The organism is Massilia violaceinigra (assembly GCF_002752675.1).
GTDB lineage: Bacteria > Pseudomonadota > Gammaproteobacteria > Burkholderiales > Burkholderiaceae_D > Telluria_A > Telluria_A violaceinigra.
On record NZ_CP024608.1, the window covers coordinates 2,418,019 to 2,876,790 of the forward strand.

The following is a 458,772-nucleotide window of genomic DNA, read 5'->3' on the forward strand; positions in this document are numbered from 1 at the left end:
CGCATGTTTTCCACCGTCGGCACGCCGCTGCTGCGGCCGTAGCCGCGGTAGTCGAACACGGCCACATTGCTGCCGCAGGCGGCCAGCAGCGGCAGCACGTCGCGCGCATGCTGGTCGAGGTGGAAGGCGTTGCCGCCGAAGTAGAGCACGGTGATGGCCGCGCCGGCACGCGCCAGATACACCCCGCGCAGGGTGGCGCCGTCCGGCGTGGCGACCGTTTCCCCGGTCACGCTGTAGGCGGGCAGCAGTGCCGCGACATCGACCCGCGCCAGCGCGGGCGCGTCCTTGCCGTCGGGATGGATGAAATTTTTCTCTTCGATTTGCATGGTGCCGCATCCGGCCAGGCCGATGGCGAGCAATAAAGCAGGAAAACGCATGGGGTTTCTCGGTGAGGGATGGGAACAGGGACATACCCGTCAGGGACGTACCCGTCAGGGGCGCGCGCCGGTAGCGCGCACAAGGCGCGCCCGGGCATTATCGGCGATTCTGATTGGGGCCGCGAACGGGCGGCCCCGGTACGCTGGGGAGACTACTTCTGGTTGCTGGCAAGTTCCTTGCGCCGCGCCGCGATGGCTTGTTTGACGGTCATCTTGTAATCGATGTCCTGCGCCATCGTGTGCTGTGCGACGTAGGAAACAAGCAGCTCGGCTTCTTCAGGCGACAAGGCTTCTTTTACTGCCTTGCCCTTGACCGGGTCGCCGCTCTCGGCCAGCGTGACGTCGAGCGGTCCGTTGCAGGCGGCTAGCAGCAGAGGGAAACACACACACGCCAAGAACAGGTTTTTCATCATCGTTTCACTCCAATGAAAGTAACCATAACTTAACATAGTCCTATCAAAAATGCCTTTTTAAAAACATTTAATTTTTGTTAAGCAACGTGTGTGTTGTTTGTGCGTTACTGCTTTGCTTTGCCCTTGTGGCTGATGGCAATACGCTTGTACGCCGGATCGGCCGCGATCTGCGTTTCCGTAAAGGGCAGGGTGGGCCAGGTTTTACGCGAATACAGCTCGGTCTGGTCGGCGTAGTGGGGCGAGGCCGGGTCGACCGACTGGCCATACGCGAGCACGGCTTGCGCCTGCGGGCCGTTGCGGTCGAACATCACGGTCTGCACGTAGCTGCTGCCTTCGGTCGCCTCGCGTCCCCCGCCGGCCAGCGCTTCGCTGACGATCACGTTGTAGATGCCGTACTGGTAGCGCCCGCCGTGGATCGGAATGCGTTTGCCGCCGCGCTCGCTCTGCTGCACCTGGCCCCAGGTGGTATCGAGCCCCCAGCCGTTCGCTTCCATCTCGAGCACTGCGGTCGCCAGGGCCGTGCGCAGGGTGGTCATGCTGGCCGCGTCGTCCAGGCGCAGGCCGCGCGGCGTGTTGACCGGATCGGCCGGGTTGAAGGGCACGGCCCAGAACAGGGGCGTGCCGTACAGCTGGTCCCACATGCTGGAGAAGTAGCCGAAGCCGATATTGGCGTCCAGGTTGGCCGTGTGGTCCCAGGTGCGCAACCTGGCGCAGGGCAGCGTCAGGTCGACCATCGTGCCGTCGGCCGCCGCCAGGCGGGCCCCGTCGCAGGCGCGCAGCATGTCGGCCATGGTCTGGCTGGCGTAGTAGGCGCGGTTGCTGAACAACAGCGCTTGCAGCTGGCTTACCGACATGCGCCGTCCGGCCAGGCCGTCCGTGCCCGCCAGGCGCGCCTGCAACTGGGAAATGCCGATCCGCGTGCGCCCGCTTTGTTCCTGCGCGTCGACACTGACGATCGCGGGGAAGCCGGTCAGCGGCGCCGCCGGATTGCTCAGCCAGGCGCTGTCGTTCGAGTTCTGGACGTAATCGTCGCGTTCCAGGCGCGGCAGGCTGGCCCCGGCGAAAATGCCGCTCTGGGGCGCGGCCGGGTCAGTGCCGGGATTGCAGGCGCTGGTCGAGGCGTCGAGCACCAGCACGCCGCCGGCCGCCAGCTCCCTGAACGCGGCCGGCACGCAGGCTTTTTCCTTGGCCAGCGGTACGTTCGGCACCACGGTCACGTCCATCAGCAGAGTCTTGCCATCCTTGTCCACCGCCACGGTGTTCACCCATGGCAAGCCGACGATGCGGTCGATGCCTTCGCGCAGCTCGCCCAGGCTGCGCGCGCTGTTCATCGCCCGCCATTGTGCCAGCATGCGGTGATTGCCCATGTTGGCGTCGAGCAGGGTGTAGGCGTTCTTGCGGTTCCATTCCAGCATGTTCGGCAGATGCATCACCACGCCCAGCGGGGTCTGGTAAAAATCATGGCTGCGCGTGGCCAGGCTGCCGTCGGCCTGGCGCACCTCGACGTCGATTCGCTTGCGCGTCATGCTCTGGACCTTGCCGTCGACCAGGTAGCGGGTCGGATCTAGCGGGTCGAGCTGTAACTGGTGCAAGGTGAAGTGGCTGGAGGTGTTGTTGGTGTGGGTCCAGGCCACGTCCTTGTTGAAGCCGATGCTGACCATCGGCATGCCGCCGAGCGAGGCGCCCATCACATCGAGCTTGCCCGGAATGGTCAGGTGCAACTGGTAGAAGCGCAAGTCGCCCTTCCACCAGTTATGCGGATTGGCCAGCAGCATGCCTTGTCCGTTCTCGGTGGCATCTTTACCCAGCGCCACGCCGTTGCTGCCGGTGCGGGCGTGCTGCTGTTGCCAGTATTGCGGATCGACCGCGCTGGGGCCGCCGCGGCGCGGGAACGCCGCCCGCGACGATGCCGGTGCCGCGGCCGAGCCCGGTGGCGCGGCGGCGACCAGCATGTCGATGAAATGGCTGCCTGCCCCTTCGGCGGCATAGCGGCGCACGATTTTCACCATGTCGCCGGTGGTCATGCTGCGCACCCAGGCGCCGTTCTTGCAGGCTTCCGGCAAGCCGCCCTTGCCGCGCTCGTCGAGATACTGGTTGTAGCCGGCCACATAGCCTTCGACCAGCGCGCGCATGGGCGCCGGCTGTTCGCGCCAGGCGGTGGCCACCGCTTCCGGGTCGTTGATCAGGCGATAGAAGTAGTCCGAGGCCAGGTTGGGGGCCGTGTCTTCGGTTGCGCCGCGCGCGTCGGCACCGAAATACTTGGCGCGTTCGCCGTTGGCGGTGACGATGCGCTCGGCCATCAGGCAGATATTGTCTTGCGCGTATGCATAGCCGATGCCGTAGCCGAGGCCGCCGTCATCATCGGCCTTGATGTGCGGAATGCCGTAAGCGGTGCGGCGGATCTCGGCGGCGTAGCCAGGCCCCGGTTCGGACGCTGTGTTGTCGTCGTTGCCGCAGCCGGCGGTCAGCGTGAGCAGGATGGCGGCGGCGCTGGTGCGCAGCAAGCGCAGTTGAGCGGGGTACGAGGGTGCGATCATGGCGGTCTTATGTCGGTGGAGTAGACGGGACCGCAGTGTCGCCAATTGACAAATATGTAACAAGGATTTTACAAAAAGCACCGCGCAACGCCACCGCACGGGGCGCTGCGCGCTACGCGCCGATGCAGCCTATTGCATCGGCACAGGGATGCGTGTCAGGCGCGCCGCCGGCTTGCCAGCGCGCCTACGCACAGCAGTCCCAGCGCCAGCATGGCGTAGTGCGATGGTTCGGGCACGGCCGGCACGCCGTTATCGACCGTGCTCACGAAATAGGCGTCGATCGGATTGGGCGTGAAGGTGGTATAGCCGAAGTCGGGATTGATGAAGAAGTCGCTGCCGCCGGTATAGCTGTCGTTCCACGCTGAGTTGTTGACGCCGTAATACTCCACGACCTGCATGTCGCCCTCGGACTTGCCAAAAATTTCAAAGGCCAGCACATCGCCGGCTTTGACGGCGATGTTGTACGGCCGAAAATCGAACGTCACGGTGGACCAGGTCTTGTCGACCAGCTGGGAGGTCGAGATGATGTTGCCCGTGCCCTCCACGCGGTCGAGAATGTTCATATTATCGAAGGTGTCTTTCGTGCCGGTGGTGAACACCTGCACCGAATTGAGAAACCCCGACACGCCCACGGTAAACGTCTGGGCACGCCGGAAGGTGTCCCACGAGATCGATGCGCTGCTGTTCATGGCACTGACATTGTCGGGGACGTGGCTCTGGTCGATGACAACGACGGCCTGCGCGGAGGCCGTTGTGGCCAGCAGGCAGCAGGTAGCGAGAAGTTGGGTGGGATTCATGCGGTTCTCCAAGCGGTTAGTTGTGAACGGGGGGCAATGTGCAATCAACCGGGCTGCGAGATCAGCCCTTGTTGAGGATCTTGGCTACCGGTGCCGGACGCAGGCGGAACGCGTCCGGCATGCGCGAACCGAGCAGCGGGCGCAGGTACAGGCGGAACGCGTCGGTGACGTCGGTGCCGCACTCGCTGATGAAGGCGTCGTCCATCACGCGCGTCTTGCCGGCCACGCTTTCCAGCGGCACCAGTTCGTAGTCGACCGAGTAGTAGCCGGTGCGCTTGATCGCCACCGAACCGTCGCGCTCGCCCCACATGGCGAACTGCACGGCTTTTTCGCCCACTTCGCGCGCCTCGCGCTGGTCCACGTCCGAGACGCAGCCGATGAAGGAGCGCTGCAGGTAGCCGAAGGTGTCGCCGCGCACGCGCTTGATGCCGAGCTTGGATTTGATTTCGTCGCACAGCAGGTCGGCCAGCGCGCCGGTGCCGGACAATTGCACATTACCGTGCGCATCGCGCTCGACTTCGCTCGAGAGCAGGCTGGCGATCGCTTCGCCCGAGGCGTCGTGGATGCCTTCGGAGACGGCGATCACGCAGCGCCCGTGGCGCTCATACATGGCCTTGACGTCGGCCAGGAATTGTTCGAGCACAAAGGTGCGCTCGGGGAGGTAAATCAGGTGCGGCCCATCGTCTGGAAACTTTTTCCCGAGCGCCGCGGCGGCGGTCAGGAAGCCGGCGTGGCGCCCCATCACCACGCCCACGTACACGCCGGGCAGGGCCGCGTTGTCGAGGTTGGCGCCGGCGAAGGCTTGCGCGACAAACCGCGCCGCCGAGGGAAAGCCGGGGGTGTGGTCGTTGCCGACCAAATCGTTATCGATGGTTTTGGGAATGTGGATGCAGCGCAGCGGATAGCCGGCTTTTTGCGCTTCGAGGCTGACGATGCGCACCGTGTCGGAGGAATCGTTGCCGCCGATGTAGAAGAAATGCTCGATCTCGTGGGCGCGCAGCACCTCGAAAATCTTGTGGCAGTAAGCCAGGTCGGGCTTGTCGCGGGTCGAACCGAGCGCCGAGGAGGGCGTCAGGCCGACCAGCTCCAGGTTGTGGCTGGTTTCCTGGGTCAGGTCGACGAAGTCTTCGTCGACGATGCCGCGTACCCCGTGCATGGCGCCGTAGACGCGCGTGACGTTGCGAAAACGGCGCGCTTCGAGCACCACGCCGACCAGCGACTGGTTGATCACGGCGGTGGGTCCGCCTCCCTGTGCGACCAGAATTTTTCCTGACGACATGTGCATCTCCTTGATGTGTGGAACAAGCAGCTTGCAGGCAGTCTACCGCCATGGCGGCAGACTGCCGGTTTCGTTACGCCGGACAGCTTACGGCTTGGCGTTCGGCGTGGCGACCGCCTTGCGCGACACCGTCATGGTCGAGAACGCCGGATCGGCCTTGATCTGCGCTTCCGTGTACGGCTGGGTGATCCATTCCTTCTTGGAGAAGCGCTCGGTCTGGTCAGCGTAATGCTTCGAGGCCGGATCGGTCGATTGCGAGTAGGCCAGCATGGCTTGCGCCTGCGGGCCGTTCTTGTCGAACGACACGGTCTGGATGTAGCTGGTGCCGTAGATCACTTCCAGCTTGCCGTCCGCGCCCGGCACGCTGCCGATCGCGTTGTACACGCCATCGGTGCCCTTGCCGCCATGAATCGGGATCTGCCTGGTGCCCCGCGTTGACACCTGCACGTCGCCCCAGCGCGCGTCCTGCGACACGCCCATGCGCGCCACGTCCAGCGCCGACGAGGCCAGCGCCTGGCGCACCGTGTTGGCGGCGACCACGTTATCGATGTTCAGGCCGCGCGGGGTATTGACCGGATCGGCCGGGTTGAACGGCACTGCCCAGATGCCCGGCACGCGCACGATGCGCTCCCACAGGCCGGTGAAGTACAGGTAGCCGATGTTGCTGTCGAGGTTGACGGTGCGGTCCCACTGGTTCAGGCGTGCGCAGGCGCTGGTGAGGTCGACGCTGGTGCCATCGGCGGCCTGGGCGTTCCTGTCGCCGCGGCACAGGGTCAGCACGTCGTCCATGATCTGCTCGGCGTAGTAGACGCGGTTGCTCAGGGCCAGACCCTGCAGTTGCGCGACCGTCATGCGGCGGCCGGCCAGGCCATCGGTGCCGGCCAGGCGTTTTTCCAGCTGCGAGATGCCCAGGCGCGTACGGCCGAACTGCTCGACATTGTCGACGCTGACGATGTCCGGGAAGCCCGCCAGCGGCGCGTGCGGATTGGAGAGCCAGGCGCTGTCGTTGGAGTTTTGCACGTAGTCGTTGCGGGTCAGGCGCGGCAGGCTGGCGCCGGCGAAGATGCCGCTCTGGGGCGCCGTGCTGTCGGTGCCGGGGGCGCAGGCGCTGGTTGCGCCGCTGAGCACGAACAAGCCGCGCGCGGCCAGCGGTTTGAACGGCGCGGGCACGCAGGCGTTCTGCTTGGCGGTGGTCACGTGCGGCACCACCGTGACATCCATGAACAGGGCGCTGCCTTCCTTGTCGACGGCCAGGGTGTTCACCCATGGCAGGCCGACGGTGCGGTCGATCGAGGCCTTGAATTCGTCCAGGCTGCGCGCGCTGTTCATGCCGTACCACTGTTCCAGCATGCGGTGATTGCCCATGTTGGCGTCGTTGATGGCGTACGCCATGCCGCCGGTCCAGTCGAGCTGGCCGGGAATGACGACCATCGGGCCGAACTGGCTGCTGTAGAAGGTGCGCGACTGCGGGCGCACCACGCCGTCGGGACCCTTGACGTCGATGGTGATGGTCTTGCGCTCCATGCTCTGCGGCTTGCCGTCGAACAGGTACTTGGTCGGGTCGGACGGATCCAGCGGCATTGCGTGCACGGTGAAGTGGGCCGAATTGTTGACCGTGTGGCTCCACGCCAGGTTCTGGTTGAAGCCGATATTGACCATCGGCATGCCACCGAGGGCGGCGCCCATGGCGTCGAGCTTGCCGGGGATGGTCAGGTGCAGCTGGTAAAAGCGCAGCGCGCCGCGCCACGGGAAGTGCGGGGTGCCGAGCAGCATGCCCTGGCCGTTGTCGGTGGCATCCTTGCCCAGCGCCACGGCGTTACTGCCGGTGCGTTCGCGCATCGCGGTCCAGTAGTCGGGGTCCATCGGGTTCATGCCGGCCTTGGGCGGGAGGGCCGGCATCAGCGGATTCTGGCCCGGCGGCGCCGCGCCCACGATGGCGGGAATGAACTGGCCGGAACTGGCTTCGGCGGCGTAGCGGCGCAGCAGCTTGACCATGTCGGCCTCGTTCACCTTGCGCACCCAGGCGCCGTTCTTGCACGCGTCCGGCAGGTTGTTCATGCCGGTCTTGTCGAGGTAATCGTTGTAGCCGGCGACGTAGCCTTCGATCATCGCCTTCATCGGCGCCGAATGGGCATTCCAGGCGGCCTTGACGGCCTCGTCATCGTTGATGATGCGGTAAAAGAAATCGGTCTGCAGATTCGGAAGGTCCGAGGTCTGGCGCGTCGCGGTCGGGCCGAAGTGTTTCGAGCGCTCGCCGCTGACGGTGGTGAATTCGTCGGCCATCAGGCAGACATTGTCTTGCGCGTAGGCGGTGGCCACGCCGTAGGCGAGGCTGCCTTCATCGTTGGCCTTGATGTGCGGCACGCCGAACGAGGTGCGGCTGATTTCGGCCTGGTATTTCAGCGCCGGGTCGTTCGGCTTTTTGGATTCGTCTTTTTTGTCTTCGTTGTTGCAGCCGGCGGTCATGGCCAGGGCAACAGCGCCGGCAAGCACCAGCAGACGCGGCGCGTGGGGATTCTTGAATGGGATGGTCATGTAGGTCTCGTGTTAGATACATTGATGGCGCAGCAGTGCGATATTTTATATCGAAATTACATCAAAATTGCAGAAATAATAACTTTGCACCGCGGCTGCGGGCGTGGTAGAAATCGGCGTCCGGCAGGCGTCCGGCCGGCGCCGGCCTCGAGCTCAATGTGCTTCTTTCTCCAATGAAGCGAGCTCTGCCTTGCTAAGCGCAGCGCGGGCTTTCTGGTACGACCATGCCAGCAAATCGGCCAGGAAATCGGCCGGAAAAGCACGCACGTCGACGATCGTCACCCAATGAAACCGCCCCATGTAGCGGGCTGGCTTTACGCCAGGCATGCCGGTCAGTCCGAGGAACTGGTCGGGCGCGACACGGATGCTGAAACGCCCCATTTCCGGTTCGCTGGTCTTGAAGTAGGCAAACTTTTTCCCGCCCACCGCATACACCAGGATATTGCTCGGACTGGCATGCAAGGTTTCAGTTGCATGCGGAAAGGCCCGACAGCGTTGTTGTAACTGTTGCGTGTTCATGACAGTGGAAGCGTTTCAGGGCGTGCCGATATGGCGGCCGAGAAATTTTTCGACCCGTCCCCAGAAGTCGATGCGGTTTTTTGGCAACGACCAGCCGTGGCCTTCTTCCTGATACACCACCCATTCGACGTTCGGATTGTGGACCTTGAGCGCGTCGTGAAATTTCTTGCCGTGGTACAGCGGCACGCGGCGGTCGGCCGCGCCGTAAGCCATCAGCAGCGGCTGGGTGATGCGCGCCGCCTGCAGCAGGGGCGAGGTGGCGCGCAGCTGGGCCGCATCTTTCTCGGGGTCGCCGATCAGGGTCGGCGCGCCGTACTTGAGGTAGGAACTGCTCAGGTCGGAGGTGAAGCTCCAGTGGCCCGTGTAGAGCAGGTTGATGTCGGTCACGCCGACCCAGTTGACGCCGCACTTGTACAGGGCCGGATCGTTCGCCAGGCCCATCAGGGTGGCGTAGCCGCCGTAACTGGCGCCGGCGATACAGATGCGCTTGGGGTCGGCGATGCCTTGGGCGATCGCCCATTTGGTGGCGTCGGCGATGTCTTCCTGCATCTTCAAGCCCCATTGCTTCCAGCCGGCACGGTAGTGCTTGGTGCCGAAGCCGGTGCTGCCGCGAAATTCGGGTTGCAGCACGGCGTAGCCGCGCGAGGCCAGGAACTGGCTGTCGGCCGACCAGCCCCATTCGTTGCCGCGCACGTAAGGGCCGCCGTGGACCAGCACCACCATAGGCAGGTTCTTGCGCTTGCCGTTGGGTAGGGTCAGCCAGGCCGGCACCGGCAAGCCGTCGCGCGCCGTGGTGCGCACCAGTTCCTGTTCCGCCATCTGGGCCGGCACGATGCGTTCCTGGGTGCTGCCGACGCTGGTGAACTTGCCCGTATCGAGGTTGTACAGGGTGTAGTGCGTGGGTTGTTTGTCGGAATACGCTTGCACCAGCACCCACGGGCTGTCGGGACGCGTGGGCGGATTGACCATGTTCGCGGTGGCGGGCAGGGCGGCGTCGATGGTCGCCTGCAGCGTTTTCATCTTCTCGTCGAACCACACGGTCGCGCGTGCGTCGCTCAGGTAGCGCACGCCGAGCATCTTGTCGCGCGTGGTGATCAGCCGGCCGCTGAAGTCGTAATCGGCCAGGGCCACCAGCGGTTTTTCGTTGACCTGGCCGGTCTTGAGGTCGAAGGTATGCAGTGCCGCCTTGTCCTTGCCGGCGTCGCTGAGCACGTACAGGGTGCCGTCCGGGCCGAAGGCCAGCGGCGTGAAGGCTTCCTTGCCGCCCAGGTAAGCGTCGAAGGAAGCGATCTTGCGCCATTCCTTGCTCGCGGGATCGAGATACCAGATGGTTTCGATGTTCTTTTCCAGCGCGATGCACACGCGCGGCTCGCCCTTGTGGTCGAGCAGCCAGCCTTGGCACTGCCCGGGCCGCTTGACCGTTTCGGCGCGCCCGGTCACCGTGTTCACGCGGACCAGGTTGACGTACTTGATGTCGCCGGCTTCATCGAGGCCGTCGCGTTTCGGATTGATCACGTAGACATCGTCCGAGACTTGCGCGCCTAACTGCTCGACCAGGTAGTGGTCGGCCGGCAAGGTGGTGCGGGCCACGCCGTGCTCCTGCACAAAGTTGCCGCTGACCTGCACCAGCTGCTTGAAACCGCTGCCGTCGCGGTTGACCGCGAACAAGCCCGGGCCGTAGATGGCGTCGCCCGGGCCGATGGATTTGTCGGTCGAGTCCAGTACCAGGCGCTCGTCATTGACCCATTGGAAGGTGTCGACATCCCGATCGGCGAACTGGGCCACGACCTTGATCGCGTTGGTGGCGAGCTCGATCACGATCAGGCGGTCGCGTTTGTTGTCGTTGGAAAAGCGCACGGCCAGATACTTGCCGCTGGGTGAGAGATTGGCGGCGCTGAAAGCCGGGTTATCGAAGAAATCGGCAATCGGCGGCGCCGCTGGCACGGCATCGGCGCTGAAGGCAGGCGTGATCAGGGCGCAGGCGAGCAGGGCGGCGCCGCGCTGGAAGGCTGGAAAACGGGTGGACATGAGTCGGCTCGGTAGGATGGGAAACAGTCTGGACAGTTGCTTCCTGTCCAGACTGTCAATACTATCGTTTTGCCAACCTTGGCGCCAGCCTTATCGCTTGGCCGGGTGTCACGGCGTGCCGACATGGCGCTGCAAGAATTTTTCGACCCGGCTCCAGAAGTCGATGCGGTTCCTGGGCAAGGACCAGCCGTGGCCTTCTTCCTGGTACACCACCCATTCGACGCTGGGATTGTGTTCCTTGAGTGCTTCATAAAATTTCTTGCCGTGGTACAGGGGCACGCGCCGGTCGGCGGCACCATAGGCCAGCAGCAGCGGCTGGCGGATGCGCGCGGCCTGCTGCAGGGGCGAGGTGGCGCGCAGCTGGGCCGCATCCCTCACCGGATCGCCGATCAGGGTGGGTGCGCCGTACTTGAGGAAGCCGGCCGAGGCGTCCGACGTAAAGCTCCAGTGGCCCGTGTAGAGCAGATTGATATCGGTCACGCCGACCCAGTTGATGCCGCACTTGAACAGGGCCGGATCGTTCGCCAGGCCCATCAGGGTGGCGTAGCCGCCGTAGCTGGCGCCGGCGATGCAGATGCGCTTGGGGTCGGCGATGCCTTGGGCGATCGCCCATTTGGCGGCATCGGCAATGTCGTCCTGCATCTTCAAGCCCCACTGCTTCCAGCCGGCCCGGTAGTGCTTGCTGCCGAAGCCGGTGCTGCCGCGAAACTCGGGTTCCAGCACCGCGTAGCCGCGCGATGCCAGGAACTGACTGTCGGCCGACCAGCCCCATTCTTTGCCGCGTACATAAGGGCCGCCGTGCACCAGCACCACCATCGGCAGGTTCTTGCGCTGTGCAGTCGGCACGGCGGTAGGCACGGCGGTAGGCACCGCGGCAGACACGGCGGGAGGCAGTGTCAGCCAGGCCGGCACCGGCAAGCCGTCGCGCGCCGTGTAGCGCACCAGTTCCTGCTCGGCCATCCGGGCCGGGTCGACGCGCTCGTGAGTGCTGCCGACCGGGTTGAACTTGCCGGTATCGAGGTTGTACAGCGTGTAGCGGTCCGGCTGGCGGTCGGAATACGAGCGCACCAGGACCCAGGGGGCCTCGGCGCGCGCGGGCACGTCGACCAGGTTGACGGTGGCGGGCAGGGCGGCGTCGATGGCCGCCTGCAGCGCTTTCATTTTGGAATCGAACCACACGGTCGAGCGCGCGTCGCTCAGGTAGCGCACGCCCAGCAGCTTGTCGCGCGTGGTGATCAGGCTGCCGCTGAAGTCGTAGTCGGCCAGCACCACCAGCGGCTCGGCGCTGAGCTGGCCGGTGGCGAGGTCGAACGTATGCAGGGCTTGCTTGTCCTTGCCCCTGGCGCTGAGCACGTAAAACGTGCCGTCCGGGGCAAAGGCGAGCGGCGAGAATGCATCCTTGCCGCCCAGGTAGGCGTCGAACGTGGCGATCTGGCGCCACTCCTTGCTGGCGGGGTCCAGGTACCAGACCGTTTAGGTATTCTTGTCGAGGGTGATGCAGATGCGCGGCTCGCCCTTGTGGTCGAGCACCCAGGCACGCGCCAGTCCCGGACGGCGCACGGTTTCGCTTCGTCCGGTAACGGTGTTGAGGCGGATCAGGTTGACGTATTTGACGTCGCCGGATTCATCGATGCCGTCGCGCTTGGGGTTGGTGACGTACACATCGTCCGAGGTTTGCGCGCCTTTCTGCTCGACCAGGAAATGGTCGGCCGACAGGACGTTGCGGGCCACGCCGTGCTCCTGCACGAAGTTGCCGCTGACCTGCACCAGCTGCCTGAAATTGCTGCCGTCGCGGTTGACCGCGAACAGGCCGGGCCAGTACACGACGTCGCCGGCGCCGATGGTCTTGTCGGTCGAGTCGAGCACCAGGCGTTCGTTGTTGACCCACTCGAAACGGTTGACGTCGCGGTCGGTGAACTGGGCCACGACCTTGACGGCATTGGTGGCCAGTTCGATCACGATCAGGCGGTCGCGCTTGTTGTCGTTGGAATAGCGCACGGCAAGGAACTTGCCGTTGGGTGAAAGAATGGCGCCGCTGAAGGCCGGGTTGTCGAAAAAATCGGCGATCGGCGGCGGGGCCTTCGGCGCCGCATCGGCGCTGAAGGCGGGATTGATCAGGACGCAGGCGCACAGGAGCGCGGCGCGCAACAAGGGCAGGAGGTAGCTGGACATGTGGACTCGATCGTCTGGGAAGCAGGAAACGGGAAGAACGGCGGCGGCGAAGCGGCGCGCGCCGTCAATCCTAGCGCCTTGGCGGGGACGATGCCAGCGCGTTTCGCGACGGCGCTGCGTTGTCGCGACAATTCGTCATTCGGGCGCGCGCAAGTGGTCGATCAGGCTGCCCAAGCGGGCGTCCGGGGCGGGTGTGAGCAGGCTGACCACGATCAGTACCAGCACCCCGGCCGGGACCCCGAACACGCCGGCCGACATGGGCGCGATGTGGAACCACTGGCCCGCCGCGCTGCCGCCGAGGATGGGGTTGGTGTGCAGCATGTAGTACAGGCACACGCAAAAGCCGGCCGCCATGCCGGCCAGCGCGCCGGCATGGTTGGCGCGCTTCCAGAACACCCCCAGCGCCAGCGCCGGGAACAGGGTCGAGGCCGCCAGCGAAAAGGCGGCGCCCACCAGCGACAGAATATCGGCCGGTTTCTGCGAGGCGGCGTAGGCGGCAATAAAAGCCACCGCCAGCAGCAGCTTGGAAATGGTGACCCGCTTCTGGGTCGAGGCGCCCGGATCGATCACCTTGTAATAGAAGTCGTGCGAGAGCGCGTTCGAGATCGCCAGCAGCAGCCCGTCGGCGGTGGACAGGGCCGCGGCCAGCCCGCCGGCCGCCACCAGCCCCGAAATCACGTAGGGCAGGCCGCCGATTTCGGGCGTGGCCAGCACCAGCATGTCGCCGTCGATGGCGATTTCGGCCAGCTGGACGATGCCGTCGGCATTGATGTCGGCAATGCTGATGAGGGGATTCGTCTTGTCCACATTGGCCCAGTAGCTGATCCAGGTGGGCAGCTGGGTGAATTTGGTGCCCACCAGCGCGCTGTACAGGTCGTACTTGATCAGCACCGCCAGCGCCGGGATGGAGAGGTAAATGAGCAGGATGAAGAACAGGGTCCAGAACACCGATACGCGGGTGTCGTGCACCGAGGCGGTGGTGTAGGAGCGCATCAGGATGTGCGGCAGCGCGGCCGTGCCCAGCATCAGGCAAAACACCAGCGCCAAAAAGTTGTTGCGGCGAATGTCGGAGGAGGCGCGGTCGGCGCCGGGAAAGGGCGTGGCGTGCGGCTGGGGCGGCCGCGCGCGCGCCAGATTGGCCGCACGGGCCGCGTTCCAGCTGCGCGCGGCCTCTTCCGCGTTCTTGGGCCAGGCGATCAGGGCGCGCTCGGCGGCGCGGATCTCGCCCAGCGCGGCATTGCGCAGGCGCACCGCGTCGAGGCGGCGCTGCACATCCTGGCGCCCGTTTTCCCACGAGGCCGGCAAGCTTGTCGCCAGCGCGTGGTAATACTCGGCGCGCTGGGCGAAGATGGCGCGCACTTCGCGCTCGCGCGGGTCGCGCTCCAGTTCGGCCTCGCGCGCGGCCAGCTTGGGCATCACGGTGCCGTACGCCACCTGCGGCACCGGGTTGTCGGCATGCTTGAGCGAGAGCCACATGGCGGGCAGCAGGAACGCCACGAGGATGATAATGTACTGCGCCACCTGGGTCCAGGTGATGGCGCGCATGCCGCCCAGGAACGAGCAGACCAGGATGCTGGCCAGCCCGAGGAAAATGCCGACCGAAAAATCGACCCCGGTAAAGCGCGAGGCGATCAGCCCGACCGCGTAAATCTGCGCCACCACGTAGGTGAACGAGACGATGATGGTGGCGCCCACCGCCATCACCCGCACCGGCCCGCCGCGCCCGCCCGCGCCGCCGCCGTAGCGCGCCGCCAGGAAGTCGGGAATGGTGTACTGGGCGAACTTGCGCAGGTAGGGCGCGATCAGCAGCGCCACCAGACAGTAGCCGCCGGTCCAGCCCATGATGTAGGCCAGGCCGTCGAAGCCGTGCAGGTACAGCCCGCCGGCCAGGCTGATGAAGCTGGCCGCCGAAATCCAGTCGGCGGCGGTGGCCATGCCGTTGAACAGGGCCGGCACCCTGCGCCCGGCCACATAATATTCCGTCACGTTCGAGGTGCGGCTGATGACGCCGATGGCCGCGTACAGCACGATGGTGGCGAACATGTACAGGTAGCCGAGCCAGACGCGCGGCATGCCTTCGCGTTCGAGCAGGGCCAGCGAGAGCACGAAGGCGATGAAACACACCGTGTACCACAGGTAATAGCGGCTCAGGCGCCCGAACTGCGAGACGGGCGCGCTCATGCCGCATCCTTGAGGGCAGCGACAAAGCGGCGGTCGGCGCGCCGCATGGCCAGCACGTAGACGCCGAGGATGGCCAGGTAGACCAGCGAGGCGCCCTGGGCCGCCAGGTAGAACGAGAGCGGCCAGCCGAACAGCGACCAGGTGGCCAGTTCGCGCGCGAAAAACACCGTGCAAAAGCCCGTGGCCAGCCACAGCAGCAGCAGGGTCGCCGTGATGCGGCGCGTGCGCGCCCAGTGCACCCGGCGCGCGGCCACGAGGCGGCGGCGCTGGTCGGCCACGGCGCTCGTTTCCATCAGCCGGCCTCCTCGTCGGTGACGCGCGGCGGCGGGAAGCTCAGGCGGAACTGGCAGCCGGGCGCTTTTTTCTGCTGGCTGCGCGGATTGTTGAGAATATCGACCGCGGCGCCGTGCTGCTGGGCGATCTCGCGCACGATGGCCAGCCCGAGGCCGCTGCCGGGCGCGCTGTTGCCGAGGATGCGGTAAAAGCGCTCGAACACGTGGGCGCGTTCGTCTGGGGCGATGCCCGGGCCGGTATCCTCGACTTCCAGGATGGCCAGCTCGTCCTCGCGCCGCACGCGCACGGTGACGCTGCCGCCGGCCGGGGTGTAGCGCAGGGCGTTGTCGATCAGGTTCGAGAGCAGTTCGCGCAGCATCATCGGGTTGGCCGCGATCAGGACCGGATCGTCCGGCTGCTCGAAGCCGAGGTCGATGCGGTGGGCGAACGAGGCTTGCACCCAGTCCTGCACGGTATCGCGCGCGCTCTCGCACAGGTCGAGCTCCTCGTAGGCCAGGCCGGCGTTGGGCTGGTTTTCGGCACGCGCCAGGGCCAGCAGCTGGTTGACCAGGCGCGTGGCCGATTCGGAACTTTTGGCCAGCTGTTCGAGCGAGCGCCGGATTTCCTCGGGGTCGAGCTGGCGCAGCGCCAGTTCGGACTGCATGCGCATGCCGGCCAGCGGGGTTTTCATCTGGTGGGCGGCGTCGGCGATGAAGCGCTTTTGCATTTCGATGGTTTGCGAGAGGCGTTCGAGCATGTCGTTGAGCGAGCCGACCAGGGGCGAGATTTCCTCCGGCACCTGGCGCGAATCGATCGGCGAGAGGTCGTCCGGACGGCGCGCACGGATGCGTTCCTGCAGCTGGGCCAGCGGCGAAAGGCCGCGCGTCAAGGCCAGCCAGACCAGGGCCAGCACGATCGGCAGGATGATGAACTGGGGCAGGATCACGCCCTTGATGATTTCGTTGGCGAGCTGGGCGCGCTTATCCAGGGTTTCGGCCACCTGCACCAGGGCCGCATAAGGCTCGTCGCCGCGCCTGGCCAGCGGGCGCAGGTTGACGTAGGAAAAAGCGATGCGGACCGGCGCGCCGTGCATCAGCTCGTTACGGAAATGGACGCGCCCGTTGCGCAGGCGTTCGTCGTCGGGCGGCAGCGGCAGGTCGCGGTCGCCATCGATGTGTTCGCGGCGCGGGCCGATGATCTGGATATACACCTGGTCGACATCGTCGGCGCGCAGGATGTCGCGCGCGCTGCCGGGCAGGCGCGAGAGCACCTTGCCGTCGACTTCGCGCACCTGCTGGGCCAGCACGGTGATGCTGTCTTCCAGCGCATGGTCGAAGGGCTGGTTGGCGATCGACTTGGCCACCAGGTAGGTGATGGCGATGCTCATCGGCCACAGCAGCAGAAGCGGGGCCAGCATCCAGTCGAGGATTTCGCCGAACAGGGAATGCTGGATGTTTTCGTCCGGCTCGGCGCCGGGCGGCACGTAGAGGGCGTCGGGCGCATCCGGCACGGCCGGGGCGGCCTCGCGCAGGCTCACTTCGATTCCACGCCTGCCTCGAGGCTGGCGCGGGGGGCGTCGGCGTATTTTTCCAGGCAATAGCCCAGGCCGCGCACGGTGGCGATGCGCACGCCGCCCACTTCGATCTTCTTGCGCAGGCGGTGCACATAGACTTCGATGGCGTTGTTGGACACTTCCTCGCCCCATTCGCACAGGTGGTCGACCAGCTGTTCCTTGGACACCAGGCGTCCGGCGCGCGCCAGCAGAATTTCCAGCAGGCCCAGTTCGCGCGCCGACAGGTCCAGCATCTGGTCATTGATATAGGCGCTGCGCCCGACCTGGTCGTAAGCCAGCGGGCCATGGCGCACCACGGCCGCGCCGCCGCCGGCGCCGCGCCGGGTCAGGGCGCGCACGCGCGCTTCCAGTTCGGACAGGGCGAACGGCTTGGCCATGTAATCGTCGGCGCCCAGGTCCAGGCCATTGACGCGCTGCTCGATCGAGTCGGCCGCGGTGAGGATCAGCACCGGCAGGAGCGAGGCGCGCGCGCGCAGGCGGCGCAGCACTTCCAGCCCGGACAGCCGGGGCAGGCCGAGGTCGAGGATCAGCAGGTCGAACTCCTGGGTGGACAGGGCCGTATCGGCTTCCTGTCCGTTCTTCACACAATCGATGGCGTAGCCGGACTGGCGCAAAGAGCGCGTCAATCCATCGGCAAGCACGCTATCATCTTCGGCAAGTAAAATACGCATGAGGGCACCGGAACGTCTAATTAGGGCTATTGTGTTTCATTTGGCGCAACGCCGGGAATTTTTTTGAATCGGGGGCGCGTGCCGCTTGCATAAACCACTGTTTATTTGTACAGTGTTGTCTGTGACGTGTCTTCTGCCCTGGATCTGGACCACTCTCTGGACTGAAAGAAAATTATGGATGATAAAAAAACCGTATTAAATGCTGGCGAGAAAGGCAAGGCGCTGGCCGCTGCCCTCGCGCAGATTGAAAAGCAGTTCGGCAAGGGCTCCGTCATGCGCATGGACGCCAATGCGCCCGTCGAAGATGTGCAGGTCGTCTCGACCGGTTCGCTCGGCCTGGACATCGCGCTGGGCGTGGGCGGCTTGCCGCGTGGCCGCGTGGTCGAGATCTACGGTCCTGAATCGTCGGGTAAAACAACCCTGACCCTGCAGACCATCGCACAAATGCAAAAATTGGGCGGCACCTGCGCCTTTATCGATGCCGAGCACGCGCTTGATGTCGGTTACGCCCAAAAACTGGGCATCAACCTGTCCGAACTGCTCATTTCGCAGCCGGACACGGGTGAGCAGGCCCTGGAAATCACCGATGCACTGGTGCGTTCGGGCAGTGTCGACCTGGTCGTGATCGACTCTGTGGCGGCCCTGACTCCACGCGCGGAGATCGAAGGCGACATGGGCGATTCGCTGCCGGGTCTGCAGGCGCGTCTGATGTCCCAGGCACTGCGCAAGCTGACCGGTTCGATCAACCGCACCAACACCCTGGTTATCTTCATCAACCAGATCCGCATGAAGATCGGCGTCATGTTCGGCAGCCCGGAAACCACCACCGGTGGTAACGCGCTCAAGTTCTACGCTTCCGTGCGCCTGGACATCCGCCGCACCGGTTCGATCAAGTCCGGCGACGAAGTCATCGGTAACGAAACCAAGGTCAAGGTCGTCAAGAACAAGATCGCGCCACCGTTCAAGGAAGCGCACTTCGACATTCTTTATGGCGAAGGCACGTCGCGCGAAGGCGAGATCTTGGATCTGGGTGCGGATAACAAGATCGTCGAGAAGTCGGGTTCCTGGTACAGCTACAACGGCGAACGTATTGGCCAGGGGAAGGATAATGCGCGCATCTTCCTCAAGGAGCGTCCGGCGCTGGCGCGCGAGATCGAAAACAAGGTGCGCGTGGCGCTCGGCGTGCGCGAGCTGCCGCCGGTCGGTGGCGAGGAGCCTGTCAAGGTCGCCAAGCTGAAAGCAGTCCCCGAGTAATCGGCGGCGGCAACGATGGCAGCACCCCAACTGAGCCTGAAAGGCCGTGCCCTGCGCTATCTCTCGATGCGCGAGCACAGCCGGCTTGAACTGGGGCGCAAGCTGGCGCGCCATGCGGAGGAGGGCGACGACGTCGACGCCCTGCTCGACTTCCTCGAAAAAAACAATTGGCTGTCGCAGGAACGTTTTTCCGAATCCCTGATTCACCGCCGCTCCGCGCGCTTCGGCAACAGCCGCATCATGGCCGAGCTGCAAAGTCACGGGGTCAAGGGCGAGGCCTTGCAGGAATTGAAGGCCGGACTGGCCGACAGCGAGACGGCGCGCGCCTGCGAAGTGTGGCAGCGCAAATTCGGTACGGTGGCGAGCGATCCCGCCGAGCGCAACAAGCAGATGCGGTTTCTGATGCAGCGAGGGTTTTCCCAGCGCGCGGTCAGGGCGGCGATGCAGGGGCGCGATCCCGATGATGACTAGGTATTTTCTCTGATTTGCTGTTCCGCTTGCCGCCTCCCCGGCGCCTGAGCGTGAGCAAGTGCGCCGCAACGCTGGCGCCGCTGCCCTGGGGCGGAAAAGCGGAGCGCCTTTCGCCGTATGCCGGAGGTGTTACACCGGCATACTCCTCAACGGTGGAAGGCGCTACGCTTTTCCGCCCTTTTCAATTTCCGGGTTTGTTGCATTAGCCTACCTGTCGGCAGATCCATCAGATAAACTGCAAAGCCGAACACTTTGCGAATCAACATGTCCCCTTCAAAAGGATGCGCTTTCTGATCGATGTGCTCCTGGTTTGCATCCGCTGGTTTGTGCCTTACACACTGAGCTGCCGGCACCTTAGGGAGCCGGTGGAAGAGCGCTCCCATGGCTTGTAGCGAACTGCCTGAAAATTGCGAAGAGCGTACCCGACGTGAAAAGGAAAAGGAAGATCAAGAGTGAGTAAGAATTCGATCAACGAACAAAGTGCTGAGTATCAGGAGGCGCTTCGGATCATAAGCACATCGGATCCGGACGTTTTGAGGGCAACAAAATTGTTGCAGCAAGGTGTGTTATTAGGTGACCCGCATGCGGCATATGCTTTAGGAACTTGGTATTTTCATGCATCGAATGGGTTGGCGAAAGATGTCAAACGGGGAATTGTGCTGTGGTCAAGTTATTTCGGACACAACGATAGGTTCGCGTACTGCCATTTTCCGTTCGTAGACGGCGGGCGACAGATTGCCCAATGCTGAATTGATGCGTTTGCAGTTGTAAAAGCCGACGATGTAGTCGGTGATGTCGGCCTTGGCCTCGGCATGATTGGCATATTGGCGCTGCCAGACACGCTCCATCTTGAGGTTCAAGAAGAAGCGCTCTGCAACGGCGTTGTCCCAACAATTTCCCTTACGACTCATGCTGCAAACGAAGCCGTGTTCTGCCAGCAGATCCTGGTAAAGCTCGCTCGCGTACTGGCTGCCTCGGTCCGAATGGACGACGAGTCCCGGTGCCGGTTGCCGCTGTTGAATGGCCATGTTCAATGCGTCGCAGACCAGCTTAGCAGGCATGCTCGGTGCCATGGCCCAGCCGACCACCTTGCGCGCGTACAAGTCCAGGACTGTGGCCAGGTACAACCATCCTGCGGCGGTGCGAATGTACGTGATATCGCTGACGTATGCCAGATTTGGGGCCGTTGGATTGAACTGCCGATTGAGCACATTGGCGGCAATAGGCAGGTCGTGCTTGCTGTCTGTCGTGTGAACGAATTTTCGCTTCCAGACGGGCTTCAAGGCCGCCTTACGCATCAAACTGCGCACCTTGTAACGCCCGATTTGGAAGCCTTCGCCAGCCATGGCCGTGACCAACCGACGGCTGCCGTAGCTCTGATGGCTTGCCATGAACAAAGCCTTCAGGTGCACGGTTTCCTTGCAGACGACTGGCTTGATGGAGCGGCGCTGCGACGCGTAAAAACCGGACCGGCTGACGTCGAGGATGCGGCAGCTGCTCTGAACCGGAATGGCCTCCTTTTGCAGTTGAACAATGAGCTGATGCATCATTTCATTTCGCGGGCAAAGAAGGCCGAGGCCTTTTTTAAGATAGTCACATCCTGTCTCAGCTGCAGATTTTCCGCCTCCAATTGCCGGATCCTCTGCTGCTCGGCAGTGAGTGGCTTGCCGATGCCCGGCTGGCCGCTCTGCTCAGCACCGTACTGGGTCAGCCAGCGGCGAATCGCGGTCTGGCCGATGCTCATGCTCTCGCTGACGTTCTGAATGCTCTGTCCCTGCTCTTTGATCATTCGAACCACTTCCAGCTTCAGGCTGGGATCGAATGTCTTCCGTTTTCTTGTTGCCATGTATTACTCCTCAGATGGTGGATTTTCCACCTATTGAGGTGTCCGGGCAAATTAGACCACAGCAACGGCGTCAGGTCTGACAAACGGACACGTGCTGATGTCCCTTCCGGCCGATACCAAAATCGCGCCAACCGATGAAATTTCGCGCATCTTTCCCCTAAAAACCATGTTGCAGCGCAACTGGCCTCCCGCATGTGCTAAACTTTTGGGGTTTAAGCAGCGCCGCATGAGCGGTTGTTGCCGTAGAAGCTGCGGCAACGTGCACGAAGTGCACACCGGCTGCAACTATTTACGCCGCAATTACGGCATTGGTCTTGTCTTCATGCCCCTGTCTTCTCCAGTCCCTCGCGCACTACGGCATACGCGCGCCATCGAAGTCGAAGCGTTCGCGCGCGACGATGGCCTGTGGGATCTCGACGCCCGCATCACTGACGTCAAGGTACGCGACGTGACCCTGGCGTCCGGCGTACGCACTGGCGGCACCTACCTGCACAATCTGCACTTGCGCATCACCATCAACCGCGAACTGACCATTGTCGATGCCGAAGCCGCGTCCGATGCGGTTCCGTACCCTGGCTATTGCGATACCATAGCGCCGGCTTACAAAAAATTGATCGGCCTGTCCTTGATGAAGGGCTTTCGCCTTGGCGTCAAAGAGCGGCTGTCCGGCGTGCTGGGCTGCACGCACCTGAGCGAACTGGCCCAGATCCTGCCGACCGCGGCGATCCAGGCCTACGCCAACGACGTGATCCAGACCCGCGACGGGGCCGGCCACGACCCCTTGCCGGATAAGCCGTTCCAGATCGATAAATGCCATGCCCTGCGTGCCGAGGGTCCTGCCGTCGCGGTGTACTATCCGCGCTGGGTGGCGAAAGCTGTACCGGGTTAGCCTCGCTTTCCCGTTTTTTTCTCGCATTTCAAACCGTATTTTCTACAAATCAGTATCAGAAGAAGGGAAGCCAGCATGAAAATCCATGAGTATCAAGGCAAAGAAATCCTCCGGCAGTATGGAGTGACGGTACCGCGCGGCATTCCGTGCTTGTCCGTGGAAGAGGCTGTAAAAGCAGCCGAGACGCTCGGCGGTCCGGTCTGGGTAGTCAAGGCACAGATCCATGCTGGCGGTCGCGGCAAGGGTGGCGGCGTGAAAGTCGCCAAGTCGATGGAACAAGTCAAGGAATACGCAGAGCAGATCCTGGGCATGCAGCTGATCACGCACCAGACCAGCCCGGAAGGCCAGAAAGTGCGCCGCCTGCTGATCGAAGAAGGCGCGGACATCAAGAAAGAACTGTACGTGTCGCTGGTCACCGACCGTGTCAGCCAGCGCGTGGTGCTGATGGCATCCTCCGAAGGCGGCATGGACATCGAAGAAGTTGCCCACTCGAACCCGGAAAAAATCCACCATATCGCGATCGACCCATCGGTCGGCCTGACCGACGCCGAAGCGGACGACATTTCGGCCAAGATCGGCGTGCCGCCTGAATCGATCGCCGACGCGCGCGTTCAGCTGCAGGGCCTGTACAAAGCCTACTGGGAAACCGACGCATCGCTGGCTGAAATCAACCCGCTGATCCTGACCGGTTCCGGCAAGGTCATCGCCCTCGACGCCAAATTCAACTTCGATTCGAACGCTCTGTATCGCCAGCCGAACATCGTCGCTTACCGCGACCTGGACGAAGAAGACGCGGCCGAAGTCGAAGCATCGAAGTTCGACCTGGCTTACATCTCGCTCGACGGCAACATCGGCTGCCTGGTGAATGGCGCCGGCCTGGCCATGGCCACCATGGACACCATCAAGCTGTTCGGTGGCGAGCCTGCCAACTTCCTCGACGTGGGCGGCGGCGCAACGGCGGAAAAAGTGACCGAAGCGTTCAAGATCATGTTGAAGAATCCAGGCCTGAAAGCCATCCTGGTCAACATTTTCGGCGGCATCATGCGTTGCGACGTGATCGCCGAAGGCGTGATCACCGCATCGAAGGCCGTTTCCCTGACCGTGCCGCTGGTTGTGCGCATGAAGGGCACCAACGAAGACATCGGCAAGAAGATGCTGGCCGACTCCGGCCTGCCGATCATCGCCGCCGATACGATGGAAGACGCAGCCAAGGCCGTGGTAGCGGCTGCTGCTGCTCATAAAGCCTAATCCGGCCTAATTCGAAGGAACAAACATGTCGATTCTGATCAATAAAGATACAAAAGTAGTCACCCAGGGGATTACCGGCAAGACCGGTCAATTCCACACCCGCATGTGCCGCGATTACGCGAATGGCAAGGAATGCTTCGTTGCCGGCGTGAACCCGAAGAAGGCCGGCGAAGATTTCGAAGGCATTCCTATTTTCGCTAACGTGGCGGAAGCGAAAAAAGAAACCGGCGCCAACGTGTCGGTCATCTACGTGCCGCCAGCAGGCGCTGCCGCCGCGATCTGGGAAGCCGTCGAAGCCGAACTCGACCTGGCAATCTGCATCACCGAAGGCATTCCCGTGCGTGACATGATGGCGCTCAAGGACCGCATGGCCAAGGCCGGCTCCAAGACCCTGCTGCTGGGCCCGAACTGCCCAGGCTTGATCACCCCTGACGAAATCAAGATCGGCATCATGCCAGGTCACATCCACCGCAAGGGCCGCATTGGCGTGGTCTCGCGTTCGGGCACGTTGACGTACGAAGCAGTCGGCCAGCTGACCGCACTGGGCCTTGGCCAATCGTCGGCAGTGGGCATTGGCGGCGACCCGATCAACGGTTTGAAGCACATCGACGTCATGAAGATGTTCAACGACGATCCTGATACCGACGCGGTCATCATGATCGGCGAAATCGGCGGTCCGGACGAAGCCAATGCGGCTTACTGGATCAAGGACAACATGAAAAAGCCGGTGGTGTGCTTCATCGCCGGCGTGACCGCGCCTCCGGGCAAGCGCATGGGCCATGCCGGCGCCCTGATTTCCGGTGGCGCCGACACGGCGCAAGCCAAGCTGGACATCATGGAAGCCTGCGGCATCAAGGCCACCAAAAACCCGTCGGAAATGGCGCGTTTGCTGAAAGCCATGCTGTAATTTGTAAGCAAGGCCAAAGGTAGTGAATAATGACGGGGAGCGCAGGCTCCCCGTTCTCGTTGGCGGGTCACCCCCACGGAGGGCAAGAGTGGCGAAAATTATCATATCGCGCGATCACGCGGTGATACGAGAGGTCGAACTCGACAAGGACCGGATGACGCTCGGGCGCAGGCCCGACAGCGATATCGTGCTCCCGCACCCGGCGATGAGCGGCGCCCATGCGGCGTTCACGTTCATCCTGGACGATGTATTCCTGGAAGACCTGGGCAGCACCAATGGCACTTATGTGAACGGCAGGCGCGTGGCCAAGCACATGCTGGAGGATCACGACACCATCGTTGTGGCGCGCTTCCAGCTCGAATTCATCGGCGGCCCGCGGCGTGTCGAACCGGAACCGGATGCTAATGCGGCCCCGATGGTGGGCGCGATCGAAGTCAAGACCGGCCCCAATGCCGGCAAGCGCCTGCTCCTGACCAAACCGCTGTCGACCTTGGGCAAACCCGGCGTGCAAGTCGTTGCGATCACGCGCCAGCATGGCGCCTATTATCTGGCCCATGTCGACGGTGACCTGGCCCCCCTGGTGAACGGTGTCGCTCCCGGGAAAACACCGCGCCGTCTGGCACATGGCGATGCCATTCAATTGGGCGGTGCCGATATGGTGTTTTGCCTGGCCCGGGAGTAGGCCCCTGATCGGCACGCGGCGTGTTTAAGTTGTGATGTGGCAAAATTTGTCGCCCTTGTGACGAAATTTTGCAAAGCGGCAGCGAAAAGTGGCGCTTGGACTGGCGAGCGAGGCGCGTCATAGCCCAGAAACCATGAAAATGCGATGGCACGGCAATTGCTATACCTCTTAAATAGTTAATCAGTGGCAATTTTCACTGCTCGGAGGAATACAATGAACACTATTCTGAAATCGCGGGCCAAACAGCAAGGTTTTACGCTGATTGAACTCATGATTGTCGTTGCGATTATCGGCATTTTGGCTAGCGTGGCCCTGCCTGCTTACCAGACCTACGTGTCACGTTCGCAAGCAACAGCTGGCCTGGCGGAAATCGCCGCAGGCAAGGTCGTTGTTGAAACCAAAATCTCGGAAGGGCTCGACGCCGCTATTTCGCTCCCTGAAGAACTCGGCCTGAAGGACAGTACGAAACGCTGTGAGATCACCGTGCAGGTGGACGCCTCCGGTGTGGCAAAGCTCCAATGTACCTTGAAAGGGAACGCGAGCGTCGATGGCTTGGTTATCGCATGGGACCGCACCGCCGGCGCGCCGGGCGTGCCCGCCAGCTGGACGTGCACCTCCACCATCCCGGCTAACCTGAAGCCAAAAAATTGTAGCTGAAGTGATTTTTGACTAGAAAAGCCCCTGGGATCCAGGGGCTTTTTTTATCCTATCGTGCCGCAGCTGTGCCGCCGACGGGCTCTGCCGTCGCCTGGACTAGCCATGAGGCTGCTCAAGTTGTGGCTGCCTTGGCTGAAATTACTCCAGGTAAAGTCCACGTAGAAACCAACGTGGCGGAAAGCACTGTGGTCAGTGCTCCTATTGAGATGGGCCTGAGCCCTAGTGTCCCGAGTTAAAAGTTCATTGAATAATTTCTTCTATGATCTATATTGGTAACTGTTCAGCCTGAATGACCAAAGCAATCAGCGGTTGTAAACTATGTGCAATTGCCGCATCATGTTGTCATGCCACCGAAACCGCCTCGTCCCGACCTCACGCACCTGTCCGATACCGATAAGGACCGGCTCATCGACGCCTTGTTTGCGCGCCTGGACGCGGTCGAAGCGAAACTGGGCATGACCAGCGAGAATTCGAGCAAACCGCCATCGTCGGATGGCCTAGCGAGAAAGCCGAAGACTAGCTCGTTGCGCGGCAAGTCTGGCAAGGCGGTTGGAGGCCAACCTGGCCATAAAGGCAGCACGCTCAAGAGGGTGGCCGAGCCCACCGGAACGGAGGATCATCCGCCGTCGCACTGCGACCGCTGCCACAGTGCGTTGCCCCTGGAGCAGGCAAAAATGCTGGACAGCCGTCAGGTATTCGATGTGCCGGCGATGAGCTTCGAGGTGATCGAACACCGCGTCTACACGGTCGTATGCGCCTGCGGCCAGCGGCACGACAGCGCTTTTCCCGCCGCAGTCAGCGAAGTGGCGCAATACGGTCCGAATGTGCGCGCACTGGGCGTGCATCTGACCCAAGGACAGATGCTGCCATATGCCCGCGCCGCCGAGTTGATTTGCGAGATGACGGGCTTATCGGTGTCGCTGGCAACGCTGCACGCATGGGTTGGCGATGCCAGCGTGGCTTTGCAAGGCACAGCCGACCTGATCGCACGGCAGTTGCACCACGCGCCAGTGCTGTGCGCCGACGAATCCGGCCTGCGTGTGGACGGCAAGCTGCACTGGATGCATGTGGCGGCCACTGCGGATCTCACCTGGTACGGCATGCACGCAAAGCGCGGCCTGGAGGCTATCGTCGCGCATGGCATTCTGCCCAAACGCCTCGGCGTCCTGGTGCACGACTGCTGGGCTCCCTACTGGAAACTCGACGATGGCCTGCACGCCTTGTGCAATGCTCATCTCCTTCGAGAACTGGTTTATGCGCAAGAGGTGACCGGCCAGGACTGGCCGGCCGCCATGACGGAACTGCTGCTCAACGCTCATAGACTGAGCGCGGCGGCGCGCCAGCAAGGCCGGCCATTTGACGCCGATGCCATCGCCGCCTTCACCACCGTCTACAACGATATCGTGCGCGCAGGCGAACAATTGAACCCTCTCAAACTCAAGCCCGACGGAAAACGTGGTCGCTGCAAACAGTCCGACGCCCACAATTTGCTGCGCCGCTTCCGACTGCACGCCGACGCCATCTTGCGCTTCATCGCCGACCCCACCGTCCCGTTCTCCAACAATATTGCTGAACGGGCCGTGCGCATGCCCAAGGTCAAACAGAAAATATCGGGCTGCTTCCGCACCGTTACCGGCGCCGCCAACTTCTGCACCATCCGCTCCTGCCTCGACACGCTACGCAAGCAGGGACACAGCATGTTGGAAGTGCTGCGTCGGGCATTTGCTGGCGATCCGATCATGCCAGCTGCGTAGCGGCCGAACAGTTAACAATCGCATTCAATACCATGGTCAAACCGAAGCGCAAACTGACCTCCGCCCAGAAAAGGGAGAAGGCGCAGTTCATGACAATCTTCATCAACGGAAAACAAAAACGGGTGCGTCGTCCGGTCCTGATCGACGGCCTGGGTCCCGATGAGTTCTACTTGCGAAATGCCGATTCGATCGCGCTGCATCAAGACGGGCTATGGGAATGCATAGCGGCGGCCGAACAAGGCGACATCGCTTTCACCGATGCGAATGACGCGGATTGCTTTGGTCATTCAGGCTGAATAGTTACCTATATTGTATGTAGTGAATACGATATGGAGGCGAACATGGGGGCTGGTCGTCCGAAGGCAGCGTTGGTTTTAGATGAGTCCGAACGTGAGCAGTTGGAGGTTTGGGCCAGGCGGCGCAAGACAGCGCAGGCATTGGCTCTGCGCTCCCGGATCATTCTGGCATGTTCCGACGGTTCCGAAAACAAGGCTGTGGCAGCACAACTCGCCATCGCGAAGCAGACCGTATGCAAATGGCGCGGACGTTTTTTGCAGTTGAGGCTCGATGGATTGCTTGATGCGCCTCGATCCGGTGCCCCGCGCACAATCGATGATGCCCGTGTCGATGCTGTGATTGCCAAGACGTTGGAAACCCAACCGATGAGTGCTACGCACTGGAGCACGCGCACCATGGCAAAAGAGGCGAAGCTGTCACAGACGGCAGTAAGCCGGATCTGGCGCGCATTCGGCTTACAGCCACATCGTCAAGAAACTTTCAAGCTATCGACCCACCCGCTGTTCATCGAGAAAACGCGTGATATCGTAGGTCTCTACATCGATCCGCCGGTCAAGGCCATGGTGCTGTGCGTTGATGAGAAAAGCCAGATTCAGGCACTCGACAGAACTCAGCCAATTCTTCCACTCGCCCCTGGCGTAGCAGAGCGACGGACCCACGATTACGAACGGCATGGCACGACCACGCTATTCGCCGCGCTGGACATCGCTACCGGCAAAGTTATCGGTCAGTTGCACCGTCGGCATCGCAGCAGTGAGTTTCTAAAATTCCTGCGTACAATCGAGGCCTCGGTTCCAACCGATCTGGACATACACCTCGTGATGGATAACTACGGCACGCACAAGACCCCAACTATCCGGAACTGGTTTGCACGCCACCCGCGCTTTCACGTCCATTTCACTCCAACCTCCGCCTCTTGGCTAAATCAGGTTGAGCGCTGGTTCGCTACCCTTACAGACAAACAGATTCGTCGTGGAACCCATCGCTCAACTCGCCAATTGGAGGATGCAATTCGCGCCTACCTCAAGATAAACAACGCCGAACCGAAGCCATTTATCTGGACAAAATCAGTAGACGCTATCTTGGCAAGCATCGAGCGATTTTGTCTGCGAATTTCTAACTCAGGACACTAGCACCAAACGTTGTTCGGCCATCTCCGCCATCACTGGCGTGAGTGGCGCTGGTTCCATCGCTTGCACCATCATCGGCAATACCGACGTACCGGTCAAAGTCATCAAGTGGTCGCGTGCTGCTAACGGCACTTTGACATGTTCGTCGAGCGCGGACTTCAAATTCGAGCCAAAAGAATGCAACTAATCTGGTAGCGCGGCTTCAGAGGACATGTCCGTAGTCGCTCTCACTACAGCCGGATTCCATTTCCTTTGCCCGGTAACGCGACGTGTCGTTACCCTTCCTGTCCGATCGGCTGTCGTGTTGCCCCCACGCTGCGAGTCGCCGGCGGCTTTCCGCAACTGACAAAAAACGACCACGCGAATGACAATTTTCGCCGCAGTAGCGCATCAAAGCGTCACTTACTTGTCCTGCGGCTGCCTGGAAGGGCCGATGCGGGGCGAAACGGGCTGGCACGACATATGCTTAAGCTTATATGTGGTCCCTGAGTTCCGAATACATTCACAACGAGGAGTAGTAAAAATGAAATCGATGAAAATGATGAAAAAAGCGCAAGCTGGTTTTACCCTGATCGAACTGATGATCGTTGTTGCAATTATCGGTATCTTGGCTGCTGTCGCACTGCCAGCGTACCAGGACTATGTCGCTAAGTCGCAGGTCGCTGCTTCGCTGGCTGAAATCACCCCAGGTAAAGTCCAAGTAGAAACCAAACTGGCTGAAGGCACTGCTGTTGCTGCTCCTACCGACATCGGCATCGCCGCTGTCACCAAGCGTTGCTCCGCAATCGCCGCCGCCGTTGCTGTGACCGGCGCTGGTAGCATCGAGTGCACGATGATCGGCAATTCCGACGTTCTGGGCAAAACCATCAAGTGGGCACGCGTTGCTACCGGCGCATGGGCATGCACCTCGAGCGCCGACCCGAAATTCGTACCAAAAGAATGCAAATAATTAAGGCTATACGGATTAATTAGTATCTGTGCCCCATGGTGATTTCTCACTATGGGGCATGTTCTTTGCTCATTTCCGACATGTCATACGCCTGACCTCTGTCTCTTAGGGAAGCACTGATTTATTCATCCAACACCATGCCGGGCTCGGGCGATACCTGAGACAATAACAGCGCCTCCACGACCGCTCAATCGATCATGCAGAAGAGTTTTTCCGATCTCGAATACGCCGCCAAGAAGAAGCTGACACGTCGTGACGTGTTCCTGGCAAAGATAGACAGTGTGACGCCATGGTCGCAGTTGCATGCGCTGATCGAACCGTTCTATCCCAAGGTTGAAGGTGCTGGCCGCCCGCCGATCGGCTTGGCGCGCATGTTGCGGATGTACGTGGTCCAGCAGTGCTTCGGTTTGTCCGATGAGGGGATCGAGGACGCGGTCTATGACAGCCAGGCGATTCGTGGCTTCGTCGGTATCGACCTCAGTCGCGAGCAGGCGCCGGACGCCACGACGCTGTTGAAATTTCGCCGCTTGCTGGAGAAGAACGAGCTCACACGCAAGATCTTCGAAACGATCAACGGGCATTTGGCGGCCCAGGGTTTGATGATGCGCGAAGGCACGATTGTGGACGCCACGCTGATAGCGGCGCCGCCATCAACCAAGAACAAGGACAAGAAACGCGATCCCGAAATGCACCAGACGAAGAAGGGAAACGACTGGCACTTCGGGCTCAAAGCGCATATTGGTGTTGACGCGAAGTCGGGACTGGTACACACGGTGGTGGCCACTGCCGCCAATGTGGCTGATGTGACGCAGGCACCCCGAGTTCGACACTTTGATCAGGTTTTCCCCATTTTTTGATCGCGGGAGCCAGCATCCATGCGGGTTTCGGCCGATCAGTCGAAAAATTCTTGTAATGGCACGTTTTATTAAATTTTATGCCGGTTGACATCCTTACGCTATGGTTTTAGAGTAGCGGCATGTTTATCAAGGTTACGACATCCGGCCCCAGGCGCTACGTCCAACTCGTCGAGGCATATCGCGACGCTGAAGGGCGCCCGAAGCAACGTACAGTTGCCACGCTCGGCCGCCTCGATCAACTCAATACCGATCTCGAATCGGTCATTTCTGGGCTGCTGCGCGTCCGGAGCGTGTCAATGATTTTGAAACACCATATTGAACTTGTGAGAGTCTAAATCTCGGGTTTCAGGCGGCCTTTTTCTCAGTGGCCGGTGGGTTGATCCAGGCTGCAGTTGGCAGTCTTTGCGTCTGCGGCATGCGGTGCTTGAAACGATTCGGCGTGCGCTGGAAGGCGTCCGCCAGAGTGGCTTGGCGTTGTTTGCCCACTTCGGCCGCGCGGCCCGTGTGGACGCTCTCAGGCGTCATCATGGCGATGCCGGAATGGCGATGCTGGTGGTTGTACCACGTAAAGAACGTGGCGCAGTGAACGCGCGCATCGGCCAGCGATCCGAAGCGTGCAGGAAACCCCGGCTGGTACTTCATGGTCTTGAACTGCGCCTCCGAGTACGGATTGTCGTCGGAGACGTAGGGCCTGCTGTGGGACTTGACGATGCCCAGGTCTGACAGCAGCGTCGCTACCGGCTTGGAACGCATGCTGCTGCCCCGGTCGGCATGCAAGGTCAGCGTGCCTGGCATGATGTCTTCCTTCGCGGCGGTGTCGGCAATGAGTTGCTCTGCCAGTTCGGCGGTTTCCTGCTCGGCCACCATCCAGCCGACGACGTAGCGGCTGAAGATGTCGAGGATGACATACAGATGGAAACACGTTCCTCTGACCGGGCCCTTCAGTTTGGTGATATCCCAGCTCCAGACTTGATTGGGCACCACGGCCAGCAGCTCCGGTTTGGCGTATTCAGGATGACGCAACTGGTTGCGGCGCTCGCGCACGGCAGCACATCCTTGCAGCAAGCGGTACATGGTGCGCACCGAAGCCACGTAGCGTCCTTCGTCGAGCAACTGGGCGTGGATCGCTGCCGGCGCGCAATTGGCGAAACGAGGGCTGTTGAGCACGTCGAGCACGACGCGGCGCTCCAGCTCCGATAGCGCCAGCGGTGGCCGCCGCGCGGGTGCTGCGACGCAAGCAAGCGGCAGCGTGCAGACGCGGCGCGCGGCGCGGTCCCGATACAGGGCGCTGCGTGGCAAACGCAAGGCCCGACAGGCAGCGGCGACGCCGACGCGATCAGCCAGGTTGTTGGCGGCGTCGATCACTTCGGCTCGCTCAGTCTGTCGCTGGTACTCAGTCCCAGCAGAGTGGAAAGTTTTTTTTGGACGTCGATGATCAGGTCCGCCTTGACCAGTTTGGCACGCAGGCGCTCGACCTCTTTTTCCAGTTCCAGCACGCGCCGCGTTTGCGCGGCGGCGGGATCTGCTTTCGGCCCGCGCTTGCGCTCCAGTGCTGCCGCTTCTCCGACGGCTTGACGCTGCTTGCGCCATGTCGCCAAATGCGACGAGTAGATGCCCTCACGCCTGAGCAATGCGCCGATGTCACCTGGTGCCGCGCAGGCATCGGCGGCGGCCAGAATGCGCAATTTCTCGGCTGCGGAAAAGGCACGCCGCTTGGCCGTCGGGACTACCTCCGGATCGGGGCGCTGCACTTCGGAGGACGCTACGTCTTTCCTGTCATGGGAAGTTGCTGGGGTGCTGATTTTTTGCTTTCTGTTGTGCATGTTGGGAACCTACCGCTGTACTTTAAATTAATCGGGTAGGTGTCTCAAGTTATATTGACACAGGGGGGTCACCGGCAAGACCATGCCAGAGGCCTTGCCGACACCTTCTCTTGCGTTCGAGCCGGCACGGGACTACGGCGACGTATGGGCGCTGACTGAGCTGTGGAATACGCTCGGCTTCGACCGCCTGCGCCAGATTTTCAAGCGCACGCGCCACAACATCGATGTCGAGGCGCTCATACGCGTGATGGTATTGAATCGCCTGTGCGATCCGGATTCGAAGGTCGGCGTACTGCGCTGGGTCGAGACCATTGCCTTGCCCGGCGTGATGGCCGAGACGATCGAGCATCAGCACTTGCTGCGGGCGATGGATGCGATGGTCGAACACAAGGACGAAGTCGATCAGGTTCTCGCGGGCCTGCTGCGCCCGCTGGTCGATCAAGATCTGGCCGTCGTGTTCTACGATATGACGACGATCCGCGCAGCCGGTCTGTCGCAGCAGAGCGACGATGTGCGCAAATTCGGCATGTCCAAGGAGGGCGTGATCGCACGCCAGGTGATGCTCGGGGTGGTGCAAACAGCCGAGGGCTTGCCCCTCTATCACGAAGTAGTTGACGGCAACACCGCCGAGGTGACGACGCTCAAGCCGACGATTGAAAAGATCATTGCGCGCTTTCCCGTAAAGCGCGTTATCGCGGTGGCCGACCGCGGCTTGCTGTCGACCGACAATCTGGCAGAACTACAGGCAATTCAATTGCCCGGCGGCGGGGCGCTTGAGTTCATTCTGGCCGTGCCATGTCGGCGCTACGCGGACTTCGTTGACCTGCTGGCCCCCTTCCATGCCGAGCATTGCGCCGACGTGAACAATGAGCTGATCGGCGAAGTGGCGTGGGGCAATCTGCGCCTGATCGTCGCCCACGATCCCGATGTGGCCGCGCAAACGTCCGCCAAGCGGGACAACCTCATCGAGGAGCTTGAGAAAAAAGCGGCGCAGTGGACCAGCACCCTCGACGGCCAGGATGGCGGCAAGCGCAAGCGCGGCCGCAAACTGTCGGACGGCGGCGCCCGCGCCCGCTTCTACCGGGAAGTGTGCGACGAACACCTGACACGCATCATTCAGGTCGACCTCAAGAGCGAGCTGTTCACCTACACCATCAACGAGCGCTCGCTCACGCACGCGCGCATGATGGACGGGAAATTGCTGCTCGTGACAAACACGAAGGACCTGGCGCCGGCCGAGGTTGTGCGACGCTACAAGTCGTTGGCTGATATCGAGCGCGGTTTCCGCATTCTCAAGTCCGAGATCGAGATCGGGCCGATCTACCATCGACTGCCTGATCGCATACGCGCACACGCCACGATCTGTTTCATCGCCCTGATCCTGTACCGCGTCATGCGCACGCGCTTGTACGCCAGCGCAGCGGGCATGTCGCCCGAGCGCGCGCTGGCCAAACTGCGCCGCATTCAGCACCATACTGTCGCCGTAAACGGCGCCCAGCCCGTTGCAGGGCTATCGAACATCAGCAAGGAGCATACCGAGATTCTGGCCGCTTTGGCCATCAAGAAACCGACGCTAAAAACGCAATTAACCCTTTTGTAATGGAGCGTTTGCTAGGCGCTGCCTTACAAATCAACTACTTACGCGATTAACTGTCGAACTCGGGAGGCACATGCATTGCTGCACGGCGATGAAGTGGCGGTATTGGGCGATGCGGGATACCAGGGCGTTGAAAAACGCGAAGAGAATCTTGAAACGAAAGTGACTTGGCACGTCGCAATGAAGAGAACCAAACGCAAGGCCCTGCCTGCCAACAAACTCGGCCGCATGACGGAAAAGCTGGAGCACTTGAAGGCAAGCGTGCGGGCCAAAGTTGAGCATCCGTTCCATGTCGTCAAGAACCTCTTTCGTCATCGGAAAGCGCGCTACCGCGGCTTGAAGAAAAACACTGCCCAACTGTTCACCCTGTTCGGCTTCGCGAATTTGATACTCGCGGGCCGGCAATTTACGGTCTCGGAAACCCGAACTCCGTCCTGACAATGAAAGGGCGAGAAAAACGCCCTTGAAACGGAAGAATTGGCCGCCTCAACTGTGTAGATATCGCCGATGCGGCTCGTCAGAAACGCGGCATCAAAAACTTTGCACCGCCAGCCAGAATCGTCAATAGATCGTAAGCAGCCAGCGGCCCCACCTTCCATAAGCGCTTAGGCCTGTGTAGAGTTTGCGAACGGTAGCAGCGAGTCGATCCTGCTGTTCGGGCAGGTTGGAAGTTTTTCAAGTGTGTCGGCTAGCCAGCGCGCAGGATCGAGTCCATTCAGTTTGGCGGTCGCGAACAGGCTTTGGATGGCAGCGGCGCGGCGGCCGGCCCGTTCCGACCCGGCAAACAGCCAGTTCTTCTTGCCGATAGCGATCGGCCGTATCGCGTTCTCGACCGGGTTGTTATCGATGGGCAGGCTGCCCGAACTGGCGTAGCGCTGCAGCGCTGGCCAGCGTTTGAGGGCATGTTCAATGGCCTTGGCAGTGCCGCTGCCGGCGGCGACGCTGCGCTGCGTAGTCAGTAACCAGGTATGCATCTCGGCCAAGGCCGGGATGGCATGCTGCTCGCGCAAGGCGAGGCGCTGCGACGACGTCATGCCTTTTGTCTGCTGCTCGATGGCGTACAGCTGGGCGATACGGCGCAACGCTTCCTCAGCCACCGGACTGCCGCTGGCGGCGTGCACGTCGAAGAACTTGCGGCGGATGTGGGCCAGGCATGCGAGTTCGGTCGGACCCGTGGCAAACATTGCCTTGTAGCCGGCGTAGTCGTCGACCATCAGGTGACCGCGCCAGTCCTGCAGGAAGGCGCGCGCATGCGCGCCAGCACGACTCGTCCGGTAGTCAAACACGACCACTGACGGCCCGTCGTCGAGCGCGTTCGAACGGTAGGCCCACAGATAGGCGTGCTTGGTCTTGCCGCTGCCGGGATCAAGCTGGCGTACTGGTGTTTCGTCAGCATGCAGGCAACTTCGCTCCCTGAGCAGTTCGGCCAGCCGGTCGGCCAGCGGCTGCAGGGCCACGCCGATGCGGCCGATCCATTCGCCCAGCGTAGAGCGTGCCAGCGGCACGCCCTGGCGCGCGGCGATCTGTTCGATCCGGTATAGCGGCAGATGGTCCAAGTACTTGCAGACGGCGATCCACGCCAGCAGACCGACTGCAGCCAGGCCGCCGTCGATGACGGCCGATGGGATTGGCGCTGCCGTCACCGTTTCGCAAGGCCTGCAGGCGTACTGCGGCCTGATATGGCGATGCACGAAGAAGCGCGCCGGTTCCACGTCCAGCTGTTCGCTGACGTCCTCGCCGATCTTGACCAGGCCTGCGCCGCATTGCCCGCACTGGCACGATTCCGGCTCATGGCGGTGCTCGATGCGCGGCAGTTCCGGCGGCAGCGGCTGACGTCCGGCACGCTTGCGCGCTTGCTTGGTCGGCGCCTGACTGTGGAGTTCCTCGTCGATGGCGGCGAGGTCCATATCGACTGTCTCGTCAAATAGCATGCGCTGTTCGCCGACCAGCGCTTCGCTGGCCTTGCCGAAGCGGACCCGTTTGTAATAGGCCAGCTCGAACGTCAGCGCCTTGATCTTAAAGTCGTTCTCGGCCAGCTTCGCCCGCTGCTGTTCGAACAAGGCCCGCACCTGCGCCAGCATAGCTGGGTCGATGTTAGTGAGGGCAAGTTCGTTAAGCAGATCCATGGCTCGGTAGTTTACCGAGCATGGATAATGGTTACAAGCGAAACAGTTTACGTCCTCACAGGCGCCACTGCACCGGCGCTGTGGCCGACAAGCGCTGCCAGTCCACACCGGCCACCAACCACTGCCATTGCTCGGCACTCATCTGCCAACTTGCCTCGTCTGCCTGCGGCCAGACGAACTGGCCACGGTGCAGCCGGCGCAAGCACATCCAGACGCCGGTGCCGTCCCAGCACACCAGCTTCATGCGCGTCCGGCGGCGATTGGCAAACACGTAGGCCGTGCCGTCGCACGGCGCTCGCCCTAACGCCTGCTGCACGTGCAGGGAGAGTCCGTCGATGCCCGTGCGCATGTCCACCGCCGCCGTCGCCAGCCAGATCGTATCGGCCGACAGCTGCATCACAACGCACGCATCAATTCCGCCAGCCAACTGGCCGGCATATCGGTCGGCAAGCTCAAGGTCCAACCGTGCTCGTTGCGCAAGCTGATCGCAACCGCCACCGGACCCGCCTGTGCCACCCGCACCGGGAGCAGTGTAGGCATCGCTTCCCGCTTGGTCAAACGCCGTACCCAGTAACCAACCTGGCGTACCGGAAAGCCTTGCTCGATTGCGTAGGCCCGCTGCGAAAGGCCGCTGGCCTGCCACTGCGCGACGCGCTCTTCCCATACCTTCTCACGTTCCGAATTTGACACTATCACCTCCTGAAAGAATGAGCGGATAGTTTGGCTTGGGCGATCAGGAATTCATAGGTGGAGGGGCCGGACGCTTACAATAGATCAGCGCTTCCTTAGGTGCTTCGGGTTCCCTAAAGTACACTACGCGCATGATGTCTTAATCATGTGCACAATCTCCCAGAGTTACATTCACCGTACGTTCAGATAACGACGGCACGCAAAAAAGATGCGACGCGCAAGTCATCTGGCGCATCCGACGTCTGCTTTTCCTCCCAAACAATGTCAACAAATTGCTCTCCGCAGGCGAGCGACAGTCGTCGACCTGTGCAGCGCCCTGTCATCCCATGGCGATCAGGCCAACTGGTGTCGGTTGCCACTAAGCGCGTTTGGTCAGGAACGCGTCACAATTTCGTTCCACACTATCCTTTCGCCGTCGCGTCTCACCGGGATAGGGCCAGGTCTGATGGATTCCTGGCGCTTGCGGGTGCCTGTGCGGCCCTGAACGTCCCTTGGTGAAATGAAGAGTTGCTAATATATGTCTTCCTTATGCGAAGGTGAGGATGTCAGGCGTGACAAAAAATGCCGGCCACGAATGACAATTTGCGTCAGTCATCGGTTGAAATTGTCACTTTTTACGGGGCATGGAGGATGGAGGCTGGGTTTACGACAGTGATTTTGGCTGGCACGCCAATTGCTTATACTTATGTACGGTTCAGCAGTTCCGAAAAATTCCCCAACTAGGAGTAGTAAAAATGAAATCGATGAAAATGATGAAAAAAGCACAAGCCGGTTTTACCCTGATCGAACTGATGATCGTTGTTGCAATTATCGGTATCTTGGCTGCTGTTGCACTGCCAGCGTACCAAGACTATGTTGCCAAGTCGCAAGTTGCCGCTTCCCTGGCTGAAATCACCCCAGGTAAAGTCCAAGTAGAAACCAAACTGGCTGAAGGCACTGCTGTTGCCGCTCCTACCGACATCGGCATCGCCGCCGTCACCAAGCGTTGCTCCGCAGTCGCCGCAGCGGTTGCTGTGACCGGCGCTGGTAGCATCGAGTGCACGATGATCGGCAATTCCGACGTTACGGGCAAAACCATCAAGTGGGCCCGCGTTGCTACCGGCGCATGGGCATGCACCTCGAGCGCTGATCCGAAATTCGTACCAAAAGAATGCAAATAATCAAGTTTCATATTGGTTAGCATAAAATGCCTCTGGCGGCTTCCGCCAGGGGCATTGCAGCAGTACTGTGAACGACCAGACGTACTAAACGACATCGCCGGGCCGCTTCAACTGTCCGAAAGCGCGTCAACAAACCTCTGCAATTTCAGCCTGTACCTGCTTCGCGATCGAGCGTATCACAGGTAATTTGATATATGCCTCACGTGCCTCCCACATCTTCCATAAGTGCAGCGATGTCGGTGTCCTTAGTCCGCAGTGCCAGATTTACGTCCGCACCCGTTTGCGTGGTCTGGTTGCTGGATAAAGCGCTCGACCATTCCACAATTCATGCTTGACCGCCAATGACATCATGGACGCGGATCGCAGCTTGTTGCTCAGTTCTTCGGCGACGATGCCATGCTGCCGCTATCAGATGCTGGCTCGCAGCTCGTTGGATTTTTAAGCGAGCTTTGAGCGCCGCGCCAACAGATCGGCATGCAGCTATTGCAAGTGGGGGGGGGCGGGACTACTGACGCGGTTTGATTTTATTGGCCTGCCTGCGGAAAATAACTTAACTCGCCAATACCTTACCCGCTCAGCGCAATCAGTTGCACCGTTCGCGGTCGTGTCTCGCTGGATGCCGATCTCCCGACGACATGGAGACGAGGGAGCGCCACCGCGCATCGCCGTGCATCAAAAGATGTCAAACGACAAAAAATGGCACTCCAAATTGGCAAAATTTGTCAATATTGTAATTCGAAGTGCCACTATTTCGCCCAAATTCTTCAGTTTTGCGCCAAAACCCGTCGTGATCGACGTGGCACAGCATTTGCTTATACTTAAGTACGGATCAGCAGTTCCGAAAAATTTCCCAACTAGGAGTAGTAAAAATGAAATCCATGAAAATGATGAAAAAAGCGCAAGCCGGTTTTACCCTGATCGAACTGATGATCGTTGTTGCAATTATCGGTATCTTGGCTGCTGTTGCACTGCCAGCGTACCAGGACTATGTTGCCAAATCGCAAGTTGCTGCTTCCCTGGCTGAAATCACCCCAGGTAAAGTACAAGTAGAAACCAAACTGGCTGAAGGCACTGCTGTTGCCGCTCCTACCGACGTCGGTATCGCCGCCGTCACCAAACGTTGCTCCGCAATTGCCGCAGCGGTTGCTGTGACCGGCGCTGGTAGCATCGAGTGCACGATGATCGGCAATTCCGACGTTACGGGCAAGACCATCAAGTGGGCCCGCGTTGCTACCGGCGCATGGGCATGCACCTCGAGCGCTGACCCGAAATTCGTACCAAAAGAATGCAAATAATCTAGTTTTTATTGGTTAGCATGATGTGCCCCTGGCGTAGTTTGCCGGGGGCATTTTACAAGCAGCAATACGCTGATCGACTCAGCGTACGAAACAACGTCTCCCAGGCCGCTTCGAGTTTCCGAAGACGCGCTGAACAAGCCCTCTGCAATTCCAGCGTATTGCCCTGCACAATTGAACCTATCCCAGCGAGCGTGAACGCGCGTCACCTGCCTCCCAGGGTTCCGTTACCCTAAAAGTATAACGATGTCGGCAACTACGGTCAGTAGTGCCTGATTTGCGTCCGCGCCAAGACTTGCGTCGGCCGTATTACGCCTGTGTAAAACGCTCGACCATATTCCTAAGTCCATGTTGGTTTGCCAGCGCGACGGGGAATGCCGATTCACAGCTTGCTGCTCAGTTCCTCGGCTGCGATGCCATGCCTGCCACTGCACATCCGGGCTCGCAGGTTGTTGGATTCTCAACGCGCCCAAGCGAATCCACGCCAAACAGCATGCTGCCTTAGCGCATTCGGAGCTGGTTGGCGTCAACTATCTTGGCCGGTCGGCGTCAATTATCTTGGCCGGTGAAGCGAGTTGTTGTTAATCCGTCTTTTCCTTCAATTTCTTGCCAGCGGTAGTGTTGGCGGTCGCTGCTGTTCGCCGGCGATAGCTCTCCACATTGAGCTCGAAGATGGTCGAGTGGTGCACGAGTCGGTCCACTGCCGCCAACGTCATGGTGGGCTCCGGAAACACCTGTTCCCAGCCCGAGAATGGCTGGTTGGCGGTCAATGCCAAACTCTTCCGCTCATACCGCGCAGCGATCAACTCGAACAGCACCGATGTCTCTGCCTGGTCGCGCCGGACATAGCTCAGGTCATCAAGGATGAGCAGGTCGAAGCGGTCAAGCCTGGCGATTTCCGCAGGCAAGCGCATCTCCTGACGAGCCACCTGCAGTCGCTGAACCAGATCGCTGGTGCGCGTAAAGTGCACGCGGTAACCGCGGTCGATCAGGCCATAGCCGATGGCGCACACGAGGTGGCTCTTGCCCACGCCTGGTGGCCCGAACAGCAGCAAATTGGATCCCTGATCGATCCAGCCATCGCCCTCGATCAAGGCCGTCACATGGGCCTTCGAAACGGAAGGTACCGTAGTGAAGTCAAAGCTCGACAGCAGCTTGCCCGGCAACAGTTGCGACTCGAGCCGATGCCGCTCAAGACGCCGCGTTTCACGTTCCGCAAGCTCATGCTCCATCACGGCGGCGAGGTAGCGCTCGGCGGGCCAACCCTCTTTGTTGGACTGCGCCGCCAGGTCGGCCCACAGGCGCTTGACGGTAGGTAAGCGCAGCTCGTTGAGGATCAATGGCAGACGCGCTGCGATAGCGCTCATGCGGCCTCCAGCAAGCAGTCGTAACTGGCCAGCGACGGCAGCATCACCGTGACGCTTGGACACTGTGCTTGTCGCGGGGCCATCTCCTGCCTGAGCTCCTCAAGATCCGGCATCTCGCCGCTAACGAGCAGCACTGCCAGGCGCTGCGCCAACGCCGCCTCGCAGCCCTCATTGCCCGCCAAGTCCAGCAGGCCAACCATGAGCCGGCAAGCCTGCGCCTCCGGCAGGGCATCCTTCAAATGCATCCACATCTGCAAGTACTCGGTACGCGGGAACAGGTCGTCGCGCAACACAGAGCGTGCCAGTGCGCCGGGCTTGCGCTTAAGGGCCGGCAACAGGTGGCGGTAGTCGACGACCTTGCCCCGTCCGCTGACCGGGTCGGGTTGACCACGACGCAATGCGAGCACGCAGACATTGCCCAGCCAGCACTCGAGCTTGTCGCTAAAAATCCGTACCTTTAAACGATGCCCTACCAGCCGCGACGGCGCCGTGTACAGCACTTTCCTGACGGTCATCGTGCCGTACTTGGTGACACGGGCGTCAACCTCCTCGTAGTCGCTGCTGCGCCGTGCCGGCAGCGCTATCAGCAAGGCGCGCTCCTCGTCGAACTTGGACGCGATACGGGCGTTGAGCCGGCCGAACACTTCAGCGACGAACACACGGTAGGCATCGAGGTCGGCGAAGTCGCGGTGGCCACGCAACAGCAGTGCCTGCTCCATCGTTCGCTTGAGCGTGCCTTGCCGGGCTTCTATCGAACCGTTCTCATGACTCACGCCAAGATTGTTACGGCTCGGTCGCATGCCGTAGTGGCTGCACAGGGCCTCGTAGCGACGGGTCAGCAGTTCCTGCTCCGACTTGTTGTTGAAGGCCGCAGCCAAACTATCGGTCCTGTGTTCCGCCGGGACGCCGCCCATCATCCAGGCAGCGTTCTGTACGCCGGACGACAAGGCCATGAAGCTTTCGCCCCCGAGCACGACCTCGACGTAGCGCCAACCCGAATACGCCAGAGCGAATTGATACAGCAAATGCAGCAGTATGGCGCCGGCGATCGTTACCTGCAGCACGGCGGCATGGGTAAAATCGGACAGGCCCAAGCGGCCCGGCGGATGAGCTTGCGCGAAGTACACCTCGCGCTCCTTGCGGTAACTGGCGCTCCACGTGCGTACCCGGCGCTGCAAGGTACGCAGCAGCGCAACGTCGTATTGCCCAGGATAGCGGCGCTGCATTTCTTCCAGCAGCGTGGTGGCGGTCAGCGCCGGCGTGGCTTCGAGCAGCGGTACGATGTCGCTCTGCCAGACGGCCTCGAATGGGTCGGAGCGGGTGCGCCAGACACGTGCTGGCCTTTGCGACGGCAGTCCTTCGATGGCATCGAGCCGGCGCGCTGAGCGCACGCTGATGCCGTCTTCGCTGCGGCGACTTCCTGACCGAGTTTGGCCCTGTGCTTCTTGTAAATTCCCACTTGGTGATCCCCAATGCGTTTGCCGGCCACTCGTCATCTCCCTCAGCCACATGCTGAACGAAACAACTGTAAACCTCGCTTCCGCACCGGGCCGGTTTCAGGTGACAAACCGGCCAAGATAGTTGTCGTGTACCGGCCAAGATAATTGTCGCTCACCACAATGCCTTGTTCCGCTGCCGCAGACCTCTGATCGCCTGACCAGTGGGCCATGAAAGAACTGCTTCTTCTCACGTACAAAAGATGTCAGCTGACAAAAAATGTTCTCTTCACCGGCCAAAATTTGTCACTATCATAACGAAACCAGCCAGTATTTAGTGCAGATATCGCTGTTTTGTGTCAAAAAGACGAGAAAGTGAGCTGGCATACCACTTGCTATACTTATATTACGGTTCAGTAGTTCCGCCATATTCACACCAACGAGGATAGTAAAAATGAAATCGATGAAAATGATGAAAAAAGCACAAGCTGGTTTTACCCTGATCGAACTGATGATTGTTGTTGCAATTATCGGTATCTTGGCTGCTGTCGCACTGCCGGCGTACCAGGACTATGTTGCCAAGTCGCAAGTCGCTGCTTCGCTGGCTGAAATCACCCCAGGTAAAGTCCAAGTAGAAACCAAACTGGCTGAAGGCACTGCTGTTGCTGCTCCTACCGACATCGGCGTCGCCGCTGTCACGAAACGCTGCTCCGCAATCTCCGCAGCCGTTGCTGTGACCGGCGCTGGTAGCATCGAGTGCACGATGCTCGGCAATTCCGCTGTGTTGGGCAAAACCATCAAGTGGGCGCGTGTTGCTACTGGCGCTTGGGCTTGCACTTCGAGCGCCGACCCGAAATACGTTCCAAAAGAATGCAAATAATCCAGTTTAAATACTGATTAGCATGGCATGTCCCCCGGTGTTTTTGCTGCGGGGGCATGTTGTAAGTCATCTCGGTAGTCGGCACCATATGCGATGACCTTTCGTGTGCCGTGTCGGATTCCCGGCAGTGACCCGAATTCATAGCGCAGCATTCAGTCGCACCTTTCTTTCAGAATCACATCGAGCCACCGCGTTTCAAGATACATGCGGCAAGCTTTGTCGTACCTTGAGACTTCCGGTCTCGCCTTCCCAAAATTCAGTGACGCTGCTATCCTTGACCGATAGTCCGCGCTGCTCACCTGCCACCAATCGTGCCATGATGACATCCCATTCCCCTTTCGCAGCCCGTCGACAGGCTGGTTTTACGCTGATCGAGTTGATGATCGTCGTTGCCATCATCGGGGTGCTGGCAGCAGTTGCCATTCCCCTCTACCAGGATTACGTGGCCAAGTCCAAAGTGTCCGCGGCGATTGAAGAATCAGCGGGAGCCCGCACCGGTATCGATACCGAAGTCGTGAACACGCCCAACCTGGATGCCGCAACCATCATGCTCGCCACCAAGCTTCACGCCGACTCGATTAACTGCACCATCAGCACCACGGCCGCGGTCGCCGGGGCAACCAGCGTAAGCTGTCTGATCAAGGGTGGCCCCGCTAGTGTCACCGGCAAGAAAATCAGCTGGTCGCGTGCCAGCACGGGCGCCTGGACGTGCAGCGCCCCCGGCATCGACCCCAAGCATACCAGCGCGTCTTGCCCTCCGTAACTTGACCAGCTCGCTCCGGCAAGTCGTTGTAATTCCTCCCGCAGTGCTGGTGCACGCCGCATAAAAGTTCCTCGTTCGGCGCGCCACCACAAGCTACATCAACGTCCCTCTCTTAAAGCTGAACTGCCTGCGCCTGGCGCAGGTCGAACGGATTCGCCTGTCGAGATCTGTTTTCGACCGGTCGCTTTCCCTGAGCAAAGTTCTCGCTCAAACGCAATCCCTTGTTTCACTGCTGGTGCTTCCGTTCGCAATGGCGACGGCCGCGCCGTATCTCAATGCATGTCATCTCATTGGAGCAGCAACATGAAATCAATAAAATGGGTCCATTGTCGTTCGCAACGTGGCTTCACCCTGATCGAGCTGATGATTGTCGTCGCCATTCTCGCCATCCTCGCGGCCATCGCCCTGCCGATGTACCAGGACTATGTCGCCAAGGCGAAAGTAGGCGCGGCCGTCGCTGAAGCGGGTGGCGGCAAAATCGGCATCGATGCCGAAATTGTCATGACGCCCACCATGGATGCCGCCAAAACCATGCAGGCCACCCGGTTCAGCACACCGGAGACAGCGAACTGCACACTCAGCGTCGAGGCGGCCAATGAGGGTAAAACCGGTATCACGTGCACGATCAAAGGCGGTCCGGCCGGGGTGGCAAGCAAAAAGGTCACCTGGTCGCGCGAGTCAAACGGTGCATGGAAATGCGAAGTGGACGGTATCGCGGCCGAATACACCACCCCGGCTTGTCCGCTTAAAACCTAGCCGACATCGTGGCGGCCGCCGATCATGGCGCGTAGGTCATGTGTGGCGGCTAAGTGTCATGCTGGGGAGTGAGGTCGGCGCACTGCGTGCTCATAGTGAGCGCTTACTTCAGGCCGGTGGGCGGCAGAGCTTACTCATCGATCGCGGCATGCCAGTCGCCCGACTTGCCGCCCTGTTTTTCCAGCACCCGCACATTGCTCATGACCATGCCGCGGTCGACCGCCTTGCACATGTCGTAAATCGTCAGCAATCCGACCTGCACGGCAGTGAGCGCTTCCATCTCGACCCCGGTCTTGCCGACCGTTTCGACCTGGGCGCGGCAATGCACGCTGCTGGCCGCCTGGTCGACCTCGAAATCGACGGCGACCCGGGTGATCGCCAGCGGATGGCACAGCGGCACCAGGTCGCTGGTTTTCTTGGCGCCCATGATGGCGGCGATGCGCGCAATGCCGAGCACGTCGCCCTTTTTCGCGCTGCCCGATACCACGAGCGCCATCGTTTCCGGCTTCATGCGGATGGTGCCCGCGGCGACCGCAATGCGGTGGGTGTCGCTCTTGTTGGCGACGTCGACCATGTGGGCCTGGCCGGTGGCGTCGAAGTGGGTAAGCTGGTCGTTCTGGGAGGTTGTCATCGGATCGAAAGAGGGCAGTAGGGAAACAAATTGAGTCAAGTCGCGGGCGCTGATGCGAGGCTGCGCAGTTGCGGCGCAGTTGCGGTTATCATAGCACCGTGAAATCCAAAACCGCTCCAGCCACCATGAGCTTGCCGCGCCGTTTCAAGGCGCGCCTGCTGCTGTCCATCGCCCTGATGTCGGCGCTGGGCGGCTTGGCGCAGCCCGCCAATGCCCAGAACAATCTGAACGGTACCAGCTTGCCGACCCTGGGCGACACCGCGCGCGAAGACCTCTCGCCCGTGCTCGAACGGCGGCTGGGCGAAGAAATCATGCGCGACATTAAGCGCGACCACGATTTCCTCGATGACGATCCGATTCTGGAATACCTTAACGAATTCGGCAGCGGCCTGGTCGCCTCCTACCCGGGTGCGCGCGGCGAAACCAATGCCGACTACTATTTCTTCGCCGTGCGCGATCCCATGCTCAACGCCTTCGCGCTGCCCGGCGGCTTCATTGCCGTGCACTCGGCGCTGCTGCTGGCAGCCCAGACCGAGTCCGAACTGGCCTCGGTCATGTCGCACGAAATCGGCCACGTGGCCCAGCGCCACATTGCGCGCATGCTGGGCCAGCAAAAGCAGGATGCGCTCATTCCCCTGGCCGCGATGATCCTGGCCGCGCTTGCCTCCAAGGGCGGCGCCGATGCCGCGATCGGCGTGTTCATGGGCGGGCAGGGCTTGCAGATCCAGCGCCAGCTCAATTTCAGCCGCGACGCCGAGCGCGAGGCCGACCGCATCGGTTTCCAGATCATGGGCGCGGGCGGGTACGACACCTCCGGCATGGTGGCCTTTTTCGGCCGCATGCAGGCAGCTAGCCGGGTCTACAGCGACCTGATGCCGGCGTATCTGCGCAGCCATCCGCTGACCTCGGAACGGATTTCGGACATCCAGGCGCGCATCCGCGAAACGCCGTACCGCCAGCGTGTCGACAGCCTGGAGTTTCACCTGGTGCGCGCGCGCGCCCGCGTGCTGCAGGATGAAAGCACGCAGGGACAGGTGGAAGCGGCCGCGTTTTTCGACGCGCAACTGACCCAGCAAAGCCGCCAACAGCAGGCTGGCGCGCAATACGGACTGGCTTTCCTGGCGCTCAAAAAAGGCGACCTGGCCAAGGCGCAAACCTGGCTCGACAAGGCGCGCGGCACCGTGCGTCCGGCCGAAGGCGCCGTGTTTTCAACGGGACAAGCCAGTTCCGACGGCGCCGCCATGTTCGCCAGTCTGGCGCTGGAAATCAAGCTCGCGTCCGGCCAGCCGGCGCTGGTCAAGCAGCAGGCGCTCAAGGATGCCGATCAGGCGCACCTGCGCTATCCGCTCTCGCGCGGCATCGCGCGCCAGTACGCCGACGCGATGATCGTCAACGGCAAGCTCGACGATGCCGCGCGCTTCCTGCGCGACCAGGTGCAGCTGTACCGCGAGGAGCCGAAATTGCATGAGTTGCTGGCCAAGACCTATGCGGCGCAGGGCAAGATCGCGTTGCAGCACCTGGCCCTGGCCGAATCGTATGCGCTCAGCGGCGGCATGCTGGCCGCGCTCGACCAGCTAACCATTGCGCGCAAGGCCAGCGATGCTTCGTTCTACGACATGGCGGTGATCGATGCCCGCGAACGCGAATTGCAGGCGCGCCGGCGTGAAGAGATGAAGGACGCGAAGAAGTAACCGGAGGCTGGCCGATGCGGGCGCCGTAGGCTTCAGCGAAGCGCTGCCCAGCCTTTGCGCTGCCTCAGGCGCGCGCGGCGCCCTGCACGCAAGCTGAGTGGCCCACCGACGCATCGTCATGCAGCATCGGCGCCATGTGCGGCAGTGGCAGAAGTGGTGGTGCGTCAATCGACGCCATTACCTTACGGCGCTGGCATCCGTACAAACTGCAACTGCGCCGCCACCTGCTCGCGCGCAATCCGTTCGACCGGCACCGCCTGTTCCTTGTAACGCAGCGTCAACCGGGACGCGCCGCCTTCCAGCCAGCCCATCAGCGCCTCATCGGACGCGCTGTTGCCGTCGATTTCAAGCGCCGCCATCAGCTGCGCCACGTCGCGGTCATCGACCTGCGCGATCTTGCCCGCGCAGGAAACGATCAACTCGCCACGCTCCGTCATCCACGCGCGCTCGATCGCATCGACCGCCTCGCCCGTGTGCAGCACCAGTCCATGCGCCGGATCGGTGCGCGCGATATACGGCGTCGCTTCCAGGTTGACGAACACGCGCTGCGGCCCGTTCTGGAAATACCAGCAGCCGCGCTCGTCGGCCATGTAGTTGCGGTTGATGAAACCGAGCAGCGCCGTCTGCACCACCTTGTCGCCGGGCAGGTTCAGATGCTGCGCCCGTTCGTCGCGCATGCGCCAGACGCCGCGCGCATCGAGCGCCAGCCAGCCGTAGCAATGCGGCACATCCGGCCACTTGGCCATCGCTTTTTTAACAATATCATCCATGGGCGGCAGCTTCGCATAGTTCGTCCGCACCTGGCGCGCGCGTCGCGCTATGCGACTCGCTACGCGACAACTGTACCGCGTCGAAAAAACGCAGGATGCGGCGCGGCAGCCAGTCCAGCCGGCCCGGCAAATTGCCGACCGCAAAACCCACATGCCCGCCATGCTCCGGATACTCCAGCGTTACCGCCCGCGAGGCGGTCTTCGGCAGATATCTCCCCGGCAGGAACGGATCGTTGCGCGCATTGAGCACCAGGGTCGGCACCGTGATGTCGCCCAGCACATGCTTGGCGCTGGCGCGGTGCCAGTAGTCGTCCGTATCGCGGTAGCCGTGCAGCGGCGCGGTGACCACGTTGTCGAAGGCGTACAGGTCGCGCGCGGCCATGAGCGCATCGCGGTCGAACAGTCCCGGAAACTGCGCCAGCTTGGCCAGGCACTTGGGCTTGAGCGTCTTGAGAAACATGCGCGTATACACCATGTTCAATCCGGACGAGAGCGACTCGCCCCCGCGCGCCAGATCGAGCGGCGCCGACACCGCCACCGCCGCATCGACAATCTCCGCCTGATGCTGCGACTCTCCCAGCCAGCGCAGCAGCGCGTTGCCGCCCAGTGACACACCGGCCGCGTACAGCTTGCCTTGCGTGCGTGCGCGCAAACGCCGCACGATCCAGTCGACTTCGCCCGCGTCGCCCGAATGATAAAAACGCGGCGCCCGGTTCGGCTCGCCCGAGCAGCCGCGAAAGTGCGGCACCGCGCCCGACCAGCCGCGCGCGGCGACGGCCGCCATCAAGGCGCGCGCGTAATGGCTGGCGGACGAGCCTTCCAGCCCATGAAACAGCACCACCAACGGTTTGCCCGGTTCGCCATCGACGAAGTCGACATCGACGAAGTCGCCGTCCTGCGCCTCCCAGCGTTCGCGCCGGAACGCCACCGACGGCCTCGCAATGGCCACGGCCGGATACATGGTTTGCAGATGCCCGCCGGGCAGCCACAGGGGCGACTTGTAGGACAACGGCGCGGGCATCGGCGAGGGCATCGGCAGAGGTGAAATCAGTGCAGGCTGGAGGTCGGATGCTCGTGCGCCGGCGCCACGCCCGGCGCGACCGACACATGGTGCAGCACGATGCGCCAGCCCTGCGGTGTTTTGATATACACGTTGGTGGCCAGCAGATGGGCCGGCTCGCTGCCGGTCGAGGTCACGCCTTCGATGACGGTGTGCACCGAACTCATCAAATTATGCGTCTCGTGCAGCTGCGACGGCCGGATCTGCAGCGCGCCCCGCTCCAGGATCGCTTCCCACGACGCCTGGATCGCCGCATGCCCGAGCAGGCGCGGCCCGCCCGGGTGGATGCAGACGATTTCCTCGTCATCGGCCCACAGCAGCATCAGCGCCTCGATGTCGGCACGGTTGAGCGCTTCATAGAACGCGGCTTCGACCTCGGCCGCGCTACCGTTGAGTTGTTTGCGTCGTTTCATGCGGCCTCGGCAATGTGTGGGGGAGGGGGCCGGGAGGGACGGCTTAGTGGTGCGCCATCACCGTGCCCGGCTTCAGTCGGTATTCGGTGCCGCAGTACGGACACTTGGCCAGGCCATCATGGCCGAAATCGAGGAAGACGCGCGGATGGGACGACCACAGCGTCATCGCCGGATTGGGGCAATGGGCTGGCAAGTCTTTGTCGCCGAGTTCTACCGCTGGCGTTTTCGTGGCGTTCATGGATTCTCCGTCAGGCATGCAAAACCTCGATTTTAGCGGATTCGGGCAATTAGCCGAAATGATCGGTAAAATAGTCTGACCGAATTACGGCCGTGTTCGCTTGTTTCCCTATGAAAACAAGCGTTTCGGCGCTCACACTGATTGCGCTTCATGCCAGACCGCATTGTTTCATTTGTACCAGTTGCCAGATCCTGTTGTGGCAAGAAAACCACATGAATGACGTGACTCCGCCACCGGCCGCGCTGCGTCCCGCCGATGAAGACCAGGCCATCTGGCGCGAAGCGTTCAAGACCGGCCTGCCGACCCTGTTCGGCATCGGTGCGTGGGGCCTGGTAGTGGGCATTGCGATGGTCAAGAGCGGCCTGACGGTGCCGCAAGCACTGGGCATGACCCTGATCGTCTTCGGCGGTTCGGCCCAGCTGGCCTCGCTCCCCCTGATCGCGGCCGACGCGCCCATCTGGGTGGTGTTCGCCACCGCGCTGGTGGTCAACCTGCGTTTCGTCATCTTTTCCGCCTTGCTGGCACCCCATTTCGCCCACCTGCCGTGGCAAAAGCGTTTCTTGCTCGGCTACACCGCGGGCGACCTCACGGTGGCCCTGTTCCTGCAGCGTTTCCCCAGCGAGGAACCGGCCCACGGCAAGGTGTCTTACCTCAAGGGCTTGCTGTATCCGAACTGGGTCTCGTGGCAGGTCGGCTCGATCGCCGGCGTGTTCCTGGGCAGTGCCGTCCCGACCGAGTGGGGCCTGGGCTTTGCCGGTACCCTGGCCATTCTCTGCATCATGATTCCCCTGACTATCAACCGGGCCGCCCTGTGCGGCGTGCTGGTCGCCGGCGCCACCGCCGTGCTGGCCTACGAATTGCCGTACAAGCTGGGCTTGCTGGCCGCCGTCTTGCTCGGCATGCTGACCGCCATGACGGTGCAGGAACTGAACGAAAAACGGACCCGGAAAGCCCTCGCCGCCAAGGGAGAGCCCCATGTCTGACCTCGAAATCTGGATCACCATCGTGGCCCTGGCCATTGCCACCGCCGCCACGCGCAGCTCGTTCTGGTTGATCGGCCACCACATCACCATCCCCAAGCGGGTCCAGGAAATGCTGCGTTTCGCCCCGGCCTGCGCGCTGGCGGCCATCATCGCACCCGACTTGTTTCTGGGTAGCGCCGGGCAATTGCACCTGGGCCTGGACAACTACAAGCTGATCGCCGGAGTGGCCGCGACCGGCTATTACCTGCTGCGAAGAAATATGCTTGAAACCATCATTTTCGGCATGCTGTTCTTTACAGCATTGCGTATCTGGTTACAGTAGGGTTTTCGGGCTGGGCTTGCGGTAAAATAGCGTTCTTTCATCATTTGACTCGTGGATCGCCAATGCACGCTGTTCTGAATTTCACCCGTTTGCAAGACCTGATCGATCAAAACGCCCTGCAGGGCAAGCGCGTGTTCATCCGCGCCGACCTCAACGTGCCGCAGGATGACGCCGGCAAGATCACCGAAGACACCCGCATCCGCGCATCCGTGCCGGCGATTGCCGCCGCCATCAAGGCTGGCGCCGCCGTCATGGTCACCTCGCACCTGGGCCGTCCGACGGAAGGCGAATTCAAGCCGGAAGACAGCCTGGCGCCGGTCGCCGCGCGCCTGGCTGAACTGCTGGGCCAGCCGGTTGAACTCAAGCAAAACTGGGTCGATGGTGTCGATGTGGCTGCCGGCCAGGTCGTGCTGCTGGAAAACTGCCGCGTCAACAAGGGCGAAAAGAAGAATGCGGACGAGCTGGCCCAGAAGATGGCCAAGCTGTGCGATATCTATGTGAACGATGCCTTCGGCACCGCCCACCGCGCCGAAGCGACCACCCACGGCATCGCGAAATTCGCGCCGGTCGTGTGCGCCGGCCCGCTGCTGGCCGCCGAACTGGACGCACTGGGCAAGGCGCTGGGCGCCCCCAACCGTCCGCTGCTGGCCATCGTGGCCGGTTCCAAGGTCTCGTCCAAGCTGTCGATTCTCAAGGCCCTGGCCGACAAGGTCGACAACCTGATCGTCGGCGGCGGCATCGCCAACACCTTCATGAAGGCCGTCGGCCTGAACATCGGCAAGTCGCTGGCCGAAGCCGACCTGGTCGCTGAAGCGAAAGCCATCATCGACATGATGGCCGCGCGCGGCGCCCAGGTGCCGATTCCCGTCGACGTCGTGTGCGCCAAGGAGTTTTCGCCAACGGCGGCGGCCACCGTCAAGGATGTAGCCGACGTGGCTGACGACGACATGATCCTCGATATCGGCCCGAAAACGGCGGCCATGCTGGCCGAACAGATCGCCAAGGCCGGCACCATCGTCTGGAACGGCCCGGTCGGCGTGTTCGAATTCGACCAGTTTGGCGAAGGCACCAAAACCTTGGCGCTGGCCATTGCCGATTCCAATGCGTTCTCGATCGCCGGCGGCGGCGACACCCTGGCCGCGATTGCAAAATACGCGATCAGCGATAAAATTGGCTATATCTCCACGGGCGGTGGCGCCTTCCTCGAATTCCTCGAAGGAAAAACCCTGCCGGCAGTTGAAATCCTGTTACAACGCAGTTCCCAGTAAGCCCACAGCGCAGCCCTCCCGGCTGCGCTTTCACTTCAAGGACACTCTATGTTTCGTGGTACCAAGATCGTCGCAACGATTGGCCCGGCTTCGACCGATTTCGATATTCTCGTCCGCATGATTGAAGCGGGTGTCGATGTCGTCCGGCTGAATTTTTCGCATGGCAAGGCGCAGGACCACATCGACCGCGCCAACCTGGTGCGGCGCGCCGCCGCCCAGTGCGGGCGCGAAGTGGCGATCATGGCGGACATGCAGGGTCCCAAGATTCGTGTAGGTAAATTTGAACAGGGTAAGATTTTCCTGGAAAACGGCGAGAAGTTCATCCTCGACGCCAAGTGGGGCGAGAACGGCGAACTGGGCAACCAGGAACGCGTCGGCCTCGACTACAAAGCCTTGCCGCGCGACGTGCGTCCCGGCGACAAGCTCTTGCTCAACGATGGCTTGATCGTGCTGGTGGTCGAGCGCATCCTCGGCCACGAAATTTTCACCGTCGTCAAAGTGGGCGGCGAACTGTCCAACAACAAGGGCATCAACCGCCAGGGCGGCGGCCTGACCGCGCCGGCCCTGACCGCCAAGGACATGGAAGACATCAAGACGGCCATGAGTTTCCAGGCCGACTATCTCGCCATTTCCTTCCCGAAAAGTGCGACCGATATGGAAATGGCGCGCCAGCTGGCCAATATCGCCGGCGAACCTTTCCACCACAAGCCGATGATGATCGCCAAGATCGAGCGCGCCGAAGCGATTCCTGTGCTGCAGGAAATCCTGGACGCTTCCGACGGCATCATGGTCGCCCGCGGCGACCTGGCGGTGGAAGTGGGCAACGCCGCCGTGCCGGCGCTGCAAAAACGCATGATCCGCATGGCGCGCGAATCGAACAAGCTGGCCATCACCGCCACCCAGATGATGGAATCGATGATTGTCAACGCCGTGCCGACCCGCGCCGAAGTGTCCGACGTCGCCAACGCCGTGCTCGACGGCACCGATGCCGTCATGACCTCGGCCGAAACCGCGTCCGGCCGCTACCCGATCGAAACGGTCGAAATGATGGCTGCGATCTGCCTGGAAGCCGAGCAGTCCGAGTACAACAAGCTCGACGCCGACTTCCTCAACGTGACCTTTACCCGCATCGACCAGTCGATCGCCTACGGCGCCCTGTTCACCGCGCACCACTTGCGCGTGAAAGCCATCGTGGCCCTGACCGAGTCCGGTTCGACCGCCTTGTGGATGAGCCGTCACAGCATCGATACGCCGATCTACGCGCTCACGCCGAGCACCACTACCCACCGCAAGGCTTCGCTGTACCGCAATGTGCGCGCCTACAACCTGATGCAGGAAGGCGACAGCACCGCGGTGCTCAAGCAGGCGGAAGATTTGATGGTCGCCAAAGGAATCGTCAAAAAAGGTGACATGATCGTCGTCACCTGGGGCGAACCGATGGGGCAGGTCGGCGGCACCAACGCACTCAAGATCGTGCGCGTCGGCGAGTTTGGTTAATTAATCGCCGTGCCCCTCGTGGGCGCGGCATGCATTGAATGTGCGGCCGCGGCTGAATCACAGCCCCCGCCGCCGTTGCCACAAGCGTTGCGCGCTACCCGCGCGGTCTGCGCTCCCGTGGCAGCAAAACCGGTTTCTATTGTTTGGAGTATTACCATGTCCCTCGTATCCATGCGTCAACTGCTGGACCATGCCGCCGAAAACGGTTATGGCCTGCCTGCGTTCAACGTCAACAACCTCGAACAGGTGCAGGCCATCATGGCTGCCGCCGACGCGGTCGGTTCCCCGGTCATCATGCAAGCGTCCGCTGGCGCCCGCAAGTATGCCGGCGAAGCCTTCCTGCGCCACCTGATCGATGCCGCTGTCGAAGCGTATCCGCACATTCCGGTCGTCATGCACCAGGATCACGGCCAGTCGCCGGCGGTCTGCATGACCGCGATCCGCTCCGGCTTCACCTCGGTGATGATGGACGGTTCGCTCGAAGCCGACGGCAAGAGCGTTGCCTCGTACGAGTACAACGTCGACGTGTCGCGTGAAGTGGTGAAATTCGCGCACTCGATCGGCGTGACCGTCGAAGCCGAACTGGGCGTGCTCGGTTCGCTCGAAACCATGAAGGGCGACAAGGAAGACGGCCACGGCGCCGACGGCCTGATGACCCGCGAGCAGCTGCTGACCGACGTTGCGCAAGCAGCCGACTTCGTGCAGCGCACCCAGTGCGACGCGCTGGCGATCGCCATCGGCACCTCGCACGGCGCCTACAAGTTCACGCGCAAGCCGACCGGCGACATCCTCGCCATCGACCGCATCAAGGAAATCCACGCGCGCATCCCGAACACCCACCTGGTGATGCACGGTTCCTCGTCGGTGCCGCAAGAACTGCTGGCCATCATCCGCGAATTCGGCGGCGACATGAAGGAAACCTACGGCGTGCCGATCGAAGAAATTCAGGAAGGCATCCGCCACGGCGTGCGCAAGATCAACATCGACACCGATATCCGCCTGGCGATGACCGGGGCCGTGCGCAAGTACATGTTCGAGAACCCATCCAAGTTCGACCCGCGCGACTTCCTCAAACCTGCGCGCGAAGCGGCGACCGAGATTTGCAAGGCGCGCTTCCTGTCGTTCGGCTGCGAAGGCCAGGCGGCAAAGATCAAGGTCATGACGATGGACCAGATGGCCGAGCGTTACAAAAAAGGCGAGCTGGCCCAGATCGTGAAGTAAACTGCAGGATATTCTGTAGTACGAACAAACCGTAACACCCGCACGCGCCTTTGGGCGCGTGTGTTTTTGTCCTGTCACAAACGCTGTTTTTTTGACCATCTTTCATCATGTACTCAGGCAGCTGCCTTTGCGGCGCGGTCCGCTACGAAATCCACGGCGACATTGATCGCACCAGTATCTGCTGGTGCACCATGTGCCAGAAGCAGCATGGTGCGGCCAACGGCCCCTATGCGAACGTCGCCTCCAGCGCCCTGCGCATTACCGGTGGCGCGGACGCGATCACGCGCTACGCCTCGTCACCCGGTGTCGAGCGCGCGTTCTGCGGCGTGTGCGGCGCCAACCTGACCTGGCAGATGGCCGAGCACAGCGACCGTATCGCCGTCACCCTCGGCACCTTCGACACGCCCTACGAAGGCCTGGTGACAGATGAATTGCACACCGATAGCAAGCCGGGCTGGCTGCCCTAACCACCTCCAAGGATTCACATGTCTGGCGTTCTCGAAACAAACCTGAAGTCCCTGCCTTTCCTGCACCGTGGGAAAGTCCGCGACATTTACGCCGTTGGCGACGACAAATTGCTGGTCATCCAGACCGACCGCCTGTCCGCCTTCGACGTCATTTTGAATGAGCCGATCCCCGAAAAGGGCAAGATCCTGACGGCCATGTCCAATTTCTGGTTCGCCAAGTACAAGGACCTGATGCCCAACCACGACACCGGCATCGATCCGGTCTCGCTGGTCTCGTCCGAAGAACGCGCGCAGGTCGAAGGACGCGCCATCGTGGTCAAGAAAATGACTCCGCTGGGCATCGAAGCCATCGTGCGCGGTTACCTGATCGGTTCCGGCTGGAAGGATTACCAGAAGACCGGCAAGGTGTGCGGCATCGACCTGCCGGCCGGCCTGCAGGAAGCGCAAAAATTGCCGAACGTGCTGTTCACGCCATCGACCAAGGCCCCGGCCGGCGCCCATGACGAAAACATTTCGTTCGACGAAGCCCAGAAGATCGTCGGCGCCGACATCGCCACCCAGGTGCGCGACTACGCGATCAAGCTCTACACCGCCGCCGCCGAATACGCGGCCACGCGCGGTATCATCATCGCCGACACCAAGTTCGAATTCGGCCTGGACGAGCACGGCACCGTGCACCTGATCGATGAAATCCTCACGCCGGATTCGTCGCGCTTCTGGCCGATGTCGAGCTACCAGGTCGGCATGTCGCCGCCGTCGTACGACAAGCAGTTCGTGCGCGACTACCTGGAAACGCTGACCGACTGGAACAAGGCCGCGCCAGCGCCGACCGTGCCGCCTGACGTCATCGCCAACACCCGTGCCAAATACGTCGAAGCGCTCGAGCGCCTGACCGGCGACACGCTGAAGGCTTGATGATGAGCACTCAAGAAATCAAACCGTTGGTCGGCATCGTCATGGGTTCCTCGTCGGACTGGGAAGTCATGCAGCACGCCGTCAACATGCTCAAGGACTTCGGCGTGCCGTTCGAAGCCCAGGTCGTTTCGGCCCACCGCATGCCCGATGAAATGTTCACCTATGCCGAAAGCGCCCGTGCGCGCGGCTTGCGCGCCATCATCGCCGGCGCCGGCGGCGCTGCCCACTTGCCCGGCATGATCGCGGCCAAGACCATCGTGCCGGTGCTCGGCGTGCCGGTGCCGTCGCGCTATCTGTCGGGCAAGGATTCCCTGCTGTCCATCGTGCAGATGCCCAAGGGCATTCCGGTCGCCACCTTCGCCATCGGTGAAGCGGGTGCGGCCAACGCGGCGCTGGCGGCCGTTGCCATGCTGGCCTGCACGGACGACGCGCTGGCCGCGCAACTTGAGCAATTCCGCGCGCGCCAGACGGCCGCTGCCAAGGCTTCGGTATTGCCGGTATGAGCATGCAGCACTCTCCTTTCCTGCCGCCGGCCCGTCTCGGCGTCATGGGCGGCGGCCAGCTCGGCCGCATGTTCGTGCACGCCGCCCAGGCCATGGGTTTCAAGGTGGCCGTGCTCGAAGCGGCGCCCGACAGTCCTGCCGGGCACGCCGCCGACAGCCTGATCGCGGCCGATTACAGCGATGCCCAGGCGCTGGCCCAGCTGGGCCAGTCCTGCGTGGCCGTGACCACCGAATTCGAAAACGTGCCCGCCGACAGCCTGCGGCTGCTGGCCACGCACGCCTTTGTCGCACCGGGCGCCGACTGTGTGGCGATCGCCCAGGACCGCATTGCCGAAAAGCGTTTTCTGGCGGGCTGCGCGGCGCTTTCCGGGGTCCCCCCGGCGCCGCACAAGACGATTGCCGCGCTGGACGATATCGAGTCCATCGAGGACTTGCTGCTGCCGGGCATCCTCAAGACGGTGCGCATGGGGTATGACGGCAAGGGCCAGGCCGTGGTCCGCACCCGTGACGATGTGCGCGCGGCCTTTGCGGCCATGGGCGGCGTCACTTGCCTGCTCGAAAAAATGCTGCCGCTGGCCTACGAAGTGTCGGTCCTGACCGCGCGCGGCGCCGATGGCGAATCCGTGGTCTACCCGATTGCCGAAAATGTGCACCGCGACGGCATCCTGTTCACCACCACCGTGCCCGGACCGAACGTGTCGCTTGAAAGCGCCGGCAAGGCGCAGCAGGCCGCCAAGGTCATCGTCGACGAGCTGGCCTATGTGGGCGTGCTGTGCATCGAATTTTTCGTGCTCACCGACGGTTCGCTGGTGGTCAACGAAATGGCGCCCCGTCCCCACAACAGCGGCCACTACACGATGGACGCCTGCGTCACCAGCCAGTTCGCGCAACAGGTACGCGCCATGGCGCGCCTGCCGCTGGGCGACGTGCGCCAGCATTCGCCGGCCGTCATGCTCAACCTGCTTGGTGACATCTGGTTTGCATCCGGTTCGGAAACCCCTACGGAGCCGGCCTGGGCCGAGCTGCTGGCGCTGCCCGGCGCCTGCCTGCACCTGTACGGCAAGGAAGCGGCGCGGCGCGGACGCAAGATGGGCCATGTGACCTTCATCGCGCCGACCCTGGCGCAAGCCCAGGCCCAGCTGGCCGCCGCCTGCACCATTCTCGGCATTCCGGCATGACCGGCGGCGCGCTCGACATGCCCGCCATTACGGCGGCCGCACGCCTGCTGGAGCAGGGCCGGCTGGTGGCCTTGCCGACCGAAACCGTCTACGGCCTGGGCGCCGATGCGGAAAATCCGGAGGCGGTAGCACGCATTTACCAGGCCAAGGGGCGTCCGCAAGACCACCCGGTCATCGTCCACGTCGCGCCCGGCGCCGTCCTGGGCTACTGGGCGAGCGCCATTCCCGCCGAAGCGGAGCAACTGGCGGCCGCCTTCTGGCCCGGCCCCCTGACCATGATCCTCAAGCGCGCCCCGAACATTCCGGACGCCGTCTCGGGCGGCCAGGATACGGTCGGCCTGCGTTGCCCCTCGCATCCGGTCGCCATTGCGCTCTTGCAGGCGTTCAAGGGCGGCAGGGGAGGGGTGGCGGCGCCCTCGGCCAACAAATTCGGCCATGTCAGCCCGACCACCGCCCAGCACGTCATTGACGAGTTCGGCGCTGACGGCACGGTCGATGCCGTACTCGACGGTGGCCAGAGCGCGGTCGGGATCGAGTCGACCATCGTCGACCTGTCGCGCCTGGCGACGCACGGCCCGGTGCTGCTGCGCCCCGGCCACATCAGCGCCGAAGCGATCGCCGCCGTCATCGACGCGCTGCCGGCCGCTCCGGACGCCGCCGCCCCGCGCGCTTCCGGCACCCTGGAATCGCACTACGCGCCGCACACGCCGGTGGCCATGCAGGGCAGCCATGAGATTGCCGGCACCCTCGCACGATTGAAGGACGCGGGAAAAAATGTCGCTTTGATACACTACTCGCACTTCCCGGATGTGTTCGCTGAGAGTCAGTTACCCACAAGCCCGGAAGGTTTCGCACACGCACTTTATGCGGCGCTGCGCGCGATGGATACGGCCGGGGCCGACCTGATACTGGTCGAGGCACCGCCGCAGGACGATGCCTGGCTGGGCGTAAACGACCGTTTGCGCCGCGCAGCGCATGGATCGACCGGCATCGTGCACGGCCTGCTCAACCACGAACCATTTTCCTGACGGACTAAACATGCGCCTCGCCTTTGCTGCCCTCCTCACCCTATCATTAACGGCTTGTGGAGGCAGCGACGACGCGCCTGCCCCGACGCCGACGCCCACCCCGACGCCTACCCCGACCCCGACTCCCACCCCGACGCCAACACCCACCCCGGCGCCGGCGCGCGGCAGCGTGATCGGCGGCGGCGCCGCCGTGATGCCGGTCAGCGCCAACGGCGCCAACATCACGACCCTGGAGCCGGCCGTGTTCAGCAAGCTGCTCGACACGCTCAAGGGCGGCACCACGGCCCTCACGGGCGACCTCAAGTGCGCCGTGACGACCTACAAGGTGCGCTACAACACCGTCGGCGGCATCAGCGAGGCGACCGACGCCAGCACCGCCATCATGGTGCCGTCCGGCAGCGCTCCCGAGTGCAGCGGCGCGCGTCCGGTGCTGCTGTACGCGCACGGCACCACGTCCGACCGGAACTACGACATGTCGACCCTGAGCAGCACCGAGTCGCGCCTGGTCGCCGCCATGTTCGCCGCGCGCGGGTTCATCGTGGTCGCGCCCAACTACGCCGGCTACGACAGCTCGACCCTGGCTTACCATCCGTATCTCGATGGCGCCCAGCAATCGAACGACATGATCGATGGCTTGCGCGCCGCGCGCAGCGTGTTCGGCGCCGTCAAAACCAGCGACTCCGGCAAGCTGTTCGTGACCGGCTACTCGCAGGGCGGCTACGTGGCGGTCGCCACCCAGCGCGCCATGCAGAACCTGGCCGGTGAATTCAAGGTCACCGCCGCGGCCGGCATGTCCGGTCCGTATGCGCTGGCCCAGTTCGGCGACGACATGTTCAACGGCAAGCCAGGCAAGGGCAGCACCGGTTTCCTGCCGGCGCTGATCAATGCCGGCCAGCGCGCCAACGCCGGTGTGTACGGCGCCGCCAGCGACCTGTACGAAGCCCCGTTCGCCGCTGCGGTCGACAAATTCGCCAGCGGCGCCATTACCGTGGAAGAATTGCTCAAGACCCCGGGCTGGCCCGACAACGCCCTGTTCGCCAAGGATTCGCAGCCCCAGGCCGACGGCTACGGCGACGCGTTTGGCAGCGGCAACCTGTTCAAGACCAGCTACCGCAACGCCTACTTGGCCGACCTGAAAGCCCATCCGTGCAGTGTCACGGCCGGGGCCCCGCTGGCCTGCGCGCCCGGGCATCCGCTGCGCAAGCTGTTCGTCAAGAACGACCTGCGCACCTTCGCCCCGGCGGCGCCGCTGCTGCTGTGCGGCGGCCATGAAGACCGCACCGTGTCCTACCTGAACACGCGCGCCGCGGTCGACTATTTCCGCGCCGGCAGCGCCGCGTCGATGGTCACCGAGGTCGATCTCGACGATACCCCGGGCAGCACCGATCCGTACCGCTCGGTGAAGGTCAACTTCGCCACCGCCAAGCTGGCCGTCAAGCTCGACGCCATCAAGAGCGGCGAATCGGGCGAGCGCGCCGTGGCCGACAACTACCACGCCGGACTGGTGGCGCCGTTCTGCCTGAGCGCCGCGCGCGGCTTCTTCAACGCCGCGCTCGCGCCCTGATCGCATCGTCGTCACGCCTAAATTAGCGCACGGTTGCCGGGAACGATTGATATAATCCGGCAACTTTTTTATGCTGCGTCTTCTGTTGCACTGAACTGACATTCTGCCAAGGTGTTTTCCTATACAAGTAAGGGGAAGACTGGCATATTAGTTAGGTAGGGAAAAGCACGGGCGTTCGTTTAATAAAAATATAAATTTCACCAGGAGACACAATGCGTCACACAAATTTTGCGCTGGCTTTGCTCACCGCAGCGGTACTGAGCGCTTGCGGCGGCAGCGAAACCGGCAATCAGGAACTCAAAACCAAATTCTCATCCCAGGTCTCGTTCGGCGACAGCCTGGCGGACGTGGGCACTTACAACGTCGGCACGGTCAAGAACGTCGGTGGCGGCAAGTACACCATCAATGGCGACAACACTGCCAAGAACCCTGCACTGACTGGCAAGAACTGGACCGAATTCATGGCGGCCCAGTTCGGCCTGCCCGCACCGTGCCCGGCCCAGACCGGCCTGGACGGCGACGCCAGCAAGGGCTTTTCGGTCCCCGTGGTCAACAACAACGCTTGCCTGAGCTATGCCCAGGGCGGCGCGCGCGTCACCAATCCAGTCGGGCCCGGTCACAAGCTGACCGGTTCGGCTATCGGCCAGCTGACTGTGCCGATCGCCACCCAGGTTGCCAACCACCTGTCGCGCAACGGCGGCAAGTTCAAGGGCGATGAAGTGGTGCTGATGATTGGCGGCGGCAACGACGCCCTGGCCATGCTGGGCGAACTGGCGGTCAACGCCCCGGCAGCCGGCAAGGCCGCGGGCAGCAAGGCTTTCGCCGCCAACCTGACCGGCCAGCTGGCCGCCGGCGCGACCGATCCGGCCGCAGCCGCGCAAGCCATCGGCGGCGCCATCATGGCCGAATCGCAGCGCCCCGGATCGACCCAGGAAAGCATCGTTGGCGCTGCCGTCCAGGCCGCTGCAACCCAGCCGGGCAACCAGATGGTCGGCCAGGAATCCGTGTTCGGCCCGATGGTCGCCAAGGCCAAGGCTGCCGGCGAAGCCGAAGGCGCCAAGGCCGGTGCCGCGTACGCCGCCGAGCAAGGACCGAAGATGATTGCCGCGATGGGCGTGGCAGGCGATGAAATGGCGGCACTGGCGAAAACCCAGGTGGTCGGCAAAGGCGCCAATTTCGTCGTCGTCAACAACCTGCCTGACCTGGGTCATGCCCCGGCGGCAACGGCCAAAGGCGCGCCGCAGGCGCTGATCATCGCCATGGTCGACAAGTTCAATGCCCACCTCAAGGCGGGCGTGTCTGGCGAATCGAAAATCCTGTATGTGGACCTGTGGGCCATCAGCAACGACCAGATCGTCAATCCGGCGCCGTACGGCCTGAGCGAAACCAAGAAACCGGCCTGCGGCGACAATGCCCTGGGACACACCGCGCTGGCTTGCAACAGCACCAACACGATCGCAGGCGATGTCAGCCGCTACATGTTCGCCGATGACGTCCATCCGACCCCGTTCGAAAATTCGCTGATCGCGAAATACGTGGCCGAGCAGATGATCGTCAAAGGCTGGCTGTAATCCGGCCGCACACATAATAAGAACCTGGAGAAAAAATGAAATTACGTATGAATAGCGTCGGCAAGGCAATTGCCGCTGCGGCCGTGATGGCTGTCGCGTCGGGCGCATCGGCGCAGTCGGCCGGCCAGTGGACCGCCAAGGGCGGTGTCGCCGAGATCACCCCGAAGGTCAAGAGCGGCGACGTCAGCGCCCCCGCGCTGCCGGGCACCAAGGCCGCCATCGGCTCCGATACCAAACCGGTGTTTTCGTTTGCCTACGGCGTGACCGACAATGTGTCGCTCGAGCTGGACCTGGGCATGCCGTTCAAGCACACCTTGTACGGCGACGGCGCCATCAAGGGCACGGGCGAACTGGGCACGGTCAAGGCACTGCCGCCGACCTTCCTGGTCCAGTACCGTTTCTTCAAGCCGGAAGCGATGCTGCGGCCGTACTTGGGCGCGGGCATCACCTACGCCTATTTCGCCAAGGAGACCGGTTCCGGGCGCCTGACCGCGATCAGCGACATCGGCGGTCCGCCGACCACCTTCAAGGTCAAGAACAAGCTGGCCACCAGCCTGCAGCTCGGCCTGGTGTACAACATCAACGACCGCTGGTTCGCGGACGTGGCGTACATCAAGAGCTTCCTGAAGACCAAGGTCGATTTCTCGTCGGGCCAGACGCAGGACATCACGCTCGATCCGCAAGTGATCAGTGTCGGGATCGGCTACAAGTTCTGATGTAGAAAAACCCGCTTCGGCGGGTTTTTTCATGGCGGGCACCTTGTTATCTCAGAATGCCGAAGGTGTTCGCCACCCTGACGGACGCGGTTTTCAGCAACTGCGCGTCAAGACCGAGTTCGTCCCAGGAAAAATTGAGTTCGACCACGTGCGGCGTGGTCCGGCAGAAATCCGGATTGACGCGCACGATTTCCAGCGCCAGCGTGGATCTTCCCGGCGCACCTTTGGGCATGCGCACCTCGAAGTCTTCTTTCTTCGTGCAGCCGGTGGACTTGACCCACAGTGTCAGGCTTTTCTCGTCAAATCTGATACCGTGCAAGCGTTCCAGTTCTTCTTTTCGCGAAACCGAGGTGTCCATATTATTCTCCATTTGAAAGAATGCTCAAGTGAGCGAAGCGCTGCGCCCGCGGCGTCGCCATGGCATGCAGCTTCGTCTCCCTTGCCTTGGAGACGTGGCGTTAGCGAATGATAGGAAAAGCGCCGTCCCCGGCACTTAATCTGGATCACGATCCCGGCGGTCAGACTCGGCCGCAACGGTGTCCTGGACATGAATGAGGGACGAAAAAAAACCCGCCGCGGCGGGTTTCTCGTGTTGCGTGCGCTTCTCGTGTTTTTTATTGGAAAGCCTGGATCCCGGTCTGCGCGCGACCCAGGATCAGCGCATGGATATCGTGCGTGCCTTCGTAGGTGTTGACCACTTCCAGGTTGACCATGTGACGGATCACGCCGAACTCGTCCGAAATGCCGTTACCACCCAGCATGTCGCGCGCCACGCGGGCGATGTCCAGCGACTTGCCGCAGGAATTGCGCTTCATCATCGAGGTGATTTCCACCGCCGCCGTGCCGGCATCCTTCATGCGGCCCAGCTGCAGGCAGCCTTGCAGGCCGAGGGTGATTTCGGTCTGCATGTCGGCCAGTTTCTTTTGCACCAGCTGATTGGCGGCCAGCGGACGGCCGAACTGCACGCGGTCCATGGTGTACTGGCGCGCGGTGTGCCAGCATGCCTCGGCCGCACCCAGCGCGCCCCAGGCGATGCCGTAGCGGGCCGAATTGAGGCAGGTGAACGGGCCTTTCAGGCCGCGCACGTCCGGGAAAGCGTTTTCTTCCGGGCAGAACACATTGTCCATGACGATCTCGCCCGTGATCGAGGCGCGCAGGCCGAACTTGCCGTGAATCGCAGGCGCCGTCAAGCCGGCCATGCCTTTTTCCAGCACGAAGCCGCGGATCGCGCCTTCATCGTCCTTGGCCCAGACCACGAACACATCGGCCACCGGCGAATTGGTGATCCACATCTTCGAGCCGCTCAGCGAGTAGCCGCCAGCAACCTTCTTGGCGCGCGTGATCATCGATCCCGGGTCGGAACCGTGGTTCGGCTCGGTCAGGCCGAAGCAGCCGATCCATTCGCCGGTCGCCAGCTTCGGCAGGTATTTCTGGCGCTGCTCTTCGGTGCCGAATTCATAGATCGGCACCATCACCAGCGACGATTGCACGCTCATCATCGAGCGGTAGCCCGAATCGATGCGCTCGACTTCGCGCGCGATCAGGCCGTAGGCCACGTAATTCATGCCCGGACCGCCGTACTGCTCGGGGATGGTCGGTCCCAGCAAGCCCAGATCGCCCATTTCGCGGAAGATGGTCGTGTCCATGCGCTCGTGGCGGAACGCTTCGAGGATGCGCGGCGCCAGCTTGTCCTGGCAGTACGCGGCGGCGGCGTCGCGCACCATGCGTTCATCATCGGTGAGCTGAAGATTGAGCAACAGCGGGTCGTCCCAGTGGAATTTGGCTTTGCTGGGCGCATCGGATCGGGTCATGGCGGTTCCTGTCTCTGTTTTAGTATTGGCGAATGGTGGGAATGGCTGGATAAACCAAACTTGTATAGACTGCTTTTGGGGTGATGCGGATTTTACCGCGTTTGGGTGCTGCCGAATTGCCCGCCGTGAAAAATGAGCGAGGCTTGCGGCTGCACCGCGCACTCTTCGACTTCGCCCACGAAAATCACGTGGTCGCCCTCGGGATAGCGGCTGCGGTTGTGGCACTCGAACCATGCCGACACGCCCTTCAAGATGGGCTGGCCGGTGCGCGAGAGCTCGTATTCGATGTCGCCGAACGGGTTTTCGCTGCGCTTGGCGAAACGCTGCGCCAGGTGGGCCTGGTCGGCGCCGAGCACGTTGATGACGTAGTGCGAGTTGCCGCTGAAGATGGGCAAGCTGTTGGCAACATTGCCTAGACTCCACAATACCAGTGGCGGGTCGAGCGAGACCGAATTGAAGGAGCTGGCCGTCAGGCCGCGGAAGCTGCCGTCGGCCAGGCGCGTCGTGATCACGGTAACGCCGGTGGCAAACTGCGACAGTGCTTGGCGAAATTGCGCCGTGTCGAATGCGCGCGTATCGGCGCGGGGTGAGCTAGTGTTCATTATTGCCCTGTGGTTTATGCCATTATGCCAAATTTTGGCGCTCCCCGGCTTTTCCGGCGCCGCCGGCCGGCCCGATTGCAGGTGCATGCCGGGTCGCTTTGCGTTACAGTTATCCCATATCAATAAGTCAGCGGGGTGCGCCATGACCAACCAATCCGGGATGCAAGTCGCCATTCTGGGCGGCGGCTGCTTCTGGTGCCTCGAAGCGGTCTTTCTGGAAGCGCGCGGCGTGCTCAAGGTCGAGTCCGGTTACATGGGCGGCCACGACGACAATCCGACTTACGAACAGGTCTGCGCCGGCGCCACCGGGCACGCCGAAGTGGTGCGCATCGTGTTCGATGCCGGCGCCATCGAGTACCACGACCTGCTCGAAATTTTCTTCACGATCCACGATCCGACCACCCTGAACCGCCAGGGCAACGATGTCGGCACCCAGTACCGCTCCGTCATTTTCGTCGATTCGCCCGAGCAGGAAGCGACCGCGCGCCAGGTGATCGCCGAAATGGCGTGTGTATGGGACGCGCCCATCGTCACCCAGGTGCAGCCGGCCGGAACCTGGCACAAGGCCGAAGACGAGCACCAGAACTATTTCAGCCGCCATCCGCTGCAGGGCTATTGCGCGCTGGTGGTGGCACCCAAGGTCACCAAGTTCCTGACCACCTTTGCCGGGCGCCTCACATGACGCCCGCCAGCCCCACCTCGTAACCCGGGATTTGCCATGAAGGTAGTGATCGTCGACGACACGCACATCAATCTGGTCCTGATGTCGCGCCTGATGGAAAAACTGCCCGGGGTCGTGACGGTGGCCTTCCAGTCGGCGCACGAGGCGCTGGCGTGGTGCCGCGAGCACCCCTGCGACCTGCTGGTGCTCGACTACCTGATGCCGGACTTGAACGGGCTCGACTTCATTGCCGCACTCGGCGGCGACGCGCCAGGCGACGCGCGCGACCGCCCGCCGGTGCTGATGGTCACGGCCAGCCAGGATGTCGACATCCGCCACCGCGCGCTGGAAAACGGCGCCAACGATTTTCTGATCAAGCCGATCGACAAGGTCGAATTCCTGGCGCGCATCCGCAACATGCTCGAACTGCGGCGCGCCACCCTGGCCCTGCAAAGCCGCGCCAGCTGGCTGGCCAGCGAGGTGGGCAAGGCCACCGCCGAACTGCGCGCGCGCGAACAGGAAACCATCCTCCTGCTGTGCCGCGCCTCGGAGTACCGCGACCCCGAAACGGGCGCCCACATCCAGCGCATGGCGCACTACTCCTGCCTGATCGCGGCCGCACTGGGCCTGTCGAACCAGGAACAGGAATGCATCCTCAACGCCGCGCCCATGCACGATATCGGCAAGGTCGGCACGCCCGACCACATCCTGCTCAAGCCGGGCCGCCTCACCCCCGACGAGATGGACATCATGCGCCAGCACGCGGCGATCGGCTACAACATCCTCAAGGCCAGCGAAGCGGGCATGCTGCAGCTGGCCGCGGTGATCGCCCACACCCACCATGAGCGCTTCGACGGCCAGGGCTATCCCAACGGCCTGGCGGGCGAGGCTATCCCGCTGGCGGGGCGCATCGTCGCCGTGGCCGACGTGTTCGACGCCCTGACCAGCGTGCGCCCGTACAAGAAGGCCTGGACCCTGGACGCGGCGCGCACCTACCTGCTGGACAACAGCGGCAGCCATTTCGACCCCCGCTGCGTGGACGCGCTGATGCGGCGCTGGCCGGCGGTGCTGGAGATCCGCGCCCGCTTTTGCGACGCCGCCCGCCAGGACGCGGCCTGACGCATGCGCCACCAGCGACTGCTGCGCCAGCTGCGGCGCACGCTCGGCGTGAGCAGCGAACGGGCCTTGCAGGAGCGCCTGGGCGGCCTGCGCGCGCTGGGCGACCCGGCCCTGGCCGAAGGCCTGGCCGCCTTGCTCGACGCCGTCTCGCGCAGCTACGAGGAATCGGACCGCGACCTGCAGGTACGCACCCGCATGCTCGAGATCAGCTCGGACGAACTGATCGGCGCCAACGACCAGCTGCGCGCGGAAGCGGCGCGCCAGGATGAAGTGCTGCGCTCGCTCCAGGCGAGCCTGGGACGCCTGGCCAGGCCGGCCGATCCCCAGGCAGGCGGCGCCGACCTGCTCGGCATGACGCGCGCGCTCGAACAGCTGGTGCAGCAGCGCGAAAGCGCGCGCGAGCTGACCGAACAGATTCTCGACCAGCTGCCGATCCCCGTGTTCCTGAAAGACCGGCAAGGGCGCTTCGTGCGCTTCAACCGCCAGTTCCAGGAATTCGCGCGCCGCAGCCGGGCCGAGATCGAAGGGCGCACTATCGATGACGTCGGCCCGCGCAGGTGGGCCGGCCAGACCCGCGAGGAAGACGAGCAGGCCTGGCGCACCGGGCGCATGGTCACCAGCGAGCGCCGCCTGGCCAATCTCGACCCGCCGGTCGACGTGGTGGTCAGCCGCATCGTGATCCACAGCGGCGGCGAATCGTACCTGCTGGGCTTTTCGATCGATGTCAGCGAACAGCGCGCCGCGCGCGACGCCATGCAGCGCGCGGTCGAATCGGCGCAGGCGGCCAGCCGCGCCAAGAGCGATTTCCTGGCCAACATGAGCCATGAAATCCGCACCCCGATGAACGGCATCCTCGGCATGACCGAACTGGTGCTCGAATCGGGGCTGGCGCCGCAGCAGCGCGAAGACATCGAACTGGTCAAGGGCTCGGCCGACGCGCTGCTGAGCATCATCGACGACATCCTCGATTTTTCCAAGATCGAGGCGGGCAAGCTCGATATCGACGACGTGCCGTTCGACCTGGGCAAGCTGGTGCGCGAAACGCTGCGCTCGCTGGCCCTGCCGGCGCGCCAGAAAGGGCTGGCGCTGGCCTGCGAGCTGCCGCCGCACCTGCCGCGCGCGCTCAAGGGCGACCCCGGCAGGCTGCGCCAGGTGCTGATCAACCTGCTGGGCAATGCGATCAAGTTCACCAGCGAAGGCGGGGTGACGCTGGCCGTGACGCTGCGGCGCGTGTCGGAGCAACGCTGCGACGTCGAGTTCGCGGTGCGCGACACCGGCATCGGCATCGCGCCGGACCAGCAAACCCTGATCTTCGACGCCTTTTCCCAGGTCGACGGTTCGACCACGCGCCAGTACGGCGGCACCGGCCTGGGGCTGACCATCTGCCGGCGCCTGGTGCTCCTGATGCAGGGCGACATTTCCGTCAGCAGCGAAGCGGGCCGCGGCAGCGTGTTCCGCTTTCGCGTGCCGCTCGGGCAGACGGCCGCCGCGCCGGTGGAGGCGCCGGCGCATGGCCGCGCGAGCGTATCGGCGGCGCTGCCGGCTACCGTGCCGCCGGTGCAGGCGGGCCGCCTGCACATCGTGCTGGCGGAGGACAATCCGGTCAACCAGCGCCTGGCGCTGCGCCTGCTGGAGAAAATGGGGCATCGCGTGACCGTGGCCGACAACGGCCTCGATGCGCTCGAACACGCGCTGCACGGCGGCGCCGACCTGGTGCTGATGGATGTGCAGATGCCGGGCCTCGATGGCATGTCGGCCACGCGCGCCATCCGCCGTTGGGAAGCGGCGCACGGCGGCCATGTGGCGGTGGTGGCCATGACGGCGCGCGCGATGCAGGGCGACCGCGAGCGCTGCCTGGAGGCCGGCATGGACGACTATCTGTCCAAGCCGCTCGACAGCGCGCGCCTGCGCGAGGTGCTCGCGCGGTTTCATGGCCGGCGGCCCGGCGCGGTACTGGACTGGCGCGGCGCCTTGCTGCGCCTGGACGGCGACCGTGAGCTGCTGCACGAACTGGCCGCCCTGTTCATCAGCGACGGACCGCAGCTGTTCGATGCGCTCGACCAGGCGCTCGCCGCCGGCGACACCGGCACCGCCCAGCGCGCCGCGCACAGCCTGCGGGGCGTGCTGGTCAACTTCGGCGCCCGGCGCGCCATCGCCTGCACCGAACGGATCACGGCGAACCTGCGCGACGCCGCCCCGGCGCCGCCGGCACGCGCGCTGGCGCACGACCTGGCCGCCGCGCTCGACGATGTGTATGCGGCGCTGGGCAGCTACCTTGCCATCTGACACGTTCTGTCCGGCCGGAAAATTTTCCTGACCGCTTGCTGCGTCACACTCTTTTTCCGCGATCGCCATGCTGCGCGCAATGCCGCTGCCGGCCTTTTGTCGCCTGTTCATTCAGCTAGGGAAGGCCCTATACGAATCGTCAGGTTCCCCCGCATCGCAGCCAGCTTATTCTGAGTCATGCCTACTGCTCTCGGGATTGAGCACGATGCTGTTCCAGCCTCGGATCTGCTTGCCAAGGTTGTTATCGTTACCCGGGGCTCCGCAGGAGTTTCGGGTCACGGCCAATTTTTCTCAACGCGTCATTTTTGGTTTTTTTCAAATCTAGAGGAGTGCACGGACATGAATGAACAAGGCATGGTGTTATCGCTTAACGACGATCAGATTCGCCAGATTCAAGCCCTCAGCGGCCAACGTATGACATCGATCCGGATTGTCCCCGACTTCCCTGGCGTGCAGGGTGCGCAGGCGCTGCAGGGCCTGCAGGGATCGCAAGCGTTCCCCGGGGTGCAGGGCTACCAGGGTGCCCAGGGATCGCAGTTCGTCCAAGGCTACCAGGGACCGCAGGCATTCCAGGGTGCTCGGGGACCGCAGGCATTCCAGGGACCGCAATCGCTCGTGGGCTACCAGGGCCAGCAAGCCGTTCTGGGACCGTTCGGATTCCAGGGCGGCGTCGGGCCGGTTGGCTTCCAGGGACCGCAGGCAGTGTTTGGCTTCCAGGGAGCGCAGGGCGTCCAGGGACCGTTTGGCTTTCCCAGCGTCCAGGGGCCGTTCGGATTTCCGGGCTTCTATGGGCCGGCCGGTTTCTTCAATCCATTCGGATTCCCTGGCATGCAAGGGCAGCAAGGGGGCCAGGGTCCGCAAGCATTCGTGGGCATCCAGGGCCCGCAGGGCTTCTTCGGGCCGCTAGGATTCCAGGGCGCCGTGGGACAGCAGGGCTTCCAGGGGCCGCAGGGCGTCCTCGGTTTCCAGGGTTCGCAGGGCTTCCAGGGGCCGCAAGCCTTCCAGGGCTTCCAGGGTGCGCAGGGATTCCAGGGTGTGCAAGGCCAGGGCTTCCAGGGATTCCCGGGCTTCCCGGGCGTACAGGGGTTCCAGGGCGCGCAAGGTCAGGGCTTCCAGGGTTACCCGGGCGTGCAAGGATATCCAGGCTATCAAGGGTATTAAAAGGCGACGCCGCGCGGGTGCTGCTTGCCCGGTAAGCGGCTTTCGCTGGCCTGAGTGATGCGGCATCGCCCAGGCCATTTTTGCTCCTTGACCGACACATGCACGGAAGGATTGATCATGTCAGCCCGGACTCCGAACAGCCCCGCGAACAGCCCCGCAGTTGCGCACAGACTGTGATGTGAACCATGCGCGAATCCATCATTGTCACCGACGATTTTTATCAGGACCCCGTGGGGGTGCGCGCGTTTGCCCTGCGCCAGGATTTTTCCGTCAAGGGAAATTACCCGGGTGCGCGCACCCAGGCGTTCCTGCACGATGAGCTGGCGGCGGCCATTCAATCGGTGGTCGGGCTGCCCATCACGTACTGGCCGCGCGACACCTACAACGGTGCCTTTCAGTACAGCGTCGCCACCGACCGCACCTGGGTGCATGCCGACCACACCACCACCTGGTCCGGCGTGCTGTACCTGACGCCGAACGCGCCCGCGTCAGCCGGTACGGCTTTTTTCCGCCATCACCAGAGCGGCAACGAGACGTATCCGGCCGATGAGGCCCAGCGCCGGCAATGCGATGCCGACGCCGGCGTGTGGGACCGCTGGCAGGTCACCGACCAGATCGGCAACCGCTTCAACCGCCTGATCCTGTTTCGCGGCCAGCGCTTTCACTGCAGCCGAGGCCATTTTGGCGAAACCAAGGAAAACGGCCGGCTTTTCCAGACTTTCTTCTTCAACACGACCTATTAAAAGCATATAAAAAGGGAGCTTATTGTGAATACATCAGAGTTATTCTTTCCGGCCGGATGGCTGGCCCTGAGCAGCGAGCAATCGGCACACATCAAATCGGTACTCGGCAAGGACGTCACCGCCGTTCCGGTTTATAACGTCGTGGCATGCGGCGCGAACAACGGCTACCAGCCTTTGAATGCGGTACCCGGGATGGCCTGCCTGGTCGTTCATGAAGCCATGCAGTCGCAACTGGACGCGCAGGGCGAGCAGGTGAGGGCGCTGCCGGGCGACACCCAGCAATTGCATGAGCACCAGCAGTTTTCCTCCGATTCCAGGGTGCCGGTGCGCTCTGGCGAAGAGGATGCCGCCAAGAACGCGAAGCTCAAGCCAAAGTGACCCGGACGAGCTGACAAGGTGGGCCTGGCACAGGCCCACTGTTGTCGACGCCCGGCCCGGGCACGCGATCGAACGCGCCGCATCCGTGCCGCACGCGCGCCGCGGCACCGGGCGCGCGGCACGCCACCACGCGGGCGCCTCATGCATTAATGCCGCTAAGTTAAGCCGTTATCTGACCACAAACTCACAAACCGTCATTCCCGCGCCAAGGCGGCACTCGGCGGGAATCCAAGTTCAATGAGCCGCCTGCAACTGCGCTACGGAATTGGATTCCCGCCTGCGCGGGAAGTCATTTCTGCCAATGGCAGGAATGACGGAGCTTGCGTTATCGCATTTACCCCTGGACTTGCCTTGTTCCACGGAATTCGAGAAGTTTCTTAGTAACTGGAACCTGCGCGGGAAGTCATTTCTGCCAATGGCAGGAATGACGGAGCTTAACTTAGCGGCATTATCCTCATGCCTGGGCGTACATATAGCGGCGCGACCACGGTATCGCCGCCGGATCGCGTCCCGCCTTGCCGCACACCACCTGATACAGGCTGATCCAGTCGTGCGTGAACGCATGCGTGCACCCGGCCAGATACACCTGCCAGATGCGAAAGCGGCGCGCATCGGTCATGCCTTTGATGCGCTGCGCATTCGCCTCGAAATTGTCGGTCCACATGGCGCACGTGCGCGCGTAATGGCGGCGCAGGTTTTCCACGTCGCGCACTTCCAGTCCGCCTTCCTGCATCGCCTGGATCACCGTGCCCAGATGCGCCAGCTCCCCGTGCGGAAATACATACCGGCTGATGAATTCGCCGCCCCCGTTCGGCGCGCCGTGGCTGTCCGGATCGGTCGTGGTCAGGCCATGGTTCATGGCCACGCCATCGGGCGCGAGCAGGGTGGCCATGCGCCGGAAGTACGCAGGCAGCTGGCGCACGCCCACATGCTCGAACATGCCCACGCTGGTGATGCGGTCGAATTGCCCGCCCACATCGCGGTAATCCTGCAGGCGGATCTCGACCAGCCCGCCCAGCCCGGCGCGTTCGACCTGCGCGCGCGCCAGCCAGGCCTGGTTGTCGGACAGGGTGATGCCGACGCAGCGCGCCCCGTAGCGCTGGGCCGCGCGGATCGCCAGCGCGCCCCAGCCGCAGCCGATGTCGAGCAGGCGATGGCCGGGCCGCACGCCGATCTTGGTGAGGATATGATCGATTTTCTTGACCTGCGCCTCGGCCAGCGTTTCGTCGCCATTGTCGAAATAGGCGCACGAATACACCATGCCCGGATCGAGCCAGGCGGCGTAGAACTCGTTGGAAACATCGTAGTGATAGCGCACGGCGGCGGCGTCGCGCTGACGCGTGTGGCCGCGCGCCAGCGCGCCGAGCAGGCGCCCCAGCCCGAGTGCGGGCAGCGCTGTGCGTAGATTTTTGGCGACTGCATTGCCGGCCAGCGCGTTGACGACGGCAATCATGTCGTTCGCGCTGCCGCTGACATCGATCGCCCCTTCCACGTACGCGCGGCCGAGGTTGTACAGCGAGGGCGAGAGCAGGTAGCGCAGCGCGCGCGCGTGCGGCACATGCACCGTCACGCGCGGCGGATCGGGCGAAAAATCGAGGCGCTGCCCGTTCCACAGCTCCACCCGCAGGGGCAGCGAAGGCTGGCTGCGCAAGCCTTCGCTCCAGGCCCTCAGTCTGATCTGGTTGAACACGCACACCTCCGGCCGATAGCGGCAGGCCCGTGTGCGTGCACACGTCCTGCTAAGGTTGCAACCGTTCGCGCGCCCAGCTGCCATCGCTTTGCAGCGTGTACACGATGCGGTCGTGAAAGCGCGAGCGGCGCCCCTGCCAGAACTCGATCCGTTCAGGTACCAGGCGGAAGCCGCCCCAGTTGTCGGGACGCGGCGGCTGCTCGCCGTATTGCTTGGCTACTGCCTCGTAATTTTGTTCCAGTACACCACGATTGGCGATCGGCTCGCTTTGCGCCGACGCGATCGCAGCCAGCCGGCTTTTCAGCGGCCGGCTGTGGAAATACTTGTCGCTTTCTTCCACTGAAGTGCGCTCTACCTTTCCTTCGATCCGGATCTGGCGTTCTAGTTCCGTCCAAAAGAACAGTAATGCCGCATGCGGGTTGCCGGCCAGCTGGCGCCCCTTCTGGCTGTCGTAGTTGGTGTACCAGGTAAAGCCGCGCGGATCGAACTGCTTGATCAGCACGATGCGGGAGCTCGGCCGGCCCTGGTCGTCCACCGTCGCCACGCTCATCGCGTTCGGCTCGTTGACCTGGGCCTTGAGCGCTTCGTCGAACCAGGTCGTAAATTGCACGAACGGATCGTCCGCCACGTCGCCCTCGTTCAGGCTGGCCTGGCCGTAATCCTTGCGCAGGCTGGCCACGGCGTCGCCGGTGGCGCTGGCGGGCGCCGCCACGGCGGCCGGAACGATGCCGCGCCGCTGCTGCATCGCCAGGCCCAGGGTGGCCATCTGCTCGGCGCTGAACAGGCGCTTGGCCATCGGCGCGATATGGCTTTCCTCGCGCTCCATGTGGGCGCGGTAGGTCGCGGCGAAGTGCTGCACGCCGTGCTCGCGCAGCACGGCGGCGCTGCCGCTGGCGATCGCGCTCAGCTGCTCGTGCAGGTCTTGCCACATGCCATCCATCTGGCGGTGCTCGTCGAGGATGCCGGGCACCAGCTCGGCCAGCAGCTCGGCGTCGGCCCCGCTGGCGCTGGTGCGCAGCATCGGCACCAGGTTCTGTTCTTCATCCTCGTGATGCAGGGGCGCGGCCTGGTCGAAATACTTCATCACCGCGCGCGCCGCCTGGCGCGCCTCTTCGTCGGCGCCGTGGCTGGCCAGGTGCGGCACCAGCTTTTCCAGGGTCGCCAGCTGTTTGCGGATGCGGTCGTGGCAGTGTTTCAGCACCGCGATCGGCTGGTCGAAGCCGGGGGCGCTGTCGGGCAAGGCGTTGCTCATTGGGATTTCTCGCTTGTGGCTGGTGGCAAATACGGTAATGGCAAACCGTTCAATTTGAAACCGTCGTTCCCGCGCAGGCGGGAACCCAAGTTGGTCGAGCCGCCAGTGGTTGCGGAACTAACTTGGGTCCCCGCCTGCGCGGAAACGACGGGGGTGAAGTCAACGCCATTGGGAACATGCCTTCATTTTAGAACAGTCTGTCCAGCCGCGTCCGTTAAAATGGCGGCATGAATACCATCACCACCCCATCCCTTCCCCCCGAGACCAGCGAGGTCGACTTCGAGCGCCGTTTCGGCGGCATCGGCCGCCTGTATGGCCCGGCCGCGCTGGCGCGTTTCCGCGCCGCCCATGTGTGCGTGATCGGCGTCGGCGGCGTCGGTTCCTGGATCGTCGAGGCACTGGCCCGCAGCGCCATCGGCCAGTTGACCCTGATCGACCTCGACAACGTGGCCGAATCGAACATCAACCGCCAGATCCAGGCCTTAAGCGGCACCATCGGCCAGGCCAAGATCGGCGCGCTGGCCGAGCGCATCGCCCAGATCAATCCTTTCTGCAAGGTCAACCTGATCGAAGACTTCATCGATCCCGGCAACCTGGACCGGATGATCGGCGCCCACCGGTACGACTACGTGGTCGACGCCATCGACAGCGTCAAGGCCAAGGCCGCGCTGATCGCCTGGTGCCGCGACCACCAGTTGCCGATGGTGATCATCGGCAGCGCCGGCGGCAAGACCGATCCGACCCGCATCGAATTGCGCGACCTGTCCAAAACCGAACAGGAGCCGCTGCTCAAGATGGTGCGCAAGCGCTTGCGCAACGAGTACGGCTTTCCGCGCAGCCTGAAAACCAAGTTCAACGTGGATGCCGTATTCTCGATGGAACCGCTGGCCATGCCGGCTGGCGACGAGAGCTGCGCCATCGATGGCCAGGGCGGCAGCGAAGGCGTCACCGGCCTGAACTGCGCCGGCTTCGGATCGAGCATGGCCGTCACCGCGACCTTCGGCATGGTGGCCGCCGGACACGTGCTGCGCCGCCTTGCCGGCGGTGCAATTCACCCGCCTTCTGTGCAGGCGCCCGAGGCCTTGCTATCATAGCGTTGCAGAAGTATCCAGTTTGACCATTTCTTACTGAAAGAGATTCCATCATGCGCCGTCCCTTTTCCGTATTCCTGATGTGCGCCGCGGCGGCATCCCTGGCCCAGGCCGCCGGCCAGACGCCATCCGCTCCCGAAACGCCGCCGGCAACGACCGTGCCGGCAACGCCACCCGCGCCCGACGCGCCGCCTGCGCCGGCTCCCTCGGCCCCGACGCCCGCACCGGCCCAGCCTGCCACGCCGCCAGGCACCGTGGTGCTGGCCGAGCCGGTCCTCGATCCGCTCGTGGCCACCGACACCAAGGTCGGCACCGGCGCCGAAGCGACCGCCGGCAGCAAGGTGTTCGTGCACTACACCGGCTGGCTGTACAAGCCGATGGCCACGCGCCAGCGCGGCCGCCAGTTCGACTCCTCGCTGACGCGCGGCGCCCGGCTCGAATTCGTGCTCGGCACCGGCCGCGTGATCAAGGGCTGGGACCAGGGCGTGATGGGCATGAAAGTGGGCGGCAAGCGCACCCTGATCATTCCGAGCTACCTGGCTTACGGCAAGCGCGGCGCGCCAGGCGGCGGCATTCCGCCGGACGCCGATCTGATCTTCGACGTGGAACTCGTGAACGTCAAATAAGTCCAATCCACTACAGCGGGAGAGCAAGCATGAGAATCGCAAACGACGTCACTGAGTTAATCGGTAACACCCCGCTGGTACGGATTCGCAAACTGGCGCATGGCGCCGGCGCCGACATCCTGGCCAAGCTGGAGTTCTACAACCCGGCCCACAGCGTCAAGGACCGGATCGGCCTGGCCATGATCGAAGCGGCCGAAGCGGCCGGCAAGATCGGTCCCGACACCGTCATCGTCGAGCCGACCAGCGGCAACACCGGCATCGCGCTGGCGATGGTGTGCGCGGCGCGCGGCTATCGCTGCAAGCTGGTCATGCCCGAAACCATGAGCAGCGAGCGGCGCATGCTGCTGCGCGCCTACGGGGCCGAGCTGGTGCTTACGCCGGGGCCGGAAGGCATGCTCGGCGCCATCAAGGTGGCCGAAGAACTGGTGGCGGCCAATCCCAACTATTTCATGCCGCAGCAATTCAACAATGCCGCCAATCCCGATGTGCACCGCCGCACCACGGCCGAGGAAATCTGGCGCGACACCGACGGCACGGTCGATATCCTGGTCGCTGGCGTCGGCACCGGCGGCACCATTACCGGCGTGGGCGAAGCGCTCAAGGCACGCAAACCGGGCTTCCAGGCCATTGCGGTCGAGCCGGAAGCGTCGCCCATGCTGTCCAAGGGGACAAAAGGGCCACACCCGATCCAGGGCATCGGCGCCGGCTTCGTGCCGCAGGTGCTCAATCGCGCGGCCTTCGACGAAATCATTTGCGTGAGCAACGACGCAGCCTTCGAGACCGCACGCGCCGCCGCGCGCGAAGAGGGGCTGCTGGTCGGCATTTCGTCGGGTGCGGCATTGTGGGCTGCGATCCAGGTGGCGCGCCGTCCCGAAAACGCGGGCAAGGTGATCGTGACGATCATCCCGTCGTTCGGCGAACGCTATCTGTCCACGCCGCTGTTTGCCAATCTGGCAGGCTGAGGTGGCGAGCGGGAGCAACGGGCGGCGCCTGAGCGCATGAATGAGTTGCTGGGCAGGTTTCAAACCTGCATCGAATCGCATTTCCCCGGGATGGCGGCGAGCCTGAACCCGGGCGCCAGCGACGCCGACATGGATGCCTTCGAACGCGCCATCGGCGCATCGCTGCCGTCATCGGTGCGGGCGCTGTACCGCTGGCATAACGGCCAGGCCGGTGACACCGGCTACTATGTGATCGGCCTGTTTTTCGGTCTCCCCTTCCTGCCGCTGGACGATTCCCTGCGGCACTGGAAGGACGGTACTGATTTTCTCAACGACATGACTGCCGTGGAACGCACCGCTGCGAGCAGTCAATATTGCTGCCTGCCACGCGGCACCGTGCGCCAGTGCGCCGCCAGCAAGGCATGGATCCCGCTGGCTGATGACGCTGGCGGCGCCTATCTCGGCATCGACCTCGATCCTGATGCCGCGGGCAGCATGGGCCAGGTGATCTCGTTCGGCGCGCGTGAATTCACGCGCGTGCAGGCCGGCGCCAGCCTGGAACAATTCCTGGAACGTCTGCTCGGCTTGTACGAAAACGGCGAATACGCGCTCGTGGAACAGGATGACGACGAGTTCAGCCTGTCCACCGTGGAGCCCGGCACGGACCACTTCCTCGACTATCTGCGCCTGAAGGCGGAAGCGCAATATCCCGGCAAATGAAGCCATCGCGCGCGACCGCTTCCCCGGCTGCGAGCCCGGCCGCACACCTGTTCTGAACGCCGGCTAGGCCGGCTTTGCTTCTTCCGCATGCAGCGCGCAGCTGTGCTCGCTCGTCCCCAGCTCCACCTGCAAGGTGCAGTGGTGGATCGCATAATCGGCCTTGAGCGCCGCCACGATGGCGTCCAGCGCCGCGTCGCCCGGGTAGCCGGCGGGCATGACCAGGTGCGCGGTGAGCGCCGTTTCGGTCGTGCTCATGGCCCAGATATGCAGGTCGTGAATACCGCTTACGCCCGGCCGCGCCTTGAGATAATCGCCCACCGCATCGGCATCGACATTGGCCGGCACCGCCGCCAGCACCAGGTCGAGCGACTCGCGCAGCAAGCCCCAGGTAGTGACCAGAATCAGCAGCACGATCACGATACTGACCGCCGGGTCGAGCCAGGTCCAGCCGGTGAACAGGATCGCCACGCCCGACACCACCACGCCCAGCGAAATCGCGGCATCGGCCGCCATGTGCTGGTAGGCGCCTCGGATGTTCAGGTCGTCCTTGCTGCCGGCCATGAACAGCCAGGCCGAAAAGCCGTTGACCAGCACGCCGATACCGGCCACCACCGACATTGTCATTCCCTGCACCGGCGCCGGATTGGCGAAGCGGTGCACCGCTTCCCAGCCGATCGCGCCGCAGGCGAGCATCAGCAGCAGGGCGTTGAGCAGGGCCGCCAGGATCGACGAGCTGCGCAGGCCGTAGGTGTAGCGTCCGTCCGGCGCGCGCCGGGTCAGCATGACTGCGCCCCAGGCCAGCATCAGGCCCAGCACGTCCGACAGGTTGTGGCCGGCGTCGGCCATCAGCGCCGTCGAGTTGGCCATGAATCCATAAAAGAATTCGATGCCGACAAACACCGTGTTCAGGCCGATCGCCAGCGCGAACGCGCGCCCGTTGCCGTTCGGGTCGAGCTGGTGATGATGGTGACCGTGACCGTGACCGTGCCCATGGTCGTGATCATGGCCGTGGCCGTGCTTATGCGCCGCTTCAGGCGTCTTGGCGGGCGCATGCGCGTGGCTGTGTCCGGCGTGGTCGTGATCGTGATCGTGGTCGTGGGCGCTGGTCATGGGTCGATTCCATTGGTGGGTTCGGCGATGTGGTCGAGCATGTCGGTCAGCACGCCGCTGATGTGGGCGTCCGCCGTCGAATAAAACACTTGCTTGCCCTGGCGCTCGGCCTTGACGATGCGGGCGGCGCGCAGCAGGCGCAGGTGGTGGCTGACCAGCGAGCTGCTCAGTTGCAGCCCGGCGGCGATGTCGCCCACCGCAATCGGACCCGCCAGGCAGGACAATACAATGCGCAGCCGCGTCGGGTCGCCCAGCAGATGGAACAGGTCGGCCAGTTGGGCAATCGATGCGTCGTTATCGGGAGAAGGTTTCATAGTCAACATGTGAAGATATGTAGATATGATAGCGCAATTCTGCCGCGTGGTGCGTTCCTTGACGCAATTCAGGGTTTTTGCATCTCGGCGGCAATGGCCGCGCGCGTTTTGGCATCCAGCCTGGCGACGATGCCGGCCAGCTTGTCGGCCTCGCGCAGGGCGGCGCTTTGCTCGGGCGTCAATTCCTTCGCCATCACCACCGGGGCCGGCGCCGGGCGCAACAGCACAGCCTGGCCGATCAGCACCACGAACGCGCACAGCAGCGCCGCGCCGCCGGCAATCGCGATGATGCGTTTTTCCTGCAGTGGCGCGATGTTGACGGCGGGCGGCGGCGCCGCGACCAGTGCCGCCGGACGCTCGCTCGCAGCGTTGCTGAAGTGGCACAGGCTGCCGCTTTCCTGCAGCGCCTGCACCTGGTCGGCCAGGTCGGCGGTGGCGTCGTCGAGCAGCTCCACGTGGCGCTCGACCGCTTCGGCCAGCACTGCCTCGTTCAGCGCCACCAGCGCAAAAATCGGATCGTCGATATCGATCCGCACGCCGGTTTTCTCAAAGACGAGGGTGCGCAGTTTTTGCTGGTCCATGCCGTCTTACCACTGGACTTTGTCGAGTTGCTCGAACAGGTCGCGGAACACCACCTTGATGCGCTGCTTTTCCATGACGTTGAATTTGTCGCTTTCGCGCACTTCATTGGCGGTCAGGCGCGCGATATTCATCTTCTTGATGTCGGCGCCGAAGGTGTCGGCGTTGCGTTGCGACAGCACCACGCGCCCGCACACGCGCCCGGCATTGTCGGCATAGGTTTGCGATTCGGTAAACACCTTGCCGGTGGCCGATTGCAGCGGGCCGAAGTGCTCGTTTTCCCACAGCACCAGCGGCACGCTGGTCGACTTGGCGGTCGAGACAAATCCCATGGCCGTGTCGTGCAGGGTGTCGCCACCGCCGACGATGGTGTGGATGTACACCTTGCGCCCCGATTCCTTGAGCAAGTCGAAGCAATCGTTTTCCAGCAGGTAACCCATCAGCGGCGAAAAGGTATTGGCGCCGTTGTCGATCACGCAGTTGCCTTCTTCTTCCAGCAGGTCGATCATCAGCGCGTCGAAGCGCTTGGGGTCGATGTTGCGCGCGTCGGTCATGACCGGCACGTGTTTCACGTCCATCGCCTTGTAGCGCGAAAAGGTGGCGTTTTCCTGGTCGGTATCGTAGCAGCGCAGGGGCCGCTCGTCCTTGCCGGCCAGCCATTGCGCCAGGATGGTCGAGACCAGGGTCTTGCCGATGCCGCCCTTGCCCTGCAGGATGAAATGAACCGTATTGTGCATCGAATTGCTCCAGAAAATGACCGGCGCCGGTGCGCGTGCCGGCCCGGCAGGTATCAACGCAGGGGGAGAACAGGACGATGGCGCCAATCCGCCATCGCGCTTCTATTCGATGATGCGCAGCAGCCCTTGCAGCGCGTGCACCACGGTCTGCTCGCGCACGGCGTGGCGGTCGCCGGCGAATACCAGGCGCTCGGTCAGAATGGTGTCGCCCCTGGCCCAGCCGAAGCAGACGGTGCCGACCGGCTTGCCCGGCACCGCGCCGCTCGGGCCGGCGATGCCGGTGGTCGACAAGGCCACGTGCGCGTTGCTGTTTGCCAATGCACCGGTGGCCATGGCGGATGCCACTTCTTCGCTGACCGAGCCCAGTTGCGCCATCAGCGCCGCCGACACATCGAGCAGCTCGGTTTTCGATGCGTTGGAATAGGTCACGAAGCCGCAATCGAACCAGCCGGTCGAGCCGGCCACCTCGGTGACCGCTTGCGCTACCCCGCCGCCGGTGCACGATTCGGCGGTCACCAGCAGCAAGCCTTTCGCTTGCAGCGCGCGGCCGACTTTGGCGGAAAGATCGAGAATGTCGTTCGTCACGTGTTGCTCCTTTTGGACGGTCAGCGGGGACCATGGTTGCGGATCGAAATACGGATCGGGAAGGGCGCACCGGCGACGGTGCGGCCCTGCGATTCTACTTTACCATGCACTCTGCAACACTGTCCGTCCACCCTGTTGCAATGTTTCAAAAGGGATATCCAAGCAACCTAAAAAAGCGTAGAGTGGATCCGAGGAAATCGTCGTGCGCGCCGGGCGTGTGTGCCGTGCGCCGCCAGCCTGTTGCTCTGCTATGCTGGGCTTTGCCGCTGAGTTTGCTTTTCTGTCTGATCCGGATTGGAGTCCCATGTCCCCGATTCTTTTGCTTGCCGAACTGCCATGGCGGGCCTGAGCCGGTTCGCATTGCGCAGGCGTGCGGTACGCTCGCTGGCGCTGCCGGCGCTGTTGGCGATGCTCGCCTGGAGCGGCGCCGCCGCGGCCCAGCCCAGCGTCGAAAACCAGGTCAAGGCCGCCTACCTGTTCAAATTCGCCGGCTTCGTCGAGTGGCCTGAAGGCAGCTTCACGCGCACCGACAGCCCGCTCCAGATCGGCGTGGCCGGCAACGACGCCCTGGCCGACCAGCTCGAACAAATGGTGGCCGGGCGCACCGTCGCCGGGCACGCCATTTCGGTGCGCAAGCTGCGCCGCGGCGATGCCCTGCACGGCGTCCATATCCTGTTCATCGGCGCCGGCGAACGCTCCTCCGTGATCGACATGCTGGCGGCCGCGCGCGGCCAGTCGGTACTGACCGTTTCCGACGCCGACGACAGCATTGCTTTGGGGTGCATGATCGCTTTCGTGGTGGCCCAGGACCGGCTGCGCTTCGACGTCGCCCTCGGCCAGGTCAACTCCAGCCGGCTGCGCATCAGCGCGCGCATGCTGGCCGCCGCCAACCGTGTGCAGGGGGCCACATGATCGTCCGCTCGATCCGTGAAAAACTGGTCACGGTGGTGATGCTCACTACCCTGGCGGCGCTGCTGGTATCGATCGGCACCGTGATCGCCTACGACCTGCGCAACTACCACAAGGCCCTGCTGGGCGACATGGCCACCCAGGCCGAACTGCTCGGCCACATGACGTCGGCCGCGCTGGCGTTCGACGACGCCCGCCTGGCCACCGAAAACCTGGCGCTGCTGCGCATTCGCCCGTCGGTGCGGGCCGGCGCCATCTACGACGCCAAGGGCGCCCTGTTCGCCTCCTACCGCGCGCCGGGCGAACTGCATCCGTTCCCGGTCAGCCCCCAGACCGACGACCTGCGCGTGAGCGGCGACGACCTGCTGCTGTACCGCAGGGTGGTCGAAAACGGCGAACTGCTCGGCACCGTGTACCTGCGCGCCGAATACACGCTGGTCGCGCGCGCGGTCGACTACCTGAGCATCGCCGCCGGCGTGATCGCGCTGGCGATGCTGATCGCCTGGCTCATGACGCGCCGGCTCGGGCGCATCGTCACCGCGCCGATCGTCGCGCTCACCGAAACCGCGCGCGAAGTGGTCAGCACGCGCGACTACTCGCGCCGCGCCCCGCGCATCAGCGACGACGAGGCGGGTGAACTGGTGGACTCCTTCAACGCCATGCTCGGCGAGATCGAGCAGCGCACCGGCGCGCTCGAAACGTCGCACCATGCGATTGCGCGCGAAGCCGAGGAGCGCGCCCGCGCCCAGCAGGAAATCATGGACCTCAACGAGCAGCTTGAGGTGCGCGTGCACGAGCGCACCATGCAGCTGGAACTGACCAACGCCGAACTGGAAGTGGCCATGGCGGCGGCCAAGAACGCCAACCAGGCCAAGTCGGCCTTTTTGTCGTCGATGAGCCACGAGCTGCGCACGCCGCTCAACGCGATTCTCGGCTTCGCCCAGATATTGACGTCCGAATCGCTGCCCTCGACGCTGCCGCAAAAGAAGGAGTTCGCCGGCCACATTCTCAAGTCGGGCCGCCACCTGCTCACCTTGATCAACGAAATCCTCGACCTGGCCAAGGTCGAATCGGGCACCGTCACATTGTCGATGGAGCCGGTGGCGCTGGCCGACATGCTGGTCGAGTGCCGCAACATGACCGAACCGCTGGCGCAGCAGCGCAAGATCCGCATGCTGTTCCCGGACGCGCCGGGCGCCGTGGTGCAGGCCGACCGCACGCGCCTCAAACAGGTGCTGCTCAATTTGCTCTCGAACGCCATCAAGTACAACCGCGAAATGGGCGCGGTGGTGTGCGACTGCAGCGTCGTCACCGCCAACCGCGTGCGCCTGTCGGTGCAGGATACCGGCATGGGCCTGCGCCCGGAGCAGATCTCGTCCCTGTTCCAGCCGTTTAACCGCCTGGGACAGGAAAACGGCAGCGAGGAAGGCACCGGCATCGGCCTGGTCGTCACGCGCCGCCTGGTGGAGCTGATGGGCGGCGAAATCGGCGTCTCGAGCAGCGTCGGCGTGGGCACGGTGTTCTGGATCGAACTGGGCCTGACCCAGCCGGTGCCGTCGGCCGTTGGCGAAGCGGTGGTGCTGACGCTGGAACACAAGCCGGCGCCCGTGCCGCTGGCCGACCACAGCCTGCTGTACGTCGAAGACAACCCGGCCAACCTGAAGCTGGTGCAGGAGATCGTGCGCTTCCGGCCCGACCTGCACCTCCTGACCGCGCCGGATGGCCACCTCGGCATCGAACTGGCCAAGGCGCACCTGCCGGATGTGATCCTGATGGATATCAATCTGCCGTGCGTGAGCGGTCTGGACGCGCTCAAGGAACTGCGCAGCGATCCGCGCACGGCGCATATTCCGGTCATCGCGCTGACCGCCAACGCCATGCCGCGCGACGTCGAGCGCGGGCTGGCCAGCGGCTTTTTCCGGTACCTCACCAAACCGATCAACATTGACGAATTCAACGAGGCGATCGACAGCACCCTTGCATTCGCCGACACGCGGCAGCTTGCGCAGAAAGCGCGGAACCCATGATATCCCTCGATGACATCCACAACGCTGCCATCCTGATCGTCGACGACCAGCTGGTCAACGTGCAGCTGCTCGAATACCTGCTCACGACCACCGGCTACACCAATGTGAGCAGCACCACCGACCCGCGCGAAGTCGCGGCCAGGCACCTCAAGCACCGCTACGACCTGATCATCCTCGACCTGCACATGCCGGGCATGAGCGGCTTCCAGGTGATGGAGGCGCTGGCGCCCATGGAAACCGAAGCCTACCTGCCGGTGCTGGTGGTGACGGCCGAACCGGATAAAAAGCTGGCCGCGCTCGACGCCGGCGCGCGCGACTTCGTCGGCAAGCCGTTCGACCCGGTCGAAGTGCTCACGCGCATCCGCAACATGCTCGAAGTGCGCCTGCTGCACCGCGAATCGAAGAGCTACGGCACCCTGCTCGAACAGACGGTGCGCGAGCGCACCGCCGAACTGCAGCGCTTTCGCAGCGCCATGGATGCCACCAACGACGCCATCTTCCTGATCGACACCGGCAGCATGACGGTAGTCGACGTCAACGACGGCGCTTGCCGCATGCTCGGTTACCAGCGCGACGAGCTGCTGCGCCTGGACCCCACGGTGTACGGCCTGGCCGGTCCGGGCCAGCTGGCGCGCCAGGCCGACCCGGAGCGCGACGCGATACGCTACCCCGACCTGGTCGAAGACCACCTGACGCGCGCCGACCTGCGCGAAGTGGCGGTTGAAGTCTACTGGCAAACCCAAAGCGTGGGCAGCACGCGCATGCTGATCGCCGTGGCGCGCGACATCAGCGAGCGCCTGGCCGCGCGCCAGCGCCTGGCCCACCTGGCCAGCTACGACAGCCTGACCGGCCTGCCCAACCGCACCCTGTTCTACCAGACCTTGCGCGAAGCGATCGAGCTGGCGCAGGACAAGCAGTGGCGCATCGTGGTGCTGTTCATCGCGCTCGACCGCTTCAAGACCGTCAACGACTCGCTCGGCTCGGCCCTGGGCGACGAGTTGCTGCGCCAGTTCAGCACGCGCCTGGTGCAGTGCGTGCGCATCCGCGACACGGTCGGGCGCCTGGGCGGCGACGAATTCGCCCTCATCCTGACAATGACGCGCAACCAGCAGGACGCCGTCAACGTCGCCAACGAAGTGCGCGACACGCTGCGCGCGCCGTTCGACCTGCATGGCAAGCAGGCCGGCCTGACGGCCAGCATCGGCATCGCCATGTACCCGGACGACGCCCTTGACCCCGAGACCCTGATCAAGTACGCCGACACGGCCATGGGGCGCGCGAAGGAAGCGGGGCGCGACGGCTACCGCTTTTTCACCGCCGGCATGAATGTGCAGGTGCTGGCGCGGCTCGACCTCGAACTGGCGCTGCGCCACGCGCTGGAACACGGCGAATTCCTGCTGTACTTCCAGCCCAAGGTGAATCTGCGCACGGGCCGCATCAGCGGCGCCGAAGCGCTGCTGCGCTGGAACCGGCCCGGCTACGGCCTGGTGTTCCCGGTCGAATTCGTGCCGGTGATGGAGGAAACCGGTTTGATCGTGCGGGTCGGCGCGTGGGTGATCGACGAAGCCTGCCGCCAGATCGCACAGTGGTCGGCCAGCGACGTGGGCGACGTGCGCGTGGCTGTCAACGTATCGAGCCGCCAGTTTGTCGAAGGCGACCTGGAAGGCGAAATCCGCGCGGCGGTCAGCCGGCACGGGATCGACCCGACGCTGCTCGAACTGGAGCTGACCGAAAGCGCGCTGATGTCCAACGCCGAGCACACGATTGCGGTGCTGGGCAATCTCAAGCAGCTTGGCATCACGATTGCGATCGACGATTTCGGCACCGGCTATTCGAGCCTGGCGTACCTGAAGCGCTTCCCGATCGACAAGCTCAAGATCGACATCGCCTTTGTGCGCGACGTGACGGTCAATCCGGACGACGCGGCGATTGCCCTGGCCATCATCGGCATGGCCCATTCGCTGCACATGCAGGTGATCGCCGAAGGGGTGGAGACGCCGGCGCAGTTGGCTTACCTGCGGCGCCACCGCTGCGACGAAGTGCAGGGTTTCCATTTCAGCCGCCCGCTGCCGGCCGCGGAGTTCGGCGAGATGGTGATGGCCAATGTGGCGCAGCCGTCCGAGCCGGAGGCGCCCGACAGCCATCGCCAGACCTTGCTGATCGTGGACGACGACGTCAATGTGCTGTCGTCGCTGCACCGGCTGTTCAAGCGCGATAACTACCGGATTCTGACGGGGGTGTCGCCGGCCGAAGGCTTCGAGCTGCTGGCGCTGCACACGGTGCAGGTGATCGTGTGCGACCAGCGCATGCCGGGCATGAGCGGCACCGAGTTCCTGAGCAAGGTCAAGGAACTGTATCCGGACACGATACGGATCATCCTGTCCGGCTACACGGGGCTTGAAGCGGTGCTCGACTCGATCAACCGCGGCGCGATTTACCGCTTCTACACCAAGCCGTGGGACGAGACGCAGCTGCGCGATAACGTGCGGCTGGCCTTCCATCATTACTGGCTGATGAATGGGCCCAAGGACGATCCGCATAATGCGCACTTTGTCGAAGCTGGGCAGGTGCCGGCGGAATAGAAAGATGGCGTTTTTCCGCTAACTTTCGATCCGTCGTTCCCGCGCCAAGGCGGCACTCGGGGAACCCAATTTCGTGCCGTAGCCGTCGGCGGCTTAACGTACTTGGGTTCCCGCCTGCGCGGGAACGACGGTCGTAACGGTCAGGCGCTGGCGAAGTGGTCGAAACCGGACAGCTTCAGGTCGAGCGCTTGGCCGGCGGCGTCGACCAGGCGCAGGCCCGGTGCGGCGTCGATTGTCCCTACGCGCGTAACTGCGGTGCCACTTGCATGACCGGCTGCCACGATGGCGTCGCGCCGTGAACTCGGGGCCGTGAAGCACAACTCGTAATCGTCGCCGCCGGCGGCGCAGAACTGGCGCCGCAGCGCCTGCGGCTGCGCGGCCAGTACCGGTCCGGCGGGCAGCGCATCGACATCGAGCGTGGCGCCGACGCCTGATGCGGCGAGGATGTGACCGAGGTCGCCCACCAGGCCGTCGGAGATATCGATGGCGGCGTGGGCCAGGCGCTTGCCGGCCAACGCCAGGCCCAGCGCCACGCGCGGGGCGGGCGTGTGCATGCGGGTACCGGCCGCGAGCAGGGCGGCATCGTCCAGCCGGTATTGCTTGCGGTAGCCGGCCAGCGCAAGGCGGGCGTCGCCCAGCGTGCCCGAAATCCACAGGTCGTCGCCGGCGATGGCGGCATCGCGCCGCAGCGCGTGGCCGGGTGCCAGTTCGCCGAAAATGGTGATGCAGATGTTCAGCGGTCCTTTGGTGGTGTCGCCGCCGATCAGTTCACAGCCATGCTGGTCGGCCAGCGCGAACAGGCCGGCGGAAAACCCGGACAGCCAGTCGGGATCGGCCGCCGGCAGCGCCAGCGCCAGCGTAAAAGCTACCGGCCGCGCGCCCATCGCGGCCAGGTCGGACAGGTTCACCGCCAGGCACTTGTGGCCCAGCATGCGCGCATCGGCGCCGGCGAAGAAATGCCGGTCCTCGACCAGCATGTCGGATGAAATGGCCATCTGCATGCCGGGGGAGGGGGCGAGCAGCGCGCAATCGTCGCCGATTCCCAGCGCTGCCCGGCCCAGCGCTGCCCGGCCTAGCGCGGCGCGGCCCGGGTGCTGACGGTTGAAGTACTGCTTGATGAGGTCGAATTCGGAGAGCATGCGCGATTGTACAGCCATGCCAGCTCCGCATCGGCAGCTTACAGGCGGCCCAGCGTGACCTCCACCAGGCGGCCCTTTTTCTGGAACTCTTCGTTGACCGTCACCAGGATGCGTCCCTGCGCATCTTCCGCGATCGAGGTCACCTGGCTGGTGGCGTCCGCCACCGTGCGCTTGTAGCCCGGCAGCAGGCTCGACAGGTCGGTCCACTTGTCGCCATTGTCCGCCGACCATGCCAAATAGGGCAAGCCCTTCGCCTTGTCGAAACCGGCCGCGACGATCACGTTGGGTTTGCCGGCAGGCGAGAGCAACTGGGTGATGTAGGGATAGTTGACGCCGCCCGTCAGCGGTTGCTTGAGCACGAACTTGTAGCTCTTGCCGCTGTCATCGCTGCGCAGCAGGCCGCCTTCGACACCGATGAACACGCGCTCGCTCTTGCCCAGCGTGGTAATCAGATGCACGTTGCGGTTTTCCAGTTCCGGCACGCTCAACTGCACGGGAACCGTGGAAGCGAGCGCGGAGTTGTCGGCGTTCATGGTGTAGGCGCGCACGTAGGCCATGTCGAGCGGACATTCGCCGCCCGTCAGCAGGCGCCCGCCCACCACCTCGAACGACTGGTGGGTGCAGCTCATGCTATCCATCGTCCCCATGATCGGACGCCAGGTGGCGCCCTGGTCGTTCGAGACCTGCACGTTCTGCCCGGCGCCGCCGTTGGCGAACCAGCGCTTGCCGACCGCCTTGACATCGGCCACGTACATGCGTTCGCAATAGCTTGCGTAGCAGATCCGGAAGTCCTTGTCCTTGGGGATGAAGCTCATCTTCGCCTGGTCCAGCTCGCACAAGGTATGTTCGTCGGCGCTGCCCCAGGCCGGCTGCATCAGGAGCGTCTTGCCGTCAACCTGCTTCAGTTCGGCCGCGCGCCGCACTTCGACCTGATCGCTGGCCGGCAGCTTGCACTCGCCCAGGCCGACCGTTTGCCAGGCCGATTTGGCGCTGACCCCGCGCGCGGTGGCCAGGATGGCGGTGCCGTCGGTTTCGGTATTGGTCAGCGCGACGTAGGCATTCTTGTCGTCGATCGTAATCGAGTTCATGCCGCGCTCGTGATTCATCAGCACATCGACGCGCGCGATCGGGTCCGGCGCGGGAGGGGGCAAGGGTTTGCCCCCGTCGCCGCCGCCGCCGCATCCGGTCAGCAGGGTGGCGGCGATCAGTCCGGCGGGAAGGCAGTGTTGGAGTGGTTTCATGGGACGCTCTTTCGACAGGGTTGGCGGAAGCTCGCGCCGCGCAGGGTCAGGGTTCCCGCCCGCAGCGCCGCGATGCCCGTGCATTGTCTGGCCAGCCCGCGGCATGGGTCTATTGCGTTTCTGTCTAGAATTTGTATCAACTGTCAGCGATGTGTACCGTGCTGTAGCGCCGAGCGAGCGATCGCTTTTTTGTTTGTTGCGATGAAATTTTCATGTTTTGGGGCAATTGACCCGAAGTTGGTGAAAATACGTAGCTTGTTGAAAGATCACGTCTGATAAAATCCTCAGTCCCCGACAGTACACAGGAAGGCCGTACCAGCATGGATTCGTCACCAGAGAAGAAGGAAGAACTGCGCCAGCAACTGCGCCTCGCCGCGCTCGAGTATCACGAGAGCCCCCGTCCCGGAAAAATCAGCGTCACGCCCACCAAGCAGCTGCTCAACCAGCGCGACCTCGCCCTGGCGTACTCGCCGGGCGTGGCGGCTCCTTGCGAAGAAATCGTCAAGGACCCGGGTAACGCCTATAAATACACGGCGCGCGGCAATCTGGTGGCCGTCATCACCAACGGTACCGCCGTGCTGGGCCTGGGCAATATCGGTCCGCTGGCGTCCAAGCCGGTGATGGAAGGCAAGGGCGTGCTGTTCAAGAAGTTCGCCGGCATCGATGTGTTCGACATCGAGATCAACGAGCAGGATCCGGACAAGCTGGTCAACATCATCGCCTCGCTGGAACCGACGTTTGGCGGCATCAACCTGGAAGATATCAAGGCGCCCGAGTGCTTCTATATCGAGCGCCAGTTGCGCGACCGCATGAAGATTCCGGTATTCCACGATGACCAGCACGGTACCGCGATCATCGTCGGCGCCGCGATCCTGAACGGCGTCAAGGTGGTCGGCAAGGATATCCGCGAGTGCAAGCTGGTGGTGTCGGGCGCGGGCGCGGCTGCCCTGGCCTGCCTGGAACTGATCGTCGACCTCGGCTTCCCGATCGAGAACATCTACGTGACCGACCTGGCCGGCGTGGTCTACAAGGGCCGCGTCGAACTGATGGACCCGGACAAGGCGCGCTTCGCGCAAGACACGCCATTCCGTACCCTGGCTGAAGTGATGCCGGGCGCCGACATTTTCCTGGGCCTGTCCGCTGGCGGCGTGCTCAAGCAGGATATGGTCAAGGAAATGGCGGCCAATCCGCTGATCCTGGCGCTCGCCAATCCGACCCCGGAAATCCTGCCGGAAGAAGTCAAGGCCGTGCGCGGCGACGCCATCATCGCCACCGGCCGTTCGGACTATCCGAACCAGGTGAACAATGTGCTGTGCTTCCCCTACATTTTCCGCGGCGCCCTCGATTGCGGCGCCACCACCATTACGCGCGAGATGGAAATTGCGGTCGTGCACGCGATTGCCGACCTGGCCCACGCCGAGCAGTCGGACGTGGTGGCCACCACCTACGGCATCAGCAACCTGTCGTTCGGTCCGGAATATTTGATCCCGATGCCGTTCGATCCGCGCCTCTTGATTCACATCGCCCCGGCCGTGGCCAAGGCGGCGGTCGAGTCGGGCGTGGCGACGCGTCCGATCGCCAACCTGGAAGCCTACGCCGACAGCCTGCAGCAGTTCGTGTACCGCAGCGGCACCTTCATGAAGCCGCTGTTCGCGGTGGCCAAGGCGGCCCCGCCGGAACTCAAGCGCATCGTCTACGCCGAAGGCGAAGAAGAGCGCGTGCTGCGCGCCGTGCAGGTCGTGGTCGACGAGAAGCTGGCGCGCCCGATCCTGGTCGGCCGTCCGAGCGTGCTGGAGCAGCGCATCGAGAAGTTCGGCCTGCGCCTCAAGCAAGGCGAGCATTTCGACGTCATCAATCCGGACCACGAAGACCGCTACCGCGATTACTGGCAGACCTATTACGCGATGACCATGCGTAAAGGTGTAACCCAGGAATACGCCAAGCTGGAAATGCGCCGCCGCCACAGCCTGATCGGTGCGATGATGATCCACAAGGGCGACGCCGACGGCATGATCTGCGGCACCTTCGGCACCACCAGCCTGCACCTGCACTATATCGACCAGGTATTGGGCAAGCGCGACGGCGCCAATGTGTACGCGGCGATGAATTTCCTGATCCTGCCGGAACGCCAGATGGCTATCGTCGATACCCACGTCAACGAAAACCCGAGCGCCGAGCAGCTGGCCGAGATCACCATCATGGCGGCCGACGAGATGAGCCGCTTCGGCCTGATTCCGCGCGCGGCGCTGTTGTCGCACTCGAACTTCGGTTCGGCCAACAGCGCATCGGCGCAAAAGATGCGCGCCGCGCTGGCGCTGGTGCAGCAAAAGGCGCCGCAGCTGGAAATCGATGGCGAGATGCACGGCGACGTGGCGCTCGACGCCAAGCTGCGCATGCAGCTGATGCCGCACTCGACCCTGCAGGGCGAGGCCAACCTGCTGGTGATGCCGAATATCGACAGCGCCAACATCGCCTACAACCTGCTCAAGACCGCGGCCGGCAACGGTATCGCGATCGGTCCGGTGCTGCTCGGCTGCGCCAAGCCGGTGCACATCCTGACGCCATCGGCCACGGTGCGCCGGATCGTCAACATGACGGCCCTGTGCGTGGTCGACGCCGTCTCGGAACGCTGATCGGCAAGTAACACCGCGCGTGTGTTTTGCGCGTCAGAACGGCCGGCATCGTCATCGATGCCGGCCGTTTTTTGTAGTAATTTCGCACAGCAAAAACGTGCATTACTACATTTCATTACAGTTCAAGATAAGCGTAACAATGCGTAAGCTGGCGCCGTCCGTCCCGGCAATCGGGGCATAATATCCATGCTAGTTGTTGTTCATATTGCACGGAACTTTTTTGCGTAAAGAATGATCAAAGCGATTCTGTTACAATGCTGAGTTGTTAACTGCGAGTTGGCCGTGCAGATTACCGCTCTCCAACTACACACGAATATCACGAATATGCAAAAAACAACAAAAAAAGCCCTGATTACCGGGATCACCGGGCAAGATGGCGCTTACCTTGCGCAGTTGTTGCTTGAAAAGGGCTACGAGGTCACCGGCACGTATCGTCGCACGAGTTCGGTCAATTTCTGGCGTATCGAAGAGCTTGGTATCCAGGCTCATCCAAATCTGCGCCTGGTCGAATACGACCTGACCGACTTGTCGTCCAGCATACGCCTGATCCAGACCGCCGAGCCTGACGAGGTGTACAACCTCGCGGCCCAGAGTTTCGTCGGTGTGTCGTTCGAGCAGCCAGTTGCTACCGCAAGCATTACGGGTCTGGGGGCAGTTAACCTGCTCGAAGCGATTCGCATCGTCAACCCGAAAGCGCGCTTCTACCAGGCATCGACCTCCGAAATGTTCGGCAAGGTCCAGGCCATCCCGCAAGTCGAAGATACCCCGTTCTACCCGCGCAGCCCGTACGGTGTGGCCAAGCTGTACGCCCACTGGATGACGGTCAATTACCGCGAGTCGTATGGCATCTTCGGTTCCAGCGGCATCTTGTTCAATCACGAATCGCCCCTGCGCGGCCGTGAATTCGTCACCCGCAAGATCACCGATTCGGTCGCCAAGATCGTGCTCAACAAGCTCGACGTGCTGGAACTGGGCAATCTCGACGCCAAGCGCGACTGGGGTTATGCCAAGGAATACGTCGAAGGCATGTGGCGCATCCTGCAGGCCGCACAGCCCGACACCTTCATCCTGGCCACCAACCGTACCGAAACCGTGCGCGACTTCGTCACCATGGCGTTCAAGGGCGCCGGCATCGATATCGAATACACGGGCACGGGCGAAGCCGAGACCGGCCATTGCGCCCGTACCGGCAAACTGCTGGTGCGCATCAGTCCCAAGTTCTACCGTCCTGCCGAAGTCGAGTTGCTGATCGGCGATCCGGCCAAGGCCATGCGCGAACTGGGCTGGGCGCCGAAGACCACCTTGGAGCAGTTGTGCCAGATGATGGTCGAGGCCGACATGCGCCGCAACGAACAGGGTTTTTCCTTCTGATATGACGGGCATGGTCACGGAAACGTCCCCCGCGCCCGGCGCCGAAGGGCAGGGCAAACGTGCCCTGATCACCGGCCTGCACGGCTTCACGGGGCGCTACGTGGCGCGCGAACTGGCCGCTGCCGGCTATCGCGTGTTCGGCACCGTGGTGCCGGGCCACGGGAGCGACGCTCCTGAACCCGATGTGTTCGCGGTCGACCTGCTTGACCGCGCCGGCGTGGCCGCCATGATCGAACAGGTGCAGCCGGACGTCGTGGTGCACCTGGCCGGCATCGCTTTTGTTGCGCATGCCAACGCCGAACTGATTTACCGCGTCAACATCGTCGGTACCCGCAACCTGCTCGAAGCGCTGGCGGCCCAGCGCCACCAGCCGTCGGCGGTGCTGCTGGCATCGTCCGCGAATGTCTACGGCAACGCCAGCGCCGGCCAGATCGATGAGTCCCTGGCGCCCGCGCCGGCCAACGATTACGCCGTCAGCAAGCTGGCCATGGAACACATGGCGCAGTTGTGGAGCGACAAGCTGCCGATCATCATCGTGCGGCCATTCAACTATACCGGCGTTGGCCAGGATGACAATTTCCTGTTGCCGAAGATCGTTTCGCATTTCCGCAAGGCGGCGCCGGTGATCGAACTGGGCAACCAAGCCATCGCGCGCGATTTTTCCGACGTGCGCATGGTGGCCGACAGCTACCGCCGCCTCTTGGCGTCGAACGTCGCCGGCCAGACCTTCAATATCTGCTCCGGCCAGGCGCATTCGCTAGGCGAGGTCATCGCGCTGATGGAGTCGATTGCCGGCTACCGGATCGAAGTGAAGGTCAATCCGGCCTTCGTGCGCGCCAAGGATGTGCTGGTCCTGATGGGCAACAATGAAAAACTGCGTGGCGCGATCGGGGCCATGTCCCCGATTCCGCTCGCCGACACGCTGCGCTGGATGTACCAGGCGTGAGCCGCCTGCGCGTCGGCCTGGGAACGACCATGATCGAACCGGGCCTGACCGGCGGAAGACTGGACGGGATCGGCGTGTACACCCAGGCGCTGCTGCAGCACTTGCCGCAGGCCGGCTGCGATGTGGCCGCTTATTCGTATCCGCGCCTGCGCGGCGACGCCACGGCGATCAGCGTGGGCCAGGCGATGCCGCAATCGTTCGAAGCGGCCAGCCTGACCGACCTGCTCACGCCAATGGCGAACCGGGTGCACATGCCGGCCGATATTTTTCACGCGACCGATTACCGTATCGTGCGCATGGATTGCCCGGTGGTGGCGACCCTGCACGATGCGCTGCCGATCAAGTATCCGCAGTGGTGCAGCCCCGGCATGCGGCGCGCCAAGAACTGGATGCAGCAAAAAGCGGCGCGCAAGGCACAACATGTGATCGCGGTGTCGAACTTTGCGATCGGTGAACTGGTCGAATGCTTCGGGGTCGATGAAAACAGGATCAGCGTGGTGCCCAACGGCGTCGATGCGGCGTGGCTGCAAGCGCCCGATGCGTCGGCGGTGGCAGCGACCTTGCTCGAGAACGGCCTGCGTGCAGGCTATTTTTTGTTTGTCGGTACTTTGCAGCCGCGCAAGAACGTCGAGCGCCTGCTCAGTGCCTACCTGAGTTTGCCGGACGCGCTGCGGGCCGAGCGCCAGCTGGTGATTGTCGGCAGCGCCGGCTGGCGCTGCGAAGAGCTGATCGCGCGTGTCAAGGCGGCGCAGCAGGATGGCGAGCAGGTCGTATGGCTGAACCGGCTGACCGGCGCCGATGGCCTGCGCCATGTGTATGCGGGTGCGGGCGTGTTTGTGTTTCCGTCCTTGTATGAAGGTTTCGGTATTCCCGTCGTCGAGGCGTTTGCATCGGGGGTGCCGGTAGTGGCTTCGAATAGCAGTTCCTTGCCGGAAGTAACCCGGGGCGCGGCGCTTGACGTCGATCCGGGCAACACTGGTGACATCGCCGCGGCGATGCAAGCGCTGGCGCGCGACGATGCGCTGCGCTCGCGTTGCATTGCGGCGGGCCGCGCTCGCGCAGCCCAGTTGACCTGGCACGACACCGCGCTGCAAACCGCCGCCGTGTATCGTGCCGTCCTTTCACAATAATTTGCCGTCGTACTGAGCCACTTGCGAAACTATGCGTGTCCTACATTTCTATAAAACCTATTTCCCGGAATCGGTGGGCGGCGTCGAGCAGGTCATCCGGCAGATGTGCGTCGGCACGGGCCGCCTGGGCGTGCGCAATGAGGTACTGACGCTTACGCGCCAGAAGGAAAAGCGCGACGTCGAATTCGAAGGCCACAAGGTGCGCCTGCTGCCGCTCGACTTCGAGATTTCCTCGACCGGTTTTTCGCTGGCCGCCTTTGGCGAACTGGCGCGCATGGCCGAAGAAGCGGACGTGGTGCACTACCACTTCCCGTGGCCCTTCATGGACCTGGCGCACTTTATTTCGCGCATCAAGAAGCCGAGCCTGGTGACCTACCACTCCGACATCGTGCGCCAGAAGCAGTTGCTGCGCCTGTACCAGCCGCTCAAGCACCGCTTCCTGCAAAGTGTCGACACCATCGTCGCCACTTCGCCAAATTACATGGCGTCGTCGGCCGTGCTGGACCGATATCGCGACAAGACGCGCGTCATCACCTACGGCCTGGACAAGACCATTTATCCGGAACCGGACCAGGCGCGCATGGACAAATGGCGCGCGCAGATCGGCGAGCGCTTCTTCCTGTTCGTCGGTGTGCTGCGCTATTACAAGGGCTTGCATATCTTGCTCGACGCGGTCGCCAATACCGATTATCCGGTGGTGATCGTCGGCGCCGGTCCGATCGAGAGCGAGCTCAAGGCGCATGCCGAACGGCTCGGCCTGACCCACGTGCTGTTCGTCGGCGCGCTCGACGAGGCCGACAAGGTGGCCTTGCTGACCCTGTGCTACGCACTGGTGTTCCCGTCGCATTTGCGTTCGGAAGCGTTCGGCATTTCGCTGCTGGAAGGGGCAATGTACGGCAAGCCGATGATTTCGAGCGAGATCGGCACCGGCACGACCTACATCAATATCGATGCGGAAACCGGATTGGTCGTGCCGCCGAGCGATCCGCAAGCGTTTGGCGACGCCATGCGCAAGCTGTGGGACAACCCGGAACTGGCGCAAGCCATGGGTGAGCGCGCCGAAGCACGCTACTGGGAACTGTTCACCGCCGAGCAGATGGCCAAGAGCTACACCGCGCTGTATCACGAACTGGTGGCGCATCATGCCACCGTGGCGCTGGCGCAAGTGCAGGCCTAAGGCTTCCCGGCGGCATTGCCGCTGCATCGAGCTTGTCCGGTTTGATTGGCGCCGAAGATAACACCGTCATGCCTGGCAGCGGCAGGGATGACGGTGTTGAATGCCACGGAAAAAATCACTTAGGCAACGCCAACTCCACCTTTTTTCATTCCCGATCTAAATTTCCTCCGGCTGATTCGTACTCAGCAGCACGATTGCCGCCCAAACGCGGGAACTGGTATGCTTTGACGAGGGAATCGCAAAGGCCGGGTATGGTGAAGCAGTTATTACTTGTTGCGGGATTGCTGGCCGGGGCGCCTGTCCTTGCCGGCTTGCCGCAGACACCGCCCCGGCTGTACATCACGACCGAATATTCGCCGCCGGCCAGCATGCTCGACGGTGAGCGCGTGATTGGCTATTCCACCGAAAAGATCCGGGAAATCATGAGCCGTACGTCGATCAGCTATTCGATCGACCTGTTGCCCTGGAAGCGCGCCTACACCGCGGCCGTGCAGCGGCCCGACGGCTGCGTCTACGCGACCACCCGCACCCCCGAGCGTGAGCGGCTGTTCAAATGGGTGGGGCCGACCGACGAGGGCGAGTGGGTGCTGCTGGGACGGGCCGACCGCGCGTATCAGCTCGCCACACTGGAGGACGCGCGCGCGCTGCGCATCGGTACCTACAACGGCGACGCGCGCGACGACTATCTGCGTTCGCGCGGTTTCCAGGTCGATCCGGCGCCGAACGACATGCTCAATCCGCAAAAATTGCTGATGAACCGGATCGACCTGTGGGCCGCCGGTTTGCGTCCTGGCAGCGGCGTGCTCGAACAAAACGGCTGGGCGGGGAAGATTGTCCCCGTGCTGGTGTTTAACCGGATCAAGGTCTATCTCGCCTGCAACCGCGCCATTCCCGACCCCGTGATCGACAAGATGAATGCCGCGCTCGAAGCGATGAACCGCGACGGCACCTCGCGCCGGCTTGAGCGTAAGTACGACAACTGGGTGACGCGCAAGCCGACCGAGGCGGAGGCCGGGCAGGGCGTTCCGGCCCGCTAAAAGGATGGGCCGGGAGGGGGCGCGAAGGTCGGGGATCGCACTCAACGGCCCCGGACGCATCGGCCCGGGCACGCCGCTACTCAGGCACCCAGCTACTCAGGCACGCGGCTACTGAGGCACACAGCGGCGGGAACGGCGCAGACCGCGCCAGGGCAGGCTGCCCCATGACGCGATGACCCCGCCTTCTCCTGACAGACTGAAGCGTCAGGCCGCGTCTGCCCGGCCGATCGCAATCGTCCTGCGCGCCGGTGCAGCGGCGCGTGCGCGCAGTTGTCCGCAGCCGCCGTCGACATCTTGCCCCGCCGAATCGCGCAGCTTGGTCAGCACACCGCGCTGATGGAGCGTGGCGGCAATGGCGCGCGCACTCTCCCAACTGGGCCGCTTGAACGCCAGATCCGGAATCGTATTGTATGGAATCATGTTCAGGACGGCATATTTGCCCTTTAACAGGCGCACGATGCCGTCGATCTCGTCCTCCCCATCGTTGATGCCTTCGAGCAGGGTCCACTGATACTGCACCGGATAGCCGGTCAGCCGCGCATACTGCTCGCCCGCCTCGACCAGTTGCTCGGGCGTGATGCGCGGTGCGCGCGGCAGCAATTGCTCGCGCAACGCGGGCTTGGTCGTGTGCAGCGACAGTGCCAATGCAGGTTTGACCACGCCCTGCGCCAAACGTTCAAACACGCGCGGGTCGCCCACGGTCGAAAACACCAGGTTCTTATGCCCGATATTGCCTTCCGTCCCTAAGAGCTCGATAGCCTCGAGCACATTGTCGAGATTGTGGGCTGGATCGCCCATGCCCATGAACACCACTTTTTTCACCGGCCGCTGGGTGCGCGCCAGCACCACCTGGGCGATGATCTCGCCGCTGCTGACCTGGCGGATGAGCCCTTCGCGTCCGGTCATGCAGAACTGGCAGCCGACCGCACAGCCGACCTGGCTGGACACGCACAGTCCATCGCGCGGCAGCAGCACGCTTTCGACCGCCTGGCCATCGGCCAGTCCGACCAGCAAGCGGGCCGAGCCATCTTCACCGGGATGCGAGGAAATCAGCCGTGCCATGGCCTGCAGCTCGGCGTCGAGCGCGGGCAGGGCGGTGCGTACGCCAAGGGGGAGGAAATCGTTGGGACGGCGCCGTCCCTGATCGTAGGGGCGGCCCTGGACCCAGTCGCGCAGCACGCGCTGTTCGTGCAAGGGCAGGGCGCCCAAGGCGCGCAGGCGCTGGCGGATGGATGTAAGTTGCATCGCGCTATTTTATTGCATACGCGCGGGAGACGGGATGTTGCAATGAAAACGGCGCAGTTGCCTGCGCCGCCGGGCGGATCATCGGCTAGTGCTGGACGATGCCGGCCACATTACCGCTGCCATGTTGCGTGAGGTTGGCGCTATAGCTGTTGCCGGTCTGCGAGATCGACGAGTAATTGGCCTTGCCGCCGGTGCCGAACTGATTCACCTGCGCCTTGTTGTCGTAACCGTTTTGCGAGACCAGCGATTCGTTGGCGACGCCGGCTTGGGTCAGGCTAGCCTGGTTTTTGTTGCCTTTCTGGTTGATGTTACTGACGTTTTTCTTGCCTGACTGCTCGGTGAGTGCATTGTTGTCGGTACCATTCTGGGTAATTGTGGAGCCAACCTGCTGAGCGTCTTTCTGGATTGCCTTGGCAGTATTCGAATTGCCGCTCTGCTTGATGTTGGCTTCGCTGAAATCCACCTTGGTCTGGGTGGCAACCGCGTTGTTGTGCGAGCCGTTCTGGTCGATACTGGCATTTCCGTGGCTGGAATCGAGCTGTTTGACTGCAATCTTGTTATCGGAGCCGCTCTGCTTCGCAGTCACTTGTGATTCGGAAACGCTTAGCTGCTCGAGCGTGGCAGCGTTCTTCTTGCCATCCTGGGACAGCGAGGCTTTGCTCTTCTTATCATTGTCTTGCCGAATCGTGCCGACATTTTGCTCGCCGGACTGCGACACAAGGGCGTTTGCCTGGGATGAATTTTCCTGGCGGATGGCGGCGCTGTTCTCCTTTCCTTTCTGGGAAATCTGAGCCTCGACATCCTGGCTCTTCTTCTGGAAGATGCCTGGATTTTTGGCGTCACCCACCTTGTTGCTGTCGCCGACTTGGGAAATCGTCGCCTTCGCCCCTTTAACATCTTGCAGCTCCGCATAGGCGCTGTTGCCATTGCCTTTTTGCGAGGCGCTGACGGTATTGTCCGCGGCCTGGGCCGAGATGGTGGCAAACGCCAATGCCAGTGCGCCGGCCAGTGCCGATAAAGGATGTTTCATGATAGTCTCCGTAGAATGAATGGGGTCAGGTCAAGTTCGATTCAGCGACCCCGATAAACTGAATACCGGCATGCGGCAATCACCGCGCGGGCCGGTGCCGCCGATCAGCTTTAATGCTGATAAATGCAGACCTGGTTGGCGCTGCCGAACTGCAACACGTGCGCCGCCGCATCAGTGCCGGTCTGCATGACAACAGCCGTGTTGGGCCCGCCCGTCGAGGCGGTCCCGGTTTGCGTCACCGTTACCCGGTTGCCGTTGCCGGTTTGCGTGATCAGCGATTCGCTCAAGTGCAGGCCTTGCGCCAGGGTCGCCGCGTTGTTGTTCCCGAGTTGAATGATGGCGCTCGCGTTATGGCTGCCCAGCTGATCGCTGATTGCCTGATTGCCGCTGCCTGTCTGTGCAATCGACGAGGCGGTGGACATGCCGTCCCGCTGCGTTGCCGTCGCCATGTTCGCGTTGCCGATCTGGTGGACGCCGAACGGCGCAAGGTGCACGTTCTCCTGCACGACCGCAAGCAGATTCGCATCGCCTTTCTGCTGCAGGATCGCGCCTTCGACAGCCGACTGGAGTTGGGTGAGCGCGATCGTGTTGTTGGTGCCAAGCTGCTGGGCAATGGCCTGGAAGTCATCGACACGCTGCTGCTGGAGATTGGCCAGATTGCTGGCGCCGCGCTGCTCGGCGTACGCCATGGAAGCCTGGGCCTGCTCCTCCTTGATAAAGCCGGTGTTGTGGTTGCCGGCTTGCTCAATCAGGCCAATCGCCCTGGTCGATTGGATTTGCCCGATGCTGGCGCTGTTGGCATCGCCACGCTGGGCGAGCGCGGCGCGCACCTCCGGGCCGGCGGTATCGTTTGCGGCCCGGGCTGCGGAGCCGCAGAACGCAACCGTGAGGGCGAGTGCCATCGCCGATAAAGGGGTTTTCATGGAGTGCCTCCGTGGATTGTCGTGTCCGGGTCTGGCGCGATTGAGCGACCGCGATGACTGAACGAGTAAATGGATCAGCGACTTTCATGGTGAATCAGCGTGGCAGTCTTGCCGCTGCCATATTGGCTAAGCCGCGCGCTCCCTTTACGGCGATGCCGGCGCGCAGCATCGGTGGCAGGAAGGGATTCATCGCTCGCTCCTTGCCTTGGCGGGAGCGCGCCGGCCAGCGGTGACGGTGCCGGTGCCGGACTGCTTGGGCCGATACATAATGTCGCGCTCGTCCAGGTAACGCTGGAGCACCGGGTTGGACCAGTGCGCCTCGTCCTTCAAGGCCCAGCTGCCATCCTTCAAACCTTGTACGATCAGGTGGGCAACGCCGGCCTCGATCGCTTCGCCGACGCACAGCTGGGTTGGCTCGTTACGCATCATGCCGCCTTCGAGTTCGAGCAAATCCTTCACGTTTACGAACTTGAACACGCTGGGATGGATCTCATACGAGTAGATCGTCTTGCTGGTCGAGACGCTGTGCAGGACCTGACCACCGCGAATATCGATGGTGCGCAGATTGACTGTGACCTGGTCGACCCGGTATTGCGTGCTCAGGCCAATGCCCAGGAAGCGCGCGCCGGCGCCGCCGGTGCGCACATTGCTTTCGTACGCAACGATGCCGCCCTCGATGAGCACCGACGCGGCCACCAGCGACGGGATCTGCACCAGCGGCGTGCCGGCCGGTTGCGGCATTTCCAGCGCCCGCATGATCTTGCGTTCGGTGAGCAGGTTCTGCAGGTTTTCACGCTCGACCGGGATGAACCAGCCCGACTCCTTGAGCGCCTTGACCAGCATCGACGAGGCGCCCTGCGTGACCACGGTGGAAAACGAGCTGTCCGGGGATGGCTTGTATTGCCCGGTCTGGTCGCGGACACCGTACACGGCCACGGCCACCTTGCCTTTTGGAGCGGGCAGGTTGAGCAAGTCGCGCGTGACCGGCGTGATGGGCGCCAGTTGCGCGGCGGCCGTGACCGCCGAGGGCGGATGGCGGAAGCTGCAGCCCGCGAGCAGACTGGCCCCGGCCGCGGCGGCAATCGCCCAGCGCAGGGCGTTCATTGCGCCACCTCGAAGGTGGTGGTGGCGCCGGTGCTCCGGTCGGTCGTCGTAATGCGCAGCATGCCGCCACCGAGGTCGACCACAGTGATGGTGAAGTTGGCAGTGGAGAAGGTCCCAGGCACCAGCTTGCCGTCCGGCCCCTGCAGTTTGGAGGTGGCAGCCGAGGCGAGTTGACTTAACACAGTGCGTTCGAGAGTTTGATTGAACTGTGCGAGCGGCGACTGGTCGAAGAAAGAAGAGCCACCGAGACCCTTGTTTTCCGTGTGCTTGGTGGTGGCTGTTGCGCTTGCCAGCAGGCCCGGGCCGTTGGCCGGGTAGCCGCCGAACGAAGGGTTGACGGGCAAATACACGAGTTCAGTCGCGGTGGCGGCGTTCGCCAGTACGACCAGGCACAGCGCTGCCGCGCGGGTGATGGAATGGAGTGGCATGGCTGATTTCCTTACTTTGATGGAGTTGACAGAGACAGCGTTGAACAAACTCAGAATTCGTCGGCCGCGAGGTCGGCGTCGATGATGCTCTGGCGCTCGGCATCGGCTTGCAACACCGCCTGGTAGGTTCTTTCGGCGGCGTCTTCGCTGAGCGATTTGATCGCCCCCCGGGCGGTCGGCAGGCGCGTTTCGAACACGCGGCGCTGGGCGAAGTCGATCCGCACTTCGCTGCCACGGCGTGCCGACGGACGTTCGACGATGGCAAGGGTGTAGCGTTCGCTGCCTTCTTTTTCGCGCCACGCGGCGATGAAGTACTGGCAAAAATCGTGGCCGGCGACGGTGACCGCCTGGCTGGTGACGACGCCGCTGTCGGTATCGAAGGCGAGCATGCGCCCTGCGTTACCAAGCTTGTCCGGTGCGTCTTGAGGGGGCGTTTGGCTTGCGCTTGCGCTGAGCCCGCATCCGAGCGCGAGCGCGCAGATGGCGAGTAGTGTGGTGGTCGGGGACATACGGCCTCGCGGGTGTTGTTATTGTTGTTATGGCCTGAAATGCAGTGACAGATGAGCAGATGAGAAGAGAGTTTATCGAGGGCGACCTGGCCGTCTTTGATGGTTGTCAAAAAGTTCAAGGTCGGGATCTCAAGCGCTTCGGCTGGCTGAAAATCAACGCTGGCGAGCGGGCAGGTGATCGGAGCGGGAGCGATTCCAGACCAAATGGCGCTGCTTTTTCAGGGCAGCGCGCTGGACAGGCAGAGAGGAGGAGAAGCACGGACGACACGTCGATCAAGCAGCAGACGCCTGTGCCGATCGGGTACCGGTCATAGGCGATCAGGCACGACCAAGGCAATTGCCAGGTCGCGGGTTGGCGGGTGTGGCAAGGCAGCGTCAATGCAAGCGTCAAGGCGCGGATGGAGTACGCGCCGCAAGGCATCCATCGGAGGACAGATCGCGGCGCGCATCCGGGGCGCATCAGGGTGCAGGGCGGCGCCGGCGCACGTGGTACAAGCCGAACAGCGACAACGTGACCAGTGCGAGCGTGCCCGGTTCCGGCACGTCGCTCCGGTCTGGTACTGCCGCGCCCGCGATGAGGAAGATATCGCCATAGCCTCTCGTGTCACATGGGCCGAGCGGTTTGCCGTCGGCCAGTGCCGGGCCGGAGGTTTTACCACCGGTGCCGAAGCAACCCATCCACACCTGTACCGACATGGTGTCGTAACCTGCGCCTTCGAGTCCTTTCAGATCCAGGCTGGGGATGTAATTGATAAATTCCACGGCGTTCGACGCCTGGTTGGTGTTGATCAGCTGGCCGCCCGAGGGGCATTCGCTGCCATCGGGCGAGGGGTAGGATGTGGTGCTGCTGACCACGCAGATCGCACCGACCGTCAGTGCAAAGTCGGTCGAATTTGGTGTCGTGACGCCGCTGCCGTTAAAGGTTTTTGTCGATTGAAACAGCGACGGGTCCTTGAAGATATCGAGCAGGTCGAGCTGTTGCGTTTCAAAATATTTGTTGGCCAGATTGCCCTCGGTATCGCGTATCGTCACCAGCGCCCAAATCGGCAGACTGGCCGTTGCATTCTGCGGATTATTGAAGTCGAAGGCGATCATTATCTGGTGGTAGCCGCCGTCGAAGGTCAGCTTGCCGTTCAGTGTGGCCAGGCCCATGTCCCAGCTGAACGCCGTGTCGTTGGCCAGTGCCCCATGATTGGTGGGGTCGTTCTGGTCGCCTGTGAAGAAATAGTCCTTCTTGCCGCCATTGATGGTTTTGAATCCATCTTCGACGGCAGCGCGGCATCGCCGTTGGCCAGGGTGGCGCCGCCGTTCGATGCCACCACAATCGAATCGTGCAGGGCGCCCTGCGCCGCGCTGAAGGTGTAATCGCCCGTGAATCCGGTGCTGCCGCCTGCGGACAGATAGTTAAGTACGCCCGTCGAACATGAAACGAAATTGCCGTACGTCGCGCATGCGGAGTTGGGTGTGGGATAGGTGCTGGAGTAGGTTGGCAACGGTCCTGCCAAGGACGCATTTGAAGCGATGCCAGCCATCCCCAGCAACGCAAATGCGACGCAACGACGTGTGATCGAGTTCATTTTGGCCATCCCCCATGTGATTGTTCTTATCGTATGGATGAGCATGGAACGTGCCAGTTTCGTAACTCCTTGTTTTCATTCGGCTCATAAAAAATATTGCATATCACGTGTAAAAAATTCCGACAGGTAATCAATCTTTGCAAATGGAAATGGTTGGCTTGCAGTTAATTGCTAGGGTGGTTTCAACTTGATTTTTTAATAACTGGTGAGCAGTCGGAAGGGAATGCTCCCAGTACGCGGGCTTAAAGCTGGGCAAGCGCCGGCGATGGTGGGCGGAGCAAGCCAGGTTGGCCTCGCGCCGGGCTGGCGCAGGTGATGGGTGGAGGCGAGCGCTGTCGCCTTGCCGCTTGCCTCGCTCCCGAAAATAAAGCCGGAACCCTTTCAGGGATCCGGCTTTGGCATGAATACCGGAGGCGTCCGGCTATTGCGCGCTGATCGCCGCAATATCGGCTACTGCGTGCCTCATGCGCGTGAATTAATGCGCCGCCCACCACTGTTGGGCGAACTCGCGGTCAAACGCAGGCAAGATCGACTTTTGAATCGTGGTGCCGTTCAGTACCGGGAAACGCGATTTGAAACTCGCTTCGTCGCTGGCCCACTGGTCGGAAATCGTTATGTCGAACGTCGATGTGGATGCGCCTGCAATCGCCTGGTCGATCAGGGGAATCGAAGGGCCAGCCTTGAATTCGTTTTCGTTGCGCTTGCGGGCAACCGCCTCGACGTGTCCGAGATAGAAAATCCCGGGTGTGGTCGGAACCAGCTTGGCATGAATCGGCGTGAAAAACATGCCGTGGATAGGGAAGGAGCTGGACATGCCCGTAATGCCGCGAATGACGTACTCGCCTTTGTCCAGTTCCATGCGCAGATAGTAAGTGCTGCCTGCTGGCGTATCGGTCTCCGCTTTTGCCAGGGCATCCATCGTGTAGTTAATGCGGTCGGCGCTTTCCTTCGCCTCGCCCTTTTCCACATGCATGACGATCGCCTTCGGCTGATGGGAGGTGCGGTGGATATTCTTGATGGTGGCAGTCATCAGGTAGACCGATTTGTCGGCGTTGACCGCCGCATTGTCAGGACCCGAGAACGGCATCTTGGTTTGCGTGGCGCAGCCGGTCAACAGGAAAAATGTGGCAACTGCGGCAGTGTTAATAAATTTGGAAAACATGCTTACCTTAAAGGTTATCGAATATGAATTACTACGAGAACTAACTTTTGCGTGGTTGCAATTTTCCATTACTTATTGCCGAATTTCAATATTTTTCTGCAATGTGTTGTAAATATCCGAGGCGGGATGGCGTGTGCACGGCGCAAGACAGGTCGTCGAACCGCGCTGCGACGGTGTGGCGTTACTGGCTTGGATGCGGATGAGGTGCGGGACGTAAACAGCATGCGCGATCTGACAGACAGGCGAGGCTGGTAGCGTCGGGGCGTATGGAGGATGTGGGGGATTTTTGAAGCAAGGCCAGTGCGAGGCAACTGGCCGGAGAGTCTGGATGCGCGTAAGCGCGTCAATTCAGTGGTGCGGGAGCCGGAATCACATTAAGGGGCTAAAATTTTTAAAAAGTGGCCTCATGGACGCAAAATGTTTTGTGTCCTCGGTTCCATTCCAAGTCTAGCAGGGCAGGTGCGCGAACAACTGCTCACATCTAGCCGTGCAGCAGGGACCGGCCGGCGATCATCCGTCCAAAAAAGGATACACGGTATCCGGAAGGTTCGGCTGAAATTACAGCCCATCTATCGTCTCAAGGTCGCGGCCCGCGCTGACGCAGTGCTGATTCTCGTGTCGGGCGCCTCGCTGCCCATGACGACATGGTGCAAGGGGGCGAGTGTTCGAATCACTCCGTCCCGACCAATAGAATTAAAGACTTAGGCCAGCCCTAGAGCTGGCCTTTTTCTTGTGCGCAGCAGCTAGTAGGGTTTTGGTAAGACGGTATTCAAGGAGGGGGCGGATGACGGCTTTGTCTCTGGACCGGGACCTGAGCCATGCCGGGAGGCCAGCTCGTCAATAAGATTGGCCCGCCTGAGCAACAAGCCGTCGACCTGAGATCGCTATTAACGGAGGTGAACGGCGAGGAGCGACGATTTCGCTCAACACAGTAGCCTAATTGGGCAACGTATGGCGTGGCAATGATATCGTGAATATGCATCCAGTTCCAGGTACATCCCGAACGGATAAGGTTCCGTCGTTAGCCCTGATGCTCTGCATGGAAATCGCTAAGCCAAGCCCCGCCCCTGTTCTGCTGCCATTTCGTTGGGAGTACGGCAGGAACATAGTCTCTTCAACGCCTGGCGCCAGTCCGCCGCAGTGATCCCTGATATCGATCAATATTCTGTCAGCTGCGCCGTATGCGGTCAGCAAAACTTCAGTGTTCGGCTTGGTGAACTTGAACGCATTTTGAAGTACGTAGGCCACGGCTGCGAGCAAGAGATCGCGATTGCCCATGAGGCCTAGCGACAATTCAACCGGCTGGACGCGTAAAGTACAGGTATGCGGCAAGGCCAATGGATCAGCAACGCTGACTATCTCGTCGATCATCTTTGACAGGGAAAATACGTCTAAGATGGCTGGATCGCTACTCTGCAACCGAACGTCTTCAAGCGACTCGGCAATGAGTTTTTCCAGCGACAGCAAAGACTTTTCCAAAATCGAGCCGGTGGCTCCTCCCAGGCTTAAATTTCCCGCTTTTGCGGCGGCAAAAGCCAAGGACGCTGTACCAAGAAAACTGCGAAGTTCATCGGAATAGAATCCGAGGCGACGATTCGATTCTGCCGCAAGCTTCCTTGAAAAAATTTCGTCTCGTTGGTAGCTGAATTCTGTTACTGCATCCGAAATTGCATTGTCTAAACAGCGGTTCAAAGTCCTAAACTCATCAACCCGGAAGGGTGCGTCGCGCTCAACGGCAAGGTCTGTGATGGCCTGGCAAAGGTCACCGTAATCATGCACTACTTGATCGACGCTGAATCCAAGCTCAAGCAGATCTTTGCCGTGCTGGGCCGCAGTCACACTTACTTCCGACAGTGTTTGCGCTCCGCCAGCAGGTCCGGAAATCCGGGTGCTGTCCCCAGGGCCGGTGGATTCTTCCACTTCCAAGGTCCTGATGATCTGGTCCAAAAACATTGGGATGCCGTTTTGAAGCTGGCCGGTACTAGCGTTGCGTCCCGGACGGGCGTTGACCTTCGTGCGGCATCGTGCTGTTAACTCGTCGCGATTGTTGCGGAGAAAATCGTATAGCATTGTCTACCTCGTGCATAGTGAGCCGATTGTTAGCCGCGCGGTACCTCCGTCCTAGCGTCGAACGAGCATAGGCCTTAATCAAAACGCATGGCGTTCAATTGGCTGCGATCGTGCCCCGTACAGATTGCTTCTTGCGTGCAACAAGCCCAATTTTTGACCGTCTATTTTTGGTTGTCTAAATCCTTAAGTATTCCAATCAGTAGATCGTATAGCTCTGCGTCGGGCACCGGTCCGCGCGGGCAGTGACCGTTGTCGCGTACTTCGTAAGATGTGACCTGGGCGGGCATTATTAACGCCAACTGGTGAATCGAATTTACCCGTATCTCGGCAATTACGCTGCCAGCGTACGTGCGCATGGTGACAAGACAATTGAGAGGCATGATAGTGCTCCAAGTGAAACTTCTCGACGGTTGCGCGCAGCAAAATGATGGGCTTCTCACTTTGTACGCAGCTGGTCTCACTTTGGATGCACTTTTCGATCAGAGCGGTTTGACGACTGCCTTGCGAGCCTTGGACGGTTGCTGAAAGCTTTCCGCCCACTGGACCACCTCGCGCGCTATGTACAGTGCTTGCGGTTTCGCTGTGCCGGGCAGCCGGACCGGCTTGGGGAAGCTAGGTTGAACATCGATCTCCCTGCGAACTGTATTCGCGGATCGCTTGAGGTAGGTGGCGACGTCGCTGGTGTCCCATAAATCGAGTGAGCCAGGTATGGCAAGGGCAACCCGTTTTCCGACTGCCTCGGCAATCCCGTTGGCAAGGAGGGAAGCGTTGTCGTCAAAAATTTTGGAGGGAGCGTTCTGCGAATTTTCGGTGTTGTGGTTCTCGTGGACTCGCTTGGCTTTGGGGCCATCCGGTGCCACATGGGCCTGCACAGCTTCCTCCCTGCATCGGTCGAGGTAGCTGCCGACATCGCGCACATCGGCGACCACATATTTCCCCTCCTTGCGAGTCGGTATGGGGAATGTCCCGGCGCTCATCTTGTTGCGCACCGTCCCAATCTCGGCTCCGATTTCATGGCACACCTCATCAAGTCTCATCACCAGGCGTTCGTATTTCATGGCCAAGAAGATATCAGCCTTCATGCTTTCAACGCCCGCCTAGTTTGAGCAAGGTTTCAACCAGGGATTCGAGTGTTTGCCTGTTCACCGGGGCTGCAAGTTTTTCTGCAATGGCGGTAGCCTGCGCATCGGGCGTGTTGCCCACGTTTGCGGGCTCGAGAGACTGCGCCAAGCGAAAAACAATCTCGGCGTTCATGCTGCGGTTGTTGGCCTTTGCTTCTTCGGCAATCCGATCGCGCATACCGACGGGCAGTCTGACGACAAATTGATCTGCGGCCCTACTAGGCGGGGAAGTCTTCATACGTCGAGATCATACTAGCCATATGATATCTTTCAATGATATGTACTTGCGATGATCGCACTTTGATAGTATATTGGATTGACATACTGCATCCTTGAGGGCCCCACATGACGACCGCAATTGACCAAGCCACCTGCGCAAAAGAACAGTTCATTCTGCGATTTCCTGCGGGGATGCGCGCACAGCTCAAAAATATCGCTGCCGCCAACCGTCGCTCGCTGAACGCCGAGCTCTTGCTGATGATTGAACGTGGATTGGCTGCCGCATGTGAGCCGCAGAGTACTCTGCAACCCGGGCGCGTCAAAGATTTATCAAATTTGAAGAAAAAGAATATGGCTTAAGCGAGCCGAAAGAACCTGAAATAAGAAAGGGCGCCCTGCAAGGCGCCCCTCTATTCAGTGCAAACGCCCTGGCGTCACCAGGTGTTGTGGTCAAAGATGCTGAAGACATCTTTTGGCCTGTGAATCACATCGTCCATTTGAAAGAAAAACATGATCAACGAAGCCGATGTTAAAGCGAATTCCGGTAAAACGCAACATTTACTTGCTGACACGTCGTTGGTAGCTTGCGCGCCGCTCCAAACACTGATGAACCTGGACCGCTACCTTGGCGCCAGCGGCTATGACGCCTCCCATCCGTGGCGCTTAGAGATTGCCGCTGCGGTCGCGGCTGACCAGAGCCCCAATGTGGAGCAGCAGTTCCGCGAGATCGCTCTGGCTCGCGCCAATGATGCCGCTGATCTTGCGACAGTGGCGGTCAGCTTCATCAATGATCATATTTCGCCCGCAGTCGGTGCGCTTGTGGAGGTGATCGAGGGTCAGGAAAAAACTGAATACTCAAGCCGTTATTCGCACTTGGTCTTACGCCTCGCGAAATTGGCTCGCCATTTGGTGATCGACGCGGCCACTTGCTTGGAAAGCGAGCGCGACGCGATGCATGCAAAGCTCGCTGCCTTGGAAAACGAGGTGGCAGCATGAGCCGCCATTCCGTCGCCCCTCAAGCCTTGCCAGCGTTCTCGTGGTTGTATGGCGGGCTCCAGCACGATCCCGCCGCTCAATTCATTGCGAAGTCGAAGGACGCATGGCGCGGCGTGGAAACCTGCCTCCAACTGGTCAACACGAGCGAATTGGAGCGACTGCACAATGCGGACGCTGACCCAGGCGAAGAATTGCTCCCGGTTCTGAGCATCATCGACACCGAACGCTTGTTGCGACTGGCGATTGTCACCGCTCAGACGTGGGGCGACCAATGCGAAAGTCACATTTCCTTCATGCAGTCATCCGCGAGGGACACGGCGGCTGCCCGCCGCGGTAAGAACCCAAGTCAACCTGGAGACGAAAAATGAGCGACACTGCCGAAAAAATTGCGTTGGGCGCGGTTGACCGTGCCCCATATGAAATTCCGTACCTTTTCCGGAGGTTGCCAGAGCACTTCTCATCTCACTCACCGCTTGCCGAAGCAGATCGGCCTGTTGCTGAGGCCACCGCTCATCACGCCAGTAACGCCAGCGACACCTTAATACACGGGCTTGCTGCGATTGGACATGTCCTGATGCAGGCGGGGCTGAATGCTGAGGGCAGGGTCAGTGGCAACCATTTGGCGCGCTTGGGTGATCTGATCACTCATATGGCCATCGAGGTAGAGTTTTTGCACGACCTTGAGTTTCGGTTAAACGGCGCGCTTGGCGCTGGCCGCCAAGCTGGAGTCAATTCTGCTGCATCGACTAACTCTTGCGGAGGTGCAGCATGAGCGAAAATTTCTTGCAATCTGATTCCATGGAACGCCTTGACGCCGCCTGTGAGACGACCTCTGCGGCGTTGGCGATCATCGACTGTGTTCGCGTCCTCTGTTCGCTTGAACGCGCACCGACAGGAGAGGGTGCGCGCTTTCCTACAGGACATGGGTTTGCCGCTGGCGATACCACGCGCGACGCAAGCATGGCTCTCGCGCTCTACCATGCAATGGGGATAGTGCAAGAAAGTGGGGAATGCCGCAGAGTCAGCGTTCCCACAACTCATGGAGCGAGAGCGCCAAGTCGACTTAGCCGACGGTCGTCGCGGAGGCCGCTGATCGCAAGCGCGTTGTCGTAAAATGTCTCCGCCAGCTCTAGGCTGATCCCCGAAAACCCGTTTCCCTGGCGGGCTGGGCTGGCTTCTTCATATTGGGGCGTTTCAGGGAATGCCATGTCAAAATTACTCAGACTACGGAAGTGGCTAACAGTTGCCGATGCCGCCAAGTACCTTTCTTCGTTGCTTGACGAAACTGTTACCGAGCCAGATCTCTTACGTCTCGCGCTGGATGATTATTTGGTAATCTCGGTTCTTTTCATAAATGGGACTGTAGCTCGGCATTGCGCAAAAGTGCGCCCTGATGAGATTGAGTACGTCGAACTGCCATCCTTGGACGGAGAGCGTCTTGTTCGTGTGCCGGTGGGCGGGCGCGCCTGGGGGGATGCACGAGGTACCTTTCAAGCTTCACCGCGAATTGTTGAACTTGCCGGTGTTTTTGATTTGCCGCTCTGTGATGGAGGGCGTGTAGATGTCGAATATCGCTATCATCAGCTCTGCGGCAATGCTGAGGTGACGCGTGTGACTCTCGATGGACTTTTAGTCCAAAATGGGCAGGGCGAGCTCTACGAGCTGCAAGCATCGTTTAGAGATAATGAATTCTTCAAAGGAAAATTGAAGGCGCCATATGTTCATCCCGATAATTTTCATCCGGCGGGTGGGCTTCCTGAGGATGCTATCCTAGTATTCAGGGCGGAAGAGCTCGGGAAATTTGCACATTCTCTTGGTACTGATCGCCACGAGACAACTGCGGAATGGTCAGTGTCTTCGGCCTCAGCCACCGCCACCCAAGACATGGCCCCAAACAATCAGGCCGCCGACGATTTGCTGAGTAAGCGTGAATCGACCGCGGAGCTCGACTGTGACGGAGTGCTAGTTACCCCGAATGAACGGAACACGCTGCTTCTCATTATTGCAGCGCTTGCGCAAAAGGCGGGGATAGACCCCGCCCACCATAAGTCGGCCAGCGCCATCTCTGACCTGATCAGTTTGCTTGGAGCTAGCGTCAGCAGCCCAACTATCCGCGATAAGCTCAACATGATTCCCGCTGCGGTAGCGCGGCGCGAAGTCGTGGTAGGGCGCAAGCGGACAGGCAAGTAGTAGTCGAGTGAGGCGATTTTTTTCGAATTCAAGTATTTAGAAATCGAATTCGATTTTCTTGGTGTCGCCTCAATCCATGATGCTTCTATCGCCTTTACAGGCATTAAATGGAGTGCAATCATGCTAAGCCAAGTCCTTCGCCCGCAAGTGTCCGCAGCGCGTCTCGGGATGAAGATCTCGACCTTCTACAATCACATTTCCCGCGCGATCCTGCCCCCGACGATCAAGTTCGGGCCGCGCGCCGTTGGGCATCCTTCCCATGAGATCGACGCCATCATTTCCGCGCGCATCGCCGGCAAGAGCGAATCCGAAATCAAAGCCTTGGTGGTCAGTTTGACCGCCGCGCGCCAGAACGCGTAAGGACTCCCCATGAACATTACATCAGCCGCCGGCACGCCGGCAGCGGGGACTCTGCACGCCTCCGCTTTGCAGCCTAGCGCCCCGACCATGTCCAGCATCGAGTTGCTCGAGCTGATTAACTCCGTCCGCGACCTGGATCGCGCAGAGCTACGGCACGACAACTTCATGGCGAAGATTGAAAAACATCCGGGAATTGACGCCCTAAAATTTAAGGGCGTCTACACCGGCGGCAATGGCCAACAACGACCGTGCTACTACCTGCCCAAGCGGGAAGCCGAGCTCATGGTGATGAGCGAATCGCTCGAAGTCCAGACCAAAGTGTATGACCGCTTGGTCCAACTGGAAGCGGCTGTGGCCGACCCGATGGCCAGCCTGTCGCCGGAACACCGTGCGCTGGTGGCGTTGCTGTTCGAGAGCTCGGCCATCAAGGCGCAACAGACGGCCCAAGCTGCTGAACTCGCGGCCCAAGCCGAGAGCATCAAGCGCATCGAGGCCAACCAGATCGCGGCGGTCGCCAGCGTGCAGTCGTTCACGGCGCTCGGCTATTCCCTTTTTAGGGACTTGGGCCTCAGCAAAATCGAGCTGGGCAAGCTCGGCCGGAAAGCGACGGCCCTCAGCAAGGCGCGCGGCATCACCGTCGACGAGGTCGGCGACGGTCGGTACGGCCGCGTCGGCTCTTATCACATCAGCGTGCTCGACGATGCGCTGGTAGCCATTTCGAACTGAGGGGAGCAAACGATGAATCTCCAACAACTCTTGCAGACGAAATTCGAGCAGCGCATATACGGCTCGCTCAAGGTCGGCGATCTGTGCATCTGGCAAAACGTCACCGGTGACGACGCGCACCTGAACGGCACCGAGACGACGATTATTCAGATCAACGAGACCGTGATGGCACGCGCCCCGTATCTGACCGACACGCGCCTGCATGGCATGCGCTGCTGCGGCGAGTCGCACGAGCTGCGCAAGAAGGCGTTGCCGGCACGTGAGGCCGACACCTTGGTGGCCTGGGCGGATTGTCCCTGGCAGCCGGTTGAGCCAGCAGTGTTGACCCTCAGCGACCTGCCCGTCACGCACAAATCAACCACACCAGGGAGCAGCAATGCATAAGGAAATGAGAGTGGTCATGGACATTTGCGCAGCCTCGCGCGCAGCCGGCCTGGTGGCGCGTCCCGACATTGCCAAGTGCCATGGCTCGATTGGTGACCTGACGCCCAAGTGCATCAGCTGCGTGCGCATCCTGGCGCCGGAGGGAGTAGGGCAGCAGTATGCCGAGCCCACGATCACAGGTGACGTATGCAGCCAGTACGCCAGCCTGGAACGCTACGGCCACCTGTTTGTGGCAGCGGCACCGGCAGTGCCGGCACTATCGCCTGAGTCGCAGAGTGAGGTGCACGGTGGCTAGAGCGCGCAACATCAAGCCTGGCTTCTTCACGAACGACGAGCTGGTCGAGCTGCCGTTGGAGGTACGCCTGCTGTTCATCGGTCTGTGGACGATTGCTGACCGTGAGGGGCGCATGGTCGACCGTCCCAGGAAAATCAAGATGGAGATTTTCCCAGCCGATGACGTCGACTGCGACAAGGCGCTGGCACTGCTGGCTGACAGCGGGTTCATAAAGCGATATCAGGTCGGCGAGTTCAAGGTCATCGAGATCCTGAACTTCTGCAAGCATCAGGCGCCGCACTCCACGGAGAAGGACAGTGTGCTGCCGGATGCGGCCGGTTATTTCACCGTGAACGAACGCAGCAAGAACGGTGGGGTAACGGGGATTTCACGTAAGGAGCGGTCACTTTCGGAGGTTGATAACAGTGCCTTAACGTTGGATAACGTTAGCCCACCGTTAGAGCAAGTTATCCCTCAGTCCCATAACGCCCTGATTCCTGAATGTGGAATCCTGATTCCTGAATCCTTTAGAACTTCAACTGCATCGTCGACAAGCGACAACGTTCGGCAATGCCCGACCGCAGAACTCGTCGAGCTGTACCACGAACTCTTGCCAAGCAACCCCCGGGCAAAGGTGGTGAACGCTGCGAGGAAGAGCGCTATCCGGTCGCGCTGGGTGGAGGCATCGAAGCTGCGTTGCGAACCGTTCGGCTATGCGACCAGGGCCGAGGGACTGGCAGCGTGGCGTCAGTTCTTCGAAATCTGCGCGACGTCTCGGTTCCTGACGGGCCTGTCGCCGCCGGCGCCTGGCAAGCCGGCCTTCGTTGCCGACATCGATTTCCTTTTCTCCGCCAGCGGCTTTGCGAAGACGCTTGAAAACAAATACCACAGGGATGCACCATGACCGACCAGCACGAAGACCACACCGTATCGATCCGCGCCGAGCAGGCCGTCCTGGGCGCACTGCTCGCCGACAACGACGCACTGGACCGCACCCCAGACCTCGATGCCAGCCACTTTTGGCGCAATGACCACCGGCTCATCTTCGAGGAAATCCGGCGCCAGGTTGTCGCCGGCCGCCGCGCTGACCCGCTGACGGTCTACGAGAAGCTTGCCGACAAGGTCGACGACTGCCTCCGATACCTCGCAACGCTGCGCCAATCGTCCGTTAGCGCCGCGAACATTGCGCAACACGCGGCAATCGTGACCGACAAGGCCTCTAAACGGGCGCTGGTGGCACTTTCTGACGAAATGCGGGAGCTGGCGGCATTCCATCAATCGGCGGCCTCCTGCGTCGATCTGATGGCTTCTAAGCTCGAAGCACTATCGCATCGGAAAACGTCGGGCGAGCCGATGCGCATGGACTCGATGTTGAGCGATTACGCGGATGTGCTCCAGCAGCGCATGGACGGAACGATCAAGCCGATCAGCACCGGCCACCGTGACCTGGACGCCATGCTCGACGGCGGCCTGGAGCGCGGAACGTTGACGGTGATCGCCGCCCGGCCTGGTATGGGCAAGACTGCGGCCGGCCTGGGCATCGCTCGCAATGTGGCCGGCTGGGGTTCATCGCTTTTCCTGTCAATGGAAATGGCGCGCAACCAGGTCAACGACCGGAACATAGCGGCGATGGGCTGCATTCCGATCAAGTGGCTGCGCAAGCCATCCGAGGCCGACGCGCCGGGTAGCCAGAACACGTTTTACTGGACCGCCATGACGCACGCGTTCAAGAAATCGCAGGAGCTGAACCTGTTCATCGATGACAAGACCGGGTTGAACATGCTGGAAATTCGGGCCAAGGCGCGCGCGGTAAAGCGCAAGGCCGGCCTGGACCTGATCGTGGTCGACCAGCTCTCGTTCATCGTCGGCGGCAAGTCCGACAAAAGTTACGAGGCAGTGGGCGAGCATACCCGCGCGCTGGTGGCCCTGGCCAAGGAGTTGGAATGCGCAGTGGTGCTGCTCTGCCAGCTAAACCGCGAGTGCGAAAAAAGAACCAACCGCCGCCCGATCATGGCCGACCTGGCAGTGTCGGGATCCATCGAGCAGGACGCGGCCAATATCCTGTTCCTTTACCGCGACGAGGTCTACAACCCGGATAGTCCGGACAAGGGCCTGTGCGAGGTCCAGTCCGTGAAGCAGCGCCAGGGCGAGCCCGGCACCATTGCGCTGGGCTACACCGGGAACCAGACCCGGTTCGACGATCTCCCGTACCCGTGGCGGCCGCAGTCGAGGGAAGAGAAGCCAGCGCGCCGCGGCTTCGGCTCGAACTGATCTGACCCTACAAGGACAAAAATGCAAAAGCGAGAAAAACTTACCTTGGCGTGGCGCGGCGCGACCACGCGCGTACCGGACATCGTCTTCGTCGACGTGACCGAGGACAACCCGCCTCCGGCGCTCAAACCGATCCGCGTCGCGACCCTTCCGCCGATCGCTCGAAACACGGTGCAACAAGAGCATTACGAGAATGTGGTGCGGCTGCTCGATGGATGGGCTGACTGGATCAGGACTGGCGAGCCGCTTGCCGAAGGCGCGCCACGGCAATGCCTGGGAGCCCCAGACGCACGCATTCACAGCTTCGAGGACATGGAGATCGAGGTCAATAAGCGCCTGGTGCGTGAGGTGCATACGGCTATCTGGGAGCTGAACGTCATCGAGCGCGAAGCGGTTATGACGCACTACGGTCTCCAGACGCGTGGCGTCTGGCGCGCCAACTTTAACGCCATTTTCGATCAAGCGGTCGACAGCTTGTTCGGGATACTCAAAAGCCGTGTGGCGTGTTGACGTCCTGGCTCGGCCCCGGAAGCCGAGCCATCAACGTCTGAGCGTACAGAATATTCAGCATAGCGAGGCGGCGTATTCCGCCAAAAAAATGGGAGAACAGAATGGGTCAAATAAACGAGTCGGCGCCAAAAAGCCAGCGCAGCGAGAAACCAGCGGTTTCGCTCAAGGTCATGAAAGAGCGCGGCATGCTCGGCGTGTCGACCGTGAAAAGCTGGGGAGTCGATCCGCGCCTGGTGCAGTTTGAGTCCGGCTTTAACCGTGCGATCAACCGCGAGCACGTCGAGTCGATCAAGTGCGCCTTGCGGGCCGGGCACGAGCTTGACGACATCAAGGTGCGGATCGAGGAGGGCGCGATCATCGCGGTAGATGGGCATCATCGGGTTACAGCGGCGGTTGAATGGCTGGCCGAGCCCGACGTCCGCGAGCCTGACGGCGGTTTCCAGCTGGGCGCCAAGCAGTTTCGCGGCGGCGATGCGGAACGGGTCATTCACTTGATCACCAGCTCCCAGGGCCTGGGCCTCACGCCACTGGAGCGCTCGGCGCAGTATCGCAAGCTCGTCGGCTGGGGCTGGACACCGGCCGCGATCGCGGAGGCGGTCGGGCGCTCTGTGCAGAACGTCAGCGACGCCCTTGTGCTTGCGGACGCAAACAGCGACGTGAAGCTCGCCGTTACCGAAAAGCAGATCAGCGCGAGCAACGCGGCGAAAATCGTGCGCCAGAGCGGCGGCCGCGCCGGCGCCGTTATCGCCGAGCACGTCGAGGCGGCGCGACTCCAGGGAAAGGCAAAGGCAACGGCCAAGCAGATCGCTGGAAATACACCGAAGGACTTGATCGCGGCAATACGTCGCGAAATCGACAGCGGCGGGACGTTTCGTGCGGAAGAGTTGTGCCCGAGTTTTGCCGATCTGATCACCTACCTGCGCAGCACGCCATCCCGAGGCGACACCAGCCCAGCGCAGCCAACGAAATAGCGCGCCGGCCGCCCCGCGATCCGGGCGGCACAACGAAAGGCATTCATGATCTACTTAGCAATCTGGACGTGCGTATTGGCGTTTGTTGTGATTTTGTTCTGGGCTCTCAACCGCAAGCACAACCGATTTGTCCGCGAGCTCTCGGCGAGGCGCAATACCCAAGCGCACCAGCCGCCACCGCCACCACCTGCGGTTTTTACCGAGAATGCAATCGGCGCTGTTGAGCAGGGCGAAGCAACGCCATACTGCGAGACAGGCCACCCATCGGCGCCAGGGCCTCACGCTTTGCCTGCGCCGGGACCGAAGAACGAGGTCTCGCCGAAATTGGCGAGACCGCAATCTCCGGTTCCAGCTGCCGCACCGCCGCGTCGCCGCGATTCACCACATAGCAGCGACAACGGGTATGTCGTGCATGACGTCCCTACGTTCCCATCGGCGGCTTCGTACAGCCCTGCGCCGCGCAGTTCGTGTCATGGCCAGGGCGGCACGTTCGATGGGGGCGGTGCCTCCGGCGATTGGGCCAGCAGCGCCAGGGGCAGCAGTTCGTCGTGCTCGTCGTCTGGTAGTTCGAGTTCGTCCAGCTCGTCGAGTTCATCCGATAGTGGCGGCAGCAGTTGCAGCAGCGATTAGCACCGGCAAGCGGCGCACCAGATACGCGGCGCACGCCGATTCCGAAACGGATAATTTGAAAATATATTTCCACAATTCATTGACATAGCTACGAGCGATAGTAGAATGGCTGCCATCGGGACTTCTTGCGCCCGGAAATAAAGCCCACCCAATATGGTCGTGGGCTTTTTTGCATTGGGGCGCGCCAAATGCTGCTGCGACGCTGAAAGGGTAGCATTTGAAATGCTACCCTTTGCAGATAAATGTAACGGGCGTTCGGCAGATCGCATGATAGGGCCGATTTTCATCGCTTAACCAATTACTATCTTTGAATCGGGAAGCCCCTGCCTCAGCAATGACGCCGGGGCTTTTTCTAAATGCATCCCTTGTACGGCTTCGGCCATGGCTGTTAGCACACGTCGGCCAGGCGCGTCCTGTTGGTAGTTCTGCGCCTCAAGCAGCAGCGCGGTTTCAACCTCACTCTTGCGCTTCTCAAAATCGCTACTGCCTTGGTTAAACCCGATATACAGCTCGATGGTAGAAAGCGCATTGTGCGCGGCATGGAATGCATCTTTAGTCGTTGGCATAGGGCTCCTGTTCGGTGAGTTCGCCAAGTTGGCGTACCTCATCGTATCCGACCTTGCATCACCCACAGCACACGAGACAAGCTTATGACGCAGAGCAACAAGCCTGACAAGCGCAAGGTACGCGGCTACATGGACCAGCGCACGCACGCTGAGCACGACGACCCGCCGCCCCAGCCCGACGACATCCGCCGGCAACTGGGTTGGGGCCTGATCCCGCATAACGACGAAACGGAAGACCAGCCATGAGAATCTCAGGTGACCCGCAGCACCCGGACTACAACGCCGCCATGCTGCCCGCCGACGTGTACCTGAACGGCGAGCAACTAAGCGGCTGCATCTTTGCGGACGACGATGCCGGCGAGGCAATCTGTTACGCCCCTGACAAACGAGGCGCCCCGTACTTGGTAGGCGACGAGATCGCCACCGAGGTGAAGCGCGGGCATATCCGCATCGAGAAGATGACGGAGCCCGGCCCCGATGGCTTTGATGCATGGATGCGTGACCGCACCGAGACAGCACACGCCGCATACATGGCACGCCACTGCGCCGGCGGCAAGGCCTTCTGATGACCAGCGCGCTTGTCCGGCTGGTAACCGCCTGCATCCTCGTGGTGCTGAGCTACATCGGCGCCGCCATGTATCCGACGCTCGGGTGGGCGCTTGGGTGGCCCGCAGGGCTGGCGTATTGCTGGATCGTTCGCCCGTGGCTGCGCGAGCCCCTGTTCGAGCGCCGGGCCGTTCAACAGCGCCCTGACGGGAAGGAGTAGCGCTACATGGCCTGGTCGAAGCTATCCCGGCAAGAACGCGGCTACGGTGCAGCATGGGACCGAGTCCGCAAGGTGGTGATGGAGCGCGACGGCGGCCTGTGCCAAGTCTGCCTCAAGGCGGGCCGCTATGGCGTCATCGCGTACGCAGTTGACCACATCATCAGCAAGGCCAAGTGCGCAGCGCTGCGATGGTCTGACGCGCGCACAGACGACCCCAGCAACCTTCAGGCGATCTGCGCACCGTGCCACGAGGTGAAGACCGAAGCCGAGCAAGGGAAGGCCAAGCGCCCCAAGGTAGTCATCGGCATCGATGGGTGGTCAGTCACCCCGGAGTAGGGGCGATGCGGCAGGAAAATCAGTCGCACGAGAATGTTTCTCCTATGCCATGCCGTCGGCGGGAAAGTTCTTGTGCGACAACATTTCAGAAACACAACCCGCCGGGGTGGGTCAAAACTGCGCAAGGTTGCACTTCGTAGGACCGCGCTCTACCCATTTTTTCACACGGTCAAGATAGAAAAACGGTTTTTGGAGGACACATGCCAGGACCAGGCAGGAAGCCCGCCGGCCTGAAAATGGTCGCCGGCACGGAACGAAAAGACCGCAAGACCGAGGGCAACGCCGAGCTGCCGATCCTCTCGGACGTGCCGCCGGCGCCAGACTGGCTACCGAATGCCCACGCGATCAAAGAGTGGGACCGCCTCGCCGCGATCCTGACGGCGAACCGGCTGTTGACCGAAGGCGGGCTTTCCTCCCTCGGCATGATGTGCGCGCTGCACGGCAAGATCGTTCAGCTGTACGCAGCGGGCGAGGCGCCGACCGCGAGCATGGCCGGCACCTTGCGGAACTTGGCAAACGACTTCGGGCTGACGCCAGTGGCACAGGGCAAGGTGAAACCAGTTGGCGAAACAGACAAAGGGAACAGGTTCGCCGGCAATGGCAAGCGAACAGCGTGATTACATCGCGATCGCCATCGAATATGCCGAGGCTGCGGTCGCTGATACGGACCGAAAACGGTTCGGCAAGTGGGTCCGCTTGGCGGCAAAGCGCTTTCTGGATGATCTGAAAAGCGCGAAAAAGAAAGGAAACGGCTTCACTTTCGACTCCTGGCATGCGGTTGACGCCTGCGATTTCATCGAAAAGCTGCCGCACGTCGAGGGTACATGGGACACCGAGAACGTGGTCATGCACCCGTCGCACATTCTGTTCGTGGTGAATCTGTTCGGGTTCCGCAATCAGGACGGCACGCGGCGCTTCACGACCGCATTGTTCGCGGTGGCCAGGAAGAACGCAAAGTCTTTCCTGTGCTCGGCCATCCTGCTGTACTGCTTCTGCTGCGAGAACGAGAACGGGCCGCAGGTGATCAGTGCCGCGACGACCGGTTCCCAGGCGCGCATCGTTTTCAACGTCGCCAAGAGGATCGTCGAGAAGCTGGCGGATCTGCGCGAGGCTTTCACGCTGGAGCCGTTCGCCAACGCGATCGCGCGCTACGAAGTCGGCGGAACATTCAAACCGATCAATGCGAAGGCCAGCACGCAGGACGGTTTGAATCCGTCGCACTGCGGAATCGATGAGATCCATGCGCACAAGAATCATGATCTGCTGAACGTGCTCAAGTCGGCGGCTGGCGCGCGCCGCAACCCGCTGTTCCTGTACACGACGACTGAGGGCTACGAGAGCCCGGGGCCGTGGGCAGAGATTCGCCACTTCGCAAAGCAGCTGCTCGAAGGCATCGTCGAGGCTGACCACTTCCTGGCCATCTACTTCGCGGTAGACGACGAGGACAAGGGCGAAGGCACGCCGGCGGATGACGATTTCGACGAGTCGAAGTGGATCAAGGCGAATCCGCTGATGGAAGTGAACCCGCTCCTGATGAAGGAGATCCGGAAAGAGGCGGTCGAGGCGAAGTCAATGCCAGGCCGGCATGCGGAATTCAAGATTAAACGGCTCAATCGCCCCTCGGCGGCGGCCGGCGGCTGGGTGAATCTCGTCAAATGGAAGGCCTGTACCGGCGCCGTTGACCTGGAATGGCTGCGGCAATACCCCTGCTGGGGCGGGCTGGACCTTGCGAGCACACGCGATTTGACCTCGTTTCGGCTGGTCTGGAACGTGGAAGGCGTGCTTTACACGCACGGCTGGCGGTTTGTGCCGGCAGCCGCGGTGCATGGACGCACAGAGCGGGGGCTGGTGCCCTATCAGGCGTGGGTGCAAGCCGGGATCCTGATCGAGTCGGGCGGCGAAGTGACCGATTACGACGCCGTTGAGGAATGCATTCTGGCGGCCACTGCGCGGTTCAACGTGCAGATGATCGGATTCGACTCCTGGAACGCCAAGCAGCTGGTGCAGAAGCTGCAGGCGGCCGAGGTGCCGCTGCAGGAGTTTATCCAGGGCGGTAAGAGCTATCACCCGGCGATGCAAGCGCTGGAGGTGGCGTACGTCGAGGGGAACCTGGCGCACGGCAACGACCCGGTGCTGAACTGGTGCGCGTCGAACCTGATTGCGCGCACCGACCAGAACATGAACACGGCGCCGGACAAAAAGAAGGCGCCGGAAAAAATTGATGACATCGTCGCTTTGCTTATGGCAATCGGCGTGATGCAGACGGCTGAACCTCAAAAGGGCGGCTCCCTCGACGACTACCTTTCGGACCAATAACGCATGAATCTATTTAGCAAGGCGGTGGCGGTCGGTGGCGTGGCGCTCAAAAGCGTGTACTTCTCGATCCGAGAAGCCGTCGCCTATCGCGGCGTGCGCGACGCAAATAAGGACATCGCGATCAATCATGGCGACGTGCGCACCGGCACGCCTGGCGTGAACGCTGCGCTGCAACTGTCAGTGGTCTGGTCGTGCGTGCGCTTGATCGCGGAAACGATCGCGACGCTGCCGCTGATCACCTACGAGCGCAAGGTCGTGAACGGGCGCGAAATCCGCGTCGTGGCCCGCGAGCACCCGCTGTACTACCTGCTGCACGATTCGCCGAATGCCGATATGACCGCCGTCGAATTTTGGGAGGCGGTCGTATCGCAGATTTGCTTGTGGGGGAACGCGTACTGCCTGAAAAGCTACGGCGCCGCCGGCCGTATCGTTGCGCTGAACCCGCTGAATCCCGCCCTGATGACCGTTCGCCGCAGCGAGGACGGTGCGCTCACCTACCTGTACGCGGATCCGCGCGGTCGGAAAGAATTTTCCGAAGGCGAAATCTGGCACATCAAGGGTTTCGGTACCGATGGGCTGATGGGCATTTCCCCTATTACGGCCGGCTGGCGGTCGATGTGCGGTGCCACGGCGACCGAGAACGCGTCGGCCAGCACGTTCACGAACAACATGCGTACGGCGGGCGTGGTCTCCGTCAAGGATTTTTTGAACAAAGAGCAACGCGAGCAGATGAAAACGAAGGTGATGGGTGCCGTGTTTGGTGACGCCCGCACTGGCCAGCTCCAGCTGCTCGAAGGTGGGGCCGAATTTACGCAGCTCTCGATGCACCCGGCCGATGCGCAGATGTTGGAAACCCGTTCGTTCAGCGTTGAAGACCTGTGCCGCTGGTTCGGCATGCCGCCGTCGATGATTGGGCACGGAACCGCGGTATCGAACTGGGGCACCGGCCGCGAGCAGATCAACCTGAATCTGATCCAGTACGTGCTGCGCGCCTACATGGTCCGGATCGAGCAGGGCATCAAGAAATCGCTGATGAAGCCGGCCGAGCGCGCACGCTTCTTCTCCGAATACAGCGTTGAGGGCCTGCTGCGCGGTGACAGCGTGACCCGGTTCCAGGTGTATTCGACCGCAATTCAAAACAGCATCAAGACGCCGAACGAGTGTCGCGCGCTCGAGAACGACCCGCCGCTGGAAGGCGGCGACGTGCTGGTCATTCAGAGCAATCTGGTGCCACTCACGATGCTGGGCAAGATCACAAGTACCGCCCAAACGGCGAAATCCGCCATGTTGTCCTGGCTTGGAATCAAGGAAAAAGACGATGACCATTCTGCATAAATCGATTGAGCTGGAGCTCAAAAGCCTGACCGAGAAAGGCAATTTCTCCGGATACGGCTCGGTGTTCAACGTCATCGACAAGGGCGGCGACATCGTTGCCCCCGGCGCGTTCGCGGAAAGCCTGGCCAAGTGGCAGAAGTCCGGCCGCACGGTGCCGGTGCTGTGGCAGCACCAGTCGGATCAGCCGATCGGCGCGTGGGAGGCCTTGAAAGAAGATGACTACGGGCTGCTCGGCGAGGCGTCGCTGTGGCTCGACGACGCGCCGTATGCCCGTCTGGCGCACAAGGGCATGAGCACCAAGACGATCACCGGCCTGTCGATCGGGTACCGCGTCAAGGAGCACAGCGTCAACAAGGACACCGGCGTCTACACGCTGCAGAAGCTCGAGCTGGTGGAAATCAGCGTGGTTACTAACCCGGCGAACGATGACGCGCGCGTGGCCGACGTCAAGAGCCTGATCGAGGCTGGGCGCATGCCGACACTTCCTGAATTCGAAAAGTTCCTGTGCGATGCAGGCGGCTTTTCACGAACGCAGGCCAAAGCCATCGCCGGCAGTGGCCTGTCGAAACTGCTTACTCGGTGCGAGGCCGAGGGCGATCTTGGCGAGACGCTGGCCCTCCTGAAGGAGTTCAGCATTCCGTAACCCCGTTTCACCCTGCCCCTCAACAAGGCCCGCCACTCGCGGGCCTTTTCTATTTTAGGAACAAAAATGGCTACCGAAATCGAAGTAAAACAGGAACTGGCGAAAATTGGCGACCAGCTCAAGGAGCACGGCCAAAAAGCCTTGGCCGAAGCCCAGCGCGGCATCGCCATGACCGAAGGCGTCAAGCAAACCGTCGACGAACTGCTGACCAAGACAAGCGAACTGTCCGCCGAACTCGCCGACGTGCAGCAGAAGCAGGCGCGCCGTGGAGACGCCCAGAATCAGTCCGCCAAGTCGCTGGGTGCGCAGTTCGTCGAGCACGACGCATTCAAAAAGGCACACGAAGCCGGCGAAATTCGCCGCAAGGGTGGCCGCATCAGTGTGGATATCGAAGCCAAGGCGATCACCACCACCAGCACCGGCGCCGGCGTGCTGGCCGACCGCCAACCGGGCATCATCACGCAGCCACAGCGCCGCCTGACGGTCCGCGACCTGATCGCGCCCGGCCGTACCGCGTCGAACATGATCACCTACATGAAGGAAACCGGCTTCACCAACAACGCCGCGCCGGTGGCCGAGGGCGCGCGCAAGCCGGAATCGACCATCACCCTGGCGCAATCCACTGCGCCAGTGGTCAAGCTGGCGCACTTCATGAAGGCGTCCACCGAGATCCTGGACGACTTCCCGGCGCTGCAATCATATATCGACGAGCGCCTGACCTATGGCTTGCGCCTGATCGAAGAAAATCAGCTGCTCAAGGGTTCGGGCGTCGGCAACAACCTGAACGGCCTTTACACCCAGGCGTCGGCCTACGTGGCGCCGATCACCATCACTGGTGCCACGCACATCGACATCCTGCGCCTGGCGCTCCTGCAGGCTGAGCTGGCCGAGTATCCAGCGGATGGTCTGGTGCTGCATCCATCGAACTGGGCAGGCATCGAGCTGCTGAAGGACACCACCGGGCAGTACATCATCGGCAACCCGCAGGGCACGCTTTCGCCGTCCTTGTGGGGCCGCCCTGTTGTGACCACGCAGGCAATGTCCATCGCGACGTTCCTGGCCGGCGCCTTCCGCATGGGCGCGCAGATCTTCGACCGCCTGCTCGCCTCGGTCGCCATCGCCACGGAAAACGAAGACGATTTCGTGAACAACTTGATCACGATCCTGATCGAAGAGCGCCTGGCCCTGGTGGTCAATCGTCCCGAAGCGTTCGTAAAAGGCGCGCTGGCGTAATCAACCCCGCCGGCGGCGCAACACGGCCGCCGGCCACCAGGAGAACGACATGGCAGTAACGAAAATCAAAGCGATCGACCAGTTCTCGCACGGCCGCCTGAGCATGGCCGCTGGCGACACAGACACGATCGAGCTGGTCGAGGCGCACGAGCTGGCAAAGGCGGGTTTGGTCGAGATCGTCAAGGAGCGTCACACGCCAGCGGAAGCGAGCGAGCCAACGCCGCAGGCAGAAGCGGCCGACTCGCGTGATGCCGGCGCCAAGATGGCGGCCGCACCTGAGAACAAGATGGATGACGCGGCCTTGAACAAAACCCACAAATCGAAGGCGAAATAATCATGTCGAAAACCATCCGCCTGCTTTCAACGTACAAGGGCCATCGCCCCCAGACCATCCTGACGGTGGATGACGCGACGGCGACCGCGCTGCTGGCCGGCGGACTGAATGCAACCACCGATCTTACTGGCGGTGCTCGCTATGTGCCACCGATTCCTCCGCCACAAGTGCTGCCTGCCGCGTTTCAAATCGATGCCAACGGGGCCGTCTCCTTGGTCGGTGCCGGCTTCCAGGTAGCCGTGCCGACAGGTGGCACGCGCCGCCGCGCGGTATTTGTCGGCGATTCGTTGACGCAGCACGGCCAGCCCGGCAAGACCGGCCCCGAATACCAGCTGCAGTTTTCGATCACCACGATCACCAGCGCTGCCAATTTCGGCGGCATTACATGGATCGCTTACGCCATGGTAGACGGCCGGGCCAATGGTGGTGTTGCTCAAACTGTAGCGGGCAATCTTTTCACCGACAGCCGCGGCTGGGTTGCTTGGCAGGCCGCCGGCGACACCATCGGCCAGTATGTGGACGTAAGCGTCGGCGGTTGGCACTATCTGAAAAGCGGGGCATACGCAAATTCCGGCATCACCCTGGCCGTGCGTGGTGCGTCCGCGCCTGTGCCAAACGCCACCTCTGCTGTCCAAACTGCAGGATCTCCAATTACCAGCGACTACAACCTGATCGGCTATGTTGCATGGGTCGCCGGCGCGTTCGGGGATACGTTTTACGATTACGAAGCCTTCGCAATTGCTGGCGCCAGCTCGGCCGACATACTGAAGTTTGCGCCTCAGGCGTTTCTGCTGGACACCGAGGTTGCTGTGATCATGGGCGGCGTCAATGACCTGCCGACCACCGACGCCGCATGCAACGTTACCGTCGCCAATCTCAAGGGAATAATTGACATTGCCTCCGCGAAGGCGCGCCGGGTCTATGTCCAAGAGATTTTCCCGAACCCATCGGCAACGCCGGCAATCGTTAAAAATCTGGCGTACGTTTCGCAGATGATCAAGGCATATTGCGCTACCAAGAAGAACGTCAAGTTCGTCAGCGCGTACGGCAAGATGGTGAACGCGAATACCTGGGTGGTCGGGTCGGGCGCCGGCGGCCGAGCCGGCGTGTTCAACCCTGCCGACAACCTGCACACGCAGCCCTACGGCGGATGGATCGGCGGCAGCGCAGTCGTCGACGCAATGTCCAAGGACTACCCGATCGAGGCCCCGGAATACACCACGCTGGATACGTGGAATCCCGTTCTGCAAATTGGCTCGCTCAACACCAACCCGACGCTGAGAGGATCGGCTGGCGCGGGGTCTGGATCAAACGGTATTACCGGCCCTATTCCTGACGGGTGGACCGGCGCGCGTAGTGGCGGCGGCGTGCAGGTCTGCGTGACCTCGTTTAAACCCGCTCCTGATGGCGGCTTGGATTTGTTCGCCATGGCAGTATCCGGAGCGGGCGCAGCGGGCGAGTACCACGAGATCAGCCAGATTGTTCCACTTCCCACGAACGTGACCGCGGGCGACTATGTGCAGCTGGTCGCTGAAACATGCATTCTTAGCACCACTGGAAATGGTATCGGCACCTTAACGATTTATGCAGCCGGTGGCGCCACTCAACTCCCATACCTGCTGCAAACATCGCGTGCGATCCAGACATTCACCACTGAGGCGCCAGTGCTCAAACTGCGCAGCTTCCCGATGGAGATACTGCAAGGCGTGACCTCCTTCACCATGCGGCTGCGGGTCGGGTGCGCTTACGCGGCGGGCGTCAGCGGCGCCGGCGAGATCGGCTTCCGTAAGTTCCGCTTCGAGAAGTGCGCGGCGCCGGTGTACGGGGTCCAGTGATGGCGATTCGTCTAATTGCTCCTCCTGTCGCGATGGCCGTGTCAATGGCCGATGCGCGCGCGAGTGCGCGCGCCAACGGAAATGACCAGGACGCGGAAATCGAGATCCGCGTGCGCGCGCTGACCGCTGAGGCCGAGCACATCACCGGCCGCTCGATCATCAACTGCACGTATGCGGTGACGGCGCTAGGCTTCGCGGGGGTAATTCCCCTGCCGTCGTCGCCGCTGGTGGAAGTGGTCAGCCTGGAATACCTTGACGTCGACGGCGCCACGCAATCGCTGAGCGAAGACGTCTATGTCGTCAACCGGTCTATCGAGCCCGGCTTTATCGCGCTTGCGGCCGGCGCCACATGGCCGGCTACCAAGCAGAGCCCGGAGGCGGTGACCCTGACCCTGACCTGCGGATACGGACCCGACGAGACCAGCACGCCGGCGGCGTTCAAGGGCTACATCCTGGCCAAGGTGCGCGAGTACTTCGCGCCGGCCGGCACGCCGGAATCGCCGCACCTTATCCGAGGGCTCGACTGTTTGAAGGTGCATAGCTGATGGCCGCCCCGTTCAAGTGCGACGAGAAGGTAACCGTGCAGCGTCGCACCACCGTGACGGACCCCGACAGCGGCGTCGAGCTGGACGACTGGATCGACTTTCTGGTGCGGTACTGGGCACACGTGCAGGACACGCTGCCCAGTCGGTCGGAGTCGACCAAGAACGGCATGCATATGGCCACCCAGCCCGCTCGTATGCGTATGCAGGCCGCCGCAGCAGTCAACACCGAAATGCGCGTCATCCTGCACAGCCGCGGCGACCGCGTCGCACAGATTATCTCGGGTCCGGCGATGCTGGATGACCGAGTCCACTACGAATTTATGATCGAAGGGTTCAAGCATGGCTGATTCAAACATTCGCGGCGGCCGCGAGCTGTCGGCCCTCCTCTCGACGTTGCCAGCAAAGTTGGAGAAAAACGTCATGAGGTCCGCGCTGCGCGCCGGCGCTGTCGTGATCCGGGAGGAGGCGAAGGCCAATGTGCCCGTTGATCAAGGGCTGCTGAAAAAAAGCATTCGCGTGTCCACTGGCGCGAAGCGTGGCGTTCTTACAGCCACAGTAAAGGCCGGCGGACGCATGGCGCCACACGCGCACCTGGTCGAGTATGGAACGCGGCCGCACAAAATCGAGCCGACTAACGCCGAAGCCCTTTCGATCAGCGGCACGCCGTTTCGCTCGGTCGAGCACCCGGGCGCGCGGCCTCAACCGTTCATGCGTCCAGCCTTGGACGCAACAGCGCCCCAGGCGATCGAGGCGGTCGCAGCCCAGGTGCGCAAGCGCTTGACTGCAGCAGGCATCAACGTCCCCGCGCCGGCGGCCGAATGAGCGACTGGAAGATTATCCGTGCGCTGCTCGCTGCCGACGCGCCGCTGGCGGCCGTCGTCGGGGCGCGCATCGTCGCCGGCACGTTGAAGTCCACGGTGATCTTGCCCGCGCTGTCGATCCAGTCGGTATCGAACATACCGCACGGCCGCGTCGCAGACACAGCAACAACCGTGCTGACGACCAGCCGGACCCAGGTGACCGTACATGCCAAGAATATCGGACAGCAGGCCGAAATCATTCGCCTGGTCGGCAGCGCAATTCGCGGCGGGCGGCGCGTGGTAGCCGGCATCCTTGTTGCCGGTATTCAGCGGGACATTATCGGCCCGGACCTGAGCGACGAGAACGCCGGAATCTTCGAGCAGACCCGGGATTTCCGCGTCACGTATTTCGACCCGATTTAAGTTTTTTAACCTGCCTGCCTGAGCATTCCGCCCGGCAGGTTTTTGCATTGAAAGGCAATATCATGAGCGGTGAAAATGTTACGACCGTCGCGGAAAGTTCCCTGTGGGTTTCCGTGGCAGCACCAGCAACCTACAACGCGGCCGGCTTTCTCGCGCTGACCTGGACCAAGATCGGCGAGATCACGAACATGGGCTCGGTCACCGGCCGCGCCTATAACAATTCGACGCATGCCCCGGTCGACACCGCGCAGCAGATTCAGAAGAAGGCCAGCTACACCCTGGGCGAATCCGAATTCATGATGGGCTGGGACGAAGAAGACGAAGGCCAGATCATCGTCGACGACGCCAGCCGCACGTACGACATCCTGTCGTTCAAGCTGATCAAACAGGACGGCGCGTTGCGCTACTTCACCGCCCAGGTGTCGAAGTTCGTCGAGAACAACGGTGCGGTCGACGACATCGTCCAGGGCGCCCTGACGCTGCTGCGCCAGAAAGACACCATCCGCGTCGCCGCAATCTAACCATCAACGGCCATCCGGCCATCAACAGCACCGGCTCGGCGACTGTCTCCTTTCGTGGGGAGCGGTTGCCGCGCGCGGGCATTTTTCTACCCACGAAAAGGAATCACCATGTTCAATCTGAAAAATCTGGCCATCGCCGCTACCGCTGACATGCCTGTCCGTGACGCATCGGGCGAGGCGCAGTTCAACGAAAAGGGCGAGCCGCTGACCATCACCCTGCAAAGCCCCGGCACTAAGGAATTCCAGAAGGCCAAGCACGCCGCCGATGAGCGCAACAGCACCCGCGTGTTCAGCCGCATGCAAGGCAAGTCGGAGAGCAAGCAGTCGGCCGATGACAAGAATATCGAGCGCGCCGAGTTTCTGGCCGCCGTGACCGCGTCGTTTAACGGCGGTGCTGGCTTGGACGGCAAAAAGGGCTTCGAGCTGTTCAAGGCAACGTACGCCGACATCGAAATCGGCCACATTGCCGACGACGCTGAAAAGTTTCTCGGTGACCGTGGAAATTTCAAAAAGCCCTCGCCGACTGTCTGAGCCTGTACGTCCGGCAGACGGCGTGGCTTCACGCGGTGCCGGACCCTCCTGGCAAGAAGCCTGCGGGGGCGCAGCTCTCCCGGCTGGACCGCTACAAGCGCGACAAAGTCCAGCCGGACATGCCACCAATCGACGGTGGCGAGTACCTGATCAATTATTTTTGGGAAGTCGGCCCTGTCATGGCGGGGATGGATGGCCCGGTCGTTATTTCGCAGGCCGAGATCCGGGCATGGCAGGAGAACGCCGGGATCGACCTGCAGCCATGGCAGGCCGGCCTGCTCCGACGTTTGTCGCAGGATTACCTGGCGCAGTCCCACGCGGCGAAGGATTCGGCCTGCAAGCCGCCGTACGGCGAGCTGTACCGATCCCCTAACCTTTCCAAGCTGATCGACGCCGCGCTCGACTAGCGCATAACCCGCCACCTCCTGGTGGCTCTTTTTACTGAGGAAGCCATGCTCGCTGGCCAGCTCGAAATTCAACTGATGGCCGACGTCGCCAGGATCCGCACCGACATGGACCAGGCACGCCGCACGGTCGAGGACAACACGACGCGTATGGCGAAGGCAGCCGACATGGCCAAGACGGCGCTCGGCGCCATTGCGGGCGCCCTGTCGGTCGCGGCGTTCGCAGGAATGATCAAGGGATCGCTCGATGCGATCGATAGCCTGACTGATCTCAGCACGCGCACCAGAATTACGGTTGAAGACCTGGCGGGCCTGAGCTACGGCGCCAAGCTTTCGGGGACGGATCTGGAAAAAGCCGCGGCCTCGATCACGAAGCTTGCAACGAATATGGGCGCCGACGCGGATAAATTCTCAAAGCTGGGCGTTACGGCCAAGGAGCCGATTGAAGCCTTCAAACAATTCGCCACCGTCTTCAAGAATATAGAAGACCCCCAGCAGCGCGCGGCGCTCGGGGCGGCCGTCCTGGGTAAATCCTGGCAGGACGCCGCGGTGTTGCTGGACGAAGGCGGAGAAGGAATAGCCGAGTTGGTCAAGCGGGGACAGCAGCTGTCGGGCATCACGACTCAAAGCTCGGCAGATGCAGCCGCGTTTAACGACATGCTGGACGAATTCGGCGCAATTGCGGCCGGCGCAGGCGCGCGTGTAGCAACGGGCCTCCTGCCAATGTTGAATTTGCTTGCAGGGGATCTTCTCAAGACTGCGGAAGGCGCTGAAGAGGTCGGAAATTCTTTCAGCCCTTTGACGGAGACGTTCCGCGCCTTGGTCATCCTGGGCGGCAATGTCGCGTTTGTATTCAAAACCATCGGCAACGATATCGGCGGCATCGCCGCGTCCGTCGCATCGCTTGTCACCCTGGACTTTGACGCGCTCAAGAACATCGACAAAACGATGAAGGAGGACGCCACCAGCGGCCGTGCGGCTTTTGACGCCTGGGAAAAGCGTTGGCTTGAAGTCGGGAAAACGGCCAAAAAGGTAGAGGCCGAGGTCCAGGCCAGCAGCCAAGCGGAGAGAGACGCAGCGGCAGAGCGGGCCGCCGCATATCTCAAGGACGCCGAACTTAAAGCGGCAGCAGAGAAGAAGACCGCCGAGGCAGCCGCGCAGGCAAAACGCATTGCCGCCGAGGCAAAGCGGGAACGGGACGCTGCAGCAAAAAGAGCGGCACAAGAGAGCGCCGCCGCAATAAAGCAGGCGAACGATTTTATCGAAGCCCTGAAAGTGGAAGCCAGCCAGGTCGGTTTGGGCTCCGACCAGCTCAAAATGATGGCAGCGGCGCGCGCAGCAGCAGTCGCGCCCACCGCCGAGTTGCGTACGAAAATCATGGAAGAAGCGCTCGCGCTCGATATCGCCACGAAGGCAGCAAAAGCCAAAGCCGACGCAGACCAGGTTATGGCCCAGGCTCGCGCCAACTCCGACAGCGAAGTCGCGGCTATCAATTCCGAAACCGAGGCGCTCTTAACAAAAATCCGGACACACGGCATGCTCCCCGAGGCAATCACGCTGGCGCGAATCGCGGAGCTCGAAGCGGCCAAACAGGCGGCCGTTCTCACCGAAGAGGGCATTGCCGACATTCAGCGTCGCATCGATGCGCTCAAGGGCTTGGCCGACGCACAGGTTGGCGCGGGCGCGCTCGGCGATGCGCCTGGCCTTACCCAGGCAAAGGAACTGCTCGAAGTAATGGCGGAGTTGGACGAAGCCACAAAGTCGGCGGCGGCCGGCATGGCCGCATCCTTCGGCAAGATCGGCTCTGCCATCGGGGGCCTGACCACCGCGCTGTCGGGCTACGGCCGCGCTCAGGCGGCGATCGCCGCGCAGCTGGCCGCTGTCAAGGACGACAAGCGCAACAGCCCGGAGACCGTGCTGAAGGCCGAAATTGCGGCCGCCAAGCAGTCCGCCCAGGCGCGCGTGAAGTCGTACGGCGATATGGCGAATGCGGCCAAGGGGTTCTTCAAGGATAACAGCACCGGCTACAAGGTGATGGAGGGCGCCGAGAAGGCTTTCCGCGCCACCGAAATGGCCATGGCTATCGAAACGATGTTGACCAAGAGCGGGCTGCTGACAGCCTTCACGAGCCTGTTCGTCACGAGCCGGGCGACCGAGTTGGCGGCTGACGACGCTGCGACCGGAAAGTCGATCATCAATTCCGGATTGCGCGCCGCGGCGGATGGAGTTGCCGCGTTCGCCAAGACGCTTGCCTCGCTTCCATTTCCATACAATGTTGCCGCCGGCGCCGCAGTAATCGCACTGCTCGCCGGCGTCGGGGTGGCTATGTCCGGCGGTGGCGGTGGCGGCGGTGGTGGTATGGCCGCCGCAGATGTGCAGAAAAAGCAGGGTACCGGTGGCGTGTTCGGTGACAAGGACGCGCGGTCCGCGTCAATCGAGCGGTCGTTAGAAATGCTGGAGGCCAATTCTGGCAACTTGATCCCGCTCAACCAGGGCATGCTGTCCGCTCTGCGCTCGATCGAGGCATCCATGAAAGGGCTGACCAACCTCATCGTGCGCGCGCCGGGCGTGGTCGACGGGTCGAATATGGGAATCCAGACGGGCGTGAAGCAGAACGGCCAGGCCATCGTCAATTCGCAATTACTGGGGAGTAGCATCAATCCGTTGGCCTCGGTGATGCAAAAAGTTGCGTCCTTTATTTTCGGGAAGGTCACAACCACGATCGTGGACAGCGGCATCCTGTTCGGGGGCCGGGTAAATGACCTGCAGGCCGGCGCCGGCTATGAGCAATACGCCAGCGTGGACACGAAGAAAAAAGGCCTGTTCGGCTCATCGACCAAGAATTCCACGAACACGCAGGGTCTTGATCCCGCGCTCGCCAGTCAGTTTGCGCGGATTTTCACCGACGTCGAAACGGCGCTGGGTAGCGCTGCGGAATCGCTCGGCGTGCGCGTCGAGCACGTGACGGCCACCCTCGATGCGCTGACGATCGATAAGACGAAGCTGTCGTTCAAGGGCTTGAGCGGGGATGCGCTGACCGAGGCGCTGAACGCTGCAATCTCGAAGACGATGGACGACATGGCCGAGGCCGTTTTCCCCGACCTGAACGGTTTCCGCGAGGTCGGCGAGGGGTATGCAGAGACGGTAATCCGGCTCGCATCGAATTCGGCGATTCTGGACTCGGCCCTGTCCTCGATCGGCATGACGTTCGGCGCCACAGGCGTGAGCAGCCTGGCCGCGCGCCAATACCTGATCGACCTGGCGGGAGGTATTGACGCGCTGTCGGAGCAGGCATCCGGCTTCGCCAACAACTACTTGACGGAGGCGGAGCGCCTGGCGCCGGTGCAAAAGCAGGTCGCCGAGCAGATGGCCGCGCTCGGCCTGGCCGGCATCACAACGCGGGACCAGTTCAAGGAAGTGGTGCTTGGGCTCGACCTGAACACTGCGAAGGGCGCCGAGACCTACACGAGCCTGATGGCGTTGCAAGAAGCTTTTGCCCTGGTCACACCGGGTGCGAAGGATATGGCAGCGGTGATCGAGGAGCGGGCCGGCCTGCAGGAAGAATACGACGCGGCCACGATGACGTCCGCGCAGCTGCTCGCAAAGCAGCGGGACGCGCTTGATGAAAGTAACCGCGCCCTGTTCGACAGCGTTGTTGCAGCGCAGGCGGCCAAGGACGCAAACGAAGCCACGGCGGCATCGATGAGGTCGTACGCGGAGCAGATCGCCACCTTGGAGCAAGCCAGCATGACGCTGGAGCAGCGGCGCGCCGCGGAGATTGCAGGCCTCGACGCCACGGTGGCCCCGCTCGCCATGCAGCTGCACGCCATGCAGGACCAGGCAACGGCAGCGAAGGAAGCGGCTGCCGCGCTTGATAGCGCTGCTGCATCCGCTCGTGCCATCGCCGCGGAACGGGCAGGCCTTGAGCGAGAAATGATGCAGCTGCAGGGCGACACGGCAGGATTGCGCAAACTAGAACTCGACGCGCTCAATCCTGCAAACGAGGCCTTGAAGGAAGCAATTTTTGCCATCCAGGACAAAAACGCAGCGGATGCGCTTGCGGCCAAGTCAGCGGCGGATGCCCTCAAGCTTGCCCAGGATGCCGCGAAGGAGCAACAGGATATTGCTGACGACGCCAGGCGCGCCGCTGAACAGATCCAGAGCGCCTACCGGGCAATTACCGAGTCGATCTTTGATGAGGTCGCGCGCGTTCGCGGAATGCTGAACGAAAACACGCCGGCATCGATAGCCGATGCGCAGGCTGCATTTTCGATCAAAACGGCGCAGGCGCGCGCGGGGGACCAGGAGGCGGCAAAGCTCCTGCCCCAGCTTTCGAAATCGTTACTCGACCTTTCCGAGGCCAACGCGCTGACAGCGATGGACCGCGACCGCGTCCGCGCACAGACGATGGGTAGTCTGATCGACACCGGGAACATCTTGTCGCGCATGTTCGGCCTCGAACCCTCCGTGCTCGCGGCCGGCGCGGCTGCGAGCACGCCGGCGCCGGCGGTGCCTGGCCAGCCATACGTGCAGAACGTGGCAGTTCAGGGCGGTGATACCAGAGGGCTGGAAGTGGTGGTCGAGCGCTTGACCGCGCAGGTCGCCGCCCAGCAGACGGTGCTCAACAGGATTGCGTCGAACACGCAGCGGTCTGCCGACACGCAGGACCGACTGTCCGATGGCGGCGTCGCCGTACGCACGAAAGAGGTGCCAGCGTGAGCGCCGCCGATTTCTGGCTGATCCGGCCGGTTGCCATCACCGACGCCATGCTGATCAGCAGCACGGTGCCCGAGGGGCTGGCGCAAGAGTATTCGTCTGGTTCCACATACGTCCTGGGCGCCGTCGTTGGTGTAAGCACGGGAACGAAGCAGGCCGTCTATCAGGGGCTCCTGGCGAGCAATGTTGGACACGCTCCTGCCACCTCGCCAACCTGGTGGAAGCCGCTGGGGACAGTCTACGCGCCCTACAGCGCGGGCACCTCCTACGGCCTAGGCGATGTGGTGTCGAGCATTTCGGCCAACGTGCACGACCTATACGAATCCCAGGCGGCGGGCAACTTGGGCAACGCGCTCACCGACAAGGCCAAGTGGCTGCGCAAAAGCGCGACGAATCGCTGGAATGCGTTCGACAAGGCGCTGAACAGCCGAACCGTCGTGCCGAACTCGATCAGCTTCGTCATAGCGCCCGGCCTGGTCAACACCGTTACCCTGCTCAACGTCGAGGGCGCCAGCGCGACCATCACGCAGTCGGGCACCGGGTACACGCGCACGCAAAGCCTGGTGCGGCATCACGTCCTGAACTGGTATGACTTCTACTACGAGGTTCCGATCAGGGTCGGTGATGTGGTGTTCGATGGCGTGCCGCCCTACGCAGCGTCGTCGCTGACAATCACGATCGAGAACGCTGGACTCGATGCCGCGATAGGCGGGTGCTTCGTTGGAAAGTCGCGGACGATCGGCACCACGCAATGGGGCGTGACCGGCGGGACGCTCAGCTACTCCACGGTCGACACCGATAAATTCGGCAATGTGACCATCTTCAAGCGCGCGAACGCCAAGCGCCTCAATTTCGAGGTTCGCATACCGGATGGCTTTGAAGACGAGGCGCACCGGCTGCTTACCGAATACACCGATGTCGAGCTGATCGTCATCGGCTCTACGAAATATTCAATGACCTATGCCTACGGTTACATCGACCAGTGGGAAGTGCCGATTTCAAACAGTGGCCAGAACGCGCCGATTTCATTCCGAGGACTGATATGACAATAACCCAAGTGATCACCGCGCTGCCACCGGCGCCGAACCCGCTCACGGACACCCCGGCCGTGTTCAGCGAGAAGGCAGCGGCATCCGTAGCGGCGCAGCAGGGTCTTCCGCCCGAGATCAATGCCTGGCGCGTTCAGGCGAATGCATTGGAAGCGAACGTCAACGCGAAGGAGTCCGCAGCGAGCGCAGCGAAGACGGCGGCGGAAACAGCGCGCGACGCCGCGCTCGGGTACAAAAATACGGCACAACTCGCCGCCGATGCCTCCATGAGTTACAGGGACCAAGCCCAATCTTGGGCGGGAGCGGCAGCAGGCAGCGCGGCGACGGCAAGCAGCATCGTTGCCTTCGTCGACACGAATTCGATCGCGAAAGGAAGTATTGACGCGTCGAAGCAGGTTCGCTTCGAGTGCGACGCGCTGATTCCACCGGGCACAGTTATTCCGTTGACTGTGCCAGCGGCCGGGGGGACCCTCGCGCTGCTGTCCGATCTACAGGAACTTACACGGGCGATGACCTTCTACGACAACGGCACGAGCACTGCGGTGGCCTATGCGAACGGTGGCACCCAGCGTGTGGCACCGGCGTCGGGCGCGAAGACGATGAGCTTCACGGGCTGGCCGGCCAGCGGCAAGCAGGCGGTGCAATTTCTTGAGCTGGTAAATATCGCCCTTGGAGGCAATCCGGCGTGGCCTGCGGGCGCGCGGTTCATCCGGTACGATGGCGTGATCCAGACGACTGCAGCCGCGGCGAATATCACGTGGCAGACAGGCGGCACCGATTACGTCATGGTGTCGACGCGCGATGGCGGCACCACGCTCATCGTGTCAGTGCTACGAGGCTGATCATGACGCCTATCGACGCCCGCCGCAGCGGGTTTTACGGGAAGCGCGCGCGCATCCCCATGACCGCAACCTTTACCAGCAGCGGCACATGGACGGCACCCGCATCCACCACAATGGTCGACAGCCTGATCGGCAAAGGGAGCAACGGCGGCGCGGCGCCCCTACTCAGCGCGAGCACGACGGTGGCAACAGTGTTCTGGTACATCGGCAGCGGCGGCTCGAATGCCGGCACCTATGACTGGGCCTCTGCAACAAATTCAGCGATTGCGCAGCGTAACGCGATCAACGCCGGTGGCAACCCGAGCTATACCTTCTACAACATCAGCCAGCATTCAAACAACACGTACACGGTTGCCACTGCTGGCTACTCATTGTCGGGCGTGGTCGCGGGATCGGCCACGATTGTGTATGAAACCGGCTGGCTGAGCAGCGGAAATATCGCTGGCGGCGGGTCTTCGCAAAACTGGTCGGCCACGGTCAGCTGGAACTACTACGGCTCGCCGACGAACGGCAGCGATAGTACCGCGCTCGGCTACACCTTTGCCGGCGGCATCAGCGGCGGCGTTGCGCCGACTTCCACGCACTACAACATCGCCGTCACTCCTGGCAACGGATACCCCATCGTGGTGCCGCCAGGCGGATCGGTGACGATCAACTATTACCAGTAGGCCCGCACGCTCCACCTCTAGCCACCTTCGGGTGGCCTATTTTTAAGGCAACGAATGATGAACGATCAAGAGCGCGACGCCATGCTGGTGTCGATCAAGACGGCTTTGTCCGATAACACGCGCAAGACCGAGCAGATACTAACCGCCTTCCCATCCGGAGACACGGACGGCCACCGACGCTATCACGAAGCCGTGATCGAGTGGCGCGAGCTGCGCAACCGGCTGGTGCGCGAGGCGCTTATCAAGGTCACCCAGGCGGGCGCGCTGGCCGGCGCCGGCTGGGTAGCACTGGCCATGTGGCAGGCGCTCAAGATCACGGTGAAGCAATGAGGCTCATCGACGACTGGCGCACGGTTCTGCGCAAAGCCTGGAGCGTGAAATTCAACGTGGCGGCCACACTGTTCGGCGCCGCCGAGGTGGCCGTGGCCATCTGGAAGCCGGAGGGCATGCCGAACGGGGTATTCGCTGGGGGCGCCGCGGCTGTCTCCATTTTCGCAAACGTGTCGCGCCTGCTCGCGCAGAAGGAATTACATGGCACTGACAAATAAGCAGCGCGCCGGCTGGTGCGCAATCGCCGTCACCATCGTGGGCGGTTTCGAGGGCCTGCGCCAGGCGGCCTACCTTGATCCGGTCGGGATCCCAACGATCTGCTTCGGGGAAACCAAAGGCGTACGGATGGGCCAGCGCGCCACGCTCGACCAGTGCAATGCCATGCTTGCCGCCTCCCTGCAACTGGCGAACCATGCCGTGGACGACTGCATCCGGGCGCCGCTGCCCGATTACCGGCGCGCCGCGCTGGTCAGCTTCGCCTACAACGTCGGCCAGACCAGCCTGTGCGGCTCCACACTGGCGCGCAAGTTGAACGCGGGCGACACGCTGGGCGGCTGCGATGAGCTGCTGCGCTGGACGTACGCCAAGGGCATCAAGCTGCCCGGGCTGGTGACGCGGCGCCAGAAAGAGCGCAACTACTGCCTCGTGGGTGCTGAATGAGCGCCCTGGGCACGCTGGCCGCCGGCGTCACGGGCGGAATCTGGAAGATCGTGGCCGTGATCCTGCTGGCCGCCCTGCTGATGGTGGGCGCGTGGACCGGCGGCGGCTGGTTCCTAGCGGCTCGGGACCGTGACGCCGCCCGGGTGGAACTGGTCGCCGAGCAGGCCAAGAGCGCCGCCTACGCCGCTGCAGTGGAGCGCCAGAACGCCGCTGTTGCCGCTCTGGCCGATGCCAAGCGCGAGGCGGAGGCGCGCGGGCAGGCCGCCCAGCAGCACGCCGCCGCCGCCGGCCGGCGTTTCGATGCTGCCGTGGCCAAGGTCGCCAGCGCGCGCGCCACCACGTGCGATGAGGCCATGCCGACCGTGAACCTGATCTTGGAGGCTACCCGATGATGGCGCAAGTAAATGTGGCGAACACGAAGTTACCCGCGTTCGCGCTTTTTGCGATGCGAATTACCAAAGAAATCAGTGGGTTACGATCCGCGTGCGCGCTTGTTTTGCTTGGCGTTGGGTTGGTGGTGACCGGCTGTCAGACGCCCCAGCCGGCCGCCACTGTGGTTAAAGTTCCGGTGATGGTCAAATGCGTGTCCGCAGCGCCTGCCCGGCCAACCTTCGCCATCCAGAAGCTCTTGCCCGATGCCAGCGACGGCGAGAAGGTGCTGGCCCTGGCGCGTGACGTCCCTGTGCACCTCAAGTACGAGGACCAGCTTGAAGCCGTCATTGCGGGGTGCCTATGAGGTAAGCGTCTTGCCTGCACCGTCTGGACGTAGTTTGCCGTTCCCGTCAAAGTAGTTCCCACTACTGTTTGATGGGAACTACTTTGGACACTGAAGTAAAGCCAAGCAGCCGCAAAGGCAAATCAAATTATTCACGCCAGTTCAAGCGCCGACTCGGTGTTGCGGCTTGCGAGCCCGGCGTGTCGGTCTCCAAGCTGGCGTTGGCTCATCAGGTCAATGCGAACATGGCGTTCAAGAGGCGGCGCGATCTGCGCGCCGGATTGCTGGACGATGCCGCACCAGCACCGGCCGCCTTATTGCCCGTAGTCCTTGCCGAGCCGCTGGCCGCTGCAAGGGGAGAACAGGGAAAACGGAAAAAATAGCACGCTAAGTATAACGGCTCGCGTTTGAAAACGGGTGTGCTCGCATTCCACGCCGTTTTCAAACGTGAGCCGTTACACCTAATCAGTAACTAAGAACGCCAGTGTAATCTTCAGGCGTTTTTTTATCCGGCCACCTGGAATCTTCCATAGGTTGCGAGGCGCAATACGAATTGGCCACGATTTTCCCGGTTTTCGAGCCCCTGCAAGCCCAGATCAGAGTACTGCGATGCTTGAATTGATCCCAAACAAATTGATCGTCCAGCAGCGAGGGCAGCGCTTTTTCATACCCAGTTTTCGGCGAAATTTGCATAGGGACACTTTCGCTAGAACCTGGCTTCTTATCCAATGCCTTTTCGGTTTCAGGTATTGTTGTCTGACTCATGCAAACTGATGACGCCATGGCAAGCGCCACTAGTACGAAAAACTTCATTACTTCTCCAATCAATACAGAAACACAATAAAAACGGGAATGCCCGTATTGTATTCAATAGGGCGCCAACTCGGGCAATCCGATGATTTGGGGTGCGACATGTTGCGCATCGGTAGGTTCTATTGGTAATGCGGCGATTGGTGCCGGATCTTCTTGTGTGAGATAAAATTCTAAAATCTCAGTATCGACATTGTTTGGCACGGATTTTTGGCCACCTGGAGGAATCTGCCAATAACTTGCATCATGCAGGTTACCATTACTATCCATGCCAAACGGAGACGAAGGAAAAGTCCAACCTTTAGGCGCACCGGGAGGTGGCGGAATGTATCCCCATCCCATATTAGGTGCATTAGTACTCCCGTCGTAGTTTCCGCTGGTCTTCGTAGCTCCGCTTTGTTCGTAGGATTTCCATTCTCCATTGTCGGTGTGCTGCGTTGAATTATACACTCTCACCTCATTTCCAATAGAGCCGTAATTTGCGCGAGTTGGCTCTCCTAGATCACGGGCTACACGTGTTTCAAACGCTGTCGCTTGTGCCTCATTGTGACCAAAAATGACATGAGCAATTTCATGAACTAGCCCCATCGCAGGTGACTGGACCCCGAGAATACCTGTGTCCGAAATTACCTGTAATCCTTGGTTAGGATTCCAACTGATCTGTCCTGACGTTGGCAGGGCAATCGTAGGTAAGAGTGAGCCTACATGGATCGTTAGACCATCCAGGTTCGGATAATAAATTGCAAAGTTAGGGCTGTGCTTAATGTACTGCAATGTTAGCATTAACTGCCCCCTATCTGCCATGCTTATGCTCGGTACATGAATACTTATGGGCATATTATTTCTTTCATATTTCAGTTGTTACTGCAGGTCAACTTGACTTTGCAGGAAAATCAATCATATCAAAAAAATAGCTGGTAAAGTTCACCAACGGTAACATTGCGTAAAGAATATGTGATATTTTATGCAGCATAACTAACCAAACCGGCATTCACGTTCTTTAGCGTTGGAGGGCCTCGAAAAACCGTAGCGAGCGGGCGAAACTGGCTGTTTGCCAGGTCGGAACGGGCCGGCCGCCGTGCCGCTGGTATCCAAAGCATGGTCGCGACGGCGAAATTGAATGGGCTCGATCCTGCGCACTGGTTGGCCGACACACTTGAAAAGCTTCCAACCTGCCCGAACAGCAGGATCTACTCGCTGCTACCGTTCGCAAACTCTACACAGGTCTAAGCACCGATGGAAGGTGGGGCCGCTGGCCGCTTACCTTTTGGCGTCAGAACCAAAAGATCGACAAGGGGAATTTTCGACCGCTACGAAAGCACGATAAACCTTAGCGTGCTATTTTTTCCGTTTTCTCTGTTCTCCTCAAGTCCGACACCTCGGCGGCGATTCAGTACGCCCTCAATCTGTGGCCGGCCCTAGTGCGCTACTGCGACGACGGCGTGATCGAGATCGACAACTCGGCTGCTGAACGTGCCTTGCGCGGTGTCGCCATCGGCCGGCGAAACTATCTGTTCGCCGGCGCGGACAGCGGCGGCGAGCGCGCGGCCGCTATTTACTCCATGATCGGGACGGCCAAGCTGAACGGGGAAGCTGGCCTCTGCCTGAAAAACACGCCGCTTCCCAGCGGTGTGACGCCATCATCAGGCAATCCGACGTTCAGTTCGATAGGGTACTGGCCCTACGCTTACTCTGTGAGCGATGCCGGAATCCCGGCATCGCCAGTGCGATGTCGCGATGACGATATCGAGGTCGGGCCGCTGATCCTGGAAATGCACCGGATCGACGGCCCGGACCGCTCGCCCATGCAGATGATCAGCGCCGATCTGCTGGCGCACTACCAGTGCCGGGAGGCGGAACTCGCCGGGCTCAAGGCTGCGACCCTCGTGGATTATCGCTGATATAGTGTCATTTTATATAGCAGTACATGTGTGCGATGCCCTTCCGACCTGCCCTTACCCCACAAGATCTTGATGAAATCGGCGAGCGCCAAGATGTGACTGACATCAAGCTGCTGCTGTGCGAAATAAAGCGTTTACGTGCGATCGTCCGGCTCACTGACCAGCTGCAAGTCTCGTTAGATCGTACCGGGGATTGCATCTTGGATGCGCTTCGCGGTGAGCTTGACCGCGAGCCTTGGGTCAACGATGAAAGACGGCAGCGACGAGCACCTCGTCCAACGGTCGGCAATTGAGCGGCATCGAAGGGGGCGAATAAACCAGCCACGTTCTCGAAGGACATACTCAGTCAGCGCCTTCGTAGCCACTGGTACACGATCTGGCGGCGGTGCCCTACTGCTGCGTTCGAGGGGGCCCTTTCCTTAAATTTGAATTGTGCTGACCTTTACTTCTACAAAAAAGCAATGTTAAATTGTGACTTTGGGTGGCGAAATGACCACAGCAGCCTATCATCTAGTTTCACAACATTTTGGCAAACTTGTCTCCACAATAATTGTGGATGAGTCCCAACGCGGGATACTCCGATTTTCCGGAGGGGGACTGAAAAAGCATAGCGTTGACTTTTTGTTTGCCGTCGCAAATTTCAGTCGGATACCCAGCGAAATGTGTTTAACAGAATTTATCGTTAGGCGGGCAATTGCTCAAATGCATCAAATGCACCGTAAAGGCGAGCTTCGAATTCCGTCCTCCGCATTGCAATTATCGATGCAAAACGTGTTGTGGATTGGCGATCTGCTGCATGTTCCGTATGGCGGCGCTACGAACGGTGTTGATCCCAGCGCTAACCCGTTTTCCCAGCGCGATAGTCCGGATAATGATCGAGCTGGACTAGGTCAGGTGTCCCTGGCTTCGCAACCTTGAACGGTCGCGAACCTACGATCTTGCTCGGAAAAAAATTCTGTTGAGCTAAAAAGGCAGTCTAGATGACGGACTGACGTTATCGGGAGGTCCGGTTTCAGCCTCGGTGGGCAGTAAGCGCGAAGCATGCTTTCATTCCTCCACACGGGCACATCCGCAACCGAGCTGACTCGGTAGTGGAAGGGGGGAGGGATGAACCGTCGCGCTACGGCACTGAGTCGCTTGCCCACGCCCGGGAAGTGTTATGGGAGCCGTTGCGTACCATATGCGTTTTGGCGGATATAATTTCAGAAAAATTTGACGAGTTGCGATGAATAAGAAGACACCTGGCGAAATCGCCCGATCTGAATTTGCCGACCGCCTGCACGCCACAGCAGCGTTCGCACCGTACCGCCGTAGCCCCACAGCGCTGGCTAGGGCGTTTAATATTCGCTTCCCACACATGACGGTCACCTCTCACGCCGCACGAAAATGGCTCATGGGCGAAGCTCTGCCAACCCAAGAAAAATTAGTTGCTTTAGCTGAATGGCTGGAAGTTGAGCCGACTTGGTTGCGTTTTGGCAACGCGTCAAGTTCGGAGTCGTCGGCATCGGTGCAAAAGAGCGGGGATCGGATTGAATCAGACATTCGCCTGCTGAGTGAGCCAGAACGAAAGATCATTCGTGCTGCGCTGGATGCTGTGTTTTCAGCCCGGCAAATTCTGAAGTAATAGGACTATGCTGTCGAGCATCGTGTGTGCCAACGAAACGCAGGCCGCTAGGTGCGTTTCATCCAGATGCGCCCGATCGTGGAAGTCACCGTTTTTTTGATCTAGGGAGTGAATTTGTGGCAACGAGACCCTACGTCGAATATCTTGATTACGTCATCTACCCAGACGCGACCATTACGGCTACTGGCGAGTTTTCGGCCGAGGCGCAGATTGCAGGGCCGACGGGGTTCATTAGTTTTGCGGCCCTTGGAGTCTTTGAAACTGCTACTGCGGCGACCGACCACGCAACGCGGTGGGTGCAAGAATGGATTGATAGCGGGATCGCTGAGCAGGCGCTTGCTGATGCATTCAAACGAGACACGAATATAAGTCTGCACTCCGACCCCTCGTAGCTGCTGGATGTGCTGCAGCGCTCGTGGCACGTAAGGCCGCTCGATCGCCGAGCGCGTCCAGCTTGTTCATTTGACCGAATTGGCCTGACGACCGGGCCGGCCGCCTCCGCTTACATCAGGCCTCTGGCGCCACGCGCAGGACCGTCACCAAGTGATCGCCGAGCCTCCCCCACGCATCCCGCTTCTCGTCGGCATAGTCGTGGTGAAGGTAGTGCCGGCGCACTTTGCTGCCAGGCACACGTGGTTCTGGCACCGGTCGACGATGTTGAGCAACACGTCCAGACGCTGCATCCGCGTGGCGCCTGTGCGGCGCAGGTCGTGCGGCGTCCATGCACCAGTCTTGCCGTCGCCCAGCACCAGTGTATAGTCGTGCCGGCGCCGGTGACCGACCATCAGCCCCGCCAAATTAAACCGCCACGCGCAGCCCATCCAAGTAATCCGCCCAGCGCTGCATCATCTTGTGGCGCGCGGGAAGATGCGCCGTCCGGTTATATGCGCGGCCATTCGGATCTTTCACCGCGTGCGCCAGCTGGTGTTCGATCAGGTCGACGCGCTCGTTGAGTACCTCGTCCAGGATTGTGCGCGCCATTGCCCGGAAGCCGTGACCCGTCATCGTTTCCTTCGTGTAGCCGAGGTTGCGCAGCGCGGCATTGATGGTGTTCTCGCTCATGCACCGGTCATCCGATCGAATGCTGGGAAATACGTAGCGCCCGTGCCCGCTCATGGCGCCGACGCCACGTAGCAGCGCCACAGCTTGCTTTGCCAGCGGGACGATGTGATCGGTCCGCATCTTCATTTTGGTGCCTGGGATGCGCCACTCGGCGGCATCCAGGTCGAGCTCGGTCCATTCCATCGCGCGCAATTCCCCTGGTCGTTGAAAAACCATGGGCGCCAGTCGAAGGGCGGCGGTGCAGTATGGATGCCCGTTGTAGTTGTACATGGCGCGCAGCAGGGTGGCGACTTCCTTGGGTTCGGTGATGGAAGCATAGTGCGCTTGCGGTACCGCCGACAACGCGCCGCGCAGGTCCGCAGTGACATCGCGCTCGGCCCAGTCGTTGGATACTCCGAACCTGAAGACCTGGCCGCACAGTTGCTTGATCTTGTGAGCCGATTCGATGGCGCCCCGCGCTTCAATTTTCTGCAGCGCCGCCAAGACGTCGCGCGGTTTGATGGCCGATATTGGCATGGCGCCGATGGCCGGGAAAATGTTCTTCTCAAGCCACGACACGTTTTTTGCCTGGGTGGTTTCGGCCCGATCGGCAGCGGTCTTGCGCAGCCATTCGAGCGCGACAGCTTCGAAGGAGTGCACCTCGGCCGAGGTCTTCGCCACCTTCTCGTCCCGTTTCACCTGGGCCGGATCGAGTCCATCAGCGCGTTGTTTGCGCGCCGCCGCCCGTTTCACCCGCGCTTCGGCGAGGGAGACTTCGGGGTATGTGCCAAACGTTAGGCGATTCGACTTGCCGTCAGCTTGGCGGTAAGCCATGCGCCAGATTCGGGAACCGCTGGGAGAGACCTCGAGGTACATTCCTTGGCCATCGGCCAGGGTATAAGCTTTCGCCCTTGGCCTCGCATTTTTCACCTGCGTGTCAGTCAAAGGTGTGGCTAATTTAGGCATTTTGCGTCCATGCGAAAAGCGATTTTGCATCCATGGACGCAAGTATGGACGCAAAAACGATGGATGGCAATAAACGTTAGTAGGCCTTATTGCACCTAAGCCGCAACGTCCGCAGAGGGAAGGGGCTTTGTTGATAGACGTTAATGAACGTCAATAGATGTGCTGTTGGTGCCGGGAGCCGGAATCGAACCGGCACGCTGTTTCCAGCGCGGGATTTTGAGTCCCGTGCGTCTACCTATTCCGCCATCCCGGCAACGCGACCCGCATTATGGCTGATTTGCCCGGTTCAGGCAACTCTTTCGCGTTTTGCGCAGCCGGCTGTCATGACACCAGCCGGGCGAACGGCATATGATCTCGTCTACCTTGGGCTACCGCGCCGTCCGTACGGGCCGCGCGCACGATGAATAACAAGAAGATCCGCGAACTCATACTCGGCAAAGCGCTCGACCCGATGAAAAGCGAAACGCGCCACTCGATGGCGCTGGTCGCCTTCCTGGCCTGGGTCGGACTCGGCGCGGACGGCCTCTCGTCCTCCGCCTACGGCCCGGAAGAAACCTTTCGTGCGCTTGGTGGCCATACCCACCTCGGCCTGTACCTGGTGCTGGCCACCGCCATCACCGTGTTCGTCATCGCGCTGGCGTATAACCAGGTCATCGAACTGTTCCCCACGGGCGGCGGCGGCTACCGCGTCGCCACCAAACTGGTCGGCCCGTATATGGGCCTGTTGTCGGGCTGCGCGCTGATCCTCGACTATGTGCTCACCATCGCCATTTCGATCGCGTCCGGCGTCGACGCCCTGGCCTCGTTCCTGCCGCTCGGCTTCCAGCCGTATAAACTCTGGGCCGAAGCGTTTTTCATTGGCCTCTTGATCGTGATGAACCTGCGCGGCCTGAAGGAAGCGATCCAGATCCTGCTGCCGATCTTCCTCGGCTTCGTGGCCACGCATCTGGTGCTGATCGTGTACGGCATCGTCGCGCATGCGTCCTACCTGCCGCAGCTGATCCCCACCACCATGATCGAAACGCGCGAACTGGCCAGCAGCATCGGCTGGACCTGCGTGGCGGGCATGCTGCTGCTGGCTTACTCGCAGGGCGGCGGCACCTACACCGGCCTCGAAGCGGTGTCGAACAACGTCAACCTGCTGGCCGAACCGCGCGTGCGCACCGGGAAGATGACGATGCTGTACATGGCGCTGTCGCTGGCGTTCACGGCTTCCGGCATCATCCTCCTGTACCTGCTGTGGGACGCCAAGCACGTGGCCGGCCAGACCCTCAACGCGTCGACCTTCAAGGCCATCATCGACAGCATGGGCCTGGGCGGTCCGCTGCTCAACCAGATCCTGCTGGTGATCGTGCTCGCGTTCGAGGCCGGCCTGCTGTTCGTGGCCGCCAATACCGGTTTTCTGGGCGGTCCGTCGGTGCTGTCGAACATGGCCGCCGACTCCTGGGTCCCGCACAAATTCCGCTACCTCTCGACGCGCCTGGTGACGCAGAACGGCATCCTCGTGATGGGCATCGCCGCGCTGGCGATCCTGTTCTGGACCGAAGGGAAGGTGACCCTGCTGGTGGTGCTGTATTCGATTTCCGTGTTCCTCACCTTCGCCATTTCGCTGTTCGGCTTGTGCCGCTACTGGTGGCAGAGCCGCAAGAACGAAGGCCAGATCTGGGTGCGCCGCTTCCTGCTGTCGCTGACCGGCTTCGTCATCTGCGCCGGCATCCTGGCGATCCTTTTGTACGAGCGCTTTACCGAAGGCGGCTGGGCGACCATCGTCATCATCGCCGTCATCGCCGCGCTGTGCGTCACCATCCGCAACCACTACCGCGAAACCAAGGCCGCGATCCACTCGGTCGACGAGGTATTCGCCAACCAGCCCTTCGGTCCCGTGACGGAACCAGTGGAGCCGAAGGCGGATGACCAGACCGCCGTGTTCATCGTCGGTTCCTCGCGCGGCGGTGGCTTGCATGCCTTGCTGTGGGTGCTGCGCATGTTCCCCGGCCACTTCAAGAACTTCTTGTTCGTGAACGCGCGCACGGTCGATTCGCATGCCTACGGCGGCATTGGCGCGCTTGAAAAAATGCGCGAGGAGGCGGCCGATACGCTCGAATATTTTGTCGATTTCTGCCAGAGCCACGGCATGGCCGCGTCGTCGTATATCAGCTTCGGCACCGACGCGGTCGATGAAGTGACCCGGCAGTGCGAAGAGATCAACCGCGAATATCCGAGTTCGATTTTCTTCACCAGCAAACTGATTTTTGCGACCGATAACTGGTTCACGCGCCTGCTGCACAACCAGGCCGCGCTGGCGGTGCAGCGCCGCCTGCACCTGGAAGGCTTGCAGATGGTGATCCTGCCGATGAAGGTCTAGTGGTATTCTCGTGAGTTCACAACCGGACGTCAGCAAGCACGCCAGGAGTGGGCTCGTCTGGGGCTGCGGTCCGCTATTTCAGCGGCCATTCCGCACCAGGTTGCGGCATAGCGCAACGACACGGTCTTCAGACACATGCTAGGATGGGTATGACTAAAAAGACTCTTATTGCAGAGCTTGTCGCACGTTTTTCATCTGCATCCAAGGTTCCCCTGACGAATGCTCATACGCTCAAAGTGAGTTGTCCGAGGCTATTGAAATGACCGAGATCCGTGAACTCGATTTATCGCCATTCGCGCTGACGCATGTCTGTGGCAATGGTATGTCGCTTGTGGCAAGGACACCGCTGAGTTTCAAGCCTATGTTGGATGAAACACGTCAGTTCATCTGCTTGCGTGACGAGAATCTGAGCATCAACGTATTTGCCGAAACGCGCCAAAAATTGTCTGTTGAGCTAGATGAGCAGATACTGATGCTATGGTCGGAATATGCTCTGGCAGCTGATGACACACTTGATGGTGTAGCTCAACGCTTGAAACGTCGGCTTTTGGACATTTTTGACGGGGCGGAAAATGCCGCGTAGGCGTGTCGACGTTGAAAAAGGCTTGCTGAAAAAAGGCTTTCGTCGCCGCGAGGGCGACCATCACTACTATAACTATTTCAATACGCAGGGTAAAAAAACTGCAGTATTCACCAAGACGAGTCACAGCCACACTGAAATTTCCGCCAGCGTGATATCGCTCATGGCCAAGCAGTGCAAGCTCTCCCGGCAAACGTTCGACATGCTGGTGGATTGCCCTCTCTCGCAACAGGAATACGAAACCCTGTTGATCCTGGGCGGACACGTCAGCCCCGTTACGCCTGGTGAATAGATCGTCAAGCATAAGCATTGCTGATCGAAACCCCATTTTCAACAAACGCCAATCGGCATGCTACATTGTGATTTTTTCAATGTAGCCATCCATGAAACAGCGTATCGTCGGTCTCGACCTGGCCCGGGCCCTTGCCGTCATCGGCATGGTGGTCGTCAATTTCAAGGTCGTGATGCACGCCAGCGCCACCGATGCCTCGTGGTGGCTGGCGCTCTTCGATGCGCTCGACGGACGCGCTTCCGCCATCTTCGTGGTCCTGGCAGGTGTCGGCCTGTCGCTGGTCTCGCAGCGCGCGCGCCAGTCGGGCGATGCTTGCGCGCTGCGCGCCGCCCGCGCCGGCATCCTGAAACGCGCCGCCTTCCTGTTCGTCGCCGGCCTGCTGTATGTGCAGGTCTGGCCCGCCGACATCCTCCATTACTACGGCGCCTACATGGTCATCGGCGCGGCCGCGCTGTCATGGCGCAGCGGCGCCGTGCTGGCCGCCGCCGCTGCCATGGTGGCCGGCTTTGTTCTGCTGGCCACGAACCTCGACTACGGCACCGGCTGGAACTGGGAAACACTGGCCTACACCGGCTTCTGGACACCCGCCGGCTTCGTTCGCAACCTGTTCTTCAACGGCTTTCACCCGGTGTTCCCGTGGGCCGGCTTCCTGTTGCTGGGAATGGCTGTCGGCCGCCTCGACATGCAATCGAGCGCCGTGCTTTACCGGGTCTTCATGACCGGCCTTGTGATGGGCATCGCGGCCGAATCGACCATGTTGATCGGCGAATCGCTTGCCCCGCCGGGAACGGGCATCTGGTCGCAGCTGTGGTCATCCGGCCCGCTGCCGCCGATGCCGCTGTACTGGATCGCCGCCGCCGGCGACGCCATGGCGGTGATCGCCGCCTGCGTCTGGATCGGCCAGCGCTGGCCTGGCGCATGGCTGCTGACGCCCCTGGTGCATACCGGCCAGCTGGCGCTCACGCTCTACATCGCCCACGTCGTCATCGGCATGGGCGTGCTCGAAGCGCTTGGCCTGCTCAATGGCCGCACGCTCGCCTTTGCGGTGAGCAGCGCGCTGTTGTTCTCGGCCGGCGCGGTGCTGTGCGCGCACCTGTGGCGCCGGCGCTTCGCGCTTGGCCCGGTCGAGTGGCTGATGCGGCGCTGCACCGGGTAAGCGCGTACTCACTCCGCTACGCCGCCGAACGGCGCGTGTCGCTCAGGGCGCGCGCTGATACAGGCGGAAGCGCTCGTCGCGGTCGGCCGCGCGCCGGCCTTCCCACAGCAGGCGCCACTCGGCACCCGGCGGCGGCTTGGCCAGTTCACGTTCGTCGTGCACTTTCACGCTGTCCTGCAGCAGGATCAGATCGCACTTGGAAGATCCGATTTGATCGAACGGCAGCTTGCCGTAAAACGCCAGCGAAGCGCGCTGCGGCGCGCCCACGTTGGAATTGATGCAGCCCGAACCCGGCGGCAGCGAGCTGGCGATCTGGCGCGCCACGCTGGCGTAGCTCTTGCTGTAATTGAAGTCCGGCAGGAACAGCGTCATGAGCAGCACCCACAGCAAGATCAGTCCGCCCGACGACAGCACCACGGCGCGCCACAGCACCGCCGGCTGGCGCGAGATGCGCCAGTGGACCAGCGCGATCCAGCCGATGGTGGCGCCGGCGGCCACCACGAACGCCAGCACGCCGACTTCAGGCCGGAAGCCCGGCAGCAGCTTGAGCACATTCTTGGCCAGCTGCGCCGGCCAGCCGGTCAGCTTGGCGATCCAGAACAGCCACACGATCGCGCCCAGCATGGTCAGCACCATCACCGAGAACCAGTCGATGGCATTGATGGCGCCGCGTTTCATGGTCGGCAGCCCGAACGCGGCCATGATGGCCAGCGGCGGCAGCAGCTTGAGCAGGTCGCCGTTTTCCGGCAGCGGATCGCACAGGATCAGCAAGGTGAGCGCGCCGACGAAAAACAGCGGCAGCACGATGTGCAGCAGATGGTCCTGGCGGCGCCAGGCGTAGATGGCCCAGCCGGCGAACGGCCAGGCCGGCCAGAAGAACCAGATCCCGACGCGGAAAAAAGTCTTGATCGAGACCCAGCTCGGCAGGCCGATCTGGCGTCCGGTCCAGCCCAGCCAGGCCGCCACCGGATTCAAGCCGTACGGCTGCATCAGGATGGCCGGCAGCACCCAGATCATCGAGATCAGCACCGCCGTCAGCACCGACAGGCCGAGGTGGCGCAGGGTCGGCGCCAAAGGCACCGACAGGAAACGCGTGCACAGGAACAGGGCCAGCAGCAAGGTCAGCGGCGTGAGCAGGCCGCGCGTGAGCACCAGCGCACCCAGCGACAGACCGATCAGGACCGCATTGCGCACCGTCTGCGCTTCCACGTAGCGCACCGCGCGGTACAGGAAATAGGCGACCAGGCCGCCCTGCAGGGTGACGGCCAGGGTTTCGTGGCTGAACATCAGCAGGCCCAGGCAGCCGAGGTAAATCAGCGCGGCCGTATCGGCCAGGGTGCGGCCGTAGTCGTCCGGCTCGGGCTGGCCGCCGAAGGCCAGCCGCAGCGGCTGCGCGTCCTGGCGCCGCCCCAGGTGGAAGGCGGTCCACCAGACCGAGGCCGTGCCGGCCAAAAAGATGCCGATGGTCGACATGCGCGCCGCCATCATGTCGCCCATCAGCCAGCCGAACAGCTTGATGCACAGCGCGCCCAGCCAAAAGGCGAGGGGGCCGTCGTCCGGCACCTGCATGCCGGCGATATTCGGTACCAGCCAGTCGCTCACGCCGCCGTGGGCCATGGTCCACATGATGCCGAAACTGCCGGCATCATCTTTCCAGTCAGCACGCCCGATCAGGCCGGGCAGGATGTACAGCAGGCCCAGCGCAAACAGAGCCCAGCGCGGGAGGGCGAGGGTGGCGGCGGCGGAAAGACGGACGGGTTTCATCGATAACGGGGGCATCGGGAATGGGGAAAGGACGTAGTATCAACGAAAAAAAAGCAGCCGGGGCTGCTTTTTAGGACTGCATGGCAAAAACTTAGCCGTTTGCAACCGCGGTTTTGGAGCCGACGGCGCCAAATTTCTGACGGAACTTCTCGACGCGACCAGCGGTGTCGACGATTTTGTGCTTGCCGGTGTAGAACGGGTGCGATTCAGCCGACACCTCGATCTTCACCAGTGGGTATTCTGCGCCCTCGTGGGTGATTTTTTCGCGGGTCTGGATGGTCGAACGGGTAACGAATTTGAAATCGCACGACAGGTCGTGGAATACAACGTCGCGGTATTCTGGATGGATATCTTTACGCATGGTCTTGCCTCGGTTAGTTTGGTAGCCAAACTGCACTTCGTCGGTCGTCTTGCCTCGTGACCCGATTGCCGCTCACTTGCCAGGGGTTAAATACTGCAACCGGCGATTATACAGTGATTTTTCGTGACAAGTCACGTAAAAGCGCTTCGGGTCAGGCTCCGGTTTTTCCGTTGAGGGGCGGCCCCCGGTGTGGTCTCGGTGTTGCCCAGAACGAAAAAAGGACGGCCGCAGCCGTCCTTTCGCGATGCTTTCGGGGGGATCAGCCGCCGCGGCGCATCATGTCGAAGAACTCATTGTTGTTCTTCGTGGCCTTCATCTTGTCGAGGATGAACTCCATCGCCTCGATCTCGTCCATCGAGTACAGCAGCTTGCGCAGGATCCAGATCTTCTGCAGCTGGTCGGCCTTGATCAGCAACTCTTCGCGGCGCGTGCCGGATTTGTTCAGGTTGATCGCAGGGTAGACGCGCTTCTCGGCCAGACGGCGCTCGAGGTGGACTTCCATGTTGCCGGTGCCCTTGAATTCCTCGTAAATCACGTCATCCATGCGCGAACCGGTTTCGATCAGGGCGGTGGCGATGATGGTGAGCGAGCCGCCTTCTTCGATGTTGCGTGCCGCACCGAAGAAACGCTTCGGACGCTGCAGCGCGTTGGCATCCACACCACCGGTCAGTACCTTGCCCGAGGCAGGGATCACGGTGTTGTAGGCGCGCGCCAGGCGGGTGATCGAGTCCAGCAGGATGATCACGTCTTTTTTCATTTCGACCAGGCGCTTGGCCTTTTCGAGCACCATTTCGGCCACTTGCACGTGGCGCGTGGCGGGTTCGTCGAAGGTCGAGGCAACCACTTCGCCGCGCACGGAGCGCTGCATTTCGGTCACTTCCTCAGGACGTTCGTCGATCAGCAGCACGATCAGGGTGCAGTCCGGATGGTTGGCCGTGATCGCGTGGGCGATGTGCTGCAAGATGACCGACTTGCCCGACTTCGGGGACGCCACCAGCAGGCCGCGCTGGCCCTTGCCGATCGGAGCGATCAGGTCGATGATGCGGCCGGTAATGTTTTCCTGGCCATTCATTTCGCGCTCGAGGCGCAGCGGCTCGTTCGGGTGCAGCGGGGTCAGGTTCTCGAACAGAATGCGGTGCTTGCTCGCTTCCGGAGATTCGCCATTGACCTTGTCGACCTTGACCAGCGCGAAATAGCGCTCGCCGTCTTTCGGGGTGCGCACTTCGCCTTCGATCGAATCGCCCGTATGCAGGTTGAAGCGGCGGATTTGCGAAGGCGAGATATAGATATCGTCGGTCGAGGCCATGTAGCTGGCATCGGGCGAGCGCAGGAAGCCGAAGCCGTCCGGCAGCACTTCGAGAGCGCCGTCGCCAAAAATCTGTTCGCCCGATTTCGCGCGCTTCTTGAGAATGGCGAACATCAGTTCTTGTTTGCGCAGGCGGGCTGCGTTGTCGATATCGAGGCCAATCGCCATCTCCAACAGAGCGGAGACGTGCATGGCCTTCAGTTCAGATAAGTGCATGAGTTGAGTCCCGTGACGGGAAGTAAAGGTAGGGGAGGGAACTGCGTGGGTTAATCATCTGGGAAGAAATCAGTCGAGGCCAACTCGCTTCCCGGCCGGACAAGACGGCAGCGCGGGCGCGCTGCGGTCACGTTGTACTTCGTCTTAAATATTGCTGTCGATGAAGGAGGTCAACTGACCCTTCGTCACCATGCCGATTTTTTTGGCCGCTACAACGCCATTCTTGAACAGAATCAGGGTCGGAATGCCGCGGATCTCGAACTTCGGCGGAATGCCCTGGTTGGCGTCCACATCCATCTTGGCGATGACCAGCTTGCCTTCGTATTCCTTGGCGACTTCTTCCAGGATCGGAGCGATGGCCTTGCACGGACCGCACCACTCGGCCCAGAAATCGACCAGCACCGGACGGTCCGACTTGAGGACATCCGCTTCAAAAGATGCATCGCTAACGTGTTTAATATTTTCGCTCATGTTTTCCTCTAAATGAGGTAGGGGGTCAATAACGCCTGGGGGATAAGCCGACCCTGCTTCGGGGAACCTCGAACCACCTGCCGCGCGGCGCACGATGCGTTCTGCGAGGCTCGCCGTACCTTGGTACGGCTGCGCTTCTCGAACATATCTTGTGCCGCTCGCGACGGTTTTCGAAGTCCCCTTCGGTATCGCCAGCCAGTTTCCTTTTTCATCTTGCAACACTATGGTGGTGACGGTGTGTGCAAATTCAATATAGGGAAGGGCGGCAGAGGGTATCAGGCGGGGATTTAGCCGAAATAATAACCTATTTTCCCGAAAGGGGAGAAAGATTGTACGAATTCTCTTGCCCCGGGCTGTACGCTGCCACCAGCGGGGCCAGCGCTGCCTGCAGTTCCTGGGCGCTGATCGGCTTCTTGAAAGCGCCCAGCACGTTCAGTCCGTGCGCCTTGGCCAGCCGCTCGGCCGCCTTGCGCACGCCGCTGTCCATGCCCGAGAGCAGCATCACGCCGCCGCCGAAACCGGCCGCGGCCGCCGCCTGCATGAATTCGATGCCATCCATGTCGGGCATCGACAGGTCGCAGATCAGCAGCGCCGGCGCATCGGACGCCAGGCTGGCCAGGGCGCGCTTGGCGTCCGATTCGGCGCGCACCTCGAAACTGACGGCGGCGCCGGCCGCGGCGCCGATATCGGCCAGCATGTCGGCCAGCAGTTCCAGCATAAAATGATCGTCGTCCAGCAGCAGCACGCGGATGCGTGGGGCCGGGGCCTTGTTGGCGGGGTCGTCCATGGTTGTCTTTAGCGGCTGTTATTGTCGTTATTGGCGTCACGCGAACTGGCGCATGCCCAGCTATTATCCCGGAGATCGCCTCCGAACGGCAGGTGCGCGCGCGTTTTTTTAGGCGTCGTTGGCAAATGTCGTGTTCTGCATGATCTGTTCGGTGATGCGCGCCAGCAGCGGCCAAAGCTGGGCAACCAGGGCCCTGGCCTCGGCCCGTTCGGTGGCCGGGCTGCCATGGGCCAGGTTTTCCAGGCGCAGGCACAGCTCGCCCATGCCCATCGCCCCCACCGTGCGCGCCGACGACTTGATGCGGTGGCCCAGCTCGCGCACGCGATCGATGTCGCCGGCCGCCAGCGCCGCTTCCATCTCGTCGAAACCGGCCTGGGTGGTCTGCAGGAACTTGAAGGCGAACTTGCGCACCTTGTCCTGATTGTAGCTGAGCAGCTTGGCCAGCACCGTCAGGTCGATCACCTCCGGGTCGCCCGCCACCGTGCGAAAGCCGGGCTGGGACGGCGCGGCCGGCGCCGCCACCGCCGCCGGCACGCGCAGCGGCAGCCAGCGCGCCACCGCGTCGCACAGCACCACCGGCTGGATCGGTTTGCTGATGAAGTCATCCATGCCGGCCTGCATGCAGCGCTCGCGGTCCGCGCTGGTGGCGTTGGCCGTCATGGCCAGCACGCGCAGGCCGGCCAGGCGCGGGTCGAGGCGGATCAGGCGCGTGGCCTGCAAGCCGTCCATGACCGGCATCTGCACATCCATCAGCACGCAGTCGAAACTGGCCTTGGCCAGCAGATCGAGCGCTTCCAGGCCGTTCTGCGCCAGGCATACCACGCAGCCGGCTTCCTCCAGCATTTCGAGGGCGATCTGCTGGTTGAAGATATTATCCTCCACCAGCAGGATGCGCGCGCCGCGCAGCAGCGCATCCTGGCCGGGCGCGCGCGCGCCGGCCGCGGCGCCATCGCTACCGGCGTGGGCGCCGACGGCGGCCGGATCGAGCTTGCCCACGCGCGCCGTAAACCAGAAGCAGCTGCCGCTGCCCGGATGGCTCTCGACCCCGACGTCGCCCCCCATCAGCTGCGCCAGCTGCTTGCAGATCGCCAGTCCCAGGCCGGTGCCGCCGTATTCGCGCGTGGTCGAGGTGTCGGCCTGCTGGAACGACTGGAACAGCTTGGCCGTCTGCTCCGGCGTGAGGCCGATGCCGTTGTCGCACACCTGGAAGCGCAGCAGGCAGTCGTCGGCGCGGTCGTCGATATTGTCGATCCGGATCGTGATGCTGCCGCTGTCGGAAAACTTGATCGCATTGTGGGTATAGTTGATCAGCACCTGGCCCAGGCGCAGCGGATCGCCCTGCAGCGCCGGCGGCAGCGCCGGATCGAGCTCGAACACCAGCGCCAGGTCCTTGGTGGCGGCCTTGGGCGCGACCACCGTCGACAGGGTCTGGATCACATGGTCGAGCGTGAAGGCGACCATTTCCACTTCCAGCTTGCCCGCCTCGATCTTGGAAAAGTCGAGGATATCGTCGATGATGCCCAGCAGGTGCTCGCCGGCGAAGCGGATTTTTTCGATGTAGTCGCGCTGGCGCGGATTGAGGTCGGTCTTGAGCGCCAGGTAGGCCATGCCGATCACCCCATTCATGGGGGTGCGGATTTCGTGGCTCATATTGGCCAGGAACTGGCCCTTGGCCATGCTCGCTTCCTCGGCCACCTTCTTGGCCTGGTCCAGCTGCGCGGTGCGCTGCTGCACGCGCTCTTCCAGGTGCTCGTTCAATTCGCGCAGCTGCTGCTCGTTGCCGATGCTCGCGCTCATATCGACCATCATCGCGATCAGGTACTCGCTCTGGCCCTGCTCATTGCAGACCGGTTTCCGGATGGTGCGCACATGCTGCTCGCGGCCGAGGCGCGCGTTGTACACCGTCTCGACATCGTCGAGCATCACGCCGCCGGCGAAGGCTTCGCGTTCGCGCGCGCTCAGCATGCCGCCCGTGCCCTGTTCGTCCCCGCTCAACTGCGCCAGGGTCAGGCCGAACTGGCTCTCGCAGGCGCTGTTCACGAGCGTCACGCGGCCCTCGGTATCCTTGATGTACAGGCCGATCGGCATCATCTGCAAAATCTCGTGCAGGCGCGCCGCCAGCGCCTTGAGCGTCTGCTCGGCGCGCTGGCGCTCGCTGATGTCGCGCAGCGACACGATGGTCAGCGTATGGCCCTGCAACTGCATCGGCGTGCGATTGACTTCGGCCGGAAACTGGCTGGCGTCGCGCCGCTGCGCCGTGAGCACCTGGTTTGGCGCGCCGGGCGTGCGCACGCCCGGTGCAAGCTGCTCGGCCGGCATGCCGATCAGGGTCTCGAGCGCATACCCGAAGCTGCTCGCGCACAGATGGTTGGCATGGCGGATGCGGCCGTCGGCGTCGAGCACCAGCATCGCTTCCGGCGACGCTTCCAGCACCGCGCGCACGCGCGCCTCCTCGGCTTGCTTGCGGTCGCCGATATCGGCCATGGTGCCGCTCACGCAGCGGGCGCGCGACTTCGCATCGCGTTCGACCACGATGCCGCGCCCGAGCATCCACTTCCAGCGGCCATCCTTGCAGCGCATGCGAAATTCGCATGCCAGCACGTTGCTGCCGGTCGCGGGCGACCTGAGGCAGGCGGAAAGATCGGCCTTCAGGCGTGCCACGTCTTCCGGGTGCACATGCAGCAGCCAGGCGTTGAAATCGACCCCGAACTCTTCCGGGCCATAGCCGAGCAGCTCCTTGAAGCGCGCCGACAACACCAGCTCGCCGCTGTGCTGGACCCACTCCCAGGTGCCATGGCCGGAGCCGTCGAGCGCGAAGCGCAGCAGGTTCTCGCTGCTGGCCAGCTGTGCGCGCGTGGCCGCGAGGACGGTGCGTTCGGTACGCAGGGTGGCCGCCATGCGCCGCAGGCGCCACAGGGCCACGCCGGCCACCAGCAGCAGCGCCGCCAGCGCCAGCGCGGCCAGGTAAGCGGGCGGCCCGTGCTGGCGCGGCGCCTGGTACAGGAAGCCATCGAGCGTAAACCCGGCCGGCAGCAGGCCAAGACTGGCGTAGGCGGCCGCGATGGCGCGCCAGCGTTCCGGATTGCTGTAGCCCGGCTCCAGCATGTCCGCCTCCATCAGCGGCACGATGCCGCGCGCCTCGTACAGCAGGTGCTCGCGGCTGAGTCGATGCGGATAGCGGGCCCGGATCAGGTCCACGATGTCGGCCTGGTGCGCCAGCGCATAGCTCCAGCCGCGCAGGGTGGCCGCGCGCATGGCGGCTGCGCGCGCCGGATGCTCGCGCAGTTCGGTCTCGCTGGTAAACAACAGGTCGCCGTAAAAATCGATGCCGGCCGAGCGCGGCGTGAGCATCGTAACGGGGGTCTGCGCGCGTTCGAGCAGGTAAGGCTGGTCGGTGCTGAAGGCCGACATGGCCGCCACCCGGCCGCTGGCCAGGTCGCCCACGTTATAACTGTGCCGCACCTGCGCATAGTTGGCCAGCGGCGCCCCGAACTTCTTCATAAAGACCAGCAGCTCCACGCTGTTGGGCGAAATCATCACCGTGCCGGTGGGCGGCAACTGCGGCTGCCCGTCGGCGCCGGCGCGCGCCAGCAGCACCGCCGGCGAATGCTGGAACACCGACGCCAGCACCACCACCGGCTTGCCGCGCCCGCGCGCCACCAGCAGATTCGAATTGGCCACCCCATACTCGGCCGCGCCCGAGGTCACCGCCGACACCGCGTCGTCGCCGCGCTCGGCCTCGCGCAACGTCACGTCCAGTCCCGCCTCGCGGTAAAAACCCTGTTCCTGGGCCGCGTAATAGCCGGCGAACTGGAACTGGTGCTGCCACTTGAGCTGGACCACGACTTTTTCCAGCGCCAGCGCGTCCGCGCCCGTCAGCGCCGCCGCCAGCAGGGCGCAGGTGCGCAGCCAGCGCAACGCGTCACGGGGGCGGGTGGACAAGGTCGGAAAGGGCATGGCGGGGCCATCGGAAGTGGAGTTAGGCTACCTCCATAGTAGCCATTTTTTGACTCCGGGAATTTACCAAAAGGAATCTTCGCCTATCGTGCGGGCAAAAGTGTCGTATTTCTGCTGTTGCTGAGGGATTCGGCCTGCTCAGCCGACCTTGCCGGTGAACTGATACAGCTGGCCGGGATGCCACATTGTCACGACCGACGCGATTTGTCCAAGGGCGTGTGTCTTGCGCTTGAGCACCAGACAACACTGGCGCGGTCCGATCGCCAGCATCGCGGCGATGTCGCGCGGGGCGGGCAGGGCCTCGATGCTGTAGCTCGCGCTTTGCAGGGGCGCGGCCTTCATCAGGTGCTCGTTGGGTGTGATGGCCGCAAAATCCTGGGCCAGGTAATCGGGCGCGCAAGCCGGATTGACCCAGCGGTCCTCGACCTGGATCGGCACCTCGTTCTCGAAATGCACGATCACCGAATGAAACAGCGGCTGGCCGGGCGCCAGCGCGAACTGCAGCGCCAGCAGCTCGCTGGCGCGCGCCTTATCGAGCAGGTGCAAGCTGCTGTGGTGACGGTGGCCGCGGGCGCGGATTTCATCGGCGATGCTGCGGATTTCCACCAGCGTGGCCTGGTACTTCTGCGGCGCCACATAGGTGCCCGAGCCCTGGCGGCGCGTCAGCACCTGCTCGGCGGTCAGCTCGCGCACGGCGCGGTTGACGGTCATGCGCGAGACCCCGAACTGGCGCACCAGGGCCTGCTCGGACGGCACCACATCGCCCTCCTTCCAGCGCCCGGCGGCGATTTCGCCCAGCAGATAATCCTTGATGCGCTGGAAAATCGGCGTCGTGTCTTGCGCAATCTGCTGTTCCAAACTACTCTCCGAAGGCCGGCTCAAACCCTGATTCTAGCACCGTGGCCGCGGCGCCGGATTCAAAAGCAAGCAGCGGGATGACCGCCGGCGCCGGGCCACCTACGATGGGTGCATGCGATTCGATCGCGAACCGGATCAGGAACGGCAGCGGGAGCACAGCCATGACAACAGCAATGAACATGAACAGTGCCGGCAGCAGCACCGGCTACGACAACGACGACGCGCGCTGGGCCGCGGTGCAGCGGCGCGACGCCGGCGCCGATGGCGTCTTTTATTACTCGGTCAGGACCACGGGCGTCTACTGCCGGCCCTCGTGCGGCGCGCGCGCCGCCCTGCGCGCCAACGTCGCTTTCCACCCCAGCGGCGCCGAGGCCGTGCGGGCCGGCTTTCGGCCCTGCCTGCGCTGCAAGCCGGACCAGCCGCCGCTGGGCGAACGCCACGCCCAGATGGTGGCGCGCGCCTGCCGCCTGATCGACGCCAGCGAGGCCGGATTGGACCTCGACAGCCTGGCCGAGGCGTGCGGCATGAGCCGCTTCCATTTTCACCGCGTCTTCAAGCACCACACCGGCATCACGCCCAAGGCCTACGCCGCCGCGCGCCGCGCCGGCAAGGTCGACGCCGGCCTGGCCACGGCCGGCAGCGTCACCGAAGCCATTTACGCGGCCGGCTACAACTCCAGCGCGCGCTTTTACGCCAGCGCCCCCGCGCGGCTCGGCATGACCCCCACCGCCTGGCGCGCCGGCGGCAGCGGCACCGTGATCCGCTTCGCGATCGGCGCCTGCTCGCTCGGCGCGATCCTGGTCGCGTCCACCGACAAGGGCATCTGCGCCATTTTGATCGGCGACGACCCCGACCTGCTGGCGCGCGACCTGCAGGACCGCTTCCCCGCGGCCGACCTGCGCGGCGCCGACGCCGGCTTCGAGGCCACGGTCGCGCGCGTGGTCGGCCTGGTCGAAGCGCCCGGCGTCGGTCTCGACCTGCCGCTCGACGTGCGCGGCACCGCCTTCCAGCAGCGCGTATGGCAGGCGCTGCGCGACATCCCGGCCGGGCAGACCGTCAGCTACGCCGAACTGGCCGCGCGCATTGGCTTGCCGGCCGGAGCGCGCGCGATTGCCGGGGCGTGCGCCGCCAATCCGGTCGCGGTGGCGATTCCCTGTCACCGGGTGGTGCGCACGGACGGCACGCTGTCCGGCTACCGCTGGGGCGTCGAGCGCAAGCGCATCCTGCTCGAGCGCGAGCGCGAGAGCGGCGATGGTGGCGCGGCATGAGCGTGGCGATCGACTGGGACCGGATCGGCGCCGGCCTCGATGCGCACGGGTGCGCCGTGGTGGAAGGCCTGCTCGATGCGCGGGACTGCCGCGCCTATGCCGGCGCCTACGACGACGAAGCGCGCTACCGCAGCCGGGTGGTGATGGAGCGGCATGGTTTCGGGCGCGGCGAGTACCGCTATTTCGGGTACCCGCTGCCCGGGGGGCTGGCGGCGCTGCGCGCGGCGCTGTACGAACCGCTGGCGCGCATTGCCAACCGCTGGCATGAGGCGATGGGGATCGAGACGCGTTTCCCGGCGCGTCACGGCGAGTTCCTGGCGCGCTGCCACGCGGCGGGGCAGGAGCGGCCCACGCCCCTGATCCTGCGCTATCGCGAAGGCGACTACAACTGCCTGCACCAGGACCTGTACGGCGAACACGTGTTCCCCTTGCAGGTTGCGGTACTGCTGTCGCAGCCGGGGGAAGATTTCACCGGCGGCGAATTCGTGCTGACCGAACAGCGCCCACGGATGCAATCGCGGGTCGAGGTGGTGGGGTTGGGGCAGGGCGACGCCGTGATCTTCCCGGTGAACCAGCGGCCGGTGAACGGCACCCGCGGCGTCTACCGCGTCAGCATGCGGCACGGCGTGAGCCGCTTGCGCTCCGGGCAGCGCCACACCCTCGGCATCATCTTCCACGACGCCGAATAGTCCTACAACCGGGGTCAGAGCTCTAATTTGAAATTTTCCCCATAATCCGTCAACCGAAGTCAGTTTTCTTACAACCGGGGTCAGAGCTTTAATTAGAAATCATTGCCCGTGGTCTAGTCTCGACACCGTCCTCGCCGCCTTGGCATAGTCCTACAACCGGGGTCAGAGCTCTAATTTGAAATTTTCCCCATAATCCGTCAACCGAAGTCAGTTTTCTTACAACCGGGTCAGAGCTTTAATTAGAAATCATTGCCCGTGGTCTAGTCTCGACACCGTCCTCGCCGCCTTGGCATGACGTCGTTTCCGCTGACGATTGCCATCCGCTCAATGAACTCTTCGCTTCCAAATACGGCGTTCCGATTAGTGGCGTGGCGTACTTGCTCGATCATTGTCCAAGCCATTTCTTCCTCGAACAATGCGCGATACCTGAGCTGGCATTCGAGCCGCTCCGTGCCGAGTGCTGCATAGAGAGCGTGCGGTTCGATAATGTTGCTTGCTCCTCCGTATGCATTCGCCTGATAACTCGACCACCGGTAGTCCAGCGGGTGAGCTACCATGCCGGCGCGCACCGGGTTCAGTTCGATATAGCGCTGACACACAAACAGATATTGTGCGTCCTGGACCAGGCACGAGCGATATCGTCCCTGCCATAGCGTGCCCGTTCGGTTGCGGCGCCGGTTGACATACGGAACGTAGCGCTCTCCCAACGTTTTCATCATGGTCGCCGGCGATGAGCAAGACTGCGGAGATACCAGTAAATGCACATGGTTCGTCATCAGCACATACGCATGTACGCGACATTCTGCCTGTTGAGCTGAAAGTCGAAGCATATCGAGATACACGAGATAGTCCGCTTCAGCAAAAAAGCAAGGCGTGCGGTTATTGCCTCGCTGAATGATATGAAGAGGAATGTCGGGGATAATCAGACGGGTTCGGCGGGGCATAAGGTGCTCCGGAAAAATGGTGGGCATAGACAACCTGCGTCAGCGTAACGCCTTAGACGGTGTGATCATGGCGCTGCATCAATTGCGTGCGTTTTATTGCTAATCAGAGCTCTGACCCCGGTGTTGCACCTGTGTTGTAACAGCGTGTAATTGGGAATTGAATTGCTAGTCAAAGCTCTGACCCCGGTTAAGCAACAAGTTGACGAGGAGGCAAAGCGCGCTACACTTTGGGCTTGCCCACCGAATGGAGAAATGATGCGTCCGATCCCTTTGCCGTGCTGCCTCGCCATCCTCGCCGCCTTCGGTGCGGCCGCGCCGGCGCAGGCTGACACCGTCCTCGATAACGCCAACGGCTATACCCTCAACAGCCGCAACGAGCTGCTGCGCTTCACGTCCCTGGCGTTCGATGACGAGGGCCGTATCCTGGCCGTCGGCAGCGCCGCCCAGACCCGCGCCAAAGCGCCCAAGGCGCGCCATATCGATCTGCAGGGAAAAACCGTCCTCCCCGGCCTGATCGACGCCCACGGCCACGTGTTCGGCCTGGGCGAGATGCTCACCCAGCTCGACCTGGCCGGCAGCGCCACCCTGGCCGACGCCCTGAAAGCAGCCACCGACTACGCGCGTGCCAATCCCGCGCACGCCTGGCTGCGCGGCCGTGGCTGGAACCAGGAAATCTGGAAACTGGGCCGCTTCCCCACCGCCGCCGAACTCGATGGCGCCGTCGCCGACCGCCCCATCTGGCTCGAACGGGTCGACGGCCACGCCGGCTGGGCCAACACGCGCGCCATGCAACTGGCCGGCATCACCAGGGATACCCCCGACCCGGCCGGCGGCAAGATCGTGCGCGACGCCGACGGCAACGCCACCGGTGTGCTGATCGACGCCGCCCAGGACCTGGTGGCCAAAGTCCTGCCCAAGCAGTCCGAGGCCCAGGCACGCGTCGTCCTCGACCGCGCCCTCCAGCAGATCGCGCAAATGGGCCTGACCAGCGTGCACGATGCGGGCGTCAACGTGGGCCAGGATGCCCTCTACCGCAGCTACGCCGATCAGGGCAAGCTGACGGCGCGCGTGTACGGCATGATCGGCGACGTCGGCGCCGACTTCGACCAGCTCTCGGCCAGGGGCCCGCTCAAGACCTACGCCAGCGATCTGTATGCGCTGCGCGCGGTCAAGCTGTATTCGGACGGTGCCCTGGGCAGCCGCGGCGCGGCGCTCATCGCGCCCTATAGCGACGAACCCAAGTCGCTCGGCCTGCTGTTTCGCCAGAACGCCGATATCCACGCAATGATGGACAAGGCCATGCGGGGCGGCTACCAGGTCAACGTGCACGCCATCGGCGATGCCGGCAACCGCCAGATCCTCGATGGCTACCAGCAGCTGATCGCGCGCTATAAGAGCAAAGGCGGCGCCGCGCTGCGCCACCGCGTCGAGCACGCGCAGGTCGTGGCGCCGTCCGATATCGCGCGCTTCAAGACCATCGGCATCGTGCCGTCGATGCAGCCGACCCACGCCACGTCCGACATGAACATGGCCGAACAGCGCGTCGGCCCGGAGCGCATCAAGGGCGCCTACGCCTGGCGCACTTTTCTCAAGCAAGGCTCGCGCATCGCCTGCGGATCGGACTTTCCGGTGGAGTCGTCCAACCCCTTCTTCGGCATCCACGCGGCCGTCACGCGCCAGGACGCCGCGGGCCGGCCGGCCGCCGGCTGGTACGCCAACGAGGCGATGACGCTCAAGGAAGCGCTGCGCTGCTTCACGCTCGACGCGGCATGGGCCGGCCATCAGGAAAAAACCACCGGCTCGCTGGAGAAGGGAAAATGGGCCGATTTCATCGTCGTCGACCAGGACCTGTTCACCATGCCGGCGGCCGATATCCACAAGGTCGGCGTGCTGCAAACCTGGGTCGCAGGGCGCCAGGTGTTCAAAAAAGAGTAAGCCCGAAGGGGCGCATAAATGATTTGACTTGGTTGTATATACAACTTAGACTTTGAAACTGCACGGGGCGCGTGCCGCTTGCGCACGCGCCTGCCCCTAAACTCTTGAAGGAGATGCCATGACCACCGATCCGACCAGTTTCGATGACGATCCCCGCTTCGACGCCAGCCGCACGATCCGCGCTCCGCGCGGCACCGAACTGGCTTGCAAAAGCTGGCTGACGGAGGCGGCCTACCGCATGATCCAGAATAATCTGGACGCGGAGGTGGCGGAAAACCCCAAGCACCTGGTGGTCTACGGCGGCATCGGCCGGGCGGCCCGCAACTGGGCCTGCTACGACCAGATCCTCGCATCCCTGCGCGAACTGGAAGACGACCAGACCTTGCTGATCCAGTCGGGCAAACCGGTCGGCGTGTTCCAGACCCACCCGGACGCGCCGCGCGTTCTGATCGCCAACTCGAACCTGGTGCCCAAGTGGGCCAACTGGGAACACTTCAATGAACTCGATCGCAAGGGCCTGTTCATGTACGGCCAGATGACGGCCGGCAGCTGGATCTACATCGGCACCCAGGGCATCGTGCAGGGCACGTACGAAACCTTCGCCGAGGCGGGCCGCCAGCATTTCGGCGGCGACTGGGGCGGACGCTGGATTCTCACCGCGGGCCTGGGCGGCATGGGTGGCGCGCAGCCGCTGGCAGCCACTTTCGCCGGCGCGGTCTCGCTCAATATCGAGTGCCAGCAAAGCAGCATCGACTTCCGCCTGCGCACCCGCTACCTGGACAAGCAGGCCAGGGATATCGACGACGCCATCGCGCTGATCAAGCAGCACACGGCCGCGCGCGAAGCGGTGTCGATTGGCTTGCTGGGCAACGCGGCCGACGTGCTGCCGGAGCTGGTGCGGCGCGCCAAGGCCGGCGGCCTGGTGCCGGACATGGTGACCGACCAGACCTCTGCGCATGACCTGATCAACGGCTACCTGCCGCGCGGCTGGACGGTCGAGCAGTGGAAGGCGGCGCAGAAGGATCCGTCCCAGCATGCGCGCCTGACCGCCGAGGCGGCGGCATCGTGCGCGGTGCATGTGCAGGCCATCCTCGACTTCCACGCCATGGGCGTGAAGGCCGTCGATTACGGCAACAACATCCGCCAGGTGGCCAAGGATCAGGGCGTGCTCGATGCCTTCGCCTTCCCCGGCTTCGTGCCGGCGTATATCCGGCCCCAGTTCTGCGAGGGCCGTGGCCCGTTCCGCTGGGTGGCGCTGTCGGGCGACCCGGAAGATATCTACAAGACCGATGCCAAGATCAAGGAGCTGTTCCCGGAGCAGAAGCAGGTGCACCACTGGCTCGACATGGCGCGCGAGCGCATCGCCTTCCAGGGGCTGCCGGCGCGTATTTGCTGGCTGGGCCTGGGCGAGCGTCATATCGCCGGCCTGGCCTTCAACGAAATGGTGCGCACGGGAGAGCTGAAAGCGCCCATCGTCATCGGCCGTGACCATCTCGATACCGGCTCGGTCGCCAGCCCGAACCGCGAAACGGAAGCCATGCGCGACGGCACCGATGCGGTGTCCGACTGGCCGCTCCTGAACGCGCTTCTCAATACCGCGGGCGGCGCCACCTGGGTGTCGCTGCATCACGGCGGCGGCGTCGGCATGGGCTACTCGCAGCATTCGGGCGTGGTCATCGTGGCCGACGGCACCGAGGCCGCCGCCAAACGGCTGGCACGGGTGCTGGTCAACGACAGTGGCTCTGGCGTCATGCGCCACGCCGACGCCGGCTATGAGACAGCGGTCGCCTGCGCCAAGCGCAATGGCTTGAACCTGCCGATGGTTCCGTAACCTCCACGCACATCTAACCAGAGCAAACATGAACACGACTTCGAACAAGGGCTGGACCCTCACTCCCGGCGCGATGAGCATGGCCGACCTGCGCGCCGTGTGGGCCGCACCAGGCGCGCTGACGCTGGCGCCTTCGGCTTACCCGGTCATCAAGGCTTCGGCCGCGGCGGTCGACGCCATCGTCGCCAAGGGCGATGCCGCCTACGGCATCAACACCGGTTTCGGCATCCTGGCCAAGACCCGCATTCCGGACGAAAAACTGGAAGAACTGCAGCGCAACCTGATCCTGTCGCACTCGGTCGGCACCGGTGCGCTGCTGTCGGACGCGGTGGTGCGCCTGATCGTGCTGATGAAAATCGGCAGCCTGGCGCGCGGCTTTTCGGGCGTGCGCCCGCTCATCATCGATACCCTGATCGCGCTGTACAACGCCGGCATCATGCCCGCCATTCCGGCCAAGGGCTCGGTCGGCGCCTCGGGCGACCTGGCGCCGCTGGCGCACATGACCTTGGCGATGCTGGGCGTGGGCCAGGTGCGCGTGAACGGCGAACTGCTCGACGCGGCGGACGCGCTCAAGGCCGCCGGCATCGCGCCGGTGGTGCTCGGCCCCAAGGAAGGGCTGGCGCTGATCAACGGCACCCAGGTGTCGACCGCGCTGGCGCTGCATGGCCTGTTCATGACCGAACGCCTGCTGGAAGCGGCCATGGTGGCCGGTTCCCTGTCGCTGGACGCGGCCAAGGGCAGCGATGCGCCGTTCGACGCGCGCGTGCATGAAGTGCGCGGCCAGCCGGGCCAGATCGCGGCCGCCGCGATCTACCGCCAGCTGGTGGCGTCGAGCGCGATCCGCGCCTCGCACCTGGTCGGCGACGAGCGTGTACAGGACCCTTACAGCCTGCGCTGCCAGCCGCAAGTCATGGGCGCGATCATGGACCTGATCGCGAACGTGTCGCGCACCCTGCTGATCGAAGCGAATGCTGTCACCGACAATCCGCTCATTTTCGCCGACACCGGCGAGATTATCTCGGGCGGCAATTTCCACGCCGAGCCGGTCGCCTTTGCGGCCGACACGCTGGCGCTGGCGATCGCCGAAATCGGCGGCCTGGCCGAGCGCCGCATCGCGCTGCTGATCGACGCCACCTTGTCGGGTCTTCCGCCATTCCTGGTGCGCGAGCCGGGCGTCAATTCGGGCTTCATGATCGCCCACGTGACCGCGGCCGCGCTGGCGTCGGAAAACAAGTCGCTGGCCCATCCGGCCAGCGTGGACAGCCTGCCCACGTCCGCCAATCAGGAAGACCATGTGAGCATGGCCACCTTTGCGGCGCGCCGTCTGGACGACATGGCGCAAAATACGGCGGTGATTGTGGCCATCGAGCTGCTGGCCGCGGCGCAGGGGATCGATTTCCACCGTCCGCTCACCTCCTCGCCGCACCTGGAGCACGTGCATCAGCAATTGCGCCAGAAGGTGCCGTTTTTTGACGCCGACCGCTTTTTTGCCCCGGATATCGAGGCGGCGCGCCAGATGGTGCTGGGCGGTGAGTTGAGTGCTTCCTGCAAGCCGCTGTTCGCGGCGCTGTACAGCGCTGTGCCCTCGCATTGATAATCGGGCCATAATGTAAAAAAGGTAAAGGTGGGTGATCATGGATTTTGAGTTCAAGGCGGGCAGTATTCCTTTGCTGGTGTCGATGCCGCACGTGGGTACCGACATCCCGGACGACATCGCCGCGCGTCTGTCGCGCGACGCGCTGGCCCGTCCCGACACCGACTGGCACCTGGCGCAGCTGTACGGTTTCCTGGGCGAGATGGGCGCGTCGACCCTGGCGGCGCGCTGGTCGCGCTATGTGATCGACCTCAATCGCCCGCCGGAAGACACCAACCTGTATCCGGGCCTGGACACGACCGGGCTTTGTCCGGTCGACACCTTCGCCAACACGGCGCTGTACCAGGAAGGCCAGGCCCCCGACGAGAACGACGTGCGCGGACGCCTTATCCGCTACTGGCAGCCGTATCACCGCCAGCTGCGTTCGGAAATCGACCGCCTGCTGGCGCTGCACGGCAGGGTGGTGCTGTGGGACGCCCATTCGATCGCCTCGGTGGTGCCGCGCTTTTTCGACGGGCGCCTGCCGGACCTCAATTTCGGCACTGCCCAGGGCACCTCGTGCGCGCCGGGGCTGGAGCAGGCGGTGGTGGGCGTGGCGCAGGCGCAGGACCGTTTTTCGGTCGCCGTCAATGGGCGCTTCAAGGGCGGCTATATCACGCGCCACTACGGCCAGCCGGACGTGAACGTGCATGCGATCCAGCTCGAGATGTGCCAGGTCCTGTACATGGATGAAAGCGCGCCGTTCGCTTACCGTCCCGAGATTGCGGCCCAGGTCCAGCCGCTGCTGCGCAAGCTCGCCGAAGCCGCGGTGGGCTGGGTGCGCTCATGAGCGAGCCGCGCGTCCTTTTCGCGCGCCAGGCATTGCTGGCGCAGGGCTGGCAGGCCGATGTGCGGCTTGAGTGGGATGCCGGCGGCACGCTGCTGTCCGTCACGCCTGGCGTGCAGCACGACGGCGAGCCGCTGGCCGACCTGGTCTTGCCGGGCATGGTCAACCTGCATTCGCACGCGTTCCAGCGCGCCCTTGGCGGCCTGACCGAAACCGCGGGCGAGGGGCCGGACAGCTTCTGGACCTGGCGCCAGCTGATGTACCGCTTTGCGCGCAACATCACGCCAGAACATATCGAGGCCATCGCCGCGCAGCTGTTTTCCGAATGCCTGCGCCACGGTTATACCTCGGTGTGCGAATTTCATTACGTGCAGCGCGACCAGGACGGCGCGATGTACGCGCGGCCGGCGGAAACGGCCGAACGCGTCGTCGCCGCCGCGCAATTGACCGGCATCGGCGTGACCATGCTGCCGGTGTTGTACAGCTACGCCGGCTTTGGAGAAAAACCGCTGGCGCCGGAGCAGCAGCGCTTCCGTACCGATGCCGCCGACGTGCTGCGCATCGTCGACGCGCTTGAACCTTTGCGCAGCGGCCAGGTCGAAGCCGGCGTGGCACCGCATTCGCTGCGCGCGGCATCGCTCGGGCAGATCCGCGAGGTGCTGGCGGCGCTGCCGGCCAGCCGCCCGCTGCACATTCACATCGCCGAGCAGCAGGGCGAAGTGGAGCAGTGCCTGGCGTTGACCGGGCAACGCCCGGTGCGTCATCTGATGGAGCAAGTCGCGATTGACGCGCGCTGGTGCCTGGTGCACGCCACCCATCTGGACGATGGCGAGGTGGCCGCGCTGGCCGCCAGCGGCGCCGTGGCGGGCCTGTGCCCGACCACGGAGGCGAACCTGGGCGACGGCCTGTTCCCGCTGGCGCCATTCCTGGCCGCCGGCGGGCGTATCGGCATCGGCAGCGACAGCCACGTGTCGCAGTCGCCGGTGGAGGAACTGCGCTGGCTCGAATACGGCCAGCGCCTGCTGCACCAGAAGCGCAATGTGGCGTCGTCGCCGGCCCAGCGCCGGGTCGGCGACTTTTTGTGGCAGGGCGCCTTGCAGGGCGGCGCGCTGGCCAGCGGGCGCCCGGTGGGCGCGCTGGCGGCAGGCAAACGGGCCGACCTGCTGGTGCTCGACAGCGATTCGGCGAATCTGGCCGGCATCGGCGCGCAGGATGTGCTGGGTAGCCTGGTTTTCTGCGGTAACGACAATCTTGTCCGGGATGTGGTGGTGGGCGGCCGCTGGGTCGTGCGCAATCACGAGCACATTGCGCAAACGGCGATTGCGCAGCGCTACAAACAGACCATCGCCGCACTGCGCAAGCTACGACCATGACCGTCCTGATTCCCTTTGCCAGCCTGGAAGCGTCGCCGTGGAAAAACGGCGGCGGCAGTACCACCGAAATCGCGATCTCGCCGCCGCAGGCGGGGCTCGATACTTTTGATTGGCGCATCAGCCTCGCCACCATCGCCAGCAGCGGACCGTTCTCGGTCTTTCCCGGCATCGACCGCACCCTGGCGCTGGTCGAAGGCCCGGGCGTGACGCTCGATATCGATGGCAACGGCCGTTTTGTGCTCGGCGACGACGAGCCGGTAGTGGAGTTTGCCGGCGAATCGCAAGTCATTGCCACCGTCGGGGCGCAGCCGACCACGGATTTCAATGTCATGACGCGGCGCGAACGCTGCCATCACCAGATGGGCAAGCGCAGCCTGTCGGGCATGTCCGGCTTTGCCACCCGCGCCGACGTGACGGTATTGTTCCTGGCCGAAGGCGACAGCCTGGAAGTGAGCAGCGACGACGAACGGATCGGCATGGTGCGCTACGACGCGGTGCTGTTCGAGGGCGACTCCATCTGGACCCTCGAAGCGGGCCAGGCGACGATCTTCATCGTCGATATTTACTTTGACCGGGACTAGCCGATGACGATTTGCGACGCGCGATGCGACGCGCTCTTTACCAATGTGCACCTGGCTACCATGGAGAACGGCTACGGCGAACTGCGTGATGGCGCGATCGCGGTGACCGACGGGCGCATCGCCTGGCTCGGGCCGCGCGCCGAGGCGCCGCCGGCGTCCACCGTGCACGATGGCGGCGGCTGCTGGCTTACGCCCGGCCTGGTCGACTGCCACACCCACATCGTCCACGCCGGCAACCGCAGCGACGAATTCGAGGCGCGCCTGAATGGCGCCACCTATGAAGACATCGCCAAGGCCGGCGGCGGCATCATGTCCACCGTGCGCGCCACCCGCGCCGCGTCGGAAGACGAACTGCTGCGCCAGAGCCTTGCGCGCGTGGCCAGCCTGCTGGCCGAAGGTGTGACCACGCTCGAAATCAAGTCCGGCTACGGCTTGAGCCTGGAGGACGAGGCCAAGATGCTGCGCGCGGCGCGCCGCGTGGGGCAGGTGCTGCCGGTGAGCGTGGCGACCACCTTCCTCGGCGCGCACGCGCTGCCGCCGGAATTCGCCGGCCGCGCCGACGACTACGTCGACGAGATCTGCCAGTGCATGCTGCCGCAGCTAGCGGCGCTGGGCCTGGCCGATGCGGTCGACGCCTTTTGCGAGCGCATCGGCTTTTCCAGCGCCCAGACCGAGCGCATTTTCGAGGCGGCGCGGCGTGCCGGCCTGCCGGTCAAGCTGCACGCGGAGCAGTTGTCGGACCAGGGCGGGGCCGCACTGGTGGCGCGCTTCGACGGGCTCTCGGCCGATCACCTGGAACACCTCAGCCTCGCCGGCATCGACGCGATGGCGGCCGCCGGCACGGTGGCGGTGCTGCTGCCGGGCGCTTACTACTTCCTGCGCGATACCGTGCCGCCGCCGGTGGCGGCCCTGCGCGCGGCCGGCGTGCCGATGGCGGTGGCCACCGACTGCAATCCCGGTACCTCGCCGATGACCTCGATCCTGCTGGCGATGAACATGGCCTGCACCTTGTGGCGCGTGACGCCGCAGGAGGCGCTGGCCGGCGCCACCATCCACGCCGCGCGCGCGCTCGGCCGCGCTGCCGACATCGGCTCGCTGGCGGTCGGCAAGCGCGCCGACTTCGCGCTGTGGGACATTGCCCGTCCGGCCGACCTGTCGTACGCGATCGGTTTCAATCCCTGCCGCGCGGTGGTCAACGCGGGCGTGCTGCGCAAACCGGTGGTAAGCTTGCCCGACTAAATTTTCGGGAGAGTGCCGTGCGCACCTTTTTTGCCACGGCCTTGCGCTGGCTATCTGTCTTTACGCTGGTCCTGGGAGGCGCCGCCACGGCGGCCGATGCCGACACCCTGCGCGTCGGTTCCAAGCGCTTTACCGAGTCGTATATCCTGGGCGAGGTGCTGACCCAGACTGCCGCGGTCCACGGCGGCAAGGCCGAGCACCGCCAGGGCCTGGGCAATACGGCCATTGTGCTGGCCGCGCTGCAGGCGGGCAGCATCGATGTGTATCCCGAGTATATGGGCACAATCGATCTCGAAATCCTCAAGAACACCAGCGCCAGGTCGCTCGAACAGATGCGCGCGGCCCTGAAACCGATGGGGCTCGGCGTGGCGGTGCCGCTGGGCTTTAACAATACCTATGCGCTGGCCATGCGGGCCGACAGCAAGGGCGTCGACAGCCTGTCGGACCTGGCGCGCCAGGGCACGCTCAAGTTCGGCCTGTCGCACGAATTCATCGGCCGCGCCGACGGCTGGCCGGGCCTGAAGCAGCGCTACGGCCTGCCGCATACGCCGCGCGGCCTCGATCACGGCATCGCCTACGAGGCCCTGGCGCAGCGCCAGGTGGATGTGATCGACATTTACTCGACCGACGCCAAGATTCGCCAGTACGGCCTGCGCGTGCTCAAGGACGACCTGGGATATTTTCCGCGCTACGACGCCATGCTGCTGTACCGGCTCGATACGCCGCGGCGCTTCCCGAAGGCGTGGGCGGCCATCGCACAACTGGAGGGACGCATCACGGCCGAACAGATGACCGCCATGAACGCGCAAGTTGAACTGGAAGGGAAGAGTTTCGCGGCCGTGGCCAAAAACTGGCTGACCCCGGCCGCAGCCGCGCAAGGACCAGCGCGCGCAGGCCTGATGAGCAAGATGTTCGACGCCAGCCTGTGGACCCTGACGCGCCAGCACGTCATGCTGGTGCTGATATCGGTGGTGCTGGCCTGCCTGGTAGGTATTCCGCTCGGGATCGTCGCCGCTTTCGCGCCGCGCCTGCGGCAGACCGTGCTGGCGCTGGCCGGCGTGCTGCAGACGGTGCCGGCGCTGGCGTTGCTGGCGATGTTGATTGCGCTGCTGGGCATGATCGGCACCGTGCCGGCGCTGGTGGCCCTGTTCGTCTACGCGCTGCTGCCGATCGTGCGCAACACCTGCACCGGCCTGCTGGGCGTGCCGCAGGGCTTGCGCACGGCGGCGCAGGCGCTGGGGCTGGGCCGGCGCGCGACGCTGGTCGATGTCGAATTGCCGCTGGCGCTACCGGTGATTTTGGCGGGCATCAAGACAGCGGCGGTGATGAGCGTGGGAACGGCCACGATTGCGGCCTTTATCGGGGCGGGTGGTTTCGGCGAGCGCATCACGATTGGCCTCGCACTCAACGATAACGATATGTTGCTGGCCGGCGCAATTCCGGCAGCGCTGCTGGCTTTGCTGACACAGGGGCTGTTTGAAGCAGGAGAACGCTTGATCGCGCGCCGCCGCTAGCGTTGCGCGGCGCGGACGCCCGCGCCATCGTTTGCGCCGCGTCAAACGCGCCGTTTTCAGGAGGATAATAATTGCTTACAACAAGTTACCGCTTTAAACAGAGGTAAGCAATTGTAAAGGCATAGGAAATTACGGCAACCGGCAACTATAGTGAAGCCGTAGATTGACTCCAGTCTCCCCTCCCCATTCTAAAAAAATGGGTTTGCCCACGGTGAATTTAGCCTGTGGGCTTTTTCTTTTCAGGACGCCGCAAGCTTGCCCAGCGCGTCGCCGTCGACGCGGCAGATACGCCAGTCCGGCAAAATTTGCGCGCCAACGTTTTTGTAAAAGTGGATGGCGTTTTCATTCCAGTCCAGCACCGACCATTCGAAGCGGCCGCACTGACGTTCCACCGCCAGTTGCGCCAGCGCGGCCAGCATTTGCTTGCCGTAACCTTTTCCACGGTGCACTTGCTTGACGTACAGGTCTTCCAGATACAGACCCTTGCGCGTAAGGAAGGTGGAAAAATTGTGGAAGAACAAGGCGAAGCAGGCCACCTCGCCATTTTCCACGCCGACCAGCGCTTCGCAGGAGGGACGCTCACCGAACAGTGCGTCATGCAGCTGCGCTTCGGTGGCCACGACCAGGTGTTCCAGTTTCTCGAACACGGCCAGTTCGACGATCATGCCGTAAATATGGGTAACGTCGGACGCTTGCGCCGGGCGGATGGTGAAGGTGTTGTCGGTATTCATGGAACCTCGGGAATGGCGGCCAGACTGGCGTCCGGCGCGGGTGTGGTGGAAGACGAAGATGCAGCGGCGGGGCCAGGCGAGCGCAGCGCCCAGGCAACACTGGCCAGGCAGACGGCCATGCCCAGCCATTCGACCGGGCCAGGCCGGTAATGTTCAAGCTGGATCGACAGCAACACCGAAATGACGGGCGTGACCACGCCGATGTACACGGCTTTCTGCGAGCCGATGCGGTTAATCAGGGTGAAATAGGCGTGGAAGGCGATGACCGAGCCGAACAGCGACAGGTACAGCAGCGCCATCCAGTAGCGCGGCGCGCTCGGCAGCACGAATGGCTGCCCGGTCGCGAGCGCCCAGACGATGACCATCGAGGTGCCCCAGAACATCGACCAGGCCATGGTCAGCAACAGGTTCGACGATTGCTCGCGTACCTTGGCCACCACTACTGTGCCGGCCGAGCTGGCAATGGTGGCGACCAAGGCCAGCACCAGCCCAAGCAGGAAGTGGCCGGTGCCGCCGCCCACGATCTCTTTCCAGGCGCCCGTAATCGAGTGGTAGAACAGCATCGTCACGCCGACGAAGGCGATCATGCCGGCGGCCCAGGTGCGCCAGGAAATCGGCGTGCCGAAAGCGATGCGGCTGCAGATCGGGGTCCAGAACACCATCAGCGCGAACAGTACCGCCACCAGTCCCGACACCAGGTATTGCTCGGAACCGTAAGTGCACACATACGACAGGGCAAAGGTGAAGAACCCCTGCAGGATCAACCAGCGCTGGGCGCGCCACGGCAGATGCAGCTTGTCGCCGCGCAGCACGCACCAGGCAAACAGGGTGGCCGACGCCAGGCCGAAGCGGTACACGACCGACACCGCCGGCGCGACTTCGCCCAGCTGCAAGGTGATGGCAAAAAAGGTGGAGCCCCAGATCAGGGCCGCGATCGCGAAGAGGAGTGGTGATGACATGCGGAAAGTATATGTGCATTCGCAACTTCCTGCCCGTCATCGCCATAAAACGTCAGTACGCGGACATGCTTACCATGCGAGGTGCAGGCGCCGGTACAGGAAGCTCAGCACGAAAAGCGGGCCGATCAGCAGGAAGCGCAAGTCGTCGAAGAACGATGGTTTTTTGCCCTCGATCTTGTGGCCGATGAACTGGCCGATCCAGGCCAGCACGAAGATGGCCAGCGACAGCGGCAGCACGGCGGCCGGCGGCATCAGGCTGAGCAGGCCCAGCATCACGGCGGACATCGCCAGCATGCCGGCCGCGAACGGCTTGGACAGTTTGAAGTAATAGCACAGCGACAGCAGCGTGACGGCCACGGCCGCGAACGGATGTATCCACCAGACAATGCCGAGCAGGGTGAACACGATCACGGGCACGCACACGAAGTGAATCAGTTCGTTGGTGTGGTTCAGATGGCTCTCGCCATATTTGGCGAGCAAGATATCGATGGCGCGCGGCTGGGCAGCTTGGTCCATGGGAGTCTCCGATTTTGTTGTTGTGGTTGGCTTGCCGGTCGATTCTACACCTGTCCGGCGGGCTGCTAGAATCGCTGCCATGAACGAATTCTCGCCTTCCACGGACGACGCGGACGCGGCGGTGCTCAAGCGCTGTTTCGCGCCGGTGGTCGACGCGCACACCCGCATCCTGGTGCTCGGCAGCCTGCCGGGAGAACGCTCGCTCGCGCAGCAGCAGTATTACGGCAACCGCCAGAACCGTTTCTGGACGCTGATGTCCGGGATCACCGCCGTCGATCTGGTGGCGCTGGATTACGAGGCGCGCCTGCGGGCGTTGCTGGCGCACGGGATCGGCCTGTGGGATGTGGTGGCGCAAGCCAGGCGCGAAGGCAGTCTCGACAGCCAGATTCGCGGCCATGTCGGTAACGACTTGGTGGGACTGGTTGAAAGCTTGGCGCAACTCCGGACGATTGCATTCAATGGCGGCACGGCCGCGCGGCTGGGCATGAAAGCGCTGGGCGAACACGCGCGGCGCTATCGTATCGTGCCTTTGCCGTCGAGCAGCCCGGCGTACACGGCGCCGTATGCAGAGAAATTGTTGGTGTGGAAAACGTTGGGTGAAGATTTGGCATGTTGAGCGCATTTCACACGGCGGCACCAAGGATATCCCGGCAGGGCCTTTGGCTAATGCAAGCCGGTGCGAGAGCAGTGCAAGCGCGAGCGCACCTTCTTCCGGTTGCAAACCAGCTGCGCGATATGCAGTCGATTACGGAATCGCTGAGCGTAGGCCGAAGTGCGCTACGAATGGATCAAAATCCCTGTCGCTGTACAGCAGTTCGTAGTCATCCATGATGCAGCGAGTCGCAATCACAGTGTCGATGGTCTTGCGAATCGTAATCCCCATCGATCGCAACTTACGGAAGTTCTGTGCAGCTTGTATCGCTACAGCTTCTCCCCCGAGGTCAACGACTGTCAGGGAAGTAAGCATTTTTTTGGCAAGCTGAAAGTCGAGGTCGGTTCTGAAACCTTGCAAAACTTCAGTCAAAATAAGATCGCCGACAGCGATATGGGTAGTGCTGAGCATGACATCGAGCGCATGGGTTTGTGGCGTCAGCGTGCCCTTGAAATAGTCAATCCAGACGCTCGAATCGACCAGGGTCACCGGTCGGTCCGCATCGCATCAAGATCACCCTCCCACATCAGTTTGCCTCGAAGTTGGCGTATCTTTTCCTGTTGATGAAGACGCAGAATCGTTCGTAATCCTAGTTCCACTACCTCACGTTTGGACTTCAGGCCAGTCAAACGGAGCGTGTCCTCCATCAATTTGTCATCAATCACAATGCTAGTTCGCATGACGGTCTCGATTGGTCAGATACACCTATGCTAGACCTAAGCCGCATGGACCGCAATGGTGTTTCGCTCGTGGACGCTTGCTGTGGATATATGCAATGTGAATTAAGCAAAGAATAATATTTATCTTGACGCAAGGTTTGCATGCGACTAGCATTTCTCTGCCACTATAAGTGGTACACCGTTGGATTGAATTTCGCTATTTTTAGAAAGATACGAAAATGAAAAATCAAAATGGAATGAAAACGTTCGCGTTCAAGCTGGCCGAGAAAAAAACCAAGGAAGCAAAACCTGCGCCACAGTGGCAGGCACGCGAAGGCGTATCCACCGCCGGCTGCTCCGGTCCGGATGCGCGCGGCGACCGCCTCCCAGGCCGCGACAACGGCATCTATTGCTGACAGATTCGGCGGATGAAAAGCCTTGCTCATCGCAGGGCTTTTTTTTATCCGCAGCGCTGTCGTCTACTTCACTCTTCTTTGAAAGATCGGTCAATGGAAAAGCACGAAAACTCCAAACTGTTTGCCTTCAAACTCGCGGAAACGCTGGCGGAAAAGAAAGCCAAACAAGCCAAACCGGCGCCGCAATGGAAATTGCGCGACGGCGTCGCCAGTGCCGGCTGCTCCGGCGAAGATCAGCGTGCAGACGGTTATTGGGGCCGCGATCTGGGCGTGTGGTGCTAAGCGATTGAATATGCCCAGCCCTGCTCCCTGCGGGCAGGGCTGTTTCCATGGACCTCTTCAAAGTGGCATATGGCGAAAAAGGTTTTAATTGTCAGTAATAGCTCGGACCTGCACGTCGACCTGCTCATTCCCATCCTGCAGGCCAAGGGATATGCGGCCTTCCGCCTCGATCTGGACGCCTTCCCGCGCGATTACCAGACGTCCCAATGGTTTGCCGCCGGCTCCCTGCGCCAGTCGATACGCCACCTGCCGTCGGGCGTGACGCTCGATCTGGCCGAGGTGGGCGCGGTCTGGAGCCGCAAGCCGGCCGAATTCTCCTTTCTCAGCCCCGACCTCGGCATCCAGGAACGCATCTACGCGAAGGCGGAAACCGAGCAGGCCCTGTTCGGCATGTTCTACACGCTCGACTGCTTCTGGATGAGCCATCCGCTGGCCCTGCGCGGCGCCATGTGGAAGGGCGAGCAATTGCAGCGCGCCGCGCGCATGGGGTTTCGCATTCCCGCCTCGCTGACGACCAATTCGCCGGCCGAGGTCAAAGCCTTCCGCGCCAGTTTCGACGGCCCCATGATTTTCAAGGCCCTGTCCAGCCCCAACCTCGGTGGCGAAGACCTGGCCGACGGCGACCGCGTCGCTTCCGGCATCGGCACCACGCTGGTCGACGATGCCATGCTTGAACAGCTCGAATCGGTCGGCGAACTGGCCTGCCATTTTCAGCAGTACATCCCCAAACAATACGAACTGCGCGTGACGATCATCGGCGAGCGCGTGTTCGCGGCAAAAATCCATTCGCAGGACGACCAGCGCACCGCCATCGATTCGCGTGATATGTCGGCCGATATCCTGTACGAGGCGACCATCTTGCCGGATGCGGTGCGCGGGCGCTGCCTGGCGTTCGCGCGCAGCTACGACCTGCCTTACAGCGCGCTGGACCTGATCGTCACGCCCGACCAGGACTACGTTTTTCTCGAAAATAATCCCGTCGGCCAGTTTCTCTACGTCGAGCAGTTGATTCCCGAATTCGCGATGCTCGACGCCCTGGCCGACCGACTCATTCAGGAGTGCGCATGACCCAGCCGGCCCGCTTTCCCGTGCGTGACCACATCAAGGAGATCGAATCGCTGCGCACCAGCCGCGTGCTGGTGTTCGCGGCGTCGAATCTGGACTTGGAGATCCTGCCTGCCTTGTATGAACAGTGCCGCGCCATCGGTCGCGTGCCGCGCCTGGACGTGGTGCTGCAGTGCCGCGGCGGCATCGTCAACGCGGCGCGCCGCATTGCGCTGCTGCTGCGCCAGTTCACCGGCCACCTGGGTTTCATCGTGCCGTATCACTGCGAATCGTCGGCCACCATCCTGGCCCTGGCGGCCGACGAAATCATCGCCGGCGACCTGGCCATGTTCTCGCCGATCGATCCGCACCTGCATGGCGGCACCGGGGACGACAGCGCCGCCTCCTCGTTCTCGTGCCAGGACATCAAGATGTTCGGCGCCATGAGCGAGGAATGGTTCGGCGTCAGTTCCGACGAGGCGCGCCTGCAGTCGCTGGGCCTTCTGTGCAACAGCATCTTCCCGCCGACCCTCACCGCGTTCTACCGCACCACGCAGGAAGTCATGCAGATCGGCGAAGAGCTGCTGCGCTTCCAGCTGCCCGACAAAACCGAGACGTTCCGTCAGGACGTCATCAAGGAACTGATGTTCGGCTACTACTCGCATAACTATGCGCTGACCCGCGAGGAGCTTGCAAAACTCGGCTTGACGATCCGGCGCGAGCCGGAAGTGGAGGAACGCGCCTGGGCGATCTCGCGCGCGCTGCAAGCGCTGGTGGGCGGCGGGCTGCGCGAATCGGCCGAGGCGCCGTGGAACGACGTGCTGCTGGCCACGCGCGACGGCGGCATGCTGCGCGAACACCGCAGCGGCGGCTTTCTGCCGCGCTGGAGCCAGAGAGCCGTATGAACGCCACAGCCTACCTTGCGCAGATCATCGGCTTCTTCACCGCCTTTTTGCTCGCCTGCGCCGCTCTCGGCAAATTACGCACGCTGGCCGCTTTCGCACATAACCTGGCCGACTCCTTCGGCCTGCCCCGGCGGGCCGCCACGATCCTGGCGCCCGCGGTGGTCGCGGCCGAAGCGCTGCTTGCCGCCCTCATTCTCGCCGGCGGCGGCATCGGGCGCGCTGGCATGGCCGGCGCCCTGGTGCTATTCGTGCTGGTGACGGCGCTGGTGGGCTATCGCTACGTGGCCGAAGGCAGCGTCAAATGCAGCTGCTTCGGCGAGAGCGAACGGCCGGTCTCCGGCTACGATTTGCTGCGCAATGGCTTGATCATCGCCAGCATCGGCGCCGGCCTCGCGCTTTCCGGCGTTGCGGCTTTCGGCAAGAAAGAGAGCGTGCTGGCCGCCGCGCTGGCGCTCATCGGCACGATCGGCGCGATCGGCTTTCACGATCTGGCCCGTGCCATGCAACGGAGCACATGATGGACGGCGACGTCCTGGCCCTCATCCTGCTGCTGCTGGCACTGAGCGTGGCGCTGAACCTCAAGCTGTCGCTGCATCTGTCGAAAGTGGTCGATAGCCTGAGCACGGCCGCCAGGGCGGCGTCGATGCTGCCGGTGGGAGAGCCGGTTCCCGCCTTCACCGGCAAGCCGCTGGCCGGCGGCGCGCCGGTCACGGTTGGCGGCGACGGCCAGCCGGCGGTCCTGCTGTTCCTGTCCAGCGCCTGCCCCAAATGCCGCCAGAAGCTGCCCGAGATCGAACGCCTGGCGCCGCTGGCGCGCGACGCCGGTGTGGCGATCTGGCTGGTCAGCCTGGAGCCGGCATGGCGCCTGCGCCGCTTCCTGCAGGCGAGCTCGCTGGCCGGCAGCACCCTGCGCGTGGCCGCCGCCGACTACGCGATGCTCAATCCCGTGATGTCGTCGCCGTCGTATCTGTTCATCAGCCAGGCCGGCACCCTGGACGCGCGCGGCATGATCGGCGACGACGACTGGCGCAGCTTTTCCGAACAGATGGACGAGGTACGCATCGCCAGCGAGGCAAGCGCGTGAGCCGGCCATCGCCCCACCTCGACCGCCTGCGCCTGCTGCGCCCCTTTGCCGCGCGCCTGTGCGCCGGGCTTGTGTGTATGGCCGTCACGGTGCTGATCCAGCTGGCTTATCCCAAGGCGCTGTCGTACTTCATCGATAACATCAATGTGCAGAAGGACATGGCCTGGTTCAGCTCACTGGCGCTGATCATGCTGGCCGTGCTCGCGGTGCAGGCCGTGGCGGCCACCGCGCGCTATTACATTTTCGAGTCGACCGGCTACATGATCGTCACGCGCATCCGGCGCCAGCTGTACGCGGCGCTGATCGGGCAGCCGATCCGCTTCTTCGACAAGCACCATGTCGGCGAACTGAATAACCGCCTCACGGCCGATGTCGAAGTCCTGCACGACACCCTGACCATGGGGATGGCGGTGTCGCTGCGCTGCCTGTGCGTGTTCATCGGCGGGGTAGTGATGCTGCTGACGATTTCGCCGGCGCTGTGCCTGATGCTGGTGTTCTTTTTGCCGGCCACCCTCATCATCGGCAAAATGACGGGCAAGGTGTACCGCAAGCGCGCGCGCCTGATGCGGGATGGCCAGGCCGAGTGCGGCAAGGTCGCGCACGAACATTTTTCCAACATCCGCCTGGTGCACGCCTTCAGCCAGCAGCGTACCGCGCGCGCCCGTTATGCCGGCGCCACCGAACACGCGCTGTCGCTGTCGGTGTCGAGCAGCGCGCTGTTTGCGCTGTTTCGGGGCGGCTCGTCCTTCCTCGTGTACTTGGCGCTGCTGGGCACCTTGTGGTTCGGCGCGCGCCTGATCGGCCAGGGCGTGCTGTCGGTGGGCGACCTGACCGCCTTCATCCTGTACGCCAGCATGGTGACGGAAGCGGCCGGCGCCATCGGCGAATTCTGGAACGCGTGGATGCGCACCATCGGCGCCACCGAATGGATTTTCGAGGTTGTCAACTCGGACCGCGCCCCGGGGGCGGCGAAAGGGGAAGCGCACGGCGAGGTGCGCTTGCAGGGCAATCTGGCCTTCAACGATGTGGTGTTCTCGTATCCCGAGCGGCCCGACGCGCAAGCGCTCAAAGGTATCGGTTTTTCCATCGCCGCCGGCGAGACCATTGCGCTGGTGGGCGCGTCCGGCGCCGGCAAATCGACCATCGCGAGCCTGATCCTGGGCTTTTACCAGCCCGACAGCGGCAGCATCGCTTTCGATGGCATCGAGGCGCACGCCATGCCGCTGGCCGGCATCCGCAGCAAGCTGGCGATCGTGGAGCAGGAGCCGTCGCTTTTTTCTGGCAGTATTTTTGAGAATATCGCGTTCGCGGTCGCCGAACGCGGCGTGACGCTGGACGAGGTGAAGGCAGCGGCGGCGTTGGCCTTCGCCCACGATTTCATCAGCGGCTTCCCCGACGGCTACGATACCGTGGTCGGCGAGCGCGGCGCGCAACTGTCGGGCGGGCAGAAACAGCGCATCGCGATTGCGCGCGCCCTGTTGCGCGATCCGCGCATCCTGATCCTCGACGAAGCGACCAGCGCCCTCGATTCGGCCAGCGAACTGCAGGTGCAGCGCGCCCTCGACACCTTGATGCAAGGGCGCACCACGATCATCATCGCGCACCGCTTTTCCACCATCGTCAAGGCCGACCGCATCCTGGTGCTCGATCAGGGCCGGCTGGCGCAGCAGGGCACGCACGCGCAGCTGGTGGCCCAGCAGGATGGCTTGTACTTCCAGCTGATGCGCCACCAGCTCGCGCGCGCGGGCGCGCAGCCGGTGGCGGCTTAAATGCCGGCCGCCGGCAGGGTTTTGCTGAACTGCGTCACCCCGTTCAGGTCCAGCAGTTCGACCTTCATCGCTTTCGACTGCGGGTCGATATTGACTTCGCCGAAGAACTGGTAGCCAGCGAACGGTGACGCATTCTGGACCGGCGGCGACTTGGAAAACACTTCGGTCGGGCCGAACGTCATATCCAGTTTGCCCGGGCCGAAGGCGCCGGCATTCATCGGGCCGGCCACGAACTCCCAGAACGGCGCAAAGTCGGTGAAATGCGCCTTGGCCGGATCGTAGTAATGGGCCGCGCAGTAATGCACGTCGGTCGTGATCCAGACCACGTTCGGCACCGCCTTGATGCCCTTGAGCAGGCGCGCCATTTCCAGCTCGCGCCCCGAGGCCGGGCCGCTGACGCCATTGGCCACGGCTTCCCACATCGCCACGCCCTTGGCGTCCTTGCCGTCGGCCACTTCCAGCCCGATCGGCATGTCCGACGCAATGACCTTCCAGGTGGCCTTCGAGGCAGTCAGTTCGGCGATCAGCCAGTCCACCTGCGCCGAGCCCAGAAGCGCCGAGCTGGCATTTTCCTCGGTCTGCAGGTTGGTGCTGTTGGGACCACGGTAGCTGCGCATGTCGATCACGAACACGTCGAGCAGCGGGCCGTACCCAATGCTGCGGTAGATGCGCTCGGGTTCGGCCTGTTTGTAATAGCGCATCGGTGCGTATTCCAGGAACGCGCGGCGGCCCCGTTCGGCCAGGATGGCGACGTTCTTTTCCTTGTAGCGCGCGTCAGCCGAGAGGTTCTTGGCGCCGCTGTAGTTGTTGGTCACCTCGTGGTCGTCCCACTGCCAGATCTGCGGCACCTGCGCGGCGAATTTGCGAAAGTTCAGGTCCAGCGTGTTGTACGAATGGCGTCCGCGGAATTCCTTGAGCGTTTCGGCGACCTTGCTCACTTCCTCGGTCACCAGGCTTTTCCAGACCTGGCCGTTTTCGGCCTTGGTTTCGGCCGCGATCGGGCCGTCCGCGTAGACGGTGTCGCCATTGTGGATGAAGAAATCCGGATCGCGCTTGCGCATCGATTCGTACATGCGCACGCCGCCGAAGTCGGTGTTGATGCCCCAGCCCTGGCCGGCCTGGTCGCCGCTCCAGTGAAAGCGGATCGCGCGCTTGCCGTCGGCCTGCGGCATGGTGCGGAACTGGCCCGACACCGCTTCGCTCTCGATGCGGCCGTTGGCCGGGTCGATGTACTTGACGCGCACGAACACGGTCTGGCCGGCGGGCAGGCCGGACAAGTCGACGCGCGAAGTGAAGTCGGTAGCCTCGGTGGCGTACGGGCCGACAATGCGGCTGGCGTTGGTGAAGCGTTCGCTCGTGTCGTATTCGACGATCATTTGCGCGTTGCGGTCGCTGCGGCTCCAGATGACGGCGCGCTCGCCGGTCACGTCGCCGAACTGGATCCCGGAGGGCAGCTTGGGCCGTTCGGCTTCGCTCGGGATCACGGAAGGGGCAGGGGAGTCCGAACCGCCGCAGGCGGAGAGCAGCAGCGAACCATTGAGCGCCGTGCCGCCGGCGAGGATGCCGCCGCGCGTGAGAAAACCGCGGCGTGAAAGTGTTGAGGTCATGAAGGCTCCAGTGAACGATGGCTGGAAGTCTAGAGCCTGTTTATGACCTATTGATGAATTGGCGGGGAATCGTCACATGCCAGTGAGGGCGCGCAGCACGCTGGCGCTGTCGCTGATGGTGGCGTATTCGCCGTTCAGGTTGGCCAGCGCCATCGCGTGCACCTCGTCGGCGCTGCGCGCCTGGCCGGCGTAGTCGGTGCAGGCGAAGGCGAAGCAGGCGTCGGCCACCACGGTGGTGTCGAATCCCAGGTTGCCGGCGCTACGCGCGCTGCCCTCGACCGAATTGTTGGTGCTCACGCCCGCCATGACGATGCGCTCGATTCCGCGCACCCGCAGCCAGCGTTCGAGCGTGGAATGGATAAAGGCGTCGGGGACGTTTTTCTCGACCACGTGTTCGGATGGCAGGGGCGCGAGCGCATCCTGGAATTGCACGCCGGCCTGGCCGGGCCAGAACAGGCTGCCCGGCGTGCGCGAGATGTGGCGCACGTGGACCACCGGCGCGTCGGCGGCGCGCCAGGCCGCCAGCAGGCGCGCGATGCGCTCCGCGGCATCGGGGTTGTTACGTTGGCCGGCGGCCGGATTGGCCATGGCTTTTTGCATGTCGATGATGATCAGGGCGGGCAGGTCGCTGCGCATGGAGGCTCGCTAAGAATGGACGAGCATCGATTATAGGCCGGCGCTTGGCGGGCGCGCCAGTTGCGACTTCTACGTACAGGAAGCGGCGCTCAGTAAGTGCGCTGGCGGTTGCCGATCTGGGAGCGCAGGAAGGCCAGTTTGGCCGAATAGCGCTCGGTGGCCGCGCGCGTGGTGCTGTTGTCGAGCGCCAGCGCCAGTGCGTCGCGCGCCGCGGTGCCTTCGCCCAGGCGCCAGTGCGCGATCGCCAGCCAGAAGTGGAACTCGTGGTTGAAGGGCGCGCGCCGCACTTCCTTGTGCAGCAGGTCGCGCGCCTCGCCATAGCGCGCCTCTTGCATCGCCTTCATCGCCAGGTGGAAGTAGTGGAAGGGCGGGGTCGGTTCCAGCGCGGCCAGGCGCGCCGCCAGCGCCTTCGATTCCTCGGCCTTGCCCAGTTTCGACAGCACCGGCACCAGGTTGTGCATGGCGATCGTGCTTTCCGGTTCCAGGGTCAGGGCGGCCTTGAACGCGCGTTCGGCCAGCGCATTGTCGCCGTGGCGCTGGTAGATCACGCCCAGCGTGTTGTATGGGGTGGCGAAGTTGGGCAGGTGCGTTACCGCCGCGCGCGCCCACCAGTAGGCTTCGTCGAGGCGCGTGCCGGCCAGCGCCTCGGCCGCGCGGTTATTCATGAACATCGCTTCGATCATGCGTTCTTCGATCGTGTGCGTGTTGTAGCGCGCGCTGTCTTCGGGCGGCAAAAAATCGATGGTCAGCATGCGCTCGTCGGCGGCCACGCCGCGCGCCTGCGCCGTGCGGCGCTTGCCCATGGAGAGGTTGACGTGGGTGCTGGCGAAATACAGGCCGGCGTTGCGCGACCAGACTTCCTCGGTCATCACGTCCTGGTACTGCACCTCCAGTCCCAGGTGCTTGGCGAAAGCGGCCGTCATCAGCACCAGCGACAGGCAGTTGCCCATGCGCGCGTCGAACGTTTCGGCGGCGTTGCGGGTGACGCTGGCGTCGTATTCGAGTTTCAGTTCGCCCTTGGTGTAGAGCGCTTCGACCAGGCCGCGCTCCGGTCCCAGCCTGCGCATCACGGTGGCAAATTCGGGGCTCTCGACATAGGCGCGCATGGCGGGACTGAGCACGAACAGCTGCTCCGGGCCGACTGGCGCCGGTGGCGGCGCGAACGAGGCATCGCTGAAGACCGCCGGCAGCGGCAGCGGGGCCGGCACGCGCAGGCCCGCGCAGCCGCTGCCCAGCAAGGAAAGGGTACAGATGACCAAGCTGGCAAGTCGTTTCATCGTCGCCTCCTGAAGTCTGACTTTCAGTATCGTCGCCGCGCGCGCGAAAGTCTAGTGCTCGCCGTGGAAGGAATCGTGCAGTTCGTCGAGCAGGTCGGTGATGTCGTCGTCCGACAGGCCCAGGTAGGCGCTGGCGCGCGCGCCGCCCTTGTCCCATTCGAGCGAGCCGCCGTGGCCCTGGTACTGCTGGATGGCGCTTTCGGCCAGCAGCGACAGCGCCACCAGGGCGCGCACGGCGTCGTCGGTGGCTTCGTCTTCGAGCACGGTGTAGTCCTGGTGGTGCAGGATGGCCCAGGCGACCTCGCTCGACAGGCCCCAGTTCCGCGCCAGCAGGCAGCCGATGGCGGCGTGGTTGGTGCTGTGGCGTTCATCTTCGAGCGCGGTGAAGGGACGTACCGGGTCGTTGGCGGCGTCGGCGAAGGTGGCGGCGTAGCCGGGAAAACGCTGCATCAGCAGCGGCACGCCGGTGTCGCAAAACAGCCCGAAGGTGTGGGCCACGTCGGCTTCGCCGATGCGCAGGCGGCGCGACAGGTAGACCATGGCCTGGGCGCGCCGGGTCGACAGGTCCCAGAAGCTGGCCAGCGAGGCGTGGTCGGCGCCGATGGTGCGGCGCGCCAGCAGGCCGGTCATCAGGGCGGCGACCTGGTTGATTCCTAGAAACAAAATCGCTTGCTCGATCGACTTGGCCTTGCGCTTGCCGCCGTAGAAGGAGGAATTGGCCAGCTTGAGCAGCGCCCCGGACATGCCAACGTCGCTGGCGATGATGCGCCCGATGGTGGCCGGCGACGGGTCTTCCGACATCAGTTCGCGCTGCAGGTCGGCCAGCAGGCTCGGACGCGGCGGAATCCGGATCGACTTGATCAGGGCGTCGACCGGGTCGTCGGAGGAGATGGCTAGGGCGGCTGGGTTGCTCATATAATATCGAAGATTAATTTCCGTGCGGAATCTCTTGCAATGGGTCACTATAAACCAGTCTGCCTGGCTGCGGCTGATCTTGTGGCATTCAAAAAAGAATCTTTCTTCAGTGTTGGGGCACCGTCACACCGGACCGGGTCTGCTTGGTGCCCGGCCGCACATTGCGCGCCATTTTGGCAAGGTAGAATTGTTTCTTATGAAAATGCAGACAATGACACAGTTGGCGGGCATCGATTTTCATGCGCCGTCGCAGGAGGTGGCGCGCCAGCTCATCGGCGTGGTGCTGCTGGTCGATGGCGTGGGCGGGCGCATCGTCGAAACCGAGGCGTACGACCGCGACGATCCGGCCTCGCACAGCTTTTCCGGTCCGAGCGAGCGCAATCTGGCCATGTTCGGCCCGCCCGGGCATGCCTATGTGTACCGCTCCTACGGGATTCACTGGTGCCTCAACTTCGTCTGCCGTGACAATGGCCATGGCGCCGGGGTGCTGATCCGCGCGCTCGAGCCTTTGGCGGGCATCGGCGTGATGCGCGAGCGGCGCGCTCTGGACGATGTGCGCCTGCTGTGCTCCGGACCCGGCAAGCTATGCCAGGCGCTGGGCGTGACGCGCGCCCACAATGCACTGCCGCTGGATGCGCCGCCGTTCGCCCTCAGCCCGCCAGGCGATCCGGTCGTGGTGGTGGCCGGACCGCGGATCGGCATTTCCAAGGCCATGGACGTGCCCTGGCGCTTCGGCCTGGCCGGCTCGCGCTTCGTGAGCAAGCCGTTCCGCTGAACCCGGCGCAACGTCAGAGCGCGCGCCGTCCGGCTGCCTCGCGCGCCGCCGCCGACAGTCCGCGCGCGCCCACCGCCCGCATCTTGCTCGACGCCGCGCGCCGCTCGGACGGCTCGCGGTAGTCGGCATCCGGGTCGCCGTGCAAGTCGGCCTGCTCGATGTCCTGCTCCTCGTCCTCCGCATCCGCATCGATCTGGAAGATCGAAACCGCCCGCGACAGGTTCACCGTCTGCTCGTGCAGGCTTTCGGCCGCGGCCGCCGCCTGCTCCACCAGCGCCGCGTTCTGCTGGGTCATGGAGTCCATCTGGCCGACCGCCATATTGACTTCGGCGATGCCTTCGGCCTGCTCGGAACTGGCCAGGCTGATGCGCTCGATGATCTCGTTGACCTGCTTGACCGAGGCGACGATATTGCCCATGCTGCTGCCCGCTTCGTTGACCGAGGCGCTGCCGCCGTCGATGATGGCGACCGAGGCCGCGATCAGGGTCTTGATTTCCTTGGCCGCCGCCGCCGAGCGCTGCGCCAGGGTGCGTACCTCGGCCGCCACCACGGCAAAGCCGCGGCCCTGCTCGCCGGCGCGCGCCGCTTCCACCGCCGCGTTCAGCGCCAATATATTGGTCTGGAATGAAATACCGTCGATCACGCCGATGATGTCGACAATCTTGCCTGAGCTGGCCTTGATCTGGGCCATGGTCGTCACCGCCCGTTCGACCGCCTGCCCGCCGCTCGCGGCCAGGGTGGCGGCGCTGGACGCCAAGTCGTTGGCGCGGCGCGCATTGCTGGCGTTTTCCTTCACCGCCAGGGTCAGCGTTTCCATCGCGCTGGCGGTCTGTTCCAGCGAGCCGGCCTGCATTTCGGTGCGGCTCGACAGGTCCAGGTTGCCGGTGGCAATTTCCTTCGAGGCTGTGTCGATCGAGTGCACCGAGGTCAGCACGGTGCGCAAGGTCTGGTTCAGGTTGGCGATGGTGTGGTCCAGCGCGCGCGAGGTGTCGGCGATTTCATCGCGGCCGCGGTTTGGCGTACCCACCGTCAGGCGCCCCTCGGCCAGGTCGCCCACCACCCCGGCAATGGCGCGGATGTCGGCCAGCATGCCGCGCCGCACCAGCATCGTGGCCAGCAGCGACAGGCCGATCGAGAGCAGCACCAGCGCCGCCATCGCCCCCACCAGCGAGCGGAATTCTTCGCGCGCCTCGGCGTAGGCGTGCTCGGCCCGGGTCTTTTCCAGGGACGCCAGCTGGCCCAGGCTGGCGCTGAGCGTGACGAATTCCTTTTCGGCCTTTTGCATCGAATTGGTGGCGATCGACTGGTCCATCTGCGCCATTTCGATGGTTTCCAGCACACCCTTGCGGTAAGCCGCCAGCGTGACGCCGGCCGCTTCGATCAGCTTTTTCTCGGATGGGTCGGCCATCTGGCCCAGCGCCGTCAGCTGGTCGGCGATGGCGCGGTGCTTCTTGCCGATGTCGGCGGTCAGCGCATCCACGCGCGACTGGGCGAAGCTGCCGTTGATCCAGGCCAGCAATTGATAGATATTGGCGTGCGCATGCTTGGCGTCGCCGGCGACGTCGGCCGCGGCTTTCTGGCGCGTGGCGTGCACCAGCACCATTTTTTCCAGTGAAGCATTCTGGCGCACCATGCCGTACCAGGCGCCCGCAGCCACCAGCATCAGCAAAATCAGCACCAGAGCGGGGGCCAGCAGCAGCTTGGGCCCAATACGCAGTTTGTTCAGCATGCCTTACTCCCGACAGTACGTTGCGCGGACGGCAGATGCCGCCCGCTTTGCAATTGCATCAATTCTTGTAAATGCCCGCTTCCAGCACCACATCGTCAACCCGCTGGATGTAGGTGGTTTTCGGCTCGATCTTGCCGTTGGTGGGGTTCTTGTACTGGTAGTCGACCCAGCCCTTGCCCTTCGACTGGCCCAGGTTGATGATTTCACGGCGATATTTCTTGCCGCTCGCATCGGGCACATCGGTCAGGTCCTTGCCCACGATCGATGGGTTGATCGGGTGGGCCAGCACGATGCCGGTCTGCAGGTCGCGCATGTCGATGTACAGCTCGCCCTGGACGAAATCCTTGTCCTTGGCGTTGATGCGCTTGACCATTTCTTCCTTGCCCTTGGATTTGATCAGCGCAACGCCGCGCTCGACCATGGCAATCGCGTCTTTCTCGGTGGGTTCGGCGGCGCAGGCGGCGTCGGCGGCAAAGGTGAAGCACAGGGCGGTGGCGGTCAGCAGCAATTTCATGGCAAATCCTTTCAGGAATGGAGGGTTGTTGCTTGGGTGCATTGCGTAATCTACGCCCCCGCTCCCGGCGCCGGTTGCGCAATGTCAAGGCCGAGGCGAAGGATGCGCGCACGCCACACTCCAGGCCGCTTGTGCGGGCACAAGAACAACGTTGCTTCGTCATATTGATGCAGGGCAATTTGATTCCCAGTGGCAAGCATATGATGATTTTCTGCCTTCCCACCCTGTTCAGGAGCCCGTCGTGACCGATCTTTCGTCCCCCAAATTCAAGCCCTACACCCGCCAGTCGATCGCCAATGCGCGTCAGTGGCAATTCATGTCGCCCGAGCTGCAGGAAGCGGTGGAAGTGGTCTCGCGGGTGCTGCCGTTTCGCACCAATGAATATGTGATGGACCAGCTGATCGACTGGAGCAATATTCCGGACGATCCGATCTACCGCCTGGTGTTTCCGCACCGCGACATGCTGCAGCCCCAGGAATACGCCCGGCTGCGCGAGCTGGTGCTGTACAAGAAGGATGAAACGGCCATCAACCAGCTGGTGCACACGATCCGCATGCGCATGAATCCCCATCCGGCCGGCCAGATGACCCACAACGTGCCGCGCGTAAACGACGCTCCCCTGCGCGGCCTGCAGCACAAGTACAAGGAAACGGTACTGTTCTTCCCCAGCGCCGGCCAGACCTGCCACGCCTACTGCACCTTCTGCTTCCGCTGGCCGCAATTCGTCGGCATGGACGACATGAAGTTCGATGCGCGCGAAACGACCGAGCTGGTGGCCTATCTGGCCACCCATCCGGATGTGACCGACGTGCTCATCACGGGGGGCGACCCGATGATCATGAATACCCGTTCGCTGGCCGGCTTCCTCGAATCGCTGCTGGTGCCCGAGCTGGCGCACATCCAGAACATTCGCATCGGCACCAAGGCGGTGGCGTACTGGCCGCAGCGTTTCGTCACCGACCGCGATGCCGACGACCTGATGCGCCTGTTCGAGAAAGTGGTTGCCTCCGGCAAGAACCTGGCCATCATGGGCCACTACAGCCACGCCGTCGAACTGCGCAACGAAATGGCGCAAAAGGCGGTCAAGCGCATCGTCTCGACGGGCGCCACCCTGCGCATGCAAGGCCCGCTGATCCGCCACATCAACGAAGACCCCGCCAGCTGGGCCGAACTGTGGACCACCGGCGTGCGCCTGGGCGCGATTCCCTACTACATGTTCGTCGAACGCGACACCGGCCCCAGCGAGTATTTTTCCCTGCCGCTGGCACGCGCCCACGAAATCTTCCAGTCGGCCTACCAGATGGTGTCCGGCCTGTCGCGCACGGTGCGCGGGCCCTCCATGAGCGCCTTCCCAGGCAAGGTCGTGATCGATGGCGTGGTCACCATCAATGGCGAAAAACTGTTCGCCCTGCAATTTTTGCAGGCACGCAATCCGGATTGGGTGCGCAAGCCCTTCTTCGCCAAGTTCGACGAAAAGGCCACCTGGATGGACCACCTGGTGCCGGCCTTCGGCAAGAGCAAGTTCTTCTTTGAAAGCGAGGACGATGGCGCCGTGCATGCGCCGGCCGGCAAGGTCATTCCGATCTCGACGGCGCAGCGGGCCGGCGCGGGCGGCTGCAGCAAACAGACCGACGCCGCCTGAGGCCGGGGAGAAGCATGATGGGAGGCGCGCAGCAGCACAAGGCACTGTCCGGTCTGGCCATTTTTTTCTCCGTGTTCCTGCCGTTTGCGCTGGGACATTACCTGTCCTCGCTGCTGCGTACCGTCAACGCCGTGCTGGCGCCCAACCTGGTGCAATCGCTCTCGCTCACCTCCGGGCAACTGGGGCTGCTCACCAGTGCCTTTTTCTTTTCCTTCGCGCTGGTGCAGCTGCCGGTCGGCATCGCGCTCGACCGCTACGGACCGCGCAAGGTGCAACTGGTGCTGATGCTGCTGGCCGGCAGCGGCGCCGTCATGTTCGCGCATGGCAACAGCTTCGCGGAACTGGTGGTGGCGCGCGCCGTCATCGGCTTCGGGCTGGGCGGCTGCTTCATGTCGGCCGTCAAGTCGATTTCCAGCTGGATCGCACCGGAGCGCTTGCCGTCGGTGCACGGCTACCTGATCGCGGTAGGCGGGCTGGGCGCGGCCTCGGCCACCCTGCCGGTGCGCCTGGCGCTGCAGTTCACCGACTGGCGCGGCCTGTTCATCCTGCTCGGCGCGCTGGCCGCCTGCGTTGGCTTGCTGATCTGGCTGGTGACGCCGCGCGCCGCTGCCGCCGCGCCCAAGATGCCGGCGCCGACCTTGCATTCGATCCTCGATGTCTACCGCGATCCGGCGTTTCGCAAGACCATTTCGCTCATGCTCGTTCCGCATGCCGTGTTTTTCGGCCTGCAGGGCTTGTGGATAGGGCGCTGGCTGTCCGACGTGGCGCATTTTTCCGACGCCGCCGTGGCTTACCTGCTGTACCTGAGCATGGCCGCCGTCATTTTCGGCGCCATCGCGGTCGGCATGCTGACCGAGTGGGCCGGGCGGCGCGGCGTCAAACCGCTCGACGTGGCGGCCATCGGCATCGGCTTGTTCCTGCTGGTGCAGATCGGCATCGTGCTCAATTTCAAACCGAGCTTCCAGACGCTCTCGGTGCTGTTTACCCTGATCGGCACCATTACCGGCATCGAGTATGCGATCGTGGCCCAGAGCATGCCCGCCAGCCTGACCGGGCGCGCCGCTACCTGCCTCAACTTGCTGATTTTCATCGGCGCCTTCCTGGTGCAGGCCGGCTTTGGCCAGGTGCTGGGCTTGTGGCAAGCCAATGTGCTGCACCAGTATCCGGTCAGCGCCTACCAGGCCGCGTTCGGCATTCTGGTGTTGCTGCAGTTGCCGGGGCTGGTGCTGTACGTGCGGCGGCGCGGGCGCGCGCCGGCCCCGGCAGCCGTGCAGGCACAGGCGGAGGGCGCGGTGGCGTAACGGGCGAGCCGGCTTGGATGATTCGTCTAGAATCCCGGGGACCAGTTCCCGTCCAATCCAAGGAGATTTTCCATGCGCGCCCATCCGTCCGTTCGCCTGCTCGCAGGCTGCATGCTGCTGGGCCTTGCGGCCTGCGGCGAAAAGGCCATCCTGCCGGCCAGCGATGGCGTCGGCCCGGCGCCGACCATTCCGCCGCCGAACAAGACCCTCATCCCGACTGTCAATATCGCGCCCGCCAAGGGCTGGCCCGCCGGCACCACGCCGCGCGCCGCGCCCGGCTTTGCCGTCAAGGCCATGGTCAGCGGCCTGGACCATCCGCGCTGGCTGTACGTGCTGCCCAATGGCGACGTGCTGGTGGCCGAGACCAATGCGCCGCCCAAGCCCGAAGATGGCAAGGGCATCAAGGGTTTCGTGATGAAGAAGGTCATGGCCAAGGCCGGCGCCGGCGTGCCCAGCGCCAACCGCATCACCCTGCTGCGCGACGCCGATGGCGACGGCGTGGCCGAAATGCGCAGCGAATTTTTGAAGGGCCTCAATTCACCGTTCGGCATGGCGCTGGTGGGCGATGTGCTGTACATCGCCAATGCCGATGCCATCGTGAAGTTCCCCTACCGCAGCGGCGAGACGGCGATCAGTGCCGCGCCGGAAACGGTGGCCGCCCTGCCGGGCGGGCCGATCAATCATCACTGGACCAAGAACATCATCGCCAGCAAGGATGGCAGCAAGCTGTACGCGACCGTCGGCTCCAACAGCAACGTGGCCGAGAACGGCATGGAGAACGAGGTCAACCGCGCCGCGATCCTGGAAGTCGACCTGGCCAGCAAGGCCACGCGCCTGTTCGCCTCGGGCCTGCGCAATCCGAACGGCATGGGCTGGCAGCCGCAGAGCGGCGCCCTGTGGACGGTGGTCAATGAACGCGACGAGCTGGGCAGCGACCTGGTGCCCGATTACCTGACTTCGGTGAAGGATGGCGGGTTTTACGGCTGGCCATACAGCTACTACGGCAAGCACGTCGACGAGCGGGTCAAGCCGCCCAAGCCGGAGCTGGTGGCCAAGGCCATCATGCCCGACTACGCGCTGGGCAGCCACGTGGCGCCGCTGGGCATGGTGTTCTATGAAGGCAGCCTGTTCCCGGCGCAGTACGCGGGCGGCGCGTTCATCGGCCAGCATGGCTCGTGGAACCGCGAACCGCTGAGCGGCTATAACGTGGTGTTCGTGCCTTTTGACAAAGGTATGCCGAAAGGAAAGCCGATCGAGATCCTGACGGGCTTCGTGAACGAGGCGGGCGATGCGTACGGACGGCCGGTTGGCGTGGCGGTCGACAAGGCCGGTGCGCTGCTGGTGGCCGATGATGTGGGCAATGTGGTCTGGCGGGTGACGCCATCGGTGGCTGCGGCAGTGCCAGCGCCCGTCAGCGCGCCCGCCGCGGTTCCAGCGGTGACCAACTAGCCGCAAAACCGTCTTTCCCGCGAAGGCGGGAATCCAATTTCGTTCCGCAGCCACGGGCGGCTCAATGAGCTTGGATTCCCACCGAGTGCCGCCTTAGCGCTGGAACGACGTGTAGGTTAGCCGCAACCATCAAGCATCAACGCCGGCAAACTGGTCCACGCCACGCCGGCGACGGCCAGCACGGCACTGCCGGCGCTGGCCCAGTCCAGCAGGCGCGTCGCCTCCGACGCACTGGCCAGCACATGGCGCGCGCGCCACGCCAGCCACAAACACACTCCCAGCGCCAGCGCCGACACCATCCCCACCACCCAGCGGCGCGGCGCCTCGCCATCAATCATCCCGGGCGCGCACAGCGCCGCCACCCACACATAGCAAAAGAAAAAATGCAGCGCCCACACCAGCAGCGGTGCGCATGCGTGCAGGAGTTTGCTGAAAAGGTGTTCGCGCATCTCAGTCCATCAGCCATGGCACGAGGTGGATCGCCGCCGCCGCCGCGATGCCCTGCAGGCTGGTGTAATGCCACATCAGCGCCGTGTTGTCCAGGGTCGCCCGGCTGGCGCTGGTCAGAATCCCGCGCCAGGCGCGCGCGCACAAATACAGCGCCGCCAGTACCAGCACGATCACATGCAGCCCCTGGTAAGCGAGCAGGGTCGCCACCGTCGCGCTCCAGGCTTGCGCCGTCGGTTCGAGTCCGGCCAGGCGCTGGCCGTTGAAGTCGCACGCAAAGGCGGCCAGCATGCACACCAGCGCCGCCAGCACCAGCGGCGTCAGGCGGCGCCGCTGCACCGCGCGGCTGGCCAGCCAGAACAGCGCCGAACTGGCCAGCAGCAGGGCGATGGAGAGCAGCGGCCAAAGCGGCGCGGCCAGCGCGGCCTGTGGCGGCGGGCACACGGTCAGGCGCATCGAGATGTGGATGTAGGCGAACACGAAGGACGCGAAAATGGTCGCATCGACCACCAGCATGATCAGGGTGGCCCACCACGAATGCGAGGCCGTGCCGCGCGCGCCCACGGGCAGGGTCAGGTCATCGGCGACCTTGGCGTGCGCCAGCGGCGGCGGGCGGTCCGACTGCCACAGCCACGCCACGATGCCGACAATGGCCGCGATGCCGCAGGCCCAGGCGGTCCAGGTCAGCGTGACCGTCAGCAGCAGGAAGAAGCCCGCGGTGCCGGCGGCGGCAATCAAAGGCCACCAGCTGTCGCCGGGCAGGATCATCAGATAGCGCGGCACGGCGCCCAGCGCGCTGGTGGCAATCGTCTCGCGCCGTCCGCTGACGGTGCCGGGCAGGTAATGCTGGCCCGCCTCGACCTCGCGCGCTAGCGTCGGCTGCTCCCACAGCGGATCGTCGGAGGTAATGCGCGCGATGCTGCGGTTGCCGTAGTCTTCCGACGGCAGCCATTCGAGCGTGGCCGCGTTCCACGGGTTGCCGATGTCTTTTGCGGGCAGGCGCAGCGTGCGTGCCAGGTCGAACAGGAACAGCAGCACCCCGAAGGCAAACACAAAGGCACCCACCGAAGAGAGCATGTTCAGCCCATCCCAGCCCATCTCGCTGCTGTAGGTGTAGACGCGGCGCGGCATGCCGAGCAGGCCCGTGATGTGCATCGGGAAGAAGGCCACGTTGAAGCCGCCGAACATCAAACCGAACACCCAGCGCGCCAGGCGCTCCGAGAGCTGGTTGCCGTTGATAAGCGGGATCCAGTAATACAGCGCCGCGAACACCGGAAACAGCATGCCGCCAATGAGCACGTAATGCAGGTGGGCGACAATGAAATAGGTGTCGTGCACCTGCCAGTCGAACGGCAGCACGGCGACCATCACGCCGGTCAGCCCGCCGAGGACGAAAATGAACATGAAGCCGAGCAGGAACAGCGCCGGCGCCGACATGCTCACGCGCCCGCGCCACATGGTGGCGATCCAGGCGAATACCTGGATCGCAGTCGGCACCGCGACGGCCATGCTGGCGGCCGAGACGAAGCTCATTTTCAGCACGCCCAGGCCGGCCGTGAACATGTGGTGGGCCCACAGCGCAAAGCTGAAAAAGCCCACCGCCACCAGCGCCACGATGATCGCGCGCCGTCCCACCAGCGGCACGCCGGCAATCGTCGGGATCATGGTCGAGACCATGCCGGCGGCCGGCAGGAAGATGATGTACACCTCGGGATGGCCGAAAAACCAGAACAGGTGCTGCCACAGGATCGGGTCGCCGCCACGGTCGGCGATGAAGAATGGCCAGTCGTAGGCGCGTTCGAGTTCGAGCAGCGCGGTGCCGGCGATGATCGCCGGGAAGGCAAACACGATCATCACGCCCACCACTAGCATGGCCCAGGCGTACACCGGCATGCGGCCCAGCGTCATGCCGGGCGCGCGCGTAAACAAAATGCCGACGATCAGTTCAATCGCCCCGGCGATGGCCGAGATTTCGATGAAGCCGATCCCGAGCAGCCAGAAGTCGGCGTTCAGCCCGGGCGAATACGCCTTGCCCGTCAGCGGCGGATACATGAACCAGCCGCCGTCGGGCGCCAGGCCCACGAACAGGGTGCAGAAGAACGCCAGGCCGCCGATGGCGTAAGCCCAGAAGGCGTAGGCCGACAGGCGCGGGAAGGGCAGGTCGCGCGCGCCGAGCATATTGGGCAGCAGGTAGACGGCGATGGCTTCGACCACGGGAATGGCGAACAGGAACATCATCACCGTGCCATGCATGGTGAACACCTGGTTGTAGGTCGAGGCGCTCAGAAACGTGTTTTCGGGGACCGCGAGCTGCATGCGCATCAACAGGCCAAGCACGCCGGCCAGCAGGAAAAACAGCAGCGAGGTGCCGATGTACAGCAGCCCGATATTGGTGTTGTTGACGGTGGTCAGATAGCGCCAGCCGCGCGGCGTCTTCCACGCCGCTTCGAGGCGTTCGAGTTCGCCGGGTGGGCGTGGGAGCGTATTGGGAAGTGCGGTACTGGTCATTTGAGCTGCTCAAGGTAGGCGGCCAGCGCGTTCAGGGTGTCGCCGTCCATGCTGGCCGGCGGCATGCGCGCGCCCGGCTTGATGCTGTGCGGGTCGGCGATCCAGCCGGCCAGGGTGCCGCGGTGGGTGCGCAGGGTGCCGGCGGCGATGTGCAGGCGAGCGCCGACATGGGTCAGGTCCGGTCCCAGGCGCGTTACTTCGCTCACGCCGCGGATCGTGTGGCAGGCCGCGCAGCGCTGGTCGATGAAGGCGTGCCGTCCGCGCGCAAGAATCTTCTCACTCGCGGCATCGGCTGGCGCGGCGGCCGGCCTGGCCTGGCGCGCCAGCCACGCGGCGTAATCGGCCGGGGTGTGGGCGACGACGTGCAGCGCCATGCGCGCGTGCTGCTCGCCGCAGTATTCGGCGCACTGGCCGCGGTACACGCCGGGCTTGTCCGCCTGCAGCGTCAGGCCGGTGACGCGCCCGGGCACCATGTCCATCTTGCCGCCCAGCGCCGGCACCCACAGGCTGTGAATGACGTCGCTGGCGGTCAAGCCCAGGTACACCGGGCGCCCGGTCGGAATATGGATTTCGTTGGCGCTGACGATATCCGGCCCGCCGGCGGGGTCGGGGTAGCGCACCTCCCACCACCACATGTTGGCGCTGACCGCCACCCGCGTTGCGTGCTGCGAGGTCTGGGCCGCCATCTGGCCGCTGCGCCAGGTGCTCCACGCCAGCAGCACGGTGAGCACCGTCACCGGAAAGGCCACGCCGGCGCCGGCGATCCAGAACATCGGCCGCACCGTACGTGCGCGCCGCCCGAGTCCCAGGGCGGTGAGCACCATCACCAGCGCGAACACCAGCGCGCCGCCGCCGAACAGGACCCAGGCGAACTGGCTGATGATGGCCGCGTCCGGGCCGGCCGGGTGCAGCACGGATTGCAGCGGCGGTTGCAGTGAAACCGCGCTCATCGCAAGGTGGTCAGGTAGGCGGCCATGTGGCGCGCTTCGGCCCTGGACACGCCGATGTTGGGCATCATGGTGCCGGGCTTCATGGCGGGGGGATCGACCAGCCAGTCGGCCAGCGGCCCTGGCAAATTGGGAATGCGCCCGGCGATGTAGCTGCGCCGGCCGAATTTGTCGAGAGGGGGACCAGCGGTGCCGGTGGCCGCGCCCACGCCGGGGATGGCGTGGCAGGAGCCGCACTGGTATTGCTCCATCAGGCGCTTGCCCAGGGTGGCATCGCCGCCGCTAATGGGCACCGGTTCGGCGCGGTTGTCGCAGCCGGCCAGCGCCGCGCACAGCACGGCCGCCACGGCGATCTGGAAGGGAAACACGCGCACGTTACGATCCTGCGAAAGCGACTTGGATCGATATAATACAAGAAATCATTGATGGCTTTTTTTCAACAGAACGCGCCCCTGGAGGTGCCCGATCATGCCTTCCAACCGCGTCCGCCTCATCCTCAAGACCGCTGCCGCGACCCTGGCCTGCGCCGCGCTGGCCGCTGCCGCCGGGACGGCGCTCGTGCTCAAAAGCGGCTGGTACAACGTGGCCTCGACCGACCAGCACTTCCAGTTCGTGCACACGCTGTTAGAACAAGGCATGCGCGACTCGGTGCGCTTTCACGCGCGCGGCGTGGCGGTGCCCGAATTGGGCGCCGGCGCGCGCATCGCCAAAGGGGCGCTGATCTACCGCGACCACTGCGTGCAGTGCCACGGCGCGCCGGGCGTGGCGCAACAGGACTTCGGCAAGAGCATGCAGCCGGTGCCCGGGCCGCTGGTCGATGCGGCGCGCCGCTGGCAGGCGGCGGAACTGTACTGGATCACCAAAAACGGCATCAAGATGAGCGGCATGCCCGCCTGGGAATTTCATCTGGCCGATGACGATATCTGGTCGGTGGTGGCCTTCATGGTCAAGCTGCCGGAACTGGCGCCGCCCGCGTACGCCGCCATGACCGCGTCGTTGGCGCCGGCGCCGGTAGCGAGTGCGGCACCGGCGCGCTGGCCGGGCAACCCGGCGCGCGGACGCATCGCGCTGACCCAGTACGCCTGCAACGCCTGCCACGTGGTGCCCGGCGTGACCGGCCCCGAGACCTATGTCGGGCGGCCCCTGGGCGGCCTTGGCAAGCGCCGCTTCATCGCCGGCCATCTGCCCAACACGCAGGAAAACCTGGTACGCTGGATCCGCGATCCGCATGCCATCGATCCGCTCACCGCCATGCCGGTGCAGGACGTGAGCGAGGCCGACGCGGTCGACATCAGCGCCTATCTCCTGACCCTGCGCTGATACGCATTGCCGGCCTGCGCTACAATCGCGGGCGACTTTGCGCTGTCCCCCATTTGAAGGAATACACATGAAACTGGTCCGTTACGGCCGTCCCGGCAAGGAAAAACCCGGCTTGTTCGATGAAGAAGGCCGCCTGCGCGATCTGTCCGGCGTGGTTGCCGACATCGATGCCTCGCTCCTGTCGGACAAGGCGCTGCGCAAGCTGGCCAAGATCGATTACAAAACCCTGCCGCTGGTGCGCGGCACGCCGCGCCTTGGCGTGCCAATCAAGGGTGTGGGCAAATTCATCGGCATCGGCCTCAATTACGCCGACCACGCCGCCGAAACCGGGGCCACGCCGCCCCTTGAACCCATCGTGTTCATGAAGGCGGTGACCTGCCTGTCCGGCCCGGACGATCCGGTGATGCTGCCGCAGGGGGCCAAAAAGACCGACTGGGAAGTCGAACTGGGGGTGGTGATCGGCACCCGCGCGCAGTACGTGACGGAAGAAGACGCGCTCAATTACGTGGCCGGCTACTGCGTCGTCAACGACGTGTCGGAGCGCTCGTTCCAGCTCGAACGCGGTCCGCAGTGGGACAAGGGCAAGGGCTGCGACACCTTCGGTCCGGTCGGCCCGTGGCTGGTCACGCGCGATGAAGTGATCGACGTGCAGCGCCTCGACCTGTACCTGGAACTGAACGGCAAGCGCATGCAGACCGGCTGCACCGAGACCATGATCTTCACCGTGGCGCAGATCGTCAGCTACCTGTCGCGCTTCATGACGCTCGAACCGGGCGATATCATCGCCACCGGCACTCCGCCGGGCGTGGGCATGGCGCGCAGCCCGCAGCGCTTCCTGAAAAAAGGCGACACCTTGCGTCTGGGCATTGCCGGCCTCGGCGAACAGCAGCAGGATGTCATCGCCTACGCCAGCACCTGAACCGGACAGGCTGATCGTATCAGCCCGTGTTTGAGCGACGCTTCTATTGCGTAAAGACATAGCATCGCGCAAGCGTGACTTTTCGTTATATTCAGTTGCGAATTAAGGCACACCATGCAGACCAGCACGCCCGAAAAGCGGCGTGCGCGGCCTGCATGACGTAGTCCCAGCCATGCCGGTCTTTCTCCTTTCAACTGACAGAAGAAAGAGACTATGACCAGCTATCGCACCCCCATCCTGTTCGCCCTGGCAAGCTGGGCGATTCCACTGCCCGGCGCCGCCCAGGTCATTCCCCACGGCAGCTATCAACTTTCTTGCACGCATATTATGGTCCACGGCGATTCGCTCAAGGCCAGTTGCAGGAAACTCAGCGGCAACCACCAGATGAGCACCCTCGACAAGGTCGATGCCTGTCTGAACGCGATCCGTCAGTACGGCGACATCGGCAATATCGACGGCAATCTGGTGTGCCTGCCGGACTTGCCGCGGCCCAACCCGGCGTTTGTCTTTCCCAAGCCCGAGACCCAGCTGAACCAATGGATTTTCAGCGGCAAGGAGAGCCCGATCCACCAGCACGCATGGGGGCTGTGGGCCGGACTGACCCAACCTGTCGGCACGGTCGACGGGGCGGCGGTGCGCGCTTTCGAGACCTGGACCACGCCGTCGAGCATCATTTTCCGCAGCGCGCCCCAGCGTCCGCGGGAAGATGGCAAGCGCGGCCCGATTCCGCGTCCCACGCTCGACCTGCACCGGCCGCGCCAGTTCCAGCATGGCCACCGGCGGCCGGGCAAGAAAGCCCCGCTGGCGCCGGCCGCCGCCCCTTCCGCCGAGCGCCCCGGCGCACCTTCCGCCGCGCCGGACACGGCCATCCTGGTGTCGGTGGCCTACAACCCGCCGGCCGCCCAGCATGCGATCAGCCACCGCCTGTTCTATGAAAGCACGCTCAAGCAGCTGATGGCACAAGGCTACACGGAGCTGCCGAATTTCCCGACGAATGCGATCGCCATCAAGCCGGTGTACAAGATCATTCCCAAGCACTCGCCGCGCGGTATCTACACCTTCCCCGGCTGGCCCGGGCCGGACGCCGCCAAGCCGGACACGGGCTTCGGCGAAGCGGACTGGAACAGCTGCGTGTACGTGGACACCAGCCGTCCCCTCGGCATCAGCGGCAACAGCAACGATATCGGATGCAAAGGCCGCACGCCCGCTAACACCTTCTATCTGAGCGACTTCATCCATAGCCGGGTCACCCACGACAATGCGGCCTTCCTGTCGGCCCAGCTCAACAGGCCGGTCAGTGCCGGCGACATCGCGATCCTGATCGGCATGCATGTCACCACGCGCGAAAACAGGATGTGGACCTGGCAAACCTACTGGTGGTCCGCCAACGCCGACCGTCCGTTCGCGCCCAGCTCCGCCACCATCGCCGGTGCGCGGCCGATGGCGTATCTGGACAGCGCATCCCGGCACTATGCGATGGCGCTGGCGTATTCCACGGTCTCGCCCGCGCAGCCGATTACCGGCGGCAAGAATGTCGGCGCGCCGGTGTATGGCTACAATCCGTATCTGGAGGCCGGTTTCGGACCGGAGGTGTTTGCCGACATCAGCCGCCCGATCAATGGCACGATCAATGCCAACACGGGGATCCAGTCGAACTGCATGACGTGCCACAACATGGCGGCCTACGCGCCGGAGCCGAAACCCATGATGCCGTACGCCAGCGACTTTTACATGAGCATCACCGATCCGATCTTCGACGGCACGCTGCGCTCCGACTTCTCGTGGACCATCGTCGACATGATCGTCAAGACGCCGGCCGACTAGGCCGGCTGGTAAAGCGGCCGACGCCGTGGCGGGCGCCGGCCGCTTGCCCGCCCGGCTCAGTCGAGCGCGGCGGCGATGGAATCGGACAGGCGCGACACGATCTCCGACAGGTCCGCTTCGGTCGCGATGAACGGCGGCGCCAGCAGGATATGGTCGCCGTGCACGCCATCGATGGTGCCGCCCATCGGGTACACCATCAGGCCGTTGGCCATGGCCTTGGTCTTGACCGATGCGTGCAGCTTGCGCGCCGGATCGAACGGCTGCTTGCTGTCGCGCTCCTTCACCAGTTCGAGCGCCATCAGCAGCCCGCGCCCGCGAATGTCGCCCACGTTCGGGTGCGAGCCGAATTCGGCCTGCAGCATGCGCCGCAGCGATTCGCCGCGCAGCCGGACCGCGGCCAGCAGGTCGTCGCGCTCGATCACCTTTTGCACCGCCAGCGCGGCGGCTGCGGCCACCGGATGGCCGATGTAGGTGTGCCCGTGCTGGAACGCGCCGCTGCCCTTGCGCAGCTGGTCGACCAGCGCGCGCTGGGCCAGCACCGCGCCGATCGGCTGGTAGCCGGCCCCGAGTCCCTTGGCGATGGTGACGATGTCGGGCGAAACGCCATCCTGCTCGATCGAGTACATGGTGCCGGTGCGGCCCATGCCGCACATGACTTCATCGGCGATGAACAGGATGCCGTAGCGGTCGCACAGGCTGCGCACGCCACGAAAGTAGCCGGGCGTGGGCGGAATCGCGCCGCCGGTCGCGCCCACCACCGGTTCGGCCACGAAGGCGATGATGTTCTGCGGGCCGCTCGCGTGGATCTGCTCGTCGAGTTCTTTCAGCAGGGCGCTGGTGTACTGGTCCTGGGTCTGGTCGGGCAGGCGGTCGCGGTATTCGTAGCAGGGCGCCACGCGCGCCACGTCGATCAGCAGGGGCGCGAAAGGGCGGCGCCGCCACTCGTTGCCGCCCACCGCCAGCGCACCGAGCGTGTTGCCGTGGTAGCTCTGGCGGCGGCTGATGAATTTGGTGCGCTGGGTCTGGCCGGTTTCGACGAAATACTGGCGCGCCAGCTTCATCGCCGTTTCCATCGCTTCCGAGCCGCCCGAGACGAGGTACACTTGGCTCAAGCCGTCGGGCGCGCCGGCGATGAGACGGTCGGCCAGTTCCTCGGCCACGTCGGTGGTGAAGAAGGCGGTGTGGGCGTAGGCGTTGCGGTCGATCTGGCGGTGCATCGCGCTCAGGATGTCCGGGTGGCCGTGCCCGAGCGAGGATACCGCCGCGCCGCCGCAGGCATCGATATAGGTCTTCCCTTCGCTGTCGCGCACCAGCATTCCCTGGGCGCTGACGGCAACCGGCGGGGTTTGCCGGAGATTGCGGTGCATCATGTGACTCATGGCTTCCTCATCGCAGAAATTGTTGATGCTTGACAATAAACGGAGAACGTCCCGATTCTTTTGATTTATCCCCGGGGCTGTGCGAATATTTTTACCCACAGCAATAAACGCAACAGACGAAAGGCAGGCACCATGACGGACCGACTCGGGCCCCTGGCACCGGAGCAACTTACTGCCGCGCAGCAGGCGGCGGCGCAGGCCATCATCGACGGGCCGCGCGGGGCGCTGTACGGGCCGTTCGTGCCGCTGCTGCGCAGCCCGGAGCTGATGGAAAGCGCGCAGCGCATGGGCGAATACCTGCGCTACCGCAGCGCGATCGGCACGCGCCTGTCGGAGATTGCAATCCTGGTGACGGCGCGCGAATGGGACCAGCAGGTCGAATGGGCGATCCACGCGCCGATTGCGGAGCGCAGCGGCATCGAGCCGGGCATCGTCACGGCCATCGCCCAGCGCCGCAAGTCGCCCGCGATGCTGGTCGATGAAGCGCTGGTGTACGATTTTTGCGTGGAGCTGCACCGGAACAAGCGGGTCAGCGATGCGACCTATGCCAACGCGCTGGCGCTGTTCGGCGAAAAAGGCGTGGTCGATTTGATGGGGATCAACGGGTACTACACGTTTCTGGCGATGGTGATGAATGCGGCGCAAACGCCAGCGCCGGCATCGACGGCGGCGCCGTTGCCGGAGTAGTTCGCGGTTATGCCGGCTGCACAGTGGCGAGCTTATCGAGAACTGGATGACAGTGTATGAGCATGAGTTGGGACGATCACTTTTCGTCATGGGAATCCGTTTATCGCCAGCCGGGTCCGGCCGGTTTCGACCGTCTCCAGGCAGCGCGCAAACGCGTCGCCACCAATACCGCTGAGGATTGGGTCTGGCTGGCAAACGGCTTGCGTGACTGCCGGCGCAGGCTGTTTGTCGCCTTGGTGTTCAAGTTGCAACCGGTGCCCAAGCGCTTGCTTGCGCCGTTCATCGACGCTGCGGTTCGCGAACTCAATCCCGCTCGAAGCAAATTTTATGTCTTACCCTGCGTGCGCACCTGGGGCACCATGGCGGTCGTAACACGCCTGCTTGCGACGTTTGAATCGGGGTCGAACGAAGAGCAATGCGGCGCTGTCAGCGCGCTCTACTGGGCGTATGGAAACAAACGCAACGATGACCTGACAGAGCTCGGTGAGCGCCGGCGGCGTCTTTTGCTGGCGCGCTTTATCGAGAACGAGGATATCAATGTACGGCGCCGAATCCTGCCGGCGCTGTCCCTCGATGCGAGCCGGTATCCTGCGCAGTTGCAGCCCCTATTGGCCAAGGCGGTCGCGATCGCCCGCTCGCATCCTGACGAGTACATTCGCCACCGGATCGGTATTCAGATGGGCGAGAGCGCCCCGCTGATGCCAGTTCCATCCATGAAACCGGCAGCAGACGAGCGGGCGAGCGTTTCTTTCGCTTATTCGCCGGGGTCCAGCGCTTCGCACAGCTGGTTGGCGAATTACTCGACGCGTTCTTGAACCAGCGCCTTACGCCTGCGGTGGGAAAGCGTGGCAGGTAGCCAGCATGGTCATCACGCTGGCAAGCTCCAACGTCAGTTGCCGTCGTTGGCAATCTCTCGAAGTACGGCATCGGAAAAAACCGACTCGCCAAACAGGGCTTTCTGCTGATCCGGAGTCAACGGCGTACACGAAGTCAGGTCGAGATGAATTCTTCCATTCACCGGAAGAATTTCGCGCTCGTCGGGCAGCGCCGTAGCGGAGATCCTTTTTCGCAGTTCGTCCGATGCGCGTTTGTATTCAGCGAGCTGGTCAATTTGCGCTTTGGTGAGTGTTCTCATGATTACACCTCTACTATCTTGGAGAAATAGATGCCTTCGTGCTGGCACGAGCGATTAAAAGGTGGCCACTGTGGTGCAAAGGTAGTTTATCAAAATTGACCATGACAGGCTGTTCGCGCGTAAATCGAACTGCATCGGCCGCGCGCTGCCGTACGTATTCCACCACTCAGGAGTGCGAGCAATCACTCCCTGCACTGTACTCACCTCATGCATCGATGACATTGGATGTCTGCTCATTTCGGCGGCGTTCACCGGGGCATCGAAGCCCCATTTCGGCCAAACGCAATATCCGATCAGAGCGTCGGGGTCGTTGGGGTGTAGTGGTCCGCGTCCGGCCGCGTAGAGCTGGATTTGGGTGAAGCCAAGTCGATAGGCAGTTACCGCCATCATGCCGAACGCAACCGTGCCAAGCCTGGCTGGAGCATCGGCACGGAGCATCATTCTGCTAATGTGAAGAGTGTCGCTCCAGACTCCAGGTAACGTTTCTGCGCTGAAAGCAATCACGCTGTTTTCTTCTCCTTCGATGACGAACGAATTGGTGAAATGGATGTCCATGCCTGCTGGTGCATTTCCGTGCTCGTTCACTCTCCGTGCCCATGCCGTTGATCCGTCTGGAATCATAAACAGGTATGCGCTCTTTTTTGCATCCAGTTCGACCATCCTTCCACTCTGAAGTTCCAGTGAAAAGCCGCTGAACGTGTTTCCCAGCCTGTCGTACAGTTCACCCTGAAAGTAGCTTCGGGCGATGTCATGGTCGAGCAATATCGACTCGATTTTTCGTAGAGTGTCTTCCTCGAATCGGAGGTCGGTCATCATGCCGCTGTCTCATATCGCTCAGCTCAATACAATGTTCGTAGGGAGAGTGCGGTCAGCGTACTTGATGCCGTCATGCGCGCATAGACCGCTTCGCGGTAAACGCGTGGAGACTGCGCGCAGCTCAAGGAGCGCTCGGGAAGTATGAACTTTTTGCGAATTGGGTATGCGATGCCTTGCCATTGGCATTTGAAACTGATTACGTGGTGTGCGGCGTTCATTGCAGGCGTCAACAAAACCGGTATCGCTAGCAGGAAAGATATGAGTGAAACTTGATCGCGTATTGACCGTCAACACCTACTATGACGGTGCACTGCTCGGCATCGCCGCGCTGGACGGCGTTCCGCATATTTATGCGAACGGGTATATGTATGGCATGGAAGAGCGTGACGAGGAGATCTATTACCTGTCACCGATCGCGCCCGAGCTGCTGGCCCTGGTGATGGAAGACTGGGCCATCTGGCGCCGCTATCTCGGGGCCAGCGGAACGCCGGAAACGGCCGATGCAAGGCATCCGGCGCTGGCGCGCGATCGAGCACGGCATGAGGCGCTGGAACTGGCCATCGGCGACAGGCTGGCGACCGACCCCGACAACCGAAAGCGCTTCAAGGCCGCGTTCTGGCCGTCGACCTCGCTGCCCGACCCGCAGGCCCTGTGGGATGGCCAGCGCGTCCAGTGGACGCCTTGCGACGCACCAGCCGCGCCGGATGACGCAGCGCCGCTGTAAGCGAGCGTTTCGGGCGATGGTGATGAACGCGGCGCGGACGGCGGCGCCGTGGCCGGAGCATCCCGACGGCAGTGCGCCACGCCTCATTCGTTGCTACTGCGCTACGAGCATGATATCGACCAAGGTCCAACTGTCGCCACTCCACTTCTCGCCACCCTTGTAACGGATTGCGCACTGCCAGTAACTCCGAAGCATGGCGCTAAAGGTGTTTTGAGCGTCGACATAGGACCGAATGACGTAGGTTTGTCCGGGCTGTTTCAACGTTGTATAGTCCGACGACCGGTAAGTAACAGGTGAATGGCCCCTGATCGCGTCCGGACCGTCAACGCCGGTTAGCGCGTCAAGCCGCCATTCTGGCCGTCGGTGTCACCTCCGGACGCCCTGCGCCGCACCAGAGCCGTGGATGCCCCGGATGAGGCAGCGCCGCTTTAAGCGAGCGCTTCCTTCGCGGCTTCTTCCGGCGTCAAGCCATCATAGAACTGGTCGGTAAACCACTCGACCTGTTCCTCGATATGGTCCTGCGCCTGCTTCTGGGTTGCGCCGCCGGCGACCAGGAAACCTTCCACCTCGATGCACCAGTGGATCAGCGCCAGGGTTTCTTCGTCGAGTTCTTCTTTCTTGGCCATGGTTTTACCTCTTCAAGCGTTGTTGTCCGAGTACGGATCATAACCGATCACTCGCCGAGGTCGGTCACCATCCCCCACTTGCCAAACTCCGGTTCAAACTCCGCCAGGCTCAGCTGGCCGACGCTGGTGTAGGCGCCGATCTTGTCCAAGGTGCCCGCCGCCAGCCGGCGCGCCAGCAGGACCGCGGCCATGCACGGGATTTCCGGGCCGTGGTCGTGATCGGCCGCGATGTGCCAGGCGCGCTGCACGGGCGTGCCGCCGGCGTCAAGCCCGTGCACGCGCACCACCATTCCGCCCAGCGACGAGCCGAGGAAATTGAAGCCATCGGCGGCGCGGTTGAGCAGGGCGGCGAAGCGTTCGGGACGCGGCACCAGCCCCATGCGGCGCAGACCCGCCAGGGCCGCCATGCCGCGCTGGCTGATGCCGATTTCCAGCGCGGCGCGGAACATCACCGACTGCACCCCCGCATAATGGGCCGGGAACAGTTCGAGGTCGGGGATGTCGCACAGCGACGCCAGGCGCGGGCGCAGGCGCGCGTACGCGACCGTTTTGGGCGCCGCCCAGCCCAGCTGGGTCGTCCAGCGCCCGTCCTGCCACACCTGGATCGGGGCGCCGCAGTAGCTCAGCACCGCTTCCATGGTGGCCACCCCGCGCGGCGCGGTCTGGGCCGGGGCGATGCACATGTCGATCGATGCAATGCCGCGCCAGCCCGCCGTCAGATGGTCGACCACGGCCGACGACATGGCCGGCACGCTGCTTGCGCCCGTGATGGCGAGGCGGTTCTGCCGGCGGAAGGCATCGTCCAGCGCGGCCGGAAAGTCGCACACGAAGCGGCGCCCGTCGGCCAGGTCGATATAGTGGGCACCCGCGGCGGCCGTGGCCAGCGCGGTGCCGTAATCCTGTTGCTGGAAAGGGTCTGCGGTGTGGATGACGAGTTCGGCGCCCAAGGGGCGCAGCGCTTGCGCCAGTTGGGGATCGTGGATATCGATGCGCGCCGCGGTGGCGCCGTGCCCGCAGGCACTGGCAAGGGCGCTGGCCTTGTTCAGGTCGCGCCCGGCGACGATCAGTTCGATGCCCGGGCTGGGCGCCAGGGCACGGCAGATGCGGGCGCCGAAGTTACCGTATCCGCCGAGAACGACCGTTTTCACCTTGGGTCGCTCAGGCCGCGAGGCCCTTGGTCAGCAGTTCTGCGACGACTTCGTTGAGGTCGGTGTCGCGTTCCTTGGCCAGGGTTTGCAGTTGCAGCACCAGGTCGCTGTTGAGCTTGACGGCGAAGGGAACCAGGCCGAGGGCCTGGTCGCGCTTGCGCTGTTCGCGGCGGTCGACGGCGGCGTTGTCGGCGTTGCCGAATCCGGCTGCGCCCGGGGCGACCATCTTGCCCATCAATTTTTTGGCGTCACTCTTCGCCATGCCGGTTTTTTTCATTGTCTGCCTTTGCTATCAAAGAACGCATTCTACGCTCTCCGGGGGGAGACGGACTGAAGTTGCACGATTGGCGCCGGGGGATGCCCCCCGGTGTTCGAATCAGGCGAGGACTTTTTTGAGCCAGACGCCGATGTGGTCGATCTCTTCCTGGCACAGCGAGTGCTGCATCGTGTAGTCGTGCCATTCGAGCTGGTAGCCCAGCGACTTGAGCAAGTCGCGCGAGGCGGTGGCGCGGGCGATCGGGATCACGCCGTCGTGTTGCCCGTGCACCATGAAAATCGGGGTGCCCAGACTGGCTTCCGAGCGCTCGGCGGCGATCTTGTCGGCCAGCGGCACGTAACCGGACAGGCACATCAGCCCGGCCAGCTTTTCGGGATGGCGCAGGCCGGTCTGCAAGGTCATCGCACAGCCTTGCGAGAAGCCGGCCAGGATGATGCGCGAGGCTGGAATGCCACGCGATTTTTCGCGCGCGATCAGGGCCTCGACCTGCAACTGCGAGGCGCGCAGGCCGGCTTCGTCTTCACGCCGGCCAATGTCGGCGTTGACGATGTCGTACCACGAGCGCATCACGTAGCCGCCGTTGACCGTCACCGGCATCGTGTTGGCATGCGGGAAGACGAAACGGATGCCGGGCAAGCCTTTCAAGTCCAGCTCGCTTACCAGCGGCACGAAGTCGTTGCCGTCCGCGCCCAGGCCATGCATCCAGATGATCGCCACCGTCGGGTTCGGGGCGGTCTCGATTTCGATGTTCTCTAACAGTTTGCTCATGGGTTGTGTCTCGATAGACGGCGCGGGACGCAGCGCCGATTTCGGCCGGAATGCCTTGCACACGGCCGGGTTGGTTTCCATATACGGTCCGCCGATGAGGTCGACGCAGTAGGGCACGGCCGCGAAAATTCCGCCGACCAGTTGCTTGCCGTCAGCATCTTTCAGACCTTCGAGGGTTTCCTTGATCGCTTTCGGCTGGCCGGGCAGGTTCATCACCAGCGCGGCGTGGCCATCGATCTCGCGCAGGACGGCGGTCTGGCGCGACAGAATCGCGGTCGGCACGAACTGCAGACTGATCTGGCGCATCTGTTCGCCGAAACCGGGCATTTCCCGGGTGCCGATGGCGACCGTGGCCTCGGGCGTGACGTCGCGCCGCGAGGGACCGGTGCCGCCCGTGGTCAGCACCAGGTGGCAGCGCGCCAGGTCGACCAGTTCGACCAGGGTCGCTTCGATCCGCGCCCGTTCGTCGGGAATGAGGCGCGTTTCGATGCGATAGGGGGTGGTGATGGCGCTGGCGAGCCAGTCGGCCAGCGCCGGCAGGCCCTTGTCTTCGTACACGCCGCCGCTGGCGCGGTCGGAGACCGACACCAGGCCGATCACCAGCTCGGTGGGATTACTCGTCGTCGGACTCGTCATCGATCGGCTCGCCGTCCTCGTCCTCGTCCACCGGCTTGGCCGCGGCCTTGCCCTTCTTGTTGATGTCCTTGAGGATCTGGAAGATCTCGCGGTACGCCTTGGGCGGCTTGTTCTCGGCCTGTTCCTTGCGCGCGTTGCGGATCAGGGTGCGCAGGTGCTGCACATCGAGTTCCGGATTTTCCTCGAGCAGCACGGTCAGGGCCTTGTCGTCGGCCAGCAGCTTTTCGCGGCGGCGTTCGAGCGCGTGCAGGGCCGCGGTATCGGCCTTGGACATGCCTTTCCAGCTATCGATGGTGCGCTGGATGACGGCCACTTCTTCCTCGTCGAGGGTGCGCATCTTCTTGCCGACGAACTGCATCTGGCGACGGCGTCCCTCGTGGTTGGTGATCAGCTGGCAGGCCAGGATCGCATCGCGCACGTCTTCGGGCATGGGAACGCGCTTGACGCGGTCGCGCGCTTCGGCGACCAGTTCTTCGCCGAGCTTTTGCAGCTCGCTCATCTGGCGCTTGAGTTCGGACTTGGAAGGGCGTTCGTATTCTTGCTCGAACTCGGACGATTGGAAGCCGCAGGCGCCCCGGTTTGGATTTGGCATGATATGGTTCCGATAGGCGTAAAGCCGATCAGTAAAAACTGTAAACGACTGCTATCATACCCGTTTAACCGGACAGCCGAAGAAAACACCACATGAACGACTCCGTCTTTATCCACACCCAGGATCAGCTGCAGCAGCTGGCGCGCGACGTTTTGGCCTTTGCCAAGGAGAGGGGCGGCACCGATGCTGCCGTCGACATCAGCGAGGGCAGCGGTCTGTCAGTGTCGGTCCGGCGTGGCAAAATCGAGACGATCGAGCAGAATAAAGACAAGGGCATGGGCGTGACCGTGTATATCGGTCAAAAACGCGGCAATGCCAGCACCTCCGACTTTTCCCCGGCGGCGCTGCGCGCCACGGTCGATGCGGCCTACAACATCGCCCGTTTCACGGCCGACGACGATTGCGCGGGCCTGGCCGACGCCGACATGCTCGAAATGAAGCCGCGCGACCTGCGCCTGTGCTACCCGTGGATGATCTCCACCGAAGAAGCGGTGGTCCTGGCGCAGCGCGCCGAAGCGGCCGCCTTCGACGTCGATGCGCGCATCACCAACAGCGAGGGCGCCAGCGTGCACGTGCAGCAGTCGCACTTCGTGTCGGCCAATTCGCGCGGTTTCGCGGGCGGCTATCCGTTCTCGCGCCACACCCTGTCGGTGGCGCCGATCGCCGGCAAGGGCGCCAAGATGCAGCGCGACGACTGGTACACCTCGGTGCGCGACCCGAAAAAGATGGCCCAGCCCGAGGCAGTCGGCCGCTACGCCGCCGAACGCGCCCTGGCGCGCCTGAACGCGCGCAAGCTCGATACGCGCACCTGCCCGGTGCTGTTCGAGGCGCCGCTGGCGGCCGGCTTGCTCGGCTCCTTCGTGCAGGCCACCTCGGGCGGTGCGCTGTACCGCAAGTCGACCTTCCTGCTCGATTCGCTGGGGCAGTCGGTATTCCCTTCGCATATCCAGATCCTGGAAGACCCGCACGTGGTCGGCGCGGTCGGCTCGGCCCCGTTCGATGAGGAAGGCGTGCGCACCGTGCGCCGCAATGTGGTCAAGGATGGCGTGGTGCAGGGTTACTTCCTGTCGTCGTACTCGGCGCGCAAGCTGGGCATGAAAACCACGGGCAATGCGGGCGGTTCGCACAACCTCACCATGAGCTCGACCCAGACCAAGCGCGGCGACGACTTCGCCGGCATGATCAAGAAGATGGGCCGCGGCCTGCTGGTCACCGAACTGATGGGCCAGGGCACCAACTACGTGACCGGCGATTATTCGCGCGGCGCCTCCGGTTTCTGGGTCGAGAATGGCGTAATCCAGTATCCGGTCGAGGAAATCACCATCGCCGGCAACATGAAGGATATCTTCCAGCAGATCGTCGCCATCGGCAATGACGTGCTCATCCGTGGCAACAAGCAGACCGGTTCGATTTTGATTGAAAAGATGGTTGTCGCCGGCGGCTGATCGCTGCTGATACCCTTGCGCGTGGGTACCTTGTGCCCACGCGAAACACCCCTCCCGATTCTCCCCTCCGCTCTGTAAGACTCCTGTAAGATAAATTACATTGCATGCTTGCCTAGACGCAAATACACTAGCTCTAGCACCATGACACTGGTGGTTTTCCCGTGACGTAAACACTTCAGGAGACACAGACATATGGAACGTCGTTCCTTTATTAAAAAAGCGGCAGTTGGCGCTGCAGCGGGCGCAGTCGCCGCACCGGCGCTGGCACAGTCGCATCCAACCATCACCTGGCGCCTTGCCAGCAGCTTTCCCAAATCCCTCGATACCATTTTCGGCGCGGCCGATATCCTCACCAAGCGCGTCTCCGAGCTCACCGGTGGCAAGTTCAACATCCGCTCGTTCGCGGCCGGCGAAATCGTGCCGGGCCTGCAAGTGCTCGACGCGGTCCAGGCCGGCACGGTGGAAATCGGCCACAGCGCGTCCTACTACTACTTCGGCAAGGACGCCACCTTCGCCTTCGACTGCGCGGTGCCGTTCGGCCTCACCTCGCGCCAGCACACGGCCTGGTACCAGGAAGGCGGCGGACGCGAACTGACCCGCAACTTCTTCAAGGGCTACGGCATCGTCAACTTCCTGGGTGGTAATTCCGGCACCCAGATGGGTGGCTGGTTCCGCAAAGAAATCAAGTCGGTGGAAGACCTGAAGGGCACCAAGATGCGCGTCGGCGGCTTCGCCGGCAAGGTGCTCGAGCGCCTGGGCCTGGTGCCGCAGCAGTTGGCTGGTGGCGACATTTATCCTGCGCTGGAAAAAGGCACGATCGACGCGGCCGAATGGGTCGGTCCTTACGATGACGAAAAACTGGGCTTCTACAAAGTCGCGCCGTATTACTACGCGCCGGGCTGGTGGGAAGCGGGCGCGAGCTTCTCCTTCTATGTGAACATCAAGGAATGGGAAAAGCTGCCCAAGGAATACCAGGCGGCGCTGGAATGCGCCACGTATGAGGCGCACATCGGCATGCAGGCCGAGTACGACGCCAAGAACCCGGCGGCCCTGGCACGGCTGATCAAGAATGGCGTCAAGCTGCGCACCTTCTCGAAAGACATCATGGATGGCTGCTACAAGGCGGCGCAGGATGTGATGAACGAGGAAGCGGCCAAGAACGCCAAGTTCAAGGCCATCTACGAGCCGTGGAAGCGATTCCGCCAGGATCAGAACATGTGGGCGTCGGTGTCCGAAGCAGCCATGCTCGACTACATGATCAAGGCCGGGCGCAAGTAACCTGACGTTCCAACCGCTCGCGCGTCCTTCGCGCAAGCGGCGGCAGGGCTGCGTGTGAAGCGAACGCTTCACACGCAGCCCTGTTATCCACCAGATTCCTCATGAAAAAAATACTGTTCCTTGCGCTGATCGCCGGCGGCGCCTTCTATGCCTACAAAACCGGCCGCCTGTCCGGCGGCGGCAGCGGCGCGTTCGACAAGGATGGCAAGCCGACCGTGATGCTGTTCACCAGCCCCGAATGCGGCGACCCTTGCGACAAGATCCGCAACGAATTGAAAAAGCGCGTGCCGACATTCCAGGAGGTGGTCCTCACCGAGCCGGATAACAAGTACCGCGTGAACGCACTGCCGACGGTCATCGCCGGCAAGCAGCGCGCCGTCGGCGACGATGTACATGCCCTGGCCGGCATGCTCGGCGAAGTGCTGGGCAAGGATGCGCTGACCCGGCGCGAGCTTATCGTCATGGCGAACCATTTCGATGCGCAGGACAAGCCCAAGGTGGTGCTGTACGGGACCAAATGGTGCGGCTACTGCAAGGCGCAGCGCGAACTGTTCGAGGAAAAGAAGATCCCCTTCGAAGATGTCGATGTCGAGGCATCGGAAGCCGGCGCCATTGCCTACAACGCGCTCGAAGGCAGCGGCTATCCGCTCACGTATGTGGGATACCGCCGCTTTGGCGGATACAAGGAAGCGGAGATCCTGGCGGCCGTCGAGGAACTGACGAAACAACCGCAGGCCAATTTGCGCTGACGGCAAGGGCGCCCTGCTGCGGCAGGCACGCCCTGTTACATCAGAAGCGGTAACCGGCGCCCACGGCGATCAGGACCGGATCGACCTTCACGGTGCTGACCCTGGCGCCGGAGATCATCACATCGCTGCGGATATTGAGACGCTTGATGTCCAGGTTGAGCGACCAGTTTTTATCGATCCTGTAATCCACGCCGGCCTGCAGGGCCAGTCCCACGCTATCGTTTTCCAGCTCGCCCGCGCCGTTCAGCAGCCTGACCTTGGAGATGCGCGTGTAGTTGATGCCGGCGCCGAGGTAAGGCTTGAACTGGGCGATCGGGTTGAAGTGGTACTGGCCCAGCAAGCTTGGCGGCAGGTGCTTGAAGGTGCCGATCCTGGCGCCGTCGAGCATCACATCGTGTTTTTGCGGATAGGTCAGCACCAGCTCGGCCGCAAGGTTGGGCGTGAAAAAATAGCTGACGTCGACTTCCGGGATGGTCTTGCCGGACACCGAAATGCGGTCCGATGCACCGACGCCGCCGACCGGTGTCGATTTATCGGCCGGGTTCAGGTGCGCGGCGCGTGCGCGCACCAGCCATTGTCCGTCCTGGGCATGCGCTTCAACGGCAACCAGGCCCAGCATGCTGACTGCGACTGCTAACAATTTGCTCTTCATCACAACTTCCTTCTTCGTTTGTCATTGGGTATGGAAGAAGTCTATTGATTGGCCTCAACAAAATCGTTGATGTGAATCAAAAAATCGACGTGATGATGAAAAGCCGTATCGGATCAAGCCGGGTGACGCAGCGATCGCAGGATCGGTTGCAGCACCGCGGCGCCCAGGCGTGCGCTGCGCGCGCCCCCTGTGTCAATATAACTTGAGACACCTACCCGATTAATTTAAAGTACAGCGGTAGGTTCCCAACATGCACAACAGAAAGCAAAAAATCAGCACCCCAGCAACTTCCCATGACAGGAAAGACGTAGCGTCCTCCGAAGTGCAGCGCCCCGATCCGGAGGTAGTCCCGACGGCCAAGCGGCGTGCCTTTTCCGCAGCCGAGAAATTGCGCATTCTGGCCGCCGCCGATGCCTGCGCGGCACCAGGTGACATCGGCGCATTGCTCAGGCGTGAGGGCATCTACTCGTCGCATTTGGCGACATGGCGCAAGCAGCGTCAAGCCGTCGGAGAAGCGGCAGCACTGGAGCGCAAGCGCGGGCCGAAAGCAGATCCCGCCGCCGCGCAAACGCGGCGCGTGCTGGAACTGGAAAAAGAGGTCGAGCGCCTGCGTGCCAAACTGGTCAAGGCGGACCTGATCATCGACGTCCAAAAAAAACTTTCCACTCTGCTGGGACTGAGTACCAGCGACAGACTGAGCGAGCCGAAGTGATCGACGCCGCCAACAACCTGGCTGATCGCGTCGGCGTCGCCGCTGCCTGTCGGGCCTTGCGTTTGCCACGCAGCGCCCTGTATCGGGACCGCGCCGCGCGCCGCGTCTGCACGCTGCCGCTTGCTTGCGTCGCAGCACCCGCGCGGCGGCCACCGCTGGCGCTATCGGAGCTGGAGCGCCGCGTCGTGCTCGACGTGCTCAACAGCCCTCGTTTCGCCAATTGCGCGCCGGCAGCGATCCACGCCCAGTTGCTCGACGAAGGACGCTACGTGGCTTCGGTGCGCACCATGTACCGCTTGCTGCAAGGATGTGCTGCCGTGCGCGAGCGCCGCAACCAGTTGCGTCATCCTGAATACGCCAAACCGGAGCTGCTGGCCGTGGTGCCCAATCAAGTCTGGAGCTGGGATATCACCAAACTGAAGGGCCCGGTCAGAGGAACGTGTTTCCATCTGTATGTCATCCTCGACATCTTCAGCCGCTACGTCGTCGGCTGGATGGTGGCCGAGCAGGAAACCGCCGAACTGGCAGAGCAACTCATTGCCGACACCGCCGCGAAGGAAGACATCATGCCAGGCACGCTGACCTTGCATGCCGACCGGGGCAGCAGCATGCGTTCCAAGCCGGTAGCGACGCTGCTGTCAGACCTGGGCATCGTCAAGTCCCACAGCAGGCCCTACGTCTCCGACGACAATCCGTACTCGGAGGCGCAGTTCAAGACCATGAAGTACCAGCCGGGGTTTCCTGCACGCTTCGGATCGCTGGCCGATGCGCGCGTTCACTGCGCCACGTTCTTTACGTGGTACAACCACCAGCATCGCCATTCCGGCATCGCCATGATGACGCCTGAGAGCGTCCACACGGGCCGCGCGGCCGAAGTGGGCAAACAACGCCAAGCCACTCTGGCGGACGCCTTCCAGCGCACGCCGAATCGTTTCAAGCACCGCATGCCGCAGACGCAAAGACTGCCAACTGCAGCCTGGATCAACCCACCGGCCACTGAGAAAAAGGCCGCCTGAAACCCGAGATTTAGACTCTCACAAGTTCAATATGGTGTTTCAAAATCATTGACACGCTCCGGCGCCGTCCCAGCCGCAAATAGGATACTTCCGTTGTCTTTAACACTGAGCAGCAGGCCGAAAATCAGTTTCTAAATTCGCATAAGTCGATTGCGTCGGATAAGATCCCTTGGGGCTCTCTCTCTCAAAAACGACTCGGGAGATGCGGGTGATATGAGTTGGCTGGCCATTAACGGTGGAGCTGGCGCAGTAAGTGTGACATTATTCTGGCAGCACTGGTTGTTGAGGTTCAGCAGCAAGGCTCATGTGCTCCAGTCGCCAGCGTTTAAGTTGCTTGAACGTTTGGTAGGAAAGAACGGATTCGGAGATCGCTTCACATGAACGCAATTCGATCTGTTGCCACATTTTGGTAGGGATGAACAGTTTTTCGTTGAATGCGCTTTCGATGTTTTGTGCGGCCTTCATTGCCGCCGCCTCCGCTTTCATAAAATCAGGGTCTGCTGCGTGTAAGATAGTGATGTCAAGGACATAGGTGTCATCGGGACCCTCTCGTTTCAAGTCTTCGCCTTCGTCTACGTCAAAAAACACACCTGTAATTAATTCCCCATGAGGTTTAACTGCCTTTGCGATTTTTTCGGCCAACTTGAGTTCTTTTGAAGTGAGTCGGCGTTCAAATTCATCGGGGAATGCCGATCGGCGATAACGGCTCGCCAGCCACATTTGGAATATGGCGTGGTTTTCAGGGGTCAGTCGAGTTTCAGTACAAGGGAAGAACCGGCTCAATGCCAGTTTGTCGACGGCGACCTTCGAAACCGCATCGAACTCTCCCCAGAAAGCCTTAGCGCCCGAAAACTCAACGTGAAGTTTTCGGGAGTTCTTGGCATGGGTGCAGTTGCCGTCCTTATCGCCCTGACAACCAACCACAAGTTCAATGTGAGGCTCCAATTCAGGATCTTGTGCAAGGTCACAGTCATGAGTGGCAACTATAACTACTGTTTGCTCTGGCTTAAGCGCATGGCGCAATCCGAGTGTGTCAATTGCGTCGACGCTGAGCAGATACCCTTGTCGCCATGGCGTATCTCGATTCCACTGGGTCACGGTTAACCTCTAGGCATGGTCGCTGGAAGTAGGAAGGTCAAAGTCGGCCGTCGGTTGCGTTTTGACGCGATTGGCAACGCGTGCAGTCAACCGTTCGCGTTGCTCAATTTCACGTTTATAAATTTGTGCCAGCAGAACAGCAGATTTTCGAGCTGATTCACCGGCCTGGGCGACTTGCATTAACGTCTTGCCGTTGGCGAACTTCCGTCTCAGAAGCGCTACGTTAACCGTAACTCCCTCATGCGCCAGCACATCAGCCGCTTGGGCCAGATCACAAAGCTTTACTGCATTCTCATTCGAAACTGGTTCGCCGTTAAGCCAGTTATAGACTGATTGGCGAGTAACGCCAAACGTTGCAGCGAGGTCTGAAATTGCTGGAGATAACACCTCACGAATGCGAGCAAGGTCTTCGCTGGGAGTACGAACATGTGTGGCCTCAGCAACCTCGGCAAACGGTCGCGCATAATGCGATCTCAGAGATGCTTGTTGTAAGTGCTCAAGCGTGAGCTTTCCGCCTGTGCCGATACTAGTAATTGCTGTACTGGCAGCAACCCAGCCGATCCAATGGGATAGGCTTAATGAGCGACCCGTTGTTACATTTCGTTTTGCAACCCATCCGCCATAGCTTGCAGTAGACATGAATTTCTCCCTTTTATGCCCACGCGGCTTCTGCGTGCGGTGTCACTGTAGCTTTAAATGATTTTATAATTTCACCATGCAAAGCAGACAATCGGTCTCTGATTTTTTCGAGGTCAAAGACTTCCCGATGCGCGAACGACGCGTCAGTGTCTACAATCGCATGTAAACCTTCGCGCTGAGTGAACTTTGGATCAATTGTTGGGGCTGGACCTGCTAAATCAGCGGGAAGGCCGATTATCCCATGTCTTACTAGAACACGTGATATCAATTGACCCGCTGCCGTAATGACTGCCGTCTCGCTAATTGCGTGCTGAAGATGCCCCTCGCCGCGCAACGATAAGCCCAATACTTCTGGCACTAAAAAATGTCTAAGGGTCTCATTCTCATTTAAGGGTTGAATCGCATCAAGGTATCGCAAACCGATGCGCTCGACAAAATCCAGCCGCAATGCTTGATGTAAAACTTTTAGTCCTTGGAGAAGCGCTGCAGAGAAAGTCTCGAACGTGTCATACGACGTAGTCTGGAAGGAGAGGGCATTAGTCTCTAGCAAGAACATGGAGCGCCCGTTAATATCACCAAAAATGTAGTGAGACTGCGGGCTAATGCTAGGAGCAAACATTTGTCCTGGTTCCATGCCACCAAAGGGCATAACAAGCCGCTGAGTAATCTCCTGCCTAAAGTCCGGAAAATGTGCTTCGCGCATCTTGGCTTGGATGGCGGGAATATATCCTTCCAAATTCAAGATGGGGTTGAACTGCACTTGGGCAACAGTATAGAATACTGGTGCGTTACTCAGCTTTTTTCCCATGATTTCCTCAACATGCTTTACAGTGTACTTGACACTTTACAGGGCGATTTACAGTCGGGTCAACGAAAATCTCGTTTTTGATTTGAGTAATGTCCATATGTGCTCAGCGTTTCTGGAGAGCCGATTGGTGCGTCAACTAGTACATTTTCACGTAAATCGAGTGCAAAGCTTATTGCCTGACAGCGAGTAGGATCGGTTGCAGCACCGCGGCGCCCAGGCGTGCGCTGCGCGCGCCGTCCCAGCCGCAAATCGGATCGGGATCGTTGGCGTTGTCCTTGAACGGCAACTCCAGTGTCAGCGACAGGCAGCCGAAGGCGTGCGTGATATGCGGCGAACCCATGGTGAGGGTTTCCTCGGTGTAGGGCGACTCGCCGTAACCGTGCACGTCCTGGAAATCCGGGCTGGCGATCTTGAAGTCGTCGGCGAAGCGCTTTTCCTGCGCCGCCTGCTCTGGCGTGAAGGTCGGCAGCGAGTCGCTTCCGGCCACGAACACGTAAGGCAAGCCTTCATCGCCATGCACGTCCAGGAACAGGTCGCAGCCGGTTTCCTTCATCTTGTTCTTGACCACGAACACCTCCGGGCTGCGTTCCATGGTCGGCGTATTCCACTCGCGATTGAGGTTGGCGCCGGCCGCGTTGGTGCGCAGGTTGCCGTGCACCGAGCCGTCCGGGTTCATGTTCGGCACCACGTAGAACACGGCTTCCTTGAGCAGCTGGCGGCCGAACGCGTCGGCCGGGTCGAGCAGGGCGTCGAGCATGCCCTCGACAAACCACTCGGCCATGGTTTCGCCCGGATGCTGGCGCGCGATGACCCACACTTTCTTCTTCGCGGCCGGGTCGCCGATGACCAGCACGTTCATGTCGCGTCCTTCGACGCTGCTGCCCAGGTCGAGCATGCGTACCTGTTCGGAGAGCTGGGCGCGGTCGAGCAGTTCGAGGTGGCGTTCCCACGAGTAGGGCTCGAAATAGGCGTAGTAGACGCTGTCCATCTCGGGCGTGTGGGAGATCGTCATCACCTCGCCATCGAAGCTGGTGGGCACGCGGAACCACTCCACGCGGTCGTAGCTGGCCATGGCCTGGTAGCCTTCCCAGCCGGCCGGATAGGCGCTCTTGCCGGCGTTGAGGAAGCGGATCGTGCACGCTTCGCCCTGCGCGCCCTGCAGGCGGAAATAAAACCACTGGGTGATGTCGGCGTGCGAGTCGCTGCGGATGTTCAGGTCGATCGAGGAAGCGCTGGTGGCGCTCACGATATCGATGGCGCCGGCGTCGAACTGGCTGCTGATTTTGATAGACATGGTGTGTCCCTGGCTGGTGAATGAGAGGCGAGGTGCTGCTTGTGTTCCTGCTCCTGCGCGAGGCGCCATGATACGCCTTCAGGTTAAATCGACGTTAACAGGGCTGAATTTGTCCTGTTTTGGATTTACCCTGAGTGTTGAATTCAACGAGAAGGAGAACGGCCATGAAAAAGACCTATCACGGCAGCTGCCATTGCGGCGCGGTGCGCTACGAAGCCGATATCGACCTGAGCGAGGGCACCAGCAGGTGCAATTGCTCGATCTGCCGCAAGGCGCGCAACTGGGAAGCGGTGATCAAGCCGGACGCCTTCCGCTTGCTGTCGGGAGAGGAGCAGCTGAGCGATTACCAGTTCGGAACCATGAGCGGGCATCATCTGTTTTGCAAGCAGTGCGGCGTGCACTCGTTCGGGCGCGGTTACGTGGAGCAGCTGGGCGGGGCCTTGGTGGCGATCAGTGTGGCCGCGCTGGACGACGTGACGCCGGAAGAGCTGATCGCGGCCCCGGTGAATTATATGGATGGGTTGAACGATAACTGGGGGAATACGCCGGCGGAGACGCGGCATCTGTAATATCGGCTGTCAGCAGACATGAAATAAGTACGCTACCGCGCGCTCACCACTGTCGTTCCTGCCACTGGCAGAAACGATAGTGGCCAAATCAGCTCAGCAATCGTAATTCATGCTGTCGCGCGGATACGCCATCGGATTGCGGATCGCCTCCAGCGTCAGGTCGACATCGAGCTCCGGCCAGTACACCCGTCCGGTGCTCACGCACCTGACCCGGCAGATCTGCGCAATGGTCGCGTGCTCGAAGACCGGAAACTCCACAAACGGCAAGTACAGCTCTTCCTCGCCACACTGCAGCCAGAAGCCGTGCGGGCTCAGGCTCGTCACGTCGGCGCAGGAAAAATAGATGCCATCCATAGTTAATCCCCGGTAAGCGACGCACCCAGGCAGGGTCGCCCGCATCGAAGGTATCAAATGCGCCGGCCGATTCGTTTGACCTGGCGCAAATGAGCCTAAAGCTATTTTCTTCCTATCGAAATCATATAGTTCTGCATCACCTGCTCCGACACCGAGGCCCACATGTTCTGGTCGTTGCGGAACCGCTTCCACGGATCGTACACTTTTTTGAACTTTGCGTTCCTTGACGCTTCCTCTTCCATGACCTGGGTCGAGATCTTGTACGCCTCGTCCATGATCGCCTTGGAGAAGGTGTGCAGCTTGGCCCCGTTCTTGATCAGGCGCGCCAGTGCCTGCGGATTCTTGGTGTCGTACTCGGCCTGCATCGTCACGTGGCACTCGAAACTGGCCGCTTCCACCGCCGCCTTGTACTGCGCGGGCAGCTTTTCCCATTCCTTGATATTGATGTAGAACGACAGCTGCGGCCCGGCTTCCCACCAGCCCGGCGCGTAGTAGTGCGGCGCCACCTTGGCCAGGCCGAGCTTTTCATCGTCGTACGGGCCGACCCACTCGGCCGCGTCGATCGTGCCTTTTTCCAGCGCCGCATACACGTCGCCGGCCGGAATCTGCTGCGGCACCGCGCCCATGCGCTCCATCACGCGGCCGGCGAAACCGGCGATGCGGATCTTCATGCCCTTGACGTCGGCCAGCGACTTGATCTCCTTGCGGTACCAGCCGCCCATCTGCGTGCCCGTGTTGCCGGCCATGAAGTTGACGATGCCGTAGCCCTTGAAGAAGTCGCGCATCAGTTCACGCCCGCCGCCCTGGTCGAACCAGGCGGTCTGCTGGCGCGAGGTGAGGCCGAACGGCACCGCGCAATCGAAAGCAAACGTGGCGTCCTTGCCGAAGTAGTAGTACGACGGCGTGTGGCCCATTTCGACCGTGCCCGCCTGCACCGCATCCATCACCTGCAGGCCCGGCACGATATCGCCGGCGGCGAACTGGCGGATCTGGAAGCGCCCGCCGGTCAGGTCCGCCACGCGCTTGGTGAATGCCTCGGCCGAGCCGAAGATGGTATCGAGCGACTTGGGAAAGCTCGACGCCATGCGCCATTTGACTTCAGGATTAATTTGCGCCAGCGCCGGCGCGGCGACGACGCCGGCCGTGGCGCCGATCGCGCTTTTGGTGAGGAAGGAACGACGTTGCATGACAGTCTCCGAGTTTTTTGTAATGTGGCTGAGGGACGTGTGCCCAATTGTAGCCGCTTGTACGCGCAAAAGTTGCGTGTAATTGTAGCGTCGCTATCGCGGCGCCGGCGACGCAGTTTGCGCGTCGCTTAGCGCCTCGCCTTGCACGTCGCTTAGCGCCTCGCCTTGCGCGTCGCATAGCGCGTCGCCTTGCGCGCCGCCATCGGTCAGCCCGCCGAAGCGCTGGAAGAAACCGGCGTCGGCGTGCGGCGCGCCATCGTCCTCGCGCCGCAGGGTAGCCATGATGTGCGCTTCGGCGCCCGCGTATGTACGCGCATACACGGCGCGCGCCAGTTCGTAGGCGCTGCTGCCCGGCCATGGATCGGGCAGCAGTTCGATCGGCAGCATCGGGTCGTGCAGCTGCACGCGCCGGTACGCATGGACCAGCAAGGTGCGGATCACGAACGCCTGCTCGGGCGCGAGCACGGCATCGGCGTCCACTAGCTCCAGCAAGGGCGAAAAGCGCGCGATGAAGTGACGGTAGCCGTCGACCACGCCGGACAAATCCCAGCCTTCCTGCACCAGGTCCTGCAGCGGCCTGCTTGATACGCCCGGCAGCGCGCTGGCCCGGCACACGAACAGCTTGTCCTTCACGCCCACGCGCGCGAGCAGTTCTTCGAGAATGGCGGCATTGCTGGCCGGGTGGCCGAACATGCCCGGCGCGATCATGGCATAGCCCTCCCACAGCATTTCCTTGCGCAGCAGCGCGCGCTCGGGCGCGTCGATGCTGCCGGCGCCGGAGAGCACCAGCGTCCAGTTGCCGTCCCAGTGCGCGGCCAGCGGCGCGTAAATACGCCGGTTGGCGCGCTCGAAGCGGGGCAGCGCTTGCGGCAGGATGGCGTAGGAACTGCGGCGCCCGTCCCGGTTGGCCACCAGCCAGCCTTCCTGCGCCAGCCGGAACACGCTGGTGCGCAGCAGGCGGTCGTTGACGCCGAAGGGCGCCAGCAACTCGATCAGGCTGCCGAGCCAGATGGTGCCGCCGTGCGGGGCGATGGCGTCGCCGAAGATCGTCATCACAAGGGACTTGGAACGGGGCGGATCGCTGGCGAGAAAATCGGCGATCCATGCTGTGCTGGTAAGTTGTTTCATGGGTGCATGGTCTGGCGCGGTAGGGGTGATTGTCAAGCAAAGCAGGCATTTACTTTGCCGCCTGATCGGCGCAGCATGGTTTTTTTGCCATCGCCTCCATCTTAATCGGATACACATATACAATACGACTCAATTAATCTGTGTACTTCTGATTTTACGTATCGTATTATCGCTCGATCGCCTTTGCAATGGGAGAAGCACCATGTACGCACAACTCGTAGAAACCGGCCTCAAGAAAGTCCAGAGTGCCGAGGACATGGATGAGCAGGAGCGCGAGTTCCAGGCGCGCATCGATGCCGGCGTGAAGATCGAAGCCAAGGACTGGATGCCCGAGGCTTACCGCAAGACCCTGATCCGCCAGATTTCCCAGCACGCGCACTCCGAAATCGTTGGCCAGCTGCCTGAAGGCAACTGGGTCACGCGCGCGCCAACGCTCAAGCGCAAGTCGATCCTGCTGGCCAAGATCCAGGACGAGGCGGGGCACGGGCTGTATCTGTACAGCGCCGCCGAAACGCTGGGCGTCTCGCGCGACGAGCTGCTGGCCGCCCTCCATTCGGGCAAGGCCAAGTATTCGAGCATCTTCAATTACCCGACCCTGTCGTGGGCCGACATGGGCGCCGTGGGCTGGCTGGTCGACGGCTCGGCCATCATCAACCAGATCCCGCTGTGCCGCTGCTCGTACGGGCCGTACGCGCGCGCCATGATCCGCGTCTGCAAGGAAGAATCGTTCCACGCGCGCCAGGGCTACGACATCATGATGAGCCTCGCCAAGGGCACGCCCGAACAAAAGGCGATGGCGCAGGATGCGCTGAACCGCTGGTGGTGGCCTTCCTTGATGATGTTCGGCCCATCCGACGCCGAATCGGTCAACAGCGCGCAGTCGGCGCAGTGGCGCATCAAACTGTTCTCGAACGACGAACTGCGCCAGCGTATGGTCGACCAGACCGTGCCCCAGGCCGAGTACCTTGGCCTGACGGTGCCCGATCCGGACCTCAAATTCAATGCCGAGACGGGTCACTACGAATTCGGCGAGATCGACTGGAGCGAGTTCCAGAACGTCTTGAAGGGGAACGGCCCGTGCAACCGCGAGCGCCTGCGCACGCGCGTGAAGGCGTACGACGACGGCGCCTGGTTCCGCGATGCGCTGGTCGCCTACGCCGACAAGAAATCGGCGCGCACTGCCGCTTAAGTTTCACCACATCGGAGAATAAAAATGAGTAAAGAATGGCCCCTGTGGGAAGTCTTCATCCGCAGCCAGCATGGCCTGGCCCACAAGCACGTGGGCAGCCTGCACGCGTCCGACGCCGAAATGGCGGTCAATAACGCGCGCGACGTCTACACGCGCCGCAACGAAGGCGTGTCGATCTGGGTCGTGCGCGCCGCCGACATCGTCGCCAGCAGCCCGGGCGACAAGTCGGCCCTGTTCGAGCCGTCCAACAACAAAGTCTATCGCCACCCGACCTTCTTCCCGATGCCGGAAGAAGTCAAGAACCTGTGAGCGTGCCTGTGGATCAGAAAATCGAATACCTGCTGCGCCAGGGCGACAACGCCCTGATTCTGTCGCAGCAGCTGTCCAAACTGTGCGGCAAGGGGCCGGCGCTCGAAGAAGACATGGCGCTGACCAACGTCGCCCTCGACCTGCTCGGCCAGACCCGCATGTGGCTGACCTACGCCGGCGAACTGGAAGGGCGCGGGCGCACCGAAGACCAGCTGGCCTTCCTGCGCGACGCCCATGACATGCGCTGCTGCCTGATCGTCGAACAGCCCAACGGCAATTACGCCGACACCATGGTGCGCCAGTTTTACTTCGACACCTGGCACTACTTCCTGATGCAGGGCCTGGCCAAGTCGGTTGATGCGCGCATCGCGGAGATTGCCGAAAAGTCGATCAAGGAAATCACCTACCACCTGCGCCGCAGCGGTGACCTGATCGTGCGCCTCGGCGACGGCACGCCCGACAGCCACGCCAAGACCCAGGCCGCCGTCAACGAACTGTGGATGTACAGCGGCGAGATGTTCCTCTACGACGCCATCGACGACGCCATGGTGGAACAGGGAGTCGCGCCCGCCGCCGACGGCCTGCGCGCGGCCTTCATCGAACACGTGTCCGAGATCTTCGCCGAAGCCACGTTGACGATGCCCGACCCGGCAGCGTGGATGCAGCGCGGCGGCAAAACCGGCCGCCACAGCGAGCACCTGGGCTACATCCTGGCCGAAATGCAGTTCCTGCAGCGCTCCTATCCCGGGGCCGAGTGGTAATGAGCACGCAGCCGGCCAGCACGGAACAGGTCTGGGCCTGGCTGGGCGAGGTCAGCGACCCGGAGATCCCCGTGATCTCGGTGGTCGACCTGGGTATCGTGCGCGCGGTCGCGTGGGAAGAGACCACCTGCGTGGTCACCATCACGCCCACGTACTCCGGCTGCCCGGCCATGACGGTGATCGCCGATTCGGTGCGCGATGCGCTGCACAGCCACGGCGTGCCCGAGGTGCGGCTGGTGAACCAGCTCTCGCCGGCGTGGACCACCGACTGGATGAGCGACACCGGCAAGGCCGCGCTGAAAGGCTACGGCATTGCCCCGCCGGCGCAGCAGGCGATGGACATCAGCGGCCTGCGCTTGGGCGTCAAGCGCGTGGCGGCGCCGAAGCTGGTCGTCATCTGCCCCAATTGCGGTTCAAGCCATACGGAGCTGACCAGCCAATTCGGCTCGACGCCGTGCAAGGCCCTCTACAAGTGCCTGGACTGCCGCGAACCGTTCGATTATTTCAAATGCCACTAAGGCTGTTATGAGCAAATTCTATCCACTGACCGTCGCCAAGGTGCGCAACGAAACGCGCGACACCATCGCCGTCACCTTCGCCGTGCCGGACGAACTGGCCGCCAGCTTCGCCTACCAGCAGGGCCAGCACCTGACGCTGCGCGCGCAGATCGGCGACGAAGACGTGCGCCGCTCCTACTCCATCTGTTCGGCGGTGCAGGACGGCGCGCTGCGCGTGGCCATCAAGCGCACCCAGGGCGGGCTGTTTTCGAGCTGGGCCAATGAACACCTGAAGGTCGGCGCGGTGCTCGACGTGATGCCGCCGATGGGGCACTTCAACGTGCCGCTGGCAGCGGATAACGCGCGCCACTACGTCGCCTTTGCGGCCGGCAGCGGCATCACGCCGATCCTGTCGATCATCAAGACCACGCTCCTGACCGAACCGAAAAGCCGTTTCACGCTCTTCTACGGGAACCGCGCCTCGTCGTCCGTCATCTTCAAGGAAGAACTGACCGACCTCAAAGACAGCTACATGGAGCGCCTCAACCTGGCCTACGTGATGAGCCGCGAGCAGCAGGACATTGAGCTCTTCAACGGCCGCATCACCAAGGAGAAGTGCGAGCAGTTCATCAAGCACTGGATTCGCATCGAGGATATCGACATCGCCTTCATCTGCGGCCCGGAAGACATGATGCACGGCGTCTCGGCGGCGCTGCAGGAAGCCGGCATGCCGAAGCAGAATATCAAGGTGGAGCTGTTCGCCGCCAGCATTCCGAAGCACCAGCACAAGCCGCGCCAGTTCGACGCGCTGGTGCGCAACGAGACCGAGGTCACCGTTATTTTGGACGGCAACCATACCAGCTTCACGATGGACAAGGACAAGGAATCGATCCTCGATGCCGGCCTGCGCGCCGGCATCGACATGCGCTACTCGTGCAAGGGTGGCGTGTGCTCGACCTGCCGCTGCAAGCTGCTCGACGGTAAGGTCGACATGGACGTGAACTACGCGCTGGAAGATTACGAAATCGCGCGCGGTTTCGTGTTGAGCTGCCAGAGCTTCCCGGTGACAGACAAAGTAGTCGTCGATTTCGACCAGCACGAATAATCCAACCCAAAAGAACAGGACGCGCCATGAACTACGAAAACATCAAGTTCCAGATCGAGCACGGCATCGCCACCCTGACCCTGAACCGTCCCGACAAGCTCAATAGCTTCACGCAGGCGATGCACCTGGAGGTGCGTTCCGCGCTGGCCGCGGTGCAGGCCGATCCCACGGTGCGCGTGCTGCTGCTCACCGGTGCCGGGCGCGGTTTCTGCGCCGGCCAGGATTTGTCGGACCGCGCGGTCGAACCGGGTGCTGAAGGCGTGGACCTGGGCCACTCGGTCGAAACCTACTACGCACCGCTGGTGATGACCCTGCGCTCGCTGCCGATGCCGGTCATCTGCGCCGTCAACGGCGTGGCCGCCGGCGCGGGCGCCAACCTGGCGCTGGCCTGCGACATCGTTATCGCCGCCAAATCGGCCAGCTTCGTCGAAGTGTTCTGCAAACTGGGCCTCATTCCCGACACCGGCGGCACCTGGCACCTTCCGCGCCTGGTCGGCCACGCGCGCGCCATGGGCATGGCCCTGCTGGGTGAAAAAATCCCGGCCGAACTGGCCGGGCAATGGGGCCTGATCTGGAAGGCCGTTGCCGACACCGCCCTGATGGACGATGCGATGGCCATGGCCGAACACTTCGCCGTGGCCCCGACCAAGGGCCTGGCTTTCACCAAGCGCGCCATCCAGGCCAGCTACGCCAACAGCTTGCCCGAACAGCTCAAGCTGGAAGGCGAGATGATGCGCGAACTCGGTTACAGCCACGATTACCGCGAAGGCGTGACCGCCTTCATCGAGAAGCGCACGCCGCACTTCATGGGGGAATGAGCATGGCAGCACTGGAACAAGGCAGCATCGTCGCCGTCATCGGCAGTGGCGCCATGGGCGCCGGCATCGCGCAGGTGGCGGCCGCCGCCGGCTACCCGGTCAAGCTGTTCGACACGCGCCCCGAAGCGGTCGAGAAGGCGATTGCCGATATCGGCAAGGTCTACACAACGCTGGTGGAAAAAGGCCGCATGAGCGGCGAGGCGGCGATTGCGGCGCGTGCGCGCCTGCACAGCGTGGCGACCCTGAAAGAAGTCGATGACGCGGCCCTGGTGGTCGAAGCCATCGTCGAAAACCTGGATGTGAAGCGCATGCTGTTCGCCGACCTTGAAAATGTGGTCGGCGACGACTGCATTTTGGCGACCAATACCTCGTCGATTTCGGTCACGGCGATTGCCGCGCAGCTGCGCCGCCCGCAACGCCTGGTCGGCATGCACTTCTTTAACCCGGTGCCGCTGATGGCGCTGGTCGAAGTGATCAGCGGCCTGGCCACCGATCCGGCCGTCGCCGCGACGGTGTACGCCACCGCCACCGCCTGGGGCAAGAACCCGGTGCACGCCAAGTCCACGCCAGGCTTCATCGTCAACCGCGTGGCGCGTCCGTTCTACGCCGAAGGCCTGCGCCTGTTGCAGGAGCAGGCCGCCGATGCCGCCACCCTGGACGCGGTCATGCGCGACTGCGGCGGCTTTCGCATGGGCCCATTCGAGCTGATGGACCTGATCGGGCATGACGTCAATTTTTCGGTCACGCAGTCGGTGTTCAACGCCTACTTCGGCGACCCGCGCTTTACGCCGTCGGTGCTGCAGCAGGAAATGGTCAACGCCGGCTTCTTCGGGCGCAAATCGGGGCGCGGCTTTTACCACTATGGCGAGAGCGCGGCCAAGGCAGCGGCCAGCCAGGAGGCGGCACATGCGCGTCCGGAAGTGGTCAGCATCAGCATCGATGCCGACGTGCCGGACACCGTGACGCATCCGCTGGAACAGCGCCTGGCCGGTGCCGGCTTCACGGTAGGCCACCGCAAGCCGCTGCCGAATGCGGGCGAAAACGAGGCGCCGGCTTTCCACTGCAATGGCGCCGCCATCTTCCTCACCGACGGGCGTAGCGCCACCGAGCGCGCCAGCGCCAACCGCCATCCGGATACGGTGCTGTTCGACCTCGCGCTCGATTACGGCAAGGCGACCCGCATCGCCCTGGCGCGCGCCGACCAGTGCAGCGACACCGCCTGGAACGCGGCGGTCGGCCTGTTCCAGGCGGCCGGCTTCGTGGTGACTCGCCTGGACGACGTGCCTGGCATGGCGGTCATGCGCACCGTCGCCATGCTCGCCAACGAAGCGGCCGACGCGGTCAACCAGGGCGTGTGCACCGTCCCGGCGGTCGACATCGCGATGCAAAAGGGCGTCAACTATCCGCGCGGGCCGCTGGCGTGGGCCAATGCGGTCGGCATCGCGCATATCGTGAGCGTGCTGGCCAACCTGGCGGCCGCGTATGGCGAGGACCGCTACCGTGTCTCGCCGCTGCTGCGCCGCAAACTCGCCAATGGAAACGGCTTCTGACCCATGCAAACTGACCCTCAGGCGCTGGCCGAACTGGCCGGCAAAACCATGTTCGAGCGCGATCCCGCCAGCCAGGCGCTCGGCATGCTGCTCGCTGAAATCCGTCCCGGTTACGCGCGCATGACGATGCCGGTGCGCTTCGACATGCTCAATGGCCACCAGACCTGCCACGGCGGCTACATCTTCATGCTGGCCGACAGCGCCTTTGCCTTCGCCTGCAATTCGCACAACCTGAACACCGTGGGTGCGGGCTGCACCATCGATTACCTGGCCCCGGGCCGCGAAGGCGATCTGCTGACGGCCGAAGCGACCGAGCAGGCGCTGGCCGGTAAAACCGGCGTGTATGACATCAAGGTCACCAACCAGGACGGCCGCACGGTCGCCCTGTTCCGCGGCAAATCGCACCGCGTGGCCGGCAACGTGGCCGAACTTCCTCAATAAGGAGAACAGCATGGTCCAACGCACGCCCGCTCCCGGCGACCTGGAGCCGATCGAACGCGCCAGCCGCGACGAACTGCAAGCGATGCAGCTCGAACGCATGAAATGGTCGCTCAGGCACGCCTACGACAACGTGCCGCACTACCGCGCCGCGTTCGACGCCGCCGGCGTGCATCCGGACGACTTGCGCACCCTGGCGGACCTGGCCAAATTTCCCTTCACCGACAAGAAGACCCTGCGCGACAATTATCCCTTCGGCCTGTTCGCGGTCCCGCGCGAGAAGGTGGTGCGCATCCATGCCTCGTCCGGGACCACCGGCAAGGCGACCGTGGTGGGCTACACGCAAAAGGATATCGACACCTGGGCCAACGTGGTGGCGCGCTCGATCCGCGCCGCCGGTGGGCGAGCGGGCGACATGGTGCACGTCTCGTACGGCTATGGCCTGTTCACCGGCGGGCTGGGTGCGCATTACGGCGCCGAGCGCCTGGGTTGCACCGTGATCCCGATGTCGGGCGGGCAGACCGAAAAGCAGGTGCAGCTGATCTGCGACTTCAAGCCCGACATCATCATGGTCACGCCCTCGTACATGTTGAACATCATCGAGGAATTCACGCGCCAGGGGCTCGACCCGGCGGCGTCGTCGCTCAAGGTCGGCATTTTTGGCGCGGAGCCGTGGACCGACGCCATGCGCGGCGAAATCGAACGGCGCGCCGGCATCGACGCGGTCGATATCTATGGCCTGTCCGAAGTGATGGGGCCGGGCGTGGCCAGCGAGTGCATCGAGAGCAAGGATGGTCCGGTGATCTGGGAAGACCATTTTTACCCCGAGGTGATCGATCCGGATACTGGCGAAGTGCTCCCCGACGGCGCCGAGGGCGAGCTGGTGTTCACTTCGCTCACCAAGGAAGCGCTGCCGATCATCCGCTACCGCACGCGCGACCTCACGCGCCTGCTGCCGCCGACCTCGCGCGCGATGCGCCGCATGGGAAAAATCAGCGGCCGCTCGGACGACATGCTGATCATCCGCGGGGTGAACGTATTCCCCAGCCAGATCGAAGAACTGATCCTCCAGATGCCGCAGCTCGCGCCCCACTACCAGCTGGTGGTCTCGCGCGACGGCCATCTGGACAAGCTCGATGTGGTGGCCGAACTGCGCGATGGGTTACACAACCCCGCTCAATCGCAGGATGCCATCGCCGCCCTGGCGCGCGAGCTTGAACACCGCATCAAGACCTATGTGGGCGTGACCACGCGGGTGAACCTGCTGCCGGCCAACGGCATCGAGCGCACCCTGACCGGCAAGGCCCGGCGCGTGATCGACCAGCGCCCGAAATCATCGAATTGAATCAAGGAGCACCTGTGAGCAAACTGACCGACGCCTTTATCTGCGACGCCATCCGTACCCCGTTCGGCCGCTACGGCGGTTCCTTGTCCGGCGTGCGCGCCGACGACCTGGCCGCGCTGCCGATCGCCGCCCTGATGGCGCGCAATCCCGGCGTGGACTGGACAGCCGTGGACGACCTGTATTTCGGCTGCGCCAACCAGGCCGGCGAAGACAACCGCAACGTGGCCCGCATGGCCGCTTTGCTGGCCGGGCTACCGCCGGAAGTCCCGGCCAGCACCATCAACCGCCTGTGCGGCTCCAGCCTGGACGCCGTGGGCATTGCGGCGCGCGCCATCAAGGCTGGCGAAGCGAACCTGATCATCGCCGGCGGCGTCGAAAGCATGACGCGCGCGCCGTTCGTCATGGGCAAGGCCGACAGCGCATTTTCGCGCGCGGCCAGGATCGAAGACACGACCATGGGCTGGCGCTTCATCAATCCGCTCATGAAAGAAAAATACGGCATCGATTCGATGCCCGAAACGGCCGAAAACGTGGCGAAGGAATTTAACATCAGCCGCGCCGACCAGGATGCGTTTGCCCTGCGCAGCCAGCAGCGCTGGGCCGCCGCCCACGCCGCCGGGGTGTTCAAGGATGAAATCGTTCCCGTCACGATCCCCCAGAAAAAGGGCGAGTCGCGCGTGTTCGACACCGACGAGCATCCGCGTCCCGATACCAGCATCGAGATGCTGGCCAAACTGAAAGGCGTGGTCACCCCAAGCGGCACCGTCACCGCCGGTAACGCGTCGGGCATCAACGATGGCGCCTGCGCCATCCTGATCGCCTCCGGCAGCGCCGCCGAACGCTTTGGCCTGACGCCGCGCGCGCGTATCGTCGGCATGGCCATGGCGGGTCTCGCGCCGCGCATCATGGGCTTCGGGCCGTCGCCGGCGACCAAAAAGGTGCTGGCGATGACCGGCCTGACCATCGGCCAGATGGATGTGATCGAACTCAATGAAGCTTTCGCTGCGCAGGGCCTGGCGGTCACGCGCGACCTGGGCCTGGCCGACGACGCCGCGCATGTCAACCCGAACGGCGGCGCTATCGCCATCGGCCACCCGCTGGGCGCCTCGGGCGCGCGCCTGGTACTGGCCGCCGTCAACCAGTTGCACCGCACGGGCGGGCGCTATGCGCTGTGCACGATGTGCATCGGCGTCGGGCAGGGCATTGCCCTCGTCATCGAAAAAGTATAAGGTGCGCGCCATGGTCAAGGTCTACGCAATCAATGGCGTCACGCCGGTGGTCCATCCGAGCGCCTACGTGCATCCGAGCGCGGTGCTGATCGGCGATGTGATCGTCGGTCCGCGCTGCTATGTCGGGCCGCTGGCATCGATGCGTGGCGACTTTGGCCGGCTGATCCTGGAAGAAGGCGCGAACCTGCAGGATACCTGCGTGATGCACGGCTTTCCCGGTGAAGACACGGTGGTCGAAATCGATGGCCACATCGGCCACGGCGCCGTGCTGCACGGCTGCCGCATCAAGCGCAACGCCATGGTCGGCATGAATGCGGTCGTGATGGACCGCGCCGTGGTGGGCGAGGAATCAATCGTCGCCGCGATGAGTTTTGTGAAGGCCGGCATGCTGATCCCGCCACGCAGCATGGTGATGGGTACGCCCGCGCGTATCATGCGCGAGCTCACGGACGAGGAAATCAGCTGGAAAAGCTTCGGCACGAAGCAGTACCACGACCTGGCGGTCCGCTCGATGGAGACGATGCGCGAAGTCGAGGCGCTGACCGAAGTCGAACCAGACCGCGCGCGCATCGACCTGGGTCCTGACATGCACGCCCCTAAAGAATAAAACAGAGAATTTGGAGAAGACACAATGCAAACCATATCTACCCTGCAAAGCCTGATCGGCGGCCGCTGGCTTGGCGCCGAAGCGTCGGTGCCGCTGCACAGCGCACTCAATAACAGCCTGATTTACCACACTCACGCCGAAAAAATCGATTTCGACGAAGCAGTGACCTACGCGCGCAGGACTGGCGTGCCGGCCCTGATGTCGCTCGACTTCCAGAAGCGCGCCGCCTGCCTTAAATCCCTGGCGCTGTATCTGATGGAGCGCAAGGAAGAGTTGTACGCGGTCTCGCACCTGACCGGCGCCACCCGCCCGGACAGCTGGGTCGATATCGAAGGCGGCATCGGCACCCTGTTCGCCTACGCCAGCATGGGCAGCCGCGAACTCCCGTCGAGCAACGTGCTGCACGAAGGTCCGGCGCTCGCCCTCGGCAAGAACGGCGGCTTCGCCGGCACCCACATCCTGGTGCCGCGCGGCGGTCTGGCGGTGCACATCAACGCCTTCAACTTCCCGATCTGGGGGCTGCTCGAAAAATTCGCGCCGAGTTTTCTCGCGGCGATGCCGTGCATCGGCAAGCCGGCCACCGCCACCAGCTACCTGACCGAAGCCGTGGTGCGCATGATGGACGATTCCGGCCTGCTGCCGAAAGGCGCGCTGCAACTGGTCATCGGCAGCACCGGCGACCTGCTCGACCGCCTGACCGGCGCCGATGTGGTGACCTTCACCGGGTCTGCCGACACCGCCGCCAAGCTGCGCGTGAACAAGAACCTGATCGCCCACTCGGTACCGTTCACCGCCGAAGCCGATTCGCTCAACTGCGCCATCCTGGGGCCGGACGTGACGCCCGACGATGTGGAGTTCGACCTGTTCGTCAAGGAAGTCGCGCGCGAAATGACCGGCAAGGCGGGCCAGAAGTGCACCGCGATCCGCCGCATCATCGTGCCCAAGCAGCATGTGGAAGCGGTCGGCGAACGCCTGCGCGAGCGCCTGGCCAAGATCGTCGTGGGCGACCCTTCGGTGAAAGAGGTGCGTATGGGCGCACTGGCCTCGATGGACCAGCACCGCGATGTCAGCGAGCGGGTCGAGATGCTCGCGCGCGGCAACGAGATCCTGTTCGGCGCCAAGGATGGTTTCAATCCGGTGGGCGAGGGCGCGGCGAATGGCGCCTTCTTCTCGCCGACCTTGCTGCTGTGCCGCGACGGCATGAGCAACGACGCCGTGCACGACATCGAAGCCTTCGGCCCGGTCAGCACGATGATGACCTATTCGGACCTGGATGAAGCCCTGGTGCTGGCCGCGCGCGGCAAGGGAAGTCTGGTCAGCACCTTGGTGACCAAGGACACGGCCATTGCGGCGCGCGCGGTGCCGGTGGCGGCGGCCACGCACGGCCGTGTGCTGGTGCTCGAGCGTGAAGCGGCTGTCGATTCGACCGGTCACGGTTCGCCCCTGCCGCAGTTGAAGCATGGCGGTCCGGGACGCGCCGGTGGCGGCGAGGAGCTGGGCGGCATTCGCGCGGTGCGCCACTTCCTGCAGCGCGCCGCGGTACAGGGTTCGCCGACCATGCTGGCGGCGATCACGGGCGAGTACGTGCGCGGCGCGGCCGTGCGCGAGGAAGCCCTGCACCCGTTCCGCAAGTATTTCGAGGAACTGCAGATGGGCGACTCGCTGCTCACGCACCGGCGCACGGTGAGCGAGGCCGATATCGTCAACTTCGGCGGGATTTCGGGCGACTATTTTTACATGCACTTCGACGAGATCGCGGCCAAGGATTCGCAGTTCGGCAAGCGCATCGCGCACGGCTACTTTGTGCTGTCGGCGGCGGCGGGGCTGTTTGTGTCGCCGGCACCGGGCCCGGTGCTGGCCAACTACGGGCTGGATAATCTGCGGTTTATCACGCCGGTGGCCATCGGCGACACGATCCGCGCGCGCTTGACGTGCAAGCGCAAGGTGGATCGCAACCGCACCGACGACAAGGGCGTGGGGCAGGGCGTGGTGGCGTGGGATGTGCAGGTCACCAATCAGAATGATGAACTGGTGGCCAGTTATGACATTCTGACGCTGGTGATGAAGAAGGGGTGATTAGAGTAGAACGCAGGTTGCCTGAACCTTTTTAACCGCGACACTCAAAACCGTCATTCCTGCCATTGGCAGAAATGACGGTTTTTAAGGTAACGGTACTGTTAGCTGTACAGCTCTTTACACGAACCCGAGATTACGCGTACTGGCGTTGTAATTCCCCAGATTCGGCAACAGCGCCAGCAATTCGCTGTTCGACACCCCCAGCCACGCGCCCATCGTGGCGGCGAACTGGTCGACCGATGTCGTCGGCAACAAACGTCCCTGGCCGACATCATCCGGTCCGCCATTGGCCACCACCGGCGCGGTGCCGTAAAAGCGCTTGCCCTTGACCGCGCCACCCATCACGAAGTGCATGCTGCCCCAGCCATGATCGGAGCCGTCGGCATTGCCCGCCATCGTGCGTCCGAAGTCGGACGCGGTGAACGTGGTCACTTTTTCGGCCACGCCCAGTTCCACCGTCGCCGCGTAAAACGCCGCCATCGCGTCACCCAGTTTGGTCATCAGCGCCGGGTGATTGGTCAGCATGCCGTCGTGCGTGTCGAAACCACCCATGGATACGAAAAACACTTGCCGTTTCGCACCCAGGGTCGGGCCGGCGGCGATCATGCGCGCGACCAGTTTCAGCTGGTCGCCCAGGTTGTTCGCGGTCGGGAACGCCGTTTTCGGCGCCGGCGTCGAGCTCAGGGCGCCGGTCAGCACTTCATTGGCTTCGATCGAACGCTTGCCGATGCGGTTGTATTCGTTTTCCAGCATGTGGCTGCGCTGCTGGGTCATCAACGTGCGCAGCGCCGCCGAGGAACTTGCCGAGCCGAACAACGGATTCTTGAGTCCCGCCAGCGGCACCGAGCCACTGGTCGATACCTGGTATTGCACCGCCGTATTGCCCGACAAGAACACGGCATTGTTCGAGACGTTGATGCAGGTAAAGGTCGAATGCGTATTGCTCGCCTGGAACAGGTCGCCGATGCGGCCGCCCCAGCCGGAGGTAGCGCCTTCCGGCGACGACGACTGGAAGACCGATTGCTGGTCGTTGTGCGAAAACAGTTTCGGCGGCAGGCGGCCGGACTTGTTGGTGAACTGGAGCTTGGTGGTGGGCTGTACCAGATTGCCCACGTTCAACATCACGGCCAGTTTTCCGTCGTTAAACAGCGGGACCAGCGGCGCCAGGGCGGGAGCCAGGGCGTACTGGTGCTGGAAGCCGGCCGAGTCCACCGGCACCACGGTCGGGTTCAGCGCGGTCGCGGCCAGCGCGGCGCGGCTGTGCGCGAAGTTGGGGCGGAACGACTGGTATTTCGCGTGGCTGTCGGGATCGTAGGGCGTGACGGTGTTGGCATAGTCGTTGCCGCCGTACAGAAACACGCAGACCAGTGCCTTGTAGTCGGTGGCCGTGGCGGCACTTGCCTCGGCCATGGCGGCGACGTTGATTGCCCACGGCGCGGCAACGCCGGCGACCGACAGCGCGGAAGCGCGTTGTAGAAAGGCGCGGCGCGATGCGTTGGTTCCATTTTTATTTTGCATGGCTGCTCCTATTTCTGGACGATGAATTCGGGGGATGCCAGCACCAGCACCAGGGCGGCATAGATGCGGTTCAGGCGGGCGGCGTTGGTTCCTTTGGGCATGGAATCGATCCCGCCCCTGATCAGGTTGGTTGTCGCCGGCGCCAGTTGTCCCGCCACCAGCACCAGGTTCAGCTCGTCCACGAGGGTATCGGCCACATCGGCCATCGGCAGCAGGGCGCTGTAGTCGGCCTTGACGTCGCCCACGCCTTTGCTGACCACGGTCTGCATATAATTGATATAGCCGACCACGGTCGATTCATTGGTGATCTGAAACTCCGGCGCGACCATGCGCGCATTGGCGATGGCGCTGTTGGGCGGTACGTAGCCCGGACGGAAGAAATTGAACACCGTGCCCGAGCGGCCGGGACTTTGTCCCAGGCGCGTGGCGGGGTCGGATGTGTTGCCGATCGCCCAGGCGTCTGTCGCCGAGCTGGCCTTGAATGCGCGCGCCCACGCCGTAAAGCGCAGCACCGGTTCGCGCAGCTTGCCGAAGTTGAGGTCGCTCAGCCGGCTGGCGCTGCGCGCTTCGGTATCGAGCAGAATGGCGGACACGACCTTGGCCAGGTTGCCCTTGACGCCGTTATTATCGCTATTGAACACGGCGCTGACCCTGGCCACGTAGGCGGGCGAGGGATTGCTGCACACCAGGCGCTGGATCAGCTGGCGGCCGATGAACGGACCCACGTTCGGATGGGCGAAGATGGTGTCGAGCGCGCGGGTGAGGCTGGTCAGGCCGTCGGTGCCGGCGGCGATGCTGCTTCCCAGGAAATTCTTGGCGCCCGTTTCATGGCGGTTGGCCGCCACGATCATCGGGCGGCGCTTGTATTCCGGCGAATTGTTGTCGGCGCCGGCCATGTCGTAGTTCCAGCCGGTGAACACCCGGGCCAGGCCGGTGATGTCGTCCAGGGTATACGTTTCCTGCTGCAAGCCGCCGTTGAGCTTGGGCGTGCCGTCGTTGTTCAGCTGCACCAGGCCGATGGTAAACAGCTGCATGACTTCGCGCGCGTAGTTTTCATCGGGCAGGGAGCCGGTGGCCGGGTTGAACTTGACGTTGCCGCGATAGGTCAGATATTCGCCCATCGGTGCGCTCAGCGATACGTGCTGCAGCAGGGTGCGGTAGTTGCCGAAGGCGTGCGTTTCCAGCAAGTCCATGTGGGCGGCGCTGGAGAAATTGCTCCAGCTTGCGTTGAAACCGCTCAGGGACGCGACCAGGATTTCGGACAGTGCCAGGGTGACGCGCTGGCGCAGGGTGTCGGGCGAGACCACCATCTTGCGCCAGAAAGCGGCATCGTGGCCGGCTTCGGTGTTCTTGGATTCGGCGCCGTTTAATTTCTTTGCGACCAGGTAATCCCAGCGCGATTGTGACCGCGGCATGGCCATCTGTTCGGTGATCCAGCCGGCGTAGCCCAGCTGCTGCACCCGGGCGATCTGTTCGCGCGTGGCGCCCATCGACGCCTGCGCCAGGAAGCGCGAGGCTTCGGCGGCGCCGATTTTTTCCACCGGCGTGGGGGTAGGGGTTGGTGTTGGCGTCGCTGTTGGCGTCGGGGTTGGCGTCGGCGTCGGTGTTGGGGTTGGGGTTGGGGTTGGCGTCGGGGTTGGCGTGGGTGTCGGAGCGGCCGGGCCTGGGGCAGTCGGCGTCGGCGCGGTCGGCGTCGGGACGGTCTGGGTCGGTGTCGGCGCAGTCGGCGTCGGTGTCGGAACGTTTGGTGCCGGCGTCGGGACAGTCGGTGTCGTACCCGTCGGCGTCGGAACAGTTGGTGTCGGGACAGTCGGCGTCGGAACAGTCGGCGCAGGACCGGCCGGCGTCGGTACTACCGGGGTCGGAACGGGTGTCGGCGCCGGGATCGGCACGTTCGGGGCCGGCATGGTCGATCCGGGCAGAATCATCGGCGGCGCAGCCGGCGCAGGCGAGCTGCCGCCACCGCCGCAGGCCGCCAGGACCGCGCTCGACAACAGCGCGGTGGTGGCCGTGGCCACGGAGACGCCCGATTTTCCTTCATCGCCAGCAACATCAAGCTGGATGGTTGGCATGTGTTCGTCCAGATCGACGGCAGCGTCGGTCGCGACGTCTGCGTCGAGTACTTGTTGCTCTTGCATGAAATTATCCCGGTGTGTCCACAACCAGAGATAGTAGATGATTAGCGGAAACAAATAAACGTGGAGGTTTGTTTATTTTGTAACAACCCAGCGTTTTTATACTTCTTTGCAACACTGTTTCATGCAGGGCGGGTCGAAAGCGATGAAGTCTGAACAGTGAGTGAAGGACATTATTTTGTCCGCAATGCACTATTTCATTTGGCGCCGGACCGCCAACGTGGCGTCCGGCGCGCGCAGGGCGACTTCAGCGGCCCAGGCCGAACGGATCGTCGATCGTGTGCGCCGGTTGCGTGAACCACTTCGGTCCTGTCTCCGTCATATAGAAGTGGTCTTCATGGCGCACGCCGAATTCGCCCGGAATGCAGATCATCGGCTCGTTCGAGAAGCACATGCCGACGTCGAGCGGCGTGCTGTCGCTGCCGACCAGGTAAGGCCATTCGTGGATATCCATGCCGATGCCGTGGCCGGTACGGTGCGGCAGGCCGGGCAGCTTGTAGCCGGGCCCGAATCCGTTCGCTTCGAGCGAGGCGCGCGCCGCCGCATCGACCTCGCGGCACGGCACGCCCAGCTGCGCGGCCGCGAACGCGGCCAGCTGCGCCGCCTTCTCCGCATTCCACACAAAGCGCTGGCGCTCGCTGATCTCGCCAAAGACGTAGGTGCGCGTGATGTCCGAGATGTAGCCATGCAGCTGGCAGCCGGTATCGATCAGCACCACGTCGCCCGGCTTCAGGGTCTGGGCATAACTGACGCCGTGCGGATAGGCGGTCGCCTCGCCGAACAGCACGATGCAAAAATACGACCCCGGCGCACCGACCTTGCGGTGCGCGCGCGCGATAAAGTCGCTCACCTCCACCGTGCTGATCCCCTCATGCAGGATGCTGGCGGCGGCCTTGTGCACTTCGAGCGTCATGTCCTTCACGCGCTGCATCAGGGCGATTTCGGCTGGCGACTTGCGGGAGCGGCAGAACGCCGTGACCGTTTTGGCGTTTTCCAGCGCGTAGCCGGCCGCCAGCGGGGCAATGCCGTCGGCGATGAAGAAAGCGGCGCTCTCGCAGATGCCGATGCGCGGCGGCGCGGCCGTATCGGGCGCGATGCCCATGCGGCCCAACACGTCGACGAACAGCTGGTAGGGGCTCTCGTGCTCCTCCCAGCAATTGACCTTGCCCTTGACCAGCATGAAGTCGGTCAGCGAGCCTTCCTCGAACACCGGCGCGATATATTCGAGCGCGCCGCTGGCGGGCAGGATGGCGCCCACCATGCGTTCGCTGGCGTACCACTTGGTGCCCGTGAAGTAGCGCATGTTGGTGCCCGCGTTCAGGAACACCGCGCTGATGCCCTGCGCGCGCATGAAGGCCTGGGCCTTGCCGATGCGCTGCTCATGTTCTTCCTTGCCGATCGGCTCAAGGCCGCCGCTCATGTCGGACAAGGCGGCCAGCGCCTCGTCCATGCTTTTGCCGCCAATATTCATCGCGCTCATTTCGTTTTAGGGTCGGTTTCGGTATCGGTCGAGAAGTTCAGTTCCGGGGTACTGTCTTCATCCTTCTTGTCGGCGTCGGCCGCGGGCAGCTTCAGCGGTTCCGCTTCGCCGGCCGGGGCATCGAGTTTCAATTCAAGCTGCTCTTCCATGTCGACCTTTTTCTCGACCGAGACCAAGTGCGGGAAGGCGATGATCAGGCCGACCATGATGATCTGGATCACCACGAACGGAATCGCGCCCCAGTAAATATCGGAGGTCTTGACCTCTTTCGGCGCCACCGAGCGCAGATAGAACAGCGCAAAGCCGAACGGCGGGTGCATGAAGGAGGTCTGCATGTTCACGCCCAGCAGCACGCCGAACCAGACCAGGTCGATGCCCAGCTTATTGGCCACCGGCCCGACCAGCGGCACCAGGATGAAGGCCAGCTCGAAGAAGTCGAGGAAGAAGGCCAGCACGAAGAACATGATGTTGACGACGATCAGAAAGCCCATCACCCCGCCGGGAAGGCTGGTCAACAGGTGCTCGACCCACAGGTCGCCGTTCACGCCGCGGAACACCAGCGCGAACACGGTCGATCCGATCAGGATGAACATGACGAAGCACGACAGGCGCGTGGTCGAATTCATGGCTTGCTTGAGCAGGCTCCAGGACAGGCGGCCGTTCATCATGGCCAGCAGGATCGCGCCCATCGCGCCCATGCCGCCGCCTTCGGTCGGGGTGGCGATGCCGACGAAAATCGTGCCCAGCACCAGGAAGATCAGCGCCAGCGGCGGCACCAGCACGAACACCACGCGTTCGGCCATGCGCGAGAGCAGGTTCAGTTTCATGTAGCGGTTCGCCAGCGCGAACGAAAACGCGAGCGTGATGCCGACCGCGGTGGAGTAGATGCCCAGTTCGTCAGCGCCCAGTTGCGGGTGGCTTGGCCCCCAGGCCGCGGCGAACGCAAATGCCACCGCCACCGTGCCCACGACGAGAGCGAGCAGCGAGCGCACGCCGCTGTCGCCGTTCGGCTCACCGAGGTTACGCGCTTCGAGCGGCAGCGCCGGCACATGATGGGGCTTGAAGATCGACAGGGCCAGCACATAGCCGGCGTACATGGCGGTCAGCATCAGGCCGGGAATGAAAGCGGCCTTGTACATGTCGCCGACCGATTTGCCCAGCTGGTCGGCCATCACGATCAGCACCAGCGAGGGCGGGATGATCTGGGCCAAGGTGCCCGAAGCCGCGATCACGCCGGACGCGAGGCGCTTGTCGTACCCGTAGCGCAGCATCACCGGCAGCGAAATGAGCCCCATCGAAATCACCGACGCGGCCACCACGCCGGTCGTTGCGGCCAGCAGCGCACCGACGAAAATGACCGCATACGCCACGCCGCCGCGCACCGGCCCGAATAGCTGGCCGATGGTGTCGAGCAGGTCCTCCGCCATTCCCGACCTTTCCAGGATCAGGCCCATGAAGGTAAAGAAGGGGATCGCCAGCAGGGTGTCGCTGGCCATGATGCCGAAGATCCGGTTGGGCAGCGCCTGCAGGAGTTCGGGCTTGAGCAAACCGAGTTCGATGCCGACCAGGCCGAAAAACAGGCCGTTGGCGGCCAGCGAAAATGCGACCGGAAAACCGGATAGCAAGAAGATGACCAGCGCCCCAAACATGATGGGCGCCAGATTGGCGATGATGAATTGTTCCATGTGTCCCTGACCGAAGTGGCTGTTTGCGTAACTGCTCTAAGTGATCTTGTTGGCGGCTTTGATCGCGTCGATCTCGTCCTGCGGCGTGGTGACCTGCTTGGAAAACGAGCTGGCGTCGATACGTCCGGCCAGGAAGGCGACGCGCTTGATGATTTCGGAGATACCCTGCAGGATGATCAGGGCAAAAGCCACCGGCACCATCAGCTTGGCGGGCCAGACGATCAAGCCGCCGGCATTGCTCGACATTTCGGCGCTTTCGATCGAGATGCGGGCGAAGGGGATGCCGTACCAGAGGATCAGCAGCGAGATGGGGAGCAGGAACAGCAAAAAGCCGAACAGGTCGATCCAGACCTGGGTGCGTTTCGAGAAGCGGCCGACGATGACGTCGATGCGCACATGTTCATCGCGCTTGAGCGTGTACGCGGATGCGAGCATGAACATGGCGGCGTACAGGTACCACTGGATTTCGAGCCAGGCATTGGAACTGGTATGGAAGACGTAGCGGATCAGGGCATTGCCGGCGCAGATGATGACCGCTGCCAGCAGGGCCCAGCTGACGGCGCTGGCGATCTTCTCGTTCAGAGTATCGATCGCGCGCGACAGCGGAATGAAAAGTGACATGAGCATGGTGCTGGTATCTCCAGTAGTTTCAAACAAAAGTTCAAAAACAAGCACGGTCGCCGGCGTCTTGCGCGCCGGTCGACTAAAAACAGGTCACTGATGGTGCTGCGGCTACCCGGCCAGCTGGGCGCGCACGCGGGCAATCGCGGCGCGCACCTGGCGCGGCGCGGTGCCGCCCACATGGTCGCGCGCCGCCACCGAGCCTTCCAGCGTCAGCACCGCGAACACGTCGTCGCCAATCAGGTCGGAAAACTCGCGCAGCTTATCGAGCGACATTTCCGACAAATCGCATTTGAGGTCGTCGCAGGCGCGCACGGCGCGCGCCACGGCTTCGTGCGCATCGCGGAACGGCAGGCCTTTCTTGACCAGGTAGTCGGCCAGGTCGGTCGCGGTGGCGTAGCCCTGCAGCGCTGCGGCGCGCATCGCGTCCGGCTTGACCGTGATCCCGCCGGCCATGTCGGCAAAAATGCGCAGGGTATCGACCAGCGTGTCGACGGTGTCGAACAGCGGCTCCTTATCTTCCTGGTTGTCCTTGTTGTAGGCCAGCGGCTGGCCTTTCATCAGGGTCAGGAGACCGGTCAGGTGGCCGTACACACGGCCGGTTTTACCGCGCGCAAGTTCCGGCACGTCCGGGTTTTTCTTTTGCGGCATGATCGACGAACCGGTGCAGAAACGGTCGGCGATGTCGATGAAGCCGACCCGTGGACTCATCCAGATCACCAGTTCTTCGGACATGCGCGAGATATGCGTCATGATCAGGGCGCCGGCGGCGCAGAACTCGATCGCGAAATCGCGGTCCGAGACGGCGTCGAGCGAGTTGTGGCACACGTCGTCGAAGCCGAGCGTGCGCGCCACCCGTTCGCGGTCGATCGGGAAGGTGGTGCCGGCCAGCGCGGCGGCGCCCAGCGGCAGGCGGTTGACCCGCTTGCGGGCATCCTGCATGCGCTCGACATCGCGGCCGAACATCTCGACGTAGGCCAGCATGTGGTGGCCGAAGGTGATCGGCTGGGCCACCTGCATGTGGGTGAAACCGGGCATGATGGTGTCGGCATTCTGTTCGGCCAGGTCCGTCAGCGCCAGGCGCAGGCCGTTGAGCAGGACAACGATGTCGTCGATGGCGGCGCGTACGTACAGGCGGATGTCGGTCGCCACCTGGTCGTTGCGCGAGCGCCCGGTGTGCAGGCGCTTGCCGGCGTCGCCAACCAGTTCGGTCAGGCGCTTTTCGATATTCAGGTGGACGTCTTCCAGGTCGAGCAGCCATTCGAAGCTGCCGGCTTCGATTTCGCCTTTGATCTGGGCCATGCCGCGCTCGATTTCGGCGCGGTCGCCGGCGCTGATGATGTTTTGGGCGGCCAGCATTTCGGCGTGCGCGAGCGACCCCTGGATGTCGAACAGGGCCAGGCGTTTATCGAAAAAGACGGAAGCGGTATAGCGTTTGACGAGGTCGGAGACAGGTTCGGAAAAGCGCGCCGACCAGGCCTCGCCCTTCTTTGAGAGTTGTGCGGTCATGTGAAGAGTTCCTTTGCGTTACCTGATTATAAACAAGGAAAGCAGGCTGCGGGCAATTCCTGTTGGGGGTTGCACAGGTGTTCCGAATTCACGCGCGGCCCTTGCGCTCGTGGCGAACGAAGGTAGAATTGTTTCTTTTAAAGGGATGCGCCCAGCCATGTCCAATTTACAGATCAGTACCGACCGCTCGCAGCTCGACGTTCCGTTAATTTATCGCTTCCTGAGCGAGCAGTCGACGTGGGCCATCGGCATTTCGCGACCGGTAGTGGAGCGCGCGATCGAAAACTCCCTGTGTTTCGGGGGGTACGTGGACGGACGCCAGGTGGCGTTTGCGCGGGTGATCACCGATTTTGCGACTTTTGGTAACTTGGTGGATGTGTTTGTGATTCCCGAGTACCGGGGGCGCGGCTACAGCAAGGAGCTGATGAAGACGGTGCTGGCGCATCCCAGTCTGAAGGGCCTGCGCAGGCTGATGCTGGCCACGGGCGATGCGCATGCGCTGTACGCGCAGTTTGGATTCACGCCGCCGCAAAGGCCGGAATCGCTGATGGAGCGGTATTTTCCGAATATCTACGTCAGTTAAATGTGCTCGATTGACGGCACTGCGGCGTCGCTGCAGCTGGTGTCTGGTGAACCGCCACCCTCGAAACCGTCGTTCTAGCAAAACGTTACCCTCAAAACCGTCGTTCCCGCGCAGGCGGGAACCCAATTTCGTTGAGCCGGTGACTGTGCTACAAACTTGGGTTCCCGCCTGCGCGGGAAGGACGGTTTTTAGTTCAACGGTCCAATGCCGTCAGCCACCGACCTTTTACTGCGCTACGGTCAACTCCAGTTCATCAAACACGGCGGAATCAGCAACAGCAGCGCCATCACGAAATACCCCAGCTGCAGCGGCACCATCCACTTGGCCCAGGTCAGCCACGGAATGCGCGCCAGTGCCAGCACCCCCACCGTCACGCCCGACGTCGGAATCATCGGCAAGGTCAGTTCCCCGAGCTGGAACGCCAGCACCGCGGTCTGGCGCGTGATGCCCACCAGGTCCGCCAGCGGCGCCATGATCGGCATGGTCAGCGCCGCCTGTCCCGTCCCCGAGTGAATAAAGAAGTTAATCACCGTCTGGATAATGAACATCTTCTGCGCCGCGAACACCGGATTGGACGATTGCACCAGCGGCACCAGCGAATGCAGCATAGTGTCGATGATCTTGGCATCCTGCGCCAGGATCATGGTGCCGCGCGCCAGGGCGATGACCAGCGCGGTGCCGACCAGGTCGCGCGCGCCGTGCAGGAAAGCGGCCACGAAGGCGTCGCTGTCGAGCCGTCCGATGACGCCGACCACGATCGCCATCACCAGGAACAGCGCCGCGATCTCGTTGATGTACCAGCCGTAGCGAATCACGCCGACCACCATGGCGGCCATGAAGCCGACGAACAGCAGCAGCACCGTGCCGTGGGTGCGCGTCATGCCGGTGAGGTTATTGAGGGCGTCGCTGCTTTCCTTGCGCTTGTCGATATCGAGCGCGTAGGTCGGGCTGCGGGTCGGGTCCTGCTTGATGCGCGCCGCGTACCACATCAGGAACGCGATGGTGATCGCGGTCGCCACGAACCAGACGATCAGACGGTAGCCCACGCCCGAAAACATCTCGATCCCGGCGATATTCTGCGCCACGCCCACATTGAAGGGATTGAGGAAGGCGGCCGCGAAACCCACCTGCGCGCTGAGGAAGGGAATCGATACGCCGATGATCGAGTCGTAGCCCAGGGCGAGCGCCAGCGGCACGAAAATGAGCACGAACGGAATCGACTCCTCGCTCATGCCGAAGGTGGCCCCGCCCAGCGAGAAGATGGTCACGAACACCGGAATGAGCATCGCCCGCACAAAGGCGGAATGGGTATGCGCGCGCGCCACGCTGCGGATCATCGCGTCGAGCGCCTCGGTCTTTTGCAGCACCGCGAACGCGCCGCCGACGATCAGTACGAAGCCGATGATCTGGGCCGCTTCCTTGAAGCCTTTGATCGGCGCCATCATCAGCGCCACGAAGCCCTGCGGATTACTCTGCACGTAGTGGAAGGAGCCGGGATCGATGCGCGGCTTGCCATCGACCAGAACGGTCTCGTACTGGCCGCCCGGCACCAGCCAGGTGGCCACGGCGATCATCGCCAGGATCAGGAACAGCAGGACGAAGGTATTGGGGATGCGCAGTTTCATTGGCTCAGCAGCTTTCCGGCGCGGAAAGCCACAGGTCCTGCGATTTTACCGACCGCCATGCCGCGCAGCAGATGGCGGTGCGCGGTGCGGGCAAAGAACACGCCATCGACGCTGCAGCGCAGGGTGGTGGTGCGACCGCTTACCGGTTCGACCAGGTCGGCGATGGCGTCGCCGGCCACGACCTTCTCGCCCACCTGCTTGAGGAACACCACCACGCCGGCATGCGGCGCGGCGATCGGCTCCACCCCTTCGAGCGGCGTCGGTGCGCACAGGGGCGCGGGCAGCTCGGGCGGCGCCACGGCCAGTACGCCCGCATGCGCCAGGAACTGCAGCAGGGCGCGCGCGTCGCGCTCGGCCAGTTCGTAGCTCACTTCCATCTCGCCGCGCAGCTCCACGGTGGTCGACAGGCAGGCCGCGGGAATCGGAAAGCCTGGTCCGAAGTGCGCCGCCAGGTCCCACCACAGGCGGCTGCAAGCCTCGTCGAACGGTTCCTCGCCCGCTTCGAGCGCCAGCAGCACGCAGTGCGCCTGCATCAGCGCCGACAGCGGGGCCACCGCCTCGGCCAGCGGCGTGCCTGCATATATATGCAGCACCGCTTCGTTATCGCAGTGCAGATCGAGCACGATGTCGGCATCGATGGCCATCCCCAGCAGGATCTTCTTGAGCGCGTCGGCGTCGGTTTTCGGCTGCCAGGCGCCGACCGAATCGCGCGCATGGGCGCGGATCAGGGCCACGTTGGCATCGGCATCGGGCCCGAGCAAGCCTTCGAGCGAGGTTTTCAGGTCCTCGGCCACATGCTTGTAGGCGCGGTTGAAATTGGTGCCGGTCGACAGGTCGAAGCGGCCGAAAGGTGCGCCGTGGATGGCCTGGGCCAGCCCGATCGGATTGGCCGCCGGGACCAGGATGATCTCGCCCCGGATCTTGCCGGCCGCCTCCAGCGCCAGCAGTTCCGTGCGCAGGAACTGGGACACCAGCATGCCGGGCACTTCATCGGCGTGCAGGGCGGCCTGGATATACACCTTCTTTCCGGCGCCAGGCGCACCGAAATGGAAACTGGCCAGTTGCGAGGACATGCTGCTGTCCTCAAGAGAAATGCGATGGGTTTTTGCTTGCATGGTCGGGACCGTGAAATGACGTTGGCGGAAGTGTGGCATAAAAAACTGCCGCCGTCGTGCCCCGGCGGGCGTAGTTTGCGAATATGCGCCAGGGGCGCATTTCTGGAATACGACATATTATTTCTGAGCGGGGTATCATCTTGCTTGTACATAACATCGGCTGCGCCGCTGCCTCGCGCACCCGCAGCCCGACCTACCGAATAAAGGAAGAACCACCGATGCTGACCCTGGCCCGCCGATACCTGCAATTCCTGTTCCTCATTCTGCTGGCGGCAGCTCAGGTGCAGGCCGCGGCCGCGCCGGCGCCCGGCGTGCCGCCGGGCGGACCGAAAGGCTCGCTCGTGATCATCGGCGGCGCGCTGCGCGGCGAGAACGCGGCGGTCTGGAAACGCATCGTCGAACTGGCGGGCGGTCCGGGTGCGCGCATCGCCGTCTTCGGCTCGGCCTCGGCCAGCCCGGATGTCGCCGGCAAGAACAACGTCGAAGTACTCAATTCCTACGGCGCCGACGCCTTTTTCGTCCCGGTCGCCGTCAAGCTCGAAGGCGTCGACTACCGGGTCGCGGCCAACGACCCGGTGCTGGCCGCTGCGGTGCGCCATGCGGACGGCGCCTATTTCGTCGGCGGCAACCAGGCCCGCATCACCGAAGCGCTGCGCAAGAAGGACGGCAGCAGCACCCGCATGCTCGACGCGCTGTGGGCCATGTACCGCAACGGCGGCGTCATCGCCGGCACCAGCGCGGGCGCGGCGATCATGAGCGACACCATGTTCTACGATGCCAGTTCGGTGCTCTCGACCCTCAAGCGCGGCGTGGCCGACGGCATGGAACTGTCGCCGGGCCTGGGCTTCATCGGCAAGGACGTTTTCGTGGACCAGCACTTGCTGGTGCGCGGCCGCTTCGGGCGCATGCTGCCGGCCATGCTGGCCAAGGGCTACAAGATGGGACTGGGGATCGACGAGAATACCTCGATGATCATTCACGGCAACCGCGATGTCGAGGTCCTCGGCTACAAGGGCGCGCTGGTGATCGATTTGAACGGCGCCACCTTCACGCCGGGCGACTTCAACGTGAGTAACGCCAAGCTGAGTTACCTCGATAACGGCGACCGCTTCAACCTGTCGAGCGGAGTATTCACGCCGTCGCGCGAGAAGCTGGCCAACAAGCTCGATTCGGCCAAACCGTACTATCGCGGCCCGCTGTTCTTTGCCGATATTCTCGGTAACACGACGGTGGTGGACCTGATGCACCGCCTGATCGACAGCGACCAGACCGACGCCATCGGCCTGACCCTCGGCAGCCCGCGCGACCTGCAGCCGGAACTGGGCTTCGAGTTCCGCTTCAGCCGCACCAAGGACAGCATCGGCTACATGTCGGCCATTTCGGATACCTATTCGGTCTTCAACATCCGCCTCGACGTGCTGCCGATCCTGATTCGCCAGCCGCTGTACCAGTACAAGTAAGCCGCTACAGGTAGCGCACCCACGCCCGGCCGCTGGTGCGCTTGTAGTGCCCGAACCAGCGGCACGGGTAATACAGCGCCGCGATCACGGCCACCGACCAAAGCCATATTTCCCCGATCCCGCCCGCCTGGTGCGCCTCGCCGTTCGAGAAGGCTGCCATCAGGCCGCGCAGCGCGAGCAGCAGGTACAGGTGCGCCAGATAGTAGAACAAGGGCGCCGCGCCGAAGGTGGCGCAGAAGGCCACCACGCGCTCATTGGCCACTTCCATCCATGCCAGTGCCAGCATCCCCACGCCGAGCGTCATCAACAGGAAGTTGAGCGAAGGCGGATACTTGGTCAGGTTCAGGAACGACATGCTTGTGTGCAGCAGGTCTGCCTGCACGGTCCACGGCAGGGTCTCGCCGTAGATGTTAAAGCCGCGCAGCAGCGCAAGCAGCAGCAGGCAGGCCGCTCCCGCGAGCAGCAGGATGCGGCGCCGCGCCGGCGGCTGCACCTGCGTTGAAAACAGCGGACCGGCCGCGTAGCCGAGCAAAATCACCCCGATTCACGCCAGCAGCGGATAGCTGATCTTGACGCGGGTGGCGCCCTCGTTCACCAGGAAGCCGCGCTGCTCGAGCACCGTCCACGCGGCGTGCGCCAGGCTGCCCGGTTCCAGTCCGGGGAAGGACAAGGCATTGTGGCCGGCCACGATCAAGGCGCCGAGCAGTGCCAGCCAGCGCAGCGGCAGCTTGTGCAGCAGGGCCAGCGCGATCATCGACAGGCCGATCACCCAGATCACCTGCAAGTACAGCACCGGCGGCGGAAAGCGGCCCGACCACGCAAAATTGACGAACACCAGTTCCAGCACGATCAGGAACAGGCCGCGCTTGAGCAAGAAGCCGCGCGGGCTGCGCGGCCCGGATGGCGGATTGGCGTACAGCCAGGCCGACAGGCCGGTGAGGAACACGAACATCGGCGCGCAGAAATGCGCCGCCAGGCGGCTGAAAAACAGCGACGGCTCGGTGCTGGCCAAGTCCATCGGGTCGCTGACCTGGCGGTGCAAAAAGAAGGTTTCGCGCGCGTGGTCGAGCGTCATGATCAGGATGATCAAACCGCGCATCGCATCGATGGCGGCGATGCGCTTGGACGGCACGGCTGCGCTGGCGGTCATGGCGCTCATGCTGTGCCTCAGAAGCTGTAGCTGGCCGTCAGCGTGGCGGCGCGTTCGGTGCCCGGCGCTACCCACATCTGGCTGTACGAACTGGCATACCAGGTCTTGTTAAACAGGTTGTCGATATTGAGCGCGATGCGCAGCTTGCGGTCCGGCGCGTAGGCCGCCACCAGCTTGACGGTGCTGTAAGAGGGCAGCTCGAAGCTGCTCGATGCGGCCACGTCGCCCATGCGCTTGCCCACGTAGCTGGCGCCGCCCCCTACACTGGCCTTGGCCTCGCCCAGCTTGAAGCTCGACACCAGCAGCACGTTGGCGCTGTGGCGCGCCACATTCGGAAAGCGGCTGCCGGTGCGGATGGTCTTGTCGCCCTTGGTGACGGTGGCGTCGGTGTAGGCGTAGGCTGCCGAGAGCTGCAGGTTGCGCGCCACGGTGCCGGCCACGTCCAGTTCCAGGCCGCGGCTGCCGACTTCCCCGGCGGGGATCGCAAAGTCGGCGTTGGCGGGATTGGTCGTGAGGACGTTCTTCTTGTCGATCTTGTACAGCGCCACGGTGCTGCTCAGTTTCCCGCCCAGGGCGTCGAATTTCGCGCCCACTTCATAGGACAGGCTCTTTTCCGCTTCAAAAGCGCGGTTGTCGATGCTGATGCCGCTGTTCGGGCGATAGGCGCGCGCCGCCGTCGCGTACAGCGACAGCGCCTTGGCCGGCTGGTACACCAGGCCCGCGCGCGGACTGCTGGCGTGCAGGCTTTGCGCGCTGCTCGTCTTGAGGCGGTTGTTGGTGACGGTTTGATCGGCGCTGTCGTAGCGAATGCCCAGCAGGGCTTTCCACTGGCTGCCCAGGTCAATCTGATCCTGCGCATAAAAGCCGTGCGCGCGCTGGCGCTCCAGCGTATCGATCGACAGCGTCAGCGGATCGGCCACGCCGCCGTAGGCCGGCTGGAAAATATCGATCGCGTATGGATTGGCGGCTGACGGATTGCGGCGCAGCTGCACGCGGCGGTCGTCGAAGCGGTAGGCGTCGACGCCGAACAGCACACTGTGGCGCAAGCCGCCGGTGCTCAGTTTTCCGAGCAGTTCGATGCGGCCGGAGGTGTCGGCGGCCGAAAAATCGCGGTGGCGGCGCTGGCGGCGCAGGGTGCGTCCGTCGGCCAGCAGGTTGTTGGCCTCCGTCGAAAAGCCGGCCAGTTCACTGTCGCGGTACGACAGGCCCGATTGCAGCGACCAGTCGTCATTGAGCGCGTGCTGCACGAACAGCTGGTGCCCCAGCGACTTGACGGTGACCCGGCCATCGCCAGGCTCGCCCAGAAAGCGCGATACGGGAACCGCACCGAGCTTGCCGTTCACCGCCGGCACGCCACGGTCGAACGGGGCTTTTTGCCGGGTCGCTTCGACCTCGTAGGAGACCGTGGTGTGCTCGCCCGCCAGCCAGACGAACGATGGCGACAGCAGCAGCGTGTCGCGCCGGGCGGTGTCGCGAAAGCTCTCGCCTTGCTGCCAGGCGGCGTTGACGCGGTAGGCCAGCGTGTCGCTCACGGGACCGGTGACGTCGAGCGCGGTGCGGTAGGTGTTGATGCTGCCCACCGCTGCGCTGATGCTGCGCTCCTGGACGAAACGCGGCTTTTTGGTGACGATGTTGACCGTGCCTCCCGGCTCGCCGCGCCCGTACAGGGCGGCGGACGGGCCTTTGAGCACTTCGATCGACTGCGTGCTGGCGGTGTCGCGCAGGCCGTTGTAGCCACGGCTCGAACTGAAGCCATTGACCAGGAAGTCGGAGCCGAAATTGGGGTCGCCCGTGAAGCCGCGCATGGCGTAGCTGTCCCACAGACCGCCCAGGTCACTCTGGCGCGAAATGCCGCTGGCCAGGTCGAGCGCACCAGCCAGCGTGCTCACGCCGGCGTCGCGCAGCACTTCGCTGGTAAGTACGCGCACGCTTTGCGGCAGGTCCTTGAGAAGCGCATCGGTCTTGGTCGCGCCGGTGGCCGACAGGCTGCGATAGTGTTCGCGCTGGCCGCCGATCACCACCGTGTCGGTGGGCGCCGGCGCGGCGATGGCGGCCAGCGGCGAAAGACTGGCGAGGAGGGCGGCGGTGGCGGTTTTGATGTGCATGCGTGGAATTTCTTCAGGCGTGGGAGGGCCGGACAAGGCGGAGGGTTTAATGCAACTGAGTTGCTATAATAGGTCGGATGCCTCTTTAATGCAATAGGGTTGCGTTAACCGCGTGGCCGATGTGGCACCGGTCCTTATTTTTTTGCGTTACAGACCTGGCAAATGCCCTTGATCAGGAAGTCGACCTGGTCGCTGGTGAAGCCGTCCGGAAGGGTGATCTGGGCGGGCAGGGCGATGTCGGTGAAGCAGGTCACCATTTCGCAGCGGGTGCACTGGAAGTGCGCGTGCTGGTGTCCGTGCTGGCCCGCGCCCGCGTTGAAGCGCCAGACCTGGTCGGCGCCGGCGATGCGGTGCACCAGTTCGTGCTCGGTCAGCCATTCGAGCACCCGGTACAAGGTCACGGAATCGAGCGCCGCGCCGGCCAGGCCTTCCTGGATCTCGTGGTGGGTCAGGGGCTTGTTCTGCGCCAGCAGATACGCCAGCACGCGCGAGCGCGGCTTGGTGAGGCGCGCACCGGTGTCGCGGATCAGTGATTCAGCCTGGCTTTCAATCGTTGTGTACATCGTCGCTGGGATTCCAAAGGAAGCGACATGCTACCACGGCGCCGCGAGCGCCAGAAACGCTATGCCGATTAAGCTCTTTAACGCCCAACAGTGCGGGTTTACAATGCAGCACGATCCACGCTTGCAAGGAAACCGCCATGCCGCTGTCCCCCGTCCGTTTCATGCGCCGCGTCGCCGGCCTGCTGGCGCTGGCCGCCGCCGCCCAGGCCCAGGCCCACGCCCAGCCGCCCGCCACCGTCCGCGTCGACTATCAGCACAGCGGCAATGCCCTGTCCGACCAGTACGCGCTGGAACGGGTGGTGATCGAACCGCTGCCGTGGCCCGGGGACCTGTCGCAAAACGTCGACACCACCAACCGTGGCCAGAACATGGTCGAAGTGGTCGACGCCAAGACCGGCGACCTGCTCTATTCGCGCGGCTTCTCGACCATTTTCGGCGAATGGCGTACCACCGAGGAAGCCAATCGCATCAGCCGCGGCTTCCAGGAATCGGTGCGCTTTCCCGCGTTCGGCAAACCGGTGAAGGTGCGGGTGCTCAAGCGCGACGAGCGCAATCAGTTTTCGGTCGCATGGAGCGTCGAGGTCGACCCGGACGCGCCGGACGTGGTGCGCAAACAGGCGCCCGCGCCGGCCAAGCCGATTCCGATCCGCGTGAGCGGAGCATCGCCGGCCAAGGTCGACCTGCTGGTCATGGGCGACGGCTACACCGCTGCCGAGATGAAAAAATTCGAGGCCGACGCGCGCCGCCTGGCCGATCACCTGTTCACCGTCTCGCCGTTCAAGGAGCGCGCGGGCGACTTCAATGTGTGGGCCATCGCGGTGCCAACCGGTGAGAGCGGCGTGTCGCGCCCGTCGACCGGCGTGCACCGTGCATCGGCGCTGGGCACGCGCTACGATATTTTCGGCAGCGAGCGTTACGTGCTCACCCTGGATAACCGCGCGCTGCGCGACATCGCCCAGCATGCGCCGTACGAGTTCATCGAAATCCTGGTCAATAACGACACCTACGGCGGCGGTGGCATCTTTGGCCAGTTCAGCACCGCGGCGGCCGGCAACGACTGGGCCAATTACCTGTTCGTGCACGAATTCGGCCACCACTTTGCCGGCCTGGCCGACGAGTATTACACCTCGCCCGTGGCTTACCAGTCGAGCGCCGGACGGATGGAGCCGTGGGAGCCGAATGTGACCGCGCTGCGCGATCCGGCCAAGCTGAAATGGCAGCGCCACGTCAAGGCCGGCACGCCGCTGCCGACCGCCTGGCCCAAGGCCCAGTACGAAGAATATGCGCGCGCCTACCAGAAGCGGCGCGCCGCGCTGCGCGCCGCCAACCGGCCCGAATCCGAGATGAGCGCGCTGTTCCGCGAAGACCTGACGCACACCAATACGCTGTTCGCCAAGGCCGCGCACCGGCACGACGTGGGCGCCTTCGAGGGGGCCAATTACGAGGCGAGCGGCTATTACCGGTCGGAAATGCAGTGTTTGATGTTTGATCGAAGTGAAAGATTCTGTAACGTCTGTAACGACGGCATCACCACCATCATCGATTTGTATGCGAAGAAGAGGGTGGGGAAATAGGCGTAGCACCTGCAACGGCGGGCGATCCGGCCATTTTTATGCTCAGTTCGCCTAGTTGTAAGTTGCTTTTCGTTAGCTCTGGAGAGCGTGCGCTAGCGCACAGACCCACTATCCCGCAAGACATATTCTGACAACCGTTCCTTGACGAAATATAAAGTTGAGAACGATAGATGGCGACGGACTTCGGTCCAAAACGTCCACGGATAAGAAACCCCAACCATTCTTCTAAAGGTACACACCATGAACAAATTACTCGTTACCCTGATCGCCGGCCTGTTCGCTACTTCGGTTTACGCACAAACTCCAGCTGCTACCCCAGCTGTCGTCAAAGCTGAAGCCAGCGCCAACAAGGACATCGCCAAAGCCGAAGCCAAGGAAGCCAAAGCAGTCGCCAAAGCCGACGAAAAAGCCACCAAAGCAGCTGCCGACGCTACCGAGAAAAAAACCAAAGCGCATTCGAAAGCAGTGAAAGAGCACGCTGAAGCGAGCACCGACGTTGCCAAGGCTGATCCGGAAGACAAAATGAAAGCCGAAGCCAAGGCCGAGAAAAAAGTCGGTAAAGCCAATCTGAAAGCCGAGAAAAAAATGATCAAGGCCGATGAAAAAGCTGAAAAAGCTGCTGTGGAAGCTGGCGCCGACAAAGCGACCGCTGCTGCTAAAACCCACGAAGCTAAAGTTGAAGCCGCTTCGGACGTGAAAAAAGCTGCTGCTAAGCACTAATCTATTCGCCCTGCTTGCAGGGTGATGGATGTGAAAACGGGGTAAGTATTGCTCAATCGGGGTCAGGCCCCGGTTAAGCAACACTTACCCCGTTTTTGTTTTGTCAGCCGCCCCCGCGAAGCGGTCCTGCCGGTGGCAGGAACGCCGCGAATCAGCCGATCGGCGTGAGCGTAATCACCTTGATTCTGGCCACCAGCGCCTTGCCCTTGCGTGCGCGCTTGCCGAAGTGGACCGCCAGGCCCGACGCCGACAAGTCGACCGCGCGCGGCTTCTCGCCCGCCCAGGTCCCGTGCACGGTGACGCCTTTTTGCGAAATCGGCTGCACCGCCAGCAGCTTTTCCTTCTCTTCCAGCTCGATCAGGGTCACGCCACGTCCGCCGTTGGTCAGCGTCTTGAGTTCATCCATCCCGAACACCAGCAGCTTGCCTTTTTCGGTCAGGCAGGCCACCGCGCTGGCATTGGCCGCAATCACGCGCGGCGGCAGCGGCCGCGCGCCCTCGTCAAGCGTGATGAAGGACTTGCCGCCCTTGAGGCGGCTGACCATGTCGCCCGCCTTGGCCGCGAAACCGTATCCTGCGTTCGACGCCATCAAGAGCACGGTCTGTCCACTGCCCGCGAAATAGTGCAGGATGCGCGCGCCGCCCGACAGGTCGACCAGCGTGGTAATCGGCACGCCATCTCCGCGCGCCCCCGGCAGCGCCGCCACCGGCACCGAATACACCTTGCCGTTGTCGCCGAAGCCGAGCAGGGTGTCGGTGGTGCGGCACTCGAACGCCGCGTACAGCGAGTCGCCCGCCTTGAAGGTGAACTGCGCCACGTCGTGGCCCACGCCGGTACGCGCACGCACCCAGCCTTTTTCGGACACGATCACCGTGACCGGCTCGTCGATGATCTTTTGCTCGGCGGTGGCGCGCTGCGCTTCTTCGATCAGCGTGCGGCGCGCGTCGCCGAACTGCTTGGCGTCGCCTTCGATCTCGCGGATGATCAGGCGCTTCATCGTCGACGGGTTGTCGAGGATGTCGCGCAGGCTGCCTTCTTCCTTGCGCAGCTCTGCCAAAGCCTGCTGGATCTTGATCGTCTCCAGGCGCGCCAGCTGGCGCAGGCGCAGTTCCAGGATGTCTTCGGCCTGGATGTCGGAGAGGCGGAATTCGGCGATCAGCGCGGCCTTCGGCTCGTCCGAATTGCGGATGATCTGGATCACCTTGTCGATATTGAGCAGGACCGCTTCGCGTCCTTCGAGAATGTGAATGCGGTCGTTGACCTTGCCCAGCCTGTAATCGGTACGGCGGCGCACCGTCACGAAGCGGAAATCGATCCACTCCTGCAGGATTTCGGTCAGCCCCTTCTGGCGCGGCCGCCCGTCGCCGCCGATCATCACCAGATTGATCGAACTGGACGACTCAAGCGAGGTATGGGCCAGCAGCATCAGCATGAATTCGGTCTGGTCCTGGTTCTTCGATTTCGGCTCGAACACCAGGCGCACCGGGGCGATGCGGCCCGACTCGTCGCGAATCGTATCGAGCGAGCCAAGAATAGTCTGCTTGAGGGCCAGCTGCTCGGGCGAGAGCGCCTTTTTCCCCAGCTTGATCTTGGGATTGGTCAGCTCCTCGATCTCTTCGAGCACCTTCTGCGACGATACGCCCGGCGGCAGTTCCGACACCACCGCCTGCCACTGGCCGCGCGCCAGTTCTTCGATCTTCCAGCGCGCGCGCACCTTCATCGACCCGCGTCCGCTGGCGTACATGTCGGAGATCTGCGCCGGCGGCGTGATGATCTGGCCGCCGCCCGGGAAATCCGGACCCGGAATGAGCGTCATCAGTTCGGCGTGGGTGATCTTGGGATTGCGGATCATGGCCACGGTGGCGCGTGCCACTTCGGACAGGTTGTGCGAGGCGATTTCGGTGGCCAGGCCGACCGCGATGCCGGAGGCGCCGTTCAACAGCACCATCGGCAGGCGCGCCGGCAGGGCTTTCGGTTCGGCGTGTTCGCCGTCGTAGTTGGGCTGGAAGTCGACCGTGCCTTCATCGATTTCTTCGAGCAGCAGCTTGCCGATGGGCGTCAGGCGCGCTTCCGTGTAGCGCATCGCCGCCGCGCCGTCGCCGTCGCGCGAGCCGAAGTTACCCTGGCCGTCGATCAGCGGATAGCGCAGCGAGAAGTCCTGCGCCATGCGCACCAGCGCGTCGTAGATCGACTGGTCGCCGTGCGGGTGCAGTTTTCCCATGACGTCCCCGACCACGGCGGCCGACTTGCTTGGCTTGGCGGTCGCGCTCAGTCCCAGTTCATTCATGCGGTACAAAATGCGGCGCTGCACCGGCTTCTGGCCGTCGCACACGTCGGGCAGGGCGCGGCCCTTGACGACTGACACGGCGTAATCGAGATAGGCGCGCTCGGCGAAGGTCGACAGCGTCAGCGTCTCGCCGTCTTCCGGTGGCGGCGGCGGTGGAGGTGGATCAAACAGATTCGATTGTGAGGACATGTACGTAGGTGCTTATGAAAATTGAGTGTGTTTGTTTGGGGCGCGACGGTTGCTCCCGCGCGCTGCAAAGGCGGTGCTCAGCGCGACCATCCCCTGCCGTGGACGACGGCTTCCCATCGTTCGACGATATCGGCATCGAGCCGGAGGTCGAGCATCTCGCCATGGTAGCAGTGGACATGTTCAAGCAGTTCGCGCATACGCTCCGTGAACGCGGCATCGGGATACCTGCCGATCACGCCGCGCGGGTCGCCGTCGAGCAGCGCCCGCACCACCTCGTCCTCCAGGGCCAGCTGGCAAAAGTGCGCGTACGAGCGCTGGGCGCGCAGGCGTGCCAGCATCATGCCGGTTTCGTCGGGCATCTGGCGGCCCATGAAGCTGGCATCGTCGGCCCAGCCGAAGTGCCCGGCCATCGCTTCGCGGAAGTCATCCTCGCAGCCTTCGCCGGCGCAGTACTGGACCGCGCATTCCTCGAAGCAGTCGCGCACCTCGATATTGAGCAGCTCCTCGCCGGCGAACAGCTGTTCGAGCCGCTCGCGCGTGTTCTGGTGCGCGCGCGTCAGGAATGCGGCCCAGATGCGGCGCGCTTGCATCACGGGCGACTCGGGTCCGGCCCCGGTTCCGGTCCCGGGAATGGGGACTGGCAAGGGCGGCGGCAGGCGATACTGCTCGGGTTCGGGCTGCGGAAGCGACGGATCGAATTCATAAAAGGCGGTGTAGACGGGTACGTCCTGCGGCGCTTCCTCGCGCGCCGGCGCCGCATCCGGGTCGAATTCGTAGGCCGCCATATAGACCTGCGGCTCATACTCCGGCTCCGGTTCCTGCTCGCGCGGGGCCGCTTCCTCGTCCGGCCAGTCCATGTCATGCGCCTGGCGCGCCAGTTGCAGCGCGGCCTGGTAGGCGTCGTTGAGCATCTGGAAGGCGACCGGATCGTCTTCCGGACGGGTCACCTTCAGCTTGGCCGCGTAGGCGCGCTTGATGGCGCGCTCGTCGCGGCTGGCCTTCATTCCCAGCACGCTCCAGACGTTCATAGGAAAGAACTCCCGCCCAGCTCGCGCATGACCTGGGTCAGCGTCTCGTGCGCGCGCCGCATGGCCGATGGCTGCTGCGAGTTCAGTACCGCCGTGAAGGCCGCGATGTGCTGCGCCAGGTATTCGCGCTCGTGGCCCAGCAACTGTTCGTAAAGGCGGTCGGCCTGCGCCACCAGGGTGCGGTTTTCGATCTTGTCGCGCGGGTGGATTTTCAGTTCGCTCAGTTCGGCCAGACGCTTTGCCACTTCGGCCTGGGTCATCACGCCGGCGTTCTCGGTGATGACCAGGGTATGCTTTTCCTGGGTCGGCAGCACCGTGATCTCCGCTTCGAGCACGCCGCTGATATCGTAGGTGAAGCGCACGTCGGCACTTACTTCACCGGCCCGCTTCGACTCGATCGGGAAATTGAGCTTGCCGAGGAAAACGTTATCCGACACCCGGCGCGACTCGCCCTGGTACACGTGCACCACCAGCTCCTTCTGGTAGTCGTTGATGGTGGTGATATTTTCCACGCGCGATACCGGCACCGTCGAATTGCGCTCGATGATCGGCAGGTAGTGGCCGCCTTCGTATTTGTTCGGGCCGATTTCGCGCGCCACCGAAATGCCGAGCGAGTAGGGCGCCACGTCGGTCATCACTACTTCGGACAGGGCGGCATCGCGCGCCATCAGGCCCGCCTGCACCGCAGCGCCGAGGGCGATCGCCTGATCGGGATCGAGACTGATCGACGGGAAGCGCCCGAACATGCGCGCGGCCAGCTTGCGCACCAGCGGCATGCGGGTGGCGCCGCCGGCCAGCACCACCGTATCGAGTTCGGAGGCCTTGATGGTGGCGTCGCGCAGTGCGCGTTCGACCGGGGTGCGCAGGCGCTGGACCAGGTGGTCGCACAGCAGCACGAACAAGTCCTCGGTCAGCTCCCAGCTGTATTCCTGGCCGCCCAACTGGTAGGCCATGCGCGTCGTCAAGCTGTCCGACAGGGCGCGCTTGGCGCGTTCGGCTTCCGCGCGCAGGCGCTGGCGCTGGGTGCCGGTCAGCTCGGTGCCGTCCATGGCCTTGGCCATGCCGCTGCGCGAGAGGAAGGCGTCCACCAGGACGGTCACAAAATCTTCGCCGCCGAGGAAATTGTCGCCGGCGGTCGCGCGCACTTCCATCACGCCCTCGAACAGTTCGAGGATGGAGACGTCGAAGGTGCCGCCGCCCAGGTCGAAGACGAGGAATTTGGTTTCGCGCTTGGTATCCTGGATGCCGTAGGCCAGCGCCGCGGCGGTTGGCTCGTTGAGCAGGCGCTCGACGCGCAGCCCGGCCAGCTGGCCGGCCACCCGGGTCGCCTTGCGCTGGGCGTCGCTGAAGTAGGCGGGCACGGTGATGATGGCTTCCTCGACCTTTTCGCCGAGCCAGACTTCGGCGTCTTCCTTGAGCGCGCGCAGCACCATCGACGACAGCTCCTCGGGGCGGAACTTGCGCGCCCCGAGCTGGGTTTCGCGCTCGCTGCCCATGTAGCGCTTGAACATGGCCGCCGTCATGTGGGGATGGGTTTGCAGGCGCGCGCGCGCCGCTTCGCCGGTCAGCACGGTGCCGTCATCATCCATGCCGACGCAGGAAGGCGTCAGAAAGCTGCCCAGTGCGTTCGGGATGAGCTGCGCCTTGCCGTCGCGCCACACCGCCGCGAGACTGTTCGTGGTGCCGAGGTCGATTCCGATAATCATGGTTCAGTGTCCGTTTCGTTTGCGCAGCCGCAAACCGGGGTCTGACCTCTGATTCGAAATATTTCTAATCAGAGGTCAGACCCCGGTGTTGTAACAAATCAGATGTCGGCTTCGGTTTCGTTGCCGTGCTCTTCGATCCAGGCGCGGCGGGCGGCGGCTTCGCCTTTGCCCATCAGCATGTTGAAGCGCGCCGACGCGTCGACGTGGCTGAAGTCGCCCAGCGATACCGGCAGCAAGCGCCGCGTGTCCGGGTTCATCGTGGTTTCCCACAGTTGTTCCGCGTTCATCTCACCGAGGCCCTTGAAGCGCGAAATGCTCCAGCTGCCTTCCTTTAAGCCTTCTTTGAGCAGCTTGTCCTGGATCGCCACCAGTTCGCCATCGTCGAGCGCGTACAGCTTCTGGATCGGCTTCTTGCCGCGCGCCGGGGCGTCGACCCGGTACAGCGGCGGACGCGCCACGCAAATGTGGCCGGGCGCGAACAGGGCCGGGAAGTGCTTGAAGAACAATGTCAGCAGCAGTACCTGGATGTGCGAGCCGTCCACGTCCGCATCCGAGAGGATGCAGATCTTGCCGTAGCGCAGGCCCGACAGATCGGGCGTGTCGCCGACACTGTGCGGGTCGACCCCGATCGCCACCGCGATGTCGTGGATTTCATTGTTGGCGAACAGGCGGTCGCGGTCGGTTTCCCAGGAGTTGAGCACCTTGCCGCGCAGCGGCAGGATGGCCTGGAATTCCTTGTCGCGCCCCATCTTGGCCGAGCCGCCCGCCGAGTCGCCCTCGACCAGGAACAGTTCGTTGCGGGCGATGTCGCTCGATTCGCAATCGGTCAGCTTGCCTGGCAGCACCGCGACGCCGGACGATTTTTTCTTTTCGACTTTTTGCAGCGAACGCAGGCGCGACTGGGCCTGGCGGATCACCAGTTCGGCCAGCTTGCGGCCGTATTCGACGTGCTGGTTGAGCCACAGTTCGAGCGGTGGCTTGGCGAAGGTCGATACCAGCCGCACCGCGTCGCGCGAGTTGAGGCGTTCCTTGATCTGGCCCTGGAACTGCGGGTCGAGCACTTTGGCCGACAGCACGAAGGACACACGCGCGAACACGTCTTCCGGCAGCAGCTTCACGCCTTTCGGCAGCAGCGAGTGCATCTCCACAAAACTTTTGACCGCCCCATACAGGCCGTCGCGCAAGCCCGATTCGTGGGTGCCGCCGTTCGAGGTGGGAATCAGGTTGACGTACGATTCGCGCACGACCGCGCCTTCTTCGGTCCATGCCACCACCCATGCCGCGCCTTCGCCTTCGGCAAAGCCGTCGGTTTCGCCGTTCGAGTACTGGGCGCCCTCGAAGACGGGAATGAGGGTCTCGCCGCTGGTGCCTTGCGCCAGCATTTCATTGAGGTAGCCGCGCAAGCCTTCGTCGTACTTCCAGGTCGTCACGTCGCCGGTTTTGGCGAGGGTGAGCGTGACCGTCACGCCGGGCAGCAGCACGGCCTTGGAGCGCAGCAGGCGTTGCAGCTCGACCTGCGAGATCGCGGGCGAGTCGAAATACTTGGGGTTCGGCCAGGCGGTCACGCGGGTGCCGCTCTTCTTGCCGTCGCGCGGCGCGGGAACCGACGCCAGCGGCTCGATCACTTCGCCGTCGGCGAAGGCCATCTTGTGCAGGCCGTTGCCGTTGTCTTCCTTGCGCCAGACCGTGATTTCCAGGCGCGAGGAGAGCGCATTGGTGACCGATACGCCGACCCCGTGCAGGCCGCCCGAGAAGGCGTAGGCGCCGCCCGAACCCTTGTCGAACTTGCCGCCCGCGTGCAGGCGCGTGAAGACGATTTCCACCGTCGGCACGTTTTCTTCGGGGTGCAGGCCGACCGGAATGCCGCGGCCGTCGTCTTCGACCGTGATCGAGCCGTCCACATTGACCGTCACGCCGATATTCTTGCAATGCCCGCCGAGCGCTTCATCGGAGGCGTTGTCGATCACTTCCTGAATGATGTGCAGCGGATTTTCCGTGCGGGTGTACATGCCCGGACGCTGTTTGACGGGTTCGAGTCCCTTGAGGACCCGGATGGAGGATTCGCTGTAGTCGGATGCAGGTTTTTTGGTGGCCATATCTAAGTTCTTTATGCGGATGCCTGCGCATTCTATCTTGTCGGACGGAAAAGGAGATAAATTGACTTGGATGAATGTGCTTGCCAGCCCGGGCGATTGTGGTTAGATTTGTACGCACACCAAGAAGTGTGTATAAAAACATTCCATAAGTTAGAAAAAATGCAATCAAAGAGGCAGTTACTCAGTGTTCGCCTGTTGGGCTTTCCTTCCGGCGAGGGCGCCGAGCTGGGCACGGCTCTGGCGCATCCCCCGCGCGACGGGCCGTCGTATTCTTGCTTGCTTGGCGATAGTTTGCAAGAACCGGACCTGGTCATTGCCAATGGCGACGATCTGAGCGCGCTGGCCGCCTTGCTGGCGTGGCAGCCGGACCTGACCCGTCCCGCTCTGGTGATCGGCTCGGCCGGGATGGAGTTTCCCTGCGCGCAGCTGGCGCGTCCGCTGGACATGTTCCAGATGTTCAAGCTGCTCACCGAGATGGCGCGCAAACGCGTCGACGCGCTCACCGGCATGCTGGCGCCCGAGGCGCCGCCCGTGCACGAGCGGCGCCGCCGCATTCGCCTCGATCTCGACACCACCGATCCGGCCGATTTCGTGAAGATGCGGCGCCACGCCCCCAACGGCGGGGTGCTAATCGTCGACAAGCGCGGCGCGCTGCGCGACCATGTGGCGCGGCTGCTGTCGGCGCACCAGGTGTCGGTGGAGTGGACCGAGAGCGCGGCGGCGGCCGTGCGCCTGTGCGCGGAGACGCCGGTATCGGTGGTGATGATCAATACCTCGACCCCCGGCATCGATCCGTATGCGCTGTGCAGCGAGATCAAACGGCAGGAAGGCGCCGACCGCATCGCCGTGGTGCTGCTGGTGAACCAGGCCTCCGGCTACGACACGGCGCGTGCGCGCACGGCCGGCGTACGCGGGCTGCTCGACAAGCCGATGGCCGACCGCCATCTGGTGGGGGCGCTCAAAAAGCTGCTGTCGCTGCCGCCCTGATGACGCGGCGGTCACAATTTTGTTACAACTTTGAATCGTGCGCTTGCATGGGAGCGCTATATTTAAGGCATGCCCGATACCGACAAGCCCTTGCCACCTATTGCTGTTCCTGATCCTGATCCTGTTCCTGTTCCGCAGTCCGAGCAGGACAAGGATGGCGGCGTTCATGCACCGCGCGTGCCCGACCGCCGCGCCGACGCGCTGCCGCGCTACCAGAAGGACAGCGATACGCCGCTGGCACTGGCGCGCCGCGTGCTGGCCTCGCGCTGGCGCAATCTGCGCGAACGGATCGGGCGCGATTTCATGCGCCGCACCCTGCGCATCGGCGTATCGGCGCGGATTTTTCATCCGGAGCCCGGGTCGACGGGACTGCGCAGCAAGAATCTGCAGTATCTGGAAGAGTCGATCGCGCAATGGGTCATGTCGCGCGATGTGCTGGTGTTTATGATCCCGACGGTCAATACCAACGGGCTTCTTCATCCGAGTAACATCACCTTGCGCCACTATGCGCGCCATCTGGATGGGCTGGTGCTGCAGGGCGGCGCCGACGTGTCGCCACAGACGTATTCGGAGAGCCCGACGCGCCCCGAGTGGAGCGGCGACCGCGCGCGCGACGTGTACGAACTCGAGCTGCTGCACGAATTCGTCGACGCCGGCAAGCCGGTGCTGGGCATTTGCCGCGGGTGCCAGCTGATCAACGTGGCCTTCGGGGGCACCTTGTACCAGGACGTGGCGACCAACGTGCCGGCGGCGCACGCGCACGTGCACAGCGATTACGACGCGCACCGGCACAAGGTGATTTTTCCGTCCGGCTCATCGCTCGGGCGCATGTTCCCGGATGTGCGCCGGCCCGTGGTCAATTCGATTCACCACCAGGCGGTCAAGGACCTGGGACGCGATGTCCTGGTGGAGGCGATGTCGGACCCGGACGGGATCATCGAAGCGATTCGCTATCAGCGCGCCAATTTTGTGATGGGGTTGCAGTGGCACCCGGAGTTTCACCGGGCCGGCGGGGAGGACCTGCTCGATTGCACGCCGATTCTGGATGAGTTTTTGCGCGCTGCGCGCGAGACACGGCTCTAGCCGCCCATGTCGTTCCCGCGCAGGCGGGAACCCAATTTTGTTCCGTAGCCGTCGGCTTTGTTCCGTAGTCGTCGGCCGAGCGCCGGCCTTTGGTTCCCGCCTGCGCGGGAACGACGTGGGTCTAACGCTTGCCCCTGAACCGCCGAATCGCCGCATTCACCATCCCCTCCGCGCTCCCCTGTTCCTCATACTGCCGCCGTAAATACGTCGCGTCGCTGGCCTCCTGCGCCGCCGTCGACAAATGCCGCAGCGCGCCCAGGCTCCCCAACGCCTCGCCATGCGGCTCCATCTTGCGCAGCGTGGTCAGAATATCCTCGCGCAGCGACATGGTTTCGTAGGTCTTGGGGTGCGTGATCGCCCCATCGAGCCCGAACCGGCATGCCTGGAAGCGGTTGAAGTTATACACCAGGTAGTCATCCTCCACCGGCGGCTCCTCGCGCCGCTCCAGCAGATGCCGGCACAAGGCCTGCAGATATCCGGCCAGCGCCGCCGCCCGTTCCACCGTCAGCGGCGTGTCGCACACGCGCAGCTCGATGGTTCCGTACTCCGGCTTGGGCCGCACATCCCAGTAAAAATCCTTCATGCTCTTGATGATGCCGGTGCCTTCCATCTTCGCGAAATACACATTCGCGAATTCGTCCCAGCTCAATGTGAACGGCGCGCGTCCGCTCATCGGAAACGCAAACACGGAATTGAGGCGCGCCGAATCGAACAGGCTGTCGTGCCCCTGCACGAACGGCGACGACGCCGACAGCGCAATAAAGTGCGGAATGTACCGGTTCAGCGAGTGCAGCAAGAACATCGCATCGTCGCCCGAGGCGCAGCCGATGTGCACGTGCTGGCCGAACACGGTGAACTGCTTGGCCAGGTAGCCGTACAGCGACGACAGTTCCTGGAAGCGCTGCTTGGCGTAGATTTTCTGCTCCGACCAGTGCTGGAACGGATGCGTGCCGCCCCCGCACAAACCGATATTGAGGCGGTCGCCCGCCGCCACCAGGATGTCGCGGATTTCCAGCAGTTCGGCCAGCAGCGGCAGGTGGCTCGAATGCACGCTCGAATTAATCTCGATCATGCTCTCGGCGATTTCGGGCGTGACATTGCCCGGGAACGGCTTTTGCGCCAGCAGGTGCAGCAGGTCAGGGCTGGCGGCGGTCAGGTCGAAGTCCGACAGGCTGACTAATTGCAGCTCCAGTTCGACGCCAAAGGTCAGTGCCTTGGAAGTGGCAAACGGTTCAAGCGCCATCTCAGGCCTCCGTGGTTTCGCGGGCCCAGATCAGGGCGCGCTGGATGATAATGGGGCCGAATACTTCGAGCAGCATGGTCACCGCGGCCATCGAACGCAGTTCCTGTATGTCGATTCCGCGCAAACGCGCATGCTCAAGCAGCAAAATCACGAACACCGATACGGGCGCCAGCGCAAGGCCCGTCAGCGCGCCCTTGCGCCACGAGATGCCGGACAGCTGCGAGAACACCGTCACGCCCAGCGTCTTGGTGGCCAGGCGCACGATCACCACCGTCACGGCCAGCGCACCGCCGGCGATCACTTCGCGCCACTCCAGGGTCGATGCGGCATACACGAACAGCAGCACGGTGAGCAGTTCGCCGAGCGCGCCGAAGTTGCGCTGCGCCTGGCTGAAGGCCACGCGCCGGTGCCGCGCCGTCAGGCCGAAGGCGAGCGTGGCCACCACTGGCGAGAGGTGCGTGGTGTAGGTGATCGAGACGAGCAGGATGACGGCCAGCGCAAAGCCGACCGTCGCATCCTGCGCCAGGTTGCCCAGGTGGCGCAGCAGCGCCGGCACCACCACGCCGAACACGGCGCCGACCACGCCCGACATCAGGAGCGCGACCAGGCTGTTGATCGTGGCGTCGCCGATGTCGGACGAACTGTGAAAGATCCAGAAGCCGACGATGACGTTAAACGTAAACACCGACAGCACGCAGTTGATCGCGGACAGGTGCAGTACGCGCTCGGTGACCTGGCCGGAGCTGCGCTGTTCATTGATGATGCGTACCACCGTGGCGGGCGAGGTGGACATGGCCAGCGAGGCGAGCATCAGCGCGGTCATGGTGGTGACGCCGAACCACATGGCGACGAAATAGACGGCGACAAAGGTGCCCAGCGCTTCGACCAGCGCGGCCATGCCGAACCAGGGATTGGTGCGCAGCCAGCGCAGGTTGATGCGGTAGCCCAGTTCAAACAGAATCAGGCCGAAGGCGATATCGGCCATCACCAGCACAGGGCCGGCGCCCGACGGCGGCAGCACTCCGATCTGGGTGCTGGCCAGGGCGAAGCCGACGATGCCGTAAAAACTGATGCGCGGCAGGCCGGTCCAGCGCTTGCCGAATTCGCCGGCCAGCCATGCGAGACAGATCGCAACGGGCCAGGCGAGATTGGTGAGAATCGTCAGCAGATCGGGCATGTATTCCTTTCGTTCCATCGGGTCGATGGGTGCGCCAAGATTCTACAAGACCGTGCCGCGCGCACGATTCCGCATAACGAAAAATGTTGGCCAAATCACAATCATGCGCCTTGGGTAGCGCCGCAAAGGCTGGCGCGCCCCTTATTTGCTCAGGGTGCGCATGGCGCGTTCCAGGCCTTCGATCGTCAGCGGGAACATGCGGTTACTCATGATCTGGCGGATCACGGAGATCGACTGGCGGTACTGCCACACGCCTTCCGGCTCCGGATTGAGCCAGGCGAATTTAGGGAACGCATTGCAAAAGCGCGCCAGCCAGGCGGCGCCGGCTTCTTCGTTGTTGTATTCGACCGAGCCGCCCGGATGCAGCACTTCATAAGGGCTCATGGTGGCGTCGCCGACGAAAATGAGCTTGGTGTCGGCCGGGTACTTGCGCAGGATGTCCCAGGTCGGAAAACGCTCGGCATTGCGGCGCCGGTTGTTCTTCCACAGGTAGTCGTAGACGCAGTTATGGAAGTAGAAAAACTCCATGTTCTTGAATTCGGTCTTCGCCGCCGAGAACAGTTCTTCGGTGCGTTCGATATGGTCGTCCATCGAGCCGCCGACATCGAGCAGCATCAGCACCTTGACCTTGTTGCGGCGCTCCGGCCGCATCTTGATATCGAGGTAGCCGGCGTTGTTGGCGGTGGCGTGAATGGTGGCGTCGAGCGCCAGTTCGTCTTCGGCGCCTTCGCGCGCGAACTTGCGCAGGCGCCGCAGCGCGACCTTGATGTTGCGCGTGCCTAGTTCGCGTTCTGCGTCGTAGTCGCGGTAGGCGCGCTGCTCCCACACCTTGACCGCGGTGCGCTTACCGCCCGTGCCGCCGATGCGCACGCCCTCCGGATTGGTGCCGCCGTTCCCGAACGGCGAGGTGCCGCCGGTGCCGATCCACTTGCTGCCGCCTTCGTGGCGCTCCTTCTGTTCCTTGAGCAGTTCGTTCAGGCGGTCCATCAGCTTGTCGTAGCCGAATTTTTCGAGCTGGCGTTTCTGCTCGTCCGACAGTTCGCGCTCCATGCGCTTGACCAGCCAGTCGAGCGGAATGGAGGCATTCGTCTCGAAAGCGGCGTTGATGCCCTTGAAGTACTGGGCAAAGGCGCGGTCGAACTTGTCGTAGTGCGCTTCGTCCTTGACCAGCGTGAGGCGCGATACATAATAGAAGTCGTCCATCGACGCGCCGACGACGTTGCTCTCCATCGCTTCAAGGAGCGTGAGGAATTCCTTGATCGTGACCGGGATCTTGGCGTCCTTGAGCGAAAAGAAGAAGTCGATCAGCACTTCAAGCCCCCGCCCGCTGCAGCTGGTAGTGCAACTGCGATTTGATTTCGGGCCATTCGCCGCGCAGGATGCTGTACATGACCGTGTCGCGCACGGTGCCGTCGCGCCGCAGGGCGCTGTGGCGGATCACGCCATCCTTCTTTGCGCCGAGGCGTTCGATGGCCGCCTGCGAGGCGTGATTGAAGTTATCGGTGCGCAGGCCCACCACCGCGCAGCCGAGCGTATCGAAGGCGTGCGAGAGCAGCAGCAATTTGCAGCTGGTGTTGACGTGACTGCGCTGGCGGCTTTTGGCGTACCAGGTCCAGCCGATTTCCACGCGATCGACCTTGGGCAGAATGTCGTGGTAGCTGGTGGTGCCCATCACAGCGCCGCTGGAGGCGTCGATCACGGCGAACGCCAGCCGGTCGGGCATTCCGAGCGCATGGCCGATGTACTGCTCCACGTCGTGCGGTTCCGGCACCGAGGTGACGCGGATGTTCCACAGTTCGCCGTCGCTGGCGGCCGCGCGCAGGCCGTCGGCGTGCGCGAGCGACAGCGGCTCGAGGCGCACACCGTTAAATTCGAGGGTGAGGGCGTCGACCTGGATCATCAGCGGTTGGTCCGCGACATATACACCAGGCGCTCGAACAGGTGCACGTCCTGTTCGTTCTTGAGCAGGGCCCCGTGCAGCGGCGGCACGATGGCCTTGGCGTCCTGGCTGCGCAGCGCTTCGGCCGGGATGTCTTCGGCCAGCAGCAGCTTGAGCCAGTCGAGAAATTCGGAGGTCGAGGGCTTTTTCTTCAGACCCGGCACGTCGCGCACTTCGTAGAAGCTTTGCAGCGCCTGCGCCAGCAGGTCCTGTTTCAAGGTCGGGTAGTGCACCTTGACGATCTGCTCCATCGTGTCCTTGTCGGGGAATTTGATGTAATGGAAGAAGCAGCGCCGCAAGAACGCGTCCGGCAGCTCCTTTTCATTGTTCGAGGTGATGATGACCAGCGGGCGGTGCTTGGCCACGACCATTTCGCGCGTCTCGTAGACGTAGAACTCCATGCGGTCAAGTTCGCGCAGCAGGTCGTTGGGGAACTCGATGTCGGCCTTGTCGATTTCGTCGATCAGCAGCACCACCGGCTCGGGCGCGGTAAAGGCTTGCCACAGCACGCCCTTGACGATGTAGTTGTGGATGTCGCGCACACGCTCGTCGCCGAGCTGGGAGTCGCGCAAGCGCGACACCGCGTCGTACTCGTACAGGCCTTGCTGCGCCTTGGTGGTGGACTTGATATGCCACTGCATCAGCGGCATGTTCAGCGCGGCGGCGACTTCTTCGGCCAGCATGGTTTTGCCGGTACCCGGCTCGCCCTTGATCAGCAGGGGACGCTGCAAGGTGAGGGCGGCGTTGACCGCCAGTTTCAGGTCGGCGGTGGCGACGTAACTGTCCGAACCCTGGAAGCGGTGCGCCTGCGAATGCGATGCGTGCATGTGCGTGTGTGGTCAAAAGTGGAATTATTTCGAGTATAAGCCAGAACCGGAAGGGTGGCACTGCAACACAGTGAAAGTGGACGGGGCACTTCACTTCGGTTAAAATCTCAGGTTGATAGTGCAAAACATAATAATTTTGCACGTGCGATACCCGATTATCACTTACCCTCGCCACCATGAAAAAATTCATCGCACTCCTCGTGCTCGCCTGCGTCGCGAACGTGTCCGCCGCAGCGGACATCGTTGGAAACGCCAAGGCTGCAAAAGTTGAACAATGTATCGGCTGCCACGGCATCCCCGGTTACAAAGCGACTTTCCCTGAAGTCTATTCGGTGCCGATGATTGGCGGCCAGTCGGCCAAGTACATCGAAAACGCGCTGATCGCTTACAAGAAGGGCGAGCGCAAGCACCCTTCGATGCGTGGTATCGCCGGCAGCATGTCCGACCAGGACATCGCCGACGCCGCTGCCTACTATTCGCAGCAGAAAAAATAAGGACAGAGCCATGAAAAAACTGATTATCGCCCTGTTCTGCGGCGCTGTTTCCCTGAGCGCCACCGCCGGCGGCAACATCGCCAACGGCGAAGCACTGGTCAAGAAGCGCACCTGCGCAACCTGCCACGGCGCCGACTTCAACAAGCCGACCGATCCGAGCTACCCACGCCTGGCTGGCCAGCACGCCGACTACCTCAAGCATGCGCTGGTCGCCTACAAGCGCGGCGATGGCCCGAACGGCCGTAACAATCCGATCATGGGCGCTTTCGTCAAGGACCTGTCCAACCAGGACATGGCCGACATCGCCGCTTATCTGCACAGCCTTCCTTCGGATCTGGTTCTGAAGCGCTAAACCGCTCCAGGCAATACGGACGCTGTCATCAAGGCGCCTTCCATCTTCTCCTCGCCGGGAAGGTGGAAGGCGCCTTGTTTTTGTCCCCTTGTTTTTTTCGTTCACGGAGCCGCTTTGCCGACATTGTCGCCCCAGTACATCAAGGCCAAGCTACCCGGCGGCCTGACCGTGGCGCTGGCCATGGTGGCGGCGGCGATCGCGTTCGCGCTGGTGGCATGTGTCGCCGCTGACCGGTTTGTTCGCCGCCTTCATGGTGTCCCTGATCAACAGCGCCACCGGGTGCCTGTCGGGCATCGCTACCGTCGTGTTCCTGCTCTCGTTCATCCTGTTGGCGTCGAAATGGATCGAGCGCATTGCGCTCGCCGCCCTGATCGGCGTCATGTTCGTGGTGTGCCAGAAGACCTTCGCCTCGGGCAGTTTTCGCCTGTTCGGCAAGGTGCCGCGCTACCGCATCGCCGACGACAAACTGGCCTGAGTCCATGACGCAGAGCGTGCTCTCCATACTTCTGCTGCTGGCAATGGGGCAGGGCGTGTTCCTGGCGATTGCCCTGCTGGCGGCGCGCCAGGCCGACCTGCGCGGGGCCAACCGGCTGCTGGCGGCCCTGCTGCTGGGGAGCGTGGCCGTCATCGGCCATGCCTGGCTGGGCATCAACCGCCTGTATACAAGCTATCCGCACAGCGCCCTGGCGATTGCCACCATCGGTTTGCTGAGCGGGCCGCTGCTGTATTTATATCTGCGCAGCGCCCTGACCGGGCAGCGCCTGCGCGCGCGCGACTGGCTCCATGGGGCACCATTTTTGCTGGCGACGGCCGCCATGCTGCCGTTTTACCTGCAAAGCGCAGCGGCCAAGCTGGCCTGGATGCAGAGCCGCCCGGTGCTGCCGTGGTATGTCGGCGTGTCCGTGCTCGTGAAAACGCTGCTGTTCATCTGGTATGTCGTGGCCAGCTACCGCCTGATGCGCGGCGCGGCAAGCGGCCCGCTGGCGGCCGGCCTGGCGCGCCTGGCCAAAATATGGGTGCTTGGCGCGGCCGGCAGCGTGGCTGCCTTCGGCATCGAATTTCTCGACATGGAGCTGCCGTTGTCGTCGGATGCGCTGGGCGCCATCGCGCTGGCCTGTTTTGTGTATGCGACCGCGTTCCTGGCGATCCGCCTGCCGCTCGGCTACCGCGCGCATCTGCCCGCGCCCGCGCCCGTGCCTTTGCCGGAACCCGCGCCGCGCTATGCCAACAAGCGCCTGTCGGAGCCGGACCGCGCCAGCTTTCTCGATGCACTGAAACGGTGCATGGAAGTCGACCAGGTTTACCGCAACGGCGAACTGACGCTGGACGAGCTGGCCGCACTGCTGGCCATGACGCCGCACGAACTGTCGCAGCTGATTAACGATGCCTGCGGCGTCAACCTGCAGGAATACCTGAACCGCTACCGGGTCGACGCGCTCAAACTGGCGCTGCATGCGCCCGACCAGGCCAGCGTCAGCATCCTCGACCTGGCGCTCGCATGTGGCTTTAACAGCAAGACCACCCTGAACCGCGCGTTCAAGAAGCAGACCGGCCTGACCCCGTCCGAATTTCGCCGCGGCGCGGCCGGCGCCGGCCTGGAAACAGGTGCCGAATCATCATCTGGGACGACTCTCCCGGGCTAAATCGTGAAAATGGGTCCATTCGCCCCTTCACTCACCGCCATGGAGTTTTCATGAAACGTACCCTGTTGTCGGCCTGCCTGGCCACCCTGATGTTGTGCAACGCGGCCCTCGGCGCCGACCGGATCTGGATTTCCAGCGTCACACTGGTCTCGCCCGAAAAGCTCGACCGCATCGAAACCGGCGGTGTGCTGATCGACGGCGGGCGCATCGCCCGGGTCGAACGCGGGCCATCCAGGGCCGCGCCAAGCGGCGCCAAAGTCGTCGACGGCAAGGGTTACTACCTCACGCCGGGCCTGATCGACTCCCATGTGCACCTGCACGTCGTGCCGGGCATGAGCATGGAGCAGGGCGCGTCCGGCGACAGCCTGGCGCAAAACTACTTCCGCCAGATGCCGCGTTCCTTCCTGTATCACGGCTTTACCACCGTGATCGACCTGGCGGTGTCGGATTACGGCGTGATCGACCGCTTCCGCAAGGAGCCGCTGCATCCGGACGTATACCACTGCGGCGAAGCGCTGGTGCTGGCCAACGGCTACCCGATGTCGTTCTTTACGCCCGAAACGCGCTTCCAAAGCTTCGGTAACTATCTGTTCGATCCGGCCATGCCGACCGCGGTGCCGGCCCAATTCGCGCCATCGGCCCACACCGTGGCGGCGGGCGTGGCGCGCGTGGACAAGGCCGGCGGCATCTGTGTGAAGACCCATTTCGAGCGCGGTTTCGGCAAGGATCGCAACCTGCCGGTGATGAGCGGCGCCAAATTTGCCGAAGTGCGCGCCGCCGTCACGCAGGCGGGCAAGGTGCTGGTCACGCATGCCAATTCGTTCGAGGCGCAGTCGTTCGCGGTGGCCGGCCGTGCCGACGTACTGGCGCACGGCATGTGGCACTGGGGGGCGCTGAACGGCCAGGCCGGCCTGCCGAACGACATCAAGGCGCTGCTCGACAGGATCGCCGACCAGCGCACCGGTTTTCAGCCGACCATGCAGGTGCTGTACGGACTGCGCGCCTATGTGGAGCCGGGCTACCTGAACGATCCGGCCCTGCGCAAGGTGGTGCCGGCGTCGCTGCTGGCCTGGTTTTCCACGCCCCAAGGGCAGTGGTTCAAGCCTGAAGTGACTGATGGGGAGGATGACGCGGCCGTCATGCAGGGCATGGAAGGGCCGTTGCGGCGCCAGCGCGCCGTGGTGGCTTACCTGGCCAGCCGCGACGCCAATTTCGTGTTCGGCTCGGACACGCCATCGTCGCCGACGTATGGCAACCTGCCCGGCCTGAACGGCTATCGGGAGATGCAACAGCTGCACGCGGCCGGCATGTCGCTGGCGCAGATCTTCAAGGCGGCCACGATCAACAATGCGCGCACTTTCAGGCTCGATGCCGAACTTGGGTCGATCGAAGTGGGCAAGGCGGCCAACCTGCTGTTGATGAAAACCTCGCCGCTGGAGGACGTGAGTGCGTATGACAGCGTGGTGACGGTGTGGGTGCGTGGACAGCAGACGGCGAGGGAGGCGCTGGCGGCCGACTATAAGTAACGTCGGGTAGACCTGGCACGTACCTAAAGATCGCCGCCCTAATAACCGTCATTCCCGCGCAGGCGGGAATCCAAGGCGCCGTCGAGTCGCCTACAGTAGGGCACCTCGAATAACCCGTGATTTCGCGGTTGCCTGCGAACGGGGCGTTTGAATGTGGCCCGCATTGCGCGAGCGACGTTGTTTCCCGACCTGTTTTTCAGGCTACGTTGCTCAAATTCGGCGGCCCGAACGGACCTCGGGCGTTAGAACGCCTCGATACCTGCCTCCTTCAAGTAGACGAGGCGCTGCAAGTTGTAGGCAGCGACCTTCCAGTTCAGGTGCAGCGTGGCGCGCGCCAGGCCAATGGAGCGCAACGCCTTGCCGCCCATCTGGGCCATGCCCGCGAACACGTGTTCGACGCGTGCGCGTGTCTTGGCGATGCGATGGTTGCGGCGCTGCTGGGCATCGGAAATCGGCTTGTCCTTGCTACCTTTGCGCTGGATGTGCATGCGCCAGCCCTGCTTGTTCAACCGCGCTTCGCGCTCGCCGTCGACGTACCCCTTGTCGGCCAGGATGTTGCGATTCGTGTTGGAGGGATCGAGCACCTCCTCGAAATGCGTGGTGTCATGTTCGCTGGCCGTGCTGACCTTGATCTTGCGCACCAGCTTGTAGCGTTTGTCGGCGTTGACCGAGACCTTATAGCCGAAGTAGGACTTGCCGTGTTTCTTCGTCCAGCGCGCTTGCGTATCCTTCTGACGCCGCTTGGCCGGCTTCCAGCCGGCCGGTATCGCGCCTTGCATGACCAGGGTTTTCTCTTCCTTGTTCAGCGACTGTTTCGGCGCCTGCACAATGCTCGCGTCGATCATCTGCCCGCCGCGCGCAATGTAGCCGTGCTGGGACAGTTGGCGATTGACCGCATCGAATACGCTCTCGCTGGCGCCGGCCTGGATCAAGCGCTCCTTGAAAGTCCAGATCGTCGTCCGATCCGGGACCTGACTACTCGCGCGCAAGCCGGCAAAGCGCTGGAAGCTCAAGCGATCGAGCAGCTGGAATTCCATCTGCTCATCGCTCAAGTTGAACAGCTGTTGGATCAACAGTACGCGCACCATCAATTCGGTGGGGAAAGGCGGACGGCCGCCGCGCTCGCGGCTAGGGCGTGGTGCCGCAAGGTCGACCTCGGCAGCCAGGGCGGCGAAGTCGACATGCCGCTCCATCACCACCAGTGCATCGCCGAGCTTGTTCAGCTTGGCTTCGCGCTCTTGGTCAGCAAACAGACTGGTCTTGATCATGAAAAATTACGTCAGAGTCGAGGCACCGATATCATGCCAGATTCACGAGGGTTTTTCGAGGTGCCCAGTACTTGGATTCCCGCGCGGGAATGACGGTTTAAGCGCAGCGCGCGCGGACGCACTCGACGTAGGCGACGCTGTCGGGCGGCACGCCGTTGCGCTGCGAGGTCCAGATCATTTGGCCCAGGCATTCCATGATTTCGTGATGGGCGTCGTGCGCGCCGAGGCGCTGGGCCAGCGCATTGCAGGCGGCGCGGATGCCGGGCGGCTGGTCGATCGACACCTGCTCGGCGATCGACAGGTGCATCGACAGGTGCAGGAACGGATTGGCCTGGCCGCCCTCGACAGAGTAGTCGCGCGCCAGGGCCGCCTCGGCGTCGGAGAGCACATCGGCGTATTCGGGGTGCTGGACGATCCAGTCGGCGGCGATGGCGTCCATCGGGCTGAGAATCTCGCCGCTGCGCTGCTTGCGGTAGGCTTCACAGAAAAAACGGCGCACATCGTCTGAAGAAGGGGTGAACATGGTGGGCAGGGCCGGCAAATGAGGTAGGCCACATTGTACCGCCATCGCCGCGCCGCCGTTGCGGACAGCCCCGCTGCCCGCGACGGGCTGGGCTGGGATACTAACGCGCAAGCTTGCCTGATGTGCAACTTCGCGGACGAAAAAACGGCGCCGTGAAGCGCCGTCGGGTGTGTCGGTCCTGCTATTCCTTGCTCGGCACCAGTATCAGCTGCGGTTCCGGAACGCAGGACTGTTCCGGTGCCGGCTGGCGCGGCGCGTGCGGCTGGCGCAGGTAACGGGCCGTGTGGCGCCGTTCGTGCGTATGGCCGCCGTTGGCCGGCCAGGTCAGGAAACGCGATAATTCCTGCAGGGCGCGCTGGTAGACATCGCGCTTGAACTCGATCACCACATCGAGCGGCACCCAGTAATCGTGCCAGCGCCAGGCGTCGAACTCCGGATGGTCGGTCAGGCGCAGGTTGACGTCGTTATCGCGCGCACACATGCGCAACAGGAACCAGATCTGCTTTTGCCCCCGGTAGTGGCCGCGAATCTCGCGCTTGATAAAATGGTCGGGCACTTCATAGCGCAGCCAGTCGCGGGTGCGTCCCACAATCTTCACATGCTCCTGGCGCAACCCAATCTCTTCCTCCAGTTCGCGATACATTGCCTGTTCCGGTGTCTCACCGTATTTAATGCCCCCTTGCGGGAACTGCCACGAGTGCTCGCGCACCCGCTTGCCCCACCACACCTCGTTATGGGCGTTCAGCAGGATGATGCCGACGTTGGGCCGAAACCCTTCACGGTCGAGCATAGTGCACCTCGAAACTTTCTGCCAGCGCGCGCCTTCTTACATATTTACCCACAAATTCTGGCCCCCGCCAGGCTTTCGGGGTACGAAAACGGCGGGAACCGCGTCAAACGGGCCCATTTGTATAAAGATTGGACGCATCAGCCAGCTAATCCTTTAAAATTAGGTTGATTATAACCCTCTCTTTTTAAAAAGAATTCACCGATATGCGTGCCTCCCGTTTTTTTATTTCAACTTTAAAAGAAGCACCGTCCGACGCTGAAATCGTCAGTCACCAGCTGATGATGCGCGCAGGAATGATCAAGCGCCTCGGCTCCGGCATCTACACTTACATGCCGACCGGCTTGCGCGTGATCCGCAAGGTCGAAGCGATTATCCGTGAAGAAATGAACAAGGCGGGCGGCATCGAAATGCTGATGCCGCTCGTGCAGCCAGCCGAGCTGTGGCAGGAAACCGGCCGCTGGGAAAAGATGGGTCCGGAACTGATGCGCGTGAAAGACCGTCACGGCCGCGAGTACGCGATCCAGCCGACGTCGGAAGAAGTCATCACCGACGTGGTGCGCTCCGAAATCAAGTCCTACCGCCAGCTGCCGCTCAATTTTTATCATATCCAGACCAAGTTCCGCGACGAGCGCCGTCCGCGTTTTGGTCTGATGCGCGGGCGTGAATTCACGATGAAGGACGCCTACTCGTTCGACCGCGACGAAGCGAGCATGAAGGTCTCGTACAAGATCATGTACGACGCCTACACGGCGATTTTCAACCGCTTCGGCTTGAAATTCCGCGCGGTGGCGGCCGACAACGGCGCCATCGGCGGCTCCGGCTCGCACGAATTCCACGTCATCGCCAGCACCGGCGAAGACGCCATCGTCTACTGCCCGACGTCCGACTACGCGGCCAACATGGAAGCGGCCGAAGCGCTGCCGCTGGCCGCCGCGCGCGCTGCCGCCAGCGCGCCCCTGACCCGCACCGCCACGCCAGGCACCACCAAATGCGAGACCGTGGCCGAGCTGCTCAAGCTGCCGCTGTCGCAGACCGTCAAGACCATCGCCCTGACGGTGGAAAAGGAAGTCGCCGGCAAGCAGGTGCTGGAAAACTGGATGCTGCTGCTGCGCGGCGACCATGAACTGAACGAGATCAAGGTCGGCAAAGTACCTGGCCTGGCCGCGCACCGCTTCGCCACCGAAGCCGAGATCCTGGCCTGCTACGGCAGCATTCCCGGCTACCTGGGCCCGATCGGCACCAGGCAGCCGGTCACCATCGTGGCCGACCGCACGGTCGCCAACATGGCCGATTTCGTCTGCGGCGCCAACGAAGAAGGCTTCCACTACACGGGCGCCAACTGGGTGCGCGACCTGCCGGAAGCGATCGTCGCCGACCTGCGCAACGTCGTCGAAGGCGACGCTTCGCCGGACGGCAAAGGCGTGCTGGCGATCGAGCGCGGCATCGAAGTCGGTCACGTGTTCCAGCTTGGGACCTCGTACTCCGAAAGCATGAAAGCTACTTTTCTGGACGAAAACGGCAAACCTGCGCCGCTGCAGATGGGCTGCTACGGGATTGGCGTCACGCGTATTCTGGGCGCGGCGATCGAGCAGAATTTCGACGACAAGGGCATCATCTGGCCGGCCGCGATCGCGCCGTTCGAAGTGGTTCTGTGCCCGATGGGGATGGACCGCAGCGAGATGGTCAAGACCGAAGTCGAGAGCCTGTATGCGGCGCTGCAGGCGGCGGGCGTGGACGTGATCGTCGACGACCGCGGACTGCGTCCGGGCGCCATGTTCGCCGACTGGGAACTGATCGGCGTGCCGCACCGCGTTGTGATCGGCGAGCGTGGCCTGAAGGAAGGCAACCTCGAATACCAGGGACGGCGCGATGCCGAGGCGACCGCCGTGCCGGTGGCCGGCATGGTCGAGTTCATCAAAGGCAAATTGAGCCAGTGAGCGCTTCGGTCATGGTGAACACGCTGGCACAGGTGGTGCTGGCGGCGGGGCTGCTGTGTTCCTGGGCTGCGTGGGCCGGCAACCAGAAAGAGGAAGCGATGGCCGACTCGGTGCGGCTGGCGCTGTCGAACGCGATCAAGGACACGCGTCCGCCGCAGCCCGTGTTTCGCGACGAGGCGGGGAGGGCGCGTTATCAGCAATGGCTCACGGCGATGTCGGACCGGCTCAAGCGCAAGCTGCCGGACGACCAGGTGCGGCTCGAATTCCTGCAATCGGTCTGGTATGAATCGAACCGTGCCGGGCTCGATACGGGGTTGGTGCTGGGGCTGATCCAGGTCGAATCGGCGTACCGCAAGTACGCCGTGTCGATGGTGGGCGCGCGCGGGTACATGCAGGTGATGCCATTCTGGACCAATGCGATCGGCGACAGCGACCGCAGCAAGCTGTTCCATATGCAAACGAACCTGCGCTACGGCTGCTCGATCTTGCGGATGTACATCGACATCGAAAATGGCAACCTGTACCTGGCGCTGGGCCGCTACAACGGCAGCCGCGGCAAGCCCGCCTACCCGAACGCCGTCCTGGCCGCCTGGGAAAAGTGGAAATTTCCTACCTAAAAATGCGGACGCCCCCCACAACCGGGGTCAGAGCTCTGACTTGAAATAGTTCATAGTCGCACAACCGGGGTCAGAGCTTTTACTTGAAACTTCTTGTCAAACTTTCCTCACGGGCCAGGTGTGCTGGGGGGTAAGCGACTTTACTAATGTCATTCGGAATGTTCCCGGTTCTCCGGTCCGCAATCGTGAAGGAGATTGATCTTGAGCCGTAGCCGTCGCCGGCACCCCATCCGGGGCATCTGTATTTCGAGCAGTGAGCGCTGGGACAAAAAGGCTTGGCATCACCGCTTCCGTACCCGAGAACGTCAAGTGCTCGCCCGCGCCTCGCCCGAGGCCCTGGAAGCCCATTTTCCTGTGCTGGAACGTGAGGTCAGTAACGTGTGGGCGATGGAGAAGGACGGACATTTCTATCTTTCTCTAAAGGACCAGACAGCCTCGGCGGAGTGGAGCGCGGAGCGCGAGGGACAGAACCCGCACGAACGCGCCGCCCTCAAAAAACGCTTGATGCACAAGTGGATGGGCAAATGACAAATGCCCTGCGCAGGCACCGGAAAGATTTCTAATTAAAGCTCTGGCCCCGGTTGTAGGAAGCCAGACGGCGGTTGTAGGAGGTTTGGGCGAATATTGCTAATTAAAGCTCTGACCCCGGTTAGGAAACTATTTGCTTAGGTAACTATCGAATCGTGCAGGTGAGTAGCTGCTGAAGTCCGGCACCACGGCGGCGGCGGCCGGTGTAGACTGCTTTTTTTCTCAGAGCTCACGAAAGTGCACATGCGATTGACTCTTCTTGCCGCAGCGTCCGCGCTGGCGGTCTTGTCGGGATGCGCCAGCGTCCAGCCGCCGTCCCAGGCCACCAACCACGCGCCAGCCAAAAACATCATCTTCTTCCTCGGCGATGGCATGGGCATCAATACCCTGACCGCCGCCCGTATTTATGCCGTCGGCGAAGACGGCGATCTGACCCTCGATACCCTGCCCGAGTCGGCGTTCATCAAGACCTTTTCCAACGACGCCCAGGTCACCGACAGCGCCGCGTCCATGTCGGCCTATATGACCGGCGTGAAGGTCAATAACAATGTGCTGTCGATGAGCACCGATACGCTCGCCGCCGCTCCCGCCCCGGACGCCGCCGGCAACAAGCTGGCCGGCCGCTGCAACAGCGGTCGCCCCGTCGCCACCCTGGCCGAACTGGCCAAGCAGCGCGGCATGTCGGTCGGCGTCGTCACCACCACCCGCGTCACCGATGCCACTCCGGGCGCGGTCTTTGCGCACGTGTGCCATCGCGCCATGGAAAACGATATCGCCGCCTCCCTCGTTCCCGGCGGCGCCGGCTACAACGCGGCCCTCGGCGCGCGCGGGCTCGATGTGCTGCTCGGCGGCGGCAGCGCACATTTCACCACCACGGCCAAAGGCGGCAAGCGCAGCGACGGGCGCGATCTGCTGGCCGAACTGGCCGCGCAGGGTGTGCGCTCGGTCACTAACAGCGCCCAGCTCAAGGCGGTCGATACCACCTCCAGCGCGCCGCTGGTCGGCCTGTTCGCTGCGCACGACCTGAGCTTCGATTCGATGCGCGACGCGGCCAGGGAACCAGGCCTGCCCGAGATGGCCGCCAAGGCCATCGGCATCCTGGCGAATAATCCGAAAGGCTTCTTCCTGGTCGTCGAGGGCGGCATGATCGACCTGGCCCTGCATAATTCGAACGCGCGCCGCGCCCTGCAGGAGACGGTCGTTTTCGACAATACCCTCAAGGCGGCCATCGCGCAGATGCGCACCATCGATCCGGACCTGACAAACACGCTGATCGTGGCCACCGCCGACCACGATCATTCGCTGCTCCTGAACGGCTACTCGCGCCGCACCGGCAAGACCACGCCGTCCGAACCGGGCGTGCTGGGACTGATGCGCCGCGTCGATAACAACGAGATCAAGCTCGATGCCGATGGCGCGCCGTTTACCATCATCGGTTTCGGCAGCGGCGAAAAACGGGTGCAGGGCAGCCGCGGCGCGGTTCCGCACCTGACCAGCGCCCAGGTGAGCGCCGACGATTACCGCCAGGAGGCGGTGGTGCGCACCGAGCCCGGTTACGAGACCCACAGCGGCACCGATGTGTACCTGGGGGCCATCGGCGCCGGCGCCGGGCGCTTCGGCGGCACCATCGATAACACCCGCGTGTTTGAACTGATCAAGGCGGCCGCCGGCTGGTAAGCCGCGCCCCATTTATGAGACCTACCATGACGCCATCCCGCTTTCCCATGCTCCTGCTGGCCGCTTCGTGCGCGCTGGCGCCTTCCTTCGCTGCCGCAGCGCCACCAGCGGCGAAAAATATCATCTTCTTCCTCGGCGACGGCATGGGCCCGACCACCATCACCGCCGCGCGCATCCACCGCTACAAGGAAGAGGGCTTGCTGCACTTCGAGCGGATGGCGCGCTCGGCGCGCATCAAGACGTACTCGAACGATGCCCAGACCACCGACAGCGCACCGTCGATGGGGGCGTACATGACCGGCATCAAGATCAACAACGATGTGATCTCGATGGCCGACGCCAAGCCGTTCGGGCCCAAAAAGGACGCCAACGGCAATGCCAGCATCGATGCCTGCCCGCCTGGCAACGGGCGCGCGGCCGCCACCATCCTCGAATTGGCCAAGGCCGCCGGCAAGTCAGTGGGCGCGATCACGACCACGGAGCTGACCCACGCCACGCCGGCATCGACCTTCTCGCATGTGTGCGACCGCGACATGGCCTATCAGATCGCGGCGCAGGTGGTGCCGGGCGGCGCCGGCTACAACCCGGCGTTGAAGGATGGCGTCGATGTGCTGATGGGCGGTGGGCGCAATCACTTCACGCCCTTCGACGCGGCGCGCAATCCGCAGGGCCGCGCCGACGGGCGCGACATGATGGCCGAATTCGCGGCGCGCGGTTATACGGTGGCGGCCAATGCAAGCCAGATGCAGGCCGCGCCGCAGGGGAAGAAATTCGTCGGCATCTACAGCGATGCGAGCCACCTCGATTACGCCCTGGCCCGGCGTGCCGGCCAGCCGGCGCTGGCGCAGATGACGTCCAAGGCGATCGATCTGCTTGCCGCCAACCCCAGGGGCTTTTTCCTGATGGTCGAAGGCGGCAAGATCGATCACGCGCTGCACGACACGAACGTGAAGAATGCGCTGGCCGAGACAATCGACTTCGATGACGCCATCAAGACGGCGCTCGACAAGATGGAGGCGCTCGATCCTGGCCTGCGCAATACGCTGCTGGTGGTCACCGCGGACCATGACCACACCATCGTGATGAACGGCTACGCCAGGCGCGGTAATCCGATCCTCGATATCGTGCGCAATGTGGGCGATGGCGCACCGGCGCGCGATGCCGATGGCAAGACGTACACCGCGCTGGTGTTCGGCAATGGTCCGAACCGTTCCCATCAGCGGGCCGACGTCGACAGCGCGCATGCGCTGGCCGACGGCTACCATCAGGAGACCGGCGTGCGCCTGACCAGCGAGACCCATGGCGGCGGCGATGTGAAGCTGTTCGCCACCGGCGCCGGGTCGGGCGTGTTCAAGGGAACGATGGAAAACACCAGGGTGTTCCATCTGATGAAAGCGGCCTTCGGCTTCTGAGGCGCACCTCCGATCCAGGCCCCGCTCGTGAAAGCGGGGCTTTTTTTATCCCGATGCTGTGGGGAAATTGGTATATGTATGGAATGGTCAATAATTCCATGGCGAAATTGTAGCTTTTGAGCTATATTTTCACGTAAATATCAGCCGATATTGCCAATCGGCCGAGGCCTTCATCCGCATGAACCCACAAGCAAGCCGCAAGCAAACGTTTTTCAGGGTGTGGCAAGAAGTTTGCACACCGCGCCCACAAGCTGTTTCTCCCCACTTCCCGCAGCAGCAACCGGCCGCTCCCTATAGCCAGGCATCCTTGCCGCGCGCGTCCGGGCGCCGGGCATGAAGCCATTTTTTGGCCATGATCCGCTGATCGGCTTGCTTTGCTACGGCGCCGTCACGCTCGTCCTGTGGTTCGCCATCCGGCGCGCCGCGCGCGGGCGTGCGGGGGCGCTGGCGCGCACGCTGGCCGCGGCGGGCATGCTGGGCGCGCCTTTTGCCGCTTTCTGGCTGGTGAATATCGACCGCTTGTACGGCGAGTGGCGCTATTTCAGGCCAGCCTGCCGCGCCGATGGCGGCGACCACATTGCCCGGCATATCGACCGGCTCGACAGTCTGGCCGTGCACCCGGTCGGCATCGGCGGCAGCGGCGACATTGCCGATATCGCCGCCACCTATACCGCCAACCATGTGGGCAAGCATCTGGCCTATGTGGAGTTTCAATTCGATTCGGCAAGCGTCGCGGCCGCTGTCGATGGCGGGCCCTTCAGCGGACGCAATGCGCCGCGGCGCCTGACGCTCGACGGCCAGCCGGCCGCGCCGGGTTATTACCGGGTCGACAATCTGTGCAGCGCTGCGCCCGGCCCCGCCTTGCCGCTGCCGCGCGCCTGCTTTCGCGCCTACCGCATCGATGCCCTCACCAGCACGTATCTGCTCGAGCACCGCATGGAACCGTGCAGCGTACCGGCGGCCACGTTGCGCCTGTGCGCCATGCGCTGGACCATGAGCGAGCGCGCCACAGGCGCTCTGGTGGGGCGCGCGGTGACGTACGCGTACGCCGGCGGATGGCGCAGCCGGGCTGCGTTTCCCGATGCGCCGGCACCTTACGACAGCAACACACCCTACGACTTTTGCGGCAGCCGGCTCGCTTCCGGCGCCCAGGGACTTATCGAAGCTATTTTAACCAGTAAAGGTAGACAGTGAATATCCAAGAGACCTATCGGCTTTCCATGCTGGCCCGCGCCGCCTATACCGAATTCGCGGGATCGAGCATGTCCGAGGCAGATCTGCAAAGCAGCAGCAACCATATCGTCTTCCAGTTTGCAAGCGACGAGCACGCCAAAGAAGTGACGGCCCATTATTCCCTGGTCTACCATTATTCGGATGACACGGGCTTCGCCGCCTCGGTGTTCCGGGCCAAGGATACCGGCAAGCTGGTGATCGCCTTCCGCGGCACCGAGCTGGCCAGCGCGACCTCGGGCGATGCGCGCGATATCGCCGCCGATGCCTTCATCTTCCAGACCGGCCTGGCCGGCTTGCAGATCGCCGCGCTCGAGGACTTTTATAAAAAACTGTTCGCCGCCGACGGTGCCAAACTGCCCGCCGGCACCATCTTCGACGTCACCGGCGATTCGCTCGGCGGCCACCTGGCGACGGCGTTTACCGCCAGCCATATCGAGAACGTCGGCAAGGGCATCATTTTCGAAGCGCCCGGCATCAGCGTGCCGTATATCATGCTCAATGGAAATGCGCCGTCCGCCGTGGGCGCAAAACTCACCCATGTATACGGCGACGCCGGCGTCGAGATCATTTCCGGTGCCGGGGGTGTCTTCACCAAGGCCCTCGGGCAGCAAGTGCCGGTCTTTATCGAAAACCAGAAAATATCGAATCACAGTCTCGACTTGCTGAACCAGGCGCTCAGCGTGGCCGAATTGCTGGAGCGGATCGACCCGGCGCTGACCCTGGTCGACGCCCGCGGCATCCTCGACGCGGCCTCGCACAAGCCGCTCGAATCGCTGGAAAAAGTGGTGGACAGCTTGCGCACCATCCTGGCCGGAGCCGAAGTGGCGCCCACGCCGCCCGACCTCGAGTACAGCAACAACGCGGCTTTGCAAAAGGCGGTCAATGAAGTGCGCGCCAAGCTCAACGGCTCGCTGAAACTGGTCAATCTGGTCGGTCTGGGCAGCGAGGCCATCGCTGCGCGTGCCAATGTGCCCGGTTCCAGCGGTGAAGCCGTCGCGATCCGTTACGCGCTGCGCGAAATGCTGCCGTTCGCCGTGGTGGGCGCCAACTATGCGCCATTCAATAACGACGGCGAACTCGACGTTTTCAACGAAGAGACCGGCGACGGCCAGCTGACCGAGAATTACCTGAAAGACCGGGCGGCGATGCTGGTGGCCGTGCTCGCCGATAACAAGACCGACAGTGCCGACAGGCCGGCCGGCGACCGCCTGTTCCTCGACCTGAAAACCGACCGCCGCCTCACCCCTTCCCCTCTCGATCACAAGACCATCTTCGGCGCCGCCGCGGGCGATGCGCCCGGCTACAGCGAGGGCGAGGATCACTTGTACGGCATGGGCGGCAAGGACGTGTTGACGGGCGGCAAGGGCAAGGATTACATGGAAGGCGGCAGCGGCGACGACAACCTTTCCGGCGGCGAAGCCAACGACACGCTCGACGGCGGCATCGGCGCCGACACGCTCGACGGCGGCGGCGATAACGACAAGCTGTTGGGCGGCAAGGGCAAGGATACCCTGATCGGGGGCGACGGCAACGATACCCTCGACGGCCAGGCCGACAACGATTCCCTGCAAGGCGGCATCGGCAACGATGTGCTCAAGGGCGCCACCGACAAGTGGGACACCCAGGGTTCGGACACGCTCGAAGGCGGCGCCGGCTTCGACTTTTACCAGACGGCAGGGGGCGACACCATCCGCGACAGCGATGGCCAGGGTACGGTGCGCTTCGTGCGCCGCTATATCGATGGCGCATGGCGCAAGAAGGGCGAGACGGTCTACTTCTCGTGGGATAAAAAGGTTTCCTACACCGTCGAGGGCTCGACCCTGCTGATCAATGGCCCCGAGGGTGCGCTGACCATCGAAAACTGGTCCAACGGCCAGCTCGAGATCCATCTGTCGGAAGCCGAGAAGGAAGTGCCGACCAAGCCGCCGTTCGATCCGAACCGCACGCGCGCCCGCATCGACCCGCTGGTGCTGGACCTGAACCACGATGGCATCATCAATTCGGTCGGTTCCGACCAGTCGAGCGTGTACTTCGACTTCAATGGCGACGCGATCGCCGAGCGCACCGGCTGGATCAGTCCCGCCGACGGCATCCTGGTGTCGGACGAGAACAAGAACCGCTTCGTCGACAATCTGTCCGAGCTGTTCGGCAATGCCCAGGAAGATGGCTTCAGCAGCCTGAAGCGTCGTTTCGACGGCAACCTCGATGGCGTGATCGACCGCCGCGACGCCAAGTTCAGCGAACTGCTGGTCTGGCAGGACGCCAACCAGGATGGCATTTCGCAGGCGGGCGAGCTGAAAACGCTCGACCAGCTGGGCATCACTTCGATTGGCACGCAGTCGACCAAGGTGACGATTGCCAGCAACGACAACCGCATCATCGCCGAGGGCGCATTCGTGCAGGATGGCCAGACCCGGCTGGTGGCCGATATCGAGCTGGCCGTCAACTTTGCGCTGACCGATTCGAATCCGGCCCGCCATCTGGACGAGCAGCTCGAACTCGACGGCGAGGTGGCGATGCTGCCGCGCCTGCGCGGCTTCGGCAGCGTGCGCGACCTGTCGTACGCGCTCCAGGACAACCTGGAACTGCGCGCCTATGTCAGCGGGCTGATCGGACGGGGCAAGGCCGCCGTCGTCGATGACATCGACCAGTTCATGGCCAAGTGGACCGGCCTGGACGCGGCTTATGCCAGCCATGGGCGGGTGCGCAGCGGCGAATTGAGCACAATGGACAAGGTGTGGATACTCGAATCGCTGGCGGGCGTCGATATCAGCAAGAAGCTGATCGAAAGCCGTGCCTTCTATTCGTTCGGCGTCAGTTTCGAGCAAGGCTATATCGCCGAACGGTTCGGCTTCATCGCCGACCGCGTGGCGCTCAGCCTATCCACCCAGGCGTTCGACAAGGGCTGGCTCGACGGCGTGTTCTACTCGGTCGACCAGGACCGCTTCGACGCCTTCGATCCGGCACGCCTGAACAACAGTCTGGCGGCGAAACTCGGGCAAAGCACCAGCTATGACGACACCGTGGCGATGGCGCGCCTGCTGGCGCGCCTGAAAGCGGACGGCGTGCCGCTCGAACTGGACCGTCTGCGCGCGATCGGCGCGCAATTGCCGTATCCGACCCCGGTGGGCTATGCGCTCGATGCTGGCATGCTCCTGGGCAACCGCGGCAATAATGTACTGCAGGGGGCAGCTGCGCGCGCCGACTGGATCGATGGCGCGGCCGGCGACGATACCTTGATCGGCCTGGGCGGCAGCGACTTGCTGCACGGCGGCGTCGGCGACGATTTGCTCGAAGGCGGGGCGGGCGCCGATGTGTATGTGTACGAACGAGGCGATGGCCATGAAATCATTCATGACTACGACAACGGCGACCAGGCCATCGACACCTTGCGCCTGGGCGCCGGTTTCGTGCCGGACGCCACCCGGGTGCGCCGGGAGGGCAGCGATCTGGTGCTGCGTTTTGGCGACGCGGAATCGGTCACCGTACGCCAGTATTTCCATAACGATGCCTTGGGCTATTTGCAAATCGAACGCATTGAATTCCCTGATGGCACGCTGTGGGATATCGCCAGGATCAAGGCCATGGTGCTGGTGCCGACCGCCGACGGCGAGGCGCTGTACGGCTATGGCGCCAGCAACGATATCCTGAACGGGCTGGCCGGCAACGATACGCTCGCCGGCCTGGGCGGCCACGATACCTTGCACGGCGGGACCGGCTATGACCTGCTTGAAGGCGGCGGCGGCAATGACGTGTTCCTGTTCAACCGCGGCGACGGCGACGACGTGATCCACACTTACGAGCGTGCCGAAGGCAAGCTGGTCACGCTGCGCCTGGGCGCCGGCCTGACGCCGGCCGGCACCGCGGTGCGGCGCGATGCCGCCAGCCTGGTGCTGTCCTTCGGCGGCGACGATCAAGTGACGATCAAGGATTACTTTTACCGCGATGGGGCCGGGGGCAATGAGATCGACCAGATCGTTTTCGCCGATCAGACCGTGTGGTCGGTGGCCAAGATCAAGACCATGATCGGCATTGCCACCGAACAGGCCGACGCGATGTATGGCTACGAGGTGAACGACACTATCGCCGGCCTGGCTGGCAACGACACCATCTTCGGCTACGCCGGCGACGATACCCTCGAAGGCGGCCGCGGCGACGATGTGCTCGACGGCAGCATCGGCAGCGACGTGTATCTCTTCAAGCGCGGCGACGGGCGCGATACCATCACCGACAATAACGGCTGGGGGGCCGACAGCATGGTCGACGTGCTGCGCCTGGGCACCGGCATCAGCGCGTCGGCGACCCTCGCGCGCCACGTCGGCAACGATCTGGTGCTCGATTTCGGCAGCGGCGACAGTGTCACGGTCAGCGGTTTCTTTTCCTACGACACGCAGTTGGTCACCCAGCTCGAACGGATCGAATTCAGCGACGGCGCCGTGTGGGACGTGGCCGAGCTCAAGCAGCGGGTGCTGGCGCCGACCGAGCAAGCCGACCTGCTGGCCGGTTTCCCCGGCGACGACGGCATCGGCGGCGCCGGCGGCAACGATACCTTGCTGGGCGGCGCAGGGCGCGATAGCCTGAACGGCGGCGCCGGCAACGATAGCCTGGCGGGTGGCACCGGCGACGATGTCTTGCTCGGCGGCGCGGGCGCCGATCTTCTCGAAGGTCAGGGCGGCGCCGATCTGTACCAGTTCGCAGGCGGCGATGGCCAGGATGTGCTGCGCGATCTGGAAGGCAAGCCGGGCGAGGTCGATGTGCTGCGCTTCGGCGCCCATGCGACGGTGGCCAACACCAGCGCCAGGCGGGCCGGCAATGCGCTGGTGCTCAGCGTCGCCGGCGGCGACACGGTAACGCTCGAAGATTATTTTTACGATCAGCGCTACCAGGTCGAGCGCATTGAATTTGCCGCCGGCGAGGTATGGGATGTGGCCGAGGTCAAGCGCCGCGTGCTGCTGGGCGGCGGCAACAACGATTTCCTGGCGGGCTATGAGTTGTCCGACCAGCTCGCTGGCTTCGGCGGCAACGACACCTTGACCGGCAATGGCGGCGCCGATGCGCTCGACGGCGGCAGCGGCGACGACCGGCTGCTCGGCAGCGAGGGCGATGACACGCTCGACGGCGGCGCCGGCAACGATAGCCTGACCGGCGGCGCGGGCAGCGACGTGTTCGTGTTCGGTGCCGGCGGCGGCCAGGATTTGATCAACGAATCCGATGACACGCCGGGCAAGACCGATGCAATCCGCTTGGGCGCCGGGGTCACCCCGGACGCGGTGCGCATCGCCCGCGCCAATGACGATTTGCTGCTGCAGTTGAAAGGCAGCGGCGACAGCCTGCGCGTTGCGGGATTTTTCGAGAAAGAGGCCGGCACCGGACGCCGGATCGAGCAGATCGAGTTCCACGACGGCACCCGCTGGAACCTGGCTGCGATCCTGGAGCAGGCGTTGCTGCCGACCAAGGGCAATGACTTCCTTGCCGGCTACGGCAAGGCCGACAACATCCATGGCGCCGGCGGCGACGACCGCATCGATGGCGGCGACGGCGCCGATACGCTCGCTGGCGACACCGGCAACGACACGCTCGACGGCGGCCTCGGCGACGACAGCGCCAGTGGCGGCACCGGCGACGACCTGTACCTGGTGCAAAGCGCGGCCGATATCGTTGTCGAACTGCCCGGCGAGGGCAACGACACGGTGCGTGCCTCGACCAGCACGACCCTGTCGGCGAACGTCGAGAACCTGGAGCTCGACGCGCTCGCCGGCGCGGCCGACGGCATCGGCAACGCGCTTGCCAACCGCCTGCTCGGCAACGCTTCGGTCAACGGCCTCGACGGCGGCGCCGGCGACGACTGGCTCGACGGTGGAGCCGGCAACGATGTGCTGATTGGGGGTTTGGGCAACGATGTCTTCATCGTCGACGCCAGTACCGACCTGGTGGTCGAGAGCGCGGCCCAGGGCCAAGACACGGTGCGGGCCGGCGCCACGTATGCGCTGCCGGACCATGTCGAGACGCTGGTGCTGGAAGACACCGGCGCCATCGACGGCAGCGGCAATGCGCTGCCCAACGAGCTCACCGGCAACAGCCACGCCAACCGCCTCGGCGGCGGTGGCGGCGCCGACACGCTCCATGGCGGCCAGGGCGACGACACCCTCGATGGCGGCGCCGGCGCCGACACGCTCGCCGGCGGCGAAGGCAACGACGATTACGTGGTCGATACCCTGGACGACCAGATCGTCGAGGCCGGCGGCGCCGGCTTCGATACCGTCGCAACGGGCTTGACCTACACCCTGGGCGCCGAACTCGAAGGCTTGCTGTTGACTGGCAGCGCCGATGCCGACGGCAGCGGCAACGATGCCGACAACACCTTGACCGGCAACGAGGGCAATAACCGGCTCGACGGCGGCGCCGGCACCGATATCCTGAGCGGGGGACTGGGCGACGATACCTACCTGACCGACAGCGAAAGCGACCAGGTCAACGAAATGGCCGACGAGGGCCGCGACACCATCATCCGCAGCTACGACACCACGTATATCCTCGCCAACGGCGTCGACAACCTCACGCTGGTGGGCGAGGCCGTGCGCGGCAACGGCAATGAACTCGATAACCTCATCACCGGCAACGACGCCGACAACAACCTGCTGGGACTGGAAGGCAACGATACCCTGATCGGCGGCCTGGGCAAGGATGCCATGTTCGGGCGCGAAGGGCTGGACTTGATGATCGGCGGCGGCGGCGACGATTACTACGAAATCGACGACGCGGGCGACCGCATCGAGGAAGCTGCCGGCCAGGGCGACGACTTCGTGCGCGCCAATGTCAGCTGGACCCTGGGCGAGCACCTCGAGCGCCTGGCACTGAACGGCGACGAGGCACTCTATGCCACCGGCAACGCGCTCGCCAATGGCCTGTGGGGCAACGCGGGCAACAATGTGCTGACCGGCGCCAAGGGTAGCGATTACATCGAGGGCGGCGCCGGCGACGATGTGTATGTCTTCGAGAAGGGCGACGGCAAGGATACCATCAAGAATAGCGATATCGCCGGCGCCATCGACATCCTGCGCTTCGGCGCCGGCATCGCCGAGATCGACGTATCGGCAATGCAGCAGGGCGATGATGTGTTCCTGATGCTCAAGGGCGGGACCGACCAGATCGCGTTCATGGATTATTTTGCCGGCGGCCAGACGGAGGAAGGGGCGGCAACGGACGGCAAGATCGACAGGGTCGAGTTCGCCAGCGGCGCGGTGTGGGACCAGGCCAAATTGCAGACGGTGATCGATCGCGCCAACCACAACAGCCCGCCGACGGTCAAAAGCTATCTGCCGACCCTGCAAGCGAAGGCCAATACCCTGTTCAGCTACACGGTGCCGGTCGATACCGTGACCGACCCGGATGTGTGGGATACGGTCACCTACAGCGTCAAGATGGCGGGCGGCGCGGCGCTGCCGGCCTGGCTGACGTTCGACCCGGTCACGCGGGTGTTGTCGGGCACCCCGGCGGCCGGCAATATCGGCACGCTCCAGTTCCAGCTGTGGGGCACCGACAGTGGCGGCAACGGCGCCGGGCAAGGCGTCAACCTGGTGGTTGGCGCGGCCAACCGCGCGCCGGTGCTGGCCACGGCGCTGCCCGACCAGAAAGCGGCGCCGGGTACCCCGTTCGCCTACACGGTGGCGGCGGCGGCCTTCACCGATCCGGACACGGGTGACAAACTCAGCTACAAGGCGACGCTGGCCGATGGCGCGCCTTTGCCGGCCTGGCTGACGTTCAACCCGGCCACGCGCGCCTTCGGCGGCACGCCGACGGCCACCGGCACCACCAGCGTGCGCGTGACGGCCACCGACAGCGGCAGTCTGGCTGTCTCGGATGTCTTCGACGTGGTGGTCGGCGTGGCCGACCTGGTATTGAACGGCACGGCCAATGCGGACCTTCTCAACGGCGGCGCCGGTAACGACACCGTCAGTGGCATGGGCGGCAACGACACCCTCAATGGCGCGGCCGGCAACGACCGGCTCGACGGTGGCGCGGGGGCGGACAAGCTGACCGGCGGCCAGGGCAATGATGTGTACGTACTCGACAACAGTGCCGACACGGTGGCCGAGAACGCGGCCGAAGGCGTCGACCAGGTGCTCTCCGGCGTGACCCATACGCTGGGCGCCAACGTCGAAGCGCTGACCTTGACCGGCACCCTGCTCATCAATGGCAGCGGCAACCTGCTCGACAACCTGCTCATCGGAAATGGCGCCAACAATGTGCTCGCTGGCGCCGATGGCAACGATATCCTGCAGGGCGGGGCGGGCGCCGATACCTTGAACGATACGGCCGGGAAGAACGTCTTCGATGGCGGCGCGGGCATCGATACCCTGACCGGTGGCAGCGGCAACGAGCTGTTCATCGGCGGCACGGGCAACGACAGCATCGTCACGTCGACCGGCGCCGACATCATTGCGTTTAACCGAGGCGATGGCCAGGATACGGTCGCGGCCAGCATCGGCAAGGACAACACGGTGTCGCTGGGCAAGGGCGTCACGTATGCGGACTTGCTGTTCAAGAAGACCGGCAACGATCTGGTGCTGGTGACCGGGGCCAGCGAGCAGCTGACCTTCAAGGATTGGTACCTCAGCGCCAACAACCGCAGCGTGGCCAATCTGCAAGTGGTGATCGAAGGCGGCAGCGACTACAACGCGGCATCGGCCAGCGCGATCAACAACAAGAAGGTCGAGCGCTTCAATTTCGATGGGCTGGCAACGGCCTTCGATCAGGCGCGCACCGCCAATCCGGCCTTGACCAGCTGGGCCTTGTCGTCCTCGCTGCTGGGCTTCCACCTGGGCGGCAGCGATACCGCGGCCATCGGCGGCGACCTGGCTTACCAGTACGCCAGGAATGGCAATCTGTCGGCCTTGTCGCTGGCGCCGGCGGACGCCTTGCTGGCGGCGGCGCCGTTCGGCGCGGCAGTCCAGAACTTGCAGGCCGGTAGCGCCTTGCAGGATCTGACGCCGCGTCTGGCATAGCGTTACGGGCGCCGGACAGTGTGTCCGGCGCCCGCTTCATTGCACGAGCTGGAAAAACAAAAAGCCCCGGTTGTGAAACCGGGGCTTTTTGTAATCAGGCTTGGACGAGCAATCTGTTTTTTATTTCAGATGGTCGGAAATGAGTTTGGTCATTTCAAACATCGATACCTGTGCTTTGCCGCCGAAGACTGCTTTGAGCTTGTCGTCGGCATTGATCATGCGGCGGTTGGCCGCGTCTTGCAGATCGAGCTTCTTGATGTAATCCCAGACTTTTTTGGTGACTTCGGTGCGTGGCAGCGGAGTCGCGCCAACCACGGCTGCCAGGACGGCGGACGGAGTCATCGCCTTCATGAAGGCGGCGTTCGGCTTGCGTGGGGCTGCTGCAGGTTTTTTTGCGGCTGCTGCTTTTGGTGCTGCCGCAGCTTTTGCTGGAGCGGCTTTCTTCGCTGCTGCCGGCTTTGCCGCTGCGGCTGGCTTAGCTGCGGCAGCCTTTTTTGCTGGCGCTGCTGCTGGGGTTTTTTTGGCTGTTGCCATCTTCAAGCCTCCTTAACGAACACATGGGAAATTGCGCAATTCATCGCACGGCTTATATTGGTGGGGATTTACCGATGACGCAAGTGTTTTTCAAGAATTTTTCGGCGTTTTCATAGGGAAAAGCCAGAACTAAGGCCCGGAAGGCGATTTTGCTGTTGCCGTCATCCCCGCGCAGGCGGGGATCCAAGTTCGACGCTGATTCGCTAACTTGGGTCCCCGCCTGCGCGGGGACGACGGTCTGACGGTCTGGGGCTGGAGGAAACGTATGTGGAAACGCCGCGTTTAGCGCATCCCGCCCGGCATCATACCCTTCATCGAGCGCATCATTTTCATCATGCCGCCACCTTTGAATTTCTTCATCATGGCCTGCATCTGGTCGTACTGGGCCAGCATGCGGTTCACTTCCTGCACCTGCACGCCGGCACCGGCGGCGATGCGGCGCTTGCGCGTGGCCTTGATCAGTTCCGGCTTGGCGCGTTCCTGCGGCGTCATCGAATCGATGATGCCGACCATGCGCCGCACCTGCTTGTCGGCCTGGTCCATGTTGGCGCCGCCCGCCGCCTGCTGGAACTGCGCCGGCAGCTTGTCGATCAGGCTCGACATGCCGCCCATCTTCTTCATCTGCCCCAGCTGCGACTTGAAGTCGTTCATGTCGAAGCGTCCGCCGACCTTGATCTTGTTGGCCAGGTCGGCCGCGGCCTTGCTGTCGACGCCCTTGCGCGCTTCTTCCACCAGCGCCAGGATGTCGCCCATGCCCAGAATACGGTTGGCCATGCGCTGGGCGTCGAACGCTTCCAGGCCGTCGAGTTTTTCGGATACGCCGGCAAACTTGATCGGCTTGCCCGTGATGTGACGCACCGACAGCGCCGCGCCGCCGCGCGAGTCGCCGTCGAGCTTGGTGAGCACGATGCCGGTCAGCGGCAGCGCGTCGTTGAAGGCCTTGGCCGTGTTGATCGCATCCTGCCCCAGCATGGCGTCGACCACGAACAGCGTTTCGATCGGGTTGACCGCCGCGTGCACGGCGGAGATTTCCTGCATCATCGCTTCGTCGATACCCAGGCGGCCGGCGGTATCGATGATCAGGACGTCGTGGTAGTGCTTGCGGGCCCAGTCCAGCGCGGCCAGGGCGATGTCGACCGGCTTGTCGGTGGCGGCCGATGGGAAGAAGTCGGCGCCGACCTGTTTGGTCACCGATTCGAGCTGGGCGATCGCGGCCGGACGGTACACGTCGGCCGAGACGGTCAGGACCTTCTTCTTTTTCTCTTCCTTGAGGTACTTGGCCAGCTTGCCGACGGTGGTGGTCTTGCCCACACCTTGCAGACCGGCCATCAGGATGATCGCCGGCGGCTGCTGCGCAAAGCTCAGCTGCGACGCTTCGGGACCGAGGTCCGCGCCCATCAGCGCGCCGAGCTCGCGCTGGACCACGCCGACCAGGGCCTGGCCCGGGCTGAGCGAGGCCATGACTTCTTCGCCGAGGGCTTTTTCCTTGACGCGGCTGATGAACTCGCGCACGGCGGGCAGGGCCACGTCGGCTTCGAGCAGGGCCAGGCGCACTTCGCGCAGCATCTCGGCGGTATTCGATTCGGTCAGACGCGCCTCACCGCGCATGGTCTTGACGACCTTGGCAAGGCGTTGGGTTAAGTTATCTAGCATGGCAGACCTGACTAATATATAGGGCGATGCCGGCGAGTGCCGGTTGTGGCGTCATTTTACCCTAGTCACAACGAAAAAAGACCGGCGCCGGGCCGGTCTCCTCACACCGCGCGCGCCCGATTACGGCAGCGCCAGCCTGATGATGGCGTTGCCTGAAATAAACGCGTAGCTGTTGATGCCGATCCGCACCAGGCCCTTCGGGTGCTCGACGCCGCCGGGCAGGGGGCCGAGCACGGTCGCCGCGCGGTCCGGCGTGCCGGCGACGATGCTCGATACGCCGCTTGGGACAATTTTCTGGATCGTGCTGTGCGCCGTGTCCGCGGCGTAGCGGTTGCCTGCGTCATCGAGCACCTGGCCCACTTCCGGGGGCGCGCTGGCGACCGTGGTGACCACTGCGGCGGGCGTGATGCGCCGGATCACCGGGCCGGCATCTTCCACGTACAGGTCGCCGGCCTTGTCGAAGCCGAGAATGCGCGGCGCGCTGAACCTGGCGGCGGCGCCGGTGCCGTCGGTTTTCTCATCCGGACCGGCGTCGAGGCCGGCAAACACGGTCCACGCGCCATCGGGGCCGAGCTTGTGAATGGCGCGTCCGGCCCGCGTGGCGCCCGGGTTGGCCGAGTCGTACCATAGGGTCGAGACATACACATTGCCGGCCTTGTCGGCCGCGATGCCGCTGGGCAGGCCGGCGGCGAGGAAGCGGCTGGTGACGCTGCCATCCGGCGTGATCTTGCGCAAGTTGACGCCGCTGTTGATATACGGGCCGGTACTGCGGTAGCCGAGCGTTTGCCGTTCGATGGCATACAGGTTGCCGGACGGATCGGCCGTCAGCCATTGCGGGCCGCGCAGGCGGGCGGCCGCGCCGATGCCGTCCACGGAGGTTTCCGACAGGTTGGGCTTGCCGGCAAACAAGCTTACCTGGCCGTCGTCACCCAGGGTGGCGATGCGGTCGGGGAAGACCACATACACGGTGCCGTCGCGGTCCGCCCGCAGGACGCGCGCGTTCGGCAGCGTGGTCGTGGTGGTGGTGACGACGCCGGCCAGGCTAACGCGGCGCAGCACGCCGTTGTCGATCACCAGCAGCTGGCCGCCCTTGTACGCCATGCCGGTCGGCTCGGTGAAGCGGGCGGCACTGCCGGTGCCGTCGCGCGCGGACGCGGTATCGTCGGCACCGGCCAGGGTGCTGACCACGCCTTGCGGCGTGACCTTGCGCAGCATCGACGCGTCGGCCAGGTACAGGTTGCCGGCCGGGTCGAGCACGACGGTCTCGGGGCGGATGAACTTGAAGCGGGCGCTGCGGCCTGGGCCGTCGACCTGACCGAAGAAAGCGGGATTGCTGCTGGCCAGGGGTATCGTGATGTCGGCACCAGCGAGCAAGGTGACGCTGCCGTCGGCCTCGATGCGCGAGATGGTGCTGTAGGTGATGCGGTAACTGATGCCGGCGGCGCTGGTGACGACGCGGTCGCCGCCCTGGCCGAAGGGCAGCGGCGTCGCCGTGCCATCCTGGCCCAGCAAATAGGTCTGGCTCAGGTTGGTGAAAAACACCTGGTCGCGGGCATCGATCGACACCCTGGGGTCGCCAGGGGTGAGCGTGGCGCCGGGATTGTTGTCGAACGAGTGGGTGTACACGGTGCGCACCGTGCCATCGCGTCCCACGCTGCGGATCGCATAGCCGAAAAAATAGTAGCCACCGGTGTTGTCGCGCTTTTGATCGCTGACGTACAGGGTGCCCTTGCTGTCGATCTCGGCGTCGGCGATGGCTTCGAAGCGGGCGTCTTGTCCGATCCCGTCGGCGCGCACCATGCTGCCGGTGTCGCCGGCGATCAGGGTCAGGCCTGCCGGCAGCGCCGGGCCGGGGTAGGCCGGCGTCGGAGTTGGCGTCGGAGTTGGCGTCGGAGTTGGTGTGGGCGTTGGTGTCGGGGTGGGAGCCGGTCCATCGCCGCCGCCGCAGGCGGTCAGGAACGCCGCGGCGCCCATCTGGAGGGTCATGCGGCGCAGCTGAAACGAGCGTGAATTCATTGTTAACTCCTGGTTGGGTTTAACAAGTGTATTCCGAAAACATTTATTAATATGTAACGTTGTGTATCCGGAAAGCATCGTGGGCGCTTGCCGCGGCCACGATGCCTCGTCCGTCATCAGGATGGCGGCGCAGGCGCGCACCGCGGGGTCGCGCGCGGCATTGCGCCATGACCAGGCCGGCCAGGTGAATGGATGCCGATACGCCGTTTACGGCAGCGCCAGCCTGACGATGGCGCTGCCAGAGATGAAGGCGTAGCTGTTGATGCCGATCCGCACCAGTCCGCGCGGATGTTCGATGCTGCCGGGCAGTGGGCCGAGTACCGTGGCGGCGCGATCCGGAATGCCCGCCACGATACTGGACACGCCTGCCGCGCTGATCCGCGAGATCGTGCTGCGCTCGGTGTCGGCGACGTAGCGGTTGCCGGCGTCGTCGCCGACCCGGCCCACTTCCAGCGGCACGGCGGCAACCGTGGTCACGGCGCCGGCCGGGCTGATGCGGCGGTAGCCATTGCCCTCGTCCTGTACATACAGATCGCCGGCATTGTCGAAGCCGAGAATCGTCGGTGCATTGAAACGGGCGGCGGCGCCGATGCCATCCTGCTTGCCGCGTTCGCCGTCGGCGCCGGCGAACACGCTCCAGACGCCGTCGCTGCCCAACTTGTGAATGACCGCGCCACCCGGGGTCGCCGAATGGACTTGTGCGATGTAATGCAAGGTCGAGACATACACATTCCCCGCCCTGTCCGCCGCGATGCCGCTCGGATAACCTCCGTACGTCACGGTGCTGGTCGTGGTGCCGTCCGGCGCCACCTTGCGCAGGTACACCCCGGCCTGCTCATAGCCGACCATGCGGTAGCCGATGTGTTGCTGTTCGACGACGAACAGGTTGCCCGCGCTGTCGGCCGTCATGAACTTCGGGCGCACCAGGCGGGCCGCGGCGCCGGTGCCGTCCACCGGCAACCTGGACAGGTCGGGCTTGCCGACAAACAGCGACGCGCCGCCATCGGGCACAATCAGGGAAACATGGTTTCGGTGGATGGCGTACACGTTTCCCTGGCCGTCGGAGAGCAGGCGCTGCGTGTCCGTCACGGAGAGCGGGCGCGGCGAGGCCGTCAGCTTGGGGCCGACGCTTGTGACCGCGCCGTCGGTGCTGACGTGGCGCAGCCCTGTCTTGTCGAGCACCAGCAGCTGGCCGTCATGCATGACGATCGATCGGGGTTCGTCGAAGTACGCGCCACTGCCGCTGCCATCCTGGGCCGGCAATGTGGAATTGGCGACGCCGGCCAAGGTGCTCACCAGGCCGCCCGGCGTGACCCGGCGTATCGTCGCCGCGTCGATCAGATACAGATTGCCGGCCGGGTCGACCACCATGCCATCTGTGCCGATGGCGGCGAAGCGGGCCGCGGCGCCCTGGCCGTCGCGCGGCTCCGAAGAGCGCACGGTGCTCCCCGCCAACGCAGTCAGGCTGCCGTCGGCGCCGATGCGCGCGATCGAGGTACCCCCTCCCTCGCTGCTATAGTTGATGCGGTAACGCACGCCGGCCGCGTTGCCGACGATGAAGGACTGGTCGGGATAGGTAGGGTTGAGCTCGGTCGGCACCTGGGTCGTGCTGCCGTCTTTTCGGATCAGGTAAGTCGTGAGCCCGACTCTTGCCCGTATCTGCTCGTCGCGGTCGAAGGACAGGACGGCGCCTGTGGGATCGAGGGACGCGTGTGCCTCGTCGGCGGGCACCGGGGCGGACAATACGGTACGAACCACGCCATCCCGTCCGAACGCACGAATCGTCGGGCCGGTCCCCACGAAGATGCCACGGTTGTCGATCCTGGTTTCGCTGACGTACACCGTGCCCTTGCTGTCGATCAGCGCATCGCGGATGTAGCCGAAGCGGGCGTCGACGCCGGTGCCGTCCGTCGTGACCATGCTGCCGGTGTCGCCGGCGATCAGGGTCAGTCCCGCCGGCAGCACGGGGCCGGGGTAGGTCTGAGGCGGCGTTGGCGTCGGCGTCGGGGTTGGTGTGGGCGTCGGCGTTGGTGTTGGGGTTGGTGTTGGTGTTGGCGTCGGGGTCGGGGTCGGGGTCGGCGCCGGTCCATCGCCGCCGCCGCAGGCGGTCAGGAACGCCGCGGCGCCCATCTGGAGGGTCATACGGCGCAGCTGAAACGAGCGTGAATTCATTGTTGACTCCTGGTTGGTTTTATTGAGTGTATTCTGGAAATATTTATTAAGATGTAATGTTGTGTATCAGCAAGGCATGGTGGGCGCTGGCTGCGGCCACCATGCCTCGCCGGTGCATCAGGATGGCGGTCTTCAGCGATGGGTCGGCGTGCGTTTGGCCCATTCGTGGCGCGCGAAATGCGCGTGCAGGTGCTTGAACATGGGGGCCGTGTATTGCCCCCTGGCGTCACCGCCGTGGGCGCGGATCAGCATCGACAGTGCCTGCGGCAGGCGCGCATCGCGCGGCTCGCGCGTGGCGTGCTCCATGACCAGGCCGGCCAGATAGTCGGTGCCGCTCGGCAAAGCCGCCAGAGTAGCGCGTTCGGCGCGCAAGGTGGCCGCCGCGCCGGCCGCCAAAAAGGCCGGCATGGCCGGCGCCGCGACGCGCTTGCCGTAAGTCGGGGTGCCGCCGGCGAACACGCTCCACCAGTTCTCGCGCGACCGTTCGAGGTTGTTGCTGGCACGCATGATCGGGTAGGCGAACATGGCGCCGTCGGCCTCGTAGCGGATGTACGGGCTGACGTTGCCGACCATGCCCGGGTAGCGCGCCAGCAGCATGGCGCTGATGCCGCGCCGCAGCGCCGGATTGGTTTCGGCCAGCATCTGGTCCACCAGCGGGCCCGAACCGGCAAAGCGCGCCTTGATGGCGGGCGCCAGGCGGGTGGCCACATCGGGACGGTTGAGTGGCAGGGAGCGCGTCCAGGCCACCGTTTCGAGCTCGGCGCGCAGCTTGGGCGGCAGGTTTTTCTGCTGCGCCAGGGTGACCAGCATGTCCAGCGGCAGGCCGGTGTTGAGGAAGCTGGCCACGTCCATGGCGGCGACCGGCGCTTCTCCCCGCACCGGCAGCACGGTGCTGCGCGCGATGAAGCGGCCGACGTCGGCCAGGGTGCGCGCGCGGGCCAGGCCGATGCGCTTGAAGGCGTTGGCGTCGTCCGCGCCAAGCGCCGGGCGCAGCGCCAGCACCGCGTCGACGATGGCAACGGCATCGGCGTCGCTCGCGGCCAGCCGGGCCAGGTGGTAGCGCGCCGTCAGGTAGGCCGGCGAGGCGGGCTCGAGCTCTTGCGCCGCCGCCAGCAGTGCCGCTGGCGCCGGCGCCTGCGGCGTGGCGAGCGTGAGCGCCGCCACCAGCCACGGCAACTGCTGCGTCGTTTCCCACTGGCGCAGCGCTTCGGCCGGGGAGGCGTTGGCGGCGCGCGCGCTGCGCATTGCCGCCAGCCAGGCGCCATACGCCAGTTGACCGCGTTCGGCGGATGGGGTGGTGCGCCAGGCGTAGCTGTAGTCGCGCACGTCCTGTCCGATCGTGGCGGACGGCGCGGCGCTGCCCAGTTCTGCGTCGAGCCGGGCCAGTACCTGCGCCGGCGCGGTGCGCAGCATGACCAGCTGGCGCAGGCGGCGCGCGTCGGCCCGCAGCGGCGTGTCGGTGGCGGCATCGGCCAGCGGCTCCAGGCGCTTCAAGGCGCTCGCCATCAGCGCCGCATCGACCGTGTCGTAGCCGGCGGCGGTGGCGGCGCGCACGTCGGCGCGCGCGGCCAGATAAGGCGCGGTGACGTGCCAGGGCGATGCCGCGTCCTGGGCAATGGCGTCGAAGCGCGCGGCCGCCTCGGGGTAGGCGCCGCGGTAAAAGTGGGCGGCGGCCTGCTGGTAGGCGCGGTCCATGCGCAGCCACTGGGGCGTGCCGGCCGGGGCCTCGGCCGGCATCGCGGTGGGCGCGGCGCAGTTGGCGAACACGGCATCCTGGCCCACGATCCAGTCGCGCAGCGTGGCGTCGTTGCCGTAGCTGGCCAGGCGGATAGCCAGGGTGCGGGTGGCGTTGCGAAACGCGTCCGCCGGGCAGTTCAGTACGGACGCGTCCTTGCCGGCGATGGCCAGCGCGGCGAGCTTGGGCCCGCCGGCGCGCGCGCGTTCGGTTTGCCATCCTTCCAGCGCGCGCTTGAGCGCGGGCTCGTTATGCGGATTGTGGCCGCCCCGCTCGCTCGTTTCGTTCAGCCAGCAGGGGTCGAAAGGGCGCAGGCGCTCCTGGGCGGCGGCGTCGAGCGGCATGCCGGCCAGCGCGCGCCAGGCGATGAACTGGTAGAAGTCGTCGCGCCCGGCGCGCACGATGCCGGGCTGGGCGAACATGCCGGGCGTCAGGCTGCCCGGCCAGCGCGGCGGCTCGAACACGTTGCCATCGGCCGACGGGTCTTCATAAAAGGTGCAGCGGCGCTCGCCGGCCTGCGCCGTCGTTATCGCAGCCAGGCCGAACATCATGAAAAACAACGGTGCGCCGACACGCTTATGCAAAATGGGTTTCATTGATTTCTTTCACTGGGGGGGCGTCATCTTATCAGCGCAAAGCTTGCGCCAGTCGTTAGACATTGATTTCTCTCCGGGCTATCTTTCTCTGAGGCAAGCATGAATAAATGTGGCAACGGCCCGGCAAACGGCGACCGGTTGCGTCTTATTCGCATGCATGACAACCCGCGCGGTACCTCATCGACTCTGCACCATCCAACGGAGACAGGCATGACAGGGAAGTTCATCGGCAAGACCATCGTACTGGCGGCGCTGTTCGCCGCCAGCCACAGCCACGCCCAGGATGTGATCCGTCTTGGCAACCTCAAATTCGCGCATTTCGGCGCAGTTTCATACATCAAGGAAATCGCGCCCAAGTGCGGCATCAAGGTCGAGGAAAAGATTTTCGCCAAGGGGCTCGATGTGATGCAAGCGATCATCGCCGGTGAGCTCGATGTCGGCGCGACCGCGTCCGAGGCGGCCATTTCGGGCCGCGCCAGCGGGGCGCCGATCTTCGTGGTGGCCGGTTTCGCCAAGGGCGGCGCGCGCCTGGTGGCGCGGCCCGATCTCGGCATCAAGGGCATTCGGGAATTGAAAGGCAGGAAGGTCGGGGTGACGCGCGGCGGCATCCAGGAAGTGCTGCTGATGGCCCAGCTGAAAAAATTCGGCATGAGCGCCGACAGCGCGCCCGGCAAGGATGTGCACGTGATTTACCTGCCGTTCGCCGACCTGAACCAGGCGCTGATGGGCAGGAATATCGACGCCATGATGCAGTCCGAGCCGCAATCGTCGCAGGCCATCAACAGGGGGTTCGGGATGGAGGTGATGAAACCCTACGACACCCCGATCGGCGAGCCGGTGCGCACCATGGTGATGACCGAAGCCTTCTACAACGGCAAGCGGGTACTGGCCGACAAGTTCATGCGCTGCTTCGTCGAAGCGACCCGCACCTTCATGGCCCATCCGTCCATCGCCGAGAAATACGTGCGCGAAGTGATCTACAAGGGCCAGATCACCAGGGACGACTTCGAGGATGCGATCAGTAATTCGCCGTATTCGCTGGACGTGACGGCCGAGCATATCCAGATCACCACCGACACCATGGTCAAGACCGGCGTGGGGCGCATGGTGCGCCCGCCGCTGGCCAGGGACTGGGTCAGGACCGATATGCTCGACGCGGCCAAGAAAAGCCTGGGGGTAAGGTGAACAGGTCCCCCGTTCGACAACCCGACAGGGTCAACAGTATGAAAACAACGTTTCCGGAGGTGGCATGAACAGCAGACAGTTGCGTGAAGTGGGAATCGGCCTGGTGGTGCCGGCCGTGGTGATCGCCTTGTGGCAGCTGGCGGCGGCGCAGGGCCTGGTCAATCCCCAGGTGTTGCCCTCGCCGCTGGCGGTGCTGCATAAATGGATCGAGTACCTGCTGCCGCTGCAGCCGCACGCGGACGGCAGCTGGCTGGCCTGGGCTGTGTCGGGCGAACTGATGGTCGACTCGCTCACCAGCATGGTCCGGGTGCTGCTCGGTTTTGCCATCGGCGCCGGGCTGGCGCTGCCGCTCGGGCTGGCCATGGGCGCCAACGCGCGCGTGTACGCCTGGCTTAATCCCCTGGTGCAGCTGCTGCGCCCGATTCCGCCGATCGCCTACATTCCGCTGGCGATCCTGTGGTTCGGACTGGGCAATCCGCCGGCCGTGTTCCTGATCGCGCTGGGGGCTTTCTTTCCGGTGCTGATCAATACCATCGCCGGGGTGCGCCAGGTGGACGGCATTTACCTGCGCGCGGCGCGCAACCTGGGCGCCAGCCAGCGCACCATGTTCGTGCGCGTGATCCTGCCGGCCGCCGTGCCCTATATTTTGTCGGGCGTGCGGATCGGGATCGGCACCGCTTTTATTGTCGTGATTGTCTCGGAAATGATCGCGGTCAATAATGGCCTGGGTTTTCGCATCCTGGAAGCGCGCGAGTATTTTTGGTCCGACAAGATCATGGCCGGCATGATCACCATCGGCATGCTGGGGCTGGCGATCGACGTCGGCATGAACCGCCTGAACAATTACCTGCTGCGCTGGCACCGCGGCCTGGAGAACTGACATGACTGCATCACCGATCCGTATCGAAGGCGTCGACAAGACATTCAGCAGCGCCGGGGGCGAGCTGGTCGCGCTCAAGGATATCAACCTGGACATCCCGGCCGGGCAGTTCACCTGCCTGCTCGGACCGTCGGGCTGCGGCAAGTCGACCCTGCTCAACGCCGTGGCCGGCTTTGCGCTGCCCACGCGCGGCACCATCCGCACCGGCGGACACCCGGTGACGGGGCCGGGGCCGGACCGCGGCATGGTGTTCCAGGAGTACGCGCTGTTTCCCTGGATGACGGTCGAGCAGAACGTCGCCTTCGGCCTGGAAATCAAGGGCGTGGACAAGGCCGCCATCAACGCCACCGTCGCCCGTCTGCTCGAGATGCTGTCGCTGAGCGACTTCCGCCAGCGCTTTCCCAAGGATTTGTCGGGCGGCATGCGCCAGCGGGTGGCGATTGCACGCGTGCTGGCGCTGGACTCGCCCATCATGCTGATGGACGAGCCGTTCGGCGCGCTCGACGCGCTGACCCGGCGCAACCTGCAGGACGAGCTGCTGCGCATCTGGGCCGCCACCGGCAAGACCATCATTTTCGTCACCCACAGCATCGAGGAAGCGATCTACCTGGCCGACCGCATCGTGGTGATGACCTACCGTCCGGGCACGGTCAAGCGCGACGTCACGGTCGACCTGCCGCGCCTGCGCGACCCGGCCGCGCCCGAGTTCAATGCGCTCAAGCGCGAGCTGGGGCAGCTGGTCATGGAAGAGCAGCAGCGCCATCACAACGACGAGCTGCGCATGGCGGCAGTCGATTAGCATAGGCTGGCAGGGGGCAGCCGACGGGGCTGGCGGCGGCGCCCTCACGCCGTCCCCGCCAGCACGCGCCGATAGTGTAAACTTGCAGCATGCAGACTTACTTACTTATCGCAGCGGCGCTGCTGTACGCGGTGTGCGCCATTCTCCCCACGGCCCGGGGCACGCTCATTTCCGCCGTCACGGCCATAGCCTGGCTGCTGCACGGCGCCGCCCTGTGGCTCGACATGATGGCGCCCGGCAGCGTGCGGATCGGCTTCGCGCTGATGATTTCCGCCGCCCTGTGGATCTCGGTGGCGGCCTACTGGATCGAAAACCGCAATTTCGCGCTCGACGGCCTGCGCCGCCTGGTCATGCCCTGCGCCGCCGCCGCCGCGCTGCTGCCGGCCGTGTTTCCGGGCAGCGTGCTGCAGCTCGAAGGGCGCGCCCCGGCCTTCGGCTGGCATATTTCGGTGGCCATCCTGGCCTACAGCACGCTGACCATCGCCGCCTTCCATGCGGTCCTGATGGCGCTGCAGGAAACGCGCCTGCATGCGCGCAATCCGCAAGCGGGCTGGCTGGCCACGGCGCTCGACCAGCTGCCGGCCCTGCTGACCATGGAAAAACTGTTGTTTCGCCTGATCTGGATCGGCTTCGTGCTGCTCAGCCTGACCGTGCTGTCGGGGATCGTGTTTTCGGAGCAGGTGTTCGGCACCGTGCTCAAGTGGGATCACAAGAGCGTCTTCACCTTGCTGTCGTGGTTCCTGTTCGCCGCGCTGCTGGCCGGACGGCGCTGGCGCGGCTGGCGCGGCAAGACCGCGCTGCGCTTCACCCTGGCCGGTTTCGCCACCCTGGTGCTGGCCTATGTCGGCAGCCGTTTCGTTCTTGAAGTCGTTTTGCACCGGGGGCTGGCATGACACGCATTCTGTTCTGGATCGCGCTGGTGGCGCTGGTGATCGCGGCCATCCGCAGCAAGCTGCGCGGCATGGCGCCGCCGCCCGGGCAGGGTGCCGGCCCGCGCCAGGATCGGCCGGCGGCGCGCGAGGCGGAAACCATGATCGCCTGCGCCCACTGCCACGTGTACTTCCCCGAGTCGGAAGCGGTCAAGGCCGACGGCCGGGAGTATTGCAGCCCGGACCACGCCCGTTTGCCGCCCGCCTGAGTGATGTCCTTCTGGAGCGGGCTGTCGGCAGAGTCGCGCGAAACATTCTGGCGCTCGCTGCAGGCGCTGACCGCCACCCGCATCGTCATTTCGCTGGTGCTGCTGGCGTATCTGGCGTTCGACCAGAAAGGCGCGGCCGGCGCCGGCCACCATCTGTATACCGAAACCTGCATCGCCTACCTGGCGCTGGCCGGCGCGTTCGTGCTGGCCAGCGTGTACGTGCGCAATCACTTCCTGATGCAGGTGGTGGTGCAGATCGCGGTCGACATCGCGGTCATTTCGGTGCTGTACATGGCCGCGGCGGCGAGCCGGGGCAGCCTGGTGATCCTGTACCTGTTCCCGCTGGCCGGCGCCGCGATCCTGGCGCCGCGCCTGCTGGCCCTGTTTTCGGCCGCGCTGGTCACCCTGTTCCTGCTGATCGATTCCCTGTACCAGGTGTTCCTGGGCATGGCCGGCATGCCGCTCACCCAGGCCGGGCTGTACGGCGCCGCCTTCTTCGCCATCGTGATGGTGGTCAGCCGCCTTGCCGCCAAGCTGATCCGGCAGGAAGAACTGGCCGCGCGCCACGGCGCCGACCTGAAAATCCAGCAGGCGATCAACCAGATCGTCATCGCCGACGTCGATGACGGCATCCTCGTGGTCGACCGCGACGGGCACATTTTCGCCGGCAACCCGGCCGCCCAGCACATGCTGGGGCTGGCCAACGGCGACAGCGGCTTTGCCCTGTCCGAGGTGGCGGCGCTGGAACCGGTCGCGCATGCGTTTTCGGAGTGGCAGCGGCAGGTCGGACCGGCCGCGGGCGGGCCGCGCGCCGCCTTCGTGACCGTCAAGCCGTACCGCGACAGCGGCGGCGGCGACGCCGGCACGGCCGCCTGGAGCGGGCGGCGCGACCTGGCGGCCCACCTCAAGCTGCGTTTCGCGCGGGTCGACACGGTCGACGAGGCGTCCGAGCGCTGCGTCATCTTTTTGCAGGACGTCACCGCCATCGAAAACCAGGCCCAGGAACTGAAACTGGCTTCGATGGGACGCCTGACCGCCAGCATCGCGCACGAAGTGCGCAATCCGCTCTCGGCCATCGGCCACGCCACCGCCCTGCTGGCGGAAGACTTGCACGAGCCGGGCCAGGCGCGCCTGCTCAAGATCGTCGGCGACAATGTGGCGCGGGTGAACCGCATGGTTGAAGACATACTGCAATTGTCGCGCAAGGTCCAGCCCAACGGCGATCCGTTGTTGCTCGGCCCCTTTTTGAATGAGCTGAAAGCCGAATTTGACGAAACCCAAGGGGTCGCCAATGATATAGTGTGGTTAGGCAACACTGGAGCCGTGCCGGTGCGTTTCGACGCGCTGCACCTGCGCGAAGTGCTGATCAACCTGCTGACCAATGCGCTGCGCTACGCCAGCGGCGGGGAGGGCAGTATCCGCGTGTACGTCGTCACCGATGCGGCCGGCGGCATGGAGCTGCACGTGCAGGACGACGGGCCGGGCATCACGCCCGAGGTGCGGGCCCACCTGTTCGAACCGTTTTATACGACCTCGAGCAAGGGCACCGGGCTGGGGCTGTACCTGGCGCGCGAGCTGTGCCTGAACAACGCGGCGATGCTCGATTACGAGTATCGCTTCGACGCCAGCGGCTTCGGGGTACGCAAGGCCAGCGGCCGGTTTGTGATTTCGTTCGCGCAGCCGCTGGGAGCGCGCGGCGCCACTAGTAACAGAAAGGCAACAACATGACATCACCCCGCGTACTGGTCGTCGATGACGAGGCGGATTTACGCGAACTGCTGGAAATCACGCTGGTCAGGATGGGGCTCGATGTGGACAGCGCCGAAACGCTGCGCGAGGCGCGCGCTTTCCTGGCGCAGAACGATTACGGCCTGATCCTGACCGACATGCGCCTGCCCGACGGCCTGGGCCTGGAACTGGTGCAGGAAGTGAACGCTTCCAACAAATCGACCCCGATCGCGGTCGTGACCGCCTACGGCAGCGCCGAAAACGCGGTGGTGGCCTTGAAGGCGGGCGCCTTCGATTACGTGTCCAAGCCGGTGGTGCTGGACGATCTGCGCGTCATGGTGCAGTCGGCCCTGCGCCTGTCGGCCCCGTCCACGCAGACCGGCAGCCCGGCCGCCGCCGGCACGGCCTCGCGCCTGATCGGCGAATCGGCCGTAATGCAGTCGCTGCGCAATCAGATCGAACGGCTGGCGCGCTCGATGGCGCCGATTGCCATTACGGGCGAGTCGGGCAGCGGCAAGGAACTGGTGGCGCGCGAAATCCACGCCCGCAGTTCGCGCGCGGGTAAGCCCTTCATTGCCGTGAACTGCGGCGCGATTCCCGAAGCGCTGATGGAAGCCGAGTTTTTCGGCTACCGCAAGGGCGCGTTTACGGGCGCGGCCGACGAGCGCGACGGATTTTTCCATGCGGCCAACGGCGGCACCCTGATGCTCGATGAGGTGGCCGATCTGCCGCTGGCGATGCAGGTCAAGCTGCTGCGCGCGATCCAGGAACGGCGCGTGCGCAAGATCGGCGCCACCAGCGAGGAGCCGGTCGATGTGCGCATCATCAGCGCCACGCACCAGAACCTGGCGCAGTGCGTCGAGACCGGCAAGTTCCGCCAGGATCTGTTTTACCGCCTGAATGTGATCGAATTGAGCGTGCCGCCGCTGCGCGAGCGGCTCGACGACCTGGGTGTGCTGGTCGATGGCATGCTGGCGCGCCTGGCCGGACCGGGGCAGAAAGCCGCGCTCGGGCCGCAGGTGCTGGAAACCTTGAGCACGTATTCGTTTCCGGGCAATGTGCGCGAGCTCGAGAACGTGCTGGAACGGGCGCTGGCGTTCGCCAACGATGGCGTGATCGAAGTGGGCGACCTGTCGCTCAAGGGCGCGCGGGTGGCCGAGCGGCCGGCGCCGGCGGCCGAGGCGGTGGTGGCGCCGGTGCCGGCGGCCGTGCAGGCGGCGATGGCGCCGCACACGGCGGCCGCGCCGGTGAGTGCGAGCGGGCCGGCGGAGTTGCCTAGCAACTTGCCCAACTATCTGGAGCAGGTCGAGCGCGAGATCATTCTGCGTGCGCTGACCCAAACCCAGTTCAACCGCACCCAGGCGGCCCTGCTGCTGGGGATCAGTTTTCGGCAGCTGCGCTATCAGATGCAGAAGCTCGATATCCAGGAGCCGGAGGGCTAGGGTGCGGCGGCCGACACCTGGGCCTATGGCGCGTCTGCGCAGAAATAACTTGGGCCCCCGCCTGCGCGGGGGCGACGAGATAGACGGGTGGCGTCCTTCCAGGCCCAATCCAACGCCCACTCCCCCCACGGTTTATAATGCTGCCCCGCGACGCAAAAATGGCAGGCGCGCGAGCTGGCGGCTGCTTCAAAAAAGGGCACCCGTTAGTATGTGCTAACCGGGCAGTCCTTCATGCGGCCTGAGTCAAAAAAGTCAAGCGACGCACAGGAAAATATTGCTACTTAATTCTATTGCCACTCCCCGGGTGAGGTACTACAATTAGTCCCACATTTGATGAATCGACTAGATATAGTGGTTTTTGAAGCTCTGCCACCGATAACTCAGCATCCATAACGCAGCACGGCAAGCCTAGTTTTTAACGCAATCCACCCACCATCGCCTTACGGCGCCGGCCTCGACATTCCAGGCTGGCGGGGGTAGTTTTTTTGTTTTTATATTTGTTGGGGACGGTGGATTGACGCCGTCCACTTGATAACAACCGGCGGCAGACCAAAGCCCGCCGCTCCAGGAGGTTCAATGCAAACATCCCAAGATTCTTCGATCAACCAATTGCACATCACACCTGGAGCAGCAGGCCAGCCAGCACCGACCAGTGCCGCCGCCGTCGCCGCCCGCGGCGACTACCGCATCATCCGCCGCAACGGCGCTGTCGTCGCCTTTGAACCCTCCAAGATCTCGATCGCCGTCACCAAGGCGTTTTTGGCCGTTAACGGTGGCCAGAGCGCCGGCTCCGCGCGCGTGCGCGAACTGGTCGAGCAACTGACCGAGAACGTCGTGTCGGCCCTGATCCGCCGCCAGCCATCGGGCGGCACCTTCCACATCGAAGACGTGCAGGACCAGGTCGAACTGTCGCTGATGCGCTCGGGCGAGCACGACGTGGCGCGTGCCTACGTGCTGTACCGCGCCAAGCACATGGAAGAGCGCCGCCTGCAGAAGGAGGCGCAAGGCGCCTCCGCGCAACTGACTGCCCCCCAGATCCACGTGACTGAAAACGGCCAGCGCCGCCTGCTCGACATGAACCAGGTGCGCGACCTGATCGCCGCCGCCTGCGTCGGCCTGGAAAAACACGTCGACGCCGACGCCATCCTGGCCGAAACGGTCAAGAACCTGTACGACGGCGTGCCGGTCGAAGAGCTGCACAAGTCCGCCATCCTGGCTGCGCGCGCGCTGATGGAAAAGGACCCGGCTTACTCGCAAGTGACCGCCCGCATCCTGCTGCACACCATCCGCAAGGAAGTGTTCTGCGAAGAAGTGCCGCAAGCCAAAGCGGCGGCACACTATATAGAGTACTTCCCGAAATACATCGCCAAGGGCATCGAGAACGAGTTGCTGGACCCGGTCCTGGCCACCTTCGACCTGGCCAAGCTGGCCAAGGCCCTGGTCGCCGACCGTGACTTGCAGTTCGGCTACATCGGCCTGCAAACCCTGTACGACCGCTACTTCCTGCACGTGCGCGACGTGCGCATCGAAATGCCGCAGGCGTTCTACATGCGCGTGGCCATGGGCTTGTCCCTGCGCGAAGAAAACCGCGAAGCGCGCGCCGTCGAGTTCTACAACCTGCTGTCGTCGTTCGACTTCATGAGCTCGACCCCGACCCTGTTCAATTCCGGCACCCTGCGCTCGCAGCTCTCGTCGTGCTACCTGACCACCGTCTCGGACGACCTGGAAGGTATCTACGACGCGATCAAGGAAAACGCGCTGCTGGCCAAGTTCGCCGGCGGCCTGGGCAACGACTGGACGCCGGTGCGCGCCCTGGGCGCCCACATCAAGGGTACCAACGGCAAGTCGCAAGGCGTGGTGCCGTTCCTGAAAGTGGTCAACGACACCGCCGTGGCGGTCAACCAGGGCGGCAAGCGCAAGGGCGCGGTGTGCGCCTACCTGGAAACCTGGCACATGGACGTGGAAGAATTCCTGGATCTGCGCAAGAACACGGGCGACGACCGCCGCCGCACCCACGACATGAACACGGCCAACTGGATTCCCGACCTGTTCATGAAGCGCGTGATGGAAAAGGGCGACTGGACCCTGTTCTCGCCATCGGAAACGCCTGACCTGCACGACAAGGTCGGCAAGGCGTTTGAATTGGCCTACACCGGCTACGAAGCCAAAGCGGCCGCCGGCGAAATCCGCGTGTTCAAGAAGATCGCCGCGCTCGACCTGTGGCGCAAGATGCTGTCGATGCTGTTCGAAACCGGCCACCCATGGATCACCTTCAAGGATCCATGCAACATCCGTTCGCCACAGCAACACGTCGGCGTGGTCCACAGCTCGAACCTGTGCACCGAGATCACCCTGAACACCAACGAGTCGGAAATTGCCGTCTGCAACCTGGGTTCCGTGAACTTGCCGGCGCACATGAAGGAAGGCAAGCTCGACCCGGTCAAGCTGCAGAAAACCGTGCGCACCGCGATGCGCATGCTCGACAACGTCATCGATATCAATTACTACGCCGTCGAAAAAGCACGCAACTCGAACATGCGCCACCGTCCGGTGGGAATGGGTATCATGGGCTTCCAGGATTGCCTGCACATGATGCGCGTGCCTTATTCGTCGAACCAGGCTGTTCAATTCGCCGATTCCTCGATGGAAGCGGTGTGCTACTACGCCTACCTGGCCTCGACCGAGCTGGCCGAAGAGCGCGGCCGCTACGAGTCGTACAGCGGCTCGCTGTGGGACCGCGGCATCCTGCCGCAGGATTCGATCAAGCTGCTGGCCGAGGAACGCGGCGGCTACCTGGAAGTGGACATGTCCTCGTCCATGGACTGGACCGTGGTGCGCGAGCGCATCAAGCAGTTCGGCATGCGCAACTCGAACTGCGTGGCGATCGCCCCGACGGCGACGATCTCGAACATCATCGGCGTGTCGGCCTGCATCGAACCGACCTTCCAGAACCTGTACGTGAAGTCGAACCTGTCCGGCGAATTTACCGAGATCAATTCTTACCTGGTGCGCGACCTCAAGGCCCGCGACCTGTGGGATGAAGTCATGATCGCCGACCTGAAATATTTCGACGGTTCGCTGGCCAAGATCGACCGCATCCCGCAAGACTTGCGTGACATTTACGCAACGGCGTTCGAGGTGTCGCCGAGCTGGCTGGTGGAAGCGGCATCGCGCCGCCAGAAGTGGATCGACCAGGCCCAGTCGCTGAACATCTACATGGCTGGCGCCTCGGGCAAGAAGCTCGACGAAACCTACAAGCTGGCCTGGCTGCGCGGCCTGAAGACCACTTACTACCTGCGCACCATTGCGGCGACGCACATGGAGAAGTCGACTTCCAAGACCGGCGCGCTGAACGCGGTGGCGGTGGATGGCGGCATGTCGGCCCACGCGATGGGTGCGGCGGCCGATACGGCGGCCAAGGTGGCGGCGAGCGCAGCGGCAGCGACGGCAGCCGCGGCGGCGGCCGAGGAAGACGGCGCGGCGTGCTACCTGCGTCCGGGCGACGATGGCTTCGAGGAATGCGAAGCCTGCCAGTAATAGTGTCATCGCCGGAGTCATCTCCGGCAAACAGGCGGAGCGCCACGGCGCTCCGCGCAATACCGAATTGAAGACAGACGAAAAGAGGAAATGACCATGTTGTCCTGGGACGATGAAACAGCCAGCGCGCCAGCCGCGCGCCCCGTGGCGCCAAGCGCCGCCGTAACGGGTACTGAACCCGCCGCCGACGCCGCATCGGTCGCCAAGCGCGTGCACGCCGACGACAAGCGCATCATCAACGGCAAGACCGATGTGAACCAGCTGGTCCCGTTCAAGTACAAATGGGCGTGGGACAAATACCTGGCCGGTTGCGCCAATCACTGGATGCCGCAAGAGGTCAACATGCAGCGCGACATCGAGTTGTGGAAAAATCCCAACGGTTTGACGGATGACGAGCGTCGTCTCGTCAAACGCAACCTTGGCTTCTTCGTGACCGCCGATTCGCTGGCCGCCAACAACATCGTGCTGGGCACCTACCGCCACATCACGGCGCCGGAATGCCGCCAGTACCTGCTGCGCCAGGCGTTCGAGGAAGCGATCCACACCCACGCGTACCAGTACATCGTGGAGTCGCTGGGCCTGGATGAAGCGGAGATTTTCAACGCCTACAACGAGGTCAAGTCGATCCGCGACAAGGATGAATTCCTGATTCCGTTCATCAATACCCTGACCGATCCGGCCTTCACCACGGGTACCGTGGAGAACGACCAGAAGCTGCTCAAGTCGCTGATCGTGTTCGCCTGCCTGATGGAAGGGCTGTTCTTCTACGTCGGCTTTACCCAGATCCTGGCGCTCGGACGCCAGAACAAGATGATGGGTGCGGCGGAGCAATATCAATACATCCTGCGCGACGAATCGATGCATTGCAATTTCGGGATCGACTTGATCAACACGATCAAGATGGAAAACCCGCTGCTGTGGACGCCGGCTTTCCGCGAAGAGATCAAGGCGCTGTTCCTGGAAGCGGTCGACCTGGAGTATGCGTACGCCGAAGACACCATGCCGCGCGGCGTGCTCGGTCTGAACGCGACCATGTTCAAAGGTTACCTGCGCTTCATCGCGAACCGCCGCGCGCAGCAGATTGGCCTGGATGCGCTGTTCGCCCAAGAGGAAAATCCATTCCCTTGGATGAGCGAAATGATCGACCTGAAGAAGGAGCGCAACTTCTTCGAGACGCGCGTGACCGAGTATCAGACCGGCGGCGCGTTGAACTGGGAGTGATCCCCAGAAAATTGAGCTGAGGAAGGCTTCTGCTCAATTGATTGTCTTTCAAGCTTCGGGCGAACTTTCATGTTCGCCCGAGTCCGTTTACGGCACGGTGATCCTGGCCGGACTCTCTCTCAGGTTCTGCGCCATCTTGCAGCGACTGCAAGATGGACCTCACGCGCACTCCACGACGTGGTGCCGCGGCCGGGCATGCTCGCCACCGCCACCTCTATCTCCATCTTGAAACCGGCGCAAGGAAAGTTCGCCAATCTCGATGCCGCGATGTCTGCTTTCAGCGCTTTCATGCCGCCGGCCTCCGACAGCATGCGCGGGAGCAGACAGGCAGGCGCGCGCGGCGCCACGACATGAACAGGGTCAACGGCGCGAGCGTCAGCGCATCGAACGGTGTGGCATGCGCAACGTGAACTGCGCGAGCGCGTCATGCAGCGCGACAGAGTTGTGGAAAAATCCCAACGGTTTGACGACGACGAGCGTCGTCGCGTAAAAAGAAATCCAGGCGTCGTTGCGGGCGCCGATTCGCCCGCCGCGAACGACATCGTGCTCGCAAGCGAGCGTCACATCACGCGCCCGAATGCCGCCAATACCTGCCGCGGAAAGCCTGCGATGTCGCGATTGACTCGCACATCTTCCAGTACATCATGCAGTCCCGGGCCGCGATGAAGCGCAGATTTTCAATGCCTGCAACGAGGCCGAAGCGATGCGTGCTAAGGCAGAATTCCTCATTCCGTTCATCAATCGCCCGACCGATCCGGCCTTCACCACGGGTGCCGTGGAGGACGATTGGGCGCTGTCGAAGTCGCCGATTGCGTTCGCCTGTTTGATGAAAGGCGTGTTCTTTTACGTCGGATTTCCACTGATTCCTGCGCTCGGGCGGCACAACAAAATGATGGGTGCGGCGGAGCGCTATCAGAGCATTTTGCGTGACGAATCAATGCATTGCAATTTTGCGCCCGACGCGATCGGCGCGATCGCGAAGGAAAATCCGCTGCTGTGGAGGGCGGCTTTCGGCGAAGAGATCAAGCGCTGAATCTGCGATCGGCCGAGCGCGAATATGCGCACGCCGGCGACATCATGGCGCGCAGTGTGCCGGCCCCGACGCGGTCATGTTCAACGCTTGCCTGCGCTTCATTGCGCACCGCCGCGCGCAGCGGTTCGGACCCGGCGCGCTGTGCGCAGAAGAAGAAAATCCGCGCCCGTCGATGAGCGCGATGATCGACCTGAAAAAGGAGCGCCGCTTTGTCGGGACGCGCGTGACCAGATGCCAAACCGGCGGCGCATTGAACTGCGAATAAACGATTTTCAAAACGCGCCGCGCGCATGGCGCGCGTGCCGTCGAAAAAAAAAGTAAGCGAAACGCAGTGTGCTGGTTGCGCACTGACAAGGTTTTCGTGTACTTTACGTGATTGAATTTGTCAAAACGTGAACGCGAAGATGCAAGCCGCGCGCGACGACAAAATCATCGATCAAAATGGGACGCTGATTCAACAGATATGTGCTTAAACTTCTGCAAAAGACAAAGCCGCACTGCCTGATCCGGTTCAGGCATGGCGGCTTTTTCTTTTACGGTTGTGGGCTTTTGGATGTGGACAGCGAACCATGAACACCGTATCCGTCGTCTCTGTTTTCAGAAACGACTATAGCTGAAGCGCTGCAAACTTGAGGAGTTGCAGCAGTTCAGCTGGTGCCGAATTCATTAGCATAAACACGAACACGTTTGTGCCGATGAATAATTCGCCTGACCTCCAGTTACGGGTCGGACGGGTTTTAAATCTTGTAGCGTGATTTTTTCCCATCGCAGATGAAGGAGAACCCAAATGGCAACAGCCGCTAAGAAACCCGCAGTAAAGAAACCAGCCGCGAAAGCCGCTGCCGAGAAACCAGCGAAGAAAGTCGCCGCGAAAGCAGCCGCAGCCAAGCCAGCCACGAAAGCCGCAGCCAAACCTGCAGCCAAGCCGGCAGCGAAAAAGGCCGCAGCCAAGCCAGCAGCGAAAAAAGCCGCAGCCAAGCCAGCAGCGAAGCCAGTAGCGAAAAAAGCCGCAGCAAAAACCAGCGCCAAGCCAGCAGCCAAGTCGGCAGCTAAATCGGCAGCCAAGCCGGCCGCCAAGCCAGTAGCGAAAAAGGCAGCAGCCAAGTCGGCCGCCAAGCCAGTCGCTAAAAAAGCAGCAGCAAAGCCAGCCGCCAAAAAAGCGGCAGCCAAGCCGGCAGCCAAGGCAAAAGCCACGGCCAAGCCAGTAGCGAAGAAGGCAGCAGCGAAGCCGGCAGCGAAAAAAGCCGCAGCGAAGTCGTCGGCCAAGCCAGCAGCCAAGTCGGCAGCGAAGCCAGCAGCCAAGCCGGTAGCGAAGAAAGCCGCAGCCAAACCGGCCGCCAAGCCAGCCGCCAAAAAAGCAGCAGCGAAGCCAGCAGCCAGCAAAGCCGCAGCCAAGCCAGCCGCCAAAAAAGCAGCAGCGACGTCGACCGCCAAAAAACCAGCAGTAACTAAAGCAGCAGCAAAGCCAGCAGCGAAAGCAGCAGCAAAGCCAGCAGCAAAAAAGGTGGCGGCTAAGCCAGCAGCAAAAAAGCCGGTTAAGGCTGCGGCGAAGCCAGCAGCCAAGCCAGCAGCGGCGCCAGCGGCTCCTGCCGCTCCGGCAGCCAAGCCGGTTGTAAAGAAAGCAGCAGCGCCGAAGAAGGCAGCTGCACCGAAAACCGACGCAGCGTCGAAGCCAGCAGCAGCTCCTGCACCAGCAGCAGCGGCAGCACCGGCTCCGGCGCCAGCGGCGAAAACTGTGTTGGCTCCGGCAGCAGCATGGCCTTTCCCGACCAGCAGCCGTCCGTAACAGGTTGTTGGGCCTGGATCAGGCAAAATACCGCTGTGTGACTCGTATCACACAGCGGTTTTTTTTTAAGGAGAGCACGTGTACAGTATTGTTCAGTTGATCGTCGACACCATCGCCACCATTCTTGGTGGGGTCCTGTTACTGCGGTTCTGGATGCAGGCGATCCGCGTGCGTCCGCCGTCGCAGCTCGGGCAATTTATCTACGCCCTGTCGGACTGGATGGTGCTGCCGATGCGGCGCATCATTCCCGGCGTGGGTGGCTACGACTGGGCCAGCCTGGTCGGCGCCTTTCTGGTGGTGGCGCTGGCGACGTCCGTGATCCTGTTCTTCGGCGCCTCGTTCGAAATGGTGGCCATCATGGCCGTGTACGCCTTCCTGACCTGGATCCTGTACGGCTTCATCGGCTTGCTGTTCATCGAAGTCATCCTGAGCTGGGTCAACCCGCAGGCGCCGATGGCGCCCTTCGTGCAGGCCCTCAACGCCCCCTTGCTGCGTCCGCTGCGCAAAGTGGTGCCGCCGATCGGCGGAATCGACCTGTCGGTGATGGTGGCGATGATCCTGCTCAAGATCGTGCACATCCTGGTGCAGATGATGTTCGGCCTGCGGTGAGCCGGGTTTGGTGTTCGGCGCTGCCGGGCGCATTGCGGCTGGCGGTGCAGATCACCCCGAACGCCAAGAAGACCGAGGTGATCGGCGTGCTCGATGACGCGCTCAAGCTCAGGCTGCAGGCGCAGCCGATCGAAGGCAAGGCCAACGAGGCCTTGATCAAATATTTATCGGGAGAACTGGGCGTACCGAAAAGCGCGCTCACGATCACGCACGGGCTGACCAGCAAGCGCAAGCTGGTCGAAGTGGTGTCGGCGACCCTGACGCCGGAACAGGCCGCACAGATACTCCTAAAGTAAATGCAGCCGTGTCCTACAACCGGGGTCAGAGCTCTAACTAGAAAGATTTCTATTTAGAGCTCTGACCCCAGTTTTGAGAGCTCTGACCCCAGTTTTGCAACTTAAGCTGCAGGCGCAGCCGATCGAAGGCAAGGCCAACGAGGCCTTGATTAAATATTCATCGGGAGAATTGGGCGTGCCGAAAAGCGCGCTCACGATCACGCACGGGCTGACCAGCACGCGCAAGCTGGTCGAAGTGGTATCGGCGACCCTGACGCCGGAGCAGGCCGCTCAGATACTCCTAAAGTAAATGCAGCCGTGTCCTACAACCGGGGTCAGAGCTCTAACTAGAAAGATTTCTATTTAAAGCTCTGACCCCGGTTTTGTAACTTAGAAGCGGTAGCCGAATTCGGCTTCGAACTTGTCGGCGATCTGGGCGGCCGTGACGACGTGGTTCTGGCCACCCTGGTGCGCAATCTTGATCGCGCCCATCAGGCTCGCCAGGCGGCCTGTGGTTGGCCAGTCGAGGTCGTTCGTGATGCCGAACAGCAGGCCGGCGCGGTAGGCATCGCCGCAGCCGGTCGGATCGACCACCGCCGCCGCTTGCACGCAGGGAATCTCGTGGCGCTTGCCGCCGGTGTAAATCTCCGAACCCTTCTCGCCGCGCGTGACGATCAGCGCTTCCAGGCGGCCGGCAATGTCGGCCAGGGTCAGGCCGGTGCGGTCCATCAGCATTTCGAATTCATAGTCGTTGGCGGCCACATAGCTCGCCTGGTTGATGAATTCGATCAATTCGTCGCCGCTGAACATCGGCAATTGCTGGCCCGGGTCGAACATGAACGGTACTTTCAGCGCCGCACAGTCGCGCGCGTGCTTGATCATGCCGCCACGCCCGTCCGGCGCGATGATGGCCACGCGCAGCGCACCCTGGTCGCCGACATTGTTTTCATGCGCGAATTCCATCGCGCCCGGGTGGAAGGCGTTGATCTGGTTGTTGTCGAGGTCGGCCGTGACGAAGCATTGCGCGGTGTACGAGTGGGTGATCTTGCGGATCGCGCGCGTCTCGATGCCGAGCTTCTCGAAGCGTTCCAGGTACTCGCCGCCATCCTGGCCGATCGCGGCCATGATCAGCGGCTCGCCGCCCAGCATCTTGAGGTTGTAGGCAATGTTGGCCGAGCAGCCGCCGTATTCGGTGCGCAAGGTCGGCACCAGGAAGGAGACGTTGACCTTGTGCAGTTGGTCGGCCAGCAGCGTTTCGCCGAAACGGCCGTTGTATTGCATGATCTTGTCGAATGCGAGCGAACCGCAGATCAATGTGGTCTTGGTCATGATGTGCCTTATGGATAGAAGATGGCGATGCGGTAGCCGGACGCCTTGATCTGTTTTACTTCAAAAGTCAGTTTGACGGCTTGTTCGGAACGCGCCGCGAAGCCTTTGGCCGGGATCGTGCCCTTGGGCAGGTATTCGGACGGCACTACCACGCGCCGCAGCAGGGTCTTGTCGTTGCCATCGGTCAGCGCCAGTTCGATGTTCGGCCAGGCCTGGGTCAGGTCGCTCTGGTTGCGCAGCAGGGTCGACAGCGTGAAGGCGTTGGCGCCGAGCGATTGCAGCTCGCCCGTTTCGATGCTCAGGCTGTCGATCTGGGCCGGCAGTTCGAGTTTGCAGCCAAGCGTGGCGCAGGCCGAGGCTAGCACGGGCTTGATGACAGGGAACTTGGCCACCAGGATGTTGCGGAAGGTGGTGACGCCCTGGCCCACCAGCAGGATGGCCAGCAAGACCGACCCGAGCAGCATCGCGATGCGGCGCGAGCCTTGTTTTTCTTCCAGTTCGCGGCTGCGGCGCAGGAAATCGGGCTCGTCGTGCTCCGGCTCGGCGGCAACCGGCGCGGGAGGCGGTGGCGGGGGCGCGACCGGCGTCTTGGCCGGTTTCTTCGCCGCCTTCTTTGCCGGCTTTTGCGCCGGATTATCGCCCGATGACTGGCGCAGCAGCGGCAGCGGGGCATGCTCCAGGTCGCGCACGAGCGGTTCGGTGTTTGGGTTCAGCAATGCATCGCTGTGCGCCTGGTCGTCGTGTGGGGTGGTTTCTTCGGCGTAGGAAAGCACCAGCACGGTGTGCCCCGGCTCGTCATACGCGTGCTCGACCACCTGCGGCTCGAACCTGGCTGGCTTGGCAACGCGTGGTTCGACGTGGACCGGTTCGTCGAAGGCCGGCTCAACGTGCGGTGGCTGGAATTGGGCTGGCTCAGGCGCGGCTGGTTCAGCGTGGATCGGCTCGTCGAACGCAGGCTCGACCAGTGGCGGCAGGAACTGGGCCGGCTCGGCGACTTCGGGTTCGGCATGAACCGGCTCGTCGAACGCAGGCTCGACCAGCGGCGGCAGGAACTGGGCTGGCTCGGCGACTTCGGGTTCGGCATGAACTGGCTCGTCGAACGCGGGTTCGATCGGTGGCAGTTCGAACTGGGCCGGCTCGATGCGCACTGGCTCGACAAACGCGGACGCGACCGGCGCCGGTTCAACCGGTGCAGGCGCGATAAACACCGGCTCCGCTGTATGCGGCTCGGCCACGATGGGCGCTGGCGGCGCTTCGGCCGGGGCAGCTTCCGCGAAAACTGGTTCGGCAAGGCGCGGCTCCGCGAACGTCGGCTCGGCAAAGTGCGGCTCCGCGAACAAGGGCTCGACAAACGTCGGCTCCTTGCGCTCCGGCTCGAACAATACCGGCTCGATGCGTGCGTTCGGATCGCGTACCGGGGCAGACGGATAGGTCAGATCGAGCACCGACTCGTCGAAGCTCAGCTCGCCAAATTCCGGCTCGGACAGGTCTTCGGGTGGCGCAATCGCAACGATTTCTTCATCGATCGGCATGTCAACCGGAAATGGCGCGGGGCTTGACGCCGGCTGCGATGCATCGGGCGCGCCGATATCGATCGTCGGCCACGGCGTCTTGGCCTTGCCGCGCCAGGCTGCGGGCTGCGGTTCCGGCTCGACGTAAGGCGCCGCGTAAGGCTCGTCATACATGTCCTCGGGCTCGACAAAGGTCGCGATCGAGAGCGGGATGAAGGGTTTCGGGCGCGGTGGCGGCGCTGGTTCCGGTTCCGGTTCCGGTTCCGGCTCGGGTATGGGTTCCGGCTCCGGTTCCACGACAGGCTCCGGTTCCGGCACCTGCACCAGCTCAGGTTCAGGAACAGGCTCCGCCACCGGTTGCGGCCTGAGCCACACCGGAACGAAGGACGTATCCATTTGCAGCGTGGACACGGTATTGCCGGGATCCACCAACGCACTCACCGCCGGGGCGGCAGGCGGTTCGGCAACAGGGGAGGGCATCGCTGGCGGCAGCGCGTCGAGTTCGACCAGTGCCGCGTTGCCATCAAAAATTTCATTGCAGGCGCCGCAGCGCACTATGCCCCCACGTAACTTCAGCTGGTCGGAAGCGACCCGGAAAGTCGTGCTGCAATGGGGGCATCGAGTGGCGAGCGCCATGCCTTTATTGACCGCGAGGGGTAGGTGGAACGTTGCTGCCAAGCTGGCCGTGCAGTGCTACCCAGCCATCTTGCTCCGCCCACACGCCGAGCGTGATGAACGGCGCATACGCTTCGGCCACTTCTTCAGCCTGGCGCGCGAGCACGCCCGACAACACCAGCGAACCACCCGGGGCGACCCGGCCGGCCAGCATCGGCGCCATCAGTTTCAATGGGCTCGACAGGATGTTGGCCACGACCGTGTTGAACTTGCCGGTGGCGTGATGCGGCTTGGCCGAGGTGGCGAAGCTGTCTGGCAGGTAATAGTCGATCTCGCACTGGTTGCGGTTGGCGTTGTCGCGCGCCGATTCGATCGCTTGCGGATCGATATCGACACCGGCTACGTCGCCCGCGCCCATTTTCTTGGCCACCATGGCCAGGATGCCGGAGCCGCAACCGTAGTCGAGCACGGTCTTGCCGGGGGCGGGATGCGCCTCCAGCCATTCCATGCACAAACGCGTGGTCGGGTGGCTGCCGGTACCGAACGCCAGGCCCGGGTCGAGTTCGAGAATCAGGGCGTCCGGATCCGGCGCTTCGTGCCAGCTCGGAACGACCCAGATGTTCTTGCCAATATGAATAGGCGCGAACTGCGACTGGGTCAAACGTACCCAGTCTTCGTCGGCCACGGCGCGCGTGGTGTACGCCGGCGTGGTTTCGATGCCAATCGCCGCAGCCGCTTCGGCCACGATGGCGGCCTGGTCCGCGTCGACGTCGGTCAGGGCCACCACGCGGCTGTGTTCCCACGCCGCTTCGGTCGGTTCCATGCCAGGTTCGCCGAACAGCGGCTTTTCCTGGTCGGTGCCTTCGTCGGCGTCTTCCACCGACACCGACAGGGCCCCGGCTTCCATCAGCGCATCGGACAGCGCTTCTGCGTGTTCACGTGCAATTTCAATGACAACTTCTGTCCAGCTCATGCGTCTGCCTTCGTTTCCGATTTGTTAGGGCTGGTCGGGCCTTTCGGCAGGTCCGGCTTGTCGGCCAGTTTCTGCTCGAGATAATGAATGTTGGTGCCGCCTTCGATAAAGCGCGCATCGATCATCAGTTCGCGATGCAGCGGAATATTCGTCAGGATACCCTCAACCACCATTTCCGACAGCGCGATTTGCATGCGGCGGATGGCTTGCTCGCGCGTGGCGCCGTAGGCGATGACCTTGCCGATCATCGAATCGTAATGCGGCGGCACATAATAACCGGCGTAGGCATGCGAATCGACGCGGATGCCAGGGCCGCCCGGCGCGTGCCAGGAGACGATGCGTCCCGGCGACGGGGTGAACTTGAATGGATCTTCGGCATTGATGCGGCACTCGACGGCGTGGCCCGACAGCATGATGTCGCGCTGGCGGAAACGCAGTTTTTCGCCGCAGGCGATGCGGATCTGTTCTTGCACGATGTCGATGCCGGTAATCATTTCGGTGACCGGGTGCTCGACCTGCACGCGCGTGTTCATCTCGATGAAGTAGAACTCGTTGTTCTCGTACAGGAACTCGAAGGTGCCCGCGCCGCGGTAGCCGATCTTGCGGCACGCTTCGGCGCAGCGGTCGCCGATTTTCTCGATGAGCTTGCGCGGAATGCCCGGCGCCGGCGCTTCTTCGATCACTTTCTGGTGGCGGCGCTGCATGGAGCAGTCGCGCTCGCCCAGCCAGACGGCGTTTTTGTGTTCGTCGGCGAGGATCTGGATTTCCACGTGGCGCGGATTTTCCAGATACTTCTCCATATACACTTCCGGATTGCCGAAGGCGGTACCGGCTTCGGTCTTGGTCATCGCCACGGCGTTGAGCAAGGCCGCTTCGGTGTGGACCACGCGCATGCCGCGTCCGCCGCCACCGCCGGCTGCCTTGATGATCACCGGATAGCCCACGCGGCGCGCGGTCTGGATGATTTCTTTCGGGTCGTCCGGCAAGGCGCCGTCCGAACCTGGCACGCACGGCACGCCGGCGCGGATCATGGCTTGCTTGGCCGAGACCTTGTCGCCCATCAGGCGGATCGAGTCGGAACGCGGACCAATGAAGACGAAGCCGGATTTTTCCACGCGTTCGGCGAAGTCGGCGTTTTCGGACAGAAAGCCGTAGCCGGGGTGAATCGCTTCGGCATCCGTGACTTCGGCCGCGCTGATGATCGCCGGCATGTTCAGGTAGCTCAGGGACGATGGCGCCGGTCCGATACACACCGATTCATCGGCCAACTTCACGTACTTGGCGTCTTTGTCGGCTTCGGAATGGACCACCACGGTCTTGATGCCCATCTCGCGGCAGGCGCGCTGGATACGTAGCGCGATCTCTCCACGATTGGCAATGAGAATTTTTTCGAACATAGTGGTCGGTCAGCCAATCACAAACAGCGGTTGGCCGAACTCGACAGGCTGACCGTTTTCGACCAGGATCTTGGTCACGACACCGGACACGTCCGAGTCGATTTCATTGAGCAGCTTCATCGCTTCGATGATGCACAGGGTCTCGCCTTCCTTGATCGAGGAGCCGACTTCGACATAGGCCGGGGAGCCCGGAGCCGACGAACGGTAGAAGGTACCGACCATCGGCGACTTGACGATGTGGCCGGTCGGCTCGGCCGGCACGGCCACGGGGGCGGCGACCGGAGCCGGTGCCGGGGCGTGGGCGCCGGCGTAGTGCTGCTGCATGCCTTGCGGCTGCATCATGACCATTTGATTCTGCGGGATTGCGGATGACTTGACGATGCGGACCTTGCTCTCGCCTTCGGTTACTTCGAGTTCAGCGATGTCCGATTCAGCGACGAGATCGATCAAGGTCTTGAGTTTTCGTAAATCCATGTGAAACCCCTTGGAATTTATTGTGTTTTAAGAGTATGCGGCGTGCTCATGATATAAGCATAACCGCGCATAATGCTTGAAGATGCCAGTAGATTAACGCTTTTTAAGCGCAAAGTCGATGGCAAAGCGATATCCATCAATGCCGAGCCCGCAAATGGTGCCCTGCGCAATGGCGGACAGGAAAGAATGATGGCGAAACGCTTCGCGCTGATGGATATTCGAGATGTGGACTTCCACGAACGGGATGGCAACGCCGGCCAAGGCATCGCGCAAGGCCACGCTGGTGTGCGTCAGCCCGCCCGGATTGATGACAATGGCGTCCACGCCGTCCAGTCGGGCGGCATGGATGGCATCGATCAGTGCCCCTTCATGATTGCTCTGAAAGCAAGATAGCGTGGCACCCGCCGCGGCAGCCTGGGCTGTCGCAGCGTTCTCGATGTCGGCTAATGTTGCCTTGCCGTACACCTCAGGCTCCCGTGTCCCCAGCAGATTCAGGTTGGGGCCGTTGAGCAGAAGGAGCTTTTTTGCCATGGTTGAAGGTACGTTATTACACGAAAGTCCCGCATTTTGCCGCCAACTGCGGGCATTGGCAAGCGAAAAAAATTGCTTGAAATTACTTATTGGTGCATTCCGTACCGTAAAGCACGGTTACACAGCGGGTTTTGCCTCTCAAGACTTGAGCGCGGCCAGGTCGGCCTTGAGCTCGTCGAACTTGATACGCCCCAGATAAGTTTTCTTGACCAGGCCGTCAGCCCCGATCAGCACGGTGTACGGCAGGCCGCCGGCGCTGTTGCCGAACTTGCGCGACAGATCGGTTCCGCTGATGCCGGCCACGTAGATGGGATAGGTGATCTTGAATTTGGTGGCAAATTCGGCGATGTTGGTGGGCGAATCGATGCCGATGCCGATCACATTGATGTTTTTCGCGCTGTGCTCGCGCGCCACGTCGGCCAGTTCCGGCATCTCTTCCACGCACGGCGGGCACCACGGCGCCCAGAAATTGACCACCAGCGGCTTGCCCTTCCACTGCGCCAGAGACTGGGCCTTGCCGGCCGGGTCGTTCATCGTTTCGGCAAACAGCGACTCGACCGGCGTGCCGGCAGCGCCGGCAGCGGGGCCGGTGGCCGGCGTGGTCGACGCCACCGCTGGTTCCTGCTTATGGCGCACGCCGACATACGCGCCCAGCGCGCCGGCCAGCACGGCAATGCCGGCAAAAGTGAAAAGGGTCTGCTTGTTCATGTCGGGTCCTGGGGTGAAATCGGGGGTGTCATCATGCTGCGCACGGTGGCGGCGTCGGCGCGCTGCGGGCGGCCGTCGGCGCGTGGCTTGAGGGCGCCGCGCAAGTCGTGCTTTTCATACAGTTCGGCGTGCACGCCTTCGCCATGCCACAAAAAGCTCACCGTCTCGACCGGGTCGTAACGCGCGCCCTTGAAGTGGGGCGTTTCGGAAATATCAATGGTGACGTTGCGGTTCAGCAGATAAATCTGCACTTCCTTGGCGCTGTCGGCGAACAGTTGCAGCTCGATGTCGTCGTGCTCGCCGGCGGTGCCGTTCAGTACCGCGCCGGTCAGGTAGGGCGAAAATTCGGCCAGCGCATCCATCACTTGCAGGGCGGCCTGGCGCAGCGCGAGCAGGCGCGCCGGCTGCGTGTCGGCCAGGAACAGGGCTTGGTAATCGCGCACGGCGTCTTCGATCTGCGCGTTGTCAGGGAGCAGGTTAGCGGCGTCGGCGCGCTCGCCGAGCACCTGCAGCGCGGCCTTGCGCTTGGCGCTGGCGTAGTCGGCGCCGTCCTGGGCAATCATGCGCGCGGCGACGGCGGCGATTTCCGCGCGCAGCAGGGAGAGATCGTCAATCGGGGTAGGCATCATGAGCGAGATAATACTCTGGAACGGTAAATGCCATCGGGTCGGGTAAAATCGCGTATTCATTCATTTGGCCACACCCCGACATCATGCATATTCACATCCTCGGCATTTGCGGCACCTTCATGGGGGGCCTCGCGGTCCTGGCGAAAGAGGCCGGCCACAAGGTTACCGGCTGCGACGCCAATGTCTACCCGCCGATGAGCACCCAGCTCGAAGCCCAGGGCATCGAACTGATCCAGGGCTTCAGCCCGGAGCAGACCCAGCTCAATCCCGATCTGTATGTGATCGGCAATGTGGTGGCGCGCGGCAATCCGCTGGTCGAGGAAATCCTGAACCGCAGCCTGCCGTACATGTCCGGTCCCCAGTGGATCGGCGAACACATCCTGCACGATAAATGGGTGCTGGCCGTGGCCGGCACGCACGGCAAGACCACCACCTCGGCCATGCTGGCCTGGATCCTGGAAGATGCAGGCTATGCGCCGGGCTTCCTGATCGGCGGCGTGCCGATGAACTTCGGCATTTCGGCGCGCCTGTCGGGTGCCGAGCCATCGATCTTCTTCGTGATCGAAGCGGACGAATACGACACGGCCTTTTTCGACAAGCGCAGCAAGTTCGTGCATTACCACGCCAAAACGGCCGTGATGAACAACCTCGAATACGATCATGCCGACATCTTCCCCGATATCGGGGCCATCGAAACCCAATTCCATCATTTGGTGCGCACCGTCCCCGGCGTGGGGCGCCTGATCGTGAACGGCGACGAAGCTTCGCTCGGCCGCGTGCTCAAGCGTGGCTGCTGGAGCGAGAAGGAAATGTTCGGTGCCAGCGACGGCGGTGACTGGACCATGACGGAACACGCCGGCGGCAACTTCGACGTCGTCTTCAAGGGCGAGGTGGTGGCTACCGTCGCCTGGGGCCTGACCGGCAAGCACAACCGCCTGAACGCGCTGGCGGCGATCGCCGCGGCGCGCCACGTGGGCGTGCCGGTGGCACAGGCGGCCGAGTCGCTGGCCCGCTTCGAGAGCGTCAAGCGGCGCATGGAAGTGCGCGGCGTGGTGCGCGACATTACCGTATACGACGATTTCGCCCATCATCCGACCGCGATTGCCACCACCGTCAACGGCTTGCGCCAGAAGATCGGCAGCGGCGACAAGGCGCAGGGCCGCATCCTGGCCGTGCTGGAACCGCGCTCGAACACCATGAAGCTCGGCTCGATGAAAGATGCCTTGCCGGGCAGCCTGCGCGAAGCGGACCTGGTGTTCGGCTTCGGCAGCCAGCAGGCGCTCGGCTGGAGCCTGGCCGACGCCCTGTGTCCGCTGGGCGCGATCGCCCACAGCTTCGACCAGATCGATTTCCTGGTGAAAGCCGTGGTCGACGCGGCCCAGCCGGGCGACCATATCCTGGTCATGAGCAACGGCGGCTTCGGCGGCGTGCACCAGAAACTGCTTGAGGCGCTGGCCCGATGATTCTTTACCTGCACGGTTTCCGCTCTTCGCCGCGCTCGTTCAAGGCGCGCGTGGTGGGCGAGAAGATGGCGGCACTGGGACGCGCTTCCGAGCTGATCTGCCCGCAGCTGCCGGCCTCGCCGGAGGAAGCCATGGCGCTCGCGCTGACCCTGGTCGAACGTTACGATGCCAGCGAGCTGTCCATCATCGGATCCTCGCTGGGCGGTTACTACGCCACCTGGCTGGCCGAGCGCCTCGGCTGCCGCGCAGTGCTGCTCAATCCGGCGGTCTACCCCCTGAAAGACCTCGACAAGCACGTCGGCGTCACGACCGAGTATCATTCCGACAAAGTTTTTGAATTCAAGCGCGAATATATCGACGAACTGGGCGAGCTCGCGGTGCCGGCCATCACCCGCCCGGAGCGTTATTTCCTGATCGCAGCCACCGGCGACGAAGTGCTCGATTACCGCGACATGACGGCCCATTACGCCGGCGCGCGCCAGCATGTGATCGATGGCAGCGACCACGCCATCGCCGAATTCGGGAACTACGTGGACGACGTCCTGGCCTTTTGCCTGGACGGCGCCGCCGGCCCGGTGCGGTGAGCGGCGCCTCGCTGCGCCAGGCGTTGTGGCATCCGCATGTGAACCGTGTCAACGCGCCGGCGCCGCTGCGCGACTGGCTCACCAGCGGCGGCTCGCTCACGGCGCGCCTGATGGCGCATGGCGAGGCATTTCGCGTGCAGCGTCTGCACCAGCGGCGCGCCCCGTGCCTGGCGGATGAAGCCGGCGCGCTGCATCTGCCGCGCGCGGTGCAGGTGCTGGAACGCGAAGTGTTGTTGCGCTGCGACGACACGCCGGTGGTGTTCGCGCACACGGTGGTGCCGCTGTCGGCCACCGCCAGCGACTGGCCGCTGTTCGGCGGCCTGGGCGAACGCTCGCTCGGCAGCACCCTGTTTTACGACCCGCAAGTCGCGCGCGGCGAACTGGAATTTGCGCGCATCCGCGCCGGTCACCCGCTGATGGAGCGCGCCCGCGCGGCCCTGGACCTGGAACTGGCGGGCGACACTGTTTTATATGCACGGCGCTGCCTGTATCGCCGCCACCGGGGCGTGTTGCTCGTGACCGAGGTGTTCTTGCCCCCGGTTGCGGCACTGGCCCGGCGCGATGTGACCCCGGCGCCAACTAACAATACCAAGTAAAGACAAAGCATTCACATGAATCTATTTTTTGAAGAATCCGGCGATTTCAAGGTCGGCACCGTGTTGTCGCAAGCGGGCGAGGCGTACCAGGTCGAAATGCCAAGCGGTAAGCGCACCAAGGTCAAGGTCAAGGATGTGCTGCTGCAGTACGAAAAGCCATCCGCGGCCGAGCTGCTGGAAGCGGCCAAGGCGGTCGCCGCCGACGTCGATTTCGAGTTCCTGTGGGAAGTCGCCGGCCAGGAAGAGTTCGGTTTCGCCGAGCTGGGCGCCGAGTATTTCGGCCACGCCCCGCTGCCGTCCGAAGCGGCCGGCCTGATCCTGGCGCTGCACGGCGCGCCGATCTACTTCTATAAAAAGGGACGCGGACGCTACAAGGCTGCCCCGGAAGCATCCCTGCGCGCGGCCCAGGCCGGCATCGAGAAAAAGAAACAGCAGGGCTTGATCCAGGCCGGCTATGTGGACGAGCTCAAGGCCAACCGCTTGCCGGAAGCCATGCGTCCGCTGGTGCAGCAACTGCTGTTCAAGCCGGACAAGAACAGCATCGAATTCAAGGCGCTCGACGCCGCCTGCAACGAACTGCACACCACGCCGCAGCGCCTGATGCTGGCGGCGGGCGGCATCGGTTCGCCCAAGGAATTGCACATGGCGCGCTTCCTGTTCGAGAATTTCCCGCGCGGATCGGGGTTCCCCGCCGTGACGGTGCCAGCCGCGCCGACCAGTTTGCCGCTGGCCGACGTGGCCGCCTTCTCGATCGATGACGTCACCACCACCGAAATCGACGATGCCTTCTCGGTCGTCACCCTGGCGGACGGCATGGTGCGGGTCGGCATCCACATCGCCGCGCCGGGCCTGGGCATTCGCCCCGACGACGCCATCGATAAAATGGCGCGCGCGCGCATGTCGACCGTCTATATGCCGGGCGACAAAATCACCATGCTGCCGGATGAACTGGTGGCCGCGTTCACCCTGGCCGAAGGCAAGACTTGCCCGGCGGTGTCGCTGTACGCCACCATCGACCCGGCCGACTGGAGCGTGAAGTCGACCGTCACCCGCGCCGAACTGGTGCCGATCAAGAGCAATCTGCGCAACAACGACCTGGACGATGTGGTCAGCGAAGAAGCGCTGGCCGCCGGCACCGGCGAGTATCCGCACAAGGCCGAGCTGGGTACGCTGTGGCAGTGGGCGCTCACCCTGGAAGCGGCGCGCATGGTCAAGCGCGAAGGCTTCGGCCTGAAACCCGAGCAGAACAACCGGGTCGACTTCAATTTCTACGTCGAGGACGACGTGGTGACGGTACTGCGGCGCAAGCGCGGCGCCCCGCTCGACAAGATCGTGGCCGAGCTGATGATCTTCGCCAACAGCACCTGGGGTAAGCTGATGCACGACTCGGGCGTGCCGGGTATTTACCGCTCGCAAGGCGCGGGCAGCGGCGCCGGCTGGGCCGCCAAGATGCAGGTGCGCATGGTCACCCACGCCGCCCCGCACCAGGGCCTGGGTGTGGACCAGTACGCATGGAGCACCTCGCCGCTGCGCCGCTACACCGACCTGGTCAACCAGTGGCAGATCCTCGCTTGCGCCGAGCACGGCGTGACGGCGCCGCTGGTGGCCCCGTTCAAGCCGCGCGACGCCAACCTGTTCGCCATTGTCTCGGCGTTCGACGCCGCCTACGCCGCCTACAACGATCACCAGCAGAACATGGAGCGCTACTGGTGCCTGCGCTGGCTCGGCCAGCAAGACCAGCGCCAGGTGGAAGCGGTCGTGCTCAAGGATGAAGTGTTGCGTCTGACCGACATTCCGCTGATCATCCGCCTGCCCGGCATGCCGCAAGTGGCGCGCGGGGCCCAGGTCAAACTCGACATCCTCCGCTGGGACGAGCTGGAGCTGACGATCGAAGCGCGCCTGCTGGAACTGCCCGCCAGCAGCGAGATCGCCGCCGATGCCGACCTCGACTACGAGGAAGAAGAGGCGGCGGCGCCGGACACTGCCGCGCCCGATAGCGGCGAAGCGGCCACCGCGGAAGCGGCCGCCATGGAAGCGGTGGAAGCCGAAGGCGCGGTCACCGTCATCACCAGCGAACCGGCGGCCGGCTAGTCCCTTGTCAGCATCGCCACGGCGGCCATTAGAATGTAGAATGGCCGTTCCCTGATTCAACAGATTCTTCCCGGTATCGTGTGAAGCACTTTCAAAATTTAAGCTCCCTGTCCATCGCCGTCGCCGTTTCGGTCACGGTGCACGCGGCCCTGCTGGCGGTCCGTTTCGTCGCGCCCGAGGCGTTCACCCTGACTCCGGCCGATCCCGGCCTCGAAGTCATCCTGGTCAACGCCAAGCATGCCAACAAACCGCTGAAAGCCGATGCCCTGGCCCAGGCCAATCTGGATGGCGGCGGCAATGCCGACAGTGGACGCGCCGCCTCGCCCCTGCCCGACATGCACAAGAACGAGACCGGCGAGAGCGTCAAATCGACCTTGCGCCGCATCACCGAGCTTGAGCAGATGCAGCAGAACCTGCTGACCAAGACGCGCGACTCGTCCCTGAAAGCCTCGCCGGTCACCGAGAAGGAAAAGCCCGATCCGGACCGCGATGGCGCCGACCTGATCGAAAGCACGCGGCCGCTGGCGCGCAAGACGGCCGAGATTGCCCAGCGCATCGAAGACCAGAACAAGCGCCCGCGCAAGACCTACATCACGCCGAGCACGCAAGCGGTGGGGTATGCGATCTATTACAAGACCATGCAAAAGCGGGTCGAGGATATCGGCACCCTGAATTTTCCCCAGCGCGACGGCAAGAAGCTGTACGGCGAGCTGACGGTGTACATTCCGATCTTCCAGGATGGCACCATTTACCAGAAGGATGGCGGGGTGCGCATCGAAAAGAGTTCCGGCAATCCGGCGCTCGACAAGGCTGCGCTGGCCATCGTGCGCCGGGCCGCGCCGTTCGGGGCTTTTCCGAAAAACATGCTCTCTTCCGACAAGGATGACCTGTGGGTCATCATCACGCGCTTCAAGTTCACGCGCGAAGACAAGCTGGAAGCCGAGTTGCGTGGCGACCCGCGATGAGCGAGCGCTACTGCGTCATCGGGAACCCGATTGCCCATAGCAAGTCGCCCGACATCCATGCCGCCTTTGCCCTGCAGACCGGGCAAGACATGCTCTACGAGCGCTGCCTGGCGCCGCTCGACGCATTCGACGCGACCGTGCGCGCGCTGGTGGCCGCCGGTTATGGCGGCGCCAACGTCACCGTGCCCTTCAAGCTCCAGGCCGCCGACCTGGCCGACCGCCTGACCGAACGCGCGCGCGCGGCCGGCGCCGTCAATACACTCATATTTAATAGCAGCGGCGGCATCATCGGCGACAACACCGATGGCGCCGGGCTGGTGGGCGACATCACCCGCAATGCCGGAGTCGACCTGGAAGGCAAGCGCGTGCTGCTGCTCGGCGCGGGCGGCGCGGCGCGCGGCGCCATCGTGCCGCTGCTGGCGGCCTTGCCGGCCGAACTGACCATCGCCAACCGCACCGTGGCCACGGCCGACGCCCTGGTCGACCGTTTCACCGCCCAGCTGGCGCAGGACCAGCGCCTGGCCGCCTGTGCCTTCGAGAACATTGCCGGGCCGTACGATGTGGTCATCAACGCCACCTCGGCCAGCCTGGCCGACGACTTGCCGCCGGTGCCGGGCAGCGCCTTCAGGGCCGGCACCCTGGCGCTGGACATGATGTACGGCAAGGTGCCGAGCCGCTTCATGGTGTTCGCCGGCGAGCATGGCGCGCTCGAACGCGATGGCCTGGGCATGCTGGTCGAGCAGGCCGCCGAAGCATTCCTGCTGTGGCGCGGCGCCCGTCCCGAGACCGCGGCCATCCTGGAACGGTTGCGCCAGGGCGTATGAGATGAGCAAGGGCGGCAAGGGCGGCAAGGGCGGCAAAGCGGGAGGCCGGCGCTGGATCAAGTGGCTGTTTCTCGGCCCCTTGCTGATCATCGCGCTGGTCCAGCTGTATTTCTTCCTCATGATTTGCTGGTGGGTCTGGTTCAATCCCTCGTCCACCAGCATGATGAACGAGCAGCTGGCGCTGATGCGCGCGAAAAACCCCAAGGCCGTGCTGCAGCAGCAATGGGTGCCCTACGAACGCATTTCCGAAAACCTGAAACGGGCCGTGATCGCCTCGGAAGACGCCAATTTTTCCGAGCACGACGGAGTCGACTGGGAAGCGTTGCAGAAAGCGTACGAGCGCAACAACCGCAGGCACAAGGTGGTCGGCGGCGGTTCCACCATCACCCAGCAGCTGGCCAAGAATCTGTTCCTGTCCGGCTCGCGCAGCTACCTGCGCAAGGGCCAGGAAATGATCATCGCCTTCATGCTCGAAACGGTCATGAGCAAGCAGCGCATCCTGGAAATTTACCTGAACGTGGCTGAATTCGGACGCGGCATTTTCGGCGCCGAGGCGGCCTCGCGCTATTATTACCGCACCAGCGCGGCCAAGCTGGGCGTGGCGCAGGCAGCCAAACTGGCCGTGATGCTGCCCAATCCGCGCTATTACGACAGGCACCGCAGCTCGAGCTACCTGGCGCGCCGCACCACGCTGATCGTTAACCGCATGAGTTCGGCGGAATTGCCTTAATCCCTCCTCAGGAGAAGACCATGTTCCATCCTCTGCGTTACCAGCGCGGCACCTACCAGCGCGGTGCCATCTCCCTGTTATGGGGCGCCATCGGCTCGGCCGTGCTGGCCGCGATCGGCATGGCCGCCTTGTTTTCCATCGGTTCCGAGCGCAACCTGTTCGCCGAAGGGGCGGCCAAGGCCGGCAAGATGGTCGGTACCAGTCCGGCCGGGAAGGTGATCGACTCGGCCAGGGACGCCGTCAAGGGTGTGACCGGCAAGGGCGACGGCGTGATGCGCAAGTGCGTCATCAACGGCAAGACCGTCATTTCCAACACCGATTGCACGCCGGAGAACCGCACCAGCAAAGTCATCGAGATCCACGACACCAAGGGCTTTGAAGCGCCGAAAAAGCCGCCGGTGGAGAAGGCCGCGCCGGGCTCGAACCCCGTCCTCGACAAAATCATCGAAAAACAGCTGCGCTGACCCGATTTAAGTGTTTCGGGGTGGCCGGGCTCAGGCCTAACGGGTACACTTGCGCTGTTTTGAATCCGGCCGAGAAAGCGCATGATCAACGTATTTGTCCTACAAAATGGCCGACTCAATCAGGTACCGATCGAGTCCCGCGCGGATCTGGAAAACGTGGCGCCGGTCTGGGTCGACCTGACCGATCCGAACGACGACGAGCGCGCGTGGGTCAAGACAATCTACGGCGTGATTTTGCCTGGCGAAGACGAAGTCAAGGATATCGAAGCGTCGGCCCGCTATTACGAAGCGGAAAACGGCGACCTGCATTTGCGCACCGATTTCCTGCTCGAAGAAGACGACGGCCCGTCGCGCGTGGTCACGGTCGCTTTTATTCTCGCGCGCAAAATGCTGTTTTCGGTGCACACCGACGATTTGCCGGTGTTCCGCCTGGTGCGCATGCGCGCCCGCTCGCGGCCGGGATCGATCGCCGACTATATGGATGTGCTGCTCGATCTGTACGCCACCGACGCCGAGTATTCCGCCGATGCGCTGGAAGGGATTTACCAGCACCTGGAAGAAGTCAGCGGGCTGGTGCTGCAGAAGGAATTCACCGATAAAGACGCGGCCGACGCGCTTAATGCCATCGCGCGCGAAGAGGATTTGAACGGGCGTATCCGGCGCAATATGATGGATACGAGGCGCGCGGTGAGTTTCCTGATGCGCGGACGGCTGCTCAATGCCGAGCAGTTCGAGGAAGCGCGGCAGATTTTGCGCGATATCGAATCTCTCGATGGCCACACATCCTTCCTGTTCGACAAGATCAACTTCCTGATGGACGCCACGGTCGGTTTCATCAACATTAACCAGAACAAGATCATCAAGATCTTCTCGGTGGCCTCGGTGGCGTTCTTGCCGCCGACCTTGATCGCCAGTATTTACGGCATGAACTTCAAGGCGTTCCCGGAGCTGGAGTGGCAGTACGGCTACCCGCTGGCGTTGACCCTGATGCTGGTGTCGATGATTTCCCCGGTGTGGGTGTTCTTGCGCAGGGGCTGGTTGAAGTAAAACATCGCTGTTTTCGCATCCACCTCGCGCGTTGATCGATCTCAACCTTGGCTCGATTGGCTCTACCCCATAGGCAGGTAACGCTAGACTAGGCTTGATAGCAATCAAGCCGAAACGACGACGATGCCTCCGTTGCCTGCTGGTAGCACCTTGCCCTGTGCCGCCGGTTTGCCGCGTACCGATCCCGCCATACGGGTCATGCTCACCGATACTAAGATCCAATCTGGCGGGAGCGCGGCGCCATGATCATCGATGACAAGATATTAGAGCAGCTTGAGGCGCGCGGCTGGACCGAGCAAGAGGTGCTTGATCTGATCGACACCAAGCCGGTTGGGAGGTCGAGCGATAATCGAACGCCTCGAAAGACTGGCGATGGAGGGGGACGGCGCGATACCGCGACAGTCTATGGCTCCAGAGACGGCGGCCATATCGTCGTCAACGACCGCACCGGAGAAGTCGTCCACATCAGCGATAAAAATGACCCTTACTGGAAGTCGGATAGTCGTATTATCTGGGAGTGAGGAGGACCTTCATATGAACATCAATAAAAGCTTTCTCTATGAGTCGCCGGACGCTTTCTTTCAAATGAATGGGAGCGTCAATATGCGCCTGTCGCCGGATGCCGCGCTGTTGGTGTGCGCCCAGGCTGCCCGTCAAGGCTTGGTGATCGCACGGGTGGAAGGCGGCATCTGGCATGCCCCCGGATTCGAATCGCGGCTGGACTGTATCTGGGATGGGCAGGATCCACCGCTCGATGAAGACCAGGCAAGCCGCAACAATAAAGACGCGGCGCGTTTTATCGCCTCGCAAGCGTCGGCGCACAGCGCATTCATCCTGACCGCGCCGCCGCTCACGGGCTGGCCGCACCGGGCGAAAAAACAGCAGCCCGGCTAGGGCCTCAGTTTGACCGGCTCATCTTTACGCCAGCTTGGCAAACACCCGGCGCGCCGCCGCGATGGTCTCTTCGATCACCGCATCATCATGCTGCGCCGACACAAACCCCGCCTCGAACGCGGCCGGCGCGAAGTACACGCCTTCGTCCAGCATCGCGTGGAAAAACGCATTGAAGCGGGTCTTGTCGCCCGCCATCATCTCCGCATAGCTGCCCGGCACCTCAGCGCTGAAGTAAATCCCGAACATGCCGCCCACCGAATCGGCGCAGAAAGGCACGCCCGCCTCTTTCGCCGCTTGCGCCAGCCCGGCCGCCAGCTTGGCGGTCTGGGCGCCGAGCTTCTCGTAGAAGCCCGGCGCCTGGATCAGCTTGAGCGTGGTCATGCCCGCCGCCACCGCCACCGGATTGCCCGACAGGGTGCCGGCTTGGTACACGGCCCCGATCGGCGCCATGTTCTGCATCAGCTCGGCGCGACCGCCGAAGGCCGCCACCGGCATGCCGCCGCCGATGACCTTGCCCAGCGCGGTCAGGTCCGGCACGATGTCGTACAGTTCCTGCGCCCCGCCCAGGCCGACGCGGAAGCCGCACATGACTTCATCGAAAATCAGGATTGCGCCATGCTTGGTGCACAGCTCGCGCATGGCGCGCAGGAATTCCGGCGTGGCCTTGATCAGGTTCATATTGCCGGCCACCGGTTCGACGATCACGCAGGCGATGGTGTCGCCCATCGATTCGAACGCGTCTTCCAGCTGGGCCACATTGTTATAGTCGAGTACCAGGGTGTGCTTGACGAAGTCTTCCGGCACGCCGGCCGAGGTCGGGTTGCCGAAGGTCAGCAAGCCGCTGCCGGCCTTGACCAGCAGCGAATCGGCGTGGCCGTGGTAGCAGCCCTCGAACTTGACGATCTTGTCGCGTCCGGTGGCGCCGCGCGCCAGGCGCAGCGCGCTCATGGTCGCTTCGGTGCCCGACGAGACCAGGCGCACCTGCTCGATCGACGGCACCAGGCGGCAGATTTCCTCGGCCATCAGGATTTCGCCTTCGGTCGGGGCGCCGAACGACAGGCCGCGCGCGGCCGCGTCCTGCACCGCCTTCACCACGTCCGGATGGGCGTGGCCGACGATGGCCGGCCCCCAGGAACCGATGTAGTCGATGTAGCGCTTGCCGTCGGCATCCCAGAAGTAGGGGCCTTCGGCGCGGGTGATGAAGCGCGGCGTGCCGCCCACCGATTTGAAGGCGCGCACCGGCGAATTGACGCCGCCCGGCGTGGTTTTCTGGGCGCGCGCGAACAGCGTGTTATTCAGGGATTCTGTGGTCATGGCTTGCTCGATGAGGGAATAGGGTGGGCGAAAAATTTGTTGGGCACCAGTTTGCCCATGCCGAAGCGCTGCGCGTTCGCCAGCGCGCCGACGGTGAATTCCTGGGCGGCCTGGATGGCGTCGACGGCATCGTCGCCGACCCCGCGCGCCATCAGCGCGGCCAGCGCGCCCGACAGGGTGCTGCCGGCACCCACGAACGGCCCCGGGAGATGCTGCCAGTTGAAGGTGCCGACCACGCCGTTCTCGTCGAACAGGGTGTTGGCCAGCTGCGCGCCGGCGCCGTTGCCGCTCGTCGCGGTGCATTTGACCAGCACATACGCGCAGCCCATATTGGTTAGTTCGGCCACGTCTTCCTTGAGCATGTCGCCGCCGCCATCGCGCCAGGTCTCGGCCATGCGCGCCAGTTCCACCTGCGTGAGCAGCAGCACGGTCGCCTGCGGCACCAGGATCTGGCGGATCGCGACCAGCATGTCGTCGTCGGCCAGGCCCGAATCGGGCAGGCTCGATAAAAACGGGTCGAGAATGAGCGGCACGTCCGGATAGTCGGACACGATTTCGGCAATCGCCGAGGCTTGTTCGACGCTGGTCAGCGCGCCCACCTTGAAGGCGGCCACCGTCATGTCTTCGAGCACCACGCGGGCCTGGTCGCAGACCCAGTCGGCGTCGACTTCCTGCACGTCTTCGACGCGCGCGGTGTCGGAAATGAGAATGCCGGTCATGACCGACAGGCCGTGGCAGCCGAGGGCTGAAAAACACGCCAGGTCGGCCTGGATGCCGGTGGCGCCAATGGGGTCGGACACGCCGAAGGTTAAGATCAGAGGAGAAGTTTGGATTTGCACGGCCGGTAGATTAAGATGCCTGATTCGGCATTTTACTAGATAGAAGGGTAGTCAACGTGAGCAGCAATGAAACAACCGGCGCAGCAGGCGCCGCTTTCCAGACCTGGATGTGCCTGATCTGCGGCTGGGTCTACGACGAGGCCGCCGGCATCCCGGAAGAGGGCATCGCCCCCGGCACCCGCTGGGCCGATGTGCCGATGAACTGGACCTGTCCCGAGTGCGGCGCCCGTAAAGATGACTTCGAAATGACTGTTATCTAATCGCCATGAGGCTTATTGCCGACACATGTTGACTGGCCGCAACATTAAGGGGACAAAAGGGTTGCCCTATGATATCGTTCAGGCTCATGTTGAGTGAAATTGAAAATGACGACATTGCCGCAACCGAACGTACTGAAAATCATGGTGATCGACGACAGCAGTACGATTCGTCGTTCGGCCGAGATTTTTCTCACCCAGGCTGGGTATCAGGTGGTGCTGGCCGAAGATGGTTTCGATGCCCTGGCCAAGATTAACGACCATCATCCGTCGCTGATTTTCTGCGACATCCTGATGCCACGCCTCGATGGCTACCAGACCTGCGCGCTGATCAAGCGAAGCGCGCGTTTTCATGCCACCCCGGTGCTGATGCTCTCATCGAAGGATGGCCTGTTCGACCGCGCCCGCGGCCTGATGGTCGGTTCTTCCGCCTACCTTACCAAACCTTTCAGCAAAGACAGTCTGCTCAGCGCGGTGCGCGAACATACTGCCGACGCCGAATCAAAATAATATTTCTGGAGCCTACCGTGGCCATACAAAAAATCCTGATCGTCGACGACTCCCCGACCGAGCGTTACTACCTGACCGATATCCTGGTCAAAGCCGGCTTCACCGTGACCACCGCCGAAAACGGCGAGGAAGCGCTGCTCAAGATCAAGGAAGACAAACCTGAACTGATCCTGATGGATGTGGTCATGCCTGGCGCCAATGGCTTCCAGGTGACCCGCACCATCGCGCGCGACCCGGACCTCGGTGACGTGCCCATCATCATTTGCAGCAGCAAGAACCAGGAAACCGACCGCGTCTGGGGTCTGCGCCAGGGTGCGCGCGACTACATGGTCAAGCCGGTCGACGCCGAACTGCTGCTGGCGAAAATCGCCGCCCTCGGCGGCGCCTAAGCCGTGAGCGACGTCGATTTCGCCCCAGTCGCCTCCGCGCCGTCGGACGGCGCCGGACGCCGCACCCGTTTGCGCCAGTACCAGGTGCAGCTGCTCGAACGGATGCAGGCGGCCCGTACCAACAGCGGCGCGCGCGTCAATCAACTGGGCGTGCTGATCGGCGCCGAGCGTTTCCTGCTCGACTTGACCCAGGCCGGCGAAATCGTGCCGATTCCACCGGTGACGGTGGTGCCGCTGACGCAGCCCTGGTATTTGGGGCTGGCCAATATCCGGGGCAATCTGGTCGGTCTGATCGATTTCGCGCGCTTCCAGGGAGGCGCCGAAACGGTGACCGGCCCGGACAGCCGGATCGTCACCCTGGCCACCCACCTGGGCTTTAACTGCGGCCTGCTGGTGGCCCGGGTGTACGGCCTGCGACACGCCGGCGACATGGAAGTTGTCGGCGACAGATTACGCGATACCGATGCAAACGAATGGATCCCGCTCGACCTGGCGGCCCTCGTCACCGATGCGCGGTTTTTGCACGTTGGATTTTAAGCCGCAGTCAGAAGTGGCCATACCTTAAGAAACTGGGAGCTGGAATGGGATTTGCATGGAAGAGTACCCCAAAGGGTGAGCCGGTACCGGATACAGAATTCGGTCCCGATCTCGAGGCTGCGGCCTTGAACAAGGACGACAGCGCGCCTGCGCAGAACGTGGTGGACGACAGTCTGCGCGCCGAACTCGATCAGCACGACGAGCTGCGCCTGGCTAACATCATGGGCCGCAAGCGAGGCGGCGACGACGACGACGGCGGTAGCGAAGCGCGCCTGCCGCTGATCGGCCACCTGTCGCTGCCGCGCCAGCTGCGTATTTTGCTGATGGTGTTCGTGGCCGGCATTCTGGTGACCGTGGTGGCGTTGTGGCGCAACGCGGCCAGTAGCTCCGACGCTTCGGCCCAGACGCAGATCGCGTCCGACGCGCTGATGCACTCCCAGCGTATCGGTAAAGCGGCGCCTAACGCGATTCAGGGTAACCAGGAAGCGTTCGTGCAGCTCGAGCAGAGCCGCGCCCAACTGACGGCCGACCTGAACGCGCTCCAGCGCGGCGGCAAGATCGGCGGCGTGCAGCTGCCGACGCCACCGGCCAGCATGAACAAGCTGATCGCCGCTGCGAAGCTCAAGTGGGTTACCTCCGACAATTCGGCAGGCACCATCTTGCGCATGAAGCCGGAACTGACCGGTTTTGAAAAGACCCTGCGCCAGCTCGACACCCTCTCGCCAGAGCTGTTGTCGATGACCGAAGAACTGCTCAACGAAAAAGTGCAGCGCGGCGGCACGCCACGCGAACTGGCTGCCATCGGGCGCCTGATGATGCTGACCCAGCGCCTCTCGCGCAGCGCCAGTGAATTCCTGACCTCCGGCGGTATCCGTTCCGAAACCGCGTTCCAGCTGGGCCGCGACACCACGACCTTCCGTACCACGGTCGAAGGCTTCCTGAACGGGAACGAGACGATGCAGCTCTCGGCTACGAAAGACGCGGAACTGCGCGTCAAGCTCGAACTGATCAAATCGAAGTTCGACACCTACCAGAAACTGGTGGCCTCGATCCTCGACAACCTGCCGAAATTCACGGCCGCCAAGGGCGCCGAACAGTCGATCTTCTACGAGAACGAAGAAGTCAAGGCGCTGCTGACCAAGGTGCAGGTGGGCTTTCGTACCGAGCAGGATTCGAACAACGTCTGGTTCTGGGTGATGGCCCTGGCCACCATGTTCACCTTGGGCGTCGGCGTCAGTATCGCCCGCGTCATGCTGCAAGACTCCCGTACCCGTGCCCGCGGCGCCGATGTGCGTCGCCAGGAAGCGGAATCGATGCGCCAGCTGGCGCAGTCGAAGGAAGAAGAAGCGAAAGCGACCAACGACCAGAATCAGGCCGCTATTTTGCGCCTGATGAACGAACTTCAAGAAGTGGCCGATGGTGACTTGACCGTGCACGCAACGGTGTCGGAAGACATCACCGGCGCGATTGCCGACTCGGTGAACTACACGGTGGAAGAGCTGCGCGGTCTGGTGGAACGCGTGACGACGACGGCGGAGCAGGTTACCTCGGCATCGACCAACGCACAGAACATTTCGACCGACCTGCTGGCGGCGACCGAGCAGCAGTCGCGCGAGATTCAGGAAGCGTCCGAGACGGTTCTGAAAATGGCGAACGAAATTACCGACGTATCGAAGTCGGCGAATGAATCGGCAGAGGTTGCGCGCCAGTCGGTTGCGGCGGCATTGCAAGGTTCGACGGCGGTGGAAAATTCGATCAAGGGTATGCACGAGATCCGCGAGCAGATCCAGGAAACCTCGAAACGAATCAAGCGACTGGGCGAATCGTCCCAGGAGATTGGCGAGATCACGGAACTGATTTCCGACATTACCGAACAGACCAACGTACTGGCGCTGAACGCGGCGATTCAGGCGGCATCGGCCGGCGAAGCGGGACGCGGCTTCTCGGTGGTTGCGGAAGAGGTTCAGCGACTGGCGGAACGTTCGGCGGAAGCGGCAAAACAGATCGGCGCGCTGGTGCGTACCATTCAGACCGATACCCACGACGCGGTGGCCGCTATGGAAAAATCGACGCAGGGTGTGGTCGAGGGAGCCAGGCTGTCCGATGCTGCGGGTGCCGCACTGTCCGACATTTCGCGCGTTTCGAACCGCCTTGCGGAACTGATTCAGGGCATTTCGTTTGCGACGGAGCTGCAGGCGACATCGGCGAACGATGTGGCGCACAACATTCAGCACATCCTGTCGGTGACGGAAAACACCCAGGACGGTACCCAGCAAACCGCACAATCGATTCGCCAGCTGTCGCTGCTGGCGCAGGAACTGAAAAACTCGGTATCGCGCTTCCGCGTGGTGGCTTGAGAACCCGGTTGATTTATCAAGGTAAGCATGACCACTACTGACAATTCGCACGTACCGCAGTTCGACACAGGACCGCTGTCCTGGGTCATGAGCGAGATCCGCGATGCGCTGGGCCGCTCCAATACCGCGCTGGCAGAGGCGGCGGAGCATACGGCGGAAGCCCAGGCAAGTTCGCTCAAGCATGCGAAAGCCTATCTGCACCAGGCGCACGGCGCCTTGCAGATGGTCGATGTCGATGGCGCCGGCGCCATGACCGAGGCCGCGGAGAACGCGCTGGACCGCTTCAAGGATGGCCTGCTCGACTGCACGCCCGAGCGCGCGCAAGTCATCGCCCACGCTTACCAGGCGGTGATCGAGTATCTCGAAGAACTGCTTTCGGGCGCGCCACAGCAGCCGGCGCGCCTGTTCCCTTATTACCGCGCGCTCAAGGAAATGCTGGGCGCCGACCGGATTCACCCGGCCGACCTGTTTTTCGCCGACCTGTCGGCGCCGGTGTCGCTCAAGCGCCACGTGGCGCCCGACAGCGCGCCGGACTACGCGGCCTGCCGCACGCGCTTTGAAAAAGCGCTGCTGCCGTTCCTGAAAAGCGCCGACCAGGCGGGCCAGCGTCAGCACGCGCAAGTGCTGCTCGAAGCGATCGCCCATGTGGCCGACGCCCAGGACCAGCCCTTGCCGCGCACGTTCTGGATGGCGATGCAGGGCTTTGCCGAACTGGTGGCCGAAGGCCATCTGGCCAGCGACCTGTATGTCAAACAGCTCTTTGGCCTGATCAATCTGCAGATCCGCCGCCTCTCGCAAGGCCAGGTCAGCCTGCCCGAAACGATGCTGCGCGACGCCCTGTTCTTCATGGCCGCCGTACCGAATCCGCCGCCGACGGCGCTGGCCCTGCGCCGCGCCTATCATCTGGACGGCATGGTGCCGGCCGATTACGATACGCGCCGCTACGGCCGCATCGACGCCGAGGCGCTCAAGACCGCCAAGGAAGCGCTGGCCAAGGCCAAGAGCAACTGGGACCGGCTCTCGGTCGAACCGCTGCCGGCGCTGGAAACCGAATTTGAAGAACTGCTGGCCACCCTGGCCGAGGCAGGCGACAAGCTGGGCGCCCCGGCGCTGGCGCGCCTGCAGCAGCAGATGGTGCGCGTGACCAAAGATTCCGCCGCCTCCAAGCGCAACAGCGTCTTCAGTCTCGAAATGGCCACCGCCATGCTGTTCATCGAGAACAGCCTCGACAAGATCCGCCAGTTGCCGGACGATTTCGACGCCCACGCTGAAGTCATCGGCGCGCGTCTGCTGGCGATCGGCGCCGGCGAAACGCCGCCGGAAGCGCCGCAATGGCAGGGCGACCTGTCGCGCCGCATCCAGCACGAGCAAACCGTCGCCGTGCTGGCCGCCGAAATGAAAAACGGCTTGCGCCAGGTCGAAAAAGTCCTCGACGATTACTACTCCGACACCAGCAAGCGCGCCACCCTGGCCCAGATCGATCCGGTACTGCACCAGCTGCAGGGCGCCGTCGCCATCCTCGACCAGGAAGACGCGATGCGCGCCGCCCTGCACGTCAAGGATGCGGTACGCACGCTCGCCGCGGCCGAAGGCAATCCCGAACTCGAAGCCGCGTCGCTGCAGAACATCGCGCAAAACGTCGGCGCGCTGGGCTTTTTTGTCGACATGCTGGCCAAGAACGTCGACGAGGCGCGCGAGCGCTTCACCTTCGACAGCAACGACGGCATGCTGCGCGCCGTACCGTTCGAAAAACCGGCGCACGGCGAATCGCAGTTCGACCAGGAACCGGTGCTCGAGATCGAGGCCGCACCAGTAGCCGAGGCGCCTGCGCCAGCGGCGCCGGTGGAGGTCGAAGAACAAATCAAGGCGCCGGTGGTGGTGGCAGCACCCGCACCGCCGGGCGACGACGAAATCGAAGCCGAACTGCTCGAAATCTTTATCTCCGAAGCGCAGGAAGTGCTGGCGTTTGTCGGCTCGACCCTGCCGGCGGCGCAAAGCATGCCGACCAATATGGAAACGCTGACGATGTTGCGGCGCTCCTTCCACACGCTCAAGGGCAGCGGCCGCATGGTCGGCCTGAACAATTTCGCCGAAGGCGCCGCCGCCGTCGAAAAAGTGATGAACCTGTGGTTGTCGGAAGAACGCGCGGCTGACGCCACTCTGCTGGCACTGCTCACCCGCGCCACCGCCGACATGACCGTCTGGGTCGAGCAGCTCGCTACCACCGGCAGCTCGCAGCGCACCAGCGAAGCGCTGGTCGCCGCCGCCGAACGCGTGCAGCATGGCGAAGCCTTCTCCATGGATGCCGCGCCGGCCGAGGCCACGCCGGCCATGGCCGACGAGCCGGTGCAGGCAGCAACGCCGGTGGACGAGCATCACGACGAACACTTCGCGATCGACGACTCCTTCGAGCCGATGATCCTGGACGACATCATCGCCCTGCCGGCAACGGAGAGCGCGGCGCCGGGCAATGTCATCGACTTCCCGGTACCGGGCACGCTGGCTGCGGCCGACGACAACACCAAGCGCATTGGCGAACTCGAAATCCCGCTGCCGCTGTATAACATTTACCTCGCCGAGACTGACGAACTGGTTCGCCTGCTGAGCCAGGACTTCGCCGAATGGCGTCACGAGCCGCAGCGCCAGGTCACGCCGGAAGCCGAAAAAGCCGCGCATACCCTGGCCGGCACGTCGGCCACGGTGGGCTTCCACGCCCTGCGCGAAATCGCCTACGAAGTCGAGATGGTGCTCAAGAGCCCCGCGCCGGTCTTCGACGATGCCCAGCGCGACCTGCTCGACGAAACCATCGACCGCGTACGCCAGATGCTGCAGCGCTTCGCGCTCGGCGAACTGGCGCCGGCCGAGCCGGATCTGGTGGCACGCCTGCACGTCTTGCGCGAGCAGCTCGCGGCCCAGGAAGCGGCTGCCGTGTTCGCGGGTGCCGACGAAGACCTGGCACGCCGTCTCGATGGCCTGTTTGCCGATACGCTCGACAGCCTGGTGGCAGAGCCGCCAGTGATGCCGGAACGCGAATCGGCCGTGGCGCAGACCCCGTCCGAGCCGGAAGTCGACGCGATCGACGCCCTGTTCGGCGAGGAAGACCCGTTCGATGTGCCGCTGCTGGACAATCCGGAACCGGCGCAGCCGGTGGTGCAGGAACACCAGGATGCATTGCTCGAAGCCGAGCCGGTGATCGAAGCCGAACCGGTGTTCGACGAGCCGGTGATCGAAGCCGAAGCCGTGATCGAAGCCGAACCGGTGGCCGAAGATCTGGTCCTTGAAGCCGAGCCAGTGCTTGAAGAGCAGCTGATCGAAGAAGCTGCGCTTGAAGCCGAACTGCTGGTTGAAGAGCCAGCGGCCGAAGAACCTGTGCTTGAAGCCGAGCCAGTGCTTGAAGAGCAGCTGATCGAAGAAGCTGCGCTTGAAGCCGAACTGCTGGTTGAAGAGCCAGTGGCCGAAGAAGCTGTGCTTGAAGCAGAGCCGGTGGTCGAAGAGCCGGTGATCGAAGAAGCCGTGCTCGAAGCCGAGCCGGTCGTCGAAGCGGAACCGGCAGCAGTCGTGCCGATGCAGCCGATGACGGCGCATGTACCGCTGCTCGAAGCGTTGTTGCAGCCGGAATCGGATACGCCAGCCGCGCCTGCGGTGGCCGAAACGGCCTTCGCCGATGACCTTGACGTCGACCTGCTGCCAGTGTTCCTGGAAGAGGGTACCGACCTGTTGCCGGAAATCGGCAACAACCTGCGCAAGTGGCAGCAGAATCCGTCCGATACCACCCCGGTACAGCAGCTTCTGCGTACGCTGCACACGGTCAAGGGCAGTGCACGGATGGCCGGTGCGATGCGCCTCGGTCAGCACACCCACGAGATCGAAACGCAGATCGAGAACATGGTCCACGCCGGAACGTCGACGCCAGCCGCGTTCGACGAACTGATGGCCAACTACGATCACGCGCTTTTGCTGTTCGAACAATTGCAGCAGCCTGCCCTCGGCGTCGTGCCGGTGCCAGGCCTGGCTGCGGCGGCCGCCGGCAGCGTGGACGATGCTCACGCCGCCCAGACCCGTACGCCGCTGGTGCGTGTGCGTGCCGACATTCTGGACCGCCTGGTCAACCAGGCCGGTGAAGTGTCGATCACGCGTTCGAAGCTGGAAAGCCAGGTCTCGACCCTGAAGGCCTCGCTGAGCGACTTCTCGGACAATCTGGGACGCTTGCGTCGCCAGCTGCGCGAAGTCGAGATGCAGGCGGAATCGCAGATTTCGTCGCGTATGTCGATTTCCAGCGAACGCGAATTCGATCCGCTCGAATTCGACCGCTTTACCCGTCTGCAGGAACTGACGCGGATGATGGCCGAATCGGTGAACGACGTTGCGTCGTTCCACGAAAGCCTGACGCGCACGGTCGACGGCGCCACCGACGACTTGAACGTGCAGTCGCGCCTGACGCGCGATCTGCAGCAGGATCTGATGCGGGTGCGGATGGTGCAGTTTGCCAGCCTGTCGGAGCGTCTGTTCCGCGTGGCGCGCCAGACGGCGAAAGAAATCGACAAACGGGTCAATCTGGATATCCGGGGTGGCACGGTCGAAATCGACCGCAGCGTTCTGGAGCAGATGGCGGCACCGTTCGAGCACTTGCTGCGTAACGCCATCGTGCACGGTATCGAATCGCGTGCACGCCGTGGTGCGGCCGGCAAGGCCGAAACGGGCGAGCTGCTGATCCAGGTCAGCCAGCAGGGTAACGAGGTGGTCATCCAGTTCAACGATGACGGCGCAGGTCTGGACCTGTCGCGTATTCGCACCAAGGCACGTGAAAACGGGCTGCTGGCGCCGAATGCCATCGTCACCGACGCCGAAGCGGCCGACCTGATTTTCGAACCGGGCTTCTCGACCGCCGATGCGCTGACCGAACTGGCCGGCCGCGGCGTGGGTATGGACGTGGTGCGCTCGCAAGCGCAAGCGCTTGGCGGCCGGGTGGCGATTGCCACCGAGGCAGGCAAGGGCGCGCGCTTCACGATTCACCTGCCGCTGACGCTTGCGGTCACCCAGGTCGTGCTGACCACCAGCGGTTCCAAGACGTTTGCACTGCCGTCGATTCTGGTGGAGCAGGTACTGCAGATGAAAGAAGCGGCCGTCAACGCCGCGCACGCCGAAGGTTTCGTGGAGTTCCAGGGCCAGAAGGTGGCGCTGCATTATCTGCCGACTTTGCTGGGCGATGCCGAAGCGCGTCCGCTGTCGCAGCGTTCCTGCCCGGTGATGGTGCTCAAGAGCGGCGCCGACCGCCTGGCGGTGCAGGTTGACGATATCCAGGGTAACCGCGAGGTCGTTATTAAGAATATCGGACCGCAGTTGTCCCGCATGATCGGCATTTCCGGTGCGACGGTGCTCGGCTCGGGCGATATCGTGCTGATTCTTAATCCGGTGGCCTTGTCGCATCACCTCGACCATCATCCGCAAATGCGCCAGCGCATTGTCGTGGAAACGACGGCGGCGGTGCCTGAGACGCGTGCAGCCGACTTTGTCATCATGGTGGTCGACGATTCGCTGACCGTGCGCAAAGTGACCCAGCGTTTGCTGGAGCGCGAGGGTTACCAGGTGGTGCTGGCCAAGGACGGCGTCGATGCGCTCGAACATCTGCAAGAGACGGTGCCGCACCTGATGCTGGTCGATATCGAGATGCCGCGCATGGATGGTTTCGATTTGACGCGCAATATTCGCGGTAACAGCGGCACCAACGAGATCCCGATCATCATGATCACCTCGCGTACCGCGGACAAGCACCGCAACTACGCGCTGGATCTGGGTGTGAATGCCTACTTCGGTAAGCCGTTCCAGGAAGATATGCTGCTGGCGGCGATTGCCGGTTTGCTCAATCGCGAGATGCCGGTAGCGCATTAAGCGGTAGGCGGCACAAACAAAAACGCCCTGCACCATTCGATTGGTGAAGGGCGTTTTTTATTTCGTTACCCTACAAGCCGCCGTTCCGCCACCAGCCCGTCGTTCCCGCGCCAAGGCGGCACTCGGCGGGAACCCAAGTTCCCTCTCTGTAGTCTCGGGTGGAACACGAAACTTGGGTTCCCGCCTGCGCGGGAACGACGGTGGCTGCAGTTATCCCGCCTTCACCACCGCATACCGCTCCAGCGTCTTCGCCCGCGCCTCGTCATGCCTGACAATCGGCGCCGGATAATCCTTCCCCAGCACGACCTTCTTCTGCGCCAGCACGATCGGCGGCACGGTCCACGGCGCGTGAATCTCCTTGTCCGACAACCCATCGAGCTGCGGCAGATAACGCCGGATGAACTTCCCCTTCGCGTCGAACCTCTCGGACTGCGTCACCGGATTAAAAATCCTGAAATAGGGCTGCGCATCGCATCCCGACGACGACGCCCACTGCCATCCCCCATTGTTCGACGACAGATCGTAGTCGTTCAGATGCAGCGCAAAATACGCTTCTCCGCGGCGCCAGTCGATGCCCAGGTCCTTGATCAGAAAACAGGCCGTGACCATGCGCAGGCGGTTATGCATGTAGCCGGTCTGGTTCAACTGCGCCATGGCCGCATCGACCAGCGGATAGCCGGTACGCCCCTCGCACCACGCGGCGAACGCCTCGTCGGCCTCGGGCCCGGTTTCGAACGCGATCGCATCGTAGGCCGGCTTGAACGCGCGTTCGACGACGTGCGGATGGTTAAACAGAATCATGGCGTAGAAATCGCGCCAGATCAGTTCCGACAGCCACACCGGCGCGCCTTCGCCGCCAGCCCCGCGCGCAATCAGCTCCGTCACCGTGCGCACCAGATGGCGCAACGACAGGGTGCCGAAGCGCAGATGCACCGACAGATACGACGGCCCCTTGACCGCAGGGTAGTTGCGCGCCTCGCCGTAATCGGCAATGCGCCCTATGAAGTCCTCGAACAGCTGCGCCGCACCGCTCATGCCGGTGGGGATCGACAAGGCCGACAGATTGGTCGGCTCGAAACCGATCTCGCGCAGCGTCGGCAAGGGCGCATCGTCCACCGGAGGCGCAAGGCGCGCCGCATGCGGCTCGACCGAATACGGCACCACGCAATCCGGTTCGGCCGCCATGCGTTTGAGCCAGGCGTTCTTGTATGGCGTGAACACCGAGAAGTTCTGCCCCGCCAGCGTGAGCACCTCGCTTTTCTCGAAAATGACCTGGTCCTTGTAGCTGAAAAAGCGCCGGCCCTCGGCCTCCAGGCGGTTCGCCACGGCCGCATCGCGCGCGATCGCCTGCGGCTCGTAGTCGCCGTTGACGAAGACCGCGTCCACGCCCAATTGCGCGGCAAGTGTTGGAATTGCCTGCGCCGCGTCGGCATGGCGTACGATCAGATAGCCGCCCAATTGACGCAATTCCGCATCGAGTTCGGCCAGGCTGGCATGAATGAACTCGACCCGGCGGTCGGCTCGCGGTAAACTATCGAGGATTGTGTTATCGTAAATGACCGCGCAATAAACGCTGTTCGACGACGTTAGCGCATGATGCAATGCGGCGTGATCGAAGGCGCGCAAATCGCGGCGGAACCAGACGAGCGATTTACTCAATGTCATGATGGTGTTCGGTGTCAAGAAGGGAAGGGGAATTATCGGCTACCATCGCAGTTAGCTGCGCGCGTGATGGCGCTTCCGGTGGTGGAGGCCGCAAATCAGTGTAAACTATCGAAAATTCCATCGTTTGCAAGCCCGGATACTAGCAGTAAACATCAGAGAGCGAGCAGAGAGAGTGACGCGTATGAAGAAAAGCAAAATCGGCAAAACTCTGCCCGTGCCCGGCATGTCGCAGGACGACGAGGTTCGTCTCGACGAGGGCAATGCCATGGCATCGGCGTCCACCTTGAACCTGGCAAATCATTTCCTGATAGCGATGCCATCGATGCAGGACCCGATTTTCGGCGGCACCGTGGTCTACATCTGCGAGCACAACGACAAAGGCGTGCTTGGTGTCGTCATCAACAAGCCGACCGACATGACCATGGAAGTGCTGTTCGAGCGCATCGACCTGAAACTGGCCGACGGCCTGCGCACGGCCGTCGTCAACGAACCGATCATGTTCGGCGGCCCGGTGCAGGACGACCGCGGCTTCGTGCTGCACACGCCCGGCGCGCGCTATTCATCGTCGCTGACGGTGACCGAGGACGTGGCCTTCACCACCTCGATCGACGTGCTCGAAGCGGTGGCCAACGGCGACGGCCCCCAGCGCCTGCTGGTCTCCATCGGCTACGCCGGCTGGAGCCCGGGCCAGCTGGAAGATGAAATCGGCCGCAATGGCTGGCTGACGGTGGGCGCCGACGCCCACGTGCTGTTCGACCTGCCGATCGAGGAGCGCTACAACGCCGCCATTAAACTGCTTGGCATCGACCCGCTGATGCTCGCCTCCGAGGCCGGCCATGCTTGACCAGCACCACGGGAACTGCGCGCGTGGCTGAAGCGGCGATTGAACTCGTATTCGGCTTCGATTTCGGCATCAAGCGTATTGGGATAGCGATGGGGAACACCCTGACCGGTCAGGCGCAGCCGCTCGCGGTGGTCAACGCCATCGACAACGCGGCCCGCTTCAAGCAGATCGGCGACCTGATTGCCGCCTGGGCCCCGGCCCGCCTGGTGGTGGGCGAACCGCGCCATCCCGACGGCACGGAACACGACATGACGCTGCGCTGCCGCCGCTTCGCCAACCAGCTGCACGGGCGCTTCAACCTGCCGGTCACCCTGGTCGACGAACGCTATTCGTCGGCCGTGATTCACGCCAAACGCGGCCAGATCATCGATGACCAAGCCGCCTCCATCATTTTGCAACAATACTTTGACGACCATGCCAACAACAACTAAGCAGTTCGACGCCGAGGCGCTGTACCAGACGCTGCTCGGCCAGGTGCGCGACGGCTTGCACGGGGTGCAGGACGCGGCGATCATCGGCATTCACTCGGGCGGCGCCTGGCTGGCCGAACGCCTCGCGGCCGATCTGGGCCTGAAGGACCGCCTGGGCTTCATCGACGTCTCGTTTTACCGCGACGACTTTGCCAAGAAGGGCCTGCATCCGGACGTAAAGCCGACCCACATCCTGTTCAACGTCGACCGCGCTCACATCGTGCTGGTGGACGACGTGCTGTACACCGGGCGCACCACGCGCGCGGCCATCAATGTGCTGTTCGACTATGGCCGTCCGGCGCGCATCATGCTGGCGGCGTTGGCCGACCGCGGCGGGCGCGAGCTGCCGGTGGCGGCCGATTTCGTCGCCACCTCGGTCGCGCTGGAAGCCAATCAGTCGCTCGCGCTGGCGCGTGCCGGCGACGGGCAATTTTCGCTCACCATAGAAGAAGACCATGCTTAATCCGCAACTGAATAAAAATGGCGAACTGCAGCACCTGTTAAGCATCGAAGGGCTGCCCAAATCGATCGTCAATCATATCCTCGACACGGCGTCGAGCTTTGTCGGCATCTCCGACCGTGAAGTGAAGAAGGTGCCGCTCATGCGCGGCAAGAGCGTGTTCAACCTGTTCTTCGAGAACTCCACGCGCACCCGCACCACCTTCGAGATCGCGTCCAAGCGCCTCTCGGCCGACGTCATCAACCTCAATATCCAGGCGTCGTCGGCCAGCAAGGGCGAGTCGCTGCTCGACACCATCGACAATCTGTCGGCCATGCACGCCGATATGTTCGTGGTGCGCCATGCGCAGTCGGGCGCGCCCTACCTGATCGCCAAGCACCTGATCGATACGAAGCAGTCGCACGTCCACGTGGTCAACGCGGGCGATGGCCGCCACGCGCACCCGACCCAGGGCTTGCTCGACATGTACACGATCCGCCACTACAAGAAGGACTTCACCAACCTGCGCGTGGCCATCGTGGGCGACATCCTGCACAGCCGCGTGGCGCGTTCCGACATCCATGCCCTGACCACCCTGGGCGTGCCGGAAGTGCGCGCCATCGGCCCGCATACCTTGCTGCCGGGCGGGCTGGAACAGATGGGCGTGCGCGTGTTCACCAACATGGACGAGGGCCTGAAAGACGTCGACGTGATCATCATGCTGCGCCTGCAGAACGAACGCATGAGCGGCGCGCTGCTGCCGTCGGCGCAGGAGTATTTCAAGAGCTACGGCCTCACGCCCGAGCGCCTGGCGCTGGCCAAGCCCGATGCGATCGTGATGCATCCGGGCCCGATGAACCGGGGCGTGGAAATCGATTCGGCGGTGGCCGATGGCGCGCAGGCGGTGATTTTGCCGCAGGTGACGTTCGGGATCGCGGTACGGATGGCGGTAATGAGTATTCTGGCAGGAGCGCAAGGGTGAACGTGAACAACCATCTTCATATCAAGAACGGGCGCCTGATCGACCCGGCCAACGGCATCGACGCAGTAACGGATTTGTTTATCATCGACGGCAAGGTCGCTTCGACCGGCAGCGCCCCGGCCGGATTCAATGCCGGCAACAGCATCGACGCCACCGGCCTGGTGGTCGCTCCCGGCCTGGTCGACCTGTCGGCGCGCCTGCGCGAACCGGGTTACGAATACAAGGCTACCCTCAAGTCCGAGATGCAGGCGGCGATGCAGGGCGGCGTGACCAGCCTGATTTGCCCGCCCGATACCGATCCGGTGCTGGACGAACCGGGCCTGGTCGAAATGCTCAAGTACCGCGCCGGCAAACTGCAGCAGGCGCACGTGCACCCGCTGGGCGCGCTGACCATGGGCCTGAAGGGCAAGGCGCTGACGGAAATGATGGAATTGACGGAAGCGGGCTGCATCGGCTTTTCGCAGGCCGAGGAAGTCATCGAAGACACCACGGTGCTGCTGCGCGCCCTGCAGTACGCCAAAACCTTCGGCTTCACCGTGTGGGTGCGTCCGCAGGATGCGCACATCGGTCGCGGCGGCATCGCCCACAGCGGGCCGCTGGCGTCGCGCCTTGGCCTGGCCGGGGTGCCGGTCATGTCCGAGACGATCGCGCTGCACACTGTGTTCGAACTGGTGCGCGCCACCGGCGCGCGCGTGCACCTGTGCCGCATGTCGTCCGCCGCCGGCCTGGAGCTGGTGAAGGCGGCCAAGAAGGAAGGCTTGCCGGTCACCTGCGACGTGGCGGTGCACCATGTGCACATGACCGACGCCGACATCGGTTTTTTCGATTCCAACGCGCGCGTCACGCCGCCGTTTCGCAGCCAGCGCGACCGCGATGCGATCCGCGCCGCCCTGTACGACGGCACCATCGACGCGATCTGCTCCGACCACACCCCGGTCGACGACGACGAGAAGCTGCTGCCGTTCGGCGAAGCGTCCCCCGGCGCCACCGGGCTGGAACTGCTGCTGTCGCTGGCGATCAAGTGGGCCGACGATTACGCCGGCATGCAGCACGGCGCTGCCGGGTCAAGCTCCCCGCTGTCGCGCGCCATCGCCAAGATCACGACCGATGCGGCACGCATCGCCGGCCTGACGGTGGGCCAGCTTGCGCCAGGCGCTGCCGCCGATGTGGTGGTGTTCGATCCGGCCGCGCGCTGGACGGTCGAAGCGTCGGCGCTGGCCAGCCAGGGCAAGCACACGCCTTTCCTCGGCTACGAACTGGCCGGGCAGGTCAAGGCGACCATCGTGGGCGGACGCATCGCGTTTCAGCGCCAGGTTTAGCACTTAAAGTGGCATGCGGCGCATAACGCCGCATGCAACCGGCATTTCCGTTCCTTTGGTGTCATGTGAAGATCAAGCTCTATTTCCGGCTGTGCCGCGTGTTTTTCCATCTGTTGACCGGCCTGTCCGCGTGCGCATTCGTGTTCCCGTGGGCCAGTCACCGGCTGCGCGACCGCGTGACCCAGAGCTGGTCGCGCCGTCTGGTGAGCATCTGTGGCGTGACTGTGATGCCGTCGACCGGCGTGCCGGCGCTGGCGCACGCGATGGTGGTGGCCAATCACGTCTCGTGGCTCGATATCTTCGTGATCAACGCGCTGTACCCGTGCCGCTTCGTGGCCAAGTCGGAAATCCGCGAGTGGCCGGTGCTCGGCTGGCTGGCGGATAAGGCCGGCACGGTATTTCTCGCGCGCGGCAACCGGCGCGACCTGCGCCAGATTTTCAAGGGCCTGGTGCTCAAGCTGGAGCAGGGCGAGCGTGTCGCCTTCTTCCCCGAAGGGACCACGGCGCAGCAGGGCAGCCTGATGCCGTTCCATGCCAATCTGTTCGAGGCGGCGGTGGACGCCAAGGTAATGGTGCAGCCGTATGCGGTGTGCTACATGGACGATACACAGCGGCTGCTGCACCCATCAATCGAATTTATCGGCGATATGACTTTCGCCCAGAGCATGGTGGCGATTCTGTCCGGTCCACCGGTATTCGCTCGCCTGGTTTGCTCTGAGCCGATCAATGCCGCCGGCGCGCACCGGCGCGACGTGTGCGCCGCCGCGCATGCCGCGGTGGGCGCGGCGCTGTCCCAGGAAATCGTCGGCCGTTAGGCCTTTTGTTTGCCGGGCTGCTTGTACTCGGGGCAGTCGACCTGCAGCAGGCTGCGGTCGTTCAGGCACAGCGCCGTCAGTTTGCCGCCCCACACGCAGCCGCTATCGAGGCCGATGACGTCCGGGCGCAGCAACAGGCCGAGGGCCGACCAGTGGCCGAACACCACCGGGGTGCCGGCGCTGCGGCGGCCAGGCACGTCGAACCACGGCAGCAAGCCTGACCCCGGCGGCGCGCCCGCGCTTTCCTTTTCCTTGAAGTCCATGGTGCCGTCCGGCGCGCACAGGCGCATGCGCGTGAGCGCGTTGACGATGCAGCGCAGGCGCGCCAGGCCAGTGAGCGAATCGTCCCAGCGCGCCGGCTCGTTGCCGTACATGTCGCGCAAAAAATCGATCCAGCCGGGCCCGCGCAGCACCGCTTCGACTTCCGCCGCCAGCGCCATGGTCTGCGCCGCATCCCACTGGGGCGCCACGCCGGCATGCACCAGCAGGTGGCCTTCGGCCATCATCGCCAGCGGGCGATGACGCAGCCAGTCGATCAAGTCATCGCGCTCGGGCGCGGCCAGGATGGCGCTAAGCGTATCGGACTTCGACATTTTTTGCGCGCCCGCGGCGACGGCCAGCAGGTGCAGATCGTGGTTGCCGAGCAGGGCGTCGCTCTTGCCGCCGCTGGCGCGCGCCAGCGCCGCCACCTGGCGCAGGGCGTCGAGCGAGGCTGGGCCGCGGTTGATCAGGTCACCCACGAATAGCACGCGCGCCCGGCCCGCCGCATCTTCCTCGATCCGTTTGAGAAGGACGGCGGCTTCGTGGGCGCACCCTTGCAGGTCGCCAATTACGTAAGTTCTTAACAATTCAATTCCAGTACTGGCGGGTTTCACATAAAATCGTGGTTTCAAATTTCCGACCTCCGCGGATACTAAATGATTTTTGTAACCGGTGGTGCCGGTTTTATCGGATCCAATTTCATCCTCGACTGGCTCGCGCTTGGCGACGAGCCGGTATTGAATCTCGATAAGCTGACGTATGCAGGCAATCTGAATAATCTCGCGCGGCTCAAGGACGACCCGCGCCACCTGTTCGTGCAGGGCAATATCGGCAACCGCGCGCTGGTGGCGCAGCTGCTGGAGCGGCACCGCCCGCGCGCGCTGGTCCATTTCGCCGCCGAGAGCCATGTGGACCGCTCGATCGACGCCCCGGGGGACTTCATCGCCACCAATATCAATGGCACCTTTGCGCTGCTCGAGGCGGCGCGCGCGTATTGGCAGGATCTGGCCAGCGCGCAAAAAAGCGCGTTTCGCTTCCTGCACGTGTCGACCGATGAAGTGTATGGCACCCTCGGTCCGGGCGACCCGGCGTTTACCGAGCGCACCGCGTATGCGCCAAACAGCCCGTATGCGGCTTCCAAGGCGGCGTCGGACCATCTGGTGCGGGCCTGCCATCACACCTACGGCTTGCCGACCCTGACCAGCAATTGCTCGAACAACTATGGTCCCTACCAGTTCCCCGAAAAGCTGATTCCGCTGATGATTGCCAATGCGCTGGCCGGAAAGCCGCTGCCCGTGTACGGCGACGGGCAGCAGGTGCGCGACTGGCTGTATGTGGGCGACCATTGTGCGGCGCTGCGCCGCATTCTGGCGTCCGGGCGGCCGGGCGAGGTGTATAACGTCGGCGGCTGCAATGAAATGAAAAATATCGATGTGATACACACCCTGTGCGATCTGCTCGACGCCGCGCTGCCGCGGGCGGCCAGCGCGGCTAGTTATCGCAGCCAGATCGCGTATGTGGCGGACCGCCCGGGCCACGACCGGCGTTATGCGGTCGATGCCGGCAAGCTGCGGCGTGAATTGGGCTGGGTCCCGGCCGAGACGTTCGGCAGCGGGATCGCCAATACGGTGCGCTGGTACCTGGAGCACCGCCAATGGGCGGCCGATATCGCCTCGGGCGCTTATCGGAATGGGCTGGCGGATGCGGGAGCGGCGGCATGACGGCGGCGCTGGCGCGCAAGGGCATTATCCTGGCGGGCGGCTCCGGATCGCGCCTGTATCCGGTCACCACCAGCGTCTCCAAGCAATTGCTGCCTGTGTACGACAAGCCGATGATTTATTATCCGCTCACGACCCTGATGCTGGCCGGGATTCGCGATATCCTGATCATTTCGACCCCGCAGGATACGCCGCGTTTTCACGCGCTGCTGGGCGACGGCAGCGCCTGGGGCATTAACCTGCACTATGCGGTGCAGCCGTCGCCCGATGGCCTGGCGCAAGCGTTCATTATCGGGCGCGATTTTGTCGGCGCGCAGCCTTCGGCCTTGATTTTGGGCGACAACATTTATTACGGTCATGGACTCGATCATAAATTGAACATGGCCAATGCCCGCGCCGATGGGGCCACGGTATTCGCGTATCACGTGCACGATCCGGAGCGTTACGGGGTGGTGGAATTCGACCGGGACCAGAATGCGCTGTCGATCGAGGAAAAGCCGCGGCTGCCGAAATCGCATTACGCGGTGACCGGTCTGTATTTTTACGACAAGCAGGTGTGCGACATCGCCGCGTCGATCCGGCCTTCCGCACGCGGCGAACTGGAGATTACCGATGTTAACCGTGCCTATCTGGCCGCCGGGCAATTGCGGGTGGAAGTGATGGGACGCGGACTGGCCTGGCTCGATACCGGCACCCATGAATCGCTATTGGACGCCTCGCAATTTATTGCCACCATCGAGAAGCGCCAGGGTTTGAAAGTCGCGGTCCCCGAGGAAATTGCTTACCGCAAGGGTTTTATCAGCGCCGCCGACCTGGAAGCGCTGGCCCAACCGATAAAAGATAATGCTTACGGGCAGTATTTGCTGCAAGTCTTAAATGATAGGATTTTCTGATGAAAGTCACGCCCACCGCCATTCCCGAAGTGCTGATCCTGGAGCCGCGCGTGTTCGGCGACGACCGGGGATTTTTCTTCGAGAGTTTTAACGAGCGCAAATTCGAGCAGCTGACCGGTGTCGCCGCCCATTTTGTCCAGGATAATCATTCCAAATCGGCCAAGAATGTGTTGCGCGGCCTGCATTATCAGATCAGCCAGCCACAAGGCAAACTGGTGCGCGTGAGCGCGGGTGCCGTGTATGACGTGGTGGTCGATTTGCGGAAATCGTCGGCCTTTTTCGGGCGCTGGATCGGGCTCGATCTGTCGGCCGAAAACCAGCGTCAGCTGTGGGTGCCGCCCGGCTTCGCGCATGGCTTCATGGTCACCAGCGAGAGCGCCGAGGTGCAATACAAAACCACCGATTACTGGGCGCCTGAGCTGGAACGGGTGATCCTCTGGAACGACCCCGATATCGGGATCGAGTGGCCTCTGCGCGGGCTGCCCATGTTATCGGGCAAGGATAGCAAGGGTGCGCTGCTGGCGCAGTCCGACGTGTTTCCGTGAGGATTTTACTCACCGGCGCAAGCGGGCAGGTCGGGCATGAACTGGCGCGCAGCCTGCTTCCGCTGGGCGAACTGGTCACGCCCGGGCGCAGCGAGTGCGACCTGGCTGATCTGGACCAGCTGCGCGCAGTGCTGCGCGCCGTGCGGCCCGGACTGATCGTCAACGCGGCCGCCTACACGGCCGTGGACCGTGCCGAAGCCGAGGGCGCGCTGGCGCTGCGCATCAATGCCGATGCACCCGCCCTGATGGCGCAGGAAGCCCGCGCGCTGGGCGCCGCGCTGCTGCATTATTCCACCGATTACGTGTTCGACGGCAGCAGCGGCGGCGCTTACGCCGAGACCGATACCCCGGCGCCGCTGAATGTCTATGGGCAGAGCAAGCTTGCCGGCGAACAGGCGATTGCCGCCGCCGGCATTCCGCACCTGATATTGCGCACCAGCTGGCTGTACGGCATGCGTGGCAATAATTTTCTGCTGACCATGTTGCGTTTGGCACGCGATCGCGCGCAGCTGCGCATCGTCGCCGACCAGCATGGCGCACCCACCTGGAGCCGCACGGTGGCCGATACAAGCGCGCGCCTGCTGGGCCTGGCGCTGGCGGGCGGCGCGCCGTGGTGGGAGCGGCACGGCGGCCTGTACCACCTCAGCAGCCAGGGCCAGACCAGCTGGGCCGGCTTTGCCGAAGCGATTTTTGCCGATGCCGGGTCAAGCTGCCAGGTGATCCCGATTACCGCCGCCGAGTACGGCGCCAGCGCGCGCCGGCCCGCCAATTCCCTCTTAGATTCCAGCAAATTGATGGCCCTGTGCGGCCCATTGCCGCACTGGCGTACCGCCTTGGCCGATTGCCTGGCGACAGCGGCCGCAAGCGGCGGCCACGCGCAGGATTGAGCAAAAGCGCCGCAACAGGCGCCGATGACGCTCTTTTTTGCATAAAACCTGCGCATCGTCGCCCGCGGCCCCCCATTGTGGCGTAATTAAGGGGCGGGTAATCCGGTACAATCACGGATTACCTTCATACCAGATCATGGCGACGGCAACACTGACCGCATGCGTTGGTCCGCCGGGTAGGGCACGAGCCTGCCCGCGTTTTTGCATATATAAATAATAATGTTTTCATTTCTCGTGAGTTTTGTCGCTTCCGCCTTGCTGACCCTGCTTGTAATCAAGCAGGCCAGGCTGCATGGCCCCGCGCTCGATGCCGATTTCTTCGGCGTCCAAAAAGTCCACTCGCATACCGTGGCGCGCATTGGCGGGCTGCCGATTTTCATGGCGGTCGTCATCAGCGCGCTCATTTCGATCTGGCGTGTGCCGGCCATGGCCGGCTGGCTGATGTCGCTGATGATGTGCGCGGGCGTTGCATTTGTCGGCGGCATCGTCGAAGACTATACCGGCAATGTCAGCGCCTTGCGCCGCCTGGTATTGACCATGGCGGCCGCCTTGCTCGGTTATTTCTTGCTCGACGCCAAACTCGACCGTATTGACTTTCCCTTCAGTTCGTGGCGTATCATGTATATCTGGGTGGCGGTACCGCTGACCGTGCTGGCGGTGGCCGGGATCGCCAATGCGATTAATATCATCGACGGTTTTAATGGTCTGGCCAGTGTGGTAACCATTTGTATGCTGATCTCGCTTGGTTATGTGGCATGGCAGGTGGGCGATGTGTTCGTGCTGGTGGCGGCGCTGATGGTGGCCGGCGCCACGGCCGGCTTCCTGATCTGGAATTACCCGGTCGGCCTGATATTCCTGGGCGACGGCGGTGCGTATTTTATCGGCTTCATGCTGGGCGAACTGGCGCTGCTGCTGGTAATGCGCAACCCCGAAGTGTCGACCTGGTATGCGGCGTTGCTGTTGATATATCCGGCCTTTGAAACGATTTTCTCCGCCTATCGCCGCATGTTCTTGCGTGGCAAATCCCCCGCGATGCCCGATGGGATTCACCTGCACAGTCTGATTTTCCGGCGCATCGTGCAATGGGCGGTCGGACGCAAAGAAGCGCGCGCCCTGATGCGCCGCAATTCGTTAACATCGCCCTACCTGTGGATGTTTTCCCTGATGGCGGTAATCCCGGCCACGGTGTTCTGGAAAGATACGGGCGTATTGATTTTTTTCTGTTTATTGTTCATCGTCAGTTATGTGTGGCTGTATGCGCGTATTGTTCGATTTAAGTCACCCCGGTGGCTCATACTTCGCAAGAAGGACTAGCATTAATACACGGATGTAGTATATTGCGACAATTGGTGAGATTTCACTTAATCTGTTTCAACCCACTTTGAAGGAACGATGATGGATCTGTCAAATATGTCCGTTGGTGACCTGCGCAACCTGCAGGATCAAATCAAGCAAGAAATGAAGAAGCGCGAGCACCAGGAAGTCGCCAAGGCGCGTGAACAGATCCTGGCAATTGCACAGAGCGTTGGTGTGCCACTAAAGGACCTGATTGGTACCGGCATCCGCGCCAAGACCGGCAGCGTGGCCGTGCGTTATCGTCATCCGGACAATGCAGCCCAACAATGGACTGGCCGCGGCCGCCAGCCGAAATGGGTAAAGGAATGGATCGACGGCGGCAAATCGATCGACAAACTGCGCGTCTAGTCGTTTTCCATGTAGCGGCAGGATCGGCGGGCCGGCAATTCCCAACAGCCCCGCTTGCCGCTACAATATCAACCACGTTCTTTTAACCGCTTTCCCCCTCATTCATCCCGACGCACTGTTTGCAAGCCCGGTACCGCCTGTTTCCGCATGGCGCACGCCAGCATCCTGCCGCGCCGCGACTTTCCTAAGGTTTCTATCCCATGCTTCCACTTTCCAAGACGATCTTCAAAGCCTACGACATTCGCGGGGTTATCGGCAGCACGCTCGACGCCGGCATCGCGCGCCAGATCGGCCAGGCCTTCGGCACGGCCGCGCTGGCCAAGGGCGAACGCACCGTCGTGATCGGCCGCGACGGACGCCTGTCCGGTCCGGAGCTGACGGCAGCGCTGGCGCAAGGCTTGCAGGCGTCCGGCGTCGATGTGATCGACCTGGGCGTGGTGGCCACGCCGATGGTTTATTTCGGCACCAACGTGCTGGGCGCGGCCTCGGGCATCATGGTCACGGGCAGCCACAATCCGCCCAACTACAACGGCTTCAAGATGGTGCTGGCCGGTGAAGCGATTCACGGCGAGACCATCCAGGCGCTGTATCACAGCATCGCCGCGCACGACGGCAGCGCCGCCGCCACGCCCGGCGCCTACAGCACCCACGACATCCGCGCCGCTTACCTGGAGCGCATCATCGGCGACGTCAAGCTGGCGCGCCCGATGAAAATCGCGGTCGACTGCGGCAACGGCGTGGCCGGCGCCTTCGCCGGCGACCTGTATCGCGGCATGGGCTGCGAAGTGATCGAACTGTTCTGCGAAGTGGACGGCACCTTCCCGAACCACCATCCCGATCCGGCCCACCCGGAAAACCTGCAAGACCTGATCCGCTGCCTGCAGGAGACCGACGCCGAAATCGGCATCGCTTTCGACGGCGACGGCGACCGCCTGGGCGTGGTCACCAAGGATGGCCAGATCATCTATCCGGACCGCCAGATGATGCTGTTCGCGGCCGATGTCCTGTCGCGCAATCCAGGCGCCGAGATCCTGTACGACGTCAAATGCACACGCCACCTGGCGCCGTGGATTTCCAAGCATGGCGGCCGTCCCCTGATGTGGAAGACCGGCCACTCGCTGGTCAAAGCCAAGCTGCGCGAAACCGGTGCCCCGCTGGGCGGCGAGATGAGCGGCCATATCTTCTTCAAGGACCGCTGGTACGGTTTCGACGACGGCCTGTATTCCGGCGCGCGCCTGCTCGAACTGCTCACGAAAGAGAGCGATCCGTCGGCCATGATGAACGCGCTGCCGCAGTCCGACAGCACGCCCGAACTGCACCTGCACCTGGCCGAAGGCGAAAACGTGGCCCTGATCGAGCGCCTGCGCAACGAAGCCACGTTCCCTGGCTCCGAGCGCATCATCGACATCGATGGCCTGCGCGTCGAGTATCCGGACGGTTTTGGCCTGGCGCGTTCGTCCAACACCACCCCGGTGGTGGTGATGCGCTTTGAAGCGGAAACGCCGGAAGCGCTGCGCCGCATCCAGAGCGAATTCAGGCGCGTGATCGTGGCCGTGCGGCCCGACGCCGAACTGCCGTTCTGAGCGCGAGCCCCGCTTGGCGCGCCTGAACATCCTGTTGGTGCGCGTGTCGTCCCTGGGCGACGTGCTGCACAACCTGCCGATGGTGGCCGACATCCTGCGCCACCATCCCGACGCCAACATCGACTGGGTGGTGGAGGAGGGCTATGTCAGCCTGGTGCGCCTGAACCCGCACGTGCGCCGCATCATTCCGTTCGCCTTGCGGCGCTGGCGCAAGAGCCTGGGCAAGAAGGAGACGCGCATGCAAATTCGCGGCTTCTTCAAGGCCGTGCGCGAAGAGCAGTACGACTACGTGTTCGACACGCAAGGCTTGCTCAAGACCGGCATCATCATGGGTGCGGCGCGCGTGACCGAGGGCGGGCGCAAGGTCGGCCTGGCCAACGGCAGCGAAGGCTCGGGCTACGAAAGCATCTCGCGCATCTTCCACACGCAAAGCATTCCCACCGATCCGCGCACGCACGCGGTGGCGCGCGGGCGCCTGGTGGCCGCCGCGGCGCTTGGCTACGCGGTCGATACCCAGCCCGACTTCGGCCTGCCGGGGCCGGACCATGCCAACCGCCCGGCATGGATGCCGGCCGGAGATTACGCGGTGTTCTTCCACGGGACCGCGCGCGACGCCAAGAAATGGGCGCCGGAGAACTGGATCGCCACCGGCCGCGCGCTGGCGCCCTTGCCGGTGCTGCTGGCCTGGGGTTCCGCACTTGAAAAGGCCGAAGCCGACACGCTGGCGGCCAGCCTGCCGAATGCCACCGTGCTGCCCAAGCTGTCGATGGATGAAGCGGTCAGCCTGGCGCGAAACGCGGCGCTGGCGATCGGCGTCGACACGGGCCTGACCCACATCGCCGCCGCCTTCATGCGCCCCGTGATCGAGCTCTATTGCGACTCGCCCAAGTGGAAGACCGAAGGCAACTGGTCGCCGCACATCATCAACCTGGGCGACAAGGGCGCACCGCCCGCCGTGGCCGAGGTGCTGGCCGCCGTCAAGCAGCTGCGGAGCGCGGCCTGATGCGCACCTTCTACAGCGTCATGTGGTACCTGGCCTTGCCGCTGGTGCTGGGGCGCCTGTGGTGGCGCGGCTTCAAGGAACCGGGCTACCGCCAGCACTGGCTCGAGCGGCTCGGCTTCTACGGCGGCCGGGTGGCCGGCTGGCATACGATCTGGGTGCATGCGGTGTCGGTGGGCGAAACGCGCGCCGCCGAACCGCTGATCGACGCGCTGGTCCAGGCTTATCCCGACAGCCGCATCCTGCTGACCCACATGACCCCCACCGGGCGCGCCACCGGCAAGGCGCTGTTTTCCAAACATGGCGAGCGCCTGATCCAGGCCTATCTGCCGTACGACACCGTGGGCATGGTGAACCGCTTCATCCGCCAGTTCACGCCGCGCATCTGCATCCTGATGGAGACCGAAGTCTGGCCGAACCTGATCGCCACCTGCGGCGAGCGCATTCCGGTCGCACTGGTCAACGCGCGCCTGTCGGAACGCTCGCTGCGGCGCGGTCAGCGCTTCGGCAAGCTGATGACCGATGCCGGCCGTGGCATCGCCCTGGTGGCCGCCCAGACCGAGGCCGACGCGGCGCGTCTGCGCTCGTTCGGCGCGCCGAACGTGGAAGTCACCGGCAGCATCAAGTTCGATGTGGTGGTCCCTGATGCGGCGCTGGAGACGGGCGCCTGGCTGCGCGCGCGCATCGGCGAGCGCCCGGTGCTGCTGTGCGCCAGCACGCGCGACGGCGAGGAAGCGCTGATCCTCGACGCGTTCAGGAAGATGGCGATGCCGGCCGGTCCGGCGCCGCTCCTGGTGATCGTGCCGCGCCACCCGCAGCGTTTCGACGACGTGGCGGCGCTGGTGAAGGAGCGCGGCTTCTCGCTGCTGCGCCGCTCGGCCATCGGGCAGGAGGACGTCGCGCAGTTGATTGACACCCAGGTACTGCTGGGCGACTCGATGGGCGAGATGTTCGCCTACTACGCCGCATGCGACGTGGCCTTCGTCGGTGGCAGCCTGCTGCCGCTGGGCGGGCAAAACCTGATCGAGCCGTGCGCGCTCGGCAAACCGGTGCTGGTCGGGCCGCACACCTTCAATTTTGCGCTGGCCACCGACGACGCCATCGCCGACGGCGGCGCCATCCGCGTGCCGGACGCCGCCGCGCTGCTCAGCGAAGCGGCGCGCCTGCTCGCCGACCCCTCCGCGCGCGCCGCCATGGGGCGGCACGCCGCCGCATATGCACAACGCCACCGCGGCGCGACGGCGCGCACAGTTGGTTTATTGCGACGATTGATTTATTAGGCTTTGGTACCATGTGACCACAACAAAATAAAACTGGGGAAACGCATGTGGTTCATTCATCCAAAGCCGGTGGGCAGCCGCAAACCCGTCGCCGTGCTGGTTCAACGCGAACGGCTCGATTCAGCGAGCCGCGTCACCATTGACGCGCCGCTGATGCCGCTGCCGGTACTCGGACCGGGCCTGGTGCCGGCGGCCGCGCCGGAAACGGTGCAGTTTTCGGTGCGTTACTCGCTGCCGGAATACGTCAGCTTCATGTGGCAGCATGCCGGATATATCATTCGCCGCCGCCGCATTGGTACTCTTGCTACGTACTGGATGCAAACCAAGAGTACGTCGTCCGCGGCGCTGCATTTCGTCACGCAGGGGCGTTCCCGCAATACCTACGAATTCACGATCGACACGCACGGCATCGTGCGCGCCAGCGGCAGCGGCGTGACCCTGGTACCGTGGGGAGATGTATGCTCGATCCGGCGCTATTCGCGCGGCTTCATGATGGTCCTCAAGCGCGGCACCCTGCCGGTGCCGTTCCGCTGCCTGAGCGCCGCGCAGGGCGAGAGCATGGCCCGCTTCGGCGAGTCGGTGCGGGCCGCCACGCGGCTCTGAGCGCGCGCTGCGCTTCAGGCGGTAAACACCACCGGCATTTCCTGCGAGCGCTGCTTGAGCGCCGTCTTGGCGCCGTCGTAATCGGGATACACCGACTCCACCCTGGCCCAGAAGCGCGCGCTGTGGTTCATTTCGATCAGGTGCGCCAGTTCGTGCGCCACCACGTAGTCGACCAGCGGCAGCGCATAGTGGATCAGGCGCCAGTTCAGGCGGATATGGCCGTCGACCGTGCACGAACCCCAGCGTGTGCCGGCCGACGACAGCGTCAGTGAAGCGTGGCGCACGCCCAGCTTTTCTCCATACAGGTCGAGCCGCTCGGCGAACAGGCGCTTGGCCTCTGCCTGGAACCAGATCTTCACCCGCTCCTGCAACTGCCATTCGGCCAGCCCCGCTACCACGCCCACCGTCAGCACGCGCGCCTGCGCATCGAACTCGCAGCGGCTGCGCGGCGCCTCTTCCAGGCGCAGCGTGATGTTCGCGCCCAGGTAGGGCAGCTGGGCGCCGTCGACCCACACCACGGGCGCGCGTTCCTGGCGCAGCGCGCGCCGCTCGCCCCGTTCGCGCAGCTTGGTGAGGATCCAGCGCTGCTTGGCGCGGATGGCGTTGTCGACGTCGGCCAGGGTGATGCGTTTGGGCGCGGTAACGCGCAGGCCATGGTCGTCGATCATGAAACCGATCGAACGCCGGCTGGAGCGGCGCAATTCAAATTCGAGGTTATGGGAGCCGAGCTGGATGCGCCGCAGCGGCGGCGCGTCCGGGGCGCGCACCGGCGTGGGGAAAACGACTTTGGGCTGCGCCGGCGGCGCCTTGAACAGCGGCTGCGGCGCGATGGACTGTTTTGCGGCCGGTTCCAGCGCCGCAAAAAAATCCTGGGCGAACAGTTCGAGCTGGTCGCCGTTGATCTTGGGAGAAGACTCGGTCTGCTGCGGCGCCGCTGCCTGGATCAGGGCGCCGACCCCACTCAGCCAGCGCTGTAGACGTGGGGCGAAATGACGCGCATTTCGGATTCTATCCAATTTTCTACCTCTTGCATCAAGCTGTCAGGGGTGTGCCCGTCCGGCGAAATCGGCTTGCCGATCGATACCGTGATCACACCGGGGCGTTTCAGAAAAGAGTTCTTGGGCCAGCATTCACCTGAATTATGCGCGATCGGCACCACCACCGCATTGGTTTCGATCGCCAGGCGCGTTCCACCGCTTTTGTATTTACCTTTTTGTCCGACCGGGATGCGCGTCCCTTCAGGGAACATGATAATCCATTGGCCGTCGGCCAGGCGTCGTTTGCCATGTGCCACCACGTGCTTGAAGGCGTTCTTGCCTTGCTTGCGGTCGATCGGAATCATGCGCAAGAGCGCCATGCCCCAGCCGAAGAAGGGGATATACAAAATCTCCTTCTTGAAGACGTAGACCAAGGGACGGGTCAGGTTCGGCAGCAGGAAAATCGTCTCCCACGCCGACTGGTGCTTGGAGAGCACGATGGCCGGTTCGTCGGGCAGGTTGTCGTAGCCCTTGAATTCGTAGCGGATGCCGCAAATGACCTTGGCGCACCAGATCACGAAGACGTTCCAGCGCGAGGTGACCCAGAAGCGTTTGTTATACGGCAGCGGCGCGGCCAGGAAGCACACGCAGGCCCACACGATGGTGGCGACTGCCATGACCACGGTAAACAGCAGGGAACGCAGGAACAGAATGGTATGAAGCAAAGAAGTCTCCGGGGATGCGTGAGTCGGTGAGGGAGTCGGATACGACAATCAGATGGGGATATGCGCTGCCGCGGCATTGACCTTGAGCAGCGCGCTGACCATCGTCGCCAGGTCGGGGAAGACCTGGGTACCGGGCGGAAGGCCGCCGGTTTCGCGCGTCTTTTCGCCCTTGCCGGTCAGGACCAGGTAGGGCGTGCAGCCGCTGATGAAACCGGCCTGCAGGTCGCGCAGCGAATCGCCCACGGTCGGCACGCCTTTCAGGCTGATTTTGAAGCGCTTGGAGATTTCATCGAACATGCCGGGCTTCGGCTTGCGGCAGTCGCAGTTGTCGATGGCCGCATGCGGACAAAAGAAGATGGCGTCGATGGCCGCGCCGACCTGCTGCGCGCTGGCGTGCATCTTCTGGTGAATCGCGTTGAGGATCGCCATGTCGAACAGTTCGCGCGCAATGCCCGACTGGTTCGAGGCGATGACCACCCGATAACCCGCCTGGTTCAGGCGGGCGATCGCTTCGAGCGAGCCGGGAATCGGAATCCATTCCGCCGGCGACTTGATAAAGGCCGGCGAATCGTGGTTGATGACGCCGTCTCGATCGAGGATGATCATCTTCATGCAGCTCTCTCCTAGGCCGCCAGCTTGGAAATGTCGGCGACGCGGTTCATCATGCCATGCAGGACCGACAGCAGCGCCAGACGGTTATTGCGCAGCGCCAGATCTTCGTCCATCACCATGACGTCGTCGAAGAATCTGGCGACGTCGTCGCGCAGCTGGGCCAGGGTTTTCAGCGTGCCGGCAAAGTCGCGCGCCGCAAAAGCCGCATCGATTTGCGGGCGCACGCGCGTAATGGCGGCGAACAGGGCGCGTTCGGCGTCTTCCTTGAGCAGCGCTTCGGATGGCTCGCCGGTGACGGCGCCATTTTTCTTGAGGATGTTGGTGATGCGCTTGTTCGCTTCGGCCAGGGTCACGCTTTCCGGCAGGGCGGCAAAGGCCTTCACCGCGTCGAGGCGCTCGACGATGTCGTGCAGGCGGTCCACGTGCGACGTGAGCACGGCTTCGACTTCGTTGGCGGAGAAGCCACGCTCGCGCAGCACGCCGCGCAGGCGGTCGAACATGAAGGCGCGCACGTCGAGCACCGGATCGGTGAAGCCGGCGATGCCTTCGAAGCGCGCGTTGGCGTAACCGAGCAACGCGATGATCGACACGTCCATGCGCTTTTCGACCAGCATGCGCAGCACGCCCAGCGCGTGGCGGCGCAGTGCGAACGGATCTTTTTCGCCGGTTGGCTGCAGGCCGATGCCCCAGATGCCGACCAGCGTTTCGAGCTTGTCGGCCAGCGCCACGGCGGTGCCGGTGTCGGTCGACGGCAGGGTGTCGCCAGCGAAGCGCGGCTGATAGTGTTCGGTCGCGGTCAGCGCCACTTCTTCCGGCTCGCCGTCGTGACGCGCGTAGTAGGTGCCCATGATGCCTTGCAGCTCAGGGAACTCGCCCACCATGTCGGTCAGCAGGTCGGCCTTGGACAGTTGCGCGCCGCGCGCGGCCAGCTGTTCGTTGTAGCCCATGGTGTGGGCGATGTCGGTGGCAATGGCCACCACGCGCTGCGAGCGCGCGGCCTGGGTACCCAGCTTGTTGTGATAGACCACATTGGCCAGCAGCGGCAGGCGCGATTCGAGCGTCTTCTTTTTATCCTGCTCGAAGAAGAACTTGGCGTCGGACAGGCGCGGACGCACCACGCGCTCGTTGCCGCCGATGATGTGCTGCGGATCGTCGGTTTCGATGTTGGACACGATCAAAAAGCGCGAACGCAGCTTGCCCTCGGCATCGGTCAGTGCAAAATACTTCTGGTTGGTCTGCATGGTGAGGATCAGGCATTCCTGCGGCACGGCCAGGAACTCTTCCTCGAAGTGGCATTCGTAGACCACGGGCCACTCGACCAGCGCCGAGACTTCATCCAACAGCGACTCGGGCATCAGGACCTGGTCGGCGCCAGCCTTTTGCAGCAGGGCGCTGCGGATTTTTTCCTTGCGCGCGTCGATGTTGGCGATGACCTTGCCCTGCGATTCGAGCGTGGCCGCGTACTGGTCGGCATGCGCGATCGCAAGGGGCGCGCCGTCGGTCAGGAAGCGGTGGCCGAGCGTCTGCTTGCCGGCTGCCAGTCCAAGCAGGGTCAAAGGCACGACGGCCTCGCCATGCAGGGCGACCAGCTTGTGAGCCGGACGCACGAACTGCACGGTGGTGCCGTCCGGACGCTGATAGCTCATTAATTTGGGGATCGGCAGCTTGGCGGCGGATTCTTCCAGCGCGGCCTGCAGGCCGGTGTGCAGCGCGCTGCCAGCCACGCTGCGGGTGTAGAACAGGCTTTCGGCCTTGCCGTCCACGGCGCGTTCGAGCGTGCTGATATCGAGGTCCGGCACGCCCAGTGCGGCCAGCTTCTTGGCCAGCGGCGCAGTGCCCTTGCCGTCGGCATCGAGCGCGACGCTGACCGGCAGGACTTTTTCGCGCACCGATTTATCGGGCGACATGGCGCGCACGCCGGTGATCGAGACGGCCAGGCGGCGCGGCGAGGCGTAGGCGGTAGCCACGCTGTCGTCGCCGAGGAAGTCGCGCGATTTCAAACCGTTAGCGATGCCGGCGGCGAAAGCCGCACCCAGTTTGGCCAGCGCTTTTGGGGGCAGTTCTTCGGTCAGCAATTCGACCAGTAAGGTGTTGTTCATCATTCTAATTTTATCTTTCAGGCGGCGAGCGGCGCTTTGGGAGCCATCGGGAATCCCAGCTTTTCGCGCGAGTCGTAATAGGCTTGTGCGACCAGGCGCGACAGCGTGCGCACGCGCCCGATGTAGGCGGCGCGTTCGGTGACCGAAATGGCGCCACGCGCGTCGAGCATGTTGAAGCTGTGCGAGGCCTTCATGATCTGCTCGTACGCCGGCAGGGTCAGTTCGAGTTCGATCAGGCGCTTGGCTTCCGATTCGTGGTTGGCGAACTGGGTAAACAGCAGGTCGGTGTTGGCGTGCTCGAAGTTATAGGTCGATTGCTCGACTTCGTTCTGATGGAATACGTCGCCGTAGCTGAGCGACTTGGTCGTACCGTTTTCTTCCCACTCGGTCCAGACCAGGTCGTACACATTCTCGACGCCCTGCAGGTACATGGCCAGGCGTTCGATGCCGTAGGTAATTTCGCCGAGCACCGGCTTGCAGTCCAGGCCGCCCACTTGCTGGAAATAGGTAAATTGCGTCACTTCCATGCCGTTCAGCCAGACTTCCCAGCCCAGGCCCCAGGCGCCCAGGGTCGGGCTTTCCCAGTCATCCTCGACGAAGCGCACATCGTTCTTTTGCAGGTCGAGGCCGAGCGCCTTGAGCGAGCCGAGGTACAGATCGAGAATGTTTTCCGGCGCCGGTTTCAGGACCACCTGATACTGATAGTAGTGCTGCATGCGGTTCGGGTTTTCGCCATAGCGGCCATCTTTCGGGCGGCGCGACGGCTGCACGTAGGCGGCACGCCAGGGTTCCGGTCCGATCGCGCGCAGGAAGGTGCCCGTGTGAAAGGTGCCCGCGCCGACTTCCATATCGTATGGCTGGAGCAAGGCGCAGCCCTGCTTGTCCCAGTAGGTTTGCAAGGTCAGGATAATTTGTTGAAATGTGAGCATCTTGGTGGCTGTCGCGCGGCTGACGGCGCGAACGAATGAGTTTGCTAAAACGACCAATTTTAGCGGGTTTTAGCGGGACGCTGGGGGGCAAGTGACGACAATGTCATGTTTGCTGCGTTTTTGCATAATTGCGACCGGAAAACCAGGCAAAACCCAGTGCCAGCGCCGCCAGTGCGAGGAGCAGATAATTACCCATGCGAATGAACGGCGTCATGCCGCCCATTCCTTGCACCTGGGCAGACAAGGTGCCGTGCGTGTACATCGGCAAGGCATTGACGATCTTGCCGCGGCCATCGATCACGACCGTCGCGCCGGTGTTGGTGGCGCGCAGCATCGGGCGGCCGGTTTCCAGCGAACGCATCTGCGACATCTGCACATGCTGGGGAATCGCCACCGATTCGCCGAACCAGGCCAGGTTCGAGACATTAAGCAGCATCGTGGCCGGCTGCGGCATGTTGCGCAGTTGCATGGCAATTTCTTCACCGAAGACGTCTTCATAGCAGACATTCGGCAACACCAGCTGGTCCTTGACGGCAAACGCGCTCTGGACTTCGGCGCCGCGGCTCATGTCGCCCAGCGGAATGCGCATCATGTCGACGAACCAGCGGAAACCCAGCGGCACGAACTCGCCGAAGGGCACCAGGTGGTGCTTGTCGTAGCGGTAAGATTGTCCGGACGGGCTGAAACCGACCGCGCTATTGGCATAGCTGCCGGGGCCGTCGGACATGGGAATGCCGAACAGCACGTGGCTGCCAGTGTCGGCTGCAAATTTCTTAAGTGATGGCAAATAATCGGGCGGCAGGTACTCAGGCAGGCTGGCGACGGCCGTTTCCGGCAGGGCGATCAGGTCGGCCGGCTGGGCGGTGATCATGCCCCGATACATTTCCAGTGCACGCATGACATGTTCCGGATCAAACTTTTTCTTTTGTTCGACATTGCCCTGCATCAGGCGCACGCTGATCGGCTGACCCTGCGGTGCGGTCCAGGCGACAAACGTCAGGCCGTAGCCGGCCGCGAGGATGGCGCCGAGCAAACCCATGCCGGGCCAGCGCGCGCGCTGGGTCAGCATGACGATGCAACTGGCGCACACGGCGGCAATCACCCCGATGCCGTACACGCCGACGATGGGCGCGTAACCGCCGAGCGGGCTGGCGTTATGCGCGTAACCGGTGGCAACCCAGGGGAAGCCGGTCATGATCCAGCCGCGCATCCAGTCCGACAAGCCCCAGGCGAACGGCAATACCAGCAGGAGGAAACTGGCGACCGGCAGCGACCAGCGCCGCCGCAGCCAGGTGGAAATGCCGGCGGCGAAGGCGCCGAACAAGCCCATGTACAGGCCCAGCAGGCACACGGCCGCCACCGCCATCGGTCCCGGAATGTTGCCGAAACGATTCATGGTGATATACAGCCAGTGCATCCCAGCAACCGACCAGCCGAAGCCGAAGGCCCAGCCGATCAGGCTGCTGCGGCGGACATTGGTGTCCATGCCGACCTGGTAGAACAAAAAAGCGAGCGCGAGAATTTGCAGCGGCCACCAGCCGATGGGCGCGAACGCCAGCACGCTGGTCGCGCCGGCGAGGGCGGCGAACAGCATGGGCAGCAGCGTGGTGCGGGGGACGCGCAGCGCCGGATCGAGCGGAACGGTCGAGCGGCGCAACATCAATCGTGTTCGTCTTCGGGCAGCGGCAGTTTTTCTACCAGCAAGACGTGAACCTGGCGCGCGTCGGCGCGCAGCACCTCGAAGCGCAGGTTGGCGACATCGAACACGTCGCCCTTGTGCGGCATGCGGCCGAGATGGCTGGCAACGAGGCCGCCGATGGTATCGACGTCGTCTTCCGGCAGGCTGGTGCCGAGTTCTTCGTTGAACTGGCTGATCTCGGTCAGCGCCTTGATGCGCCAGCGCGCGCCGAACTGGCCTTCCTTGATCGACAGAATGTTGTCTTCTTCTTCATCGAAATCGTATTCGTCTTCGATGTCGCCCACGATCTGCTCAAGCACGTCTTCGATCGTGATCAGACCGGCAACGCCGCTGTATTCGTCGACGACGATGGCCATGTGATTGTGATTGGCGCGGAAATCGCGCAGCAGCACATTCAGGCGTTTCGATTCGGGGATGAAGATGGCCGGACGCAGCATGTCGCGTACGTCGAAAGTTTCTTCGGCGTAATAGCGCAGCAAGTCCTTGGCCAGCAGGATGCCGATGACCTTATCGCGTTCGCCTTCGATGGCAGGAAAGCGCGAGTGGGCTGTTTCCAGCACCTGCGGCATCCATTCCTCGATCGGCTTGCTGATGTCGATGACGTCCATCTGCGAGCGCGGGACCATGATGTCGCGCGCGGACAGGTCCGAGACCTGGAACACCCCTTCGATCATGGACAGCGCATCGGCGTCGATCAGGTTGCGTTCATGGGCGTCGTGCAGGACTTCAAGCAGCTCGGCGCGGTTTTCGGGCTCGGGAGAGATCAGTGCGGTCAGGCGTTCAAACAGTGACCGGTGGGTCTTGGCGTCCGTTCGGACGTCATAAGGGTGCTCTGGCATAGTTGGCGTGAGCCGTTGTTGCGATAGGCGTAGGATACACCAAAAGCGCAATTGCCTGTTTTTTGAGCGGAGTGGGGGTATGCATGTGGGGATCGATGGTGTTCGTCTAACCCCTGTCGCTCCCGTGCAAATCCCCCGCCGTCCCGGCGCAAATTTCCCGTCGCCCCCGCGAAGGCGGGGGCCCAAGTTGTCTCCGCAGCCGACGGCTAAGCCACGAACTTGGGCCCCCGCCTTCGCGGGGGCGACGAGGTACGCGCAGAGGCGACGGGAACGTCAATCAGTCCTGCGCTCTTCTCCCGCTGCCGGATGCGTCCCAGCACCCGTTTCTCCTTCCAGCGTGGCCGTCGTCAGCGCGCGCCTCGCAGGCCCGTGCAGCACCTCCCCGTCGGGCGCGAAGCGCGAGCCATGGCATGGGCAGTCCCACGACTTTTCGCCCGCGTTCCAGTGCACCGCGCAGCCCAGGTGCGTGCACGCCGCCGATACCGCCTGCAGCCCGCCATCCTCGCCGCGATACACCGCCAGCAGTCGCCCGCCGTCGCGCAGCAGCGCGCCTTCGCCGCTGGCAATCTGGTCGGCGCTTTCCACGTCGCCGCCGCGCAGCCAGTCGGTGTACTGGGCCAGCGTGTTGGCCTGCTCGGTAATGAAATCGCCCAGCCCGTGCAGCATCTTGCGCGACGGCGAATACAGCTCGGCCCACGCATTGCTGCGCCCGACGATCAGGTCCGTCACGAGAATCGCCCCGGCCGTGCAGTGCGTCATGCCGTTACCGGAGTCGCCAGTGATCACATACACATTCTCCTGGCCGGCGCGGCTGCGGCCCAAAAAGGCGATGCCGTCGGACGGCTCCATCACTTCGCCCGACCAGCGGTAAGCCACCTCGCCTGCGATCGGAAAGCGCTGGCGCGTCCACGCTTCGATTTCGTCATAGCGATGCTGGGGATGCGCATCCTGCCCGCTCTTGTGATCCTGCCCGCCCACGATCAGCAGTTCATGGTCGGCGCCGCTGCCGGCCGACGCCAGGCGCACGTAGTAATACGGATCGCCCGTGTCCCACAGCAGCACGCGCGGCAGCGCATCCTTGGGCACGCGCAGCGCCACCACGTAGCTGCGGTAGGCGGCCTGCTTGGTATGCATGAGAACACGTTCGTTGAACGGCGTATTGGTCGCCACCACCACGGCCGCCGCATCGACCTGTCCATGTTCGGTCGCGACGCGCTGGCGCGCCTGCTCGCCGCGCAGGTCGAGCGCGCGCGTGCGGTCGTAGATGCGGCCACCCAGGCGGTCGATGGCGCGCGCCAGCCCGTCGAGATATTTGAGCGGATGGAACTGGCCCTGGCGCGCAAAGCGCAGGCACGGACCGGTATCGAAGTGCAGGCCCGGCACGCGCTCGAAACGGCGCACGTTCAAACCGAGGCGCGTGGTGATCGCATACTCGCGTTCCAGAATATCGTTCCAGACACCGTCGGGATTGAACAGGTAGCCGTCGAGCCGCTCGAATTCGCAGTCGATATGCTCGGTGCGGACGATGGACTCGACGCAGTCGGTGGCCTTGCGGTAGGAATCGGCCACCAGCGCGGCCTTGTCGCTGCCGAAGCTGCGTTCGATGTCGAAGAAGCGTTCGTCGGGCGGAAAAAAATGCGCGGTGGTGCGCCCGGTTTCGCCGGCGCCCACGCCGAAGGCGTCGAGCACCACCACCGATTTGCCTTCGCGCAGAAGCATGTAGGCAGTGGTCAGGCCCGCGATGCCGGCACCGATCACGCATACATCGGCGCGTTCAATGCTCGTCAGGGGGGAGTAGCGGGGAAGGCTCGCCGTGGCGAGCCAGGCGGATGTCGTACCGTGTACGTCGTTTGCTGCGGCTGTTTTTGCTGCTGTCATTGGCAGGTTCCTCCTGTCTTGGTTTTCCTCTTTTTGAGAAAACCAAGTAGACCCTGCCCTGCCAGTTGCTACAGTGCGATGGCGTACAAAACCGGGTGAGCGGAGTTACCTTTTCATGTAGGCCTGCTAGCCGCGCGCGAGTGCGGGAAATACTACATTGCCGCACCGGCCACCACTTACACCATCGCGCCGCCCTTCCACGCGCTGACCAGTTCCTGCGGCCAGAACTGGCGCGGGGCGATCATCAGGCACAAGGTGTCCGGGTGCGTGAGCACCGGGAACCACGCGCCCTGCATGACATCGGCCGGCATGTGCTTGCGGATCGCCAGGAAGGCCGAGATCATCACGCGGCGGCGCGTGAGCATGTCCGGCACCGCCAGGTCCTGCGGGCGTTGCAGTTCATTGGCCAGGCACGTGGTGATGTGCTGCAGCGGCGCCGGTGCATCCTTGCCCTTGCCCTTGTACGCAAACAGCTCTTGCGAGACACGTTGCAGGGCTTGCGGCCGCGCTTCAAAATGGCGATCGAGGCTGTACGCCAGCAGCGCCGGCATGTCGTGCGGTCCTTCGGCGAACAGGGCGTTGTTGGCCTGTACCAGCGACGCCCACACCACCATGCCTCGTTCTAGCAGCAGGTGCTGGCGGCGGTAGATGTCGGCCAGGCTGTCGTTGCCCAGCCAGCCCGGATTGTCGGCGTACATCGTACCGTAGTCGGCCGGCGTGGCCGCGCGGCGCCACTTCATGACGGCGTTGCGGATCTGGTCGAGCGCCAGGTCCATCTTGGGTTCGGCCGGCCATTGTTCGATATCGCCCGGCGCCAGCGGGTTGGCTCCGTCGCCGCCCTGCGGCAGCAGCTTGCGCGCGTAGTCCTGCAGCGATTCGGCGCGCGCGTCGGTCAGCAGGGCGCTGATGGTGGCCAGCGGGTAGGTGGTGTATTCGACGCTGTCGAGAAAAACCAGGAAATCGCGCGCGCGCGGGCGCTGCCGCGCAAAGGCGGGATGGGCGCGCACCATGTCGTCGTAGTTCATCCATTGCCACTGGCTGGCGTCGGGCGTATTGCTGCGGATGACTTCACCGAGATAGGCGCCGGCCGCGTCGATCAGGCGCTCGAGCAGCGGCGCCGCGACCTTTCCGGCCGTCTGGCGCTGGCGCACCTGTCCCAGCCAGGCTTCGAGCGGGCGCAGCGAAGCGAAGCTGTAGTCGAGTTTTTCGCGCGGCAGCTGCGCGTCGAGCGGCAGGCCGGCGGCGTCCGCGAAAGCGTCCTGTCCGAGCAGCATGGCGAACAGGCGCGGGATGCGGCAAGCCATGTCGTCGACGCGCGCGCAGGCGCTGGCGTCGCTCACGGCCAACTGGGCATACCAGCGCGCCACGCTGTCGCGGGCGCCGTTGACGATATGGTCGAGCACCTGCAGGTGCGGGTGGCACACACGTCCGCGGTGCGTGCGCACCACCATCAGGCGCTGCTGGCCGCGCATGACGTAGCCCCACTGGCCGCCGATCTGGCTGGCGATCACGCACCCGAGGTAGCAGCCGGCACGGATCGCCCAGCTGGTGGCGACCGGGCTGCTGAAGGCGACGTTGGCCGGCTGCTTGCTGCGTTCTTGCACGTAGAAGGCGTGCAGCTTGTCGAGCAGGCCGGCCAGCACGGTGATGCTGGTGGCGCTGCCATCGAGGACGATCCGGTATTTGTCGTGCACGTGCGCGACCAGCCTGGCCTGTTCGGCGTGGGCGCTGGCATACACGTCGCGGTCGCTGGCAAAGCCGGGAAGGGGCGCGCTCAGGCCCGGCCCGGGACTGACCATGGTGGCGCTGTGCGCCAGCGGGCCGAGTTGCGCCGATTCGAGGAACAGCAGCGAGCTTGCGTCGTGCGCGAAGCGGTAGAACGGGTGATATTCGGGGTTGGCGCCGATCGCGGCGTCGACGCGCGCGGCCAGGTTGCGCAGCACGCGCAGGGTGGCCGCATTGCACGCCTCCGGCCGCGTCGCCAGTTCGATCGTCAACTCCTTGGCGGCGACGTCGCCCTGGTCGAACATCTGCATGTGCGGACCGTTGCGGTTGGCGTTGCCGTAGGCCAGGCCGGGGCGGGCCACGGCCGGCAGGCCCGCTTCGAGCTGGTCGGGCCAGAGCTGCTGGGCGCTGTCGACGCGCCGCACGCCGTTGGCGCAGGCGGCGCTGATCGACGGCGGCAGGCCGGGGGCGCCGTGCAGCGGCGTGTAGACCATGTCCAGCGCGTCGTCGAAGGCGGCGCAGCCCAATTCGCGCATGCACTCCCACACCAGCGCGCGCAGGGGCGCGTCGAAACGCGGTCGTTCGAAGCCGACGCACAGCGCGCCGCCGGTGCGCGCGCCGATGATGGTGGCGCCGGCGGCCGTCTGGCCGGCTGCGAAGGTGATTTCAGTGTCGTACAAGCCGCGCCCCAGTTTGCCGTGGCGCGCGAGGATGGAGATCAGGACATCGAAAGGCATGGCTGCGGGCTCGCCGTCGGCGAATCGCTGCAGGTAAAGAAAAGTGGTCACGGAGGTCCAGGAAAAGGTGCTGTGCCGCGCAAGAGCGCCGCCGTACTGACGATTTAAATTTTTCCGTATGGTACTTCAGAGGCCAGTCCCGGGTCCATCAAAGTGTTAGCATTGTGGCATGAAAGTGACACGTGCCGTTGTGGAAGCGCTGCCGCAACCGGAAGCGGGTCCTGGCTGTGCAAATGGGGAGGGATGGGGCGCGCGGCTGGGGCGCGGACGCCGAGGGCCGGAATGCGTGGACACGGCGTGCCCACGCGGAGCATCAGGACGCGTAAGGGTCGGGGTAGCCGAGAGCGGCGAGGATGTCGCGTTCGAGCTGCTCCATCTCGGTCGCTTCGTCGTCGTCGTCATGGTCGTAGCCCTGCGCGTGCAGCACGCCGTGCACGATCAGGTGGGCGCTGTGCTCTTCCACGGTTTTCTTCTGTTCCAGCGCCTCTTTTTCAAGCACGTCGGTGCACAGGATGATGTCGGCGCGGGTCGGCTCGTCCCCGGCGATGTCTTCGCCTTCGTTGTAGGCGAAGGTCAGCACATTGGTGGCGTAATCCTTGGCGCGGTAGTCGCGATTGAGGATGCGGCCTTCCTCGGCGTCGACGAAGCGGATGGTCAGTTCGGCCGGCGCGAGCAGCGCCGCCTGCACCCAGCGCCGCACTTTCTGGCGCGTGATCGATTCCTGCAGGCGGGCGTCCGGATACTGGACCGAGAGGGAAAGCTTATTTTTTGCGGACATTTTTAGCTGCGGCGGGTTTCGGCAAGGCCACCAGGTCTTCGACCGAGGCGGCGCTCTCGTAGGCATCGACGATGCGCGCCACCAGCGGGTGGCGCACCACATCGGCGCTCGAGAATTGGGTAAAGGCGATTCCGCGCACGTCTTTGAGCACATGCACGGCGTCGCTCAAGCCGCTTTTTTGCGTCTTGTGCAGGTCGACCTGGGTGACGTCGCCGGTGACCACGGCCTTGCTGCCGAAGCCGATCCGGGTCAGGAACATCTTCATCTGTTCGACCGTCGTGTTCTGGGCTTCGTCGAGAATGACGAAGGCGTGATTGAGCGTGCGCCCGCGCATGTAGGCCAGCGGGGCGATCTCGATCACCTGTTTCTCGAACATTTTCTGGGTGCGGTCGAAACCGAGCAGGTCGTACAGCGCGTCGTACAGAGGGCGCAGGTACGGATCGATCTTCTGGGTCAGGTCGCCCGGCAAAAAGCCGAGGCGTTCGCCCGCTTCCACCGCGGGGCGGGTCAGGATGATGCGCTTGACGGCGTCGCGCTCCAAGGCATCGACCGCGCAGGCCACCGCCAGGTAGGTCTTGCCGGTACCGGCGGGACCGACGCCGAAGCTGATGTCGTGTTCGAGGATCGAGCGCAGGTACTGGATCTGGTGCGGGGTGCGTCCGCGCAGGTCGTGGCGGCGGGTTTTCAGCACCGGGCTGTTGATTTCGATGTCGGGCAGCGCTTCGGTCGGCGTGCTGTCCGGGCTGTGCTGGCTGTGCAGGCCGGAGCGCTGTTCGACCAGCGCCAGCTGCACTTCCTCGATCGGAACGATCTTGTTGGCGACTTCGTAGAAGCGCTCCAGGATCTGGACCGCGTGTTCGGCGTTATGGCCGCTGACGATGAATTTTTCGCCGCGCCGGAAGATGGTCACGTCGAGCGCGGACGAAATCTGGCGCAGGTTTTCGTCGAGCGGTCCGCACAGGTGGGCCAGCCGCGTGTTGTCGAGCGGCTCGGGAATGAAGTAGTGAGGCTGGATAGGTGTCTTGGTTTTCAACTGGCGCAGGCTAAAGTGTCACCGCGCGCAACGAGTTCGCCGCGCAGGGTGTAGTTAAAACTCTCGGTGATGCGCACGTCGGCCATCTGGCCGATCAGCGCGCTCGCATTGATGCCGGGTTCAAAATTGACGACCCGGTTGTTTTCGGTGCGGCCCTGCAGTTCGGCGGCGTTCTTCACGGACGGGCCTTCGACCAGGATGCGCTGCACGGTGCCGACCATGGCGGCGCTGTACTTGCGCGTGTTGGCGTCGATCGCCGCCTGCAGCTGCTGCAGGCGCGCCAGCTTGACCTCGTGCGCGGTGTCGTCGGCCAAGTTGGCGGCCGGGGTGCCGGGGCGCTTGCTGAAGATGAAGCTGTAGCTGGTGTCGAAACCGACGTCCGCGATCAGTTTCATCATGGCGTCGAAGTCGGCCTGGGTCTCGCCCGGGAAGCCGACGATGAAGTCGGACGAAATCGACATGTTCGGGCGCACCGCGCGGATGCGGCGGATGATCGACTTGTATTCGAGGCCGGTGTAGCCGCGCTTCATGGCGGCGAGGACATTGTCGGCGCCATGCTGGGCCGGCAGGTACAGGTGGTCGACCAGCTGCGGGATCTTGGCGTAGGCGTCGATCAGGCGCTGGGTGAATTCCTTCGGGTGGCTGGTGACGAAGCGAATCCGTTCGATGCCGGGAATGTCGGCCACGTATTCGAGCAGCAGGGCGAAGTCGGCGATCTCGCCGCCTTCCATGACGCCGCGGAAGGCGTTCACGTTCTGGCCGAGCAGGGTGATTTCCTTCACGCCCTGGGCGGCAAGGCCGGCCACTTCGGTCAGCACATCCTCGAAGCGGCGCGAGACTTCCTCGCCGCGGGTGTAGGGCACCACGCAGTAGCTGCAGTATTTGCTGCAGCCTTCCATGATCGACACGAAGGCCGAGGCGCCGTCGACCTTGGCCGGCGGCAGATGGTCGAATTTTTCTATTTCGGGAAAGCTGATGTCGACCTGGGCGTCGCCGCTGGCGCGGCGCTCGCGCATCATCTGCGGCAGGCGGTGCAGCGTTTGCGGGCCGAACACCATGTCGACGTAGGGCGCGCGCTTGACGATGGCCGCGCCTTCCTGCGAGGCAACGCAGCCGCCGACGCCGATCAGCAGGTCGGGACGCGCCAGCTTGAGCTCGCGCAGGCGGCCGAGATCGGAAAACACTTTTTCCTGCGCTTTTTCGCGCACCGAGCAGGTATTGAGCAAAATGACATCGGCGTCTTCCGGCGTGTCGGTGCGTACCAGGCCGTCGGAAGCGCCGAGCACGTCGGCCATCTTGTCCGAGTCGTACTCGTTCATTTGGCAACCGAAGGTTTTGATGAAGACTTTTTTCTGCATGGAATGATCAACGTGGCGCTGCAGCCTGGTTTCAGGCGGGGTTGCCAGTTTATCGTAAATCAGCGGGGGCGGCCATTCCCGCGACACGCACGCTTCGCGGGGCCGTTCATTGCGCAAGATCAACTGTCGAGCTAGCCACCCGTCACTCTTGCGTATCGCGGAGAAAAGTTTCGCACAATAATCTTTCACAATTGCTTCATTGCACACTACCTATTTCTTCTTGTAAATCAATGAGTTCCGACGGAATTCTAACAACGGACTGAGCACAAGAAATGTTCTTGCGTGCGCCACAATTTATCCCCATGTGTTGAAATGACTATGTGACAAGCTTTCCGGCGGATACCTTGATTTCAAACAATGACACCTATGCGCGGGTAAGTTGTACTAAAGGCATATGAGTCTCATAATTAGTTTGCAATTCAAGTGCGTTGGAAGTGAGTAGCGCAGAGCGCATACGATCCGGGAACGTGCTTTTAAGCCAGTTATCAGATTTATTCTGTTTAATCACGCTCAAGGGCGATTTTCCGGGAACTTATTAAGACGCGTATGGGTCTTTAACATAGTTCGTAACGGCATTATTTCAACCACTCACCACGAGGTAAATCATGGCACACCATGCTCTGGCATCACAGGAAAGTTATAACCCCAACCACCTGCTCGACATTCTGCTTGGCAAGATGCAGCTGAAAAACGATGCTGCGCTGTCGCGCATGCTCGAAGTCGCGCCACCGGTCATCAGCAAGATCCGCCACCACCGTCTGCCGGTTGGCGCCTCGCTCCTGATCCGCATGCACGAAGTGACCGGCATGAGCATTCGCGACCTGCGCGACCTGATGGGCGACCGCCGCACCAAGTATCGCCTGTCCGATGCCCAAGGCCGTCCAAAGGCGACCGAGGAAAAAAGCACGCCACCAGACGCCTCGACGTCCGGAAACTATGCGCACTAAGTCCTCCGGCATGGCGGTTTCAGCTGTCTTGCCAGCGGAACGGGGCGCCTGATTCCGCCTCTGCACGCAGAGGCGGGTCGGTCAGCCCATCAGGATCATCGTGATTTCTTCGTACTGCAGTTCGGTTTCGCGGAACACTTGCAGGTAGCATTCTTCGTTCAGTCCCAATGCGGTCCATGCGACCGGCGACACCGCGGGCACCAGATCGTCGTCTTCGCGCCCCAGGTCGAGCGCATGCACGACGGCGTTGGCCACATGTACGATAGTGGCCAGCAAGCCTGCATCAGGCGCGCCGGGATCATGATGGAAGGCGATCGCCATCTTCATCGTATCCGAAAAATTCCAGTGCTCGGCCAGCGCCACGCCGGCCAGCACATGGTCTACACCTAGTACCGCCATCTCTGCATCCTGCACATACACGTCGTTGACCGCGCGGAACTGCATGACCTGCTGATACAAATCCGGGTAGCTGCTCACCAGTACCAGGCGCCCGATGTCGTGCAGCAGCCCGGCCGTGAAGGCGTAATCCTGGTTGAACCGCACGCGCCGCGCCAGCACCTTGGCACAGCAGGCGGTGCCGATCGAGTGGCGCCAGAACGCCTTGTGGTCGAAGGCGGGGCAGCGGCCCTCGGCAAAGCAGCCGGTCAGGGCCGAGGCCGTGATCAGGTTGCGCGTGGTCTGGAAGCCGAGGTAGGTAATCGCCTGCTGGATGGTGGTCACGCGCACCTGCAAGCCGTACAGCGAGGAATTGGCCAGGCGCAGGGTCTTGGCCGTGAGGGCCTGGTCGTGCGAGACTTTCCTGGCCAGCACCGTGATGTCGATGTCTTCCTGGTCGATGCTGGTGAGCAGTTCCATCACCACCGCCGGCAGCGAGGGCAGGTCGGCCAGGCGGCGCAGCACGTCGTCGAGCACGATGGCGCTCACAAGGCGACCTCGCGCGCGGCGCGGTAATCTTCCACGTAGCGGCGCAGGGCGCTGGTGGCCCAGTCGTGCGTGTCTTCCGGCTGGTGCTTGCGAAACAGCGTGGCCAGGCGCTTCGCGCTGGCCGCCAGGTCGGACGCGGAACGCGGCGCGGCCGCGACCGGCGCCGCCGCGCCGCTGCGCAGCACGGGCACGGCATCGATGCCGTGGCTCGGCAGCAAGGCGATGGTGCGGTCGGTCAGGATGGCGCCCTTGGGCAGAAGGACTTGCCCCTGGCGGTCGAGCAGGTCGTCGGACAAAACCATTCCCGGCTCCACTTCGGCCAGGGCCAGGTGCTGGTAAGCTGCGCTCATAGGCATCCTCCCTCGTAATGCTACGATCTTACCATTGCTGATCCGGGCTGTGCGCCACGCAAAAACCTTAGTTTGCACAGGTACGCAACTCAATTTCTTGCCAAGGGGAAGGGCTTACCGTACATTCGGAGATGCATCGCGCGCGTACGCTGGTGATCGGGAGGAATCGGATGTTCAGTATTCAAAGCCGGCTGAAACTGCTCTTCGTGGTGATCGTCACCCTGGTGCTGAGCATTTCCGGCAGCTTTACCCAGTATTCGCTGGGCAAGGCGCTGGAAGAAAGCAACCAGCGCTTGCGCAAGGGCGTGATCACGCGTTTGCAGATCAGTCTGCCATCGGCCCTGTGGGACCTGGACAAATCCAAGGTCGACAGCATCGTCGAGGCCGAAATGCTGCCGCCCGAGGTGGTGTCGATCCGCGTCTACGACAGTTCGGTCGGCCTGTTTGCGGGCAAGGTGCGCGCGCCGGACGGCAAGCTGGTGGCGGTCGAGCGCGCCCCGGAGCCGGGCGGCCAGGCGGTCGACGCCCCGCTGGTGTTCCTTGAGGGCGGCTCGGCCAGCGCCTCGATCAAGCCGGTGTCGGTAGGGCGGGTGGTGATCAATTTCAGCCGCGCCCAGATCGACCAGACCCTCGCGTCCGAGCTGATGCGCAAGGTGATCGACGTGCTGGTGCTCGACCTGATCCTGGTGGCGGCGCTGGCGCTGTCGCTGCGGGTGGTGTTCGAGCCGCTCAAGCAATTGCGCGACGGCCTGTTCGACCTGGCCACGCGCGGCAGCGACGACGTCGAGGAATTGCCCGAGAACCGGCGCGACGAGCTCGGCGACGTGATCCGCGGCTTCAACCAGATCCAGCGCCGCCTGAAATCGACCATCGGCCGCATCCGCGAAGCCGAGGATGCGGCGCGCCGCTCGGCCCAGCAGACCGCCCAGGCGCTGCAGGACTTGCGCCAGACCCAGGAATCCCTGCTCCAGGCTGAACGGCTCGCCTCGCTCGGCAGCCTGGTGGCCGGGGTCGCGCACGAAATCAACACCCCGGTCGGCATCGCCCTGACCAGCGCCTCGGTGCTCAAGGCTGCCACCGACGAGCTGGAAGTTGCCGTCAACGGCGCCGGCCTGAAAAAGTCGGATATCCTGCGCTACGTCGAAACGGCCAGCGAAAGCGCGCGCCTGATCATGAACAATTGCTACCGCGCGGCGCACCTGATCCACAGCTTCAAGCAGATCGCGGTCGACCAGACCAGCGAGGCGCGCCGCCCCTTCGGCCTGCACGAATACATCGAAGAAATTGTCTCCAGCCTGCAGCCCAAGCTCAAGAAAACCCCGATCACGCTGGTGCTCAATTGCCCCGAAGAGATCGTGCTCGACAGCTATCCGGGCGCATTCGCCCAGGTCATCACCAACCTGACCCTCAATTGCGTGGAGCACGCGTTCGAGGTCGATACCGCCGGCGAGATCATGATCAGCGCCCGCCTCGACGGCGACGTGGTCGAATTGCACGTCAAGGATGACGGCAGGGGCATCGCCCCGGAGGCGCTCGACCGCATCTTCGACCCGTTTTTCACCACCCGGCGCGGCCAGGGCGGCACCGGGCTGGGCCTCAATATCGTATACAACCTGATCGTCAAGCAGTTCATCGGCACCATCGCCGTGAGCAGCACCCTGGGGCAGGGCACCCATTTCACCCTGCGCATCCCGCGCGTGACGCCGGTCGATGGCGCGGCCGAGACCAGAGCCGGTGCCAAGGCCGAGGATGGGGCCAATGCCGAAACCATTCCGGCGGGGCCGGGTGTACAGGCTTGACAGCCGGTTCCTGCCGATGAGCGCCGCCTGTGCCGTAGCACGCCCTGTGCGCCACCCTTGCGCGTGCCCAAGCGCGAGCGCTCGTTTTATTGTACGCTTGCCATTCTTTGGCCGTGCCCTTGCCGGGTGCCGCCCTCATCCCCGCGCCTAGCATGCTGGCTGCGCCCATTTGCCTCTCAAAGGACCATTATGAAACTGTACTTCAGTCCCGGTGCCTGCTCCCTCTCTCCCCACATCGTCCTGCTCGAAGCAGGGCTGGCATTCACGACCGAAAGCGTCGACTTGAGAAAGAAGGTCACTGCCAGCGGGGCCGACTTCAGCGCCATCAATCCCAAGGGATACGTGCCCGCCCTCGACACCGCCCAGGGCATGCTGCTGACCGAAGGCCCGGCCATCGTCCAGTACCTGGCTGACCTCGCTCCCGAGAAAAAGCTGGCGCCGGCCGCCGGCACCCCGGAACGCTACGTGCTGGTCGAGTGGCTCAATTTCATTTCGACCGAGCTGCACAAGAACTTCAGCCCGCTGTTCCGTCCCAACGCGGGCGAAGAACTGACCAGCTATGCGCGCGCCAACCTGACCTTGCGCTTCGGCTATGTCGAACGCATGCTCGACGGGCGCGAGTACTTGACCGGCGCCCAGTTCACGGTGGCCGATGCCTATCTGTTTACCGTGCTGAACTGGGCGAATATCGTCAAGTTCGACCTCTCGGCCTTTCCGCTGCTGCAAGCGTTCCACAAGCGCGTGGGCGAGCGTCCCATGGTGCAGCAGGCGCTGCGCGACGAAGGCTTGCTCAAGTAAGTCATGACCCGGCAACGCTATATTGCCCTGCTGCGCGGCATCAACGTCGGCCGCGCCAAGCGCATCGCCATGGCCGACCTGCGCCAGCTCGTCGGCGAATTGGGCTGCACCGAGGTGCGCACCCTGCTCAATAGCGGCAATGTGGTGTTCAACGCCCCGCGCCAGGCGCCGGCGGCGCTGGCGGCCCTGATCCAGGATGCGCTGGTGGTCAAGCTGGGCGTGGCGGCAAGGGTGATGGTGCTCGTCAGCGACCAGCTCGACCGTATCGTCGCCGCCAATCCGCTGCTGCCGGTGGCGAACGACCATGCGCGCCTGCTGGTATTCGTGTTCAGCGACCCGGGCGCGCCGGCCTTGCTGGCGCCGCTGGCGGCGCTGGACTGGGCCCCGGAGCAACTGGCCGTGGCGGACCTGGCCGCTTACCTGTGGTGTCCCGCTGGGGTGCTCGACAGCAAGATCGCCGTGGCGATGGGCAAGCTGCTGGGCGATGGCATGACATCGCGCAACTGGAATACGGTGTGCAAGCTCCAGGCGCTGTGCGCCGGCAGCGTCAAGGATTGAACAGCTGGGGCAGGTAAAAAAAATCCCGCACGCGGCGGGTTTTTTTTCGTGCAATTCTTTGATTAGCGGAACTTCTCGCCACTTTCGCGGCGCGCGCGGTAGCCGATCAGTACCAGACCCAGCAGCATCATCGCGAACACTTCAGGCTCGGGCAATTCCGACATCTGTGGGGCAGGCATCGCGGCCATGTCCATGGCGCTCATCTGAGGGTGGGAATCCATCTGGGCGGCTGCCGCCTGTGGATTGTCCACGACTTCGATAGCGCTCGCCGGTGCGGTAGCGACCAGGGCGAGCATGAAAGCTGCTGCGACTGCGTATTTTTTCACGGTGTTTCCTCTTCTTTTTGGTTTTCGCAAGCGCAGGATTACTCATGCTGCATTGCAACCAGATGAGCAGTAAATGCGAATCATCGGGCTATGTATTTAACCACGCTCACCACCGATTTCCAAGCCATTCCGCTATAAACGTCGTTTTTTTGATGTTTTATTGACCAGAGGAATTAACATTTCTCGGTAAATGCTGCACTGCGGCAAAATGCAAGGAAACTGTTAAAAAGACACGAGGGTTGACGTGGAGTTACGGCTCGCTGTCGCGCGACAGCAATCCCAGGCAGTAAGCGGCATCGGACAAATCGACCGCCCCGGTAAGGTGGTCGTCGTCGACAAGGGGGCGGGCGCCGAACAGGCCGGCGAAGTAAGCGAAGAGTCGACGCATGTCACTAATCCATTCGTGGGTTTTAAGGATCATCTAATGATCGCGATTTACCATCAAGGGCTGATACGAAATGTTACGAACATACGTATATTCCCCGGGCGCGCCTTGATGTTTGTCAGGTCCATCACAAGACGCATTGTCGAGTTGATCAGAGGTGTTGCGTCGCAAAATTTTTTCAGCAGTTCAAGGTATACCTGGCTTTTTTTTGGCGGTATAGTTCCCCTATCCCTGTTGCCATCAGGCATTAAATTGATGGCAAAGGAGCATGTCGGTGCCACGTTGCCCGGCGTGCAGCTGTACCGTCAGGCGACATCGATTGGCCACATGGTTTGCGGAAATTCTCATGGTCCAGATATCGAACGTCGCTGTCACTGCCGCTCCTTACCATCGCGCGGCAGGAAACGATGTTTGCATAGTAATTCCGTCCGCAGCCACCATTCATAGAGTAACCACATGCCCAATCTTGCCAAGCTCCAGCTCGCCCTCAAGAATGTCTACGTGCGCATCGGCGCCGGACTCCTGTTCGTCCTGCTTGTCGGTTTGGCCATCTACAACGCCGACGTCGAGCAGGACACCAGCCCGCTGGTCCATTCGCAGGACATTTCGCGCATCACCGCGCTGGCCTCGCAGAAAGACAAGCTGGAATACCTGATGGTCGCCAAGCCGCTGTCGGAGTCGCCGCGCTACATCTTCAAGTTCAAGGATGCGCCCCAGCTGCACGTGATCAAGGTGCCGAGCACCTCGCACCTGAGCCTGGAGCGCGAAGTGCTGCTCAAGAACGCCATTCCGTATTCGATCGCCAAGGAAGACTACCTGGCCTCGCACAAGGCGGTCCTGCTCGACGAAGGCCAGAACGTCGCCAGCGCCGAAGCGCTCGCCTTCCTCAAGCGCCACGCGCTCGATATCTTCCTGATCCTCCTGATTCTCTACGCGATCAAGTTCGGCATCCCCGGCATGGGCATGAGCGCCGCCGTCATCATGCCCGACAAGCTCAAAGGCAGCATGGATGACCTGATCGGCATGGACGACATCAAGCAGGAAGTGCTGCACCTCGAAGACATGATCCGCAACCGCAGCGAATACAAGTCGCACAACATCGACAAGCCGTTCAACGTGATGCTGACCGGTCCCGCCGGCACCGGCAAGACCAAGCTGGTTGGCTACCTGGCCAAGAAACTCAATGTGCCGCTGATCCAGGCCTCCGGCTCGGCGCTCGAATCGGGCTACGTGGGCGGCGGCTCCAAGGCGCTCAATGCGCTGTACCGCAAGGCTTGTGCGCGCGGCAGCTGCATCATCTTCCTGGACGAAGCGCAAACCCTGTTCATGCCGCGCGGCCGCGGCGAGAAGAAGTGGGAAGACGACACCGCCAACACGCTTTTGGGGCTGCTCGACGGCGTCAAGAGCGACAAGGGCGCCGGCGTGATCTGGGTGGTGGCCTCGAACTTCGACGACGCCTCGGTCGAGATGGATGAAGCGATGCTGCGCCGCTTCTCGGTCAAGATCAACTTCCGCCTGCCGAACAAGGGCGAGCGCGGTGCGCTGCTCAAGAACTTCTTGGGCCGCAAAAAGGATGGCCTGGTCGACTGGAACGACCTCGATCTGGGCCAGGTCGCCGAAATGACCGCCAACCTCAGTCCCGCGCTGCTGGAAACCGTGGTCGAACGCGCCAGCATGATCTCGATCCAGGAAAAGGCGATCATCAACACCGATCTGATGTTCCGCGCTTTTGAACGCGCCACGCTGGGCCTGACCGACCGCGCCACCACGGCCGAAAAGCACAAGCAGCGCGAGCGCGTGGCGCTGCACGAACTGGGGCACTTCTTCATGCAGATCGATCCGTATCTGCGCCAGGGCATGACCTTGGCCGAGGTCAAGGAAAAATCGCACCTGCTCAAGATCAGTACCGAGTCGGTGTCCAAGCTCGGCGCGCTGGGGTATGTGCTGCAGTCGGGCGATGATGTGTCGCTGCGTACGCTCGAAGAACTGGAGCAGGACGTGATCCAGCTGTACGGCGGCGTGGCGGCCGAGGAGCTGTTTTACGGGGCGCGCGGAATTTCCGTGGGCAGCCAGAACGATATCGAAAAAGCGACCAAGATGCTCAACCTGATGGTCAACCGCCTGTCCATGTATTCGCGCTCGAAGATCGACTACACGCAGTTGAAGAACGAAGGCAGCGGCGAGCACACGATCCGCCAGGTGGAAGAGAAGTCGGACGAATTGTACAGCTACACCTTGGGCGCGATCCGCGATTACAAGGCCGTGATCGAGTCGATCAAGGATATCTTGCTCGACCAATACGTGCTGTCGAAGGATGCCGTGTTCGCGCTGCTGGAAGAGCGCCGCGATCTGCTGGCCTTTCACGTCGCCAGCCAGCGTTTGGGTAATCTGAAGCTGTGTACCGAGGCTGCCGCGGTTTAATACCACCAACCAGTAAACCGTCGTTCCCGCGCCAAGGCGGCACTCGGCGGGAACCCAAGTTAGTAACGTCGCCAACGGCTCAGATAACTTGGGTTCCCGCCTATCCAGGAACTGGCGTTTCGACTCGATGGCGTTAGGTTCAGCGGTTTCTGACCAAAGACTTCAAGACCGTCTTTCCCGCGCCAAGGCGGCACTCGGCGGGAATCCAATTCCGTAGCGCAGTTGCAGGCGGCTCATTGAAACTTGGATTCCCGCCGAGTGCCGCCTTGGCGCGGGAATGACGAAGCTTGCGTTATCGGCATTTACCCCGGGACTTGCCTTGTTCCACGGAATTCGAGGAGTTTCTTGGAAACTGGGACCTGCGCGGGAACGACGTGGGTGGTGGGATTAATGCCCCCCATGCCCCGGCTTCACCGCCGCCAGATCCACGCTGATCTGCTCGGCCATGCTGCGCGCCAGCTCCCTCTCCCCAACGAATACCTGGCTGCCGGTTTCCTTGCGCAGCAACTCCGCCTCTTCCTCGTTATGCGTGCGCACCAGCGTACGAATCCCCGGATTGAGCGCACGCGCCGTTTCGATCATGGCGCGCACATGGAAGGTATCGGGCGTGGCGATCACCAGCAAAGCCGCGCGCGCGATATGCGCCTGGATCAGCACCGCCGGTTCCGCCGCATTGCCCACCACCGCCGCGATATCGCGCCTGCGCAGCTGGTCGACCAGCTCGCGGTTCTGCTCCGCCACCACGATATGCACGCCCTGCGCCATGAGCGCATCGGCGATCATGCGTCCGACCCGCCCGTACCCGACCAGCACCACTTGCCCGCTCAAGCGCTCCTGCGGCACCGACATCGGCAGCTCGGCCAGCGGATCGGTCGAGCGTTCCAGCTTGCGCGCCGCATCGGACTTGCTGCGCAGCCAGCGCTGCAGCGGCTCGATCGTCTTGAACAGCAGGGGATTGAGCGCGATCGAGATGATCGCCCCGGCCAGGATCAGACTCTGGCCTTCTTTCGGCAGCAGCCCGAGCGACATCCCCAGCGCCGCCAGGATGAACGAGAACTCGCCGATCTGCGCCAGGCTGGCCGACACCGTCAGCGCCGTATTGAGCGGATAGCGCAGCGCGATCACCAGCGCAAACGCCACCAGCGACTTGCCGAACATGATCACACCGACCACCGCCAGCACCCGCAGCGGGCTCTCGACCAGCACCATCGGATCGGCCAGCATCCCGACCGAGACGAAAAACAGCACCGAAAACGCATCGCGCAGCGGCAGCGACTCTTCGGCAGCGCGGTGGCTCAGGGGCGACTCGCGCAGCACCATCCCGGCAAAGAACGCGCCCAGCGCGAACGAGACGCCAAACAGTTCCGACGAGCCGTAGGCGATGCCCACCGCGGTGGCCACGACGGCCAGCGTAAACAGTTCGCGCGAACCGGTGCGCGCCACGCGCCACAAGAACCACGGGAACAGCTTGCGCCCGACTACCAGCATGAAGACAATGAAGGCCGCCACCTGGCCCAGCGTGATGGCCAGCGTTTTCCAGATGTTCGTCCCCGCTGCGGCACTGTCCCCGGTCGCGCCGCCCAGTATTCCGGCCAGCGCCGGCAGCATCACCAGCATCAGCACCGTCACCAGATCCTCGACCACCAGCCAGCCGACCGCGATGCGGCCGTTGATCGAATCGAGTATGCCCAGGTCCTCCAGCGCCCGCAGCAGCACCACCGTGCTGGCCACCGACAGCGCCAGCCCGAACACCAGGCCAGCGCCCAGGCTCCAGCCCCACAGGGACGCCATGCCGATCCCCATGCCGGTGGCCGCGCCGATCTGCAGCACCGCCCCGGGCAGGGCGATACCGCGCACTTCCATCAGGTCGTCCAGCGAGAAGTGCAGCCCGACCCCGAACATCAGCAGCATCACGCCGATTTCGGCCAGCTGCCCGGCCAGCACCACATCGGCAACGAAGCCCGGCGTGGCCGGTCCGATCACGATCCCGGCGGCCAGGTAGCCGACCAGCGCCGGCAATTTGAAGCGCACGGCGATCATGCCGAATATGAGACCGAAGCCAAGTGCGGCGGCGATGGTGGTGATCAGACTGATGTTGTGGTGCATACGGACGCTCTCCTCGCAATCGGCGGAGCCCCCAGTATAGGTTACATGGTCTTGTAAAGACGCCTACGGCACCGTGGCCAATACCAGCAGCACCTTGCGCACCGAGGCGCGCACCGCCAGGAATTCGGCGCGGCGCCCGGTTTTATCGAGCCGGAACAGCATCAGGCCCTCGATCTGCGCCACCATCAGGATGGCGCGCTGGCGGTATTCGTCGTCGCCGATGGCGGGATTGAGACCGCGAATGAGCTTGAAGATGGCCTTGCGCTCGCGCGCCATCATGGTATCCATCAGGCTCGATGCGAAGGGGTTGCGCGACGCCAGGGCCCAGATTTCGAAGAAGATCGCATGCGTCACCGGGTCGGTGATCTCGTCGAGGAACATGTCGCAGGTCGACAGGAACTGGTCCAGGCGCGAAGCGCTCGTCATGGCCGCCGAAATCGAATCCATCTTCGACTGGAACAGGTCCATCGTATAGAGCAGCAGCGCTTCGAGCAGCGCATCCTTGCTCTGATAGTAGTGCTGCACGTTCGACAGGCTGATGCCCACCTCCAGTGCCACCCGGCGCATCGACAGCCCGGCATAGCCCTCTGCCGCCAGCAGGGTGCGCGCCGCGCGCAGAATGTCGTGGGCCCGTCCCAACCCTTTTTCGGTGGTGACGGAGGCTTTGTTTTTGAGGGCGCTGGCGAGATGACTGGACATGAGCCGGATTATCGCATGGCGCTATGCAAAGCAGGTCGGCTGACCTATAATCGGCGCACTAGGTCGAGCGACCTAGTTCATACAATATCTCAGGAGACGCGCATGAGCCGCAACGTTTTTGTCACTGGCGTGGGCATGATCCCCTTCGCCAAGCCGGGCGCCAGCGCCCCGTACGACCAGATGGGCGCCCTGGCCGCGCGCCAGGCGCTCGATGACGCCGGCGTGGCCTACGACGACATCGAGCAGGCCTACGCCGGCTACGTGTACGGCGACTCGACCAGCGGCCAGAAGGCGCTGTACCAGGTCGGCATGAGCGGCATCCCGATCGTCAACGTCAATAACAACTGCTCGACCGGATCGACCGCCCTGTTCTTGGCGCGCCAGGCCATCGCCAGCGGCGCCGCCGAATGCGTGCTGGTACTCGGCTTCGAGCAAATGAGCCCGGGCGCGCTCGGTTCCGTGTTCGCCGACCGTCCCAGCCCGTTCGAGCCGTTCGACGCCGTCACCGATGAACTGGTCGGCATGCCCGACATTCCGCTGGCGCTGCGTTACTTTGGCGGCGCCGGCCTGGCCCACATGAAAAAATACGGCACCCCGTTCGACGCCTTTGCCAAAATCCGCGCCAAGGCCAGCCGCCACGCCGCGAACAATCCGCTGGCGCTGTTTCGCAAGGAAGTCACACCCCAGGACGTGCTCGATGCGCCGATGATCTGGCCGGGCGTGATGACGCGCCTGATGGCCTGCCCGCCGACCTGCGGCGCCGCGGCCGCGGTGCTGGTATCGGAAGACTTCGCGAAAAAGCGTGGGCTGAAGGCCGACGTGTACATCGCCGCGCAAGCCATGACCACCGACCGCGCCAGCACGTTCGAGTCGGGCGACATGATGCGCCTGGTCGGCTACGACATGAGCCGCGCCGCCGCCGACAAGGTGTACGCGCAGGCCGGCATCGGCCCGGGCGATCTCGATGTCGTCGAGCTGCACGACTGCTTCGCCCACAATGAGCTGATCACCTACGAAGCGCTGGGCCTGTGCCCCGAGGGCGGCGCCGACAAATTCATCAACGATGGCGACAACACCTACGGCGGCAAGGTCGTCACCAATCCGTCCGGCGGCCTGCTCTCGAAAGGGCACCCGCTCGGCGCCACCGGCCTGGCCCAGTGCTACGAGCTGACCCACCAGCTGCGCGGCAGCGCCGGCGCGCGCCAGGTCGACGGCGCCCGCGTCGCGCTGCAGCACAACCTGGGCCTGGGCGGCGCCTGCGTGGTCACCATGTACCGGGCCGCATGATGGATATGAACATTTGCGGCACCTCGTCCTGGATGACGCCTGAACTGGAAGGCTTTCGCGACGCCGTACGGCGCTTCGTGGCCAGCGAAGTCGCGCCGCACCAGCAGCGCTGGCGCGAGCAGCAGCACGTCGACCGCGACCTGTGGAACAAGGGCGGGGCCATGGGCATCCTGTGCGCCGACATTCCCGAGCAATACGGCGGCTCCGGCGGCAGTTTCGCGCACCAGGCCATCGTGTTCGAGGAACTGGGCTATTGTGGCGACATGGCCTTCGGCATCCACGTGCACGCCATCGTCGCCCATTACCTGCTTAACCAGGGCACCGAAGCGCAAAAGCTCAAGTACCTGCCCAGGCTGGCCAGCGGCGAGATGGTGGCGGCGATCGCCATGTCCGAACCGGGCGCCGGCTCCGACCTGAAAGGCATCCGCACCACGGCCGTCAAGACGCCCGATGGCTACCAGGTGAACGGCTCCAAGACCTTCATCTCGAACGGCTACCTGGCCGATCTGGTCGTGGTGGTGGTCAAGACCAATGCCGACGCAGGCGCCAAGGGCGTCTCGCTGCTGCTGATGGAAACGAAGGATAACCCGGGCTTTCGCGTCGGCCGCATTCTCGAGAAGGTCGGACAAAAGGGCCAGGACACGTGCGAGCTGTTTTTTGATAACGCCCATGTGGCGCTGGACAATGTGCTGGGCGGCGCCGAGGGCCAGGGTTTCGCCCAGCTGATGACCGAGCTGCCGTACGAACGCACCATCCTCGGCGTGGCCGGCGTGGCCGCGATCGAACGCGCGCTGCGCCTGACGATCGACTACACGCGCGAGCGGCGCGCCTTCGGCCAGGCGCTGATCGACATGCAGAACACGCGCTTCGTACTGGCCGAAATCAAGACCGAGGCCACGATTGCGCGCATCTTCATCGACCGCTGCATCGACGAGACCATCAAAGGCAAGATGGACACGGTGACCGCCTCCATGGCCAAATACTGGATCTCGGACCTGCAATGCAAGGTGATCGACCAGTGCGTGCAGCTCTTTGGCGGTTATGGCTACATGCTCGAATACCCCATCGCCCAGATGTACGTGGACGCACGGGTGCAGCGCATCTACGGCGGCGCCAATGAGATCATGAAGGAAATCATCGCCCGTTCACTTTAGGAGCGCACCACTATGGCAGGACCGCTGGCAGGAATCAAAGTGATTGAAATGGCCGGCCTCGGACCCTGTCCGTTCGCCGCCATGATGTTGGCCGACATGGGGGCGCAAGTGATCCGCATCGAGCGCAAGAGCACGCCCGGCGCGGCGACCCCGTTCCCCATGCTGGGCACGAAGTACGACGTGCTGGCGCGCGGACGGCGTTCGCTGGCGCTGGACCTCAAGCAGCCGGCCGCGCAGGCGATCGCGCTGGAGCTGATCGCAAAAGCCGACGTGGTGCTCGAAGGCTTTCGCCCCGGCGTGATGGAGCGGCTCGGCCTGGGCCCCGACGCCTGCCTGGCGCGCAACGCCGCGCTGGTGTACGGGCGCGTCACCGGCTGGGGCCAGGCCGGCCCGCTGGCGCAGGCGGCGGGGCACGACATCAATTACATCGCCCTGAGCGGCATGCTGCACGCGATGGGCCGCGCCGATGCGCCGCCGGCACCGCCCCTGAACCTGGTGGGCGACTTCGGCGGGGGAGGGATGATGCTCGCCTTCGGCGTGGTCTGCGCCGTTCTGGAAGCGCGCACCTCGGGCAAGGGCCAGGTGATCGACGCCGCCATGACCGACGGCGCCGCGCTCCTGGGCGCCATGATGTACGGCTTGCGCGCGCAGGGCGGCTGGAGCACCGGGCGCGAAGCCAACCTGCTCGACGGCGGCGCCCATTTCTACGACACCTACGCCTGCGCCGACGGCAAATTCGTGTCGGTGGGCGCGATCGAACCGCAGTTCTACGCGCTGCTGCTCAAGCTCGCCGGGGTGGACGATCCGGCTTTCGATGCCCAGATGGACCCGGCCAGCTGGCCCGCCCTGAGCGGCAAAATGGCGGCGCTGTTCGCGCGGCGCACGCGCGACGAGTGGTGCGCGCTGATGGAAGGGACCGACGCCTGCTTCGCGCCCGTGCTCGACCTGGACGAAGCGCCCCTGCATCCGCACAATGCCGCCCGCGCCACTTTCGTCGAGGTCGACGGCGTCATGCAGCCGGCGCCGGCGCCGCGCTTTTCGCGCACCGTGCCGGAGCTGAGCGGTGCGCCTGCGTACCCCGGCCAGCACAGCGCGGCGGTGCTGATGGACTGGGGCTGGGATGACGCCGCGATTGCCAACCTGGCCGCCCAGGGAGTCATTTGACCGGATGTTGCGCTTGTGTGGCCGGATTAACCGGCGCCGGCGGCGATCAGGAGTAAGATCGTGACAGTCAAACACCATGCGGAGGCACTATGCAAGATACCCTGAACGGCCCCGACTCCTTCCCTGCGGACGAAACGGCCGAAGCAGAAGCGATTCCGGGGCGCGACCTGCTCATCGTCGCGAAATTCTTCACGCCGACCGAAGCGCATCTGGCCCGCAGCTTCCTGGTCGCTTCCGGCATTCCCGCGGTGGTGGCCGACGTCAATCACGCCCAGGCCGACCAGTTCCTGCTGCCCGCCATGGGCGGCGTGCGCGTGCTGGCGCCCGAAGAGTACCTGCAGCAGGCGCAGGACCTGCTGGCCGCGCGCGAGCACGGCGACTTCACCCTGAGCGACGATGTCGATGTCGGCCAGCCCGAGTAAGCGCTAGCGGTCGATCGTCGCCGTCCATCCCGGCAGGGCGCCGATGCGCTGCGCCAGGAAGTCCATGAACAGGCGTGCGCGCGCCGGCTGGTAGCGTCTGGACGGATACACCAGCGCCACGTGCTGCGGCGTGCCGCTCCACGCCGGCAGCACGCGCGCCAGCTGGCCCGCCTGCACCAGGTCATGCACCAGCCAGTGCGGGCACAGGCCGATCCCGGCGCCGGCCAGCAGGCTGTCGCGAATCGCCAGCGCGTTATTGACCCGATAGCGCCCGCGTGTCGTCACCTTCACCATTTCCGCACCGCGCTGCAGTGCCATCTCGTCGCCCGCGGCCAGCCACGCGAAGCGGATGAAATCGTGCCGCGCCAAGTCGTCCGGCCGCTTGATGCGAGCGTGCCGCGCCAGATACGACGGCGCCGCCACCAACGAGCGTGGGGACGCCGCAATCGTGCGTGCCACGGCATCGGGCGGCAGCGGGCCGCCCAGGCGCACGGCCACGTCCACGCCATCGCCGACCAGGTCGACGAAGCGGTCGTCGAGAATGAGTTCGATCTCAATGTCGGGATGCAGCGCCAGGAATTCCTGCGCCAGCGCGTTCAGATGAAACTGACCAAGCGCCACCGGTGCGTTCACGCGCAGCAGGCCCTGCGCCTGCCGCGCGTGGCCGCGCACGTCCGCCAGCGCGTCTTCGTACTCGTCGAGCAGGCGCCGCGCGCGTTCGTGAAAGCGCAATCCTTCGGCCGTCGCCAGCAGGCCGGTGGTGCTGCGTTCGAGCAGGCGCACGCCCAGATGCGCCTCCAGCGCGTTGATCGCCTTGCTCACCGTCGGCTGCGTGGTACCGGCTTCCCGTGCCACCGCCGACAGGCTGCCCAGGTCGACCGTGCGGGTGAACAGGTGCATCAGGCGCAGGGTATCCATCGTCGCTCCTTATTCCATATTGGAATGAATGATAGTCGATTTGCTGGTCTACCAGCACGCAACGGAATGGCCTACCTTGAGCGCCTACTTCACTCAAAGGGGAAATACCATGTCGCCATTGCGAATATTGCCGGTGCTGTTCATGTTGTGCGTGCAGGCTGCGGCCGCAAGTCCAACGCGCTGGGTCGCCAGTTGGGGCGCCAGTCCCCAGGCGCGCTGGGACGACAGCTTCATCCTGCCGGTCGGCGTGCCGGCATCGTTCGAGCAGCAGTCGGTGCGCGACGTGGTGCGGCTGAGCGTGGGTGGGCGGCGCCTGCGCATCGTGCTGTCGAACCGTTATGGCGCCACGCCGCTGCAAGTGGGCCAGATGCGGGTCGGCCTGGCCGGCGAGGGCGCCGCGGTGGTGGCCGGCAGCCGCCGCGCAGTGACCTTTGGCGGCAGTGTGCACGCCAGCGCGGCGCCCGGTGCGGTGCTGGTCAGCGATCCGGTCGACCTGCCCGCCGGCGCGCTGGCCCGGCTGGCCATCACCACCTACTACCCGGCGCCGACGCCGGTATCGACCTTTCACTGGGGTGCGCAGCAAACGCCGTATCTGGTGCGCGGCAATGCCACCGCGGCGGCCGACCTGCCAGCGGCCACGCGCTTCGCCGGCCGCGCGTTTCTGAACGCGGTGCTGGTCGAGGCGCCCGCCGCTGCGCGCAGCGTGGTGGTGCTGGGCGACTCGATCACCGATGGCAATGGCTCCTCGCCCGACCAGGACCGGCGCTGGACCGACGTGCTGGCGCAGCGCCTGGCGCCGGCCGGCGTGGGCGTGGTCAATGCCGGCATCTCCGGCGCGCGCCTGCTGGGCGACCGCATGGGCGCCAATGCGCTGGCGCGCTTCGGCCAGGATGTGCTGGCGCAGCCGGGCGTGGCCAGCGTGATCGTCATGATGGGCATTAACGACATCGGCTGGCCCGGCAGCCCGTTCGCGCCGCACGACGCGGCCATGAGCGCGGAGCAGGTCATCAGCGCCTTGCGCCAGCTGATCGCCCGTGCCCGCGCCCACAATGTGCGCATCGTCGGCGCCACGCTCATCCCGTTCGAGGGCGCACTGGCCGGCACGCCCTTCGAAGGCCATTACAGCCCGGCCAAGGAAGCGGTGCGCGAGCGCGTGAACCGCTGGATCGTCAGCGGCGGCGAATTTGATGCGGTGTTCGATGCCGATGCGGTGCTGCGCGATCCGGCGCGGCCCACGCGCATGCGCGCCGAATACGACTCGGGCGACCATCTGCATCCGGGTGACGCCGGCTACCGCGCGCTTGCCCATGCCCTCGATTTAAGCGAGCTGATGGAAAAAAGCGAGCGCCGCACTGAACCAGATGGCGCCCGGCGGCGTCCAAGGAGATGAGATCACCTGCCAAGGAGCTGCCCATGAACGATTTTTTTGATGCGCGCAATAAAAAGTTGATGCGCGACCTGCAAACCGCCGCGCTCAATGTGCTCGACCATAACCGTACCGAAGCCCTGTGCATGCCGATCGACGGCACCGACCCGGTGCTGTACGTGTTCGTGGGCGACGCCGCCGCCCTGGCGCGCCTGAGCGCCATCATCGACAGCCAGGGCGGGCCCATGAATTTTACTTAGGGAGTCAGGATGCCGCCGGGGGAGCCAACGTAAAAAAACCCCTGAGCGGTTGAAGTCTCAGGGGTTTTAAGGCAAATCGTTATTTGCCGTGTTCGTGGTGGTGATAGGTGGACTTGAACCACCGACCCCAGCATTATGAATGCTGTGCTCTAACCAACTGAGCTATATCACCCGACAGACCAAGATTATAGAGATCTGCTTTTTGCGTGTCAAGGCCGTCTGATTATTTTTGCTGCCGGGCCGCAATCAAGTCCATCATCTGCCCGGCAGGGTTATCACTAAGACAATCAATCACCACCCGCTCCGGCATCGAGCGCAGCCAGGTCAGCTGGCGCTTGGCCAGCTGACGGGTGGCGATGATGCCGGTGTCGCGCAGGGCGGCGCGGTCGATCTTGCCATCGAGATAATCCCACGCCTGGCGATAACCCACGCAGCGCATCGACGGCAAGCCCGGATGCAGGTCGCCGCGCGCGCGCAGGCCGGCCACTTCGGCCACGATGCCGGCGTCGTCGCGCGCGCCCAGCATCTGGTCGAAGCGGGTGGCGATGCGTGCGTGGAGCACGCCGCGGTCCGACGGCTCCAGCCCGAACGACAGCAGATCGAACGGAAGCGCGGTTTTTTCCCGTTTGGCCAGCAGTTCCGACATCGGCTTACCCGAGAGGGCGATGATTTCAAGCGCGCGGTTGATGCGCTGGGCGTCGTTGGGCGCGAGGCGGTTGGCCGTTTCCGGGTCGAGCGCGCGCAGCTTGTCGTGCATGCCGGGCCAGCCGATGACGGCCGCTTCGGCATCGAGCTGCACGCGCAGGGCCGGATCGGCCACCGGCAGGTCGTCCAGGCCGTCGGCCAGGCCCTTGAAGTACATCATGGTCCCGCCGACCAGCAGCGCCAGTTTGCCGCGCGCGCTGATGTCGGCCACCAGGCGCAGCGTATCGTCGCGGAACTGGGCCACCGAGTACGATTCGGTCGGGTCGATGATGTCGATCAGGTGGTGCGGCGCGCTGGCCAGTTCCTCGGGCGTGGGCTTGGCGGTGCCGATATCCATCTCGCGGTACACCAGCGCTGAATCGACCGAGATGATCTCGGCGGGGATGACGCTTGCAATCGCCAGCGCGGCGGCGGTCTTGCCCGACGCGGTCGGGCCCATGATGGCAACGGCCAATGGCTTCATGGTCATGGCGTAGCCCTCGCAATTGGGGTGGCGGTCACGCGCACCGACGCAAACACGGCCAGGCCAAGTGCGCACGAAATGAGCGCCAGCGGATACAGGGTGCCGTCGAAGGTCGCGCCGACGGCGGTGCCCACGCCGAACGCCACGCTCATATATAAAGCGCCCATCAAACCGGCGGCGGTGCCGGCTTGCTGCGGGAAGGGCGACACCGAACCCGATTGCGACACCGGAAAATTGATGCCGTGCGCGCCCATCGTCATGAACATGGCCAGCACCACCACGCCCCAATGCGCCAGGCCCGCGCCGACGGCGGCCAAAAACACCGCGCCGGCGGCCAGCGACATGGTGCTGCCCATGCGCAGCGTGACGGCCGCGCCGAACAGCGGCAGCAGGCGGCGGCACACGATGGTGCCGGTCAGGTAGCCGGACACGCCGACCGCGAAGCAGTAGCCGAACCACTCGGTCGGCACCCCCAGCACGCGGATCAGCACCAGCGAGGAGCCCGAGATGAAGGCGAAGATCGATCCGAACGACAGCGCGCCGGGCAGCGCATGGGCCCAGAATTCGCGCGAACCGAGCACCAGCCGGTAATTCGCCGCCAGGCCACTGAACTCGGTCGCCTTGGGGTTTTTATGCACATTGGTCTCGGGCAGGCGCAGCACCACCGCCGCCAGCAGCAGCGCCGACAGGATCGACAGCGCCACGAACGCGGCGCGCCAGCCGAAGGCCACCTGCAGGTAGGAGCCCAGAATGGGGCCGGTGAGGGGCGCCAGCGAAAGCCACGAACTGGCGCGCGCGATCACGCGCACGCTGTCGGCCGGCGCATACGCATCGCGCACGATGGCGCGTGCCACGATCACGGCCGAGCAGCAGCCCAGCGCCTGCAGGAAGCGCGCCACGATCAGCAGAGCGATATTCGGCGCCGCGGCGCACAGCAGGCTGGCCACCACGTACAGCGACAAGCCCCAAATCAGCACGGGACGGCGTCCGAAGCGGTCCGACAGCGGGCCGATGACCAACTGCGCGCCGCCGAAGCCGATCACGAACATCGACAGCGTCAGTTGCACGGTGGCGGCGGGCGCGCCGAAGCCGGTCGCCAGGCTCGGAAGCGACGCCAGGTACAAATCGGTGGACAGCGGCTGCAGCATCAGGAAGCCGATGATCAGCAGGAGGATGGGCGCATGCGCGTACTGCGCCAGCGGGGCCGTGGTGTCGGTCTGGCGCATCGTCATTGACCGCGCAGGAACAGCTTGTCGAGCGATGAGATATCGAGCTGCACCCAGGTCGGGCGCCCGTGGTTGCACTGGTCGGCGCGTTCGGTGCTTTCCATCTGGCGCAGCAGGGCGTTCATTTCGGGCTGGTTCAGGATGCGGTTGGCGCGCACCGCCGTGTGGCAGGCCAGGGTGCCGAGCAGCTCGTTGCGGCGCTCGATCAGCACGCGCGAGCCGCCGAATTCGCGTACATCGCGCAGTACGTCGCGCGCCAACGTCTGGGCGTCGGCGTTCTTGAGCAGGGCCGGTACCGAGCGCACCGCCAGCGTGGTGGGCGACAGCGCCGCGATGTCGAAGCCGAGCGCCTGCAAGGTCTCGCGGTTTTCCTGGGCGGTGCCCACTTCCACGGCGTCGGCGAAGAAGGTCACCGGGATCAGCAGGGCCTGGACCTGCAACTCCTGGCCGCCGACCTGCGCGTCGAGCGCGTTTTTCAGCTGCTCGTACAAAATGCGTTCGTGCGCGGCGTGCATATCGACCAGTACCAGGCCCTTGGTGTTCTGGGCCAGGATGTAGATACCGTGCAGCTGGGCCAGGGCGAAGCCGAGCGGATATTCATCGTTCGACATGCTCTGCGCCGGCGCGGTGTAGGGCGTGACGGGCGCGGAGGCCGCATCGGCGCTGCCGGCGAACAGTGCGCCGTAGCTGTCCATGGTCTGCGCCACGCCGGGGCTGTCGTAGCGGCTGCCGGGCGGGTAGGGCGAGGGCGAATAGGTGGCCGAGAGCTGGGCGCCGAAACTGGTCTGCTCATGCTCGCGGCGCCACGACGACGTGCCGCCCACGTCGGCCGCCATCTGCGGCGCCGGCACGCTGCCGTGGTCCGTGGCCGAGGTTTTTGCCAGCGTGCGCTGGACCGCGTGGAACACGAACTGGTGCACCGCGCGGCTGTCGCGAAAGCGCACTTCGATCTTGGACGGGTGCACGTTGACGTCGACCAGCGAAGGGTCGAGGTCGAGCGCCAGCACGTACGAAGGGAAGCGGTCGCCGTGCAGCACATCCTGGTAGGCGGCGCGCACCGCGTGCACCAGCAGCTTGTCGCGCACGTAGCGCCCGTTCACGTAGAAGAACTGGCCATCGGCGCGCGCCTTGGAGGCGGTCGGCAGACCGGCGTAGCCGTGCACGCGCAGGGGGCCGGCCGATTCGTCGATGGCCAGGCGCGCCTCGGCAAAATCGCTGCCGAGGATATGGGCGCTGCGGCGCGCCATCTCGCTCACGTTCCAGTGATCGATGGTGCGGCCGTTATGCGACAGCGAAAAGGCCACGTCCGGGCGGGCCAGGGCGATGCGCCGCACCACTTCCGCGCAGTGGCCGTATTCGGTCTGTTCCGATTTGAGGAACTTGCGCCGCGCCGGCGTATTGAAGTACAGGTCCTGGACATCGATGGTGGTGCCGTGCGCGCCGGACGACGGGGCGACGGTGCCGTGATGGGAGCCGACGATTTCCCAGGCATGGGGCGCATCGGCGGTGCGCGAGGTGACCGAAACGGCGGCCACGGCCGCGATGGACGCGAGCGCCTCGCCGCGAAAGCCGAGGGTGGCCACGTTTTCGAGGTCGGTCAGGGACGCGATCTTGGAAGTGGCATGGCGGGCCAGGGCGAGCGGCAGCTGGTCGGGGGCGATGCCGCGGCCGTTATCGGTGATGGCGATACGCTTGACGCCGCCTTCTTCCAGGCGCACGGTGATCTGGGTGGCGCCGGCGTCGAGCGCGTTTTCGAGCAACTCCTTGACCACGGCGGACGGTCGCTCGACCACCTCGCCGGCGGCAATTTGCGAAATCAGCTGGTCGGGGAGGGCCTGGATCGGGCGGTGCGTGGAAATGGGAGCGTTCATGCGCGAATTATATCCCCTGCTCTGGCGATTGCCGCACTGCGCCCGGAGTTCTCATCACCTGAGTCAAGTTCCTACAACCGGGGTCAGAGCTCTGACTCGAAACATTGTAAAACCGGGCAGCGCAAACTGTGAACGAAGCGCCGTTCTACGACATCGGCTACGACATCGGCAAGGCGGGCAAGGGAAGTGTTGCGCGAATGTTGCAGAACCGAGGTCTTTTCCCGGTTGTGCAACAAAAAAGTTTCGAGTCAGAGCTCTGACCCCGGTTAGGAAACTGAAAAGTTTCGAGTCGGAGCTCTGACCCCGGTTAGGAAATTATTGCTGTTCGCGCACGGGGATGGGGGCGTTGCAGAGGTCGATGTGGCCGGCGGCGACCTTGGTCCAGGGGCCGCCGCGGTTGCGCTGGGCTTCGACCGCCGCTTTGTAGGCCGCGCTGTCGGTGCGCATCACTTCAAATTTGCTGCGCTCGGCTTCGGGCACGTCGGCCGCTACCTTGAAGGAGGCGATCGGGACGTGCTGCTCGGGCTTGTCGTAAAACCCCATCGGCGCGGGGCCGCGCGGCAGGATCGACAGCAGCGGCATGCCGGATATGACACGCCCCACCACCGTGATGTTGCGGTCCAGGTGGCGCGGGGCGTGCCCGATCACCACGTACAGCGAGGAGCCGCTGCCGCTATCGGCGCCGTTGTCGCGCCCCACCCCGACCATGCCGTAGCAGTGGGTCAGCCAGGCTTGCCCGGATTTGGGGTCGCGCGCCGACGGGAAGCCGTTCGAGTGCCCCACCCGCGGGGCATAGCCGTCGCGGTCGGGCAGGCGCGTGAAGTGGACGTCGTTTTTCATCGGTACCGTGAATTCGGCGGGCAGGGTGGCTCTGGCGCTTTTCATCGGGCGCGGGTTCTTTTCGTCCGCGTCGCCCCATTGCACCACCCAGTTGTCCTGCGAGCGGATGATGGCCAGGCCGTCGAAGTAGTTTTCGCGCGCCAGCGTTTTGATGTTGGCGACATGCCTGGGCGCGAAGGTGGGCGCCAGCTCAATGATCACGCGTCCGCCCGGTACCTCCATATACAGGGTGTTGTCGGGATCGAGTGCGCGCCAGTCCGACGGCTTCGATGCCTTGATCACGTCGGCCACGGTCGGCTTGCTCGCCAGTTCCTTCGCCGGCCGAGCGCCGTGCACCGGCAGCGCCAGGCCGCCCGCGACGAGGGCCGCAAGCAGGCTGGCCTTGTTTATTCCATGTAATACATCCATCTGTTGTCTCCAGGTCGGTTGCTGGCATGGCGTCCGCTGCGCCGCTGGCGACAATTGTAATCCGCAAGATGGCTAGTCAGGAAACTTCTGAAGCGCCTGAATTTCTTGCCATTCCCCCGCCGGCAGATACAAATTTTGGCACCGAGTGATGTTATTATGCGGCGCTACCTTTTAGGATATTTATGGATCTGATGCAATTCTTCGACATGATTCTGCATGTCGATAAGACGCTGGGAGTGTTGCTGGCCAAGTATGGTGTCTACGTTTACGCCGTCCTGTTTGCCATCGTGTTCTGCGAAACCGGGCTGGTGGTCCTGTTTTTCTTTCCTGGCGATACGCTTTTGTTCATTGCGGGTGCGGCCTGCGCCACCGGGGAGCTGGACTACTGGATACTGATGAGCCTGCTGATTACCGCGGCCGTCACGGGCAATACCCTCAATTACTGGATCGGCGAAGCCATCGGGCAACGCGTATTTACCCATAATTACCGCTGGCTTAACAAGGACGCCTTGCACCGCACCCACGATTTCTTCGAGAAGCACGGCGGCAAGACCATCATCCTGGCGCGCTTCGTGCCGGTGGTGCGCACCTTCGCCCCGTTCGTGGCCGGCGTGTCGGACATGACGCATGCGCGTTTCCAGCTGTATAACTTCGCCGGCGCGTTCCTGTGGGTGGTCAGTCTGGTGACGGCAGGCTATTTCTTTGGCAACTTGCCGATCGTGCGCGACAACCTCACCCTCATCGTCCTGCTCGGTGTCGGCGCGGCCGTCGTGCCGCTCGCCCTCGGCGGCTTGTATAAAGTCAGCCGCAAGATGCTCAGCCGTTAAGCACTTCCCCCATCGGCGCGACATTTTCGCGCCGATGTTGCTTTGTGGACTCAAGTTTCTCCGCGCACCCGCCGATAACCAGACTGTATTTCTTACTTTCTGGAACATCATGCGCAACCTGATCGCCCTCTTTGCTTGCAGTCTGGCCATCTCGACGGCAGGCGCCAACGATCCTCCCGCGGCCGCTTCGTCCGGCGCCAAGGCGGCGGCCAAGCCGGCAGCCAAGCCAATAACCGCCGACACCATCAAGCTGGCGGCGCTGGCCGCCAGCAAACCAGCGGCTGCGCCGTTGGCCAAGGAGGCCGCGTCGCAAGCCTTGAGCGAGGCGGACGCCGAAGCCGAACTGTCGGCCAAGATCGCCGCCCGCCTGGCCGTCATGCGCGCCAACCAGGCCGCCCGCCTGGCCGCTGCCGCCAAAGCCAGGAAGGCGTCGGTCTCGCGCCGCGAGGCGATCGTCGCCATCACCCAGGCGCCGCCGGCGCGCCCGTTCCACAGCGAGCACTGGTCGTACGAAGGCGAGACCGGTCCGGCCAACTGGGGCAAGATCAATTCGGCGTGGTCCAAGTGCGGAACCGGAACGCGCCAGTCCCCGATCGACCTGCGCGATGGCATGAAGGTCGACCTCGAGCAGATTACCTTCGATTACAAGCCGTCCGGGTTCAGCGTGGTCGATAACGGCCACACCGTACAGGTGACGGTCGGCGGCGGTAATTTCATCACGGTGCAAAACCGCTCGTACGAGCTGCAGCAGTTCCACTTCCATCGTCCGTCCGAGGAGCGTGTCAACGGCAAGGGCTTCGAGATGGTGGTGCACATGCATCACAAGGACCCGGAGGGCAGGCTGGCGGTGCTGGCGGTGCTGCTCGAACGAGGCAAGCAAAACAATATGATCCAGACCGTGTGGAACAACCTGCCGCTGGAAAAGCTCGATGTCGTCAATCCGAACGTGGTGCTCGATGTGGCCGAAGTGCTGCCGCAGCGGCGCGACTACTTCACGTTCATGGGATCGCTCACCACGCCGCCGTGCAATGAAGGCGTGCTGTGGCTGGTGATGAAGCAGCCGATGCAAGCCTCGCCGGCCCAGATGGCGCTGTTTTCCCGCATGTATCCGCTCAACGCCCGGCCGATCCAGGCCAGCTCGGGACGCATGATCAAGGAATCGAACTAACTCTTTACGCGTCGATCCTGATCGTGTGCGCGCCGCGCCAGGCGGCGCCCGCGGCCAGGGTCAACGGCGCGATCAGGGCCGGTTCGATGCACACGAAGCGCTGGTATTCGGCGTCCTCCATGTCGTTCAGCGCGGCCGCGTCGAGCGCACCCGGGTTCCACACCACTGCGTCGCCAAAGCCGTCTTGCGCAAGGTGCAGGGTGGTGGCTCCGTCGGCGAGCGTCATGGCGCCGTCGATGCCGCGATAGATGTGGTCGAAGTTGTCGTCGATGTGCAGCTCGCCTTCCTGCACCCCGCCGATGCGCACGCGCGCCAGGTGGCTGACCGAAAAGTAGGTGTGCAGGGCGGCCGAAAACGCAAACGCGTCGGCCCCGGTATTGCGCACCTCCAGCGTCAGCGCCAGCGCGGCGCCGTTCACTTCCACCCGCAGCGCCAGCGCGAAGCCGTGTGGCCAGGCTTGCGCCAGCGCCGGCGCCAGGTCGCCATCTTCAAGCATGAAGACGGCAAACGCGGCGCCATCGTGCGCGCCGCTGTCGGCCAGGCGCCAGGTGGCCACGCGCGCAAAGCCGTGGCGCATGCCGGTTCCGCGTTCGGCGAACTGGGGGAAGATCACCGGCACGCCACCACGGATGGCGCGGCTGCCGTCGAGTTTCGAAGCGGCGCTGCAGAACAGGCGCTCGGCGCCGTCGGCGCCCTGCCACGACACCAGGTGCGCGCCGTACAGGGTGACGATGGCCTGGGCCCCGTCGGTGCCGCGAATGCGCACGGCCGGCAGTTGGCCGTAGTCGACCATCTCGATTGTGCTCATGGATTTGCTCATGTCTGGCGGCCCTTGGCCAGCGGCGGATTGGCCGCGAAATAGCGCTTGATGCCCTTGGTGATGGCGGCCGCAATCTGGTCCTGGTAGCCGTTGTCGCGCAGCTTGGCTTCTTCTTCGGGGTTCGAAATGAAGGCCGTCTCGATCAGGATCGAGGGAATGTCGGGCGCTTTCAGCACCGCGAAGCCGGCCTGTTCGACCGAGCCTTTGTGCAGGCGCGCGATGCCGCTGATCTCGCCCAGTACCGCTTTGCCGAGTTTCATGGAGTCGTTGATCTGGGCCGTCGTCGACAGGTCGAGCAGCACGCTGGCGATCTGCTTGTCGTGGCTCTGGATGTTCACGCCGCCGATGGCGTCGGCCAGGTTTTCCTTGTTGGCGAGCCAGCGCGCGGCGGTCGAGGTGGCGCCTTTTTCGGACAGCACGAACACCGACGAACCGCGCGCGGTCGGCAGCATGAAGGCGTCGGCGTGGATCGACACGAACAGGTCGGCCTGCACCTTGCGCGCTTTTTCCACGCGCACGCCGAGCGGCACGAAGTAGTCGCCGTCGCGCGTAAGCATGACGCGCATGTTGGGCTGCTCCTCCAGCTTGAACTTGAGCCGCTTGGCGATGGCCAGCACGATGTCTTTTTCGCGCGTGCCGGCCGAGCCGATCGCGCCCGGGTCTTCGCCGCCGTGCCCGGGGTCGAGCGCGATGGTCATCATGCGCACCACCTTGCCGCCCTTGTCACCTTTTTGCGCTGCCACGCGCGGCGGGTCGGGACGCACCGGGGCCGGTTCGGGAAGGTCGGTTTTCGGTACCGGCAGCGCTGGCGCCACCGGTACGGTTGGCTGGGCCAGCACGGGACCGGCCGGGGGCACAAGAACCGGCGCCGGCACGGGCGCGGTGACCGGCGCGCTTGCCGGCGGCGTTGTCGTGGGTGTAGCCGCCACCGGCGGCTTGGGCGCCGGCGCCGGCAGTTCCGGACTGCCGACCGGCGCGTCCGCTCGCGACCACTCGCCTTTTTCGATCATCGCCGCGATCGGGTCGACCGCCTTGACCGGATACAGGTCGAAAATGAGGCGATGCTTGTAGGTGCCGACAGGTTCGAGCGTAAACACTTGTGGCTTGATTTCTTCTTTCAGGTCGAACACCAGGCGCACCACGTTGGGCCGGTTCTGGCCCACGCGCACCTGCTTGATGTACGGGTCGCCCGACTGGATCTTGGCCACCAGGCTTTTCAGAGTGGGATTGAGTTCCAGCCCTTCGATGTCGACCACCAGGCGCTGCGGGTCGGGCACGGTGAAGTGCGTGACCTTGAGGTCGCTGTCGTTTTCGAGCGTGACGCGGGTGTAGTCGGCGGCCGGCCAGACCCGCACCGCGAGAATTTGCGCGGCGGCGGCAGGCAGGATGGGAAACACGGAAAGCAGCAGGGTGCCGCCAGCTTTGAGGATGGTGCGGCGGGTTACTGGTCCCGGAATCAAAGGTTTGGTGCGAATGTAAGGCGGTTGAGGCATAGCAAACCCAGGTCAGACAACGCTTGCAATTCTACATCACGGCCGAGCCCGGCAACGTGCAGGGATACACTCAAGTCGGGCGGCGGCAGCACCGGATCGGCTTTTTCCGGCCATTCGACGATGCAGATGTTGTCCCCATTAAATTCTTCGCGAAAACCGGCGTCCAGGAATTCTTCCGCACTGGCCATGCGGTACAGGTCGAAATGAATGACGTTCACTGCGCGCCCGTCGAGCTTGATGCTGTACGGTTCCGACAAGGTATAGGTCGGGCTCTTGACGGTGCCTGCGTGGCCGGCCGCGTGCAGCAAGGCGCGGGTGAGGGCGGTCTTGCCGGCGCCAAGGTCGCCGTGCAGGTGGATTGCCAGGCCCGGCAGCAAGGCGCGCGCCAGTGCGGCGCCCAGTGCGGCGGTGCCGGCTTCGTCGTGGAGGTGGGCTTTGAAGTGCTGCATGGAATAGAATGTGGTCTGTGATGTTTGTCAGTTCCCCGATTGTACTCCCGCCCAGCATGCATTCTTCCCACGCCGAACCCGATTTGTCCGCATTGGCGCAGTCCATCAAGCACTGGGGCGCTGAACTGGGCTTTGCCGACGTGCGCATCAGCGACGCCGACCTGTCGCATGCCGAAGCCGGCTTGCAGGCCTGGCTGGACGCGGGCCGCCATGGCGAGATGGATTACATGGCCAGCCACGGCATGAAACGCGCCCGTCCCGCCGAGCTGGTGCCGGGCACGGTGCGGGTCATCAGCGCGCGCATGGATTACCTGCCGGCCGCCACTCCGGACGACTGGCGCGAGCGCGAAGCGGCGCGTTTGCGCGACCCGGGCGCGGCCGTCATTTCGATTTATGCGCGCGGGCGGGACTATCATAAGGTGCTGCGCAGCCGCCTGCAGCAGCTGGCCGAGCGTATCGAGCGCGAGACCGGGCAGCTGGGCTTCCGGGTGTTTACCGATTCGGCGCCGGTGATGGAGCTGCCGCTGGCCGAAAAAGCCGGCATCGGCTGGCGCGGCAAGCACACCCTGATTCTGAATCGCGACGCGGGGTCGATGTTTTTCATTGGGGAAATCCTGGTCGATCTGGCGCTGCCGGTCGATGCGCCGGCCAGCGCCCACTGCGGCCAGTGTAGTGCGTGCATCACGGCGTGCCCGACCCAGGCGATCCTGGCGCCCGGGCGGCTCGATGCGCGCCGCTGCATTTCGTACCTGACCATTGAACTGAAAAACAGCATCCCGGAAGAGCTGCGGCCCTTGATCGGCAACCGCGTGTACGGCTGCGATGATTGTCAGACCGCGTGCCCATGGAATAAGTTCGCGCAGCGCGCCGTGGTGCCCGATTTCGATGAACGCAATGAACTCGGCAGTGCGGACATGGTGAGTCTGTTCGGCTGGAGCGAGGAGGAATTCGGGCGCAAGCTGGAGGGCAGTCCGATCCGGCGCATCGGCCACGAACGCTGGCTGCGCAATCTGGCGGTCGGGCTGGGCAACGCGGCCGAGGGCGCCCGTGGCGATGCACGGATCGTGGCGGCCTTGCAGGCACGCGCGGACGATGCCTCGCCGATGGTGCGCGAGCATGTGGCTTGGGCGTTGAAGCGGCATGCTTGAGGTGCGGGTGGAGTCTGGTCTGTGCGCTCCGTCCCTGATAGATGGGATCGGGAGCTTGATCCGTTGGACTGTTCTAACAGCACAACAAAGTGCGGACCTATAGATCGATGTCGGGCGATCTTATTCATACATAAGCAAATCAGCGGGTCTGTGCGCGCGGAGGCGGGACGCTGATCCGGGAAAATTCACCGTATCGACGGGTCCGCACAAAGTCGCCTATGCAGATGATCAGCGCCGACTTGCTGCCGCATTACCGGCACTTTGAGCAGGAACTAGCCGCGCCCGAGGCTGCGGGCGGGCGTCAAGAGAAGAATAGGAGCGGGTGCAGCGCTCATGCCGTCTAGCATGCATCACGTCGGGCGCCGGATATGGAAGACAAAAATCACGTATATGTTGGGCGGTACTTGGCACGAAGTACACGAAAAGGACCATCAGCTTGTCGAGCGTAATGTACGTATTTCTCGGAGGCATGATCTGGAATAAGCCGGTGCACATAATGGGGTGCGATGAGGCAATGTTCTAGTTATTGAAGTCGATATTCTTGGTTTTCCAACTGGCAATTGTCGCCAGCTTCTCCCGCAAAGGACAGGAAAACCATGACTAACGCAAGCCTGTTTCAGTCGCTTATTTATCCCATACGGTCCGCGCTGATACTGCTGCTAGTGGGGCTCGGCAATGCGTGTGCGGAGAGTAACCTACCAGAGGGGACAATCGGCTGGTGGTATTTCACCGGAATTATGAGTCCAATTCGTTATACGACTGATCCGGTTACTGCCTGTCAAAAAGGGGCGTGGAATCACACGAAACAGCCGCTTGTCGAGATGCGGCCTTACAAAGACCGGCGCGATATGTTTCTGTGCTACTACAGCTTACGTCCCGGAGGCAGCGTTCGCTGGTATGGAGAGGCCAATCTGCATTGCAAACCAGGATATCGGACTTATGGACAGGGCTTTTGTCGTAAGGCAGGGCTGGAACGTCCGACGCCGTTGAAATGCGGAGAGGCGGCAGGAAACCCGGTTCAGTTTATGAGCGGCGTCAAAATCCAACATGAAACCGATCAGGGTGGCGGCACCAACGATGTATTGAGCGTCCAGCGCACCTACCGTAGCGTGCGTGATAGCGGGGCTGGCCAATCAGCAGGCGTGGGCTGGTCATTTTCCTTCGAGCGAGTTTTTTCTGCGCCAAAAGACTCGACTGGCAAGACCAGAGCGATTGTCACCGGGGCACTGAGCGACGGCAGCAATTTTGAATTCCGGCGACAGGGCGACGGCACATATAAATCCAGCTACGACAGAAGCACGACCCTGGAAGTGCAAGGCCCAGATGACGCCATCTGGCTTGTGACAACGCCGGACGGCACCGTCGAGCGCTACCTCCGGATCGATGACGATTTCAGGCTCAGTAGCGTTCATACGCGCACCGGCACGGCCGCGCATTACACCTACGACGCCAAAAGCCAGCTCACCAAGATTGTCGACACAAGCGGCCGTAGCCTGGCGATCGCTTGGGAGGGCGATGTCATCGCGTCGATCTCCAGCGCTTCCGGTAGCGTCCGCTACGAATATGAGCGGACTGTCATACAAGGTTACCCGGCCATTGCAGGCACGGCTCGCCTGATCGCTGTGCATTACCTAGACCGCTCTGGCATCGAGACGTCATCGCGTGCGTACCACTACGAAGACCCCAATGATCGCTTCCTGCTTACCGGAATTACCGATGAACATGGCAAGCGCTTTGCCACGTATGCGTACAACGGAGACGGGCAGGCCGTGCTGACGGAGCACGCCGACGGTGCGCAGCGCTACACATTTGCTTATCCCAGCCACACCAGCCGGATCGTGACCGATCCGCTCGGCAGCAGCCGCAGCATCGACCTTGGATTCGACGTCAATCGCAGCACGAGGCGGATTGTCGGCGAAAGCCAGCCCGCAGGCTCTGGCTGCGCCGCAAGTGCCAAGGCAACCACCTACAGCGCCACAGGCGACGTGGCGAGCCGTACCGACTTCAATGGAAACAAGACCTGCTTTATCAGCGACCACGTCCGTGGAACCGAGCTGGCACGCGTGACCGGGCTGGGCAAAGATGATGCCTGCCCCGCGAGTATCGACAGCGCGATTCCAGCCGCTGCGCGCAAGACGAGTACGCGCTGGCATCCGGACTGGCCCCTGGCCACCACGACCGCCTCGCCTGGGCGCACGGAAACGACGGTCTACAACGGCCAGCGCGATGCCGCTGGCAAGGTGGTGGAATGCGCTGGCGGCGCAGTGCTGCCCAATGGGAAGCCAATCGCCGTCGTATGCCGCAGGAGCGTCGAGGCGACCAGCGACAGCAATGGCGGGCTCGGTTTTGCTGCGGCGCGAACGGGCCCCGTTCAGGAATGGCGTTACACCTACAACCGCACCGGGCAGATGCTGACGAGCAGCGGCCCGGTCGATGCCAACGGCAAGGCCGAATCGTCGAGCATGGTCTATTACGATGATACCAGCGCAAGTCACCACCCGGGGGACCTGGCGAGCATGCGCAACAGCGTTGGCGAAGTCACCAATTACCTTGAATACAGCGAAGATGGCTTTCCGACCAAAATCCAGCGTCCCAACGGCCAGATGGTCGGATTTGAATACGGACCACGCCAGCGCTTGATGTCCAGCACCGTCCGCGCAGCGAGTGGGCAAGCCGAAATCACGCGATACGAATATGACGTTGCGGGCCAGCTGATCCGTATGACTGCGCCCGACGGCTCGGCGCTAAGCTACACCTACGACGACGCGCACCGCATGACGGGCTTGCGCGACCGCGCTGGCAATAGCATCAGCCTCACGCTTGATGCCATGGGCAATGTCGTGCGGCGGGAAGTGAAGGACCCGAGCGGCAAACTGGTGGCGCAGACCGCGCGCGCCTTTGATGCACTCAATCGCCTGCAGCGAGAACAGCGCAGTGCAAAAGACCCGGGCGCGCGCTTTGAATACGACCCGGCCGGCAACCTGACATCGAGTACTGATCAACTGGCGCGCGTCAGCACGGGAACTTACGACACGTTCAATCGTCTGATCCAACAGAAGTCCCCGGCGGCGGATGCCTCGGGCAAGCCGGCAACCATCGATTACGCATACACGCCGCAGGATCAGCTTGCATCGGTGCTTGATCCGCGTCGCTTGCAGACGCGCTACGTCGTCAACGGGCTGGGGCAGAAGACGGCGCTCATCAGCCCGGATACTGGCACCACGACCACGCAATTCGATGGAGCTGGGAAAGTGATATTGAGCACCGATGCCGCTGGACGCAAGACCGTCTATCGATACGACGCGGCGGGTCGCGTGAACGCCATCGGCACCAGCACGTTTGAATATGGGGCGGCCGGCAGTCCCGCGGCTGGGCGTGTGACGGCAATGACGGATGAGGCTGGAAAAACGATGTTCGCCTACGATGGCATGGGTAGGCTCGCTCGGAAGGAACAGACGAGCGGCCCGGCGTCCAGGCGCTTCGTGACCGTCTACACCTACGGTAGTGAGGGAAGCGCTGTTGGGCACGTCACCTCGATGACCTACCCCAGCGGCAATCGCATCGACATCACCTACGACAGCAATGGGAAGCCGTCGACCCTCAGCCTGACGCGCCCGAATGCTGCGCGCACCACGATTCTAAGTCAGATAACCTACCAACCGTTTGGGGCCGTGCGCGCATGGTTATGGGGCAATCACAGTGCGGGCACTCCGAACAAATACGAGCGCCAGTTCGACCTGGAAAACCGTGTTGTTAGTTACCCGCTTGGTCATCTCATGAGCGGTGGTTCGCTGCGTACGCTCGATTACGATGCCGCCGGTCGGATCGTGGCGAGCACCCATGCGGGGAACGCTACGTCAAGCAGGCTGGACCAAAGGTACAGCTACGACGGACGTGATCGGTTGATCGGCTTTACCAGCAGCGCCACCAGTCAACGCTTCGAGTACGATGCGAACGGTAACCGGACAAAAGTTATTCTGGGAGTCAATAGCTTCTTCAACACGATCAATCCCGGCAGTAACCGGCTAACGGCCACTTCCGGACCGGTGCCGGCAAAACGCAATACGTACGACGCCACCGGCAACCTTATTAACGATGGAACGATACGCTACGTCTATGGCCACAATGGACGCCTGAGTAGTGCCACAGGCCTCAGTGGCGCGGCCATGCAATACCGCTACAACGGGCTTGGCCAACGGACCATGAAGTCGGATGCAGCTGGCGCAACGAATTACCTCGTCTATGACGAAGCCGGCCGCATAGTAGGGGAGTACGAAACCACGGGAACTCCAGTACAGGAAACGATTTATCTGGAGGGATTGCCTGTCGCCCTTATCAAACCCCGTACGGCGGCGGGCGCCGGGGAAAGTGTGTACTACATCTATGTCGACCACTTGGCAACACCGCGCATAATCACCCGCGCTAGCGACAACAAAATGGTGTGGCGATGGGATGCTGCAAACCCCTTCGGCGAGGATCCGCCTGATGAAAACCCGAATTCACAAGGTAAATTCACTTACAATCTGCGCTTTCCCGGACAGTATTATGATCGCGAAACCAATCTCTATTACAACTACTATCGCGACTACGATGCCCAAACGGGGCGGTACGTCCAAAGCGATCCCATTGGCTTAGCGGGCGGCATCAATACTTATGCCTATGTCCATGGCATGCCCACTATGCTCATTGATCCAACAGGTGAGTTCGGGATGCCAGGGGCGATTGCAGGGGCAATTGTTGGTGGTGTTACTGGCGCATATGGCGCAAACGTTACCGGTGGAAATGTTTGGCGTGGCGCGCTAATCGGAGCAATTGGGGGAGGGATAGTCGGTGGCTCTGGTGGTTGGCTTACTGGTTCAATCCTTGGTAATGTCGCAATTCGAGCTGGGGCTGGCGTCATCGGCAATGCGGCGGGGCAAGGTCAGAACATTAATGATCCGTGTTTCTCAGGCTTCAATTACGGTGCAATGGTTGGATCTGGAATCGGCGGTGCGCTTGGCGGATTAATAGCCCCCGGTGCATGGGCAACGCCTTTCGGTGCACCTCTCGGTGCGCAAGTGGTGCCTCGTGCAATCGCTGGTATCCCTGGCGCTGGCGTATCGGCAACTGGTGGGATCGTTGGAACTCAAATGGGCAAGAAATCTGAGAACTGTGAGTGTGCGAAATGAATGCTAGAAAGCGTGCTTCGATTTACGCCATTTTAGGAGTTGGGGGCGTCGGAATGACTATCTATTTCATTTATCTGATGCTTGAGGCGGATAGCATGGGACTGGCAGACGGAACAAAATTTGTTTTTTTGGGAGCTGCATTTTTGATGTTTTTTGCTAGCATTAGCAACTTGATGATTGGGTTCGCACTCGAGTTTGGTCGTGTTACTGAGGTGGTAGGAATGCAGAGCTGCGCGGAATTACGTCGTGACGGCGACATTATCAGAAAAAATGCGCGGATTCGATGGATCAGAAATCTTGATGCTGACAATAGCGCCTTGAATTCAGATCAAAAAATGCTCATTTTTCTCGCTGGCTGGTGGCCGGCTTCCTGCGCTGAAAGTGGTTTCACACCGCGCAAATAGATTCTTAAGGCGCCAGTTGATGAGGCACCCCCCGCTGGCGCAAGAGGTCCATCGCGGCCATGACGTCAAATGCTCGTTTCATGTTCGACGCTTCCACGATCAGGGCGGCGGTATTGACGTAAAGGTCCCCTATCGTCACTCACCCTTCAATCCGTCGTTTCTGCCATTGGCAGAAACGACTTCCCGCGCCAAGGCAGCGCTCGGCGGGAACGACGGTGGCTATCGGTAACGGCAATGGCTATCGGCAGTGCCCATGCCTGTCCGGATGCCCCTACAACCTTTTCAACCTCACCGCCGACCAGTCGCTATCCATCGATATCATCGCCACGCCGGTCACCCCGCGCTCCTTGGCCCACGCGAAAATGGAATCGCGGGTGAGGTCGGTGGCCTTCGGCGCGCTCGGCTTGAGGTAGGCCACCCACAAGGACCCCTTGTCGCCCAGCCGCTCCAGCGCGGCCGGAAACCAGCGTTCCAGTTCAGCCTGGCTCAGCGCGAACACCAGCACCACGTCCGCCAGTCCTTCGTCTTCGTTGATCAAGCTCTTCGGCAACTGTTCCATCATGGCGGGATGCACCGCGCCATTGAAGACCGCCAGCGACTTGGCCGTCTTCAGGTACATCTTGTCGGCTATCGTTTTCTCGCTCATCGGATAGTACCCAGATTGAATTAGGAAGCGAAATTATGCTACCAGTGTTTGACCCGGGTACGCACCGTTGCGTTCATTTTCATGTTGATTATGTTGTTCAATTTGTTTGCGGCCACCCTTGCCGAAGCGGTCCCACAGGCGGTCGTGGAAGGGCAGGACGATGACGTTGAGCACCGGTTCGATCAGCGCCGCCAGCCCGCCGAAGGCCAGCGAGCCGCTGGCCCAGGCCATCACGCCGAAGGCGACCGCGATGTGCAGACCGGTCTGGCTGAGCTTTTCCAGCCCCAGCGCCAGCATGCGGCCACGCGCCGTGCGCGCTAGCCCCGCCAGCGCATGCCAGGCTGTTTCGTGCAGCGGCAGCAGCGCCACGTTGAGCACCGGCTCGATCAGGGCGGCCAGCCCGCCGAGCGCGATCGAACCGGTCATCAGCCAGGTCAGGGCGAAGGCGATGGCCATGTGGGTGGCGATCCTGCTCGTCGTTTTTGCCGCTGCCCTGACCATGATGCCGTCCTTCCTGTTGCGTGTGCGATTAGTGAATGATAATCGTTCGCATTTGGAAAAGACAGTTGATTCTATATCTGATTCCGATAGGGGAAAGCTATAGCGTGGCTATTTGAGCAGGCCGGCCAGTTCCACCGCGGTTTTCACCTGCATCTTGTCGAAGATATGGGCGCGGTGCACTTCCACCGTGCGCATGCTGATGCCGAGCTGGTCGGCGACGACCTTGTTCATCTTGCCGGCCAGGATCAGGTCCAGCACTTCGCGTTCGCGCGCCGACAGGCTGGCCAGGCGCGCCTGCACCAGCGCGCTGGCGCCCGCCTGGCGCGACATCGCCAGCGCTTCCTCGACCCGGTCCATCAGGCGGTTGCCGTCGAACGGCTTCTCAAAAAAGTCGAAGGCGCCGCGTTTCAGGCTGTCGACCGCCATCGGCACGTCGCCGTGGCCGGTCAGGAAGATGACGGGCAGGCGCGCGGTCAGGCCGCGCGCGACCAATTGGTCGAACACGGCCACGCCGTTCAGGTCGGGCATGCGCACGTCGAGCAGCAGGCAATCGCCCTGCGCGTCGAAGCGGGCCGCGGCCTGTTCCAGGAAAAGGTGGGCGCTGGCGTGCCCGCAGGCGTCAATGCCGCGGGAGCGCGCCAGCCAGACGAGGGAGTCGCGCAGGACGTCCTCGTCATCGACGATATGCAACATGGGAGTCTCCGGTTTTTCGCGTAGTCTACCCCAGCGGCGCCGCTTGCGCCGGCAAGCTGAAGCTGAAGATGGTGCCGCCGGCCGGATTGGCGGCGTGTTTCAGGCTGCCGCCGTGAAATTCGACGGCGCTGCGGCACACCGACAAACCCATGCCCATGCCTTCGGCCTTGGTCGAGAAAAACGGCGAAAACAAGCGTTCGGCCACCTCGGGCGCAATGCCGTGGCCCTGGTCGGTGACGGCCACGCACACCTGGCCATGCTCGCAGGTGGCGCTGATGCGCAGTACCCGCCGCCCGGGGGCGATGTCCTGCATCGCTTCGATGCCGTTGCGCGTCAGGTTCAGCAAAACCTGTTCGAGCATCATGCGGTCGGCGCTCACGCACGGCAGGTCGGGCGCGATATGGGTTTCCAGCACCACGTAAAACTTGCGCGCCTGCAGTTCGATCAGCGCGTAAATGCCCTCGACCAGGGCATGGACGCCAATCTGCTGGCGCTGCGGTTCTCGCTTTTTGACGAACTCGTGCACGCTGCGGATGATCTGGCCGGCCCGCTGGGCTTGCAGGCTGGCCTGTTCCAGCGCCGGCTTGAGCTGGCCGGCGTCGACCGCCTCGGCGCTGGCCTGGGCCCGTCCCAGCACGTTCAGCGCGCCCGTGGTGTAACTGGCGATCGCCGCCAGCGGCTGGTTCAGCTCGTGCGCCAGCATCGAGGAAATCTCGCCCATGGTGGCCAGGCGCGCGCTCGCTTGCAGCTTTTCCTGCTGCTGGCGGTTGAGTTCCTCGACGCGTTTCAGGTCGGAGATGTCGAGAATCGAACTCATCCAGCCGGTCTGGCGCCCGTCGCTGTCGACCAGCGGAGCCTCGAAAATGAGCACCGGCACGCGCACGCCGTCGGTGCGCTGGAAGATGGTTTCGAACTGCTGGGTCGCTTCGCCGGCCAGCACGGCGGCGAAGCGCTGCTGGTAGACCGCCATCGCTTCCGGCGCCCAGTAGGGCATGGGCGGGGTTTTGCCCAGCAGTTCCTCGGCCGGCAGGCCGACCATCTGGCAAAACGCCGGGTTGACGTAGGTGACGCGCCCTTCCAGGTCGCGCGCGCGCAGGCCGGTGACCAGCGAATTTTCCATGGCCGTGCGAAACGCCATCTGCTGGCGCAGCGCGCCTTCGGCCGCCAGCCGGCGCGCGATGTGGCGCCACAGCGCCGCCAGGCTGGCCACCAGCCCCAGCGCCAGCAGCACCACCGATCCGACCAGCAGGTTGGGCAGCAGGCGCGGCTCGCTCTTGACGCTGTCGGTGGCCAGCATGACCGAGGCGCCCGCCAGGTCGAGCGCGCGCTTGTGGGTGTACACCCCGCGCCCGGGACCGGCGGCGGCGCGCTTGGCCAGCAGCGCGTCGTCGCGGTCGAGCAGGGAGATGGCGTTATCCTGGGCGAACCACCAGGGCACGGTTTCGTCGAGCAGGATCTTGAGGTCGACCGTGGCCACCAGGCTGCCCACGTAGGCGCCGTCGCGAAACAGCGGCAGGTGGTAGTCGAGCAGGCGCTGGTGGGGCAGGGCGCCGCGATACGGTTCGGCGTAGCGCCCGCTGCGCCCGGCGCGCGCCATCTCGGCGGCGTCGCGCGCGGGTTCGCGCAGGGAAGGGGCGCCGGGCGCCGCGCTCGACAAGATCAGGCGGGCGTCGGCATCGTACCAGCGCACCTGCTCCAGCTCGTGGCTGAGCTTGATCATCTGGGCCAGGCGCGCCTGCAGTACCGCTTGGTCCAGCTTGCCTTCGGCCAGTTCGGCGCCGAGCGCGGCCAGCGCTTCCTCGTTGCGGGTCAGTTCGAAGCGGATGGTTTGCTCGACCCACAGGGTGTCGGCGATCAATTGCTCCTGGCGCTCGTTGGCTTCCATCTGGCGCGCCTGCCACGGCAGCCAGAACAGTACCGCCAGAAACAGCAGCACCAGCAGCACCGGCAGCAGCCAGCGCCACGGGCCGCCGAGCACGAAAGGGGGACGCGTGGGCTTGGATGAGGAAGTCATGGCGCAAAGTGTCCGAAATTGTGTCTCTTGGCTATTGTGGTTATCCACAATTGCAGTGCAGAATGACGGTTGGCAGACTGCCTTGCAGTCAAGAAATGTTGGTTACCATTAACAGGGAGACAAGTATGCAAATTAAATCGCTCGTCGTCGCGCTCGCCGCCGCGGCCAGTTTCAATGCATGGGCGCAAGCGCCGATCGTCATCAAATTCAGCCATGTTGTGGCAACCGACACACCCAAAGGCCAGGCCGCGGAGCGCTTCAAGGTGCTGGCCGAGAAAGCCACCATGAACCGGGTGAAGGTCGAAGTCTACCCGAACAGCCAGCTGTACAAGGACAAGGAAGAGCTCGAAGCCTTGCAGCTGGGCGCGGTGCAAATGCTGGCCCCCTCGCTGGCCAAGTTCGGCCCGCTGGGTGTGAAGGAATTCGAAGCCTTCGACCTGCCTTACATTTTCCCGAGCAAGGCGGCGCTGTACAGCGTCACCGAAGGCCCGATCGGCAAGGGTTTGCTGCAAAAACTCGAACCGAAGGGCATTACCGGCCTGGCGTATTGGGATAACGGCTTCAAGGTGATGTCGGCCAACAAGCAGCTGCGCGTGCCGGCCGACTTCCGCGGCCAGAAGCTGCGCATCCAGTCGTCCAAGGTGCTCGACGCCCAGATGCGCGCGCTCGGCGCCAATCCGCAGGTGCTGGCCTTCTCCGAGGTGTACCAGGCGCTCCAGACCGGCGTGGTCGACGGCACCGAGAATCCGCCATCGAACATGTTCACGCAAAAGATGCACGAAGTGCAGAAGCACGTGACCCTGTCGAACCACGGCTACCTGGGCTATGCCGTCATCGTCAACAAGAAATTCTGGGATGGCTTGCCGGCCGATATACGCGCCAGCCTGGTCAAGGCGATGGCCGAGGCCACCACGTTCGAGAAAGCCATCGCCCAGCGCGATAACGACCTGGCGCTCGAGGCGATCAGGAAAACCGGCAAGACCGCCATCTACACGCCAACCGCGGCCGAACAGGCCGAATGGCGCAAGGTATTGCTGCCGGTGCACAAACAGATGGAAAGCCGCATCGGCGCTGAGCTGATCGGTGCGATCAACAAAACGGCCGCGGCAGCGAAGTAAACACACAAGCCCCCGGCGCCCCTGCCTGGAGCAGGGCGCCGGCGCGTGCCGCACCTATCTCCCTTTCCTTTTTAATTAAGGATTCGACATGAAATTTCTCGACCATCTGGAAGAGTGGATCATTGCGAGCCTGATGGGCGCAGCCACGCTCGTTGTGTTCGTTGCGGTGGTCCACCGCTATTTTTCCGGCCTGCCGATTCCGGGCGTGCAGGATTGGCTGATTCAAATTAACACCAGCTGGGCCCAGGAACTGTGCATCTACATGTTCGTCTGGATGGCGAAATTCGGGGCCGCGTATGGCGTGCGCACCGGCATCCACGTCGGCATCGATGTGATCATCAACCGCCTGAGCGCCCCATGGCGCGACAAGTTCATCGTGTTCGGCCTGCTGGCCGGCGCCACGTTTACCGCCATCGTCGGTACCCTGGGCGCCAATTTCGTCTGGCACATGGCGCAGACCGACCAGACCTCGTCCGACCTTGAAGTGCCGATGTGGCTGGTGTACCTGGCGGTGCCGCTCGGTTCCTACCTGATGTGCTTCCGCTTCATCCAGGTGGCCGTGCATTTCATCCGCACCGGCACCTTGCCCAAGCATGACCACGGCCATGTCGAAGGCCTGGACGACGAGATCGCCGCCGCGAAAGGCGGTGCCGCATGAACGCCGCCATCATTTTCGCCCTGCTGATCGTGTTGATGTTGACGGGCATGCCGATTTCGATTTCGCTCGGCCTGACCGTATTGACGTTCCTGTTTACCATGACCGACGTGCCGATCCAGTCGGTCGCGCTCAAGCTGTTTACCGGCATCGAGAAGTTCGAGATCATGGCGATCCCGTTCTTCATTTTGGCGGGCAATTTCCTCACGCACGGCGGCGTGGCGCGGCGCATGATCAACTTCGCCACCTCGATGGTGGGCCACTGGCACGGCGGCCTGGCGCTGGCTGGCGTGATGGCCTGCGCGCTGTTCGCGGCCGTGTCCGGTTCCAGCCCGGCCACGGTGGTGGCGATTGGCTCGATCATCCTGCCGGCCATGGTGCGCCAGGGCTATCCGCGCGGCTTCGGCGCCGGCGTCATCACCACCTCGGGCGCGCTGGGGATCCTGATTCCGCCGTCGATCGTGATGGTGATGTATTCGGTCACCACCAATACCTCGGTCGGCCAGCTGTTCATGGCCGGCGTGGTGCCGGGTATCATGCTGGCCGGCCTGCTGGGCCTGACCACCTGGTTCCTGGCGCGCAAGCACAACTATCCGCGCATGCCGAAGGCGAGCTGGGGCGAGCGCTGGGATGCGTTCCGCAAGAGCGCCTGGGGCTTGCTGCTGATCGTGATCGTGATGGGCGGGATTTATTCGGGCAAGTTCACCCCGACCGAAGCGGCCGCGATGGCGGCGGTGTACGCCTTCATCATCGCCGTGTTCGTCTACAAGGACTTGAAGTTCAAGCAGGTCGCCAAGGTACTGCTCGATTCGGCGTCGATGTCGGCCATGCTGCTGTACATCATCACCAACGCGATGCTGTTTTCGTTCCTGATGACCAGCGAAGGCATTCCGCAAGCGATGGCGGCCTGGATTACCGATCAGGGCCTGGGCGTGGTCAGCTTCCTGCTGGTCGTGAATATCTTGCTGCTGTTGGCCGGCAACGTGATGGAACCATCGTCGATCGTCCTGATCATGGCGCCTATCCTGTTCCCGGTGGCGATGAAACTGGGCATCGATCCGGTGCACTTCGGCATCCTGATCATCGTCAACATGGAAGTGGGCATGTGCCATCCGCCGGTGGGCCTGAACCTGTACGTGGCCTCGGGCATTACCAAGATGGGCATCTCGGAATTGACGGTGGCGGTCATGCCGTGGCTGCTGACGATGCTGGGCTTCCTGGTGGTGGTGACGTACGTACCACAGATCTCCCTGTGGCTGCCAAATTTAATTTACAACTGAAATATATTTTCCCCCGGCGTGTAAAAAAAGCCACATTTTCCGAAATTAAATACGTTATGATGAGCACCGATTCAGCACCATACTGGTGCGAATGGGGCGAACGGATTGCAGGTTGGGGGAGTGGGAAGATAGAAGAATCGGTAGTTCATACCGGAGAAAATATCGAGGAGACACGCGTTTTACAGAATGCTGTTGGCATGACCAAACGGCCGGGAACGTGAACAAAATTTGGAACGCACCGCAAGGTGCGTTTTTTTTCGTCCGTGCGCAGCGTCGGCGGATTGGTTTGGCGCCGTCGCTGCGCTACACTGCGTACATGAACAATCAAGCAGAGACTATTTTTTCGGCTATCGTGGCAGCGCCCTTCGGGGCGGTCGGCATCCGCACCGAAGCCGCGCGCGTGCGCGAGCTGGTTTACCTGCCGCCCCACTTTGGTGAAAAAGACGCGCTCGATGCGGTCGCCGAACTGGCCGCGCAGCAGGTGGCGCACTACCTGCTTGATCCCGATTTCCGCTTCACTTTGCCGCTGCTGGACGCCGGCAGCGTCTTCCAGCGCAAGGTGTGGGATGCGATCGCCTCGATCCCGCGCGGCACCGTGCGTACCTATGGACAGGTCGCCAAGCACATCGGCTCGGCGCCGCGCGCGGTGGGCCAGGCTTGCGGCGCCAACTGGTTCCCGATCATCATTCCCTGCCACCGGGTCACCGCCGCCGGCGGACTGGGCGGCTTTTCGCACCACGATGATGAAAATGGTTTCCACCTGGGCGTCAAGCGCTGGCTGCTTGCGCATGAAGGGGCGGGCAAGGGACCATGGCAACAGCAGTCAATCTTCAACTGATCGACGCCTTCTGCGACCAGCTCTGGCTGGAGCAGGGGCTGGCGAAAAACTCGATCGACGCCTACAGGCGCGACCTGCGCCTGTTCGCGCGCTGGCTGGAAGTAACGCGTCCGGCCCTGGCCAGCCTGCACGCGGTGGGCCCGAGCGATCTGGAAGGGTATTTTTCGGACCGTCATGCGGAATCGAAGCCGAGTACGGCCAACCGCCGCCTGTCGGTGCTCAAGCGCTTTTACCAGCTGGCGCTGCGCAACAAGGAAATGACGGCCGATCCGTGCCTGCAGATGGCCTCGGCCAAGCAGCCGCAGCGTTTCGTGCATACCCTGACCGAGGCGCAGGTGGAAGCCTTGCTGCAGGCGCCCGACGTGAGCACGCCGCTGGGACTGCGCGAGCGCACCATGCTCGAACTGATGTATGCGAGCGGCTTGCGCGTGTCCGAACTGGTGACCTTGAAAATGATGGAGCTGAGCCTGAACGACGGCGTGCTGCGCATCACCGGCAAGGGCAGCAAAACGCGCCTGGTGCCGTTCGGTCAGGTGGCGCGCCAGTGGATCGAACGCTACCTGAAAGAGGCGCGTGGCATCATCCTGAACGGCCAGATGGACGATGCGCTGTTCGTGACCGGGCGCGGAGGGCCGATGTCGCGCCAGATGTTCTGGATTTTGATCAAGAAGCATGCGGGCAATGCCGGCATCACGGCACCCCTGTCGCCGCATACCCTGCGCCATGCGTTCGCCACGCATTTGCTCAATCATGGCGCCGACTTGCGGGTTGTGCAACTGTTGCTGGGGCACGCGGATATTTCGACTACACAAATTTACACGCATGTTGCGCGCGAGCGCATGAAGCGCCTGCATGCGGAGCATCACCCACGTGGTTAATTCAAATGCCGAACGCATAACTGGGTCATAATGCTGTCTTACTACCCCCCTTTCTTTTATAACCCAAGAGGTGATCCATGGCTAAAACTAATTTCCAGTACGAAAAGCGGCAGAGGGAATTAGAAAAGAAGAAAAAGGCGGACGAGAAGGCCAGGCGCAAGCTGGAAGCCAAGACCACGCCTGGCGGCGAAGAGAACGAGACACCGGATGAGGATGATGCCGAGGAAGCGAAGCCGGAATAAATTCCCCATCGTCCCGGCGAGCGGCGCGCACGATGCGCGCCAGCGTCGCCCCGCGACCGCCGGCGCGCCGCACCGGGCCGCGAACAGCCAGCTTACTTTTTGCTGACCTGGCGTGCAGTATCATGGTACTGCCAGAGCACATTGACGATCTTCCACTCGCTGCGCTGGTTCTTATACAGGTGCATATAATCGATCCACTCGTCGGCGCTCAGCTTGACGGTCGCCATACGCTGGTCGACATCGAGGATCTTGATGTCCACCCGCGGCTGTGCCGGAAATTTCGTGCCATCCTTGTTGTAGGTACGGGCAACCTTGACCATGGCATCGAAGTCGGTATTCATGATGAATTCGGTGCCGTCGGCCGCCTGCCAGTACGTACGCTTGGCGAGCCTGGGATCGAGACCGCGTTCCATGCGTTGCGGATCGGCCTTGTGTTGCGACTCGATATAGTCGCGCACTGCGCGTTCGATCAACTGATTATCGGTGGCATCGGCTGCCTGTGCAGCCAGCGGCGCGGCGGCGAACAACAGAAACAGAAAAGAACGTTGCATGGGTCTCCTTCAGTAGCAGGTGAGCGGCGCAGGGGAACGGACAAGCTGTCCCCCTGCACTGTGCGATTGTTGCGATTCACGATGGCGCGACGGCTGCTCAAACGCCGACGGCGGCCCGGTCTTCCTCATGCTTCACTTCGTGTTGCCCGTCATGCTCCTGGTCCTTCTCGTTGCCCCTGAACCAGCGCGCCACGCGCCTGCCCAGGCTGTCCAGGTAGGTGTACGCCACCGGCACCACCACCAAGGTCAGCAAGGTTGAGGTAATCACCCCGCCGATCACCGCGCGCCCCATCGGCGCCTGCGTTTCGCCGCCGTCGCCCATGCCGATCGCCATCGGCAGCATGCCGAAGATCATCGCCAGGGTCGTCATCAAAATCGGCCGCAAGCGCACCTGGCCGGCCTCCAGGATCGCATCGTGCTGGCTCTTGCCTTCGCGCTGCCCGTGATTGGTAAAGTCCACCAGCAAGATCGCGTTCTTGGTCACCAGCCCCATCAGCATCACGATCCCGATCACCGAGAAAATATTCAGGGTGCTGCCCGTGACCAGCAAGGCAATCAGCACCCCGATCATCGACAGCGGCAGCGACACCATGATCGCGATCGGCTGCAGGAAGCTGCCGAACTGCGAGGCCAGCACCAGGTAGATGAAGATCACCGCGATGCCCAGCGCGGTACCGGCCGCGCCCATCGTTTCGGCCATCTGCTCGGCGTCGCCGCCGACGTCGAAGCGCACGCCCTCGGGCAGCTCGATGCTCTTCATGGCCAGCTTGACGTCGCCGTCCACGTCGCCCGTGGGACGCCCTTCGGCGCTGGCGTAGATCGCCACCCGGCGCTCCAGCGCCTGGCGCTTGAGCACCTGCGGGCTGGTCGAGGGGACGAATTGGACCACCTGGCGCAGCGGCACCATCACCGGATTGCCTTCGGCATCGCGCTTGCTCGATGCCAGCGACAGGTCGCCCAGGTCGGCCACTTTCTGGCGCCCCGACTTCGGCAGCTGCACGTTGACGTCGTAGTTCTGCCCGTCCGGCGCCAGCCAGCGGCTGATCTGGTCGCCCGCCACGAACGGGCGCAGCGCCAGCCCGATCTGCTGGGTCGACAGCCCCAGGTCGCTGGCCAGCTCGTTGTTGATCTTGACGATGGTGGCCGGACTGGCGCCTTCCTGGCTGTATTCGAGGTCGGCGATGCCCTTGATCGCGCGCATCTTGTCGATCAGCTGGTGCGCCACGGCGTCCAGCTTGGCCTCATCCTGGCCCAGGATGGCGATGAAGATCGGCTTCCAGCCCACCGACATGGTGATCCCGGCGATCGACTGCAGGCGCTCGCGGATCAAGGCCTCGACTTCCTTCTGCGAGCGGCGCCCGGTCTTGTGCACGTCGGTCAGTTTCAGGTTCATCTGGGCCGTGTGGCGCCCGTTGTCGGTGCCCACGGTGGTGATCGCGGCCTCGATTTCCCTGAACGGTTTCAGGGCCGCTTCGACCTGCTGCATCTTCTGGTCGGTGTATTCCAGGCTCGATCCGACCGGCGCCTTGAACTCCATGTGGATGTAGCCGTCGTCCGTTTCCGGGAACATTTCGCCGCCGATCATCGGCATCAAGGCCAGGCTGCCGACGAACAGGGCCAGCGCCAGCGCCAGGGTCGATTTGCGCCAGCGCAGCGCCAGTTCCAGCACCTTGCCGTACCAGAGGTGCAGGCGCTCGATGCCGTGCTCGATTCTGTCCATGCCGCGGCCCAGCCACGGCACGTACTTGAAGCGGTCCTTGACCGGGTCGCGCCAGACCGAGGAGAGCATCGGGTCGAGCGTGAAGCTGACGAACAGCGACACCATCACCGCCACCGCCACCGTGATCCCGAACTGCAGGAAAAAGCGCCCGATGATGCCTTCCATGAAAGCGACCGGCACGAACACGGCGACGATGGCGAACGTGGTGGCCATCACCGCCAGCCCGATTTCATTGGTGCCGTCGTTGGCGGCCTGGGTGTGGCTCTTGCCCATGCCGAGATGGCGCACGATGTTTTCGCGCACCACGATGGCGTCGTCGATCAGCAGGCCGATGCACAGCGACAGCGCCATCAAGGTCAGGAAGTTGAGCGTGAAACCGAAGAACTGCATGGCGATGAAGCTGGCCATCACCGAAATCGGCAGCGTCAGCCCGGTGATGATGGTGCTGCGCCAGGAGTGCAGGAACAGGAACACGATCAGCATGGTCAGCAGCGCGCCTTCCATGATGGTGCGCTTGACGTTGTCGAGCTGCTTTTGCACGCGGTCGGACTGGTCTTCGAGGATATCGATGCGGATGTCGGCCGGCAGGGTGGCGCCCATGGCGGTGACGGCTTTCTTGATGCCGGTGCCCACTTCGACCACGTTGGCGTCCTGGATCTTGGTCACTTCGAGCGTGATGGCGCGCTTGCCGTTGATGCGCGAGATCGAGGTTTCTTCCTGTTCGCCGTCGATCACGTCGGCCACCTGCTCGAGGTAGACCGGGCCGCTGGCGCGGCGCGCCACGATGATCTTGTTAAAGCCGCGCGCATCCTTGATCTTGCCTTCGATGCGCACCAGCCGTTCGGCCGCGCCCCAGGCGATGTTCCCGGCCGGCAGATTGGCGTTGGTGCTCTGGATCGCACGCAGCACTTCATCGACGCCGATGTTCTGGCTGGCCAGGCCGTCGGGCCGGATATGCACCAGGATCTGGCGGTTGGTCGTGCCGCGCACGCGCACCTGGCCGACCCCGGCCACGCCCTGCAGGCGCTTGGTGATGACTTGCTCGGTCAGGGTCGACAGTTCGCGCAGGCTGCGCTTGTCCGACATGAGCGACAGTTCCACGATGGCGCGGCTGTTGTCGCCTTCTTCACGGGCGATGAACGGTTCCTTCGCTTCCTTGGGAAAACCGGGGCGCGCGAGACCGATCTTGTCGCGCATGTCCGTCATGGCCTTGTCCATGTTGGTCGACAGGTGGAATTCGACCTGCACGCCGGCCCGGCCTTCCCAGGAATTGCTGCGGATTTTCTTCACGCCGCTGACGGTGTTGATGGCGTCTTCGAGCGGGCGCGTGATGTCGTTTTCCACCTGTTCGGGCGAGGCGCCGGGGTAGTTAACCTGCACGTAGGCGACCGGAATGGCAACGTTGGGCATGCTTTCCACGCCCAGGCGGCGGTACGAGAACAGGCCGAGCACGACCAGGGCCACCATCACCATGGTGGCGAACACCGGATTCTTGATACTGGTTGTTGTGATCCACATGGCTCAGCCTTTCGGAGCGGCGGGGGCGGCCGGCGCGCTGGTGACGCTGGCGGTGGCCGGCGGCTCGCTCAGTTTTACCTGGCTGCCGGGCTTGACCGCGTCGAGGCGGGCGGTGATCACGCGCGCGCCGTGCTCCAGGCCATCGGTCACTTCGACCATGCCTTCATCGTCGTTGCGCAGGCCGAGGGTGACCGGGCGCACCACCACCTTGCCGGATTCGACGACGTAGACCACGTCGATCTCCTTACCCTTCTCCTTGTCCTTGCGCAGGGCGGCGACCGGCAGCAGCGGGCGCAGTGCCGATTTCTGGGTGGTGATCGCGCCCTTGGCGAACATGCCGCCGCGCAGGGCGCTGTCGGCATTGTCGACACTGATATAGACCAGCATGCCGCGCGAACCGGTTTCGGTGGTCGGGTTGATGCGCGCCACCTTGCCGGGGAAAGTGCGGGATGGATAGCCATCGACCCGGAAACGCACTTCCTGGCCGACCTTCACGCGCGGAATGTCCGACGCCGGCACCTGCGCTTCGAGCGTCAACTGCTGCAGGTTGACGATCGAGAACGCCGGCATGTCGGGCGAGAGCTTGTCGCCGGCCTGCACATGGCGCTTGCTGACCACGCCGGCCAGCGGCGCGCGGATCACCGTGTCGTTCAGGGCGATGCGTGCCAGCTCGACCTGGGCCTGGGCGGCGCGCACGCTGGCGCGCGCCAGCGCCACGCTGTTTTCGGTGGTGTCGTAGGCGTTTTGCGAAATGTATTTTTGCGCCAGCAGGGCGGCGCTGTTGGCATTGTTCTTGGTGGCCATCGACAGGCGCGCAGTGGCTTCATCGAGCGCGGCCTGCTGCTGCGCCATGCGCGCCTTCTGGTCGGCCTGGTCGAGCCGCGCCAGCACCTGGCCGGCGGCCACGTTCATGCCTTCCTGCACGGTCGTTTCCAGCACCTGGCCCGAGACCTTGGACTTGACGGTGGCCTGGGTCAGCGGCGCGAGCGAACCGGACAGCGGCATGTTCACGCTCAGCTCGCCGGCGGCGATCGCCGCCACGTCGGCGCGCGCCAGTTCGTACACCGGCGCAGCCTTCTTGGCGTCCGGGCCCTGGGCGGCCGGCTTGCGCGCCTGCACGGTGAACCAGGCGCCGGCGCCGAGGGCGACGATCAGTACGCCCAGCGCGGGAGCGCGCCAGCGTGGCTTGCGGAGGGTGGGCTGGGCCGGCGCGCTGGGCAAGGTCTCGAGTTTCATGGTGGCTTGGTCTTCTTCTGGTCGGGCGGGTGGTTGGGGCGCAGTGCGGCTCGCCTTGCGGAGCGCAGGTGCACCGTCCTGTGCGCAGGATGGTGTCACGGGCGCATGTTGTCACTATAGAAAACCGGCGCCCCGGCCGCACCCCGAATGCGACAGACCGCCGTTTGTGCACGACGAACTGCGAAAAAACCCGACAAAGCGCAAATTTTGCGGATTAGAAACAATTCTCCCGGCCTCCACTTTGCGTGCGCGCAAACGGAACCGAACCTGGGTCGTCAGAATGGGTCTAAGAAGTCATGGCCGGCGTGCCGGCAAGCTCTGTCCACAACGAAATGAAGGGATCGCCGTGAGTGCTGATAAACCTGCCCAAATGGGCAGTGTCGAGCCGGATGGACCGGGACGCGAGGCGCTCGACGTCCTGTACCGTTTCGTCGCTGCCCTTGAACTGGCGCCGACGGTGGCCGTGCACAGCACCGACCGCAACGGCATCGTGCGCTACTGGAACCATACCTGCGCCGAGGTCTTCGGCGTCAGTTCGGCCGAGGCGGTCGGGCGTCCCCTGACCAGCCTGGCCTCGCACCTGGAGCGCGAGGAAGACTTCCGCAACACGCTCGACACGGTCTGGAAGACCGGCCGCACGGCGCCGCCGCGCGACTGGCGCATCAAGCGCCTCGACGGCGCCGAGCGCTGGCTGTATTCGACCCACTTCCCGGTGCTGCGCGACGGCGTGACGCAGCAACTGTTCTGCATGGAAGTGGACATCAGCAAGCGCAAGGTCGACGAAGCGGACCTGATCGAAGCGGGCATCAACTTCCGCCAGCTGTTCGAGCGCTCGACCGACGCCATCGTGCTAATCAAGGGCAACGGCATCATCGATGCCAACCCGGCCGCCCTAGCCATGTTCCGCTGCGCCGGCAAGCAAGACATGGTCGGCAAGACCCTGCTCGATTTTTCGCCCGAGGTGCAGGCCACCGGCGAAACCTCGACCGTGGCCGACGCCGCCCTGACGGCGCGCGCCTTTATCGACGGCAACCACCGCTACGAGTGGGAATTCTACCTGTCGGACCATACCCATATCTGGGCCGAGGTGCTGCTCACCTCGGTTACCCTGGACCATGAATTCCTGTCCTACGCGGTGCTGCGCGACATTTCCCCGCGCAAGGCGGCCGAACATGCGCTGGCCATGGCCGCGCGCGTGTTCGAGAAGTCGCGCGACGCCATTCTCATCACCGACCGCCACTACCGGGTCATCGCGGTCAACCAGGCGTTTACCGCCCTGACCGGGGTGGCGGCGGCCGAGGTGATGGGCGGCGACGTGCCGGGCTTGCGCTCGGGCATGCACGAACCGGCGTTCTACCAGCAGATCTGGGACTTCGTCGCGGTGCACGACCACTGGGAAGGCGAGGTGTGCTGCGTACGGCGCGAGGAGGGCGATCTCCCGGTATGGGTAGCGGTGACGGCCATTCGCGACAGCGCCGAGCAGGTCTCGAACTACATGGCGATCATGACCGACATCACCGAGCGCAAGCGCGCCGAGGAACAGACCCGCTACCTGGCCGAGCACGACTTCCTGACCGATTTGCCGAACCGCGTGCTGTTCCTCGACCGTCTGCAGCAGGCGCTGGTGTCGGCGCGGCGCCAGCACACCAAGGTGGGCGTCATGTTCCTCGACCTGGACCGCTTCAAGGGCATCAACGACAGCTTCGGCCACCACGTGGGCGACGCCGTGCTCAAGGAAGTGGCCACGCGCCTCACCGGCTGCGTGCGCGGGGTCGATACCGTCAGCCGACAGGGCGGCGACGAGTTCGTAGTCATCCTGGCCGACATCGGCGGGGTCGACCAGGCCGCCCACGTGGCCACCAGCGTCATGCACGCGGTGGCGCAGCCGGTGCGCAGCGATGGCCACACGATCAGCCTGTCGGTCTCGATCGGCATCGCCATCTGCCCGGACGACGGCGCCGACATCGACACCCTGCTGAAAAACGCCGACGTGGCCATGTACCACGCCAAGCAGAACGGGCGCAACGCCTTCAGCTTCTTCAATGCCGACATGAATGCCCACGTCATCGAACGGGTGCAGATCGAGAACGAATTGCGGCATGCGCTGTCGAACCAGGAGTTCCTGCTCGAATACCTGCCCGAGGTGAACATCGCCAGCGGCCAGACCATCGCGGTCGAGGCACTGCTGCGCTGGCGCCATCCGCAGCGCGGGCTGCTCATGCCGCACCAGTTCATTCCGGTGGCCGAAGAATGCGGGCTGATGGTGCCGATCGGCGAATGGGTGCTGCGCCAGGCGTGCGCGCGGGCGCGCGCGTGGCGCGACGAGGGCTGTCCGGTGGTGGTGGCGGTCAATCTGTCGGGGGCGCAGTTCATCGACAGCGGCCTGGTGCACAGCGTCGAGGAAGCGCTGCGGCTGTCCGGGTTGGCGCCCGAATTTCTCGACCTCGAGTTTACCGAAAGCGTCATCATGCGCGGCGACGACGCCACCATGGCCACCATCGCCACCTTGCGCGCGCTCGGGGTGCAGCTGACCATCGACGACTTCGGCACCGGGTATTCGAGCCTGAGCTTCCTGCGCCGCTATCCGCTGACCAAGCTGAAGATCCACAGCTCGTTCGTGAAAGACATTGTGGACGCGAATACGGACGCGCCGGCGAACGCGAACGCGCCGGCGAATGCGAGCGCGAACGCGTCCGCCAAGGCGAATCTGATTCCGGCCATCATCGCGGTGGCGCGCAGCCTCAAGCTGCGCGTGATCGCCGAGGGCGTCGAGACGGCCGAGCAGCTGCTGTTTCTACGGCAGCATGGCTGCGACGATTACCAGGGGTATTACGCGAGCATGGCGTCGAGCGACCCGGACCTCAAACCCCGCCCTCGCTGAGGCCGCGCGGCCCGTCGAACAGGCGGATACGCGCCAGCACCTGGCCGTGGTCGGACGCCTCGGGCAGTTCCAGCACGACGTGGTCGTTCAGGTACACCACATCGACCACCTCGCCGATTGCGTTGGGCAGGGCAGCGTTGAATTCTTCCGACACCAGTATGTGGTCGATGGTCGTGTAGTGGCTGTCGTGCACGATGGAAAAGCCCACGTGGCGCAGGTGATCCTGGCGCTGCTGCAGCTGGTAGGCGTCGAACATGCGGTCGCCCAGGGTATTGCCGTTACCCAGCACGATCATGGTGGTCACGGCGTCGGCCACATCGTTGAAGTCGCCCAGCACCACGCGCGGACGCTGGTGTTCTTTGGCCAGCTGGCTCAGGAACACGCGCAGGGCCGCCGCTTCGGTGCCGCGCCGGATCAGCGAGCGCAGGCAGGCCAGCGCGTACAGTTGCGGGTCTTCGCTGCTGTCGCCGTTGCGGTAGTCGGGACGCTTGGACTTGAGGTGCACCACCACCACGTCGACCGTGCAGTCGGGCGAGACGATCACCGGCGCATGGATCACGGCGCGCGAAAAACGGTCGGCTTCGCGGCTGCCGGGCGGCAGCGCCACGCCCTCGGGGAACTGCAGGTGGGCCACGCCGGGCGCGGCCAGGGGCAGGCGCGATACCAGCGCCACGCTGGGCGTGAGGCGTTCGGCGGCCGGATCGGGATCGAAGCCGACGTGGAAGGCGTCGCGGTAGCGGCGGGTGCGCGCCAGCGCTTCGCGCAGGGCGGCCTGCGAAAAAATCTCCTGGAAGCCGATCACGTCGGCATCGAGCAGGTCGATCTGGCGTGCGGTCCAGTTCAGCTTGGCCTCGTATTCTTCCGGCGTGGACGGCAGGAGATTGTCGTACAGCTTCGCGCCGGGCGGGGCGAGGTTGTACACATTGAAGGTGGCAAAGCGAATTTCTTGCTGCATAATAAGAAACTCCTCATTGAACGTTTAGCGTATCACGCATGGCCAAGAAAGAGCACATTTCCGAAACACCGGCGACGCAGTTCCTGCGCAAGCATGGTGTGATTTTCAGCGAACATCCCTATCCGTATGAAGAGCATGGCGGCACGTCGGTGTCGGCGCGCGAGCTCGGTGTGTCCGAGCATTCGGTGGTCAAGACGCTGGTGATGCAGGACGAAGCGGCCAAGCCGCTCATCGTACTGATGCATGGCGACTGCAAGGTGTCGACCAAGAACCTGGCGCGCGCCATTCCCTGCAAGTCGGTCGAGCCGTGCAAGCCCGAGGTGGCGCAGCGCCATTCCGGTTTCCAGATCGGCGGCACCTCGCCGTTCGGCACGCGCAAGGCGCTGCCGGTGTATGTGGAAGGAAGCATCCTGGTGCTGGAAACGATTTATATCAACGGCGGCCGGCGCGGCTACCTGGTCGGCATCGCTCCGCAGGTGCTGGTCGATCTGCTCGGCGCGCGCGCGGTGAGCTGCGCGCTGGAAGAATAGACGCTGGCCGTCCGACGCGCGCCAGGCGTGGGGATGCGAATAAATGCATGAGTGAAAGTATTTGAGGCGGCTAACCGTCTCGGATGCCTTTGGCGCATCCTCAGCCGTGGTTTTGATACAAAAATTTTACGAAAATTTCACTAATATTCTTAACAAAAGTTTACTTTGTCGAGTCCGGCAGGATAATGTGCAGCCTGTTTGCATAGAAATACATCCTTGAAACGCTGAACCGGAGTCGATATGAGACGTTTGTTGAAATGCCTGGCAATGATTGCCTTAACCAGCGGGGTGCTGACCGCATGCGGCGATAACACAGGCGCATCGAGCGCCCCCCGCGCCGCCGGCGCGGACGCCCCACCGCCTGTCGTGAGCACGGCCGATGCGGCCGCAACCGGGGTGATGACTGGCGGCGGCGCCAATGCCGGCAGCGCGGCCGGCCTTGCCGATGCTGGCGCCGCCCCGATCGCCATTACCAGCGCCATGGGCGTGGCCGCCGCTGCATCGACCACGCAATGGACATTTTGCGCCAACGAAAACAGCCGTTGCGTTTTCACCGGCAACCAGACCGTTCGCTATGGCGCGGGCGACCGCTTCGTCAGCAAGACGCTGGGCTGGGGCGCCTCCTGCAACAACGCCACCTTTGGCGATCCGGCACCGGGCGCGGCCAAGCGTTGCGAAGTCACCAGCACCTGGGAAGCGTGCGGCACCGAGGGCGGCCAGTGCGCTTTCGGCGATACGCGCACCGTGCGCTATGGTTCCGGCACCAGCTTCATGAGTAAGACGGCGACCGGCGGCGTCGCTTGCAACAGCAATGTGTTCGGCGATCCGACGCCGGGCATCGCCAAACGCTGCGACAAGGCCGCCGTCACGTGGACCTTGTGCGCTCCGGAAGGCGGCCGCTGCAATTTCAGCGGCACCAGCGCGGTGCTGTTCGGGGCGGAAGGCAAGTACTACACCTATACCAAGACCGACGGTGTCGATTGCAACACGACCGCCATGGCCAACCCCGCCCCCGGACTGGTGAAAAGCTGCTATATCCCTGGCGCGCCGATTGCCGACGCTACGCCACCGGTTTCCGGCGATCCACGCATCGGCAGCATCCAGCTGGCGCAATCGCAACTGTTCGACAGCGGCGACAGCGCCCTGATTTTGATCAGGGGCAAGGCGGTGATGGTCAAGGTCAATGCCCTGAGCAACACGCCAGGCGTGACCAAGCCGGACGGCAAAGTCCAGGTCAAGGATGCGAATGGCAATGTGCTGCGTGAAATCGCCCTGAACAAGCCGGCCGGTGCGCTTCCAGCCAGCGTCCCCGTCGTGCCCGATGCGAACACCTCGTACATCGCGGTGGTGCCGGCCGACCTGGTCCGCCCTGGCCTGCGCCTGAGCGTGGTCCTGGCGAATGGCCAGAACAAGACCATCAATCCGCGCGTTGGCGGTGGTGTGCCGATGGAGCTGGTCACGATTCCGGTCCAGATCGGTAGTTCGGTCGGCCGTGTCGTCGGCAACCTGCGCGACTTCGTGCAGGATCGCATTCCGGTGTCGGGCGTGAACCAGTCGGGCCGCGCCGCGTATGTGTCGTCGCGCGTGACGCGCTTGCCCGTCAATGAAACCGAATGGCGCGATGCGTTCGGTAAAATCCTGGGCGAAATCGCCGACTTGCACCGCCTGGAAAACGCCAACGATCGCCAGCATTACTTCGGCTTCATTCCGAAAGCGACCTACGGCCTGGCCGGCCTGGCCTATGTGCCGGGCACCAGTGGCGTTGCCGCCGATATTCCATCGATGAATGAAGATGGCTTGCGCGGTATCGTGGTCCATGAGCTGGGTCACAACTACCGTCTGAACCACGCCGCTTGCGGCGGCGCCGGCTCGCCGGACCCGAAGTATCCCTACCCGAACGCGCAGCTGGGCACGGGCAGCCACTACACCTGGGGCTATCTGTTCAGCAGGTCTGCCTTCTTCGATCCGCGCAACCCGAATACGCATGACATCATGAGTTATTGCGGCGGCAGCACCTTTTCGGACTACAACACCAATCTGATGCAAGCATTCCTGACCCCGGCGGACACGCTGATGAAGGCGACGGCTGACAATGCACCACAGGATCTGATCCTGGTCAGCGGCCAGATCAGCGGCGACAAGGCAACGCTGTCGCCATTGAAATCGTACATCGGCCGCGCCCGGGTGCAGGACAAGGGTGAGTACACCTTGCGTATCGTCACCGCCAAAGGCGCGCTCGACTATCCGTTCTCCACGCTGGTGGTCGACCATGCAGAGGAAATGAAGTCGCAGAACTTCAGCCTGTCGATTCCGAACCCGGGCACGATCGTCAGTATTTCGGTGGTCAAGGGCACGGCCAACCTGATGCAGTCGACCGCCCGCCCGACCCCCGAAGGCAGCGTCAACGGCGGGAAGCCCGTGGTGCAGGTGCGCGAGCAGGCCGGCAAGGTGCAACTGAGCTGGGATCACACCCGGTATCCTTTCCTGACGGTGACCTTGGTCACCGATGCCAAGCGCTCGACCCTGGCGCAGGATCTGCAACATGGCAGCGCGGTCTTGTCCCTGGGCCCGCTCCCGGCCGGTGGCGCGTTCGAATTCAGCCTGTCCGATGGCGTCAATACGATGCTGGTCAAGCAGGAGCGCGACAGCGCGCTGTGACAAGGCGGGGGCCGGCTGGCCCCTGGTAACGCAAGCGGCCCGCAAGGGCCGTTTTCCGTTGAGCGTCCCTTTTTTCGGGCGCCTGGCAGGATCGGGCTTGGCCTTGGTCATGGGCATGCTGATTGATTGACATGGGGCGCAGGGAAGAGCGCAAGGTGTTCCACGCGCTGCCTGACCGTGCCGCTGCTGGCCAAGGTCTGATGGGGGAGATGTTGCGCTGTTGATGAAGGAGCGTCCCGAACGGCCCCGGCAGGAGGGTGAACAGGGGTAAGCAGGGGTGATCCGGCCGCGACTATGGTGTATATTCACGCCCGGCGCATGGCGCCTCTTCCCAACGAGAGAGACAACAATGAATACAGCAATTTTCACCATCGTCGCCTATCTGATCGGCTCGATTTCGTTCGCCGTGGTGATGAGCCGCCTGTTCAGCCTGTCGGACCCGCGCACCTACGGTTCCAAAAACCCGGGCGCGACCAACGTGCTGCGCAGCGGTAACAAGGGTGCGGCCATCGCCACCCTGATCGGCGACGCCGCCAAGGGCTGGTTCGCGGTCTGGCTGGCGGTGCGCCTGTCGGGCGAGTATGGCGTGGGCACGGCCGGCATCGCGCTGGTGGCCGTCGCCGTGTTCCTGGGGCACCTGTGGCCCGTGTTCTTCCGCTTTGTGGGGGGCAAGGGCGTGGCCACCATCCTGGGCGTGCTGCTCGGCATCAATGTCTGGCTGGGCCTGGCGGTGCTGGCGACCTGGCTGGTGGTCGCCTTCGTCTCGCGCTACTCCTCGCTGGCGGCGCTGGTGGCCGCGATCCTGGCACCGATTTACTACGGGCTGGCATTCGGCATCGATGAACTGTTTTTCGCCGTGGTGGCGATGAGTTCGCTGCTGCTGTACCGCCATACCCAGAACATCGCCAACCTGATGGCCGGCAAGGAAAGCAAGATCGGCAGCAAATCGGCGGGCGCCAAAAAATAGGGTGTGCGGGTGCGATCTGCCGCTTGGCGCTAGAATGGAACGCCCGACCGACAGGAGCACCTGGTGACCAAGCTGAAAATTGATTTTGTATCCGATATCTCCTGCCCCTGGTGCGTGATTGGCCTCAAGTCGCTTGAACAGGCGCTGGGCCGCCTGGACGGCGTGGCGAGCGCCGAACTGCACTTCCAGCCCTTCGAGCTCAATCCGAACATGGTTGCCGAAGGCCAGGACATCGGCGAACACCTCACTGAAAAATACGGCGCCACGCCGGAGCAGGGCGCGCAGACGCGCGAAATGATCCGTGCCCGCGGCGCCGATTTGGGCTTTCGCTTCGACATGGATGCGCGCAGCCGCATCTACAACACCTTCGACGCGCACCGCCTGCTGCACTGGGCCGAGCTGCAGGGGCGCCAGCGCGAACTCAAGATGGCGCTGTTCGAGACCTACTTCACCAAGGGCGAGAGCCCGGGCGACCTTGCCGTGCTGGCGCGGGTGGCGGGCGAAGTGGGCCTGGACGCCGCGCAGGCGGCCGAGGTGCTCGCCAGCGGCGCGTATGCCGGCGACGTGCGCGAGCGCGAGCGGTTTTATCAGCAGCAGGGCATCAGTTCGGTGCCGGCCATCATCATCAACGACCGGCACCTGATTTCGGGCGGGCAGCCGCCGGAAGTGTTCGAGCAGGCGCTGCGCCAGATCGCAGCCGAATCCACGTCACAGGAGCATTGAGATGCCTACAGCAAGCTGGAACGGCGCCGTGATCGCCGACGCGACGGAAGATCAGGTGCAGATCGTCGAAAACAATGTGTATTTCCCGATGTCGGCGGTCAGGCAGGAATATCTGCAGCCGAGCGCGACCGAGACCAAGTGCCCGTGGAAGGGCACGGCGAACTATTTCAGCTTGCTGGTCGATGGCGAAACCAACCGCGATGCGGTGTGGACCTACCGCGCACCGTTCGATGCCGCCAAGCAAATTGCCGGGCACGTGGCGTTCTGGAAGGGCGTCACCGTTCAACGCTGACCTGAAACTGTCGTTTCAGGCAGTGCCAGGAAGTCGTTTCTGGCAGTGCCAGAAACGACGATCATATTTGGTGCGCCGCACAATAACGGTGCCAAAAACCTCCCATCACGGCGCTTTGCGCCGCTAAGTTCTTCCTCCCTCACTCTCATTGCCCGCTGGCACGCCATTTGCTGATGCTTTGGTAACGGCGCACGCCTGCGCCTGGCTTGCCAACCGAGGGAACCATGACGACCGACCGCTCCACCCTGACCCGCCGCACCCTGCTCAAGGCCGGCGCCGCCGTCTCGCTGACCGGCCTTGCCAGCGGCGGTGTTTTCGCCGCCGGCTCCGACAAACCCGAAAAAGAAGAAATCAAGATCGGCTTCATCCCCCTGACCGACTGCGCCTCGGTGGTGATGGCCTCGGTACTCGGCTTCGATAAAAAATACGGCATCAAGATTGTCCTGAGCAAGGAATCGTCCTGGGCCAGCGTGCGCGACAAGCTGGTCAACGGCGAACTCGACGCCGCGCATGTGCTCTACGGCCTGCTATACGGCGTCCAGATGGGCGTGGGCGGCGCCAAAAAGGATATGGCGGTCCTGATGAACCTGAACCACAACGGCCAGGCCATCACCCTCTCCAAAAAAGTGGCCGACAAGGGCGGCGTGGACGGTGCCTCCCTCGCCAAACTGATGCAGACCGACAAACGCGAATACTCCTTCGCCCAGACCTTCCCGACCGGCACCCACGCGATGTGGCTGTACTACTGGCTGGCGACCTACGGCATCAACCCGCTCAAGGACGCCAAGGTCATCACCGTGCCGCCCCCGCAAATGGTGGCCAATATGCGGGTCGGCAACATGGATGGCTTTTGCGTGGGGGAGCCGTGGAACCACCGCGCCATCGTCGACGGCGTCGGCATCACCGCCGCCACCACCCAGGATATCTGGAAGGACCACCCGGAAAAAACCCTCGGCACCACGCTCGAATGGACCAAAAAATACCCGAACAGCGCGCGCGCCCTGATTGCCGCCGTATTGGAAGCGAGCAAGTGGATCGACGCCGGCCTCGTCAACAAGACCAAGATGGCCGCCACCATCGCCGACAAGTCGTACGTGAACACCTCGGTCGATGTGATCAACCAGCGCATCCTGGGACGCTACCAGAACGGCCTGGGCAAGACCTGGGACGATCCGAACTACATGAAGTTCTACAACGACGGTTCGGTCAACTATCCCTACCTGTCGGACGGCATGTGGTTTCTGACCCAGCACAAGCGCTGGGGCTTGCTCAAGACCGAACCGGATTACCTGGCCACCGCCACCAGCGTCAACCAGATCGGCCTCTACACCGAGGCGGCCGCCATGGCCAAGGTGAGCGTGCCGAAGTCGCCGCTCCGCACGGTGAAAATGCTCGACGGAACGGTTTGGGATGGCAAGAATCCCAAGGCCTACGCCGAATCCTTCAAGATCAAAGCCTGAACCGGGAGCCCATGATGAGTGCCGTGCTGGAATCGATGCCGACTACCCCGAGCCCTGTTCCGCTGGCCGCGCCGGTGCCTGAAAAACGCCCGCGCAGCGAGCGCCTCGCCAGCCAGGGCGTGATGCTGAGCGATGGCAGGTCGCGCCTGCGCAGCGTGGTCCTGGCGCTGCTGCCGCCGCTGATGGGGCTGGGCTTGCTGGTGCTGCTGTGGCAGATTTTATCGGTCAACAACACCAGCTTTCCCTCGCCCGCCGTGACCTTCGCCGAAGCGATGCGCATGTTCGCCGATCCCTTTTACCGCAACGGCCCCAACGACCAGGGCATCGGCTGGAATATCCTGGCTTCGCTCAAGCGCGTGGCGCTCGGCTTCGGTCTGGCGGCCGCGGTCGGCATTCCGCTCGGCTTCATGATCGGGCGCTTCCGTTTTCTGGCGGGCATGTTCAATCCCATCATCAGCCTGCTCAAGCCTGTCTCGCCGCTGGCCTGGCTGCCGATTGGCTTGCTGGTGTTCAAGTCGGCCGATCCGGCGGCGATCTGGTCGATCTTCATCTGCTCGATCTGGCCGATGATCGTCAACACCGCCGCCGGCGTGCAGCGCGTGCCGCAGGACTACATGAACGTCGCGCGCGTGCTGCAACTGTCGGAATGGAAAATCTTCACCAAAATCTTGCTGCCGTCGGTCTTGCCCTACATGCTGACCGGCGTGCGCCTGGCCATCGGCACCGCCTGGCTGGTGATCGTCGCCGCTGAAATGCTGACGGGCGGGGTCGGCATCGGCTTTTGGGTGTGGGATGAGTGGAATAACCTGAACGTGCCGCACATCCTCATCGCCATCGTCGTCATCGGCGTGGTCGGGCTGGCGCTCGAACTTGCCCTGGTGGCGCTGGCCAAGGCATTCACCTACGAAGAAGCGGGGAACTGATATGAACAAGAAATTCATTGAAGTGCAGCACGCCGAGATGGTGTTCGAGACCCGCAAGGGGCGTTTTCACGTACTCAACAACGTCAGCCTGACCGTGGCGCAGGGGGAATTCGTCACCCTGATCGGCCACTCGGGCTGCGGCAAGTCGACCCTGCTCAACCTGCTGGCGGGATTGACCCGGGCGACCGATGGCACCCTGATCTGCGCCGGCCGCGAGATTGCCGGCCCGTCGCCCGAGCGCGCGGTGGTATTCCAGAACCACTCGCTGCTGCCGTGGCTGAGCTGCTTCGAGAATGTGTATCTGGCGGTCGAGCGCGTGTTCTCGGGCAAGGAATCGGTCAGCCAACTGCGCGATCGCACCAGTGCGGCGCTGGCGCTGGTGGGACTGAGCGCGGCGGCGCTCAAGCGCCCCAACGAGATATCGGGCGGCATGAAGCAGCGCGTGGGCATTGCGCGCGCGCTGTCGATGGAACCGAAGGTGCTGCTGATGGACGAGCCCTTCGGCGCCCTCGACGCCCTCACGCGTGCGCACCTGCAGGATGAATTGCTGCGCATCGTGGCCCAGACCGGATCGACCGTGGTGATGGTGACCCACGACGTGGAGGAGGCGGTGCTGCTGTCGGACCGCATCGTGATGATGACCAACGGGCCGGCGGCGACCATTGGCGACATTGTGCAGGTGCGGCTGGAGCGCCCGCGCGAACGGGTGGCGCTGGCGCATGACGCGCTGTATATCGAGTACCGCGCGCGGGTGCTGGAGTTCCTGTACCACCGCCAGTCGAGGCCACAGGCGGCTTGACCGGACGGGACGGGGTGGGACGAGGCTGCGAGGCGACATCCGACCGGCGGTCCGCCTCGCTTAACGGGATCGGGCGCTCCGGACCGAGCACGATTTTTTCCAGCGCGTCCATGACATCCTTTTGCCGCACGTCGGACTGGTCGCGCCGCGCGGTGCGTCACCGCCGCGAAGCCGGACTCATGCGATATCGAGCACAATCGGCTGGTGATCCGATGCCGCCGTTTCCGACTGCACTTCCACCTCGGTCACGCGCGATGCCAGATCATTGGTGAGGAAAAAATAGTCGAAGCAATCGGCCCGCTCCGGCCACTTGAAGCCATGCAAGCCGGCGGTGGGCGCGCGCGCGATTTCCGGATGGCGCAGGCGCCACGCGTCGACCAGCGGCAGCGCGATGCTGTCGTCCGGCGCGATCAGTTCCTGGTAGTCGGGCGAATCGGGAGTGAAGTTGAAGTCGCCGCAATAGATCGCCGAGCCAGGCCGGAATCCGAGCTGGTACGGCGGGTCCATGGTCGGGTCCGGTTGAAAGATGCGTGCCCGCTCGCACGCTTCCCAATGCAAATACTTGATGTGCCGCACCTGCGCCATGCGCTGCACCGGCGAGTAGTATTCCAGATGCGTGGTCAGCACGCGGACCTTGCCGCCGGGCGCGTCGATGACGGCCTCGATCAGCCCGCGCGGCATGCCGGCCGGACTGTTCGGATCGGGCGGCCATGGCAGCAGGTAACGGTGCACCTGGTTGATCCGGTATTTGGAGAGCAACATATTGCCGAACTGGCGCGGCATGTTGTTTTGGTAGATTTCGCTGGTCGGTTCGATCACCGGCTGGTAGCCACCGAAGGCCCCCGCCAGCTGGCGGAACTGGTTGGCGTTGGCGTTGCCTTCGAGCTCGGCATGATTTGACGCAACTTCCTGCAGGCAAATCACATCGGGATTTAATTTGCGCAACACATCGATGATGGCATGGATGCGGATCCTGCCATCCTTGCCGCAACCCCAGTGAATATTCCAACTAACAACACGCATACAGCACCTCCGGAAAAACAGAACCGGGCGAGTTTGCCATTCTTTGGGAAAATACGGTACACGGTAGGATCGTCATCGGCGCCGAACGTTCACCGCGCGGCGTTTTTTTTCAGACCACCTTGATCTCGTCGAGCGGCCAGCGCGGGCGTACATTGAAGCTGTAGTCGCGCTTGGCGGCGTCGGGATTGATCTGCAGGCGCATGGCGCCGGCGAAGGCGATCATGGCGCCGTTATCGGTGCAGAATTCCAGCTCCGGATAGAACACGCGGAATTTTTTTGCGGAGGCAGCCGCGTTGAGCGAGGCGCGCAGCTGCGCGTTGGCGCCCACGCCGCCCGCGATCACCAGGCGCTTCAAGCCCGTGTGGCGCAGCACGCTGATGCACTTGGCGGTCAGGACATCGACGATGGCATCGACGAAGCCGCGCGCGATGTTGGCCTTGTCCTGTTCGCAGATATTGGCGATGACTTTTTCGTCGTGGTTCTTCACCACCGTCAGCACGGCCGTTTTCAGGCCCGAGAAGCTGAAGTTGAAGTCCTTCGAGTGCAGCATCGGGCGCGGCAGCTTGTAGGCCAGCGGATCGCCGAATTCGGCCAGGCGCGAAATCGCCGGGCCGCCGGGGTAGCCCAGGCCGAGCAGCTTGGCCGACTTGTCGAAGGCTTCGCCGGCCGCGTCATCCAAGGTTTCGCCGAGCAGGGTGTACTGGCCCACGCCGTCGACCCGCATCAGCTGCGTGTGGCCGCCCGAGACCAGCAGCGCGATGAACGGGAACTGCGGCGGATCGCTCGCCAGCAGCGGCGAGAGCAGGTGGCCTTCGAGGTGGTGCACGCCGAGTACCGGTTTGTCGAGCGCAAGTGCCAGGCTGCACGCGATCGACGAGCCGACCAGCAGCGCGCCGGCCAGGCCCGGGCCCTGGGTGTAGGCGATGGCGTCGATGTCGGCCATGGCGACGTTAGCGCGCGACAGGGTTTCTTCGAGCAGCGGGATGGCGCGCCGGATATGGTCGCGCGAGGCCAGTTCGGGTACTACGCCGCCATACTCCTCGTGCATGGCAACCTGCGAATGCAGGGCATGGGAGAGCAAGCCGCGTTGCGTGTCGTACAACGCAAGGCCGGTTTCATCGCAGGAGGATTCGACGCCGAGAACAATCATGGAAGGTGCGGAAGATAAGAGGGAATGCGCCATTGTAAAGCACCGGGTGTGCCGTCGCGAACCATGTCGTTACACTTCGAACCGTCGTTCCCGCCGAGTGCCGCCTTGGCGCGGGAAGTCGTTTCTGCCAATGGCAGGAACGACGGTGGGGTGGGTTTTAAGGGCGCTGCAACAGCTCCGCGTGCGCAGCACGCAGCATCTTCTCGGTCGCATCCCAATCGATGCAGCCGTCGGTCACCGAGCAGCCATACTTCAACTGCGACAAATCCGCTGGAATCTTCTGGTTGCCGCCAACGATGTTCGATTCGATCATCACACCGACCAGCGACTTGTTCCCATGACGGATCTGCTGCACCACGTCCGACATCACCAGCGGCTGCAGCTCCGGCTTCTTGTAGCTGTTCGCGTGCGAGCAATCGACCACCAGGTTGGCCGGCAGCTTGGCCTTTTCCAGCGCCTGCTCCGCAATCGCGATCGACACCGAATCGTAATTCGGACGCCCGTCGCCGCCGCGCAGCACAACGTGCCCGTACGCGTTGCCGCTGGTGCGCACGATCGATACCGTGCCCTGGCCGTTAATGCCCAGGAAGGAGTGCGGATGCGCCGACGACAAGATGGCGTTGATCGCGATGCTGATATCGCCGTCAGTACCATTCTTGAAGCCGACCGGCGTCGACAAGCCCGACGACATTTCGCGGTGCGTCTGCGATTCGGTGGTGCGCGCGCCGATCGCGGTCCAGGCGATCAGGTCGCCCAGGTACTGCGGCGAAATCGGATCGAGCGCTTCGGTGGCGGTGGGCAGGCCCAGTTCGCACACGTCCAGCAGGAACTGGCGCGCCTTTTCCATGCCTTCGTCGACACGGAAGGAATCGTCCATGTGCGGGTCGTTGATGTACCCCTTCCAGCCGGTCGTGGTGCGCGGCTTTTCGAAATACACGCGCATCACCAGCAGCATGGTGTCGGCCACGTCGGCCTGCAGCGCCTTGAGGCGGCGCGCATAGTCGATGCCGGCCACCGGGTCGTGGATCGAGCATGGCCCGACGACGACGAACAGGCGCTTGTCCTTGCGGTCGATGATGTCGCGCAGCGCGGCGCGGCCCTGCATGACCGTGGCAAACGCGCTGTCGGTCAGGGGAAGGCGCTTGTGCAGCTCTTCCGGGGTCGGCATGGTCGCGAACGACGTGACGTTGGTGTTTTCGATGTCTGGAGTAGTAATCATGAAGGCTGCTTTTTCTCGTGTTTTACGGCGTGGATACAGGAGTTTAGCCCGAATCGGCCCTTCTTGCACCGGCTGCGTCAAAAGCCCGCCGATTACGGCACATTGTCATCGGCGAGTCATGCCGATCCTTTAAGCTTGCCGGCTTCTCAACTCTTTATAACGAGCTGCCATGACCCAACCGAATTCACGCCGCAAGTTCCTTCGCAACCTCTCGCTCGGGACCGTCGCGGCGTCCGGCGTCGCACTGGCCGGCTGCGGCGGCAGCGATGGCGGCGATAGCGATGTCCGCTTCGCGCATGGCGTGGCCAGCGGCGATCCGATGAGCGACCGCGTCATCCTCTGGACCCGCATCAGCACCGCCGGCAGCGGCGACATCGAGGTCAAATGGGAAATCGCCGTGGACAGCGGCTTCGCCGTCATGGCCGCCACCGGCACCACCACCACCGGCCCCGCGCGCGACTACACCGTCAAGGTCGATGCGACCGGCCTGGCCGCCGACCGCGCCTATTACTACCGTTTCATCGCCTACGGGATTGTTTCGCCGGTCGGCCGCACCAAGACTCTCGGCACGGGCAACCTGGCGCAGGTCAAGCTGGCCGTGTTCAGCTGCACCAACTACCCGGCCGGCTACTTCCATGTTTACGCTGAAGCGGCAAAACTGAACGACATCGACGCCGCCATCCACCTGGGTGACTACATCTACGAATACGCCAAGGACGGTTACGCCGCCAAGGACGCCGAGGCAATGGGCCGGGTATCGGTGCCGGCCAACGAGATCGTCACCCTGAGCGACTACCGCCGCCGCTACGCCCAGTACCGCGCCGACAAGGACCTGCAGGCGGTCCACGCGCGCATGCCCTTCATCACCGTGTGGGACGATCACGAACTGGCCAACAACACCTGGCGCGAAGGCGCGGAAAACCACGACCCGGCCACCGAAGGCCTGTTCCTGGCGCGGCGCCAGATGGCGATCCAGGCTTACAACGAATGGATGCCGATCCGCCTGCCCGACGCCAGCAAACCTGACCGCATCTACCGCTCCTTCGACTTCGGCAACCTGCTGTCGCTGCACATGCTCGATACGCGTCTCATCGGCCGCGACAAGCAGCTCGGCTACGCCAGCTACGTTGGCGCCGGCGGTGCCTTCAATGGCGCCGCTTTTGCGGCCGCCGTGGGCGATCCGGCGCGCCAGCTGATGGGCGCCGACCAGAGCACCTGGCTCAAGGGCCAAATGAGCAAATCGAACGCCACCTGGCAGATGCTGGGCCAGCAGGTGCTCATGGCGCGCATGAACCTGCCGGCGCCGCTGGTGCTGGGCGCGATCGGCTTCAGCGCCTACGTCGCCTTGCTGACGAAGGCCAAAACCGCGCCGACGACCTTGACGGTGGCCGAGCAGCAGATCCTGGCCCAGCCATCTGTGCCGTACAACCTCGATGCGTGGGACGGCTACCAGGCCGCGCGCGAAACCGTGCTGGCCACGGCCAGGGCGCTGAACAAGAACCTCGTGGTGCTCGCTGGCGACACGCACAACGCGTGGGCCAGCGACCTGGCCGACATGAACGGACAGGCGGTCGGGGTGGAGTTCGGGGTGTCGTCGGTGACGTCGCCGGGCTTTGAAGACATCTTCAAGAACGAAGATCCGGCGCAGGTGGCGGCGGGCCTCGAACAGATCATCGGGCCGCTGGTGTATGCGGAAACCAAGTCGCGCGGCTTCATGGTGGTGTCGGTGACGCCGTCCGAAACACGCGCCGAGTACCGCTATGTCAGCACGGTCAAGTCGACCAGCTACACCGCCGTTGCCGGCAAGGTTCTCAAGACGCTCCCGGGCGCCGCCAACCGCAAGCTGATCGCGGTGTAAGCGGAGCGAAAAAAAGGGGGACGAGGCGCACGGTGGAATGCGGCTCCGTCCCCAAAACCACGCACTTACTCTTTACACGGGCAGCACTTTCATATCGAAAGCGCGCTCGAACAGCCATACGGCAGCGATCAATGCGATGACGACCGAGCCGGTGGTCATCAGCTGGCGGTAAAACCAGGTGCGGCGCGTCAGGTAAGCGAGCGGCAGGAAGACGGCCACAATGGCCAGCTGTCCCAGTTCCACGCCCACGTTAAAGCCGGCCAGGCTTAACACCAGCGCGCCTTGCGGCAGTCCCAGGTCGGCCAGCACGCCGGCAAAGCCGAAGCCGTGAATCAGCCCGAACACGAACGCCGCCAGCGGGCGCCGTCCGCGAAACAGCGGGACGATATTGTTCACCGCCGCCAGCACCACCGAGGCCGCGATCGCCGCTTCCACCCAGCGCGAGGGCAGCGACAGCACCTGCAGGCTGGCCAAGGTCAGGGTCAGCGAGTGCGCCAGCGTGAACGCGGTCACCACCTTGAGCACATCGATAAAGGCCGCCCTGAGGGTCTGGTCCTGCTTCATCGCGATTGGCGCGAGCACCGCCGGCAACAGCAGCGAGAGCAGGAACAGGATGTGGTCGAAGCCGATCCAGATATGCCACACGCCGTGCTTGACGTAGTCGGCGAACTGGGCGAACTTGCCCGGCGCACGCAGCAGCAGCTCCTGGCGCGCCGCTTCCGGGCTGAAAATGGCGGTCGAGGTCACGCCCTCGTACTCCAGCTTGACCAGTCCCTTGTGCTGCGGATCGAGGTCGGCGAAGAGACGGTAGCCGACACCGAGCGCAGGGCCGCTAGCCGCGCAGGTGGCGCGAAAGCGCAGCACCGTGTAGGCGCCATCGGTGTGCTGGTCGATCAGCTGCTCGCCGGCGACGATGGGGCAGGCCGCGTCGCCGCTGGTGATTGCCAGGCGCGCCAGCGCGTAGTTGGCGATGGCGGCGTGCTGACTGCGGATTTCATCCCAGGTCAGGTCGCCGTCGCCGTTCTGGTCGAGGTTCAGGGCAAAATCGAGGTCGCGCAGAGCGATGTCCCACTGGCCGTCGACCTGCTGGCCGGCCACCTTGAGGGTCAGGTAGCTGTCGCTCGGCTTGTGCGCGCGCGCCGGGCTAGTCACCAGTACCAGCGCGAACATCAGCAGGCCAATGAGGTAGCGGCCCATCATGCGCCCGCCTTGATCTGCCTGACCAGGCGCGCCACGGCCACGTCTTCCACCGCATGCCCGGCGACCCAGTCGATGACCGGTGCGGCGGCGGCCTTGTCGCCGGCCTTGGCGGCCGCTTCCAGCAGCACGCGCATGTCGGCCGATTCCTTCTGCACCGCCCAGTTTTGCAGCGCCAGCGCCAGCGCGGTTTTGGCGTCGCCGCGGATGTGCAGCTCGTAGCGCGCCTGTTCGCGCTGGTGGACGGTGTCGCCGCGCCGCATGGCGGCGTCGAAGCGCGCCTTGAGTTCGGCGTCGGCATTGCGCAGCGCGTCGGTGGCCGCGCCGCCCTGGCGCAGGGCCAGCGCATGGCGCAGCAGCAGGCCGTCGATACGGGTATGGTCCTTGACCAGCGCGATCACGTCGGGCGCGCGCTGCTGATCGAGCAGGAAGTCGGCGTAGGCGCCGAGCAGGTAGCTGTCGCGCGCATCGAGCGCCAGCGCGCGCTTGAAGCGTTCCTCGGCGGCTTTGGCGTCGCCGCGGCGCTGCGCCATTTCGCCGAGCAGGGTCAAGACCCAGACCTGCATGCCGGCGTCGGCTTCCTGGTTGCGGCGCAGGGTGAGGTCGAGCAGGGCTTCGCTCTTGGCCGAGCGTCCGGTCATGGTGCCGACGTTAGCCACGCAGGTAATCGTCACCAGCTCGGTCGACAGCGACGACAGGCGCGCGCAGCTGGCGGTAGCGGCCTCGTAGTCGCCGCGCACGGTTTGCACGATGGCGCGCGTGAGCCATGCTTGCGAATTTTTAGGGTCGGCCGCGACGATGGCATCGAGGTCGCGCACCGCTTCGGCGAAGTGGTGGGTACTTTGCAGCAGGATGGCGCGCAGCAGGCGCACCTCGGGCGGGGGCGCCGGCATGGCCCACCACGGCGCCAGCGCAGCTTGCGCGTAGCCGAAGTAGCGTGGATCGGTTTCCTGGCGCGCCACCGTGATGTAGCGCTGCGCGGTGCGCGTGGCCAGCGCCAGATCCCTGGGGCTGGCGGCCAGTTGCGCGCGCAGTGCCGCCAGCTCGCGCTGGGCCGGGTCGGCGCGGCGCGGCAGGCGTTCGATGACGGTGCTGCCGCTGGCGGGAATGTAGGGTGCTGCGTGAAGGGCCGGCACAGTGAGCGCGTACAGCAGCAGCGCCGGCACGGCAATGCGAGCGAATCGATTCGGCATGATGTGTTCTCAGTGCGTGAGAAGGTAAGTGCTTTTATATTTTTTTGGGTACGACACCGGCCGGGAAGCATGCCTCCCGGCCGGATTGACTGCAAGTGCTTACAGCGCCGATGGTTCCGCGTCTTCCGGCGCGGTGCTGGCGACGGCATCGATGCTGGTCGCTTCGCTATCGTCGGGCATGGCCGCCACGGTCGTCTTCACCGAGTTGTAGAAGGTATCGGCGACCGGGCCCGTTGGTGGCGGCGGCGGTGGCGTCGGCACTTCCGGCGGGGACGAGGTGTGGGTATCGCTGCCGCACGCCGTCAGCAGCAGCAAGGCACAGATCAGGCTCAGTTTTTTCATGGTGCTCTCCGGTTCATGTGATTGCGGCGGCCATTACTTCTGTGGCGAACCCGGAATCGGCGATTTCAGGTACGGGAAGCTGGCGTTGATCATGGTCTCGTCCAGGAAGGCGCCATCGGTGAAGCGCAGTGCGCCGGCCGGTGCATCGGCTGGTGCGCAGCCGATGTTGATGGTGCACAGCTTGCCCATGACAACGCGCAGCGCGACGTCGACCACGTCGTCGCCCGGACGGCGGCCGTTCGGGAAGCCGGCGTTGTCGCCTTCAATCACGCCGAGGCGTTTTTGCGCGCCTGGTGCGGTCGGGGCGATCGAGGTGTTCAGGCGCAGCATTTCCGAGGCGGTGACGGTCTTCGGCTGGTTCACGCCCTTGATCCCGGTGAGGAAGGTGGCGACCAGGTCGGCCCGCGGGAAGTTGGTCGGCGCCTTGGCGCCGGCGCTGCCGTACAGGATTTCGACCAGCGCGGGCAGGGTCGGATTGGTGACGTAGTCGGCGAACTGGCCGTCGGCCGATGGTTTGCTGTGGTTGAAGCGGTCCTTGTCCTTCAGGCCGATGACGACTTCGTTCACCAGCGGCATGCCCAGGCGCGAGACCTGGACCCAGGCGCCGCCTTCTTTCGAAACGTCGGCGTCGGACTTCGGCGTCGGGTTGATCAGGCGGCCCTGGCGCAGGCTGGCCGTGGTCCAGCCGCCGATGACCGGATCGCCTGCGCTGGCGCTGACCAGGCACGAGGTCGGCACTTCCATGCTCAAGGTCGTCACGTTCTTGTCGGCCAGGTCATCCTTCGCGCCTTTTTCGGCGTTGGCGCTGAACTCGACGGCAGGCGCCTTGATGTTAATCAGGTCGAACGTTTCGCCGAGGTTGACGACGAACGGGTCCTTGCGCTGGCCGACGAACAGCTTGGCCGGCGCCGAGCAGCCGGGGATGGTGACGTTGTACAGGTGCTTGGCGGCGTAGGCGTCGTAATTGGCGATCGACTTGGTGCCGATGTTGTCCAGGGGCTTGTCGAAGGCGGTGTGGCCGGTGTCGGCATTGGCGACGACTGCGCGGGTGCCGCTGCGGCGGTCGCCGCGCACCACGGTGACGGTGAAGGTTTCGCGCACATTGGCGCCGGCGGCATTGGTGTCGGCGATCGGGCCGCCATTGATCACGAGGGGAATCGAGACTTTTTTACCGCCCACGGTCAGCTGCGTGTCTTTATTGGTATTCTTGAAGCGGAACTGGAAGGTGAGGTCTTCCTTGGCGTCGCCATTATTATCGACATGAATTTCGTAGAGCGCGTCCGGGTCCATCATGAAGTAATTCGGGCCGCCGTAGGCATCCTGCAGCGGCACGTAATTGGCAATCAGCGTTGTAAAATCGCTGCGGCCCGGCTGGTAGCTGCGGAACATGTAGAAGTCGGTGGCATCGATCTTCGGATTGCGCGTAATGAACGGCGCTTCCCGGTGGCTCGATGCGATCGCCGACGGCACGAATGCGCAGGCCAGCAGGTTTCCTGCCAGAACCGCGCCGATAGTCGCCCGTAGTCTCATCTGTTTCATGTTTCTCTCCTCGTTATAGGGTTCACACTGATGTGTATGCAGATATACGCGGCGTTACCGTCGCCGGATTCACTTTATGCCAAATAATTTTTTCGTAGAGCAGTGTTAAGCTGAACCCCATGGACAAAACAACAGAACCATTCCTGGCCGCCACTTTTATCAAAGAAATCGGGCGCGGCAAAAAAGGAGCGCGTAGTATGACGCGCGAAAATGCGCATGCGCTGTATGAAGCGATGCTCGACGGCAGGGTGTCCGACCTGGAGCTGGGCGGCATTTTGTTGGCGATGCGCATCAAGGGCGAGTCGGTGGAAGAGATCGCCGGTTTCCTCGATGCGGGCGAGGCTTCGTTCGCGCCGCTGGCCGCGCCGGCGGGCCCGTATGCGCCGGTGCTCATCCCCAGCTACAACGGGGCGCGCAAGATGGCCAACCTGACCCCGCTGCTGGCGCTGCTGCTGGCGCGTGAAGGCGTGCCGGTGCTGGTGCATGGCGTGCGCAGCGATCCGGGGCGGGTGACCACGGCCGAGATTTTCGCCGCGATGGGGATCGGGCCGGCCGCTTGCGCGGACGATGTGCAGGCCGCGTTTGCAGCCGCCAAGCCGGCCTTCATGCCGATCGAGACGCTGGCGCCGAAGATGGCGCAGTTGCTGTCGCTGCGCCGCATTCTGGGCGTGCGCAACTCGACCCATACCCTGGTCAAGATATTGCAGCCGTTCGCCGCGCCGGCGCTGCGGCTGGTCTCGTACACGCATCCCGAATACCTGGAGATGCTCGGCCAATACTTCACGACCATCGCGCGCGAAGGGCGGGGCGACGCCTTCCTGATGCGCGGCACCGAAGGCGAAACGGTGGCCAACGCCAACCGGGCGCAGCAGATCGACTGGTTCCACGGCGTTGAACGCACCGTCCTGGTGCAGCGCGATGCACCAACGGATGACGTGGCCGAAGGTCCGGCCGAGCGTGACGCCGCCACCACGGCAGCCTGGATTACCCGCGCGCTGGAGGGTGGCGTGGCCGTTCCGGCGTCGATTACCGAACAAGTGGCACAGTGCTTGCTAGTTTCAAAGTCAATACAGGCAAACACGGGTGCGCATCATGGAGAACAACGGTAAGGTTTATCTGGTCGGGGCCGGTCCCGGCGATCCGGAGCTGCTGACCTTGAAAGCGGTGAAGGCGATTGCGGCGGCCGATGTGCTGCTGGTGGACGACCTGGTCAACCTGGCGATCCTGGAGCACGCCTCGCCGTCGGCGCGTATTGTGCCCGTTGGCAAGCGCGGCGGTTGCCAGTCGACGCCTCAGGCATTCATCGAACGCTTGATGGTGGCCGAGGCGCGGGCCGGGCGCAAGGTGGTGCGGCTCAAGGGAGGCGACCCCTTCATTTTCGGGCGTGGCGGCGAAGAGCGCGCGCACCTGATGGCGGAGGGCATCGCGGTCGAGGTCATCAACGGCATCAGCAGCGGGCTGGCGGCGCCATCGTCGATCGGCGTGCCGCTGACGCACCGCGACTGGAGTTCGGGCGCCATCTTCGTGACGGGGCATGAGCGTGGCGACGAGCCCGGCAGCGCCCGCACGCCGGACTGGGCCTTGCTGGCGCAGACCGGGCTGACCCTGGTGATCTACATGGGCGTGGCGCGCTGCCGGCAGATCCAGGCGGCGCTGCTGGCGGGCGGCAAGGCGGGTGGTACGCCTGTGGCCGTGATTCATTCGGCGACCGGGGCGGGGCAGACGCAACTGCTGACGACCCTGGCCGACCTGGCGGACGACCTCGCCGTGTCCGGGCTGGGCAGTCCCAGCATCATCGTGATCGGCGACGTGGTGCGCTGCGCCGACAGCGCGGTGCGGCACGTCCAGGCACTGGGACCAGCCAGCGTCAAAATTTCCTAACCGGGTCAGCGCCCGAGCCAGACCGACCGGCGTCAAAGTCCTACAACCGGGGTCAGAGCTTTAATTAGCAATAAAAGTGTTGCTAGTCAGAGCTCTGACCCCGGTTGTAGGATTTCTACCGCTGGTTCAGGCACTTGGCGGGCCTTCGCGGTTTACAATCACTGTTTTAGTGATTAGCGGAAACCGGCATACGCCATGGCAAAACAATTTGATGTAGCAGTGATCGGCGCAGGCGCGGCCGGGATGATGTGCGCGGCCGTCGCCGCCCAGCGCGGCAAACGCGTGGTGTTGATCGATCATGCAGAGAAGCTTGCAGAAAAGATCAGGATTTCTGGCGGAGGGCGTTGCAACTTCACCAATATCAATAGCGCGCCGCAGAATTTTTTGTCGGACAATCCCCATTTCTGCAAGAGCGCGTTGTCGCGTTATACGCCGCAGGATTTTCTGGCCCTCGTGAAGAAACACCGCATCGGCTATCACGAGAAGCATCGCGGCCAACTGTTTTGCAATGAGTCGGCCGAACAGATCATCCAGATGCTCAAGGCGGAGTGCGCCAGCGGCGATGTGACCTGGCGCATGCCGTCCAAGGTCGAGTCGCTCGACAAAACCGCCGACGGCTTCTTCATCCTCACCGACAGCGGCGAGATTTTGGCCGATAGCGTCGTCATCGCCACCGGCGGCTTGTCGATCCCCAAGATCGGCGCGACCGATTTCGGCTACCGCATCGCGGCCCAGTTCGACCTCAACATGGTCGAGCCGCGCCCCGGCCTAGTACCCCTCACTTTCGACGGCCCCAGCTGGGAAGCCTTCGTGCCGCTGGCCGGCATCGCGCTCGAAGTCGAGGTGGAAACCGGCAGCAACAAGGGCAAGGGCAACAAGCGCGGCCATTTCCGCGAGGACTTGCTGTTCACCCACCGCGGCCTGTCGGGCCCGGCCATCCTGCAAATTTCCAGCTACTGGCAGCCGGGCACGCCGATCATCGTCAACCTGCTGCCGGAGATGGATGTGGCGCAGGAGCTGATCGACGGCAAGAGCACCCTCAAGAAGCAACTGGGCAACGTGGTTTCGCAGTGGCTGCCGGTGCGCCTGGCCGAGGTCTTGATCGGCGTCGCCGGCCTCACGCCCGATGCGCGCCTGGCCGACCTGCCTGACGCCAAGCTGCGCAAGCTGGGCGATGCGATCAACCGCTGGGCCATCGTGCCGACCGGCTCGGAAGGCTACCGCAAGGCCGAGGTGACCCTGGGCGGCATCGATACGCGCGAGCTGTCGCAGCAATCGATGATGGCCAACAAGGTGCCGGGCTTGTATTTCATTGGCGAGGCGGTCGATGTGACTGGCTGGTTGGGCGGCTACAATTTCCAGTGGGCATGGGCGTCCGGCGTGGCAGCCGGGCAGGCGGTGTAGGGGGACTTGGGTTGTTGCGAAACAGCAAAAGCGGATGTGTAGAAGCGAAATACTTCCAAAGCTGGGTGATCGGTGCTATTATCTCGTTCTTCCCTAAATCTAACGGTTTGATTTTTACATGACCACTATTCGCCTTAAAGAAAACGAGCCGTTCGAAGTCGCAATGCGTCGCTTCAAACGCACCATCGAAAAAACGGGTCTGCTGACCGAACTGCGCGCACGCGAGTTCTACGAAAAGCCAACGGCTGAGCGCAAGCGCAAGCTGGCAGCTGCCGTGAAGCGCCATTACAAGCGCATCCGCAGCCAGCAACTGCCTAAGAAATTATTCTAAGACTGTCCAGTCGAACCTGATCCGGTGACGGCCAACAGCCTGACCGGGTCATTGTTTTTACTGTAGTCGCAGACCCGCTCCGGTTTACCGCAGCGGGTTTTGCTATTTGGATTTTGCTGCTTGTACTTGCTATTACATCACTTATCGATACGAGGATTGCCATGGGCTTGAAAGAACAAATTACCGACGACATGAAAACGGCGATGCGCGCGAAAGAAGCGGCCAAGCTGGGCACGATCCGCCTGATCCTGGCCGAGATCAAGCGCCGCGAAGTCGACGAGCGCATCGAGCTCGACGATGAACAAACCCTGGCGATCATCGAAAAAATGATCAAGCAGCGCAAGGATTCGATCACTCAGTTTGAAGCGGGCAACCGCGCCGACCTGGCCGATATCGAAAAAGCCGAACTGGCCATCCTTGCCGCCTACATGCCGGCTGGCCTGTCGGAAGAAGAAATCGCCGCCGAAGTGGCTGCCGCCGTGACCGCCTCGGGCGCCGCCGGTCCGCAAGACATGGGCAAGGTCATGGGTCTGCTCAAGGCGAAACTGCCAAAAGGCACCGACATGAGCGCTGTGTCGGGCTTGATCAAGAAGGCGCTCGCGCCCGCCTGATCGTCCTGCGGAACGCCCTGCGGGACGTCCCCGCGGAAGCCGCCGCGGCTAGCCGACGCGCCTAGGCGAAGCGGTATCCGACACGCCCGGGTCTTGTCGCAGATCAAATCTGTGGCGGGCGCGGCGGTATAGTCTGACCTGACACAAAGACTGTTCATCGCACGTGATTCCACAATCCTTTCTGACCGATTTACTCAACCGCATCGACATCGTCGATGTGGTCGGCCGCTATGTCCAGCTGAAGAAGGGCGGGGCCAATTTCATGGGCTTGTGCCCGTTTCACAGCGAAAAATCCCCCAGTTTCACGGTCAGCCCGACCAAGCAGTTTTACCATTGCTTCGGTTGCAGCGCGCATGGCAACGCGGTCGGCTTCCTGATCGAGTATTCGGGCATGGGCTTCATCGATGCCGTCAAGGACCTGGCCCAGGGCGTCGGCATGGTCGTGCCCGATGCGGACGACAAGATTCCGCCGCTGCAGCGCGCCGCCAACCAGGCCCAGGCGCTGGCGTTGACCGAAGCCATGACCCAGGCCTGCGATTATTACCGCGGCCAGTTGCGCGGCGCCACGAATGCCATCGCCTACCTGAAAAACCGCGGCCTGACCGGCGAAGTGGCGGCCCGCTTCGGCATGGGCTACGCCCCGTCCGGCTGGGATAACCTGCGCACCGTGTTCCCCGATTACGAGGTGCTGGCGCTGGTCGAATCCGGCCTGGTGATCGACAAGGTCGACGAGGACGGCGGCAACAAGAAGCGCTATGACCGCTTCCGCGAGCGCATCATGTTCCCGATTCGCAATACCAAAGGCCAGGTAATCGGCTTCGGCGGCAGGGTGCTGGACCAGGGCGAGCCGAAATACCTCAATTCCCCGGAAACACCACTGTTCCAGAAGGGTTTGGAGCTGTACGGCCTGTTCGAGGCGCGCCAGGCCATCCGCGATGCCGGCTACGTACTGGTCACCGAAGGCTATATGGATGTGGTCGCGCTGGCCCAGCTCGGCTTTCCGCAAGCGGTGGCCACGCTCGGCACGGCCTGCACCAGTACCCACGTGCAAAAGTTGCTGCGCCAGACCGATAGCGTGATTTTCAGTTTCGACGGCGACAAGGCCGGCCGCCGCGCCGCCCGCCGCGCGCTCGAGGCCTGCCTGCCGCAGGTGAGCGACAACAAGACCATCAAGTTCCTGTTTTTGCCGGCCGAGCACGATCCGGACAGTTTCGTGCGGGAGTTCGGCGCCGATGTGTTCGAGCAAGAGATTCACGAAGCGATGCCGCTCTCGCAGTTCTTGCTGCGCGAAGTGTCGGGCGAACACGATCTTTCCACGTCGGAAGGGCGCGCCCACGTCCAGTTCGACGCCAAGCCGCTGCTGCAATCAATGACGCCCAGTTCCCTGCGCCTGCAGATCGTGCGCGGCCTGGCCAGCATGACCGAGTCCACGCCGGCCGAAATCGAGGCGCTGTTCGAGCTGTCCAAGCCGGTATCGGTGGCGCGCCGCGCGCCGCCGCGCCAGGGCCGGCCCGAGCCCGTGGGGCTGGAATTGCAGATCTTGCGTCATCTGGTGGCCCATCCGCCGCTCAGCCTGGAACTGGACGAGGCCGCCCTGGCCGCGTTCAACCATTTCGGCCCGGATGCGGCCGAGCGCTTGCTGTACTTGGTCGCCTGCGGCCAGGCGCTGGGGGCGAACGGCAGCTTTGCCGCCTTGTCCCAGCATCTGAAGGATACGAGCAACGAATACGATGGTCTGGTGGCCGAAATTGCCTCGGAGCCCGAATCGGACTTCGACAGCGTGAAATTGTGGCTCATCGGGGCTGTGAGGCAGATCAAACTTGCAGCGCTTAAACAGGAGCTGACCCAGTTGTTTTCCGCCGGGCTGACCTCAGATCAGGTGGGTGTGCGGTACCGCGAAATCATGGCGGAGCAAAAGCGTCTGGAGGATGACGGCGCAGCGGCCTAGACCCCTCGCAAAGGATGAAATCGGGGTCCGGCACAGGGGGCGTTTGGCACTGGAAAAAGACGGACTGCGTGCTATAATAAAACGATAAGTGTTGTGTTCGCAGAAATTTTTTCGTTGTCCGTAAGTTGTATTTCTTTCAGTGAGTTAGGCTCTTGATCGGCGCAAAGATGGTGGGCGTCGGCGGCCAGGGCCAGCTTTGGTTGCGACGGCGCGCTGCGCGGTCGATGGCAAACATCGGTTTGCTTTTCAACCACACACGGCTCGCGCCTCCAACCGCCGTTGTTTGCAGTAGACTACTGCCGAAATCGCGCGGGTCGTGCCCGTAAGGTGATGTAAAGGTGTTATGAGTGCAGCAATGCCGGAGGGGTCTGCGAAGGCCGGTCCGGGACGTAGGGCCCAAAAGGCCGGCAACAAACTTTATCTTAATCCACCATAAAGCTAGTCGTTGTGACATCGAAAGCGCCTGTGCCAATCAAGAAACCTGAAACCCAAACGGCTGATAAGCCAACGAGAATGTCTGCCAAGGCCGATAAAGCGCAAGACAAGGCGGAAACGCGAAGCACGAGTACAAGTTCGGGTACGAGTACGAGCGCGACCCCTGTCGTCAGCCAGACCACCGATGCCGCCGCGCTGGCCGCGATCGACACGTCCGGTTACGTGCTGCCCTCAGTCAAGGTACCGGGCAGGCGCGGGCGCAAGCCGAAAGAATTCCAGCCCGAGAACGATGAAGTGGCCGCCCTCAACGCGGTCGAGCGGGCCGAGCTGAAAGCGGTCGACAAGGCCAAGGCCAAGGACCGCAAGGCCAAGGAAAAGGCCCTGCTGAAAGACGCGTTCTCGTCGGATACCGAAGCGACCGAGGAAGAACTCGAGCGCCGTCGTCAAAAGCTCAAAACCCTGATCAAGTTCGGCAAGGAACGCGGTTTCCTCACCTACGCCGAAATCAACGATCACCTGCCCGAAAATATCGTCGATCCGGAAGCGATCGAAGGCATCATCGGCACCTTCAACGACATGGGGATCGCGGTCTACGAACACGCGCCCGATGCCGAGACCTTGCTGCTGTCGGACAATGTCGCCACGGTCACCAGCGATGACGAAGCCGAGGCCGCGGCCGAAGCGGCGCTGTCGACGGTCGACTCCGACTTCGGCCGCACCACCGATCCCGTGCGCATGTATATGCGCGAGATGGGCTCGGTCGAGCTGCTCACGCGCGAAGGCGAGATCGAGATTGCCAAGCGCATCGAAGATGGCCTCAAGGACATGATCCAGGCGATTTCCGCCTGCCCGGTGACGATCGCCGAAATCATTTCCGCCGCGATCCGCATCCAGAACGACGAAATCAAGATCGACGAGATCGTCGACGGCATGGTCGACCCGGACGAACCGCTCGAGCCGGTCGTGGCGCCGGTTGCCACCGACGAGGATGAAGACGAGGAAGAGGCCGACGAGGAACAAGAGGAAGAGGAAGAAGAGAACAACGCTTCCGGCGCGGCGGGTTTCTCGGCCGAACAGCTCGAAGCGCTGAAAAACCAGGCGCTGGAAAAGTTCGACATCATCTCGGTGCAGTTCGACAAGATGCGCAAGGCCTTCGAGAAAGACGGCTACAACTCGAAAGCCTACGTCAAGGCGCAGGAATCGATTTCCAACGAACTGCTCGGCATCCGCTTCACCGCCAAGGTGGTCGAGAAGCTGTGCGACACCCTGCGCGGGCAAGTCGATGAAGTGCGCCATATCGAGAAGCAGATTCTCGACGTGGCCGTGAACAAGTGCGGCATGCCGCGCGCCCACTTCATCAAGGTATTCCCGGGCAATGAAACGAATCTGGAATGGGTCGATGGCGAAGTCAACGCCGGCCATGCTTATTCCGCCATCCTCGGCCGCAATATTCCGACGATCAAGGAACTGCAGCAGCGCCTGATCGACCTGCAGGCGCGCGTGGTGCTGCCGCTGCCGGATTTGCGCAACATCAACCGTCAGATGGCGGCCGGTGAAATGAAGGCGCGCAAGGCCAAGCGCGAAATGACCGAGGCCAACTTGCGCCTGGTAATTTCGATCGCCAAGAAGTACACCAACCGCGGCCTGCAATTCCTCGACCTGATCCAGGAAGGCAATATCGGCTTGATGAAGGCCGTGGACAAGTTCGAGTACCGCCGCGGCTACAAGTTCTCGACCTATGCCACGTGGTGGATCCGCCAGGCGATCACGCGCTCGATCGCCGACCAGGCGCGCACGATCCGCATTCCGGTGCACATG

General features: G+C 63.2%; 422 protein-coding genes, 2 tRNA genes and 10 pseudogenes (2 of these 434 cut by a window edge). 253 read left to right on the forward strand and 181 right to left on the reverse strand.

Translation table 11 applies throughout. The features are described from left to right. The 14 genes from CR152_RS10955 to CR152_RS11015 all read right to left on the reverse strand — a co-directional run. Positions 1-377, reverse strand: partial view of an alpha/beta hydrolase gene (locus CR152_RS10955; RefSeq protein WP_099874950.1) — the 5' portion only. It extends 454 nt beyond the left edge of the window; the window shows 377 of its 831 coding nt (coding positions 1-377); the start codon lies at positions 375-377; its stop codon lies beyond the left edge, outside the window. 152 nt (positions 378-529) lie between these two features. Further along, on the reverse strand, positions 530-790 hold the full coding sequence (locus CR152_RS10960; RefSeq protein WP_157778436.1) for a hypothetical protein: 261 nt from the start codon (positions 788-790) through the stop codon (positions 530-532). A 104-nt stretch (positions 791-894) separates the two neighbouring features. Next, on the reverse strand, positions 895-3,327 hold the full coding sequence (locus CR152_RS10965) for an acylase (protein ID WP_099874952.1): 2,433 nt from the start codon (positions 3,325-3,327) through the stop codon (positions 895-897). A gap of 155 nt (positions 3,328-3,482) precedes the next feature. Next, positions 3,483-4,124 (reverse strand): PEP-CTERM sorting domain-containing protein, encoded by a 642-nt coding sequence (locus CR152_RS10970; RefSeq protein ID WP_099882188.1) that lies wholly within the window; start codon positions 4,122-4,124, stop codon positions 3,483-3,485. A gap of 61 nt (positions 4,125-4,185) precedes the next feature. After that, on the reverse strand, positions 4,186-5,403 hold the full coding sequence (locus tag CR152_RS10975; protein WP_099874953.1) for a 6-phosphofructokinase: 1,218 nt from the start codon (positions 5,401-5,403) through the stop codon (positions 4,186-4,188). Positions 5,404-5,490: 87 nt separating this feature from the next. Further along, the gene (locus CR152_RS10980) at positions 5,491-7,938 is read right to left on the reverse strand and encodes an acylase (protein ID WP_208640108.1); all 2,448 of its coding nucleotides are present in this window, start codon (positions 7,936-7,938) and stop codon (positions 5,491-5,493) included. Between the two features lie 153 nt (positions 7,939-8,091). After that, positions 8,092-8,457 (reverse strand): MmcQ/YjbR family DNA-binding protein, encoded by a 366-nt coding sequence (locus tag CR152_RS10985; RefSeq protein WP_099874954.1) that lies wholly within the window; start codon positions 8,455-8,457, stop codon positions 8,092-8,094. 15 nt (positions 8,458-8,472) lie between these two features. Then, a complete protein-coding gene (locus tag CR152_RS10990; RefSeq protein ID WP_099874955.1) occupies positions 8,473-10,485 on the reverse strand; it encodes an alpha/beta hydrolase family protein in 2,013 nt (670 codons plus the stop codon). Positions 10,486-10,593: 108 nt separating this feature from the next. Then, positions 10,594-11,838 carry an alpha/beta hydrolase family protein gene (locus CR152_RS34095; RefSeq protein ID WP_229413346.1) on the reverse strand — a complete coding sequence of 415 codons (1,245 nt, stop codon included), beginning with the start codon at positions 11,836-11,838 and terminating at the stop codon, positions 10,594-10,596. A 120-nt stretch (positions 11,839-11,958) separates the two neighbouring features. Further along, the gene (locus CR152_RS34100) at positions 11,959-12,657 is read right to left on the reverse strand and encodes a hypothetical protein (RefSeq protein ID WP_229413347.1); all 699 of its coding nucleotides are present in this window, start codon (positions 12,655-12,657) and stop codon (positions 11,959-11,961) included. 135 nt (positions 12,658-12,792) lie between these two features. After that, positions 12,793-14,838, reverse strand: a complete 2,046-nt coding sequence (locus CR152_RS11000; protein WP_099874956.1) for a sodium:solute symporter family protein — start codon at positions 14,836-14,838, stop codon at positions 12,793-12,795. Further along, positions 14,835-15,131 carry a DUF4212 domain-containing protein gene (locus CR152_RS11005; protein ID WP_099874957.1) on the reverse strand — a complete coding sequence of 99 codons (297 nt, stop codon included), beginning with the start codon at positions 15,129-15,131 and terminating at the stop codon, positions 14,835-14,837. The genes CR152_RS11000 and CR152_RS11005 overlap by 4 nt, the downstream gene beginning before the upstream one ends. Further along, positions 15,131-16,648 carry a sensor histidine kinase gene (locus tag CR152_RS11010; protein ID WP_167399886.1) on the reverse strand — a complete coding sequence of 506 codons (1,518 nt, stop codon included), beginning with the start codon at positions 16,646-16,648 and terminating at the stop codon, positions 15,131-15,133. The genes CR152_RS11005 and CR152_RS11010 overlap by 1 nt, the downstream gene beginning before the upstream one ends. After that, complete coding sequence (locus tag CR152_RS11015; RefSeq protein WP_099874958.1) at positions 16,645-17,355, reverse strand: response regulator; 711 nt, start codon at positions 17,353-17,355, stop codon at positions 16,645-16,647. Before CR152_RS11015 ends, CR152_RS11010 begins: the two co-directional genes overlap by 4 nt. Before the next feature lie 174 nt (positions 17,356-17,529). Between CR152_RS11015 and recA the strand changes: the two genes are divergently transcribed. After that, positions 17,530-18,609, forward strand: coding sequence for a recombinase RecA (recA, locus tag CR152_RS11020; RefSeq protein ID WP_099874959.1), 1,080 nt, complete (start codon positions 17,530-17,532; stop codon positions 18,607-18,609). A 15-nt stretch (positions 18,610-18,624) separates the two neighbouring features. Continuing rightward, on the forward strand, positions 18,625-19,080 hold the full coding sequence (gene recX / locus CR152_RS11025; RefSeq protein WP_099874960.1) for a recombination regulator RecX: 456 nt from the start codon (positions 18,625-18,627) through the stop codon (positions 19,078-19,080). Positions 19,081-19,745: 665 nt separating this feature from the next. On the opposite strand, the gene CR152_RS11035 is transcribed toward recX, so the two are convergent. Then, positions 19,746-20,926 (reverse strand): IS3 family transposase gene (locus CR152_RS11035; protein WP_208640109.1). Its coding sequence is split into 2 segments (ribosomal slippage): positions 19,746-20,677 and positions 20,677-20,926, totalling 1,182 coding nucleotides; the frame shifts between segments, so codons are not numbered across the junction. Between the two features lie 322 nt (positions 20,927-21,248). Here CR152_RS11035 and CR152_RS11040 point away from each other — a divergent pair. From CR152_RS11040 to CR152_RS11095, 12 genes and pseudogenes are all read left to right on the forward strand, one after another. Next, positions 21,249-21,815: a DUF2889 domain-containing protein gene (locus CR152_RS11040; RefSeq protein WP_099882194.1), complete on the forward strand. Its 567-nt coding sequence runs from the start codon at positions 21,249-21,251 to the stop codon at positions 21,813-21,815. A 75-nt stretch (positions 21,816-21,890) separates the two neighbouring features. Then, positions 21,891-23,063: an ADP-forming succinate--CoA ligase subunit beta gene (sucC, locus tag CR152_RS11045; RefSeq protein ID WP_099874963.1), complete on the forward strand. Its 1,173-nt coding sequence runs from the start codon at positions 21,891-21,893 to the stop codon at positions 23,061-23,063. Between the two features lie 25 nt (positions 23,064-23,088). After that, positions 23,089-23,970 carry a succinate--CoA ligase subunit alpha gene (sucD, locus tag CR152_RS11050; protein WP_099874964.1) on the forward strand — a complete coding sequence of 294 codons (882 nt, stop codon included), beginning with the start codon at positions 23,089-23,091 and terminating at the stop codon, positions 23,968-23,970. Positions 23,971-24,058: 88 nt separating this feature from the next. After that, a complete protein-coding gene (locus tag CR152_RS11055; RefSeq protein ID WP_099874965.1) occupies positions 24,059-24,652 on the forward strand; it encodes an FHA domain-containing protein in 594 nt (197 codons plus the stop codon). Between the two features lie 213 nt (positions 24,653-24,865). Then, positions 24,866-25,309, forward strand: coding sequence for a pilin (locus CR152_RS34110; RefSeq protein WP_099874966.1), 444 nt, complete (start codon positions 24,866-24,868; stop codon positions 25,307-25,309). A 344-nt stretch (positions 25,310-25,653) separates the two neighbouring features. After that, the gene (tnpC, locus tag CR152_RS11065; RefSeq protein WP_099874967.1) at positions 25,654-27,063 is read left to right on the forward strand and encodes an IS66 family transposase; all 1,410 of its coding nucleotides are present in this window, start codon (positions 25,654-25,656) and stop codon (positions 27,061-27,063) included. An 89-nt stretch (positions 27,064-27,152) separates the two neighbouring features. Further along, entirely contained in the window at positions 27,153-27,359 is a 207-nt protein-coding gene (locus CR152_RS11070; RefSeq protein WP_208640110.1) for a hypothetical protein, read from the forward strand. Between the two features lie 45 nt (positions 27,360-27,404). Next, the gene (locus CR152_RS11075; RefSeq protein ID WP_099882196.1) at positions 27,405-28,493 is read left to right on the forward strand and encodes an IS630 family transposase; all 1,089 of its coding nucleotides are present in this window, start codon (positions 27,405-27,407) and stop codon (positions 28,491-28,493) included. Between the two features lie 37 nt (positions 28,494-28,530). Then, positions 28,531-28,677: a pilin gene (locus CR152_RS34995; RefSeq protein WP_370663813.1), complete on the forward strand. Its 147-nt coding sequence runs from the start codon at positions 28,531-28,533 to the stop codon at positions 28,675-28,677. 336 nt (positions 28,678-29,013) lie between these two features. Next, positions 29,014-29,439: a pilin gene (locus CR152_RS11085; protein ID WP_307718567.1), complete on the forward strand. Its 426-nt coding sequence runs from the start codon at positions 29,014-29,016 to the stop codon at positions 29,437-29,439. Positions 29,440-29,636: 197 nt separating this feature from the next. Then, a pseudogene (locus CR152_RS11090) lies at positions 29,637-30,269 on the forward strand (IS5 family transposase); the annotation flags it as partial. 146 nt (positions 30,270-30,415) lie between these two features. After that, positions 30,416-30,580: pseudogene (locus tag CR152_RS11095) on the forward strand (IS1634 family transposase N-terminal domain-related protein); the annotation flags it as partial. A 61-nt stretch (positions 30,581-30,641) separates the two neighbouring features. Here the strand turns inward: CR152_RS11095 and CR152_RS11100 are convergent. Beyond that, positions 30,642-32,047 (reverse strand): IS3 family transposase gene (locus CR152_RS11100; RefSeq protein WP_370663850.1). Its coding sequence is split into 2 segments (ribosomal slippage): positions 30,642-31,673 and positions 31,676-32,047, totalling 1,404 coding nucleotides; the frame shifts between segments, so codons are not numbered across the junction. Between the two features lie 139 nt (positions 32,048-32,186). On the opposite strand from CR152_RS11100, the pseudogene CR152_RS11105 reads away from it, so the two are divergent. Beyond that, positions 32,187-33,719 (forward strand): annotated as a pseudogene (locus tag CR152_RS11105) (IS1634 family transposase); the annotation flags it as partial. A gap of 63 nt (positions 33,720-33,782) precedes the next feature. Continuing rightward, a pseudogene (locus tag CR152_RS11110) lies at positions 33,783-34,154 on the forward strand (transposase); the annotation flags it as partial. 167 nt (positions 34,155-34,321) lie between these two features. On the opposite strand, the gene tnpC (CR152_RS11115) reads toward CR152_RS11110, so the two are convergent. Genes tnpC (CR152_RS11115) through tnpA form a run of 3 tightly spaced genes read right to left on the reverse strand, consistent with a single transcriptional unit; the run spans position 34,322 to position 36,532 of the window. Continuing rightward, entirely contained in the window at positions 34,322-35,842 is a 1,521-nt protein-coding gene (gene tnpC, locus CR152_RS11115; protein WP_099874335.1) for an IS66 family transposase, read from the reverse strand. Between the two features lie 55 nt (positions 35,843-35,897). Then, a complete protein-coding gene (gene tnpB, locus CR152_RS11120) occupies positions 35,898-36,269 on the reverse strand; it encodes an IS66 family insertion sequence element accessory protein TnpB (protein WP_208640063.1) in 372 nt (123 codons plus the stop codon). Further along, entirely contained in the window at positions 36,239-36,532 is a 294-nt protein-coding gene (gene tnpA / locus CR152_RS11125) for an IS66 family insertion sequence element accessory protein TnpA (RefSeq protein WP_099874336.1), read from the reverse strand. The genes tnpB and tnpA overlap by 31 nt, the downstream gene beginning before the upstream one ends. A gap of 734 nt (positions 36,533-37,266) precedes the next feature. Between tnpA and CR152_RS11130 the strand changes: the two genes are divergently transcribed. Both CR152_RS11130 and CR152_RS11135 read left to right on the forward strand, forming a co-directional pair. Continuing rightward, positions 37,267-37,692: a pilin gene (locus CR152_RS11130; RefSeq protein ID WP_307718568.1), complete on the forward strand. Its 426-nt coding sequence runs from the start codon at positions 37,267-37,269 to the stop codon at positions 37,690-37,692. Positions 37,693-38,561: 869 nt separating this feature from the next. Further along, positions 38,562-38,987, forward strand: a complete 426-nt coding sequence (locus CR152_RS11135; protein ID WP_307718569.1) for a pilin — start codon at positions 38,562-38,564, stop codon at positions 38,985-38,987. 581 nt (positions 38,988-39,568) lie between these two features. On the opposite strand, the gene istB is transcribed toward CR152_RS11135, so the two are convergent. Continuing rightward, on the reverse strand, positions 39,569-40,354 hold the full coding sequence (gene istB, locus CR152_RS11140; protein WP_099874971.1) for an IS21-like element helper ATPase IstB: 786 nt from the start codon (positions 40,352-40,354) through the stop codon (positions 39,569-39,571). Further along, positions 40,351-41,843, reverse strand: a pseudogene (gene istA, locus CR152_RS11145) (IS21 family transposase). The gene istB and the pseudogene istA overlap by 4 nt, the downstream one beginning before the upstream one ends. Before the next feature lie 401 nt (positions 41,844-42,244). Here istA and CR152_RS11150 point away from each other — a divergent pair. The 3 genes from CR152_RS11150 (at position 42,245) to CR152_RS34125 (ending at position 44,189) form a co-directional block, all read left to right on the forward strand. Further along, entirely contained in the window at positions 42,245-42,670 is a 426-nt protein-coding gene (locus CR152_RS11150; RefSeq protein WP_307718570.1) for a pilin, read from the forward strand. A gap of 316 nt (positions 42,671-42,986) precedes the next feature. After that, on the forward strand, positions 42,987-43,433 hold the full coding sequence (locus CR152_RS11155; RefSeq protein WP_307718571.1) for a pilin: 447 nt from the start codon (positions 42,987-42,989) through the stop codon (positions 43,431-43,433). A gap of 303 nt (positions 43,434-43,736) precedes the next feature. Then, positions 43,737-44,189, forward strand: a complete 453-nt coding sequence (locus CR152_RS34125) for a pilin (RefSeq protein ID WP_099874972.1) — start codon at positions 43,737-43,739, stop codon at positions 44,187-44,189. Positions 44,190-44,319: 130 nt separating this feature from the next. Here CR152_RS34125 and moaC read toward each other — a convergent pair whose 3' ends face one another. After that, entirely contained in the window at positions 44,320-44,820 is a 501-nt protein-coding gene (moaC, locus tag CR152_RS11165; protein ID WP_099874973.1) for a cyclic pyranopterin monophosphate synthase MoaC, read from the reverse strand. A gap of 176 nt (positions 44,821-44,996) precedes the next feature. Between moaC and CR152_RS11170 the strand changes: the two genes are divergently transcribed. After that, positions 44,997-46,511 (forward strand): beta-barrel assembly-enhancing protease, encoded by a 1,515-nt coding sequence (locus CR152_RS11170; RefSeq protein ID WP_229413806.1) that lies wholly within the window; start codon positions 44,997-44,999, stop codon positions 46,509-46,511. 182 nt (positions 46,512-46,693) lie between these two features. Here CR152_RS11170 and CR152_RS11175 read toward each other — a convergent pair whose 3' ends face one another. The 4 genes from CR152_RS11175 to CR152_RS11190 are packed head-to-tail and all read right to left on the reverse strand — an operon-like array spanning position 46,694 to position 48,992. Further along, entirely contained in the window at positions 46,694-47,281 is a 588-nt protein-coding gene (locus tag CR152_RS11175) for a DUF2946 family protein (protein ID WP_099874975.1), read from the reverse strand. Further along, on the reverse strand, positions 47,274-48,302 hold the full coding sequence (locus CR152_RS11180) for a YheT family hydrolase (protein ID WP_167399887.1): 1,029 nt from the start codon (positions 48,300-48,302) through the stop codon (positions 47,274-47,276). Before CR152_RS11180 ends, CR152_RS11175 begins: the two co-directional genes overlap by 8 nt. A 26-nt stretch (positions 48,303-48,328) precedes the next feature. After that, the gene (locus tag CR152_RS11185; protein ID WP_099874976.1) at positions 48,329-48,754 is read right to left on the reverse strand and encodes a YybH family protein; all 426 of its coding nucleotides are present in this window, start codon (positions 48,752-48,754) and stop codon (positions 48,329-48,331) included. A gap of 43 nt (positions 48,755-48,797) precedes the next feature. Beyond that, entirely contained in the window at positions 48,798-48,992 is a 195-nt protein-coding gene (locus tag CR152_RS11190; RefSeq protein WP_099874977.1) for a zinc-finger domain-containing protein, read from the reverse strand. A 212-nt stretch (positions 48,993-49,204) separates the two neighbouring features. Between CR152_RS11190 and CR152_RS11195 the strand changes: the two genes are divergently transcribed. The 13 genes from CR152_RS11195 to CR152_RS11255 all read left to right on the forward strand — a co-directional run bounded on the left by CR152_RS11195 (position 49,205) and on the right by CR152_RS11255 (position 62,225). After that, positions 49,205-49,975, forward strand: coding sequence for an AzlC family ABC transporter permease (locus CR152_RS11195; protein WP_099874978.1), 771 nt, complete (start codon positions 49,205-49,207; stop codon positions 49,973-49,975). Beyond that, positions 49,968-50,297, forward strand: coding sequence for an AzlD domain-containing protein (locus CR152_RS11200; RefSeq protein ID WP_099874979.1), 330 nt, complete (start codon positions 49,968-49,970; stop codon positions 50,295-50,297). Before CR152_RS11195 ends, CR152_RS11200 begins: the two co-directional genes overlap by 8 nt. 62 nt (positions 50,298-50,359) lie before the next feature. Continuing rightward, positions 50,360-51,565, forward strand: a complete 1,206-nt coding sequence (locus CR152_RS11205) for a phosphoglycerate kinase (RefSeq protein ID WP_099874980.1) — start codon at positions 50,360-50,362, stop codon at positions 51,563-51,565. A gap of 48 nt (positions 51,566-51,613) precedes the next feature. Further along, on the forward strand, positions 51,614-53,062 hold the full coding sequence (pyk, locus tag CR152_RS11210; RefSeq protein ID WP_099874981.1) for a pyruvate kinase: 1,449 nt from the start codon (positions 51,614-51,616) through the stop codon (positions 53,060-53,062). Positions 53,063-53,218: 156 nt separating this feature from the next. Beyond that, complete coding sequence (gene fba / locus CR152_RS11215) at positions 53,219-54,283, forward strand: class II fructose-bisphosphate aldolase (protein WP_099874982.1); 1,065 nt, start codon at positions 53,219-53,221, stop codon at positions 54,281-54,283. 107 nt (positions 54,284-54,390) lie between these two features. Further along, positions 54,391-54,750: a GFA family protein gene (locus CR152_RS11220; protein ID WP_099874983.1), complete on the forward strand. Its 360-nt coding sequence runs from the start codon at positions 54,391-54,393 to the stop codon at positions 54,748-54,750. Positions 54,751-54,768: 18 nt separating this feature from the next. Then, the gene (locus CR152_RS11225) at positions 54,769-55,665 is read left to right on the forward strand and encodes a phosphoribosylaminoimidazolesuccinocarboxamide synthase (RefSeq protein WP_099874984.1); all 897 of its coding nucleotides are present in this window, start codon (positions 54,769-54,771) and stop codon (positions 55,663-55,665) included. Positions 55,666-55,667: 2 nt separating this feature from the next. Beyond that, positions 55,668-56,168 (forward strand): 5-(carboxyamino)imidazole ribonucleotide mutase, encoded by a 501-nt coding sequence (purE, locus tag CR152_RS11230; protein ID WP_099874985.1) that lies wholly within the window; start codon positions 55,668-55,670, stop codon positions 56,166-56,168. Then, a complete protein-coding gene (locus CR152_RS11235; protein WP_099874986.1) occupies positions 56,165-57,346 on the forward strand; it encodes a 5-(carboxyamino)imidazole ribonucleotide synthase in 1,182 nt (393 codons plus the stop codon). Before purE ends, CR152_RS11235 begins: the two co-directional genes overlap by 4 nt. After that, positions 57,343-58,374: an L-threonylcarbamoyladenylate synthase gene (locus CR152_RS11240; RefSeq protein WP_099874987.1), complete on the forward strand. Its 1,032-nt coding sequence runs from the start codon at positions 57,343-57,345 to the stop codon at positions 58,372-58,374. Before CR152_RS11235 ends, CR152_RS11240 begins: the two co-directional genes overlap by 4 nt. A gap of 10 nt (positions 58,375-58,384) precedes the next feature. Further along, a complete protein-coding gene (locus CR152_RS11245; RefSeq protein WP_167399888.1) occupies positions 58,385-59,938 on the forward strand; it encodes an alpha/beta hydrolase family protein in 1,554 nt (517 codons plus the stop codon). A gap of 212 nt (positions 59,939-60,150) precedes the next feature. Further along, positions 60,151-61,509, forward strand: a complete 1,359-nt coding sequence (locus CR152_RS11250; protein WP_099874989.1) for an SGNH/GDSL hydrolase family protein — start codon at positions 60,151-60,153, stop codon at positions 61,507-61,509. A gap of 35 nt (positions 61,510-61,544) precedes the next feature. Continuing rightward, the gene (locus tag CR152_RS11255; RefSeq protein WP_208640111.1) at positions 61,545-62,225 is read left to right on the forward strand and encodes an OmpW/AlkL family protein; all 681 of its coding nucleotides are present in this window, start codon (positions 61,545-61,547) and stop codon (positions 62,223-62,225) included. Positions 62,226-62,271: 46 nt separating this feature from the next. Here the strand turns inward: CR152_RS11255 and CR152_RS11260 are convergent, their stop codons facing one another. The 3 genes from CR152_RS11260 to CR152_RS11270 all read right to left on the reverse strand — a co-directional run bounded on the left by CR152_RS11260 (position 62,272) and on the right by CR152_RS11270 (position 64,638). Continuing rightward, positions 62,272-62,583, reverse strand: a complete 312-nt coding sequence (locus CR152_RS11260; RefSeq protein WP_099874991.1) for a hypothetical protein — start codon at positions 62,581-62,583, stop codon at positions 62,272-62,274. A 256-nt stretch (positions 62,584-62,839) separates the two neighbouring features. Continuing rightward, positions 62,840-64,036 carry an acyl-CoA dehydrogenase gene (locus CR152_RS11265; RefSeq protein WP_099874992.1) on the reverse strand — a complete coding sequence of 399 codons (1,197 nt, stop codon included), beginning with the start codon at positions 64,034-64,036 and terminating at the stop codon, positions 62,840-62,842. Positions 64,037-64,128: 92 nt separating this feature from the next. Next, a complete protein-coding gene (locus CR152_RS11270; protein WP_099874993.1) occupies positions 64,129-64,638 on the reverse strand; it encodes a flavin reductase family protein in 510 nt (169 codons plus the stop codon). A gap of 142 nt (positions 64,639-64,780) precedes the next feature. On the opposite strand from CR152_RS11270, the gene msrA reads away from it, so the two are divergent. From msrA to CR152_RS11290, 4 genes are all read left to right on the forward strand, one after another. Next, complete coding sequence (gene msrA / locus CR152_RS11275; protein ID WP_099874994.1) at positions 64,781-65,320, forward strand: peptide-methionine (S)-S-oxide reductase MsrA; 540 nt, start codon at positions 64,781-64,783, stop codon at positions 65,318-65,320. A gap of 36 nt (positions 65,321-65,356) precedes the next feature. Beyond that, the gene (locus CR152_RS11280) at positions 65,357-66,418 is read left to right on the forward strand and encodes an HD domain-containing phosphohydrolase (RefSeq protein ID WP_099874995.1); all 1,062 of its coding nucleotides are present in this window, start codon (positions 65,357-65,359) and stop codon (positions 66,416-66,418) included. 3 nt (positions 66,419-66,421) lie between these two features. Further along, positions 66,422-68,704 (forward strand): hybrid sensor histidine kinase/response regulator, encoded by a 2,283-nt coding sequence (locus CR152_RS11285; RefSeq protein WP_229413349.1) that lies wholly within the window; start codon positions 66,422-66,424, stop codon positions 68,702-68,704. Between the two features lie 339 nt (positions 68,705-69,043). Continuing rightward, positions 69,044-69,865: a collagen-like domain-containing protein gene (locus CR152_RS11290; RefSeq protein WP_157778439.1), complete on the forward strand. Its 822-nt coding sequence runs from the start codon at positions 69,044-69,046 to the stop codon at positions 69,863-69,865. Here the strand turns inward: CR152_RS11290 and CR152_RS34640 are convergent. Next, positions 69,862-69,984, reverse strand: coding sequence for a hypothetical protein (locus CR152_RS34640; protein WP_267876235.1), 123 nt, complete (start codon positions 69,982-69,984; stop codon positions 69,862-69,864). The two genes, CR152_RS11290 and CR152_RS34640, sit on opposite strands and share 4 nt — an antisense overlap. A gap of 66 nt (positions 69,985-70,050) precedes the next feature. Between CR152_RS34640 and CR152_RS11295 the strand changes: the two genes are divergently transcribed. Beyond that, complete coding sequence (locus CR152_RS11295) at positions 70,051-70,608, forward strand: DUF6445 family protein (RefSeq protein ID WP_099874997.1); 558 nt, start codon at positions 70,051-70,053, stop codon at positions 70,606-70,608. Between the two features lie 24 nt (positions 70,609-70,632). Next, entirely contained in the window at positions 70,633-70,986 is a 354-nt protein-coding gene (locus CR152_RS11300) for a hypothetical protein (RefSeq protein ID WP_099874998.1), read from the forward strand. 454 nt (positions 70,987-71,440) lie between these two features. On the opposite strand, the gene CR152_RS11305 is transcribed toward CR152_RS11300, so the two are convergent. Then, positions 71,441-72,676 carry a class I SAM-dependent methyltransferase gene (locus CR152_RS11305; protein ID WP_099874999.1) on the reverse strand — a complete coding sequence of 412 codons (1,236 nt, stop codon included), beginning with the start codon at positions 72,674-72,676 and terminating at the stop codon, positions 71,441-71,443. A gap of 49 nt (positions 72,677-72,725) precedes the next feature. Then, positions 72,726-73,928, reverse strand: a complete 1,203-nt coding sequence (gene pdxH / locus CR152_RS11310; RefSeq protein WP_099875000.1) for a pyridoxamine 5'-phosphate oxidase — start codon at positions 73,926-73,928, stop codon at positions 72,726-72,728. 227 nt (positions 73,929-74,155) lie between these two features. Between pdxH and CR152_RS11315 the strand changes: the two genes are divergently transcribed. From CR152_RS11315 to CR152_RS11330, 4 genes are read left to right on the forward strand one after another with little or no spacing between them, the layout of a single operon-like run. Beyond that, the gene (locus CR152_RS11315) at positions 74,156-75,022 is read left to right on the forward strand and encodes a tRNA threonylcarbamoyladenosine dehydratase (protein WP_099875001.1); all 867 of its coding nucleotides are present in this window, start codon (positions 74,156-74,158) and stop codon (positions 75,020-75,022) included. A gap of 50 nt (positions 75,023-75,072) precedes the next feature. Beyond that, the gene (locus CR152_RS11320; RefSeq protein ID WP_167399889.1) at positions 75,073-75,645 is read left to right on the forward strand and encodes an FKBP-type peptidyl-prolyl cis-trans isomerase; all 573 of its coding nucleotides are present in this window, start codon (positions 75,073-75,075) and stop codon (positions 75,643-75,645) included. A gap of 29 nt (positions 75,646-75,674) precedes the next feature. Then, positions 75,675-76,607: a cysteine synthase A gene (gene cysK / locus CR152_RS11325; RefSeq protein ID WP_099875002.1), complete on the forward strand. Its 933-nt coding sequence runs from the start codon at positions 75,675-75,677 to the stop codon at positions 76,605-76,607. Between the two features lie 36 nt (positions 76,608-76,643). Continuing rightward, a complete protein-coding gene (locus CR152_RS11330; protein ID WP_099875003.1) occupies positions 76,644-77,306 on the forward strand; it encodes an SMI1/KNR4 family protein in 663 nt (220 codons plus the stop codon). Positions 77,307-77,369: 63 nt separating this feature from the next. Here the strand turns inward: CR152_RS11330 and CR152_RS11335 are convergent, their stop codons facing one another. The 5 genes from CR152_RS11335 to CR152_RS11355 all read right to left on the reverse strand — a co-directional run bounded on the left by CR152_RS11335 (position 77,370) and on the right by CR152_RS11355 (position 80,631). Further along, a complete protein-coding gene (locus tag CR152_RS11335; RefSeq protein WP_099875004.1) occupies positions 77,370-78,416 on the reverse strand; it encodes a cation diffusion facilitator family transporter in 1,047 nt (348 codons plus the stop codon). Further along, entirely contained in the window at positions 78,413-78,730 is a 318-nt protein-coding gene (locus CR152_RS11340) for an ArsR/SmtB family transcription factor (RefSeq protein WP_099875005.1), read from the reverse strand. The genes CR152_RS11335 and CR152_RS11340 overlap by 4 nt, the downstream gene beginning before the upstream one ends. A 68-nt stretch (positions 78,731-78,798) precedes the next feature. Continuing rightward, positions 78,799-79,311 carry a hypothetical protein gene (locus CR152_RS11345; RefSeq protein ID WP_099875006.1) on the reverse strand — a complete coding sequence of 171 codons (513 nt, stop codon included), beginning with the start codon at positions 79,309-79,311 and terminating at the stop codon, positions 78,799-78,801. Between the two features lie 6 nt (positions 79,312-79,317). Further along, positions 79,318-80,046, reverse strand: a complete 729-nt coding sequence (locus tag CR152_RS11350; protein ID WP_099875007.1) for a nucleotide-binding protein — start codon at positions 80,044-80,046, stop codon at positions 79,318-79,320. Positions 80,047-80,148: 102 nt separating this feature from the next. Continuing rightward, positions 80,149-80,631, reverse strand: a complete 483-nt coding sequence (locus CR152_RS11355; protein ID WP_099875008.1) for a CinA family protein — start codon at positions 80,629-80,631, stop codon at positions 80,149-80,151. Positions 80,632-80,967: 336 nt separating this feature from the next. On the opposite strand from CR152_RS11355, the gene CR152_RS11360 reads away from it, so the two are divergent. The 3 genes from CR152_RS11360 to CR152_RS11370 are packed head-to-tail and all read left to right on the forward strand — an operon-like array spanning position 80,968 to position 86,149. Then, a complete protein-coding gene (locus CR152_RS11360; protein WP_099875009.1) occupies positions 80,968-81,543 on the forward strand; it encodes a TOL_0243 family YfiR-like periplasmic protein in 576 nt (191 codons plus the stop codon). Next, positions 81,540-83,567, forward strand: coding sequence for a sensor histidine kinase, YfiR-like protein-associated (locus CR152_RS11365; RefSeq protein ID WP_099875010.1), 2,028 nt, complete (start codon positions 81,540-81,542; stop codon positions 83,565-83,567). Before CR152_RS11360 ends, CR152_RS11365 begins: the two co-directional genes overlap by 4 nt. Then, the gene (locus CR152_RS11370) at positions 83,564-86,149 is read left to right on the forward strand and encodes an EAL domain-containing protein (protein WP_099875011.1); all 2,586 of its coding nucleotides are present in this window, start codon (positions 83,564-83,566) and stop codon (positions 86,147-86,149) included. The genes CR152_RS11365 and CR152_RS11370 overlap by 4 nt, the downstream gene beginning before the upstream one ends. A gap of 140 nt (positions 86,150-86,289) precedes the next feature. On the opposite strand, the gene thiL is transcribed toward CR152_RS11370, so the two are convergent. Both thiL and CR152_RS11380 read right to left on the reverse strand, forming a co-directional pair. Further along, a complete protein-coding gene (gene thiL / locus CR152_RS11375) occupies positions 86,290-87,288 on the reverse strand; it encodes a thiamine-phosphate kinase (RefSeq protein WP_099875012.1) in 999 nt (332 codons plus the stop codon). 38 nt (positions 87,289-87,326) lie between these two features. Then, positions 87,327-88,529, reverse strand: coding sequence for a hypothetical protein (locus CR152_RS11380; protein ID WP_099875013.1), 1,203 nt, complete (start codon positions 88,527-88,529; stop codon positions 87,327-87,329). A 320-nt stretch (positions 88,530-88,849) separates the two neighbouring features. On the opposite strand from CR152_RS11380, the gene CR152_RS11385 reads away from it, so the two are divergent. The 6 genes from CR152_RS11385 (at position 88,850) to CR152_RS11410 (ending at position 96,823) form a co-directional block, all read left to right on the forward strand. Beyond that, the gene (locus tag CR152_RS11385) at positions 88,850-91,162 is read left to right on the forward strand and encodes an NADP-dependent malic enzyme (RefSeq protein WP_099875014.1); all 2,313 of its coding nucleotides are present in this window, start codon (positions 88,850-88,852) and stop codon (positions 91,160-91,162) included. A gap of 324 nt (positions 91,163-91,486) precedes the next feature. Beyond that, positions 91,487-92,533 (forward strand): GDP-mannose 4,6-dehydratase, encoded by a 1,047-nt coding sequence (gene gmd, locus CR152_RS11390; RefSeq protein WP_099875015.1) that lies wholly within the window; start codon positions 91,487-91,489, stop codon positions 92,531-92,533. A gap of 10 nt (positions 92,534-92,543) precedes the next feature. Next, positions 92,544-93,479 (forward strand): NAD-dependent epimerase/dehydratase family protein, encoded by a 936-nt coding sequence (locus tag CR152_RS11395; protein ID WP_370663814.1) that lies wholly within the window; start codon positions 92,544-92,546, stop codon positions 93,477-93,479. Beyond that, the gene (locus CR152_RS11400; protein WP_307718572.1) at positions 93,476-94,609 is read left to right on the forward strand and encodes a glycosyltransferase family 4 protein; all 1,134 of its coding nucleotides are present in this window, start codon (positions 93,476-93,478) and stop codon (positions 94,607-94,609) included. Before CR152_RS11395 ends, CR152_RS11400 begins: the two co-directional genes overlap by 4 nt. A gap of 31 nt (positions 94,610-94,640) precedes the next feature. Continuing rightward, positions 94,641-95,786: a glycosyltransferase family 4 protein gene (locus CR152_RS11405; RefSeq protein WP_099875017.1), complete on the forward strand. Its 1,146-nt coding sequence runs from the start codon at positions 94,641-94,643 to the stop codon at positions 95,784-95,786. 251 nt (positions 95,787-96,037) lie between these two features. Then, on the forward strand, positions 96,038-96,823 hold the full coding sequence (locus CR152_RS11410) for a substrate-binding periplasmic protein (RefSeq protein WP_099875018.1): 786 nt from the start codon (positions 96,038-96,040) through the stop codon (positions 96,821-96,823). Between the two features lie 204 nt (positions 96,824-97,027). On the opposite strand, the gene CR152_RS11415 is transcribed toward CR152_RS11410, so the two are convergent. The 12 genes from CR152_RS11415 to CR152_RS34810 all read right to left on the reverse strand — a co-directional run bounded on the left by CR152_RS11415 (position 97,028) and on the right by CR152_RS34810 (position 108,230). Continuing rightward, entirely contained in the window at positions 97,028-98,068 is a 1,041-nt protein-coding gene (locus tag CR152_RS11415) for an RNA methyltransferase (protein WP_099875019.1), read from the reverse strand. An 85-nt stretch (positions 98,069-98,153) separates the two neighbouring features. Continuing rightward, positions 98,154-99,098 (reverse strand): hypothetical protein, encoded by a 945-nt coding sequence (locus tag CR152_RS11420; protein ID WP_099875020.1) that lies wholly within the window; start codon positions 99,096-99,098, stop codon positions 98,154-98,156. 110 nt (positions 99,099-99,208) lie between these two features. Further along, the gene (locus CR152_RS11425; RefSeq protein ID WP_157778440.1) at positions 99,209-100,000 is read right to left on the reverse strand and encodes a hypothetical protein; all 792 of its coding nucleotides are present in this window, start codon (positions 99,998-100,000) and stop codon (positions 99,209-99,211) included. Positions 100,001-100,207: 207 nt separating this feature from the next. Beyond that, on the reverse strand, positions 100,208-101,125 hold the full coding sequence (locus CR152_RS11430; protein ID WP_099875022.1) for a CsgG/HfaB family protein: 918 nt from the start codon (positions 101,123-101,125) through the stop codon (positions 100,208-100,210). Continuing rightward, on the reverse strand, positions 101,122-101,553 hold the full coding sequence (locus CR152_RS11435; RefSeq protein ID WP_099875023.1) for a curli assembly protein CsgF: 432 nt from the start codon (positions 101,551-101,553) through the stop codon (positions 101,122-101,124). The genes CR152_RS11430 and CR152_RS11435 overlap by 4 nt, the downstream gene beginning before the upstream one ends. 50 nt (positions 101,554-101,603) lie before the next feature. Then, complete coding sequence (locus tag CR152_RS11440) at positions 101,604-101,942, reverse strand: CsgE family curli-type amyloid fiber assembly protein (RefSeq protein ID WP_157778441.1); 339 nt, start codon at positions 101,940-101,942, stop codon at positions 101,604-101,606. A gap of 579 nt (positions 101,943-102,521) precedes the next feature. Continuing rightward, positions 102,522-103,310, reverse strand: a complete 789-nt coding sequence (locus CR152_RS11450; protein WP_502554294.1) for a PEP-CTERM sorting domain-containing protein — start codon at positions 103,308-103,310, stop codon at positions 102,522-102,524. After that, a complete protein-coding gene (locus CR152_RS32825; protein ID WP_157778442.1) occupies positions 103,196-103,684 on the reverse strand; it encodes a hypothetical protein in 489 nt (162 codons plus the stop codon). The genes CR152_RS11450 and CR152_RS32825 overlap by 115 nt, the downstream gene beginning before the upstream one ends. 430 nt (positions 103,685-104,114) lie before the next feature. Next, complete coding sequence (locus CR152_RS11455; RefSeq protein WP_157778443.1) at positions 104,115-104,870, reverse strand: hypothetical protein; 756 nt, start codon at positions 104,868-104,870, stop codon at positions 104,115-104,117. Positions 104,871-105,737: 867 nt separating this feature from the next. Then, positions 105,738-106,871: a sensor histidine kinase gene (locus CR152_RS11460; protein WP_099875028.1), complete on the reverse strand. Its 1,134-nt coding sequence runs from the start codon at positions 106,869-106,871 to the stop codon at positions 105,738-105,740. 479 nt (positions 106,872-107,350) lie between these two features. Continuing rightward, positions 107,351-107,953 carry a DUF445 domain-containing protein gene (locus tag CR152_RS33820; protein ID WP_208640112.1) on the reverse strand — a complete coding sequence of 201 codons (603 nt, stop codon included), beginning with the start codon at positions 107,951-107,953 and terminating at the stop codon, positions 107,351-107,353. 4 nt (positions 107,954-107,957) lie between these two features. Continuing rightward, on the reverse strand, positions 107,958-108,230 hold the full coding sequence (locus tag CR152_RS34810; RefSeq protein ID WP_099875029.1) for an Arc family DNA-binding protein: 273 nt from the start codon (positions 108,228-108,230) through the stop codon (positions 107,958-107,960). A 107-nt stretch (positions 108,231-108,337) separates the two neighbouring features. On the opposite strand from CR152_RS34810, the gene CR152_RS11475 reads away from it, so the two are divergent. The 13 genes from CR152_RS11475 (at position 108,338) to CR152_RS11535 (ending at position 116,893) form a co-directional block, all read left to right on the forward strand. Beyond that, positions 108,338-108,571 carry an Arc family DNA-binding protein gene (locus CR152_RS11475; RefSeq protein WP_099875030.1) on the forward strand — a complete coding sequence of 78 codons (234 nt, stop codon included), beginning with the start codon at positions 108,338-108,340 and terminating at the stop codon, positions 108,569-108,571. A gap of 150 nt (positions 108,572-108,721) precedes the next feature. Then, the gene (locus CR152_RS11480) at positions 108,722-109,207 is read left to right on the forward strand and encodes a hypothetical protein (RefSeq protein WP_099875031.1); all 486 of its coding nucleotides are present in this window, start codon (positions 108,722-108,724) and stop codon (positions 109,205-109,207) included. Then, a complete protein-coding gene (locus CR152_RS11485) occupies positions 109,204-109,575 on the forward strand; it encodes a hypothetical protein (protein WP_099875032.1) in 372 nt (123 codons plus the stop codon). The genes CR152_RS11480 and CR152_RS11485 overlap by 4 nt, the downstream gene beginning before the upstream one ends. Then, entirely contained in the window at positions 109,572-109,979 is a 408-nt protein-coding gene (locus CR152_RS11490; RefSeq protein ID WP_099875033.1) for a hypothetical protein, read from the forward strand. The genes CR152_RS11485 and CR152_RS11490 overlap by 4 nt, the downstream gene beginning before the upstream one ends. Positions 109,980-110,413: 434 nt before the next feature. Continuing rightward, positions 110,414-111,397, forward strand: coding sequence for a hypothetical protein (locus CR152_RS32830; RefSeq protein WP_157778444.1), 984 nt, complete (start codon positions 110,414-110,416; stop codon positions 111,395-111,397). 120 nt (positions 111,398-111,517) lie between these two features. Next, positions 111,518-111,757 (forward strand): helix-turn-helix transcriptional regulator, encoded by a 240-nt coding sequence (locus tag CR152_RS11500; protein WP_099875035.1) that lies wholly within the window; start codon positions 111,518-111,520, stop codon positions 111,755-111,757. A 9-nt stretch (positions 111,758-111,766) separates the two neighbouring features. After that, complete coding sequence (locus tag CR152_RS11505; RefSeq protein ID WP_157778445.1) at positions 111,767-112,483, forward strand: Rha family transcriptional regulator; 717 nt, start codon at positions 111,767-111,769, stop codon at positions 112,481-112,483. Between the two features lie 12 nt (positions 112,484-112,495). Next, on the forward strand, positions 112,496-112,867 hold the full coding sequence (locus CR152_RS11510; protein ID WP_157778446.1) for a hypothetical protein: 372 nt from the start codon (positions 112,496-112,498) through the stop codon (positions 112,865-112,867). 16 nt (positions 112,868-112,883) lie between these two features. Next, positions 112,884-113,162 (forward strand): hypothetical protein, encoded by a 279-nt coding sequence (locus tag CR152_RS11515; protein ID WP_099875038.1) that lies wholly within the window; start codon positions 112,884-112,886, stop codon positions 113,160-113,162. Then, positions 113,155-114,045 (forward strand): hypothetical protein, encoded by an 891-nt coding sequence (locus CR152_RS11520; RefSeq protein WP_099875039.1) that lies wholly within the window; start codon positions 113,155-113,157, stop codon positions 114,043-114,045. Before CR152_RS11515 ends, CR152_RS11520 begins: the two co-directional genes overlap by 8 nt. Then, on the forward strand, positions 114,042-115,412 hold the full coding sequence (locus CR152_RS11525) for a replicative DNA helicase (RefSeq protein ID WP_099875040.1): 1,371 nt from the start codon (positions 114,042-114,044) through the stop codon (positions 115,410-115,412). The genes CR152_RS11520 and CR152_RS11525 overlap by 4 nt, the downstream gene beginning before the upstream one ends. A 21-nt stretch (positions 115,413-115,433) precedes the next feature. Beyond that, entirely contained in the window at positions 115,434-115,922 is a 489-nt protein-coding gene (locus CR152_RS11530) for a hypothetical protein (RefSeq protein WP_099875041.1), read from the forward strand. A gap of 101 nt (positions 115,923-116,023) precedes the next feature. Further along, complete coding sequence (locus CR152_RS11535; RefSeq protein ID WP_157778447.1) at positions 116,024-116,893, forward strand: ParB/RepB/Spo0J family partition protein; 870 nt, start codon at positions 116,024-116,026, stop codon at positions 116,891-116,893. A 920-nt stretch (positions 116,894-117,813) separates the two neighbouring features. On the opposite strand, the gene CR152_RS11545 is transcribed toward CR152_RS11535, so the two are convergent. After that, entirely contained in the window at positions 117,814-118,089 is a 276-nt protein-coding gene (locus CR152_RS11545) for a hypothetical protein (RefSeq protein ID WP_099875044.1), read from the reverse strand. 84 nt (positions 118,090-118,173) lie between these two features. Between CR152_RS11545 and CR152_RS33620 the strand changes: the two genes are divergently transcribed. The 28 genes from CR152_RS33620 (at position 118,174) to CR152_RS32835 (ending at position 139,474) form a co-directional block, all read left to right on the forward strand. Continuing rightward, positions 118,174-118,335 (forward strand): hypothetical protein, encoded by a 162-nt coding sequence (locus tag CR152_RS33620; protein ID WP_167399890.1) that lies wholly within the window; start codon positions 118,174-118,176, stop codon positions 118,333-118,335. Further along, entirely contained in the window at positions 118,332-118,655 is a 324-nt protein-coding gene (locus CR152_RS11550) for a hypothetical protein (protein ID WP_099875045.1), read from the forward strand. The genes CR152_RS33620 and CR152_RS11550 overlap by 4 nt, the downstream gene beginning before the upstream one ends. Continuing rightward, positions 118,655-118,855, forward strand: a complete 201-nt coding sequence (locus tag CR152_RS11555; RefSeq protein ID WP_099875046.1) for a hypothetical protein — start codon at positions 118,655-118,657, stop codon at positions 118,853-118,855. Before CR152_RS11550 ends, CR152_RS11555 begins: the two co-directional genes overlap by 1 nt. 6 nt (positions 118,856-118,861) lie before the next feature. After that, complete coding sequence (locus tag CR152_RS11560; protein WP_099875047.1) at positions 118,862-119,191, forward strand: HNH endonuclease; 330 nt, start codon at positions 118,862-118,864, stop codon at positions 119,189-119,191. Between the two features lie 200 nt (positions 119,192-119,391). Beyond that, on the forward strand, positions 119,392-119,808 hold the full coding sequence (locus tag CR152_RS11565) for a hypothetical protein (RefSeq protein WP_099875048.1): 417 nt from the start codon (positions 119,392-119,394) through the stop codon (positions 119,806-119,808). After that, a complete protein-coding gene (locus CR152_RS11570; RefSeq protein ID WP_099875049.1) occupies positions 119,789-121,507 on the forward strand; it encodes a terminase large subunit in 1,719 nt (572 codons plus the stop codon). The genes CR152_RS11565 and CR152_RS11570 overlap by 20 nt, the downstream gene beginning before the upstream one ends. Before the next feature lie 3 nt (positions 121,508-121,510). Further along, positions 121,511-122,842: a phage portal protein gene (locus tag CR152_RS11575; RefSeq protein WP_099875050.1), complete on the forward strand. Its 1,332-nt coding sequence runs from the start codon at positions 121,511-121,513 to the stop codon at positions 122,840-122,842. After that, positions 122,826-123,485, forward strand: coding sequence for an HK97 family phage prohead protease (locus CR152_RS11580; RefSeq protein WP_099875051.1), 660 nt, complete (start codon positions 122,826-122,828; stop codon positions 123,483-123,485). The genes CR152_RS11575 and CR152_RS11580 overlap by 17 nt, the downstream gene beginning before the upstream one ends. 66 nt (positions 123,486-123,551) lie before the next feature. Then, entirely contained in the window at positions 123,552-124,718 is a 1,167-nt protein-coding gene (locus CR152_RS11585) for a phage major capsid protein (RefSeq protein ID WP_099875052.1), read from the forward strand. Positions 124,719-124,767: 49 nt separating this feature from the next. Further along, positions 124,768-125,052 (forward strand): hypothetical protein, encoded by a 285-nt coding sequence (locus tag CR152_RS11590; protein WP_099875053.1) that lies wholly within the window; start codon positions 124,768-124,770, stop codon positions 125,050-125,052. Between the two features lie 2 nt (positions 125,053-125,054). After that, entirely contained in the window at positions 125,055-126,887 is a 1,833-nt protein-coding gene (locus CR152_RS11595; protein ID WP_099875054.1) for an SGNH/GDSL hydrolase family protein, read from the forward strand. Beyond that, on the forward strand, positions 126,887-127,432 hold the full coding sequence (locus tag CR152_RS11600; RefSeq protein ID WP_099875055.1) for a head-tail connector protein: 546 nt from the start codon (positions 126,887-126,889) through the stop codon (positions 127,430-127,432). Before CR152_RS11595 ends, CR152_RS11600 begins: the two co-directional genes overlap by 1 nt. Further along, entirely contained in the window at positions 127,432-127,779 is a 348-nt protein-coding gene (locus tag CR152_RS11605; RefSeq protein ID WP_099875056.1) for a phage head completion protein, read from the forward strand. Before CR152_RS11600 ends, CR152_RS11605 begins: the two co-directional genes overlap by 1 nt. Continuing rightward, positions 127,772-128,254 carry an HK97-gp10 family putative phage morphogenesis protein gene (locus CR152_RS11610; RefSeq protein WP_099875057.1) on the forward strand — a complete coding sequence of 161 codons (483 nt, stop codon included), beginning with the start codon at positions 127,772-127,774 and terminating at the stop codon, positions 128,252-128,254. The genes CR152_RS11605 and CR152_RS11610 overlap by 8 nt, the downstream gene beginning before the upstream one ends. Next, entirely contained in the window at positions 128,251-128,655 is a 405-nt protein-coding gene (gene gp17 / locus CR152_RS11615; RefSeq protein ID WP_099875058.1) for a tail completion protein gp17, read from the forward strand. Before CR152_RS11610 ends, gp17 begins: the two co-directional genes overlap by 4 nt. A 62-nt stretch (positions 128,656-128,717) precedes the next feature. Beyond that, on the forward strand, positions 128,718-129,176 hold the full coding sequence (locus tag CR152_RS11620; RefSeq protein WP_099875059.1) for a hypothetical protein: 459 nt from the start codon (positions 128,718-128,720) through the stop codon (positions 129,174-129,176). Positions 129,177-129,284: 108 nt separating this feature from the next. Further along, positions 129,285-129,707 carry a hypothetical protein gene (locus CR152_RS11625; RefSeq protein WP_099875060.1) on the forward strand — a complete coding sequence of 141 codons (423 nt, stop codon included), beginning with the start codon at positions 129,285-129,287 and terminating at the stop codon, positions 129,705-129,707. A 35-nt stretch (positions 129,708-129,742) separates the two neighbouring features. Continuing rightward, positions 129,743-130,114, forward strand: a complete 372-nt coding sequence (locus CR152_RS11630; RefSeq protein ID WP_099875061.1) for a hypothetical protein — start codon at positions 129,743-129,745, stop codon at positions 130,112-130,114. A 45-nt stretch (positions 130,115-130,159) separates the two neighbouring features. Beyond that, complete coding sequence (locus CR152_RS11635) at positions 130,160-134,830, forward strand: hypothetical protein (protein WP_099875062.1); 4,671 nt, start codon at positions 130,160-130,162, stop codon at positions 134,828-134,830. Next, positions 134,827-135,873, forward strand: coding sequence for a hypothetical protein (locus CR152_RS11640; protein WP_099875063.1), 1,047 nt, complete (start codon positions 134,827-134,829; stop codon positions 135,871-135,873). The genes CR152_RS11635 and CR152_RS11640 overlap by 4 nt, the downstream gene beginning before the upstream one ends. Continuing rightward, positions 135,870-136,718, forward strand: coding sequence for a hypothetical protein (locus CR152_RS11645; RefSeq protein WP_099875064.1), 849 nt, complete (start codon positions 135,870-135,872; stop codon positions 136,716-136,718). Before CR152_RS11640 ends, CR152_RS11645 begins: the two co-directional genes overlap by 4 nt. A gap of 2 nt (positions 136,719-136,720) precedes the next feature. Then, a complete protein-coding gene (locus tag CR152_RS11650) occupies positions 136,721-137,386 on the forward strand; it encodes a hypothetical protein (RefSeq protein ID WP_099875065.1) in 666 nt (221 codons plus the stop codon). Between the two features lie 54 nt (positions 137,387-137,440). Then, positions 137,441-137,716 carry a hypothetical protein gene (locus CR152_RS11655; protein ID WP_099874838.1) on the forward strand — a complete coding sequence of 92 codons (276 nt, stop codon included), beginning with the start codon at positions 137,441-137,443 and terminating at the stop codon, positions 137,714-137,716. Further along, a complete protein-coding gene (locus CR152_RS11660) occupies positions 137,713-137,934 on the forward strand; it encodes a DUF7940 domain-containing protein (RefSeq protein WP_099875066.1) in 222 nt (73 codons plus the stop codon). The genes CR152_RS11655 and CR152_RS11660 overlap by 4 nt, the downstream gene beginning before the upstream one ends. After that, a complete protein-coding gene (locus tag CR152_RS11665; protein WP_099875067.1) occupies positions 137,918-138,376 on the forward strand; it encodes a lysozyme in 459 nt (152 codons plus the stop codon). Before CR152_RS11660 ends, CR152_RS11665 begins: the two co-directional genes overlap by 17 nt. Then, the gene (locus CR152_RS11670; protein WP_099875068.1) at positions 138,373-138,768 is read left to right on the forward strand and encodes a hypothetical protein; all 396 of its coding nucleotides are present in this window, start codon (positions 138,373-138,375) and stop codon (positions 138,766-138,768) included. Before CR152_RS11665 ends, CR152_RS11670 begins: the two co-directional genes overlap by 4 nt. Then, positions 138,765-139,112, forward strand: coding sequence for a hypothetical protein (locus CR152_RS11675; protein ID WP_229413350.1), 348 nt, complete (start codon positions 138,765-138,767; stop codon positions 139,110-139,112). Before CR152_RS11670 ends, CR152_RS11675 begins: the two co-directional genes overlap by 4 nt. 83 nt (positions 139,113-139,195) lie before the next feature. Further along, on the forward strand, positions 139,196-139,474 hold the full coding sequence (locus CR152_RS32835) for a transposase (protein WP_229413351.1): 279 nt from the start codon (positions 139,196-139,198) through the stop codon (positions 139,472-139,474). 82 nt (positions 139,475-139,556) lie between these two features. Here the strand turns inward: CR152_RS32835 and CR152_RS32840 are convergent, their stop codons facing one another. Together CR152_RS32840 and CR152_RS32845 are read right to left on the reverse strand one after the other, a co-directional pair. Further along, complete coding sequence (locus CR152_RS32840) at positions 139,557-139,904, reverse strand: hypothetical protein (RefSeq protein ID WP_157778449.1); 348 nt, start codon at positions 139,902-139,904, stop codon at positions 139,557-139,559. Positions 139,905-139,958: 54 nt separating this feature from the next. Beyond that, positions 139,959-140,738 carry a hypothetical protein gene (locus CR152_RS32845; protein ID WP_157778450.1) on the reverse strand — a complete coding sequence of 260 codons (780 nt, stop codon included), beginning with the start codon at positions 140,736-140,738 and terminating at the stop codon, positions 139,959-139,961. A 201-nt stretch (positions 140,739-140,939) separates the two neighbouring features. Between CR152_RS32845 and CR152_RS11680 the strand changes: the two are divergent. From CR152_RS11680 to CR152_RS11690, 4 genes and pseudogenes are all read left to right on the forward strand, one after another. Beyond that, a pseudogene (locus CR152_RS11680) lies at positions 140,940-141,131 on the forward strand (transposase domain-containing protein); the annotation flags it as partial. A 137-nt stretch (positions 141,132-141,268) separates the two neighbouring features. Next, positions 141,269-141,490, forward strand: a pseudogene (locus tag CR152_RS35000) (IS66 family transposase); the annotation flags it as partial. A gap of 801 nt (positions 141,491-142,291) precedes the next feature. Beyond that, a complete protein-coding gene (locus tag CR152_RS32850; RefSeq protein ID WP_157778451.1) occupies positions 142,292-142,720 on the forward strand; it encodes a hypothetical protein in 429 nt (142 codons plus the stop codon). A 307-nt stretch (positions 142,721-143,027) separates the two neighbouring features. Continuing rightward, on the forward strand, positions 143,028-143,426 hold the full coding sequence (locus tag CR152_RS11690; RefSeq protein ID WP_229413353.1) for a hypothetical protein: 399 nt from the start codon (positions 143,028-143,030) through the stop codon (positions 143,424-143,426). 798 nt (positions 143,427-144,224) lie between these two features. On the opposite strand, the gene CR152_RS11705 is transcribed toward CR152_RS11690, so the two are convergent. After that, complete coding sequence (locus CR152_RS11705) at positions 144,225-145,433, reverse strand: tyrosine-type recombinase/integrase (RefSeq protein ID WP_099882220.1); 1,209 nt, start codon at positions 145,431-145,433, stop codon at positions 144,225-144,227. A 166-nt stretch (positions 145,434-145,599) separates the two neighbouring features. Beyond that, positions 145,600-145,686: transfer RNA gene (locus tag CR152_RS11710), tRNA-Leu, on the reverse strand. A gap of 147 nt (positions 145,687-145,833) precedes the next feature. On the opposite strand from CR152_RS11710, the gene CR152_RS11715 reads away from it, so the two are divergent. The 4 genes from CR152_RS11715 to CR152_RS11730 all read left to right on the forward strand — a co-directional run bounded on the left by CR152_RS11715 (position 145,834) and on the right by CR152_RS11730 (position 149,826). Beyond that, complete coding sequence (locus CR152_RS11715; RefSeq protein ID WP_099875070.1) at positions 145,834-147,798, forward strand: APC family permease; 1,965 nt, start codon at positions 145,834-145,836, stop codon at positions 147,796-147,798. Positions 147,799-148,057: 259 nt separating this feature from the next. After that, the gene (locus CR152_RS11720) at positions 148,058-148,381 is read left to right on the forward strand and encodes a hypothetical protein (RefSeq protein WP_099875071.1); all 324 of its coding nucleotides are present in this window, start codon (positions 148,058-148,060) and stop codon (positions 148,379-148,381) included. A 22-nt stretch (positions 148,382-148,403) separates the two neighbouring features. Continuing rightward, positions 148,404-148,670, forward strand: coding sequence for a hypothetical protein (locus CR152_RS11725; protein WP_208640113.1), 267 nt, complete (start codon positions 148,404-148,406; stop codon positions 148,668-148,670). A 91-nt stretch (positions 148,671-148,761) separates the two neighbouring features. Next, entirely contained in the window at positions 148,762-149,826 is a 1,065-nt protein-coding gene (locus CR152_RS11730; protein WP_099875073.1) for a DUF418 domain-containing protein, read from the forward strand. A 42-nt stretch (positions 149,827-149,868) separates the two neighbouring features. Here CR152_RS11730 and CR152_RS11735 read toward each other — a convergent pair whose 3' ends face one another. The 7 genes from CR152_RS11735 to hutC all read right to left on the reverse strand — a co-directional run bounded on the left by CR152_RS11735 (position 149,869) and on the right by hutC (position 159,546). After that, positions 149,869-151,590: an ArnT family glycosyltransferase gene (locus CR152_RS11735; protein WP_099875074.1), complete on the reverse strand. Its 1,722-nt coding sequence runs from the start codon at positions 151,588-151,590 to the stop codon at positions 149,869-149,871. 91 nt (positions 151,591-151,681) lie between these two features. Further along, positions 151,682-151,951 (reverse strand): type B 50S ribosomal protein L31, encoded by a 270-nt coding sequence (locus CR152_RS11740; protein ID WP_054268338.1) that lies wholly within the window; start codon positions 151,949-151,951, stop codon positions 151,682-151,684. A 259-nt stretch (positions 151,952-152,210) separates the two neighbouring features. Next, positions 152,211-153,473: a transcription termination factor Rho gene (gene rho / locus CR152_RS11745; protein WP_054268339.1), complete on the reverse strand. Its 1,263-nt coding sequence runs from the start codon at positions 153,471-153,473 to the stop codon at positions 152,211-152,213. 144 nt (positions 153,474-153,617) lie between these two features. After that, on the reverse strand, positions 153,618-153,944 hold the full coding sequence (gene trxA, locus CR152_RS11750; RefSeq protein WP_099875075.1) for a thioredoxin TrxA: 327 nt from the start codon (positions 153,942-153,944) through the stop codon (positions 153,618-153,620). Positions 153,945-154,248: 304 nt separating this feature from the next. Beyond that, positions 154,249-154,731: a response regulator gene (locus CR152_RS11755; RefSeq protein WP_099875076.1), complete on the reverse strand. Its 483-nt coding sequence runs from the start codon at positions 154,729-154,731 to the stop codon at positions 154,249-154,251. Positions 154,732-154,839: 108 nt separating this feature from the next. Further along, positions 154,840-158,688 carry an ABC transporter substrate-binding protein gene (locus CR152_RS11760; protein ID WP_099875077.1) on the reverse strand — a complete coding sequence of 1,283 codons (3,849 nt, stop codon included), beginning with the start codon at positions 158,686-158,688 and terminating at the stop codon, positions 154,840-154,842. A 138-nt stretch (positions 158,689-158,826) separates the two neighbouring features. Further along, complete coding sequence (gene hutC, locus CR152_RS11765) at positions 158,827-159,546, reverse strand: histidine utilization transcriptional repressor HutC (protein ID WP_099875078.1); 720 nt, start codon at positions 159,544-159,546, stop codon at positions 158,827-158,829. A 161-nt stretch (positions 159,547-159,707) separates the two neighbouring features. Here hutC and ada point away from each other — a divergent pair, with 161 nt between their 5' ends. After that, positions 159,708-160,814 carry a bifunctional DNA-binding transcriptional regulator/O6-methylguanine-DNA methyltransferase Ada gene (ada, locus tag CR152_RS11770; RefSeq protein ID WP_099875079.1) on the forward strand — a complete coding sequence of 369 codons (1,107 nt, stop codon included), beginning with the start codon at positions 159,708-159,710 and terminating at the stop codon, positions 160,812-160,814. Beyond that, the gene (locus CR152_RS11775) at positions 160,811-161,503 is read left to right on the forward strand and encodes a 2OG-Fe(II) oxygenase (protein WP_099875080.1); all 693 of its coding nucleotides are present in this window, start codon (positions 160,811-160,813) and stop codon (positions 161,501-161,503) included. Before ada ends, CR152_RS11775 begins: the two co-directional genes overlap by 4 nt. 260 nt (positions 161,504-161,763) lie before the next feature. On the opposite strand, the gene CR152_RS11780 is transcribed toward CR152_RS11775, so the two are convergent. Further along, entirely contained in the window at positions 161,764-162,474 is a 711-nt protein-coding gene (locus tag CR152_RS11780; protein WP_229413354.1) for a transposase, read from the reverse strand. A gap of 228 nt (positions 162,475-162,702) precedes the next feature. Between CR152_RS11780 and CR152_RS11785 the strand changes: the two genes are divergently transcribed. The 8 genes from CR152_RS11785 to CR152_RS11820 all read left to right on the forward strand — a co-directional run bounded on the left by CR152_RS11785 (position 162,703) and on the right by CR152_RS11820 (position 173,340). Then, entirely contained in the window at positions 162,703-164,382 is a 1,680-nt protein-coding gene (locus CR152_RS11785) for an amidohydrolase (protein WP_099882224.1), read from the forward strand. Positions 164,383-164,500: 118 nt separating this feature from the next. Beyond that, entirely contained in the window at positions 164,501-166,213 is a 1,713-nt protein-coding gene (gene hutU / locus CR152_RS11790) for a urocanate hydratase (protein WP_099875081.1), read from the forward strand. 28 nt (positions 166,214-166,241) lie between these two features. After that, positions 166,242-167,807 carry a histidine ammonia-lyase gene (gene hutH, locus CR152_RS11795; RefSeq protein WP_099875082.1) on the forward strand — a complete coding sequence of 522 codons (1,566 nt, stop codon included), beginning with the start codon at positions 166,242-166,244 and terminating at the stop codon, positions 167,805-167,807. A gap of 40 nt (positions 167,808-167,847) precedes the next feature. Then, on the forward strand, positions 167,848-168,636 hold the full coding sequence (hutG, locus tag CR152_RS11800) for an N-formylglutamate deformylase (protein WP_099882226.1): 789 nt from the start codon (positions 167,848-167,850) through the stop codon (positions 168,634-168,636). Continuing rightward, a complete protein-coding gene (locus CR152_RS11805; protein WP_099875083.1) occupies positions 168,633-170,006 on the forward strand; it encodes a formimidoylglutamate deiminase in 1,374 nt (457 codons plus the stop codon). The genes hutG and CR152_RS11805 overlap by 4 nt, the downstream gene beginning before the upstream one ends. Next, positions 170,003-170,587, forward strand: a complete 585-nt coding sequence (locus CR152_RS11810; RefSeq protein WP_099875084.1) for a HutD/Ves family protein — start codon at positions 170,003-170,005, stop codon at positions 170,585-170,587. The genes CR152_RS11805 and CR152_RS11810 overlap by 4 nt, the downstream gene beginning before the upstream one ends. Positions 170,588-170,590: 3 nt before the next feature. Beyond that, the gene (hutI, locus tag CR152_RS11815) at positions 170,591-171,826 is read left to right on the forward strand and encodes an imidazolonepropionase (protein WP_099875085.1); all 1,236 of its coding nucleotides are present in this window, start codon (positions 170,591-170,593) and stop codon (positions 171,824-171,826) included. A 17-nt stretch (positions 171,827-171,843) separates the two neighbouring features. Then, positions 171,844-173,340: an ABC transporter permease/substrate-binding protein gene (locus CR152_RS11820; RefSeq protein WP_370663815.1), complete on the forward strand. Its 1,497-nt coding sequence runs from the start codon at positions 171,844-171,846 to the stop codon at positions 173,338-173,340. A gap of 239 nt (positions 173,341-173,579) precedes the next feature. Here the strand turns inward: CR152_RS11820 and CR152_RS11825 are convergent, their stop codons facing one another. From CR152_RS11825 to CR152_RS11835, 3 genes are all read right to left on the reverse strand, one after another. Beyond that, positions 173,580-174,071 (reverse strand): GNAT family N-acetyltransferase, encoded by a 492-nt coding sequence (locus tag CR152_RS11825; protein ID WP_099875086.1) that lies wholly within the window; start codon positions 174,069-174,071, stop codon positions 173,580-173,582. Continuing rightward, complete coding sequence (locus CR152_RS11830; protein ID WP_099875087.1) at positions 174,068-175,030, reverse strand: DMT family transporter; 963 nt, start codon at positions 175,028-175,030, stop codon at positions 174,068-174,070. Before CR152_RS11830 ends, CR152_RS11825 begins: the two co-directional genes overlap by 4 nt. Positions 175,031-175,099: 69 nt before the next feature. Further along, positions 175,100-175,546 (reverse strand): Mpo1 family 2-hydroxy fatty acid dioxygenase, encoded by a 447-nt coding sequence (locus tag CR152_RS11835; RefSeq protein ID WP_099875088.1) that lies wholly within the window; start codon positions 175,544-175,546, stop codon positions 175,100-175,102. Between the two features lie 79 nt (positions 175,547-175,625). Between CR152_RS11835 and CR152_RS11840 the strand changes: the two genes are divergently transcribed. Next, a complete protein-coding gene (locus tag CR152_RS11840; protein ID WP_099875089.1) occupies positions 175,626-176,162 on the forward strand; it encodes a DNA-deoxyinosine glycosylase in 537 nt (178 codons plus the stop codon). A 129-nt stretch (positions 176,163-176,291) separates the two neighbouring features. Here CR152_RS11840 and vapC read toward each other — a convergent pair whose 3' ends face one another. After that, positions 176,292-176,687 carry a type II toxin-antitoxin system VapC family toxin gene (gene vapC / locus CR152_RS11845; RefSeq protein ID WP_099875090.1) on the reverse strand — a complete coding sequence of 132 codons (396 nt, stop codon included), beginning with the start codon at positions 176,685-176,687 and terminating at the stop codon, positions 176,292-176,294. Next, a complete protein-coding gene (locus tag CR152_RS11850) occupies positions 176,684-176,878 on the reverse strand; it encodes a type II toxin-antitoxin system VapB family antitoxin (RefSeq protein ID WP_099875091.1) in 195 nt (64 codons plus the stop codon). Before CR152_RS11850 ends, vapC begins: the two co-directional genes overlap by 4 nt. A 218-nt stretch (positions 176,879-177,096) precedes the next feature. Between CR152_RS11850 and CR152_RS33625 the strand changes: the two genes are divergently transcribed. From CR152_RS33625 to CR152_RS11875, 7 genes are all read left to right on the forward strand, one after another. Continuing rightward, positions 177,097-177,273: a hypothetical protein gene (locus CR152_RS33625; RefSeq protein WP_167399891.1), complete on the forward strand. Its 177-nt coding sequence runs from the start codon at positions 177,097-177,099 to the stop codon at positions 177,271-177,273. A gap of 93 nt (positions 177,274-177,366) precedes the next feature. Continuing rightward, complete coding sequence (locus tag CR152_RS11855; protein WP_099875092.1) at positions 177,367-177,555, forward strand: hypothetical protein; 189 nt, start codon at positions 177,367-177,369, stop codon at positions 177,553-177,555. Positions 177,556-177,624: 69 nt separating this feature from the next. Continuing rightward, a complete protein-coding gene (locus CR152_RS11860; RefSeq protein WP_099875093.1) occupies positions 177,625-178,623 on the forward strand; it encodes an ATP-grasp domain-containing protein in 999 nt (332 codons plus the stop codon). Next, positions 178,620-179,504, forward strand: a complete 885-nt coding sequence (locus CR152_RS11865; RefSeq protein ID WP_099875094.1) for an SDH family Clp fold serine proteinase — start codon at positions 178,620-178,622, stop codon at positions 179,502-179,504. Before CR152_RS11860 ends, CR152_RS11865 begins: the two co-directional genes overlap by 4 nt. Beyond that, positions 179,501-180,022, forward strand: coding sequence for a MauE/DoxX family redox-associated membrane protein (locus CR152_RS32855; protein WP_157778452.1), 522 nt, complete (start codon positions 179,501-179,503; stop codon positions 180,020-180,022). The genes CR152_RS11865 and CR152_RS32855 overlap by 4 nt, the downstream gene beginning before the upstream one ends. Then, the gene (locus CR152_RS11870; protein ID WP_157778453.1) at positions 180,019-180,588 is read left to right on the forward strand and encodes a TlpA family protein disulfide reductase; all 570 of its coding nucleotides are present in this window, start codon (positions 180,019-180,021) and stop codon (positions 180,586-180,588) included. Before CR152_RS32855 ends, CR152_RS11870 begins: the two co-directional genes overlap by 4 nt. Then, complete coding sequence (locus CR152_RS11875) at positions 180,585-182,357, forward strand: ABC transporter ATP-binding protein (protein ID WP_229413355.1); 1,773 nt, start codon at positions 180,585-180,587, stop codon at positions 182,355-182,357. Before CR152_RS11870 ends, CR152_RS11875 begins: the two co-directional genes overlap by 4 nt. Here the strand turns inward: CR152_RS11875 and CR152_RS11880 are convergent. The 4 genes from CR152_RS11880 to CR152_RS11895 form a co-directional block, all read right to left on the reverse strand. Further along, positions 182,354-183,964, reverse strand: a complete 1,611-nt coding sequence (locus tag CR152_RS11880) for an alkaline phosphatase D family protein (RefSeq protein WP_099875096.1) — start codon at positions 183,962-183,964, stop codon at positions 182,354-182,356. The two genes, CR152_RS11875 and CR152_RS11880, sit on opposite strands and share 4 nt — an antisense overlap. Before the next feature lie 72 nt (positions 183,965-184,036). Then, positions 184,037-184,600: a cysteine hydrolase family protein gene (locus CR152_RS11885; RefSeq protein ID WP_099875097.1), complete on the reverse strand. Its 564-nt coding sequence runs from the start codon at positions 184,598-184,600 to the stop codon at positions 184,037-184,039. Between the two features lie 89 nt (positions 184,601-184,689). Then, positions 184,690-185,877 (reverse strand): tetratricopeptide repeat protein, encoded by a 1,188-nt coding sequence (locus CR152_RS11890; protein ID WP_099875098.1) that lies wholly within the window; start codon positions 185,875-185,877, stop codon positions 184,690-184,692. Between the two features lie 51 nt (positions 185,878-185,928). Continuing rightward, positions 185,929-186,792 carry an HDOD domain-containing protein gene (locus tag CR152_RS11895; RefSeq protein ID WP_099875099.1) on the reverse strand — a complete coding sequence of 288 codons (864 nt, stop codon included), beginning with the start codon at positions 186,790-186,792 and terminating at the stop codon, positions 185,929-185,931. Between the two features lie 196 nt (positions 186,793-186,988). Here CR152_RS11895 and CR152_RS11900 point away from each other — a divergent pair, with 196 nt between their 5' ends. Continuing rightward, positions 186,989-187,567 carry a DNA-3-methyladenine glycosylase gene (locus tag CR152_RS11900; RefSeq protein ID WP_229413356.1) on the forward strand — a complete coding sequence of 193 codons (579 nt, stop codon included), beginning with the start codon at positions 186,989-186,991 and terminating at the stop codon, positions 187,565-187,567. A gap of 13 nt (positions 187,568-187,580) precedes the next feature. On the opposite strand, the gene CR152_RS11905 is transcribed toward CR152_RS11900, so the two are convergent. Both CR152_RS11905 and CR152_RS11910 read right to left on the reverse strand, forming a co-directional pair. Continuing rightward, positions 187,581-189,296: a methyl-accepting chemotaxis protein gene (locus CR152_RS11905; RefSeq protein ID WP_099875101.1), complete on the reverse strand. Its 1,716-nt coding sequence runs from the start codon at positions 189,294-189,296 to the stop codon at positions 187,581-187,583. Positions 189,297-189,354: 58 nt separating this feature from the next. Further along, positions 189,355-189,810, reverse strand: a complete 456-nt coding sequence (locus CR152_RS11910; protein ID WP_099875102.1) for a cache domain-containing protein — start codon at positions 189,808-189,810, stop codon at positions 189,355-189,357. Between the two features lie 241 nt (positions 189,811-190,051). Between CR152_RS11910 and CR152_RS11915 the strand changes: the two genes are divergently transcribed. From CR152_RS11915 to CR152_RS11925, 3 genes are all read left to right on the forward strand, one after another. Beyond that, positions 190,052-191,452, forward strand: a complete 1,401-nt coding sequence (locus tag CR152_RS11915) for a KamA family radical SAM protein (protein WP_099875103.1) — start codon at positions 190,052-190,054, stop codon at positions 191,450-191,452. Positions 191,453-191,466: 14 nt separating this feature from the next. Continuing rightward, positions 191,467-192,753 (forward strand): MFS transporter, encoded by a 1,287-nt coding sequence (locus tag CR152_RS11920; protein ID WP_208640114.1) that lies wholly within the window; start codon positions 191,467-191,469, stop codon positions 192,751-192,753. A gap of 72 nt (positions 192,754-192,825) precedes the next feature. Further along, positions 192,826-194,202 carry a PQQ-dependent sugar dehydrogenase gene (locus CR152_RS11925; RefSeq protein ID WP_099875104.1) on the forward strand — a complete coding sequence of 459 codons (1,377 nt, stop codon included), beginning with the start codon at positions 192,826-192,828 and terminating at the stop codon, positions 194,200-194,202. Positions 194,203-194,318: 116 nt separating this feature from the next. Here CR152_RS11925 and CR152_RS11930 read toward each other — a convergent pair whose 3' ends face one another. Genes CR152_RS11930 through CR152_RS11945 form a run of 4 tightly spaced genes read right to left on the reverse strand, consistent with a single transcriptional unit; the run spans position 194,319 to position 198,478 of the window. Continuing rightward, entirely contained in the window at positions 194,319-194,651 is a 333-nt protein-coding gene (locus CR152_RS11930) for a hypothetical protein (protein WP_099875105.1), read from the reverse strand. Between the two features lies 1 nt (position 194,652). Further along, entirely contained in the window at positions 194,653-197,157 is a 2,505-nt protein-coding gene (ctaD, locus tag CR152_RS11935) for a cytochrome c oxidase subunit I (RefSeq protein WP_099875106.1), read from the reverse strand. Further along, entirely contained in the window at positions 197,154-198,107 is a 954-nt protein-coding gene (locus tag CR152_RS11940) for a cytochrome c oxidase subunit II (protein ID WP_099875107.1), read from the reverse strand. Before CR152_RS11940 ends, ctaD begins: the two co-directional genes overlap by 4 nt. Continuing rightward, positions 198,104-198,478 (reverse strand): c-type cytochrome, encoded by a 375-nt coding sequence (locus CR152_RS11945; RefSeq protein ID WP_229413357.1) that lies wholly within the window; start codon positions 198,476-198,478, stop codon positions 198,104-198,106. Before CR152_RS11945 ends, CR152_RS11940 begins: the two co-directional genes overlap by 4 nt. A gap of 94 nt (positions 198,479-198,572) precedes the next feature. Here CR152_RS11945 and CR152_RS11950 point away from each other — a divergent pair, with 94 nt between their 5' ends. From CR152_RS11950 to CR152_RS11960, 3 genes are all read left to right on the forward strand, one after another. Beyond that, entirely contained in the window at positions 198,573-199,424 is an 852-nt protein-coding gene (locus tag CR152_RS11950; RefSeq protein WP_099875108.1) for a c-type cytochrome, read from the forward strand. A gap of 67 nt (positions 199,425-199,491) precedes the next feature. Further along, positions 199,492-200,343 carry a fumarylacetoacetate hydrolase family protein gene (locus CR152_RS11955; protein ID WP_099875109.1) on the forward strand — a complete coding sequence of 284 codons (852 nt, stop codon included), beginning with the start codon at positions 199,492-199,494 and terminating at the stop codon, positions 200,341-200,343. A 213-nt stretch (positions 200,344-200,556) separates the two neighbouring features. Beyond that, positions 200,557-202,167, forward strand: coding sequence for a hypothetical protein (locus CR152_RS11960; RefSeq protein WP_099875110.1), 1,611 nt, complete (start codon positions 200,557-200,559; stop codon positions 202,165-202,167). 56 nt (positions 202,168-202,223) lie between these two features. Here the strand turns inward: CR152_RS11960 and CR152_RS11965 are convergent, their stop codons facing one another. Next, entirely contained in the window at positions 202,224-203,546 is a 1,323-nt protein-coding gene (locus CR152_RS11965) for an aspartate aminotransferase family protein (RefSeq protein ID WP_099882236.1), read from the reverse strand. Positions 203,547-203,678: 132 nt separating this feature from the next. On the opposite strand from CR152_RS11965, the gene CR152_RS11970 reads away from it, so the two are divergent. Both CR152_RS11970 and CR152_RS11975 read left to right on the forward strand, forming a co-directional pair. Then, positions 203,679-204,233: a carboxymuconolactone decarboxylase family protein gene (locus tag CR152_RS11970; RefSeq protein ID WP_099875111.1), complete on the forward strand. Its 555-nt coding sequence runs from the start codon at positions 203,679-203,681 to the stop codon at positions 204,231-204,233. 56 nt (positions 204,234-204,289) lie between these two features. Next, complete coding sequence (locus tag CR152_RS11975; protein ID WP_099875112.1) at positions 204,290-205,048, forward strand: hypothetical protein; 759 nt, start codon at positions 204,290-204,292, stop codon at positions 205,046-205,048. 74 nt (positions 205,049-205,122) lie between these two features. Here CR152_RS11975 and CR152_RS11980 read toward each other — a convergent pair whose 3' ends face one another. Next, positions 205,123-205,368: a hypothetical protein gene (locus tag CR152_RS11980; RefSeq protein WP_099875113.1), complete on the reverse strand. Its 246-nt coding sequence runs from the start codon at positions 205,366-205,368 to the stop codon at positions 205,123-205,125. A gap of 54 nt (positions 205,369-205,422) precedes the next feature. Further along, positions 205,423-206,184 (reverse strand): hypothetical protein, encoded by a 762-nt coding sequence (locus CR152_RS11985; protein WP_099875114.1) that lies wholly within the window; start codon positions 206,182-206,184, stop codon positions 205,423-205,425. A gap of 262 nt (positions 206,185-206,446) precedes the next feature. On the opposite strand from CR152_RS11985, the gene CR152_RS11990 reads away from it, so the two are divergent. After that, positions 206,447-206,908 (forward strand): hypothetical protein, encoded by a 462-nt coding sequence (locus CR152_RS11990; protein WP_157778454.1) that lies wholly within the window; start codon positions 206,447-206,449, stop codon positions 206,906-206,908. A gap of 428 nt (positions 206,909-207,336) precedes the next feature. Here the strand turns inward: CR152_RS11990 and CR152_RS11995 are convergent, their stop codons facing one another. From CR152_RS11995 to yjgA, 6 genes and pseudogenes are all read right to left on the reverse strand, one after another. After that, positions 207,337-207,534: a hypothetical protein gene (locus CR152_RS11995; protein ID WP_054268373.1), complete on the reverse strand. Its 198-nt coding sequence runs from the start codon at positions 207,532-207,534 to the stop codon at positions 207,337-207,339. A 47-nt stretch (positions 207,535-207,581) separates the two neighbouring features. Further along, a complete protein-coding gene (locus CR152_RS12000) occupies positions 207,582-208,682 on the reverse strand; it encodes a saccharopine dehydrogenase family protein (RefSeq protein WP_099875116.1) in 1,101 nt (366 codons plus the stop codon). 10 nt (positions 208,683-208,692) lie between these two features. Next, a complete protein-coding gene (locus tag CR152_RS12005; RefSeq protein ID WP_099875117.1) occupies positions 208,693-208,959 on the reverse strand; it encodes a hypothetical protein in 267 nt (88 codons plus the stop codon). Positions 208,960-209,058: 99 nt separating this feature from the next. Continuing rightward, positions 209,059-209,727 carry an alpha/beta hydrolase gene (locus tag CR152_RS34145; protein WP_229413810.1) on the reverse strand — a complete coding sequence of 223 codons (669 nt, stop codon included), beginning with the start codon at positions 209,725-209,727 and terminating at the stop codon, positions 209,059-209,061. 18 nt (positions 209,728-209,745) lie between these two features. After that, positions 209,746-210,363: pseudogene (mog, locus tag CR152_RS34150) on the reverse strand (molybdopterin adenylyltransferase); the annotation flags it as partial. After that, a complete protein-coding gene (gene yjgA, locus CR152_RS12015) occupies positions 210,341-210,955 on the reverse strand; it encodes a ribosome biogenesis factor YjgA (protein ID WP_099875119.1) in 615 nt (204 codons plus the stop codon). The pseudogene mog and the gene yjgA, both read right to left, overlap by 23 nt. Before the next feature lie 92 nt (positions 210,956-211,047). Here yjgA and pmbA point away from each other — a divergent pair, with 92 nt between their 5' ends. From pmbA to CR152_RS12030, 3 genes are all read left to right on the forward strand, one after another. Beyond that, on the forward strand, positions 211,048-212,400 hold the full coding sequence (pmbA, locus tag CR152_RS12020; protein ID WP_099875120.1) for a metalloprotease PmbA: 1,353 nt from the start codon (positions 211,048-211,050) through the stop codon (positions 212,398-212,400). Between the two features lie 192 nt (positions 212,401-212,592). Further along, entirely contained in the window at positions 212,593-213,678 is a 1,086-nt protein-coding gene (locus CR152_RS12025; RefSeq protein ID WP_099875121.1) for a TRAP transporter substrate-binding protein, read from the forward strand. Positions 213,679-213,779: 101 nt separating this feature from the next. Next, positions 213,780-214,427, forward strand: coding sequence for a glutaredoxin domain-containing protein (locus CR152_RS12030; RefSeq protein WP_099875122.1), 648 nt, complete (start codon positions 213,780-213,782; stop codon positions 214,425-214,427). Between the two features lie 40 nt (positions 214,428-214,467). Here the strand turns inward: CR152_RS12030 and CR152_RS12035 are convergent, their stop codons facing one another. Further along, positions 214,468-215,079 carry an OmpW/AlkL family protein gene (locus CR152_RS12035; protein ID WP_099875123.1) on the reverse strand — a complete coding sequence of 204 codons (612 nt, stop codon included), beginning with the start codon at positions 215,077-215,079 and terminating at the stop codon, positions 214,468-214,470. 322 nt (positions 215,080-215,401) lie between these two features. On the opposite strand from CR152_RS12035, the gene CR152_RS12040 reads away from it, so the two are divergent. Further along, positions 215,402-216,807 (forward strand): IS3 family transposase gene (locus CR152_RS12040; protein WP_370663850.1). Its coding sequence is split into 2 segments (ribosomal slippage): positions 215,402-215,773 and positions 215,776-216,807, totalling 1,404 coding nucleotides; the frame shifts between segments, so codons are not numbered across the junction. Between the two features lie 261 nt (positions 216,808-217,068). Here the strand turns inward: CR152_RS12040 and CR152_RS33825 are convergent. From CR152_RS33825 to CR152_RS12065, 4 genes are all read right to left on the reverse strand, one after another. Then, positions 217,069-217,905, reverse strand: a complete 837-nt coding sequence (locus CR152_RS33825) for a hypothetical protein (protein WP_208640115.1) — start codon at positions 217,903-217,905, stop codon at positions 217,069-217,071. A 9-nt stretch (positions 217,906-217,914) separates the two neighbouring features. After that, positions 217,915-218,544, reverse strand: a complete 630-nt coding sequence (locus CR152_RS32865) for a hypothetical protein (RefSeq protein ID WP_157778455.1) — start codon at positions 218,542-218,544, stop codon at positions 217,915-217,917. A gap of 13 nt (positions 218,545-218,557) precedes the next feature. After that, complete coding sequence (locus CR152_RS12060) at positions 218,558-219,352, reverse strand: TIGR04255 family protein (protein ID WP_099875127.1); 795 nt, start codon at positions 219,350-219,352, stop codon at positions 218,558-218,560. Positions 219,353-219,521: 169 nt separating this feature from the next. Beyond that, positions 219,522-220,646, reverse strand: a complete 1,125-nt coding sequence (locus CR152_RS12065; RefSeq protein WP_099875128.1) for a M14 family metallopeptidase — start codon at positions 220,644-220,646, stop codon at positions 219,522-219,524. Between the two features lie 164 nt (positions 220,647-220,810). Here CR152_RS12065 and CR152_RS12070 point away from each other — a divergent pair, with 164 nt between their 5' ends. Continuing rightward, the gene (locus tag CR152_RS12070) at positions 220,811-221,215 is read left to right on the forward strand and encodes a GFA family protein (protein ID WP_099875129.1); all 405 of its coding nucleotides are present in this window, start codon (positions 220,811-220,813) and stop codon (positions 221,213-221,215) included. A 93-nt stretch (positions 221,216-221,308) separates the two neighbouring features. Here the strand turns inward: CR152_RS12070 and CR152_RS12075 are convergent, their stop codons facing one another. From CR152_RS12075 to paaX, 3 genes are all read right to left on the reverse strand, one after another. Beyond that, entirely contained in the window at positions 221,309-221,569 is a 261-nt protein-coding gene (locus CR152_RS12075) for a DUF2442 domain-containing protein (RefSeq protein WP_099875130.1), read from the reverse strand. 101 nt (positions 221,570-221,670) lie between these two features. Further along, positions 221,671-222,756 carry a TRAP transporter substrate-binding protein gene (locus tag CR152_RS12080; protein WP_099875131.1) on the reverse strand — a complete coding sequence of 362 codons (1,086 nt, stop codon included), beginning with the start codon at positions 222,754-222,756 and terminating at the stop codon, positions 221,671-221,673. A 93-nt stretch (positions 222,757-222,849) separates the two neighbouring features. After that, positions 222,850-223,884 (reverse strand): phenylacetic acid degradation operon negative regulatory protein PaaX, encoded by a 1,035-nt coding sequence (gene paaX / locus CR152_RS12085; RefSeq protein ID WP_099875132.1) that lies wholly within the window; start codon positions 223,882-223,884, stop codon positions 222,850-222,852. Positions 223,885-224,086: 202 nt separating this feature from the next. Between paaX and paaA the strand changes: the two genes are divergently transcribed. From paaA to paaZ, 12 genes are read left to right on the forward strand one after another with little or no spacing between them, the layout of a single operon-like run. Then, positions 224,087-225,073: a 1,2-phenylacetyl-CoA epoxidase subunit PaaA gene (paaA, locus tag CR152_RS12090; protein WP_099875133.1), complete on the forward strand. Its 987-nt coding sequence runs from the start codon at positions 224,087-224,089 to the stop codon at positions 225,071-225,073. 24 nt (positions 225,074-225,097) lie between these two features. Further along, positions 225,098-225,382, forward strand: a complete 285-nt coding sequence (gene paaB, locus CR152_RS12095) for a 1,2-phenylacetyl-CoA epoxidase subunit PaaB (RefSeq protein ID WP_099875134.1) — start codon at positions 225,098-225,100, stop codon at positions 225,380-225,382. 8 nt (positions 225,383-225,390) lie between these two features. Continuing rightward, the gene (paaC, locus tag CR152_RS12100; protein ID WP_099882238.1) at positions 225,391-226,143 is read left to right on the forward strand and encodes a 1,2-phenylacetyl-CoA epoxidase subunit PaaC; all 753 of its coding nucleotides are present in this window, start codon (positions 225,391-225,393) and stop codon (positions 226,141-226,143) included. Then, positions 226,143-226,661 (forward strand): 1,2-phenylacetyl-CoA epoxidase subunit PaaD, encoded by a 519-nt coding sequence (gene paaD / locus CR152_RS12105; RefSeq protein WP_099875135.1) that lies wholly within the window; start codon positions 226,143-226,145, stop codon positions 226,659-226,661. The genes paaC and paaD overlap by 1 nt, the downstream gene beginning before the upstream one ends. Before the next feature lie 7 nt (positions 226,662-226,668). Continuing rightward, entirely contained in the window at positions 226,669-227,745 is a 1,077-nt protein-coding gene (gene paaE, locus CR152_RS12110) for a 1,2-phenylacetyl-CoA epoxidase subunit PaaE (RefSeq protein WP_099875136.1), read from the forward strand. Between the two features lie 26 nt (positions 227,746-227,771). Then, complete coding sequence (gene paaG / locus CR152_RS12115) at positions 227,772-228,563, forward strand: 2-(1,2-epoxy-1,2-dihydrophenyl)acetyl-CoA isomerase PaaG (RefSeq protein ID WP_099875137.1); 792 nt, start codon at positions 227,772-227,774, stop codon at positions 228,561-228,563. A gap of 2 nt (positions 228,564-228,565) precedes the next feature. After that, entirely contained in the window at positions 228,566-230,113 is a 1,548-nt protein-coding gene (gene paaH / locus CR152_RS12120) for a 3-hydroxyacyl-CoA dehydrogenase PaaH (RefSeq protein ID WP_099875138.1), read from the forward strand. A gap of 3 nt (positions 230,114-230,116) precedes the next feature. Continuing rightward, entirely contained in the window at positions 230,117-230,554 is a 438-nt protein-coding gene (gene paaI / locus CR152_RS12125) for a hydroxyphenylacetyl-CoA thioesterase PaaI (RefSeq protein WP_099875139.1), read from the forward strand. Between the two features lie 10 nt (positions 230,555-230,564). After that, positions 230,565-231,896 carry a phenylacetate--CoA ligase PaaK gene (gene paaK / locus CR152_RS12130; protein ID WP_099875140.1) on the forward strand — a complete coding sequence of 444 codons (1,332 nt, stop codon included), beginning with the start codon at positions 230,565-230,567 and terminating at the stop codon, positions 231,894-231,896. A 23-nt stretch (positions 231,897-231,919) separates the two neighbouring features. Next, on the forward strand, positions 231,920-233,125 hold the full coding sequence (gene pcaF / locus CR152_RS12135; RefSeq protein WP_099882240.1) for a 3-oxoadipyl-CoA thiolase: 1,206 nt from the start codon (positions 231,920-231,922) through the stop codon (positions 233,123-233,125). Between the two features lie 10 nt (positions 233,126-233,135). Continuing rightward, entirely contained in the window at positions 233,136-233,732 is a 597-nt protein-coding gene (gene paaY / locus CR152_RS12140; RefSeq protein WP_099882242.1) for a phenylacetic acid degradation protein PaaY, read from the forward strand. A gap of 24 nt (positions 233,733-233,756) precedes the next feature. Further along, positions 233,757-235,808: a phenylacetic acid degradation bifunctional protein PaaZ gene (gene paaZ, locus CR152_RS12145; protein ID WP_099875141.1), complete on the forward strand. Its 2,052-nt coding sequence runs from the start codon at positions 233,757-233,759 to the stop codon at positions 235,806-235,808. 117 nt (positions 235,809-235,925) lie between these two features. On the opposite strand, the gene CR152_RS12150 is transcribed toward paaZ, so the two are convergent. The 6 genes from CR152_RS12150 to argH form a co-directional block, all read right to left on the reverse strand. After that, positions 235,926-237,326: a DUF1501 domain-containing protein gene (locus CR152_RS12150; RefSeq protein ID WP_229413358.1), complete on the reverse strand. Its 1,401-nt coding sequence runs from the start codon at positions 237,324-237,326 to the stop codon at positions 235,926-235,928. 8 nt (positions 237,327-237,334) lie between these two features. Next, on the reverse strand, positions 237,335-239,464 hold the full coding sequence (locus CR152_RS12155) for a DUF1800 domain-containing protein (RefSeq protein WP_267876236.1): 2,130 nt from the start codon (positions 239,462-239,464) through the stop codon (positions 237,335-237,337). A gap of 244 nt (positions 239,465-239,708) precedes the next feature. Beyond that, positions 239,709-240,932, reverse strand: coding sequence for a M24 family metallopeptidase (locus CR152_RS12165; protein ID WP_099875143.1), 1,224 nt, complete (start codon positions 240,930-240,932; stop codon positions 239,709-239,711). Between the two features lie 5 nt (positions 240,933-240,937). Continuing rightward, entirely contained in the window at positions 240,938-242,626 is a 1,689-nt protein-coding gene (locus tag CR152_RS12170) for a TRAP transporter large permease (protein WP_099875144.1), read from the reverse strand. Between the two features lie 36 nt (positions 242,627-242,662). After that, positions 242,663-243,247: a TRAP transporter small permease subunit gene (locus CR152_RS12175; protein WP_099882246.1), complete on the reverse strand. Its 585-nt coding sequence runs from the start codon at positions 243,245-243,247 to the stop codon at positions 242,663-242,665. Between the two features lie 111 nt (positions 243,248-243,358). After that, entirely contained in the window at positions 243,359-244,756 is a 1,398-nt protein-coding gene (argH, locus tag CR152_RS12180; RefSeq protein ID WP_099875145.1) for an argininosuccinate lyase, read from the reverse strand. Between the two features lie 145 nt (positions 244,757-244,901). On the opposite strand from argH, the gene CR152_RS12185 reads away from it, so the two are divergent. After that, positions 244,902-245,339: a GNAT family N-acetyltransferase gene (locus CR152_RS12185; RefSeq protein ID WP_099875146.1), complete on the forward strand. Its 438-nt coding sequence runs from the start codon at positions 244,902-244,904 to the stop codon at positions 245,337-245,339. 239 nt (positions 245,340-245,578) lie between these two features. Here the strand turns inward: CR152_RS12185 and CR152_RS12190 are convergent, their stop codons facing one another. Further along, entirely contained in the window at positions 245,579-246,964 is a 1,386-nt protein-coding gene (locus CR152_RS12190) for a YfcC family protein (RefSeq protein ID WP_099875147.1), read from the reverse strand. Next, on the reverse strand, positions 246,961-248,079 hold the full coding sequence (locus CR152_RS12195) for a succinylglutamate desuccinylase/aspartoacylase family protein (RefSeq protein WP_099875148.1): 1,119 nt from the start codon (positions 248,077-248,079) through the stop codon (positions 246,961-246,963). The genes CR152_RS12190 and CR152_RS12195 overlap by 4 nt, the downstream gene beginning before the upstream one ends. A gap of 218 nt (positions 248,080-248,297) precedes the next feature. Here CR152_RS12195 and CR152_RS12200 point away from each other — a divergent pair, with 218 nt between their 5' ends. After that, positions 248,298-249,539, forward strand: coding sequence for a cyanophycinase (locus CR152_RS12200; protein WP_099875149.1), 1,242 nt, complete (start codon positions 248,298-248,300; stop codon positions 249,537-249,539). A gap of 4 nt (positions 249,540-249,543) precedes the next feature. On the opposite strand, the gene CR152_RS34815 is transcribed toward CR152_RS12200, so the two are convergent. The 4 genes from CR152_RS34815 to CR152_RS12215 form a co-directional block, all read right to left on the reverse strand. Next, entirely contained in the window at positions 249,544-250,077 is a 534-nt protein-coding gene (locus CR152_RS34815; RefSeq protein WP_307718573.1) for a hypothetical protein, read from the reverse strand. A 6-nt stretch (positions 250,078-250,083) separates the two neighbouring features. Further along, entirely contained in the window at positions 250,084-250,698 is a 615-nt protein-coding gene (locus tag CR152_RS34820) for an acetyltransferase domain-containing protein (protein WP_307718574.1), read from the reverse strand. A gap of 8 nt (positions 250,699-250,706) precedes the next feature. After that, a complete protein-coding gene (locus CR152_RS12210) occupies positions 250,707-252,794 on the reverse strand; it encodes a TonB-dependent siderophore receptor (RefSeq protein ID WP_099875150.1) in 2,088 nt (695 codons plus the stop codon). A 134-nt stretch (positions 252,795-252,928) separates the two neighbouring features. Beyond that, the gene (locus CR152_RS12215; protein WP_099875151.1) at positions 252,929-253,357 is read right to left on the reverse strand and encodes a Fur family transcriptional regulator; all 429 of its coding nucleotides are present in this window, start codon (positions 253,355-253,357) and stop codon (positions 252,929-252,931) included. A gap of 137 nt (positions 253,358-253,494) precedes the next feature. Between CR152_RS12215 and CR152_RS12220 the strand changes: the two genes are divergently transcribed. After that, positions 253,495-254,931 (forward strand): IgA Peptidase M64, encoded by a 1,437-nt coding sequence (locus CR152_RS12220; protein ID WP_229413359.1) that lies wholly within the window; start codon positions 253,495-253,497, stop codon positions 254,929-254,931. Between the two features lie 240 nt (positions 254,932-255,171). Further along, complete coding sequence (locus tag CR152_RS12225; protein ID WP_099875152.1) at positions 255,172-255,651, forward strand: hypothetical protein; 480 nt, start codon at positions 255,172-255,174, stop codon at positions 255,649-255,651. A gap of 151 nt (positions 255,652-255,802) precedes the next feature. Here the strand turns inward: CR152_RS12225 and parC are convergent, their stop codons facing one another. The 4 genes from parC to CR152_RS12245 form a co-directional block, all read right to left on the reverse strand. Further along, positions 255,803-258,127 carry a DNA topoisomerase IV subunit A gene (gene parC / locus CR152_RS12230; protein ID WP_099875153.1) on the reverse strand — a complete coding sequence of 775 codons (2,325 nt, stop codon included), beginning with the start codon at positions 258,125-258,127 and terminating at the stop codon, positions 255,803-255,805. A gap of 77 nt (positions 258,128-258,204) precedes the next feature. Next, positions 258,205-259,155 (reverse strand): hypothetical protein, encoded by a 951-nt coding sequence (locus tag CR152_RS12235; protein ID WP_099875154.1) that lies wholly within the window; start codon positions 259,153-259,155, stop codon positions 258,205-258,207. Then, positions 259,152-260,861, reverse strand: a complete 1,710-nt coding sequence (locus tag CR152_RS12240) for a molecular chaperone HscC (protein ID WP_099875155.1) — start codon at positions 260,859-260,861, stop codon at positions 259,152-259,154. The genes CR152_RS12235 and CR152_RS12240 overlap by 4 nt, the downstream gene beginning before the upstream one ends. Positions 260,862-260,959: 98 nt before the next feature. Beyond that, complete coding sequence (locus CR152_RS12245; protein WP_099875156.1) at positions 260,960-262,957, reverse strand: DNA topoisomerase IV subunit B; 1,998 nt, start codon at positions 262,955-262,957, stop codon at positions 260,960-260,962. Positions 262,958-263,248: 291 nt separating this feature from the next. Between CR152_RS12245 and CR152_RS12250 the strand changes: the two genes are divergently transcribed. Then, positions 263,249-263,944, forward strand: a complete 696-nt coding sequence (locus CR152_RS12250; RefSeq protein ID WP_229413360.1) for a response regulator — start codon at positions 263,249-263,251, stop codon at positions 263,942-263,944. 69 nt (positions 263,945-264,013) lie between these two features. Beyond that, positions 264,014-265,027 carry a gamma-glutamyl-gamma-aminobutyrate hydrolase family protein gene (locus CR152_RS12255; RefSeq protein WP_099875158.1) on the forward strand — a complete coding sequence of 338 codons (1,014 nt, stop codon included), beginning with the start codon at positions 264,014-264,016 and terminating at the stop codon, positions 265,025-265,027. A 121-nt stretch (positions 265,028-265,148) separates the two neighbouring features. Here CR152_RS12255 and CR152_RS12260 read toward each other — a convergent pair whose 3' ends face one another. From CR152_RS12260 to CR152_RS12280, 5 genes are all read right to left on the reverse strand, one after another. After that, positions 265,149-266,270, reverse strand: a complete 1,122-nt coding sequence (locus tag CR152_RS12260; RefSeq protein ID WP_099875159.1) for a YbdK family carboxylate-amine ligase — start codon at positions 266,268-266,270, stop codon at positions 265,149-265,151. 1 nt (position 266,271) lies between these two features. Further along, complete coding sequence (locus CR152_RS12265) at positions 266,272-267,447, reverse strand: cation:proton antiporter (RefSeq protein WP_099875160.1); 1,176 nt, start codon at positions 267,445-267,447, stop codon at positions 266,272-266,274. A gap of 141 nt (positions 267,448-267,588) precedes the next feature. After that, positions 267,589-268,758 (reverse strand): vWA domain-containing protein, encoded by a 1,170-nt coding sequence (locus tag CR152_RS12270; RefSeq protein ID WP_099875161.1) that lies wholly within the window; start codon positions 268,756-268,758, stop codon positions 267,589-267,591. A gap of 1 nt (position 268,759) precedes the next feature. Next, positions 268,760-269,347 carry a GNAT family N-acetyltransferase gene (locus CR152_RS12275; RefSeq protein WP_099875162.1) on the reverse strand — a complete coding sequence of 196 codons (588 nt, stop codon included), beginning with the start codon at positions 269,345-269,347 and terminating at the stop codon, positions 268,760-268,762. Continuing rightward, positions 269,347-270,213, reverse strand: coding sequence for an AAA family ATPase (locus CR152_RS12280; RefSeq protein WP_054268423.1), 867 nt, complete (start codon positions 270,211-270,213; stop codon positions 269,347-269,349). Before CR152_RS12280 ends, CR152_RS12275 begins: the two co-directional genes overlap by 1 nt. 176 nt (positions 270,214-270,389) lie before the next feature. On the opposite strand from CR152_RS12280, the gene CR152_RS12285 reads away from it, so the two are divergent. From CR152_RS12285 to CR152_RS12305, 5 genes and pseudogenes are all read left to right on the forward strand, one after another. After that, positions 270,390-270,707, forward strand: coding sequence for a c-type cytochrome (locus CR152_RS12285; RefSeq protein ID WP_099875163.1), 318 nt, complete (start codon positions 270,390-270,392; stop codon positions 270,705-270,707). Positions 270,708-270,717: 10 nt separating this feature from the next. Then, the gene (locus CR152_RS12290; protein WP_099875164.1) at positions 270,718-271,059 is read left to right on the forward strand and encodes a c-type cytochrome; all 342 of its coding nucleotides are present in this window, start codon (positions 270,718-270,720) and stop codon (positions 271,057-271,059) included. Between the two features lie 280 nt (positions 271,060-271,339). Beyond that, a pseudogene (locus tag CR152_RS35005) lies at positions 271,340-271,504 on the forward strand (SulP family inorganic anion transporter); the annotation flags it as partial. 46 nt (positions 271,505-271,550) lie between these two features. Continuing rightward, positions 271,551-272,702: a helix-turn-helix domain-containing protein gene (locus CR152_RS12300; RefSeq protein WP_229413361.1), complete on the forward strand. Its 1,152-nt coding sequence runs from the start codon at positions 271,551-271,553 to the stop codon at positions 272,700-272,702. Between the two features lie 50 nt (positions 272,703-272,752). Continuing rightward, positions 272,753-274,228 carry an amidohydrolase family protein gene (locus tag CR152_RS12305; RefSeq protein ID WP_099875166.1) on the forward strand — a complete coding sequence of 492 codons (1,476 nt, stop codon included), beginning with the start codon at positions 272,753-272,755 and terminating at the stop codon, positions 274,226-274,228. A gap of 242 nt (positions 274,229-274,470) precedes the next feature. Here CR152_RS12305 and CR152_RS12310 read toward each other — a convergent pair whose 3' ends face one another. From CR152_RS12310 to CR152_RS12320, 3 genes are all read right to left on the reverse strand, one after another. Further along, positions 274,471-275,496, reverse strand: a complete 1,026-nt coding sequence (locus CR152_RS12310) for an IS5 family transposase (protein WP_099875167.1) — start codon at positions 275,494-275,496, stop codon at positions 274,471-274,473. 97 nt (positions 275,497-275,593) lie between these two features. Next, the gene (locus CR152_RS12315) at positions 275,594-276,019 is read right to left on the reverse strand and encodes a DUF1841 family protein (protein WP_099882250.1); all 426 of its coding nucleotides are present in this window, start codon (positions 276,017-276,019) and stop codon (positions 275,594-275,596) included. Between the two features lie 181 nt (positions 276,020-276,200). Next, on the reverse strand, positions 276,201-276,809 hold the full coding sequence (locus CR152_RS12320; protein ID WP_099875168.1) for an RNA pyrophosphohydrolase: 609 nt from the start codon (positions 276,807-276,809) through the stop codon (positions 276,201-276,203). A 203-nt stretch (positions 276,810-277,012) separates the two neighbouring features. On the opposite strand from CR152_RS12320, the gene CR152_RS12325 reads away from it, so the two are divergent. The 7 genes from CR152_RS12325 (at position 277,013) to CR152_RS12355 (ending at position 293,218) form a co-directional block, all read left to right on the forward strand. Further along, the gene (locus CR152_RS12325; RefSeq protein WP_099875169.1) at positions 277,013-278,746 is read left to right on the forward strand and encodes a proline--tRNA ligase; all 1,734 of its coding nucleotides are present in this window, start codon (positions 277,013-277,015) and stop codon (positions 278,744-278,746) included. A gap of 11 nt (positions 278,747-278,757) precedes the next feature. Then, complete coding sequence (locus CR152_RS12330; protein ID WP_099875170.1) at positions 278,758-279,363, forward strand: lytic transglycosylase domain-containing protein; 606 nt, start codon at positions 278,758-278,760, stop codon at positions 279,361-279,363. 201 nt (positions 279,364-279,564) lie between these two features. Next, complete coding sequence (locus tag CR152_RS12335) at positions 279,565-279,891, forward strand: hypothetical protein (RefSeq protein ID WP_099882252.1); 327 nt, start codon at positions 279,565-279,567, stop codon at positions 279,889-279,891. Positions 279,892-280,134: 243 nt separating this feature from the next. Further along, positions 280,135-281,568: an alkaline phosphatase gene (locus tag CR152_RS12340; RefSeq protein WP_099875171.1), complete on the forward strand. Its 1,434-nt coding sequence runs from the start codon at positions 280,135-280,137 to the stop codon at positions 281,566-281,568. 47 nt (positions 281,569-281,615) lie between these two features. Next, the gene (locus CR152_RS12345; protein WP_370663851.1) at positions 281,616-282,980 is read left to right on the forward strand and encodes an alkaline phosphatase; all 1,365 of its coding nucleotides are present in this window, start codon (positions 281,616-281,618) and stop codon (positions 282,978-282,980) included. Positions 282,981-283,313: 333 nt separating this feature from the next. Next, entirely contained in the window at positions 283,314-284,174 is an 861-nt protein-coding gene (locus tag CR152_RS12350) for a hypothetical protein (protein ID WP_099875173.1), read from the forward strand. Next, on the forward strand, positions 284,171-293,218 hold the full coding sequence (locus CR152_RS12355) for a calcium-binding protein (protein ID WP_157778456.1): 9,048 nt from the start codon (positions 284,171-284,173) through the stop codon (positions 293,216-293,218). The genes CR152_RS12350 and CR152_RS12355 overlap by 4 nt, the downstream gene beginning before the upstream one ends. Before the next feature lie 120 nt (positions 293,219-293,338). Here CR152_RS12355 and CR152_RS12360 read toward each other — a convergent pair whose 3' ends face one another. The 5 genes from CR152_RS12360 to CR152_RS12380 form a co-directional block, all read right to left on the reverse strand. Then, complete coding sequence (locus CR152_RS12360; RefSeq protein ID WP_099875175.1) at positions 293,339-293,752, reverse strand: SWIB/MDM2 domain-containing protein; 414 nt, start codon at positions 293,750-293,752, stop codon at positions 293,339-293,341. 282 nt (positions 293,753-294,034) lie between these two features. Beyond that, positions 294,035-295,405 carry a signal recognition particle protein gene (gene ffh / locus CR152_RS12365; RefSeq protein ID WP_054268437.1) on the reverse strand — a complete coding sequence of 457 codons (1,371 nt, stop codon included), beginning with the start codon at positions 295,403-295,405 and terminating at the stop codon, positions 294,035-294,037. Positions 295,406-295,525: 120 nt separating this feature from the next. Next, a complete protein-coding gene (locus CR152_RS33635) occupies positions 295,526-297,421 on the reverse strand; it encodes an NHL repeat-containing protein (protein WP_167399848.1) in 1,896 nt (631 codons plus the stop codon). Between the two features lie 207 nt (positions 297,422-297,628). Next, complete coding sequence (locus tag CR152_RS33640; protein WP_167399849.1) at positions 297,629-299,593, reverse strand: NHL repeat-containing protein; 1,965 nt, start codon at positions 299,591-299,593, stop codon at positions 297,629-297,631. A gap of 132 nt (positions 299,594-299,725) precedes the next feature. Beyond that, positions 299,726-301,924 carry a tetratricopeptide repeat protein gene (locus CR152_RS12380; protein WP_157778457.1) on the reverse strand — a complete coding sequence of 733 codons (2,199 nt, stop codon included), beginning with the start codon at positions 301,922-301,924 and terminating at the stop codon, positions 299,726-299,728. Between the two features lie 210 nt (positions 301,925-302,134). Between CR152_RS12380 and CR152_RS12385 the strand changes: the two genes are divergently transcribed. The 11 genes and pseudogenes from CR152_RS12385 to CR152_RS12430 all read left to right on the forward strand — a co-directional run. Further along, entirely contained in the window at positions 302,135-303,109 is a 975-nt protein-coding gene (locus CR152_RS12385; RefSeq protein ID WP_099875179.1) for an ABC transporter substrate-binding protein, read from the forward strand. A gap of 64 nt (positions 303,110-303,173) precedes the next feature. Further along, entirely contained in the window at positions 303,174-303,989 is an 816-nt protein-coding gene (locus CR152_RS12390) for an ABC transporter permease (RefSeq protein WP_099875180.1), read from the forward strand. Position 303,990: 1 nt separating this feature from the next. Continuing rightward, positions 303,991-304,788: an ABC transporter ATP-binding protein gene (locus CR152_RS12395; RefSeq protein WP_099875181.1), complete on the forward strand. Its 798-nt coding sequence runs from the start codon at positions 303,991-303,993 to the stop codon at positions 304,786-304,788. A gap of 89 nt (positions 304,789-304,877) precedes the next feature. Then, positions 304,878-305,681, forward strand: a complete 804-nt coding sequence (locus CR152_RS12400) for a cytochrome C assembly family protein (protein WP_099875182.1) — start codon at positions 304,878-304,880, stop codon at positions 305,679-305,681. Continuing rightward, complete coding sequence (locus tag CR152_RS12405) at positions 305,678-305,926, forward strand: PP0621 family protein (protein ID WP_099875183.1); 249 nt, start codon at positions 305,678-305,680, stop codon at positions 305,924-305,926. The genes CR152_RS12400 and CR152_RS12405 overlap by 4 nt, the downstream gene beginning before the upstream one ends. A gap of 3 nt (positions 305,927-305,929) precedes the next feature. Further along, positions 305,930-307,654, forward strand: coding sequence for a sensor histidine kinase (locus CR152_RS12410; RefSeq protein WP_099882254.1), 1,725 nt, complete (start codon positions 305,930-305,932; stop codon positions 307,652-307,654). Continuing rightward, positions 307,651-309,096, forward strand: a complete 1,446-nt coding sequence (locus tag CR152_RS12415; RefSeq protein WP_099875184.1) for a sigma-54-dependent transcriptional regulator — start codon at positions 307,651-307,653, stop codon at positions 309,094-309,096. The genes CR152_RS12410 and CR152_RS12415 overlap by 4 nt, the downstream gene beginning before the upstream one ends. Before the next feature lie 576 nt (positions 309,097-309,672). Beyond that, complete coding sequence (locus CR152_RS12420; RefSeq protein WP_099875185.1) at positions 309,673-312,633, forward strand: ribonucleoside-diphosphate reductase subunit alpha; 2,961 nt, start codon at positions 309,673-309,675, stop codon at positions 312,631-312,633. Between the two features lie 96 nt (positions 312,634-312,729). Continuing rightward, positions 312,730-313,854 (forward strand): ribonucleotide-diphosphate reductase subunit beta, encoded by a 1,125-nt coding sequence (locus CR152_RS12425; protein ID WP_099882256.1) that lies wholly within the window; start codon positions 312,730-312,732, stop codon positions 313,852-313,854. 195 nt (positions 313,855-314,049) lie between these two features. Beyond that, entirely contained in the window at positions 314,050-314,208 is a 159-nt protein-coding gene (locus tag CR152_RS34155; RefSeq protein WP_229413362.1) for a hypothetical protein, read from the forward strand. An 85-nt stretch (positions 314,209-314,293) separates the two neighbouring features. Then, positions 314,294-315,152 (forward strand): annotated as a pseudogene (locus CR152_RS12430) (ribonucleotide-diphosphate reductase subunit beta); the annotation flags it as partial. A gap of 401 nt (positions 315,153-315,553) precedes the next feature. Here the strand turns inward: CR152_RS12430 and CR152_RS32880 are convergent. Both CR152_RS32880 and CR152_RS32885 read right to left on the reverse strand, forming a co-directional pair. Further along, positions 315,554-316,450, reverse strand: coding sequence for a hypothetical protein (locus CR152_RS32880; RefSeq protein ID WP_157778458.1), 897 nt, complete (start codon positions 316,448-316,450; stop codon positions 315,554-315,556). Beyond that, the gene (locus CR152_RS32885) at positions 316,423-316,644 is read right to left on the reverse strand and encodes a hypothetical protein (protein WP_157778459.1); all 222 of its coding nucleotides are present in this window, start codon (positions 316,642-316,644) and stop codon (positions 316,423-316,425) included. Before CR152_RS32885 ends, CR152_RS32880 begins: the two co-directional genes overlap by 28 nt. A gap of 107 nt (positions 316,645-316,751) precedes the next feature. On the opposite strand from CR152_RS32885, the gene CR152_RS12440 reads away from it, so the two are divergent. The 3 genes from CR152_RS12440 to CR152_RS12450 all read left to right on the forward strand — a co-directional run bounded on the left by CR152_RS12440 (position 316,752) and on the right by CR152_RS12450 (position 317,867). Beyond that, positions 316,752-317,282 (forward strand): YggT family protein, encoded by a 531-nt coding sequence (locus CR152_RS12440; RefSeq protein WP_167399893.1) that lies wholly within the window; start codon positions 316,752-316,754, stop codon positions 317,280-317,282. Further along, the gene (locus CR152_RS12445) at positions 317,279-317,578 is read left to right on the forward strand and encodes a DUF167 domain-containing protein (RefSeq protein WP_099875188.1); all 300 of its coding nucleotides are present in this window, start codon (positions 317,279-317,281) and stop codon (positions 317,576-317,578) included. Before CR152_RS12440 ends, CR152_RS12445 begins: the two co-directional genes overlap by 4 nt. 94 nt (positions 317,579-317,672) lie before the next feature. Continuing rightward, on the forward strand, positions 317,673-317,867 hold the full coding sequence (locus CR152_RS12450; RefSeq protein WP_229413363.1) for a DUF167 domain-containing protein: 195 nt from the start codon (positions 317,673-317,675) through the stop codon (positions 317,865-317,867). Positions 317,868-317,947: 80 nt separating this feature from the next. Here CR152_RS12450 and CR152_RS12455 read toward each other — a convergent pair whose 3' ends face one another. The 8 genes from CR152_RS12455 to CR152_RS12500 all read right to left on the reverse strand — a co-directional run bounded on the left by CR152_RS12455 (position 317,948) and on the right by CR152_RS12500 (position 325,724). Beyond that, positions 317,948-318,886: a carbohydrate kinase family protein gene (locus CR152_RS12455; RefSeq protein WP_099875190.1), complete on the reverse strand. Its 939-nt coding sequence runs from the start codon at positions 318,884-318,886 to the stop codon at positions 317,948-317,950. Between the two features lie 8 nt (positions 318,887-318,894). Next, on the reverse strand, positions 318,895-321,033 hold the full coding sequence (locus CR152_RS35155) for a zinc-ribbon and DUF3426 domain-containing protein (RefSeq protein WP_208640117.1): 2,139 nt from the start codon (positions 321,031-321,033) through the stop codon (positions 318,895-318,897). Positions 321,034-321,037: 4 nt separating this feature from the next. Beyond that, complete coding sequence (prmA, locus tag CR152_RS12475; protein ID WP_099875191.1) at positions 321,038-321,985, reverse strand: 50S ribosomal protein L11 methyltransferase; 948 nt, start codon at positions 321,983-321,985, stop codon at positions 321,038-321,040. Continuing rightward, the gene (gene accC / locus CR152_RS12480) at positions 321,982-323,382 is read right to left on the reverse strand and encodes an acetyl-CoA carboxylase biotin carboxylase subunit (RefSeq protein WP_099875192.1); all 1,401 of its coding nucleotides are present in this window, start codon (positions 323,380-323,382) and stop codon (positions 321,982-321,984) included. Before accC ends, prmA begins: the two co-directional genes overlap by 4 nt. A 9-nt stretch (positions 323,383-323,391) precedes the next feature. Beyond that, positions 323,392-323,856 carry an acetyl-CoA carboxylase biotin carboxyl carrier protein gene (gene accB / locus CR152_RS12485; RefSeq protein WP_099875193.1) on the reverse strand — a complete coding sequence of 155 codons (465 nt, stop codon included), beginning with the start codon at positions 323,854-323,856 and terminating at the stop codon, positions 323,392-323,394. A 93-nt stretch (positions 323,857-323,949) separates the two neighbouring features. Continuing rightward, on the reverse strand, positions 323,950-324,387 hold the full coding sequence (gene aroQ / locus CR152_RS12490; RefSeq protein ID WP_099875194.1) for a type II 3-dehydroquinate dehydratase: 438 nt from the start codon (positions 324,385-324,387) through the stop codon (positions 323,950-323,952). A 138-nt stretch (positions 324,388-324,525) separates the two neighbouring features. Continuing rightward, a complete protein-coding gene (locus CR152_RS12495) occupies positions 324,526-325,095 on the reverse strand; it encodes a TlpA family protein disulfide reductase (protein WP_099875195.1) in 570 nt (189 codons plus the stop codon). Next, positions 325,092-325,724: a hypothetical protein gene (locus tag CR152_RS12500; RefSeq protein ID WP_099875196.1), complete on the reverse strand. Its 633-nt coding sequence runs from the start codon at positions 325,722-325,724 to the stop codon at positions 325,092-325,094. Before CR152_RS12500 ends, CR152_RS12495 begins: the two co-directional genes overlap by 4 nt. Positions 325,725-325,807: 83 nt before the next feature. Between CR152_RS12500 and mpl the strand changes: the two genes are divergently transcribed. The 11 genes from mpl to CR152_RS12555 all read left to right on the forward strand — a co-directional run bounded on the left by mpl (position 325,808) and on the right by CR152_RS12555 (position 335,382). Beyond that, positions 325,808-327,187 carry a UDP-N-acetylmuramate:L-alanyl-gamma-D-glutamyl-meso-diaminopimelate ligase gene (mpl, locus tag CR152_RS12505; RefSeq protein WP_099875197.1) on the forward strand — a complete coding sequence of 460 codons (1,380 nt, stop codon included), beginning with the start codon at positions 325,808-325,810 and terminating at the stop codon, positions 327,185-327,187. Next, entirely contained in the window at positions 327,184-327,771 is a 588-nt protein-coding gene (locus CR152_RS12510; RefSeq protein ID WP_099875198.1) for a YqiA/YcfP family alpha/beta fold hydrolase, read from the forward strand. The genes mpl and CR152_RS12510 overlap by 4 nt, the downstream gene beginning before the upstream one ends. Next, the gene (locus CR152_RS12515) at positions 327,768-328,367 is read left to right on the forward strand and encodes a chorismate--pyruvate lyase family protein (RefSeq protein ID WP_099875199.1); all 600 of its coding nucleotides are present in this window, start codon (positions 327,768-327,770) and stop codon (positions 328,365-328,367) included. Before CR152_RS12510 ends, CR152_RS12515 begins: the two co-directional genes overlap by 4 nt. 15 nt (positions 328,368-328,382) lie before the next feature. Next, positions 328,383-330,458 carry a ribonuclease catalytic domain-containing protein gene (locus CR152_RS12520; protein WP_099875200.1) on the forward strand — a complete coding sequence of 692 codons (2,076 nt, stop codon included), beginning with the start codon at positions 328,383-328,385 and terminating at the stop codon, positions 330,456-330,458. An 80-nt stretch (positions 330,459-330,538) separates the two neighbouring features. Next, the gene (locus CR152_RS12525; RefSeq protein ID WP_099875201.1) at positions 330,539-331,423 is read left to right on the forward strand and encodes an energy transducer TonB; all 885 of its coding nucleotides are present in this window, start codon (positions 330,539-330,541) and stop codon (positions 331,421-331,423) included. Next, complete coding sequence (aroE, locus tag CR152_RS12530) at positions 331,420-332,247, forward strand: shikimate dehydrogenase (protein ID WP_099875202.1); 828 nt, start codon at positions 331,420-331,422, stop codon at positions 332,245-332,247. The genes CR152_RS12525 and aroE overlap by 4 nt, the downstream gene beginning before the upstream one ends. Before the next feature lies 1 nt (position 332,248). Beyond that, the gene (mtgA, locus tag CR152_RS12535; protein WP_099875203.1) at positions 332,249-332,977 is read left to right on the forward strand and encodes a monofunctional biosynthetic peptidoglycan transglycosylase; all 729 of its coding nucleotides are present in this window, start codon (positions 332,249-332,251) and stop codon (positions 332,975-332,977) included. 20 nt (positions 332,978-332,997) lie between these two features. Beyond that, positions 332,998-333,441: a hypothetical protein gene (locus CR152_RS12540; RefSeq protein WP_099875204.1), complete on the forward strand. Its 444-nt coding sequence runs from the start codon at positions 332,998-333,000 to the stop codon at positions 333,439-333,441. A gap of 81 nt (positions 333,442-333,522) precedes the next feature. Further along, the gene (gene corA, locus CR152_RS12545; protein WP_099875205.1) at positions 333,523-334,488 is read left to right on the forward strand and encodes a magnesium/cobalt transporter CorA; all 966 of its coding nucleotides are present in this window, start codon (positions 333,523-333,525) and stop codon (positions 334,486-334,488) included. Between the two features lie 242 nt (positions 334,489-334,730). After that, positions 334,731-335,009, forward strand: a complete 279-nt coding sequence (locus tag CR152_RS12550; RefSeq protein WP_099875206.1) for a colicin E5-related ribonuclease — start codon at positions 334,731-334,733, stop codon at positions 335,007-335,009. 13 nt (positions 335,010-335,022) lie between these two features. After that, complete coding sequence (locus CR152_RS12555; protein ID WP_099875207.1) at positions 335,023-335,382, forward strand: colicin immunity protein; 360 nt, start codon at positions 335,023-335,025, stop codon at positions 335,380-335,382. Positions 335,383-335,406: 24 nt separating this feature from the next. On the opposite strand, the gene hemL is transcribed toward CR152_RS12555, so the two are convergent. Both hemL and thiD read right to left on the reverse strand, forming a co-directional pair. Continuing rightward, entirely contained in the window at positions 335,407-336,696 is a 1,290-nt protein-coding gene (gene hemL / locus CR152_RS12560; RefSeq protein WP_099875208.1) for a glutamate-1-semialdehyde 2,1-aminomutase, read from the reverse strand. Beyond that, positions 336,693-337,535: a bifunctional hydroxymethylpyrimidine kinase/phosphomethylpyrimidine kinase gene (thiD, locus tag CR152_RS12565; protein WP_099875209.1), complete on the reverse strand. Its 843-nt coding sequence runs from the start codon at positions 337,533-337,535 to the stop codon at positions 336,693-336,695. Before thiD ends, hemL begins: the two co-directional genes overlap by 4 nt. A 56-nt stretch (positions 337,536-337,591) precedes the next feature. On the opposite strand from thiD, the gene CR152_RS12570 reads away from it, so the two are divergent. From CR152_RS12570 to CR152_RS12595, 6 genes are all read left to right on the forward strand, one after another. Then, positions 337,592-337,795: a rubredoxin gene (locus CR152_RS12570; RefSeq protein WP_370663816.1), complete on the forward strand. Its 204-nt coding sequence runs from the start codon at positions 337,592-337,594 to the stop codon at positions 337,793-337,795. A 105-nt stretch (positions 337,796-337,900) separates the two neighbouring features. After that, positions 337,901-338,302, forward strand: coding sequence for a response regulator (locus CR152_RS12575; RefSeq protein ID WP_099875210.1), 402 nt, complete (start codon positions 337,901-337,903; stop codon positions 338,300-338,302). A gap of 17 nt (positions 338,303-338,319) precedes the next feature. After that, positions 338,320-338,691 (forward strand): response regulator transcription factor, encoded by a 372-nt coding sequence (locus CR152_RS12580; protein WP_054268474.1) that lies wholly within the window; start codon positions 338,320-338,322, stop codon positions 338,689-338,691. Between the two features lie 3 nt (positions 338,692-338,694). Next, positions 338,695-339,228, forward strand: coding sequence for a chemotaxis protein CheW (locus CR152_RS12585; RefSeq protein ID WP_229413365.1), 534 nt, complete (start codon positions 338,695-338,697; stop codon positions 339,226-339,228). Positions 339,229-339,272: 44 nt separating this feature from the next. Beyond that, complete coding sequence (locus tag CR152_RS12590) at positions 339,273-341,585, forward strand: methyl-accepting chemotaxis protein (RefSeq protein WP_229413366.1); 2,313 nt, start codon at positions 339,273-339,275, stop codon at positions 341,583-341,585. Positions 341,586-341,612: 27 nt separating this feature from the next. Then, positions 341,613-347,474 carry a hybrid sensor histidine kinase/response regulator gene (locus CR152_RS12595; RefSeq protein ID WP_099875211.1) on the forward strand — a complete coding sequence of 1,954 codons (5,862 nt, stop codon included), beginning with the start codon at positions 341,613-341,615 and terminating at the stop codon, positions 347,472-347,474. Positions 347,475-347,684: 210 nt separating this feature from the next. On the opposite strand, the gene CR152_RS12600 is transcribed toward CR152_RS12595, so the two are convergent. Next, positions 347,685-349,139 carry a cryptochrome/photolyase family protein gene (locus CR152_RS12600; RefSeq protein ID WP_099875212.1) on the reverse strand — a complete coding sequence of 485 codons (1,455 nt, stop codon included), beginning with the start codon at positions 349,137-349,139 and terminating at the stop codon, positions 347,685-347,687. Positions 349,140-349,320: 181 nt separating this feature from the next. Between CR152_RS12600 and CR152_RS12605 the strand changes: the two genes are divergently transcribed. From CR152_RS12605 to CR152_RS12630, 6 genes are all read left to right on the forward strand, one after another. After that, entirely contained in the window at positions 349,321-349,983 is a 663-nt protein-coding gene (locus CR152_RS12605; protein ID WP_099875213.1) for a YqgE/AlgH family protein, read from the forward strand. Positions 349,984-350,072: 89 nt separating this feature from the next. Further along, positions 350,073-350,414, forward strand: coding sequence for a Holliday junction resolvase RuvX (gene ruvX / locus CR152_RS12610; protein ID WP_229413812.1), 342 nt, complete (start codon positions 350,073-350,075; stop codon positions 350,412-350,414). Continuing rightward, positions 350,398-350,916 carry a bifunctional pyr operon transcriptional regulator/uracil phosphoribosyltransferase PyrR gene (pyrR, locus tag CR152_RS12615; protein ID WP_099875214.1) on the forward strand — a complete coding sequence of 173 codons (519 nt, stop codon included), beginning with the start codon at positions 350,398-350,400 and terminating at the stop codon, positions 350,914-350,916. The genes ruvX and pyrR overlap by 17 nt, the downstream gene beginning before the upstream one ends. Beyond that, a complete protein-coding gene (locus tag CR152_RS12620; RefSeq protein ID WP_099875215.1) occupies positions 350,909-351,874 on the forward strand; it encodes an aspartate carbamoyltransferase catalytic subunit in 966 nt (321 codons plus the stop codon). Before pyrR ends, CR152_RS12620 begins: the two co-directional genes overlap by 8 nt. Before the next feature lie 2 nt (positions 351,875-351,876). Beyond that, on the forward strand, positions 351,877-353,193 hold the full coding sequence (locus tag CR152_RS12625; RefSeq protein WP_099882270.1) for a dihydroorotase: 1,317 nt from the start codon (positions 351,877-351,879) through the stop codon (positions 353,191-353,193). Between the two features lie 65 nt (positions 353,194-353,258). Next, positions 353,259-354,008 carry a lysophospholipid acyltransferase family protein gene (locus CR152_RS12630; protein ID WP_229413367.1) on the forward strand — a complete coding sequence of 250 codons (750 nt, stop codon included), beginning with the start codon at positions 353,259-353,261 and terminating at the stop codon, positions 354,006-354,008. On the opposite strand, the gene CR152_RS12635 is transcribed toward CR152_RS12630, so the two are convergent. Beyond that, the gene (locus CR152_RS12635) at positions 354,005-354,856 is read right to left on the reverse strand and encodes a symmetrical bis(5'-nucleosyl)-tetraphosphatase (RefSeq protein ID WP_099875217.1); all 852 of its coding nucleotides are present in this window, start codon (positions 354,854-354,856) and stop codon (positions 354,005-354,007) included. The genes CR152_RS12630 and CR152_RS12635 overlap by 4 nt on opposite strands. Before the next feature lie 69 nt (positions 354,857-354,925). On the opposite strand from CR152_RS12635, the gene rfbB reads away from it, so the two are divergent. The 10 genes from rfbB (at position 354,926) to CR152_RS12685 (ending at position 364,482) form a co-directional block, all read left to right on the forward strand. Next, positions 354,926-355,990, forward strand: coding sequence for a dTDP-glucose 4,6-dehydratase (gene rfbB, locus CR152_RS12640; protein ID WP_099875218.1), 1,065 nt, complete (start codon positions 354,926-354,928; stop codon positions 355,988-355,990). 8 nt (positions 355,991-355,998) lie between these two features. Continuing rightward, positions 355,999-356,880 (forward strand): glucose-1-phosphate thymidylyltransferase RfbA, encoded by an 882-nt coding sequence (gene rfbA / locus CR152_RS12645; protein WP_099882272.1) that lies wholly within the window; start codon positions 355,999-356,001, stop codon positions 356,878-356,880. Next, on the forward strand, positions 356,880-357,425 hold the full coding sequence (rfbC, locus tag CR152_RS12650) for a dTDP-4-dehydrorhamnose 3,5-epimerase (protein WP_099875219.1): 546 nt from the start codon (positions 356,880-356,882) through the stop codon (positions 357,423-357,425). The genes rfbA and rfbC overlap by 1 nt, the downstream gene beginning before the upstream one ends. After that, complete coding sequence (gene rfbD, locus CR152_RS12655) at positions 357,422-358,312, forward strand: dTDP-4-dehydrorhamnose reductase (RefSeq protein WP_099875220.1); 891 nt, start codon at positions 357,422-357,424, stop codon at positions 358,310-358,312. Before rfbC ends, rfbD begins: the two co-directional genes overlap by 4 nt. 219 nt (positions 358,313-358,531) lie before the next feature. Further along, the gene (locus tag CR152_RS12660) at positions 358,532-359,626 is read left to right on the forward strand and encodes a glycosyltransferase family 4 protein (RefSeq protein WP_099875221.1); all 1,095 of its coding nucleotides are present in this window, start codon (positions 358,532-358,534) and stop codon (positions 359,624-359,626) included. Positions 359,627-359,707: 81 nt separating this feature from the next. Next, the gene (locus tag CR152_RS12665; protein WP_099875222.1) at positions 359,708-360,016 is read left to right on the forward strand and encodes an H-NS histone family protein; all 309 of its coding nucleotides are present in this window, start codon (positions 359,708-359,710) and stop codon (positions 360,014-360,016) included. Between the two features lie 200 nt (positions 360,017-360,216). Continuing rightward, entirely contained in the window at positions 360,217-361,599 is a 1,383-nt protein-coding gene (locus tag CR152_RS12670) for a phosphomannomutase/phosphoglucomutase (protein ID WP_099875223.1), read from the forward strand. 22 nt (positions 361,600-361,621) lie between these two features. After that, positions 361,622-362,602: a lipopolysaccharide heptosyltransferase I gene (waaC, locus tag CR152_RS12675; protein WP_099882275.1), complete on the forward strand. Its 981-nt coding sequence runs from the start codon at positions 361,622-361,624 to the stop codon at positions 362,600-362,602. Beyond that, the gene (gene waaA, locus CR152_RS12680) at positions 362,602-363,879 is read left to right on the forward strand and encodes a lipid IV(A) 3-deoxy-D-manno-octulosonic acid transferase (RefSeq protein WP_099875224.1); all 1,278 of its coding nucleotides are present in this window, start codon (positions 362,602-362,604) and stop codon (positions 363,877-363,879) included. Before waaC ends, waaA begins: the two co-directional genes overlap by 1 nt. 45 nt (positions 363,880-363,924) lie before the next feature. Then, a complete protein-coding gene (locus CR152_RS12685) occupies positions 363,925-364,482 on the forward strand; it encodes a YcxB family protein (RefSeq protein WP_229413370.1) in 558 nt (185 codons plus the stop codon). Positions 364,483-364,496: 14 nt separating this feature from the next. On the opposite strand, the gene CR152_RS12690 is transcribed toward CR152_RS12685, so the two are convergent. From CR152_RS12690 to miaB, 12 genes are all read right to left on the reverse strand, one after another. Continuing rightward, positions 364,497-365,429 (reverse strand): M48 family metallopeptidase, encoded by a 933-nt coding sequence (locus CR152_RS12690; protein ID WP_099882280.1) that lies wholly within the window; start codon positions 365,427-365,429, stop codon positions 364,497-364,499. A 14-nt stretch (positions 365,430-365,443) separates the two neighbouring features. After that, positions 365,444-366,136, reverse strand: coding sequence for a lysophospholipid acyltransferase family protein (locus CR152_RS12695; protein ID WP_370663854.1), 693 nt, complete (start codon positions 366,134-366,136; stop codon positions 365,444-365,446). A 96-nt stretch (positions 366,137-366,232) separates the two neighbouring features. Continuing rightward, positions 366,233-366,796 carry a D-glycero-beta-D-manno-heptose 1,7-bisphosphate 7-phosphatase gene (gmhB, locus tag CR152_RS12700; protein WP_099875226.1) on the reverse strand — a complete coding sequence of 188 codons (564 nt, stop codon included), beginning with the start codon at positions 366,794-366,796 and terminating at the stop codon, positions 366,233-366,235. 11 nt (positions 366,797-366,807) lie between these two features. Further along, positions 366,808-368,895, reverse strand: coding sequence for a glycine--tRNA ligase subunit beta (gene glyS, locus CR152_RS12705; RefSeq protein ID WP_099882283.1), 2,088 nt, complete (start codon positions 368,893-368,895; stop codon positions 366,808-366,810). A 17-nt stretch (positions 368,896-368,912) separates the two neighbouring features. After that, positions 368,913-369,824 carry a glycine--tRNA ligase subunit alpha gene (gene glyQ / locus CR152_RS12710; RefSeq protein ID WP_099875227.1) on the reverse strand — a complete coding sequence of 304 codons (912 nt, stop codon included), beginning with the start codon at positions 369,822-369,824 and terminating at the stop codon, positions 368,913-368,915. A gap of 103 nt (positions 369,825-369,927) precedes the next feature. Continuing rightward, positions 369,928-371,484 carry an apolipoprotein N-acyltransferase gene (gene lnt, locus CR152_RS12715; RefSeq protein ID WP_099875228.1) on the reverse strand — a complete coding sequence of 519 codons (1,557 nt, stop codon included), beginning with the start codon at positions 371,482-371,484 and terminating at the stop codon, positions 369,928-369,930. Then, complete coding sequence (locus CR152_RS12720; RefSeq protein ID WP_099875229.1) at positions 371,484-372,362, reverse strand: CorC family transporter; 879 nt, start codon at positions 372,360-372,362, stop codon at positions 371,484-371,486. Before CR152_RS12720 ends, lnt begins: the two co-directional genes overlap by 1 nt. Before the next feature lie 273 nt (positions 372,363-372,635). Continuing rightward, entirely contained in the window at positions 372,636-374,240 is a 1,605-nt protein-coding gene (locus tag CR152_RS12725) for an FAD-dependent oxidoreductase (RefSeq protein ID WP_099875230.1), read from the reverse strand. 176 nt (positions 374,241-374,416) lie between these two features. Further along, positions 374,417-376,753 carry a hypothetical protein gene (locus CR152_RS12730; protein ID WP_099875231.1) on the reverse strand — a complete coding sequence of 779 codons (2,337 nt, stop codon included), beginning with the start codon at positions 376,751-376,753 and terminating at the stop codon, positions 374,417-374,419. 262 nt (positions 376,754-377,015) lie between these two features. Further along, positions 377,016-377,480: an rRNA maturation RNase YbeY gene (gene ybeY, locus CR152_RS12735; protein ID WP_099875232.1), complete on the reverse strand. Its 465-nt coding sequence runs from the start codon at positions 377,478-377,480 to the stop codon at positions 377,016-377,018. Beyond that, positions 377,464-378,513: a PhoH family protein gene (locus CR152_RS12740; RefSeq protein WP_099875233.1), complete on the reverse strand. Its 1,050-nt coding sequence runs from the start codon at positions 378,511-378,513 to the stop codon at positions 377,464-377,466. Before CR152_RS12740 ends, ybeY begins: the two co-directional genes overlap by 17 nt. Next, positions 378,510-379,871 carry a tRNA (N6-isopentenyl adenosine(37)-C2)-methylthiotransferase MiaB gene (miaB, locus tag CR152_RS12745; RefSeq protein WP_099882285.1) on the reverse strand — a complete coding sequence of 454 codons (1,362 nt, stop codon included), beginning with the start codon at positions 379,869-379,871 and terminating at the stop codon, positions 378,510-378,512. Before miaB ends, CR152_RS12740 begins: the two co-directional genes overlap by 4 nt. 605 nt (positions 379,872-380,476) lie before the next feature. Between miaB and CR152_RS12750 the strand changes: the two genes are divergently transcribed. After that, complete coding sequence (locus CR152_RS12750; protein WP_099875234.1) at positions 380,477-380,818, forward strand: hypothetical protein; 342 nt, start codon at positions 380,477-380,479, stop codon at positions 380,816-380,818. Positions 380,819-380,899: 81 nt separating this feature from the next. Here the strand turns inward: CR152_RS12750 and CR152_RS12755 are convergent, their stop codons facing one another. Next, on the reverse strand, positions 380,900-381,742 hold the full coding sequence (locus tag CR152_RS12755; protein WP_099875235.1) for an HDOD domain-containing protein: 843 nt from the start codon (positions 381,740-381,742) through the stop codon (positions 380,900-380,902). Beyond that, positions 381,739-382,092 carry a hypothetical protein gene (locus CR152_RS12760; protein WP_099875236.1) on the reverse strand — a complete coding sequence of 118 codons (354 nt, stop codon included), beginning with the start codon at positions 382,090-382,092 and terminating at the stop codon, positions 381,739-381,741. The genes CR152_RS12755 and CR152_RS12760 overlap by 4 nt, the downstream gene beginning before the upstream one ends. A 170-nt stretch (positions 382,093-382,262) precedes the next feature. Here CR152_RS12760 and CR152_RS12765 point away from each other — a divergent pair, with 170 nt between their 5' ends. The 3 genes from CR152_RS12765 to CR152_RS12775 all read left to right on the forward strand — a co-directional run bounded on the left by CR152_RS12765 (position 382,263) and on the right by CR152_RS12775 (position 385,247). Next, positions 382,263-383,891 carry a sensor histidine kinase gene (locus tag CR152_RS12765; protein ID WP_099875237.1) on the forward strand — a complete coding sequence of 543 codons (1,629 nt, stop codon included), beginning with the start codon at positions 382,263-382,265 and terminating at the stop codon, positions 383,889-383,891. A 189-nt stretch (positions 383,892-384,080) separates the two neighbouring features. Continuing rightward, positions 384,081-384,689 (forward strand): glutathione transferase GstA, encoded by a 609-nt coding sequence (gstA, locus tag CR152_RS12770; protein WP_099875238.1) that lies wholly within the window; start codon positions 384,081-384,083, stop codon positions 384,687-384,689. 3 nt (positions 384,690-384,692) lie between these two features. Continuing rightward, positions 384,693-385,247: a DUF1697 domain-containing protein gene (locus tag CR152_RS12775; protein ID WP_099875239.1), complete on the forward strand. Its 555-nt coding sequence runs from the start codon at positions 384,693-384,695 to the stop codon at positions 385,245-385,247. 62 nt (positions 385,248-385,309) lie between these two features. Here the strand turns inward: CR152_RS12775 and CR152_RS12780 are convergent, their stop codons facing one another. Together CR152_RS12780 and CR152_RS32890 are read right to left on the reverse strand one after the other, a co-directional pair. Then, complete coding sequence (locus CR152_RS12780; protein ID WP_099875240.1) at positions 385,310-385,573, reverse strand: PEP-CTERM sorting domain-containing protein; 264 nt, start codon at positions 385,571-385,573, stop codon at positions 385,310-385,312. A 250-nt stretch (positions 385,574-385,823) separates the two neighbouring features. Next, entirely contained in the window at positions 385,824-385,961 is a 138-nt protein-coding gene (locus CR152_RS32890) for a hypothetical protein (RefSeq protein ID WP_157778460.1), read from the reverse strand. Positions 385,962-386,414: 453 nt separating this feature from the next. On the opposite strand from CR152_RS32890, the gene CR152_RS12785 reads away from it, so the two are divergent. Further along, positions 386,415-388,379, forward strand: a complete 1,965-nt coding sequence (locus tag CR152_RS12785; protein WP_099875241.1) for an AAA family ATPase — start codon at positions 386,415-386,417, stop codon at positions 388,377-388,379. Between the two features lie 387 nt (positions 388,380-388,766). On the opposite strand, the gene CR152_RS12790 is transcribed toward CR152_RS12785, so the two are convergent. Then, complete coding sequence (locus CR152_RS12790) at positions 388,767-390,485, reverse strand: cation:proton antiporter domain-containing protein (protein WP_099875242.1); 1,719 nt, start codon at positions 390,483-390,485, stop codon at positions 388,767-388,769. Positions 390,486-390,548: 63 nt separating this feature from the next. Beyond that, the gene (locus tag CR152_RS12795; protein WP_099875243.1) at positions 390,549-391,184 is read right to left on the reverse strand and encodes a TetR/AcrR family transcriptional regulator; all 636 of its coding nucleotides are present in this window, start codon (positions 391,182-391,184) and stop codon (positions 390,549-390,551) included. Positions 391,185-391,286: 102 nt separating this feature from the next. On the opposite strand from CR152_RS12795, the gene CR152_RS12800 reads away from it, so the two are divergent. The 4 genes from CR152_RS12800 to CR152_RS12815 all read left to right on the forward strand — a co-directional run bounded on the left by CR152_RS12800 (position 391,287) and on the right by CR152_RS12815 (position 395,211). Next, complete coding sequence (locus CR152_RS12800; RefSeq protein WP_099875244.1) at positions 391,287-392,471, forward strand: lipid-transfer protein; 1,185 nt, start codon at positions 391,287-391,289, stop codon at positions 392,469-392,471. Then, positions 392,471-393,625 carry an acyl-CoA dehydrogenase family protein gene (locus CR152_RS12805; protein ID WP_099875245.1) on the forward strand — a complete coding sequence of 385 codons (1,155 nt, stop codon included), beginning with the start codon at positions 392,471-392,473 and terminating at the stop codon, positions 393,623-393,625. Before CR152_RS12800 ends, CR152_RS12805 begins: the two co-directional genes overlap by 1 nt. Positions 393,626-393,637: 12 nt before the next feature. Continuing rightward, positions 393,638-394,789: a CaiB/BaiF CoA transferase family protein gene (locus CR152_RS12810; RefSeq protein ID WP_099875246.1), complete on the forward strand. Its 1,152-nt coding sequence runs from the start codon at positions 393,638-393,640 to the stop codon at positions 394,787-394,789. Between the two features lie 89 nt (positions 394,790-394,878). After that, entirely contained in the window at positions 394,879-395,211 is a 333-nt protein-coding gene (locus CR152_RS12815; protein WP_157778461.1) for a putative signal transducing protein, read from the forward strand. A 3-nt stretch (positions 395,212-395,214) separates the two neighbouring features. Here CR152_RS12815 and CR152_RS12820 read toward each other — a convergent pair whose 3' ends face one another. Then, entirely contained in the window at positions 395,215-396,129 is a 915-nt protein-coding gene (locus CR152_RS12820) for a LysR family transcriptional regulator (RefSeq protein WP_099875247.1), read from the reverse strand. 109 nt (positions 396,130-396,238) lie between these two features. Here CR152_RS12820 and CR152_RS12825 point away from each other — a divergent pair, with 109 nt between their 5' ends. Both CR152_RS12825 and CR152_RS12830 read left to right on the forward strand, forming a co-directional pair. After that, on the forward strand, positions 396,239-397,519 hold the full coding sequence (locus CR152_RS12825; RefSeq protein WP_099875248.1) for an SGNH/GDSL hydrolase family protein: 1,281 nt from the start codon (positions 396,239-396,241) through the stop codon (positions 397,517-397,519). 23 nt (positions 397,520-397,542) lie between these two features. Then, positions 397,543-397,755, forward strand: a complete 213-nt coding sequence (locus tag CR152_RS12830; protein ID WP_099875249.1) for a hypothetical protein — start codon at positions 397,543-397,545, stop codon at positions 397,753-397,755. 95 nt (positions 397,756-397,850) lie between these two features. On the opposite strand, the gene CR152_RS12835 is transcribed toward CR152_RS12830, so the two are convergent. From CR152_RS12835 to CR152_RS12855, 5 genes are all read right to left on the reverse strand, one after another. Continuing rightward, a tRNA-Met gene (locus tag CR152_RS12835) sits at positions 397,851-397,927 on the reverse strand. Positions 397,928-397,978: 51 nt separating this feature from the next. Next, positions 397,979-398,929: a tRNA (adenosine(37)-N6)-dimethylallyltransferase MiaA gene (gene miaA / locus CR152_RS12840; protein ID WP_099875250.1), complete on the reverse strand. Its 951-nt coding sequence runs from the start codon at positions 398,927-398,929 to the stop codon at positions 397,979-397,981. Further along, positions 398,926-400,155, reverse strand: coding sequence for a multidrug effflux MFS transporter (locus CR152_RS12845; RefSeq protein WP_099875251.1), 1,230 nt, complete (start codon positions 400,153-400,155; stop codon positions 398,926-398,928). The genes miaA and CR152_RS12845 overlap by 4 nt, the downstream gene beginning before the upstream one ends. After that, positions 400,152-402,020, reverse strand: coding sequence for a DNA mismatch repair endonuclease MutL (gene mutL, locus CR152_RS12850; RefSeq protein ID WP_099875252.1), 1,869 nt, complete (start codon positions 402,018-402,020; stop codon positions 400,152-400,154). Before mutL ends, CR152_RS12845 begins: the two co-directional genes overlap by 4 nt. A gap of 315 nt (positions 402,021-402,335) precedes the next feature. Further along, positions 402,336-403,268, reverse strand: a complete 933-nt coding sequence (locus tag CR152_RS12855) for a peptidylprolyl isomerase (protein WP_099875253.1) — start codon at positions 403,266-403,268, stop codon at positions 402,336-402,338. Between the two features lie 182 nt (positions 403,269-403,450). Between CR152_RS12855 and CR152_RS12860 the strand changes: the two genes are divergently transcribed. Next, positions 403,451-404,095, forward strand: coding sequence for a VTT domain-containing protein (locus CR152_RS12860; protein WP_099875254.1), 645 nt, complete (start codon positions 403,451-403,453; stop codon positions 404,093-404,095). Positions 404,096-404,204: 109 nt separating this feature from the next. Further along, entirely contained in the window at positions 404,205-405,263 is a 1,059-nt protein-coding gene (locus tag CR152_RS12865; protein ID WP_099875255.1) for a carbonic anhydrase, read from the forward strand. A 4-nt stretch (positions 405,264-405,267) separates the two neighbouring features. Here CR152_RS12865 and CR152_RS12870 read toward each other — a convergent pair whose 3' ends face one another. The 3 genes from CR152_RS12870 to tsaE are packed head-to-tail and all read right to left on the reverse strand — an operon-like array spanning position 405,268 to position 408,025. Further along, complete coding sequence (locus tag CR152_RS12870) at positions 405,268-406,071, reverse strand: D-hexose-6-phosphate mutarotase (RefSeq protein ID WP_099875256.1); 804 nt, start codon at positions 406,069-406,071, stop codon at positions 405,268-405,270. Between the two features lie 8 nt (positions 406,072-406,079). Beyond that, positions 406,080-407,576, reverse strand: coding sequence for an N-acetylmuramoyl-L-alanine amidase (locus tag CR152_RS12875; RefSeq protein ID WP_099875257.1), 1,497 nt, complete (start codon positions 407,574-407,576; stop codon positions 406,080-406,082). After that, complete coding sequence (gene tsaE, locus CR152_RS12880) at positions 407,540-408,025, reverse strand: tRNA (adenosine(37)-N6)-threonylcarbamoyltransferase complex ATPase subunit type 1 TsaE (RefSeq protein ID WP_099875258.1); 486 nt, start codon at positions 408,023-408,025, stop codon at positions 407,540-407,542. The genes CR152_RS12875 and tsaE overlap by 37 nt, the downstream gene beginning before the upstream one ends. 56 nt (positions 408,026-408,081) lie before the next feature. Between tsaE and queG the strand changes: the two genes are divergently transcribed. The 3 genes from queG to CR152_RS12895 all read left to right on the forward strand — a co-directional run bounded on the left by queG (position 408,082) and on the right by CR152_RS12895 (position 414,745). Further along, on the forward strand, positions 408,082-409,173 hold the full coding sequence (gene queG / locus CR152_RS12885) for a tRNA epoxyqueuosine(34) reductase QueG (RefSeq protein ID WP_099882290.1): 1,092 nt from the start codon (positions 408,082-408,084) through the stop codon (positions 409,171-409,173). 596 nt (positions 409,174-409,769) lie between these two features. Next, the gene (locus CR152_RS12890) at positions 409,770-414,341 is read left to right on the forward strand and encodes an RHS repeat-associated core domain-containing protein (RefSeq protein WP_099875259.1); all 4,572 of its coding nucleotides are present in this window, start codon (positions 409,770-409,772) and stop codon (positions 414,339-414,341) included. Further along, a complete protein-coding gene (locus CR152_RS12895) occupies positions 414,338-414,745 on the forward strand; it encodes a hypothetical protein (protein WP_099875260.1) in 408 nt (135 codons plus the stop codon). Before CR152_RS12890 ends, CR152_RS12895 begins: the two co-directional genes overlap by 4 nt. Positions 414,746-415,016: 271 nt before the next feature. On the opposite strand, the gene CR152_RS12900 is transcribed toward CR152_RS12895, so the two are convergent. From CR152_RS12900 to CR152_RS12915, 4 genes are all read right to left on the reverse strand, one after another. Then, a complete protein-coding gene (locus CR152_RS12900; protein WP_099875261.1) occupies positions 415,017-415,391 on the reverse strand; it encodes a DUF3052 family protein in 375 nt (124 codons plus the stop codon). Positions 415,392-415,424: 33 nt separating this feature from the next. Then, positions 415,425-415,892: a DUF2061 domain-containing protein gene (locus CR152_RS12905; protein ID WP_099875262.1), complete on the reverse strand. Its 468-nt coding sequence runs from the start codon at positions 415,890-415,892 to the stop codon at positions 415,425-415,427. A gap of 108 nt (positions 415,893-416,000) precedes the next feature. After that, positions 416,001-416,585 (reverse strand): response regulator transcription factor, encoded by a 585-nt coding sequence (locus tag CR152_RS12910; RefSeq protein WP_099875263.1) that lies wholly within the window; start codon positions 416,583-416,585, stop codon positions 416,001-416,003. Positions 416,586-416,610: 25 nt separating this feature from the next. Next, positions 416,611-418,599, reverse strand: a complete 1,989-nt coding sequence (locus CR152_RS12915) for a PAS domain S-box protein (RefSeq protein ID WP_099875264.1) — start codon at positions 418,597-418,599, stop codon at positions 416,611-416,613. Positions 418,600-418,724: 125 nt separating this feature from the next. Here CR152_RS12915 and CR152_RS12920 point away from each other — a divergent pair, with 125 nt between their 5' ends. The 7 genes from CR152_RS12920 to CR152_RS33645 all read left to right on the forward strand — a co-directional run bounded on the left by CR152_RS12920 (position 418,725) and on the right by CR152_RS33645 (position 423,610). Further along, positions 418,725-419,717: a TRAP transporter substrate-binding protein gene (locus tag CR152_RS12920; RefSeq protein WP_099875265.1), complete on the forward strand. Its 993-nt coding sequence runs from the start codon at positions 418,725-418,727 to the stop codon at positions 419,715-419,717. An 88-nt stretch (positions 419,718-419,805) separates the two neighbouring features. Beyond that, entirely contained in the window at positions 419,806-420,375 is a 570-nt protein-coding gene (locus CR152_RS12925) for a TRAP transporter small permease (RefSeq protein WP_099875266.1), read from the forward strand. Further along, positions 420,372-421,652, forward strand: coding sequence for a TRAP transporter large permease (locus CR152_RS12930; RefSeq protein ID WP_099875267.1), 1,281 nt, complete (start codon positions 420,372-420,374; stop codon positions 421,650-421,652). The genes CR152_RS12925 and CR152_RS12930 overlap by 4 nt, the downstream gene beginning before the upstream one ends. Beyond that, the gene (locus tag CR152_RS32895; protein WP_157778462.1) at positions 421,625-421,873 is read left to right on the forward strand and encodes a hypothetical protein; all 249 of its coding nucleotides are present in this window, start codon (positions 421,625-421,627) and stop codon (positions 421,871-421,873) included. Before CR152_RS12930 ends, CR152_RS32895 begins: the two co-directional genes overlap by 28 nt. 95 nt (positions 421,874-421,968) lie before the next feature. Then, complete coding sequence (locus CR152_RS12935; protein WP_099882292.1) at positions 421,969-422,490, forward strand: methylated-DNA--[protein]-cysteine S-methyltransferase; 522 nt, start codon at positions 421,969-421,971, stop codon at positions 422,488-422,490. Next, positions 422,463-423,368 carry a site-specific tyrosine recombinase XerD gene (xerD, locus tag CR152_RS12940; RefSeq protein ID WP_099875268.1) on the forward strand — a complete coding sequence of 302 codons (906 nt, stop codon included), beginning with the start codon at positions 422,463-422,465 and terminating at the stop codon, positions 423,366-423,368. Before CR152_RS12935 ends, xerD begins: the two co-directional genes overlap by 28 nt. Before the next feature lie 77 nt (positions 423,369-423,445). Then, positions 423,446-423,610, forward strand: a complete 165-nt coding sequence (locus tag CR152_RS33645; protein WP_167087072.1) for a hypothetical protein — start codon at positions 423,446-423,448, stop codon at positions 423,608-423,610. 92 nt (positions 423,611-423,702) lie between these two features. On the opposite strand, the gene CR152_RS12945 is transcribed toward CR152_RS33645, so the two are convergent. The 3 genes from CR152_RS12945 to CR152_RS12955 all read right to left on the reverse strand — a co-directional run bounded on the left by CR152_RS12945 (position 423,703) and on the right by CR152_RS12955 (position 428,635). After that, the gene (locus CR152_RS12945; protein ID WP_099875269.1) at positions 423,703-424,161 is read right to left on the reverse strand and encodes a nuclear transport factor 2 family protein; all 459 of its coding nucleotides are present in this window, start codon (positions 424,159-424,161) and stop codon (positions 423,703-423,705) included. A 97-nt stretch (positions 424,162-424,258) separates the two neighbouring features. Continuing rightward, on the reverse strand, positions 424,259-427,399 hold the full coding sequence (locus CR152_RS12950; protein ID WP_099875270.1) for an efflux RND transporter permease subunit: 3,141 nt from the start codon (positions 427,397-427,399) through the stop codon (positions 424,259-424,261). 3 nt (positions 427,400-427,402) lie between these two features. After that, complete coding sequence (locus CR152_RS12955; protein ID WP_099875271.1) at positions 427,403-428,635, reverse strand: efflux RND transporter periplasmic adaptor subunit; 1,233 nt, start codon at positions 428,633-428,635, stop codon at positions 427,403-427,405. Positions 428,636-428,981: 346 nt separating this feature from the next. On the opposite strand from CR152_RS12955, the gene CR152_RS12960 reads away from it, so the two are divergent. Continuing rightward, complete coding sequence (locus CR152_RS12960) at positions 428,982-431,516, forward strand: sensor domain-containing protein (RefSeq protein WP_229413371.1); 2,535 nt, start codon at positions 428,982-428,984, stop codon at positions 431,514-431,516. Here the strand turns inward: CR152_RS12960 and CR152_RS12965 are convergent. After that, positions 431,497-432,471, reverse strand: coding sequence for an endonuclease/exonuclease/phosphatase family protein (locus CR152_RS12965; protein WP_099875273.1), 975 nt, complete (start codon positions 432,469-432,471; stop codon positions 431,497-431,499). The genes CR152_RS12960 and CR152_RS12965 overlap by 20 nt on opposite strands. Before the next feature lie 38 nt (positions 432,472-432,509). Here CR152_RS12965 and CR152_RS12970 point away from each other — a divergent pair, with 38 nt between their 5' ends. The 8 genes from CR152_RS12970 to CR152_RS13005 all read left to right on the forward strand — a co-directional run bounded on the left by CR152_RS12970 (position 432,510) and on the right by CR152_RS13005 (position 440,823). Further along, entirely contained in the window at positions 432,510-433,001 is a 492-nt protein-coding gene (locus CR152_RS12970; protein WP_099875274.1) for an aminoacyl-tRNA deacylase, read from the forward strand. Positions 433,002-433,241: 240 nt separating this feature from the next. Next, positions 433,242-435,659: a M66 family metalloprotease gene (locus CR152_RS12975; protein WP_157778463.1), complete on the forward strand. Its 2,418-nt coding sequence runs from the start codon at positions 433,242-433,244 to the stop codon at positions 435,657-435,659. Positions 435,660-436,008: 349 nt separating this feature from the next. Continuing rightward, on the forward strand, positions 436,009-436,626 hold the full coding sequence (gene plsY, locus CR152_RS12980) for a glycerol-3-phosphate 1-O-acyltransferase PlsY (RefSeq protein ID WP_099875276.1): 618 nt from the start codon (positions 436,009-436,011) through the stop codon (positions 436,624-436,626). Between the two features lie 60 nt (positions 436,627-436,686). Continuing rightward, entirely contained in the window at positions 436,687-437,349 is a 663-nt protein-coding gene (locus CR152_RS12985; protein ID WP_099875277.1) for a DsbA family oxidoreductase, read from the forward strand. Position 437,350: 1 nt separating this feature from the next. Then, positions 437,351-437,641 (forward strand): DUF427 domain-containing protein, encoded by a 291-nt coding sequence (locus tag CR152_RS12990; RefSeq protein WP_099875278.1) that lies wholly within the window; start codon positions 437,351-437,353, stop codon positions 437,639-437,641. A gap of 224 nt (positions 437,642-437,865) precedes the next feature. Continuing rightward, positions 437,866-439,101, forward strand: coding sequence for a CmpA/NrtA family ABC transporter substrate-binding protein (locus tag CR152_RS12995; protein ID WP_099875279.1), 1,236 nt, complete (start codon positions 437,866-437,868; stop codon positions 439,099-439,101). Between the two features lie 122 nt (positions 439,102-439,223). After that, positions 439,224-440,024, forward strand: coding sequence for a nitrate ABC transporter permease (gene ntrB / locus CR152_RS13000; RefSeq protein ID WP_229413813.1), 801 nt, complete (start codon positions 439,224-439,226; stop codon positions 440,022-440,024). 1 nt (position 440,025) lies between these two features. Further along, entirely contained in the window at positions 440,026-440,823 is a 798-nt protein-coding gene (locus CR152_RS13005; RefSeq protein ID WP_099875280.1) for an ABC transporter ATP-binding protein, read from the forward strand. A 177-nt stretch (positions 440,824-441,000) separates the two neighbouring features. On the opposite strand, the gene CR152_RS13010 is transcribed toward CR152_RS13005, so the two are convergent. The 3 genes from CR152_RS13010 to CR152_RS13020 all read right to left on the reverse strand — a co-directional run bounded on the left by CR152_RS13010 (position 441,001) and on the right by CR152_RS13020 (position 444,212). Beyond that, entirely contained in the window at positions 441,001-441,846 is an 846-nt protein-coding gene (locus CR152_RS13010; protein ID WP_099875281.1) for an endonuclease/exonuclease/phosphatase family protein, read from the reverse strand. A 109-nt stretch (positions 441,847-441,955) separates the two neighbouring features. Further along, a complete protein-coding gene (tsaD, locus tag CR152_RS13015; protein ID WP_099875282.1) occupies positions 441,956-442,996 on the reverse strand; it encodes a tRNA (adenosine(37)-N6)-threonylcarbamoyltransferase complex transferase subunit TsaD in 1,041 nt (346 codons plus the stop codon). A 157-nt stretch (positions 442,997-443,153) separates the two neighbouring features. Continuing rightward, positions 443,154-444,212, reverse strand: coding sequence for a 3-deoxy-7-phosphoheptulonate synthase (locus CR152_RS13020; protein WP_099882297.1), 1,059 nt, complete (start codon positions 444,210-444,212; stop codon positions 443,154-443,156). Positions 444,213-444,384: 172 nt separating this feature from the next. Here CR152_RS13020 and CR152_RS13025 point away from each other — a divergent pair, with 172 nt between their 5' ends. Next, positions 444,385-446,073 carry an alkaline phosphatase D family protein gene (locus CR152_RS13025; RefSeq protein ID WP_099875283.1) on the forward strand — a complete coding sequence of 563 codons (1,689 nt, stop codon included), beginning with the start codon at positions 444,385-444,387 and terminating at the stop codon, positions 446,071-446,073. Positions 446,074-446,145: 72 nt separating this feature from the next. On the opposite strand, the gene CR152_RS13030 is transcribed toward CR152_RS13025, so the two are convergent. The 4 genes from CR152_RS13030 to CR152_RS13045 all read right to left on the reverse strand — a co-directional run bounded on the left by CR152_RS13030 (position 446,146) and on the right by CR152_RS13045 (position 450,344). Then, positions 446,146-447,273 (reverse strand): HupE/UreJ family protein, encoded by a 1,128-nt coding sequence (locus tag CR152_RS13030; protein ID WP_099875284.1) that lies wholly within the window; start codon positions 447,271-447,273, stop codon positions 446,146-446,148. Next, the gene (locus CR152_RS13035) at positions 447,270-448,463 is read right to left on the reverse strand and encodes a tetratricopeptide repeat protein (protein WP_099875285.1); all 1,194 of its coding nucleotides are present in this window, start codon (positions 448,461-448,463) and stop codon (positions 447,270-447,272) included. Before CR152_RS13035 ends, CR152_RS13030 begins: the two co-directional genes overlap by 4 nt. Positions 448,464-448,562: 99 nt before the next feature. Next, the gene (locus CR152_RS13040; RefSeq protein WP_099875286.1) at positions 448,563-448,805 is read right to left on the reverse strand and encodes a hypothetical protein; all 243 of its coding nucleotides are present in this window, start codon (positions 448,803-448,805) and stop codon (positions 448,563-448,565) included. A 33-nt stretch (positions 448,806-448,838) separates the two neighbouring features. After that, positions 448,839-450,344: a DUF4331 domain-containing protein gene (locus CR152_RS13045; RefSeq protein WP_099875287.1), complete on the reverse strand. Its 1,506-nt coding sequence runs from the start codon at positions 450,342-450,344 to the stop codon at positions 448,839-448,841. 119 nt (positions 450,345-450,463) lie between these two features. Here CR152_RS13045 and ybiB point away from each other — a divergent pair, with 119 nt between their 5' ends. From ybiB to rpoD, 7 genes are all read left to right on the forward strand, one after another. Next, entirely contained in the window at positions 450,464-451,453 is a 990-nt protein-coding gene (gene ybiB / locus CR152_RS13050) for a DNA-binding protein YbiB (RefSeq protein ID WP_099875288.1), read from the forward strand. Then, complete coding sequence (gene cobA, locus CR152_RS13055; protein WP_099875289.1) at positions 451,437-452,225, forward strand: uroporphyrinogen-III C-methyltransferase; 789 nt, start codon at positions 451,437-451,439, stop codon at positions 452,223-452,225. The genes ybiB and cobA overlap by 17 nt, the downstream gene beginning before the upstream one ends. Before the next feature lie 195 nt (positions 452,226-452,420). Further along, on the forward strand, positions 452,421-453,629 hold the full coding sequence (locus tag CR152_RS13060; protein WP_099875290.1) for a BaiN/RdsA family NAD(P)/FAD-dependent oxidoreductase: 1,209 nt from the start codon (positions 452,421-452,423) through the stop codon (positions 453,627-453,629). Between the two features lie 118 nt (positions 453,630-453,747). After that, positions 453,748-453,960, forward strand: coding sequence for a 30S ribosomal protein S21 (gene rpsU / locus CR152_RS13065; RefSeq protein ID WP_008451879.1), 213 nt, complete (start codon positions 453,748-453,750; stop codon positions 453,958-453,960). 161 nt (positions 453,961-454,121) lie between these two features. Beyond that, positions 454,122-454,571 (forward strand): GatB/YqeY domain-containing protein, encoded by a 450-nt coding sequence (locus CR152_RS13070; protein WP_099875291.1) that lies wholly within the window; start codon positions 454,122-454,124, stop codon positions 454,569-454,571. A gap of 163 nt (positions 454,572-454,734) precedes the next feature. Continuing rightward, entirely contained in the window at positions 454,735-456,519 is a 1,785-nt protein-coding gene (gene dnaG, locus CR152_RS13075; protein ID WP_099875292.1) for a DNA primase, read from the forward strand. Positions 456,520-457,032: 513 nt separating this feature from the next. Further along, a protein-coding gene (rpoD, locus tag CR152_RS13080; protein WP_099875293.1) for an RNA polymerase sigma factor RpoD crosses the window boundary here: on the forward strand, positions 457,033-458,772 show its 5' portion. Its footprint extends 477 nt past the window's final position; the window shows 1,740 of its 2,217 coding nt (coding positions 1-1,740); the start codon lies at positions 457,033-457,035; its stop codon lies off the right edge, out of view.

What these genes read in the sequence shown, in the direction of transcription:
- gp17 (WP_099875058.1), top strand. Translation starts at nt 128,251, where the DNA reads ATGAGCGACTGGAAGATTATCCGTGCGCTGCTCGCTGCCGACGCGCCG.
- CR152_RS11500 (WP_099875035.1), top strand. Translation starts at nt 111,518, where the DNA reads ATGCTAAGCCAAGTCCTTCGCCCGCAAGTGTCCGCAGCGCGTCTCGGG.
- CR152_RS12925 (WP_099875266.1), top strand. Translation starts at nt 419,806, where the DNA reads ATGAAATTTCTCGACCATCTGGAAGAGTGGATCATTGCGAGCCTGATG.
- sucC (WP_099874963.1), top strand. Translation starts at nt 21,891, where the DNA reads ATGAAAATCCATGAGTATCAAGGCAAAGAAATCCTCCGGCAGTATGGA.
- tnpC (WP_099874335.1), bottom strand. Translation starts at nt 35,842, where the DNA reads ATGGATCTGCTTAACGAACTTGCCCTCACTAACATCGACCCAGCTATG.
- CR152_RS11950 (WP_099875108.1), top strand. Translation starts at nt 198,573, where the DNA reads ATGCCTTCCAACCGCGTCCGCCTCATCCTCAAGACCGCTGCCGCGACC.
- CR152_RS12165 (WP_099875143.1), bottom strand. Translation starts at nt 240,932, where the DNA reads ATGAATATTGGCGGCAAAAGCATGGACGAGGCGCTGGCCGCCTTGTCC.
- rfbB (WP_099875218.1), top strand. Translation starts at nt 354,926, where the DNA reads ATGATTTTTGTAACCGGTGGTGCCGGTTTTATCGGATCCAATTTCATC.
- CR152_RS12875 (WP_099875257.1), bottom strand. Translation starts at nt 407,576, where the DNA reads ATGCCTCAACCGCCTTACATTCGCACCAAACCTTTGATTCCGGGACCA.
- CR152_RS11955 (WP_099875109.1), top strand. Translation starts at nt 199,492, where the DNA reads ATGAAACTGGTCCGTTACGGCCGTCCCGGCAAGGAAAAACCCGGCTTG.
- CR152_RS10960 (WP_157778436.1), bottom strand. Translation starts at nt 790, where the DNA reads ATGATGAAAAACCTGTTCTTGGCGTGTGTGTGTTTCCCTCTGCTGCTA.
- CR152_RS11890 (WP_099875098.1), bottom strand. Translation starts at nt 185,877, where the DNA reads ATGAAACGACTTGCCAGCTTGGTCATCTGTACCCTTTCCTTGCTGGGC.
- lnt (WP_099875228.1), bottom strand. Translation starts at nt 371,484, where the DNA reads ATGTTGCGCCGCTCGACCGTTCCGCTCGATCCGGCGCTGCGCGTCCCC.
- CR152_RS12830 (WP_099875249.1), top strand. Translation starts at nt 397,543, where the DNA reads ATGAACGATTTTTTTGATGCGCGCAATAAAAAGTTGATGCGCGACCTG.
- queG (WP_099882290.1), top strand. Translation starts at nt 408,082, where the DNA reads ATGCATTCTTCCCACGCCGAACCCGATTTGTCCGCATTGGCGCAGTCC.
- CR152_RS12590 (WP_229413366.1), top strand. Translation starts at nt 339,273, where the DNA reads ATGGGATTTGCATGGAAGAGTACCCCAAAGGGTGAGCCGGTACCGGAT.
- CR152_RS12075 (WP_099875130.1), bottom strand. Translation starts at nt 221,569, where the DNA reads ATGGATGGCATCTATTTTTCCTGCGCCGACGTGACGAGCCTGAGCCCG.
- CR152_RS12200 (WP_099875149.1), top strand. Translation starts at nt 248,298, where the DNA reads ATGCTGACCCTGGCCCGCCGATACCTGCAATTCCTGTTCCTCATTCTG.
- CR152_RS11135 (WP_307718569.1), top strand. Translation starts at nt 38,562, where the DNA reads ATGAAATCCATGAAAATGATGAAAAAAGCGCAAGCCGGTTTTACCCTG.
- aroQ (WP_099875194.1), bottom strand. Translation starts at nt 324,387, where the DNA reads ATGGCAAAAAAGCTCCTTCTGCTCAACGGCCCCAACCTGAATCTGCTG.
- CR152_RS11015 (WP_099874958.1), bottom strand. Translation starts at nt 17,355, where the DNA reads ATGCGTATTTTACTTGCCGAAGATGATAGCGTGCTTGCCGATGGATTG.
- CR152_RS12400 (WP_099875182.1), top strand. Translation starts at nt 304,878, where the DNA reads ATGCAGACTTACTTACTTATCGCAGCGGCGCTGCTGTACGCGGTGTGC.
- CR152_RS12170 (WP_099875144.1), bottom strand. Translation starts at nt 242,626, where the DNA reads ATGGAACAATTCATCATCGCCAATCTGGCGCCCATCATGTTTGGGGCG.
- CR152_RS12600 (WP_099875212.1), bottom strand. Translation starts at nt 349,139, where the DNA reads ATGACATTGAGTAAATCGCTCGTCTGGTTCCGCCGCGATTTGCGCGCC.
- CR152_RS34125 (WP_099874972.1), top strand. Translation starts at nt 43,737, where the DNA reads ATGAAATCAATAAAATGGGTCCATTGTCGTTCGCAACGTGGCTTCACC.
- CR152_RS11590 (WP_099875053.1), top strand. Translation starts at nt 124,768, where the DNA reads ATGGCAGTAACGAAAATCAAAGCGATCGACCAGTTCTCGCACGGCCGC.
- yjgA (WP_099875119.1), bottom strand. Translation starts at nt 210,955, where the DNA reads ATGCCAAATCCAAACCGGGGCGCCTGCGGCTTCCAATCGTCCGAGTTC.
- CR152_RS13025 (WP_099875283.1), top strand. Translation starts at nt 444,385, where the DNA reads ATGACCCAACCGAATTCACGCCGCAAGTTCCTTCGCAACCTCTCGCTC.
- CR152_RS12060 (WP_099875127.1), bottom strand. Translation starts at nt 219,352, where the DNA reads ATGGGAAAAAAGCTGAGTAACGCACCAGTATTCTATACTGTTGCCCAA.
- CR152_RS11995 (WP_054268373.1), bottom strand. Translation starts at nt 207,534, where the DNA reads ATGGCCAAGAAAGAAGAACTCGACGAAGAAACCCTGGCGCTGATCCAC.
- CR152_RS11505 (WP_157778445.1), top strand. Translation starts at nt 111,767, where the DNA reads ATGAACATTACATCAGCCGCCGGCACGCCGGCAGCGGGGACTCTGCAC.
- CR152_RS11260 (WP_099874991.1), bottom strand. Translation starts at nt 62,583, where the DNA reads ATGGACACCTCGGTTTCGCGAAAAGAAGAACTGGAACGCTTGCACGGT.
- CR152_RS12865 (WP_099875255.1), top strand. Translation starts at nt 404,205, where the DNA reads ATGCGCAACCTGATCGCCCTCTTTGCTTGCAGTCTGGCCATCTCGACG.
- CR152_RS12035 (WP_099875123.1), bottom strand. Translation starts at nt 215,079, where the DNA reads ATGAAGAGCAAATTGTTAGCAGTCGCAGTCAGCATGCTGGGCCTGGTT.
- CR152_RS12990 (WP_099875278.1), top strand. Translation starts at nt 437,351, where the DNA reads ATGCCTACAGCAAGCTGGAACGGCGCCGTGATCGCCGACGCGACGGAA.
- CR152_RS12575 (WP_099875210.1), top strand. Translation starts at nt 337,901, where the DNA reads ATGACGACATTGCCGCAACCGAACGTACTGAAAATCATGGTGATCGAC.
- ruvX (WP_229413812.1), top strand. Translation starts at nt 350,073, where the DNA reads ATGGGGAACACCCTGACCGGTCAGGCGCAGCCGCTCGCGGTGGTCAAC.
- CR152_RS12350 (WP_099875173.1), top strand. Translation starts at nt 283,314, where the DNA reads ATGAAGCCATTTTTTGGCCATGATCCGCTGATCGGCTTGCTTTGCTAC.
- CR152_RS34100 (WP_229413347.1), bottom strand. Translation starts at nt 12,657, where the DNA reads ATGTCCAGCTACCTCCTGCCCTTGTTGCGCGCCGCGCTCCTGTGCGCC.
- CR152_RS11760 (WP_099875077.1), bottom strand. Translation starts at nt 158,688, where the DNA reads ATGCCCTTTCCGACCTTGTCCACCCGCCCCCGTGACGCGTTGCGCTGG.
- CR152_RS12240 (WP_099875155.1), bottom strand. Translation starts at nt 260,861, where the DNA reads ATGATTATCGGAATCGACCTCGGCACCACGAACAGTCTCGCGGCGGTG.
- CR152_RS12945 (WP_099875269.1), bottom strand. Translation starts at nt 424,161, where the DNA reads ATGCAACGTTCTTTTCTGTTTCTGTTGTTCGCCGCCGCGCCGCTGGCT.
- CR152_RS11430 (WP_099875022.1), bottom strand. Translation starts at nt 101,125, where the DNA reads ATGAACGCCCTGCGCTGGGCGATTGCCGCCGCGGCCGGGGCCAGTCTG.
- CR152_RS11290 (WP_157778439.1), top strand. Translation starts at nt 69,044, where the DNA reads ATGAATGAACAAGGCATGGTGTTATCGCTTAACGACGATCAGATTCGC.
- ybiB (WP_099875288.1), top strand. Translation starts at nt 450,464, where the DNA reads ATGGACAAAACAACAGAACCATTCCTGGCCGCCACTTTTATCAAAGAA.
- CR152_RS12215 (WP_099875151.1), bottom strand. Translation starts at nt 253,357, where the DNA reads ATGTACACAACGATTGAAAGCCAGGCTGAATCACTGATCCGCGACACC.
- paaZ (WP_099875141.1), top strand. Translation starts at nt 233,757, where the DNA reads ATGCAAACCATATCTACCCTGCAAAGCCTGATCGGCGGCCGCTGGCTT.
- CR152_RS35155 (WP_208640117.1), bottom strand. Translation starts at nt 321,033, where the DNA reads ATGGCGCTCGCCACTCGATGCCCCCATTGCAGCACGACTTTCCGGGTC.
- CR152_RS11610 (WP_099875057.1), top strand. Translation starts at nt 127,772, where the DNA reads ATGGCTGATTCAAACATTCGCGGCGGCCGCGAGCTGTCGGCCCTCCTC.
- CR152_RS11295 (WP_099874997.1), top strand. Translation starts at nt 70,051, where the DNA reads ATGCGCGAATCCATCATTGTCACCGACGATTTTTATCAGGACCCCGTG.
- CR152_RS12260 (WP_099875159.1), bottom strand. Translation starts at nt 266,270, where the DNA reads ATGGCGCTTGAACCGTTTGCCACTTCCAAGGCACTGACCTTTGGCGTC.
- recA (WP_099874959.1), top strand. Translation starts at nt 17,530, where the DNA reads ATGGATGATAAAAAAACCGTATTAAATGCTGGCGAGAAAGGCAAGGCG.
- tsaE (WP_099875258.1), bottom strand. Translation starts at nt 408,025, where the DNA reads ATGCAGCACTTCAAAGCCCACCTCCACGACGAAGCCGGCACCGCCGCA.
- CR152_RS11405 (WP_099875017.1), top strand. Translation starts at nt 94,641, where the DNA reads ATGCGTGTCCTACATTTCTATAAAACCTATTTCCCGGAATCGGTGGGC.
- CR152_RS11880 (WP_099875096.1), bottom strand. Translation starts at nt 183,964, where the DNA reads ATGACCTCAACACTTTCACGCCGCGGTTTTCTCACGCGCGGCGGCATC.
- CR152_RS11425 (WP_157778440.1), bottom strand. Translation starts at nt 100,000, where the DNA reads ATGGCACTCGCCCTCACGGTTGCGTTCTGCGGCTCCGCAGCCCGGGCC.
- CR152_RS12720 (WP_099875229.1), bottom strand. Translation starts at nt 372,362, where the DNA reads ATGCCAGAGCACCCTTATGACGTCCGAACGGACGCCAAGACCCACCGG.
- CR152_RS12805 (WP_099875245.1), top strand. Translation starts at nt 392,471, where the DNA reads ATGGATATGAACATTTGCGGCACCTCGTCCTGGATGACGCCTGAACTG.
- CR152_RS11435 (WP_099875023.1), bottom strand. Translation starts at nt 101,553, where the DNA reads ATGCCACTCCATTCCATCACCCGCGCGGCAGCGCTGTGCCTGGTCGTA.
- CR152_RS11460 (WP_099875028.1), bottom strand. Translation starts at nt 106,871, where the DNA reads ATGCTATACGATTTTCTCCGCAACAATCGCGACGAGTTAACAGCACGA.
- CR152_RS12845 (WP_099875251.1), bottom strand. Translation starts at nt 400,155, where the DNA reads ATGACGATGCGCCAGACCGACACCACGGCCCCGCTGGCGCAGTACGCG.
- CR152_RS11330 (WP_099875003.1), top strand. Translation starts at nt 76,644, where the DNA reads ATGAATGAGTTGCTGGGCAGGTTTCAAACCTGCATCGAATCGCATTTC.
- CR152_RS11565 (WP_099875048.1), top strand. Translation starts at nt 119,392, where the DNA reads ATGCCAGGACCAGGCAGGAAGCCCGCCGGCCTGAAAATGGTCGCCGGC.
- CR152_RS11040 (WP_099882194.1), top strand. Translation starts at nt 21,249, where the DNA reads ATGCCCCTGTCTTCTCCAGTCCCTCGCGCACTACGGCATACGCGCGCC.
- CR152_RS12290 (WP_099875164.1), top strand. Translation starts at nt 270,718, where the DNA reads ATGAAAAAACTGATTATCGCCCTGTTCTGCGGCGCTGTTTCCCTGAGC.
- CR152_RS34640 (WP_267876235.1), bottom strand. Translation starts at nt 69,984, where the DNA reads ATGATCAATCCTTCCGTGCATGTGTCGGTCAAGGAGCAAAAATGGCCT.
- CR152_RS11650 (WP_099875065.1), top strand. Translation starts at nt 136,721, where the DNA reads ATGACGCCTATCGACGCCCGCCGCAGCGGGTTTTACGGGAAGCGCGCG.
- CR152_RS11475 (WP_099875030.1), top strand. Translation starts at nt 108,338, where the DNA reads ATGACGACCGCAATTGACCAAGCCACCTGCGCAAAAGAACAGTTCATT.
- CR152_RS33635 (WP_167399848.1), bottom strand. Translation starts at nt 297,421, where the DNA reads ATGAATTCACGCTCGTTTCAGCTGCGCCGCATGACCCTCCAGATGGGC.
- CR152_RS11235 (WP_099874986.1), top strand. Translation starts at nt 56,165, where the DNA reads ATGAGCATGCAGCACTCTCCTTTCCTGCCGCCGGCCCGTCTCGGCGTC.
- glyQ (WP_099875227.1), bottom strand. Translation starts at nt 369,824, where the DNA reads ATGCTCACATTTCAACAAATTATCCTGACCTTGCAAACCTACTGGGAC.
- CR152_RS11705 (WP_099882220.1), bottom strand. Translation starts at nt 145,433, where the DNA reads ATGCCTAAATTAGCCACACCTTTGACTGACACGCAGGTGAAAAATGCG.
- CR152_RS32890 (WP_157778460.1), bottom strand. Translation starts at nt 385,961, where the DNA reads ATGCGTCGACTCTTCGCTTACTTCGCCGGCCTGTTCGGCGCCCGCCCC.
- CR152_RS11350 (WP_099875007.1), bottom strand. Translation starts at nt 80,046, where the DNA reads ATGCACAATACGGTTCATTTCATCCTGCAGGGCAAGGGCGGCATCGGC.
- fba (WP_099874982.1), top strand. Translation starts at nt 53,219, where the DNA reads ATGTCCCTCGTATCCATGCGTCAACTGCTGGACCATGCCGCCGAAAAC.
- CR152_RS11345 (WP_099875006.1), bottom strand. Translation starts at nt 79,311, where the DNA reads ATGGACCAGCAAAAACTGCGCACCCTCGTCTTTGAGAAAACCGGCGTG.
- CR152_RS11395 (WP_370663814.1), top strand. Translation starts at nt 92,544, where the DNA reads ATGGTCACGGAAACGTCCCCCGCGCCCGGCGCCGAAGGGCAGGGCAAA.
- paaA (WP_099875133.1), top strand. Translation starts at nt 224,087, where the DNA reads ATGTACGCACAACTCGTAGAAACCGGCCTCAAGAAAGTCCAGAGTGCC.
- rfbC (WP_099875219.1), top strand. Translation starts at nt 356,880, where the DNA reads ATGAAAGTCACGCCCACCGCCATTCCCGAAGTGCTGATCCTGGAGCCG.
- hutI (WP_099875085.1), top strand. Translation starts at nt 170,591, where the DNA reads ATGACGATTTGCGACGCGCGATGCGACGCGCTCTTTACCAATGTGCAC.
- CR152_RS11925 (WP_099875104.1), top strand. Translation starts at nt 192,826, where the DNA reads ATGCGCGCCCATCCGTCCGTTCGCCTGCTCGCAGGCTGCATGCTGCTG.
- CR152_RS11885 (WP_099875097.1), bottom strand. Translation starts at nt 184,600, where the DNA reads ATGCGCAGCGACCTGCCCGCCCTGATCATCATCGACATGCAAAAAGCC.
- accC (WP_099875192.1), bottom strand. Translation starts at nt 323,382, where the DNA reads ATGTTCGAAAAAATTCTCATTGCCAATCGTGGAGAGATCGCGCTACGT.
- CR152_RS12340 (WP_099875171.1), top strand. Translation starts at nt 280,135, where the DNA reads ATGCGATTGACTCTTCTTGCCGCAGCGTCCGCGCTGGCGGTCTTGTCG.
- paaG (WP_099875137.1), top strand. Translation starts at nt 227,772, where the DNA reads ATGAACTACGAAAACATCAAGTTCCAGATCGAGCACGGCATCGCCACC.
- CR152_RS12555 (WP_099875207.1), top strand. Translation starts at nt 335,023, where the DNA reads ATGAACATCAATAAAAGCTTTCTCTATGAGTCGCCGGACGCTTTCTTT.
- CR152_RS12025 (WP_099875121.1), top strand. Translation starts at nt 212,593, where the DNA reads ATGGAACGTCGTTCCTTTATTAAAAAAGCGGCAGTTGGCGCTGCAGCG.
- CR152_RS12155 (WP_267876236.1), bottom strand. Translation starts at nt 239,464, where the DNA reads ATGCAAGAGCAACAAGTACTCGACGCAGACGTCGCGACCGACGCTGCC.
- CR152_RS11130 (WP_307718568.1), top strand. Translation starts at nt 37,267, where the DNA reads ATGAAATCGATGAAAATGATGAAAAAAGCACAAGCCGGTTTTACCCTG.
- CR152_RS12030 (WP_099875122.1), top strand. Translation starts at nt 213,780, where the DNA reads ATGAAAAAAATACTGTTCCTTGCGCTGATCGCCGGCGGCGCCTTCTAT.
- CR152_RS11860 (WP_099875093.1), top strand. Translation starts at nt 177,625, where the DNA reads ATGGCGAAAAAGGTTTTAATTGTCAGTAATAGCTCGGACCTGCACGTC.
- hemL (WP_099875208.1), bottom strand. Translation starts at nt 336,696, where the DNA reads ATGACCACAGAATCCCTGAATAACACGCTGTTCGCGCGCGCCCAGAAA.
- CR152_RS10985 (WP_099874954.1), bottom strand. Translation starts at nt 8,457, where the DNA reads ATGAACACGCAACAGTTACAACAACGCTGTCGGGCCTTTCCGCATGCA.
- CR152_RS12305 (WP_099875166.1), top strand. Translation starts at nt 272,753, where the DNA reads ATGAAACGTACCCTGTTGTCGGCCTGCCTGGCCACCCTGATGTTGTGC.
- CR152_RS12410 (WP_099882254.1), top strand. Translation starts at nt 305,930, where the DNA reads ATGTCCTTCTGGAGCGGGCTGTCGGCAGAGTCGCGCGAAACATTCTGG.
- CR152_RS12800 (WP_099875244.1), top strand. Translation starts at nt 391,287, where the DNA reads ATGAGCCGCAACGTTTTTGTCACTGGCGTGGGCATGATCCCCTTCGCC.
- CR152_RS12665 (WP_099875222.1), top strand. Translation starts at nt 359,708, where the DNA reads ATGGATCTGTCAAATATGTCCGTTGGTGACCTGCGCAACCTGCAGGAT.
- paaX (WP_099875132.1), bottom strand. Translation starts at nt 223,884, where the DNA reads ATGAAACAACTTACCAGCACAGCATGGATCGCCGATTTTCTCGCCAGC.
- CR152_RS11555 (WP_099875046.1), top strand. Translation starts at nt 118,655, where the DNA reads ATGACCAGCGCGCTTGTCCGGCTGGTAACCGCCTGCATCCTCGTGGTG.
- CR152_RS11410 (WP_099875018.1), top strand. Translation starts at nt 96,038, where the DNA reads ATGGTGAAGCAGTTATTACTTGTTGCGGGATTGCTGGCCGGGGCGCCT.
- gmd (WP_099875015.1), top strand. Translation starts at nt 91,487, where the DNA reads ATGCAAAAAACAACAAAAAAAGCCCTGATTACCGGGATCACCGGGCAA.
- CR152_RS11550 (WP_099875045.1), top strand. Translation starts at nt 118,332, where the DNA reads ATGAGAATCTCAGGTGACCCGCAGCACCCGGACTACAACGCCGCCATG.
- CR152_RS11835 (WP_099875088.1), bottom strand. Translation starts at nt 175,546, where the DNA reads ATGGACCAAGCTGCCCAGCCGCGCGCCATCGATATCTTGCTCGCCAAA.
- CR152_RS11690 (WP_229413353.1), top strand. Translation starts at nt 143,028, where the DNA reads ATGAATAAGAAGACACCTGGCGAAATCGCCCGATCTGAATTTGCCGAC.
- CR152_RS11485 (WP_099875032.1), top strand. Translation starts at nt 109,204, where the DNA reads ATGAGCCGCCATTCCGTCGCCCCTCAAGCCTTGCCAGCGTTCTCGTGG.
- CR152_RS11180 (WP_167399887.1), bottom strand. Translation starts at nt 48,302, where the DNA reads ATGCCCGCGCCGTTGTCCTACAAGTCGCCCCTGTGGCTGCCCGGCGGG.
- CR152_RS11340 (WP_099875005.1), bottom strand. Translation starts at nt 78,730, where the DNA reads ATGAAACCTTCTCCCGATAACGACGCATCGATTGCCCAACTGGCCGAC.
- CR152_RS11780 (WP_229413354.1), bottom strand. Translation starts at nt 162,474, where the DNA reads ATGCCCACCATTTTTCCGGAGCACCTTATGCCCCGCCGAACCCGTCTG.
- CR152_RS11895 (WP_099875099.1), bottom strand. Translation starts at nt 186,792, where the DNA reads ATGAGCAACCCAGCCGCCCTAGCCATCTCCTCCGACGACCCGGTCGAC.
- CR152_RS13005 (WP_099875280.1), top strand. Translation starts at nt 440,026, where the DNA reads ATGAACAAGAAATTCATTGAAGTGCAGCACGCCGAGATGGTGTTCGAG.
- CR152_RS12825 (WP_099875248.1), top strand. Translation starts at nt 396,239, where the DNA reads ATGTCGCCATTGCGAATATTGCCGGTGCTGTTCATGTTGTGCGTGCAG.
- mtgA (WP_099875203.1), top strand. Translation starts at nt 332,249, where the DNA reads ATGAGCAAGGGCGGCAAGGGCGGCAAGGGCGGCAAAGCGGGAGGCCGG.
- CR152_RS11415 (WP_099875019.1), bottom strand. Translation starts at nt 98,068, where the DNA reads ATGCAACTTACATCCATCCGCCAGCGCCTGCGCGCCTTGGGCGCCCTG.
- gmhB (WP_099875226.1), bottom strand. Translation starts at nt 366,796, where the DNA reads ATGAAGATGATCATCCTCGATCGAGACGGCGTCATCAACCACGATTCG.
- CR152_RS11365 (WP_099875010.1), top strand. Translation starts at nt 81,540, where the DNA reads ATGATCGTCCGCTCGATCCGTGAAAAACTGGTCACGGTGGTGATGCTC.
- CR152_RS12540 (WP_099875204.1), top strand. Translation starts at nt 332,998, where the DNA reads ATGTTCCATCCTCTGCGTTACCAGCGCGGCACCTACCAGCGCGGTGCC.
- purE (WP_099874985.1), top strand. Translation starts at nt 55,668, where the DNA reads ATGAGCACTCAAGAAATCAAACCGTTGGTCGGCATCGTCATGGGTTCC.
- miaB (WP_099882285.1), bottom strand. Translation starts at nt 379,871, where the DNA reads ATGCAGAAAAAAGTCTTCATCAAAACCTTCGGTTGCCAAATGAACGAG.
- CR152_RS12815 (WP_157778461.1), top strand. Translation starts at nt 394,879, where the DNA reads ATGCAAGATACCCTGAACGGCCCCGACTCCTTCCCTGCGGACGAAACG.
- CR152_RS11775 (WP_099875080.1), top strand. Translation starts at nt 160,811, where the DNA reads ATGAGCGTGGCGATCGACTGGGACCGGATCGGCGCCGGCCTCGATGCG.
- CR152_RS11245 (WP_167399888.1), top strand. Translation starts at nt 58,385, where the DNA reads ATGCGCCTCGCCTTTGCTGCCCTCCTCACCCTATCATTAACGGCTTGT.
- CR152_RS12930 (WP_099875267.1), top strand. Translation starts at nt 420,372, where the DNA reads ATGAACGCCGCCATCATTTTCGCCCTGCTGATCGTGTTGATGTTGACG.
- CR152_RS11000 (WP_099874956.1), bottom strand. Translation starts at nt 14,838, where the DNA reads ATGAGCGCGCCCGTCTCGCAGTTCGGGCGCCTGAGCCGCTATTACCTG.
- CR152_RS11545 (WP_099875044.1), bottom strand. Translation starts at nt 118,089, where the DNA reads ATGCCAACGACTAAAGATGCATTCCATGCCGCGCACAATGCGCTTTCT.
- CR152_RS11070 (WP_208640110.1), top strand. Translation starts at nt 27,153, where the DNA reads ATGACAATCTTCATCAACGGAAAACAAAAACGGGTGCGTCGTCCGGTC.
- miaA (WP_099875250.1), bottom strand. Translation starts at nt 398,929, where the DNA reads ATGACCATGAAGCCATTGGCCGTTGCCATCATGGGCCCGACCGCGTCG.
- CR152_RS11250 (WP_099874989.1), top strand. Translation starts at nt 60,151, where the DNA reads ATGCGTCACACAAATTTTGCGCTGGCTTTGCTCACCGCAGCGGTACTG.
- CR152_RS11315 (WP_099875001.1), top strand. Translation starts at nt 74,156, where the DNA reads ATGAATACCATCACCACCCCATCCCTTCCCCCCGAGACCAGCGAGGTC.
- xerD (WP_099875268.1), top strand. Translation starts at nt 422,463, where the DNA reads ATGGCAACAGCAGTCAATCTTCAACTGATCGACGCCTTCTGCGACCAG.
- cobA (WP_099875289.1), top strand. Translation starts at nt 451,437, where the DNA reads ATGGAGAACAACGGTAAGGTTTATCTGGTCGGGGCCGGTCCCGGCGAT.
- CR152_RS12915 (WP_099875264.1), bottom strand. Translation starts at nt 418,599, where the DNA reads ATGACTTCCTCATCCAAGCCCACGCGTCCCCCTTTCGTGCTCGGCGGC.
- CR152_RS12320 (WP_099875168.1), bottom strand. Translation starts at nt 276,809, where the DNA reads ATGCTCGACCGTGAAGGGTTTCGGCCCAACGTCGGCATCATCCTGCTG.
- CR152_RS11255 (WP_208640111.1), top strand. Translation starts at nt 61,545, where the DNA reads ATGAAATTACGTATGAATAGCGTCGGCAAGGCAATTGCCGCTGCGGCC.
- CR152_RS11740 (WP_054268338.1), bottom strand. Translation starts at nt 151,951, where the DNA reads ATGCGTAAAGATATCCATCCAGAATACCGCGACGTTGTATTCCACGAC.
- CR152_RS12255 (WP_099875158.1), top strand. Translation starts at nt 264,014, where the DNA reads ATGCCCGATACCGACAAGCCCTTGCCACCTATTGCTGTTCCTGATCCT.
- CR152_RS12620 (WP_099875215.1), top strand. Translation starts at nt 350,909, where the DNA reads ATGCTTAATCCGCAACTGAATAAAAATGGCGAACTGCAGCACCTGTTA.
- CR152_RS34155 (WP_229413362.1), top strand. Translation starts at nt 314,050, where the DNA reads ATGCTCGCCACCGCCACCTCTATCTCCATCTTGAAACCGGCGCAAGGA.
- CR152_RS12415 (WP_099875184.1), top strand. Translation starts at nt 307,651, where the DNA reads ATGACATCACCCCGCGTACTGGTCGTCGATGACGAGGCGGATTTACGC.
- CR152_RS12275 (WP_099875162.1), bottom strand. Translation starts at nt 269,347, where the DNA reads ATGATCCAGGTCGACGCCCTCACCCTCGAATTTAACGGTGTGCGCCTC.
- CR152_RS11150 (WP_307718570.1), top strand. Translation starts at nt 42,245, where the DNA reads ATGAAATCGATGAAAATGATGAAAAAAGCACAAGCTGGTTTTACCCTG.
- istB (WP_099874971.1), bottom strand. Translation starts at nt 40,354, where the DNA reads ATGAGCGCTATCGCAGCGCGTCTGCCATTGATCCTCAACGAGCTGCGC.
- CR152_RS12905 (WP_099875262.1), bottom strand. Translation starts at nt 415,892, where the DNA reads ATGGTCAGGGCAGCGGCAAAAACGACGAGCAGGATCGCCACCCACATG.
- glyS (WP_099882283.1), bottom strand. Translation starts at nt 368,895, where the DNA reads ATGAACAACACCTTACTGGTCGAATTGCTGACCGAAGAACTGCCCCCA.
- rpsU (WP_008451879.1), top strand. Translation starts at nt 453,748, where the DNA reads ATGACCACTATTCGCCTTAAAGAAAACGAGCCGTTCGAAGTCGCAATG.
- ctaD (WP_099875106.1), bottom strand. Translation starts at nt 197,157, where the DNA reads ATGACCAGTACCGCACTTCCCAATACGCTCCCACGCCCACCCGGCGAA.
- CR152_RS12225 (WP_099875152.1), top strand. Translation starts at nt 255,172, where the DNA reads ATGAACAAATTACTCGTTACCCTGATCGCCGGCCTGTTCGCTACTTCG.
- CR152_RS11900 (WP_229413356.1), top strand. Translation starts at nt 186,989, where the DNA reads ATGAAAATGCAGACAATGACACAGTTGGCGGGCATCGATTTTCATGCG.
- CR152_RS12510 (WP_099875198.1), top strand. Translation starts at nt 327,184, where the DNA reads ATGATTCTTTACCTGCACGGTTTCCGCTCTTCGCCGCGCTCGTTCAAG.
- CR152_RS11085 (WP_307718567.1), top strand. Translation starts at nt 29,014, where the DNA reads ATGAAATCGATGAAAATGATGAAAAAAGCGCAAGCTGGTTTTACCCTG.
- CR152_RS12975 (WP_157778463.1), top strand. Translation starts at nt 433,242, where the DNA reads ATGAGACGTTTGTTGAAATGCCTGGCAATGATTGCCTTAACCAGCGGG.
- CR152_RS33620 (WP_167399890.1), top strand. Translation starts at nt 118,174, where the DNA reads ATGACGCAGAGCAACAAGCCTGACAAGCGCAAGGTACGCGGCTACATG.
- CR152_RS11920 (WP_208640114.1), top strand. Translation starts at nt 191,467, where the DNA reads ATGATGGGAGGCGCGCAGCAGCACAAGGCACTGTCCGGTCTGGCCATT.
- CR152_RS12395 (WP_099875181.1), top strand. Translation starts at nt 303,991, where the DNA reads ATGACTGCATCACCGATCCGTATCGAAGGCGTCGACAAGACATTCAGC.
- CR152_RS12950 (WP_099875270.1), bottom strand. Translation starts at nt 427,399, where the DNA reads ATGTGGATCACAACAACCAGTATCAAGAATCCGGTGTTCGCCACCATG.
- CR152_RS12150 (WP_229413358.1), bottom strand. Translation starts at nt 237,326, where the DNA reads ATGCAAAATAAAAATGGAACCAACGCATCGCGCCGCGCCTTTCTACAA.
- CR152_RS11605 (WP_099875056.1), top strand. Translation starts at nt 127,432, where the DNA reads ATGGCCGCCCCGTTCAAGTGCGACGAGAAGGTAACCGTGCAGCGTCGC.
- CR152_RS11595 (WP_099875054.1), top strand. Translation starts at nt 125,055, where the DNA reads ATGTCGAAAACCATCCGCCTGCTTTCAACGTACAAGGGCCATCGCCCC.
- CR152_RS12220 (WP_229413359.1), top strand. Translation starts at nt 253,495, where the DNA reads ATGCCGCTGTCCCCCGTCCGTTTCATGCGCCGCGTCGCCGGCCTGCTG.
- CR152_RS11385 (WP_099875014.1), top strand. Translation starts at nt 88,850, where the DNA reads ATGGATTCGTCACCAGAGAAGAAGGAAGAACTGCGCCAGCAACTGCGC.
- CR152_RS13040 (WP_099875286.1), bottom strand. Translation starts at nt 448,805, where the DNA reads ATGAAAAAACTGAGCCTGATCTGTGCCTTGCTGCTGCTGACGGCGTGC.
- CR152_RS12550 (WP_099875206.1), top strand. Translation starts at nt 334,731, where the DNA reads ATGATCATCGATGACAAGATATTAGAGCAGCTTGAGGCGCGCGGCTGG.
- CR152_RS11670 (WP_099875068.1), top strand. Translation starts at nt 138,373, where the DNA reads ATGAGCGCCCTGGGCACGCTGGCCGCCGGCGTCACGGGCGGAATCTGG.
- CR152_RS11850 (WP_099875091.1), bottom strand. Translation starts at nt 176,878, where the DNA reads ATGCGAACTAGCATTGTGATTGATGACAAATTGATGGAGGACACGCTC.
- CR152_RS11665 (WP_099875067.1), top strand. Translation starts at nt 137,918, where the DNA reads ATGGCACTGACAAATAAGCAGCGCGCCGGCTGGTGCGCAATCGCCGTC.
- hutH (WP_099875082.1), top strand. Translation starts at nt 166,242, where the DNA reads ATGAACACGACTTCGAACAAGGGCTGGACCCTCACTCCCGGCGCGATG.
- CR152_RS12500 (WP_099875196.1), bottom strand. Translation starts at nt 325,724, where the DNA reads ATGATGCCTACCCCGATTGACGATCTCTCCCTGCTGCGCGCGGAAATC.
- moaC (WP_099874973.1), bottom strand. Translation starts at nt 44,820, where the DNA reads ATGACAACCTCCCAGAACGACCAGCTTACCCACTTCGACGCCACCGGC.
- CR152_RS12185 (WP_099875146.1), top strand. Translation starts at nt 244,902, where the DNA reads ATGCGCCCAGCCATGTCCAATTTACAGATCAGTACCGACCGCTCGCAG.
- CR152_RS12995 (WP_099875279.1), top strand. Translation starts at nt 437,866, where the DNA reads ATGACGACCGACCGCTCCACCCTGACCCGCCGCACCCTGCTCAAGGCC.
- CR152_RS11570 (WP_099875049.1), top strand. Translation starts at nt 119,789, where the DNA reads ATGGCAAGCGAACAGCGTGATTACATCGCGATCGCCATCGAATATGCC.
- CR152_RS11185 (WP_099874976.1), bottom strand. Translation starts at nt 48,754, where the DNA reads ATGAAACGACGCAAACAACTCAACGGTAGCGCGGCCGAGGTCGAAGCC.
- CR152_RS12325 (WP_099875169.1), top strand. Translation starts at nt 277,013, where the DNA reads ATGCGTGCCTCCCGTTTTTTTATTTCAACTTTAAAAGAAGCACCGTCC.
- CR152_RS11200 (WP_099874979.1), top strand. Translation starts at nt 49,968, where the DNA reads ATGTCTGACCTCGAAATCTGGATCACCATCGTGGCCCTGGCCATTGCC.
- CR152_RS11285 (WP_229413349.1), top strand. Translation starts at nt 66,422, where the DNA reads ATGCGCCACCAGCGACTGCTGCGCCAGCTGCGGCGCACGCTCGGCGTG.
- CR152_RS32850 (WP_157778451.1), top strand. Translation starts at nt 142,292, where the DNA reads ATGACCACAGCAGCCTATCATCTAGTTTCACAACATTTTGGCAAACTT.
- waaA (WP_099875224.1), top strand. Translation starts at nt 362,602, where the DNA reads ATGCGCACCTTCTACAGCGTCATGTGGTACCTGGCCTTGCCGCTGGTG.
- CR152_RS11525 (WP_099875040.1), top strand. Translation starts at nt 114,042, where the DNA reads ATGACCGACCAGCACGAAGACCACACCGTATCGATCCGCGCCGAGCAG.
- CR152_RS12970 (WP_099875274.1), top strand. Translation starts at nt 432,510, where the DNA reads ATGGCCAAGAAAGAGCACATTTCCGAAACACCGGCGACGCAGTTCCTG.
- CR152_RS12685 (WP_229413370.1), top strand. Translation starts at nt 363,925, where the DNA reads ATGTGGTTCATTCATCCAAAGCCGGTGGGCAGCCGCAAACCCGTCGCC.
- paaK (WP_099875140.1), top strand. Translation starts at nt 230,565, where the DNA reads ATGGTCCAACGCACGCCCGCTCCCGGCGACCTGGAGCCGATCGAACGC.
- CR152_RS12235 (WP_099875154.1), bottom strand. Translation starts at nt 259,155, where the DNA reads ATGAACGTCTGGAGCGTGCTGGGAATGAAGGCCAGCCGCGACGAGCGC.
- thiL (WP_099875012.1), bottom strand. Translation starts at nt 87,288, where the DNA reads ATGCTCTCCGAATTCGACCTCATCAAGCAGTACTTCAACCGTCAGCAC.
- pmbA (WP_099875120.1), top strand. Translation starts at nt 211,048, where the DNA reads ATGAACGACTCCGTCTTTATCCACACCCAGGATCAGCTGCAGCAGCTG.
- CR152_RS10990 (WP_099874955.1), bottom strand. Translation starts at nt 10,485, where the DNA reads ATGTCCACCCGTTTTCCAGCCTTCCAGCGCGGCGCCGCCCTGCTCGCC.
- CR152_RS12380 (WP_157778457.1), bottom strand. Translation starts at nt 301,924, where the DNA reads ATGAAACCCATTTTGCATAAGCGTGTCGGCGCACCGTTGTTTTTCATG.
- ntrB (WP_229413813.1), top strand. Translation starts at nt 439,224, where the DNA reads ATGCTGAGCGATGGCAGGTCGCGCCTGCGCAGCGTGGTCCTGGCGCTG.
- pyk (WP_099874981.1), top strand. Translation starts at nt 51,614, where the DNA reads ATGTTTCGTGGTACCAAGATCGTCGCAACGATTGGCCCGGCTTCGACC.
- CR152_RS33640 (WP_167399849.1), bottom strand. Translation starts at nt 299,593, where the DNA reads ATGAATTCACGCTCGTTTCAGCTGCGCCGTATGACCCTCCAGATGGGC.
- CR152_RS12750 (WP_099875234.1), top strand. Translation starts at nt 380,477, where the DNA reads ATGGCACACCATGCTCTGGCATCACAGGAAAGTTATAACCCCAACCAC.
- CR152_RS12790 (WP_099875242.1), bottom strand. Translation starts at nt 390,485, where the DNA reads ATGCACCACAACATCAGTCTGATCACCACCATCGCCGCCGCACTTGGC.
- CR152_RS11980 (WP_099875113.1), bottom strand. Translation starts at nt 205,368, where the DNA reads ATGAGAACACTCACCAAAGCGCAAATTGACCAGCTCGCTGAATACAAA.
- CR152_RS12890 (WP_099875259.1), top strand. Translation starts at nt 409,770, where the DNA reads ATGACTAACGCAAGCCTGTTTCAGTCGCTTATTTATCCCATACGGTCC.
- CR152_RS11440 (WP_157778441.1), bottom strand. Translation starts at nt 101,942, where the DNA reads ATGCTCGCCTTCGATACCGACAGCGGCGTCGTCACCAGCCAGGCGGTC.
- CR152_RS11205 (WP_099874980.1), top strand. Translation starts at nt 50,360, where the DNA reads ATGCACGCTGTTCTGAATTTCACCCGTTTGCAAGACCTGATCGATCAA.
- CR152_RS13070 (WP_099875291.1), top strand. Translation starts at nt 454,122, where the DNA reads ATGGGCTTGAAAGAACAAATTACCGACGACATGAAAACGGCGATGCGC.
- mutL (WP_099875252.1), bottom strand. Translation starts at nt 402,020, where the DNA reads ATGAACGCTCCCATTTCCACGCACCGCCCGATCCAGGCCCTCCCCGAC.
- CR152_RS33820 (WP_208640112.1), bottom strand. Translation starts at nt 107,953, where the DNA reads ATGAAGGCTGATATCTTCTTGGCCATGAAATACGAACGCCTGGTGATG.
- CR152_RS11865 (WP_099875094.1), top strand. Translation starts at nt 178,620, where the DNA reads ATGACCCAGCCGGCCCGCTTTCCCGTGCGTGACCACATCAAGGAGATC.
- CR152_RS11420 (WP_099875020.1), bottom strand. Translation starts at nt 99,098, where the DNA reads ATGAAACATCCTTTATCGGCACTGGCCGGCGCACTGGCATTGGCGTTT.
- CR152_RS10965 (WP_099874952.1), bottom strand. Translation starts at nt 3,327, where the DNA reads ATGATCGCACCCTCGTACCCCGCTCAACTGCGCTTGCTGCGCACCAGC.
- CR152_RS11515 (WP_099875038.1), top strand. Translation starts at nt 112,884, where the DNA reads ATGGACATTTGCGCAGCCTCGCGCGCAGCCGGCCTGGTGGCGCGTCCC.
- CR152_RS11600 (WP_099875055.1), top strand. Translation starts at nt 126,887, where the DNA reads ATGGCGATTCGTCTAATTGCTCCTCCTGTCGCGATGGCCGTGTCAATG.
- CR152_RS12070 (WP_099875129.1), top strand. Translation starts at nt 220,811, where the DNA reads ATGAAAAAGACCTATCACGGCAGCTGCCATTGCGGCGCGGTGCGCTAC.
- CR152_RS11190 (WP_099874977.1), bottom strand. Translation starts at nt 48,992, where the DNA reads ATGAACGCCACGAAAACGCCAGCGGTAGAACTCGGCGACAAAGACTTG.
- CR152_RS11830 (WP_099875087.1), bottom strand. Translation starts at nt 175,030, where the DNA reads ATGTCATCACCACTCCTCTTCGCGATCGCGGCCCTGATCTGGGGCTCC.
- CR152_RS12760 (WP_099875236.1), bottom strand. Translation starts at nt 382,092, where the DNA reads ATGAGCGCAGCTTACCAGCACCTGGCCCTGGCCGAAGTGGAGCCGGGA.
- parC (WP_099875153.1), bottom strand. Translation starts at nt 258,127, where the DNA reads ATGTCCTCACAATCGAATCTGTTTGATCCACCTCCACCGCCGCCGCCA.
- CR152_RS11005 (WP_099874957.1), bottom strand. Translation starts at nt 15,131, where the DNA reads ATGGAAACGAGCGCCGTGGCCGACCAGCGCCGCCGCCTCGTGGCCGCG.
- CR152_RS32885 (WP_157778459.1), bottom strand. Translation starts at nt 316,644, where the DNA reads ATGCTGCTGCCGGAGCCAACACAGTTTTCGCCGCTGGCGCCGGAGCCG.
- CR152_RS11735 (WP_099875074.1), bottom strand. Translation starts at nt 151,590, where the DNA reads ATGAAACCCGTCCGTCTTTCCGCCGCCGCCACCCTCGCCCTCCCGCGC.
- CR152_RS13060 (WP_099875290.1), top strand. Translation starts at nt 452,421, where the DNA reads ATGGCAAAACAATTTGATGTAGCAGTGATCGGCGCAGGCGCGGCCGGG.
- CR152_RS12895 (WP_099875260.1), top strand. Translation starts at nt 414,338, where the DNA reads ATGAATGCTAGAAAGCGTGCTTCGATTTACGCCATTTTAGGAGTTGGG.
- CR152_RS33625 (WP_167399891.1), top strand. Translation starts at nt 177,097, where the DNA reads ATGAAAAATCAAAATGGAATGAAAACGTTCGCGTTCAAGCTGGCCGAG.
- CR152_RS11645 (WP_099875064.1), top strand. Translation starts at nt 135,870, where the DNA reads ATGACAATAACCCAAGTGATCACCGCGCTGCCACCGGCGCCGAACCCG.
- CR152_RS12420 (WP_099875185.1), top strand. Translation starts at nt 309,673, where the DNA reads ATGCAAACATCCCAAGATTCTTCGATCAACCAATTGCACATCACACCT.
- CR152_RS12245 (WP_099875156.1), bottom strand. Translation starts at nt 262,957, where the DNA reads ATGGCCACCAAAAAACCTGCATCCGACTACAGCGAATCCTCCATCCGG.
- CR152_RS11960 (WP_099875110.1), top strand. Translation starts at nt 200,557, where the DNA reads ATGACCAGCTATCGCACCCCCATCCTGTTCGCCCTGGCAAGCTGGGCG.
- CR152_RS11455 (WP_157778443.1), bottom strand. Translation starts at nt 104,870, where the DNA reads ATGGAAAATTGCAACCACGCAAAAGTTAGTTCTCGTAGTAATTCATAT.
- prmA (WP_099875191.1), bottom strand. Translation starts at nt 321,985, where the DNA reads ATGAGCTGGACAGAAGTTGTCATTGAAATTGCACGTGAACACGCAGAA.
- paaI (WP_099875139.1), top strand. Translation starts at nt 230,117, where the DNA reads ATGCAAACTGACCCTCAGGCGCTGGCCGAACTGGCCGGCAAAACCATG.
- CR152_RS11905 (WP_099875101.1), bottom strand. Translation starts at nt 189,296, where the DNA reads ATGCTGAACAAACTGCGTATTGGGCCCAAGCTGCTGCTGGCCCCCGCT.
- CR152_RS12595 (WP_099875211.1), top strand. Translation starts at nt 341,613, where the DNA reads ATGACCACTACTGACAATTCGCACGTACCGCAGTTCGACACAGGACCG.
- CR152_RS34820 (WP_307718574.1), bottom strand. Translation starts at nt 250,698, where the DNA reads ATGAGCGCCATGACCGCCAGCGCAGCCGTGCCGTCCAAGCGCATCGCC.
- CR152_RS11715 (WP_099875070.1), top strand. Translation starts at nt 145,834, where the DNA reads ATGAATAACAAGAAGATCCGCGAACTCATACTCGGCAAAGCGCTCGAC.
- CR152_RS13035 (WP_099875285.1), bottom strand. Translation starts at nt 448,463, where the DNA reads ATGCCGAATCGATTCGCTCGCATTGCCGTGCCGGCGCTGCTGCTGTAC.
- CR152_RS12605 (WP_099875213.1), top strand. Translation starts at nt 349,321, where the DNA reads ATGAAGAAAAGCAAAATCGGCAAAACTCTGCCCGTGCCCGGCATGTCG.
- CR152_RS12955 (WP_099875271.1), bottom strand. Translation starts at nt 428,635, where the DNA reads ATGAAACTCGAGACCTTGCCCAGCGCGCCGGCCCAGCCCACCCTCCGC.
- pdxH (WP_099875000.1), bottom strand. Translation starts at nt 73,928, where the DNA reads ATGAGCAACGCCTTGCCCGACAGCGCCCCCGGCTTCGACCAGCCGATC.
- CR152_RS12280 (WP_054268423.1), bottom strand. Translation starts at nt 270,213, where the DNA reads ATGCACGCATCGCATTCGCAGGCGCACCGCTTCCAGGGTTCGGACAGT.
- CR152_RS32855 (WP_157778452.1), top strand. Translation starts at nt 179,501, where the DNA reads ATGAACGCCACAGCCTACCTTGCGCAGATCATCGGCTTCTTCACCGCC.
- ybeY (WP_099875232.1), bottom strand. Translation starts at nt 377,480, where the DNA reads ATGTCCGCAAAAAATAAGCTTTCCCTCTCGGTCCAGTATCCGGACGCC.
- CR152_RS12935 (WP_099882292.1), top strand. Translation starts at nt 421,969, where the DNA reads ATGAACAATCAAGCAGAGACTATTTTTTCGGCTATCGTGGCAGCGCCC.
- ffh (WP_054268437.1), bottom strand. Translation starts at nt 295,405, where the DNA reads ATGCTAGATAACTTAACCCAACGCCTTGCCAAGGTCGTCAAGACCATG.
- aroE (WP_099875202.1), top strand. Translation starts at nt 331,420, where the DNA reads ATGAGCGAGCGCTACTGCGTCATCGGGAACCCGATTGCCCATAGCAAG.
- CR152_RS11220 (WP_099874983.1), top strand. Translation starts at nt 54,391, where the DNA reads ATGTACTCAGGCAGCTGCCTTTGCGGCGCGGTCCGCTACGAAATCCAC.
- paaD (WP_099875135.1), top strand. Translation starts at nt 226,143, where the DNA reads ATGAGCACGCAGCCGGCCAGCACGGAACAGGTCTGGGCCTGGCTGGGC.
- CR152_RS11265 (WP_099874992.1), bottom strand. Translation starts at nt 64,036, where the DNA reads ATGACCCGATCCGATGCGCCCAGCAAAGCCAAATTCCACTGGGACGAC.
- CR152_RS12870 (WP_099875256.1), bottom strand. Translation starts at nt 406,071, where the DNA reads ATGAGCACAATCGAGATGGTCGACTACGGCCAACTGCCGGCCGTGCGC.
- CR152_RS32840 (WP_157778449.1), bottom strand. Translation starts at nt 139,904, where the DNA reads ATGAAGTTTTTCGTACTAGTGGCGCTTGCCATGGCGTCATCAGTTTGC.
- CR152_RS11805 (WP_099875083.1), top strand. Translation starts at nt 168,633, where the DNA reads ATGAGCGAGCCGCGCGTCCTTTTCGCGCGCCAGGCATTGCTGGCGCAG.
- CR152_RS32845 (WP_157778450.1), bottom strand. Translation starts at nt 140,738, where the DNA reads ATGCCCATAAGTATTCATGTACCGAGCATAAGCATGGCAGATAGGGGG.
- CR152_RS10970 (WP_099882188.1), bottom strand. Translation starts at nt 4,124, where the DNA reads ATGAATCCCACCCAACTTCTCGCTACCTGCTGCCTGCTGGCCACAACG.
- tsaD (WP_099875282.1), bottom strand. Translation starts at nt 442,996, where the DNA reads ATGATTGTTCTCGGCGTCGAATCCTCCTGCGATGAAACCGGCCTTGCG.
- sucD (WP_099874964.1), top strand. Translation starts at nt 23,089, where the DNA reads ATGTCGATTCTGATCAATAAAGATACAAAAGTAGTCACCCAGGGGATT.
- CR152_RS11975 (WP_099875112.1), top strand. Translation starts at nt 204,290, where the DNA reads ATGAGCATGAGTTGGGACGATCACTTTTCGTCATGGGAATCCGTTTAT.
- CR152_RS12695 (WP_370663854.1), bottom strand. Translation starts at nt 366,136, where the DNA reads ATGGCAGTCGCCACCATCGTGTGGGCCTGCGTGTGCTTCCTGGCCGCG.
- CR152_RS11240 (WP_099874987.1), top strand. Translation starts at nt 57,343, where the DNA reads ATGACCGGCGGCGCGCTCGACATGCCCGCCATTACGGCGGCCGCACGC.
- CR152_RS34110 (WP_099874966.1), top strand. Translation starts at nt 24,866, where the DNA reads ATGAACACTATTCTGAAATCGCGGGCCAAACAGCAAGGTTTTACGCTG.
- CR152_RS11360 (WP_099875009.1), top strand. Translation starts at nt 80,968, where the DNA reads ATGGCGGGCCTGAGCCGGTTCGCATTGCGCAGGCGTGCGGTACGCTCG.
- hutG (WP_099882226.1), top strand. Translation starts at nt 167,848, where the DNA reads ATGGATTTTGAGTTCAAGGCGGGCAGTATTCCTTTGCTGGTGTCGATG.
- CR152_RS12285 (WP_099875163.1), top strand. Translation starts at nt 270,390, where the DNA reads ATGAAAAAATTCATCGCACTCCTCGTGCTCGCCTGCGTCGCGAACGTG.
- CR152_RS11370 (WP_099875011.1), top strand. Translation starts at nt 83,564, where the DNA reads ATGATATCCCTCGATGACATCCACAACGCTGCCATCCTGATCGTCGAC.
- CR152_RS10980 (WP_208640108.1), bottom strand. Translation starts at nt 7,938, where the DNA reads ATGACCATCCCATTCAAGAATCCCCACGCGCCGCGTCTGCTGGTGCTT.
- CR152_RS12855 (WP_099875253.1), bottom strand. Translation starts at nt 403,268, where the DNA reads ATGGATGTATTACATGGAATAAACAAGGCCAGCCTGCTTGCGGCCCTC.
- CR152_RS12765 (WP_099875237.1), top strand. Translation starts at nt 382,263, where the DNA reads ATGTTCAGTATTCAAAGCCGGCTGAAACTGCTCTTCGTGGTGATCGTC.
- CR152_RS12495 (WP_099875195.1), bottom strand. Translation starts at nt 325,095, where the DNA reads ATGAACAAGCAGACCCTTTTCACTTTTGCCGGCATTGCCGTGCTGGCC.
- CR152_RS11965 (WP_099882236.1), bottom strand. Translation starts at nt 203,546, where the DNA reads ATGAGTCACATGATGCACCGCAATCTCCGGCAAACCCCGCCGGTTGCC.
- CR152_RS12265 (WP_099875160.1), bottom strand. Translation starts at nt 267,447, where the DNA reads ATGCCCGATCTGCTGACGATTCTCACCAATCTCGCCTGGCCCGTTGCG.
- paaY (WP_099882242.1), top strand. Translation starts at nt 233,136, where the DNA reads ATGGTCAAGGTCTACGCAATCAATGGCGTCACGCCGGTGGTCCATCCG.
- CR152_RS12965 (WP_099875273.1), bottom strand. Translation starts at nt 432,471, where the DNA reads ATGCAGCAAGAAATTCGCTTTGCCACCTTCAATGTGTACAACCTCGCC.
- CR152_RS11755 (WP_099875076.1), bottom strand. Translation starts at nt 154,731, where the DNA reads ATGGACGACCCCGCCAACAAGGCCCCGGCCCCACGCATCCGCGTGCTG.
- CR152_RS11510 (WP_157778446.1), top strand. Translation starts at nt 112,496, where the DNA reads ATGAATCTCCAACAACTCTTGCAGACGAAATTCGAGCAGCGCATATAC.
- CR152_RS34810 (WP_099875029.1), bottom strand. Translation starts at nt 108,230, where the DNA reads ATGAAGACTTCCCCGCCTAGTAGGGCCGCAGATCAATTTGTCGTCAGA.
- CR152_RS12910 (WP_099875263.1), bottom strand. Translation starts at nt 416,585, where the DNA reads ATGTTGCATATCGTCGATGACGAGGACGTCCTGCGCGACTCCCTCGTC.
- ada (WP_099875079.1), top strand. Translation starts at nt 159,708, where the DNA reads ATGACAACAGCAATGAACATGAACAGTGCCGGCAGCAGCACCGGCTAC.
- CR152_RS34145 (WP_229413810.1), bottom strand. Translation starts at nt 209,727, where the DNA reads ATGAGCAAACTGTTAGAGAACATCGAAATCGAGACCGCCCCGAACCCG.
- CR152_RS11170 (WP_229413806.1), top strand. Translation starts at nt 44,997, where the DNA reads ATGTCGGCGCTGGGCGGCTTGGCGCAGCCCGCCAATGCCCAGAACAAT.
- CR152_RS33645 (WP_167087072.1), top strand. Translation starts at nt 423,446, where the DNA reads ATGGCTAAAACTAATTTCCAGTACGAAAAGCGGCAGAGGGAATTAGAA.
- CR152_RS11785 (WP_099882224.1), top strand. Translation starts at nt 162,703, where the DNA reads ATGCGTCCGATCCCTTTGCCGTGCTGCCTCGCCATCCTCGCCGCCTTC.
- CR152_RS12005 (WP_099875117.1), bottom strand. Translation starts at nt 208,959, where the DNA reads ATGAAAAAAACCGGCATGGCGAAGAGTGACGCCAAAAAATTGATGGGC.
- CR152_RS12190 (WP_099875147.1), bottom strand. Translation starts at nt 246,964, where the DNA reads ATGAAACTGCGCATCCCCAATACCTTCGTCCTGCTGTTCCTGATCCTG.
- CR152_RS32830 (WP_157778444.1), top strand. Translation starts at nt 110,414, where the DNA reads ATGTCAAAATTACTCAGACTACGGAAGTGGCTAACAGTTGCCGATGCC.
- CR152_RS12795 (WP_099875243.1), bottom strand. Translation starts at nt 391,184, where the DNA reads ATGTCCAGTCATCTCGCCAGCGCCCTCAAAAACAAAGCCTCCGTCACC.
- CR152_RS13045 (WP_099875287.1), bottom strand. Translation starts at nt 450,344, where the DNA reads ATGAAACAGATGAGACTACGGGCGACTATCGGCGCGGTTCTGGCAGGA.
- CR152_RS11175 (WP_099874975.1), bottom strand. Translation starts at nt 47,281, where the DNA reads ATGGATGATATTGTTAAAAAAGCGATGGCCAAGTGGCCGGATGTGCCG.
- CR152_RS11575 (WP_099875050.1), top strand. Translation starts at nt 121,511, where the DNA reads ATGAATCTATTTAGCAAGGCGGTGGCGGTCGGTGGCGTGGCGCTCAAA.
- paaH (WP_099875138.1), top strand. Translation starts at nt 228,566, where the DNA reads ATGGCAGCACTGGAACAAGGCAGCATCGTCGCCGTCATCGGCAGTGGC.
- CR152_RS12390 (WP_099875180.1), top strand. Translation starts at nt 303,174, where the DNA reads ATGAACAGCAGACAGTTGCGTGAAGTGGGAATCGGCCTGGTGGTGCCG.
- CR152_RS32825 (WP_157778442.1), bottom strand. Translation starts at nt 103,684, where the DNA reads ATGCTCATCCATACGATAAGAACAATCACATGGGGGATGGCCAAAATG.
- CR152_RS13010 (WP_099875281.1), bottom strand. Translation starts at nt 441,846, where the DNA reads ATGCGTGTTGTTAGTTGGAATATTCACTGGGGTTGCGGCAAGGATGGC.
- corA (WP_099875205.1), top strand. Translation starts at nt 333,523, where the DNA reads ATGATCAACGTATTTGTCCTACAAAATGGCCGACTCAATCAGGTACCG.
- CR152_RS12660 (WP_099875221.1), top strand. Translation starts at nt 358,532, where the DNA reads ATGTTTTCATTTCTCGTGAGTTTTGTCGCTTCCGCCTTGCTGACCCTG.
- recX (WP_099874960.1), top strand. Translation starts at nt 18,625, where the DNA reads ATGGCAGCACCCCAACTGAGCCTGAAAGGCCGTGCCCTGCGCTATCTC.
- CR152_RS12920 (WP_099875265.1), top strand. Translation starts at nt 418,725, where the DNA reads ATGCAAATTAAATCGCTCGTCGTCGCGCTCGCCGCCGCGGCCAGTTTC.
- CR152_RS11320 (WP_167399889.1), top strand. Translation starts at nt 75,073, where the DNA reads ATGCGCCGTCCCTTTTCCGTATTCCTGATGTGCGCCGCGGCGGCATCC.
- CR152_RS11580 (WP_099875051.1), top strand. Translation starts at nt 122,826, where the DNA reads ATGACCATTCTGCATAAATCGATTGAGCTGGAGCTCAAAAGCCTGACC.
- cysK (WP_099875002.1), top strand. Translation starts at nt 75,675, where the DNA reads ATGAGAATCGCAAACGACGTCACTGAGTTAATCGGTAACACCCCGCTG.
- hutU (WP_099875081.1), top strand. Translation starts at nt 164,501, where the DNA reads ATGACCACCGATCCGACCAGTTTCGATGACGATCCCCGCTTCGACGCC.
- CR152_RS32865 (WP_157778455.1), bottom strand. Translation starts at nt 218,544, where the DNA reads ATGTCTACTGCAAGCTATGGCGGATGGGTTGCAAAACGAAATGTAACA.
- tnpC (WP_099874967.1), top strand. Translation starts at nt 25,654, where the DNA reads ATGCCACCGAAACCGCCTCGTCCCGACCTCACGCACCTGTCCGATACC.
- CR152_RS12725 (WP_099875230.1), bottom strand. Translation starts at nt 374,240, where the DNA reads ATGACAGCAGCAAAAACAGCCGCAGCAAACGACGTACACGGTACGACA.
- CR152_RS12900 (WP_099875261.1), bottom strand. Translation starts at nt 415,391, where the DNA reads ATGAGCGAGAAAACGATAGCCGACAAGATGTACCTGAAGACGGCCAAG.
- msrA (WP_099874994.1), top strand. Translation starts at nt 64,781, where the DNA reads ATGACCAACCAATCCGGGATGCAAGTCGCCATTCTGGGCGGCGGCTGC.
- CR152_RS12195 (WP_099875148.1), bottom strand. Translation starts at nt 248,079, where the DNA reads ATGCAAGCAAAAACCCATCGCATTTCTCTTGAGGACAGCAGCATGTCC.
- CR152_RS11675 (WP_229413350.1), top strand. Translation starts at nt 138,765, where the DNA reads ATGATGGCGCAAGTAAATGTGGCGAACACGAAGTTACCCGCGTTCGCG.
- CR152_RS12670 (WP_099875223.1), top strand. Translation starts at nt 360,217, where the DNA reads ATGCTTCCACTTTCCAAGACGATCTTCAAAGCCTACGACATTCGCGGG.
- CR152_RS11930 (WP_099875105.1), bottom strand. Translation starts at nt 194,651, where the DNA reads ATGCGCGAACACCTTTTCAGCAAACTCCTGCACGCATGCGCACCGCTG.
- CR152_RS11620 (WP_099875059.1), top strand. Translation starts at nt 128,718, where the DNA reads ATGAGCGGTGAAAATGTTACGACCGTCGCGGAAAGTTCCCTGTGGGTT.
- CR152_RS11985 (WP_099875114.1), bottom strand. Translation starts at nt 206,184, where the DNA reads ATGATGACCGACCTCCGATTCGAGGAAGACACTCTACGAAAAATCGAG.
- CR152_RS12775 (WP_099875239.1), top strand. Translation starts at nt 384,693, where the DNA reads ATGACCCGGCAACGCTATATTGCCCTGCTGCGCGGCATCAACGTCGGC.
- CR152_RS11480 (WP_099875031.1), top strand. Translation starts at nt 108,722, where the DNA reads ATGATCAACGAAGCCGATGTTAAAGCGAATTCCGGTAAAACGCAACAT.
- CR152_RS11270 (WP_099874993.1), bottom strand. Translation starts at nt 64,638, where the DNA reads ATGAACACTAGCTCACCCCGCGCCGATACGCGCGCATTCGACACGGCG.
- CR152_RS12315 (WP_099882250.1), bottom strand. Translation starts at nt 276,019, where the DNA reads ATGTTCACCCCTTCTTCAGACGATGTGCGCCGTTTTTTCTGTGAAGCC.
- CR152_RS11720 (WP_099875071.1), top strand. Translation starts at nt 148,058, where the DNA reads ATGACCGAGATCCGTGAACTCGATTTATCGCCATTCGCGCTGACGCAT.
- CR152_RS11075 (WP_099882196.1), top strand. Translation starts at nt 27,405, where the DNA reads ATGGGGGCTGGTCGTCCGAAGGCAGCGTTGGTTTTAGATGAGTCCGAA.
- CR152_RS11380 (WP_099875013.1), bottom strand. Translation starts at nt 88,529, where the DNA reads ATGAAACCACTCCAACACTGCCTTCCCGCCGGACTGATCGCCGCCACC.
- paaB (WP_099875134.1), top strand. Translation starts at nt 225,098, where the DNA reads ATGAGTAAAGAATGGCCCCTGTGGGAAGTCTTCATCCGCAGCCAGCAT.
- CR152_RS11870 (WP_157778453.1), top strand. Translation starts at nt 180,019, where the DNA reads ATGATGGACGGCGACGTCCTGGCCCTCATCCTGCTGCTGCTGGCACTG.
- CR152_RS10975 (WP_099874953.1), bottom strand. Translation starts at nt 5,403, where the DNA reads ATGTCGTCAGGAAAAATTCTGGTCGCACAGGGAGGCGGACCCACCGCC.
- mpl (WP_099875197.1), top strand. Translation starts at nt 325,808, where the DNA reads ATGCATATTCACATCCTCGGCATTTGCGGCACCTTCATGGGGGGCCTC.
- rho (WP_054268339.1), bottom strand. Translation starts at nt 153,473, where the DNA reads ATGCACTTATCTGAACTGAAGGCCATGCACGTCTCCGCTCTGTTGGAG.
- CR152_RS11155 (WP_307718571.1), top strand. Translation starts at nt 42,987, where the DNA reads ATGATGACATCCCATTCCCCTTTCGCAGCCCGTCGACAGGCTGGTTTT.
- CR152_RS12820 (WP_099875247.1), bottom strand. Translation starts at nt 396,129, where the DNA reads ATGGATACCCTGCGCCTGATGCACCTGTTCACCCGCACGGTCGACCTG.
- CR152_RS11840 (WP_099875089.1), top strand. Translation starts at nt 175,626, where the DNA reads ATGAACGAATTCTCGCCTTCCACGGACGACGCGGACGCGGCGGTGCTC.
- CR152_RS11195 (WP_099874978.1), top strand. Translation starts at nt 49,205, where the DNA reads ATGAATGACGTGACTCCGCCACCGGCCGCGCTGCGTCCCGCCGATGAA.
- CR152_RS12520 (WP_099875200.1), top strand. Translation starts at nt 328,383, where the DNA reads ATGAATCTATTTTTTGAAGAATCCGGCGATTTCAAGGTCGGCACCGTG.
- CR152_RS12175 (WP_099882246.1), bottom strand. Translation starts at nt 243,247, where the DNA reads ATGTCACTTTTCATTCCGCTGTCGCGCGCGATCGATACTCTGAACGAG.
- CR152_RS12385 (WP_099875179.1), top strand. Translation starts at nt 302,135, where the DNA reads ATGACAGGGAAGTTCATCGGCAAGACCATCGTACTGGCGGCGCTGTTC.
- argH (WP_099875145.1), bottom strand. Translation starts at nt 244,756, where the DNA reads ATGACCGCACAACTCTCAAAGAAGGGCGAGGCCTGGTCGGCGCGCTTT.
- CR152_RS12405 (WP_099875183.1), top strand. Translation starts at nt 305,678, where the DNA reads ATGACACGCATTCTGTTCTGGATCGCGCTGGTGGCGCTGGTGATCGCG.
- CR152_RS11730 (WP_099875073.1), top strand. Translation starts at nt 148,762, where the DNA reads ATGAAACAGCGTATCGTCGGTCTCGACCTGGCCCGGGCCCTTGCCGTC.
- CR152_RS11535 (WP_157778447.1), top strand. Translation starts at nt 116,024, where the DNA reads ATGGGTCAAATAAACGAGTCGGCGCCAAAAAGCCAGCGCAGCGAGAAA.
- CR152_RS12310 (WP_099875167.1), bottom strand. Translation starts at nt 275,496, where the DNA reads ATGATCAAGACCAGTCTGTTTGCTGACCAAGAGCGCGAAGCCAAGCTG.
- CR152_RS11940 (WP_099875107.1), bottom strand. Translation starts at nt 198,107, where the DNA reads ATGAGCGCGGTTTCACTGCAACCGCCGCTGCAATCCGTGCTGCACCCG.
- CR152_RS12065 (WP_099875128.1), bottom strand. Translation starts at nt 220,646, where the DNA reads ATGTCTATCAAAATCAGCAGCCAGTTCGACGCCGGCGCCATCGATATC.
- CR152_RS11825 (WP_099875086.1), bottom strand. Translation starts at nt 174,071, where the DNA reads ATGAATACCGACAACACCTTCACCATCCGCCCGGCGCAAGCGTCCGAC.
- CR152_RS12860 (WP_099875254.1), top strand. Translation starts at nt 403,451, where the DNA reads ATGGATCTGATGCAATTCTTCGACATGATTCTGCATGTCGATAAGACG.
- CR152_RS12330 (WP_099875170.1), top strand. Translation starts at nt 278,758, where the DNA reads ATGGTGAACACGCTGGCACAGGTGGTGCTGGCGGCGGGGCTGCTGTGT.
- CR152_RS11635 (WP_099875062.1), top strand. Translation starts at nt 130,160, where the DNA reads ATGCTCGCTGGCCAGCTCGAAATTCAACTGATGGCCGACGTCGCCAGG.
- CR152_RS12810 (WP_099875246.1), top strand. Translation starts at nt 393,638, where the DNA reads ATGGCAGGACCGCTGGCAGGAATCAAAGTGATTGAAATGGCCGGCCTC.
- CR152_RS11625 (WP_099875060.1), top strand. Translation starts at nt 129,285, where the DNA reads ATGTTCAATCTGAAAAATCTGGCCATCGCCGCTACCGCTGACATGCCT.
- paaE (WP_099875136.1), top strand. Translation starts at nt 226,669, where the DNA reads ATGAGCAAATTCTATCCACTGACCGTCGCCAAGGTGCGCAACGAAACG.
- CR152_RS12455 (WP_099875190.1), bottom strand. Translation starts at nt 318,886, where the DNA reads ATGACCAAGACCACATTGATCTGCGGTTCGCTCGCATTCGACAAGATC.
- CR152_RS12360 (WP_099875175.1), bottom strand. Translation starts at nt 293,752, where the DNA reads ATGGCAACAGCCAAAAAAACCCCAGCAGCAGCGCCAGCAAAAAAGGCT.
- CR152_RS11585 (WP_099875052.1), top strand. Translation starts at nt 123,552, where the DNA reads ATGGCTACCGAAATCGAAGTAAAACAGGAACTGGCGAAAATTGGCGAC.
- CR152_RS12345 (WP_370663851.1), top strand. Translation starts at nt 281,616, where the DNA reads ATGCTCCTGCTGGCCGCTTCGTGCGCGCTGGCGCCTTCCTTCGCTGCC.
- CR152_RS13030 (WP_099875284.1), bottom strand. Translation starts at nt 447,273, where the DNA reads ATGATGGGCCGCTACCTCATTGGCCTGCTGATGTTCGCGCTGGTACTG.
- CR152_RS11280 (WP_099874995.1), top strand. Translation starts at nt 65,357, where the DNA reads ATGAAGGTAGTGATCGTCGACGACACGCACATCAATCTGGTCCTGATG.
- pyrR (WP_099875214.1), top strand. Translation starts at nt 350,398, where the DNA reads ATGCCAACAACAACTAAGCAGTTCGACGCCGAGGCGCTGTACCAGACG.
- CR152_RS11225 (WP_099874984.1), top strand. Translation starts at nt 54,769, where the DNA reads ATGTCTGGCGTTCTCGAAACAAACCTGAAGTCCCTGCCTTTCCTGCAC.
- gstA (WP_099875238.1), top strand. Translation starts at nt 384,081, where the DNA reads ATGAAACTGTACTTCAGTCCCGGTGCCTGCTCCCTCTCTCCCCACATC.
- CR152_RS12785 (WP_099875241.1), top strand. Translation starts at nt 386,415, where the DNA reads ATGCCCAATCTTGCCAAGCTCCAGCTCGCCCTCAAGAATGTCTACGTG.
- CR152_RS11910 (WP_099875102.1), bottom strand. Translation starts at nt 189,810, where the DNA reads ATGAAATTGCTGCTGACCGCCACCGCCCTGTGCTTCACCTTTGCCGCC.
- CR152_RS11855 (WP_099875092.1), top strand. Translation starts at nt 177,367, where the DNA reads ATGGAAAAGCACGAAAACTCCAAACTGTTTGCCTTCAAACTCGCGGAA.
- CR152_RS12210 (WP_099875150.1), bottom strand. Translation starts at nt 252,794, where the DNA reads ATGCACATCAAAACCGCCACCGCCGCCCTCCTCGCCAGTCTTTCGCCG.
- CR152_RS11970 (WP_099875111.1), top strand. Translation starts at nt 203,679, where the DNA reads ATGACGGACCGACTCGGGCCCCTGGCACCGGAGCAACTTACTGCCGCG.
- CR152_RS11530 (WP_099875041.1), top strand. Translation starts at nt 115,434, where the DNA reads ATGCAAAAGCGAGAAAAACTTACCTTGGCGTGGCGCGGCGCGACCACG.
- plsY (WP_099875276.1), top strand. Translation starts at nt 436,009, where the DNA reads ATGAATACAGCAATTTTCACCATCGTCGCCTATCTGATCGGCTCGATT.
- CR152_RS11655 (WP_099874838.1), top strand. Translation starts at nt 137,441, where the DNA reads ATGATGAACGATCAAGAGCGCGACGCCATGCTGGTGTCGATCAAGACG.
- CR152_RS12080 (WP_099875131.1), bottom strand. Translation starts at nt 222,756, where the DNA reads ATGCAACGTCGTTCCTTCCTCACCAAAAGCGCGATCGGCGCCACGGCC.
- CR152_RS11810 (WP_099875084.1), top strand. Translation starts at nt 170,003, where the DNA reads ATGACCGTCCTGATTCCCTTTGCCAGCCTGGAAGCGTCGCCGTGGAAA.
- trxA (WP_099875075.1), bottom strand. Translation starts at nt 153,944, where the DNA reads ATGAGCGAAAATATTAAACACGTTAGCGATGCATCTTTTGAAGCGGAT.
- CR152_RS11560 (WP_099875047.1), top strand. Translation starts at nt 118,862, where the DNA reads ATGGCCTGGTCGAAGCTATCCCGGCAAGAACGCGGCTACGGTGCAGCA.
- CR152_RS11660 (WP_099875066.1), top strand. Translation starts at nt 137,713, where the DNA reads ATGAGGCTCATCGACGACTGGCGCACGGTTCTGCGCAAAGCCTGGAGC.
- accB (WP_099875193.1), bottom strand. Translation starts at nt 323,856, where the DNA reads ATGGATTTACGAAAACTCAAGACCTTGATCGATCTCGTCGCTGAATCG.
- CR152_RS12425 (WP_099882256.1), top strand. Translation starts at nt 312,730, where the DNA reads ATGTTGTCCTGGGACGATGAAACAGCCAGCGCGCCAGCCGCGCGCCCC.
- CR152_RS11490 (WP_099875033.1), top strand. Translation starts at nt 109,572, where the DNA reads ATGAGCGACACTGCCGAAAAAATTGCGTTGGGCGCGGTTGACCGTGCC.
- CR152_RS11335 (WP_099875004.1), bottom strand. Translation starts at nt 78,416, where the DNA reads ATGACCAGCGCCCACGACCACGATCACGATCACGACCACGCCGGACAC.